Origin of the sequence: Sinanaerobacter chloroacetimidivorans (assembly GCF_018128545.1) — a bacterium.
GTDB classification, from domain to species: domain Bacteria; phylum Bacillota; class Clostridia; order Peptostreptococcales; family Anaerovoracaceae; genus Sinanaerobacter; species Sinanaerobacter chloroacetimidivorans.
Map to the genome: position 1 here is coordinate 57672 of NZ_JAGSND010000001.1, position 461373 is coordinate 519044.

Annotated in this window: 440 protein-coding genes, 2 tRNA genes, 1 other RNA gene and 5 pseudogenes (1 of these 448 cut by a window edge); 258 read left to right on the plus strand and 190 right to left on the minus strand. The window is 41.7% G+C overall.

Translation table 11 applies throughout. The features are described 5' to 3' along the window. The 6 genes from cytX to KCX82_RS00330 all read left to right on the plus strand — a co-directional run. Positions 1 to 614 carry the 3' portion of a putative hydroxymethylpyrimidine transporter CytX gene (cytX, locus tag KCX82_RS00305; protein WP_227016441.1) on the plus strand. The gene continues 574 nt to the left of window position 1, outside the view, so 614 of the gene's 1188 nt are visible here — the last part of the coding sequence; its start codon lies off the left edge, out of view; it ends in the stop codon at positions 612 to 614. Continuing rightward, a complete protein-coding gene (gene thiM, locus KCX82_RS00310; protein WP_227016442.1) occupies positions 595 to 1419 on the plus strand; it encodes a hydroxyethylthiazole kinase in 825 nt (274 codons plus the stop codon). The genes cytX and thiM overlap by 20 nt, the downstream gene beginning before the upstream one ends. Beyond that, positions 1397 to 2047 (plus strand): thiamine phosphate synthase, encoded by a 651-nt coding sequence (gene thiE / locus KCX82_RS00315; RefSeq protein WP_465250598.1) that lies wholly within the window; start codon positions 1397 to 1399, stop codon positions 2045 to 2047. The genes thiM and thiE overlap by 23 nt, the downstream gene beginning before the upstream one ends. A gap of 1 nt (position 2048) precedes the next feature. Continuing rightward, complete coding sequence (thiD, locus tag KCX82_RS00320; RefSeq protein WP_227016444.1) at positions 2049 to 2831, plus strand: bifunctional hydroxymethylpyrimidine kinase/phosphomethylpyrimidine kinase; 783 nt, start codon at positions 2049 to 2051, stop codon at positions 2829 to 2831. A 147-nt stretch (positions 2832 to 2978) separates the two neighbouring features. After that, positions 2979 to 5063, plus strand: coding sequence for a PAS domain S-box protein (locus KCX82_RS00325; RefSeq protein ID WP_227016445.1), 2085 nt, complete (start codon positions 2979 to 2981; stop codon positions 5061 to 5063). Between the two features lie 42 nt (positions 5064 to 5105). Beyond that, entirely contained in the window at positions 5106 to 6164 is a 1059-nt protein-coding gene (locus KCX82_RS00330) for an HD domain-containing phosphohydrolase (protein ID WP_227016446.1), read from the plus strand. Positions 6165 to 6203: 39 nt separating this feature from the next. Here KCX82_RS00330 and KCX82_RS00335 read toward each other — a convergent pair whose 3' ends face one another. Together KCX82_RS00335 and deoD are read right to left on the minus strand one after the other, a co-directional pair. After that, positions 6204 to 7013: an alpha/beta fold hydrolase gene (locus tag KCX82_RS00335; RefSeq protein WP_227016447.1), complete on the minus strand. Its 810-nt coding sequence runs from the start codon at positions 7011 to 7013 to the stop codon at positions 6204 to 6206. A 254-nt stretch (positions 7014 to 7267) separates the two neighbouring features. Then, complete coding sequence (gene deoD / locus KCX82_RS00340; RefSeq protein ID WP_227016448.1) at positions 7268 to 7972, minus strand: purine-nucleoside phosphorylase; 705 nt, start codon at positions 7970 to 7972, stop codon at positions 7268 to 7270. A gap of 173 nt (positions 7973 to 8145) precedes the next feature. Here deoD and KCX82_RS00345 point away from each other — a divergent pair, with 173 nt between their 5' ends. After that, complete coding sequence (locus tag KCX82_RS00345) at positions 8146 to 9906, plus strand: AMP-dependent synthetase/ligase (RefSeq protein WP_227016449.1); 1761 nt, start codon at positions 8146 to 8148, stop codon at positions 9904 to 9906. 147 nt (positions 9907 to 10053) lie between these two features. On the opposite strand, the gene KCX82_RS00350 is transcribed toward KCX82_RS00345, so the two are convergent. Then, positions 10054 to 10995, minus strand: a complete 942-nt coding sequence (locus KCX82_RS00350) for a S66 peptidase family protein (RefSeq protein ID WP_227016450.1) — start codon at positions 10993 to 10995, stop codon at positions 10054 to 10056. Between the two features lie 87 nt (positions 10996 to 11082). On the opposite strand from KCX82_RS00350, the gene KCX82_RS00355 reads away from it, so the two are divergent. Beyond that, positions 11083 to 12261, plus strand: a complete 1179-nt coding sequence (locus tag KCX82_RS00355; protein ID WP_227016451.1) for a M20 metallopeptidase family protein — start codon at positions 11083 to 11085, stop codon at positions 12259 to 12261. A 131-nt stretch (positions 12262 to 12392) separates the two neighbouring features. Here the strand turns inward: KCX82_RS00355 and rpsT are convergent, their stop codons facing one another. Then, on the minus strand, positions 12393 to 12662 hold the full coding sequence (gene rpsT / locus KCX82_RS00360; RefSeq protein ID WP_227016452.1) for a 30S ribosomal protein S20: 270 nt from the start codon (positions 12660 to 12662) through the stop codon (positions 12393 to 12395). A 100-nt stretch (positions 12663 to 12762) separates the two neighbouring features. Here rpsT and gpr point away from each other — a divergent pair, with 100 nt between their 5' ends. From gpr to hemW, 5 genes are all read left to right on the plus strand, one after another. Next, complete coding sequence (gpr, locus tag KCX82_RS00365) at positions 12763 to 13653, plus strand: GPR endopeptidase (protein ID WP_227016453.1); 891 nt, start codon at positions 12763 to 12765, stop codon at positions 13651 to 13653. 71 nt (positions 13654 to 13724) lie between these two features. Further along, positions 13725 to 14825: a stage II sporulation protein P gene (gene spoIIP / locus KCX82_RS00370; RefSeq protein WP_227016454.1), complete on the plus strand. Its 1101-nt coding sequence runs from the start codon at positions 13725 to 13727 to the stop codon at positions 14823 to 14825. A 31-nt stretch (positions 14826 to 14856) separates the two neighbouring features. Then, on the plus strand, positions 14857 to 15180 hold the full coding sequence (locus tag KCX82_RS00375; RefSeq protein ID WP_227016455.1) for a hypothetical protein: 324 nt from the start codon (positions 14857 to 14859) through the stop codon (positions 15178 to 15180). A gap of 94 nt (positions 15181 to 15274) precedes the next feature. Continuing rightward, positions 15275 to 17086 carry a translation elongation factor 4 gene (lepA, locus tag KCX82_RS00380; RefSeq protein ID WP_227016456.1) on the plus strand — a complete coding sequence of 604 codons (1812 nt, stop codon included), beginning with the start codon at positions 15275 to 15277 and terminating at the stop codon, positions 17084 to 17086. Next, on the plus strand, positions 17070 to 18278 hold the full coding sequence (gene hemW / locus KCX82_RS00385) for a radical SAM family heme chaperone HemW (RefSeq protein WP_227016457.1): 1209 nt from the start codon (positions 17070 to 17072) through the stop codon (positions 18276 to 18278). The genes lepA and hemW overlap by 17 nt, the downstream gene beginning before the upstream one ends. Here the strand turns inward: hemW and KCX82_RS00390 are convergent, their stop codons facing one another. Further along, entirely contained in the window at positions 18279 to 18791 is a 513-nt protein-coding gene (locus KCX82_RS00390; protein WP_227016458.1) for a helix-turn-helix domain-containing protein, read from the minus strand. A 243-nt stretch (positions 18792 to 19034) separates the two neighbouring features. Here KCX82_RS00390 and KCX82_RS00395 point away from each other — a divergent pair, with 243 nt between their 5' ends. Genes KCX82_RS00395 through KCX82_RS00410 form a run of 4 tightly spaced genes read left to right on the plus strand, consistent with a single transcriptional unit; the run spans position 19035 to position 23851 of the window. Then, positions 19035 to 19694 (plus strand): NfeD family protein, encoded by a 660-nt coding sequence (locus KCX82_RS00395; RefSeq protein WP_227016459.1) that lies wholly within the window; start codon positions 19035 to 19037, stop codon positions 19692 to 19694. Between the two features lie 19 nt (positions 19695 to 19713). Then, positions 19714 to 21249 carry a flotillin family protein gene (locus KCX82_RS00400; protein WP_227016460.1) on the plus strand — a complete coding sequence of 512 codons (1536 nt, stop codon included), beginning with the start codon at positions 19714 to 19716 and terminating at the stop codon, positions 21247 to 21249. Between the two features lie 19 nt (positions 21250 to 21268). After that, positions 21269 to 22759 carry a glycerol kinase GlpK gene (gene glpK / locus KCX82_RS00405; protein WP_227016461.1) on the plus strand — a complete coding sequence of 497 codons (1491 nt, stop codon included), beginning with the start codon at positions 21269 to 21271 and terminating at the stop codon, positions 22757 to 22759. 39 nt (positions 22760 to 22798) lie between these two features. Then, on the plus strand, positions 22799 to 23851 hold the full coding sequence (locus tag KCX82_RS00410; protein WP_227016462.1) for an acyltransferase family protein: 1053 nt from the start codon (positions 22799 to 22801) through the stop codon (positions 23849 to 23851). 53 nt (positions 23852 to 23904) lie between these two features. On the opposite strand, the gene KCX82_RS00415 is transcribed toward KCX82_RS00410, so the two are convergent. Then, on the minus strand, positions 23905 to 24528 hold the full coding sequence (locus KCX82_RS00415; RefSeq protein ID WP_227016463.1) for a cytidylate kinase-like family protein: 624 nt from the start codon (positions 24526 to 24528) through the stop codon (positions 23905 to 23907). 113 nt (positions 24529 to 24641) lie between these two features. Between KCX82_RS00415 and KCX82_RS00420 the strand changes: the two genes are divergently transcribed. The 7 genes from KCX82_RS00420 to KCX82_RS00450 all read left to right on the plus strand — a co-directional run bounded on the left by KCX82_RS00420 (position 24642) and on the right by KCX82_RS00450 (position 32056). Continuing rightward, positions 24642 to 25439, plus strand: coding sequence for a ZIP family metal transporter (locus KCX82_RS00420; protein WP_227016464.1), 798 nt, complete (start codon positions 24642 to 24644; stop codon positions 25437 to 25439). A gap of 155 nt (positions 25440 to 25594) precedes the next feature. Then, positions 25595 to 26644 (plus strand): heat-inducible transcriptional repressor HrcA, encoded by a 1050-nt coding sequence (hrcA, locus tag KCX82_RS00425; protein ID WP_465250610.1) that lies wholly within the window; start codon positions 25595 to 25597, stop codon positions 26642 to 26644. Then, positions 26637 to 27206 (plus strand): nucleotide exchange factor GrpE, encoded by a 570-nt coding sequence (gene grpE / locus KCX82_RS00430; RefSeq protein WP_227016466.1) that lies wholly within the window; start codon positions 26637 to 26639, stop codon positions 27204 to 27206. The genes hrcA and grpE overlap by 8 nt, the downstream gene beginning before the upstream one ends. 38 nt (positions 27207 to 27244) lie before the next feature. After that, entirely contained in the window at positions 27245 to 29110 is a 1866-nt protein-coding gene (gene dnaK / locus KCX82_RS00435) for a molecular chaperone DnaK (protein ID WP_227016467.1), read from the plus strand. Positions 29111 to 29180: 70 nt separating this feature from the next. Next, a complete protein-coding gene (dnaJ, locus tag KCX82_RS00440; protein ID WP_227016468.1) occupies positions 29181 to 30329 on the plus strand; it encodes a molecular chaperone DnaJ in 1149 nt (382 codons plus the stop codon). A gap of 3 nt (positions 30330 to 30332) precedes the next feature. Next, positions 30333 to 31319, plus strand: a complete 987-nt coding sequence (prmA, locus tag KCX82_RS00445; RefSeq protein ID WP_227016469.1) for a 50S ribosomal protein L11 methyltransferase — start codon at positions 30333 to 30335, stop codon at positions 31317 to 31319. Beyond that, complete coding sequence (locus tag KCX82_RS00450) at positions 31316 to 32056, plus strand: 16S rRNA (uracil(1498)-N(3))-methyltransferase (protein WP_227016470.1); 741 nt, start codon at positions 31316 to 31318, stop codon at positions 32054 to 32056. The genes prmA and KCX82_RS00450 overlap by 4 nt, the downstream gene beginning before the upstream one ends. On the opposite strand, the gene KCX82_RS00455 is transcribed toward KCX82_RS00450, so the two are convergent. Then, entirely contained in the window at positions 32048 to 34012 is a 1965-nt protein-coding gene (locus KCX82_RS00455) for a polysaccharide deacetylase family protein (RefSeq protein WP_227016954.1), read from the minus strand. The genes KCX82_RS00450 and KCX82_RS00455 overlap by 9 nt on opposite strands. Before the next feature lie 123 nt (positions 34013 to 34135). After that, positions 34136 to 36109 (minus strand): amidohydrolase family protein, encoded by a 1974-nt coding sequence (locus tag KCX82_RS00460; RefSeq protein ID WP_227016471.1) that lies wholly within the window; start codon positions 36107 to 36109, stop codon positions 34136 to 34138. A gap of 182 nt (positions 36110 to 36291) precedes the next feature. On the opposite strand from KCX82_RS00460, the gene mtaB reads away from it, so the two are divergent. The 23 genes from mtaB (at position 36292) to KCX82_RS00570 (ending at position 55958) form a co-directional block, all read left to right on the plus strand. Continuing rightward, on the plus strand, positions 36292 to 37713 hold the full coding sequence (gene mtaB / locus KCX82_RS00465; RefSeq protein ID WP_227016472.1) for a tRNA (N(6)-L-threonylcarbamoyladenosine(37)-C(2))-methylthiotransferase MtaB: 1422 nt from the start codon (positions 36292 to 36294) through the stop codon (positions 37711 to 37713). A gap of 12 nt (positions 37714 to 37725) precedes the next feature. After that, complete coding sequence (locus KCX82_RS00470; protein WP_227016473.1) at positions 37726 to 38295, plus strand: TlpA family protein disulfide reductase; 570 nt, start codon at positions 37726 to 37728, stop codon at positions 38293 to 38295. A gap of 1 nt (position 38296) precedes the next feature. Then, positions 38297 to 38431 (plus strand): CD1871A family CXXC motif-containing protein, encoded by a 135-nt coding sequence (locus KCX82_RS22880; RefSeq protein ID WP_264373154.1) that lies wholly within the window; start codon positions 38297 to 38299, stop codon positions 38429 to 38431. Further along, on the plus strand, positions 38424 to 39302 hold the full coding sequence (locus KCX82_RS00475) for a 4Fe-4S binding protein (RefSeq protein ID WP_227016474.1): 879 nt from the start codon (positions 38424 to 38426) through the stop codon (positions 39300 to 39302). Before KCX82_RS22880 ends, KCX82_RS00475 begins: the two co-directional genes overlap by 8 nt. 17 nt (positions 39303 to 39319) lie before the next feature. Beyond that, positions 39320 to 39484, plus strand: coding sequence for a hypothetical protein (locus KCX82_RS00480; RefSeq protein ID WP_227016475.1), 165 nt, complete (start codon positions 39320 to 39322; stop codon positions 39482 to 39484). A 31-nt stretch (positions 39485 to 39515) separates the two neighbouring features. Continuing rightward, complete coding sequence (locus KCX82_RS00485) at positions 39516 to 39836, plus strand: histidine triad nucleotide-binding protein (RefSeq protein WP_319633321.1); 321 nt, start codon at positions 39516 to 39518, stop codon at positions 39834 to 39836. A 114-nt stretch (positions 39837 to 39950) separates the two neighbouring features. Beyond that, positions 39951 to 40130, plus strand: coding sequence for a 30S ribosomal protein S21 (rpsU, locus tag KCX82_RS00490; protein WP_027399339.1), 180 nt, complete (start codon positions 39951 to 39953; stop codon positions 40128 to 40130). 18 nt (positions 40131 to 40148) lie between these two features. After that, on the plus strand, positions 40149 to 40592 hold the full coding sequence (locus KCX82_RS00495; RefSeq protein ID WP_227016477.1) for a GatB/YqeY domain-containing protein: 444 nt from the start codon (positions 40149 to 40151) through the stop codon (positions 40590 to 40592). Between the two features lie 200 nt (positions 40593 to 40792). Then, positions 40793 to 41056 carry a YabP/YqfC family sporulation protein gene (locus KCX82_RS00500; RefSeq protein WP_227016478.1) on the plus strand — a complete coding sequence of 88 codons (264 nt, stop codon included), beginning with the start codon at positions 40793 to 40795 and terminating at the stop codon, positions 41054 to 41056. Continuing rightward, positions 41053 to 42258 carry a sporulation protein YqfD gene (locus KCX82_RS00505; protein WP_227016479.1) on the plus strand — a complete coding sequence of 402 codons (1206 nt, stop codon included), beginning with the start codon at positions 41053 to 41055 and terminating at the stop codon, positions 42256 to 42258. The genes KCX82_RS00500 and KCX82_RS00505 overlap by 4 nt, the downstream gene beginning before the upstream one ends. After that, positions 42239 to 43222, plus strand: coding sequence for a PhoH family protein (locus KCX82_RS00510; protein ID WP_227016480.1), 984 nt, complete (start codon positions 42239 to 42241; stop codon positions 43220 to 43222). The genes KCX82_RS00505 and KCX82_RS00510 overlap by 20 nt, the downstream gene beginning before the upstream one ends. Continuing rightward, positions 43219 to 43671 carry an rRNA maturation RNase YbeY gene (gene ybeY, locus KCX82_RS00515; protein ID WP_227016481.1) on the plus strand — a complete coding sequence of 151 codons (453 nt, stop codon included), beginning with the start codon at positions 43219 to 43221 and terminating at the stop codon, positions 43669 to 43671. Before KCX82_RS00510 ends, ybeY begins: the two co-directional genes overlap by 4 nt. Before the next feature lie 46 nt (positions 43672 to 43717). Further along, positions 43718 to 44095 carry a cytidine deaminase gene (gene cdd / locus KCX82_RS00520; protein WP_227016482.1) on the plus strand — a complete coding sequence of 126 codons (378 nt, stop codon included), beginning with the start codon at positions 43718 to 43720 and terminating at the stop codon, positions 44093 to 44095. Between the two features lie 10 nt (positions 44096 to 44105). Continuing rightward, positions 44106 to 45002, plus strand: a complete 897-nt coding sequence (gene era / locus KCX82_RS00525) for a GTPase Era (RefSeq protein ID WP_227016483.1) — start codon at positions 44106 to 44108, stop codon at positions 45000 to 45002. A 747-nt stretch (positions 45003 to 45749) separates the two neighbouring features. Next, positions 45750 to 46502: a DNA repair protein RecO gene (gene recO / locus KCX82_RS00530; protein ID WP_227016484.1), complete on the plus strand. Its 753-nt coding sequence runs from the start codon at positions 45750 to 45752 to the stop codon at positions 46500 to 46502. A gap of 25 nt (positions 46503 to 46527) precedes the next feature. Continuing rightward, complete coding sequence (locus tag KCX82_RS00535) at positions 46528 to 47133, plus strand: DUF4342 domain-containing protein (RefSeq protein WP_227016485.1); 606 nt, start codon at positions 46528 to 46530, stop codon at positions 47131 to 47133. Between the two features lie 37 nt (positions 47134 to 47170). Beyond that, positions 47171 to 48574: a glycine--tRNA ligase gene (locus KCX82_RS00540; protein WP_227016486.1), complete on the plus strand. Its 1404-nt coding sequence runs from the start codon at positions 47171 to 47173 to the stop codon at positions 48572 to 48574. Positions 48575 to 48670: 96 nt separating this feature from the next. Next, positions 48671 to 51313 (plus strand): pyruvate, phosphate dikinase, encoded by a 2643-nt coding sequence (gene ppdK / locus KCX82_RS00545; RefSeq protein ID WP_227016487.1) that lies wholly within the window; start codon positions 48671 to 48673, stop codon positions 51311 to 51313. Positions 51314 to 51509: 196 nt separating this feature from the next. After that, on the plus strand, positions 51510 to 51995 hold the full coding sequence (locus KCX82_RS00550; protein WP_227016488.1) for an RNA polymerase sigma factor: 486 nt from the start codon (positions 51510 to 51512) through the stop codon (positions 51993 to 51995). Beyond that, the gene (locus KCX82_RS00555; protein WP_227016489.1) at positions 51995 to 52951 is read left to right on the plus strand and encodes a zf-HC2 domain-containing protein; all 957 of its coding nucleotides are present in this window, start codon (positions 51995 to 51997) and stop codon (positions 52949 to 52951) included. Before KCX82_RS00550 ends, KCX82_RS00555 begins: the two co-directional genes overlap by 1 nt. Before the next feature lie 650 nt (positions 52952 to 53601). Then, positions 53602 to 53940, plus strand: a complete 339-nt coding sequence (locus KCX82_RS00560) for a helix-turn-helix domain-containing protein (protein WP_227016490.1) — start codon at positions 53602 to 53604, stop codon at positions 53938 to 53940. A gap of 453 nt (positions 53941 to 54393) precedes the next feature. Then, positions 54394 to 55035: a helix-turn-helix domain-containing protein gene (locus tag KCX82_RS00565; RefSeq protein WP_227016491.1), complete on the plus strand. Its 642-nt coding sequence runs from the start codon at positions 54394 to 54396 to the stop codon at positions 55033 to 55035. Positions 55036 to 55094: 59 nt separating this feature from the next. After that, a complete protein-coding gene (locus tag KCX82_RS00570; protein ID WP_227016492.1) occupies positions 55095 to 55958 on the plus strand; it encodes an AraC family transcriptional regulator in 864 nt (287 codons plus the stop codon). Between the two features lie 106 nt (positions 55959 to 56064). Here the strand turns inward: KCX82_RS00570 and KCX82_RS00575 are convergent, their stop codons facing one another. Next, positions 56065 to 57201 carry a trans-sulfuration enzyme family protein gene (locus tag KCX82_RS00575; RefSeq protein ID WP_227016493.1) on the minus strand — a complete coding sequence of 379 codons (1137 nt, stop codon included), beginning with the start codon at positions 57199 to 57201 and terminating at the stop codon, positions 56065 to 56067. A 127-nt stretch (positions 57202 to 57328) separates the two neighbouring features. Next, positions 57329 to 57571 (minus strand): YlmC/YmxH family sporulation protein, encoded by a 243-nt coding sequence (locus KCX82_RS00580; RefSeq protein WP_227016494.1) that lies wholly within the window; start codon positions 57569 to 57571, stop codon positions 57329 to 57331. Positions 57572 to 57688: 117 nt separating this feature from the next. Between KCX82_RS00580 and KCX82_RS00585 the strand changes: the two genes are divergently transcribed. The 10 genes from KCX82_RS00585 to KCX82_RS00630 all read left to right on the plus strand — a co-directional run bounded on the left by KCX82_RS00585 (position 57689) and on the right by KCX82_RS00630 (position 66974). Further along, positions 57689 to 58435 carry a ClpP family protease gene (locus KCX82_RS00585; RefSeq protein WP_227016495.1) on the plus strand — a complete coding sequence of 249 codons (747 nt, stop codon included), beginning with the start codon at positions 57689 to 57691 and terminating at the stop codon, positions 58433 to 58435. Positions 58436 to 58550: 115 nt separating this feature from the next. After that, on the plus strand, positions 58551 to 59702 hold the full coding sequence (locus KCX82_RS00590) for a P-loop NTPase family protein (RefSeq protein ID WP_227016496.1): 1152 nt from the start codon (positions 58551 to 58553) through the stop codon (positions 59700 to 59702). A 217-nt stretch (positions 59703 to 59919) separates the two neighbouring features. Beyond that, positions 59920 to 61152 (plus strand): CpaF family protein, encoded by a 1233-nt coding sequence (locus KCX82_RS00595; RefSeq protein WP_227016497.1) that lies wholly within the window; start codon positions 59920 to 59922, stop codon positions 61150 to 61152. Beyond that, positions 61149 to 61931 carry a type II secretion system F family protein gene (locus KCX82_RS00600; RefSeq protein WP_227016498.1) on the plus strand — a complete coding sequence of 261 codons (783 nt, stop codon included), beginning with the start codon at positions 61149 to 61151 and terminating at the stop codon, positions 61929 to 61931. The genes KCX82_RS00595 and KCX82_RS00600 overlap by 4 nt, the downstream gene beginning before the upstream one ends. Before the next feature lie 18 nt (positions 61932 to 61949). Continuing rightward, the gene (locus KCX82_RS00605) at positions 61950 to 63344 is read left to right on the plus strand and encodes an immunoglobulin-like domain-containing protein (protein WP_227016499.1); all 1395 of its coding nucleotides are present in this window, start codon (positions 61950 to 61952) and stop codon (positions 63342 to 63344) included. A 28-nt stretch (positions 63345 to 63372) separates the two neighbouring features. After that, a complete protein-coding gene (locus tag KCX82_RS00610; RefSeq protein WP_227016500.1) occupies positions 63373 to 63534 on the plus strand; it encodes a Flp1 family type IVb pilin in 162 nt (53 codons plus the stop codon). Between the two features lie 5 nt (positions 63535 to 63539). Beyond that, a complete protein-coding gene (locus tag KCX82_RS00615) occupies positions 63540 to 63941 on the plus strand; it encodes a TadE family protein (RefSeq protein ID WP_227016501.1) in 402 nt (133 codons plus the stop codon). Next, positions 63925 to 65187: a DUF5702 domain-containing protein gene (locus tag KCX82_RS00620; protein WP_227016502.1), complete on the plus strand. Its 1263-nt coding sequence runs from the start codon at positions 63925 to 63927 to the stop codon at positions 65185 to 65187. Before KCX82_RS00615 ends, KCX82_RS00620 begins: the two co-directional genes overlap by 17 nt. A gap of 16 nt (positions 65188 to 65203) precedes the next feature. Further along, positions 65204 to 65932 carry a hypothetical protein gene (locus KCX82_RS00625; RefSeq protein WP_227016503.1) on the plus strand — a complete coding sequence of 243 codons (729 nt, stop codon included), beginning with the start codon at positions 65204 to 65206 and terminating at the stop codon, positions 65930 to 65932. A gap of 10 nt (positions 65933 to 65942) precedes the next feature. Then, positions 65943 to 66974, plus strand: coding sequence for a DUF6382 domain-containing protein (locus tag KCX82_RS00630; RefSeq protein ID WP_227016504.1), 1032 nt, complete (start codon positions 65943 to 65945; stop codon positions 66972 to 66974). Positions 66975 to 67030: 56 nt separating this feature from the next. Here the strand turns inward: KCX82_RS00630 and KCX82_RS00635 are convergent, their stop codons facing one another. After that, positions 67031 to 67198 (minus strand): zinc-ribbon domain-containing protein, encoded by a 168-nt coding sequence (locus KCX82_RS00635; RefSeq protein WP_227016505.1) that lies wholly within the window; start codon positions 67196 to 67198, stop codon positions 67031 to 67033. Between the two features lie 359 nt (positions 67199 to 67557). Here KCX82_RS00635 and KCX82_RS00640 point away from each other — a divergent pair, with 359 nt between their 5' ends. The 7 genes from KCX82_RS00640 (at position 67558) to KCX82_RS00670 (ending at position 73857) form a co-directional block, all read left to right on the plus strand. After that, entirely contained in the window at positions 67558 to 67818 is a 261-nt protein-coding gene (locus tag KCX82_RS00640) for a hypothetical protein (RefSeq protein WP_227016506.1), read from the plus strand. 73 nt (positions 67819 to 67891) lie between these two features. Further along, entirely contained in the window at positions 67892 to 68797 is a 906-nt protein-coding gene (locus tag KCX82_RS00645; protein WP_227016507.1) for a DUF5685 family protein, read from the plus strand. After that, positions 68781 to 69368, plus strand: a complete 588-nt coding sequence (locus KCX82_RS00650) for a J domain-containing protein (RefSeq protein ID WP_227016508.1) — start codon at positions 68781 to 68783, stop codon at positions 69366 to 69368. Before KCX82_RS00645 ends, KCX82_RS00650 begins: the two co-directional genes overlap by 17 nt. Before the next feature lie 41 nt (positions 69369 to 69409). Then, entirely contained in the window at positions 69410 to 69934 is a 525-nt protein-coding gene (locus KCX82_RS00655) for a hypothetical protein (protein WP_227016509.1), read from the plus strand. 81 nt (positions 69935 to 70015) lie between these two features. After that, positions 70016 to 70567 (plus strand): SPOR domain-containing protein, encoded by a 552-nt coding sequence (locus tag KCX82_RS00660; protein WP_227016510.1) that lies wholly within the window; start codon positions 70016 to 70018, stop codon positions 70565 to 70567. Positions 70568 to 70609: 42 nt separating this feature from the next. Then, on the plus strand, positions 70610 to 71860 hold the full coding sequence (locus KCX82_RS00665; protein WP_227016511.1) for a replication-associated recombination protein A: 1251 nt from the start codon (positions 70610 to 70612) through the stop codon (positions 71858 to 71860). After that, positions 71857 to 73857, plus strand: coding sequence for a bifunctional 4-hydroxy-3-methylbut-2-enyl diphosphate reductase/30S ribosomal protein S1 (locus tag KCX82_RS00670; RefSeq protein WP_227016512.1), 2001 nt, complete (start codon positions 71857 to 71859; stop codon positions 73855 to 73857). Before KCX82_RS00665 ends, KCX82_RS00670 begins: the two co-directional genes overlap by 4 nt. A 207-nt stretch (positions 73858 to 74064) precedes the next feature. On the opposite strand, the gene recN is transcribed toward KCX82_RS00670, so the two are convergent. Both recN and KCX82_RS00680 read right to left on the minus strand, forming a co-directional pair. Beyond that, entirely contained in the window at positions 74065 to 75702 is a 1638-nt protein-coding gene (gene recN / locus KCX82_RS00675) for a DNA repair protein RecN (RefSeq protein WP_227016513.1), read from the minus strand. A 12-nt stretch (positions 75703 to 75714) separates the two neighbouring features. Beyond that, on the minus strand, positions 75715 to 76164 hold the full coding sequence (locus KCX82_RS00680) for an arginine repressor (RefSeq protein WP_227016514.1): 450 nt from the start codon (positions 76162 to 76164) through the stop codon (positions 75715 to 75717). A 240-nt stretch (positions 76165 to 76404) separates the two neighbouring features. Between KCX82_RS00680 and ruvC the strand changes: the two genes are divergently transcribed. From ruvC to KCX82_RS00900, 44 genes are all read left to right on the plus strand, one after another. Beyond that, on the plus strand, positions 76405 to 76902 hold the full coding sequence (gene ruvC, locus KCX82_RS00685) for a crossover junction endodeoxyribonuclease RuvC (protein ID WP_227016955.1): 498 nt from the start codon (positions 76405 to 76407) through the stop codon (positions 76900 to 76902). A 16-nt stretch (positions 76903 to 76918) separates the two neighbouring features. After that, a complete protein-coding gene (gene ruvA, locus KCX82_RS00690) occupies positions 76919 to 77506 on the plus strand; it encodes a Holliday junction branch migration protein RuvA (RefSeq protein ID WP_227016515.1) in 588 nt (195 codons plus the stop codon). A gap of 10 nt (positions 77507 to 77516) precedes the next feature. Beyond that, the gene (ruvB, locus tag KCX82_RS00695) at positions 77517 to 78539 is read left to right on the plus strand and encodes a Holliday junction branch migration DNA helicase RuvB (RefSeq protein WP_227016516.1); all 1023 of its coding nucleotides are present in this window, start codon (positions 77517 to 77519) and stop codon (positions 78537 to 78539) included. A 43-nt stretch (positions 78540 to 78582) separates the two neighbouring features. Then, positions 78583 to 79941, plus strand: a complete 1359-nt coding sequence (locus tag KCX82_RS00700; protein WP_227016517.1) for a SpoIID/LytB domain-containing protein — start codon at positions 78583 to 78585, stop codon at positions 79939 to 79941. Between the two features lie 43 nt (positions 79942 to 79984). Further along, positions 79985 to 81016 carry a tRNA preQ1(34) S-adenosylmethionine ribosyltransferase-isomerase QueA gene (gene queA, locus KCX82_RS00705; protein WP_227016518.1) on the plus strand — a complete coding sequence of 344 codons (1032 nt, stop codon included), beginning with the start codon at positions 79985 to 79987 and terminating at the stop codon, positions 81014 to 81016. Positions 81017 to 81239: 223 nt separating this feature from the next. Beyond that, a complete protein-coding gene (tgt, locus tag KCX82_RS00710; RefSeq protein ID WP_227016519.1) occupies positions 81240 to 82355 on the plus strand; it encodes a tRNA guanosine(34) transglycosylase Tgt in 1116 nt (371 codons plus the stop codon). Positions 82356 to 82385: 30 nt separating this feature from the next. Then, positions 82386 to 83315, plus strand: coding sequence for a homoserine O-acetyltransferase MetA (metA, locus tag KCX82_RS00715; protein WP_227016520.1), 930 nt, complete (start codon positions 82386 to 82388; stop codon positions 83313 to 83315). Beyond that, positions 83312 to 84505: a 23S rRNA (uracil(1939)-C(5))-methyltransferase RlmD gene (gene rlmD / locus KCX82_RS00720; protein WP_319633326.1), complete on the plus strand. Its 1194-nt coding sequence runs from the start codon at positions 83312 to 83314 to the stop codon at positions 84503 to 84505. Before metA ends, rlmD begins: the two co-directional genes overlap by 4 nt. Before the next feature lie 320 nt (positions 84506 to 84825). Continuing rightward, complete coding sequence (locus KCX82_RS00725) at positions 84826 to 85512, plus strand: hypothetical protein (RefSeq protein ID WP_227016522.1); 687 nt, start codon at positions 84826 to 84828, stop codon at positions 85510 to 85512. Next, a complete protein-coding gene (locus KCX82_RS00730) occupies positions 85509 to 86024 on the plus strand; it encodes a hypothetical protein (protein ID WP_227016523.1) in 516 nt (171 codons plus the stop codon). Before KCX82_RS00725 ends, KCX82_RS00730 begins: the two co-directional genes overlap by 4 nt. Further along, positions 86025 to 86609: a DUF1281 family ferredoxin-like fold protein gene (locus KCX82_RS00735; protein WP_227016524.1), complete on the plus strand. Its 585-nt coding sequence runs from the start codon at positions 86025 to 86027 to the stop codon at positions 86607 to 86609. It abuts the gene before it with no gap. A gap of 42 nt (positions 86610 to 86651) precedes the next feature. After that, entirely contained in the window at positions 86652 to 87617 is a 966-nt protein-coding gene (locus KCX82_RS00740) for a DNA adenine methylase (protein ID WP_465250611.1), read from the plus strand. Beyond that, positions 87614 to 87868, plus strand: coding sequence for a hypothetical protein (locus KCX82_RS00745; RefSeq protein WP_227016525.1), 255 nt, complete (start codon positions 87614 to 87616; stop codon positions 87866 to 87868). Before KCX82_RS00740 ends, KCX82_RS00745 begins: the two co-directional genes overlap by 4 nt. Beyond that, a complete protein-coding gene (locus tag KCX82_RS00750; protein ID WP_227016526.1) occupies positions 87861 to 88139 on the plus strand; it encodes an AbrB/MazE/SpoVT family DNA-binding domain-containing protein in 279 nt (92 codons plus the stop codon). Before KCX82_RS00745 ends, KCX82_RS00750 begins: the two co-directional genes overlap by 8 nt. A 3-nt stretch (positions 88140 to 88142) precedes the next feature. Then, positions 88143 to 88706 (plus strand): hypothetical protein, encoded by a 564-nt coding sequence (locus tag KCX82_RS00755; RefSeq protein WP_227016527.1) that lies wholly within the window; start codon positions 88143 to 88145, stop codon positions 88704 to 88706. Between the two features lie 12 nt (positions 88707 to 88718). Further along, positions 88719 to 89273 carry a YodL domain-containing protein gene (locus tag KCX82_RS00760; RefSeq protein WP_227016528.1) on the plus strand — a complete coding sequence of 185 codons (555 nt, stop codon included), beginning with the start codon at positions 88719 to 88721 and terminating at the stop codon, positions 89271 to 89273. 91 nt (positions 89274 to 89364) lie between these two features. Further along, complete coding sequence (locus tag KCX82_RS00765) at positions 89365 to 89709, plus strand: SpoVG family protein (RefSeq protein ID WP_319633322.1); 345 nt, start codon at positions 89365 to 89367, stop codon at positions 89707 to 89709. A 19-nt stretch (positions 89710 to 89728) separates the two neighbouring features. Continuing rightward, positions 89729 to 89959, plus strand: coding sequence for a DUF6133 family protein (locus KCX82_RS00770; protein ID WP_227016529.1), 231 nt, complete (start codon positions 89729 to 89731; stop codon positions 89957 to 89959). 31 nt (positions 89960 to 89990) lie between these two features. Continuing rightward, the gene (locus KCX82_RS00775; protein ID WP_264373155.1) at positions 89991 to 90401 is read left to right on the plus strand and encodes a prepilin peptidase; all 411 of its coding nucleotides are present in this window, start codon (positions 89991 to 89993) and stop codon (positions 90399 to 90401) included. Between the two features lie 162 nt (positions 90402 to 90563). Further along, on the plus strand, positions 90564 to 91412 hold the full coding sequence (cpaB, locus tag KCX82_RS00780; RefSeq protein ID WP_227016531.1) for a Flp pilus assembly protein CpaB: 849 nt from the start codon (positions 90564 to 90566) through the stop codon (positions 91410 to 91412). A gap of 3 nt (positions 91413 to 91415) precedes the next feature. Next, positions 91416 to 92228 carry a ParA family protein gene (locus KCX82_RS00785; protein WP_227016532.1) on the plus strand — a complete coding sequence of 271 codons (813 nt, stop codon included), beginning with the start codon at positions 91416 to 91418 and terminating at the stop codon, positions 92226 to 92228. Next, entirely contained in the window at positions 92222 to 93838 is a 1617-nt protein-coding gene (locus tag KCX82_RS00790) for an ATPase, T2SS/T4P/T4SS family (RefSeq protein ID WP_227016533.1), read from the plus strand. The genes KCX82_RS00785 and KCX82_RS00790 overlap by 7 nt, the downstream gene beginning before the upstream one ends. Continuing rightward, complete coding sequence (locus KCX82_RS00795) at positions 93835 to 94764, plus strand: type II secretion system F family protein (protein ID WP_227016534.1); 930 nt, start codon at positions 93835 to 93837, stop codon at positions 94762 to 94764. Before KCX82_RS00790 ends, KCX82_RS00795 begins: the two co-directional genes overlap by 4 nt. 5 nt (positions 94765 to 94769) lie before the next feature. Then, positions 94770 to 95642, plus strand: a complete 873-nt coding sequence (locus KCX82_RS00800) for a secretion protein F (protein WP_227016535.1) — start codon at positions 94770 to 94772, stop codon at positions 95640 to 95642. 10 nt (positions 95643 to 95652) lie between these two features. Next, positions 95653 to 96060, plus strand: a complete 408-nt coding sequence (locus KCX82_RS00805; RefSeq protein ID WP_227016536.1) for a DUF4320 family protein — start codon at positions 95653 to 95655, stop codon at positions 96058 to 96060. 13 nt (positions 96061 to 96073) lie between these two features. Further along, entirely contained in the window at positions 96074 to 96634 is a 561-nt protein-coding gene (locus KCX82_RS00810; protein WP_465250600.1) for a hypothetical protein, read from the plus strand. A gap of 103 nt (positions 96635 to 96737) precedes the next feature. Then, the gene (locus tag KCX82_RS00815) at positions 96738 to 97292 is read left to right on the plus strand and encodes a DUF6550 family protein (RefSeq protein WP_227016538.1); all 555 of its coding nucleotides are present in this window, start codon (positions 96738 to 96740) and stop codon (positions 97290 to 97292) included. A gap of 66 nt (positions 97293 to 97358) precedes the next feature. Continuing rightward, positions 97359 to 99056 carry a DUF8193 domain-containing protein gene (locus KCX82_RS00820; protein ID WP_227016539.1) on the plus strand — a complete coding sequence of 566 codons (1698 nt, stop codon included), beginning with the start codon at positions 97359 to 97361 and terminating at the stop codon, positions 99054 to 99056. Positions 99057 to 99139: 83 nt separating this feature from the next. Then, positions 99140 to 99391: a DUF3852 family protein gene (locus KCX82_RS00825; RefSeq protein WP_465250601.1), complete on the plus strand. Its 252-nt coding sequence runs from the start codon at positions 99140 to 99142 to the stop codon at positions 99389 to 99391. A 215-nt stretch (positions 99392 to 99606) separates the two neighbouring features. Beyond that, entirely contained in the window at positions 99607 to 99897 is a 291-nt protein-coding gene (locus KCX82_RS00830; RefSeq protein WP_227016540.1) for a hypothetical protein, read from the plus strand. A gap of 70 nt (positions 99898 to 99967) precedes the next feature. Continuing rightward, a complete protein-coding gene (locus KCX82_RS00835; protein WP_227016541.1) occupies positions 99968 to 101785 on the plus strand; it encodes a reverse transcriptase/maturase family protein in 1818 nt (605 codons plus the stop codon). A 75-nt stretch (positions 101786 to 101860) separates the two neighbouring features. Beyond that, positions 101861 to 101995 carry a DUF3852 family protein gene (locus tag KCX82_RS00840; RefSeq protein WP_465250612.1) on the plus strand — a complete coding sequence of 45 codons (135 nt, stop codon included), beginning with the start codon at positions 101861 to 101863 and terminating at the stop codon, positions 101993 to 101995. A gap of 12 nt (positions 101996 to 102007) precedes the next feature. After that, positions 102008 to 102568 (plus strand): DUF4259 domain-containing protein, encoded by a 561-nt coding sequence (locus KCX82_RS00845; protein WP_227016542.1) that lies wholly within the window; start codon positions 102008 to 102010, stop codon positions 102566 to 102568. A gap of 14 nt (positions 102569 to 102582) precedes the next feature. Next, the gene (locus KCX82_RS00850; RefSeq protein ID WP_227016543.1) at positions 102583 to 103011 is read left to right on the plus strand and encodes a hypothetical protein; all 429 of its coding nucleotides are present in this window, start codon (positions 102583 to 102585) and stop codon (positions 103009 to 103011) included. A gap of 45 nt (positions 103012 to 103056) precedes the next feature. Beyond that, positions 103057 to 103959: a conjugal transfer protein TrbL family protein gene (locus tag KCX82_RS00855; RefSeq protein WP_227016544.1), complete on the plus strand. Its 903-nt coding sequence runs from the start codon at positions 103057 to 103059 to the stop codon at positions 103957 to 103959. Positions 103960 to 103975: 16 nt separating this feature from the next. Continuing rightward, entirely contained in the window at positions 103976 to 104353 is a 378-nt protein-coding gene (locus KCX82_RS00860) for a DUF7768 domain-containing protein (protein WP_227016545.1), read from the plus strand. 116 nt (positions 104354 to 104469) lie between these two features. Continuing rightward, the gene (locus tag KCX82_RS00865) at positions 104470 to 104787 is read left to right on the plus strand and encodes a 4-oxalocrotonate tautomerase (RefSeq protein WP_227016546.1); all 318 of its coding nucleotides are present in this window, start codon (positions 104470 to 104472) and stop codon (positions 104785 to 104787) included. Between the two features lie 64 nt (positions 104788 to 104851). Next, the gene (locus tag KCX82_RS00870) at positions 104852 to 105115 is read left to right on the plus strand and encodes a hypothetical protein (protein WP_227016547.1); all 264 of its coding nucleotides are present in this window, start codon (positions 104852 to 104854) and stop codon (positions 105113 to 105115) included. Next, positions 105112 to 105705 carry a hypothetical protein gene (locus KCX82_RS00875; RefSeq protein WP_227016548.1) on the plus strand — a complete coding sequence of 198 codons (594 nt, stop codon included), beginning with the start codon at positions 105112 to 105114 and terminating at the stop codon, positions 105703 to 105705. The genes KCX82_RS00870 and KCX82_RS00875 overlap by 4 nt, the downstream gene beginning before the upstream one ends. Before the next feature lie 14 nt (positions 105706 to 105719). Then, positions 105720 to 107219, plus strand: a complete 1500-nt coding sequence (locus tag KCX82_RS00880; protein ID WP_465250602.1) for a VirB4 family type IV secretion system protein — start codon at positions 105720 to 105722, stop codon at positions 107217 to 107219. Between the two features lie 755 nt (positions 107220 to 107974). Next, positions 107975 to 109852, plus strand: coding sequence for a group II intron reverse transcriptase/maturase (gene ltrA / locus KCX82_RS00885; protein WP_465250603.1), 1878 nt, complete (start codon positions 107975 to 107977; stop codon positions 109850 to 109852). 101 nt (positions 109853 to 109953) lie between these two features. Next, positions 109954 to 110343 carry a hypothetical protein gene (locus KCX82_RS00890; RefSeq protein WP_465250604.1) on the plus strand — a complete coding sequence of 130 codons (390 nt, stop codon included), beginning with the start codon at positions 109954 to 109956 and terminating at the stop codon, positions 110341 to 110343. Positions 110344 to 110626: 283 nt separating this feature from the next. Further along, complete coding sequence (locus KCX82_RS00895; RefSeq protein WP_227016550.1) at positions 110627 to 111679, plus strand: amidoligase family protein; 1053 nt, start codon at positions 110627 to 110629, stop codon at positions 111677 to 111679. 9 nt (positions 111680 to 111688) lie between these two features. Next, entirely contained in the window at positions 111689 to 112213 is a 525-nt protein-coding gene (locus KCX82_RS00900; protein WP_227016551.1) for a gamma-glutamylcyclotransferase family protein, read from the plus strand. Between the two features lie 26 nt (positions 112214 to 112239). Here the strand turns inward: KCX82_RS00900 and KCX82_RS00905 are convergent, their stop codons facing one another. Next, complete coding sequence (locus KCX82_RS00905) at positions 112240 to 112575, minus strand: helix-turn-helix domain-containing protein (protein ID WP_227016552.1); 336 nt, start codon at positions 112573 to 112575, stop codon at positions 112240 to 112242. Positions 112576 to 112786: 211 nt separating this feature from the next. On the opposite strand from KCX82_RS00905, the gene KCX82_RS00910 reads away from it, so the two are divergent. From KCX82_RS00910 to KCX82_RS00970, 13 genes are all read left to right on the plus strand, one after another. Next, positions 112787 to 113260, plus strand: a complete 474-nt coding sequence (locus KCX82_RS00910) for an SLOG family protein (RefSeq protein ID WP_465250613.1) — start codon at positions 112787 to 112789, stop codon at positions 113258 to 113260. Positions 113261 to 113311: 51 nt separating this feature from the next. Continuing rightward, positions 113312 to 114325: a C40 family peptidase gene (locus KCX82_RS23320; protein ID WP_227016553.1), complete on the plus strand. Its 1014-nt coding sequence runs from the start codon at positions 113312 to 113314 to the stop codon at positions 114323 to 114325. A gap of 13 nt (positions 114326 to 114338) precedes the next feature. Then, positions 114339 to 115250 carry a DUF6329 domain-containing protein gene (locus KCX82_RS00920; RefSeq protein WP_227016554.1) on the plus strand — a complete coding sequence of 304 codons (912 nt, stop codon included), beginning with the start codon at positions 114339 to 114341 and terminating at the stop codon, positions 115248 to 115250. Between the two features lie 16 nt (positions 115251 to 115266). Next, a complete protein-coding gene (locus KCX82_RS00925; RefSeq protein ID WP_227016555.1) occupies positions 115267 to 115527 on the plus strand; it encodes a DUF6103 family protein in 261 nt (86 codons plus the stop codon). 243 nt (positions 115528 to 115770) lie between these two features. Then, a complete protein-coding gene (locus KCX82_RS00930) occupies positions 115771 to 116316 on the plus strand; it encodes a ribbon-helix-helix protein, CopG family (RefSeq protein WP_405127654.1) in 546 nt (181 codons plus the stop codon). A 74-nt stretch (positions 116317 to 116390) separates the two neighbouring features. Continuing rightward, positions 116391 to 116678 (plus strand): hypothetical protein, encoded by a 288-nt coding sequence (locus KCX82_RS00935; protein WP_227016556.1) that lies wholly within the window; start codon positions 116391 to 116393, stop codon positions 116676 to 116678. 114 nt (positions 116679 to 116792) lie between these two features. Beyond that, positions 116793 to 117317 (plus strand): hypothetical protein, encoded by a 525-nt coding sequence (locus KCX82_RS00940; RefSeq protein ID WP_227016557.1) that lies wholly within the window; start codon positions 116793 to 116795, stop codon positions 117315 to 117317. Positions 117318 to 117325: 8 nt separating this feature from the next. Next, positions 117326 to 118144, plus strand: a complete 819-nt coding sequence (locus tag KCX82_RS00945; RefSeq protein ID WP_227016558.1) for a YecA family protein — start codon at positions 117326 to 117328, stop codon at positions 118142 to 118144. A gap of 102 nt (positions 118145 to 118246) precedes the next feature. Next, the gene (gene mobP3 / locus KCX82_RS00950; RefSeq protein WP_227016559.1) at positions 118247 to 121111 is read left to right on the plus strand and encodes a MobP3 family relaxase; all 2865 of its coding nucleotides are present in this window, start codon (positions 118247 to 118249) and stop codon (positions 121109 to 121111) included. Between the two features lie 17 nt (positions 121112 to 121128). After that, positions 121129 to 122070 (plus strand): DUF3991 and toprim domain-containing protein, encoded by a 942-nt coding sequence (locus tag KCX82_RS00955; protein WP_227016560.1) that lies wholly within the window; start codon positions 121129 to 121131, stop codon positions 122068 to 122070. 83 nt (positions 122071 to 122153) lie between these two features. Beyond that, a complete protein-coding gene (locus tag KCX82_RS00960) occupies positions 122154 to 122753 on the plus strand; it encodes a GNAT family N-acetyltransferase (protein WP_227016561.1) in 600 nt (199 codons plus the stop codon). Between the two features lie 99 nt (positions 122754 to 122852). Continuing rightward, positions 122853 to 124670 (plus strand): type IV secretory system conjugative DNA transfer family protein, encoded by a 1818-nt coding sequence (locus tag KCX82_RS00965; RefSeq protein WP_227016562.1) that lies wholly within the window; start codon positions 122853 to 122855, stop codon positions 124668 to 124670. Positions 124671 to 124716: 46 nt separating this feature from the next. Beyond that, on the plus strand, positions 124717 to 124944 hold the full coding sequence (locus tag KCX82_RS00970; protein ID WP_465250614.1) for a helix-turn-helix domain-containing protein: 228 nt from the start codon (positions 124717 to 124719) through the stop codon (positions 124942 to 124944). Positions 124945 to 125353: 409 nt separating this feature from the next. On the opposite strand, the gene KCX82_RS00975 is transcribed toward KCX82_RS00970, so the two are convergent. The 3 genes from KCX82_RS00975 to KCX82_RS00985 all read right to left on the minus strand — a co-directional run bounded on the left by KCX82_RS00975 (position 125354) and on the right by KCX82_RS00985 (position 128524). Beyond that, positions 125354 to 125725, minus strand: coding sequence for a RidA family protein (locus KCX82_RS00975; protein ID WP_227016564.1), 372 nt, complete (start codon positions 125723 to 125725; stop codon positions 125354 to 125356). 81 nt (positions 125726 to 125806) lie between these two features. After that, positions 125807 to 127288, minus strand: coding sequence for an alanine/glycine:cation symporter family protein (locus KCX82_RS00980; protein ID WP_227016565.1), 1482 nt, complete (start codon positions 127286 to 127288; stop codon positions 125807 to 125809). Between the two features lie 21 nt (positions 127289 to 127309). Continuing rightward, positions 127310 to 128524, minus strand: a complete 1215-nt coding sequence (locus KCX82_RS00985; RefSeq protein WP_227016566.1) for a MalY/PatB family protein — start codon at positions 128522 to 128524, stop codon at positions 127310 to 127312. Positions 128525 to 128779: 255 nt separating this feature from the next. Between KCX82_RS00985 and KCX82_RS00990 the strand changes: the two genes are divergently transcribed. After that, positions 128780 to 129487, plus strand: a complete 708-nt coding sequence (locus KCX82_RS00990) for a helix-turn-helix domain-containing protein (protein WP_227016567.1) — start codon at positions 128780 to 128782, stop codon at positions 129485 to 129487. A gap of 378 nt (positions 129488 to 129865) precedes the next feature. Here KCX82_RS00990 and KCX82_RS00995 read toward each other — a convergent pair whose 3' ends face one another. From KCX82_RS00995 to KCX82_RS01010, 4 genes are all read right to left on the minus strand, one after another. Beyond that, on the minus strand, positions 129866 to 130192 hold the full coding sequence (locus tag KCX82_RS00995) for a helix-turn-helix domain-containing protein (RefSeq protein WP_227016568.1): 327 nt from the start codon (positions 130190 to 130192) through the stop codon (positions 129866 to 129868). 160 nt (positions 130193 to 130352) lie between these two features. Beyond that, a complete protein-coding gene (locus KCX82_RS01000) occupies positions 130353 to 130565 on the minus strand; it encodes an ATP-binding protein (protein ID WP_227016569.1) in 213 nt (70 codons plus the stop codon). Between the two features lie 69 nt (positions 130566 to 130634). Continuing rightward, complete coding sequence (locus KCX82_RS01005; protein ID WP_227016570.1) at positions 130635 to 131030, minus strand: pyridoxamine 5'-phosphate oxidase family protein; 396 nt, start codon at positions 131028 to 131030, stop codon at positions 130635 to 130637. A 392-nt stretch (positions 131031 to 131422) separates the two neighbouring features. After that, a complete protein-coding gene (locus tag KCX82_RS01010) occupies positions 131423 to 131812 on the minus strand; it encodes a winged helix-turn-helix transcriptional regulator (RefSeq protein WP_227016571.1) in 390 nt (129 codons plus the stop codon). Positions 131813 to 132546: 734 nt separating this feature from the next. Between KCX82_RS01010 and KCX82_RS01015 the strand changes: the two genes are divergently transcribed. The 12 genes from KCX82_RS01015 (at position 132547) to KCX82_RS01070 (ending at position 144712) form a co-directional block, all read left to right on the plus strand. Further along, on the plus strand, positions 132547 to 132999 hold the full coding sequence (locus KCX82_RS01015; protein ID WP_227016572.1) for a sigma-70 family RNA polymerase sigma factor: 453 nt from the start codon (positions 132547 to 132549) through the stop codon (positions 132997 to 132999). A gap of 442 nt (positions 133000 to 133441) precedes the next feature. Continuing rightward, positions 133442 to 133594, plus strand: a complete 153-nt coding sequence (locus KCX82_RS01020; RefSeq protein ID WP_227016573.1) for a hypothetical protein — start codon at positions 133442 to 133444, stop codon at positions 133592 to 133594. Next, positions 133575 to 133955, plus strand: coding sequence for a type II toxin-antitoxin system PemK/MazF family toxin (locus tag KCX82_RS01025; protein ID WP_227016574.1), 381 nt, complete (start codon positions 133575 to 133577; stop codon positions 133953 to 133955). Before KCX82_RS01020 ends, KCX82_RS01025 begins: the two co-directional genes overlap by 20 nt. Positions 133956 to 133969: 14 nt before the next feature. Then, positions 133970 to 134365 (plus strand): recombinase family protein, encoded by a 396-nt coding sequence (locus tag KCX82_RS01030; RefSeq protein ID WP_227016575.1) that lies wholly within the window; start codon positions 133970 to 133972, stop codon positions 134363 to 134365. Between the two features lie 13 nt (positions 134366 to 134378). Next, the gene (locus KCX82_RS01035) at positions 134379 to 134540 is read left to right on the plus strand and encodes an SHOCT domain-containing protein (protein WP_227016576.1); all 162 of its coding nucleotides are present in this window, start codon (positions 134379 to 134381) and stop codon (positions 134538 to 134540) included. 78 nt (positions 134541 to 134618) lie between these two features. Continuing rightward, positions 134619 to 136226 carry a recombinase family protein gene (locus KCX82_RS01040; protein WP_227016577.1) on the plus strand — a complete coding sequence of 536 codons (1608 nt, stop codon included), beginning with the start codon at positions 134619 to 134621 and terminating at the stop codon, positions 136224 to 136226. 4 nt (positions 136227 to 136230) lie between these two features. Beyond that, complete coding sequence (locus tag KCX82_RS01045) at positions 136231 to 137154, plus strand: recombinase family protein (RefSeq protein ID WP_227016578.1); 924 nt, start codon at positions 136231 to 136233, stop codon at positions 137152 to 137154. Further along, positions 137154 to 138803 carry a recombinase family protein gene (locus KCX82_RS01050; RefSeq protein ID WP_227016579.1) on the plus strand — a complete coding sequence of 550 codons (1650 nt, stop codon included), beginning with the start codon at positions 137154 to 137156 and terminating at the stop codon, positions 138801 to 138803. Before KCX82_RS01045 ends, KCX82_RS01050 begins: the two co-directional genes overlap by 1 nt. A gap of 264 nt (positions 138804 to 139067) precedes the next feature. Then, entirely contained in the window at positions 139068 to 140141 is a 1074-nt protein-coding gene (locus KCX82_RS01055; RefSeq protein ID WP_227016580.1) for a nucleoid-associated protein, read from the plus strand. Positions 140142 to 140166: 25 nt separating this feature from the next. Further along, the gene (locus KCX82_RS01060; protein ID WP_227016581.1) at positions 140167 to 141633 is read left to right on the plus strand and encodes a hypothetical protein; all 1467 of its coding nucleotides are present in this window, start codon (positions 140167 to 140169) and stop codon (positions 141631 to 141633) included. Between the two features lie 204 nt (positions 141634 to 141837). After that, positions 141838 to 143613: an Eco57I restriction-modification methylase domain-containing protein gene (locus KCX82_RS01065; protein ID WP_227016582.1), complete on the plus strand. Its 1776-nt coding sequence runs from the start codon at positions 141838 to 141840 to the stop codon at positions 143611 to 143613. 4 nt (positions 143614 to 143617) lie between these two features. Next, positions 143618 to 144712 (plus strand): BsuBI/PstI family type II restriction endonuclease, encoded by a 1095-nt coding sequence (locus tag KCX82_RS01070; protein WP_227016583.1) that lies wholly within the window; start codon positions 143618 to 143620, stop codon positions 144710 to 144712. A 231-nt stretch (positions 144713 to 144943) separates the two neighbouring features. Here KCX82_RS01070 and KCX82_RS01075 read toward each other — a convergent pair whose 3' ends face one another. Then, positions 144944 to 145957 (minus strand): hypothetical protein, encoded by a 1014-nt coding sequence (locus tag KCX82_RS01075; protein ID WP_227016584.1) that lies wholly within the window; start codon positions 145955 to 145957, stop codon positions 144944 to 144946. On the opposite strand from KCX82_RS01075, the gene KCX82_RS01080 reads away from it, so the two are divergent. The 4 genes from KCX82_RS01080 to KCX82_RS01095 all read left to right on the plus strand — a co-directional run bounded on the left by KCX82_RS01080 (position 145922) and on the right by KCX82_RS01095 (position 150057). Then, positions 145922 to 146668: a restriction endonuclease gene (locus KCX82_RS01080; protein ID WP_227016585.1), complete on the plus strand. Its 747-nt coding sequence runs from the start codon at positions 145922 to 145924 to the stop codon at positions 146666 to 146668. The genes KCX82_RS01075 and KCX82_RS01080 overlap by 36 nt on opposite strands. Before the next feature lie 31 nt (positions 146669 to 146699). Further along, the gene (locus tag KCX82_RS01085) at positions 146700 to 147650 is read left to right on the plus strand and encodes a hypothetical protein (protein ID WP_227016586.1); all 951 of its coding nucleotides are present in this window, start codon (positions 146700 to 146702) and stop codon (positions 147648 to 147650) included. Positions 147651 to 148079: 429 nt separating this feature from the next. Further along, positions 148080 to 148346, plus strand: coding sequence for a hypothetical protein (locus KCX82_RS01090; protein WP_227016587.1), 267 nt, complete (start codon positions 148080 to 148082; stop codon positions 148344 to 148346). Positions 148347 to 148860: 514 nt separating this feature from the next. Then, positions 148861 to 150057 (plus strand): hypothetical protein, encoded by a 1197-nt coding sequence (locus tag KCX82_RS01095; RefSeq protein WP_227016588.1) that lies wholly within the window; start codon positions 148861 to 148863, stop codon positions 150055 to 150057. A gap of 49 nt (positions 150058 to 150106) precedes the next feature. Here KCX82_RS01095 and KCX82_RS01100 read toward each other — a convergent pair whose 3' ends face one another. After that, a complete protein-coding gene (locus KCX82_RS01100; RefSeq protein ID WP_227016959.1) occupies positions 150107 to 150664 on the minus strand; it encodes an N-acetylmuramoyl-L-alanine amidase family protein in 558 nt (185 codons plus the stop codon). A gap of 266 nt (positions 150665 to 150930) precedes the next feature. Between KCX82_RS01100 and KCX82_RS01105 the strand changes: the two genes are divergently transcribed. Then, entirely contained in the window at positions 150931 to 151560 is a 630-nt protein-coding gene (locus tag KCX82_RS01105; protein WP_227016589.1) for a hypothetical protein, read from the plus strand. Positions 151561 to 151672: 112 nt separating this feature from the next. Here the strand turns inward: KCX82_RS01105 and KCX82_RS01110 are convergent, their stop codons facing one another. Continuing rightward, positions 151673 to 152905 carry an IS256 family transposase gene (locus tag KCX82_RS01110; protein WP_227016590.1) on the minus strand — a complete coding sequence of 411 codons (1233 nt, stop codon included), beginning with the start codon at positions 152903 to 152905 and terminating at the stop codon, positions 151673 to 151675. A 441-nt stretch (positions 152906 to 153346) separates the two neighbouring features. Then, entirely contained in the window at positions 153347 to 153850 is a 504-nt protein-coding gene (locus tag KCX82_RS01115; RefSeq protein WP_227016591.1) for a GNAT family N-acetyltransferase, read from the minus strand. 106 nt (positions 153851 to 153956) lie between these two features. On the opposite strand from KCX82_RS01115, the gene istA reads away from it, so the two are divergent. Continuing rightward, positions 153957 to 155474: an IS21 family transposase gene (istA, locus tag KCX82_RS01120; RefSeq protein WP_227016592.1), complete on the plus strand. Its 1518-nt coding sequence runs from the start codon at positions 153957 to 153959 to the stop codon at positions 155472 to 155474. Then, positions 155467 to 156222 (plus strand): IS21-like element helper ATPase IstB, encoded by a 756-nt coding sequence (gene istB, locus KCX82_RS01125; RefSeq protein ID WP_227016593.1) that lies wholly within the window; start codon positions 155467 to 155469, stop codon positions 156220 to 156222. Before istA ends, istB begins: the two co-directional genes overlap by 8 nt. A 49-nt stretch (positions 156223 to 156271) precedes the next feature. Here the strand turns inward: istB and KCX82_RS22885 are convergent, their stop codons facing one another. The 5 genes and pseudogenes from KCX82_RS22885 to KCX82_RS01145 all read right to left on the minus strand — a co-directional run bounded on the left by KCX82_RS22885 (position 156272) and on the right by KCX82_RS01145 (position 160500). Further along, complete coding sequence (locus tag KCX82_RS22885; RefSeq protein ID WP_264373158.1) at positions 156272 to 156403, minus strand: hypothetical protein; 132 nt, start codon at positions 156401 to 156403, stop codon at positions 156272 to 156274. Between the two features lie 118 nt (positions 156404 to 156521). Continuing rightward, positions 156522 to 156704 (minus strand): annotated as a pseudogene (locus KCX82_RS01130) (hypothetical protein); the annotation flags it as partial. 82 nt (positions 156705 to 156786) lie between these two features. Next, a complete protein-coding gene (locus KCX82_RS01135; protein WP_227016595.1) occupies positions 156787 to 157182 on the minus strand; it encodes a DUF6262 family protein in 396 nt (131 codons plus the stop codon). Then, positions 157175 to 159295: a tyrosine-type recombinase/integrase gene (locus KCX82_RS01140; RefSeq protein WP_227016596.1), complete on the minus strand. Its 2121-nt coding sequence runs from the start codon at positions 159293 to 159295 to the stop codon at positions 157175 to 157177. Before KCX82_RS01140 ends, KCX82_RS01135 begins: the two co-directional genes overlap by 8 nt. 26 nt (positions 159296 to 159321) lie before the next feature. Further along, positions 159322 to 160500 (minus strand): tyrosine-type recombinase/integrase, encoded by a 1179-nt coding sequence (locus KCX82_RS01145; RefSeq protein WP_227016597.1) that lies wholly within the window; start codon positions 160498 to 160500, stop codon positions 159322 to 159324. A gap of 349 nt (positions 160501 to 160849) precedes the next feature. On the opposite strand from KCX82_RS01145, the gene KCX82_RS01150 reads away from it, so the two are divergent. The 11 genes and pseudogenes from KCX82_RS01150 to KCX82_RS01200 form a co-directional block, all read left to right on the plus strand. Next, complete coding sequence (locus KCX82_RS01150) at positions 160850 to 161377, plus strand: DNA/RNA non-specific endonuclease (RefSeq protein WP_405127655.1); 528 nt, start codon at positions 160850 to 160852, stop codon at positions 161375 to 161377. Between the two features lie 158 nt (positions 161378 to 161535). Further along, on the plus strand, positions 161536 to 161967 hold the full coding sequence (locus tag KCX82_RS01155; protein WP_227016598.1) for a hypothetical protein: 432 nt from the start codon (positions 161536 to 161538) through the stop codon (positions 161965 to 161967). 372 nt (positions 161968 to 162339) lie between these two features. Further along, complete coding sequence (locus tag KCX82_RS01160) at positions 162340 to 163869, plus strand: Y-family DNA polymerase (RefSeq protein ID WP_465250606.1); 1530 nt, start codon at positions 162340 to 162342, stop codon at positions 163867 to 163869. After that, a complete protein-coding gene (locus KCX82_RS01165; RefSeq protein WP_227016599.1) occupies positions 163866 to 164285 on the plus strand; it encodes a hypothetical protein in 420 nt (139 codons plus the stop codon). The genes KCX82_RS01160 and KCX82_RS01165 overlap by 4 nt, the downstream gene beginning before the upstream one ends. A 155-nt stretch (positions 164286 to 164440) precedes the next feature. Continuing rightward, positions 164441 to 164788, plus strand: coding sequence for a cupin domain-containing protein (locus KCX82_RS01170; protein ID WP_227016600.1), 348 nt, complete (start codon positions 164441 to 164443; stop codon positions 164786 to 164788). Positions 164789 to 166093: 1305 nt separating this feature from the next. Beyond that, a pseudogene (arr, locus tag KCX82_RS23200) lies at positions 166094 to 166465 on the plus strand (NAD(+)--rifampin ADP-ribosyltransferase); the annotation flags it as partial. A 401-nt stretch (positions 166466 to 166866) separates the two neighbouring features. Continuing rightward, the gene (locus tag KCX82_RS01180) at positions 166867 to 167439 is read left to right on the plus strand and encodes an RNA polymerase sigma factor (protein ID WP_227016602.1); all 573 of its coding nucleotides are present in this window, start codon (positions 166867 to 166869) and stop codon (positions 167437 to 167439) included. Then, on the plus strand, positions 167432 to 168439 hold the full coding sequence (locus KCX82_RS01185; RefSeq protein ID WP_227016603.1) for a DUF4179 domain-containing protein: 1008 nt from the start codon (positions 167432 to 167434) through the stop codon (positions 168437 to 168439). The genes KCX82_RS01180 and KCX82_RS01185 overlap by 8 nt, the downstream gene beginning before the upstream one ends. 162 nt (positions 168440 to 168601) lie before the next feature. Then, positions 168602 to 169186: a cyclodeaminase/cyclohydrolase family protein gene (locus KCX82_RS01190; protein WP_227016962.1), complete on the plus strand. Its 585-nt coding sequence runs from the start codon at positions 168602 to 168604 to the stop codon at positions 169184 to 169186. Between the two features lie 1032 nt (positions 169187 to 170218). Next, complete coding sequence (gene mef(A), locus KCX82_RS01195) at positions 170219 to 171433, plus strand: macrolide efflux MFS transporter Mef(A) (protein ID WP_405127656.1); 1215 nt, start codon at positions 170219 to 170221, stop codon at positions 171431 to 171433. 25 nt (positions 171434 to 171458) lie between these two features. After that, positions 171459 to 171547: pseudogene (locus tag KCX82_RS01200) on the plus strand (acetyltransferase); the annotation flags it as partial. 75 nt (positions 171548 to 171622) lie between these two features. On the opposite strand, the gene KCX82_RS01205 reads toward KCX82_RS01200, so the two are convergent. The 3 genes and pseudogenes from KCX82_RS01205 to KCX82_RS01215 form a co-directional block, all read right to left on the minus strand. Beyond that, positions 171623 to 172897 (minus strand): O-acetylhomoserine aminocarboxypropyltransferase/cysteine synthase family protein, encoded by a 1275-nt coding sequence (locus KCX82_RS01205; RefSeq protein WP_227016605.1) that lies wholly within the window; start codon positions 172895 to 172897, stop codon positions 171623 to 171625. A 36-nt stretch (positions 172898 to 172933) separates the two neighbouring features. After that, positions 172934 to 174157 (minus strand): annotated as a pseudogene (locus KCX82_RS01210) (DUF401 family protein). A 286-nt stretch (positions 174158 to 174443) separates the two neighbouring features. Next, complete coding sequence (locus KCX82_RS01215; protein WP_227016606.1) at positions 174444 to 175067, minus strand: HAD family hydrolase; 624 nt, start codon at positions 175065 to 175067, stop codon at positions 174444 to 174446. Between the two features lie 350 nt (positions 175068 to 175417). Here KCX82_RS01215 and KCX82_RS01220 point away from each other — a divergent pair, with 350 nt between their 5' ends. The 7 genes from KCX82_RS01220 to KCX82_RS01250 all read left to right on the plus strand — a co-directional run bounded on the left by KCX82_RS01220 (position 175418) and on the right by KCX82_RS01250 (position 183785). Then, positions 175418 to 176881, plus strand: coding sequence for a PTS mannitol transporter subunit IIBC (locus tag KCX82_RS01220; protein WP_227016607.1), 1464 nt, complete (start codon positions 175418 to 175420; stop codon positions 176879 to 176881). 37 nt (positions 176882 to 176918) lie between these two features. After that, positions 176919 to 178973 (plus strand): BglG family transcription antiterminator, encoded by a 2055-nt coding sequence (locus KCX82_RS01225; RefSeq protein WP_227016608.1) that lies wholly within the window; start codon positions 176919 to 176921, stop codon positions 178971 to 178973. After that, complete coding sequence (locus tag KCX82_RS01230) at positions 178970 to 179410, plus strand: PTS mannitol transporter subunit IIA (RefSeq protein ID WP_227016609.1); 441 nt, start codon at positions 178970 to 178972, stop codon at positions 179408 to 179410. The genes KCX82_RS01225 and KCX82_RS01230 overlap by 4 nt, the downstream gene beginning before the upstream one ends. Further along, positions 179411 to 180343, plus strand: coding sequence for a 1-phosphofructokinase (pfkB, locus tag KCX82_RS01235; protein ID WP_227016610.1), 933 nt, complete (start codon positions 179411 to 179413; stop codon positions 180341 to 180343). It begins immediately after the preceding gene. Positions 180344 to 180411: 68 nt separating this feature from the next. After that, entirely contained in the window at positions 180412 to 181683 is a 1272-nt protein-coding gene (locus KCX82_RS01240) for a zinc-binding dehydrogenase (RefSeq protein ID WP_227016611.1), read from the plus strand. Positions 181684 to 181729: 46 nt separating this feature from the next. Continuing rightward, the gene (gene ptsP / locus KCX82_RS01245) at positions 181730 to 183478 is read left to right on the plus strand and encodes a phosphoenolpyruvate--protein phosphotransferase (RefSeq protein WP_227016612.1); all 1749 of its coding nucleotides are present in this window, start codon (positions 181730 to 181732) and stop codon (positions 183476 to 183478) included. Positions 183479 to 183521: 43 nt separating this feature from the next. Next, complete coding sequence (locus tag KCX82_RS01250; RefSeq protein WP_227016613.1) at positions 183522 to 183785, plus strand: HPr family phosphocarrier protein; 264 nt, start codon at positions 183522 to 183524, stop codon at positions 183783 to 183785. A 90-nt stretch (positions 183786 to 183875) separates the two neighbouring features. Here the strand turns inward: KCX82_RS01250 and KCX82_RS01255 are convergent, their stop codons facing one another. Genes KCX82_RS01255 through KCX82_RS01270 form a run of 4 tightly spaced genes read right to left on the minus strand, consistent with a single transcriptional unit; the run spans position 183876 to position 187352 of the window. After that, the gene (locus tag KCX82_RS01255) at positions 183876 to 184472 is read right to left on the minus strand and encodes a helix-turn-helix domain-containing protein (protein WP_227016614.1); all 597 of its coding nucleotides are present in this window, start codon (positions 184470 to 184472) and stop codon (positions 183876 to 183878) included. A 36-nt stretch (positions 184473 to 184508) separates the two neighbouring features. Then, positions 184509 to 186545, minus strand: coding sequence for an AAA family ATPase (locus KCX82_RS01260; RefSeq protein ID WP_227016615.1), 2037 nt, complete (start codon positions 186543 to 186545; stop codon positions 184509 to 184511). 1 nt (position 186546) lies between these two features. Further along, a complete protein-coding gene (locus KCX82_RS01265; RefSeq protein WP_227016616.1) occupies positions 186547 to 187011 on the minus strand; it encodes a DUF6530 family protein in 465 nt (154 codons plus the stop codon). Then, positions 187008 to 187352: a GIY-YIG nuclease family protein gene (locus KCX82_RS01270; RefSeq protein ID WP_227016617.1), complete on the minus strand. Its 345-nt coding sequence runs from the start codon at positions 187350 to 187352 to the stop codon at positions 187008 to 187010. Before KCX82_RS01270 ends, KCX82_RS01265 begins: the two co-directional genes overlap by 4 nt. A 236-nt stretch (positions 187353 to 187588) precedes the next feature. Between KCX82_RS01270 and KCX82_RS01275 the strand changes: the two genes are divergently transcribed. The 3 genes from KCX82_RS01275 (at position 187589) to KCX82_RS01285 (ending at position 192709) form a co-directional block, all read left to right on the plus strand. Continuing rightward, positions 187589 to 189052 carry a 4Fe-4S binding protein gene (locus KCX82_RS01275; RefSeq protein ID WP_227016618.1) on the plus strand — a complete coding sequence of 488 codons (1464 nt, stop codon included), beginning with the start codon at positions 187589 to 187591 and terminating at the stop codon, positions 189050 to 189052. A gap of 209 nt (positions 189053 to 189261) precedes the next feature. After that, positions 189262 to 191409, plus strand: a complete 2148-nt coding sequence (locus KCX82_RS01280; RefSeq protein ID WP_227016619.1) for a DNA topoisomerase III — start codon at positions 189262 to 189264, stop codon at positions 191407 to 191409. Between the two features lie 166 nt (positions 191410 to 191575). Continuing rightward, a complete protein-coding gene (locus tag KCX82_RS01285; RefSeq protein ID WP_227016620.1) occupies positions 191576 to 192709 on the plus strand; it encodes a LysM peptidoglycan-binding domain-containing protein in 1134 nt (377 codons plus the stop codon). Positions 192710 to 192861: 152 nt separating this feature from the next. On the opposite strand, the gene KCX82_RS01290 is transcribed toward KCX82_RS01285, so the two are convergent. After that, entirely contained in the window at positions 192862 to 194166 is a 1305-nt protein-coding gene (locus tag KCX82_RS01290) for a S8 family peptidase (RefSeq protein ID WP_227016621.1), read from the minus strand. Between the two features lie 216 nt (positions 194167 to 194382). On the opposite strand from KCX82_RS01290, the gene KCX82_RS01295 reads away from it, so the two are divergent. From KCX82_RS01295 to KCX82_RS01340, 10 genes are all read left to right on the plus strand, one after another. Next, positions 194383 to 195561 (plus strand): ammonium transporter family protein, encoded by a 1179-nt coding sequence (locus KCX82_RS01295; protein WP_227016622.1) that lies wholly within the window; start codon positions 194383 to 194385, stop codon positions 195559 to 195561. A 114-nt stretch (positions 195562 to 195675) separates the two neighbouring features. After that, positions 195676 to 196752: an ABC transporter substrate-binding protein gene (locus KCX82_RS01300; protein WP_227016623.1), complete on the plus strand. Its 1077-nt coding sequence runs from the start codon at positions 195676 to 195678 to the stop codon at positions 196750 to 196752. Positions 196753 to 196889: 137 nt separating this feature from the next. Next, positions 196890 to 197714 (plus strand): ABC transporter permease, encoded by an 825-nt coding sequence (locus tag KCX82_RS01305; protein WP_227016624.1) that lies wholly within the window; start codon positions 196890 to 196892, stop codon positions 197712 to 197714. After that, positions 197711 to 198508 (plus strand): ABC transporter permease, encoded by a 798-nt coding sequence (locus KCX82_RS01310; protein WP_227016625.1) that lies wholly within the window; start codon positions 197711 to 197713, stop codon positions 198506 to 198508. The genes KCX82_RS01305 and KCX82_RS01310 overlap by 4 nt, the downstream gene beginning before the upstream one ends. A 2-nt stretch (positions 198509 to 198510) precedes the next feature. Next, positions 198511 to 199581: an ABC transporter ATP-binding protein gene (locus tag KCX82_RS01315; RefSeq protein ID WP_227016626.1), complete on the plus strand. Its 1071-nt coding sequence runs from the start codon at positions 198511 to 198513 to the stop codon at positions 199579 to 199581. 1 nt (position 199582) lies between these two features. Continuing rightward, positions 199583 to 200521 carry a carbohydrate kinase family protein gene (locus KCX82_RS01320; protein ID WP_227016627.1) on the plus strand — a complete coding sequence of 313 codons (939 nt, stop codon included), beginning with the start codon at positions 199583 to 199585 and terminating at the stop codon, positions 200519 to 200521. Then, positions 200511 to 201497 (plus strand): ADP-ribosylglycohydrolase family protein, encoded by a 987-nt coding sequence (locus tag KCX82_RS01325; RefSeq protein WP_227016628.1) that lies wholly within the window; start codon positions 200511 to 200513, stop codon positions 201495 to 201497. Before KCX82_RS01320 ends, KCX82_RS01325 begins: the two co-directional genes overlap by 11 nt. A gap of 72 nt (positions 201498 to 201569) precedes the next feature. Beyond that, on the plus strand, positions 201570 to 203486 hold the full coding sequence (cooS, locus tag KCX82_RS01330) for an anaerobic carbon-monoxide dehydrogenase catalytic subunit (protein ID WP_227016629.1): 1917 nt from the start codon (positions 201570 to 201572) through the stop codon (positions 203484 to 203486). A gap of 514 nt (positions 203487 to 204000) precedes the next feature. After that, positions 204001 to 205089 carry a putative NPN-dependent ornithine cyclodeaminase gene (locus tag KCX82_RS01335; RefSeq protein ID WP_227016630.1) on the plus strand — a complete coding sequence of 363 codons (1089 nt, stop codon included), beginning with the start codon at positions 204001 to 204003 and terminating at the stop codon, positions 205087 to 205089. 87 nt (positions 205090 to 205176) lie between these two features. Beyond that, positions 205177 to 205788, plus strand: coding sequence for an acetate uptake transporter (locus tag KCX82_RS01340; protein WP_227016631.1), 612 nt, complete (start codon positions 205177 to 205179; stop codon positions 205786 to 205788). Here the strand turns inward: KCX82_RS01340 and KCX82_RS01345 are convergent. Then, a complete protein-coding gene (locus tag KCX82_RS01345) occupies positions 205766 to 206488 on the minus strand; it encodes a zinc dependent phospholipase C family protein (RefSeq protein WP_227016632.1) in 723 nt (240 codons plus the stop codon). The genes KCX82_RS01340 and KCX82_RS01345 overlap by 23 nt on opposite strands. Before the next feature lie 136 nt (positions 206489 to 206624). Here KCX82_RS01345 and scfA point away from each other — a divergent pair, with 136 nt between their 5' ends. The 10 genes from scfA to KCX82_RS01395 all read left to right on the plus strand — a co-directional run bounded on the left by scfA (position 206625) and on the right by KCX82_RS01395 (position 217244). Beyond that, the gene (gene scfA, locus KCX82_RS01350) at positions 206625 to 206771 is read left to right on the plus strand and encodes a six-cysteine ranthipeptide SCIFF (RefSeq protein WP_227016633.1); all 147 of its coding nucleotides are present in this window, start codon (positions 206625 to 206627) and stop codon (positions 206769 to 206771) included. Positions 206772 to 206874: 103 nt separating this feature from the next. Further along, on the plus strand, positions 206875 to 208239 hold the full coding sequence (scfB, locus tag KCX82_RS01355) for a thioether cross-link-forming SCIFF peptide maturase (protein ID WP_465250615.1): 1365 nt from the start codon (positions 206875 to 206877) through the stop codon (positions 208237 to 208239). A 227-nt stretch (positions 208240 to 208466) separates the two neighbouring features. Then, entirely contained in the window at positions 208467 to 209471 is a 1005-nt protein-coding gene (locus KCX82_RS01360; protein WP_227016635.1) for a LacI family DNA-binding transcriptional regulator, read from the plus strand. A gap of 176 nt (positions 209472 to 209647) precedes the next feature. Continuing rightward, positions 209648 to 210931: an ABC transporter substrate-binding protein gene (locus tag KCX82_RS01365; RefSeq protein WP_227016636.1), complete on the plus strand. Its 1284-nt coding sequence runs from the start codon at positions 209648 to 209650 to the stop codon at positions 210929 to 210931. Positions 210932 to 211103: 172 nt separating this feature from the next. Beyond that, positions 211104 to 211973 (plus strand): carbohydrate ABC transporter permease, encoded by an 870-nt coding sequence (locus KCX82_RS01370; protein ID WP_227016637.1) that lies wholly within the window; start codon positions 211104 to 211106, stop codon positions 211971 to 211973. 12 nt (positions 211974 to 211985) lie between these two features. Further along, positions 211986 to 212795: a carbohydrate ABC transporter permease gene (locus KCX82_RS01375; RefSeq protein WP_227016638.1), complete on the plus strand. Its 810-nt coding sequence runs from the start codon at positions 211986 to 211988 to the stop codon at positions 212793 to 212795. A gap of 9 nt (positions 212796 to 212804) precedes the next feature. Next, positions 212805 to 214181, plus strand: coding sequence for a family 4 glycosyl hydrolase (locus KCX82_RS01380; RefSeq protein ID WP_227016639.1), 1377 nt, complete (start codon positions 212805 to 212807; stop codon positions 214179 to 214181). Continuing rightward, positions 214181 to 215101 (plus strand): carbohydrate kinase family protein, encoded by a 921-nt coding sequence (locus KCX82_RS01385; RefSeq protein ID WP_227016640.1) that lies wholly within the window; start codon positions 214181 to 214183, stop codon positions 215099 to 215101. The genes KCX82_RS01380 and KCX82_RS01385 overlap by 1 nt, the downstream gene beginning before the upstream one ends. A gap of 202 nt (positions 215102 to 215303) precedes the next feature. Then, a complete protein-coding gene (locus tag KCX82_RS01390; protein WP_227016641.1) occupies positions 215304 to 216230 on the plus strand; it encodes a ribonuclease Z in 927 nt (308 codons plus the stop codon). 138 nt (positions 216231 to 216368) lie between these two features. Beyond that, a complete protein-coding gene (locus KCX82_RS01395) occupies positions 216369 to 217244 on the plus strand; it encodes a DUF4846 domain-containing protein (RefSeq protein WP_227016642.1) in 876 nt (291 codons plus the stop codon). Positions 217245 to 217380: 136 nt separating this feature from the next. Here KCX82_RS01395 and KCX82_RS01400 read toward each other — a convergent pair whose 3' ends face one another. Next, the gene (locus KCX82_RS01400; RefSeq protein WP_227016643.1) at positions 217381 to 218913 is read right to left on the minus strand and encodes a zinc-binding metallopeptidase family protein; all 1533 of its coding nucleotides are present in this window, start codon (positions 218911 to 218913) and stop codon (positions 217381 to 217383) included. 110 nt (positions 218914 to 219023) lie between these two features. Between KCX82_RS01400 and glgB the strand changes: the two genes are divergently transcribed. The 9 genes from glgB to rpmB all read left to right on the plus strand — a co-directional run bounded on the left by glgB (position 219024) and on the right by rpmB (position 232272). Next, the gene (gene glgB / locus KCX82_RS01405; RefSeq protein ID WP_227016644.1) at positions 219024 to 220895 is read left to right on the plus strand and encodes a 1,4-alpha-glucan branching protein GlgB; all 1872 of its coding nucleotides are present in this window, start codon (positions 219024 to 219026) and stop codon (positions 220893 to 220895) included. A gap of 4 nt (positions 220896 to 220899) precedes the next feature. Continuing rightward, complete coding sequence (locus KCX82_RS01410) at positions 220900 to 222135, plus strand: glucose-1-phosphate adenylyltransferase (protein ID WP_227016645.1); 1236 nt, start codon at positions 220900 to 220902, stop codon at positions 222133 to 222135. Further along, the gene (gene glgD / locus KCX82_RS01415) at positions 222132 to 223259 is read left to right on the plus strand and encodes a glucose-1-phosphate adenylyltransferase subunit GlgD (RefSeq protein WP_227016646.1); all 1128 of its coding nucleotides are present in this window, start codon (positions 222132 to 222134) and stop codon (positions 223257 to 223259) included. The genes KCX82_RS01410 and glgD overlap by 4 nt, the downstream gene beginning before the upstream one ends. Positions 223260 to 223270: 11 nt before the next feature. Next, positions 223271 to 224695 carry a glycogen synthase GlgA gene (glgA, locus tag KCX82_RS01420; protein WP_227016647.1) on the plus strand — a complete coding sequence of 475 codons (1425 nt, stop codon included), beginning with the start codon at positions 223271 to 223273 and terminating at the stop codon, positions 224693 to 224695. A 31-nt stretch (positions 224696 to 224726) separates the two neighbouring features. Beyond that, positions 224727 to 227168 carry a glycogen/starch/alpha-glucan phosphorylase gene (locus KCX82_RS01425; protein ID WP_227016648.1) on the plus strand — a complete coding sequence of 814 codons (2442 nt, stop codon included), beginning with the start codon at positions 224727 to 224729 and terminating at the stop codon, positions 227166 to 227168. Beyond that, positions 227155 to 228945, plus strand: coding sequence for a glycoside hydrolase family 13 protein (locus tag KCX82_RS01430; RefSeq protein WP_227016649.1), 1791 nt, complete (start codon positions 227155 to 227157; stop codon positions 228943 to 228945). The genes KCX82_RS01425 and KCX82_RS01430 overlap by 14 nt, the downstream gene beginning before the upstream one ends. Positions 228946 to 229119: 174 nt before the next feature. Then, on the plus strand, positions 229120 to 231462 hold the full coding sequence (locus KCX82_RS01435) for an anaerobic ribonucleoside triphosphate reductase (RefSeq protein ID WP_227016650.1): 2343 nt from the start codon (positions 229120 to 229122) through the stop codon (positions 231460 to 231462). Next, positions 231459 to 231962 carry an anaerobic ribonucleoside-triphosphate reductase activating protein gene (gene nrdG, locus KCX82_RS01440; protein ID WP_227016651.1) on the plus strand — a complete coding sequence of 168 codons (504 nt, stop codon included), beginning with the start codon at positions 231459 to 231461 and terminating at the stop codon, positions 231960 to 231962. The genes KCX82_RS01435 and nrdG overlap by 4 nt, the downstream gene beginning before the upstream one ends. A 118-nt stretch (positions 231963 to 232080) precedes the next feature. Continuing rightward, entirely contained in the window at positions 232081 to 232272 is a 192-nt protein-coding gene (rpmB, locus tag KCX82_RS01445) for a 50S ribosomal protein L28 (protein ID WP_227016652.1), read from the plus strand. Between the two features lie 46 nt (positions 232273 to 232318). Here the strand turns inward: rpmB and KCX82_RS01450 are convergent, their stop codons facing one another. After that, a complete protein-coding gene (locus KCX82_RS01450; RefSeq protein ID WP_227016653.1) occupies positions 232319 to 232501 on the minus strand; it encodes a hypothetical protein in 183 nt (60 codons plus the stop codon). A gap of 365 nt (positions 232502 to 232866) precedes the next feature. Here KCX82_RS01450 and KCX82_RS01455 point away from each other — a divergent pair, with 365 nt between their 5' ends. From KCX82_RS01455 to rpmF, 10 genes are all read left to right on the plus strand, one after another. Continuing rightward, positions 232867 to 233256: an Asp23/Gls24 family envelope stress response protein gene (locus KCX82_RS01455; RefSeq protein ID WP_227016654.1), complete on the plus strand. Its 390-nt coding sequence runs from the start codon at positions 232867 to 232869 to the stop codon at positions 233254 to 233256. Positions 233257 to 233265: 9 nt separating this feature from the next. After that, on the plus strand, positions 233266 to 235308 hold the full coding sequence (gene recG / locus KCX82_RS01460; protein WP_227016655.1) for an ATP-dependent DNA helicase RecG: 2043 nt from the start codon (positions 233266 to 233268) through the stop codon (positions 235306 to 235308). 104 nt (positions 235309 to 235412) lie between these two features. Next, a complete protein-coding gene (locus KCX82_RS01465; RefSeq protein ID WP_227016656.1) occupies positions 235413 to 235631 on the plus strand; it encodes an alpha/beta-type small acid-soluble spore protein in 219 nt (72 codons plus the stop codon). 110 nt (positions 235632 to 235741) lie between these two features. Beyond that, entirely contained in the window at positions 235742 to 236293 is a 552-nt protein-coding gene (gene rsmD, locus KCX82_RS01470; protein ID WP_227016657.1) for a 16S rRNA (guanine(966)-N(2))-methyltransferase RsmD, read from the plus strand. 3 nt (positions 236294 to 236296) lie between these two features. After that, positions 236297 to 236782, plus strand: a complete 486-nt coding sequence (gene coaD / locus KCX82_RS01475; protein WP_227016658.1) for a pantetheine-phosphate adenylyltransferase — start codon at positions 236297 to 236299, stop codon at positions 236780 to 236782. Positions 236783 to 236801: 19 nt separating this feature from the next. Further along, positions 236802 to 237332, plus strand: a complete 531-nt coding sequence (locus KCX82_RS01480; protein ID WP_227016659.1) for an ATP synthase subunit B family protein — start codon at positions 236802 to 236804, stop codon at positions 237330 to 237332. Positions 237333 to 237367: 35 nt separating this feature from the next. Continuing rightward, the gene (locus tag KCX82_RS01485; RefSeq protein ID WP_227016660.1) at positions 237368 to 238582 is read left to right on the plus strand and encodes a hypothetical protein; all 1215 of its coding nucleotides are present in this window, start codon (positions 237368 to 237370) and stop codon (positions 238580 to 238582) included. After that, positions 238551 to 239792: a nucleotidyltransferase gene (locus KCX82_RS01490; protein WP_227016661.1), complete on the plus strand. Its 1242-nt coding sequence runs from the start codon at positions 238551 to 238553 to the stop codon at positions 239790 to 239792. Before KCX82_RS01485 ends, KCX82_RS01490 begins: the two co-directional genes overlap by 32 nt. Positions 239793 to 239858: 66 nt before the next feature. After that, positions 239859 to 241058 carry an acetate/propionate family kinase gene (locus KCX82_RS01495; protein ID WP_227016662.1) on the plus strand — a complete coding sequence of 400 codons (1200 nt, stop codon included), beginning with the start codon at positions 239859 to 239861 and terminating at the stop codon, positions 241056 to 241058. Between the two features lie 126 nt (positions 241059 to 241184). Then, positions 241185 to 241367: a 50S ribosomal protein L32 gene (rpmF, locus tag KCX82_RS01500; RefSeq protein WP_227016663.1), complete on the plus strand. Its 183-nt coding sequence runs from the start codon at positions 241185 to 241187 to the stop codon at positions 241365 to 241367. A gap of 66 nt (positions 241368 to 241433) precedes the next feature. Here the strand turns inward: rpmF and dapD are convergent, their stop codons facing one another. Genes dapD through KCX82_RS01520 form a run of 4 tightly spaced genes read right to left on the minus strand, consistent with a single transcriptional unit; the run spans position 241434 to position 244861 of the window. After that, positions 241434 to 242165, minus strand: a complete 732-nt coding sequence (gene dapD, locus KCX82_RS01505; RefSeq protein ID WP_227016664.1) for a 2,3,4,5-tetrahydropyridine-2,6-dicarboxylate N-acetyltransferase — start codon at positions 242163 to 242165, stop codon at positions 241434 to 241436. A 16-nt stretch (positions 242166 to 242181) separates the two neighbouring features. Then, the gene (gene dapB / locus KCX82_RS01510) at positions 242182 to 242931 is read right to left on the minus strand and encodes a 4-hydroxy-tetrahydrodipicolinate reductase (RefSeq protein WP_227016665.1); all 750 of its coding nucleotides are present in this window, start codon (positions 242929 to 242931) and stop codon (positions 242182 to 242184) included. A 26-nt stretch (positions 242932 to 242957) separates the two neighbouring features. Beyond that, entirely contained in the window at positions 242958 to 243842 is an 885-nt protein-coding gene (dapA, locus tag KCX82_RS01515) for a 4-hydroxy-tetrahydrodipicolinate synthase (protein WP_227016666.1), read from the minus strand. A 26-nt stretch (positions 243843 to 243868) separates the two neighbouring features. Further along, the gene (locus tag KCX82_RS01520) at positions 243869 to 244861 is read right to left on the minus strand and encodes an aspartate-semialdehyde dehydrogenase (protein ID WP_227016667.1); all 993 of its coding nucleotides are present in this window, start codon (positions 244859 to 244861) and stop codon (positions 243869 to 243871) included. A 300-nt stretch (positions 244862 to 245161) separates the two neighbouring features. On the opposite strand from KCX82_RS01520, the gene KCX82_RS01525 reads away from it, so the two are divergent. From KCX82_RS01525 to obgE, 23 genes and pseudogenes are all read left to right on the plus strand, one after another. Continuing rightward, positions 245162 to 247675, plus strand: a complete 2514-nt coding sequence (locus KCX82_RS01525) for an FtsK/SpoIIIE family DNA translocase (RefSeq protein WP_227016668.1) — start codon at positions 245162 to 245164, stop codon at positions 247673 to 247675. A gap of 8 nt (positions 247676 to 247683) precedes the next feature. Further along, positions 247684 to 249018: a 30S ribosomal protein S12 methylthiotransferase RimO gene (gene rimO, locus KCX82_RS01530; RefSeq protein ID WP_227016669.1), complete on the plus strand. Its 1335-nt coding sequence runs from the start codon at positions 247684 to 247686 to the stop codon at positions 249016 to 249018. Continuing rightward, the gene (gene pgsA / locus KCX82_RS01535; RefSeq protein ID WP_227016670.1) at positions 249002 to 249529 is read left to right on the plus strand and encodes a CDP-diacylglycerol--glycerol-3-phosphate 3-phosphatidyltransferase; all 528 of its coding nucleotides are present in this window, start codon (positions 249002 to 249004) and stop codon (positions 249527 to 249529) included. The genes rimO and pgsA overlap by 17 nt, the downstream gene beginning before the upstream one ends. Positions 249530 to 249626: 97 nt before the next feature. After that, positions 249627 to 250874, plus strand: coding sequence for a competence/damage-inducible protein A (locus tag KCX82_RS01540; protein WP_227016671.1), 1248 nt, complete (start codon positions 249627 to 249629; stop codon positions 250872 to 250874). A gap of 402 nt (positions 250875 to 251276) precedes the next feature. After that, on the plus strand, positions 251277 to 252320 hold the full coding sequence (recA, locus tag KCX82_RS01545) for a recombinase RecA (RefSeq protein WP_227016672.1): 1044 nt from the start codon (positions 251277 to 251279) through the stop codon (positions 252318 to 252320). Positions 252321 to 252531: 211 nt separating this feature from the next. After that, a complete protein-coding gene (locus KCX82_RS01550; RefSeq protein ID WP_227016673.1) occupies positions 252532 to 253179 on the plus strand; it encodes a GntR family transcriptional regulator in 648 nt (215 codons plus the stop codon). A gap of 168 nt (positions 253180 to 253347) precedes the next feature. Further along, complete coding sequence (locus tag KCX82_RS01555) at positions 253348 to 254244, plus strand: DUF6282 family protein (RefSeq protein ID WP_227016674.1); 897 nt, start codon at positions 253348 to 253350, stop codon at positions 254242 to 254244. 14 nt (positions 254245 to 254258) lie between these two features. Further along, positions 254259 to 254594, plus strand: coding sequence for a cupin domain-containing protein (locus KCX82_RS01560; RefSeq protein ID WP_227016675.1), 336 nt, complete (start codon positions 254259 to 254261; stop codon positions 254592 to 254594). An 11-nt stretch (positions 254595 to 254605) separates the two neighbouring features. Further along, positions 254606 to 255370, plus strand: coding sequence for an HpcH/HpaI aldolase family protein (locus KCX82_RS01565; protein WP_227016676.1), 765 nt, complete (start codon positions 254606 to 254608; stop codon positions 255368 to 255370). A 27-nt stretch (positions 255371 to 255397) separates the two neighbouring features. Continuing rightward, on the plus strand, positions 255398 to 256426 hold the full coding sequence (locus KCX82_RS01570; RefSeq protein ID WP_227016677.1) for a TRAP transporter substrate-binding protein: 1029 nt from the start codon (positions 255398 to 255400) through the stop codon (positions 256424 to 256426). A 70-nt stretch (positions 256427 to 256496) separates the two neighbouring features. Next, on the plus strand, positions 256497 to 257003 hold the full coding sequence (locus KCX82_RS01575) for a TRAP transporter small permease (protein ID WP_227016678.1): 507 nt from the start codon (positions 256497 to 256499) through the stop codon (positions 257001 to 257003). Then, positions 256997 to 258277, plus strand: a complete 1281-nt coding sequence (locus tag KCX82_RS01580) for a TRAP transporter large permease (protein ID WP_227016679.1) — start codon at positions 256997 to 256999, stop codon at positions 258275 to 258277. Before KCX82_RS01575 ends, KCX82_RS01580 begins: the two co-directional genes overlap by 7 nt. A 347-nt stretch (positions 258278 to 258624) precedes the next feature. Further along, entirely contained in the window at positions 258625 to 259638 is a 1014-nt protein-coding gene (locus tag KCX82_RS01585) for a LacI family DNA-binding transcriptional regulator (RefSeq protein WP_227016680.1), read from the plus strand. A gap of 13 nt (positions 259639 to 259651) precedes the next feature. Next, positions 259652 to 260569, plus strand: coding sequence for a ribokinase (gene rbsK / locus KCX82_RS01590; protein WP_227016681.1), 918 nt, complete (start codon positions 259652 to 259654; stop codon positions 260567 to 260569). A gap of 22 nt (positions 260570 to 260591) precedes the next feature. Then, positions 260592 to 261533: a nucleoside hydrolase gene (locus KCX82_RS01595; protein WP_227016682.1), complete on the plus strand. Its 942-nt coding sequence runs from the start codon at positions 260592 to 260594 to the stop codon at positions 261531 to 261533. 79 nt (positions 261534 to 261612) lie between these two features. Continuing rightward, entirely contained in the window at positions 261613 to 262716 is a 1104-nt protein-coding gene (locus KCX82_RS01600) for a BMP family ABC transporter substrate-binding protein (RefSeq protein ID WP_227016683.1), read from the plus strand. A 109-nt stretch (positions 262717 to 262825) separates the two neighbouring features. Further along, positions 262826 to 264403, plus strand: a complete 1578-nt coding sequence (locus KCX82_RS01605) for an ABC transporter ATP-binding protein (RefSeq protein WP_227016684.1) — start codon at positions 262826 to 262828, stop codon at positions 264401 to 264403. Beyond that, a complete protein-coding gene (locus KCX82_RS01610) occupies positions 264375 to 265445 on the plus strand; it encodes an ABC transporter permease (protein ID WP_227016685.1) in 1071 nt (356 codons plus the stop codon). Before KCX82_RS01605 ends, KCX82_RS01610 begins: the two co-directional genes overlap by 29 nt. Further along, positions 265438 to 266346: an ABC transporter permease gene (locus tag KCX82_RS01615; protein WP_227016686.1), complete on the plus strand. Its 909-nt coding sequence runs from the start codon at positions 265438 to 265440 to the stop codon at positions 266344 to 266346. Before KCX82_RS01610 ends, KCX82_RS01615 begins: the two co-directional genes overlap by 8 nt. 168 nt (positions 266347 to 266514) lie before the next feature. After that, positions 266515 to 267492 (plus strand): hypothetical protein, encoded by a 978-nt coding sequence (locus tag KCX82_RS01620; RefSeq protein WP_227016687.1) that lies wholly within the window; start codon positions 266515 to 266517, stop codon positions 267490 to 267492. A 152-nt stretch (positions 267493 to 267644) separates the two neighbouring features. Continuing rightward, positions 267645 to 267953 (plus strand): annotated as a pseudogene (rplU, locus tag KCX82_RS01625) (50S ribosomal protein L21); the annotation flags it as partial. Between the two features lie 346 nt (positions 267954 to 268299). Next, the gene (gene rpmA / locus KCX82_RS01630; protein WP_227016688.1) at positions 268300 to 268560 is read left to right on the plus strand and encodes a 50S ribosomal protein L27; all 261 of its coding nucleotides are present in this window, start codon (positions 268300 to 268302) and stop codon (positions 268558 to 268560) included. 92 nt (positions 268561 to 268652) lie between these two features. Continuing rightward, positions 268653 to 269942: a GTPase ObgE gene (obgE, locus tag KCX82_RS01635; RefSeq protein ID WP_227016689.1), complete on the plus strand. Its 1290-nt coding sequence runs from the start codon at positions 268653 to 268655 to the stop codon at positions 269940 to 269942. A gap of 76 nt (positions 269943 to 270018) precedes the next feature. Here the strand turns inward: obgE and KCX82_RS01640 are convergent, their stop codons facing one another. Further along, entirely contained in the window at positions 270019 to 270783 is a 765-nt protein-coding gene (locus tag KCX82_RS01640; RefSeq protein WP_227016690.1) for a S24 family peptidase, read from the minus strand. A gap of 229 nt (positions 270784 to 271012) precedes the next feature. On the opposite strand from KCX82_RS01640, the gene KCX82_RS01645 reads away from it, so the two are divergent. The 13 genes from KCX82_RS01645 to KCX82_RS01705 all read left to right on the plus strand — a co-directional run bounded on the left by KCX82_RS01645 (position 271013) and on the right by KCX82_RS01705 (position 281576). Continuing rightward, a complete protein-coding gene (locus KCX82_RS01645; RefSeq protein ID WP_227016691.1) occupies positions 271013 to 271534 on the plus strand; it encodes an HD domain-containing protein in 522 nt (173 codons plus the stop codon). Between the two features lie 101 nt (positions 271535 to 271635). Continuing rightward, a complete protein-coding gene (locus KCX82_RS01650; protein ID WP_227016692.1) occupies positions 271636 to 272292 on the plus strand; it encodes a M23 family metallopeptidase in 657 nt (218 codons plus the stop codon). Positions 272293 to 272366: 74 nt separating this feature from the next. Beyond that, the gene (locus KCX82_RS01655; protein ID WP_227016693.1) at positions 272367 to 273161 is read left to right on the plus strand and encodes a site-2 protease family protein; all 795 of its coding nucleotides are present in this window, start codon (positions 272367 to 272369) and stop codon (positions 273159 to 273161) included. 42 nt (positions 273162 to 273203) lie between these two features. Then, positions 273204 to 275054: a TIGR03960 family B12-binding radical SAM protein gene (locus KCX82_RS01660; protein WP_227016694.1), complete on the plus strand. Its 1851-nt coding sequence runs from the start codon at positions 273204 to 273206 to the stop codon at positions 275052 to 275054. Beyond that, positions 275051 to 275710 carry a TIGR03936 family radical SAM-associated protein gene (locus tag KCX82_RS01665; protein WP_227016695.1) on the plus strand — a complete coding sequence of 220 codons (660 nt, stop codon included), beginning with the start codon at positions 275051 to 275053 and terminating at the stop codon, positions 275708 to 275710. Before KCX82_RS01660 ends, KCX82_RS01665 begins: the two co-directional genes overlap by 4 nt. 68 nt (positions 275711 to 275778) lie before the next feature. Next, positions 275779 to 276447 carry a helix-hairpin-helix domain-containing protein gene (locus tag KCX82_RS01670; protein ID WP_227016696.1) on the plus strand — a complete coding sequence of 223 codons (669 nt, stop codon included), beginning with the start codon at positions 275779 to 275781 and terminating at the stop codon, positions 276445 to 276447. A 109-nt stretch (positions 276448 to 276556) separates the two neighbouring features. Further along, on the plus strand, positions 276557 to 276997 hold the full coding sequence (locus tag KCX82_RS01675) for a BofC C-terminal domain-containing protein (RefSeq protein ID WP_227016697.1): 441 nt from the start codon (positions 276557 to 276559) through the stop codon (positions 276995 to 276997). 13 nt (positions 276998 to 277010) lie between these two features. Next, entirely contained in the window at positions 277011 to 278129 is a 1119-nt protein-coding gene (gene spoIVB, locus KCX82_RS01680; protein WP_227016698.1) for a SpoIVB peptidase, read from the plus strand. Between the two features lie 147 nt (positions 278130 to 278276). Further along, positions 278277 to 279080 (plus strand): sporulation transcription factor Spo0A, encoded by an 804-nt coding sequence (spo0A, locus tag KCX82_RS01685; RefSeq protein WP_227016699.1) that lies wholly within the window; start codon positions 278277 to 278279, stop codon positions 279078 to 279080. Positions 279081 to 279095: 15 nt separating this feature from the next. Beyond that, positions 279096 to 279299: a DUF896 domain-containing protein gene (locus KCX82_RS01690; RefSeq protein WP_227016700.1), complete on the plus strand. Its 204-nt coding sequence runs from the start codon at positions 279096 to 279098 to the stop codon at positions 279297 to 279299. A gap of 84 nt (positions 279300 to 279383) precedes the next feature. Next, the gene (locus tag KCX82_RS01695; protein WP_227016701.1) at positions 279384 to 279830 is read left to right on the plus strand and encodes a hypothetical protein; all 447 of its coding nucleotides are present in this window, start codon (positions 279384 to 279386) and stop codon (positions 279828 to 279830) included. Positions 279831 to 279953: 123 nt separating this feature from the next. Continuing rightward, positions 279954 to 281123: a cysteine desulfurase NifS gene (gene nifS / locus KCX82_RS01700; protein ID WP_227016702.1), complete on the plus strand. Its 1170-nt coding sequence runs from the start codon at positions 279954 to 279956 to the stop codon at positions 281121 to 281123. A gap of 6 nt (positions 281124 to 281129) precedes the next feature. Then, positions 281130 to 281576 carry an iron-sulfur cluster assembly scaffold protein gene (locus KCX82_RS01705; RefSeq protein ID WP_227016703.1) on the plus strand — a complete coding sequence of 149 codons (447 nt, stop codon included), beginning with the start codon at positions 281130 to 281132 and terminating at the stop codon, positions 281574 to 281576. Between the two features lie 132 nt (positions 281577 to 281708). Here KCX82_RS01705 and KCX82_RS01710 read toward each other — a convergent pair whose 3' ends face one another. After that, positions 281709 to 282665: an aldo/keto reductase gene (locus KCX82_RS01710; RefSeq protein WP_227016704.1), complete on the minus strand. Its 957-nt coding sequence runs from the start codon at positions 282663 to 282665 to the stop codon at positions 281709 to 281711. Positions 282666 to 282865: 200 nt separating this feature from the next. Between KCX82_RS01710 and KCX82_RS01715 the strand changes: the two genes are divergently transcribed. From KCX82_RS01715 to ruvX, 5 genes are all read left to right on the plus strand, one after another. After that, on the plus strand, positions 282866 to 283054 hold the full coding sequence (locus tag KCX82_RS01715; RefSeq protein ID WP_227016705.1) for a hypothetical protein: 189 nt from the start codon (positions 282866 to 282868) through the stop codon (positions 283052 to 283054). Between the two features lie 208 nt (positions 283055 to 283262). After that, entirely contained in the window at positions 283263 to 284765 is a 1503-nt protein-coding gene (locus KCX82_RS01720) for a sensor domain-containing diguanylate cyclase (RefSeq protein ID WP_227016706.1), read from the plus strand. 30 nt (positions 284766 to 284795) lie between these two features. Beyond that, positions 284796 to 287420 (plus strand): alanine--tRNA ligase, encoded by a 2625-nt coding sequence (gene alaS / locus KCX82_RS01725; protein WP_227016707.1) that lies wholly within the window; start codon positions 284796 to 284798, stop codon positions 287418 to 287420. Positions 287421 to 287530: 110 nt separating this feature from the next. Next, entirely contained in the window at positions 287531 to 287779 is a 249-nt protein-coding gene (locus KCX82_RS01730) for an IreB family regulatory phosphoprotein (RefSeq protein ID WP_227016708.1), read from the plus strand. A gap of 33 nt (positions 287780 to 287812) precedes the next feature. Then, positions 287813 to 288304 carry a Holliday junction resolvase RuvX gene (gene ruvX / locus KCX82_RS01735; protein ID WP_227016709.1) on the plus strand — a complete coding sequence of 164 codons (492 nt, stop codon included), beginning with the start codon at positions 287813 to 287815 and terminating at the stop codon, positions 288302 to 288304. 547 nt (positions 288305 to 288851) lie between these two features. On the opposite strand, the gene KCX82_RS01740 is transcribed toward ruvX, so the two are convergent. After that, on the minus strand, positions 288852 to 289202 hold the full coding sequence (locus tag KCX82_RS01740; protein WP_227016710.1) for a cupredoxin domain-containing protein: 351 nt from the start codon (positions 289200 to 289202) through the stop codon (positions 288852 to 288854). Between the two features lie 507 nt (positions 289203 to 289709). On the opposite strand from KCX82_RS01740, the gene KCX82_RS01745 reads away from it, so the two are divergent. Beyond that, complete coding sequence (locus KCX82_RS01745; protein WP_227016711.1) at positions 289710 to 290264, plus strand: hypothetical protein; 555 nt, start codon at positions 289710 to 289712, stop codon at positions 290262 to 290264. A gap of 735 nt (positions 290265 to 290999) precedes the next feature. Here KCX82_RS01745 and KCX82_RS01750 read toward each other — a convergent pair. From KCX82_RS01750 to KCX82_RS01970, 45 genes are all read right to left on the minus strand, one after another. Beyond that, entirely contained in the window at positions 291000 to 291566 is a 567-nt protein-coding gene (locus tag KCX82_RS01750) for a glucosaminidase domain-containing protein (RefSeq protein ID WP_227016712.1), read from the minus strand. A 1-nt stretch (position 291567) separates the two neighbouring features. Then, positions 291568 to 291765 (minus strand): hypothetical protein, encoded by a 198-nt coding sequence (locus KCX82_RS01755; RefSeq protein WP_227016713.1) that lies wholly within the window; start codon positions 291763 to 291765, stop codon positions 291568 to 291570. Then, positions 291753 to 292190 (minus strand): D-Ala-D-Ala carboxypeptidase family metallohydrolase, encoded by a 438-nt coding sequence (locus KCX82_RS01760; protein WP_227016714.1) that lies wholly within the window; start codon positions 292188 to 292190, stop codon positions 291753 to 291755. Before KCX82_RS01760 ends, KCX82_RS01755 begins: the two co-directional genes overlap by 13 nt. Positions 292191 to 292195: 5 nt before the next feature. Next, the gene (locus tag KCX82_RS01765) at positions 292196 to 292369 is read right to left on the minus strand and encodes a hypothetical protein (RefSeq protein WP_227016715.1); all 174 of its coding nucleotides are present in this window, start codon (positions 292367 to 292369) and stop codon (positions 292196 to 292198) included. Beyond that, a complete protein-coding gene (locus tag KCX82_RS01770) occupies positions 292362 to 292655 on the minus strand; it encodes a hypothetical protein (RefSeq protein WP_227016716.1) in 294 nt (97 codons plus the stop codon). The genes KCX82_RS01765 and KCX82_RS01770 overlap by 8 nt, the downstream gene beginning before the upstream one ends. 51 nt (positions 292656 to 292706) lie before the next feature. Then, positions 292707 to 293006, minus strand: coding sequence for a hypothetical protein (locus KCX82_RS01775; protein WP_227016717.1), 300 nt, complete (start codon positions 293004 to 293006; stop codon positions 292707 to 292709). A 4-nt stretch (positions 293007 to 293010) separates the two neighbouring features. After that, positions 293011 to 293424: a hypothetical protein gene (locus KCX82_RS01780; protein ID WP_227016718.1), complete on the minus strand. Its 414-nt coding sequence runs from the start codon at positions 293422 to 293424 to the stop codon at positions 293011 to 293013. A gap of 52 nt (positions 293425 to 293476) precedes the next feature. Continuing rightward, positions 293477 to 293755, minus strand: a complete 279-nt coding sequence (locus KCX82_RS01785) for a hypothetical protein (RefSeq protein ID WP_227016719.1) — start codon at positions 293753 to 293755, stop codon at positions 293477 to 293479. A 29-nt stretch (positions 293756 to 293784) separates the two neighbouring features. Then, a complete protein-coding gene (locus tag KCX82_RS01790) occupies positions 293785 to 294318 on the minus strand; it encodes a hypothetical protein (RefSeq protein ID WP_227016720.1) in 534 nt (177 codons plus the stop codon). An 8-nt stretch (positions 294319 to 294326) separates the two neighbouring features. Further along, positions 294327 to 294737: a hypothetical protein gene (locus KCX82_RS01795; RefSeq protein WP_227016721.1), complete on the minus strand. Its 411-nt coding sequence runs from the start codon at positions 294735 to 294737 to the stop codon at positions 294327 to 294329. A 42-nt stretch (positions 294738 to 294779) separates the two neighbouring features. Next, positions 294780 to 295271, minus strand: coding sequence for a hypothetical protein (locus KCX82_RS01800; RefSeq protein ID WP_227016722.1), 492 nt, complete (start codon positions 295269 to 295271; stop codon positions 294780 to 294782). An 18-nt stretch (positions 295272 to 295289) separates the two neighbouring features. Then, the gene (locus tag KCX82_RS01805) at positions 295290 to 295517 is read right to left on the minus strand and encodes a hypothetical protein (RefSeq protein WP_227016723.1); all 228 of its coding nucleotides are present in this window, start codon (positions 295515 to 295517) and stop codon (positions 295290 to 295292) included. Positions 295518 to 295662: 145 nt separating this feature from the next. Then, complete coding sequence (locus KCX82_RS01810; protein ID WP_227016724.1) at positions 295663 to 296295, minus strand: type IV secretory system conjugative DNA transfer family protein; 633 nt, start codon at positions 296293 to 296295, stop codon at positions 295663 to 295665. Next, positions 296282 to 296623 carry a hypothetical protein gene (locus KCX82_RS01815; protein WP_227016725.1) on the minus strand — a complete coding sequence of 114 codons (342 nt, stop codon included), beginning with the start codon at positions 296621 to 296623 and terminating at the stop codon, positions 296282 to 296284. The genes KCX82_RS01810 and KCX82_RS01815 overlap by 14 nt, the downstream gene beginning before the upstream one ends. Beyond that, a complete protein-coding gene (locus KCX82_RS01820) occupies positions 296623 to 296913 on the minus strand; it encodes a hypothetical protein (protein ID WP_227016726.1) in 291 nt (96 codons plus the stop codon). Before KCX82_RS01820 ends, KCX82_RS01815 begins: the two co-directional genes overlap by 1 nt. Then, positions 296891 to 297127: a hypothetical protein gene (locus tag KCX82_RS01825; protein ID WP_227016727.1), complete on the minus strand. Its 237-nt coding sequence runs from the start codon at positions 297125 to 297127 to the stop codon at positions 296891 to 296893. Before KCX82_RS01825 ends, KCX82_RS01820 begins: the two co-directional genes overlap by 23 nt. A gap of 12 nt (positions 297128 to 297139) precedes the next feature. After that, a complete protein-coding gene (locus tag KCX82_RS01830; protein ID WP_227016728.1) occupies positions 297140 to 298171 on the minus strand; it encodes a rolling circle replication-associated protein in 1032 nt (343 codons plus the stop codon). A gap of 68 nt (positions 298172 to 298239) precedes the next feature. Continuing rightward, positions 298240 to 298440, minus strand: a complete 201-nt coding sequence (locus KCX82_RS01835; RefSeq protein ID WP_227016729.1) for a hypothetical protein — start codon at positions 298438 to 298440, stop codon at positions 298240 to 298242. Between the two features lie 84 nt (positions 298441 to 298524). After that, positions 298525 to 298719 carry a hypothetical protein gene (locus KCX82_RS01840; protein WP_227016730.1) on the minus strand — a complete coding sequence of 65 codons (195 nt, stop codon included), beginning with the start codon at positions 298717 to 298719 and terminating at the stop codon, positions 298525 to 298527. A 22-nt stretch (positions 298720 to 298741) separates the two neighbouring features. Then, positions 298742 to 299047, minus strand: coding sequence for a hypothetical protein (locus tag KCX82_RS01845; protein WP_227016731.1), 306 nt, complete (start codon positions 299045 to 299047; stop codon positions 298742 to 298744). Positions 299048 to 299241: 194 nt separating this feature from the next. After that, positions 299242 to 299598 (minus strand): hypothetical protein, encoded by a 357-nt coding sequence (locus tag KCX82_RS01850; protein WP_227016732.1) that lies wholly within the window; start codon positions 299596 to 299598, stop codon positions 299242 to 299244. A 640-nt stretch (positions 299599 to 300238) separates the two neighbouring features. Continuing rightward, a complete protein-coding gene (gene yneA / locus KCX82_RS01855; protein WP_227016733.1) occupies positions 300239 to 300553 on the minus strand; it encodes a cell division suppressor protein YneA in 315 nt (104 codons plus the stop codon). A gap of 259 nt (positions 300554 to 300812) precedes the next feature. Then, positions 300813 to 301544: a TVP38/TMEM64 family protein gene (locus KCX82_RS01860; protein ID WP_227016734.1), complete on the minus strand. Its 732-nt coding sequence runs from the start codon at positions 301542 to 301544 to the stop codon at positions 300813 to 300815. A gap of 29 nt (positions 301545 to 301573) precedes the next feature. After that, complete coding sequence (locus tag KCX82_RS01865) at positions 301574 to 302869, minus strand: methionine gamma-lyase family protein (protein WP_227016735.1); 1296 nt, start codon at positions 302867 to 302869, stop codon at positions 301574 to 301576. 106 nt (positions 302870 to 302975) lie between these two features. Further along, positions 302976 to 304133, minus strand: a complete 1158-nt coding sequence (locus KCX82_RS01870) for a tyrosine-type recombinase/integrase (RefSeq protein WP_227016736.1) — start codon at positions 304131 to 304133, stop codon at positions 302976 to 302978. 71 nt (positions 304134 to 304204) lie between these two features. Beyond that, positions 304205 to 305143: a tRNA (adenosine(37)-N6)-dimethylallyltransferase MiaA gene (gene miaA / locus KCX82_RS01875; protein ID WP_227016737.1), complete on the minus strand. Its 939-nt coding sequence runs from the start codon at positions 305141 to 305143 to the stop codon at positions 304205 to 304207. 1 nt (position 305144) lies between these two features. Continuing rightward, the gene (gene mutL, locus KCX82_RS01880; RefSeq protein ID WP_227016738.1) at positions 305145 to 307151 is read right to left on the minus strand and encodes a DNA mismatch repair endonuclease MutL; all 2007 of its coding nucleotides are present in this window, start codon (positions 307149 to 307151) and stop codon (positions 305145 to 305147) included. A 574-nt stretch (positions 307152 to 307725) separates the two neighbouring features. Then, positions 307726 to 310350, minus strand: a complete 2625-nt coding sequence (gene mutS, locus KCX82_RS01885; protein ID WP_227016739.1) for a DNA mismatch repair protein MutS — start codon at positions 310348 to 310350, stop codon at positions 307726 to 307728. A gap of 37 nt (positions 310351 to 310387) precedes the next feature. Next, complete coding sequence (locus KCX82_RS01890) at positions 310388 to 311179, minus strand: TlyA family RNA methyltransferase (RefSeq protein ID WP_264373161.1); 792 nt, start codon at positions 311177 to 311179, stop codon at positions 310388 to 310390. Beyond that, a complete protein-coding gene (gene dxs / locus KCX82_RS01895) occupies positions 311163 to 313037 on the minus strand; it encodes a 1-deoxy-D-xylulose-5-phosphate synthase (protein WP_227016740.1) in 1875 nt (624 codons plus the stop codon). Before dxs ends, KCX82_RS01890 begins: the two co-directional genes overlap by 17 nt. A gap of 33 nt (positions 313038 to 313070) precedes the next feature. Then, complete coding sequence (locus KCX82_RS01900; protein ID WP_227016741.1) at positions 313071 to 313967, minus strand: polyprenyl synthetase family protein; 897 nt, start codon at positions 313965 to 313967, stop codon at positions 313071 to 313073. 20 nt (positions 313968 to 313987) lie between these two features. After that, positions 313988 to 314185: an exodeoxyribonuclease VII small subunit gene (gene xseB / locus KCX82_RS01905; protein WP_227016742.1), complete on the minus strand. Its 198-nt coding sequence runs from the start codon at positions 314183 to 314185 to the stop codon at positions 313988 to 313990. Then, a complete protein-coding gene (gene xseA / locus KCX82_RS01910; RefSeq protein ID WP_227016743.1) occupies positions 314154 to 315395 on the minus strand; it encodes an exodeoxyribonuclease VII large subunit in 1242 nt (413 codons plus the stop codon). The genes xseB and xseA overlap by 32 nt, the downstream gene beginning before the upstream one ends. After that, the gene (locus KCX82_RS01915) at positions 315386 to 316378 is read right to left on the minus strand and encodes a tRNA (adenosine(37)-N6)-threonylcarbamoyltransferase complex transferase subunit TsaD (RefSeq protein WP_227016744.1); all 993 of its coding nucleotides are present in this window, start codon (positions 316376 to 316378) and stop codon (positions 315386 to 315388) included. The genes xseA and KCX82_RS01915 overlap by 10 nt, the downstream gene beginning before the upstream one ends. Then, positions 316371 to 316775 carry a transcription antitermination factor NusB gene (gene nusB, locus KCX82_RS01920; RefSeq protein ID WP_227016745.1) on the minus strand — a complete coding sequence of 135 codons (405 nt, stop codon included), beginning with the start codon at positions 316773 to 316775 and terminating at the stop codon, positions 316371 to 316373. Before nusB ends, KCX82_RS01915 begins: the two co-directional genes overlap by 8 nt. 5 nt (positions 316776 to 316780) lie before the next feature. Then, positions 316781 to 317146, minus strand: a complete 366-nt coding sequence (locus tag KCX82_RS01925; protein WP_227016746.1) for an Asp23/Gls24 family envelope stress response protein — start codon at positions 317144 to 317146, stop codon at positions 316781 to 316783. Between the two features lie 81 nt (positions 317147 to 317227). Beyond that, a complete protein-coding gene (locus KCX82_RS01930; RefSeq protein WP_227016747.1) occupies positions 317228 to 317896 on the minus strand; it encodes a SpoIIIAH-like family protein in 669 nt (222 codons plus the stop codon). Between the two features lie 31 nt (positions 317897 to 317927). Continuing rightward, entirely contained in the window at positions 317928 to 318386 is a 459-nt protein-coding gene (locus tag KCX82_RS01935; RefSeq protein WP_227016748.1) for a hypothetical protein, read from the minus strand. Between the two features lie 40 nt (positions 318387 to 318426). After that, positions 318427 to 318594, minus strand: a complete 168-nt coding sequence (locus tag KCX82_RS01940) for a stage III sporulation protein AF (protein WP_227016749.1) — start codon at positions 318592 to 318594, stop codon at positions 318427 to 318429. Beyond that, positions 318585 to 319676, minus strand: a complete 1092-nt coding sequence (gene spoIIIAE, locus KCX82_RS01945; protein ID WP_227016750.1) for a stage III sporulation protein AE — start codon at positions 319674 to 319676, stop codon at positions 318585 to 318587. Before spoIIIAE ends, KCX82_RS01940 begins: the two co-directional genes overlap by 10 nt. A 61-nt stretch (positions 319677 to 319737) precedes the next feature. After that, a complete protein-coding gene (gene spoIIIAD, locus KCX82_RS01950; protein ID WP_227016751.1) occupies positions 319738 to 320133 on the minus strand; it encodes a stage III sporulation protein AD in 396 nt (131 codons plus the stop codon). 40 nt (positions 320134 to 320173) lie between these two features. Next, positions 320174 to 320374, minus strand: a complete 201-nt coding sequence (gene spoIIIAC / locus KCX82_RS01955) for a stage III sporulation protein AC (RefSeq protein WP_264373162.1) — start codon at positions 320372 to 320374, stop codon at positions 320174 to 320176. 193 nt (positions 320375 to 320567) lie between these two features. Then, positions 320568 to 321584: a sugar ABC transporter substrate-binding protein gene (locus KCX82_RS01960; protein WP_227016752.1), complete on the minus strand. Its 1017-nt coding sequence runs from the start codon at positions 321582 to 321584 to the stop codon at positions 320568 to 320570. A gap of 134 nt (positions 321585 to 321718) precedes the next feature. Next, positions 321719 to 322753: an ABC transporter permease gene (locus KCX82_RS01965; protein WP_227016753.1), complete on the minus strand. Its 1035-nt coding sequence runs from the start codon at positions 322751 to 322753 to the stop codon at positions 321719 to 321721. Then, the gene (locus KCX82_RS01970; RefSeq protein ID WP_227016754.1) at positions 322743 to 324293 is read right to left on the minus strand and encodes a sugar ABC transporter ATP-binding protein; all 1551 of its coding nucleotides are present in this window, start codon (positions 324291 to 324293) and stop codon (positions 322743 to 322745) included. Before KCX82_RS01970 ends, KCX82_RS01965 begins: the two co-directional genes overlap by 11 nt. A 590-nt stretch (positions 324294 to 324883) precedes the next feature. Here KCX82_RS01970 and KCX82_RS01975 point away from each other — a divergent pair. Together KCX82_RS01975 and KCX82_RS01980 are read left to right on the plus strand one after the other, a co-directional pair. Beyond that, positions 324884 to 325465 carry an accessory gene regulator ArgB-like protein gene (locus KCX82_RS01975; RefSeq protein WP_227016755.1) on the plus strand — a complete coding sequence of 194 codons (582 nt, stop codon included), beginning with the start codon at positions 324884 to 324886 and terminating at the stop codon, positions 325463 to 325465. Further along, positions 325458 to 325592 (plus strand): cyclic lactone autoinducer peptide, encoded by a 135-nt coding sequence (locus KCX82_RS01980; RefSeq protein ID WP_227016756.1) that lies wholly within the window; start codon positions 325458 to 325460, stop codon positions 325590 to 325592. Before KCX82_RS01975 ends, KCX82_RS01980 begins: the two co-directional genes overlap by 8 nt. Here the strand turns inward: KCX82_RS01980 and KCX82_RS01985 are convergent. The 29 genes from KCX82_RS01985 to KCX82_RS02125 form a co-directional block, all read right to left on the minus strand. Then, a complete protein-coding gene (locus KCX82_RS01985) occupies positions 325584 to 326855 on the minus strand; it encodes a sensor histidine kinase (RefSeq protein WP_227016757.1) in 1272 nt (423 codons plus the stop codon). The two genes, KCX82_RS01980 and KCX82_RS01985, sit on opposite strands and share 9 nt — an antisense overlap. Beyond that, the gene (locus tag KCX82_RS01990; protein WP_227016758.1) at positions 326842 to 327894 is read right to left on the minus strand and encodes a LytTR family DNA-binding domain-containing protein; all 1053 of its coding nucleotides are present in this window, start codon (positions 327892 to 327894) and stop codon (positions 326842 to 326844) included. Before KCX82_RS01990 ends, KCX82_RS01985 begins: the two co-directional genes overlap by 14 nt. Before the next feature lie 72 nt (positions 327895 to 327966). Continuing rightward, positions 327967 to 328722: a LytR/AlgR family response regulator transcription factor gene (locus tag KCX82_RS01995; protein WP_227016759.1), complete on the minus strand. Its 756-nt coding sequence runs from the start codon at positions 328720 to 328722 to the stop codon at positions 327967 to 327969. Positions 328723 to 329116: 394 nt separating this feature from the next. Next, positions 329117 to 330601, minus strand: a complete 1485-nt coding sequence (locus tag KCX82_RS02000) for a glutamate synthase subunit beta (RefSeq protein ID WP_227016760.1) — start codon at positions 330599 to 330601, stop codon at positions 329117 to 329119. A gap of 12 nt (positions 330602 to 330613) precedes the next feature. Further along, positions 330614 to 335182: a glutamate synthase large subunit gene (gltB, locus tag KCX82_RS02005; RefSeq protein ID WP_227016761.1), complete on the minus strand. Its 4569-nt coding sequence runs from the start codon at positions 335180 to 335182 to the stop codon at positions 330614 to 330616. A 222-nt stretch (positions 335183 to 335404) separates the two neighbouring features. Then, positions 335405 to 335923: a stage III sporulation protein AB gene (locus KCX82_RS02010; protein ID WP_227016762.1), complete on the minus strand. Its 519-nt coding sequence runs from the start codon at positions 335921 to 335923 to the stop codon at positions 335405 to 335407. Positions 335924 to 335963: 40 nt separating this feature from the next. Continuing rightward, positions 335964 to 336872: a stage III sporulation protein AA gene (gene spoIIIAA / locus KCX82_RS02015; protein WP_227016763.1), complete on the minus strand. Its 909-nt coding sequence runs from the start codon at positions 336870 to 336872 to the stop codon at positions 335964 to 335966. Positions 336873 to 337023: 151 nt separating this feature from the next. Then, positions 337024 to 338373 carry a hemolysin family protein gene (locus KCX82_RS02020; protein WP_227016764.1) on the minus strand — a complete coding sequence of 450 codons (1350 nt, stop codon included), beginning with the start codon at positions 338371 to 338373 and terminating at the stop codon, positions 337024 to 337026. 57 nt (positions 338374 to 338430) lie between these two features. Further along, on the minus strand, positions 338431 to 339654 hold the full coding sequence (locus KCX82_RS02025) for a peptidase U32 family protein (protein WP_227016765.1): 1224 nt from the start codon (positions 339652 to 339654) through the stop codon (positions 338431 to 338433). 51 nt (positions 339655 to 339705) lie between these two features. Next, on the minus strand, positions 339706 to 340383 hold the full coding sequence (locus KCX82_RS02030) for an O-methyltransferase (RefSeq protein WP_227016766.1): 678 nt from the start codon (positions 340381 to 340383) through the stop codon (positions 339706 to 339708). 30 nt (positions 340384 to 340413) lie between these two features. Then, entirely contained in the window at positions 340414 to 341457 is a 1044-nt protein-coding gene (gene mltG / locus KCX82_RS02035) for an endolytic transglycosylase MltG (protein WP_227016767.1), read from the minus strand. 110 nt (positions 341458 to 341567) lie between these two features. Further along, positions 341568 to 342128 carry an elongation factor P gene (efp, locus tag KCX82_RS02040; RefSeq protein ID WP_227016768.1) on the minus strand — a complete coding sequence of 187 codons (561 nt, stop codon included), beginning with the start codon at positions 342126 to 342128 and terminating at the stop codon, positions 341568 to 341570. Positions 342129 to 342150: 22 nt separating this feature from the next. Continuing rightward, positions 342151 to 342849 (minus strand): M24 family metallopeptidase, encoded by a 699-nt coding sequence (locus KCX82_RS02045; protein WP_227016769.1) that lies wholly within the window; start codon positions 342847 to 342849, stop codon positions 342151 to 342153. Next, a complete protein-coding gene (locus KCX82_RS02050; RefSeq protein ID WP_227016770.1) occupies positions 342839 to 343171 on the minus strand; it encodes a YlbF/YmcA family competence regulator in 333 nt (110 codons plus the stop codon). Before KCX82_RS02050 ends, KCX82_RS02045 begins: the two co-directional genes overlap by 11 nt. Positions 343172 to 343280: 109 nt before the next feature. Beyond that, entirely contained in the window at positions 343281 to 344960 is a 1680-nt protein-coding gene (locus KCX82_RS02055) for a ribonuclease J (protein WP_465250608.1), read from the minus strand. A 161-nt stretch (positions 344961 to 345121) separates the two neighbouring features. After that, positions 345122 to 347590, minus strand: coding sequence for a leucine--tRNA ligase (gene leuS, locus KCX82_RS02060; RefSeq protein ID WP_465250616.1), 2469 nt, complete (start codon positions 347588 to 347590; stop codon positions 345122 to 345124). Positions 347591 to 347615: 25 nt separating this feature from the next. After that, positions 347616 to 347972, minus strand: a complete 357-nt coding sequence (gene rsfS / locus KCX82_RS02065) for a ribosome silencing factor (protein ID WP_227016773.1) — start codon at positions 347970 to 347972, stop codon at positions 347616 to 347618. Then, positions 347965 to 348522, minus strand: a complete 558-nt coding sequence (yqeK, locus tag KCX82_RS02070) for a bis(5'-nucleosyl)-tetraphosphatase (symmetrical) YqeK (RefSeq protein ID WP_227016774.1) — start codon at positions 348520 to 348522, stop codon at positions 347965 to 347967. The genes rsfS and yqeK overlap by 8 nt, the downstream gene beginning before the upstream one ends. 174 nt (positions 348523 to 348696) lie before the next feature. Next, complete coding sequence (gene nadD, locus KCX82_RS02075) at positions 348697 to 349302, minus strand: nicotinate-nucleotide adenylyltransferase (RefSeq protein ID WP_227016775.1); 606 nt, start codon at positions 349300 to 349302, stop codon at positions 348697 to 348699. 40 nt (positions 349303 to 349342) lie between these two features. Then, on the minus strand, positions 349343 to 351124 hold the full coding sequence (aspS, locus tag KCX82_RS02080) for an aspartate--tRNA ligase (RefSeq protein WP_227016776.1): 1782 nt from the start codon (positions 351122 to 351124) through the stop codon (positions 349343 to 349345). Positions 351125 to 351136: 12 nt separating this feature from the next. Next, on the minus strand, positions 351137 to 352390 hold the full coding sequence (gene hisS, locus KCX82_RS02085) for a histidine--tRNA ligase (RefSeq protein ID WP_227016777.1): 1254 nt from the start codon (positions 352388 to 352390) through the stop codon (positions 351137 to 351139). A 35-nt stretch (positions 352391 to 352425) separates the two neighbouring features. Then, the gene (gene hemZ / locus KCX82_RS02090; protein ID WP_227016778.1) at positions 352426 to 353853 is read right to left on the minus strand and encodes a coproporphyrinogen dehydrogenase HemZ; all 1428 of its coding nucleotides are present in this window, start codon (positions 353851 to 353853) and stop codon (positions 352426 to 352428) included. After that, positions 353846 to 354466 (minus strand): MBL fold metallo-hydrolase, encoded by a 621-nt coding sequence (locus KCX82_RS02095; protein WP_227016779.1) that lies wholly within the window; start codon positions 354464 to 354466, stop codon positions 353846 to 353848. Before KCX82_RS02095 ends, hemZ begins: the two co-directional genes overlap by 8 nt. 44 nt (positions 354467 to 354510) lie before the next feature. Beyond that, positions 354511 to 354960: a D-aminoacyl-tRNA deacylase gene (gene dtd / locus KCX82_RS02100; protein ID WP_227016780.1), complete on the minus strand. Its 450-nt coding sequence runs from the start codon at positions 354958 to 354960 to the stop codon at positions 354511 to 354513. Positions 354961 to 354973: 13 nt separating this feature from the next. After that, complete coding sequence (locus tag KCX82_RS02105) at positions 354974 to 357148, minus strand: RelA/SpoT family protein (protein WP_319633323.1); 2175 nt, start codon at positions 357146 to 357148, stop codon at positions 354974 to 354976. Between the two features lie 5 nt (positions 357149 to 357153). Next, positions 357154 to 358071: a protein translocase subunit SecF gene (secF, locus tag KCX82_RS02110; protein ID WP_227016781.1), complete on the minus strand. Its 918-nt coding sequence runs from the start codon at positions 358069 to 358071 to the stop codon at positions 357154 to 357156. Then, entirely contained in the window at positions 358064 to 359347 is a 1284-nt protein-coding gene (gene secD, locus KCX82_RS02115; RefSeq protein WP_227016782.1) for a protein translocase subunit SecD, read from the minus strand. The genes secF and secD overlap by 8 nt, the downstream gene beginning before the upstream one ends. Positions 359348 to 359497: 150 nt before the next feature. Further along, complete coding sequence (locus KCX82_RS02120; protein ID WP_227016783.1) at positions 359498 to 359863, minus strand: TIGR04086 family membrane protein; 366 nt, start codon at positions 359861 to 359863, stop codon at positions 359498 to 359500. 172 nt (positions 359864 to 360035) lie between these two features. Then, a tRNA-Leu gene (locus tag KCX82_RS02125) sits at positions 360036 to 360122 on the minus strand. Between the two features lie 108 nt (positions 360123 to 360230). Here KCX82_RS02125 and yajC point away from each other — a divergent pair. Continuing rightward, positions 360231 to 360683, plus strand: coding sequence for a preprotein translocase subunit YajC (gene yajC / locus KCX82_RS02130; RefSeq protein ID WP_227016784.1), 453 nt, complete (start codon positions 360231 to 360233; stop codon positions 360681 to 360683). Between the two features lie 109 nt (positions 360684 to 360792). On the opposite strand, the gene mnmA is transcribed toward yajC, so the two are convergent. From mnmA to KCX82_RS02145, 3 genes are read right to left on the minus strand one after another with little or no spacing between them, the layout of a single operon-like run. Next, complete coding sequence (mnmA, locus tag KCX82_RS02135) at positions 360793 to 361878, minus strand: tRNA 2-thiouridine(34) synthase MnmA (protein ID WP_227016785.1); 1086 nt, start codon at positions 361876 to 361878, stop codon at positions 360793 to 360795. A gap of 39 nt (positions 361879 to 361917) precedes the next feature. After that, positions 361918 to 362934, minus strand: coding sequence for a ThiF family adenylyltransferase (locus KCX82_RS02140; RefSeq protein WP_227016786.1), 1017 nt, complete (start codon positions 362932 to 362934; stop codon positions 361918 to 361920). Positions 362935 to 362938: 4 nt separating this feature from the next. After that, positions 362939 to 364084 carry an aminotransferase class V-fold PLP-dependent enzyme gene (locus KCX82_RS02145; RefSeq protein WP_227016787.1) on the minus strand — a complete coding sequence of 382 codons (1146 nt, stop codon included), beginning with the start codon at positions 364082 to 364084 and terminating at the stop codon, positions 362939 to 362941. A 170-nt stretch (positions 364085 to 364254) separates the two neighbouring features. On the opposite strand from KCX82_RS02145, the gene KCX82_RS02150 reads away from it, so the two are divergent. Then, the gene (locus KCX82_RS02150) at positions 364255 to 364659 is read left to right on the plus strand and encodes a bacteriohemerythrin (RefSeq protein ID WP_227016788.1); all 405 of its coding nucleotides are present in this window, start codon (positions 364255 to 364257) and stop codon (positions 364657 to 364659) included. Between the two features lie 67 nt (positions 364660 to 364726). Here the strand turns inward: KCX82_RS02150 and KCX82_RS02155 are convergent, their stop codons facing one another. After that, positions 364727 to 365419 (minus strand): DUF3298 and DUF4163 domain-containing protein, encoded by a 693-nt coding sequence (locus tag KCX82_RS02155; protein ID WP_227016789.1) that lies wholly within the window; start codon positions 365417 to 365419, stop codon positions 364727 to 364729. Between the two features lie 172 nt (positions 365420 to 365591). Here KCX82_RS02155 and KCX82_RS02160 point away from each other — a divergent pair, with 172 nt between their 5' ends. After that, positions 365592 to 365990, plus strand: coding sequence for a hypothetical protein (locus tag KCX82_RS02160; protein WP_227016790.1), 399 nt, complete (start codon positions 365592 to 365594; stop codon positions 365988 to 365990). A 106-nt stretch (positions 365991 to 366096) separates the two neighbouring features. Here the strand turns inward: KCX82_RS02160 and KCX82_RS02165 are convergent, their stop codons facing one another. Continuing rightward, positions 366097 to 374856, minus strand: coding sequence for a glycoside hydrolase family 94 protein (locus KCX82_RS02165; protein WP_227016791.1), 8760 nt, complete (start codon positions 374854 to 374856; stop codon positions 366097 to 366099). 342 nt (positions 374857 to 375198) lie between these two features. Here KCX82_RS02165 and KCX82_RS02170 point away from each other — a divergent pair, with 342 nt between their 5' ends. The 3 genes from KCX82_RS02170 to KCX82_RS02180 all read left to right on the plus strand — a co-directional run bounded on the left by KCX82_RS02170 (position 375199) and on the right by KCX82_RS02180 (position 378514). Continuing rightward, the gene (locus tag KCX82_RS02170; RefSeq protein WP_227016792.1) at positions 375199 to 375681 is read left to right on the plus strand and encodes a sigma-70 family RNA polymerase sigma factor; all 483 of its coding nucleotides are present in this window, start codon (positions 375199 to 375201) and stop codon (positions 375679 to 375681) included. Beyond that, on the plus strand, positions 375682 to 376788 hold the full coding sequence (locus tag KCX82_RS02175) for a hypothetical protein (RefSeq protein ID WP_227016793.1): 1107 nt from the start codon (positions 375682 to 375684) through the stop codon (positions 376786 to 376788). It begins immediately after the preceding gene. Between the two features lie 91 nt (positions 376789 to 376879). Next, positions 376880 to 378514, plus strand: coding sequence for a YegS/Rv2252/BmrU family lipid kinase (locus KCX82_RS02180; protein WP_227016794.1), 1635 nt, complete (start codon positions 376880 to 376882; stop codon positions 378512 to 378514). A gap of 115 nt (positions 378515 to 378629) precedes the next feature. Here KCX82_RS02180 and KCX82_RS02185 read toward each other — a convergent pair whose 3' ends face one another. Further along, entirely contained in the window at positions 378630 to 379241 is a 612-nt protein-coding gene (locus KCX82_RS02185) for a DUF4309 domain-containing protein (RefSeq protein ID WP_227016795.1), read from the minus strand. Positions 379242 to 379462: 221 nt separating this feature from the next. Here KCX82_RS02185 and pdxS point away from each other — a divergent pair, with 221 nt between their 5' ends. Beyond that, entirely contained in the window at positions 379463 to 380335 is an 873-nt protein-coding gene (gene pdxS, locus KCX82_RS02190; protein ID WP_227016796.1) for a pyridoxal 5'-phosphate synthase lyase subunit PdxS, read from the plus strand. Further along, positions 380335 to 380910, plus strand: a complete 576-nt coding sequence (gene pdxT / locus KCX82_RS02195) for a pyridoxal 5'-phosphate synthase glutaminase subunit PdxT (RefSeq protein WP_227016797.1) — start codon at positions 380335 to 380337, stop codon at positions 380908 to 380910. The genes pdxS and pdxT overlap by 1 nt, the downstream gene beginning before the upstream one ends. Positions 380911 to 381063: 153 nt before the next feature. Here pdxT and lon read toward each other — a convergent pair whose 3' ends face one another. From lon to KCX82_RS02275, 16 genes are all read right to left on the minus strand, one after another. Continuing rightward, on the minus strand, positions 381064 to 383442 hold the full coding sequence (lon, locus tag KCX82_RS02200; RefSeq protein ID WP_227016798.1) for an endopeptidase La: 2379 nt from the start codon (positions 383440 to 383442) through the stop codon (positions 381064 to 381066). Between the two features lie 118 nt (positions 383443 to 383560). Beyond that, positions 383561 to 384124, minus strand: a complete 564-nt coding sequence (locus KCX82_RS02205) for a TetR/AcrR family transcriptional regulator (protein ID WP_227016799.1) — start codon at positions 384122 to 384124, stop codon at positions 383561 to 383563. Between the two features lie 105 nt (positions 384125 to 384229). Continuing rightward, positions 384230 to 385717, minus strand: coding sequence for a phytoene desaturase family protein (locus tag KCX82_RS02210; protein WP_227016800.1), 1488 nt, complete (start codon positions 385715 to 385717; stop codon positions 384230 to 384232). Between the two features lie 225 nt (positions 385718 to 385942). After that, entirely contained in the window at positions 385943 to 387775 is a 1833-nt protein-coding gene (locus KCX82_RS02215) for a DUF4153 domain-containing protein (RefSeq protein ID WP_227016801.1), read from the minus strand. Positions 387776 to 387930: 155 nt separating this feature from the next. Beyond that, positions 387931 to 388263: a glutaredoxin family protein gene (locus tag KCX82_RS02220; protein WP_227016802.1), complete on the minus strand. Its 333-nt coding sequence runs from the start codon at positions 388261 to 388263 to the stop codon at positions 387931 to 387933. 36 nt (positions 388264 to 388299) lie between these two features. Further along, positions 388300 to 389229: a DnaJ C-terminal domain-containing protein gene (locus KCX82_RS02225; protein WP_227016803.1), complete on the minus strand. Its 930-nt coding sequence runs from the start codon at positions 389227 to 389229 to the stop codon at positions 388300 to 388302. Positions 389230 to 389484: 255 nt separating this feature from the next. Continuing rightward, on the minus strand, positions 389485 to 389775 hold the full coding sequence (gene hgcB, locus KCX82_RS02230; RefSeq protein WP_227016804.1) for a mercury methylation ferredoxin HgcB: 291 nt from the start codon (positions 389773 to 389775) through the stop codon (positions 389485 to 389487). 13 nt (positions 389776 to 389788) lie between these two features. Next, positions 389789 to 390826, minus strand: a complete 1038-nt coding sequence (hgcA, locus tag KCX82_RS02235; RefSeq protein WP_264175423.1) for a mercury methylation corrinoid protein HgcA — start codon at positions 390824 to 390826, stop codon at positions 389789 to 389791. Positions 390827 to 391205: 379 nt separating this feature from the next. Beyond that, positions 391206 to 391763 (minus strand): hypothetical protein, encoded by a 558-nt coding sequence (locus tag KCX82_RS02240; RefSeq protein WP_227016806.1) that lies wholly within the window; start codon positions 391761 to 391763, stop codon positions 391206 to 391208. 124 nt (positions 391764 to 391887) lie between these two features. Continuing rightward, complete coding sequence (locus KCX82_RS02245; RefSeq protein ID WP_227016807.1) at positions 391888 to 392775, minus strand: VOC family protein; 888 nt, start codon at positions 392773 to 392775, stop codon at positions 391888 to 391890. 185 nt (positions 392776 to 392960) lie between these two features. Further along, complete coding sequence (locus KCX82_RS02250) at positions 392961 to 393962, minus strand: tocopherol cyclase family protein (protein WP_227016808.1); 1002 nt, start codon at positions 393960 to 393962, stop codon at positions 392961 to 392963. 21 nt (positions 393963 to 393983) lie between these two features. Beyond that, the gene (locus KCX82_RS02255) at positions 393984 to 394820 is read right to left on the minus strand and encodes an ABC transporter permease (protein WP_227016809.1); all 837 of its coding nucleotides are present in this window, start codon (positions 394818 to 394820) and stop codon (positions 393984 to 393986) included. Between the two features lies 1 nt (position 394821). Beyond that, positions 394822 to 395742, minus strand: coding sequence for an ABC transporter ATP-binding protein (locus KCX82_RS02260; RefSeq protein ID WP_227016810.1), 921 nt, complete (start codon positions 395740 to 395742; stop codon positions 394822 to 394824). A gap of 422 nt (positions 395743 to 396164) precedes the next feature. Beyond that, positions 396165 to 397007 carry a sialate O-acetylesterase gene (locus tag KCX82_RS02265; RefSeq protein WP_227016811.1) on the minus strand — a complete coding sequence of 281 codons (843 nt, stop codon included), beginning with the start codon at positions 397005 to 397007 and terminating at the stop codon, positions 396165 to 396167. 207 nt (positions 397008 to 397214) lie between these two features. Next, positions 397215 to 397685, minus strand: coding sequence for a flavodoxin (locus KCX82_RS02270; RefSeq protein ID WP_227016812.1), 471 nt, complete (start codon positions 397683 to 397685; stop codon positions 397215 to 397217). Positions 397686 to 397718: 33 nt separating this feature from the next. After that, positions 397719 to 399119, minus strand: coding sequence for an N-acetylmuramoyl-L-alanine amidase family protein (locus KCX82_RS02275; protein ID WP_227016813.1), 1401 nt, complete (start codon positions 399117 to 399119; stop codon positions 397719 to 397721). 240 nt (positions 399120 to 399359) lie between these two features. On the opposite strand from KCX82_RS02275, the gene KCX82_RS02280 reads away from it, so the two are divergent. Beyond that, the gene (locus tag KCX82_RS02280) at positions 399360 to 399929 is read left to right on the plus strand and encodes a hypothetical protein (protein ID WP_227016814.1); all 570 of its coding nucleotides are present in this window, start codon (positions 399360 to 399362) and stop codon (positions 399927 to 399929) included. 250 nt (positions 399930 to 400179) lie between these two features. Here KCX82_RS02280 and KCX82_RS02285 read toward each other — a convergent pair whose 3' ends face one another. Beyond that, positions 400180 to 401619, minus strand: a complete 1440-nt coding sequence (locus KCX82_RS02285) for a 4-hydroxyphenylacetate 3-hydroxylase family protein (protein ID WP_227016815.1) — start codon at positions 401617 to 401619, stop codon at positions 400180 to 400182. Between the two features lie 295 nt (positions 401620 to 401914). Here KCX82_RS02285 and KCX82_RS02290 point away from each other — a divergent pair, with 295 nt between their 5' ends. Beyond that, positions 401915 to 402133 carry a helix-turn-helix domain-containing protein gene (locus KCX82_RS02290; protein WP_227016816.1) on the plus strand — a complete coding sequence of 73 codons (219 nt, stop codon included), beginning with the start codon at positions 401915 to 401917 and terminating at the stop codon, positions 402131 to 402133. 41 nt (positions 402134 to 402174) lie between these two features. Here KCX82_RS02290 and KCX82_RS02295 read toward each other — a convergent pair whose 3' ends face one another. The 9 genes from KCX82_RS02295 to KCX82_RS02335 all read right to left on the minus strand — a co-directional run bounded on the left by KCX82_RS02295 (position 402175) and on the right by KCX82_RS02335 (position 417709). Continuing rightward, positions 402175 to 402777, minus strand: coding sequence for a hypothetical protein (locus tag KCX82_RS02295; RefSeq protein WP_227016817.1), 603 nt, complete (start codon positions 402775 to 402777; stop codon positions 402175 to 402177). 562 nt (positions 402778 to 403339) lie between these two features. Beyond that, positions 403340 to 408349: a glycoside hydrolase family 38 N-terminal domain-containing protein gene (locus KCX82_RS02300; protein WP_227016818.1), complete on the minus strand. Its 5010-nt coding sequence runs from the start codon at positions 408347 to 408349 to the stop codon at positions 403340 to 403342. Between the two features lie 483 nt (positions 408350 to 408832). Then, a complete protein-coding gene (locus KCX82_RS02305; RefSeq protein WP_227016819.1) occupies positions 408833 to 410341 on the minus strand; it encodes a carboxypeptidase M32 in 1509 nt (502 codons plus the stop codon). A gap of 430 nt (positions 410342 to 410771) precedes the next feature. Next, positions 410772 to 410854, minus strand: a tRNA-Leu gene (locus KCX82_RS02310). A gap of 146 nt (positions 410855 to 411000) precedes the next feature. Beyond that, a complete protein-coding gene (locus KCX82_RS02315; protein ID WP_227016820.1) occupies positions 411001 to 412626 on the minus strand; it encodes an ABC transporter substrate-binding protein in 1626 nt (541 codons plus the stop codon). Positions 412627 to 412677: 51 nt separating this feature from the next. Continuing rightward, positions 412678 to 413301: a dephospho-CoA kinase gene (coaE, locus tag KCX82_RS02320; RefSeq protein ID WP_227016821.1), complete on the minus strand. Its 624-nt coding sequence runs from the start codon at positions 413299 to 413301 to the stop codon at positions 412678 to 412680. A gap of 19 nt (positions 413302 to 413320) precedes the next feature. Then, positions 413321 to 416053, minus strand: coding sequence for a DNA polymerase I (gene polA, locus KCX82_RS02325; RefSeq protein ID WP_227016822.1), 2733 nt, complete (start codon positions 416051 to 416053; stop codon positions 413321 to 413323). Between the two features lie 3 nt (positions 416054 to 416056). Then, positions 416057 to 417061: an anti-sigma factor family protein gene (locus tag KCX82_RS02330; protein WP_227016823.1), complete on the minus strand. Its 1005-nt coding sequence runs from the start codon at positions 417059 to 417061 to the stop codon at positions 416057 to 416059. 75 nt (positions 417062 to 417136) lie between these two features. Then, on the minus strand, positions 417137 to 417709 hold the full coding sequence (locus KCX82_RS02335) for an RNA polymerase sigma factor (protein WP_227016824.1): 573 nt from the start codon (positions 417707 to 417709) through the stop codon (positions 417137 to 417139). Positions 417710 to 417784: 75 nt separating this feature from the next. On the opposite strand from KCX82_RS02335, the gene KCX82_RS02340 reads away from it, so the two are divergent. Beyond that, a complete protein-coding gene (locus tag KCX82_RS02340) occupies positions 417785 to 418582 on the plus strand; it encodes a histidinol-phosphatase HisJ family protein (RefSeq protein ID WP_227016825.1) in 798 nt (265 codons plus the stop codon). Between the two features lie 12 nt (positions 418583 to 418594). Here the strand turns inward: KCX82_RS02340 and KCX82_RS02345 are convergent, their stop codons facing one another. From KCX82_RS02345 to KCX82_RS02445, 21 genes are all read right to left on the minus strand, one after another. Then, positions 418595 to 418966: a metallopeptidase family protein gene (locus tag KCX82_RS02345; RefSeq protein ID WP_227016826.1), complete on the minus strand. Its 372-nt coding sequence runs from the start codon at positions 418964 to 418966 to the stop codon at positions 418595 to 418597. A 254-nt stretch (positions 418967 to 419220) separates the two neighbouring features. Further along, positions 419221 to 420183 (minus strand): P1 family peptidase, encoded by a 963-nt coding sequence (locus KCX82_RS02350; RefSeq protein WP_227016827.1) that lies wholly within the window; start codon positions 420181 to 420183, stop codon positions 419221 to 419223. A gap of 14 nt (positions 420184 to 420197) precedes the next feature. Next, positions 420198 to 421847, minus strand: a complete 1650-nt coding sequence (locus KCX82_RS02355) for an OPT/YSL family transporter (protein WP_227016828.1) — start codon at positions 421845 to 421847, stop codon at positions 420198 to 420200. A 284-nt stretch (positions 421848 to 422131) separates the two neighbouring features. Next, positions 422132 to 423790: an amidohydrolase gene (locus KCX82_RS02360; RefSeq protein WP_227016829.1), complete on the minus strand. Its 1659-nt coding sequence runs from the start codon at positions 423788 to 423790 to the stop codon at positions 422132 to 422134. Positions 423791 to 423817: 27 nt separating this feature from the next. Then, the gene (gene panF, locus KCX82_RS02365; RefSeq protein ID WP_227016830.1) at positions 423818 to 425308 is read right to left on the minus strand and encodes a sodium/pantothenate symporter; all 1491 of its coding nucleotides are present in this window, start codon (positions 425306 to 425308) and stop codon (positions 423818 to 423820) included. 20 nt (positions 425309 to 425328) lie between these two features. Beyond that, a complete protein-coding gene (locus KCX82_RS02370) occupies positions 425329 to 425610 on the minus strand; it encodes a YhdT family protein (protein ID WP_227016831.1) in 282 nt (93 codons plus the stop codon). 43 nt (positions 425611 to 425653) lie between these two features. After that, positions 425654 to 426184 (minus strand): 2-oxoacid:acceptor oxidoreductase family protein, encoded by a 531-nt coding sequence (locus KCX82_RS02375; protein WP_227016832.1) that lies wholly within the window; start codon positions 426182 to 426184, stop codon positions 425654 to 425656. Further along, positions 426185 to 426931: a thiamine pyrophosphate-dependent enzyme gene (locus tag KCX82_RS02380; RefSeq protein ID WP_227016833.1), complete on the minus strand. Its 747-nt coding sequence runs from the start codon at positions 426929 to 426931 to the stop codon at positions 426185 to 426187. It abuts the gene before it with no gap. Then, on the minus strand, positions 426928 to 428007 hold the full coding sequence (gene vorB, locus KCX82_RS02385; RefSeq protein WP_405127658.1) for a 3-methyl-2-oxobutanoate dehydrogenase subunit VorB: 1080 nt from the start codon (positions 428005 to 428007) through the stop codon (positions 426928 to 426930). Before vorB ends, KCX82_RS02380 begins: the two co-directional genes overlap by 4 nt. Then, complete coding sequence (locus KCX82_RS02390; protein WP_227016834.1) at positions 428000 to 428236, minus strand: 4Fe-4S dicluster domain-containing protein; 237 nt, start codon at positions 428234 to 428236, stop codon at positions 428000 to 428002. Before KCX82_RS02390 ends, vorB begins: the two co-directional genes overlap by 8 nt. A 28-nt stretch (positions 428237 to 428264) precedes the next feature. After that, on the minus strand, positions 428265 to 428963 hold the full coding sequence (locus KCX82_RS02395) for a nucleotide-binding protein (protein ID WP_227016835.1): 699 nt from the start codon (positions 428961 to 428963) through the stop codon (positions 428265 to 428267). A gap of 23 nt (positions 428964 to 428986) precedes the next feature. After that, the gene (locus tag KCX82_RS02400) at positions 428987 to 430210 is read right to left on the minus strand and encodes a M20 family metallopeptidase (protein ID WP_227016836.1); all 1224 of its coding nucleotides are present in this window, start codon (positions 430208 to 430210) and stop codon (positions 428987 to 428989) included. Between the two features lie 90 nt (positions 430211 to 430300). After that, positions 430301 to 431218 (minus strand): ketopantoate reductase family protein, encoded by a 918-nt coding sequence (locus tag KCX82_RS02405; protein WP_227016837.1) that lies wholly within the window; start codon positions 431216 to 431218, stop codon positions 430301 to 430303. A gap of 28 nt (positions 431219 to 431246) precedes the next feature. After that, positions 431247 to 432077, minus strand: a complete 831-nt coding sequence (panB, locus tag KCX82_RS02410) for a 3-methyl-2-oxobutanoate hydroxymethyltransferase (protein ID WP_227016838.1) — start codon at positions 432075 to 432077, stop codon at positions 431247 to 431249. 77 nt (positions 432078 to 432154) lie between these two features. Next, positions 432155 to 432955: an IclR family transcriptional regulator gene (locus KCX82_RS02415; protein WP_227016839.1), complete on the minus strand. Its 801-nt coding sequence runs from the start codon at positions 432953 to 432955 to the stop codon at positions 432155 to 432157. A gap of 29 nt (positions 432956 to 432984) precedes the next feature. Next, positions 432985 to 433818, minus strand: a complete 834-nt coding sequence (locus KCX82_RS02420) for a formate/nitrite transporter family protein (protein WP_227016840.1) — start codon at positions 433816 to 433818, stop codon at positions 432985 to 432987. Positions 433819 to 433829: 11 nt separating this feature from the next. Continuing rightward, positions 433830 to 434675, minus strand: coding sequence for a bifunctional 5,10-methylenetetrahydrofolate dehydrogenase/5,10-methenyltetrahydrofolate cyclohydrolase (locus KCX82_RS02425; protein WP_227016841.1), 846 nt, complete (start codon positions 434673 to 434675; stop codon positions 433830 to 433832). Further along, complete coding sequence (locus KCX82_RS02430) at positions 434666 to 435292, minus strand: cyclodeaminase/cyclohydrolase family protein (RefSeq protein WP_227016842.1); 627 nt, start codon at positions 435290 to 435292, stop codon at positions 434666 to 434668. The genes KCX82_RS02425 and KCX82_RS02430 overlap by 10 nt, the downstream gene beginning before the upstream one ends. Before the next feature lie 9 nt (positions 435293 to 435301). Further along, on the minus strand, positions 435302 to 436981 hold the full coding sequence (locus KCX82_RS02435; protein WP_227016843.1) for a formate--tetrahydrofolate ligase: 1680 nt from the start codon (positions 436979 to 436981) through the stop codon (positions 435302 to 435304). A 709-nt stretch (positions 436982 to 437690) separates the two neighbouring features. After that, the gene (preA, locus tag KCX82_RS02440; protein ID WP_227016844.1) at positions 437691 to 438950 is read right to left on the minus strand and encodes an NAD-dependent dihydropyrimidine dehydrogenase subunit PreA; all 1260 of its coding nucleotides are present in this window, start codon (positions 438948 to 438950) and stop codon (positions 437691 to 437693) included. 1 nt (position 438951) lies between these two features. Next, a complete protein-coding gene (locus tag KCX82_RS02445) occupies positions 438952 to 440268 on the minus strand; it encodes an NAD(P)-dependent oxidoreductase (protein ID WP_227016845.1) in 1317 nt (438 codons plus the stop codon). Between the two features lie 300 nt (positions 440269 to 440568). Between KCX82_RS02445 and KCX82_RS02450 the strand changes: the two genes are divergently transcribed. Next, complete coding sequence (locus tag KCX82_RS02450; RefSeq protein WP_227016846.1) at positions 440569 to 441186, plus strand: hypothetical protein; 618 nt, start codon at positions 440569 to 440571, stop codon at positions 441184 to 441186. A gap of 137 nt (positions 441187 to 441323) precedes the next feature. On the opposite strand, the gene KCX82_RS02455 is transcribed toward KCX82_RS02450, so the two are convergent. Both KCX82_RS02455 and KCX82_RS02460 read right to left on the minus strand, forming a co-directional pair. After that, positions 441324 to 442049, minus strand: coding sequence for a YebC/PmpR family DNA-binding transcriptional regulator (locus tag KCX82_RS02455; protein WP_227016847.1), 726 nt, complete (start codon positions 442047 to 442049; stop codon positions 441324 to 441326). Between the two features lie 62 nt (positions 442050 to 442111). Continuing rightward, on the minus strand, positions 442112 to 446353 hold the full coding sequence (locus KCX82_RS02460) for a 2-hydroxyacyl-CoA dehydratase (protein ID WP_227016848.1): 4242 nt from the start codon (positions 446351 to 446353) through the stop codon (positions 442112 to 442114). A gap of 168 nt (positions 446354 to 446521) precedes the next feature. Here KCX82_RS02460 and KCX82_RS02465 point away from each other — a divergent pair, with 168 nt between their 5' ends. Then, positions 446522 to 447100 (plus strand): hypothetical protein, encoded by a 579-nt coding sequence (locus KCX82_RS02465; RefSeq protein ID WP_227016849.1) that lies wholly within the window; start codon positions 446522 to 446524, stop codon positions 447098 to 447100. A gap of 123 nt (positions 447101 to 447223) precedes the next feature. Here KCX82_RS02465 and KCX82_RS23105 read toward each other — a convergent pair whose 3' ends face one another. The 13 genes from KCX82_RS23105 to KCX82_RS02530 form a co-directional block, all read right to left on the minus strand. Beyond that, positions 447224 to 449275, minus strand: coding sequence for an S-layer homology domain-containing protein (locus KCX82_RS23105; protein ID WP_227016850.1), 2052 nt, complete (start codon positions 449273 to 449275; stop codon positions 447224 to 447226). 109 nt (positions 449276 to 449384) lie between these two features. Beyond that, positions 449385 to 450149: an exodeoxyribonuclease III gene (locus KCX82_RS02475; protein WP_227016851.1), complete on the minus strand. Its 765-nt coding sequence runs from the start codon at positions 450147 to 450149 to the stop codon at positions 449385 to 449387. Positions 450150 to 450188: 39 nt separating this feature from the next. Further along, positions 450189 to 451595 carry an MATE family efflux transporter gene (locus KCX82_RS02480; protein ID WP_227016852.1) on the minus strand — a complete coding sequence of 469 codons (1407 nt, stop codon included), beginning with the start codon at positions 451593 to 451595 and terminating at the stop codon, positions 450189 to 450191. A 327-nt stretch (positions 451596 to 451922) separates the two neighbouring features. After that, a complete protein-coding gene (gene trxB, locus KCX82_RS02485; protein ID WP_227016853.1) occupies positions 451923 to 452858 on the minus strand; it encodes a thioredoxin-disulfide reductase in 936 nt (311 codons plus the stop codon). Continuing rightward, positions 452845 to 453381 carry a class I SAM-dependent methyltransferase gene (locus KCX82_RS02490; RefSeq protein WP_227016854.1) on the minus strand — a complete coding sequence of 179 codons (537 nt, stop codon included), beginning with the start codon at positions 453379 to 453381 and terminating at the stop codon, positions 452845 to 452847. The genes trxB and KCX82_RS02490 overlap by 14 nt, the downstream gene beginning before the upstream one ends. Before the next feature lie 81 nt (positions 453382 to 453462). Further along, positions 453463 to 453615 carry a DUF6132 family protein gene (locus KCX82_RS02495; protein WP_227016855.1) on the minus strand — a complete coding sequence of 51 codons (153 nt, stop codon included), beginning with the start codon at positions 453613 to 453615 and terminating at the stop codon, positions 453463 to 453465. Between the two features lie 290 nt (positions 453616 to 453905). Further along, positions 453906 to 454255: RNase P RNA component class A (gene rnpB, locus KCX82_RS02500), an RNA gene on the minus strand. Between the two features lie 8 nt (positions 454256 to 454263). Next, positions 454264 to 455067, minus strand: coding sequence for a Nif3-like dinuclear metal center hexameric protein (locus KCX82_RS02505; protein ID WP_227016856.1), 804 nt, complete (start codon positions 455065 to 455067; stop codon positions 454264 to 454266). Then, a complete protein-coding gene (locus tag KCX82_RS02510; protein WP_227016857.1) occupies positions 455064 to 455819 on the minus strand; it encodes a tRNA (adenine(22)-N(1))-methyltransferase in 756 nt (251 codons plus the stop codon). Before KCX82_RS02510 ends, KCX82_RS02505 begins: the two co-directional genes overlap by 4 nt. Before the next feature lie 48 nt (positions 455820 to 455867). Then, on the minus strand, positions 455868 to 457007 hold the full coding sequence (rpoD, locus tag KCX82_RS02515; protein WP_227016858.1) for an RNA polymerase sigma factor RpoD: 1140 nt from the start codon (positions 457005 to 457007) through the stop codon (positions 455868 to 455870). 22 nt (positions 457008 to 457029) lie between these two features. Continuing rightward, positions 457030 to 458802 (minus strand): DNA primase, encoded by a 1773-nt coding sequence (gene dnaG, locus KCX82_RS02520; protein ID WP_227016859.1) that lies wholly within the window; start codon positions 458800 to 458802, stop codon positions 457030 to 457032. A gap of 142 nt (positions 458803 to 458944) precedes the next feature. Then, positions 458945 to 459955 (minus strand): deoxyguanosinetriphosphate triphosphohydrolase, encoded by a 1011-nt coding sequence (locus KCX82_RS02525; protein ID WP_227016860.1) that lies wholly within the window; start codon positions 459953 to 459955, stop codon positions 458945 to 458947. Positions 459956 to 460187: 232 nt separating this feature from the next. After that, a complete protein-coding gene (locus KCX82_RS02530; RefSeq protein ID WP_227016861.1) occupies positions 460188 to 460973 on the minus strand; it encodes a hypothetical protein in 786 nt (261 codons plus the stop codon). Positions 460974 to 461373 lie beyond the last annotated feature (400 nt).

A 461373-nucleotide genomic window follows, 5' to 3' on the forward strand; every position in this document is an offset into this window, starting at 1 on the left:
GGCTTCCGTTAATATCCGATTATGTAAAAGCGGCAGAAAAGCCTAAAACCGCCGCCTCTGTCAGCACCATAGTCTACTTTATAACAAGCTGCTGGATGTACACCATTGGATTGGGAGCAGCAATCTTTACAGGGCAGTCCGATATTGCACAAATCATGCTGCAAGCGGGTTTAGGATTGCTGGGAGTGATTATCATTATATTTTCCACTGTAACTACAACATTTTTGGATGTGTATTCAGCCGGAGTAAGTTTTGTCAGTATTACAGACAAGGTAAAGGATCGGTGGGTTGCCATGATCGTTTGTGTAACGGGAACTCTTTTAGCGATCTTTACCCCGATAGAGCAATATGAGAACTTTTTATATTTTATCGGTTCCGTATTTGCTCCAATGACGGCAATTTTAATAACGGATTATTTTATCCTGAAGAAGGATCATTCTTCAAAGGTCGTGGATATCAAAAATCTTGCATTATGGGCGGCAGGTTTCATCATCTACCGTCTGTTCATGTCAATTGACACCCCTTTGGGGAGCACGCTGCCGGTTATGGCGATTATCAGTATTTTATGTATCATTGTAAATGGAGGAAGGAAAAATGCTTACACAAATTCTTAAAAATGTAAAAGAGAACACACCTTTAGTACACTGTATTACAAATTATGTTACGGTAAATGACTGTGCCAATGCGCTGCTTGCCTGGGGAGGTTCCCCCATTATGGCTGATGACGTCAACGAAGTGGAAGAGATTACAACGATCTGCAGCAGCTTGTACATCAATATCGGAACACTGAATGAGAGAACCATTGCTTCCATGTTGAAAGCCGGGAAGAAGGCCTGTGAACTGGGGCATCCAATAGTCCTGGATCCCGTTGGTGCCGGAGCATCTTCAATGCGTACTAAAGCGGCTTTTGACCTTTTGGATCAGGTGGGATTTACAGTCATTCGAGGGAACATCTCTGAAATCAAGACCATCGCCTCAGGAGCAGGCTCAACAAAGGGAGTTGATGCGGACATCAGCGATCAGGTCACGGAGGAAAATCTGGATGCAACGGTGGCATTCGCAAAAAAACTGAGTGAAAAGACGAAATCTATCATCGTAATAACCGGGGCCATTGACATTGTGGCTGATCATCAAAAATCGTATATCATCAGAAACGGAAATGCACTCATGTCAAAAATTACAGGCACTGGCTGCATGCTGACAGCCCTTATCGCAGCATCTGCAGCCGCTAACCCTGAACGGCCTTTGGATGCAGCAGCAGCCACGGTATGCAGTATGGGTATTTGCGGAGAACTGGCATATGACAGAATTCAGAAAGAAGGAAAAGGGACTTCTTCCTATCGCACCTACCTTATCGACTGTTTAAGTCAAATAACCGAGGAACTTTTCAAGGAGGGTGCTAAAATTGAAATTAAATAAGTCTTCTTTACGGCTTTATGCTGTGACTGACAGAGCCTGGCTTGGGAAACAAAAGCTGTCGGAACAGGTGGATATGGCTCTCCGTGCCGGAGCAACCTTTCTTCAACTGAGAGAAAAGAATCTCGATAAAGAGGCATTTTTACAAGAAGCCGGGGAAATTAAAAAGGTTGCGGATCAATACAAAATTCCTTTTGTCATCAATGATCATCCAGAGATTGCTTTGGCCTGCGGAGCTGACGGTGTACATGTAGGACAGCAGGACATGGAAGCGGGAAATGTGCGGGCACTCATAGGAGAGAATAAAATCCTTGGCGTTTCCGTACAGACTGTTTCAGAAGCATTGAAAGCCGAGAAACAGGGTGCAGACTATCTGGGGGTTGGGGCTGTTTTCTCAACCTCTACCAAGCTGGATGCCGACAAGGTTTCCCTTGCCGTACTGAAGGAAATTTGTGCTGCCGTATCAATCCCTGTGGTGGCCATCGGCGGTATCGACAGCTCCAACCTGCCGGAATTAGCAGGGAAAGGATTAGCAGGAGTAGCGGTGGTTTCCGCTATTTTTGGGGCGGATGATATCCTTGAGGCAACAGCAAATTTGAGAAGGCTGGCAGATGAGATGATAGGAGAATAGAATGGAAAAAGTATTGACAATAGCAGGTTCGGACTGCAGCGGCGGGGCAGGTATTCAAGCAGATATCAAGACCATTACCGTCCATAAGCTTTATGCCATGAGTGTGATAACGGCGCTGACAGCACAAAATACCACGGGTGTTTACGGAGTTCAGGATGTCACCCCCGATTTTGTTGCTCAACAATTGGATTGTATTTTTCGGGATATCAAACCGAACGCCATAAAAATCGGAATGGTTTCCAATCCTGATATTATTGCTGTTATTTCGGAGAAATTGCAGGAGTATCAAGGGGTAAACATCGTATTGGATCCGGTAATGGTAGCCACCAGCGGAGGGAAGCTTCTGAAAGATCATGCAGTGGAAGTTTTAGCAGAGAAACTGATACCTCTTGCAGAGGTCATTACGCCGAATATTCCGGAGGCAGAAGCCCTCTGCGGCTTTCAAATTGATAGCCTTGATGATATGAGAAAGGCAGCTGAAAAACTTTCTTCCATTGCCGGAAAAGGTATTTTGATTAAAGGGGGGCATCTTTTTAGCAGTGCCGATGATTTACTGTTGTATGAGAGTAAAGAATACTGGTTCCGGGAAGAAAAAATAAACAACCCCAATACTCACGGAACAGGCTGCACCTTGTCTTCTGCCATCGCGTGCAATCTGGCAAAGGGCCACTCCGTTCCGGATAGTGTCCTGCTTGCGAAAAAATATATCACAGGAGCATTGCGGGATCATTTTGATGTCGGAAAGGGGCGGGGGCCTCTCAATCATTGCTATGCGATAAGATAGCAATGGGAGAAATCCGATCTATTAGGAATCACATTATACAGAAATTTCTTGAAATATGTCGATGGTAGTGGTATCCTTTACCTAATTAGAGATTAAGAAGGAATGATGAGTGTCAAAGCGTTCAGACTTTTGAAAGGGGTAAGAATTATGGATACTACTATCATCATTGGTTTAATCAACAATTCAGCTCTGCTGATGACCTTGGTCATTGTCTATGAAATCAGTTATATCATACCAGTTCAATGGAGACAGTTTACTCCCGTTATAAATGGCCTGCTTATTGGAATTATTGGACTTGGTATCATGCTTCTCCATTTTCAGTTGACTGACGGAATTTTTTTCGATACAAGGTCCATTCTTATCAGTGTAACGGCTTTAACCTATGGTACCATACCCGCATTGGTTGCTTCGGTGATTCTGATGATTTACCGGCTGATACTCGGGGGTGCCGGAGCGGTTATGGGCATATCCGTCATTTTAAGCTCTGCTTTAGCAGGTATTCTCTGGCGGAAGTTTATCCTGAAGAATCATTCCAAATATCGTTGGCTGAATATTTATCTCTTTGGAATCGTGGTACACATCATTATGCTGGCTTGTACCTTTACTCTGCCCTGGCCTGTGTCGTATGAAGTTTTTCAGGCCATCAGCCTGCCGGTATTATTGATATATCCCATCGGAACCGTTTTGCTTAGCTTGCTATTGCTCCGTCAGAAGGAACGGAATGAGTCGCTGATCCAGATTTCCGAAGCGGAAGAACGATATAAAAGTTTATTCAATAACAGCCTTGCAGTTATGCTCCTCATTGATCCCGAAGATGGAACGATACTGGATGCCAATCCCGCGGCCGCTAAATTTTATGACTGGTCTATAGATACGATCAAATCTATGCATATCTCTCAAATCAATACCTTAAGCCCTGAAGATGTAAAAGTTGAAATGAACAAGTCGGCAACGGAGAAGAGAAACCACTTCTTTTTCCGCCACAGAAAAGCATGCGGAGATATTGTCGATGTGGAAGTATACAGCGGACCTATTCGACTGGATGGCAAAGTGGTAATCTACTCCATAGTCCATGATATTTCACAGCGTATCGCTGCTAATAATGCACTTTTAGAAAGCGAGCAGCGATTCCGATTACTGGTTGAGAGTGCTCCGGAAGCGATTTTTATTCAGACGGAAGGCAGATTTTCCTTTGCCAACCAGTATGCATATCAGCTCTTTGGTACGGAGTCACCTGACCAGCTTATCGGCTCATCGGTGATGGATCGGTTTGATCCGGAATTCCATGCCACTGTAGAGTCCAGAATGTACACATTGAATATTGAGAAGAGACCGCTTCTGCCTACGGAAGAAGTGTTTTTAAAAATGGATGGCACTCCTGTGGATGTGGACGTTACGGCGGTTCCCATTCATTATGACGGGAAGGATGGAGCACTGGTTTTTGCAAGGGATATCACCGACCGAAAACGGCTGGAGCATTCGAAGAATGAAATCCAGGCCCAACTTCGTCAGCAGCAGAAACTTGAGGCTATCGGTACACTGGCAGGGGGCGTTGCACATGAAATCAATAACCCCATCAATGGAATCATGAACTACGCACAGCTGATACTGGATCAAAATGAAAGGAATTCTGAGGAAGAAAATCAATATGCAAAGGAAATTATAAACGAAACGGAACGGATTGCGGTAATCGTGAAAAATCTGCTCCAGTTTTCGAGGCAGGAAAAACAATCCCACAGTTATGCAAGCATTTATGATATTATCAATCAGACCATTTCCTTAATCAATACTGTGGTGAAAAAAGATCAGATCACCCTGGATGTTCAGCTGGATGAGAATCTGCCGGATATTAAATGCAGAAGCCAGCAGATTCAGCAAGTATTGATGAACTTGCTAACCAATGCCAGAGATGCACTGAATGAGAAATATAAAGATTATGATGAAGATAAGATCATCCGTGTTCGTTGCAGTCTATATCACAGCGAAGGGCGCAGATGGCTGAAAATTACGGTTGAGGATCATGGGAACGGCATACCGGAAGAACTGCTGGATAAAGTGTTTGAACCGTTTTTCTCTACAAAACCGAAAGAAATCGGAACGGGGCTTGGACTTTCCATCAGCTTTGGAATCGTAAAGGATCATCACGGTAAAATTACCATAGATACTAAAAAAGGTTGTTATACGAAGTTTATTCTTGATTTGCCTGTAGATAACGGATGGACATTGGAATAAAGGCGAAATCCGGCAGGAGATTACATACAGGGAGGGTTATAGATGAGTAAAGTTTTAGTAGTAGATGATGAAAAGAGTATGCGCATTACCTTGTCTGAGTTTTTGAGCAATGACGGTTATGAGACCGCTTCTGCCCCGGATGCCCAATCAGCGTTGAAAATGATAGAAGAAGAGGAATTTGATATCATTCTTACAGACATCATTATGCCTAAAATATCAGGCATAGAATTGTTATCACAAATTCGTGAAAAATCGCAAACCGTTCAGGTCATTATTATGACAGGAGAGCCTACGGTGGATACTGCGGTGAAGGCAGTACAAAGCGGGGCCAATGATTATCTGACGAAGCCTATCAAAAGAGACGTCCTCTTGAAAGCGATCCGCCATGCAGAACAAATTAAGCTCTTAAACGATGAAAAACTAATTCTGGAAAAAGAAAATCTCATCTATCAGAAAGGTTTAGAAGGGATTCTTCTGGAAAGGACTACTGCGCTGCAAAATGCAATGCAGGGTATTATTACGTTACTTTCCTCCGTTGTTGAGGCTCGAGACCCCTATACTGCGGGGCACCAGCGCAGAGTGGGGAATCTATCGGCCGCCATTGCGGACAGGATGAATCTGGGAACCAAGGTTGTGGAATTTATGCGGATCATCGGCTATATTCATGATGTGGGAAAAATTGTTATCCCCACGGAAATCCTGTCAAAACCCGGCACCTTGAACCCTTTGGAAATGCAAATGATCAGAACTCATGCACTAAGCGGCTACGATATGCTGCTGAAAGTAGATCTGCCCAGTTTCGTTGGAGAAACCATTTTCCAGCATCACGAACGCTGTGACGGCAGCGGATATCCAAGAGGGCTGAAGGATAAGGACATTACTGTGGAAGCAAAGATCATTATGGTGGCAGATGTGGTGGAAGCTATGATGTCGCATCGGCCTTACCGGCCGGCTCTTGGACTGGATGCCGCACTCCATGAAATTCAGCAAAATGCAGGAGTTTATTATCATCAGGATATTGTCTCTTCCTGCGTAGAGTTGTTTCGCAAAGATTACTATGAAATCGAAGACCTGGAACATAAAATTCATTTCCCGATTTAAAAAGACCAAACTTTCAAAGCAAAAGAAACTAAGATATGGTTACCCGATGAACTCAGCCAGCTTTGCATTGAATTCATCCTTCTGTTCATAAAATAATCCATGACCACTGTCTTCAAAGGGGATCAGGACGGAATTTCTGATTCCTTTTTTCATGGCTTCCGCCAATGGAAACAGGCATACTCTGTCGTGGATACCGTGAAGAATTAAAGTGGGAACATTGATTTTCCCCAGGTCGAAAAACAAGGTTTCATCACGGAAGGTAACCGCACAGTCCGCAGTGGCCCAGCCCGCTGCCCGGAGTCCAAGCTGGAAAAACCAGTTGAGGAAGGGTTCGGATAATTTCTGGTAAAAGAACATGTCTTTCAGCTGCCATAGCATATTTGGCCGGTCCTGATAGGTTTGCTCGATCATTTGGGTGACAGCTTCTTTCGGCACTCCGTAGGGAAAATCAGGCTGAATGGTGAGGCTGGGAGCAGCCGCCCCAAAAAGTGCGAGCTTGGATACACAAAAGCCGTCATGCCTTGCCATGTATCGGATGGCTGCCGCCCCTCCCATGGAATGTCCGGCAAGTACAAAATCCTTCAAATGCAAGTGCCGAACTACGCATAGGATATCGTCGGCAATCCTGTCATAACCGTATCCTCTCCAGGGCTTGCTGGACTTGCCGAATCCTCTGGTATCCATGCCGATACACCGGTATCCCATTGCCGGAAGGTAATCAAACTGATATTCATAAGCATTATGATTCAATGGCCAGCCATGAATAAATAAAATGGTCTTTTTCCCTTCCGGATTCACCTCATGTACGAAAATATCCACATCTGGTTCGACTTTGATAAAATGCTCCATATTCTATCCTCCTTCTGTCTTTTAGGCTTTTCTATATCATATTCCTTCAGTATCAATGTAAGAATTAGAAAAAGGCAGCTCCAAATAAATCAGAATAAAAAAGGCAGCCTTTTAATAATAAGAATAAAAAAAGGCAGCCCCAAATAAATCGGGGATTTTCCCGGTATATTTGTGACTGCCTTATTAATCATCTAGATAATTTCTTTCTTTCTCACTAAAGGTGATTTGTGCGGAATCATCCAAAAGGAGGGGTACTATACGATTGTCTCAAGCGCGACTTTCATCATATCCGTAAAGGTTTTTTCCCTTTCTTCCGAAGTTGACTGCTCCTGTGTAATGAAATGATCGCTTATGGTCAGCATACATAACGCCTTTACGCCATGGTAGGCGGCATTCATATATAGAGCTGCTGCTTCCATTTCTACAGCCATACAGTTCATCTTGGCCCATTTCTGCCACCAGCCCTCCTGCAGTTCATAGAATACATCACTGGATAAAATGTTTCCTGCATGAACGGGAATACCAAGCTTGTCTGCCGTTAGCTTAGCCTTCATCAGCAGATCGAAGTCGGCAGTGGGGGCATAAGTTCCATAGAGGTTGAAGGTATGAACATAGTTGGAATCTGTCGAAGCACTGACCCCTAGTACGATATCTCTTATTTTTATATTCTCCTGAAAAGAACCAGCGGAGCCGATTCGTATCAGGTTTTGTACACCGTACTCGGTAATGAGCTCCCAGCTGTAAATACCCATGGAAGGCATGCCCATTCCCGTACCCTGAACGGAAACCGGAACTCCTTTATAGGTACCCGTATATCCCAGCATACCTCTGATTTCATTATAGCATTTTGGACTTTCTAAAAAATTTTCAGCTATAAATTTAGCCCGGAGCGGATCTCCCGGCAAGAGTATGGATTCGGCGATTTCGCCTTTTTTTGCAGCATAAATATGTGCAGTCATAAAGAAACATCCTCCTGTTTTTCAGATTTCTACTGTAAGTATATCATAACCGGAATCCCAGTGGAAATACTAATTCAGCCGAATTGCTATTTACTTGGGTATTCATTTCATGTATTATGAAAATACCGTAGCGACTATGACGGGTATTATTTTTCTAAAAGAGGAGCATAGCAATGAATCATTCGTTAAAAGAGAAATATCATGAAGTCAGAGAGATCAAGTCCTTAAAGGATTTGCTGGATTCCAGCGTAAAACTGTATGCAAATCGTCCGGCCTTTCTGGTAAAGAAAGAAAAGGGCGGCGAATATTACCCGATTCAATACCTTCAGGTAAAAAACGACGTAGATGCCCTCGGTACAAAGCTGATTGATATGGGACTGAAGGATGCAAAAATTGCAGTTATCGGTGAAAATTGTTACGAATGGATCATTTCCTATTTTGCCGTTGTAAACGGAACGGGAGTGGTTGTACCTTTAGATAAAGAACTCAGTAAAGAGGAAATCTATAATCTGCTCCGAACGGCAGATTGTAGAGCGGTATTCTTTACGAAAGGTTATGAGGAATATTTTGCAGATTTTGACATCGATTATAAAATCAGGATGAAAACCTACGGAGACAGGACAGATTTATCCCAGCCTCTTGCAGAGAGCTCTTCGGGGGGTGAAGATGGAAAAGGAATACTTGATTGGGAAAGTATGGTGGCAGCAGGAGAAAAACTGCTTCATACAGGCAATCACAGCTTTGTCGATGCTGAAATTGATCCCTATGAAATGAAAGTGATACTTTTTACCTCAGGAACCACGGATGCGGCCAAAGGTGTTATGCTTTGCCACCACAATATTACGACAAACATTATGGATACCTGCAAAATTGCCTATATCACGCCGGAGGACAGATCCTTATCGATACTCCCGATTCATCATACCTTTGAATCTACCATGGGTATGCTGTTGATCTTGTATCGCGGAGCCTCGGCGGCCTTTTATGAAGGATTAAAATACGTGAATAAGAACCTGGCAGAAGCACAGGCAACGGTGTTGATAGGGGTGCCTTTGATCTTCGAGTCAATCTACGATAAAATCTGGAAACAGGCAGAAAAGACAGGTAAGGCCAATCAATTGAGAAAAGCTATTAAACTAAATAAGACCTTAAAAGCAATGGGCATAGATACAAGCAAAAAACTATTTAAAAGTGTCCATGAAAAATTTGGAGGAAAATTAAGACTGGTTATTTCAGGTGCTGCTGCCATTGATCCAAAAGTTCTGAGAGGTTTTGAGGATCTGGGTTTCAAGATGCTTCAAGGCTATGGACTGACGGAATGCTCACCTCTTGTTTCCGGATCACCAGACTTTTGCAATAATTATAAAAAAGCCGGGTCAGTAGGTCCTGCTGTTTCAAGCGGGGAAATTAAGATTGTAGATAAAGATGAGGACGGGATTGGAGAAATCATATTTAAGGGGCCTAACGTTATGTTGGGTTATTACAACATGCCTGATAAAACCGCGGAAGTATTAAAGGATGGTTGGTTTTATACGGGAGATCTTGGTTTTCTTGATGAAGAAGGCTGGCTCTATATTACCGGAAGAAAGAAAAATGTCATCGTAACGAAAACTGGAAAAAATATTTATCCCGAAGAGGTGGAATATTACATTAACAGGAATAAATACATTCAGGAAAGCCTGGTACATGGCACATTTGATGAGGATAACGATGATACTCAGGTGAGCGCCCAGGTAAGACCCAATTATGATGTAATTTATGAAGAATTCGGAGAAAGCTTCGGGGACGAAGAGGTGCAATCCCTGATTAAAAGGGTAATATCGGAAATCAATGAAAAGCTGCCTATCTATAAACGTGTTCGGAATATTGCCGTTCGCAAGGATGAGTTTATAAAGACCACGACTAAGAAAATACAGCGTCATAAAAATCTTTAGGGACAAAAGTCAGGGGTTTTAAACATAAGCGGCCTTGGCCTGTTCTGTTCTATCAAATAAAAATAGCTATTATGAGTAGAATGAAATGAAATTTTGAAAACAATTCTATGAATAATAGCTATTTCATTTGATTCATTTTGAGACCTTTTATATTGTTGCCGATTCCAGAAAGGTCACCGTTCCTTCTGATGCGTCCAATCTTGTTTTCACGCCCATGGGGATGGCTATATGCGGATAAATATGCCCCGCTCTGAAATTGTTGATGGTAGGCTTTTCAAAGGGTTTTACCACTTCCTCGAAGATTTCACCGAGTGTCAGATTATCCTCCGGCGGAGTATCCGGTTCATCACAGTCAGCCCAAGTACACAGGACGATTCCTGCGCAGTCCCGGAACTTGCCTGCCAAAGCTAGAGAAGTAAGTCCTCTGTCCAATTTATAATGCTTTTCATCAACATCTTCTATGAAGAGGATTTTTCCTTTTGTATCGATCTCATAGGGAGTCCCGAGGGTTGCCGTCATGAGGGACAAATTCCCTCCGATAGAGATCCCTTCGGCTATGCCCGGATTGATCCTTTCGATGGATTCACCTTCTACAGCAGGGGTGGGCCCCGGCGGCTCTGCGTTAAAAAGAAGATGGGACAGACACCCCAGAGATATGGGATCCATGGTATCCCAGCCTCTGCTGGGCATGGGGGAATGAAGGGTTACCAGGCTGCATTTCATATTGAAAACCATGTGCAGACCGGTTATATCACTATATCCAAGAAAAAGTTTCGGATTATTACGGACGATATCGTAGTCAATATAAGGAAGTATCCGGGTTACGCCATACCCGCCGCGAAGACAGAAGATACCGTCAATGGAGGGGTCCCGGAAAGCATGATTGATATCTTTGGCTCTTGCTTCATCGGAACCGGACAGGTATCCATGCTTCATGGTACAAGTAGGAAACAGGACAGGGGTCAGTCCTAAAAACTCTACGGAGCGAACCGACAATGCCAGCTTTTCCTCTGTAACCGGTGACGACGGTGCGATCAGAGCAATACGGTCTCCTTTCTTCAGGCATTTAGGTCTATTCATATCCGACATTTGTAAACTACCTCCTCATATTTCTCTTACTTCTATAATATTATATTATTGAAACGTCTTGATTAAAACTGTAGGAGGTAATTTACATTGGTAGGAAGGAAGGCAATCTATGATTTTGTTGATGAAGCGGCAGAATGGGCTATCGGTCTGCGCCGCGGATTTCATCGCTGGCCTGAACTTAGCAACCAGGAGTATAGAACATCAATACGTATCAAGCAGGAACTCGAGAATCTCGGGATCGAAACGGAAAAGGTTCTTGATACAGGTCTTGTAGCAATCATGAATAAAAACAGCAATCGGAAGGTAGTGGCACTCCGGGCCGATATGGATGCGCTGCCGATTCAGGAGGAGGTTATCCTTCCCTATGCCTCCGAAAGAAAGGGTGTGATGCATGCCTGCGGTCACGATGTACATATGGCAGTATTGCTTGGAACTGCAAAGGTTTTGAACGAAATCAAAGAAGATATTAATGGAACTGTTAAGTTTATATTTCAGCCTGCCGAGGAAACTACGGGAGGTGCTGAACGAATGATAAAGAAAGGATGTCTGGAAAATCCCAAGGTGGATTATATTTTGGGACTGCACGTGAAGCCGGATCTTCCTGCAGGCACATTAGGCCTGAAATATGGGAAGGTACATGCGTCTTCCGATATGTTCCGCATCGTTGTCAAAGGAAAAGGAAGCCATGGAGCCTATCCGGAACTGGGCATAGATGCCATCGTTGCGGCTTCTCAGATCGTGACCAATGCACAGAGCATTGTTTCCAGAAATGTCAGCCCTTTAAATCCGGCAGTCATAACTTTTGGCAGCTTTCATGGCGGAAATGCGATGAATATCGTTTCGGACAGAGTTATTCTTGAAGGTACCCTCCGGGCACTTGATAAAAATACAAGAGATTACCTGAAAACCCGGCTGCGGGAAGTGGCGAAAAATACCGCAAAGGCTGCCGGAGCCTCGGCAGATGTAGAATTCAGTAAAGGATACAGTGCGCTAACCAATGATAACTTCATTGTAGATATGATAAAAGAATTGGGAATGTGTGAAGCAGGAATCGATAAAATTGTAGAATTAAAGGAACCATCCATGGGTGTTGAGGATTTTTCCTTCTTCCTTGAAAAGATTCCGGGTGCTTTTTTCTTTCTTGGCAGCGGTTATAAAGGGAGAGAAAACGAAGGAATTCATTCCGGTAAATTTGAAGTGGATGAAAAGTGCATTAAGCCGGGAATTCTCATAGAGACGCTTTCCGTATTGAAACTGTTAGAATAAACAGTATGATGAAATCCTTCAAAAAAGCAAATCATGCCAAAAGCTGGGAGACACATCCAGCTGCTGGCATGATTAATTTTTTACTCATTTATTTTGTGCATTTAACTTATGCACGGTGGGGACGGGTGAGATTATTCCGCTTTTGCTTTGTTGAATCTAGCTGTTATTCTGGAAACTTTTCTGGAAGCTGCATTTTTATGAATTGTTCCTTTGGAAGCAGCCTGCATCAATTTCTTTTCCGCTAAAGCCAGCTTTTCCTTTGCAGTATCAAGATCTCTGGTTGCAATTGCACTTTCGAAATTCTTGAGAATCGCTTTCAGATGAGATTTTACTCTTCTGTTAGCAGCTGTCTTTTTCGCGATAACACTGATTCTTTTCTTTGCAGATTTAATATTTGCCATTATTTCACCCCACTTTCGCAAAATATCGCAACTTGAAGTATATATGAATAGAAAAAAAATTGCAAGGGAAAAATAAAAAAAGAAAGAGAGGGATTGAAAAATGGCATTTAGAACGGATTTAGCAATCGAAAATAAAGAAATATATGATTCTAAAAACAAGGACAAGGGCATTGAAATATCAGGGGTTGAAATAGAAAAGGAAAAATTCTGCGACGAGATTTCCATCACAAGAATCAAAATTACAAACGAGCATGGCAGCAGGGAATTGTCAAAGCCGTTGGGTAATTATATTACCTTGGAAGTGGAAGGGGTAGTGGACGGACCCGAAGAGTTAAAGGAAAAAGCTTCCTCCGCTGTTGCTTTAGAATTAAAAAGACTTGTTCATTTTCATAATAAATTGAAAGTTTTAGTCATCGGACTTGGAAATGATAAAGTGACACCGGATTCCCTGGGGCCTTATACGGTCTCTAAAGTGAAAGTGACAAGACATTTTTTTCTGATGTATGATGCGGACGGGGACGATGAGATGGCCTGTGTCAGCGGATTTATTCCGGGTGTAATGGGATCAACGGGAATGGAGACGGCAGAGTTGATTCAGAGCGCAGCCGCCATCGCAAAACCGGAAGTTATTCTCGCTGTGGATGCATTAGCTGCAAGAAATGTGGATCGTATCAGTACAACGATACAAATCAGCGATACCGGGATTTCCCCCGGAGCGGGTACCGGAAATAAAAGAAAGGAACTGACGAAAGAGACTATGGGGATTAAGGTGATTGCCATAGGGGTTCCAACGGTCATTGATTCCAGAACCCTAATTTTAGATTCTCTGTCAGGATTTTTAAAAGATCCTGCCGGCGCAGAAAGCTATTTAGAACAGAACGGTCAGGATATGATTGTCACCTCTACAGATATCGACCAGGTCATCAAGGATTTTTCAGATATAATTTCAAATGGAATTAATATAACACTCCATCCGGGCATATACTCTTAGTATTGTGGAAAATATGCTTGAGCAGATTGAACCGAGCTTCGGTCTTCAATCCGGCAAAGGAGTTAAATTATATGAGAAGAAGAGTGTACAGAGGTCTTCGTCGAAGAGGGGGGCCTAGCGGAGGAAGGTTAGCCGTGCTGACCTTAATGTTTTGGATTTTTTTGGGTGTCGTTATCTTTACCTTGGTAAACGGCGGGCCAGGCTCCATTGTGGAAGGAAAAGGGGAGGATATCGGTAAATTCTATATCGGAAATATTTTCCCCTCCATCAGCAGAAGCGCTGATTACGAATCAAGAACGGCAATGAATCAGAATCCGGAAGCATCCGTCGATGAAAATGCAGGGGACAGCAGTGACGGGAAAAAAGGTCTGCTTCATTCCATGATTGGTTCCATGTATCCTGCGGTTACCGTTTTGGATGATGATCTGGCGGAAGAAGATCCAGGCATCATCTTTGATCCGGAAACTACCGGCGATACGAAAACCGACAGCAGCGATGAAGAGCAGGCCACGGTAATCGATACTCAAAATCCGGAATCACCGAAACCGGCCACTGCCCATATAGATTATTCGAAACCGGTGGTCATCATTTATCACACCCATGCCACAGAATCCTATCAGCCGGTTACAGAGGGAAATTTCCATTCTCTCAATGAATACGGCACCGTGCGGGAAGTCGGCGATGTGATGACTGCAGAATTGGAGGCGAAGGGAATACAGGTAATTCACGACAAAACTGTGCATGATTCTCCATCCTATAATCAATCTTATAGCCGCTCGCTGGAAACCATTCAAAAACTAATGGGTGAAAATAAAACAACCCAAATCGTTGTAGATTTACATAGAGATGCTGCAAGCTACAGCGGAAACGTGGGAAAATCTGTAACCATCAAGAAAGAAACTGTTGCAAAGTACAGCCTGGTGGTTGGAACCGGAAACCCGAATGTGGAGGCATTAAAATTATTTGCAAATCATATCAACAAGAAAGCTGAGGATCTGTATCCCGGTTTTGGAGGAAAAATTATAGAAAAGCAATATAAATTCAATCAGTATGTCTCAGACTACCATATCCTTCTTGAAGTCGGAAATAATCAAAACACCATTGAAGAAGCAAAAGCTTGCGGAAAATATTTTGCGGATGTTTTGGCTGAATCCATTAAGGATATTGAATAACTGCCGGTAACGATACAAAGGAGAAAATTGAATGAGAATCAAAAAATTAATAGTTTTTATCTTAGTATTTGCTGCAGTGTACGGCTTTACTGCTGTTGATCAAGCCTATTCCGATATGATGGATAAAGAGGGTTCTGTCGGACTTTCGGTGAGACGGGTAAATCCTGAATATATAACCGTATCCATGTTTGGAAAAAGCACTGCAGTGAATACGAGAGAACTGTCGGAAGACTGGAATGATTTCAGCGAAGCGGTGGTGGACAGGCTGGAAACCGCCACAGCCAGTATCAGAGGGGCTTTGGGCATTGAGGATCCAGAAAGAGATTACAGCGTATTTCAATTGCAGATGTTGTAAAAAGTGTTGCTGGTATGGTATAATGTGAATCATCAATGGCTTACCCATTCATGATTCAATCAATGACTAATATTACTGTGCTTTAGGAGGTACAATGAGTTCATACCAACAATATATCAGAAACTTTTGCATTATTGCACATATCGATCACGGTAAATCGACCCTTGCTGACAGAATTATTGAAAATACCGGACTTGTTTCCCAGCGGGAAATGAAGGAACAGTTTCTGGACAACATGGATCTGGAACGGGAACGGGGCATTACAATAAAACTTCAGACAACCCGTCTTGTGTATAAGGCGAAAGACGGAAATGAATATATTTTTAATTTAATTGATACTCCCGGTCATGTTGACTTCACATATGAGGTATCACGAAGTCTTGCTGCCTGTGAAGGAGCAGTTCTTATCGTCGATGCAACCCAGGGGGTGGAAGCCCAGACGTTAGCCAATGTTTATCTTGCATTGGATGAAAATCTGGAGATTTTGCCTGTCATTAATAAAATCGATCTGGCCAGTGCAAGGCCGGATGAAGCAAAGCTGGAAATTGAAGATGTTATTGGAATCGATGCACACGATGCCCCTCTGATTTCAGCAAAGGAAGGCATTGGTATAGAGGATGTGCTGGAAGCAATTGTGGCAAAAGTTCCGGCTCCCACGGGAGATCAGGAGGGAAAACTGAAGGCTCTGATCTTTGATTCCTATTACGATAATTATAAAGGTGTTGTCATTTATACTCGTATTTTTGACGGTACCGTTAAAAAAGGTGATACAATACGCCTGATAAATACAAAGAAAAAATACGAAGTTACAGAAGTAGGCGTTTACTCTCCGGGGCCTGTTCCTGCCAGTCAACTGAAGGCCGGTGAGGTAGGATATATTTGCGCCAGCATCAAGCAGGTTGCCGATGCCAGAGTGGGAGATACCATCACACTGGACAATGATCCGACGGCAGAACCGCTGCCGGGCTATAAAAAGGTCCAGCCTATGGTATACTGCGGTATTTATCCGGCAGAGGGAGAAAAATATGAAAATGTAAAGGATGCGCTGGAAAAGCTGCAGGTAAATGATGCGGCCTTTCTCTTTGAGCCGGAGACCTCTACGGCTCTCGGGTTTGGGTTCCGGTGCGGCTTCCTTGGACTGCTTCATATGGAAATCATCGTAGAACGTTTGGAGCGGGAATTTGATCTTGGCATTATTACCACTTCACCCAGTGTTATTTATAAAGTTGTCAGAAATGACGGCACTGAGGAAATGATACAAAACCCGACAAACCTTCCTCCTGCTATAGAAATTGACCATATCGAAGAACCCATCGTTAAGGCGGATATCATGATACCAAAGGAATATGTAGGCAATATCATGGAAATCTGCCAAGAACGCAGAGGCAGAATGCTGCACATGGAATACCTGACGGAAACCAGAGTGGTATTGCATTATGAAATGCCTTTAAATGAGGTTATATACGATTTCTTTGATGCTTTAAAATCAAAAACGAGAGGTTACGGCTCCCTTGACTACGAATTTATCAGATATGAAAAATCCAACCTGGTAAAGCTGGATATTTTATTAAACAAGGAGCTTGTGGATGCTTTCTCCATGATCGTACATGAATCCAAGGCTTATTACAGAGGACGCTTTGTTTGTGAAAAGCTGAAGGAAATCATTCCGATGCACCAATTTGAAGTCCCGATCCAGGCATCCGTTGGCCAAAAAGTAATCGCCAGAGAAACGGTAAAAGCCTATCGTAAGGATGTAATTGCCAAATGCTATGGCGGCGATATTTCCAGAAAGAGAAAACTTCTTGAAAAACAAAAAGAAGGAAAGAAACGAATGAGGCAGTTTGGAACTGTGGAAGTGCCTCAAGAGGCATTTACCGCAGTGCTGAAATATGATGACAATAAATAAATCTATCATGCGGAAGCAGGATCAGAATCCAAAACCCTTGGGACTCTATCTTCATATCCCGTTTTGTACGGAGAAATGCAATTACTGTGATTTTCTATCCTTTGGGGGCGTTGGTAATGACCGTCAAGGCCAGTATGTAAATGCACTCGTCAAGGAAATTGAGTATTATGGCAAAGAATACCATAATAAGTATTATGTAGACACGATTTTTATCGGCGGAGGGACTCCCTCTATTCTGGAAGTTGCCTTGATTGCAGAGCTAATGGCTGCCGTTAGGGCAAATTTTCATGTTTTGCCGGATGCTGAAATTACCATGGAGTCCAATCCAAAAACCTTAAATCGGTATAAACTCAATCGCTATTTTGATTTAGGGATCAACCGGTTAAGCATAGGAGCTCAATCTTTGGACAACGACCTCCTTGCCTTTCTGGGCAGGATCCACAGAGCGGAAGATTTTTTAGAAAGTTATCAAGCTGCAAGAGAAGCCGGATTTCAAAATATCAATACAGATCTCATGTTCGGCATTCCGGGACAGAACATGGAATGCTGGCTGGATACGCTGAAAAAGGTTTTAAAACTCATGCCTGAGCATATCTCCTTTTATAGTTTACAAATAGAAGAGGGGACTCCATTCTTCAAAATGTATAGGGAAGGCCGCCTGGAACCTATAGACGATGACGCTGACCGTGACATGTACCACAGAGCCGTCGAGCTTTTTTATCGGGAAGGATATCATCACTATGAAATTTCCAACTGTGGCAGACCGGGCTATGAATGCAGGCACAATCTGAAATATTGGTCCATGGACGAGTATCTGGGACTTGGTCTTGGTGCCCATTCCTATCTCGAAGGGGCACGATTCAGTAATGCGGAAAGATTATCCGATTATGTGGAAGCAAGCAGGGTATCAGAAAATAAAAGTACCAGCCCTTTTATAGTCTGGTATCATAAAAATTCAAGACAGGAGGATATTTCGGAATATCTCTTCACCGGGTTGAGAAAACGGGAGGGAATCGATTTAGACGATTTTGAGGCTCAATTTCAGCAGCCTATAGAAGAAATTTATGCCGATAACTGGCACAGACTGAAGGCCTTTATAGAGTCAGGTTATCTGGTAAAAACGGAAAACAGGCTCTATTTTACAAAACAAGGTATCGATATTTCCAATACCATTTTGACGGAGTTTGTGTAGTTATATCATAGCGGCTGCCTGATTCAATATCATGATGCTTTCCGACTTTACCGTTGCATTGGCATAGATCCCTTTTTCTGAGTATATGGCAGCTTTTTGAGAATAAAGAGCTGCCTTCGGATAATCCCCGGAATGGAGGCATTCCTTCGATAGATTGAGGTACGCATAAGAAAAGATCGCGCAAAATTCATCATAGAATTGAGGAGGATATTCCTCTTCCAGCTCTAACAGTTTTCCGTAATTCTTTGCTGCCAGTAAGTTTTTGGCTTTATCAAGAACGGAAAGGGCATCGTCGCCTTGATCCGGCATAAATTGATCAGGCATCAGTTGAATTAAGGGCACGTCAAGAATCCTTGAGAGGTACGCAAGAGTTTTAATGGAGGGTGTGGCAGTACCGCTTTCAATCTGGCTAAGCATATTTCTGGTAATAAAATTCCCGACCACTTCACTTTGCGTCATCTTCTTTGCAATTCTGGCTTCTTTTATTCTTTTTCCTAATTCAACTGAATTCATACTGACACCTTGCACTGTAAATATAATTTACGTATGATTGTAACAAAATCAATAGGGAAAATCAACTGTTTTTCATTTCTATTATGCCGGAAGAACGGGGGCGCTATACTGAATTGCTAAAATATAGAATTTTAGTAATAAAATGAATTGACAGGACTGTTTCCTGCGGATATAATGGTGAAGGTAAATGATATTTACTATTTTTAATAACGTCTATGCTTGAACGAAGAAGGGGGAGATTGCATGGTAGATTGGTGGAACGGGCTGGATCTTGTCTTAAAAATTCTCTATTGTATTGCTATACCGGCAACCTTGATTTTAGTCATTCAGACTATTCTTTCGCTGCTTGGGGGCTTTGAGGGCGGCGCCGGGGTTGACTTTAGCGATACATCTGGTATTGATTTCAATGGGGGTTCAGATATAGGTGAGATGGCAGATGCAGCTGATATGAGCGGAACTGATTTTTTAAGCGACGGAGGAAATCCGGCGGACTTCTCTATCATGAGCATGCTTACGCTCCAGGGAATTGTAACCTTTCTTACCGTAATGGGTTGGACTTCTATTGTGGCAATCGCCTCCGGCACTCCTGGGTTTTTAAGTATTATAGTAGGTATTGTCCTTGGATTTTTCGCTATGTATGCTGCTGCCAGGATATTGCATGCATCCAGAAAGCTTACCGAAAACGGAACCTTAAATTTAAGTAATGCCATTGGCGAAACCGGGAGAGTGTATGTTCCGATTCCTTCCTCGGGCTCGGGGACAGGAAAGGTCACCCTGAATGCACAAGGAAGATACCTGGAATGTGACGCTTTAAATTATAGCGAAGAGGTACTTCCTACCGGTACGATGGTAAGAATTGTAGACGTTAGAAATGATATTCTCGTTGTAGAAGAAGATCAATAAATTATTTTGGAGGTATTATATGGGAATTCAAGTTTTAGTTGGGGTTTGTATCATTGCGGTTGTATTACTTGCTACGATTATTGTTATTTTATCCCGTTATCGTAAGTGCCCGTCTGACAAGGTGTTGGTAATATACGGTAAAGTTGGTTCGGACAAAAACGGGCAGACAAAAAGTGCAAAATGTATTCACGGCGGAGCAGCTTTTATTATACCGGTGCTGCAGGCTTATCAATATATGGATCTGACGCCGATTTCCATCAGTGTGGATTTGAAGCAGGCACTTTCCAAACAGAACATACGTATTGACGTTCCTTCAAGATTTACCGTTTGCATTTCAACAGAAATGGGCGTGATGCAAAACGCTGCTGAAAGACTGCTGGGATTGAAATTAAATGAAATCCAGGAGCTTGCAAAGGATATTATCTTCGGACAGCTTCGTCTGGTCATTGCAACCATGGATATTGAAGAAATCAATACTGACAGGGATAAGTTCCTTTTAGCAGTATCAAATAACGTTGAGATAGAGTTGAAGAAAATCGGGCTTAGATTAATCAACGTAAATGTAACAGATATCAATGATGAATCAGGATACATAGAGGCGCTGGGTAAAGAAGCTGCCGCAAAAGCTATCAATGACGCAAAAAAAAGTGTAGCTGAAAAGAATCGTGATGGTGAAATCGGTCAGGCCAATGCCCATAAGGATCAACGTATTAAGGTGGCAGCCGCAGATGCCATGGCTATCGATGGTGAAAACACTGCGAAGATTGAAATCGCTCAGTCAGAAGCGAAACGTAGAGAGAAGGAAGCAGAAGCTTTGAAACTTGCTATGGCAGCGGAAGCTGTGCAAGCGGCAAGAGCCAAGCAGGAAGCCTATCTCGCTCAACAGGAAGCAGAAGCAACTCGTGCACAGCTTGAAAAAGCAACTCAGACAGCAGATGTTATCGTGACTGCTCAGATCATGAAGGAAAAGGCTGAAATTGCAGCAGAAGCAGAAGCAGAAGTCATGAGACGTAAAGCTCGAGGAGAAGCGGATGCGATATATGCTAAAATGGAGGCAGAAGCTCGCGGTGCTAAGGAAATGCTGGCAAAGCAGGCAGAAGGTATGAAAATGCTTGTGGATGCAGCTGGACAAAATGCGGATGCAGCTGTTAAACTGATTATTGCAGACAAAATAGAAGATCTTACAAGAATTCAGGTTGAAGCAATCAAGAATATTAAAATCGACAAGGTTACTGTTTGGGATTCCAACGGTTCTAATGATCAGGGAAAAACAGCCACAGCCAATTTTCTCTCCGGTATGCTGAAATCTATTCCACCGATGAATGAGCTGTTCCAGCAGGCTGGAATGGAGCTGCCGTCCTATTTAGGAAAAGATATTATTGAGGATAAAAAGGCTGAAATCATTCCCGAAGAAATGCCGGAAAAGCAGCAATCAGAGGAACTGGAAATTGAAAACGCGAGTCAGCAAGCGGAACCAAAAGATGAATTGAAAGAAGAACCAAAAATTGAGATCGTCTCTCAAGCTCGAAATGTGGTACGAAAGCCAACAAAATAACTGAGGGGAATTCACACCTATGAAAAAGTATATCATGGCACTCGATCAGGGAACCACCAGTTCACGGTGCATCCTCTATAACAAAAAAGGAGAAATAGTCACCGTTGCTCAAAAGGAGTTCACTCAGATCTATCCGGAAGCAGGGTGGGTGGAACATGATGCCATGGAAATATGGTCTACCCAGATTGGTGTTGCCCATGAAGCGATGAATAAAATAAATGTAGGGTTTGACGAAATTCATGCCATCGGCATTACCAATCAAAGGGAAACCACTATCATCTGGGATAAAAATACAGGAGAGCCCATTTACCACGCCCTTGTCTGGCAATGCAGGCGTACCGCTGATTATTGCGATACCCTGAAAGAAAAAGGCTTGGAGAAATTCTTTCAAGATAAAACAGGCTTATTGATTGACGCTTATTTTTCAGCAACGAAAATTAAATGGCTGCTGGATCATGTCGACGGGGCCAGAGCGAAGGCGGAAGCGGGGGAACTGCTCTTTGGCACCATTGAGACCTGGCTGATCTGGAAACTAACGAAAGGTAAAGTCCACGTAACAGATTACTCCAATGCTGCAAGAACTATGCTGTTTAATATTCATACGCTGGAATGGGATGAAGAGATCCTTCAAGAGCTTCAGATTCCGAGCGGAATGCTGCCGGAGCCAAGACCTTCCAGTTGCGTTTACAGCACTACAGATGTTACTATTTTTGGAGGAGAAATTCCTATCGGCGGAGCGGCGGGGGATCAGCAGGCCGCTCTTTTCGGTCAGACCTGTTTTACGGAGGGGGAAGCAAAAAGCACCTATGGAACAGGCTGCTTCCTATTAATGAATACCGGTGAAAAGCCGATTTCATCCAGTCACGGTCTTCTCACCACCATTGCCTGGGGAATAGACGGCAAGATCAATTATGCGCTGGAAGGATCTGTTTTTATTGCAGGTGCAGCCATTCAGTGGCTGCGTGACGAATTAAGATTAATTGATGAATCCTCTGATTCGGAATGGATGGCCAGAAAAGTCAAAGATACCAATGGTGTGTATTTGGTTCCTGCTTTTGTAGGGCTAGGGGCTCCCTATTGGGATCCCTATGCGCGAGGCACTCTGGTCGGCTTGACCAGAGGGGCGAATAAATATCATCTCATCAGAGCTACCCTGGAGTCCCTGGCCTACCAGGCAAGGGATGTGCTGCAAGCCATGGAAGAGGATGCAGGGGTCAAATTATCCTCTTTGAAGGTTGACGGGGGTGCATGTGCCAACGATTTCCTGATGCAATTTCAGGCTGATATCATCAATGTTCCTGTAAAAAGGCCAAGTACAATAGAGACGACGTCACTGGGAGCAGCGTACCTGGCAGGTCTTGCGACAGGATTTTGGAAAAATAAAGAGGATGTATTGGAAAATTGGCAGATTTCAAATACATTTGAACCGAAAATGGAGGAAACAGTTCGTAATAAGCTTTTGACAGGATGGAACAGGGCAGTAAAATGCACACTTGAATGGGCTAGATAAGACAGCGGCTGCTGCAAACGAAGCGGGCTAGTATACAAAATGAATTCAGACATCAAACAGTACAGCAATACGATACAAAAAGACAGGAACTATTTATTTGATAATATAAAGGCAATTCTTGTATTTTCAGTGGTGCTCGCTCATTATTTGAGAGCGAGCGCCTCTTTTGAGGTATCTACTTTCGGGGGTGCCATTTATATTTTGTCGTTTTCCTATATCATGCAGGGATTTCTTTTTATTTCAGGTTATTTTTCAAAGAACCCTGAAAAGTGCAGAAAAACCGCTTTTCAAACCTTTCTTTTTCCTTATTTGGTTTTAATGCCTTTTATGTACTTTATCCGGTATATCGTCTTTGGTGATGCAAGTCTTGATATGACGGTACCTACCATGGCACTGTGGTATTTGCTGACCTTGTTCTTTTATCGATTTTGCCTGATTTACCTTACACGCATCCCTTATGTCCTATGCCTGAGCTTTCTATTATCCATAGCGGCGGGCTGTATTTCTTTATTCAGCGTTACCCTATCCATAGGAAGAACACTTGGCTTCCTGCCGTTTTTTCTATTGGGGTATTTCTGTAATAAAGAAACGATAGAAAAAATCAGAAAAGTGCCGAAATGGTTTTCCGTGCTGATTCTTATTAGTTTGGTCATATTCAGCATCATAATGGCTCAGAAAAACCTGATTCCGTTGGAGTCCTGGTATTTTAAATCCTCCTATGGTTCCACTGGACTGACAAATTTCCAAGGGGTTCTGATTAGGATCTTATTATCCGTCATTGCGGTGGGATGGATTTTTATCTTCATCAATTTGATACCGCATAAAAAGACGATATTGACCGGTATTGGGCAGAATACCATGACTGTCTATATTCTCCATATTATCATCCGATATGTTATCAAAGATTCCGGATTCTATTTCGGGCAGGACAGTTTCTCTTATTTGATTCTGATTCTTCTTTCTGTTGTGTCTGTCTGGGTGTTCTCAAGACCCATGGTTTCCGAAGCCTATCATACCATTATGGACGGATTCTATGAGTGGATAATAAAGACTTTTCTTCAGAATGCCTATGAGAAAATAAAAGAACACTGATCAAGTAAGTCTAATGAGTTCGTTTACAAACAAGGATCATCAAGTTGATGATCCTATATATGAAGCTTCATCTTTGCAAATTCCTGTATCATCTGTACCGCTCCATCGGTTGTAACGGCACTTGTTTTAACAGACAGATCGTAATTCTCAGCAAGTCCCCATTTTCCGCCGGTATAATAATTGTAGTAAGATGCTCGTTTTCTATCGGTTTTCTGCATGGTTTCCTTTGCATTTTTTTCCTGTACGCCGTAATATTGAACCATGCGATTTATCTTATCCTGAAAATCGGAGTGAATAAATACGTGTACGGTATTTTCCATATCTCTGAGGATATAATCAGCACACCTGCCTACGATGACACAGGAGTTCTCCTGAGCCAGCTTCCTGATAATATCTGATTGTATCAGGAACAATTTGTCGTTCATCGGCATATCAGTAAAGTTGGAAAGACGATTTCCAAAGAGGTTGATACCGGCCGAAGTGTTCCAGAAAACGCTGGAGGGGGCTTCGTCGGCATTTTCAAAAAGGTCCGGATCGATTCCGCTGTTTTCAGCAGCCAATTGAATCAGAGCCTTATCATAAAAAGGAATTTCAAAAAGCTCGGCAAGTTTTTTTCCTATATATCTGCCTCCACTTCCAAATTGTCTTGCAATGGTGATAATCACTTTCTGGGTCATCCTTTGCCTCCTTCCGTTATATAAACAGGAAAAAAATTTATATTTATGTTTAGAATTATATCATAGTTGGTACATATATCCTATCGATAAGAAAATATTTTGGAGGTTTCCGTATGATAGAGTTAAGCCCGATCATGCTGGCATTCATTGGTACGATGGGTACCTTCATCGCAACTGCTTTAGGTTCTGCCGTGGTGTTTTTATTCCGCGGAGATGTAAAATTAGACGTCAGACGTACTTTTCTCGGATTTGCCGCAGGAATCATGATTGCGGCATCCTTTTGGTCCTTATTGCTTCCCGCTATAGATATGGCGGAGGCACAGGGGAAAATATGCTGGATTCCTGCAGCCGGCGGATTTCTCATTGGAGGGGTCTTTCTATTTCTGCTTGATAAGCTGCTGCCTCATCTTCATGTGGACAGTAAGGAACCGGAGGGACTGCATTCCACTTTAAAAAGGACTACTTTGCTGGTGTTGGCTGTTACCCTTCATAATATTCCCGAAGGTCTGGCTGTCGGCCTTGCTTTTGGAATGTCCGGGGAAGGGAATCCAAGCATGACGCTTGCTTCCGCCGTAGTTTTAGCTGTAGGAATAGGGCTGCAGAACTTCCCTGAAGGGGCTGCCATCTCCCTGCCTTTAAAGCAGGAAGGTCTGTCAAGAACAAAGGCCTTTTTGTACGGAGCCGCTTCGGGCATTGTGGAACCCATTGCCGGCGTATCGGGTGTTCTTCTTGCAGGCTCCATCGTCGGAATTATGCCCTGGATGCTGGCGGCAGCAGCAGGAGCTATGATTTATGTTGTAGTGGAGGAGTTGATTCCCGAGGCACATTTGGGAGAACATTCCCATTCTGGAACAGCCGGAGTTATGTTAGGCTTTCTTGTTATGATGATCCTGGATATCGCATTATCTTAATGTAATACAAAATATTTACAATTATTTTTTAAAACACTGTTGACATTATTAAGCAACAGTGTTAAATTAAAACTATGATTTAGCACTCACCATGCAAGAGTGCTAACAACAGAAAATCGGATAATGTAAATAATATAGATAAAATGGTGATGAAAATGGATCTGAGTGAAAGAAAATTAAGAATATTGCAGGCGATCGTAGGTGACTTTATTCGTTCTGCCGAACCTATCGGTTCAAGGACACTTTCCAGAAAATATGATATGGGAATCAGTCCAGCCACCATTCGAAACGAGATGTCAGACTTGGAAGAGATGGGATTTCTGACCCATCCGCATACTTCTGCAGGACGTGTTCCTTCAGATAAAGCGTATCGATTGTATGTGGATAATTTAATGAAAAAATATGAGCTTCCGGAAGGCGAAAAAAAGATTATTGCTGACAAACTGACCCGAAATGTAATAGAACTGGATAAAACCATTCAACATGCGGCCAGCCTGCTGTCAGAGCTGACAAATTTAACATCCTTTGCCATTACTCCCAAGCAGGATGAAAATAAGTTGAAATATGTAAACCTTTTGCCTGTAGATGAGTCTACCGTTGTTTTGATGATTGTTGCAGAAAGCGGCAAGGTATCCAATACAGCTGTTAAGATTAAGGTTCCGTATACAGAGGAGCATCTGACTCTGCTTTCTAAAGTCATGACCTACAATTATCGCGGAAAAACCTTAAGCAATATCCTTACCGTGGATATTATCAAGAATTTTGAAACGGATATTGAGGCTATGAGCAGACTTGCGGAAAGTATCAGGCCGAACTTTGTCAACACTCTGGAAAATATGCTGAATGTGGATTTGTATCTGGATGGGCTCACCAATATCTTTTCCATCCCGGAATATAATGATATTGAGAAAGCAAAGCTGTTTCTGGAAATGATCAATCAGAAAAAACATTTTACCAATGTATTGGTAAACAGAGAAAATGGGGTAATCATAACAATAGGGAATGAAAATACGGACGATATCATGAGAGACTGCAGCCTTGTGACGGCAACCTATCACATAGATGGGAAACTGGTGGGCAAATTAGGAGTTATCGGGCCAACCAGAATGAAATATGATGAAGTGACCTCTATTATAGAATATATCACAGATAATTTGAGCCAGACTTTTAAATTAACGGGAGGAGAAGAAGAGAACGATGAGTAAAAACAAGACGGTTAACCAAGAACCCAATGCAGAGACTAACGGGTTCAAGACAAACGAGGCAGGTGAAGATTTGAAAGATTTTAATGAAAACGAAACTGGTGAGAACGTCAGCCAGGAAACGGATGGAAACGAAGAGAAGGAGACAAAGGAAGACGAGGAGCTGAACGTTCGATATTTACGTCTGGCTGCGGATTTTCAGAATTATAAACGAAGAGTTGAAAAAGAAAAAAACGACATTTATGCATATGCTAACGAGAAAATCGTAGTAGAATTGCTTAATGTGATAGATAACTTTGAACGCGCACTGGATCACAGCAACGAAGGCGAAAGTTTTGCCGAAGGTATGAGCATGATATTCAAACAGCTTAAAGGGGTACTTGAAAAAAGCGGTGTAGAGGAGATTCAGGCCACAGGGGAATCTTTTGATCCCAATTTCCACCATGCGGTATTAACAGAGAATTCTGAGGAGCATGAAGCTGGAACGGTAATACAGGTATTACAAAAGGGGTATCTGTTAAATAAAAAGGTGATCAGACCGGCTATGGTGAAAGTAGCCGAATAGACTGGAATGAAAATATAAAACAATAGGAGGAATAAACAATGGGAAAAGTTATAGGTATTGATTTAGGAACTACCAATTCTTGCGTTGCCGTATTAGAAGGCGGCGAGCCGGTGGTTATCGCAAATGCTGAAGGAAATAGAACAACACCGTCAGTGGTTGGCTTTGCAAAAAATGGGGAAAGACTGGTTGGTGAAACTGCGAAAAGACAGGCTATCACGAATCCTGACAGAACAATTGCTTCCATTAAGAGACATATGGGAACAGATCATAAAGTGGAGATCGATGGAAAAAGCTATACTCCTCAGGACATTTCAGCCATGATTTTATCAAAGCTGAAGGCGGATGCTGAAAGCTATCTTGGAGAAAAAATAACGGAAGCTGTTATTACAGTACCTGCATACTTTACAGACAGCCAAAAACAGGCAACTAAGGATGCCGGAAAGATTGCGGGTCTGGAAGTAAAGAGAATTATCAACGAACCGACAGCGGCTTCACTTGCTTACGGATTGGATAAGGATCAGGAGCATCATAAAATTTTGGTATATGACCTAGGCGGCGGTACTTTCGACGTATCTATTCTTGAATTGGGAGACGGCGTATTTGAAGTACTTGCTACCAACGGCAACAACAAGCTGGGCGGAGACGACTTCGACGAAGTATTGATCAATTTTATTGCCGACAGCTTTGCAAAGGAAAACGGCGTTGATTTAAGAAAAGATAAAATGGCTCATCAGAGATTGAAGGAAGCCGCAGAAAAGGCAAAGAAGGAGCTTTCCAGTTCCCAGACAACAAACATCAATCTGCCTTTTATTACAGTAAATGCAGATGGACCATTACATCTGAATATGGATATTACCAGAGCAAAATTTGACCAGCTTACATCCGGTCTTGTGGAAAAGACCATAGAACCAATGAGAAAAGCCATGGCAGATGCCGGCGTAACCAACAATGATATTGCGAAGGTTATTCTGGTAGGTGGTTCCACAAGAATTCCTGCAGTACAGGAAGCAGTAAAGAGAGTCACCGGGAAAGAACCGTTCAAAGGGATCAATCCGGACGAATGCGTAGCCATCGGTGCGGCTGTACAGGCGGGTGTTTTGACAGGGGAAGTAAAGGATGTATTGCTCCTTGACGTAACTCCACTGTCACTCTCCATCGAAACCTTAGGCGGAGTTGCAACAAAACTGATTGAAAGAAATACAACCATTCCGACAAAGAAGAGCCAGATCTTCTCAACGGCTGCAGACAATCAAACTGCTGTTGACATCCATGTTATGCAGGGTGAAAGAGAAATGGCAGCAGGTAATATCACCCTTGGAAGATTCCAGCTTTCCGGAATTCCACCTGCACCTCGTGGTATTCCTCAGATCGAGGTTACCTTCGATATCGACGCAAACGGCATTGTTAACGTAAGTGCAAAAGATATAGGAACCGGTAAAGAACAAAGAATTACCATTACTTCTTCCACAAAGCTTTCCGATGATGAAATCAAGCAGAAAATTAAGGAAGCTGAGATGTATGCAGAGGAAGACAAGAAGAAGAAGGAAGAAATAGATATTAGAAACAGAGCGGAAACACTTGTCTATGAAACAGAGAAATCCTTGAAGGAAATTGAAGCCAACCTGAGCGAGGATGAAAAATCCAAAATTACACAGGCAAAGGAAGCACTTGCTGCAGCACTGGAAGGAACAAACATTGAAGAGATCAAAGAAAAGACCGAAACCTTGACCAATGAGTTCCATACCATTTCTGCCAAGATGTATCAACAGGCGCAGCAGGCACAAGGCGGTGCTGCAGGATTTGATCCAAACAGCATGGGCGGCGGTGCCGGAGCCGATCAATCAGAACCGACACCTGACAATGTAGTAGATGCCGACTATGAGGTGGTTGACGAAAACAAATAAAAGAAGTATAATTTTGCGGTACGCCCTTTCGGGAGCGTACCGCAAAAACAGTTAAGGAGAGGGTGCAGTAATGGCAGAAAAAAGAGATTTTTACGAGGTCCTTGGATTACAAAAGGGAGCTTCAGATGATGAAATTAAAAAAGCGTTTCGTAAAAAGGCAATGGAATTTCATCCTGACCGCAACCCGGGTGACAAGACCGCAGAGGAAAAATTTAAAGAAGTAAACGAAGCATACAGTATTCTTTCTGACCCTCAGAAAAAGGATAAATACGATAGATTTGGCCACGCTGGTGTAGATCCCAATGCCGGATTCGGCGGAGGAGGCTTCGGCGGGGGCTTTGGCGGAGGCTTTGAAGATATTTTTGGTGACCTTTTTGGCGGTATGTTCGGCGGAGGTTTCAACCAGGCCGGAGCCAGACGAAGAAATGGCCCGAGAAAAGGTCAGGACTTACAGAAAAATATCAGCATAACCTTTGAAGAAGCAGCATTTGGAACGAAAAAACAAATTCAGATCAATAAATATGTTACCTGTGAAAGCTGTGATGGAAGCGGTGCTGAAAAGGGTTCTCAAAAGGTGACCTGTACAAAATGTAATGGAAGCGGAGAAATCCGAACGACTCAAAGGACACCTTTCGGACAGTTTACCAACGTTCAGCCTTGTGATAAATGCGGCGGAGCCGGAGAAGTGATTGAAAAGCCCTGCAGTACCTGCAGCGGAACCGGCAAGATCAGAAAAACCGTTACCATTTCGGTGGATATTCCTGCAGGCGTTGACAATGATTCTGTTATCTCCATTAAAGGTCAGGGAGAGCCGGGAACCAACGGTGGGCCAAATGGAGATCTGTACGTAGTGATATCCGTACAGCCTCATAAACTATTTACAAGAAGAGGAACCGATCTGTGGTTGGAAATGCCAATCACATTCAGCCAGGCTGCTCTAGGTGATGAAATCATTGTACCGACCCTGAAGGATAAGGTTTCCTATAAAATTCCTGCAGGAACTCAGCCGGAGACAGTGTTCAGGCTAAAGGGAAAAGGCGTTCAGGCACTTCGCTCATCAAAGGTAGGAGATCTATACATCAAAGTGATTCTGGAGGTTCCGACCAAGCTTACCGGTGAGCAGAAGAAGCTCATCAGCAAATTGGGCGAATCCTTGAATACTGAGGGTTATACAAAGAAAAGTAAGTTTATGGACGCCATGAAGGAGATATTTAAATAAATTATGAAATATATAGAGGTTACAATCTATACAACAAAAGAGGGAATCGACCCGCTTACCTGTATTCTTATGGATATGGGTATAGCGGGTTTTACTATTTCCGATGCCGCAGATTTTGCAGAGTTTTTGAATAAGAAGAATTCCTATGATTGGGATTATGTGGACGAAAGCCTGATGCATCTTTCAGAAGTGGAAACCAGTATTACCTTTTATCTGGAGGAGGGGAAAGAGGAAACCGGCACAGAAGATATGAGCGGGCCCGGTAATCTTCTGCTCTTAAGCCGTCTTCATCAGGAATTGGAAGAACTGAAACGACGTGAAGGGGATTTTGGCAGACTTCATATTGAGACAAGGCTTGTAGACGATGAGGACTGGAAGGATAAGTGGAAAGAGTATTTCAAACCTGCCAGGATTACGGATCGTATCACAGTGAAACCCACCTGGGAACCCTATGAAGGGTCAGAGAATGAACTGATTATTTCCCTTGATCCGGGGATGGCCTTCGGCACCGGCACCCATCCCACCACATCCCTATGCATAAAGCTACTGGAAAAATACTTGGAGACTGGGAAGGATGCCGTACTGGATGTAGGCTGCGGATCAGGGATTCTCGCCATTGCAGCGGCATTACTTGGAGCAAAAGAGGTAAAAGGAGTTGAAATCGATCCACAGGCCGTTCAGGTAGCCAGAGAAAACATTCGATTAAATGGACTTGAATCCAGCCTGGAAGTGCTTGAGGGAGATTTGACAAAAGGTCTGAATTATCAGGCAGAGCTTGTGGTTGCCAATCTGATGGCTGATCTTGTGATGATGCTGTCGGAGGATGTGGCAAAACACTTAAAAGGGAAAAGTATCTATATTTCTTCGGGAATTCTGATAGAGAAGAAGGACGTTGTGGCTGATGCCATTCAGAAGTGCGGGTTTTCGATTCTTGAGATCATGGAAGAGGGAGAATGGTGCGCAATTGCCGCACAAAAGGAAAGCGTATGAGCAGATTTTTTGTAGATTCTACGGATATCAAAGATAATGTCATATCCATTACGGATCAGGAGGATATCCGACATATTCTGAAAGTACTGCGGCTTGGACCTGGGGATACCGTTGATATTTCTGATTCCGCAGAATTTGAATATCAAACGGAAATTATCACTATAGATAAAAATCTTATTGAAACCAAAATACTGGATAAGCAGAAATTTGCCCGGGAGCCGGAACTAAAAATAACCCTGTTTCAGGGGATTCCAAAACAGGGGAAAATGGAAACTATTATTCAGAAAAACGTTGAACTCGGTGTCTATTCGATCATACCTGTTTTTACCCACCGTACGGTGGTAACAGATAAAGGGAGTTTCTGTAAGAAGATCGAACGCTGGCAAAAGATTTCCGATGAAGCGGTAAAACAATGCAAGAGGGGCATCATACCCGAAATCAAAAAAGAAATCCAGTTTCAGGATGCCGTAAAGGAACTGGGACAGTATGATCTCGTTCTTTTTCCCTATGAAAATGAAGAAAACTACAGCATAAAAGCTTGTTTACGAAGTTTACAGGCAAAACCGCAAAAGGTTGCCATCTTTATTGGGCCTGAGGGAGGGTTTTCTGATGCTGAAGCAGATGCTCTGATCGCTGCCGGAGCTGTGAGCGTATCCCTTGGGCGAACCGTTTTACGGACAGAGACGGCAGGAATGGCCGCTATTGCTATGGTAATGTATGAGCTGGAGCTATGGTAAAGTATGTGCTGGAGCTATGGTTCTGAAAAATTCTTCACTGGAGGAACCGGGGGGTCTTAAGATACGCTTCAATCTGTAAAGACTGTCCGGGTCCCTCGTAACATAATTGATTCTTTCGTAGCAGGTTAAAGTTGCCCGGAAGCCTATATCCTCCAACAAGATACTTTTGGAATTGTCCTTTACAAAACCGAAGGGATACGTGAAAGCGGTAGGTGTTTGGCCTGTCATTTCCGTTATTTTGGATTGCAGCATGCCCACATCTGCCTGAAGGGCCTGTGCATAATCTTCTTCGCTTTCACCTTGTTTCTTTAACGAACCCTGTCTGCCTCTTCCGTTGTTTTCATGCATATCATAGGTGTGATTTTGGATCTCTATGAGTCCGGAGTCTGCCATTTCACGAAGCTGATCCCAGGTAAGGTAAGAATATTGGGCATTATTATCGTTTATTTCACTGGACTTGTCTGTGACATTACCAATGATTGAAATCACGGCTTTCATATTATACTTCTTAAGAAGGGGATAAGCATAGAGATAATTGTTATAGTAGCCGTCATCAAAGGTGATGATGACCGGATGTTCCGGCAAAGGAGTGCCTTGATCTACATAATGAATAAGATCCTTTATATGAATCGGCGTATAATGGTTTTCCTGTAAATATTTTAGATCATTTTCAAAGGTTTTTTCACTGACAAAAAATTTGCTGTTGATGGAATTGTTCTTCATAATTCCATGGTACATGATAATGGGCAAGGGGATGCTTCCTTCAGGTGCCGCAGAAGCAAGAAGTGCAGCTGAGGCTTTTTCTTTACTTTCTTTATCGGGATTATTCTCCAGATAATAGCTGGGCTCTGAAAATTGGTATTTTCTATAATATTCCTTCGTTTCTTCGCTTTGGAAAACAGGAGACTTATTTTTCGATAATAACCTGGTGATGGCGTACATGTCTACCCAGATTTGGTTGGGGCTATCCTTCAGGCTTTCGTCAAAAATAAGCTGCATTCCGATGTGAAGATGCGGGGTATCAATGTTATTTACATTTTCTTTTACGCTATAGCCGGTTCTTCCGGAATAGCCGATAACGTCGCCCGCCTTTACCGCTTTTCCTACATATAAATCCGCAGCGTAGGGCCGGTCTTTTCTAAGATGTGCATAGTAATAATAACGCTTTTTATCGAAACTTCGAATCCCGATACGCCAACCGCCGTATTGATTCCATCCCGTCGCTTCTACGATACCGCTTTCTACTGCAATGATCGGTGTCCCGATTCCGATCATGAGGTCATGGCCGAAATGTTTCCTGTTATAGCCGTAACTTCTGCCAGCTCCAAAATCGTCAAAATCGTTGTACCAATATCCTTGAGCTATGGGAGAAAAAGCTTTTAGACCATATTTTGACTGCCACATTACATTTCCATCCGTTTCCGTTCCGGATTCATTGGTTTCGGCATTCTCTGAATTGATGGCATTACCCTGTTCCTTGCTATCTACCGGAACCTGAATCATGAATTCACCAAGAAACCCTCCTAATACGGCAGTATAAGCTTCTTTGTAGTAGTTATAGAGCTTCAGATCCTTTGCTATGATCTCTATGGGCTCTCCTTGATTCAGTCTTTCAACAAGGGCTTTCAGATCCTTTTCTTTATAATTTTTGAAATTTCCTCCATATTTTGCTCCTAGATATGCCAGAAGCTCGATCCAATTTAAATGATTCTCCGTTTCATAGGTTTCGATATCCATATACATGGTTTTTTCCAGAAGACTATAAGGCACGTCAAAATCTACCCACTTAATGGTTTCGCTATCACTTGTTTTTTGCTGTATTGCCGGCAAATTTACAGGCAGGGCATTGATAACTAACAAAATAAAAGCAACAGCCAATGTAAAAGCACCCAAAGCTATCATTTTTAAAAGCTTTGGATGCCGAAACCCGAAATATTTGATTTTTTTCCATTTCACTTTCAACAGTTCATACCCCCAAAACAGCATCATAACATTACAATATGTATGCTGAACGCTGACCTTTTATGATTGGAGGGAGGAAGAATTTACCTGAAAGCAAAGAAATATGCAGTCGGAGGCTTACTGATAATCGTAATTTCCGAAAACCACTTCTCCGTTAAAGATGGTGGTCAATACTTTGGTTTTATCGATATCTAAAGGATTGATTTTGTAAATATCCTGGTCCACAACGATCATATCTGCATATTTTCCTTTTACAATGGAACCAATGGTGTCTTCTCTAAAGAGCTGGTAAGCACCGTTAATGGTATAGGCTTTTACCATTTCTTGAACAGGGACTCTTTCAGCTGAATTCAGGAGCCATGTTGGATCATTGATATCCGAGATGTCCTCGACCCCGTAATATTCAGCATTATTCAGATTTCTTGTCACATCTGCTTCAATAGACCAGAAGGGATTGTTAATTGGGGATACCGGATGGTCGCCAGAGGCTGTTAAAACGGCTCCGGAATCCAACAGGGATTTTACAGGGTATTCCTTCCAGGCACGGTCATTTCCAAGTGCAATTTTATCTACATATTCCCACCATTCCGGTTCTTTGAAATGCCAGAACGGCTGGAGCGCTGCTATGATATCCAGTTCACCGAATCTCGGATAGTCAGACTCGTCAACAACCTGCAGATGAGTAATGACGTTCCTGTTGTCCGTCGTACTGTTGTCTTTTTGGGCATATTCCAGGGAATCCAGTACCAGTCTTGTGGCAGCATCACCAATGGAGTGAACATGAATCTGGAAGCCCTCTTCCATAACTCTATCAAAATAATGATCCAATTGATCCGGATTCCAATAAAACTCAGAGACATAATCCGGCTCTAAGCCTGCCGCTTTGTCATAGGGCTCTAATAGGTATCCTGTCATGCCCTCTACCACACCGTCCGCAAAGAATTTCGCTGTGGTAACATCGATTAAATCAGAATCGAGGGTATCCCGCATATGTATTAATTCCTGAAGCTGGGGTTCAAAGGGCTCATCATTATTAATTTCATTGGCTAGGTTCACCCGAAGCTTTAATTCACCCTTTTCTTCCAGTTCTTTATAGCGTTCCACATTTACAAAGCTGGGTGCTATGGCCATTATTCCTGTGTAACCCCAGGCGTGCATACTATCCTGAAAATACTGCAGGGCTTTGGATTCCTGTTCCGGTGTAAAAGATTGCTCCATTTTTATTAACTGGGAAGCATCGGTAATGGATCCCCATAGCTCTCCGGTAACGGGATCTTTTTGAATCAATCCTCCTGGAGGATTTGGGGTGGCCTTGGTAATGCCGTTCATTTCCAAAGCTTTGCTGTTCAGCCACATGTTATGTCCGTCATTGGATGTCAGAATAACCGGCTTATCAGGACATATTTCATCCAGCCATTCGGCTTTCGGCCCTTTTGCATCTCCGGCCATGCCGACAGTATAACCGGTGCCCCAATATTCATCTAAATGGGGGTTTGCTTTGATAAATTTCTGAATATCTGCAAGAGTCTGCTCTTTTGTAATGGATTCGTAAAGATAGATTTCAAATAGTTCTGTGAGAGCGGTGCCGGGAGCATGTACATGGGCATCAATCATACCCGGCATGACAATTTTTCCACCCAAATCCACAAGCTTTGTTGAATTCCCTAGATAAGCATTCATATTTGATTTGCTGCCGAGATCGAGAATTTTACCGCCTTTGACGGCTACTGCCTCTGCAACCGGATTTTTTTCGTCCATGGTGTAGATGGTACCGTTATAGAGGATGGTATCTGCTGCTTCAGATGGATCGACGGCAGATGATGGTTGGGGAAGAGAATCGGATTCATGAGATGTCGTGTTTGAGGCCCTGGAATCAGGAATTTGAATTACCTGATTCACATAGATAAGATTTGGATCTTTGATTTTGTTGTACTCTGCCAACTCCTGATAGGATTTCTGGTATTTTTCTGCGATTTTCCATAAAACGTCTCCGGATTTAACGGTGTAAGATTCATCTGCAAATGCAAATCCAAAACTGCTTAGAACTAGCAGGGCTGCGAGGACCAGACTTAAAAAAGCCCTTTTTTTCATAAAAAAACCTCCTTACCTTATTAAATTTAGCATCTAGATACCATATCTTAGCATATCCATCTTTGGTTTGACAATTCTAAATCCGGAAAATGTTTCCAATGCCTTCTAGATCTTTCGATTCTGTCCATTATGATTTACATAAAATAAAGAAACTGATAAAATGGAATTGTTATAAATAATTCATGTCAGAAGAAAATAGTAAGGATCATGACAGTAAAATCAGATTACAAAAGAAAACGGAGTATACTATGAAAATTGCATTTCACACCCTTGGCTGCAAGGTCAATCAATATGAAACACAAGCACTGAAGGAAAAATTTATAGAACGGGGTTATGAAATTACCAGTGATGATGACTTCGCGGATGTCTATGTCATAAATACCTGTACCGTAACCGGATTATCCGATCGAAAATCAAGACAGTTTATCAGGCGGGTAAAAAAGATCAATCCCGACAGTATAACTGCCGTTATCGGGTGCTATGTTCAGGTGAGCCCTGAGGAAGCATCGCAGATCGAAGGGGTAGATCTCATTGCCGGTACAAATGAAAAGAACCATTTACCTGAATATATTGAAGAATACCTGATGGGCAGAGGGTCTTCCGTTCACATCAAAGAATATGACCAGCTGACAGAATATGAGGAAACCGGAATCATCACCTCCATGGACACAAGAACCAGAGCCTTTATTAAGATACAGGAAGGGTGTGACAGATTTTGTTCGTACTGTATCATACCCTATGCCAGAGGGGCAGTCAGAAGCAGGGCGAGAACGGAAATTGTAAAGGAAGCAGAGCGACTCATTGAAAAGGGATATAAGGAATTGGTACTTACGGGCATTAATACGGCGTTATATGGGATGGAAAAGGGATTTGATTCCCGGGGAGGCAAGCAGGAAGCTGTCAAATCCTCCGAAGATGAAGTTTACGGTATAGAGATTATTGTAAAGGCGTTGGATGAATTACCTGGAGATTTCAGAATTCGTCTGGGATCCCTCGAGCCCAATGTAATCAGTGCGGAATACGCGAAAAGATTGCTGAAATATAAGCGGCTTTGCCCGCATATGCATCTGTCTCTTCAAAGCGGCAGTGACAGGATCCTGAAACAAATGAATCGAAACTATGCGTCAGCCGATTATTTAAAATTGGTGGACCTTTTGAAAGAGCATGATCCCGGATATGGGATTACAACCGATATCATCGTAGGGTTTCCCGGGGAGACTGAAGAGGATTTCAGCGAGAGTGTCAAGATCGTAAAAAAAGCAGGCTTATCCAAGGTGCATGTTTTTAAATATTCGAAACGGGAAGGAACAAAGGCTGCAGAGATGAAAGAACAGATTGCACCGCAGATCAAAGCAAAGCGCAGTGAAGAACTGATAAAAGCAGGCGAGGAGGCCGGGAAGCGGTTTCTGCTTCAAAACCTTGGAACAATCAGAACTGTGCTGATAGAGCAATGTGATCCGAATACCGGACTTTATGAAGGATTTTCAGAAAATTATATAAAAGTATATTGCAGGAGCGATCAGAATATCAGCAATCAGTTTGCAGCTGTAAAGCTGATTGAAGTTTATTCTGACGGGGTATTAGGTAACCTGATAAATTCATAGGAGGGAACGAAATTGCGTAAAATAATCATTCTGCTGCTGATGGGGATCTTACTCTCTGCCGGCCTATTCACCGGATGCGGAGGTCAGGATACGGATCAGGACACCGGGAAAAATAAAGCTGGTAATCCCGCGGACTTTACCAGCTTTCAAACCACCGATATTTATGGTAATGAAATCAATCAGGACATTTTTAAAGATTACGATCTGACCATGATCAATGTTTGGGGTACTTTTTGCGGACCCTGCGTCGAAGAGATGCCCTTTCTCGGAGAGCTCCAAAAAGAATATAAGGAAAAAGGCGTAAACATTGTCGGTATCGTCGTTGATGTTCAGGACAACAACCTGAAGGTTATTGAGAAACAAGTAAAACTTGCAAAAGAAATTACTGAAACTACTGGTGCTGATTATACGCATATGATTGTGTCACCTGAAATGATCGATGCAAAACTTGGTGAGATTGCATCCATTCCTGCTACTTTTTTTGTAGACAGCAAAGGAAACTTTGTAGGGGAAACCTACATCGGTTCCAGAGAAAAGAAAGACTGGACGGCGATCATTGAAGAAAAACTAGGAGAAGAATAGAATGAAAAACCTTGTGTCCGCAGCCATTTTTCTGTCCGGTGCCGCTTTCATGATTGCCGGTTATTTTCGGGGGGAGGCGGCAGTTGTCCTGCGCAAAGCCGTCAATATTTGTTTGGAGTGTATCGGAATTGGTTAATTGGGTTGCAAACAGCAGAGATAAAATAAGAAATTGGGTACAAATCTGTTTCTTTGCCATTACGAACAGTTATATAAAAGGTTTTACGGAAGGCACTATTTATACAGGATCCGGCAAGGTACTTTGTCTCCCGGGATTAAACTGTTATTCCTGTCCGGGGGCGTTGGGCTCCTGTCCTATTGGAGCCCTTCAATCGGTCCTTGCCAGCAGAGATTATCGGTTTTCTTTCTATATAATCGGATTTCTCATGATGACAGGTGCACTTCTTGGAAGATTTGTCTGCGGCTGGCTATGTCCCTTCGGACTGGTGCAGGATCTGCTGCATAAAATACCTTGGGGCATAAAATATAAACAGATCAAAGGTGAACGGCTTTTAAAAGGTGTAAAATACATAATTTTAATTGTCTTTGTAATTTTACTTCCTTTATTTGTCCTTGATTTTTTTGGTCAGGGTGAGCCTTGGTTCTGCAAATGGATCTGTCCCTCGGGAACTCTAATGGCAGGCTGGCCTTTGGTAATCGCCAATAAGGGAATTCGGGAGATCGTCGGGTTTTTATTTGCCTGGAAGAATTTAATCTTAATATCCCTGATTCTTTTGTCGGTTATCATTTATCGTCCATTTTGCAGATTCCTGTGCCCCTTGGGGGCTGTTTACGGCCTGTTTAATCCGGTATCCTTCTACCAGTATAAATTGAATCAGCATGCATGCACACACTGTAAGAAGTGTCAATATGTATGCAAAATGAATATACCGGTATATGAGCAGCCAAACAGTATGGAGTGTATTCGATGCGGCGACTGCGTAAAAAACTGTCCGACAAAAGCAATATCACATAAGAATCACTTGATGAAAAAAAAGAACATGTTATAATAGTGAAAGGAATTGAAATGGAAAAGTATTTAATGCCTGTTGCATTAGTAATTCTGATCCTTTCAACGGTGATGATTACGATCATTGGGGAAGCGAATGCGGATGACATGGCTCGGGATGGGGCCTGTATCGAAAGCCGCAGCTGTGCCATAAGATATATCGATCGATTGGAAGAGAAATAGGAGTGAAGCGATGAATGATTGTATTTTTTGCATGATTGCAAATAAGGACATCCCCTCGAAGATTGTCTATGAGGACGATCATATAATTGTATTTCATGATTTGGAACCACAAGCACCGGTTCATGTATTAGTAATCCCCAAAAAGCATATCGGATCAATGGATGATGTACAACCTGAAGATGCTGAATTGCTGGGATATTTAATGACGAAAATCAAGGATATTGCAAAAACTTTGGAGCTGGAAAACGGTTATCGTCTGATAAACAACTGCGGCGAAGACGGTCTGCAAACCGTCAAACATTTGCATTTTCATTTATTAGGAAAAAGAAGATTAACTTGGCCGCCAGGTTGATCAAAAAAAACTTGCTTAATATATGAAAAGAATGTATAATATTTTTGTTATAGGCAAATCCGTTTTTATAAGCATCTAAGTGATTTCAGAACATGGAGGGAGGGGAATGGATAAATGGCACAAGTAGTTGTAAGAGAAAACGAAAGTTTAGAAAGCGCGCTGAAAAGGTTTAAGCGTTCTTGCGCAAGAGATGGAGTAATGTCTGAGCTAAGAAAAAGAGAACATTATGAAAAGCCAAGCGTAAAGAGAAAAAAGAAGTCAGAAGCCGCAAGGAAAAAGGCTAAGAAATTCTAAAAAGAGGTGTTATGACTAATGTCTTTGAAAGACAGATTATCAAGTGATTTCAAGGATGCAATGAAAGCAAAAGATGAAATCAGAAAAAATACGGTGAATTTAGCTCGTGCGGCTATCAAGCAGCATGAAGTTGATAATAGAGTAGAATTGGATGATCAAGCTATCATTGATATCTTGACCAAACAAGTAAAAATGAGAAAAGATGCCCTCTCTGATTTTGAAAAAGCAGGAAGAACGGATCTTTTAGACGCCTATAACGCAGAAATAGCGATTTTAATGGAGTATTTACCGAAACAGCTTACTGATGAAGAAATTACGGAAATTGTAAAAGCTACTGCCGCAGAGCTTGGAATAGAAGGCGGCAAGCAGAATATGGGCAAACTGATCGGTGCGGTCATGCCGAAGGTAAAAGGTGTCGCCGATGGCGGTGTCGTTCGGAAGATCATCGAAGGAATGCTTTAATTGAAAAATTACGTAACACGGAAATCTGCAAATGATTTATGATTTCCTGGCACATAGGCTCATCATCAATTTGATTTCAAATTGGAGAGCTTCTATCATGAAATTTATAACCTGGTGTAACAACCAGGTTATTTTTTATGTACTGAAACATAAACTATTAATAATGCAGCGAAGCGGAAAACCTTAATATGGAGGTGGATATGAGCATTAAAGATGAATTACTCTTTGATTTCAGTATGAATATGCCCAGACTTCTGGTTAGCGGAAAGACAGGCATTCTGGATAATGTAAAAAAGATTCTTTTGATCAGTGATAAAAGTATTATAGTAGATCATGGAAATAAATACAGTGCTATTAACGGGGAAGATCTGGTCGTAAAGCAGCTGGAAGAAGAAAGAATGCTTGTGACGGGCAGCATACGATCTGTCGAATTCTATGGTGATAAAAAAGGTGATGATCAATGAAGGACCGAGGAAGCTTCCTGGAACATTACATAAAAATACTTGTCGAAGGGTTTGAACAGCAACGTCTGTTGTCGGAGTGCATCAAAGCAGGAATTGTGCTTAGGGACATCCATACCCATAGTGACATTGAGATGTCAATGTCTATTATGTATTATGATTATAACCGTTTTGTGAAGCTGGCCAAAAACCGATATCGAATTACTGTTTTACATGAAAATGGTTATATACCTGTACTTCGAAAGATCATCAGTAAAAAAAGCACCATTGTGGGGCTTATTCTTTTTATATTGCTCATGTATTATCAGAGCTCTTTTGTGTCAGAAATCAGAATTTCAGGATATGAAACCTTTACGGAGGCTGCTGTCAGAGACAGTTTAAAAGAGGCTGGCCTTTATGAAGGATGCAGCAAGAAAATCGATATCAGTAAAGTCAAGCTCCATATTTATCAGGATCTTGATAATATCGCATGGATTGGGGTAAAATATATAGGAAATATGGCAGAAGTCACCATCGTGGAAGGTACCATAACGCCAAAACCGGTAGACATATCGAAGCCCTGTAATGTAGTTGCAAAAAAAGAGGGTTATGTTGATCGAGTGATAGCCAAAGAAGGAAAAATTGCATTGGAAAAAGGAGCCTATATAAAGGTTGGGGATGTGGTTATTTCAGGCATCATACCGTTAAAAAGTACGGCTTATGGTACGTCTGCAAGTGCTATAACAGAGCGATATGTGCATGCAGCCGGTGAGGTTTATGCAAAAATACCGTATCGTTTTACCTTTTATCAGGAAAAATATAACCTGATAAAGACACCTACAGGAAGAAGTTTTTATGGCATCAGACTGGAAGTCGGCAATGTAAAACTCAATACGGCAAAGATGATAAATAACTATGATTCATCGGTTTATACGGAAACGAAATTATTTGGTTTTATACGACCCATTCCTATCTACGCAGCAGTTACAAAGACCGAAGAAGTGGAACTCAGCAGAGAGAAACGAAGCACGGAAGAACTGAGCAAAGACGCAAATCGGCTGGCTCGCAGCCTCATGAAAGAAAATATTCCAGAAAAAGCACAAATTTTAAATAAAAGTTTGAAGTTTTCTCCGGAAGAAAATATAATAGGGGTAGCCGTCATGTTGGAAACCCTGGAGGAAATCGGAGAAGAGAAGGAGATTGTGATTGGAAAACCTACTGATTGAAGAACTAAAGATCAAAATAGATCATGAACAGGATACAAATGAATTATTTGGAAACTTGGATGTAAATCTGAAAATAATACAGGATAATTATGATGTCAGTATTGTACAAAGACAGGATGAAATTATTTTAAAGGGGAAAGAGGCAGCGAAAGCCCAGGAAGTCATTGTTGAGCTTCTTGAAATTTTACAAACCGGCGAAAAGCTGGATGCGCAAAAGGTAAATTATGTTATCAGCCTCAATAATAAGGGTATATCTTATAAAGAAAGCAACATCAATAAAGATGTCATTTGCTTTACCCATAGAGGAAAACCCATAAAGCCGAAAACCATCGGACAAACTTCTTATGCACAAAGTATCAAAAAACACGACATTGTTTTTGGCGTCGGACCGGCAGGAACAGGAAAAACCTATATTGCCGTTGCTATGGCCATCAATGCTTTTAAGAATAAAGATGTTCAAAAAATCATTCTGGCAAGACCTGCGGTTGAAGCCGGAGAGCGCCTTGGTTTTCTGCCCGGTGATTTGCAGGAGAAAGTGGATCCTTATTTGAGACCGCTTTATGATGCTTTATATGATATCCTGGGCAGGGATAGTGCCTTACGGCTTAAGGAAAAAGAGATCATTGAGGTAGTTCCACTCGCCTATATGAGAGGAAGAACTCTGGACAATTCTTTTATTATTCTGGATGAGGCCCAGAATACCACAAAGGAGCAGATGAAGATGTTTCTGACCCGGCTAGGGTTTGGATCGAAAGCGGTAGTAACAGGGGATATCACACAGATTGACCTGCCCAGAGGGAAAAAATCAGGCCTTGTAGATGCTGTAAAAGTTCTGGATCATGTTGAAGGAATAGAATTTTGCTTTTTAAAAGATTCGGACGTGGTCAGACATGCTCTGGTAAGGCGTATTATAAACGCGTACGATCGATATGCCAAAGAAAATCCGGAGGAGGGTGAAGAATGAACATCATTTTCAGCGATGAAAGAATGCCGGGAGAAATCGTTATAGAACACATGAAAGAAGCTGCAGAGCTTTGTGTAAAGGAAGAAAATCTGGATCCTGACAGAGTGGAAATCAGCGTTACTTTTGTCAGTACGGAAGAAATCCAGGAGCTGAATCGTATCTACAGGGACAAAGATCAAGTTACCGACGTATTATCATTTCCCCAATATGATGATTTGAATGAAATCAGGGGAGAGGAAGTCATATGCCTTGGTGATGTTGTAATCTGCCCGGAACAGGCATTACTTCAAGCTGATGAATTTGGACATTCTGGTGAGAGAGAGCTGGTGTACCTCTTCGTTCATAGTGTGTTCCATCTACTGGGATATGATCATATGGAAGAAGACGATAAAACCGAAATGCGTGAACAGGAAGAAAAAATAATGGGTCAGGTAGGACTCATCAGATAAAAGTTTATTTCATAATTCAACAAAACAAGTAGGGGGAGGTTTCGTTATGAAGTATCGGGAATTATTCAGGACAGCACAGGAAATGGTGAATTCAGCTTACGCGCCCTATTCTAGATTTAAAGTGGGTGCTGCATTGCTGACTACAACGGGTGAGGTATTTACGGGAGTTAATGTGGAAAATTCATCCTTTGGCGCTACCATCTGTGCAGAAAGAACCGCTTATGTAAAAGCTATATCGGAGGGTCACAGAGAATTTGAAGCTATAGCAGTTGCATCCTCTGACGGAGCTGCGTTTCCTTGCGGAATCTGCAGACAGTTTATGTATGAATTCGGAGATGAGCTGAAAATTATCACCGGAGAGGACGAAGATCATCTTCGTGTTGTTGAAATGAAGGAACTATTGCCGGAGGGCTTTAGGCTATAAGGAGCAAAGAATGAAATCAGGTTTTATCGGAATTATAGGAAGACCAAACGTAGGAAAATCGACGCTTTTAAACGCTATTCTGGGTGAAAAGATTGCCATAACAACGGACAAGCCGCAAACTACACGAAATAGCATTCGAGGTATTTACACAAAGGTAAATGGTGAAGATGACGACTGTCAGATGATATTCATCGATACGCCGGGAATTCATAAACCACGGAATAAGCTGGGCGGATATATGACGGAAATGGCCGTCAACACTTTTAAAGAGGTGGAAGTTATCGTCTTTATCGTAGATGATGAACTTTCTGCCGGTCCCGGAGACAAATATATTATTGAACTCTTGAAAGAAGTCAGTACGCCTAAAATTCTGGTAATCAATAAAATTGACAAACTGGAGCCGGACAAGTTTAAAAAAATATATGAGGAATATCAAGAACTGGGGCTATTTGATGAAATCTTCGGCATTTCCGCAATAGAAGGAAAAAATGTAGAAATACTTCTCAAGAAAATCAATACCATGCTGAAGGAAGGCCCCATGTATTTCCCGGAAGACATGGTTACAGACCATCCTGAACGCTTTATCGTCAGTGAAATTATTCGTGAGAAAGTCCTGCTGTTTTTGGATGAAGAGATCCCTCATGGCGTGGCCGTCGAACTTGAGAGTTACCGAGAAGAACCCAACATAACCAAAATCGGTGCCGTCATTTATTGCGAAAAGAAATCCCATAAAGGAATCATCATCGGAAAAGAGGGAAAGAAATTAAAAGGCATCGGGAAAAGTGCCAGAATCGAAATTGAAGGCCTGCTGGGCACAAAGGTCTTTCTGGAATTATGGGTGAAGGTAAAGGAAAACTGGAGAGACAGTGATTTTGCACTGAGTAGTTTTGGGTATCATAACAACTAATATTTATTAGTTTCTGAAACTTACTTATTCTATTTGTCTGATAGCAGATGGTCTATCCCACTACGGTCATGATTTTGAAGATCTTTATCCTTCGTTTCGCAATTTTTAGAACATCAAACAAACGGTAATATAATCGGTGTTTGACGTTACCTAAAAATTTGCTCATCCCCGGATAAGACCAAAGCAAAATCATTCCAACGTATTGTGCTAGCCCATCTGCTATTCAGACAAATTGCATTACACAGTTTACAAACAAATGGCACCCAGCCCGAACCAGCGGTTAGCAAATTTTTTTTAGTTAGTGAAAATTTGCTTTCAAACCAGGCCACCCCGTTAGTCAAAATAAAATTATGTATATTACGCTATTGAACTGCCAGCTTTTAGCTTTAGCGAGTTTTTTACCAAGCCGCAATGGCTGAACTTTGGATTTAAGAAAATATCCGAACAGGTTTCGTCAATGACATAGGATGAAGATGATGTTATTTTTAATGATGGCATTCAAGTTTTGCTATAACCCAAAAACACCGATTAGGGATACCGTTTGTTTTTGGGGTTAAAAATAACGAATCGAGACCATATCATTAGAGACCTGTGAGTATTTTCGTGATACAAAGTCAGACCTTTGGCTTGTCAAAACTCAACTACTTCGATCTGGCAGTTGAATGATTCGGTTTAAATACTAATAAATGAAATTTGACTAACTAATAAATATTTATTGAGGAAAAGAAATAAAGAAAGAGAATTTTCATGTACACGGATACGGAAGGAATCATATTCAAACAGGTAAAAACCGTCAACGGAAGAAGGATGGTTCTTTTGTTTTCCGATAAATTCGGTAAAATCAGTGCGGGTACCAGCATTCATGAAAAAAGCAAAGGTAAATCTGCATTGGCAATGAGGCCCTTTACATACGGAAAATATGAATTGTTTAAAAACAGAGACAGCTATCATATCAATAGTGCTGAAGTAATCAAGAGCTATTACCGTATAGGAGAAGATGTTGAAAAGTATATGTTTTCCTCTTATGTGTTGGAATTTACCGAAAAACTGCTTCAGGAAGAAGAACCGTCACCGGAGCTGTTTCGTTTAATTTTAGATTTTTTTGAAATTATGGAAAGACGCAGCAAGAAGTATCTAACCTTGATCGTAGCATATCAGCTGAAAGCTTTGCAGCTTTCCGGCAGTATGCCTGTGATCAGAAATTGCGTGCTTTGCGGCGGTAGAGAGGAATTAATGAATTTCAACGTAAAGGAAGGGGGACTGGTATGCAATAAGTGTTATTTAAAAAATAACCTTAATTCGAATGATACATTGATTTATCCGGTAAGTTTTGGTATAGTAGATGTATTAAAATATATTATGGATAATCCATTGAAAAGCTTTGAAAATTTAGCACTGGATCAAGATTTGCTGAAGCAGTTAAAGCAAATGGTGAGAAGCTATGTTGCCTATCATCTGGATATCAGTGAACTAAAGAGCGAAAGCTTTTTAATTGAGTAAATATTTTAAAATGGAGGTTAAGATTATGGAGATTACATTAGAGAAAATTGAACTGGTAAAAGACAGAACCGGGGTAAGCTATAAGGAAGCAAAGGATGCGTTGGAAGCAGCAGATGGCAGTGTCGTAGATGCTATCATTGCAATTGAAGAGTCAATAGATGTAAAAAACAGAAGCAAGATAGGTGAACAAAGCGCACATATCGTTGACAAGGTAAAAGAGGCAATCAAGAAGGGGAATGTTGCCAAAATTATCGTTAAGAAAAATGATGAGATCATACTCAATCTTCCTGTAAACGTGGGTATCGTAGGAACGGTACTGGCTCCTTGGGCTGCTGTAGCCGGTGTTATTGCTGCATTTGGAACAAAATGTGTCATTGAACTGGTGAAAGAAGATGGGGAAATCATTGATATCAGCGAAATCGCTACGGAAACCTTCGATGAAGTGGTTGAAAAAGGTTCCATTATCGCTGATGAAGTAAAAGTAAAGAGCGCCGATGTTTTTGCAAATGTAAAAGCAAAGGCTGATGAAGCGATCAATAAAGCGAAAAAAACTGATGAAAACGGCTGCAACTGCGGAAGTGAGGAAGACTGTGATGACAGTTGCTGCTGTGGAACAAAAGAAGAAAAATAACAGAAAACAGACACAATCTTAGAAATGGTAGGTATTTATGAGCAAAGAATTTTCAATGGACAAAATTACAGCATTGGCCAAATCTAGAGGATTTGTCTTTCCTGGTTCAGAAATTTACGGCGGATTGGCAAATACCTGGGATTACGGCCCTGTAGGAGTAGAATTAAAGAACAACGTTAAAAAGGCCTGGTGGAAAAAATTTGTCCAAGAGTCTAAATATAATGTAGGCCTTGATGCTGCAATCCTCATGAATCCGAAAGCTTGGGTTGCTTCAGGCCATGTAGGAGGTTTTGCGGATCCCCTCATAGACTGTAAAAGCTGTAAGGCCAGGTTTAGGGCTGATAAGCTGATTGAGGACTACATTAAGGAAAACGATCAAATGGGTGTTTCTGTGGATGGCTGGTCTAATGAAAAATTAGAAGGGTATATCAAGGAAAAGGTGATCAAGTGCCCGGAATGCGGGAAGAGCGATTATACCTCTATCAGACAGTTTAATCTGATGTTTAAAACCTTTCAGGGTGTAACAGAAGATTCGAAAGCAGAAATATTCCTGAGACCGGAAACTGCTCAAGGTATCTTTGTAAATTTTAAGAATGTTCAAAGAACATCAAGAAAAAAGGTTCCATTTGGAATCGCTCAAATTGGTAAATCCTTCAGAAATGAAATAACTCCCGGTAATTTTACCTTTAGAACCAGAGAATTTGAACAGATGGAACTAGAGTTTTTCTGCAGACCGGGGACGGATCTGGAATGGTTCTCCTACTGGAAGGACTATTGCGTAAGCTGGTTGAAAAATCTTGGTATGAAGGAAGACAATATCAAGCTGAGAGATCATGAACAAGAGGAATTATCCCATTATAGTAATGCTACAACGGATATCGAGTATCGATTCCCGTTCGGATGGGGAGAACTATGGGGGATTGCTGACAGAACCGACTTTGATTTAAAGCAGCATATTGAACATTCTGGTCAGGATATGTCTTACCAGGATCCTGAAACAAATGAGAAATATGTTCCTTACTGCATCGAACCATCCCTGGGAGCTGATAGAGTAACGCTGGCATTCCTGGTTGATGCATATGATGAAGAAATCTTAACAGATGCAAATGGGAAAGAGGATGTCAGAACCGTTATGAGATTCCATCCTGCATTAGCACCATTTAAGGCGGCGGTATTACCACTTACCAAAAAGCAGTGTGCGGAAGCGGAAGCACTGCATGAAGAACTTTCTAAGTATTTTATGGTAGATTATGATGTTCCGGGTAGTATCGGAAAACGTTATAGAAGAGAAGATGAAATCGGCACCCCGTTCTGCATTACCGTAGACTTTGATACAGAGACTGATAAGAGTGTAACAATCCGTGATCGAGATACAATGGAACAAATAAGAATACCTATCTCACAAGTAAAGGATTATATAGAGGAAAAATTGGTATTTTAACCATTAAAAGAGACATGGGGCAAGCACCTTTCAGTAGAAAGAGTCTTGTCCTTTTGTTTTTATATTATTATATTCAATACAAAGGAGAGAGAAAAAATGGGGAAAAAATTTGTCTACCTTTTTAAAGAAGGTAAAGGTTCAATGCGCGAACTGCTAGGCGGCAAAGGTGCAAACTTAGCAGAAATGACCAATCTTGGCATGCCTGTACCACAGGGCTTCACAATTACAACAGAAGCTTGTACGCAATACTACGCTGACGGTGAAAAGATTAACAATGAAATCAAAGCCGAAATCATGACATATATTGGTGAATTAGAAAAAATCGCTGGAAAAAAATTTGGTGACCTAGAAAATCCTTTGTTGGTATCGGTACGTTCCGGATCAAGAGCTTCCATGCCGGGCATGATGGATACCATCCTGAACCTTGGTTTAAACGATGCGGTTGTTGAAAGCTTTGCTAAAAAAACAAACAATCCCCGTTTTGCCTATGACTCCTATCGCCGTTTTATTCAAATGTACTCCGATGTCGTAATGGAAGTCGGAAAAGCATACTTTGAAAAACTCATTGACGAAATGAAAGAACAAAAAGGCGTAACTCTCGACACAGAATTGGATGCTGATGACCTGAAGGAATTGGCAAGACAATTCAAAGAAGAATATAAGAGCAAAATCGGTGCTGATTTCCCCAGCGATCCTGTAGAACAGCTCATGGGTGCGATCAAAGCAGTATTCCGTTCATGGGATAACCCTCGTGCGGTATATTACAGAAGAATGAATGACATTCCTTCTTCATGGGGTACCGCTGTTAACGTTCAGTCCATGGTATTTGGAAACATGGGCGATACTTCAGGCACCGGAGTCGCTTTCTCTAGAAATCCATCCACCGGTGAACCAAAGCTTTACGGTGAATTCTTGATGAATGCACAGGGTGAAGACGTAGTTGCCGGTATCAGAACACCGCAAACCATCGATCAGCTGAAGGAACAAAACCCAGCTGTTTATGATGAATTTTATAAAATTGTTTACACTCTGGAAAAACATTATAAAGACATGCAGGATATGGAGTTTACCATCGAAGAAGGGAAACTGTACATGCTGCAAACAAGAAACGGAAAGAGAACAGCTGCTGCTGCATTAAAGATTGCATGTGATCTTGTAAATGAAGGCATGATTACGGAAAAAGAAGCAGTTTTAATGATCGATCCAAAACAGCTTGATGCTTTACTGCATCCGCAATTTGATACTGCTGCACTGAAAGCTGCAACTCCGATTGGCGCTGCCCTTCCTGCTTCCCCAGGTGCAGCCTGCGGACAGGTGGTATTTACTGCCGAGGCTGCAACGGAATGGACGGTTCAAAAAGGAGCTAAGGTTATCCTTGTTCGTCTGGAGACTTCACCAGAGGATATTGAAGGTATGCATTACGCACAGGGTATTCTTACCGTTCGCGGCGGTATGACTTCCCATGCTGCGGTAGTTGCCAGAGGAATGGGTACCTGCTGCGTATCCGGCTGCGGCGAAATCGTAATTGATGAAGATGCAAAAGTATTTTCACTTGGCGGAAAAGAGTTCCATGAAGGTGACTACATATCTCTTGACGGTTCTACCGGTAAGATTTATGGCGAAGCCATTCCAACAGTACCAGCTTCTATTTCCGGTGATTTCAATACGATTATGACTTGGGCCGACAAATACAGAACGTTAAAGGTTAGAACTAATGCAGATACACCAAAGGATTCCGCACAGGCTATTAAATTTGGAGCGGAAGGAATCGGTCTTTGCAGAACGGAGCATATGTTCTTCGATTCTGAAAGAATCGCAGCCATGAGAGAAATGATCGTATCCAAGACAGAAGAGCAGAGAAGGGTTGCTTTGGCGAAACTTCTTCCAATGCAGAGGGGAGATTTTGAAGGTATCTATGAGGCGATGCAGGGTTACCCGGTAACCATCCGTTTCTTAGATCCACCACTGCATGAATTCCTGCCTACTGATGAGGACGATATTGCAGCTTTGGCAAAAGAAATGAAGATGGACGTTGCTGATCTAAAAGCTGTTATTTCTTCACTGCACGAATTCAATCCAATGATGGGTCACCGTGGATGCCGTCTTGCCGTGTCCTATCCTGAAATTGCCGAGATGCAGACTACTGCTGTAATCGAGGCTGCAATCAACGTACAGAAAAAACATCCTGAATGGAAGATGGTTCCCGAAATCATGATTCCTTTGATTGGAGAAATCAAAGAACTTCAGTATGTTAAGAATATCGTTGTTGAAACTGCCGATGCCATCATTGCAAAATCTGGTATTGATCTAAAATATATGGTAGGTACCATGATTGAAATTCCTCGTGCCGCACTGACTGCCGATGAAATTGCAAAAGAAGCGGAATTCTTCTCTTTTGGTACCAATGATTTAACACAGATGACCTTTGGATTCAGCAGAGATGATGCAGGTTCTTTCTTGGGGGCTTATTACGATAAGAAAATCTATGAGAACGATCCATTTGCGAAACTTGATCAAAATGGCGTAGGAAAGCTTGTAAAAATGGCTGTAGAACTTGGTAAGGTCACTCGTCCGGATATCAAGCTTGGTATCTGCGGAGAGCACGGAGGAGATCCTTCTTCAGTGGAATTCTGCCATAACGTAGGTCTGAATTATGTTTCCTGTTCTCCATTCAGAGTACCGATTGCCAGATTGGCTGCTGCGCAGGCGGCGATTAACAGCAAAGACCAATCGAGGTAAGATAAAATATTTTCGGTGAAGCTTCAAGGGTATTATCTCTAAGTAATATTAGAGAATAATACCCTATTTTATTTCATGGTATTTACTTTATATAAAATGAATTATACTATTTAATCATAAAGAATAATTTTTAAAAACTTTTATTTTTTTGTAACGAATCATGTTTTATAAGCACTTATTAGTAGGAGGTGATTGAGTGCAGGATATAGAAAAATTCTATAATGATTATTTTCAAACGGTATTCAAATATTTATTCTGCATGACTCATGACGCAGATATATCTGAAGAGTTGACTCAAGAAACCTTCTATCAAGCCGTGAAAACATACGATAATTTTCGAGGAGACTGTAAAGTTTCCGTCTGGCTTTGTCAGATTGCAAAGCATCTATGGTACAAAGAATATAGGAGCAGGAATAAATATACATCCGATTCAATCGATGAGATTTCAGACAGTTTCCATGCGACAGAAAATGTTGAACATATAATTCTAGAAAGTGATTCGAAAATTGCATTGTATCAAAAACTACAAACTTTGGATGAAAAGACAAGAGAAGTCATATATTTAAGGCTTACAGGAGAACTCAGTTTTCGTGAAATTGGCGAAATATTAAACAGAAATGAGACGTGGGCACGGGTTACTTTCTATCGAGGCAAACAAAAACTTATGAAGGAGGGACAGTAATGAAAAGAGAATTGAAATGCAGTATCGTTCAGGATTTGCTTCCTAACTATATTGAAAAACTTACCAGCTATGATACAAATCAGGCTATACAAGAGCATTTAAATACTTGTGCAGACTGTAAAAATTTGTATGAGCAAATGGTTATTGATATTAGCACCCCTGTGAGTGCACCAAAGATTGAGCTGAAGTTTCTGAAAAAAGTCAAAAGGACAAGAATATTGGCTGCAGCACTATGCATTGTCCTAACACTGGTTTTATCCTATTTACTCTATCATTCAGAATATCATTACACAATTGATAAGAGTGATTTATCTGTAGCCATCACTGAGTTCACCACTCCTTTTGAGCCTGCTTTTGAAGCTTATGTGCTGGAGACCCAGGCGGTAGGTAACACGTTGATTGCTTCCTTCAAAGATCAGGCCCACCCTGATAATTATGGAGTTGCTGTGCTGGTAAAGGGATTCAACCAAAGATACAGGATAGTTCGAACTCAGATTAAGGCATCCGATTATTCTTCGGTTGTGGAGATTTTCCCACTCGAAATCAAAAACGAACGTTATTATGCAGTGAGCGGCTATAATCTTTCTAGCGATATCCACTTCTATGGGATGGACTATGATGCATATATGAATCCGGGCTATCTTTCTAAAGACCGTGTAACGCAATCAATTCAATTCGAGGTAAAGAACCCACAGTTCTTGGAGATTTATCCAGCAGATGAGCTCGATGAACGGGCTGTAAACGAATCTAGTGAGACTCTATACAACTATCGTCTAACGGAAGCATCCCTGTATGATGCCAACGGCAACGAAATCACTGAAAATTTTAGGAATGAAAATCCGGGTGTCCGAGCGCACTCAGGTGCTGGAAAAGCTGAATTATTTTTGCTGTATATCTATATCGCAATTGTTATAGGCCTTGGAATAATAATGACGAGATATTTTTTAACAGAATAGAATTTTGGGAAAATAATATGGTTTAGTTGTTTAGATGTTACCTAAGTTACATTTACTGCAATTTAGTTTGCAAGGATAAGAAGTGTTCCATAATGTGAAAAAACGGCGATTGGTCTATTATGATAGCAGCCTCCCAGGCTGCTTTGAAAACGAAGTAAGCTTTGAATCGAGTGTAGGATTCATGGCGTGAAAGTCTTGCACTGCAACGGATTGAGAGAATATTAATATCATATAAATAGGGTGCTGTCAAAGTGAATCTTTGATGTCAACACCCTATTTTTATATGAAAAATATGTTTTTTGATGGTTCGGAATTCAAAAAACATGCATTATGGCACACTTTTTCGGGATGAATTATGGGACACTTTTTGATACGAAAAAGTATGATTTGGTTTATTTTGCAAGCGTTTCAAGTTCTTTATTACGAAACTAATAATGAGATTGCTCTGCTGGCAGCCATTATCTTGCAATTAATTTGGTCTATCTGGTTAATGTACAATTGATATATAATATTTATTAAATAATTTTATAGCTCAAATCTGAATTTTTTCAAGTGCAACCGAAATGTAACCGATATTTGCGTAATAGTTGGTGGTTGCAACCAGCTTCATTTTGATAGGCTATAGCCAACGAGAAAGGAGGCAGTTGAATATGAAGATAACTGTCATAATGGTTGTAATCAACCTAATTTTTGTGAGTATATTTGTTAGTTTAATCATTCTCATTATCCGTGCTCTTTTGAAATATATAAAATCAAAAGATGTTCGACAAGAAAAGTCCGAAGTGCGAAAATCCCTTGGAGAAGCATTAAAACAGCACCGTACTCGCTGCAAAATGACACAAGAGTTCGTGGCGGAAACCATTGGAGTGAGCAGGCAGGCAGTATCCAAATGGGAAAGCGGAACCTCTGACCCAAGCACGTCAAATCTATTTGCACTTGCAAAATTGTACGGAATATCTGCAGAAGATTTACTGAAAGAAGTTGAATGAGTGATATCAGCTGCGCGAAGAGTATGAGCATAACTGGAACATTATAAATTCCAATTTGATAAAGTGTTCCACAATGTGAAAAAAAGAGATTGGTCCTATTTGATTGCCGCGGCTCAGGCTGCGTTGAAGGCAAAATAAGCTTTGCGTAGAGTGTAGGATACACGACGTGAAAGCCTTGCGACGTAATGAGTTAAGAGAATATTAATATCACATAAATAGGGTATTGACAGATAAAATTTTGACTGTCAGCACCCTATTTTTATATGAGAAATGTTTATTTTCAGTGGTTCAGAATTTAAATTATAATTTAATCCAGTTTGATATAATATAGGATATACCCCACTATTTTGTTGAAATGCACGTTGAAGTTGCGAAAGTGCAATGCTGGATTGGTAGAAAAAAGAACGCTGTGCATATATTCTATTCTTACAAAACTATTAAGGAGTTGATGAAATGACCTTTGGCGAAAAGCTGTATGAACTTCGGAAATCAAGCGGTCTTTCCCAAGAGCAATTGGCGGAAAAATGCAGTATCACACGGCAGTCGGTTTCTAAGTGGGAATTGGGGCAGGGCTATCCCGAAACAGAAAAATTGCTGGTGCTTTGCCGTGTATTAGATGTGGATTTAGATTATCTGTTGAGAGATGAAATTGCAAGCCAGTCAGTGCCAAGCCGACAAGCAATTTCTAATCCATATCAACCGTATTTAGGGAAATGGGTATCGCTTTTGTTGCATGATAGAGGTTTGGGGGCAATCCCTTTGGCCGCGATTACCGCTATGAATGATGATTATGTTGTTTTTGAATTGAATGGGAAAAAGAGGGTAAGAAAAAAGGGAGTAATAAAAATCTCTGATATCCAAGCAATATCGGAAGCGAGGATAAGCGAGAAAAAAGCGACAGCTTTTGGTACGGTAGAAACCTTCGATTTGAAAAATGGCGATAATCTCTACAAATTGTTCGCAGGAAAAAAATGTGCCATTAAGCTTAGGCGTAATGACTTCTCAAGAACTATCTTCTCTGGAGATGTCTATGTGGATTGGTTGTCATCGCCTACGATTTCTTTTTATATAGCAATTCGATATTTTTTGTGTTAAAAAAGTCGAGCATCGTAAAAGTAGCTTTGGTATTATGTAGATATGAAAGGAGGGAGATCATGTTAAACGAATTAAATCATGTGATTGACTATATTGAAGAGCATTTAACTGATGATATATCTCTTGAAACAATTTCTGAATATGCTGGAGTTTCTGACTATCATTTTAGAAAGATATTTTTTTATCTTTCAGGGTTAACCCTTAGTGAATATATTAAAAACAGAAAATTGTCGGAAGCAAATAAGGATTTATTATATGGAGAAAAAGTAACGGATGTTGCTTTTAAATATGGTTATCAGTCAATGGACGGCTTTACTCGAGCATTTAAAAAATGGAGTGGGTTTTTACCCTCGGATGTAATAAAAAAAGGCATAAGTAAATCGTTTCCCAAACTTTCATTCATAATAACCATAAAGGGAGGAATATCTATGGAATTTAGAATTGAAGACAAACCAGCGTTTAATTTAGTCGGTGTAAGTAAACGTGTCCCTATGCAATTTGAAGGTGTTAATAACGAGATTGTAAAGCTTGCAAAAAGCATAACGGACGAACAAAAAGAAGAAATGCATTCTCTTCAAAATATTGAACCTTATGAAATTGTCAATGCTTCTTATGAGGCTGACGCTAATTTCTTAAAAGAAGAAGGAGATTTAACTCACTTGATAGGTATTTTAACGACTGAAAATCAAGTAAGTGATCTGTTAGAAAAAGTTCCAGTCGAAGCCTATACTTGGGCAATATTTCCAAATGAAGGACCATTCCCTTCTACATTACAAGAAACAATGGCAAAAACATATTCAGAATGGCTTCCCTCTTCCAATTATGAAGTAATCAATGCCCCTTCTTTTTCTTTTACTAAAATGGATAAAGACAAAAAAGATTACGCTTATAGTGAAGTTTGGATTCCTGTTCGGAAGAAATAAAAACTAAAAATACACAAAACATTCTGCTTATAAAAAGCAAGGGTATTGTCTTTGGAGATTCCAAGAGGCAATACCCTATTATTATTGTAAACTTGCTGTGATGACTCTACTCAAAGGCCTGTTCCAGGTCTTCAATCAAATCGTCTGCATATTCAAGACCGACGGACAGTCGCAGCATGGTCTCATTGATTTCTTTGGCGTCTCTCTCTTCCTGGGAAAGATCGGCATGAGTCTGCAGCATCGGGTAGGTGATCAAGGTTTCTACTCCTCCGAGACTTTCCGCATACAGGATTAAATTCACTTTTTCCAAGATCCGTTTTGCCGTTTCTTCACTGTCAACGGAAAACGAAATCATGGAGCCGAATCCTTTTGATTGCCTTTTTGATATTTCAAAACCGGGATGGTCTGGAAGACCGACATAATATACTTTCTTTACTTTTTCATGACCCTGCAGCCATTGGGCGATAGCCATAGCATTTTCCTGCTGCTTTTCCATTCGGATAGACAGGGTTTTAATTCCTCTGATCAAAAGCCAGCTGTCAAAAGGGGATAGACCGGAGCCCAGGCTCATTAAAATATGGCGAAGTTTTGCAGCCAAGTCAGCATCAGATACAACAAGAAAACCAGCCAGAGTATCGTTATGCCCGCAAAGATATTTCGTACCGCTGTGCATTACAATATCCGCACCCAATAAAAGGGGCTGCTGAAAATACGGTGTTAAAAAAGTATTGTCAACAATAAGAAGGATATTTCTTGATCTCGCTATACGTGAAAGGGCACTGATATCAGTCACTCTCATCGTTGGATTGGTAGGGGTCTCGATGAATATGGCCTTTGTTTCCTTACAGATAAGAGCCTCGATTTGGTCAAGGCTCGTGGTATCTGCAAAATTAAAACGTAAGCCATTTTTAGTATTAACCTGTTGAAAAAGCCGGATCGAACCGCCGTATAAATCGGAAGATGCGATAATATGGTCTCCCGGCGTGAATATTTCCATTAATCCGCTGATGGCAGCCATACCGGAAGAAAACGCAATGGCATCAGTTCCGGATTCTAATGCGGCGACTGTTTTTTCAAGATGCTCTCTTGTAGGATTTTGTCTGCGTGAGTAGTCATAACCGGTTGTTTCGCCAACCGACGGATGTGCAAAAGTAGCGGATTGATAGATTGGAACGCTGACTGAACCTGTAAGATCCCTCTTATCTTCATTTCCATGTATGCAAAGTGTTCTGATATTCACCATAGTTTCCCTCCTTATTCATGGATATCCTATCGTAATTGTATGTTTTATATACTAACCGAATAAGGATCTAAAGTCAATGAAAATCATGATCCGCACGGAAATTCTGAAGAAAAATTAGGATATCAAATTATAGATCCTGTACTTCGAATATAATAATATCTTCTCCAATTTTTCGTATTGCACTCCAGGGCAATTGAATAAAATCTTTTCCTCCTAAAAAGCTCATTTTCCCGTGATAATCAGGAACCAGAATTGCTTTGATTTTGCCATTCCTTTCTTCGAATAAAAGCTCTGCATTGGCTAGCTGACCATGTCTGCTTCCATTGGAAAGATTCACAATTTCTTTGTCGCCTAAATCACTTAATCTCAAATAAATCACTCCTTTATCGATATCGCATTGTTACAGCGGCGATATTTCCTACATAATAAAAAAATATATTTTGGAAAAACTATTTTTATTACAAGGAAAGGAAAATGATATATGAATATGGAAAAGAAAAATGAACCGGAAAAGCCTGAAAAAGATCAGCCGAATAAAAACGAAAATGATAATGAAAACGATAAAGATATTGACTCTGAAGCGAAGCAGAATATCGACAATTTTGGAGCTATCAACAGCGCCTTTAATTTTCAAAGCAACATCCAATATTTAACCATCATTGGAAATATTGAAGGGCATATGGTTCTGCCTCCTCAGAATAAAACCACAAAATATGAAAATATTATTCCTCAATTGGTAGCAGTGGAAGAAAATGATAATATCAAAGGTTTATTAACAATTTTGAATACTGTTGGAGGTGATGTAGAGGCAGGTTTGGCTATTGCAGAGCTGATTACCACACTTTCAAAACCAACCGTTTCCTTAGTATTAGGCGGTGGCCACAGTATTGGTATTCCCCTGGCGACTGCAAGCAATTACTCCTTTATTGCTGAAAGTGCTACCATGACATTACATCCGATTCGTATGACGGGATTGGTAATCGGAGCAGAGCCAACCTATGATTATTTTAGAAAAATGCAGGATAGAGTCATAGACTTTATTATCAGAACTTCAAATTCCAGCAGAGAACAGATCGTTGATTTAATGAATTCAACACAAAATATGGCGGCTGATATCGGTACTATTCTATTTGGTCATGAAGCTGTAGATATTGGGTTGATTGATGAAATAGGCGGTTTAAATAAAGCATTGGCCAAATTGAAAAGCTTAATTAAAGAAAACGAAAAGTCATAATTTGTCGAATTACAATAATTGTAAATTATATACAAAAATGTTAATCTAATATTAAATACAACTATTATAGTAAAATATCAAAAATCCAACGATTATGTTAAAGGGAATTTGCAAGATGATTAGATTATTTATTTTGGACAAGGACTGGGAGTATGGCATTGCTTTGGGCAAAGCCATCTCCAACCTACATAGAGAGTTCCAGGTTATTGTTGAAAAACCGGAAAAGATCACGGAGATAAAAGAAAATGCCTTTGATTTTATTCTACTTGGCGGCTATGAGTTAGATTTCATAAATACCTTCCATGTTGAAAAATCCATCGTGATAAAGCTGGCGGATCAAATGTCCCCCAGCTTTGAGGAGCAGCTGAAAGCAGCAGATTGGAAAAATGGGTTAAAGATTTACAAATATGAGAGAGTAAGCGAATTTGCAAAGGAATTATTTTTTCTGTATGGCGCAGTTACAGGTAAAAAAGATTTGATCAAGTCGAATCATGTGACTGATGTTATCGGATTTTACAGTGTATCCGGCGGTGCCGGGAATACGGTTATTTCTATCAGCACCGGCAGAGAATTGGCAAGATACCATGATAAAAAAGTTCTGTATCTGACCTTTGACGAATTACCTGACACACAGCTTTACATAAAAGAAGAGTTTTCCAAACATAGCCTTAGTGATTATCTGTATTATCTGCTGGAGAAAAAAGATGAAATGCTCTGCAGTATTTTAGAAAGCTTTACTTTCACAGATGAATACGGTCTTGCTTTTTTTTATTCTTCGAGAGGACTGAATGAGCTTGGCCGGCTCAATATAGAAGATTTATCCTATCTTATTAAATTTGTTATCAATAGCAACCAATTTGATTTATTGATTTTGGACCTGGGAAGGCATATCTCCGAAAAATCCTTCTATCTGTTTGAGCTTTGCAGCAGTTTTGTTCTAATAGAAGATGCCACTTCGTCATCAGCTTGTAAAATGAAACATTTTTTAAATAGTATGTCAAATATGGATCAGGAGCTTCTCGGGAAGATGATTCGTGTAAAAAACAAAATCAATGTAACAGAAGGTGAAGCTTATAAAGATGAAGGCAATCTAAAGGAAGGCGATGAAAATGAAACGGCCACCGATCTGGTACGAATCGAAAATGACAGCCAGAGTTTTTTCTTCCATGATGGTTATATGGATGTCAGTATTCATCAAGTCTTTGGATTAGGGATTAAAAAGATTGCAGATATTGTTTTGGGCCAGCTGTTATTGCTGAAAAAATAATATTTGCCTTATTTAAATGAGAAACTCTATATGAATGAGCAGGGGCACATTGCCTAGGACCTTACTTGAATTGAAATATCAATTGAAGAAAGGTCTTTTTGTTTGTGTCGAAAGATGTCGATTGAAATTAATTGTAAATAAAAGGAAATATAGTTAAAATAAGATAAAAGGAAATAATTTACATTTCGACATTGAAAAAAGATTGCGGAGGGAAGAAATGAAAGGAGAATTCAGCACAATAAAAGAAATAACGGATGGAGTAAGAGCGGTAATCAATAATAAAAAAGAACAGTTGAGCGATTGCGAAGTTCTCGCGTTGATAGAAGATTTTGTGCTCCATGACAACAGGACAGATCTCTATTCCTATAAGGTAAAAGGAGAAGTGATTAACAGTATTTTTAATTCAACAAGAAAGGATTTAGACCTATTGCAGCCTTATGCCGAGGATAAAGAAATCAGCGAAATTATGGTCAATGGTACTGAAAGTATATTTGTTGAAAGACACGGACATATGGAAAAGCTGGATATTTGTTTTGAAACGGCAGAAGAGCTGGAGGAAATCATAAGAAGAATCGCTGCAAAAGTACATAGAGAGATCAACGAGTTAAATCCTATAGTAGACGCCAGACTTGACGATGGATCCAGAGTCAATGCAGTGTATAAAAACATAGCCCTAAATGGTCCTATTTTGACCATCCGACGATTCCCCGAACAAAGGATAACCATGAAAGAACTGCTGCAAAAAGAAACGTTGACACTGGAGGCTGCAGAGTTTTTGAAAAAGCTGGTGTCTTCGGGCTACAATATCTTTATTTCAGGAGGAACCAGCTCCGGAAAAACAACCTTTCTTAATGTACTATCCGAGTTTATTCCTAAGGATGAGCGAGTGATTGTCATTGAGGATTCAGCTGAACTTCAGATCTCCGGAATTGATAATATCGTCAGAATGGAATGCAAGAATGCAAATGTTCAAGGGAAGGGAGAGGTAAACGTAAGACAATTGATCAAAACGTCGCTTCGAATGAGGCCAAATAGAATTATCATTGGTGAAGTAAGGGGAGGGGAGGTTCTGGACATGATACAAGCCATGAATACAGGCCATGACGGTTCTTTGTCTACGGGTCACGGGAATTCGCCGGAAGGAATGCTTTCCAGGATGGAATCCATGTTTCTTCAGGCAGCGGATTTTCCTTTGGATGCAATAAGGAGCCAAATTGCAGAGGCGATCGATATCATTGTGCATCTGGGCCGGCTGCCGGACAAAAGCCGCAAGGTACTGGAAATAACAGAAATCGAAGGATATGTAGATGGCAAAATAATACTGAATCCCTTATATAAATATAAAATTAACAGCAAAAAGGAAGATGGAACATCCTTCGGGATTCTTATGCCTACAGGTAACCGATTGCAAAATACAATAAAACTAGAGTTAAAAGGAGCTGCGATGTGATTGATCAGAATGAAAGAGAAATCCCGGTAACCGTACCATATTCCTATAATGTTTACCAACTGTCAGCTAAGGAAAAAAGACGATTCCTATTATTATGCGGTACCGGATCAATGGCCTTGGCATTCTTATTTTACCAAAACATCTTTTTATCCCTGGCTTTCGCAGGATTATCCTATCCCGGACTCAAACTCTACAGCAGCTATCTTATGGAAAAACGGAAAATGGAGTTAAACATGCAGTTTCGAGATGTCTTATATTCACTTTCCGCTTCCATATCTTCCGGCCGGCAGATGCCGGAAGCTTTATCTGAAGCCGAACAGAATATGAAGCTAATCTATCGGGAGAATGCTGTCATCGTAACAGAACTGTCTCAGATGGTAAAGCGGATATTTCAAAGCAGGGAATCTGAGGAAGATATCCTTGAAGATTTTGCAAAAAGAAGCGGTCTGGATGACATCATCAATTTTGTGGATATTTATTTAACCTGCAGAAAAACCGGCGGTGATTTTGTAAAAGTTATCAGGAAAGCTTCCGAAATGATTATGGACAAAATCACTATTGATCAGGAAATCCGTACATTAACGGCTCAAAAACGTTTTGAAATTAAGATCTTGACTTGTATACCCATTGCAATCGTTATATTTTTGAAAATTGTTTCCCCGGATTATTTGGCAGTCCTGTATCAGGGGATACAGGGAAGATTTCTGATGACACTTGCATTAATCGGAATTGCAGCATCCTATTTATGGAGTATGAGGATTATAAAAATCCAGGTCTAAGTATGCAGGAGGCGAGTTATGAGACTGAATGAGCTATCAATACTTCTCAACAAAGCTGCCAAGAGGCTTCTTCCCATATTGCCCGATTCACTTACGGGATCCGCTGCAATCATAGAGCAAAAGCTGAAAATGCAGCATGGTGATAAAGACTGTAATGAGTTGGTATATCAGAAAAAATTAGATTTACTGCGAAAATATCTGCTTATACTTTTGATTTTTATGATCTGTCTGATTGCACTGATGATCAATGCCTTTTGCTCAAAAAGTGATTTATCTGTTCTGAAAAGACCGGCATATGGGGAAATGGGGTATTCTACACCTGCTAAAGCTTATGTCACCTATGGAGAATATAAAATTGATCAGGATATTGTATTAAAAACACTCCCTGCGCAATTGACAGAAGCAGAAAAAAGGCAAGCTCTGCTGGACTTCAAGGAAAAGCTTTCCGATATGATTCTAGGAGAAAACAAGGATCCTCATCATATTTCAAAGCCTTTAAAATTACTAACTGAGGATACGGCTTCAGGAATTAAAATACTTTGGGAATCAGAGAAACCGGAGATTATCAGCAGCAAAGGTGAAGTGAACCTAACGAAAGCGAAGAATGGCGAGACGGTATATCTTCATGCCGTGTTATCTCTCGGCGAACAGACGGAAGAGAAAATCATAGCCTTGGAGGTGGGTAAAGGAGCAACCAGAAAAGACTATGAAAAAAATTTGATTACCATACTGAATGAAAAGATTAAACAGTTAAATCAAAGCTCAGGGGCCGGTGACATGACACTTCCGGATACTCTTGGAGACGGGATTAAAGTCCGATGGGAGACTTCTGATTTTGGTGATATCACATTCTTAATAGCCGCATGCTTCATTGCTATGATCATCGTTTTTATGAAAAGGTATGATCCCTTAGATAAAGAACTGAAACAAATAAAAGACTCTATTCTTGCCGACCTGCCTGAGTTTATAAACAAGTTGGTCCTGCTTTTAAATGCCGGACTTGTGGTAAGCAGTGCTCTTGAAAAAATTGCTAAAGATTATGAGAAATATCAAATGAAAATGGAAGGCACAAAAAAGAATAAGAATACAAGGGTTTTATTCAGAGAACTTTGTGAAATGAATAAGCGTGTCAGTCAAACGAATACTTCTATTATGAAAGAACTAAAAGATTATTCACAAAGATCGGGAGTAAGAGAATTGGTTCGTATAACTGCGATGATAGCTGACAATTTGAATAAAGGGAGTGCTTTGTCAGAAAAACTGGAAAGTGAGGGAGAACTCCTTTGGCTGAGCCGAAAAAAAAGGGCTGAGGAAAAAGGCCGGATCGTAGAGACAAAACTGACATTTCCTTTAGTGATTCTCCTGTTGGTATTAATTATGATAACGATTGCACCGGCATTAAACGAAATGTAAGGGACTGAAAAAGAACGGAGGAATTAAAATGACAAAAAAGAAGTTTATACAGAACAACAAAAAAGGCATGGAAATGGTCCAAGTTGCTATCTTAGTAGCAATCGCCATAGGACTTGGATTGATATTCAAAGATAAAATAGGTGAATTTATCTCTGCAACCTTTGATAATCTTATGAACAGCGGGTTCTGAGACAAATGAAACTAAAAACGAAAAAAGGCGCTGCGTTGGTTGAAGCCAGTATGATTTTCCCCTTGGTGATCGCCGGAGTCATGGCAGTACTTTACATTGTAATCGGATTGTATTCCGCACTGTCCCTGCAATCAAATCTCCATATAGCCCTGAGGCAGGAAGCCGGAAAACGATCTGAAACAGTCTGCCGAGAAAACGAAGTAAATGTATATGATATGGAAGAAAGTAAAATTGGATTACGGACTATTATCTCCATGGAAGAGAAAAGAAATTACAGAACCAGCAGCCTGTTCAACAACAAAGTTTCCAGAACAGAGAAGGGGCAATCCTATGTAATTGATGAAGCGGATCTTGTCAGAAAAATTGCCATAGGAAAGGAGGTTTTGCAGTTTGAAATTTCTAAATAAGCGAGGATCAACTACGGTTCTGCTTTCCCTGTTTCTGGCATCCATGCTGGCTGTAATCGGCGTTTATCTGCATGCTGCATCAAAAGCAGCGGCCAGGAGTTATGTCGACGCTATTTTTGAATTGGCAGGAAAATCAATTTTATCGGAATATGATAGAAGACTGTTTGAGGAATATGGAGTTTTTGCGGTAAAAGCAGAAGAAAGCCAGGTTGAAAAGAAATTGGAATACTATGCTAAAAGCAGTTTTCATACCAATAAAGTTGAAGAATTTATAAAAAATAAAAAATATATCGATTTACTGAAACTAGATTTACAGGATGTAAAAGTTGATTTAAAAGACTATTCACTGATAAATGTTGATGTGTTTGAAGAGCAGATACTGGACTTTATGAAATACAGAATCATTCAAAAAGTACTGCCGGGCAAGGAAACAAACCTGTCAGAAAGCCAATCACAGAGTACTCCCCAAACCATTTTAAGAAATCAAAAAATTATCGGGAGCTTGCCCTCCAATGGATATCAAGGAGGTAATCTGGATATTAACAAGCTTCTGGATGAAGGAATTCCTACATTACAGGAAATAAAGGACTCGAGTCTTGAATGCTTCTATGTAAATGAATACATTTTAGATCAGTTTTTACACCAAAGAAAGAATTCACTAGAAGAAAGAAAAACTTTTTTCCGTCATGAGGTGGAGTACATACTGACAGGAAAATGGAATGATGAAGAAAACTATAAACATGTCAGAAATAATCTGGTGATAATGCGAACTGCTTTGAACTTGACACATATATATGCAGATCCAGCCAAAAGAGAAGAGGTTCTGGCACTAGCTTCCGTGATGACACCCGGGCCGGAAGCTGTCGCAACTCAACTATTGCTTGCAACGGCCTGGGCAGGTGCTGAAGCCGAGAATGATGCAAGACTCCTTGAACAAGGAAAGAAAGTTGCCCTGATAAAGACCAGTGTCAATTGGTCTTTGGATTTTCAAAGCATTCTCTCCGGCATCGGCAATGGTTCTGCGGTTGAGCCTGAGCAAATGAACGGAATGGATTATGAAGATTATATCAGAGTATTTTTATACTTTCTGAATCGAGAAATAAAACTCCTGCGATGCTTGGATTTGATACAGCTGAATATGAAAGGGAATTACGGAGAAGAGTTTGATCTGAGAAATTATTATGGAGGATTACAATTTGAAGCTTTTGTTCAGGGCAGAAAATATGCATTTCGTCAAAAATTCTAAAAGAGGTTTTATTGCTGTGGAAGCAGCCATTATACTTCCTATTTTTCTTATCGGTGTTTTAACCTTTGCATATCTCATCAAGCTGGTAACCGTTCAGGAAGCCGTTATGCACGCCTTTACTGACGAAGCAAAAAGGCTGAGTGCGGAAGCTTCTTTTTATCCCATTGACCCATTTTTTAAATCGAGACTGGCAAATAGAATCTATGGGGAAAATCCCATTGATGTGAAGAATATAGACATAGACAATTATCAATATCTGTACAATATCAGCGGAGCTGCCGGTATGATCTCGGTTGATCTTAACTATCAGGTTGATATCAGACTCCCCATAACATTTTACAACGATTTACCGATTTATGAGAAGCTTGTCTTCAGAGGTTTTATTGGGGCCGAAGAAGATTGGGAACCTATGCCCTTCGAAGATATGGAAAAGGAAACCGACTCCCAGCTTGTTTGGATTTTTCCAAGAGCCGGAGGACGATACCATGGCGAAGACTGCACCTATATTTCTGCAGATCCAAGAGAAATGCTTTTGTCTGGGAAGGTAAGGAGTCAATACAAACCTTGCAGCATTTGTAAGCCTTCGGAAATAAAGAATGGTAATTTTGTTTACTGCTTTATAAAATCAGGAGAAGTTTATCATAGAGGCAGCTGCCCGGTGGTCGACAGATACGTTATATCAATCGAAAAAGAAGAAGCAATTGAGAGAGGATATACCCCTTGTCTCAAATGCGGCGGGAATTAAAGGAGAAGGAATGGAAAGACACCTGGAAAGAGATTACGTTAATATTCGATCTCATCATTTCGATAGGGAGAATGATCCTGAAACTGAAGAGCCAAAGACGACTTCAAGCGGGAGCGGGGAATTTATCGCTATTGGGAATATCACGTGTAAAATTGAAGAAATTTTAGGGAAAAGAAGATTTTGTCTGGAAAAAGGACAAAGTGGATTATTGGAGTTTGAAAAGAAAATGTTGATGCTGCACAGCTGTCCTTATATTTTGCCTGTCAATATGCTGCAAGTGGATGGCTTTGATCAGGTCTATTACGATTTCACAGGATACCTGACTGTTGAGGAATATGTTTGCAGGTTTAAAAATAAAATTCCGGCAAGGGACAAGCATCTTTATGTAGAGGATTCCATTAAAATTATTGCCAATCTCTTGAGAAGCCTGAAAGGAGCAGAACTGTATTTGCTTAGTACAGATAGAATCCCGCTGCTTACAGAAACAATTTTTGTGAACCTAAAGACCAGGGAAGTGGCCTTTGCATTTATTCCATCGCTTACCGGCCAGAATCCATTCCAAAGCAGAATCGTAGGACTGATTGAAAATATGGAAGCATTGTATGGTGAGGAAACTCTGGGAAGCCATTTTTCAATTATGAAGGAAAGAATTTACGACAGTAACCCCGGGCTGGACGGAATGCTGCGGATAATAGGGATGATTCAAAGGGAATCCGGATACATAGAATGGACAAATGACGTATTTCGCAAGGATGAACCGGTAGAGTCAACCGAGGAATGGAAGGAATCAAATTCATCTTCCATACAGAAAAAGAATACGGAGGGCTCCAGGCTTGGAAAAAATAAGAGTAAATTAATCTTGATTCAAGTTGTAATTTTTATCATACTGTCAGGGATATATCTGTCGGGGTTGCTTGATACAGTGGATTTTTATGGATTTTCAGCAATTACAACAGGAGTTGATTTGTGGCTGGTAAGGAGTATCCAAACAGCAGATAAATCAGAAAAGAAGGATAGAAAAAAACTTGTATTTTCAAAATAAAAAGCCGAGCAATTTGCTCGGCTAGTTTACGATGTTAGTATGAGATATTTTGCAGATTATCTGTCGTTTCTGAACTGACGTCTTTCGTTCTTTTTCTTGTCTCTGCATTCCTTACATCTTTTTGGTTCGTTATCAAAACCTTTTTCCTTATAGAATTCCTGTTCTCCAACTGTGAATACGAAATCCTTTCCGCAGTCCTGACATACGAGTGTTCTGTCTTCCATTGATTTTCCTCCAGATTTTTAAAAAAAAATAATTTTTTAATATTTAAAATAGGTGATGGAGACGATTTCCCAAAAAGATGATCGAGCCATTGTATTTTAAATATCTCTGTAGATATTATATCGGTTATTGGAGTTTCTGTCCACTAATAATTTGAAAAAATATTACATTATGAGAAAAATATTTTTTTTTCTTCCACAAAAATATAAAGAATCGAAAATTATTTTTTATTTCTTAGAAAGATCATTTTATAAATTGACAGAAAAGATTCCTATTTATTTTTCTTTTATTTACTTCAGTTATCAAGTATAATTATTCTCATAGAAGTATAATAACTTACAATACGGGGGGACTTGTGCTTATGAGAAATTTTTTAGAGAACTGGAATTATAAAAAACATGCAGTAACGATTACAGGATTATATTTGGGTGCTTCTATTCTTGGAAATGCCTTCTTTGGGAAAAAAATTCCTGAGGATGAGAAATCATTGAACCCGGTTGCGGTATGTAAGAAGCTAACTAAAAAGCAATGGATATTTAATGGAATTTTGACCGGAATGTATTGTATTGATATGAGTGCAACTTATTGTGTTTTAAATTATTTCAAAAAGCAATTTAAATAGTCAATAAGAGGGTATTACATATAAGCAGAATCAACAAGACAGCACTTCTGTGCTGTCTTTTAGAAAGGTACCTATGCTGGGCTATATTACACCGGACAAGCCGGAACTGAAAATAAAAGAATTTGAGATCTATGGAGGATATTACTGTGGTATATGCAGATCGATAGGCAGAAGATACGGTCAGCTTCCCCGGCTAGTATTAAGTTACGACTCTGTTTTATTGGCACTGCTGCATGCAGGTATTCATCCGGAATCTGATAACATTCAGATATCCAGGTGTATGGTTCATCCTCTGAAAAAAAGGACCATCGTTACCGACAGTCCGGAAATTGATAATGCTGCGGACATTTTACTGTTGCTTGCCTATTATAAGTTTCAGGATGATGCCAAGGATAAAAAAAGCAAAACTGCGGCAATTGGTGCTGCCTATCTGAATTCAGTTTATAAGAAACTTTATGAAAAGAGACCTGAGCAGTGCAGGGAGGTGCAAAACCGGCTTCGAGAGCTGGCACTGTTAGAGGAGGAACATTGTTCCTCTATTGACCGTGCTGCAGAACCATTTGCAAAATTAATGGAAGAAGTTTTTGATCCGGGAACTCTTTTGATTCATTCCCGGTTCTGTGATGAAGAGATGAAAGCAATCTATAGAAGAATCGGTTATCATTTAGGAAAATGGATCTATATAGTGGATGCTTTTGACGATATTGAAGAGAATATTAATGATCAGTCTTATAATCCGATTTTATGCCAGTTTCAGTATGATGAAAAAAAAGAATCCCCGAATGATTTCAGGATACGGGTTCGCGATAGAATTGAAATGAATTTGATGCTTTATCTTGCTGAAACGGCCAAATGCTGCAAGCAGCTGGAAATACAGAAAAACAAAGGTTTAATAGATAATATTATTTATCTTGGCCTGTTACGAAAGACAGAGGAAATACTTAAGAAAGGAAACACAGAAGATGCAAAATCCATATGAGGTGTTAGGAGTTAAAGAAGGGGCAAGTCAGGAAGAAATCAAGGCTGCTTATAGGGAACAAGTAAAGAAATATCATCCCGATAAATATCATGATAATCCCTTATACGAGTTAGCAGAAGAAAAACTTCAGGAAATTAATGAAGCTTACGAATATTTGATGAAAAATAATGGCCATAGCGGCTATGAAAATTATTCGAAATCATCCAGCAACAGAGGCTATTCAAGCGGCAGCCCTGAATTTGAAGAAATCAGAAAAATGATAGACAGAGGAAACGTCCCGGGTGCTGAAGCTATGCTGCACCGAGTACGCACAAGAAATGCAGAGTGGTTTTTTTTGAATGGAATGATTTCATTAAGAAAAGGCTGGTATGATGACGCAATGACCAATGTGCAGACTGCAATTTCTATGGATCCTAATAATGGAGAATATAGAACTGCTTTAAATAGTATAATGTCAGCAGGAAATGGATATCGTACAGCAGCCTATGGCAGAGGGTATACAAACAATGATGATTTATGCAGACTGCTGCAGTGTTATTGCTGTGCTGATGCATTGTGTGACTGTATTTAAAAGATCAAAAAAATTCTGTAAAAGCAGAGAAGGAGTATTCTGTGGTAGAAAAACAGAGCAAATCAACGCGATCGGTAGCAGTAGGCGGCATTTTTCTTGCGCTTTCCATCGCTACTTTATATGCGGCCACGTTTATCCCCGGAATTGAACTGACCTTGTATACAATCAGTTCTTTTTATGTTGCCTTTATCCTGATAGAAACCGGACCCGGAGGGGGTCTGCTGTTTTACACAGCATCCTTGCTGTTATCAGCACTGCTGATACCCAATAAGATCGGGCTGATTCCCTACGCCATGTTTTTCGGCCTTTATGGAATTGTGAAATACTATATTGAATACAGCAAAAAGCTTCCAATGGCAGCGGAGATCCTATTGAAACTATTATTTTTCAATATTTCGATAGGAATTGGTCTTGTATTCTTTAAAGAACTGTTTTTAGGTGCTTTTCAGGTCCCTGATTTGGCATTCCCGATTCTGGCGGCTGGCGCCCAAATCTTCTTCCTTTTTTATGATTATTTATTTACCTTAGCGATCGGATTTTATCTGAAAACGAGACCAAGAGCTTAGTCATATTTTCCTCTCCTCCTGAATAAATATAGCAATATAGAATGAAACGCTATGAAATGGTACGGAGGAAAGAGGGATCTTATGGGAAGATACAATCGATATCCCCGATATAGAAGCAACGGAATGGGATTTTCAGTTTTTATTTTATTTATTATTCTTGCTGTGGCTGCAGGCTATGTGGGAACGAAATACGTGATATATCCTTATTTTTTGGACAGCAGTATTCCAATGGAAGATGCTAATGATAATCCACAGAAAGTTGATGAAACGACAACGGATTCAGGAGTGGACGTTGTAGCAAGCCTGCCGAGCATCGTCATTGATCAGCAGGATATTAAAGATACTACTACAGATACTGCGGTGGAGCCGGAAGGAACTCCTACAAGCAGCCAAACCATGGGAAAGGGACCCTACAGTGTGCAATTCGGAAGCTTCACCACAAAAGCAGCTGCGGAGGCTCTTTGTGCGGAGTTGTCGCAAAAGGGGATTTATGCCTATTCCTATGAGAGCAACGGAAGTCATAAAGTACTTGGATTACCCTATTCAGATAAAGAAAAGGCAAAAGAAGCTGCCGCAATCGTATCTGCCACGGTTACAGATGTTTTCGTAGTGGATTTGTCATCTTTAATCTAAAAAATTCAGAAAGGAATGCAGATGATACCCTTATCTACCAGAATGAGACCGGAAAATTTGGACCAATTTGTAGGACAAAGTCATTTCATGTATAAAGAGTCTTTACTTTATAATGCTATTAAAAATAAAACCTTTGATTCTGCTATCTTTTTTGGGCCTTCCGGAACGGGAAAAACAACCCTTGCAAGAATCATTGCAAGAGAAATGGATGCGGATTTTTATGAGTTGAATGCATCCACCACCGGAATAAAGGAATTAAAGGAAATTATAGAAAAAGGAAAATTGAAATTTTTTGGTTTGCAAAAAGAGACAACCTATGTCTACGTGGACGAATTTCATAGATGGAACAAATTGCAGCAGGACTCCCTGCTAAAAGCTTTGGAAGAGGGGGTTATCAGGTTTATCGGGAGCACAACGGAAAACCCCTATTTTGCAGTAAACAATGCGATCTTAAGCCGTGTTGGGTCCGTTTATGAATTTAAAAGACTGTCAAAAGATGAAATCTATCAGATATTGGTACATGCATTACAAGATTCAGAACGGGGTCTTGCAAAACGCAATTTGGAGTGGGATCCCGAAGCCGTTAAGATCCTTTCGGAGCTCAGCAGCGGAGATGCACGCATCGCACTGGATACCTTAGGGTTTATCGCCGACAATTTAAAAATCGGCGGACGGATTGATACAAAAATGGTTGGCGAAGCTATGCAGCGCCAGACTACTTTCTACGACAGAAGCGAGGACAAGTATAATTTACTTTCTGCACTTCAAAAATCGGTTCGAGGAAGTGATCCGGATGCGGCCATCCATTATCTTGCAAGGTTACTGGAAGGCGGTGCCGATATCCAGATGATTGGCCGAAGACTGATGGTAATGGCCAGTGAGGATGTTGGTATGGCATATCCGAATGCGATTACTATCGTAACAAGCTGCGTTCAGGCGGCTTTAATGATCGGTTTGCCGGAGGCCCGCATCAATCTGGCCCAGGCAACCATCTTGTTGGCATCCTGTCCGAAGTCCAATGCCTCCTGCATGGCTTTGGCAAAGGCCACCTCGGACTTGCAGCGTAAAAATATAGATGATGTTCCCGACCATCTAAAAGATTCCCATTATTCAGGGGCTTCCAAAAGAGGGCTGGGGATCGGTTACCTGTATCCGCATGCTTACGGAGGATATGTAAAACAGCAGTATCTCCCTGATAATCTGTATCGGGAAGGTGTGAAATACTATGAACCAACTGAGAACGGAAAGGAAGGGGCTTTTAAAAAGTTTTTAGAAAGTCTGAACCAAAAATGAAGGAAATAAAACTTGCAAAACATTCCGGATTTTGCTTTGGGGTCAGAGAAGCTTTAAAGAAAGCGGAAGAAACCATTGATCAAAATCAGGGAAAAAAAATATATACCTGCGGACCTATTATTCATAACAAAACAGTGACTGACGAATTGGAAGAAAAGGGTGTATCCATTATTTCCTGCCCCGATGATGCGGAGTCCGGAGCTATTGTCATTATCAGATCCCATGGGGAACCGGAAAAGTTTTACCAGGAAGCAAAAGCAAGAGAAATTAAAATTGTTGATGCGACCTGTCCTTTTGTGAAACGGATACAGCAATTGGTAAAAGATGCGAAGGAACAGGGGAGAAATATCGTAGTCGTCGGCGATAAAAATCATCCGGAGGTAATCGGGATTAATGGATGGTGCGATAATGAAGCCTATATTGTTTTAAATTTGGATGAGGCAAAAAAAATTAAGGCTGATCATTTATTTATCGTAGCCCAAACTACCCTTACCAACGATTTATTTCAGGAAATTGCCGAATATTTTAAAAAAGAAAAAAAAGATGTTATCGTTCATAATACCATTTGCAGTGCTACGGCAGAAAGACAAAAAAGCTGTATGGAAACAGCGATAGATTCTGATTTAATGGTCATAATAGGTGGTAGTGACAGTTCTAATTCAAAGAAGCTGTATGAAATTTCAAAAAAATATTGTGAAAACACGTATTTTGTAGAAAATAAAGAATATTTACCATTGAAAGAAGTCGAGAAATGTAATAAAATAGGAATAGCGGCAGGAGCCTCGACTCCTGAACGTATTATTAAGGAGGTTATTGCTACTATGAGTGAATTATTCACTGAATCAAAAGAAGAAAATCTGATGCACGGATTAATGGAGGAGATCGAAAAGTCTCTAAGATTGCCACGCAGCGGAGAGATTGTAAACGGAGAGGTAATACAGGTTTCAAATAGAGAAATCGTAGTAAATCTTGGTTGCAAAAAAGATGGTATTATTCCAAGAGATGAATTAACTTTGGAAGGAGACCAAGAATTAACCGACCTGTTTAAGGAAGGCGATGAAATTCAGGCTAAAGTATTAAAGACTGATGATGGAGATGGAAACATTTTATTGTCCAAGAAAAAGCTTGAAGTAAATGAGCATTGGGATGAAATCAATAATGCTCTTGAAAATAAATCATTTGTTAACGCAAAAATTGTGAAAGAAGTGAAAGGCGGCGTAATTGCGGTCTATAAAGAGGTTTCAGGATTTATTCCTCTTTCACAGCTTTCTGATAAATTTATTGAAAAAGCAGATGAGTTTGTTGGAAAAACCTTACCTGTAAAGGTAACCAGAGTGGATCAAAAAAGAAATAAGGCAGTCTTCTCCCATAAGGCTTACTTAACAGAAGAAAGACAGAAAAAGGTTCAGGAAATTTGGGACTCCTTAAACATTGGCGATGTAGTAGAAGGAACCGTAATGAGATTTACAGAATACGGCGCATTTGTTGACATCGGCGGAATTGACGGATTACTGCATATTTCCGAGATTTCCTGGGGCAAGCTGAAGCACCCGCAGGAAGCATTAAAAATTGGTGAAAAAGTTCAGGTGAAAATCCTCTCCATGAATACGGAGAAAGGAAAGATTTCCCTTGGATTAAAACAGAACAGACCGGAACCTTGGTCCGTAATTGATGAGAAATACCAGGTAGGTCAAATCATATCAGGCAAGGTTGTTCAGATTAAAGACTATGGTGCATTTGTTGAACTTGAGCCTGGTCTTGACGGTCTTGTTCATATCTCAGAGATTGCTTATAAGCGTGTAACAAATATAGCAGAAGAAATTTCCGTTGGACAGGAAGTGACTGCTAAGATTCTTGAAATCGATAAGGAAAGAAAGAGAATCAGCTTAAGCATCAAAGAAACATTAGAACCTCCTTTATTCTCAGAAGAAGAGAAAGAAGAAGCTCCCGCCGCAGCTGAAGAAGCTGCTGTTGAAGAAACTACAGACGCTGAATAATTCATAGTTCATAAGAAATAGTAATAAAAGATAACCGCCGATATAAAATCGGCGGTTTTTGTAATTTGTAATAGAAATCTTCTTAGATCTATTTCGGATTACGTATATCCAGGTCAAAATACGCGTAGGCAGGGTCAGTTACGTATATCCAGGTTACATTACGCATATGCAGGGCCAGTTACGTATACTAGGGCCAGTTGCATATATTTAGGAATTTGAAAGCCGGATCAGTTCTTCCGCACTTTTTATCGTGGTGTCCGTTATATTGATCCCGCCAAGAAGCCGTGCGATTTCCTGAATCTTCTCTTCCTGGGAAAGTGGAATAACATTTGTCACAGTAGCATCACCGACAACTTCTTTCTGTATTTTATAGTGATGATCTCCGAAAGCAGCAATCTGAGGCAGGTGAGAGATGCAGATAATTTGATGGCTCTTTGAAATCTCCAACAGTTTTTTGCCTACGATACTGGCTGTAATACCGCTGATCCCGCTGTCAATCTCATCAAAGATCATGGTTGGTATGTAGTCGTAATCCCCGATAATCTGTTTGAACGCAAGCATGATACGGGATATTTCTCCGCCGGACGCTATTTTGGCGAGGGGCTTTGAAGCTTCACCCAGATTTGTTGAGATCAAAAACTCTACTTTATCTATTCCTTCTGCCGTAAATACAGAAGCCTTGCCATCTTTTACGTTATCAAATTGAATGGTGATCGCAGCATTTTTAAAGTTCAGTTCCATTAATTCCTTGTTTATTTTTTCCTCTAAAAGGATCGCAGCATTTTTACGCAGTTTAGAGAGTTTTTCGCTTTCCTCCAGGAGCTGCTTTTCATATCGTAAAAGCTGCTCTGTCAAGCTTTCTTTCAGCTGATCCATGTTTTCAATTACATTCAATTCATCAGCAAGCTTTTTTTCGTATTCCAATACATTTTCGATGCTGCCACCGTACTTGCGTTTCAGAGTATCCAGGACCTGAAGACGATTTTGGGTCTCTTCCAGGATTTCAGGGGAGAAGGATATGTGATCCCTGTATTTTCTGACTTCCGTTGCAACGTCTGTCAATTTGTAATAAGAATCAGACATGACATCTTCAAACTCTTTGATCTCATTGGAATAACAGGAAATTTGCTGCAGCAGGGACAAGCCCTTGCCGATTCCATCCAAAGATGACGGGGAGCTTTCATAGAGGATTTCATAAAGGCCTGAAAGGGTTTGATATATTTTTTCGCTGTTTTGAAGAAGCGTAAACTTTTGTGTTAATTCTTCATCTTCACCGATAACCGGCCTGGAAGCAGATATTTCCTGAAGCTCAAAACGCATAAAATCACGCTTCCGTTCCATTTCGGCTTCGTTGGAAAGCAGGGAATTCAGTTCCTGCTTCGCTTGAGTGTATAGATGAAACAGCTCGGAAACCTTCAATTTAACCGGGGATATTACTTTATCATCATATGAATCGATCAATTTAATATGATTTTCCTGATTCAGCAAGGATTGGTGATCGTATTGGCCATGTATGTCGGCAATTTTCCTGCAGAGCTTATTTAACTGTGACAAGGGTACAATTTCGTCATTGATCCTGCAAAGGCTTTTCCCATTAGCGGAAATTTCTCTGGTGATGACATATTCTTCGCCCTCTAAATCAGCAACCATCTGAATAACGGCCTTTTCTTTTCCGGTCCGAATATAAGCGGTATCAGCCCTGCTGCCTAGAGCCAGGCTGATCGCTTCGATAATGATAGATTTCCCGGCACCGGTTTCGCCGGTAATCATATTCAGTCCCTCATAAAATGCCACATCAACTTTTTCTATGATAGCAAAATCTTTTATACTAAGATGAGAAATCATATGAATATCCTCTTATTTAATCATTTCATTAAACTTATTCATCAGGGCAGGTACATTTGAAGGGTCATTTGCAACAAGAAAGATTGTGTTATCTCCGGCAAGGGATCCGATCACATTGGGAAAATTGAGAGAGTCTATGGCCTCCGCAGCTGCGGAGGCGCAGCCGCTTAAGGTTTTTACCACAATAATATTGCCGGAGGATGATACTGATTGAATTGTTTCTTTAAATATTTTAATAAAACGGTCAGAAACAGGCTGATCAACACTGACCCCCACCGTATACTTATACTTTCCCGATGGAGAAAGGGTTTTTACAAGCTGAAGTTCTTTAATATCTCTGGATATGGTAGCTTGGGTAACTTTATACCCGCTCTTTCGCAATAACGATACCAATCTTTCCTGGGTCTCCACTTCGTGAGTGTTAATAATATCAAGTATTTTGTTTTGTCTTGAATATCGCATGACGCACTCCTTTTCTGAATAAATATAGACCTTTCATTATATTTATTATAACATATAGGCTTGTCTAATCAACTAAAATGTATACGGATTTCCTTATTCTTTCAGCTTTTATGGGATTCTATGGCAAAGTACTCGTGGACAAACATATGTTTTTCATGATAGAATATAGTATGTTGTAATTAGGCTCTGATTATGACAATTGGCATAAATTATGATATAATTCAAGATAGGATACAGGAAATGAGAATATTGGGAATCGACCCGGGATATGCAATTTTGGGATATGGGATCATCGATGTAAAGGGAAACCATTTCACCGTCTGTGGTTATGGTGCTGTCACTACGGATTCTTCTATGGAAATGCCGGACAGGCTGAAACACCTTTATCAGCAAATCATGGAAATTATTCAGGAATATGAACCGGACGTAGCATCTATAGAGGAGCTGTTCTTCAATACTAATACCAAGACGGCAATTTTAGTAGGACAAGCAAGAGGGGTTGCCATTCTGGCCTGTGCAAATTCCGGCTTGGAAATCAACGAATATACACCTCTTCAGATCAAACAGGGTCTGGTAGGCTACGGAAGGGCAGAAAAAAAACAGATCCAGTCTATGGTAAAAGCAATATTGAATTTGACTGAAGTCCCGAAGCCGGATGATACGGCGGATGCTTTAGCCGCAGCTATTTGCCATGGGCATTGCGCCGGCCATCAGAAAAGACTGGCGAAATATAAATAATAAGGAGATACGGCAGATGTTTCATTATATTAAAGGAAATGTAACCATGAAATATGAAGGCGGCGTTGTTATAGAAGCCAACGGCATCGGATATGAAATTAACGTACCCGATAATTCACCCGTTTACCTGAAAGACAGTCAGGATACGGTTTTGGTCTATACCGCTATGATTGTCCGGGAGGATGATGTCAGTATTTATGGTTTTATGGATAAAGAGTCACTGGGACTTTTCAGAAAACTGATGACGGTCAGCGGAGTAGGGGCCAAAGCAGCTATGGCTTTATTATCGGCAATGCCTGTATCAGAATTAAAAAAAGCAATCCTTTTTGAGGATGCCGTCAGCCTGACAAAGGCCAATGGAATCGGAAAGAAAACGGCCCAGCGCATTGTGCTGGAACTTAAGGATAAAGTAGGAACGATGGGAGGGCTTACGGAGATATCCGAACATACTCCGGTTGGAGGCAGCAAAATGGAGGCTGCTGACGGACTTATTGCTCTGGGTTACAGTAAGAGTGAAGCCATGGAATTCCTTGCACAAATCACAGAAGAGGATCTTACCGCCGAAGAGTACATAAAAAGAGCATTAAGGAAAATTGCAAGATAGGAGAGCCGTCATGGATTTTGAAGAGAGAATCACCGCATCAAATTTAAATCAGGAAGATGAGGTTATGGAGCTTAGCCTGCGTCCTAAAAAACTATCAGACTATATCGGACAGAGAAAGGTTACCGAAAATCTTCAGGTTTTTATTGAAGCAGCTCAAATAAGAAAAGAACCGCTTGATCATGTACTGTTTTATGGTCCGCCGGGTCTTGGAAAAACTACACTGGCAGGAATTATCGCCAATGAACTGGGTGTGGATTTACGCATTACCTCAGGACCTGCTATTGAACGGGCAGGAGACCTGGCGGCCATCCTTACCAATTTAAATGAAAACGATGTTTTGTTTATTGATGAGATACATAGATTGAATCGTTCCGTAGAAGAAGTTCTGTATTCTGCTATGGAGGATTATGCACTTGACATTATTATCGGAAAAGGGCCTTCTGCACGATCCATTCGTCTGGATCTGGCAAAGTTTACTTTGATCGGGGCCACCACAAGAGCAGGGAGTCTTTCTGCTCCATTAAGAGATCGTTTTGGTGTGATCTGCAAGTTTGAACTCTATCAGATTGATGAACTGAAAAAAATAATTAACCGCTCTGCGGAAATCCTGGGTATCGGAATAGATGACGAATCCACGACGGAGATGGCGAGACGTTCAAGAGGCACTCCCCGAGTGGCTAACCGGCTCTTAAAACGAGTACGGGATTTCAGCCAGGTAAAGGGAAATGGTACCATTGATTTAGATATTACAAATAGCACATTGCAATCATTAGGTATTGATAAAGAGGGACTTGAAGGTCTGGATCGGGAAATTTTAAGGGTGATTATAGATCGCTTTAAAGGGGGACCTGTCGGCATAGATACCATAGCTGCAGCTATTGGAGAAGAGCGGATAACCATAGAAGATGTCTATGAGCCCTATTTGATTCAGGCCGGCTTTCTGCACAGAACCCAAAAAGGAAGAATGGTTTCAGAAGAGGCTTACAAACACCTGGGTATTAATTTATCAACGGATGAGCAAATAAGTTTTTAATGGATTTCTTTTAAACAACGCAGGTAAGGGAACAGGTAATCGCATGAAAAAAGAATTTTTAACCGTAACACTTATTATGTTAACTCTAACTTTAACTGCCTTTTTTTCAGTTTTCGAAGTAAATGCAGCAGGGACTTCGGAATATATTAAGGTCGGATTGAAATACAGCAGTACCGCCGTCACCTCGGCAACCCTGCAAAGTGAGGAAGGTTTCCAGCTTATTCTGGTAGATTCCTCCGGATTTTCCGAAGGAATGCCTTTACCGGCTTATACGACGATTCAGGTAGCTTCAGAAAATGGAGCCGTTGTCCTCAGAGATGAAAGCGGTACGCTGCTTTCATCGGACCTGGGATCAGCCGGGTGCATCATGCCATTGGATTATCAGGATGACGGCGTGATTCGTCTGGATAATGTCCCATATCGCGGCGGTATCATGTTTCGAGTGAATTCCAATGGAACCATGAATGTCATCAATTATCTCAGCATGGAGCATTATATTTACGGTGTTTTAAATTCTGAATTGCACTATTCGAATCCGAAAGAAGCATTGAAAGCGCAGGCTGTTGCAGCAAGGAGTTTTGGTTCCTTAAGCATAGGCAAGCACAGCAGTGACGGATTTGACGTTTGCGCGACTACTCATTGCCAGGTTTATAAAGGATACTCCGGCGAATACCCTGCTACCAATCAGGCTGTAGACGAAACTTCAGGTGAAGTAATCTATTCCCAGGGCAATCCTGTCAACGCTTTCTATTTCAAAAATAGCGGCGGATACACACAGAATGCGGAAGATGTATGGTCTTCAGCCCAATCCTATCTGAAATCGGTGAAAGATCCCTATTGTCCCAGCTATCCATGGAGTATATCTTTAACCTTTGATAATATAAAACAAAAACTGGAAGCTGCAGGATATTCTCCCGGAACAATTGAGTCCGTTGCAATCAGCGGCAAAAATTCTGTCGGTTATGTCTGTGATTTGCAGATAAAAGGGAGCAGCAATACGATAACCTTGAAAAAGGAACAAATCAGAAACGTGCTTGGGGCGACTGTTGTAAAGTCTCTGTTATTTGATTTGGGAGAAGGCACTTCCGGGAGCGGCGGAGTCTTTATCAGCAACGGTAAAAGTACTGCAGCATTAAATACTGATTTTTATGTAATTTCCGGTGATAATAAAATTACGAAACAAAAAACAGATTCGCGATATTGCTCAAACGGTACAAAACTTACTTCCTTAACAGGAGCAACAATGACGCAAATCGTAACCGGAGGCACGGTAACGTTTATCGGCTACGGGTATGGCCACGGGGTGGGAATGCCTCAGGATAGTGCGGTAGAAATGGCAAAACAGGGATTTGCCTATGATGAAATATTAAAATACTACTATACCGGTATTGAAATCAAATAAAATATCGATTAATGAGATAAAATAATAGCAAGCGAGGAAAAGAATGCATATCAACGATTTTGATTATTACCTTCCGGAGGAGCTGATCGCACAGCATCCGGCAGACAAAAGGGATGAATCCCGGCTGCTGGTTATTAACCGGAGCTTGAATACTGTAGAGCATAAAAATTTTTTTAATATCCTGGACTATATAAACCCGGGAGATTGTCTTGTCATGAATAATTCCAAGGTAATCCCCGCCAGGCTATTCGGTTTCAAAGAGAAAACTGGAGCGAAAGTAGAATTTCTTTTAATAAAAAGATTAGAAAACGATCTATGGGAAACCATGGTTCGCCCAGGTAAAAAATTGCACCTGGGCGATATTGTTTCCTTTGGAGAAGGAAAACTGAAGGCTGAGATTCTGGATTACGGTGAGGATGGAACTCGAATTGTCCGTTTTCACTACAGTGGCGTTTTCCTGGAACTTTTGGATGAAATCGGCAGGATACCGCTTCCTCCTTACATTGAAAGAGAGAGCAATGAACAGGACAAAGAGCGTTATCAGACCGTTTACTGCAAAACGGAAGGATCCGTGGCCGCTCCTACGGCAGGCTTACATTTCACTGAGGAACTGCTGGAGGAAGCAAAGAAGAAGGGCATTCAAACGGCATATGTCACTCTTCATGTAGGTATTGGAACCTTCAGACCGGTAAAATGTGATACTGTGGAAGAACACAAAATGCATTTTGAAGAATATGAAATAGACGAGGAGAATGCTGCAATCATTAACCAGACTAAAAAAGCAGGCGGCAGGATCATCTCCGTAGGGACCACCTCTACCAGAACTCTGGAAAGTGCTGCTCAGGCGGATGGATCTGTCAAACCAGGTCGCGGCAATACGGATATCTTTATTTATCCGGGATACCAGTTCAAGGTTATTGATGCATTGATAACAAATTTCCATCTTCCAAAATCGACCTTGCTAATGTTGGTATCCGCATTGTATAATAGAGAAACTATGCTAAAAATATATGAGGATGCAGTAAAGGAAAACTATCGGTTCTTCAGTTATGGGGATGCGATGTTGATCCTTTAATAATATTTATTTGCTTGTGAAAATAAGTTTCGATATTGTCTGATCAGCAAAAGGTCAATCCCAATAACGGTCATGATTTTGAAGGTCTTTCCTCCTTCAATTCGCAATTTTTAGAACATCAAACAAACGGTAATATAATCGGTGATTGACGTTACCAAAGATTCAACTTAAGAATATAAATTGAATTTGACAAACTAATTAATACTGAGAAGAGAGGTTATCCATGACAGCTGTAACATATGAATTGATCAAAACAGATAAAAAATCCAAGGCAAGACGGGGCAGAGTCCATACTCCGCACGGGACCATTGAAACGCCTGTATTTATGCCTGTAGGCACTGCTGCAACTGTCAAGGCCATGAGACCTGATGAGATCAAAGAAATGGGTGCGGAAATTATTTTGTCCAATACCTATCACCTTTATTTAAGACCAGGGCACCAAATTGTAAAGGCCGCCGGTGGTCTTCATAAATTTATGAACTGGGATCGCGCGATTCTTACCGATAGCGGAGGTTTTCAGGTATTCAGTCTTGGCGATCTTCGAAAGATAACAGAAGAAGGAGTTGAATTCCGTTCTCATATTGATGGGTCTAAGCATATGCTTTCTCCTGAAAAATCCATGGAGGTTCAGAATGCATTAGGCTCCGATATTATGATGGCGTTCGATGAATGCGCGCCTTACCCTGCTGACCGGTCATATGTAAAAAAATCTTTGGAACGTACCACCAGATGGTTGGCTCGTTGTAAGGAAGCTCATAAAAACACGGAACAGCAATCTCTTTTCGGCATTATGCAGGGCGGTATGTATCAGGATTTACGCTATCAGAGCGCTATGGAAATCGTTGAGATGGATCTGCCGGGATATGCCATCGGAGGTCTCAGTGTAGGTGAGCCGAAAGAATTAATGTATGAGGTACTGGATTACTGCGTTGAATATCTGCCTGGGAACAAGCCGAGATACCTGATGGGTGTTGGCAGCCCTGACTACCTTTTTGAAGGGGTGGAACGAGGAGTTGATATGTTTGATTGCGTTTTGCCTACCAGGATTGCGAGAAATGGAACTGCAATGACCTCAATGGGTAAGGTGGTTATTAAAAATGCAGCCTATGAAAAAGATTTTACTGCCTTGGATCCGGAATGTGACTGCTATACTTGCAGAAATTACTCCAAAGCATACTTGAGACATTTGTTTAAGGCTAATGAAATTTTATCATCCATGCTCTTAACGAATCATAATCTGCACTTTTTGGTCAACCTGATGAAAGGAATAAGAAAGGCCATTGAGGAAGACCGATTTGCAGAATATAAAAGAGACTTTTACAATAAATATGGTATTTAATTATAAAAAATTAAGAACGGAGGGATTTGTATGCCGATTTTAGTACCAAAGGGGTTACCCGCATATAAAACGTTGAAAGAAGAGAACGTCTTTGTCATGAATGAGCAGCGTGCGTCGAAACAGGACATTAGACCATTGCACATTGCCATTGTAAATCTCATGCCGACAAAGGAAATAACCGAAACCCAGCTGATCAGAATGCTTGCAAACACTCCGCTTCAAGTTGATCTGCAGCTTTTGACCATGGATAGCCATGAATCAAAAAATACGGATAAAATACATCTGGATAATTTTTATAAAACCTATGAGGAAATTAAAAATCAAAGATTTGACGGAATGATAATCACCGGTGCTCCCGTTGAATTTCTTCCTTTTGAAGAAGTAGACTACTGGAAGGAGCTTACGGAAATTTTTGAATATACAAAGAATAATGTTTTCAGTACATTACATATCTGTTGGGGAGCTCAGGCAGGCCTTTACTATCACTACGGAATCGATAAGTTTGTAATGCCTTCCAAGTTATTCGGCGTATTTCCGCATCAATTAAAAGATAAAAAGTCCGAGTTAACAAGAGGATTTGATGAAGAGTTTTACGCGCCGCATTCCCGGCATACCCAGGTGAGAAGAGAAGAAATTCTGAAAGTGCCTGAGTTAAAGATTTTGGCAGAATCTGAGGCTACAGGACCGCATATAATTGCAACAAAGGATAAAAGAAAAATCTTTGTGCAGGGTCATATGGAATATGACCGTGAAACATTGAAATTAGAATACGAGCGCGATATCAAAAAGGGACTGGATATTGAAGTTCCTCAAAATTATTTCAAAGATGACAATCCGAACAAGGGAATTGTTGTCAAATGGAGCGGACACGGCAATCTGTTTTTTGCCAACTGGTTGAATTACGTATATCAGGAGACTCCATTTGACCTTAGTAAATTAGATGAATTGAAATCAAAATAAACAGCGAGAGGGGAGCAAGAGTGGAGATTTGCAAGCATAGTGGTGACTGCGGCGGTTGTATTTATCAAGGAATACCGTATCGGGACCAAATCGTACTAAAAGGAAAAGAAGTTTTAAGACTGCTGGAGGAGAAAAAAGTAACCTATGAAAAATATCTGGGAATTGAGGGCAGCCCAACTCCTGTAGCTTATCGAAATAAGATGGAATATACCTTTGGGGATGAAGTCAAAGATGGTCCCATGACTTTGGGAATGCATAAAAAGGGACGTTTCATGTCTATTATTACGGTAGATGAATGTCAGCTTGTAGATCCTGATTTTAATTTGCTTTTAGATGCAACGCTTCAATTCTGCAATGAAAAGGGTTATCCCTTCTACCATAAAAAATCCCATAACGGGCTGATGAGAAATCTGATTATCAGAAAAGGGGAGCATACCAGTGAACTTTTAGTCAATGTGGTCACTTCATCCCAGTCTGACTTTGATGGTTCCGGATTTGTAAAGATGGTACAGAATTTGCCATTAAAGAATAAATTGGTTGGGGTCCTTCAGACCATTAATGACAATGTTGCTGATTTTGTCTATTGCGATAAATTGAATATTCTCTGGGGTCAGGACTATTACACGGAAGAAATTATGGGCTTGAAATTCAGGGTCAGTGCCTTTTCATTTTTTCAAACCAATGTGTTAGCCATTGAAAAACTCTATACGGAAGCCATATCTCTGATTAAAGACTTAGACGGAAAAACGGTTTTTGACTTATACTGCGGAACGGGAACCATAACCCAGACTTTGGCTTTACGGGCGAACAAGGCTATAGGCATTGAAATTGTTGAGGAAGCAGTGGAAGCGGCAAAAAGTAATGCAGCACTTAATGGCCTTGATAACTGCGAATTTATTGCCGGTGATGTCTTTGAAGTATTGGATCAACTGGAGACTTTGCCGGATGTTATTGTAGTAGATCCCCCAAGAGTAGGGATTCATCCGAAGGCACTGGAAAAAATCGTAAACTATGGCGTAAAGCAAATTGTCTACATTTCATGCAATCCCAAAAGCCTGGCAGAGAATCTTAGCTATATGCAATATTACGGATATACGGTGAAAAGCGTTAAAGCTTTTGATAATTTCCCATTTACGAAACATGTGGAGTCGGTGATACTGATGACGTATTGTGGTGACAAGCGAAAATAGAGGGGATCGACCACAAGATGTTGTGGTTTTGGGACGGAAAATGAGCGAAAATCGGGGCAAAAAGCAAGCGTTTTTGGCCCCGATTTTTTGGCCTTTCCATAGATGACATCGGGTAATGGACAGATGAAACACCAAAATACAGAGGATGGACAGTGCAAAAGCTGCCCATCCTCTTTTCCATATAGACAGCTCTTCCAAAAGTGAATCAGAACAATTATGAGCGGTTATGTTCTTCGTTTTTACGAGAACATAGCCGCTCTTTTTTTGTTTCTGGAGGTAGGAAGATTGGCTGAAAAAACACAACGAAAGGATTGAGAACCATGATTGCACAATTTATGCGTAACACCAAATACGCAAACACCGAGTTTGAAATGCAATTGATTCCCGGCTTCACGCCCCGCCGCAGCGGGATGAGCGTGAGCCGGTTTGAGTATAGCGCCCGTGACTGCGATTGCAGCGCCTGCGCCTATAAAACCAGAAAGAACAAATGCACTAGCCCTGACAGCTGCGTTTGCCTACGCGAGCGGCTTGTGGCGGGCTGTGTCCCCTTGAGCGAACTGCTGGGCGTACTGACCGAGGAGGTGCAGGAGCGTCCCTTTGTGGCCCGCGTGTCGCGCCTGTCGTGCCAGCCGCTCTCTATTTTTGAAAGCAGCGATCACCAGATGCGTTTTGAAGCGGTGCACAAGAAAAATCTGATCGGCTCCGCAGGACAGACGGCGGCGGTGTTCCTGCTGACCGCCGATCCATTCCTCTGGAGCAAGGCGAGGCTGGCGGTGGTTCCGGGAAAGATTGACTTCCCGGCTATCCATATTCACGGTGTGGATTTGGACGGCTATGTGCTGTTCCATACGGCGAAAGACCTATATGCCGGAACCAAGCACATCAGCCTGTCGGAGCTGACTGACCCGGAGCTGGTGAGCGATGAAGCGTTTCGCTTGATTGTCACCGCTTTTTTGATTCGACGGTATGGCGCAGAGGTGCTCTGCGCGGAAAGGAGCTGCCCATGAAGGAGCTAACTACCCTGCGATTATTCAGCCCGCTGACTGCCAACCTGTACACACCCGATGAATACGGTGGCCTTTCTGATTGGCCGGATGAACTTACCCCTGCTGACCTGTGCGCCTATGAGGACAAAATCTTTGAATTGATCCAACATGAGCGTCTTGACAGCGAGGGTGACCGTGGCCTTGCGGTCTATCTGCACCACGACAACTTGCGGGAGAAGGTATACAGCATGAACCCCACTGTAGAGGTTTGGCAGGGTAAGTTGTGGGGTGTACTGGAATTAAAAAGCCATGGTGAGCTTTCCCCTGCGGAGCTGGAGTCGTTGACCGAGGAATGGTGTGGTCAGGAAAGTGACGGCTGGGGCGAGGGCTTCGAGCAGCGCCCCATAAAAACGAACGATGGCGAACTGTATGTCAGCTTTTGGAATGCTGGCAAGAATTTTTCCATCAAGCCAGAGCAAGAGCTCAAGCAGCCGCTGATACAGAGTTTTGATATGCAGATGGGAGGAATGTAAATGCCAAACCATGTAACCAATATTCTCAACGTTTCCGGTGGCCCAAAGCGTATGGCCGAGTTGTTTGAGGCTGTCAAAACTGAAAAGTATGGCCTTGGCAGCATTGATTTCGCCAAAATCATCCCGGTACCGGATTACATCTATCAGGGTGACCTTGGCCCCGCCGAAATGGCGAAGTACGGTAAAAATAACTGGCTGGACTGGAACACCTCTAACTGGGGCAGTAAGTGGAACAGCTATGGCTATGATGAGTTCACCTCCAAGAAATTTGACGGCGAAAATCTGCGTTTCCAGACCGCCTGGAGCAGTGTGCATCAAGTTATTGGGCGGCTGGCTGAGATGTACCCTGACTTGGAATTTTCCTACTGCTGGGCCGATGAGGATTTTGGCAATAACGTAGGCCGTAGAGAATATTCAGCGGGTGAAGAAACCGAATGCTATCTTCCAAACGGCGGGTCCAAGGAAGCGCTGGAGATGGCCGCCGAAGTTCATCAGGTGGATTTAGAGGACGAAGGATATCTCTGGAATGAGGAAGCCGGGGAATATGAATTCCATCATGATTCCATCGGTATGGAGCTGACCTGATGCGCCGCCGTGCAAAGGAGGTGATGCACCATCAATAGTTTTATTAGCTGGGTAGGCGGAAAAAAGGCGCTTCGTAAGCTGATTTACACCATGTTCCCTACCAAGTTTGACCGCTACGTTGAAGTGTTTGGCGGTGGCGGCTGGGTACTCTTTGGCCGTCCGCCCGACCAGAAAGGAATGGAGGTTTATAACGATTTCAATTCCAATCTGGCCAACCTGTTCTACTGCGTGAAAAATCGCACATGGGCGCTGCTGCGGGAGCTGGGCTTTTTACCGCTGAACAGCCGGGATGAATTTACTGTCATCCGTGATTTCATCGACAAAAAGGAGTTTGATGACAGCTACCTGAAAGCCGAGCTGGAGCTGGCCGAGCACAACCTGCCACCCCCAGAATTTGAGGAAATCAAAGCTATCATGTTGGAAAATGCAGAGGTGACGGACATCAAACGGGCGGCAGCCTTCTTTAAACTCATCCGTTACAGCTATGGCAGCGGCTGCACCTCCTACGGTTGCCAGCCCTTCGATGTACGAAAATGCTTCGCCGCCATCTGGCAGGCATCCCGCAGATTGGCCAACACCGTGGTGGAAAATAAAGATTTTGAGGCACTGATCCGGCAATATGACCGGGACGGTGCCTTTTTCTATTGCGACCCGCCGTATTACGAAACCGAGGGTCACTACGCCGTGGTGTTCCGCAAGGAGGATCACGCCAGACTGCGGGATGCACTGGTCGCCAGTCGAGGCCGGTGGATGGTCAGCTACAACGACTGCGAATTCATTCGGGAGTTGTATGACGGATACTTTATCACCGCCGTCACCCGCATCAACAATCTGGCACAGCGGTATGACGGTGGCTGTGAATTCCCGGAGGTCATCATCACCAACTATGATCCAAAGGAGTCGAAGAACGCCGAGCCTCGGCAGATGTACCTGTTTGATTTCGACGGCGAGGACGAGATCGAATATGAAATTGCAGAGCCAACCGGCTCAGAAAGTGAGGAAACATGACAACTACAGAAAAGAAAAATTACGCAACCGAGCAAGCGGTTCTTTCCATTCCCAATGCCATGCTGGAGGCGGCAGGCATTCCGCCAGACAGTGACCTAACCGTGGAAGCTATCCCTGGTGTGCTGTTGATCGGCCAGTCAGATCCGTTGCAGACCGCAACTCAACCGATGCTTGATCTGTTTGCTGCCATTGGAATTACACCGGAGGAAGTAATGTCCGCATTGGAGGAAGGAGGATATTTCGATGAATAAACCTGTTTACAAGATGGTGGACGGCAAAGGCCGTGTGCTGATCCCCAAGAATCTGCGGGATGCCGCCAAGATGGAATACGGCGATATTGTGCGCCTTGGTCTTGCCGATGGCCGGGTGACTGTGCGCAAGGTGGATATTGTGGAGGCGGGCGACCAATCCCCGGCTGCAGTGGAAGCCTATGTACGCGCCGCCTTCAAATCCATGCCCGACAGCACCCGATTGGAGCTGATTGCTGAACTGAGCAGCCTGCTCCAGAAAAAGGAGGGCTGACCTGTGAGTATGTTCAATCAGGAGGATTGCGACCAGACCGGCTACGACTTTTCGCTGAAGGGCAAGGTTGTGGTGCTCTCCAAATCTGTGCTGCCCCATGACCATCCGGGGCAGCTATTTTTTTGCACCGGGGGAAACGGCGCAAACCCCAACCCGATGGGGCGCTCGGTGTTTTTGGTGTCCCTCTCCACCGGCGAACCCTGCCGCTTTTACCGTAGCGATGTGCTTGGGACGCTGAAACCGGAGCTGCTGCCGGAGGATGAAAAGCTCCAGCTTTCGCAGATTCGCCCCATCGGAGCGCTCCCGCTGGAAAGTCACGAACCGCAGTATTCCGGCTATAGCTTTCTCCAAGATGGTCGCTATGCGGCAGGCGTTTGGCTGTGTTCACCGCAGGAGGTGCTGGACTATGTGGAGATGCAAAAGCCCTACCAGCACCGCATTCTCATTTGTGACCGGGATGATTTTGCCGTCATGGAGGTGGTGAACGGTCAGATGGTGTTCCCCACGCCGGAGCAGATGGAGGAATTCCATCAAGGGCAGAAAGGCGGTGGCATGGAAATGCAGTAAGGAGGCTGAGAAATGAAATCCATACGAATTGAAAACGGCATCATCGTCTACTACGGCAACCTTGTAGGCCGCATCAATAATGGCCGCGCCGTGGTTGACCCCATGTTTGAGGGACCGGAGCTGAATGCTTTTCTGGAAAAGCAGCGCAATATCCGTGAAATCAAATGGCTGGAAGGTATGTTTGACCGGCTGACCAGCGGCCCCAGAGAAAACCGTGAAATACAGATTTTGAAGAATTGCCGTGTCTGGCAGCTCAAGCCCGATGTGGACATCCGCATGAAATTCATTGGCTATGATGAGCTGCTCCGCGATTTCGGCCCGCCCGATCCGGCGCACTATCAACAGGTGTTTGATAGCGCGGTGGACACCAACGATCTGGAAGCGCTCTATGCCAAATTCAACATCGACCACCCACCCGGTTACACAGGGCATTCGCTCTCCATGAGCGATGTGGTGGAGCTGTACGACGAGCTGGCAAGCACCTTCCACTATGTGGATCGCTTCGGTTTCAAGCAGGTGGACTTTGAGCCGCCCGCCCCGGCGATGCACCAGACCATGCAGCTTTAACAGACGGTTTTCGCCGCCTGTTTATTATTGCTGAAAACATGCAGAAAGGATTGCAACCCGATGAAACAGCAGAAAAAGAGGAGGAAACACCATGCCTACACTGGATATCCGAATCACTTCCATGTACCCGCCCGGACAACAGGGCGGGACAAGAGCCTATGCCTCGGCAACCATCGACGGGTGCTTTGCCGTCCGGGGAATCAAAATTGTCGAGGGAGGTAGGGACGGCTTGTTCGTGTCCATGCCCAGCCGCAAAACACAGGACGGTTACAAGGATGTTTGCTTCCCTGTGACCGCCGAATTCCGTGAGCAGCTTCACGGTGCTGTGCTGGATGGTCATCACGATGGCACAGACCCCGCCCGCCCCGCAGGATCAGGAAGTGCCCCAGCCCGGACAGCAGATGTCCGGTATGTAACCCACCCACATCAATCCTAAATTTATGGAGGAAACCACAATGAAGAAATTTATGAATAATGCCCGCAACATCATCACCCTGAAAGCACTGGCTCTGCGCGAAAAGCTGTGCGAGCCGCGCGGCGAGGGCTACGTAGACACTGCCATCAAAATCCTGATCGCCGTTGTGCTGGGTGCTTTGCTGCTGGCCGGTCTGTATGCGCTGTTCAATGATACCGTACTTCCCACGCTGGTAAAGCGTGTGCAAGATATGTTTAACTATGCCGGTTGATTCGTTGGCGGCGTTGCAGGCAGGGCTGTTTTTGCTACTGTTGTTGGCCGCTTCTGTATGCGACTTGTGCTGTCGTGAAATCCCGGACAGCCTGCAGCTTCTTATCGCAGCCACGACGTTGCTGTATTTTTCGTCCCAGAACTTGCTGGGTATTCTGGGCGCACTTCCGTATCTGGTGATTGCACTACTTTTTAGCGGCATGGATGGCATGGGCGGCGGGGACATCAAGCTGGTGGCAGCTACCGGCATCGTGCTGGGACTACCTGCCAGTCTAACCATGTCCATCATCGGGCTGGTCAGCTTTACAATTTATGCAACTGTTCATACGGTGATCAGGCAGCGTCATGGAAAAGTCGAAACTATCGGCTTTCCTGTGGGGCCGTTTCTGGCCTTTGGGGCAGTCGTCGCCTATTTTATGAAGATGGGAGGAATGATTCTGTGAAAAAGAAAATCATCATCACCTTTTGCGCCGTAGTTCCTGTGGCTGCACTGGTAACTTTTTTCTACCGCCGCAGCCAGAGAACGTACTTGTCACAGTAACCAACCGGGCGGGCTTCATGGTGAGGCTCGCCCTTCACTTTGAAAATAAGGAGGAGAAATCCATATGAGTTTTCTTAAAAATAGAACGGTGATCGGCGTCATCTGCATCATCCTGTCTCTTGTGATCTGCTTTGCCGTGACGCCGCTGTTCAATCAGAGTATCAGCGAAAAGACAGAGATCGTTCGTGTGGTAAAACCGGTGAAGCTAGGAGAAGAAATCACCGTCGATAAGGTCAAAACCGTGGAGGTGGGCGGCTACAATCTGCCGGACGATGTGGTCAAAAACCTTGACACCACTATTGGCAAATACGCTTCCGCAGACCTTGCCGTGGGCGATTACATCATTGCCTCAAAAATCGCAGACGAACCCGCCGCCGAGAACGCCTATCTCTACAACCTGACCGGAGAAAAGCAGGCCATTTCCGTATCGGTGAAAGCCTTTGCTAACGGCTTGTCAGGCAAGTTGCAGAGCGGCGACATCGTGTCTATCATTGCTCCCGACTATAAAAAGCAGGGTGCAACTGTCATACCTGCCGAACTTCAGTATGTGGAAGTAATCGCGGTTACCGCCACCAACGGTTACGATGCCAACACCGGGGAGCCGTCCGAGGATGACGAAAAGGAACTGCCGGGTACCGTCACCCTGTTGGTAACGCCGGAGCAGAGCAAGGTTCTCGCTGAGCTGGAAGCGGATGGAAAGCTTCATATCTCCCTTGTGTATCGCGGTGATGCGGCCAACAGCGCCAAATTTACCGAAGCGCAGGATGCTGTGCTGACGGAGTTGTACCCGCCGATGGAGAAAACTTCAGAAGAAGCCGCTTCGGAGCCGAGTTCTGACGGTGCACAGTCAGAATCCACGGAAAGTGAAGTTTCCGACACCGCCGAAACGCCTGCTGAAAGCGAGGTGGAGTAAGCCTTGAATTTTCTGAAAAATAGCATTTTTAACCGCAAGACCAGTGAGGATGTGTCGGAGTTAGAGACGGAAAACGAGAACCAGATGCTGGCGGTCTGGGGCAGCCCCGGTTCAGGCAAAACGGTGACGGCAGTGAAGCTGGCGGCACGGCTGGCAATGCAGAAACGGGATGTGGCGCTGCTCCTCTGCGATATGAACACTCCCATGCTTCCCTGCATCTGCCCACCGGGTGAACTTGAGGAAGAACACTCTCTCGGCAGTATTCTCGCCGCCAGCCATGTGTCGGAGTCGCTGGTGCGGCACAACTGCATTACACATAAGAAGTTCCGTCACCTGACCATCCTTGGGATGCGTAAGGGTGAGAACGAGTACACCTACCCGGTGTATGAACGAAAGCAAGCCGAGGAACTGCTGGGTTGCCTACGTTCCATTGCGCCCTATATAATCATCGACTGCGGAAGCCACATCGCCAACGATGTGCTTTCGGCCATTGCTTTGATGGAATCGGACGCGGTGCTGCGGCTGGTGAACTGTGACTTAAAAAGCATTAGCTACCTGTCCAGCCAGCTCCCGCTGTTGAAAGAAAACCAGTGGGATGCAGACAAACAGTACAAGGTGGCCAGCAATGTACGCCCTAATGAGGCCAGTGACCACATTGAACAGGTGCTGGGTAGCGTGGCCTTTCAGATTCCCCATTCCGATGAAGTGGCAGCGCAGGTGTTAGAGGGCAATCTCTTCAAGGAACTGAGCCTGAAGGATAGCCGAGGCTATCGCAAAGCCATGGAATCCATCACAAAGGAGGTGTTCGGATGTTAGGAGAAAAGAGGAGTAAATCTGCATTTTATGGGGGTTCTGGCTATGCTGTTCGGGAAGAAGTCATACCCACGGAAAACGCAGCATCAGATGCGGAACATCCTGAGAAATTTGCCAATCTGCGATTTGGGCCGGACTATCCTGTGGGGGATGCCGCTTGGAAAGCGCCGGAACCTGTGATGGAAGAAGCCGCTGCTGAGCCGGATACCCCAGCCATCAGGCTGGCCGTGCCGGAAAAGGTTCGGACACTGCGCACCCATGACCTGTTCTTCGGCGCGGGAGATAAGGGTCGGGATTTTACCTCCGTGTTGCGAGAGGTACAGGCGTATCTTTCCAAGGAATACAGTGCATTGGTTACTGGCGACGGCAGCGAGGAAGTGAAAGCACAGATTCGCCGTTTTGCAGGCAAGTATATTCAGGACCAGCGCATTGCCGTGGAGGGCATGACCACAGACCAGCTTATTGATGAGATTTACTCGGAAATGGCTGAGTTCGGTTTCCTCACCAAATACATCTACGGAGATGGCATTGAGGAAATCGACGTCAACGCATGGGACGATGTGGAGGTGCAGTATTCTGGCGGCGTCACCAAAAAGCTCACCGAACACTTTGACAGTCCGGAACACGCCATCAACGTAGTGCGCCGTATGCTTCATGTGTCCGGCATGGTTTTGGATGATGCCAGTCCCAGTGTGCTGGGGCATCTCTCAAAGAACATCCGTATTGCTGTGCTAAAATCGCCCATCGTGGATGAGGATGTCGGTGTGGCGGCCTCCATACGAATCGTCAATCCCCAGAGCATGAAAAAGGAGGATTTCGTAAACGGCGGCACAGCCACCGGCGAGATGCTGGACTTTTTATCCGAGTGTATCCGCTACGGCATTTCAGTTTGCGTGGCGGGAGCCACCTCCTCCGGCAAAACCACATTGCTTGGTTGGCTGCTAACAACCATCCCCGATAGCAAGCGTATCTACAGCATCGAGAACGGATCTCGCGAGCTGGCGCTGGTGCGTAGGAATGAGACTGGTCAGGTCACCAATTCCGTTATTCATACCCTGACGAGGGATAGTGAAAACGAGCGCCAGCGGGTAGATCAGATCGCGTTGTTGGATATGGCGCTGCGTTTTAATCCCGATGTGATTGTGGTCGGCGAGATGCGCGGTCCAGAGGCAAACGCAGCGCAGGAAGCCGCTCGCACTGGCGTGGCGGTGGTCACCACCATACACTCCATGAGCTGCGACGCCACCTATCGCCGCATGGTATCCCTGTGCAAACGTGCCATTGATATGAGCGATGAAACGCTGATGGGCTTTGTCACAGAGGCATATCCCATTGTGGCGTTTTGCAAGCAGCTCGAAAACAAAGACCGCCGTTTGATGGAGATTATGGAATGTGAAATCATGCCTGACGGCTCAAGGCGGTTTCGCCCGCTGTTCCAATATCAGATCACGGAAAACCGTATTGAAAATGGCAGATTTATCATCACCGGTGAGCATCGTCAGGTCAGGCCCATCTCGGACAGCCTTGCCCGTCGCCTGATGGAAAACGGAATGCCGCAGGATCTGCTAAAGAAGCTCTGTGCCACGCAGGGAAAGGAGGATAAATCCGCATGACTGCAATTCAACTGTTAGCCTGCGTCGGACTAATTGTCGGCGCATTTTTGTTGCTGGGTCTCAAACCGGTGGAGTTTACGGACAATCTGTTCGCATTTCTCTTGCGCCCCAAAAGCAGCATTCGGGAGGACATCAAAATCTCTACCGGACGTAAAAAGATCGACCCGTTGCGCCGGGAAATCAAGGATGCACAGGACGTGCTGGAGATGACCGGGCGTGGCAACCGCTTTTCGCTGGTCTGCGCGGCGGCCCTTGCGCTGTTCTGCATAGGTGGCTCCATCGCCATTTTGTTGGGCAATTTCTTTATGGCTCCGGTCTTGGCGGTGGGCTTTATGCTTTTACCGTTCTGGTATGTGAAGCTGACCGCCAATCACTACAAGAGGGATGTGTCCTCCGAGCTGGAAACAGCGCTGTCTGTGGTCACCACGGCGTATCTTCGCACCGAGGACATCGTAACGGCAGTGGAGGAAAACATCGCCTATCTGAACCCACCTGTATCCAAGGTGTTTCAGGATTTTCTCATGCAGATCAAACTGGTTAATCCGGATGTGGAAGCCGCACTAAAAGCCATGCGCAGCCGGATTGACAATGAGGTGTTCCGGGAGTGGTGTGATGCGCTTTGCGACTGCCAGCATGACCGGAGCCTGAAAACCACCCTCACGCCCATTGTGGCAAAGCTCTCTGATATGCGCAACGTCAATGCGGAGCTGGAGTATATGATTGCCGAGCCGCGCAAGGAATTCCTTATCATGGTAATTTTTGTGATCGGTAATATCCCACTGATGTATCTGTTAAACAAGGATTGGTACTATGTACTGATGCACACGCCGCTGGGGCAGATCATTCTGGCCATTACAGCGGCGGTGATTTTTGTGTCGGCTGGCTTCGTGGTCAAGTTGACCCGTCCCATTGAGTATCGGAGGTGATCGTTATGTCGGGACTGTTATTTTTATTTGGACTGTTTTTGGCTCTTGGACTATTTTTCTTGACGGCCTCCCTCCTGAAGCTGCCCACCATAGGCGCGGCAAAGGCCATGCTGGGGACAGTAAAGCAGGACAAAAAAGTGGCCAAAACCATCGAAACCTATTTGATGACGGTGTCGGTGCGCATTGCAAAGCATATCCGCATGGACGAATACAAGCGCAGCCGCATAAGCAATATTCTGAAAGCCAGCGGCATGAACCTAACGCCGGAGGTCTATCAGGCGTATGCCTTTGTAAAGTCAGGAGCCATCCTGCTGGGCGTCATTCCCTGTGTGCTTTTGCTGCCGCTTCTGTCGCCGGTGGTTGTCATTCTGGCGGTACTTACCTATTTTAAGGAGAGTCAAAAGGCAGATGAACGCTTGAAGGCCAAGCGGGATGAAATCGAAGGCGAGCTGCCACGGTTGGTGGCCACCATTGAGCAGGAGCTAAAATCCAGCCGCAATGTTATCGGCATGCTGGAGCGGTTCAAGGAAAACGCGGGGTCAGCCCTGACCGGGGAGTTGGATGTACTGCTGGCAGATATGCGCTCATCCAACTATGAGGCGGCGCTGACACGATTCGAGGCACGGCTCAATTCGCCCATGCTCTCCGATGTGGTACGTGGGCTGATTGGCGTTCTCCGTGGGGATGATAGCGCGGTGTATTTTCAGATGCTGGCCCATGATTTCAAGCACCTGGAGCTGCAGCGGCTCAAGGCAAAGGCGCAGAAAATTCCGCCTAAAATCCGAGTCTTTTCTTTTGCCATGCTGATGAGCTTCCTGATTACCTATCTGGCGATCATCTGCTATGTGGCGGTGACCAGCCTTGGCGGGATGTTTTAAGGGGGTGGCTATGATAAAGAAAATATCCACCATTTTAAAAAGCAAACGAGCCGAGGGTTATGTGGATGTGATCGTGCTGGTGCTGTGCGCCGTTATGGTGCTGGCGCTGGCGCTGCGAGTGCTGCCGGTATTCGTGCAAAAGCAGCAGCTTGACACCTTCGCCACGGAGCTGGTGCGAGAGGCCGAGGTCAGCGGGCGTATCGGTTCGGAAACGACCCGCCGCGCAGCCATTCTCAGGGAGAAAACCGGCATCGCCCCCAGCATCTCATGGTCGGCCAGCGGCAAAATTCAGCTCAATGAAGAAGTTACCGTCACTCTGACGTTGCGTACCAACATTGGTCTGTTCGGGGATTTCGGTTCTTTCCCCATTACCCTGCGGGCGCAAGCCAGCGGAAAATCAGAAGTCTATTGGAAATGAGGTGAGGATGCGATTGTATGAAAAAATCAAAGTAATCCTGAAGAATCAGCGCGGTACATCCTTCCCACTGGTGATTGGCGTCACGCTGGCGCTGGTCATTATGCTGTGTGGCGTCAGCGAGTATTTTCGGCTGAATATCATTGTGGTAGGCGTCAAAGAAGCGGTGGAGGATGCTATCATTTCTACCGTCAACGACAACTACGCCGGGGTATATCACGGTGTGCGGGAAGGCTATTCGGGCGGCTATCTGCCGGATGGCGATACAGGCTGGGAGGTGGCCGTCAGCGAGGGCGACATTTATACCTACCTCGATGGCAGCCTTGGAACAGAGCAATCCGGTGGCAGGCACGTTAAATTTGCCGGGGACTCCGGCAATTCGATGGAGTTTGCCATTGATAGCCTGTCGGTCACCATCCGCAATGCGCCGCTTGCCCCCTCCGACCCAAGCAATGCACAGCGGTTTGAAGCAGATGCGGTCATTCGGCTGGAGGTGCCGGTGCGCTTTGGCGGCAGGTTGCTCCCGTCCATACACATCACACTGAAGGTGCAGGCGGGATATATCGAGGTATTCTAAATAAACTTCGGGAAGAATTCGGGAATTTGCTGGACTTCCCAAAATGGATAGGGTATGTTGTGTCATAACGAGGCATCAACCATCCCATGAAGGAGGCATCACTATGAAAATGACAGAGAAAACGAAAAAATATCTGGCCATCGGCGGCGGTGCGGTAATCTGCATCGCGCTCATCGCGGCCATCAGCCTGCAATTTGGCAAGGCTCCCGCAGGGGAAGATGTACTGCCAGGGGCAAACTCCTCCGCTACCGATATTGTCATCGACCCCAGCAGCTTATCCACTGAAACAGATGCGGAAGCAACCAAGCCGGTCATTCAGCCCAACACCAACGCGGCTGACAGCACTGGGCAGGCGACAGATTCCCGACCAGCCCAGACCGATCAAAGCGAACAGAGCATTCAGCCGGAGGTCACCAAGCCTGCCGAGCCGGAGGAATCTGTGAAAACCGATTCCACGCAAAAGCCGGATGGGACAAAGGTGGATACCCCGCCCACTGCGGTGGATCATGACACCTATACACCGCCTGCGGATACGGGAACGCAGAACAGCGGCGGTGGTCTACCTGGTTTTGACAATGTACCGGATGCTGGTGCAAATCAAGTAATTCAGGCCAATGATATGTACGAAAATGGAAACAAAATCGGCAGCATGGACTAATCAATTCAATCAGTAATGAAAGGGCATCGTGGACACACGGTGCTTTTTTCATGGAAAGGAGTCTGCATGAAGCAAAAAATTAGTGTACTGCTGTTGCTTGCCATGATTTGTTCTCTGCTGTTTGCCGTGCCGGCCTATGCGGTCGGAGAAGGAAATGTGGATGGCGGGGGTGGAGGCATGGGGCAAGGCTCCAGCCAGAATTTTTGGAACACTGGAAATGAGGGTGTCCGGGTAACAGTGGTACGGGTCAGCGACCACGCAGTGGTTACAACTCCTATTGATCTGACCAACAAAAGCATATCGGCTGGCATTTATCACTTTGGCAGAGTATGTAAACTGCAATACAGCGGCGGCGTTGGACTATCTCCCGTGAAGGGCGGCTATGTCCGTGTGAATCCCTCACAGGCTCTGCCAAAAATTATCAGCAGCAATGGGAGCAGCAATATTGCTGCCATTAAAAGCTATTTCACCGACGAACAGGTTGTCCGCAGTATCGCAAACATTACCGGAATGCAGTTTGATGCGCTGGTAAACGGTGAGTACCGCCTACTCATCGAACCCATCGCCTACTACACATTTCAGGGTGTATTCATTGCTACCACGGCGACAGAAGCTGCCATGTATGATGAAATACTCAGCGGTGGCCTGCGCAGGAAGATGGTGTCATTGACCCACAAAAACCTGCCGTTGGCTATGTTCTTGGAAACCGCAGACCTTGGATATTCAGCATGGGGCGGCAGCAGAACCACAGCTGCTAGCAACGCGGATATTAAATCCAGTCTTGGACTTGGCGTTGTGCGATTTAAGGATGCACCGGCTGAAGCGCCGGAGGTTATCACCTTTGACTATGAATACCGTACCAATACTGAGGTTATCACGGCAGTGAATGTCAGCGGAGGGCAGAGTGACCCGGATAATCCAGTGTCGGTAATATTTAATGTAGGCGGGCGCAGCTACACGGTGAGCAATGTGTATTACCCTAACGGTGATAGCCAGTTGGCGTGGATTCGCTGGACAACTCCCTCTGAGCCGCAGACCATGACCATCACAGTGCGTGTTCGGGGCGGGGGCTCGGTTTCCAATGGAACCATCAACGTAAACATCGTAAACTTGAATGAGAACTCGCCGCCCGATCCCACCGCCGATGACCGCAATGACAGCTTTACTCGCCCATCTGTTCCTAGAAAGGCACAGGCAACCTCGACCAACTGGGGCGTGTGGCGACCATGGTGGCACGCCTATTGGGTGTGGCATTCAATGGGTGATGGTGACGGATATTGGTGCGATCACGGTTGGTGGGAGTTTGATCTTGATCGTTACTCTGCCAGCCTTTCAGCATCCATGACCATTGCACCGGATGCCAAAGCTCCGACCGCCAGCGGCAAAAACATGAAGTCTGGCTACGGCTTTACCGAAAAGGTTTCCACCAGAGTGAGTACCAACCAAAACTCTGCAGTCACGGCGGCACAGAACGCGGTCACCTACTTTCCGGAATTTCAGTATCATGGTTTTTGGCGACTGCTGGATCGCATGGGAAGCGGCTATAACATGACCCATGAATTCAAGGTCAACCGCTACAGTACCTACGGAAACCGGACGCACTTCACACCGATCTGGTACCCGGACGGTAGCTATACGCCCTATACATGGCTCATCGACTGCTGGACACCTGCAGGAATGTTGAGTATGAATCTGACGGATTCCATCATCATCAGCGGCAACCTTTGGAGCGACTGGCATATCGCACCGCAGAATCCGAATTAACAACAGAAAACGAACAAGATCGCAGTGGCTCATGCTCTGCGATCTTTCTTTTTTGCAAATCTCACAACGAAGGGAGAACCTCTATGAAAATGAAACGAATCCTGACGCTTGTCTGCGTGACCATGCTGGCGGCCTGCGTGTTCTGCGTTCCGGCCTATGCGGCCACCGGCGATGTTGCCGGAGCCATTCAGGGAACGTGGACAACTGCTTCCCAGCAGATCAAGATGGTGGTGGACAATGTGGTGTTCCCGGCCATCGATTTGATTCTGGCTGTGTTTTTCTTTGCCAAATTAGGGACAGCGTACTTTGATTGTGCGCCCGTAAAGGCACTGTAATAATTCTGGATTTGGCAATCCAGCGGGTAAAAGCTCATTTGCCCGTCATCAACCGGTTTACCTGAGAGGGAAACCTCATAGGGGAAAATAGCATTCCGGTAAACTCATAAGTTGGGCAGTTGTCAGCCCACGACTGAATGGGAAGATGAAAAAGATGATATGAGGATAAAAGCTATACTGCCTGAAGCGCAGTCCGAGAGGTTTATGTAGGAACTTTGGCGAAAGACAGCTATCGCCATACCGCACAGCCACAATTTGTTAATCGAGAATATGTGGGCGAGCTTTTGTGCGGCTCAACTCCGTATGGAGATAAAGGACGAAAACGCTATCCGACAACCATCTACGCTATTATTACTTTGCTAAACGGGGATTGCCTAACCCGAAACGCCGAGCAATCGGCTATGTGTAATGCCTTTGCGGTGATAAATTTCAAGGCTCTGCCAAGAAAGATGACACTGAATATTCGGTATGGCAACGGAGCCGCCATAGTAGTCCGAGTGCGGTAACGCCGCATACATGGCGAAGGGCGGCAGCTTGTTATCTTAACAACAGAGAAAGGAAGGTGTTTGATACACCATGAGAAATCCAATCAATTTGTTAAGCAGTTTGCAAATCCACAGCAGTGACAGGTCGTATACCTTTGAACGGCTCTATCGCAATCTGTATAACCGTGAGCTGTTTGCGCTGGCTTACCAAAATATCTACGCCAGCCAAGGAAATATGACAAAAGGCACAGATGGAAAAACCATCGACGCAATGAGCCTAAATCGCATTGACGGCATTATTGCGAGCCTAAAGGACGAGAGCTATCAGCCACAACCATCAAAAAGAACCTACATCCCAAAGAAAAACGGCAAAATGCGCCCGCTGGGTATCCCATCATTTGACGATAAGCTGATACAGGAATGTGTGCGGCTACTGTTGGAGGCAGTCTACGAGGGCGGCTTTGCGAAAACCTCGCACGGTTTTCGCCCCAACCATAGCTGTCATACGGCACTTAGTCAGGCACAGGTCTGTTTTACTGGCGTAAAGTGGTTTGTTGAGGGAGATATTAAAGGCTTCTTTGACAATATCAATCACGAAGCTATGGCGGATATTTTAGCGGAGCGTATCAAGGACGAGCGTTTTCTACGTCTTATCCGCAAGTTTCTGAAAGCAGGATATTTGGAGAATTGGCAATATCACAACACTTACAGCGGTACACCGCAGGGTGGTATCGTCAGCCCAATTCTTGCTAACATCTATCTGGACAAGCTGGATAGATATATGGAGGAACTGAAAAAGCGGTTTGACAAGGGAACGGCACGTTCGGTCTACCCCGAAACCTACGAGCTGGAGAAAAAACGTGGGGTGCTTGCAAAGAAGCTACGCAACGCAAGTACAGAGCAGGAAAAAAGCGAGCTTACAGCAAAAATCCATGAAATTGACCGTAAAAAGCTCACCATGCCCTACTCTGACCCATTCGACACCAGCTTTAAGCGGCTTCAATACGTCCGATACGCTGATGATTTTCTTGTTGGTGTAATTGGGAGCAAGGAGGACGCTATCGCTATCAAGGAACAGATAAAGGTGTTTCTTACCGACACGCTTCGGTTGGAGCTGTCTGATGAAAAGACACTGATAACCCATTCCGAGAAAAAGGCGCGGTTTTTGGGGTATGACATTTCCGTGCGCCGCTCTGCCGCAACCAAGAGAGATAAAACAGGACGGCTTTGCCGTCACCTCAACGGTACGGTGAGTCTGGAAATGCCGCAGGAGCTAATGCGTAAAAAGCTGCTGGAATACGGTGCTATGACCATTGAAAAAACGGTTTATGGCAAAGATAACTGGAAAGCCAAAGCCCGTTACTACCTCAAGGATAATGATGACCTCGAAATTCTTGACCAGTATAACAGCGAAATTCGCGGCTTCCGCAATTACTACCGCATTGCCAATAACGCCGCTCACGCAAGCTCTTTTGGCTACATTATGCAGTACAGTATGTTCAAGACCTTTGCAACAAAATACCGCACCAGTATGAGCAAGATGATTTCCAGACTTCGTATTAACAAAGATTTTGGAGTACGTTTCACCGACAAAAAAGGAAAGACAAAAACACGGCTGTTTTACAATGCTGGCTTTGCAAGAAAGCCTATGCAAAAGACCGCCGCCGTTGATGTAATGCCCAATACAGCGAGGTATTCCAGCAGAACAAGTTTGATGGATAGGCTGTCCGCAGGGCAATGCGAGCTTTGCGGCAAAACTGATTGTGAGATTGAAATTCACCACGTCAGAAAGCTCAAAGACCTAAAAGGTATCAACTACTGGGAGCGCTTTATGATTGCGAGAAACCGTAAAACGCTGGCGCTCTGTGTAGACTGTCACAAAAAATTGCATAGTGGCAAACTGAATTAACAAGTGGCGAGCCGTATACATCGAGAGGTGTAAGTACGGTTCTGAGGCGAGTGTTTGGAAACCTACCGCAGAAATGTGGCAAGGCGCTGGGCACTTAGCCACCATCGGAAACATGGCCAGTTTGAATGGGCCGCGCCCGCCATCCTGTTCGCCTGTCTTGTGTTTACGCTGACGGCCCCGCTCTATGTGTGGCAGATTCTCGGAATGTAAGGAGGAAAAACGATGGGATGTTGGGGAATCACCGCTTTTGAATCGGACGCAGGTCTGGACGCGAAGGGCTTTATCCGAGAGAATCTGCCAGAGGATGGTAAGCTGGAGCTTGAAAAAATACTCGAAGGGTTGCAACATGACGCTTGGAATGCCCCTCCTGATGTGATGAATGCCGAGTCTCATACTAGCCCGATGGCGCTGGCAGAAATTATAGTAAAATTTCTTGACCGTGAGGTCGACAGTCTGGACAATGCCGGAGCATGGGCAGAAAAAGAAAAGAAATTTGGCGCAGTCACATCATTCACAGCAACCAGAGAAGTAGTTCGGTGGCTTCGGGATTATCTTTGCGATACCCTGAATTATGCAATGAAAGGTGCGGAAGAAAGGCGAAAATGGGGCGGCTGGTTTCAGAAAAAGGATTGGCATGCTTGGCAAAATCACATGGCTGTGTTGATTGGCCGCCTTGATGGCGTCCTTTCCGCAGAGGGGCAATCGCTGGTGTTGTTCTCCAAGGCAGAGCCGAATGAAAAGCAGGAGACTGATATGGGTATGACGATGCAGCAAAGCATCTGAAGAAGGAGAAAAAGATGACTACTTTTGAAAATGAGTTGCGCAAGCTCTTTGATCATGACGTGGTGTTTGTGAATGCCCGTTTTACCGGAAACACCTGCTACGGCAGGCTGAATGAAGAGGTGCGAGTCAAAGCACGTTTTGTTACCTGCGACTATGGTGACCATTACGAAGCGCTTAAGGTGACGCTGCTCAACCGACGAGAGGGAGAAATCAACAGCGTTCTACTGCGCTTTCGAGATCTGTGGGGCATGAAAAAGGTGAGCAATCCCAACTTTCAACAGGGGGTATCGCCTCATTTATGGGTGTGCGACGGTAAGGTTGAATGGTATGTGTATCAGCCGAATGAAGCTGACCGCCAGCAACTCAAGGCCGCCGTGCAGACCTATTTGGATGTGTTTCAGGAGCCGGTGCAGGGCCAGCAGATGGGGCAGAAAATGTGCTGATATAGCGCAGGCCAGCACTCTGGTCGGAAAGGAGTGAGAAATTAAGTGTTTATATGGGACTTCGTCGCCGAAACCGTGCTGGGGCAGATCATTGATTGGATCTACGGCCAGATCGTCGGGTTTCTCGGCGATTTTTTTATGCAGATGGGAAATATGGGGGCAGATCTGTTCGAGCTGAACTGGGTGCAGTCCATTGTTCTCTTTTTCAGTTATCTGGCGTGGGCGCTCTACGCTGTCGGTCTTGTGGTGGCGGTGTTTGAGTGCGGCATTGAGTACCAGAACGGGCGAGGTAGCGTGAAGGAAACCTCCCTCAATGCCGTCAAGGGCTTTATGGCTGTGGGGTTGTTTACCACGGTGCCAGTGGAGCTGTACAAGCTCTGTGTAACTCTGCAGGGCGGCTTTACGGCGGGAATCACCGGACTGGGTGAGGATTTCGGAACAGTGGCTTCCGGAATTATTACTTCATTACAGGATGCGGGAACATGGGAACAAGCAGCTAACGCCGGTGTGCTGGGCGGCCTGAATACTATCACCAGCCCAATCTTGATGATTTTTATACTGATAATGATGGGCTATGCCATCATTAAAGTGTTCTTTGCCAACTTGAAGCGGGGCGGTATCCTTCTGATCCAGATCGCGGTTGGCAGTCTGTATATGTTCAGCATTCCACGCGGGTATATCGACGGTTTTGTGAGCTGGAGCAAGCAGGTCATCGGTTTGTGCCTGACTGCGTTTTTACAGGCGACGATCCTGATCGCCGGACTTATGGTATTCAAAGACCACGCATTACTAGGGCTTGGTCTAATGCTGTCAGCAGGCGAAATCCCACGCATCGCCGGACAGTTTGGTCTGGACACCGGCACTCGTGCTAACGTGATGGGTGCGGTCTACGCAGCACAGGGAGCAGTGAATCTGACCCGCACCGTTGTGCAGACCGTCGCAAAATAAGGAGGCTGATCAGCAGATGAAGGAAAACAAACTAGTTTACATCACATCCCCTTATGCCGGGGACATTGAATCAAACGTAGCCTTTGCTAAAACCGCCTGCCGCTACGCCGTGGAGCAGGGATGCACCCCGGTGGCAGTTCACTTGCTCTATCCGCAGATACTGAACGATGCTGTTCCCGTAGAACGCGAAGCCGGTATCCAGATGGGGCTGCAGGTGCTGGAAGTCTGTGATGAATTGTGGCTGTGCGGTGATCGGATATCTCACGGGATGCAGGTAGAACTGGACGCTGCAGAATGGCAGGGAATCCCAGTATGCCGTGTTCTGGAAATCCCGCAGGAAGCGCCGGAACCGATAGAATCCCACATGGAACGATCACCCCAATTGGCTATGTAACATTGGCACATTTGCTTCACTTGAGCCAAAATCCTTGTTGGATATCGTCATAGCTATTCCCTCACATTGTCGATATACTTGGCTTGCAAAAGAATCAAAGGAAGGAGTCAAACCACATGGAAAATCGCAAAAATCTCTGTGCCATGATCACTGCCGACCTCCACGCCAGAGTGCGTGAGGAACAGGAAAAAATGGAGCTGAAACTAAATGAGTATGTCGAAATGATCATCAAAGAACACTTTGAGATGGGAGGAAAAACAATGGATGGCAAAACAAGGACGCTGGCATTTCAGGTATCGGAGGAACTGTTCGGGCGCATCAAGGCCCATCTAACTAAGACGGGTATGAGCCAAAAGGACTTCGTCATCGGCCTGATTGAGAAGGCTCTGGTAAGCAAACCACCGGAGTCAATCGAAGCTGGCAGCAACGAATAATCGCATCGCATGAACCGCTGGAGCCGCAGAGCTTCGGCGGTTTTTCTCTTGGAGGTGAGCAATTTTGTATATTTACCCTGACAACTTGAAGTCCAAAGCTACGTTGTGGCTTTGGCAGCTCCGTGATATTGGCATCATCGGAATCTGCGCCGTGGTGTCTATCTTGGCACTGACGCAGGCTGGTTTTTTTCCACCACTGGTGCTAACCGGCGTATTCGCCTTTCTATCGATCCGCTTTGAGGACACCAGCATTTTGGATTTTATCCGATATGCCTGCGCGTTTTTGTTTATCCACCAGCAGCTTTATGAATGGAGGTATACCGAGTGAGTAAAAAAGCAGAGAAGAAAGAGGCCCGACAGCGGGCATCCACACGCCAGCTTATTGGGGTGAAGGCCGTCACCGATTACAGCCTTGTATCCTATGTCCATGGCGAGCTGGTGTATTTTATCATCAAACCCTCCAACATTTCCGTTCTGTCGCAGGCCAGCGTTGGGGCAAAAATCTACGCCCTGATGACGGTGTTGAAGGGTGTGGCCGAGATTGAAATGCTTTGCCTTAACAGCCGCGAGAGCTTCGAGGACAACAAGCGTTTTCTTCGCGCCCGCATGGAGAAGGAGAACAATCCAGTGGTGCACAGATTGCTGGAAAAAGACCAGACCCATCTCGACCGAATACAGGTGCAGATGGCCACTGCTCGCGAATTTCTCATCATCATTCGCCTGAAGGATGAGAAAGAATCGGAGGTATTTCCATACCTTGCCCGCATCGAAAAGTCCCTCAAAGAGCAAGGCTTTTCCGTAAAGCGAGCTGACCATGAGGACATCAAGCGTATTCTTGCGGTTTATTACGAGCAGAACGTGACTACAGAGCGCTTTGAGGATTTCGACGGGGAGCGTTGGATTATTCCAGAGGACTGAAAGGAGGCAACCATTTGAAACAAACAAAAGCTGCCCCTGCGGCGGCAAAGGAAGATGTGCGCATTCAGGAGTTTCTGGATATGATTGCGCCATCCATTGTCAAATTTGAAACCGACTATTTTATCTGCGGTAACACCTATCGCTGTGTGTGGGCGCTGCGGGAGTACCCCACTGCCACAGACGAGCAGGCCATTCTGTCGCACCTCGGCGAAAAGGACGGCGTGACCCTGCGCATCTACACCCGCCATGTGACCCCGGTGGAAGAAAAGAAAATCATCAGCAACGCCGCCAACAAAAACCGCATGGACAGGAGCAACACCAACGATTTACAGCAAACGGTGTTGGCCGAAAGCAATTTACAGGACGTGACCACCATCGTGGCGCAAATGCACCGCAATCGTGAGCCGCTGCTCCATGCGGCGGTTTATCTGGAGCTGTGCGCCCACGACCTCGATCAGCTCAAGCTGTTGCAGACCGAGGTGCTGACCGAGCTAATCCGCTCCAAGCTGAATGTTGACCGGCTCATGCTCCGCCAGCAGCAGGGCTTTCAGTGCGTGATGCCCACTGGCTGGAATCTGTTTCGCGATCAGTTCGAGCGTGTGCTACCAGCCAGCAGCGTGGCCAATCTCTATCCCTTCAACTATTCCGGCAAGACCGATCCGCAGGGGTTCTATGTGGGGCGTGATAAATTCGGTAGCAATGTGCTGGTAGACTTTAACCGCCGTGCCGATGACAAAACCAACGCAAACATCCTGATCCTTGGCAACTCCGGTCAGGGCAAGAGCTATCTGCTCAAGCTGATTCTGACTAATCTGCGGGAATCTGGGATGCGGATTACCGCCCTCGATCCCGAAATGGAGTACGAGGATTTGACCAACAACCTCGGTGGCTGTTTTATCGACCTTATGTCTGGCGAGTATATCATCAACTTTTTGGAACCTAAAACATGGGATGACAGTGGCAGTCCGGAGGACTTAGACGCGCCGCAGACCTTCCGCATTAGATCTCGCCTGTCCCAGCACATTAGCTTTCTGAAAGATTTTTTTCGCACCTACAAGGACTTTACCGATCGGGAAATCGACGTCATCGAAATCATCCTACAAAAGCTTTATGCAAAGTGGAATCTGTCAGATAAGACCGATTTCACCCAGCTTGGGCCGACCGATTACCCGATTCCGTCCGATCTGTATGCACTGCTTGAGGCCGAATACAAAGGTTTTGATGAGAACAAGCGGCAGCTTTACACCGCCGAAATGCTCCAGAGCATCCTGCTGGGCCTCAATTCTATGTGTGTGGGTGCGGAGAGTAAATTCTTCAACGGCTACACCAATATTACTGATTCCAGTTTTGTCACCTTCGGGGTGAAGGGCTTGCTGCAGGCCAGCCGGAACCTGAAAAATGCGCTGCTGTTCAACGTGCTTTCCTTTATGAGCGACGAGTTGTTGACCGAGGGCAACACCGCTGCCAGCTTGGATGAATTCTATCTGTGTGAAGCGACACGTTGTCGCCAATAACCTTGCATAGCGGGGAGACCTGCCACAAGGGAAAAACGACGGGAAACCGCAAGGTTTTCTAACTAATATTTCGAGGAGTGGAATGACGGAGTAACGTCCCGAAACGCTCCCCCTGAGACTGCGTTGGAAGAAACCGTGGACAAACGCGGGGACTGACACAGCACGCCGAAGTCGGCTGAACACACTCGCTGTATCGACAGTGCCAGCAACACATCGTTACGGCAAAAACGAACCAGAGGTGGTCGTGAGTGATAGGCCGGGGGTCTACAAGATATCTATGGCAAGAATGTGCAGGATTGCACTGACGAACATCCGAATGTACGGGTCTAAAAGAGTGAACGGCTAACAGCCGTTGCCGTCGGATGGCGGCGTGTGTGAGGATTAGTAAAATTACAAGGTTATGAAACTCCTTAATCTGTTATAGGCAGGTTCAAGCACACAGGCTTAAAGGATGCGCCTAAGGGTATGTATGAACAGATAGAAATATTGGAACGTGGAAAAGCTGGAGCGTGGAGCATTTGTCTGCAAAGAAGCGCTGGCAAGGAAATCGGCATTCAACGCTGTATAACTTGCCTTTATCCAGCCAAAAGCGCAGCCATAGTACCAATGAAGCGGCGACAATAAGCCGCGGAGGGATGGGCTGTAGTCGGGAAATGCAAACATTAGCAAGGAAACACGCAGCATTCAAAGGTTCGAGTAGGACTAAGAAAGGCTGAATTCCATCTGCTCTTTACAGGGCAAGGAGGATGCCGACTTTGACGACTACAAAGAAACCCAAAAGGCAGAAACTGCGCAATGCGGAATACTACGGGCTTCAAGCGTTGCAGGACAGGCTGTACGCCGACAGCAAGGATGGAAAGCATTTCAAAAATCTGGTGTCCATCATTACTTCGGAGGAAAATATTCAGCTTGCATACCGCAATATTAAGAAGAATTCCGGTAGCAAAACCGCAGGCACAGACGGTAAAACCATTCAAGACTTAGAAAAATGGCAACCGCAGACCGTCATAAATTATGTGAGAAAACGCCTCCACTTCTACATCCCGCAAACGGTACGGCGAACAGAAATTCCAAAACCAAACGGCAAAATGCGGCCACTGGGCATTCCCACCCTCGGAGACCGGCTGATACAGCAATGTATTTTGCAGGTCTTAGAGCCGATATGCGAGGCAAAATTTCATGAAAAGAGTTTTGGCTTTCGTCCCAACAGGAGCACGGAGCACGCCATAGCGCAGGTCTATAAATATATGCAGGTCGATAATCTGTCCTACGTTGTAGATATTGACATCAAAGGATTTTTCGACAATGTCAATCATGGAAAACTGCTTAAGCAAATGTGGACGCTTGGTATTCGCGATAAAAAGCTGCTGTGCATCATCTCCGCTATGTTAAAGGCGGAGATCAAAGATGTTGGTATCCCTGAAAAGGGCACGCCGCAGGGCGGCATATTAAGTCCATTGCTCTCAAATATTGTGTTGAACGAGCTGGACTGGTGGATCGCCAGCCAATGGGAAGAAATGCCGCCCAAGCACAACAAGCCTTTCATCCGCAAAGACAACGGCAAAGTGGATAAGGGACCAGTATTTTTAGCCTACCGGGAGCGAAGCAATCTAAAGGAATGCCACCTCGTGCGCTATGCAGATGATTTCAAAATCTTTTGCAGAAAACGCAGCGACGCGGACAAGATTTTTGAAGCCACAAAACTGTGGCTATGGGATAGGCTTCACTTGGAAATCAGTGAGGAAAAATCCAGTGTCACCAACCTGAAACGCCACTATTCCGAATATCTTGGCTTTCAGATACGTCTGCACAAAAAGGGTAAGACCAAGGGTGGCAAGCCCAGATACACCGTAAAATCTCACATTACCGAAAAAGCGGATAAGCGCATAAAAGACAGTCTGCACAAGCAAATCAGGAGCGTGCAAAAACCCATTGGTAATCGCAGTGGACACGCTTCGGTCGAGTGCTACAACGCCTATGTCATTGGCGTTCACAATTACTATGAAATAGCGACCCACGTAGCACAGGACTTCTATAAAATCAGCCATTCTGCCCACAAGAGCCTAAGAGCACGATTAAAGAAACGCATGAAAAGAAGCGGCCAGTATATCTTGCCATATATCCAAGAAAAGTATGGACACAGTCAGCAAATACGCTATGTGTATGATACGGCGCTCGCCCCGATTGGTGCAATCAAGCACCGCCCTCCCAGTATGCTGCGGGTGGCGGTCAACAAATATACACCCCAGGGCAGAGCTGGTATACACAGTAGATTGGAGACGGTCAACATGGCCGTCCTGACATTTTTAATGCGCAACCCAGTTCGAGATAGAACCATTGAGTTTAACGACAACCGCCTGTCCCTTTACTGCGGACAGTGCGGAAAATGTGCAATCAGTGGAGAAAATCTTGAAATTGGGCATCTGCACTGCCATCATATTATCCCTTTGCAAAAAGGCGGTACAGACAAATATGCAAACCTCGTGTTTTTGGCGGATAGGGTGCACGTACTCCTACACGCCACGAGAGAAAAAACGCTGAACGCCCTGCTTGCCGAACTGAATTTGGATAAAAAGCAACTGGCTAAACTCGATAAATTCCGCCGGTTGGCGGAAATCCCCGAAATTATCTAAACGTTTCTTTTAGTTGTAAGCTGTGTAACTCCAACAAACATTTCCCGATGGAACGCCGTGTGATGGGAAACTATCATGCACGGTGTGGGACGGGGGAAAAGATGGAGATAACATCAAAATCTTACCTATCGTCATTCCTCTCCAATTTGACCGCCGTGGAATATGTCCGCAACTTTATGAAGCGTGTGCGCAAGAAGGATTCGGCGGTCATCATCGCAAGTCAGAACCTTGAAGATTTTAATCTGGACGGCGTGAAGGAGTACACCAAGCCGTTGTTTTCCATCCCTACGCATCAGTTCCTGTTTAATGCAGGCAGCATCGATGCCCGGTTTTATACCGACACTCTCCAGCTGGAGGAATCGGAGTACAATCTGATTCGTTATCCCCAGCGTGGGGTGTGCCTCTACAAATGTGGCAATGAACGTTATAACTTGATGGTCAATGCTCCGGAGTATAAGGCGAAGCTGTTCGGTAACGCTGGCGGGCGTTAAAAAGGCTGTGCAATCATAATAACTGCACAGCCTTTATTGCATATTCGTTTTGGAAGAACCCCCAGCAAAGTTAAGTCCGATAAATCCAATATTCAGTGTTATGCCTGTAAAATGTACCTTCTTCATCAAACGTTTCATGCTCATAACGCATCCCTCCTTTATCCCTTTAGCTGGGTTTGGCTGGTGGTTCTGCCAAGGACTCAGAGGTCGGTCTTTCCAAAACGAATATTGTATTTATATTATAACACCGTTGCTTGAGGGGTACAAGAAAGGATGTGATATATTGGATTTAAAAGACCAACGCTTCGGCATTGAAATCGAGATGACCGGCATTACCCGCCAGAGAGCCGCCGAGGTGTGTGCCGCATATTTTGGCGGCTCCTCCAGATACATTGGTTCCGGTTATGATACCTATGCGGCACTGGACAGTCATGGGCGGCAGTGGAAATTTATGAGTGACGCAAGCATTGACCCTCAGCAAAAAAACTGCGGCCACACAATATCGGCAGATAACGACTACAGAACCGAGATGGTCAGCCCCATCTGCCGCTACGAGGACATCATTCCTATTCAGGAAATCATCCGCAAGCTGAAGGAAAACGGAGCCATCACTAACAAGAGCTGCGGCATCCATGTGCATATTGACGCTTCCCCCTTCGATGCCCGGACACTTCGCAACATCACCAACATCATGGCGTCCAAGGAGGATCTGATCTACAAGGCGCTGGGTGTTTCCGTTGCCCGCCAGAATCGCTGGTGCCAACCGGTGGAGCAACGGTTTTTGGATGAGCTGAACCGTCAGAAGCCCCGGTCGCTGGAGGGTGTGGAGCATATTTGGTATGACGGAGACAGCCGCCGCTATACTCATTACGATAATAGCCGCTACCACTGCCTGAATTTGCACTCGGTATTCCAGAAAGGCACGGTGGAGTTCCGGTTGTTCAATGGGACGCTCCATGCTGGAAAAATCAAGGCGTATGTTCAGTTTTGTCTTGCTATTGGGGCACAGGCGCTGAACCAGTCCTGTGCTAGCCGGAGGAAAACCCAGACCACTAATGAAAAATACACCTTTCGCACATGGCTACTGCGGCTGGGGCTGAACGGCGATGAGTTTGCCACCGCCCGCCAGCATCTATTGGCCAGTCTGGATGGCTGCATCGCATGGCGTGACCCAGCACAGGCCGAAGCACAAAAGGAACGATTAAGGCAGAAAAAAGAAAAGGAGCGAGATCAGGCACGGCAGGTGCATGCCATGCCTGAAACTGTTCCCACAATCGAACAGACAGAGCAGGCCGAGGTTTCTGAAGAAGCCCCGGCCTTTGTCATGCATATGTAAGGAGGAAACGTGAGCAGAAAACCTACACTGTATATCGCTTACGGCAGCAATCTTAACCTGCCGCAGATGGCGTTTCGCTGCCCAACCGCCGAGGTGGCTGGGGTCAGTGAGCTGAAGGATTATGAGCTGCTGTTCCGTGGTGGCCGCCGTGGTGCGGTAGCCACGGTGGAGCCGAAGGAGGGCAGCACCGTCCCGGTGCTTCTTTGGAAAATTCGACAGAAGGATGAGGAAGCCCTCGACCGCTATGAGGGGTATCCCCGTTTGTATGAAAAGGAAATGATGGACGTAAAGCTAAACGGCAAAACTGTCTCGGCCATGGTGTATGTGATGACGCCGGGTCATGAATTCGGTATTCCCTCTGATTATTACGCCGATGTGATTTGGCAAGGCTATGAGTCCTCCGGTTTTGACACGCAGGTGTTAGAGGACGCCATCAACCATGCCTATGACCTGATGCTCCAGCAGGAGCAGCAGCGCGGCAGCTCCGGGCAGCAATCACTGTTTGGATTCGGCGGCTGGACGGGGCTAAAATGAAAAAAGCTGTACCAGATTGGCACAGCTCACTCGTTGGATAATCGGATTGATTTCACATACGCAGCCAACAGCTCCTCAACGTGAGGAAGATATTTTTTGTCCAGACCGGACAATAGCTCTGCTGCACTGGAAAAGTCAATGGATTGTTCATTTCCAAACAGGATATAATCCGCCGATAGCCCCAACACCTTGCAGAGTTTGATCAACGTAGAAGCCGAAAAACCTTTTACTCCCAATTCAACATCGGCGAGAAAGGATGGCGACATCTCTGCCTGTTCCGCCACAAGTTCCCTGCTATATCCGAGCATTTCCCGCTTATCGCGGATACGCTTTCCGATTGAAGCATCAAAATCCTTCTTCATGTTTTCACCACCTTTATCCTCAATAAAGATAGTTTATCCCACTCGATTGAAGTTAAACATCAGCAAACGAGTTGATATAAACACCTCTAAAGAGTATAATGGACATCGCCAACAGAGGATAAGGAGGAATGAAATCATGGAGAAAAGAAGTACCTGCTGTTTTACCGGGCATCGCCCGAGGAGTCTGCCGTGGGGAAACAACGAGCAAGACCTGCGTTGTGTTCACCTGAAGGTGCTACTCCGGCAGGAAATCCAGCGGCTGATTACGAAAAATAATGTCACCCATTTCATCAGTGGCATGGCCATCGGCACAGATCTGATCGCTGCCGAAGTTGTGCTGGAACTCAAAAAGCAATACCAGAAGATCACACTGGAAAGCGCCATCCCTCATGAGGAACAGGCTGCCCATTGGGCAGTAGCGCAACGGGAGAAATACTACGACATTGCCAGCCGGTGCGATACGGAAACCATGATCCAAGGTATGTATACCCCCGATTGCTTCCGAAAACGGAATCAGTACATGGTGGAACATAGTGCCTATGTGATCGCTGTGTGGAACGGAAAGCCCAGCGGCACGAGTCAGACCGTCATGCTGGCGCGGGAGAAGAATCGCTTCCTGACCATGATCAACCCCAAAACATTGGAAATTACCAGAGTCAATCAACTGCATATGGCGCAAGAATAAGGTCCCTCTTACTGGGGCCTGTTCACAGCGCTCCGAAAGGAGGAATTGCCTATGGCAGCACCCGCCGCTGTGCTGGCGGTCAAGGCCACTCTTGCTGCGGCCACGGATAAACGCGGTCGGATGGCCATCGCTTCGGTGGTCGCCGCCATCCTGACGCCCTTCATTTTAATCGTGGTCGTCATCATGAGCGCGCTGTCCGGCACAACTGCACACAACAATGCCGCCGTGGATTTAGCATTTCACGGCGGTTATTTATCTTCTAGACTACCATCTGATTATCGGATGTACATTGAAAAAATGAGGGGCAGCTTCACCGATTTAGACATGGCACTTTCCGATATCAACGCCATGGCCGAGGATGGTGAGGTGGATGCCTACAGAGTCAAAGCTATTTTTTATTCTCTGTTCTTCGGCGCGGATCAGCCCCGGATGAACGAGGGGGAGTTCCGAGAATTCGCCGATTGTTTCGTCACCTATGAGGAACGGGATGATGGCGAGGACGGTACTTATACCGTGGCTATCCCAATCCCAGACCTCGAAACGGTGTATGCAAACCTCGCAGTGGCGCTGGGTCAGAGCGTTACTGCCGAAGATAAATCCAATGCCCAGCGCATCTATGTGCTGGCAAAATACGGTCAGGTATCCCCTGAAAATAGCCTGCCACTCGCTGCGGCCATGGGTGACGGTAGCTACGCCGCCCTGATTGCAGAAGGGGAGCAGTTTCTCGGTTACCCCTATGTGTTTGGCGGCTCCACGCCCCAGACCTCTTTCGACTGCTCCGGTTTTGTGTGCTGGGTCTACACCCAGTCCGGCGTCTACAACCTGCCCCGCACCACGGCCACCGGCATCTACAACCAATGCGCTATCGTATCGCGGGACGAGGCCGAGCCTGGAGATTTGATTTTCTTTACCAAGACCTATGTCTGTGCGGGGCCGGTGAGCCACGTCGGTATCTATGTTGGCAACGGTAAAATGTTGCATTGTGGGTCGCCGATCCAGTACACCAACATTGACACAAATTACTGGCGGGAGCATTTTTATGGCTTTGGCCGCCTGCCAAGTTAGGAGGAAAACCAAAATGAAAACAACCTTTGAACACAAGCCGGATTTTCGCTTTCGGGATTTCGTCATCGAAAAAAACGTGACCATACCAGCAGAACAGTTTGAGCGAATGCTTTGCAGACCACTGACTGATCAAAAATTTCTCACGGAGAACGCAGGGCTGATGTGGCAGGATAGTATGGATGTCTACCACTGCCTGCTGGTCACCGGCGAGGGCAGATCGGACGGCCTTCTGGTGGAAAGCGAGGGCTACAACTATGCCCGGTATGCATCCTATGTGCCCGAAGCTACCGCTCTGCGTTATCCATCCCTCGCAAAAATGAATCGGGAATTAGCTGCCGCCGTTGACTTTATTATTGCTGATGGCACCAACCAGACTAGTGAGGGCAACTGTGTTTTTAGCTTCGCGGAGCTGGAGGAAAAGATCAGCCTCTGCGTAACAGAAAAAACATTTTTACAGGAGATGCTGGGCGATATGTTATGCAGCCGACCGGAGGTGGCCGACCTGACCATCGGAGATGACTGCTTTGATGTGGTCTATTACCTCGACTTTTGCCCCAACTGCCTGAAGGGGCAAGCGGCAGAAGCACCTGCCGGACAGACGCTCCGCGACCTGCTCAAAACGCCGATGGAAAATGTTCATCTGCTCCATAAGGACGTGGAAATCGAACCTGCCACCATCGTGGAGTTGTCCGCTGATACCCTGAACGATGCTGGAAAACAGGACTGGGCCGATGTGCTGGACGCACGGGTGTGTCAGGTTTACGAAGGGTTTTATGGTCACCAGATTGATCTAGAAGGAGTGAAACCGTCTCGCCTGCGTGCTTTTTCCATGATGCTTGCAGGCTACTGCTCGGAAGAAAACTATGAAAAATGGGTGGCGCAGCCGGAGGAAACTCCGTCTCAGTCACCAGAAATGAAGCTATGAAATGGAGGACACGCATATGAAAAATACCACGCTGACTATTACCTTCAACATGGAAAAGATGGACGCACTGACTTTCCACATGGGCAAAAGAGATATTGACCTGCAGGCCGAGCTGAACGATACTGTACAGAAGCTATATGACAAGTACGTTCCGCAGGCAACTCGCGAGTATATCGACGATAGGGTTGCCCGTGAGGCTGGAGCAAAGGAGCGTTCACGCCGCCCGGTTCGCCCTGCCGCCCGCACCACTGATCTTTCCGAGCAGGGCGAAAGATGACCGTCTCCATGTGTCGGCCCCTGTGACGCCGCGTGTGCGCTTTTCGAGGGCGAGGTAGCCCGTGTACCCCTGCGGAGGTTCTGCTCCGCGTTGGACCGGTTTGGCGGTAAGCTTCTAAAGGGGCTAAAAACCCTTGCTGCGGCTGGATTTTAGGGGTGAAATGAAGGGTCGAAAAGTGTGCAGGTTAAAGGGCGGGTGGCTTCAAGAAGCCCCATCGCCAAGAGAACACCGCCCGGCAAAGCCGTGCGGGGATTGCGCTCTGCCACCCAACAATCCGCTTTTACCCAAAATGGGTGGCTTCCATGCAGAAAACGTCCGTGTGTCAGGAGGATCATGGGTGGCTCAGAAGAAATCACCAATAAAAGGAGGAATGAAATGAGCGGAAACGCAGACAAAACTAAATTTTCCGTCCGGGTGGACACAGAGTTACTGGAGTTGGCCGACCAGTACATCGCAGACGCTACTGTCCAGAGCCGCACGGAGCTGATTGAGGATGCACTGCGATTTTACCTTGGGTTCCTCACATCGAAGAAAGCGGAAGATTATTTGTTACAATCTCTGTCCTCCGTCATCATGGGTACGGTGCAGGACAGCGAGAACCGGTTGGCACGAATGGATTTCAAACTGGCAGTGGAACTATCCAAGCTGTGTCATGTGATTTCGTACACGCATGATGTTGATGAGGATGATCTGCACAAGTTACACTTAAAATGTCTCGACGAGGTCAAGCGCATCAATGGTGCGATTGATTTCGAGAGCGCATATAAATATCAGAAACGTGAAACCTAAATTGTGAGAAAATATTTATTGGGATTGTTACACTGAGTTCGTTTATAGTGTGTTGAAAAAGGAGTTGGTCTACTATGGTTAAGAAAGAAATTTTAGAGATGGTCATTACAGAGATGACTGAAAACGCACTGCTTGTTCGTAGGGAAACCTGTGTCGAGGAAGAACAGCAGATTTACACACAGGTTGCTGAGTTGTCTCGCCAGCGGCAGGATATCTTGTCCGCACTCTCTCCGGAGGATCGTCAGGTGCTGGAGGATTATCTGGTGAAAACTAATTTGATTGCTGACCACGAGTGCAAGCATCTCTATGTGCAGGGAGCAAAAGACTGCGTGGTGTTGCTGAAGAAGCTGGGTGTACTGTAAGAGAATATATGTTGAACGGCCTCTGCGAAAGCAGGGGCTGTTTGGCATATTGGTGATGAATTTTGTCAGTAGAGGTGGTATAATTAATAAAAGACATGATTACGGAGGTGCATAATGAAGCATTGGATTAACGACGAAGATACTCTCGATGTGCAAGATAGTGAATTGACTTTTGATGCTGTATACAGTAAGGAGTATATCCCAACAGAATGTCTAGGTGAACTTAAAAAAGCTGATATTCTTCTTATACCTGAAGAAATGTTTCGGGAGCGTAGAGGTTGTTTTTTTCCAGAATGTACAGAAGAATTTTTCACCTATGTGAAAGATAATAAGAGTGATAACGTAGTTGTTGATATCTGTGTGAGCGATGAAGATTTTCAGCGTATCGAATTACATGCTGATTTAATTACTGTCGCTACACTTATCGTTCAATGGGTTATACTTCCGACAGCCACTTCGCTAATTGCTGCATACTTATATGATAAAATAAAAAACCGCAATAAATCTGCAGAAAACACAAATGCAGAAGTGAATATTATTGTGGAGAAAGATAAAAAATCAAAAAAGATTTCTTACAGTGGATCTATTGAGAACTTTGAAATGGCAATGAAAACAATAGATGAAACGATTTTTAAATAGGTGAAAATATGACATTAACAGAAGTAAAAGAGAGCTTATCTCTTCCGCAACTTTCATTGAGTAATGACATTCCGGATAGTCTTAGAATATTGAAAGAGACCGCAATTAATTCCGGAAATGAAGAATTGGCTAATGAAATATGGTGTGTGCATCAGATTTTTCATATTCAAAATCTATATATAAAATTTTTTGCTCAGATTAAGGATAAGAAATTCGAGGAATCATGGCTTACTTTAGAGCGTATCGACATAGAATTTTCTTTTTTAAGAACTAATTATGTTTATACCAAGGAACAGTATAATTTGGGATTCATCGAAGGGAAAATTAAGGATTGGGAAAAGCTGTATCCCTATGAGGTTTTTTTTAGCAGAGAAACAATTATTAAAGGGGAACGATGTTCTATATGTGGAAAAAAAGTTTCTATTCGTAGTGGATGCGGGCATAGGATTGGGAAACTTTATATGGGTGAATTGTGTTGTCATGAAATAACCGATATGGAATTTCTGGGAATGGCAATTGTCACCAATCCGTTTGATAAATATACTTTTGTTAGGCCACAAGATATGGAATACAATTATGAAGTGCTTGAATTGTTGTCAGAGCGTGTTAATACTCCTTATGACAGTTGGCATATAGAAACATCTTCACGCCTACGACCAGAATACACACACGCAGAACGCAATAAGCCCTGTCCATGTGGTTCAGGGGAAAAATATAAAAAATGTTGTTATGGAACTAAAAAGGAACTTATGGCTCATAATCGTATCGTTTTAGAAAATGGTTGTAAGGATTCTGTTCCCGTGCGATATGTTGGCACTTGGAAATAATAACTCTCGTAGTGACTTTGGTGGCGTATTCAAAAGTTGCAGATGGCGATCACAACTGTGGTCGCTTTTTTCTTTACCCAAAACACAGAAAGGAGTCCTGCCATGCCAAAAATCATATTCACCTCGCGGTATATGCGGGATGCTCCTCCCGCCCAGCTTGAAAACTATGTGCGCTACATCGGAACCCGCGAGGGTGTAGAAAAAATAGATGAGAGTAAGCGGCTACTTCCTGCAACAGAAAATCAATGCCAGCTCATTCGTCAACTGCTTCGTGATATTCCGGCATCCATAGAGATGCTGGAGTACACGGATTTTTTATTGAAGCCAACTATCGGCAACGCCTCCGAGTTTATCTCTTGCACACTGGAGCAGAATCTTGATATCGTCAGCAAGCGGGAAAACTATGTGGACTACATTGCCAATCGTCCTCGCGTGGAGCGTGTAGGTGAACATGGCCTGTTCACCGATGCGGGCAAGTCAGTGGTACTGGCACAGGTGCAGCAGGAAGCGATGAACCACAAAGGCGCAGTCTGGACTCATGTGATATCACTGCGCCGGGAGGATGCAGCAAGACTTGGCTACGACAGCGCTAAACAATGGATGTCGCTGCTGCGCTCAAAACGAGCCATGCTGTGCAGGCACATGAAGATCGACAGCGAGAACCTGCGCTGGTATGCTGCCTTTCATAACGAGGGACATCATCCCCATGTGCATCTGATGGTTTACTCTGTAAAGGACAATGATGGTTTTCTCACCGAGAAGTCTATTGAAGCCATGCGTTCGGAGTTGGCACATGATATTTTTCGTCAGGACTTTGCGCACATCTATGAGGAACAAAATCAAGTTCGCACAGAACTGAAAAACGGAGCTGCTGATGTGTTGCGAGAGCTGATGGACGAACTCCACTTCAGCACACTGGTCAACCCGGAGATTGAACAGCAGATGGAGCAGCTTTCCATCCGGCTGCAAAATACCAGCGGCAAAAAAGTGTATGGGTATCTCAAACGGGATGTGAAGAATCTGATTGACCAGATCGTGGACGGTCTGGCCAATGATACGCGTGTAGCTGCGTTATATCAGGCATGGGGTAAGTGGAACAACGAGGTGCTGCTGACCTATCAGAAAAATGCACCGCCCCTGCCGCCTTTATCTCTGCAGCCACAATTTAAGAGTATCAAAAACATGGTGATCGCCGAGGCAATGAAGCTTGGCGGTCACCATTTTACATTTGAAGATGAAGATGCGCTGGAATCGGAGGGAGCAGTCAATCCAGCGGAATTGATGGAAATATCTGTGTCGGAGGATAGGGAGATGCTGGAACCAGATGGGACACTGCCTGAAAGCTACCGCCGTTCTTCAGGCAACGACGAGCACAGCACGATGTGGAGTGACCGATACAAGGAAGCCCGGAAAATCCTGTTTGGTGATAAGGATACGGAACCGAACTTTGAGAAAGCGTTTGCGCTATTTTTGGAGGAAGCGGAATCCGACAACCCTATGGCCATGCATGACCTTGGACGAATGTTGGCAGACGGCCTTGGCAGGGAGATTGATAATGCCGCTGCACAGGACTGGTACGCCAAAGCACTGGTAGCGTTTCAGATTTTAGAGCAGACGGCCAAAGAAAAACAGCGTCCTTATCTCCAATACCGTATCGGTAAAATGTTCGCTGCTGGACTTGGCACAGAACAGGACTATGAATCGGCAGCCCGATGGTTTTCCGAGGCGGTCGCTGCCAACCACAGGTACGCGCAATACTCGTTGGCTGGATTATATTATCACGGTCAGGGTGTGGAGCAAAGCTATGAGCAGGCGTTTTACCTCTATGGCTGTTCCGCAGAGCAAGGAAACCCATACGCAAGCTATGAGTTGGCGAAAATGTGCCGGGATGGGATTGGCACAAAAAAGAATATAGAGCAATCCGGGATGCATTTCCAAGATGCATTTACCGGCTTTTTTTATTTAGAGCAGAACAGCCATGACGATAAGCTGCAATACCGCCTTGGCCAGATGCTCCACACCGGGATCGGTACAGATAAAGATGATGCTATGGCTGAAGACTATTGGGAACGCGCTGCCAAACTGGGCAATGTGAATGCGCTGTTTGCTCTCGGAAAGTTGTGGTTGGAAAGTGAAACCGATCTAGAGCAGGCGGTCGCTTGGATAACTAAGGCCGCTGATGCCGGAAACGCTAATGCACAGTATGCGCTGGCAAAACTCTACCGGGACGGTGAGTATGTGCAGCGCAATATGAATAAGGCTGTGAATCTGTTCACTCTATCAGCAGAACAGAAGAATGAGTTTGCAGCGTATCAGCTCGGCAGGATCTATCTGTCAGGAGAGGATATTCCCAGAAATGTGGAGACTGCCATCAAGTGGCTATCCCTTTCTGCGGATGCTGGAAACCAGTTCGCACAATATGCTCTTGCCAAACTGTATCTTACTGGTGAAGATGCGCCGCAGGACATTAGCAAAGCGGTGGAGCTGTTCGCAAAGGCCGCCGATCAGAAGAATCAGTATGCACAGTATCAGATCGGTAAGTTGTATCTGACAGGAGAGCATCTGCCCAAGGATGTGGATGTAGCTATTCATTGGCTGGAGGAAGCGGCAACGCAGGAGAACCAATATGCACAATATGCTCTCGGCAAGCTATACCTTTGTGGCCATGATGCCCCTCGTGATAAGGACAAAGCGATTCTGTTTTTAGAGGCATCCGCCGCACAGGGAAATATCTACGCACAGTTCCTGCTTGATCACATGGACTCCTTCCGCAATCCTTCGACTTTCCTTGCAGCAACAAAACTGCTGCACCGATTGGAAAATTTGTTCCGGGAGGACTATCGCAAAGCTACGGGCGGCTCGGCATTTCACATCGATCGGAAGCGTCGCCGTAAACTGGCAGAGAAAAAACAGGCACAGGGTCACAAACGAGATGACCATGAGACTATACAACAACAAACTTATTGACAGGAGGTGTTTCTTACATGGGATATGTTTATTTTACTGATGAACAGAAGCAACGGGCAAACGCTGTGGATTTAGAGGACTTTCTCATCCGGCAGGGAGAGAAATTAATCCGATCCGGCAGAGAAAAGCGTCTGGTCAGTGATCACAGCATTACGGTGCGCGGAAACGAGTGGTATGATCACGCCGCTGAGAAAGGCGGATGTGCCATTGATTTTGTGCAAATGTTCTACGGCAGGAGCTTTCCTGATGCGATGACCATGCTCTTGAATGGCGAGCAGGGGCAGGCATACCGCCCCAGTGAACAACGACAGCGGGAGCAACCGAAACCGTTTGTGCTGCCAGAGGCCAACAGCGATATGCGCCGGGTGTTCGCCTATCTAATCAAGACGCGCTGTCTTGACTCGAATGTGGTGTCTGTCTTCGCTCATGCCAAGCTAATCTATGAGGATGTCAAGTATCATAATGTTGTGTTCATTGGCTGTGATTCAAAAGGTGTTGCCCGTCATGCCCACAAGCGCGGAACCTATACGCAGGGCGATCCGTTTAAAGGCAACGTGGATGGCTGTGATCCTCGGTACAGCTTTCATTACACCGGAAAGGGCAATATCGTCTATGTGTTTGAGGCTCCTATTGATATGCTGTCCTTTATTTCGATGGACCAGAATGATTGGCAACAGAACAGCTATGTGTCGCTGTGTGGGTTGGCAGAGCATGCGCTGCTTCAACTGTTGGCGGAGAATTCGCAGGTGCAGAAGATTGGACTGTGTCTTGACAATGATAAAGCCGGTCTGAAAGCACGGGAGCGGCTCATCGGTATTCTTGCAGAAAAGGGATATGGCGAGGTATTCTCACTTTTGCCGCAGCAGAAGGATTGGAATGAAGATTTAAAAGCGATGAAGCAGGAAGCACAGATGCCTGAACAGGAGCATAGCAAGCAAGCGCTATATGTGATGATATAAAACCAAGTTTCACTCGACCTATGTGACAGATTGCTGTATACTAACAGCAGAACAAAAATCGGAATTTGAGGGGATGATGCATAATGACCGACAATATTAATATTAGATTTGCAAAACCTGAGGATGTGGCGGCTTTGGTTGATATATACAGACCGTATGTTTTGGATACGGCGATTACTTTTGAATACGAAGTTCCATCAACAGAAGAGTTTTGGAGACGCATGAATGCCATTCAAAGAAAATATCCGTACATCGTGGCGGAATGCTGCGGCGAAATTGTCGGGTATGCGTATGTCGGAAGTTTTGTTGGACGCGCAGCATACGATTGGTCGGTTGAAACGACGATCTATTTGAAGCAGGACAAACGCAAACAAGGTGTTGGGCGAAAGCTTTACGAAGCGATGGAGTGTATTCTGAAGGAAATGCACATCATCAATTTGAATGCCTGTATCGGCTACCCTGAGACGGATGATGAGTATCTGACAAAAAACAGTGTAGAGTTTCATAGACATATCGGCTATTCTCTGGTCGGAGAATTTCATAAATGCGGATATAAATTTGGTCGGTGGTATAATATGGTGTGGATGGAAAAAATGATTGGAAGCCATCCTGAAAAACCAGTCGCAATTATCAATGTCAATGATATTCGCGGTCTTTTGCAAGACAAGTATCATATAGAATAACACGGCAACTTCCAGTTTGTCGAATTGAATAGAAATCAGAAGTTAACTGAAGCAGTCGAGTAAATCGGCTGCTTTTTTCTATGCCTGAGGGGAGAAAAAATGCAGACACAACAAATCGTTTTACTCATCTGCGTTGGCCTTGGGATGTTTGCCGTGATTGGCGGGCTGTCCCTGCTGGCGCATTATTATACTCTGAGCGGCATCAAGGCTAAGACCGTGGGTGATGGTCAGCATGGTACAGCCAGGTTTGCTACCGAGAAAGAAATCAAGGACACCTACGCGCGGGTACTCTACGAGCCGGAGAGGTGGCGTCACGGTGATGCTCTGCCGAAAGAGCAAGGATTGGTGGTTGGCTATAAGAAGCACGGCTCGGTCATTACCGCATTGGTGGATAGTGGCGATATCCACTGTCTGATGATTGGTGCGGCAGGCGTCGGCAAAACTGCTAACTTTTTATATCCAAACCTCGAATATGCCTGTGCCTCCGGCATGAGCTGGCTCTGCACGGATACCAAGGGCGATCTGTTCCGCAATTACGCAGGAATTGCCAAAGACTGCTACGGTTACAACATTTCTGTGCTTGATTTGCGAAACCCCACCCGCTCGGATGGTGACAACATCCTGACGCTGGTGAATAAATACATGGACGAGTATCAGGCGCACCCAGAGAATTTGGCGGCAAAGGCCAAGGCCGAGAAATATGCCAAGATTACCGCTAAAACTATCATCTGCTCAGACGGGGCGGAGGCAAGCAGTTATGGACAAAATGCGTTTTTCTACGATGCGGCTGAAGGATTGCTGGCGTCTGTGATACTACTGATTGCGGAGTTCTGTCCACCTGAAAAGCGCCATATTATTTCGGTGTTCAAGCTGATCCAAGATCTGCTTGCTCCTTCGCCGGTGAAAAATCGCAGCCTCTTCCAACTCCTTATGGACAAGCTACCGCCTACCCACAAGGCTAAGTGGTTTGCAGGTGCAGCGCTCAACAGTGCCGATCAGGCGATGGCCTCCGTGCTGTCCACGGCGATGTCCCGGCTGAATGCGTTTCTGGACTCCGAGATGGAACAGATTCTGTGCTTTGACAGTACACTGGATACGGAAACCTTCTGCACTAGCAAGTCAGCCATTTTTATTGTGTTGCCGGAGGAAGATAACACGAAATATTTTATGGTGTCGCTGTTCCTACAGCAACTCTACCGAGAGATGCTTACCATTGCTGACGAGCAAGGCGGCAAGTTGCCGAATCGTGTCATGGTGTTTGCCGATGAAATTGGAACCATCCCGAAGATAGAGTCGATGGAAATGATGTTCAGCGCCGGACGCTCTCGCCGAATTTCCATGGTACCCATCATCCAGAGCTTTGCGCAGCTCCAAAAAAACTACGGCAAAGAAGGTTCCAGCATTATTATAGACAACTGCCAAGACATTTTGTTCGGCGGCTTTGCCCCTAACTCCGAGAGTGCCGATATCCTCTCTAAAGCACTAGGCAACCGCACGGTGCTGTCCGGCTCCATCAGCCGTGGCAAAAATGATCCCAGCCAAAGCCTGCAGATGATAAGCCGTCCGCTGATGTCCCCGGATGAGCTGAAAACACTGCGCAAGGGACACTTTATCCTTGCAAAGACCGGAACCTGCCCCATGCAAACGCAGCTCCCGCTGTTCCTCAAATGGGGCATTCGATTTGGTGATGCGTACGAGGTGGCCGAGCAGGCCACAAGGCCGGTGGTATACGCTGACCGCTTTGAGCTGGAGCAGGAAATTCTGCGTCGCAGAGATGACTGCGACGAGTATGAAGAACTTGAGGATCCACGGCTGCCGCTTGTCAGTTCCACCTCTGCCGGTCAGCTCCACACACCAGCACCGGAAAAGCAAGAGCATCGAAGCACATTACAGCGTCCGCCGCTGCGAACCGATTAGGGGGTGATTTGTATTGGGATATTTCTCTGAAATTTATGCCGCGGATTTGCCGCACCGAGCAAAGGTGGTGTATATGTACTTGAAAGACCGCAGCAATCAGCAGGGGCAATGTTATCCGGCCATCGGTACCATTGCTCGCGAGCTAAACCTCTCCCGCAGGACAGTAGAGCGGGCCATCGCCGATTTGACGCAGGCGGGACTGCTGATAAAGAAGCAGCGTTGGCGCGACAACGGCGGCAAGAGCAGCCTGCTCTACACACTGAAGGAAGTGTAGCTGCAAAACCACAAAACTCCGCCAAGGGGCAAGTCTGCCAGCTTGGTGGAGTATGGGATGCGTCATGGTGGCGTATGAAGGTTAAGAAAACACTTGAAGAAATACTTAACAACAGAGAAAAGTGAAAGAGCCTTCCTAAGAAGGTGGCTCTCGTTAATGAATCGAGTATGGCTTAAATAACAGTTTTTACGACTTTTTCATCTCTGATGTTAGCACCCTTAGCTTTTGATGCTTCATCCTCCAGATACAAAATACCATTGGGTATAAAGCTCAGATCTAGGCAACTCTGTTGATAAACACCTAACGTAATATCTTCTGCATAATTAAATAGGTGTATATTATTTTTTACTTCAATACGAAAGAGCAAGACTCGATGGGTGATCGAGTCTTGCTCTGCAAATTGAACAATTTACCTAGTGAGTGCAATTGCTTCAATCTCACAGAGAACACCCTTCGGGAGAGTATTAACTGCGACGCAACTTCTAGCAGGGTTGGATGTAAAATACTTTGCATAAACTTTATTGAAAGATGCGAAGTCTTCCATATCTGCAAGAAAGCATGTTGTCTTAAAAACCTTATTGAAATTGCTATCTGATGCTTCAAGGATAGCGCCTACGTTTTTACAACTTTGATCCGCCTGAGCTTCAATGCCTTCTGGTACACTTCCACTCTCTGGATTTACAGGGATCTGTCCTGATGTATAAACAACTCCATTTACGCTGAATCCCTGAGAATATGGCCCAATGGCTCCCGGTGCCTTTTCCGTATTGATTAATTTCATGATAGGTAATTTCCTTCGTAATAGTTTAATTATTTGTATCTTTTGGTACCTTTACATTTGCAAGGCACTGACGTATTTCATTTATTTCTTTCTCTTTGCTTCGTATTCATCCGCGATTTCTTCCCAAAGTTCGGCATTCTTGATTCCATACCTACTCGGACGGAAAACAGGATCTATGCCCTGTGCCTTTTGTTCATAGTAGTCCTTGAAGATGATAAGGGTAGTTGGGACAAAATATAAAAGAGTAAGTAAAGTTACCCATGCATTCAACCCCATACCTATGTCACTCAGTCCCCAAACAGCACTGATATTTAGAAGCCCACCAATAACACAAGGAACCATGTAAATCAGTTTCAGCAACAACTGTAAAGATTTCTTTTCCGCAAAGCCCTTATATATATTTGCAGCATTTGTCTCTGCAATATTGTATTGTCCAATAGCGGTGGTAAATGCAAATAAGAATAATGCTGTAGCCATAAAATATTTTCCGAATCCCGGAATGACAGTGTCTGCGGCTGCCTGCGCATACGTAATTCCAGCTTCAATTCCAGGAAGGCCTTCATAGATCATAGCTCCTGCTGTACCCTCTACATTGTAAGTACCTGGTAAAAGAATCATAAATGCTGACGCACTGCAGATCAAAATGGTGACAACATAAACAGAAAGTGCCTGAACAAGTCCCTGCTTTGCCGGATGAGAAACATCAGCCGTTGCACTGTGAGGAGTACTAGTGCCCTGGCCGGCCTCACTAGAATAAACACCTCTTTTAACACCCATGTTGATGGCCGTTCCGACAATACCTCCGAAAACGGCATTTGTGCCAAATGCGCTGGTAACGATTGTCGCAAGAACACCAGGTAGTTTCGTGATGTTCGCAATAACAATAACGATTGCTATCAAAAGATATAAAACCGACATTATAGGTACAATCTTCTCAGAAATAAATCCAATCTGACGAATTCCGCCGTACAAAACAGCAAAAACCAAAATGGCGACTATTACAGCAGAAATCGGCCTCGGAATATCAAATCCGCTATGAAGTGCATCTGTGCAGGCACCCGGTTGTAATGCACCAAGTACTCCGGTGCTGAGATAACCAAGAAACGCAAATGCAACACTTAGTGCCGCACCAAAGGCCCCGCCAATTCCATACCGGATAAAGAAAGCCGTACCTCCTCGATAAATTCCATCAATTCTTCTTTTATAAAGCTGTGCAATACTATGCTCTGCAAAAGAAGTTGCTGCACCAAGGATTCCCAGAATCCACATCCAAAAAACTGCTCCAGGTCCACCGGTTGCTATGGCGGAAATAACACCAAGGATATTGCCGGTACCAACTCTTGTTCCGACGCTTAAGCAGAAGCTCTGAAACGAAGAAAGTCCCTCTTTTGTTTCCTGTTTGTTTTCACCGCCCAGTAGACCAATCATTTCTTTAATCTTTGTAATCTGAAATCCCTTGAGAACAACGGTATAAACCAAACCAACTAAAAGACATAACACAATCAGTGGGGTGCTCCAAATTATTCCGGTAAGCCGTCCAGTTACGTTAACCAATGCATCCATGCTTTTTCCTCCAATCTTTTATCATTTTTTATTTGCATTCTTGATTGCGTTACAAATTCTCTTCATTCCTTCTTTGACGGTAGCTCGCGGCATTGCCATGTTTAGTCTGACATAACCTTCGCCATTCCCAATAAATTGAGCACTTCCACCCTCTAGAAGAACACCTGCTTCGTTCGCAAAGAACGTTGAAAAGTCCGTGTTTGCTGGCAGGCACTTGGAGAGGTCTACCCAAGCAAGATAGGTTGCTTCTGGAATTTTAAATACGGCCTCTGGAAGGTTCTCATTGAGATAGGTCTTTACCATTTCAAAATTGCCATCCAAATAGGTTTTCAACTGTCCCAGCCACTCATCACCTTCATTAAATGCGGCAATATGAGCCACAATAGAGAACGGGTTTAGGCATCCAACATTCTTGTCCCTTTCCATAAATGTTTTCTGCAGATTCTCATCACGAATGATAATGTCAGACAGCATAAGACCCGCAATGTTGAAGGTCTTGCTCGGAGCCATGCAGGTCACAAGTTTTTGATAATCTGACATAACCTTTGCCATCGGTGTATGGTGAAGCCCCTGCCTAACTAAGTCACAATGAATTTCATCCGAAACGATCCAGAGATTATATTTTCTTGTAATCTGTGCAATTTTTTCAAGCTCCTCTTTTGTCCAAATCCGACCTGAAGGGTTGTGCGGATTACAAAGAATAATAAGCTTTATCATTGGATCTGAGGCGCACTTTTCAAAATCATTAAAGTCAATTGTAAAATACCCGTTATTACTAATCAGAGCACTCTGAACGAGTTCAACATGGTTATAATCTGCCGCATGCTGGAACTGACCGTACCCTGGTGTCAAAGTCAGTACTTTTTCGCCTTGCTTCACAAGAATTTCAATAAGTTGGAAAACTGCAGGAACGACCCCTGTTGAGAAAGTTAGTTCCTTTACTGGAACATTCCAGTCGTAATGCCGCTTACACCAAGCAGAAAAGGCCTCATAATATCCGGCCTCATATACCTGCGTATATCCATAGATTCTTTTGTCAACCCAATCCTTCAATGCATTTCTAATTGGATCGGCAACAGTGAACTCCATGTCTGCCACCCACATACGTACGAACTCGTCGTCCGCGAACTTGAATCTTGTGTTCGGACCGGTATGAAAAATATAGCTGCGGAATCCATCTGTATTCATTGCATTGGTACTTTTTCTGTCGATAATTTCGTCAAAATCATAATTCATTTGATCTTCCTCCTCTTAAAACGTAACCTAACCGCTTTCAACAAATTTGCGCCTAATTACATAATAAATTTTGGAAGATTAATAGTCAAAAAGATCATCGTATCATCAAAGGAAACAAATTCAATAATTGTTTCATCTGAGTAGACATTGACAAGACAATTAGGTATAATAATTGATACGAATAAAAATTGGGCAATGGAATGAACGCAAAAGATATTTTGAGGAAACACTTTACACAATAAGGGGGGGTTGAATGTGAAAGATAAAATTACTATTGAAATTGGCAGTAAAATAAGATCCTTTCGAAAGCTCCGGGGATATACAGTTCAGCAGCTTTCGGACTTAATTAATAAGAGTAAGGCAACACTATCAAAGTACGAAAGTGGTCAGATTGACATTGATATCATCACAATGTATGATATTGCGGCCGCATTGAAAATTCAAGTAGAGCAGCTTCTGCCGTTACCGACATATAAGAAGTATGTTCCAAACGATAAGATACCAGCTTTTTTTAGGGATCTTTCTCAATTTTACATTTATATGTTTGATGGCCGAAGCAGAAGTTTAAATCGTTGTGTGGTCGATGTTCTATCACAAATGACGCCAGATACATTTAAAATCGTTATGTATTTAAACAGTAGAGATCATGAACATTATCAAAACTGTGAGTTCAGCTATTTCGGAACCATGAAACATTATGATTCCTTAACGCACCTGATTCTGCAGAATCAGGATTCTCCGATTGAACAGGTAATTGTCACTGTCATGGCTTCGTTTGTAAATGTAGATATAAAATGGGGGCTATTCTTTGGACTTTCCTTCCGTCCATTGATGCCGTGTGCGGAGAAGGCGCTTTTATCGCGATCACCACTGAAAGAAGATGAAAAACTTTTGAAACAGCTGATGGTTTCAAAAGAAGATATTCGTCTTTTGAAACTTTATAATATGATGACAGTCACTTAAAGAATCCAAAACAGATGTATAATGAGTGGTGTAGAAAACTTAGAATTAATATGAGTTGGTAAACATTGCACAAAGGAACCCATTACTTATTTATGATTGTTGAGGACAAGCCCTTTCAAACAACTCAGGATAAAGTATATAAGGATAATCTACGGTTACCGCCCCAAATTATCAGTTTACATATGTAAAAGTGGCATAAAAATTTAATTATAAATGAACAGATATTTCATAATTAAATACGCCGCCAAGGGGCAGCTATGCCCACTTGGTGGCGTATGGGATGCGTCATGGTGGCATATGAAGGCTAAGGGAACACTTAAAGAAATTTTGAACAACAGAGAAAAATAAAGAACCCCCTTAAATTGAAAGGTGGTTCAGTTACTGGTTTTCTAGCATTTCCATGACAGTGGCCAGTAAAACTTTTCTGTCTCTGCCATTTAGTAATTTGATAATGCGTAGCAACTGTACGGTTTCGTCAGTGTTGGATTTCAACTCAGGATAAACAATTTCATCCGCTGAGATATTAAGTGACCGAATTAATCGCATAAATGTATTTAGGCTGACGCACTTCCCTTCATTTTCAACCGCTTGGAGATAACGAGCGGTTTTTCCAATTCGTCCGCCAAGCTCTTCTTGCGTTAGGCGTGCATCAAGCCGTGCTTTCTTCAAAATAGGCCCCATATGTGAAAGATCAATTTTATCCACTGGTAGTTCACCTCCAATACCATTTTATAGTTCGGGTATCAGAACGTGAACGCCCCACAGTTTCGTGTTAGACACGAATAGAAATGCAGCCTATTGGATTCTCTGTATATCTGCTTTTCATACTGGTTTCTTAGTTGTCATCAAAATTGATAGTATAAATTCATTTATTGGTTTGATATAAGGAGGGAGCATTTCTATGGCAAAGTTCAACACACTTTCCACAACCCATACACTTTTCTTGATTCACGTAGCTGACCCATCTGGGCATCATATAGATTGCCTGAGCAGGGCAATGTAGGATACATGCTCCGCAACCAATACATTTAGTAGGGTCAATAAAAGCCTTCTCTATTCTGGTGTTTTCTACTGCCATATGTTTTACCTCCACAATAAAAACGGGTGCAGGGCTTATCGGCTCCGCACCCGTTTTTTGTCTCTGTTGTTACAGAACCTTCTTGTTGTCAGCACCTGGAGTAGTAACAATTACCTTGTCTGGGGTGATGACCAGAGCACCCTTTGCGGTTGCTGCGCCATTAAACATCTTTTCTACCATAGCCTTAAAGGTGTTTACAATAGCGCCTTCTTTGACATATGTGGCAGTGCCCTTAATCTGATAGCCCTCCAAATTCTTTGCATCGTATACAGAGATGGCGATTTTTCCGCCGTTGGACTGGATGTTCTTCAGTGTAGTTTCCAGAAACACATCACCTACGAGTAGCTTGCCGTCATCGGTAACATCTTTAAAAGCCACGGGAACGACATTTGGTTCATTGCCGGAGCAGGTTGCCAGATCCCACATATCTTCCTTTAGCAGCTTTACTACATTTTCATTTAGCATAAGAATAACCTCCCTAATTGTTTGTTGTTTGCTTGTTAAGCTACGCTTAGTATAAGAGAGCTATCCATTTGAAACAAGATATTAGCAAATTTGTGAGCTACTAATAATTTTCATAGCAACTATTGCTATGTTTGGGGAGTATTTTGAATTCACTTTTCAGGTTTGATTTAAAAGACGATCCCTCTTTCGTTACTTTTCGCAGAAAGAAGTTCGTCTTGCAAATGAATATAACAGAGATAGACGATTGAACAAATAACAGACATTCATCAGGCTGCGAAGCAACTATTGCGGATGCATTTGCCTGTTGCACGTATTCTAATCCATCTTCCAGAAGATAGCTAATCAGTGATTTAATTTTTCTGTTCTGGTCATATTGTAAATACTATCTGTTTCTATTCTATGGTGCCACCGTTATAATCACACTTTTGGCATTGCCGCATGGTATTCACAGAGTCCTCCTTGTGATAAGCCCCCGCCCAGTGGCAGATGCTCTGCAGAATAGGAATAACCGAAATTCCTTTTTCTGTCAGGGAATACTCTACTCTGGGGGGGATTTCGTCAAAAGATTTTCGGTTCACAATGCCGTTGCTGATAAGTGCTTTCAGGGTGGAGGCCAAAACTGCATCTGTGATATTGGCCATATCTTTACGTAATTCGCTGTAACGAAGAGTGTGCTTTTCTGCCAGAACACATACAATTCTGGAATTCCATTTACCGCCAAAAATGTCCAGACCATATTCTAGTGGACAGCGGATATCCTTTTCTATTTTTGGTTTATACATCATATTTCCTCCTGTACTTCACTTTGTGCTCTAATCATAACTCTACAACCAATTAAAATGCAAGTTACTATTAAAAACATAAGTTACAAACAAATTCGATTATATATTTCCGGCATTGGTTTTTGTGAATATAATGGAATCATCAACCGAAAATCTGTTCATGGAGGTAAAACATTTATGGCAGGTAAGGATATCATTATGAATACGACCTAAAGTTATGAGGTTGAAATAATGATATCAGCAATAATCACGATATGGTATCGCAGTAGAAAAATATACATATTTCAACAGAACTGATCGCACGCTTCCGCGGTCGTGGTTCCGAATGCATATATAACGGCAAAAAACCCGTCAAAAAAAACGACAATAATGACGGGTTGATGGAATGCGCCAAAACACCAACCCGTCAAGCTCGTTTTTGAGATTGGAGGGTTATTTTTATGCGATGGACTATAACCATGCCGCTGCTTGTGCGTAGCAGCGACATTCGATCAAACTGATTCCATCAGGACGAAATGGTGATTGCTTAAAAAAAGATGTGCGGTTATAGGTTCCCTTTGCGCTGCGCAGCACGAATACACAGATCGTGTAAAACATGAACATTTAGAAGGCATCTATGCGGGTTATTACACCTGCACCGATGTCTTTTTTTGCGTTTTTTCAAAAAAGAGGTGCCGAGGCCCTCCACTTGTCCTTCGTTTTCGACTCAAACGAAAATAAAGGAGGACAAGCCTATGGCAAAGCCATATCGAATCCCGGATTTCAGAAAGCTATATCCGGGGGTCAGCGAGGAAGTCATCGCTGTGCTGAAAACCACAGAAAGAAAAATGCAGTATCAGGAGTACGACCTCAAGGTGGAGCAGACCGTGGTGGATCAAGAAGAACAGACGGTCACCATCATTCCAAGCCGGGAGGACTCATATGAACGGCTGCTGGATCAGAATATTCAGTTTACAGAGATTGTTGACAGCGTAGAGGAAGTGGCAATTCGCAACATTCGGTCCCAGCAGCTACATAAAGCATTATCTCTTCTTTCGGAAGATGAGCGCATTCTCATTGAACAACTCTATTTTGAGGAACGCACGGAGCGAGAAATTGCTGATGAACGAGGTATTTATCACAATGCCGTCCATAAACAGAAAAACCGCATTCTGGAAAAGCTCAGAAAGAATTTAAAAAACTTTTGAATTTGGGGTGTGCAAAATGCTCTGTCAACGTGGAAGTAAGTGAGGGGATAAATAAATCTCCTCGTTGTTCCTTGAAAAACACTGCTTCCACGGCAGTCATATCCAGCAGCACAGATACGTTAGCTGTTCAGCCTGAGAGGGAAAAGCGTCATGGAAGAACGCGCCAAGACCACCTGCGGACAAGCCTTTGTCCGTCAGAACGATAGAATCAAAGGTGCAGAGCGAGAATCGTTCGTTTCAAAAGCGGTTCGTGGTGAACCGTCATGCAAAGCCCTGAACAGCCTATAATGATACTTCCGCCCAGTCACAGTCTCAAACAATGAGGGCGGCTCGGAGAGAACCTCGGAGGGGTGAAAATCCCATGACGGCTTTAACCAGAGCCGGTCTGTGCTTGCTGCCCATAGAGAGCAATCCGGCTCTCTGCTCCGGGAAGTAGTGTCGAATGGGAGCAAGCGAAAACGAAGAACAAGTTATGACTTTCATGTCAGAAACTACGGTGACAGGACGAGTGGAGTGCCATCCGGTCTGTCACCGTCCTTGTGATATGAAGGTATCAAAGGAAGGAGGAACGCACTGTGAATATAAGAAAAGGTGATATTTTCTATGCTGATTTGACGCCGATTGTCGGTTCCGAGCAGGGCGGCATTCGTCCAGTGCTGATTATCCAGAATAATATCGGCAATCGCTACAGCCCTACGGTGATTGCAGCGGCCATTACTAGTCAGACAAGCAAGCATCCGCTGCCCACTCATGTATCGCTGGACGGAATCTGCGGCTTGCGTCGGGACTCCACCATTTTGTTGGAGCAGATACGTACCATTGACCGCTCCCGACTCCGGGAGTACATAGGGCGGTTGGAGCTGGAAAAATTGCAGGCTGTGGATCAGGCGATGGCGGTCAGTCTTGGCTTAGAGAACCCAGTGATGCTTACACAGCAAATGTGCATGGATATGTGAAGGAGGACAATGATATGAATAAGAAAAATAGAGCGTGGGTCTACTGTCGCATCGATGCGCCGGAGGACACGCATGGAGCTTTAAAAGGCCAACGTCAGCAGCTAATAGATTATGCAGATCAGATGGGTTTTGCTGTGGTCGGTTCCTCAGAGGATCTGGCTAATGGACTGTCCTTTGACCGGCCCGGCCTGAAGCGTTTTGCGGAGGCTGCAGAGTCTGGAAATGTAGATGTGCTACTTGTCCACAATGTGTCCCGCATTGGCAGTGATACCTGCCAGACGATGGACTATCTGGAACGTATTGCACAGGTAGGGGTGACAGCTTATTCCCCGCTAGAGGGAAAACTGTCTTTTTCCTTTCAAAAAATGGTGCAGGATATGATTTCTTATTCTGCAATGGATCAGCAGTGATAGGAGGATGGCCATGGAACAGAAAAAAGAAACCAAGGAGCTACACTATAAAATGGCAGTCAAGCTGCTTGATCTGATGCTGAAAAACGGATTTTTACTGCCAGAGGAATATAAAAGAATTGATGCTCTGAACCGTGAAACATTTTCTCCAGAGCTGCAAGAAGTATATGCGTAAAAACACTAGCTATGTTCCAAAAGGTGTGGTATTGTGTGGTGCTAACAGGAGAAACGATTCAGGGAAAGGAGAAAACATATGGCAAAAAAACAAGTCAAAATTATTACTAAAATCGAACCTGTCAGCACTGCAAAAAAGCTGGAAGTACCACAAGCCAAACGAGTGTGTGCCTACTGCCGGGTCAGCACAGGGTCAACCGAGCAGAACAGCTCCTTTGAGTCACAAGTGGAGTATTATACTCGCCTGATTGATAACAAGGACGGCTGGATATGCGTGGGTATTTATGCGGATCAGGCAAGGAGCGGCACCAAGACCTCAGGGCGAGATGATTTCAAGCAGATGCTACATGACTGCAGGCTGGGTAAAATTGACCTGATTATTACGAAGTCTGTCACCCGCTTTGCTAGAAATACCGTGGACAGCATCAAGGCTATCCGAAAACTGAAAAGCTGGGGTGTAGAGGTTTACTTCGAAAAAGAGAGGGTCAGCTCCCTGTCAGAAAAAAGCGAACAGCTTCTGACCATTTTAAGCTCTATTGCGCAGGGCGAGTCGGAGAATATTTCCACCAACAGTCGATGGGCCAATACTTACCGCTTTCAGAATGGTACGTTTACCATTGGTTCCCCAGCTTACGGCTATGTGAACAATGAAAATGGCGAGCTGGTCATCCAAAAGGAAGAAGCCGCTATTGTGCGCAGAATCTTTGATGAGTATTTGGGGGGGAAAGGCTCCTATGCCATCGCCAAGAAGCTGCGAAAAGAGGGACTTCCAACCATTCGCGACTCTAAGGGATGGCAGGACAGTGTGATTAAGGGAATTTTACAGAACCCAGTCTACGAGGGTGACCTGCTCTATCAGAAAACCTATACCACAGAGGGCGTTCCCTTTATCAAAAAACACAATCACGGAGAACTGCCGCAGTACCTGATCACCGATAACCACGAGTCAATCATCAGCAGAGAGGAAGCAGAGGCGGTGCGCCAGCTTTATGAATACCGAAGGAAGAAGCAGTGCGTCGATGACCTCTCAGTATATCAAAGTCGGTATGCATTTAGCAGTCGGATTGTCTGCGGGGAATGCGGTTCTACATTCCGCAGGCAGAAAATCTATATTGGCAAGCCCTATGAGAAAATCCAATGGTGCTGCCATCAGCACATCGAGGATATTTCAAAATGCGGACAAAAGTCTATCCGGGAAGATATCATCAAGCAAGCGTTTGTCACGATGTGGAACCGTCTGTCCAGCAATTACCAAGAAATCCTGATTCCCCTGCTGACTGCGTTAAAGGCAGTGCCGGATGCCCCAGAGCAAGAGCGTGAATTTCAGGAGTTGGAAAACAAAATACAGGAACTTAAGAAGCAGAGCTATATGTTGCAAAAAGTCCTTTCGGACGGTGACATTGGCTCTGCTGTTTTTATAGGGGAGCGCAATCGGATCGATACTGCATTGGATGCGGCGTACCGCAGGCTGCAGCTCTTAAAGGAGCAGAAGTTGTACGAGCAGGAAATTGGACAAACTGAATACCTCATCGCAGTGCGCAAAAATCGTCCCTCTATCATAGAAGAATTTGACGAAGAGTGCTTCGGTATGATTATCGACAAGGTGGTGGCTTACCCGGATAGGCGGCTGGTGTTCCGACTGAAAAATGGGTTGGAGCTATCAGAATGCTATGGGAAGGAGATGTGAGGAAATGCAACGACATACACCACTCGGCTATCGGATTGTCGATGGAAAGGCCGAAATTGCACCGGAGCCCGCACAGATTGTAAGGGCAGTTTTTGAGGAATATCTGACCGGAACCTCTACATATCGAATCGCCAAAGGCCTAACAGAAAAAGGCGTCCTAAACGCCAGCCGCAAGCCTTCATGGAATCACGGCTCGGTAGGAAAAATACTGGAAAATACAAAGTATATAGGAGATGGCTTCTATCCCCTGTTGATTGACAAAGCAATATTTGAACAGGTTCAGCGTATACGCCAGAAAAAGGTGGAGAGCCTTGGGAGAACAGCCAAACTCAACAGTTTTGCAAACGCTTCGCTGTTTAGCAATAAACTTTACTGTGGTGCCTGTGGACAATCGTACCGCCGCTATGTAGAGCACTGTGGGCAGGCTGGCGAAACTGTGAAATGGAAATGCAAGCATTATATTTGGAGAAATCGGGTGTGCTGCCGAAACATTTTTCTCACCAATGAGCAGATTGAGAATGCCTTTCTCCGAATCATCAACAAAGGAATTGCTACTCCTATAATATTGGAACGGCAATCACGGGTAAAGTCTCTGGCATCCTGCCCGGCCAGTGAACGGCTGACTGGTCAGATACAGCAAGCCCTTGAAACCGGGCAGTATACGGCCAGCCAATTAAAAGAGATGGTATTTGAACGGGCCATAGAGCAATATCAGGTGGCGGTAATTGATGATTGGAGCTATCAAACTGATAAACTCAAAGCAGCATTGTCTGGCAAAGAAGCGCAGACCACGTTTGATGGGGAACTTTTTACAGCGACCATTAAGAAGGCAATCATCTATGAAGATGGCAGGATGCAGTTTTACCTGCATAACGATCTGATGTTAGAAACCCATATTACAGAAAAAGCAAAGGAGGCGGATACATAATGCAAGCAGCAACCGCAACGAAAAAGAATATCTCGGTCATTCCCGCCAAACAGGCGTATGATCGCACTATACGACCACAGATGAAAACCTTGCGGGTAGCGGCCTACTGCCGCGTCAGCACCCTGCAGGAACAGCAGGAAACCAGCTACGAAGCACAGGTGGCTTATTACACAGAGAAAATCAAGAGCAATCCCAACTGGAAGTTGGCGGGCATCTTTGCGGACGATGGTAAAAGTGCAACCTCAACTGCGAAGCGCTCCGACTTTCAGGCAATGATCGACGCCTGCATGGCCGGGAAAATCGACATGGTCATCACTAAATCCATCAGCCGGTTCGCCCGAAATACGGTAGATTCGCTGATTAATATTCGCAAGCTCAAGGAGAAGAACATCGCAGTGTTTTTTGAGAAGGAGGGCATCAATACGCTGGAGGGCAGCGGTGAGCTGCTGATCACAATTCTCAGCAGTCAGGCACAGGAGGAAAGCCGAAATATCAGCGAAAACTGCCACTGGGGTATCGTTCGGAAATTTGAAAGCGGTATGGTGATCGTCAATCACAGCAAGTTTTTAGGATACACAAAAGATAAAGACGGAAATTTGGTGATCGTCCCTGAAGAAGCAGAACTGGTGCGCAGAATCTTCTGCCTTTTTTTAGAGGGAAACAGCAGCTATAAAATTAAGCGGATACTGGAAGCTGATGGGGTCAAAACCGTTACTGGCCATACCGTATGGAGTGCCACGGTCATCGACAAAATGCTGGCCAATGAAAAATATATGGGTGACGCCCTGATGCAGAAAACCTACACCGTGGACTTTCTGACCAAGAAAAAGGTTATGAACCGGGGTATCGTTCCCCAGTATTATATCGAGGACAATCACGAGGCAATCATCCCCAAGGAGCTGTTCCACCGGGTTCAAGAAGAAAAAGCAAGACGCTCTGCCATCTACCGTCCTGCCGCCAAGAAAAAGGCTGAGCCGGTCAAAGGAAAATATAGCTCCAAGTACGTTCTGTCCGATATCATGGTCTGTGCAGAATGCGGTCAGCCTTATCGCAGGCAGGTGTGGTCAAAGTATGGGCAGAAGAAAGCCGTGTGGCGCTGTGACAGCCGCTTAAAACACGGTTCCAAGCGGTGCAAGCATTCCCCTACCTTGAAGGAGGATACCATACACCAAGCCATAATGGCGGCCATCAACAGCGTAGTGGAGGATCAGGGCGAATTTGTACAGGCATTTCGGGAGAATGTCATCCGGATCATTGGCAGCTACGCCCCCAAGGGGGAGCCGACCGAATACGATGAGCAGATTGAGCAGCTGCAGCAAAAAATGATGCAGCTCATCGAGGACAGTGCCAAGTCCGAGTGTACGGACGAGATGTTTGACAAGGAATACCGCGTGATCGCCCATGAGATTAAGGAATTAAAAAAGAAAAAAGCCAAGGCCATCAGGGAACGCCAGCTTGCAGAGTCCTATGACCAGCGGTTGCAGGATATGGAGGGCTATATGAAGAAAACCGGTTATCTAAAGCGGGAATTTGACGATGATCTTGTCCGCAGGCTGCTCCAGACGGTCAGAGTCATCAATGAAAGTAAAGTAGAAATCCAATTCAAGTCCGGCATTGTTATGAGCCAGCGGATTGACTTTGAGGACTAAATAGGCGGCGGGAGTTAGTGATGAGTGAAAGCTCCTGCCGCGTACATAAACACTGCTAAGAACAAAATTCTCAGATATAGGAGCTGAGAGTTTTGTTGTTGGCAGCTTCCTCTGAAAATAATTCTCTTTTATAGTTGTAGAGAAAGTGGTAGAATTGTAATATTAGATGATAATAAATGGTTTATCATCTCGTAATTTGAGAAAGTTACCGATATGAGGGTGCTAAAACTCAATGGATGTAACTATACAAGGGAGGGTAAAACATTGATTATTTATAAATCATTCCACAACATTGATGTTAGCAATGGAGCCTTAACGCGTAAAGAGATACCACCTGATTTTACTTCGTTCGTAAATGAGTATATTCGTTTTGCCACTCGTAACGATAGTATTAAAATGTATACGGTTCACGATGACAATACAACGGTGGTTAACTGTATCGGTGGAATTGTTTCGATAGCGGCTGATTTAACTTCTTTGTCTGATGAACAAAAGGGTGAGTTGGATTCATATTCGCATAGTATCGCAGATAAATTGTTAAGAGAAGAACAACAAGCACAAGAGCGTATTGCGGCTACCGGAAAACAAATAAAGAAAGGTAGTTTAATTCAGGCATTTGTCAAAACTGATACTGATGAATACATATATATTATAGCTAAAGTTGAACACTCTGAATGGTATGATGGAGAAAGCCTGCAAAAAAACTTTGGCTTTCCGAGTGAAAAAAAGAATGTATGGAAGTCTGCTGTATTCCCTCTTCTTATAGACGAAGAGACTTCATTTGACACGGTGCGCATTTACACAGACAATGACGCGAAATATTGGGCAACTCAATTTCTTGAACTGAACGAGGAGCGTAGTGATCAAACTAACACTAGCACAGCATTTAATGCAATGGAAATGGAATTGAAAAGAAAAGTTAAAAAACAATCAGAACGTGATTACTACAATTTGAGAAATACGCTGATTCATACAATGAAAACTCCGCAACAAATAAACTATTCAGAATTTGTAAATGCTTTGGTCGGTGGTTACCAACCAGACAAAGCGGATTTAGACTTAACAAAACTTCAAGCTGCACTACTGGAATTACCTGAAAAAAAGAATTTTGATCGTCAGTTTAATACAATTCCAGATGCAATTAAAAAGCGGAGACGTTTAAAGTTTCCTGTGACTACAGGCATTGAATTAAGTATCGCAGAAGATGTCGAAAACTATCGAGATGCCATAACTGCTAAAACACACACGAATGGTTCAAGATATATTGAAATTGCCTGTGAGGAGAATAGTACATACGAACTATTTTGCGAATGTAACGTGAATGTAATGAGTAATTAGATTATTTCAGAAAGGGGTGGTGGAAATGTTTGATTTTCTAGAATGTTCTAGGCAATTATTTGGAAATGCAAAATCTTACTATGAAGCCGCCGCTGAAGTGAACGCACAATTTTCATCGACAATTGCCATGTTAGCAGACCAGTCTGAGCTCTCTTCTTACCTCGGAAGTTTTAAAAACCGAGATACAGTTAAAATCACAATGAAGGCGTGTGTTGATTTCATCTATCCTATGACTGATGGTGGCGACTGGCGAGTAGCATATACAAATTTTCTTGCACAAAGCGAGCCAGACGATGATGTGGAAATCAACGTTCATATTACTAAAAACTATGATGATTGTAACACATTATCTATATATTGCTTTGAGAGATTCATGGACTACTATAGTGGATTGTCATTAGTCGATCTTTTAACGTTTTTCTCATCTGTATTTTCTCACCATTCGTATATACGTTTTGAAACTTTAGATGCAGTAGTTGGATTATATACACATAGCATCGGATTTTGTCAAGAGGGCGAGCATTGGCCAGATGCGGAAGTAGTGCGCGAGGAACAGCTTAAAAAGTGTGAAAATGCAAGTTTATTTTTAAATCGTATAGATTTTCCGCTTATGCCGTATGATTTCGAATTTCTTGGAAATACGTCTGAAAAAAATCCATTGCTTATTTCTCTTTTTAATAAAATCAGGACTTTGCTTGCGTACCTTTATTTAGCAAATAGTTCATATATAATTGGCGAAAAAATGGTTCTTCAATTTTCTCCCTCTCAACAAGGATTTGCCTATAACATAAATCTAATTGCGGAGAATACAAATGCTTGCCAACTCTTTAATTGGGCATTTGGCGGAGAAAATGCTGTTGAAAGAACAGGTATTACCAGAAACGTAATCTGCCTGAACTGCAAGACCGCTGATCAAATTCTTGGCATTAACGAGGAAATATGGAATTCTGTTAAATCAAATTATATTCTGTATCAGAAAAAAACAACAGAACAGTATATTGAAATGAAAAAACAGATTTCAGCGTTTATTGTTGACTCATCAAAACAGTTGCAAGAATTAATTTATAATCTAATTGAAGGTCTGAAGAACAATTTTATTGCTGTTATTATGTTCCTAATTACAATCATCCTTACAGATTCTATTGATTGGGAAGACTTTTTAGCAACTCATAGTCTCAATCAAGATTTAATATTTGTAACTCGAATTTTTATTGCAGCCTCATCAGCATATTTGCTGGTTACTTATATTGCCATGATTATTAAATGGCTTTTTTTCAAAAAAGGATATCACCAGTTAAAAGATAGCTATAAAGAGATCTTTGATGATAAAGATTTGGAAAATGCGTTTGAACATGATAAAGTTATCAACACAGCAAAAAAGAATATAATAATAGCCGCCATACTAATAGGTGTGGTTTGGGTTGGTTTTATAGTCTCCGTATACTTTTTTACCAATTGCCCTATGCAAATAGAAACAGTGATTCAACCCTAGTAATTTCCTAGATGATATATATGAACGTTTGGTTGATATACAGAACGGCTCTTAGGTTTATACCTAAGGGCTGTTCTTTTGACGGAGGAATATCGCTGAAAGCTCCTTTTACAGAAACAATAAATTTATATAGATTTTTTCACTGCAAAATGATAAAATATAGAAAGCTATACACAGGCGAAAGAAAGGAGATGGTATTTTCAAATGAGTTTGGCTTTAAATACCAATTCCGAACATCGCAATTGGGAATATTTTAAAAATCAAATCGAAAATATGCAGAAACAAAACATATTTGAATCCGAAGAAGAGACAATTGCATTCAGTCGTACGTTTTGCTATTCTGTAGTATCTTATCTATGGAAATCTGTGGATTATAAAAATCGTTGGAAATGCAGGACGGTTTCCTTTTTTAAAAAGGAACTCGATTTTCAAGCAATAAAATTGTCAAAGGAAGTAGCAGAATATTTCATTACATTAAATTTAATGGAATACGCTTATTTATTGGGGAACCTATATACTATGCTTCTTCCCAAAAGCTTCCGTTCAAATAATGGTGTTTATTATACGCCGCCTATGTTAGCAGAAAGGCTATTGGATTTGCTATCAGCTGAAGGAGCTGATTGGGCCCAAGCTACGATTCTCGACCCGGCTTGCGGCGGTGGAGCTTTTTTAATCACCGTGGCTAATAGGATGTTGGGAGATTATCGGGTAAAAGAGCTCTCAGCGGCGGACAAACTTATTCATTTAGAATCACATCTTGCTGGAATAGAGATTGACACCTTTGCGGGATGGTTAACACAAGTCCTTTTGGACATTATCGTTTATCCGGAATCAGTTTTAGTTGGTAGAAGGCTTAAGACTGTTGTTAAGGTTCAAGATACGTTACAATATGCACTTCGTGAAACAAAAAAATTTGATATAATTGTAGGTAACCCTCCATATGGAAGGATCAAACTCGACGAAGAAACGAGAAAAATCTATTCACGGTCTCTATATGGTCACGCAAATCTATATGGGCTGTTTATTGATGCGTCATTGCGATTAAAAAAGAGAAAAGGGTTGGTGGGCTTTGTAACACCGACTTCATTTTTAGGAGGTAGATATTTCGCCAATTTAAGAGATTTACTAGCATCGACAGTACCTCCACTGGCTATAGATTTTGTTGCTTTGCGAGCAGGTGTATTTGACCAAGTCCTACAAGAAACTTGTCTGGTGGTCTTTGGAAAAAACACTGCAAAAAGCGTAGTCGCCAATAAGATAAGTATAGAAAATAACCAATCCTGTGTAGAACGGATTGGGGTTTTTAAAATAGAACCCGGTGTTGCACCTTGGGTTATTGCTAGAGAACCATCAGAAGCCACTATTATAAACGAAATCAATAAAACGCACACAACATTAGCTGACTATGGATATAAAGTATCAACAGGACAACTAGTGTGGAATCGCTTGAAAGGACAGATATCTAGCAAAGTTAGGTCTGGTTTAAAGCCAATAATATGGGCTGAAGCAATATCGCAGGATGGCCAGTTTTGTTTTGACTATCATTACAGAAAGAAATTAAAATATATTAAAGTTACAGATAAACAGAATTATTTAATTTGCAACCAACCTGTGGTACTAGTTCAACGCACAACAGCGAAGGAGCAAAGCAGACGATTGCAAACATGCGTATTGCCTAGCGAATTTGTAAAACAATGGGATGGCGTTGTTGTCGAAAATCATGTTAATATTATTTATCCCATAATTGAAAAACCAGCCGTGTCTCTAGATGTATTGTCGCTGATTTTGAATTCATTAACAGTTGATAGGATTTTTAGATGCTTATCCGGAAGTGTTGCGGTATCAGCAACTGAATTGCATGCAATTCCATTACCACCCATAGGCAAATTAGACGAATTGATATCTTCGGTATATGCTGGGGAACAAACAGAAGAAAGAATTGAAGAGATTATAAAAAGAGCATATGGGCTGAGAGGATGATACTATGGAAAGTAGTTGGTTGGATAACAGTTTACCAAATATAGAAGAAATACAAAATCGCTTAAAAATAATATTTCCTCGTGAAGTTGACGTCAATGGATATATTATCCGCGAAATGGGCGCTAAGACCGTATACACAATGTTATACGGTTTTTGTGTTGCGGAAAATTATTGGATTAGACCCGCAACAATTACTTGCATGACCGATGGGCAGGCCTTAATTAAGAATTTAAAAGACAGAATCGATTGGCTTGCAATGAGCCAAAGCAAGAATGCGCCTCGGGATATCCCTAATAGATGGTACAAGCCTAATACGCGAGAGCCGATACGAGACGAAACTTTAAGAGAAATGGTTCGTCTTAATGCAGTAATTGAGAGATCTGGGTTGCCTACGACATCGCCATTACCAAGGTATTCTCTACAAAAAGAATTTGCAGAATTATTTAACCCTAACGTACAGGGAGATCTTCTGTCAGCTAAGATTTCAGAATGGCAGAGAAATTATCTATCTGCCACGGCATTAGCGCGTGTAGCCTTGTCAAAGCGTTTGGTATCTTCTTCATCGGATGGTGTATTAATTAATCTTCCGAACGGAGAGACTCGTAAAATGGCCTCTGGGCCAAGCAGTGAGCTTGCTAAAGCAGTTGTGGAAAAATTTTCTAAAAGATTTTTGAAAGATCCAGCGGTTATACTCATGAGTGAATCGGCAAAAAAGTTATTGCTCAAAGACGATGATCTTTGCCAAGCAATCGGCTTTACCGTTGACGTTTCAAACGTTTTGCCGGATTTGATATTGGCTGATCTTGGTGAAACTACTCCCATTATTGTTTTTGTGGAATGTGTGGCAAGTGATGGTCCTATAAATGATAGACGTAAAGCCGAATTAATTGATATGGCTAAAACTGCAAAATACCAAGAGGAAGATTGTGTCTATGTCACTGTATTTAAAGACAGATCCGATTCAGCTAGTCGGAAACTGGTTCCATCCATTGCGTGGGGAACGTTTATTTGGTATGCTAGCGAGCCGGATGAGATAGTATTCTTGCGGCAAGGCAAGGAAAACAAAGTTACATCTATTGGAGATATGATTAAACTATAGCCCTTAAGAGTAAAGCCTTTGAGGAATTTCTATTTTCTCAAGGGCTTTATTGTTGCAATGCAACTGCTGGAGAAATATTTCTCTTTCTGACAATGCGTAACCTTTCAAAAGATACTTTACACCAAGCCATTATGGCGGCCATTAATGACTGTTGACAAAACAATACACTTTGTAGAATGTTGAGAATGACTAGAAACTCCCATCGCCCATAATGAACGATGGGAGAAGTACTTACTCGCCTTTGAAATATGTAGCACGAATATGCGGTAAAGTAGCAATATCCAGCGAATATTCAAGTGAAGTTAAAATTTGATGTTTCTTAGAAGCAACTTTAGACACATAACTAACCAATACTTTTTCGCTATCATTCAAAATGTCATCGCTATTATTCTTCCAGTTTAATTTATCCACGCGGGCTATTTCTTTCGCTATATGCACTGGGCAATGTAGGCAATTTGAAACTTCATGAATAAGTTTTTGCTTCCATTCTGGAACAGCCATTAAAATAGATTGAAGATCAACGTTCTGCTCAAATGCAATTTTACATTTTTGAATTTGCTCGAAATCATGAGTAGTAGATTTTTCAAAAAATTCTATGGGAATACACAACATCTGAGAAAAGTGCTTTTTCCGTTTTGCGGGGGTACCCACACTTCGCGCACGGTACATTACTCCAAATGATACACCAAGTAAAACTGCTAGATCAACAAGACTTAAGCCGTATATTTCTCGGATAATATCAAAAATGTTGACTTCAATGGCTTGGCCAGCAACATCAGCCTCAAGCAGTTTTTCAAAGGTAGAATAGTCAATTCTGAAATCTTGATAAGGTTCCCGAATGTACCAAGGAGCATGAGCTGTTATCTCAGTAAAATAATCTAATCCTATGCTCCAATCATCACATGAGAGTGTTTCATCTGTAATTACTTCTCCGTATTTGTATGTATCACCATGACCTGCACATGTTCCAGAAAAATTAAACTCACATGTTTTACATTGCTTAAGAAATTCCAAAACAAACGCTCCCTTCACAATTAAATCTATACATACATTATATGACAAAAAATCAGATAAAACAATGTAAATAAACAATTGCAAAAACAAGAACTTAAAGCGGTTGCCAACGTAAACAGGGGCTTTTTTAAAGTCTGTTGTGACGTTTAGCAATGTGATGTACAATATAGAAAAAGGTAAAAGGGCGGTGAAAAGATGCAATTTGAACTTACAAATGATTTGGTTGTCCAATGTGATAGTTGCGGCAAAGTTCATATTATTGATAAAGACTCGCTGGAATTAAATGTGTCGTCCTATGAAAGATCGATGGGCGATGAGGTAGAATATGATTTTGATGGGGAATGCGATTGCGACGGTTGTGGGAATTGGCTTCGATATTCTGTCAGAGTATTTGAGTATCCTGTCGGAGCCTTGAACTATGATAGCTGCGAGTGTCACGGTGGGCATTTTGTTCAACGGCCCGAATTTGCAGTTAATTATTATGAATTTGGATATGACCCTTACGAAGAAGATTATATATTTTCAGATGTAAGTCAGGCTTGTATTAATATTGATAGAGTTTTATTCAACAGTGAAAATGTTTACAATCTAAGTTCACGAGAATTTGAAGAACTCGTTGCTGAAGTGTTTATGCGGCAAGGATATTCTGTGGAAGTTACGCCAGCTACACGAGATGGTGGATGCGATATTATTGCTACACGGAATATCGGTGGTTTGCCGTTTATGCTGCTAATTGAATGTAAGCGCTATGGAAAGAACAATCATGTTGGGGTTCAGTTGGTTCGAAGTCTGCTTGGTATCCAGACAGACAGAAAAGCTAACAAGGCAGTCTTGGTTACCTCATCATCTTTTTCAAGAGATGCTAAGAAGTTTGCTGAACGACAGCAACACCTGATTTCTTTGGTTGATTTTGATGAGCTACTTCGGATGATGCAAAAATAATTGAAGTAAAGAGCAGAAGGAGGCAAGAGTATTGGGTGTAAAATTCGATTTTTTCAATGATGGAAAAGATGAGTGGCTGAAAGCGTTTTGCCAATATTTCAAACTAGACAAAGATGCTGTTTTTCTATATTTTATGCGGAAAAATCCTGATAATTTGACACAGTGTAAGCTAATTTCAGATTTAAACATTGATTTGAATGCCTATCAAAGTAGTGAAGTGGAAATTGTTTGTAGACACATGACAACTGCATCTGACTCTTATGCTGATTCATATAAGAACATTGGCGTGCTGGATCTCCGAACAATGTTACAAACAAAAACCCAATTATCAGAATTCATAAAGAGATATGGAGTGACAGTAGATGTAGATCAGAAAATTTTTTCGTTAGATGGAAAAAAGTATCCGATTACATCAGTTGGAGAAGAATGTGATTATTGCTTTGAGGGAAGAGCTAAACCTTGTAACAACTACTTTAAATGTGAAGTAAGAAAGAGCATGGATATATTGGGATTAAAACTTTATAAGTATAGTGCTACGGTGGAGTTTTTCATGCATGCCACTCTTGAACAAATATCACGATATTCATCAATAAGAAGATGTCCTGAAATTTTACAAACTTTAGATAAAATTCTTTCTGCATTAAATGGTTATAGTACGTCGGCTTATAAAATGAGCTATGATTGGATGAAAGAAAGCACCAAATGTTTTCTGATAGAGTTTCCTATAGGACTACATGAGATGGAAACCTATTCCCCAATTGATTATGAAGGGGCGTGGAGTGAGATTGGAGATTGCTTGGAGAAAAGTGGTTTTAGCAGATATGAGTATTTAACGCATAAAATTCCTCAAAATGTTTTTGATAACATGGTTTTTCTGAAATGGTTTGTGAGTATTTATTTTTACGATTCCGAGGAAATGGGGTCATTACTTCCGGGTTGCTGCGTGCTACCGGATAAGCTGAAATGTATAGAAGTAAATTAAAATAACTGTAAAGAATAAAGCTCTTGAGATTAGACCTCAAGGGCTTTATTGTTGGCAGTGTGCTTCACTATCAACAATTTTTATCTGACGATGCGCTGCATCGCCAAAAGTGTAAAACTATGCTATAATCGTATCATGAAAAAAACACGGGACACTGAGTTGAAAAGCAGTCAGAACGTTTTTGTGATGAATCATAAGGCTTCCGCCAAGGCCAAAGTGCGCTTTTTGGGAATTCTAATCACACACTCAACACACATTGAGTGTGTGGTTCTGATGACGAGTAGTGGTCAAGAGAAAAAATAAGACAGGTCGACCACAAGATGTTGTGGTTTTGAAGCGAAAAATGAACAAAAAACAGGGCGAAAAAGTACAGTTTTGGACCCTGTTTTTTTGCCCTTTTTATAGATGACATTTGGAGGTAGACAGAAAATGAAACAGAATTGGCTAGTTATTTTATTAATCGGTATCATCCTGACGGGATGTTCTCCACAACAACCAGATGAACAAACACAGCAGTCTGTGCAATATCCAAAAACCACTGAGAACACAGCCGAAAAGGAATTGTCCTTTGATGGATACCAAAAAATTGAGGTAGATGGCGGAGAACTCAACGGGCATCGTGAAGCAAAGGCTGCTGTTGATATCGGTTTTGGGGATAGAGAATACTGGGCCTTTACAAATGTTATATTTAGGTAGATTAGCGAAACAGCTGAAATTAAAAGGAGCACACATATTATATATATTTAATATGTATGGTGTAAATAATTTTGTGTTTTTCTGGGACTTCCAAGTTAATGCAAAATACTTTTATAACTAAATTATTTTTCTTAATGAAATTTTACTCATGTTTTCTAAGCTGTCAATAGTAAATTGGCGGCTTTATTTTTTTAAGATTTTCGGCCCAATAAGCTGAGCTCATAATTTTAATTAAGTTGAGACCGGAAGATTGCTTTTATTAGCTTAAAGTTAATGAAATTAGAAAATGCACATCCCCTTCATAATTTCCAACGAATTTAGAAAGAGGGGTGTACATTTTTGTTAAGGGGTGTACAAACTCAGTAAGACAATCAATATAATTCTCAGGTCATGCTGTTTTTCAAAACAGGGACGATTTCATCGTGTAAACATAAATTAAATTCAATGGCGATAAGTAACAAATCAATGTTCAATAAATATAATATATTACCAATTGGGAGGAGGTTTTATCTAGATGATAATTAGAAAATTATTTAATGAACAATGCATTACATTTAGTCAAATGAATTTAATATACAATTCTAGATTTATCTGGAGAGCGTTATCTACGTGGACCAGAGCTTATTTGATCAGCAGGTATTTGGGTATTGGTACTGAAGAATCACTTTTCACACGTCTGTATAATGAATCGTCAAAATTTGGAGATATGTTTAGTTTAGTTTTTGGTGAGCGATTCTCTGAAAATTTTACATGGTTATTAAATGAGTACACAATAGCGCTTCGGGATCTTGTCTCTGCTCAAAAGGAAGGTAATACCGACGGAGTAAACAAGAGTCTGGAACGTTTATATAGTAATGCAGCCGAAAGGGCACGCTTATTGGCACAAGCAAATCCGTTCTGGGATGAAAGCACATGGCGGAACATATTTGAAACTTATCTTCGATTTACTATTGAAATGATTAATTCATTTATTACGGGTGATTACAGCAATGATGCGGAAGCTTATGACAGACTCACAGCTTTTACCAATAACATCGGCGATTATTTTGCCCAAGGTATCTATGAGTTTTTAACTTATACCCCGCTTAAAACTGAGAACCTTCAAGTCCATGAAGCATTGAACCCGATATCATTTAATAAGATTTCTGATTTACGGCAATGCATAACACGCAATCAAGTTGATGCAATTTATTCTTTAAGAATGTTTTGGTTCGAATTGGCCACTTGGACCAGATATTATTTAATCAGCAGATATAAAGGGATCGGTAATGAAGATATTATATTAGCCCGGCTAAATAAGGTTGTCGATGAGTATGGAACTATGCTAAGGAGAATATTTGGTGATCAAATCACCGAAGAATACTTAAATTTAATATATACACATATCAAATTAATCATTTCTCTTATAACTGCACAAATAGAACGTAATGCTGATATCGCAGCCGAAGCGACTAGATTATTATATCAAAATGCTGAGCAAAGCGCTTCCTTTTTAGCCTCCATTAATCCTTTCTGGGATAAAACTACATTGAGGGATAGACTATATAGTTATATACGAAGCACTATTAATGAATCCACAACATTTCTAACCGGTGAATATGATAGAAACATTGACATTTTTGCTCGCATTTTAACACATGCCGAAAATACAGGTAACGAATTTGCAATGGGCTTGTTTAATTATATAATATCCAAAAAATTAAATTTATAATATTGCAATAGACGGTAACAGATTCAAAAACATATGCCTATCCGGATCTTTATGCGAAACCAAAATATCTCAATATCCCTAGATAAATTCCATAAGCAAATTGATATTGATTATCTCTTAACTTTTCAGCATCGGATACATTTGTTAAGTAGGCCAATTCTACGAGGATAGCTGGCATTTTCGTATTTCGTAATACATATAAGGACGGCCTTTCGAAAATGCCATTATTTTTCGTTCCGACAATTTGGGTTATTCCATTCATTACGTGCTGTGCCAACCAGTGTGCCTGTGTATAGTACTTATAAATGTAAACTTCCGTACCGTTAATGGCAGGGTTAGGATTTGAATTGCAATGAATACTGATAAAATAGTCGGCAGGCCATTCATTTGCCATCCGCACTCTTTCGGCTAAACTTGTTGTACTGTTAGTACCTAAAACTGTAGTAGGGGTTGGTCTTGATACACGGGCATCAAATCTGGAATCATTATTTAATAAGTTGTCTAAATAAATACAAACCTGATAGGTTATATTTTCTTCGTGTAAACCATTGGCTTCAGCTCCAGCGTTTGGGTGTCCGGTTGGATTGTGACCTTGGTCTATAAATATTTATTGCCATAATGCATCTCCTTTCGAAATTTATATAATTATAAGGGACTGTGAAATAATCTCTGTAAATTAGCTTTCTACGATAATGCTAGGGCTTGCAAGCTTTTGGTATAAAGGCATGCAAGCCTTTGTTACAATATAATGCTTCGGTTTTTAATTGTCAATAGTGCCATCTGAGATGGTGCTGTTTTTTGTGTGGATATCTTTATTATCTTAGAACCGTACTACTACTTCATTCATAAAATATTGGGAAGGAGGTGCAGATTGTGATTTATAAAAATGAAGTGCAAAACCCTGTGCAAGCCCCTACGCAAGTACCTGCAGTAGTCCCTTATATAACTGCACAAATGAATTTTATATTTAGAGCAAGAATGCTTTATAGAGATTTGGCCACTTGGTTAAGATCATATAAAGTCAGCCTTTACGGGGATGTTGGAAATACGGATGAATTAAGCAAACGCCTATTCCGGTTACCTACCGAATACGGAAGTATTTTAAGAGTATTTTTTGGTGATCCAACCACGGAACAGCTTATGTCTTTATTGACTCAATATATAGCCATTCTCCAATCCTTATTTATTGCGCAAATGAATAATGATATTAATGCAATCAATAGCCTTACTCAGCAAGCATATCAAAATGTAAATAACACGGCAGCTCTTTTGGCAACTGCTAATCCATATTGGACACAAGCTGAGTGGGTAACTTTGCTGACGTTATTTACAGGTTTGCAAATTCAAGAATCAACGACATTCTTAACGAAAGATTATTCGGCTAATAATGATATATTTGACAGAATACTATCTTTTACGAATCTTATCGGGGACTATTTTTCAGAAGGATTGACTAATTATTTTTTGCTTAGGCAACAACAACAGCAGTTGCCAGCAATTTAGTGCTTGCTGAAAAAAGAAGGTCTTATACGCTAATCCTTCAAATAGGACTAGCATGCTGATATTTATGCAGCATGCTAGCCTTTGTAACAGAAAAGGGTTATAGGTTTTAAATTTATTGGCCCCAGCAGAAAGGGTTTTTATTTATTAGCATACTGAACTCGCCTCGTACTTTACCCCAATTTCGAATTGGCATTGTCCATTTCTTTGTGGCTTCAAAAGTAGCTAGATAGAGTGCTTTTAACAGGGCAGTATCGTTTGGAAATACGCTGCGCTGCCTGTTGAGTTTCCGGTAGGAGCTGTTCAGGCTTTCAATGGCGTTGGTAGTATAAATGAGCTTTCTGGTCTCCGCTGAGAACTTGAAAATCGGGCTGATGCAGTCCCAGTTGGCGGACCAACTTTTCATAGCGTTTGGATAGTGTGAGTTCCATTTCTCGGTGACAGCCAACATTCGTTCATGACCGGTCTCCTCGTCCGGTGCTTGGTAAATAGTCTTCAGATCCGTTGCAAACTGCTTCTTGTCCTTATCCGCCACATACTTCAAGGTATTACGGACCTGATGTACGATGCAGCGCTGATATTCCGTATTTGGGAAGGACGCAGAGATTGCCTCCTTGATACCGGAAAGCCCATCGGCGCAAAGTAGGAGAATGTCTCTTACTCCACGATTCTTAAGGCCGTTCAGAACACCAAGCCAAAACTTGGCACTTTCGTTTTCACCGATCTGAATTGTCAGGACTTCCTTGTAGCCGTCTGAGTTAACTCCGATTGCTACATATGCGGCCAGCTTCCGAATGATGTGATCGTCACGGACTGAAAAGTGAACAGCGTCAATGAAAACCACCGGATAGACATCACTAAGCGGACGATTCTGCCAATCTTCAATTTCAGGCAGGAGCCGATTGGTGATATCAGAAATCATTCCTTCGCTGACTTCAAAGCCGTAGATATCTTCGATTTGAGCGGAAATCTGCCGTGTGGTCAGTCCTCTGGCATACATTGCAATAATCTTGTCGTCAATATGGGAAATGTCCTTCTGCCGCTTTTTCACGATCTGCGGCTCAAAGGAGGAGTCACGATCTTGTGGAACATCGACCTCCATTTCTCCATATTTGCTTTGAACAGATTTCTGCTTGTGACCATTACGGGCATTGGAATTGTCGGAACGCTCATATGGCTTGTAGCCAAGATGATTATCCATTTCCGCTTCCATCATGGATTGAATAGTGCCGCCGAGAAGATCCTTGAGTGCTTCCTGGATGTCTTCCGCTGACTGAATATCATATTCTTGCAGCAGGGTGGCGATAATGTTTTTCTTTCCCTCTGTGAGGGGATGTTTTCGTGCCATAAAAATAGCCTCCTATGAATTTTATTTTATCATAGAAAGCTACTGATTCCTTAATTTACAGACTTTTCTTCACACGCCCAATTATAATATTTGGATATTTGTCAGTTTGTTACTAGAAATTCAACAATATATTCCTGATATGTGTGGAGGTAATACTTACGATTCATTTTGGTTAGTTGCGCAAAAGCCATTTGGTTTCAATCTGCTTAATCGAATGTTTATAACAAGGGATGGCTGATTGTTTTAACTACGGATGTGATTAATCCCAAATCCCAAATTAAATCCGCCAGACCAACTACTCCCTTGATTATAAATAAAAATAACAAATAGAGAAGACGAATTGCGTTTTCTCCTGCATTCTCATCACCTTCCACGGTTGACTGCATTTACCGTTTCAATTAACACAAGCAAAAAAGTGTTAATTGCAACGGTAAATGCAGTTCAATCTTTTTGCTGATGGATAAATCTTAAATGAATTAATTTTTCCCCCGATATTTCATAAGGAAGCTTATCCTCTGATTTTGAAAACCCATTCTTGCCATAGAATTTCTGAGCCTGCAGGTTTTCTTCCAAAACCCAAAGATAGATATTTTCAAATCCTTTATGATGAAGATCATTTATAGCGTTCACTAAAAGTGCCTTTCCAAAGCCTCTTCCAAAATACTTTGGCAAAGCATATATAGAAACTATTTCTCCCCAATCTGGAAGAGAAATATCTCTCGACTTTCCATACGCTATACAGCCAATAGCCTCATTATCAGCATAAACGAGTTTTGATATTATTATATTATCGGATATCCACTTTTCAAAAGCCGGAACCCAAAAATCATTTTTTAATTTGTCTAAATATTCTTGTGGAACAATGCCTTTATACGCTGTTTTCCAACTTGATGAATGGATGTAGTGCGTATTTCGGCGACATCCGGACGGCGATTCCGGAAACATCCGGACACGAAACCGGAGGCATCCGGACACCTTGCCTGGCTGACAAATTAACTGGTATCCTTAAAGTATCACACTTTAAGGAGGGCCAAGAATGAGGAGGCTGGACATGTCAAAAGTCAAAGAAATACTCAGGTTAAAATTTGATGCAGGGTTATCGTTAAGGGATATCGCCGCATCATGCAATTGTGGAAAATCAACAGTGGACGACGTACTGAGGAGAGCTCAGAACGCTAAAATCTCTTGGCCCTGCGATCTTAACGATAAAGAACTCCTGTCCCTGATTTATCCTCCGGCAGAAGCCAGAAAAACGGCTGCTGAGCCGGATCTGAATTACATCTTCAGCGAGATGAAACGGAAACATGTAACTCTGATGCTCCTTTGGGAAGAGTACAAGCGGGACAACCCCGATGGTCTCATGTACACCCAGTTCTGCGAACGATACCGAATCTTCAAGAAAACCAATCAGCTCTCCCTGCATATTGAGCATAAGGCCGGAGAGGCAATGCAGGTAGATTGGGCGGGCAGCACGATCCCATACGTCGAACCTTCCACAGGAGAAGAAAAAGAGGCATATATATTTGTGTCAGTCCTCCCTGCTTCGGCGTATCCGTTCGCTTACGCTTATGGGGATATGAAGCAGCCAAACTGGATTGATGCCAACGTCAGAGCATTCGAGCATTATGGCGGCGTACCAAGGGTTATCATTCCCGATAACACGAAGACTGCGGTTAAAACGCCGGATCTGGTCGATCCCCTGCTCAATGCCAGCTATACCGAGATGGCCCGGCATTACGGAACTGCTCTGGTACCGGCGCGGCCGAGGAAGCCCAAAGACAAAGCCGCTGATGAAAATATGGTCGGCAATGTGTCAAGACGCATCCTTGCTGCACTACGAAACCGCCGATTCTTTAGCGTCCTGGAGATCAACCAGGCCATTGAAATTGAACTTGACAAGCTGATCAACCGGCCATTTCAAAAGCTTGAAGGAAACAGGAAAACAGCTTTTGAAGCCATTGATAAGCCAGCCCTAAAGCCGCTGCCCACTGTCCGGTATGAGTATGCCGACTGGGCAGATGCCAAAGTTGCTTTTAATTATCATGTTGAATATCAGGGCTTTTTCTACAGCGTCCATTATTCCAACATCGGCAAAATCTCAAGGGTTCGAGCTACTGCTTCTGTCATAGAAATATTCGTCGATGGTGAGCGGATTGCAGCTCACAAGAGAAATTTTCACACGTTCAAACGGTATACTACTCTTCCGGAGCATATGCCGGAATGCCACAAGGCCGTTACCGGATGGAGCTCCGAACGATATTTATCATGGGCCGAAAAGATCGGTCCAAAGACCAGGCATTTGGTTGCCAATATTCTTGATAGCAGGGAATATCCGGTACAAACTTACCGTGCCTGTATGGGTATCATGCGCCTTGCGTCGGACTATTCCCCTGAAACTGTCGAATCTGCAAGCAGGGAGGCAATCGATAAAGGAACATGCACCTACAAATATTTCAGCATCATTCTCAGACAAACGGCGCTGAAAGAATCCTCCGAAGGTGAGAAGGTCGTATCAAACACCAACTTACGAGGAGCCAAATCGTATGCCGGAGGTGGGATGAATGCTTAACAATCAGACCGTCGAAAAACTCCGGGATATGAAGCTCAAGGCCATGGCTCAGATTCTGAGTGCGCCCGATCCCTCCGATCTGGAACTGTCCTTTGAAGAGCGGCTTGGCCTTATGGTCGAAAAAGAATGGATGGCCAAGAAGAACTCCAAGATCAAGCGCCTGCTCCGGAATGCTTCTCTCGGCTTGAACGCCAGCATTGAGGGCATCGAATACTCATCAAACAGAGCGATCGAGAAGCAATCTATCCTTGAACTTGCAAGCTGCAACTTCATTGAAAAATCACTGAATATCATCACTATAGGAAAAACCGGCAGCGGCAAAACCTATCTGATTTGTGCCTTTGGCAGCAATGCCTGTAGAAAAGGCTACACCGTTAGGTATTACAGGATTCCGGAACTGCTTCTGGAAATCCAGGATGCAAAAGCTCAAAATCAATACTCAAAATTTATGAAAGGGCTTCAAAGTACCCGCCTCCTGATCCTTGATGATATTGGGCTGAAATCATACAGTCTTGAGGAAAGCCGTGACATTCTGGAAATCGCAGAATCCCGCTACAACAGAGGCTCTATGATCCTGGCTGGACAAATATCTCATGGTCAATGGTATGAACTTTTCCCCGATCCTACCATCGCTGACGCTATCATGGACCGGATCATCCATAACTCCTACATCCTCGAGCTTGATTCAAAGATTTCTATGAGAGAAGTTATGGCAGCCAAGAAAATGCGAGGCATTGATGAACTCTAAATACTGACAATATTTGTTGCCGAAAAGCAGCAATTATTTTACAATCAAATTAGCCGGCAAAGTGTCCGGATGCCTCCGGTTTCGTGTCCGGATGTTTCCGGAATCGCCGTCCGGATGTTCCGGAATACGCAATGTAGCTAATATCTATCACATCATGTATACTTGCGATTTTTATTTCCAAAGTAACCCCTCCCCGGCTGGTAATATCATTAATCTACGTACGGTACCATATCTTGATGTCATAAATTAGTGAAGATTAAGGCTACCAATATTCTAGTAGCCTTAAGTATTTTTATGGGCTATTCTACGTCCAGCGAGTCTCCGTCCAGCAGTGATAATCTTCCGCCAAAAAAGATGATAAGCTGTTCTAGAATCCTAGTCCACTCTCTCGGTCTGCCGATCCATTTTTCGGTAATGCCATTCATCGTCAGATAAAGCATTTTTAGGCGAGCATAGTCCGGCGGGAATATCGTTTTGGATTTTTGTTACTCTTCGGAACTGAAATACATGGATAACTCAGCTAAAGATTGTTCACTAAACCTGGACCGTTAGTTGTACAAGGATTTATAACTTTTTGAAGTAGTCAGATAGTTTTTCTTTTTCTTTACCACGTAATTGTTTGTTTTCATTCTCCAGTTCTTTATTTCTTTTTTCCAACTTTTCAATTCTTCTTTTAAGAGATTCGATGATGGCATTCTGATTATTTTCATCACGTTTAGTCCTAGAGTCTACATATGCTTTTTCTTGTTGGTTTCGCAAGAAATTAATACGTTCTTTAATCTCTGAATGATTATAGAGCGTAGCTTTACTCACTCCAGATTCTTCTGCCACACTATTAAAGTTTATTGCTTTAGAATTCTTTGTAAGGCGTTTAATAGCCTCGTCAACCTTTTGCTTGGTTGCCTTCTTTCGGACCTCATGTAACTTTTTTAATTGCTCTTCACGATTAAAATTATTCATGTGCGACACCTATCTTTTTTGCCTGTTCTAATTTTCTCTTCATTCTATCAAAACGTCCGAAAATAACATTTCCAGTCTTGATTGTTTCGTATATATTTTGATATCTCTCCAAATTCCTTTCATTTGCTTCAACCATATCATCCCGACCGTATTCTTTTGACGCTTCAATCCACATTGTAGTAGTTTCTATGAGAAGCTCGTACTTTTTAACGTCAAAACTTGTCATGCCTATTGCTAAATCAAAACAAGGTTTTCCATCGTTCGCAGTGAGACAAGGGGGTTCTGCTGCCAATGGGCAATTCCCATTGACTCTTGCACGACAGGTCCCATAAGGGTTATCAAAGGCATTTAACTTCTCATCTCTCCACAATATATCAAGAATGTCTTTAGGGATATCTTCCTTTTCTGATACCTGATGAATTTCCCCATTTACATCAAAGGCAAATACACCTTGTTTTACAACTTTCTCGAATTCTTTACGTTTCGTATCTTCTAATAGACGAGCATATCGCATGGTCATTTCGGGTGATGCGTGGGCTAATAACTCCTGCACCGTTAAAATATCAGCTCCACCATTTAACAATTTTATTCCATAAGTATGTCGGAACATGTGATTATTGAATTTAAACAAATTGCCTGCTTCATCTGTTATATTCACTTTTCTGGCTAAATGGTTTAGTTCTGCTCGACAAAAGTTCGAACTCAATGGTCTTCCCTTACGGGAGCCTCGGTAGCGAACGAAAAGGTATCTTTCAGGATTGTTATCATCATTGCTGTATTGCTTAGAACGGTCAATTAAAACTGCAATTATATCTGCTAGATGATCATCAATGGGTATTTTATGACCTATTACATATGTTTTTTCAATATCTGTTGTAAGATTTGGTTTTCCATTTATTCTACCTAAAGAATCCTGCTTCAATCCCAATGTATCACTTATGCGAAGCCCGGTTTTGAAAGAAATCCAGACAATTGGCTGTACATCTGGATGAAGGTCATTTAGATTATCAAACAGTTGTTCCAATACATAGTCAGGTATGTAACTGATATCATCCTCTGATTTTTTAGGGACAGTAGGAAGATCTTCGAAATATATTAAACGATACACCACTTTTTCAGGTGCGAAATCTTTGAACTTCTCAAAAGTTTGAATGTCTTTGATAAAGGAACGAATAACCTTTAATATATGATTAACATAGCCTTTAGGATTGACATTTTTCTTTGAATGTTCATTTAACTCTTCTAGGTACTTTTCTATATGTTTTCTTTCAAGTTTTTTTAAATCATTCCATTTCGGATTTTGTTTTGAAATTGAGTTTAAGAAAGTACCAATGTACAATCCATAATAAGTTGCCGTACCCCAGACGAAATTTTTGCCACTTATTAGACGACCTTTTATATATTCTTTCAATGCTTTGCGAAAATTGTTATTCTCTATTTCTGAAAAATCAATGTAATAAGAAGTTGATGAAACATTGAATCCAAAATCGTATTTTTTATTCAGCTCCCTTATATCCCATCGGTCCTTATCCCATTCATTACGAGTATCCGTTAATCGTAAGAGTGGATTATATATCATTCGGATAGATTTGGCTGGTAACGTCTTGGCATTGATTTCTTCCCCTCTTATAGTCGTAGTATAGCTTGTCTTTATTCCTTTGCTATTCAACCAAAAGATCCAAAGCTTTTCCTCTTTTTCGATGTCTAAATCAAGAAGGGAAGTGAGATTTGGATGCTTTTCTTTTAAATATTCAGCCAGTAATTTTACGCTTTGATTGAGACCTTTAAATATAGACCGAAATGCCCAACGGTCTGAAAAAAGTTGACTGAAGAAAACAAATTTTAGTTCCATGTTGACGGTGGGGCTTTCGCATTCAAAGTAAAGGTTATGTGCCATTCTCTTTGTATTTGCATCTTTAAAATTAGGGATTTTAGCAATATCAGATATATTCCAAACATCATTGACTAAAAAGTAATCATCATTCACAACTCTTCTTGTTATTTTTCCATCGTCGGAAATCTCTTTAACCTCGTAAGAGGATAGGGTAGAAGTGATTAAGTCCCAATATTCACTTTTGTTGGGGATTGAATTACTCGGTATGATTTTATCCAATGTTTGTCCTCCTGAAAAGAATAACTCTAAAATGGGAATACTTCGTCAGGAGCACCTGATTGAGAAGATTCCTCTATGTTCTCTATGCTTCGCCCAATTTCAAATGCATGAGAGGCTTTCTCCCAATCCTTACGAATATCATCTTCGGAAGGATGAACATATAAGTCAATGGTTGTTTGTATTTGCGCATGACCTAGACGTTCTTGTACAGCTTTTATGTTCTTTGTTTGAAGATAAAATATGGTTCCATGTGTATGTCGGAATAAATGCGGAGTAATATAAATACCTGTTTTTCTTTCTATCTCTTTAAAAGTGGCATAAACATCAGAATAGGTTAGAGGTTCTCCAGCGTTCTTACCCCGAATCTTTACAAATACAAAGTTATGGTCAGGATTATATTCATCAAGCACTTCGTACAAATAATCATCATACAAGTCCATTAGTCCCTGAGAGATGTCAATCTTTCGTTCTCCAGTCTTCAACTTCCCCCCGTTTGGCAACTCCCCTCTATCTGTTAGTTGGATTTTGTGCTTCCTTTGTATAGCATCAAATTGAAAATCTTCAAGAAATAAGGAGAGAACTTCTCCTATACGGAAGCCACTTTCAAAAAGTAATCTAACTAAAAATCTATCCCTAAGATTAGTGGTAGATTTATAGATTTCATTAACTTGCTCTTTTGTAAATACCTTTACCCTTGCTCTAGGTTCGTTTAATTTAAGCACATTTTTAAAACGTGGCTTGTCTTTATTTACATGATATAAAAAATCCTTATAACCACTTCCACCTGCACCTTGAAACATCTTTTTCATCAACTTATCAACAATGTCTGATTCAATTAATTCATTTCTGTATAGATAATCATAAAATGATGTCACTACTGAAAGGTAAGTGTTTACAGTTCTTTCACTACGTTTAGCCTTCTCTTTTTTTTGAGGTACTACTTTAATGCTTTCATATGGATTTCTGAGCCAAGCGACGAAGTCAGATAATATTTGAAAGCTAACTTGATGATAATCAATTCCTATTTGTTTTAAATATGTAAAGTAATATTTTAAAGCTGTACAGTAAGTTTGTAAAGTATTGCTACTACTCTCCTGGTTATAGTGATATTTCATGTACTTTGCTACGGATTCAACGGGTAATCCATTTGAATCAAGAAGCAAATATGTTTTTCTATTCCCAATTAATATTTGTTCTACCTTCATGAAAACATCTCCAACCAATTGTAATTTGCGATAGTGCTTCTACTTATAATTATTACCGTTATAATGTCTCTTTAAGGCTCGAAACTATTGTCCGGCGGGGTGCTGCCCTCTCGCCGAAGCTACGTCCTAAAAAACATATAAATGTTCCTGGCATAATACATTCTATACTAATTAAACTAAATTATAAACCATTGTTTATCAAATTAATTATGTGAATAAAAAGGGCAAGTTTCACTCATAATGGACTAACTATCCTACGAATTATTATCTTAATTTAACGAATGAGTATGGTCAACTGGTTCGAGTTGTTGCTGATAAAATCATTCTCCAGGATGATAAGGAAGAGCCTGTGAAGTCGAGTGGACGTTACTATGACGGCCAGGCTAAGGTTCCTGGCACGGAAAGGTCTGATATGGATAAAGGACACATCATTGCGGACTCTTTGGGTGGAGTATCCAACGCTTACAATATTACTCCACAAAATAGTACATTAAACCGCCATGGTGATCAAGCTTATATGGAAAAAGTGATTCGTGATGCTGGTGGTTGTACAGATTTCGAAGCAATTATAACCTATCCGGATACAACAACGCAAATCCCTAGCCATTATCATTACACATATACGTTAAATGGTAATTTGATCACGGAGGATTTCGACAATGTAAATCCAGATAAGGTTAATATCCCAACATCAGGCGATAGCCAAAGCTCTCCAATAAAAGAAAGTCATGATATCTCTTCCATTGATAAAAATGGAGATGGTCAGGTAACAATAGCAGAAGCAAAAGCTGCAGGATTTAAACTGCCGATTACAAAAGACCATTGGCTGTATCATTACATGGATGATCGTGACGGCGATGGAATGGTAGGCGAATAAAGAGTACTGAAGTTAAAATTGCTTAGATTATATTTATAAACATAGCAAAATTAAGACGCTATTCGTACAACTCATTAGCCATAAAATCTGGAACTGGGATCTGCGATCTTAATCTTTATTATATGGCGAAAATGATATTAGCAAGGAGTATTTTTCGTATGGAATATATTAAGCTCAATATCGGTTGGGATGCCGAGCCAAATGCCCCAATGCCGAAAATTGAAATTGATAAGAATATCTTCAAAATAACTCTTTCGTTTTATTTGAATGCTTTTATTCATAAAGATGTTGAGGAAGAGGACATGGGCGTTCTTGAATTTGATGACTGTTATAAATATAGACTTGGGCCTGTAAATGATGAGGGTTTTTATTACGGTCAATGTAGGTTTTCAAAAACAGGTATTGAATGGGGAGATTTTTATAAGCTTATTGATACTAATTGGATGCATGACTTCCCAGACGATGAGATAATCCTTAATGACAATGTGAAGGAGGACAATCTAAATCATTATTTATTTTATTTCAGAGACGATACCTTTGAATGCATTGGCAAATCATACACATTTAAAATTATGAGGCAAAAGCCTTAATCGTTATATTTTAGAAGATCCCAAGTTAATTAAAAATAGTTAGTCAGATGTATTCTAGATGCAAAATCATTTGGATTCTGTTTATTAAACAAGTAAAAATTCATCTTCAAATTCTATATATCCCTATGAATAGTGTAAGATCATGATTTCGGAAGTCCTGCCTAGTGGCAGGATTTTTCTATTTTCTAATTATTCTATTTTTGTAACATCTTTATTGTTGCGAAAGAACGCACGTTCTGATATATTGTTCTTACAAAATAGAAGGTGATATTATAAATACTTTCTTGATAAAGCAGAAGAGGAACAAAATTAAGATAGTTGTATTCCAATTTGTCGATCAGATAATTTCGTGTTAAAGGAGGTGACCGGAGAATGAATATGAAGAACAGAACCTATATCGCAATTGATTTAAAATCCTTCTACGCTTCAGTCGAGTGTATCGAACGAGGGCTTGATCCGATGACCACTAACCTTGTTGTCGCTGATGCAAGCCGCACCGAAAAGACCATCTGTCTCGCCGTATCTCCCTCCCTCAAAGCATACGGCATCCCCGGCAGGGCGAGGCTGTTTGAGGTCGTGCAGAAAGTTAAGGAAGTAAATGCGGCACGGCTGCGCAAATCACCAGGGGGAGCCTTTTCCGGCGTTTCCTTCAGCGATACTGAATTGAAATCCTCACCGAGTATCTCACTGGACTATATTATTGCTCCACCGAGAATGGCGTATTATATAAAGTACAGCACACGGATTTACAATATCTACTTGAAATACATCGCACCCGAAGATATTCATGTCTACTCCATCGATGAAGTATTCATTGACGCTACCGACTACTTGCACACCTACAATCTCACCGCCCGTGAGCTTACCGCAAAAATGATTTTGGATGTGCTTGAAACGATCGGCGTTACAGCATCAGCTGGAATCGGCCCAAACCTGTATCTTGCCAAAATCGCAATGGATATTCGGGCAAAGCACATTCCAGCAGACAAAAACGGCGTCCGAATTGCCGAGTTGGATGAAATGAGCTACCGCCGCCTGCTGTGGTCACACCGGCCTCTGACAGACTTTTGGCGCATTGGAAAAGGATATTCCAAGAAGCTGGAGGGGCATGGGCTCTTTACGATGGGAGATATCGCAAGATGCTCTCTCGGTAAATCTACCGATTATTACAACGAGGATTTACTGTACAAGCTGTTCGGCATCAATGCTGAGCTACTGATCGACCATGCATGGGGATGGGAGCCATGCACGATTGCCGATATAAAAGCGTATAAGCCAAGCACAAACAGTATTGGATCGGGGCAGGTACTGCAATGCGCCTTTACCTTTGACAAAGCGAAGCTGATCGTGCGGGAAATGACCGATTTGCTGGTACTTGATCTGGTGGATAAAAGACTTGTGACCGACCAGCTCATCTTGACGGTCGGATATGATATTGAAAATTTGACAGACCCGAAGATAAGGAAATCATATCACGGGGCGATCACCACTGACCACTACGGACGCTCTGTTCCGAAATCTGCACATGGTTCGGCAAATATTGGCAGACAGACCTCCTCTACAAAGCTGATTCTGGATGCGGTTACAGAGCTGTTTGAGCGTATCGTTGACAAAAACCTCCTGATCAGAAGAGTCAACATTGCAGCGAATCATGTTGTGGATGAGGCAGCCATTCAAAAGACGGACGAGTTTGAACAGCTTGATCTCTTTACGGATTATATGGCTGTGCAGGCAAGAAAAGAGGCAGAAGAAGCCGATCTTGTACGAGAAAAAGGGATGCAGAAGGCAATGCTGGAGATAAAAAAGAAATATGGCAAGAACGCCATTCTAAAGGGTATGAATCTGGAGGAAGGCGCTACAACAGTAGATCGGAATAGGCAGATTGGAGGGCACAAGGCATGACGAAGGCATATGACGACATCATCAATCTACCGCACCAGGTCTCTACGACACGCCCTCATATGGCAGCTATTGACCGGGCAGCGCAGTTTTCCCCCTTCGCGGCACTGACCGGCTATGATGCCGCGATCAAAGAAACCGCAAGACTGACTGACGAGAGAGTAGAATTGGACGAACATATGAAGTGCGCTTTGAGCGATAGGCTACAAATCATAACAGATCGGATTCAGGAGTATCCCGAAATTGCAATTACCTACTTTCAGCCAGATGCGAAGAAGAATGGCGGCACCTACGTTACTGCTATCAGCGCTGCTCAAAAGATAGACGAATATGATCGGGTTGTCCTTATGACTGATGGCACAGCAATCCCCATTGATGAAATAATCAGCATAGATGGGCAGATATTCGAAAATATGTAGCTCCTTCGTGCGTACCTTGAACCACAGCTTTTATTATAATTTGTCTTGGTTATTTCCTTATAAGATATTTGAAATTTTGTAGAAAAGGAATTAGTTATTATATGCTCAAATTGGGGTACATTAAAGTTAAGCTTAAAATAAAGGAGGAGTTATCTATGAACAAGTTTATTATCAATGATTATTTTGATGAGCCACAGGGAAAAATCGCCAAGCGGATGCTTTTCAAAAGCGATAATGTAATTGCTTTTGTTCTAAACATTGCAAAAGGGGAAATACTACCGGGACATACACATCTAGAATCAACTCTTTTGCTGCAGGTCATGGAGGGTAAGGCCAAGGTTGTCACGGATGGCAATGAAACCTCGTTGCAGGTGGGTGAGTTAATGCAGATTGATGGGCAGGAAAGCATGCAAGTTATAAACATCGGTGAAGATGTATTGCGCCTTTACGTCACAATTTCACCAATGGGCTCAGAGGCATTTGCAACAGATGCAAATGTTTAAGTGATATCGGTTTCTGCTGAAAAATTGCTAAGACTAAAATCCTCAGTACGCTGAGGATTTTATTGTTATTGGCAGCAACTTTTATCTTTACTAAATTAGACATCGAAAAAAGAGAGTTGTCATTTTATAACTAGCACAACTATTTTATAAAAACAAGTAACCGAAACTATTGAGACCCTTGAGTAGATAAAAAAGATGACATTGGTTTGAGTCATGCCTGGATTAGGTGTTGAAGTAGATATTAAATCCATTACTGCTTGTTAAGTATGCAAGCATCCTTTTTTCGAGGGTACTTGCTTTTTTATTTCAAATAAAAACATATATGAAAGATATAAGAAATCCTTTCCTGATGGGAACTCCGCCCAATAAGGTACAATAAATTGCGCAAATTGAATAAAGGGTAAAAAAAATAGACATGCCCAAACGGGCTCTAAAAAAGGCTACTTAAAAGACTAAAGTTACGATGATTCAAATTACACATACAAATAAGTTCAATATTCCATATCGTATTATACAAGAGAAGCAATCAGTCTATTTGGACAAAAGATTGATAAATCTGAACTGGGTATTAGAATTCAAGAAGAAATGGTTCTAGATGTTTTTCAGATTTTCCGAGAGAAATGATGATAACTTCGATATTGCTCTCTGCACTTTAATTATAACACAAGGAAAATGGAAAATATAGTCTTATTATACTTGGCATATGCAAGTATAATAATATAGTAATTCAACTCTGGTTATAATTTACTTATTATGACTTATTAGTAAAAAGGGGAGATGCAGAAGAAGTTTTTAATGCTAGACCATCAAAAATCAAAATGATTTACAAGTGTTTTGGCGACTCTGCCCTACCGCCAGTATTCCTGATTATGGGCGGTGGAGCATCTGTATCTACATGTGATTTAATTAATTTGGAGGTAAGATTAGATGAATATAAAATTTGATCCCAATAACATTGTTATTAAACTCTGTATAATGGGGATGAGTTTAGAAGATAGTGGGAATGTAGAAGAAGCAAGCACGATGTTTCATAAAGCATGGAATGAAGCAACAGATGACTATGAAAAATTTATTGCGGCATATCATTTAGCTCGTCAACAAAAGAATATTACAGACAAATTGAAATGGATGGAAACATCTTTACAGTGTGCGCTAAATATAAATGATGATAATGTAAAGAGTGCATACTCAACATTATATGTAAACATTTCCAAATGCTACGAGGAGTTGCGTGACTCAGATAATGCAAAAAGAAATTATGAATTATCTGAATTATATAAAGGTGCGCCTTCTGATAAAGGACCGTTTTATCATGGGACTAAGGCAGATTTAAAGGTTGGTGATTTACTGACAGTGGGTGGAATTTCAAATTACAAGCCTGAGCTTCAAATGAATCACATCTATTTCACAGCTAATACCAATGGCGCAGGACTTGCAGCGGCATTAGCAAAAGGGGAAGGAAGAGAACGAGTTTATATAATAGAACCAACAGGTGAATTTGAAAACGACCCTAATGTTACTGACAAAAAATTTCCAGGTAACTTAACACGTTCTTATCGCTCAAAAGAACCTTTAAGAATTATTGGTGAGGAAACAGAGTGGACGAAACTGACAATTACGGAACTAAGCAAATGGCGTGAAAATTTAGCAAAAAGCAAGGGCGAAATTATCAACTGAACACGTTCCATTTAGGTAAAATCGTTACTTTTCAAGTTTATCTGTTGGCTTACACATAAAAAAATCAAGGCACCCTTCAGAAAATTGATGAACATGATCACTGTAAATATAATATATCTGATTGGAAGTAAAAATCTCCAAATGAGATATAGGATCAGATTTGCAATGGTTTGCAGCAGCTAATGAAATGAGTTAGAATTTAGACGTGAGAGTGATGACTTTCACGTCTTTTCTTTTACCGTGTATCTTTATTATCAAAAGTATTATTACAAATTTTAATAAATTTATTACAAAACCCTTTGTATTTAAAGTTGTTTAAATTGATAAAAAATTTGTCGGGTTTCTCTAAATAAATTTGAATGTAATAGATGAGACGTCTTAGAAAACGAGGAGGTGGTCCTGTGATAGGGGATTCAGACGAAAAGCTTGCAGCGCTTTTCTTTATAGACCCGCAGCAAGGATATGTTGAATTAGCAAATAAATATCTAGGTTTTGTTTATAAAATTGCGTACAGTAAACTTTTTGGAACATGCAGTAAAGAAGATATCGAGGAATTCGTATGTGATATTTTTTATGAATTTTACTGTAACCGGGACAAGATCAATCTCGAAAAAGGTTCAATAAAAGCTTTGTTAGCAGTATTTACGAAACGGAGAGCAATAAACCTATTTTATAAAAAAACCAAAGGACAAGAGAGTATTTCTTTATACGATAATAACTTGCAAAACATATTGATCGACAATGAAAATGTGGAACAACGGATCTTAGAGGCAGAGACCAAAACGAAATTAATTGCTGCAGTCAAGGCTCTAGGATCACCGGACTGCGAAATCCTCATCAGAAAGCATTATTTGGGGCAGACCCTGAGAGAAATCAGTATTGACCTGAATATGAAAGTGAAAACTGTAGAAAAGCGGTACGAGAGAGCGTTAAAGAAATTGAGGTATATCATTGGAGGTGTTGAAAATGAGTAAAAACAGAAATAATATCTCTGATAATAGCGTGAAGATTTTAAATGGCTTGGATGATTTAAACATGGAGGAAACAGAGACGCTTTTATCGGGAATAAACAAGGTAACTCTTTCTCCAGATGAGGAGATGCTTTTAAAAGCAAAAGTTCTGGAGAGAGTTGGAGCGGGAGAATTGGGAATGGCACAGGAAGTAGAAAGAAAAACTGAAATCGGGAAAAGGGCTGTGCATTCTAAAAACAGAATCTATATGAGAAGGGCAGTAGCTTGTATTGCTGCAGTTATGGTCTGCTCTATTGTTGCAATAGCAGCCGCAAATATGGATGGATTGCAGCGCTTTTGGGGGAGCGATACGGAAATTTATCGTGACAGAGCCTTAGAAACGGTTCAGAGTGTTCAAAATGACAACGTTAAGATCAACATTGAGGGAATCGTTTCCGACAATTACCAATGCGTTTTCGTATTCAGTATGGAGGCCCTTACAGAGGAAGGTCGGAAGATGATAAAGAAGTATAACAACAAGCATATGGTCCTGGATCTGGGAATAAAACCCACAATGATAGCCGGAGCTGAAGATCAAGGCATGACAGGGATCTTTCAGTATACCGATGATAACAAAGACAAAAATTATAAAGCCTATCAGTGCGATTTTCAACTTGAAAACGTAGATCTGACGAAGCCTGTAACCGTAGAATTTGCCGGACTGACTATGCGTTTTAATATTCCGCAATACATGCAGGTAATAACTCTTTACCCCGATTCGGAGGCAGGATTTGAAAGCGTTGACCTGTCGCCGATCGGATACTACTACAAAGATGCAGAATATGCGGAGGAGGTAAGACTGATCAAGAAAGACGGAACTTTGGATGATGAACTGGGGTATTTCGGTTCAATGGCTCAGGAAAACAGCGAGGAGGTAACGGTAATAGGATCTTTTACAAGACTGATCGATTTAAATGAGTATCTAGGGATACAGATTGACGGGATAAACTACACTGCAAAGTAGTTCGGTGATATTGCGCATAACGCATCGTTTTCATTTTAAAGGTATCGAATCAGAAAGAGTTGTAAAAGATACCATTGATGTTATTGATTTATAAAGCAGTTGTCTGAAATAAAATAAGCCTTTAATTAGAGATGAGGTGATAGTATTCTTCTTGACGAAACCATAAATGCTTTTCTTGAAAAAGTTGCGTTGCTGCCCTCTACACCTGCGGGGGGAAGTGTTGCTGCTTTAAATGCCGCATCCGCTGCTGCGTTGGCGGAGATGGTATCCAGATTGACGGCCAATAATGCTCAAGATAAAACAATAGCAAAAGAAATGAAAGAAATGGAAGAATTGTTCCATGATTACAGAGTGAAATTTACCGATACCATTGATGCAGATGCGAAAGCATTCGCAGAAGTTTTGAATGCTTATAAACTTTCAGCTGATTGTGACGAGAACATCAAAATAAGGGATGAAAAAATACAGGAAAGCTATAAGAATGCTGTAATTGTGCCTATCAGACTAGCAAAAGACATCTTGGCAATGATGCAGCTGATCAAAACGCAGTTCCGATCGATTGGAGACAGCTATATTACAGATTCTGCTCAGGCTTATATGTTGGCAGAGGCTGCCTTGAAGTCTTTAATCTATCATATGAAATCAAATCTGATTTATATTCGTGATAAGGAGTTCACGGAAAAAATCGAAGGTGTTTTGGAGCAGCTTACATTAAGTTTAAAATGTTCGGAAAATCTATCACATTAACCTAAACATCACAAAATACTCCATTGAGCATGTTTGTAAACTATGCTTACTCGAAAGAGAGGACGATCAATGCAGTTTCTGCCGCCAAGGCCCCATCAGCTTCAGACAGCATCTTTTTTAGATCCTCAGGGCATATAAAAAAGCGTGTGCCTGCTAGAGAAAACGGCTATAGCGTAATAATTGAACATAGAAAGTTAGAATTAGACGTGAGAGCAGTGGCTTTTACGTCTTTTATTTTACTATTTTATCAGATAAAGACTTATACTGAGATGGTTATCCTGAATAGATTATTGTTGGTGTGATCTTTGATAAATTTGGTCTTATATATGTAACAACTATCTAAAAAATAATCTAATATTGTAATAAAATAGGAAAAGTTATACAATTATATCGAATATGGGAGATAATATTGTTATGGAGATAGCACGGACGAAGGGTAGGCTTTACAAAAGTTAATACGACGACAGGTATAGCGTCTTTGTGATATAAAGTACTGCTGACGAGAGGGCAAAAGGGATGTTATGTTTACTGCTGCAATGGAGAATTAGCAGAATATCTGAAAAGAAGAATCAGCGATTCCTATTATAACTATAATGAAGAGAGCGTGGAGTATTTAATAGTAGCAGAAGATACCGATAAGGAATACGCAGAGCAGGGTTAGGTATTAAATCAGTCACCGACTATGTTGATGGATAGGAAGGGAAAATTGACAATAATATATTATTTATGATAAAATAATTTAAACTTAGTTAATTAAAGGAGGACGTTCTATCTATGTATTCTGTTCGTTTAAGATAAGCTGGCAATAAAAAAGCGGTATGATCATCCACAAGGGTGGGCTTTTTTTTGTGCTTATTTTACGAATGAGACATAGATACTAGTGAAGTGTAACCATCTGAGGTTATACGATTTTATCAATGTCTTTTAATGTTAATATGCAGACTAAAGCTTGCACTGTGGATTTTAGCCTGCATTTTTTATTGCCAAAATCAGAATGAAAACAATGATAAAAAGTGCAAGGAGAGAAAAGATATGATAAATAAAACTTCAAAATGGAAACAAGATTTTTTTACGATATGGACAGGACAGGCAATTTCACTTATTACTAGTGCCATCCTGCAAATGGTGATAATTTTTTACCTTACAGAAAAAACAGGATCAGCGATGGTACTATCAATTGCTTCATTAGTTGGGTTTCTTCCATACGCAGTCTTTGGGCCTGCGATAGGTGTATTAGTCGACCGCTATGATAGAAAAAAGATAATGATTGGTGCTGATTTAATGATTGCGGCAGCTGGTGCACTACTGGCTATGATTGATTTGTTTATGGATCTGCCGGTCTGGATGGTTATGGTGGTATTGTTTATCCGGAGCATTGGAGCGGCTTTTCATTCCCCGGCACTAAGTGCGGTTACGCCTTTATTAGTACCAGAGGAACAGTTGACCAAATGTGCGGGTTACAGCCAGTCCTTGCAGTCCATAAGTTATATTTTTAGTCCTGCAGTTGCTGCGTTTTTATATACTGTTTGGGAATTAAATGCGATTATACTAATCGACGTGCTGGGTGCTGTGATTGCATGTATCACGGTAGCGCTTGTACGTATTCCCAAGGTTAATGCAGAGAAACAAAGCTCGGATCAAAATTTTATGAAAGAGATGAAAGAAGGACTTGGTGTTTTAAAAGAAAACAGAGGATTATTTATATTGCTGCTTATAGGCACACTATATATGTTTGTTTATATGCCAATCAATGCACTTTATCCCTTAATCAGCATGGAATATTTTGCTGGAACACCGACACATGTCTCTATTACCGAAATTGCTTTTGCCTCCGGTATGCTGGCAGGCGGTTTGCTATTAGGACTATTTGGTAGATATAAAAAACGAATCATATTAATAACGTTATCTATTTTTTTGATGGGCGCCAGTTTGACCATTTCGGGGTTACTTCCCCCAAGTGGATTTGTGATATTTGTAGTCTGCTGCGCAAGCATGGGTCTTTCGGTTCCATTTTACAGCGGTGTTCAGACTGCTCTTTTTCAAGAAAAAATTAAGCCTGAATATTTAGGGCGTGTGTTTTCTCTGACAGGGAGCATCATGTCTCTGGCTATGCCCATCGGTTTAATACTTTCCGGGTTCTTTGCTGATAGAATCGGTGTAAATCATTGGTTTTTAATATCAGGTATTTTAGTTATGGGCATCGCTATAATTTGTCCACTGGTGACCGATGTTAGGAAATTAGATTAAAAAGAAAATGAAAATTCCATAGGAGCACCATTATGAATTCTTGGGAGATAAGCTGATAATAGGTAAATTCTGTGCTATGGTGGAGGCATTAGGTTTATCATGAATGGTGCGAACCCAACTTAATCTACCATTTGGGGAAATGTCAGAGGCTATGTTCTTTGTTATTGAGAGCATAGCCTCTTTTTCATATCAAGCCATCCTGTTAACAGCATTAAATCCGATATTCAAATCTTCGATAATATCATCCACATTTTCCAATCCAACAGAAAGCCGTATCATGCCCGGATGAATACCGGCTGCCTGCAATTGCCCATCTGTCAATTGCCTGTGGGTTTCGCTTGCAGGATGCAAAACACAAGTACGAATGTCTGCAACATGAACTTCATTCGAGGCAAGCTGCAGCGCATTCATAAAGCGGATGGCGTTTTCTTTACCGCCTTTCAATACAAAGGAAATCACGCCACTTGCACCCTTTAAGTATTTCTGTGCCAAACCATAAAACGGACTGCTTTCCAGACCCGGATAGATGATGCTCTCCACACAATCAGAGCTTTCCAAATAGCGAGCAACCTGGATTGCATTTTCGCAATACTGTTTCATACGGACTGCAAGCGTTTCCAATCCAATGTTTAGTAGAAAAGCCGAGTGGGCAGCAGGATATACGCCAAAATCTCTCATGAGCTGCATTCTTGCTTTTATAATGTAGGCACTTTTCCCATAGGTTTCCGTGTAGGAGATGCCGTGATAAGATTCATCAGGGCTGGTTATATCCAGGAAGTTACCGGAATTCCAATCAAAATTTCCGCTGTCTACGATAACACCGCCGACTTGCAGGGCATGACCGTCCATATACTTACTTGTAGAATGCACGACAATATCCGCACCAAACTCGAAGGGCTTACACAAAATCGGCGTGGCAAAAGTATTATCCACAATAAGCGGCACATGATGTTCATGCGCGATCCTTGCAAATCTTTCAATATCTAATACAGTCAATGCAGGATTCGCCAGTGTTTCGCCAAATACCGCCTTGGTGTTCGGGCGGAAAGCGGCATGGAATTCCTCATCATTTGCATCCTGACTCACATAAATGCACTCAATGCCCAATTTTTTGAGCGTAAAGGAAAGCAGATTGATGCTCCCGCCATAGATTTCAGGTGTGCTAATAATGCTGTCACCGGCGGAGCATATGTTGAGAATAGACATCATGGTGGCTGCCTGTCCTGATGTTGTACATAAAGCTCCAACACCACCCTCTAAATCGGCAATTTTGCGTTCTACCGCCATCACGGTCGGGTTTCCAAACCGTGAGTAAATCAAACTCTTCATCGGGTCGTCAAAAACCGCAGCGACCTCTTCCGTAGAGTCGTATACATAAGTTATACTTTGAACAATCGGCATAACGCGCGGTTCTGCGTTTTGTGGTCTGTATCCTGCATGTAAGCATTTTGTTTCATCTCTCATAATTCCATTCTCCTTCGATTGAATTAGTACTGCTTGCTAAATGAATAGCCTTAGAATTAAATAGTAGGCAACTGCCATTATAAAAAAGATGGCCAGCACCGGAAGTGTTTTTTTCACTTGCTCTCCCATTGTTATACCAAAATGTGCTACAACAATTTCAAGACAAACATGTGTAGGAGTAACCTGCATCGCTATATAAGAACAGCAACATAATAATACTAAAAGCGGCATTCCGCCATTTGGCATTGCAACGTATGCAAGTGGTATTCCTATTACATGAATCATGTTAGCTCCGCCAATTAATGAACCTACAAAGAATATTATTGCAAATATCAAAAACTGTGGTATTGGTAACCCCATGAATAGTGACGGCAAACTCTCAATGGCTCCCGTGTATTCAAGCAGGTTCTTAAAAATGTATATCAGAACCACGCCTATGATTACCCGAGGTTCAAAGGCTGTTTTAATCATTGGAATCAATACTGCTGGCGAGAATCAGCTGATAATGATGTATAATGCAATCACTATAACAATTGCCCATAATGTCTTAACCGGGAAAGGCGTTGAAGCTGTGCCAAGAATCAATAAAATGATAATGAAAATAGGCCACAAGCCCTGTAAAATATTCATAATATCTTTTTTGCGATCTGTGCTGCCGGGAACACCGGTATCTTTTGGAATTTTTCGAATATAAACGATATACCCCGCAAGTATCTGCGCAGATACCATTGGCAGCATGCCAATTATGAAACTGGAAGTAGAAATCCCGCTAAGCGATAAAGCAATTATTATTGACGAATATGTAGGCAAGAAACTTTCGCTTACATGACGAAAATAGCTTGCAGTAACTGACTTTTCAACAGTTGTTAAATATTTACCTGCAGATTGATCAACAATATCACCGCAGATTTTTACGACTGCAGCAGAAGGCAATAAGCCAATTACCATTGGTGAAAGCATTGTATTCAGCCTGCGATTATTGGTTAATGCATTGATTGATTTTTGGGCTGAACGCAAGGCCCCTTTATTGTCCATAAGCCTTTGCAAATATGTGACTGCATATAGAATAAAGACAACTTCAAGCGTTTCCCACTTAATAAGTGTAAGCCCTGCAGTTTTTATTGACACAAGTGGAGGGATTTTAAATAATAGAACTGTTGCAATAATTCCACTTATCATTGCCCAATATAACTTTTTGGTCAAATTGAGCCCGATGATAATTATAACGAAAACCAATAAGAGTATTAAGCCGCTGTCCACTGGATTTGCTTATTCCTTTCTATACCGATGTACTACAATTAAGTATGATTAGAGCATCCATCGTTTTTACGTAAATTTTGAATTTGCCTGAGCGCATGCGCAAGCTGATCTCCACAAGAAGTTCCATTTCTGCAAAGTATTAAACCATGTGTCGACTATAACAGAGGTGCTTGGAAGAGTAAATATATTAAGCAATTTATTAGTAACTAATAAATTTCATAGTTTAAGATGAAAGCAAGCAATGACGTTTAAAAAAATTTAGATGAGAAATATGCTTGAACATACCTTATTTCAATCTTAAAATCTCTTCAAAACCATCGATGACATAATCGTATTTTTCAACTTTTCCAAATCCATATCTTGCATATACAAATGGAATTTCAGCAACTTTTGCAGATTCTGCGTCCCCATTGGTGTCACCTACATAGACTGGACTTTTCAAACTATTCCTTTGTATAATCAGTTTGTTGTTTTCTCCTTTCGGCAATCCTGTCGCCCCTGAGCACTCAAAATCAACAAAATATTGATCAAGTTTATGCGCTTTTAAAAAACACTGAATATATCCATCCTGACAATTGCTGACTATGAATAGTTTATATTTTCGAATCAGCTGATTGAGTGTTTCTTCCAATTTTGGATATAGCACCCCTCCGTGTTCCCCGAGGTAGGATAGCTCGGCTTCACACAATTCGTCCATTAATTTATGTTGAGTATCTTCATGCAGATTCGGAAACAGTTTTCTGCCTATTTCGTTTGTCTGAAGTCCCATACAACCTTCGACCTCTTCAATCGTTACTGATTTTTTGATGTGAGGATAATTTTTCAGTATCGTGTTCCATAAACTGCAAACCGCTTTCGCAGTATTCCAAAGAGTGCCATCTAAATCAAAAATAATACTATCTATCTTCATATTCTGAGATCACCTTTCTTAGAAAATTAAAATTGTAATTATAGGATTATACCATAAGTGCAATCAATATGGATAACAACCGTATTTAAAATTCATAATAAAGTGTATTAAATTTTTGATATAATTGAATATAGATACAATCGTTATAACTAGGCGGAAAGGTCCCTCGCCTCGTTGAAACGCACAGATAAAAGAAAATTTTTTACAGTCGAAAATTTTCGGATACGTTATAAAATCAATATTATCAAAATTGTCAGTGGGACGTTATGACAAGATTGGTTTTCTTTAAATTGCATATCCTTTTCCCTGCGTTTACTATTAGGGTAAATAATAATAAGGGAGGTAAAGCTATGAGTAATGTTAAAGTCGATACCGTTGCGAACAACAGATCTAGTTTCAAGGCTGGTGCGCAAAAATTCGGGGGCTTCATGGCAGGTATGATTATACCGAATATCGGAGCAATCCTGGCTTGGGGTCTTATCACAATGTTTGTTATACCTACAGGATGGGCCCCCAATGAAACCCTTGTCCAAATGGTCGATCCTATGATCAAATGGCTGATACCGATTTTGGTTGGCTTCACAGGCGGAAGACTGGTGCATGGTATAAGAGGCGGTGTCGTCGGTGCTATTGCAACATATGGTATTATTGTAGGTTCTTCTATTCCGATGATCCTTGGCGGCATGATGATGGGGCCTTTGGGCGGCTGGGTGATCAAATCATTCGATAAGCTCGTAGAAGGCAAAATCCGTACCGGGTTTGAAATGCTTGTAGATACTTTCTCAGCAGGTATCCTGGGAGCACTGGTTTCTATATTTTCATTCCTGATCGCTGAGCCTATTGTAACTGCTATTTCCACAACCCTGGGCAATATAGCAAAAGTGGTAACAGAGGCAGGACTACTTCCGCTCATAGCCATTGTTATTGAGCCTGGTAAAATTTTATTCCTGAACAACGCAATTAACTTTGGAGTTTTAGGGCCTCTGGGAATCCAGCAAGTAACAGAAATGGGCAAATCGGTCTTCTTCCTGCTGGAAAGCAATCCTGGTCCTGGTTTCGGTATTCTTCTTGCTTATTGTATTTTCGGAAAGGGAGCTGCAAGGCAGTCAGCACCTGGTGCGGTGATTATTCAATTCCTTGGCGGTATTCATGAGGTATATTTCCCATACATACTGATGAAGCCGCTGCTCATCCTCGCTGCAATCGGCGGTGGAATAAGTGCTAACTTCACTTTCGTAATGCTGAATGCAGGACTGGTTGCGACTCCGTCTCCCGGAAGTATCTTCGCAGAGATGGCTATGTCTCCGAAAGGCGGCCACCTGCCGGTACTTGCAGGAATAGCAGTGGGAGCAATTGTATCCTTCCTTATCGCTTCTGTGATCTTAAAGAGGGATAAGTCGATGACTGACATGGATGAAGATTCTCTGAATATGGCAAAGAATTTAACGGCCATGATGAAGGCTGAAAGCAAGGGGCAGAAGACGTTAAGCTCCGCCGCGCCTGCGTTAAGTTCCGCCGCACCTACGCTAAGTTCTGCCGTGCCCAAGGTTATCGTATTCGCCTGTGAAGCGGGAATGGGTTCTTCAGCAATGGGAGAATCCATACTGAAGAAAAAGATTAAGGAAGCCGGACTTGAAATTGAGGTCAAACATTCTGCAGTGAATGCACTGCCTGCTGACACAGAGGTCATTTTTACGCAGGAAAGCCTTGCCGGCAGAGCAGCGCAGGTGGCACCCAAAGCAGAAATCGTAACCGTAAAGAATTTCCTTGATCAAAATGTATATGATAAGTATCTGAGCAGATTTAAAAAATAATGAATACTGGGATGAACGAAATGAGGTTAGGAACGGTATGGATGGTTTTACTGTCAGACAAAAGTTCATATTAAGCAATCTGATTGAGAAGGGTCCTTTATCAATAAAGGACCTATCTCATCAAATTGATGTCAGCGAGCGTACCATCATGCGTGAGATGTCTTCAATTAATGATTGGTTGAAACAATACAAGCTCCATATATCCAAAATCGGAGGTGAGCTGGTTATAAGCGGCAACCAGAAAGACATCGATAGGATACGCAAGCTATTTGACAGGACGCCGCCTTTATGGCTGCTTACCCAGGAGCAAAGGCAGGTGCTGATTACAGCACAGCTGCTGCTTGCGAAGGAACCGATAAAATCGGCATATTTCGGCTGTCAATTCAACGTAGTAGAAGGCACAATCATTTTTTATCTCGATAAAATTGAAGGCTGGCTTCGGACTAAAAATTTGAAGCTCATAAGAAGAAGGGGATATGGTCTTGAAATCATAGGCTCCGACTGGAGCAAAAGAAATGCTTTTGCTGAGCTTCTTTATAATTTCAAATCCATTAGTGAGCTTCTGGCGTTTTTATATGAGGATAATAGTGATTACTCACTGCATGCCTTTTTCGAAGTCACTTTCGGAAAAGAGCTTGTTACCAATGTAAAAGGCATGATAAAAAAACTGTATTCAGAGAACAGGATACTGAAGACCAATGATGTTGACAATTTCAGTACATTCATTCATTTGCTTCTGGCGATTGAGAGAACTCGCAGCAATATGGCCATTGAACTACCGGAGGATATCATAAAGGATACTTTGATGAACGAGTTTTCTGTCATAAAGGATCTTATGAATGTACTTGATGAAGATGGAATAGAACTTCCTGAAAGTGAACTTGCTTATCTTGCAATTCACCTTATGGAGGATAGAAATAGATACACTGATGAAAAGGTGCAGAAGGAACTGGGCTTTGAGCTTGAGGACGCGGTATGGGAAATCGTATCGATTACAGGGAAAAGGCTGAATATGTCAATCTTATGTGATAATCAGCTTATGAGCGGACTCAGGCAGCACATCAATCCTGCATTATACAGGCTGACTATGGGGCTCGAGGTAAGAAACCCGATCATCAATGATATAAGAGACTATTACAAGGACTTATATGAAGCTGTTGACTATGCATGCAGGCTGGTTTTTTCAAAATACAATCTTATTATACCGCCCAATGAGGTGGGCTATGTGACGATGCATATCGGTGCAGCAATTGAAAGGCAGCATGGACTTGAAAGCATACTGCGGGTTTTAGTCATCTGTCCGAATGGTATCAGCACTGTGAAAATACTATGTGGAAAGCTGAAAAGCAAGTTCCCGGAAATCGATGAGGTTGAAGCCTGCTCCTTAAGGGAAATGGAAGAAAAAATAAAGAAAAACTATGATATCATCTTATCAACAGTGGATGTAAGTAAGAAGTCGGGTAATGACATCCTTTTTATATCACCGTTTCTGCCAAGCAAGGATATTGAAAAGGTAGGCGAATTGATTAAGATCAAAATGGAAGAAGGCAGCAGCATGAAAAAGCCTTTGCCTGCGGATTTTTATGAAGAGGCGGTCGAGACTGAAGCAGATTTTGTTGCGGCTGATAACATGTTTAAGAACTTCAGGTTGAAAAGTGTTGCGTGTGATAATATCCGGAACACGATAAAGGAAATCGTCCAAGAGCTTTACGACTCCGATGTAATCGCTGAAATCAACAAGGTTGAGAATCAGATCTTAAAGAGAGAAGAAAAGGGAAGCGTCGTGATTCCAGGCAGCCATGTAGCTCTACTCCATATACGGACAGAAGAAATCGATTCACCCTTTGTAGGCGTTTTCCGGCTGGAACATTTTATAGAAATGAAAAGTGCGGGGTTCTCCGTAGACGATGTGGATACCATTTTGGTCATGATTGCAAGAAAAAACGAGAGGGATTATATTCTTGAGATACTTGGTAAAATCAGCGCTTCACTGGTAGAAAGCGAACACTTTATCAATGTATTGAGATTTGGAGATATAGCAGATATAAGAAATGAACTGATAAAAAGAATCAACAGGGAGGAATGCATATGAACAAGTTGATATTGAATGAAGGTAATATTTTATTAAACATTGCGGCAGAAGGGAAGTATGAGGCAATCGAAAGGACCGGAAGACTCCTGGCGGACAATGGTTATGTAGATCCAGAGTATATAGAGGGCATGAAAAAAAGAGAGATCGAAGTTACGACATATATAGGGAATGGAATATCCATCCCCCACGGAACCTCTCAATATATCGGGTATATCAAAAAGTCGGGAATCGTAGTTTTGCAGTATCCCGAGGGGGTGGATTTCGGTGATGGAAATACCGCGTACATCCTGATCGGTATTGCCGGCAAGAATGATGAACATCTGGAAATTCTATCCGCTATCGCTCTGGCATGTCAGGATGAACAGAATGTAAGCAAGCTCAGGCATGCGGCTGCCAAGGAGGAAATTATATCAATACTGACGGAGGGAGATGTGTAGATGATCAAAACCGTGACATTAAATCCAGCTGTGGATAAAACTGTCGAGATAAATAACTTTCGAGTCGGTGAAGTCAACAGGATTTCTTCAATCAGGCTGGATGCAGGAGGAAAAGGAATCAACGTAGCAAAGACAATAAAAGCACTGGGTGGAAGCAGTATCGCCACAGGGTTTCTTGCGGGACGAAACGGCGATTATATAAAGGACAGCCTGAACAGGATGCAAGTATCCAACGATTTTCTTTTTGTAAAAGGAGAGACAAGAACAAACCTGAAGATAGTTGACAGAGGGAACCAAACCAATACAGACATCAATGAACCGGGCCTTATTGAGGTAACGGAGGAGGACTTGTGCCAGCTTGAGGATAAGATCTTTTCCGATATGAGCAAAGATAACATTCTGGTTCTGTCGGGAAGCGTACCTGCCAATGTACCTACGGGTATTTACAGGGAATGGACCGAACGGGCCAACAGATCAGGGATAAGGGTATTGCTGGATGCAGACCGGGAGCTCCTTGAAGAGGGTATCAAAGCCAGGCCGCATTTGGTCAAGCCGAATCTTGCAGAGTTGGAAATTCTGTTAAACAGAAAGTTGAATCATAAAAATGAGATTGTGAGTGCAGGGCGCAGCCTGCTTGACATGGGCATAGAGACGGCAGTCATTTCTCTTGGGTCAGACGGGGCAGTTTTCTTTCATGGGGAGCATGTTATATATGTAGAAGGCCTTAAGGTAACGGTAAAGAGCACGGTGGGGGCAGGAGATGCAATGGTGGCAGCTTTGGCCTATGCGATTTCCAGAGACAATCCATTCGAAAAGGCCGTTTCTTTGTCTGTTGCGGCAGGTACTGCTAATGTGGCCAGCGAAGGCACGCAGCCGCCCAATATGAAAGATGTGCTGCATTATGAAGCTCAAATACATTTAAAATACTTGTAATTAACATGAATGAACAATAGCGTCAGCTCCCTGACGCCTATGATTTGAATTTTGTGGAGGTCAAATAGATGAAAACAAGAGCAGTTAGACTATACGGAGAGAACGATTTGCGGCTGGAGGCCTTTGAACTGCCGGAGATAAAAGAAGATGAGATTCTAGTAGAGGTGGTTTCCGACAGCGTCTGTATGTCGACATACAAGGCAGCGATATTGGGAAAAAAGCACAAGAGAATACCGCAGGATGTTGATGAAAATCCAATCATCGTAGGGCATGAGTTTGCAGGCAATATCGTCAAGGTGGGTGCAAAGTGGAAAGACCAATTCAAGGAGGGAAACAAATTTGCGCAGCAGCCTGCGTTGAACTACAAAGGGTCCATGTGGTCTCCGGGATACTCCTATATGTATTTTGGAGGAGATGCTACATACAACATCATTCCGACCGAGGTAATGGAACTGGGATGCCTCCTGAACTACGACGGAGAGACCTATTATGAGGCGTCGCTGGCAGAGCCCATGTCCTGCATAATCGGAGCTTTTCACGCAAATTATCATACGGAGATGGGAAATTACGTGCACAAAATGGGTATCGTGGAAGGCGGCAAGATGGCGCTTCTGGCAGCCGCCGGTCCAATGGGGCTGGGGGCGATAGACTATGCCCTGCACTGCGACAGGCGGCCGGAATTACTTGTTGTTACAGACATTGATGATGAAAGGATCGAGCGGGCAAAAAAAATATTCCCGGAAGAAGAAGCACAAAAATGCGGAGTTAGGCTGATTTTTGTCAATACTGCCAAAATTGACGATGCAGCAGGGCATCTTAAGGCCCTTGCCGGGGGGGAAGGTTTTGATGATGTATTTGTATTTGCGCCTGTGCAGCGGGTCTTCGAACAGGGAGACAGCATACTGGCGAGGGACGGCTGCCTGAATTTCTTTGCGGGTCCGACGGATACCAGTTTTTCAGCGTCACTGAATCTATACAACATACATTATGCTTCCACCCATGTTATGGGTACGACAGGCGGAAATACCGACGATCTGATAGAATCTCTGAAGCTTACTGAGAAGAAACTGATCAACCCTGCGGTTATGGTAACACATATCGGCGGCTTGGATTCAGTTGCGGAAACCGTTCTCGATCTGCCGAATATCCCGGGAGGAAAAAAGCTGATCTATACCCATATCGACATGGAACTTACTGCCATAAGCGATTTTGAAGAAAGAGGAAAAACAAACACGCATTTTGCAAGGCTGGCGGAGATCACCGGCAGAAACAATGGTTTATGGTGTGCGGAAGCAGAGAAATACCTTCTGGAAAACTGGGAGAAAAACTGTGTCGTTTAGGCAGTAGAAATCTACAAATCACAGATATGAAAATAAGGATGGAGGGATGACTGTGGTATATAGCGGTATTGCCGGTTCGGAAGGAATTGCAGCCGGTAAGGCATACGTGTTTATCAATAACCAGACGGAAATTGATATGGAAGCAGTGGCATCTGATGCCATTCAAACAGAGCTCGAAAAGCTCAATGAGGGAATAGAACTAAGTAGAACACAGCTTATCAGGCTGAAAGAAAAGGTTTTGCAGGAGTTTGATGAGAGCAAGGCACAAATCTTCGAAGCCCATAGGATGATGCTTGAGGATCCGGAGTTTGCCGGTGCCATCCGGGAAGCAATCACATCCGGCTCCGTCAACGCAGCTTACGCTGTAAAAAAGGTGGCAGATTCCTACATCGCCATATTTGAGCAGATTGAGGATGATTACATGAGGGAAAGGGCGGCGGATATCAAGGATGTCAGCAGCAGGCTTACAAGGAACATTCTCGGGATTTCCTCCTGGGACCTTCTCGCAATTAACAGTCCTGTCATAATCGTGGCTCATGATTTGACGCCTTCTGATACAGCCATGATGAACAAGGAGTATGTTCTGGGATTTACTACTGATGTAGGGGGCAGCACCTCCCACACTGCAATCATGGCAAGAAGTCTCGGCATTCCTGCGGTTCTTGGATTGGGAGACATAAGCAGCAGGATAAAGGATGGTGATTATTTAATCATAGACGGATTTGAAGGCAAGATTATCGTAAATCCTGATCAAGAGCAGCAAGCAGAATATGAAATGAAAATCAGTCAGCACAGAGAGCGCAGGAAAAAGCTTCAGGAGGTGGCTTCCTTGCCGGCAATCACTGCAGACGGAAGAAGAATCGAAATTTCCTGTAATATCGGAACCCCGGAGGATATACACGGTGCTGCAGCAAATGGCGGAGACGGTATAGGGCTTTTTCGAACGGAATTTTTATACATGAATAGCAATTCTCTTCCCAGTGAAGAAGAGCAATATGAGCAATATCGTAAGGCCGCGGTTTTGCTTCAAGGGAAGCCGCTGATCATCAGAACCTTGGATATCGGGGGGGACAAGAAACTTCCTTATCTCCGTATACCCGAGGAGATGAACCCGTTCCTTGGCTGGAGGGCAATCAGAATCTGCCTGGAAAGGAAGGACATATTCAAGACGCAGCTTAGGGCAATTCTCAGGGCCAGCACTGAAGGGAACATCCTTATCATGTTTCCTATGATTTCAGGTGTTGGGGAAGTCAGAGAGGCAAAGAAGGTTCTTGAGGAGACCAAAGAAGAGCTGAGAAGGGAAAACATAAAATTTGATGAGAATATCAGAGTGGGTATCATGGTGGAAATACCGTCAGCAGCAATGACAGCTGATATCATAGCGAAAGAAGTGGACTTTTTCAGTATTGGAACCAATGATTTATGTCAGTATGCTTTGGCGGTAGACAGGATGAATCCGAAGGTATCAAGCTTGTATCAACCGCTTCACCCTGGAATACTCAGGCTGATAAAGAATGTTATTGATGCATCGCATAGATATGGAAAGTTTACCGGCATGTGCGGGGAGATGGCAGGAACAGAAGAGGCTTGCGTCATACTCCTGGGTTTGGGGCTTGATGAATTCAGCATGAGTGCGGCAGCAATCCCTGCAATAAAGAATCTTGTGAGAAGCGTGACAATCAAGCAGGCAGAGGAAATTGCCGATCATGCGCTGACTATGGATACTCCGGAAGAGGTACTGGAATATTCAAGGAATATATTGAATCAAATTAACAAGGGTCTACTCTGCTCCTAAATGTAATTAGGGTTACAGAGTACTGGCTTAGGGAGGATAGAACATGATATCGGAAGTGATCACAATAATGAATGACACAGGGCTTCATGCCCGGCCTGCTGCAGTGTTTGTAAGCACAGCTGCAAAATTCAAATCTGAGATTATGCTGCAGAAGGGTGAAAAGCAGGTAAATGCAAAATCCATACTGGCGGTGTTGTCTTTAGGGATATCCAAAGGTACGGATATTATAATTTCGGCACAGGGCCCCGATGAGGAAGAGGCCGTAGGCGCCCTTGTGGAGCTTACCAGATCAAACTTTAATGAGTAGATGAACAACAAGCGCTGTGTTAGATGTTAATGCAGCGCTTGTTTTTTATATAACCCCAAGAAAATTTTATTAATACCCAGTATACTGATATTAGTTAAAAAGATCAGAATATTTTTGCAATCCGTGCTTTGTACAATACAAATATAAGTCGCCGCCGGTTTTTATCATGGGAATACGGACTTCTGCACTTTGTTCTGGATACAAACGGGTTAGAAGCACTCTGTCGTAAAGCACATACACCACAAACGAAATATAGTGGTCTTTCATCATATCATGACGGATGGAAATATAGTAGTCTATGTCCATTTCTTGTACTGTAATTTCATGTTCTGCAGTGTGAGGCACCGGCTTCAAAGGCCTCAACTTTCGTCCGCAGCAGGAAATGGAGGCGCTTCCTGTACTCGTCAAAATGTTACCGCAGGCAGGGCACACATAGAATTGAATTTTATCAATTTTTCCCACGTCAGGCAGATTGGGATCAAGTTTACCCTCCAGCATTTTTTGAATGTCTGCCCCCAGCACTGCCGCAAGCTCAGACCATAGCGTAACATCGGGGCAACCCAAACCGCACTCCCATTTAGATATGGTCTTGTTGCTGATATTCAGCAAATCCGCAACTTGCTGCTGTGTCAGACCCTTTTCTTTTCGCAACTGAAAAATTAAACGCCCAACCTTGGCACAATCCACATGAATCACCTCCAGGATGTTAAGAATTTATCATTGCTATAGGTATTTAGCAATGACTTGAATTAACCGAGCCGGAAGCTGCCGTAAATCGGTGATGTCCAAAAAGCGTTCCTCCCCGTAAATATCACAAATGGTATCTTTATCCTGCCCAATGGCAGCAGCAAGAAACAATACACCTTTGCGACTATATTCCCGTATCACGCCTTTCATATCAGTTATGGCGGGCTCGCCGGTATAGTCCGGCATAGCTTTTGGCTGACCGTCACTGATGCTGATGAGCAGCTTTATCTTTTGCGGTGCTTTCATCAGTTTTTCCGCCAGGATGCGCAGCGCCATGCCATCTCGGTTGTTACTGTGTCCTTGTATCGCCATAAGGCAATACTTGTCATTCAGAGCTGGGTTCTCGTAGTCAATATAGGAGTAAAGCGACATTCTCTCCAAAGATGAGCGGTCTGCTGTATCCCCGTAAATCAACATTGGTATTTTACAGCTTTCACAAAATTCATAGACTGCGACAGCCGCCTGCTTTGCGGCATCCAACCGCCCGAAGGCGCTCATAGAGGCCGATTCGTCAATTCGTAGTGCAACTGCAAGAGAAGGTTCTTCATCCGGCGGACACTTTTGGGAATAGTAATGAAAATCAGGTGAAGCCAGCTTTTCTGCATGGAATTTCGTCCCATAAACACGAGATTTCGCAAACTCTGTGGATACTTCGTGTTCCAAAAGCGGAACAGTTTTTCGCACCAACTCCCGGATTACCGGCATCAACGCGGATGCAATCTGATGATATTCACGATGATGGGCAAGCGTTGCTTCCGGTCTGTGAACAATCAGATTTACTTTCTCATGGGAAGAACCCTTTACCATTTCCCGTGCTTGCTGGTTCAGATGCTTGCGAAACTCCCGCCTTTGCTGCTCTAATTCCTCATTGGCTGTTTGTTGCAACTCGTGATAGATGGGGTCGCCGTCCTCGCCGTTATCGGAGCTTTGCGTATCAACGGCGTTTCCCGCATCATGATTAGACTGACTTTCGCTATCAGCTGATTTTCGCAGAGCAACCGCCGGGATGTCATTCGGCACAGTGTTAGAGAACTCTGTCTCTATAGTTCCCTCTGCATGGATTTCCATAACCTCGCCGTTGGTTTTGATTCGCCGATCCGATATTTCTTCCAGTTCTGACAACACCCCATGCTTTGATAAGGCTTGTTCCAGAATAACGATTTCATCGGGGTCGGTAGTAATTTTATAAATAACCTTGTGATATAGCGCGTCTACCGTCTCTGAACCCTGAAGGACAGCATCTACCCAAAAAAAATAGGAGCGCATACCAGCCACACCCTTTATGGCGTTTGCCTTTGCGGTTTGATCCAATAAAACAATGACACGAGCAAAAGTCAACAGTAATCCTTCATCAGTACATCCGGTTTTGGCTGCCGCTCGTTTTGCCATAACTTCGACAGAGGGCAAGTCCATCTTTTCGCTGTGCTGCACACGGTCACGCAGGGCCTCGTTCAGCGGGCGGCAGCCATTGTAGCCCCGATTTGTGGTAATAACCGCAATAAAATCAGGATGACGATGGACAATCCGGGTAGGCAGATTGATGCTGCCGTCCAGCTCCAACGCCGAGTTAAGCGCCATCAGCACCGCTGCGTCACGAATTACTGTAGGCTCCTGAATTTCCAGCAACCAGCCGTTTTCATAAGCTTGCACAATTTCTGAGGGATAAAATTTGTAGGTTACGCCTTCAGTATTGTTTTCTCCCTCCGGCAACACCGGTAGGATAGAACCTAACACGTCGGATTTGTCCATATCCGCAAAACAGGTCACTTTCGTATAGGGCAGTCCAAAGTCGGCGGAGAGGGCTTTTGCAAGCTGTGTCTTGCCGGAACCGGCATCTCCCTCTAGCAGGATATTTGTAATTTTCATTTCGCCGCGTGTCCAATTCCGATAAACCTCTGCACAAATGCGGCGCTCAGCGTCACTTTCGATGTGAGTGACAGGCTTTTGCCAGACAAGGGATTTTTCTTCTTCCGTCAACTGTCTGGCAGGTGACAGAAGCCATTGATTTTTCATTTTAACAATACTCCATTTCTTCAAATATTCGGGATAGCACACGCAGCCGTTCCCCGGTCAGTTCGCCCAAATCATTTAAAGCCTGAGAAAACTTCTGAATGTCTTCGTTGATATTCGGATTTTCGGTGCAGACAGCGATTGGCATAACGCCGCCCTGAACACCAATCCGTTCCACTGCCGGTTTCTCCGGGTTATATAACAGCGGCAGCCGATAGGCTTCACGAAAATACAGCAGAGTGCGGCTTAGAAAAATCATCAGATCAAGCACCTGATGAATGGGTAGTTCAGTGCTGATTTCTAATTCGCCGTTCGCTGTTTCTTTCCAGATTTGCGCTACAATTTTCATATTCTTATTGATTTCCAAAGTCGGTGTGCCCAGCGTTAACCGTTTGATGTCAGACTGATAGGCGTCTTTTCCATCTATACGGTCATACTGATCGGCAATCATGACGATATTCTTGTTCATCTCCACATCCTCCTTGCTTGTTTATCCTGCACCAGGCATTGCTCACGCAACGCTTCCAGTTCGACGGTGTGGTCGTCGGCGGGGTTTTCATATTTAAGGGTCTTCACTACGGAAAGCTCAAAGCCTTCCATGCCATAATGGTTCCATAGTTCTTGGAGCCTTTTGTTCGGATGATAATTAGCAGCAAGTTTGGCGCTGGTACTATTAAAATCGGCCTTCGTATCTTTTGAAATACCCAGGAAAGACTCATTGGCTGCTATGCAACGGTAAGAAATAACTCCCATTTCGGGTCGTCTGTTTCTATACTCCTCAAGAAGTTGTTTTTTTCTTTTCATATCCATATTGTTCACCTCGGATTTATTGTATATGCTGTAAATAATGAATACAATCCACGCTCCGTAGAGTCTACGTTCAAAAAAGCAAAGATTTCTCTAAAAAGATGGATGGTTTTTTATTGAGGTGACTTTGTCACCGCTTTTATTTCGATTTCATGCTAAAACTGTTACATAGAAAAACAAAGTCACCCTATATGATTTTGTTTCCAGATTTAATTTCATCCGGGAGGTATAGCATTAAAATGAGTTCGTTTTACATGAAAACCAACAAAGTTTTTACACCAATCAGAAAATACGCGTGGATATTCACTCTTACAGTGGCCATAGGAGGCTTATGGTATCCTAAATTGGGTTTGCTGGTAATACCAGTCATTCTGTCGCTTACATTGTTATCCTTTTTTAAGGGCAGATATTGGTGCGGGAATTTTTGCCCTCATGGCAGTCTTTTTGATTCACTTTTGAACCCGTTGAGCAGAAATCAAAGAATACCTAAATTCTTTCGATCCAGAATATTTGCCGGTTTCTTTTTTCTTTTTTTCACAGCCAATCTCATTCGCAAAATCATCAAGGTGGCTGGGATCTTCGGAACAATGCAATTCTGGGATAAACTTGGATTTATTTTTGTTGCCAGCTACTTAATGGTCACAGTTGTGGGCGGTTTGCTGAGCATTATCATCAGCCAGCGTACCTGGTGCCAATTCTGCCCCATGGGTATGATGCAAATGCTGTCCTATAAACTAGGAAAGCAAATCGGTTTCAATAAAAAGACAGATCAAAAAGTGACAGCGTCAAGAAAAGAAATGTGCCATAGCTGCGGAAAATGTTCACGTGTCTGTCCAATGCAGCTTACTCCTTATCTTGGGTTCTCTGATCAGAATCAATTTGACAGTGAAAAATGTATACGATGTTCCACCTGTGTAGCCAATTGTCCCGCGGGTATTTTATCACTGAATACTGAGAAAAAAGCACAGGAAATCAAAATACAGACAAATTTGGACGGCTATGAGAACAGGCAGAAAATAAAAGCAAGGATCATTAAGATTATAGAAACAAAGGACGATGTCAGGGAAATCAGTTTTCAGTTTCTAAATCCGGAAAAGGTAAACTACAAGGCAGGGCAGTTTATTCTAGTAAAGATACAAGAAGATCCTGTCATGTTCCGGGCTTATTCCATTTCTTCTTATAATGAAGACGGCACCGGGCTTCAGGTTTCCGTTAAAAAAGCGCCAAAGGGATATGGTACAGAGATTATCTTTAATCAATTCCATGAAGGAGATCTCGTTGACCTGGAAGGACCAATGGGGGCCGAACTGATTATTGACAAGAAAGCGGAGAAGATCGTCATGATAGCCGGAGGAATTGGAATTACTCCCTTTGTTCCAATGGTTCAGGAAATTCTAAAGGATAATGAAATTGTTAAGGATGTAAAACTCATATATGGAGTAAATCAGGAAAAAGAATTTTTATATGATGATTTCTTTACGGATATGAATCTTGACAGCAGCAAATTTGAGTACAGAAAGATCGTTGCATCCGACGAAAACTGGAAAGGCCAAAAGGGTTTTGTCACCGATGTTTTGAAAGAAATGCACCTGGAAGGTTATAAAGTGTATATGTGCGGGCCGAAACCCATGATAAAGCCGACAGTGAAGCAACTAAAAGATCAAGGGGTAGCCGAAGACAGTATTTTTTATGAAAGCGCATAGCAAAAGGATTTTTGAAAAGACTTATGGTAAGTCGGAAAAGATTAAAAAAACGGGAATGCTCGAAAGGGCTGTAAGAATAAAGTAAATTAGAAGAGGATGCTTCCTATTTTTAAGCATCCTTTTCCTTTTATCGATGGACGATACACTGAATTTTATGATATACTTGCCATGCGGAAATTTCAGGAAGTATGATAGAAACAGGTGATGATATGAGTAAAATTTTAGTTTTGGCTGAGAAGCCTTCAGTAGGCCGTGAGATTGCGAGGGTACTGGGCTGTACTCAAACAAAAGAGGGTCATATTATTGGACAGAAATATATTGTTACATGGTCTTTGGGGCACTTGGTTACCCTGGCAGACCCGGAACATTACGGAGATCAGTATAAAAAGTGGTCTTTAGATACCCTTCCCATGATCCCATCCAAAATGGATCTTGTAGTGATAAAAGAGACGGGGAAACAGTTTCGTGTGGTAAAGGATTTAATGAAAAATCCAGAGGTCTCGGAATTGGTTGTCGCTACCGATGCAGGAAGGGAGGGTGAACTGGTAGCCCGATGGATTATTCAAAAAGTTGGTTTTCATAAACCGATGAAACGTTTATGGATTTCCTCCCAGACAGATAAGAGCATACGGGAAGGTTTTGCCCATTTGAAAAAAGGCTCGGAGTATAATAATCTGTTCCATTCAGCTCAAAGCAGGGCAGAAGCGGACTGGCTGGTGGGGCTGAATGTTACGAGAGCCCTGACCTGTAAATATAATGCACAGCTTTCTGCAGGCCGTGTCCAGACCCCTACACTGGCGATGATTGTAAATCGGGAAGAAGAAATTAAAAAATTTACGCCCAAGGATTACTATTCCATACACGCTGAGTTTGGTGGGTTCAGAGCTTTATGGGCGGATTCCGCCAGCGGGCAGACCCGGATTTACAATAAGGAAAGAGCTCAGGAAATCTTAGACAAGGTCGCAGGCAAGGATGGGATCGTAACGGAGCTTACTAAAAATTTAAAGAAGGAAGCGCCGCCTTTGTTATATGATTTGACGGAACTACAAAGAGATGCCAATGTCAGATTCGGGTTCTCTGCTAAGAAAACCCTGAATATCATGCAAAGCCTTTATGAAGAACATAAAGTACTGACGTATCCCAGAACGGACAGCCGCTATTTAAGCAGCGACCTTGTTCCATCCTTTAAAGACCGTCTGCAGGCAGTGGCCTGGGGTGAATTTGCCGGGGCGGTGAATGAAATTATAAAAAAAGGAATGAAGGTTTCTAAGAGAATCGTCGACGACAGCAAAGTAACAGACCATCATGCGATTATTCCTACGGAAGAATATGTAAGAGCTTCGGATCTCTCCTCTGATGAAAGAAAAATCTATGATTTGGTGGTGAAAAGATTCCTGGCTGCTTTTCTGGATGATTACCAATCCGAGATGACGACTGCAAAGCTTCAGATTGAAGGAGAACGTTTCATTACAAAAGGAGAAATCATCAGGCAAAAAGGCTGGAAACAAATTTATAGTTCCGATGGGTTCTCTTTTCAGGAGGAAGAGGATGAAACTGAGATGAAGAGCCAAAACCTGCCGGAGCTGAGCCAGGGTCAGACAGTAAAGCTGATCGGCTGCAGGCTGGGAAGTGAAAAGACAAAACCTCCCGGTAGGTACACAGAAGCAACGTTACTTTCTGCAATGGAACGCCATAATCTCGGAACACCGGCTACCAGAGCGGAAATTATTGAAAAAATCATTACGGCCAATTCTGTTGAAAGAAGAGGAAAAGAACTCTTCCCTATGAGTAAAGGACATCAATTAATCCAGCTGGCGCCAAAGGAGCTGAAGTCTCCTGAGCTAACGGAAAAATGGGAAAAGCGTCTCTCCGCAATCAGCAAGGGTGAAGAAAAAAGTGACGACTTTATCCTTGAAATGAGAGAATTTACGAAAACATTGGTCAGCAGGGTTATTGCCAGCGATGAGACATACCGGCATGATAATATGACGAGAACCCGGTGCCCCCTCTGTGATAAATTTCTTTTGGAAATCAACGGAAAGAAGGGAAAGCTGCTGGTATGCCAGGATCATGAATGCGGATACAAGCAAAGCTTGTCTTATGTAAGCAATGCACGGTGCCCCCAATGTCATAAAAAACTGCACGTGATCGGGGAAGGAGAGAAAAGAATCTATTCCTGTTCCTGTGGTTTTCGGGAAAAGTTTAGCAGGTTTAACGACCAGTTAAAAGAAAAGCGAAATCAGATGGGAAAGAGAGAGCTAAAGGAATATATGAACAAAATGGAAAAGGAGAATGAAGGAGAATCACCTTTTGCCATAGCTTGGGCAAAACTGCAGGAAGAGCAAAAGAAAAAATAATGGAATTCTTATATTTTAGGAAATTGTTAATAAATGACAAATAAATAATTATTTTTTAGCAAACTAATAATTGGCAATTAAGAAATGAAGGAGTAAAATAGTTTTCATATATTCATAATATTGTGAATATTCCATGTTATGTGTGTACTACATAAAGGAGGTTACAATGAAAAGAAAACTAGCGATTCTATTGGCGGTGTTGTTGGTTCTGACTTTTTCCACGGCAAATGTTTTTGCAACCGATTATACGGTTCAATCAGGAGATTCCCTATGGAAAATTGCTAAAAAATTTAATATGTCAATCGATACTCTGGTTGATTTAAATAAGCTTCAGAATCCTGATCTGATATTTCCAGGACAGATATTAAAAACCTCAGGTACTGGAGAAACCGGTTCGCAAAATGCCGCCGCAGCTGCTGCAGGCACTCAACCTGCTTCAAAAGCAAAACCCGGAGTGATCGAAGTGAAAAAGGATATCGATCCGGATGGCGGAGCTGATCTGTATGATAATACAGGGGATCACTCAGGTTCAAAGTATTATGTAAATCCTGATTTCTATCGAATGAAATCCGACGACGATTTAACGATTCTGAGTCAATTCAAAACTTATCAGCAGACGGCAGAATGGTCCTGCGGAAGTGCAACCATATTAATGGTTTTGGAACATTTTGGCGTAGATGATTACAGTGAATGGGATATTGCAGTAAAATCCGGCGCTCATACAGATCAGGATGTACCTGGATCCCTGCCGGGAACTGCAAATAATTTCCCCGAATATGGCACATCAGTGGACGATATCGTGAAATTCTTTCATACCATCGGTGGTTTTAAAGTCGTTCAAACCAGTTATAAAGCTGACTATAAAGCAAGTGATTTGATTCAGGTGGGTGACAAGAGCGTACCCGAAAATGATTGGGGAAATCTTCCGGGAACCTTTGAATCCGTTTCTCTTTATGCATCGGATAATGATCCTGACACAGAAAATTGGGTCGCTGATGCCAAAGACTCTTATTTTGTGAAATGGGTTACCGGTAATTTAAAGGCAAATCGGCCAATTATGGTTGAGTGGGGTGACTGGGACGGTCACTGGCAGGCAATTATCGGATATGATACCAATGGCACTGCCGGTATCGGTGATGACGTGATCATCTTTGCAGATCCTTACGATACCTCAGACAGCTGGCAGGACGGGTATTATTATTATCCTGCCGAAAGATGGTTCTACATGTGGTCAGACAGAGCAGTAGCTCCAAAGCCGTATCAGATTCAGCCATTTGTTATTGTTGAACCAGTGAAGTAATTTCCATTTCTTTCGAATTTACTGCACTGTCATAAAATTTAAGTTACTCTTATAATAAAGCGCCTTATGAATCGATTTATCGAATCATAAGGCGCTTTATTTTATAACGTATTTCGCTCTTTTTTAACTTTGATATAATTTCTAAAATAAGATTATGATGAAGCTTTCAATCGATTTGCAATTTCCTCCGCATCCAATAATCCCTTCCCTTGAAGCGTTTCACCCACTGCGGGTAAAGGTTGTGCGGTTTCCATCATAATGGACTTGACTTCATTGGGAGTCAGTGAGTTTTTTGCTTCCAACATTAAAGCCGCAATTCCTGAACAGATTGGGGTAGCCATCGAAGTGCCGGAGAGAGAAAGATAATTTTCTCCGACCCTCGCATATCTGTTCCCTTTATCAATGGTTGAATTCGGCGATCGCAGAGAAATAATATTGGAACCGGGGCACAGGATATCAGGCTTTACCAAATTATCGATGGTTGGGCCTCTGCTGGAGTATTCCGCTATTTCATAATCACTCGGATTCGGTGAATTTTTATCATTGATAGCACCAACTGTAATCGCTGCCGGATCAATGGCAGGTGTCAGGATCGACTGTACCTCAGGCCCTTCGTTTCCTGCTGCAATACAGACGACGATACCGTTATTCCAGGCTTTTTCTACGGCCTGACAGATAGGATCTTCACGATAGCTTTGCGTTGCCGAACTTCCAAGTGATATATTGATGACCCTGATGCCAAGGCTTTCTTTTTTATCGATACACCATTGGATTCCCCGTATAACGTTGGACATGGAACCGGCACCCTTCTTGTTTAATACTTTTACACCGATTACATTCGCCTGGGGAGCGATTCCCTGATAACGCTGATTGGATTTCATTCCGTCGGAAGCGATGGCTCCCGCCACATGGGTACCATGGCCATTGTCATCATAGGCTGTGGATTTTTGATTGATAAAATCTTTAAATCCGGTAATTCTGCCGGAAAGATCCGGGTGAGGATAGATTCCCGTATCAATGACTGCAACGCCGACTCCTTTTCCCGTATGCTGAAGCTCCCACAGCTTTGGAGCCTTGACAACTGTTGACGCATGATCCAAAATCGCCTTTACTTCATCGTCATACCATATTTTCATGACATGTTGATCCTTCATTAACTTCTCTAAAGCCTTTACATTGACTTTCGTTGTAAAGGAATCGATGATAGGCAGTTCCATTTTGATTTTACAGCCTGTTGACTGCGCAATAGAGCTAAAACATGAATTGATTTCAAGTGAAGGCTCCATTTGTACGATCACAGAAACCTTGCGAAAATGCTGTCTTAGCCCTTTAAAATATTTCTGCAGAAAGCGGGGCACAAAGCGAAAGGGTTTATCCCAGGCCAGTGTCTGCTTTTTTAAACTGGGATATAATTGATCTATATTCGAAAGAATCCAGCTAAATTCTTCAAAAAACATGAAAATACACCTCCGTATTTCTATAACATTTTATTCAAAGACAGGATGTTTGTGACTGGAAGGTGGATTTTATGTAAACTTAAGTAAAAAAAAGAGAAGATTGAATAAGCTGAAAATTCCAATAAAATACCTCTTATTTCCATATTGACAAGGAAAAAACAGTAAAGTAGAATTGTCGCAGTTGTAGAAACAATAGTGTAATTTACGACTATTTTAATGCACGATAAATTGCAGAGCAAATTGTCGGCAAACTTTAAGAATGGTAGAGAGGGTACGGTAAACAAAATGTCAGAATTAGTTTCAACATCCGATGGACAAAACTTAATGGAAGGCATCCGCCAAATTCAGCAGTATAATTTTGCCATTGGCATATTAGCCATGCTGCTGGTAGGTTTTGGATTCCTTATGGTCTTTGTCAAAAACTATGGTTTTAGTGCAACAACAGGAACTTATCTGTTAGTAGCCACGGTACTTCCTGTTTATTTATGGCTGAAATCAACAGGGATCTTATCAGAAGAAGCTGTAGAGCCGGCTCGTATCGAGTCCTTGCTTTTTGCCGAATTTGCTGCGGCATCCGCATTGATTGCCATGGGGGCAGTTCTTGGACGCCTTCGAGTCTATCAATACGCTTTGCTGGGCCTATTGCTGGTCCCCTTTTATATGATCAATGAGTGGCTTGTTCTGGATGGCGGATTAGGAATCACAGAAGGTTTTGTAGATGCAGGTGGTTCTATTGTGATCCACGCTTTTGGCGCATATTTTGGAATGGGACTGACCTTCGCATTAACGAGTGCAAAACAAAGAAATGAACCGATAGAAAGCGATATCACATCCGACCGGTTTAGTATGCTGGGTTCCATGATTTTATGGATCTTTTGGCCAAGCTTCTGCAGCGCCATTGTTCCGGAGGCACAGTTTGAACAGACGGTTATCAACGTCATATTGGCTCTTTGCGGAGCAACCCTTTGCACCTATATAATGAGTTTATTATTGCGTAAAAAGATTGCCATTGCAGATATTGCCAATGCATCTCTTGCAGGCGGAGTAGCAATCGGTGCAACCTGCAATCTGGTGGGAGCAACGGGTGCTTTTGGTATTGGTTTACTTGCCGGCGCTCTTTGTGTAATCGGATACACGATAATTCAGCCTCGATTACAGGAAAAATTAAAGATTGTAGATACTTGCGGCGTACATAATTTGCACGGAATGCCGGGACTGCTGGGAGGATTGGTTGCCATTCTTGTTGTGCCGGGATCTGTGAAAGCTCAATTGGTTGGGATACTGGTTACTTTAATCATAGGAATCGGTGCCGGATTGATCTGCGGCTTCATTATCCGTTTAAGCGGATCCAAACAAGCTGCTTACGAGGATTATGACGAATTTATCCATGAATAAAAATTCCCTAAGGCTTTACAGTTGATAATAAAATTACCAAGGTGTATAATTATGCTAATTCAGAAACATAGTAATGAAATAGTATAAGTTGATATTGAAAGGAGATTTTTAAGGATGAGAAATAAATCATTCCTGTCTTTCATTTTGGTAATGATATTGGTCTTTTCGCTGACAAACTGCGGAGGCGGTAATGAAAAGGCGTCCGATACCGAGCAAGCTACGCTGAACGTAGTGAACTGGAAGGATTATGGTTCTGACAATTCGGAGTTTGTCGCTGCATTTGAAGAAGCTTATAATTGTAAAATCGTTAATCAATATATGTCCAGTGAAGAAGATTTACTGACCAAATTACGAACATCAAAACCAGGCGAAATTGATGTATGTCTTCCCAACTGTACAATTCTTACAGCTGCAATCGAAGAAGGCCTGCTAAAGGAAATCGATCCGGGCAAGCTTAAAAATTTTGATGTTATGTTTGAACGTTTTAAAACTCAGAAAGAAGTCATGAAGGATGGAAAATATTTTGCTGTCCCATTCGTATGGGGCTCCACGGCTATTGCTTATAATACCGATGAAATAAAAGAGCCGCCTACCTCCATGAAGGCACTTTTTGATGAGAAATATGCAGGAAAAATCGCTTTCCGCGATGACTATAATGATGCTGTGATGGCTGCTGCCATTGTCACCGGGCAGGATCCCAATAATCCGACAGACCTGGATGCCATTAAAGAAACGTTGCTGGCCCAAAAGAAGCTCAATAGAACCTATTGGAAAACCGGTGATGAATTTTCAAAATTATTTGCAGGCGGACAGATTACCATCGGTATGATGTGGTCAGGCCAGGCTGCATCTATGAAGCAGGAAGGCCAGCCCATATCCTTTGTTGTTCCTGAAGATGGTGCAATCGGCTGGGTAGACAACTGGGGCATTGTAGAAGGTACGGAAAACGAAGATTTGGCCTATGCTTTTATTGACTGGATGATCAGCAAGGATTTCCAATACAGCTGGGCGGCGGGCGGCGGACCGGCTCCTGTCAATCAGGAAGCTGCCGAAGCGATCAACCCGGATTATGCAGCCTCCGCAGGTATGGATGAGAATTCATTAAATCGACTATTCTTCATGGAATATCGCAGCAATGAAGTAAAACAACAATGGAATGAACTGTGGACAGAAGTGAAAGCGACCAACTAATTCATCTTTTTTCCAGCATGAAACGCCGGACAGTATTCCCGGCTACAACGAATAGACTTGATTCAGTGGTGGATAACTATCCACCACTGTTGTTGCTTTAAAAGGTTTACAGATTAAGAAAGGAGGAGTTCCTTTACATGAACGTGCAAAAAAAATGGCTAACCTTGCCCGGACTTTCTGTCCTGTTTGTATTTGCGGTGGCACCGCTTTTCATCATGCTTTTCTACAGCTTTCAAAGCGATAATCCGGTTATGGAATTCACTTTGGAAAATTATAAACATTTTTTTGAAAAGTCCTTCTATCTGACTCTAACTTGGAATACCATAAAGAACAGTTTTTATGTGACCCTGATCAGCTTGGCCATATCCTATCCTTTGGCCTACATTATGGCTAAAAAATTAAAAGGGGCCAGAAACATCATTCTCGTACTTATCATTATTCCTTTTTTTACAAATCAACTGGTAAGAGTTTACTCCTGGTTGATTTTTCTGCAGGATGGCGGTATTTTTGAAAATCTTTTAAGCTCTCTGGGAATTGTTCATGGCGTACTGGGAATTCTGTACACCAGAACGGCAGTGATTATTGGTTTGGTACATGCCTTTTTCCCGTATATGGTGATTACGATTTATCTGGCGTTGGAAAAACTCGATAATGCTTTGCTGGAGGCCAGTGCCAGTCTCGGAGCATCCGGTTTTGAAACCTTTCGAAAAATAACATTGCCTATGTCCTGGCCTGGGATTGTTTCCGGATTTCTTCTTGTTTTTGTCCCTTGTCTGGGTACCTTTGTGGAGCCGCGCATCCTTGGCGGAGTAAACGGTACTGTGATCGGAACTGTGATTGAAGATCAGTTCTTTGAAATATACGGCTGGAATTTCGGAGCAGCCATCGCCTTTATTTTACTGGCAATGGTTTTAGTCAGCATTCAAATCTTTACGCGGTTAGGAAAGGAGAGAGCTGTATGAATAAAAACGGAGTGGTATCCAAGGCATTTCTCCTTTTTGCCCTGATGTTTCTATATACACCCATTGTTGTTTTAATTGTCATGAGCTTTAATTCCTCCCGGTATAATCAGCTGCCATTTGAATTTAGCCTGCAATGGTATCAGGGTTTATTTGAAAATCAAATTCTTTTGGAAGCTACCAGAAATTCCATCTGGATTGCAGCTGTAACGGGTATCGTTTGTGTCTTTTTAGCCACTATGCTCATGCTGGGTTCCCAGGTACTGTCTCACAGATTTCAGCATTGGATGCAATCTCTGATGCTTATGCCGCTCACCATTCCCTGGCTCATCATGGGATTATCTTTATTGTTAATGATACGAGCTATGAATTTCGATAAGAGCTTGTTTTTCGTGCTTGCCGGACACGTTGTCATTTCACTGCCCTACTCAGTACTGGTACTGCAAGCCAGAATGCAGTCGATGGATTCTGCATTGGAAGAGGCATCCGCCTCCCTGGGGGCCGGAGCAATGACCACTTTTCGAAGAATTACTTTGCCTGTGCTTGCTCCTGCAATGGTTGCCGGAGGGTTTCTGTCCTTTATGATCAGTTTCGATAACTTTGTAATCAGCTATTTTTTACTTCCTTCAGGCTTTTCCACCTTGCCCATTGAAATTCAATCTTCTATTAAGTTCGGGTTTACCCCTGAAATCAACGCTGTATCATCCATCATTATCGGAATTTCTTTGATCTGCCTGGCGGTAGTAGGGATGATTATGGGATCCAGCATAAAAAGTATATTTGGTAAGGAGGCGTAGTTATGGCAACAGTAGCAGTTAAAAATTTGACGAAGAAATACGGAAATCATACCGTATTGGATCATATCAATCTGGAAATTCCTGAAGGTTCGCTGGTTTCCTTACTGGGACCCTCGGGCTGCGGCAAAACCACAACTCTTAGGCTGATTGCCGGGTTTGAAAAGCCTGAAACTGGGGATATCTTCATTGACGGTGTCAGAGTTAATGATATTCATGTCAATAAACGCAATATCGGTATGGTGTTTCAAAGCTATGCGCTGTTCCCGCATATGACGGTTAAAGAAAATATCTCCTACGGATTGGAACAAAGGAAGCTGTCAAAAAGTGAAATTGAAAGCAAGGTGGCAGAGGTTCTAAAATTGGTGAAGCTGGAAGGTTATGAATCCAGAAAACCAAAACAGCTCTCAGGCGGTCAGCAGCAGCGTGTTGCCCTTGCAAGAGCTCTTGTCATCCAGCCTAAAATTCTGCTGTTGGATGAATGCCTGAGTGCACTTGATAAAAAACTTAGAGTAGAGATGCAGGTGGAACTTCGCAGAATTCTTGAAGCGAGCCAAATTACCGCGTTGTTTGTTACCCACGATCAAGAGGAAGCATTAACCCTGTCAGACTATATTGTTGTCATGCAGGAAGGAACCATCGCACAGATGGGAAAACCCTTTGAAATCTATGAGAAACCCAAAAACCGTTTTGTAGCGGGCTTTTTAGGAAAGGCGAATTTCTTTGCGGGGGAAGTGACAGAAACCCATGAGAAGTCTGTCAGTCTGAAAACTGATGGAGAACAGGTGATTCTTTCCACCAATATGACAAAGCAGAAAGGGGAAAAAGCGGTATATGGGATTCGCCCTGAAAAAATAAGACTTCATGGGGAAGTTCCAAGCTCACCGCATCTTTCGGGAATCATTCGTTTTATTACCTATGCCGGCAATATTACAACGTATACCTTGGACTGCTGCAATAAGCAGATTTTGGTGGAAGAACAGAACTCTTATGCAGTCTCCAAATTTGAATTGGGATCAAGAGTTTACCTCAATTGGGATGCCGAACATTGCTTGCTGATGGAGGATGAAGTATAAAATGAATGGAATTTTAATTTGCGGCGGTTTGCTTATCGATCGGTATCTTCTGGTGGATCAATACCCCGGACGCGGCGGGGATGGATATATTTTAGACAGCTTTGATGTTGTGGGCGGATGCACTGTTAATGTTGCACGAACCGTTAAAAATTTAGGGGCAACCCCTTATATGGTATCCTCTGTGGGAAATGATCCATGGGGTAATGAAATCATGGATTTTATGAAGAAAGAGCAATTTCCTGCCAATTGTGTGATACAGGGTGAGGGAAGCACAGGCTATTGTCTCGTTTTTCTTGAACCGGACGGAGAGAGAACCTTTTTAACCTTCAAAGGCTGTGAAGGAATCTTTTCGGATGCTTTGATATCTGAAAAGGCAGAGAACTGCTGCAGAACCGCTGTCGTTACCGGTTATTATCTGCTGGATCCCGCTGCCATGAAGCTGATAGAAAAATTGAAAAAATTTAAAGAGTGGGGATTTCAGATTATCTTTGATCCCAGCCCTTTGGTGGATAAGATTCAGGCAGACCTACTGGAAGAAATGATGAAAATCAGCGACGTTATCATTCCAAATCGTTCCGAGGCTAAAGTTTTAGCAGGAAATAAAGAACTGGAACAATGGGCCATTGCCTGCAGCGAAAGAGGTACCGCAATGATTATCAAGAATGGCAGTCAGGGAGGTATCCTGTATAAAAAGGGGAAAAAAATACCTTACGATGCGGTGCAAGTAGATGCCATTGACACCACAGGGGCAGGAGACAGCTTCACCGGAAGTATCGCCTACTCGCTTCTTTCCGGCATTCCTCTGGAAAAAGGCGTGCTGTTGGCTGCGTCCAGCGCTTCAGTGGTTGCAACGATAAAAGGACCGCATGGAAATTTCTCTGTTTCTCAGCTTACGGAAGAAGCGCAACGAATATGGAGGGAGTATCAAAATGTTAGATAGAGCCTATGGCTGCCTGGCCGGGGCAGCAATCGGGGATGCCATGGGGATGCCGGCATCCTTTTTTACCAGGAAAAAGATTAAAGAAACCTATGACTATATTCAGGACTTTCTTGAGCCGGAAAAGTCTGAACAAATTTACCATGGAAATCTTGAAGCCGGCGATATTACCGACGATACCCAGGAAAGCATGATCATTGCAAATATCTTAATTGAACATGGCAAATTTCAGGAAGAAGCATTTCAGCTGGCCATGAAAAACTGGGCTATTGAGCAGAAAATGCTGGAAAGCACTGTTATCGGGCCTTCCACCAGACGATTCCTGACTGCTTTGATCGAGGGAGCCGATCCAAAAGAAGGCGCCAAAACTGGGGATACCAATGGCAGCGCCATGCGTGTGGCACCCATCGGTATCAAATATTGGTATGATTTGGATTTGTGCATAAAAGCAGCGGCAAAATCCTCTCTGCCAAGTCATGGAAGCGCTCCTGCTGTTGCCGGGGCCTGTGCGGTTGCAGCTGCTTGTGCCGCTGGTATCAAGGGAGGATATTCAACGGGACAAATTATGGAAAAAGCTATCCATGCTGCTCAATATGGTGAAGAAATCGGTTTCGAGATAACCGCGCCGAGAGTTTCCAAAAGAATCGCACTGGCAAAACGTATCGTTGATGAAAACAGAGAAAAAGGGATGCAAAGGATTTTGGACGAACTGGTGGACCTTTTAGGTGCCGGAATGAAAGCCTATGAGTCAATCCCTCTTTCCTTCGGAGCCTTTTATGCCGCAGAGGGCAATGCCAGGGAGGGCATCCTCGCAGCAGTCAATGCAGGTGATGATGCTGATACCAACGGATCCATCTGCGGGGCGATCTGTGGGGCCTATTCGGGAAGGAAGTCTCTGCCTGAAGAGTGGATACAAAGAGTAGAGAGGAAAAGCAATTTAAATTTTCATGAAATGGCCTCAATGTTATTAGAGAAATAACAATTTCTTGATATTTCTGCGAAAAAACAGACATACTAACAACGAAAATATTTAGGAAAACGGGGGTTAGTTATGTCAGAAACTACTACAAAAAATATGCAGGGAAGAGTCAGTTATCACGATTCTGTAGAAGAGATGCTCAAACGTATCAGAGATGATGGACTCTCCAGTGTCTTTTCCAGATGGGATCCGCAGGAAAAAATACGTTGTTCCTTTTGCCTTCAGGGATTAAGCTGTCAGCTTTGTACTCAGGGGCCATGCCGAATCAATGAAAAGACAGGTGCTGATAAAGGCGTTTGCGGTATCGGCCCGGATGCAATGGCCATGAGGAGCTTATTAATGAGAAATATCATGGGGGCAGCAACTTATGGTCATCATGCCTATGAAGCATTTCGAACGTTGAAAGCAACAGGAGAAGGAAAAACACCTTTCAAGATTACCGATACGGATAAGTTGAAATGGTTCTGTGAAACAGTCGGAATCAACGTAAATCAGGAAACAAACCAATTAGCAATTCAATTGGCCGATTTTCTGGACCAGGAAATGAAAGTGACACCGGACCAGCAAAGTAAAATGGTTGAAGTTTTTGCACCTAAGAAGAGAATTCCAATTTGGAAAAACCTGAATCTATATCCGTCCGGGGTGCAGCATGAGGTGGAAAACTCTATCGCAAGCTGCTTGACCAATGTAGATGGTGATTACGTATCCTTAGCGAAAAAAGCACTTCGACTAGGTCTTTCTACCATTTACACCGCACAAATTGGTTTGGAAATGACCCAGGATATTTTGTTTGGAACACCGAAACCTCATGAAGTTACTGTGGATTTAGGCATTATGGATCCGGATTATGTAAATATTGTATTTAACGGCCATCAGCCTTGGATCGGTGTTGCTACGCTGTTAAAGGCAAAACAGCCGGAGTATCAGGAAATGGCAAAAAAAGCAGGAGCAAAGGGTCTTCGAATTGTTGGATCCATCGAAACAGGTCAGGAACTTCTTCAAAGATTTGAAGTGGATGATGTCTTTGTAGGGCTTATGGGGAACTGGCTTGCCATTGAACCATTCCTGGCCACAGGTACGGTAGATGCTTTTGTCATGGAAGAAAACTGCTCGCCGCCTGCAATTGATCAATACGCTGAAAAATATCAGGTATCACTCGTCAGTGTCAGCACAATCATCGGCGTACCGGGTACGGAGCATGAAATGCCGTATTACCCTGCAAAGGCTGATGAAATGGCAGAAAAATGCATCCAAATCGGCATTGAGAACTTTAAAAAGAGACATGGCATCATTAAGCCGATGGTTCCAAAGCATACCACAACAGCTATCGCCGGATTCTCTACAGAAGCGGTTCTATCTGCCATAGGAAATGATCTGAATGTACTCGTAGATGTCATTGCCAAGGGTCAGATCAAAGGCGTTGTCGCTTTAGCCAATTGCGCAACTTTAAGAAACGGTCCTCATGACTGGAACACCGTTAATATCACCAAAGAATTGATCAAAGGAGATATTTTAGTTGTAGCAGGCGGATGCGGAAATCATGGCTTGGAAGTAGCGGGGCTGTGCAATCTGGATGCTATTGAATTAGCAGGGGAAGGTCTGCAAGGAGTCTGTAAGGCCTTGAATATCCCTCCTGTTTTAAGCTTCGGAACCTGTACGGATACGGGAAGAATCTCCATGCTTGTTACCGCTTTAGCCAACCATTTGAATGTGGATATCCCTGATCTCCCCATTGCGGTAACGGCACCGGAATGGATGGAACAAAAAGCAACCATCGACGGATTGTTTGCTGTGGCTTATGGAGCTTATACCCATTTGTCGCCGACACCATTTGTTACCGGAGCACCGAAACTTGTTAAGCTTTTAACAGAAGATGTAGAAGGACTGACAGGCGGTAAGGTGGCATTGGGAGATGACCCTGTGCAGGCTGCAAAGGATATCAAAGCGCATATCTTAATGAAGCGTAAACAGATGGGCTTAAAAGAATAGATGAACTTTAAAGAAATAAAGTAAAATAAAGAGGACAAAACTATTATATAAAGCAAAGCTCTCTATTCTATTGGACAAAACGAATAGACTAAACTAAAAGTAAGAAAGAGAAGGCAATGGGATCCCCGATGATAGGTGTATCCTGCTTTCTCTTTTTATTATTCCGTCAATATCGCTTTTAGCGATATTGACGGAATATCAAAGAAAGTACCTTGACCGTTGCCTTTTTGCCCCAAGCTGTCCGTTTTGCCTCGGCTTTAGCCGCAATGGCAAAACGGACAGCAGCGAGCAAAGCGAGTCGGAGGCCACAGGCCGTTGCTTGGCTTGGCAAAACGGACAGCAGCGCGCGAAGCAAGCTGGAGGCGCAGCCGTTGTTGCCCTTTGGGCAACATGAGTGAATAGAAATCTTCGATTTCGTTATTCGTTCTTTCTTTATAGAAAAATGGAAACAATTGCATCCGAATGAGAATTTTGATAAAATAAGTTCTAAAATAAAATAGATTGGAGAATGTTTATGTTTCAGCTGCCTAAATATACAGAACCGGACTTTAGTCAGGAGATATTTGTGAATTCACCGGATGCTGCAACCAGCATCGTTCAGATAAAAGGAGTCGCTCCCGATCAATATCATGCCACTTCCATGTACCCCGAGTATTATAAGATTCAGGGCAAATGGGTGCTGCTGCCGGAAACCAGAATGGATTGCGTTCCCGTGATCCACCCCGATGGAAGACTGGAAGCGAAGGAATTTCGAAGACTAGAAGCAGGAGAAGTGGTCATCACCGGGAGAACAGATAACGGGACTGAGGGGATCTACCTTTACAGCGACGGGTTTAAAAGAGAAGCGAAAGGAATTGATACCTTCGCCTTCCGGAGCGGAAGATCCAGAGAAACCTCCTTTGACCAGGATTACGATACCTTAGTGGAACTTCTGGAACACGATAAGGATAATGGCCATATTATCTGGGTACTGGGGCCAGCGGCCATATTTAACGAGGGTTCCAGAGAAGCCATGGAGTACATTTTGGATCAAGGCTATGCCCATGCTGTTTTCGGGGGAAATGCAGTTGCAACTCATGATCTGGAAGGTGCTCTGTTTGGCACTGCATTGGGTCAGGATATCTGTACAAGAGAAAATATACACAACGGCCACTATCACCATCTGGATGCCATCAATATGATCAATAAAGCAGGGTCCATTGAAGAAGGCGTCAAGGAGTATGGCATTGATAACGGAGTGATTCATGCCTGTGTAAAGAATCAGATCCCCTTTGTACTTGCCGGATCCATCCGTGATGACGGCCCTCTGATCGGCGTCATCGACGACATGTCCCAGGTTCAGGATGCTATGAGAGAACACACCAAAAAAGCGACAACCATCGTTTGTCTTGCCACGCAGCTGCATACCATCGCCACAGGGAATTTGACACCCTCTTACAATATCAGGGAGGGGGCAGTCCGGCCGGTCTATATTTATGCTGTAGATGTCTCGGAATTTGTGCTGAATAAACTGAGAGACCGCGGAACACTGGAGGTTACTACCATTGTATCCAACATTCAGGATTTCTTGTATAAACTTACGCATAAACTTCAAAATAAATAGTTGACCAATGGTTTGAATCCAAATATAATTAATCACATGTGTGTATGTTGTATACACAAGAATAATGATGATTAATGGAGAATAACGATGGAAAAACACAACGAAAACGAATCACACGTTATAACGGCAAAGTTACACGACGGTACTGCCAATCCTGCTCCTTTGGGCCTTTTGGGTTTTGGAATGACAACAGTGCTGCTCAACTTACATAATGCCGGGTTTTTCGGTTTAAGCGCTATGATTCTTGCCATGGGGATTTTTTACGGTGGTTTGGCACAGGTCTTTGCCGGATTTATGGAGTGGAAAAAGAACAACACTTTCGGAACAACGGCATTTCTTTCTTATGGATTATTCTGGCTTTCTCTTGTGGCATTGCTGGTAATGCCGGTACTTGGATGGGCTGAAGCGGCGAATAGCTTGGGAATGGCTGCGTACCTTTTTATGTGGGCCTTATTTACTTTCTTTATGTTCATTGGTACGTTAAAAATCAGCAGAGCTCTGCAGTTTGTTTTTGGATCCTTAACCGTACTTTTTCTGCTTCTGTCACTGGGTGATTTTACAGGTAACGAATCTATCACTGTGATTGCAGGATATGAGGGAATCCTTTGCGGCTTGAGTGCCATTTATACCGGACTCGCTCAGGTACTGAACGAAGTCTATGGTAAAACAGTTATGCCTATTGGACCGATGAATGCATAATATCTTTATAGAACAGAACCATAGCTCCTGCTGTGGTTCTTTTTGCAAGAGGAATAGCACATTTTGAAATATAGTAGAAACGAGTCTCATCGTCCTTAATTACTCCATATCGTTTATGAATTTTAATTGCAACTCTTGCGTTGAATCGAATATAGGATTCAACGGAACGCAAAAGATAAGCGCCTTGCTCAACATGAAATTCATCTAAATGCTGATAGGTCCGCTTGATATAAGTTTCATACTGACGGTGATCATCCAATAAACGAATGTTGGCGTGCTGCGGAATGGTCATATCCTGAATCAGGTGCAAAACCGCACCAAAGTAGAACAATGCTTGGTGGAATTCCCCAAGCCGCCACAGCTGGAGAGCCTCCCGGTAATAATCAACAGCAAATTCCAGGGCATTTTTTCTGCCATACAGACCAACTCTTTTCCGATAGGGGTTATAGAAATGATTCGAGCTTTTAAAATCCTGATCCGCCCAAACAGTGCCCTTATTCAAATCGGAAAGATAACTTCTGAAAAAGTTGAATTCCGAACGGAACTTATCATTTTCAAGTATCACTAAAGCATGAGAATTTAATGCCTTATGAATTTTGCAGTCCGTGTGTATGATTCTTTTTTTTATAGGATTTGCGACAGCAAAAACAGTTTTTAAGAGATAATGATAAGTGGTTTCAATGATCTGAATAGGAACCACTCCTTTCAGTAGTAAGATAAACTTATTATTGACAAAATCATGAAATTCTAGTATCCTAAAGATTAGGTTAATGATGAAAAGATTGGATAGGCTAAAACAGGCAAATGCCTCAAAACAGGACAGGAGGACTACATAAATGAAAAATATTAAGACAATCGCAAAACCAACACTGAAGAATGTTGCCAGCAAAGGCTGCGGAGAATGTCAGACATCTTGCCAGTCTGCATGCAAAACATCTTGCACCGTTGCCAATCAGGAATGTGAAAATACAAAACGCAGATAACGATAAGAAAGAGTGGCGTCAGCCACTTTTTTTATTATCAGGAATTGATATCCGGAAATATCGTTTTTGTAACGATAAAGACGTAGATGCAATGGAACGGGGAATAACGATGATACATAAATATCAATTTAAAGATCTTTATATTGTGATGGATATTAACAGCGGAGCCATTCATGTGGTAAGCAAAATTGTTTATGATATCCTGGATTATTTTAACGAGCATTCAAAAGATGAGATTTTGGATCTTTTTAAGAGACAGTACAATGCCGATGATATTCTGGAAGCTTTGGAGGAAATCCGGTATCTGATCGATGAGGGAATGCTCTTTACAGACGATTCTCAAATCACCACGGAAATGTTGGAGGGGAGAGGCTCTGTCATCAAAGCAATGTGCCTTCATGTTGCCCATGACTGCAATATGACCTGCAAGTATTGTTTTGGAGACAAAGGCGCTTTTGAAGGGGTTCGCTCCCTGCTGTCTTTGGAGACCGGCAAAAAAGCGATTGATTTTCTGCTATCTCATTCCGGAAGCAGAAGGAATCTGGAGATTGACTTTTTCGGAGGTGAACCTCTGATGAATTTCCAGGTGGTGAAGGATCTCGTTTCCTATGGAAGGGAAGCTGAGAAGGCCTACGGGAAAAATATCAGGTTTACCATTACGACAAATGGGCTGCTACTGGATGAAGAAAAAGAAGATTATATCAATACCAATATGGACAATGTAATCCTGAGCATAGACGGAAGACCTGAAGTCAATGACAACATGAGGAGAACGGTGAATGATAAAGGAACCTATGATATCATCGTGAAAAATTACCTTCGTTTTGCAGAAAAACGGAAGGGTACTTATTATGTCAGAGGCACCTTTACCAGGGACAATCTGGATTTTTCAGAAGATGTAAAGCATTTGGCCGAAATAGGGTTCAAAAATATTTCTGTAGAGCCTGTGGTAACGGATTTATCCCAGCGCTATGCCCTGCAGGAAGAAGATAAAGATAGAATATTAGACGAATATGATAAGCTGACGGATCTATATCTGGATCACGCAAAAGAGGGGAAACAGTTTGCATTTTTCCATTTCAATGTAGATTTAAACCAGGGACCCTGCGTATATAAAAGAGTTGCCGGCTGTGGTGCCGGTACGGAATATGTTGCCGTATCTCCTGAAGGGGATATTTATCCCTGCCACCAGTTTGTAGGAAATCCGGACTTTCAATTGGGGAACCTGAATGATGAAAGATTTGAAAATAAGCTCTATAACGAATTTAATAAAGCCCATATCTATAATAAAGAACAATGCCGTGATTGCTGGGCAAAATTCTATTGCAGCGGAGGATGCCATGCCAATGCCTTCCATATGAACCATGATATCAAAATCCCTTATCAGCTTGGCTGTGAGCTGGAAAAAAAGAGGATAGAATGTGCTGTCGGTATTAAAGCCGCTCTTTCCACGGAAAATGATGAATGAAACAAAATAGACTAAAGTGATATTCTGGTTTGTCATCACCTGACTCTTTAAATAGTGAACGGATGCTTCAAATATACTCCTTTTCTTTACCAATGGAAAAGGAGTTTTCTGTTTGACGGCAAATCAGCTTCATAAAATTGGAAATCATTTTGGGGAAAACATTTTCCTAATAATTCTTGACAGGAAAATGTTTTCCTATATAATCAAAGCTGAAAGGGAGGATGAAGATGGCCAATATCAAATTGATTGCCAGGAAAGCCGGCGTATCCATTTCAACAGTTTCCAGAGTGATGAACGGCTCGAAGCCCGTTAGTCCCGAACTGAAGAAACGAGTTTGTGATGCTGTGGAACAAATGAATTATAAACCCAACAGCATTGCCCGGAGCCTTATCTTAAATAAAACCAATTTAATTGGCGTCGTGGTTCCCGATGTGTCTGATTCCTTTCATTCAAAGCTTCTGTCCGGCATTGAGGAATGTGCTGCTTCGGCAGATTACGGTGTCATCATTTGCAATGTATACCGCAGTCTGGAAAAACAGCAGAAATATTTAAATCTTATGCTGGAACGCCATGTAGATGCCATTATCCTATTGCATGAAACGTCAGAGGAAGATCTTTCAAAATTTCAGAAGAACAGCAAAACTCCGCTGATTTTTGCCAGCGTTCCGGTAGAAGGAGTATCGATCCCCTTTGTGGGAATTGATGAGGTTGCGGCAGCACAGGATGCGACAAACTACCTGATCGAAAACGGGCATGACCGAATCGGTTTGATTCACGGGGAAGGGATCGCTCTTGGAATTTTGAGAAAAGAGGGTTATTGCAGAGCCCTGGGGGCAAAGAATATTTCTGTCAATCAGGATTACATCATCCAGAGTACCTGCAGTATTGCCGACGGATATCATGCGATGGAACAAATGATGCAGCTTACCGTGCCGCCTACGGCAGTATTCTGTGTCAGTGATGAAATTGCGGTCGGAGCCTTGGACTATATCCTGGATCACGGTATGCGTGTTCCGGAAGATGTTTCGCTCATCGGTTTTGATGATATCGACTTAAGTCAGGTGGTCCGGCCAAAGCTGACTACGGTTCATCAACCCATTCAAGAGATCGGTATAGAAGCTGCTAAATTAGCCATTACCCTGATCGAAGGCAAGGATGAGGAGATTACCCCTATGATTTTAAAACACTCCATCGTAGAACGGGAGTCTGTTCTGAAAAGAGGAGAGGAATAGCAGATCATTCATCGTTAGATAATAGCGTGGAGAGGTAGTTTGATTTGTGAAGTCCCGGGGATTTTTTGGGGATTTCTTTTGGAGTTTAGGAAAACCTTTTCCCGAACTGACCTATTGATATCTATAGCTTTACATAGATATAAGTTATATTTTGAGGAGATAAAGGAGAAAATGATATGAAAAAATTGCTCGCTGTATTACTCTGTATCGCTCTTGTTCTTTCTTTATTCACAGCTTGCCAAGGCAAGAAGGAAGAAGGAAGTGACGGAGCTGTAACCATCAGACTAGCCACCTTCCAGGTTGGTGTGAATGCATCTGCTCCTTGGTTTGCTTCTGTAATCGAAGCCTTCAATGAAGAATATGCAGGAAAAATCACTCTGGATATCGAAGAAATTCCTGGAGATCAAGCCTATGTTGACAAAATGAAAACTTATATCTCTATGAAAGATCTGCCGGATTTGGTATTTACAGGCGGATATAATCTGATGGACGATGCATTGGCCGCCAATGCTTTGGTGGATTTAACCCCTTACTTTGATGCGGATCAGGACTTTGCTTCCAGATTCTTTGAGGATGACATCGAGTACAATTCCAGAGACGGCAAAATCTATGGAGTACCGGTGGAAAGACAGCCAATTACATATTTTTATAATAAACAACTCTTTGAGAAAGCCGGAATTACTGCTCCTGCAGCAACCTGGGATGAGTTTATGAAGCAGCTGGAACAGTTAAAGGCGGCAGGTGTAACTCCTGTTTCCATGGATACTTTAGACTCTGCATGGCTTTCCTCATTATGGCTGAACAGCATGGTAGGAACCTTCTCCGATGAAAGCAATCAATGGACGAACCAATCCATGCCGAAGGATTATAATTCTGCCGATTTCATTAAGGCAACGGATTATGTACAAAAGATGCTTCTGAATTATACGACCAAGGATGCCCTTGGCGGTAAATATGAAAATGGTGCCAATAATTTCCTTAATGGAAATACCGCTATGATTGCAAATGGTCCTTGGATGATCGGTGATTTCTATGCCAAAGGCGGAGAAGAGTTTGTCAGCAACATCGGTACAGCCCTTTATCCGGAAGGCGGTATCTTCTCCGGATCCATGCCTGGATATCTGATTGGATCCAAAGACAAAGAACATGCGGATGCTGCCGTAGAATTCCTGAAGTTCATAACCAGAGAAGATATGCAGTTGAAGGCCGTTGAAATGTACAGTGCTATCCCTGCCAATAAAAATGTTGAAATTTCTCAAACTGTAATTGATGCGAATCCATTGCTTGGCGAGATTGTGGAACTCCAGAATCAGGCTGCCAAGGTTTATGGAAACTATCAGAGTTTATGGTATTCCAACGTTATATCTGAACTTGACAGACAATATCCGTTGCTTGCTGCAGGCAGCATTACACCGGAACAGTTTGCTCAGGCATTAACGGATGCGGCAAATAAGAATTAATCAGCTTTTTCATTTTCCGTCCATAATCCCAGACGTGAGCGGCTCTGGCCTGTCCCTTATCGAAAGGGCCGGCGGGGGACAGAGCCGCCCGGTTTCTGGGTGACAGTTACTTTATTCTAATCGGAGGACCTGCCGCAGATCATGCGGGCAGGTCATAAATTGAGGTGTCACATTGAAGAAGAATAAAATCTGGCTCTACCTGTTTTCTGCACCATTGATTCTTTGCTTTGCGGTGTTTCTGCTGGTACCGGTAATGATTGTAATCGGAACTTCTTTCTTTGAATGGAAAGGGTTCTCCGGCAACATCACCTTTATTGGATTTGACAATTATATTGCGGCATTGAGCGATCCTGAGTTCATTGTCTCATTTCAACATACAATCATTTGGATATTGCTGCAGTCCACAATCCATGTGGTCATAGGAGTAAGCTTCGCCATTATCATTTCAAGAAAATTTAAAGGCTGGAAAGTACTTCGAACGGCTTTCGTCATTCCTAATATGATATCGGCCTCCGCTTTAGGATTTATATTTCTGATGGTATTCAACGGCCAAATCGGACTTCTGAACTCACTGCTGAAATTCCTTCATCTGGAGGAATGGGCACGAAACTGGTTCTTTGATCCCAACACAGCCTTTGTGTCTGTCACTTTAACCTGGCTGATATTTGCAGGATTGATTATGCTATTGGTTTTAACGGAAATCGGAACCATCCCGCATTCTCTTTATGAAGCGGCGGATTTGGATGGTGCCAGCCAGTGGCAAAAAGACCTGTACGTTACCATTCCGCAGCTTAGAAATGTCATCGGTACCTGTATGATTATTGCGGCGACATCAAAATTAAAAGAATTTGAACTGATTTATCTGACAACTAAAGGAGGCCCGGGAACGGAAACCATGAGTTTGCCGCTGTACCTGTATAATACCTCCATTGTGCAGAACAACTTCGGATATGCCAACATGATCGGTACCATACTGATCGGTTTAGGCCTGATATTAATCTATATCATAAGCAAAGTATTCAAAATCGCAGGCAATGAGTAGGGAGGAGACAGTATGAAAGTAAAAGGCTACACGTACGTAACCAGTATTGCATTAATTTCAGTGATTCCATTTTTATGGGTAATCATGCTGTCTTTAAAAGCAAACGGTGAGATCTTGAATAATCCTCTTTCCCTTCCTTCTGAAATCGTTTTGGAGGGTTACGGTAATGCATTGAAAATAGCTCCTCTGGGTCAATATTTGGTAAACAGTGTCATAATCGCTACTGTCAGTACTTTCCTGAATATTATCATTTCCAGTATGGCGGCTTACGCAACCACACGCTTTGAGTTCAAACTGAAAACACCCATCGTTTTTATGATGAGCATTGCACTTCTTTTGCCGATAACCGCTTTGATTATGCCTGTATATTCCATCATCAGCTTTCTAGGATTATATGATACAAAGCTGGGGCTCATCCTGGTATATACGGCGCTGGATTTACCCATGTCCTTTTTTATCCTCAGAGCGTTTTTCCTGACGATACCGAAAGAACTGGAGGAAGCCGCATTTATTGACGGTTCTACGTTCCTGCAGTGCTATCAGAGAGTGATTTTACCGCTGACCAGTCCTGGGATGATTACGGCAGGCATATTGCATTTCATTTTCTGTTGGAATGAATTTCTCTATGCCTTGACGCTTACGGCATCCCACAGCGCAAGAACCGTACCTTTGGCACTGAATTACTTTACATCACAGTTTGCCTTTGATTATAACGCGATGTTCTCTGCGGTGGTGATCATCATCTTCCCAAGCATATTGATCTTTGTCATCTTCCAGGAAAAAATTATTGAAGGACTCACAGCAGGAGCGGTAAAAGGATAGGAGTAGGATATGAAACTTTGTATATTAGGGGGAGGCGGCTCCCGTGCCATGATATTGGCTAAAAGCCTGCTGCAGCAAGCAAAAAGCTTAAGTATTTCAGAAATTGTATTTATGGACTGTCATCAGGAAGGATTGCGGATTTTTGGAGGAATGGCTCAAAAAGCAGCATCCTTGATAGATCCTGACGTTCGGGTTTCCTGTACAACGGATCCAATAGAAGCTATTTCCAATGCTGACTATGTGATTACCACCGTCAGAGTGGGAGGAGATTCTTCCAGAGTTCAGAATGAAAAAATAGCATTGAAGCACGGTGTACTGGGACAGGAGACAACCGGAGCCGGAGGGTTTGCCATGGCCGTATCCACCATTCCGGTACTTAGAGAATACTGCAGTCTGATACGCCAATATGCAAAAAAAGAGGTTATGGTCTTTAACTTTTCCAATCCGTCAGGGTTGGTTACCCAGGCCATGAGAGATCTGGGGTACGATTTTGTTTACGGAGTATGCGACGCTCCTTCCGGGTTTCTAAGACAGATTGCAAATGTAAGAAAAGGTCAGTCGGAAGATTATAAAATGGACGTCTTTGGATTAAATCACCTCAGCTATTTTACGTCCGTCAGGGAAAAAGGGGAGGATATTACAGCAGAACTGTTACGAGATCCTCTGCTCTATACGGAAACCGATATGCGGTATTTCGAACCTGATCTTCCTCAAAAATGGGGCATGCTTTTCAATGAATACCTCTACTATTTTTATTACCGGGAACAAGCTGTTGCCAATATTCTCCGAAAGGGGAGCACCCGGGGTGAATCCATCATGGGTATCAATGAAAGAATGTTTGAAGAACTAAAGCAATGCAATGCAGAAAAAGATTTTGACCGAATGCTTGAAATCTACTCTAAATATAATCATGAACGGGAAATCAGTTATATGGCCACAGAATCTTCCGTCAAACGAAATGAATCGGCGGCGCCGCTGTTCGACCTGTACAGCAGGGAGGATGGGGGTTATGCCGGTATTGCACTGGCTTTTATCAAGGCAAAGATTGCAGGCAAAGAGTCGGAAATGGTTTTATCGGTGCCGAATCAAGGCACTGTGGAATGGCTCAGAGATTCTGACGTTGTGGAAGTGACCTGCAGTATAGGCCCTTCCGGTGCAACCCCAAAAAAGGGAATGAAAGAACTTCCCGAAAGCGCTGTAGAACTGATCCGGACCATGAAGCTATATGAGAGAATGGCTGCCCGGAGCATACTGGAAAAAGACAGAAATCTGGCAATAGAGGCTCTCATGGTTCATCCGCTGATCAACTCATACTCTTTGGCGAAGGCGCTCATTACGGATTATTTGAACTTGAATGTCAACGGCTTTGACGATTGGAGGGCATAATGGAAAATACAATTGTATCTATGGGGAAGATCTGTATCGATTTGATTTACAGTGAAGTAGAGCGGTTGCCAAAGCTTGGAGAAGAGATTTTTTCAAAGGGTTTTTCTATGGAACTTGGGGGAGGGCCTACTGCTACGATAACCACCCTTCATCGTCTGGGAGTACCGTCTAAGCTCGGTGTCTTTCTGGGAAAGGGCAGATTCAGTCAGTTTGCACAGGAAAAGTTAAATGAATACGGTGTAAATTATGTGGATCTTTATCAAGGGGAAGAGCTGGAGCCTTTGATTATAACCAGTGTCATATCAACTCCGGAAGACCGGAGCTTTGTTAGCTATCAGCCTCAAAACAACGATTTAAAGCATTTCTTTGCCTCTGAAAGTCAGGTCTATGAACTCTATAAGGGCTGCCGGATTGCTTATATCACTTTGGGTTATGATGATGTCTGGAAACGGTTGAAAAAGGAGGGTTCCATACTTGTAATGGATTCTTTCTGGCATGATGATTTAAACTTTGACTGGTACAAGGATATTTTCCCTTACGTAGATTATTTCACCCCCAACGAACAGGAGGCTCCTAAAATAACAGGGGCCAAAACGCCGGAAGAGGCACTGGATATCCTTGCTGAGTATCTGCCTTCTCCTATTGTGAAGCTTAGCAGTAACGGCTGTATCATGAAGGAAAATGGTAAAACTCTTCATATCAAAGCAGCAGATCAATTTGAAAAAATTGACTCAACAGGCGCCGGGGATGCATTTCTCGCAGGCTTCCTGTACGGTATTTATAAAGGGTATGATACAAAAGCATCCGTTGCACTTGGAAATATTACCGGAGGAAATTGCGTGAGCCAAATAGGATGTCTGACGGCACAGATCAATGAAGAGCAGCTGTTAGACTATTATAAAAAATATAATCAGGAATAAAATCCAACATCGTTTATTCTGCAATCAGAGTACCTTAGACCTTACCGGAGATCATAAAGCTCCTGGTAAGGTCTTTTCTGTGATATAAACTATAGAATCGCTTTGTAATCTGGGAAACGGGGAAATCGTAGAATTTATTTCATATTCGCCTCCGGCAGAGGTATAATATGTTTAAAAAGATAAAGAAATCCGGAGGTTTTAGATGATAGATGTTTGTCTCCTTGGCTGCGGAGGAATGGTTCCTCTTCCTGACAGGAGTTTAACGGCACTGCTTTATAAATATAACGGGAAAATGATCCTGATTGATTGCGGTGAGGGCACACAAGTTTCCATACGCCGTATGGGATGGGGTTTTAAAGCCATTGAAGCCATCTGCATCACACACTACCATGGAGATCATATCGCCGGTTTGCCGGGATTATTGATGACCATGGGAAACAGCGGAAGAACGGAACCCGTTACGATTTTAGGGCCGCCTCCTCTAGCTGACGTCGTGAGAGCATTGACCATTATCGCTCCGGAATTACCGTTTCAGGTTATTTTAAAGGAGCTGCCGGTTGAGGCTGCTGCCTGCTGGAAAATAGGAGAGATCATGATCAACAGCACCCCGGGAGAGCATCTGATTCCTTCTCTTGCTTACAATTTGCAAATAAACAGGGCAGGTAAATTTCTTGTTGAAAATGCTATCGCCTATGAAATTCCTGTGAAATACTGGTCAAAGCTTCAAAGAGGTGAAACCATTGTCCATCAGGATAAAAAATATATACCGGAAATGGTTTTAGGAGAACCCAGGGAAGGGATTAAAATCACCTACATTACCGATACCAGACAGACTGATTCACTGATTCCTTTTGCCAAGGATTCGGACTTGCTGATCTGTGAGGGAATGTATGGTGATGATTCACTTATCGGGAAAGCAAGAGAACGAGGACACATGGTCTTTTCCGATGCAGCCAAATTAGCCAGGGAAAGCAACTCAAAAGAGCTGTGGCTGACTCATTATAGTCCCTCTTTAGGTCATCCGGAGGACTTTCTGGAAACAGCGGCAAAAATTTTTTCGAATACGAAATGCGGTGAAGATAGGATGTGGAGACACATTTCATATCATTCGGAAAAAGAACTTTCATAATAGATAAAAAGACATTCATAATAAATAAAGGAATATAGAATCCTAAAAGATGTAATCCTGTAATTATCTAATTATGAAATTATGTAAGTTTGTAAGTATTTATCCACGGATATTTGAATCGTGAGAGGAGAAGTTGCTTTGAAGAAGATTATCGTGAGTTTACTGTCCCTTTTTCTTATCTGCAGTCTGTTATTAAGCTGCAGTGACAATACCATCCCCCCTGAGAGAGAACCTATAGTCGATGTTACCGCAAATTATGAAATCAATAAAGAAGGCGATACTGTGGAAAGCCGGTTTCTTCCTCCTAAAGGGTATGAAAGGCTGCCGGCGCCTGCCGACACAGTAACTGCTTTTCTTAGAGAATTGAAACTCAAGCCTGACGGAAGCAGGGTTCTGTTATATGACGGCAGCGAGAAAGGGAATCAATCAGCCCAGGCTGCAGTGCTTGACATGGATATCGGCAGCAGAGACCTGCAGCAATGTGCAGATGCTATCATTCGTTTGCGCGCCGAATATTTCTATGCAAAAGGTGATTATGAATCCATTGGTTTTCATCTGACCAATGGATTTTATCTGCCCTACGGAAAATGGAAAGATGGATATCGTCTGGTTGTTCAGGGAAATGAGACCTATCTGAAGGAAAGTGCCGGGGCAGATGAGAGTTACGAAAACCTTCGGAGATATCTTGATATGGTTTTTGCCTATGCCGGTACGCTTTCGGTAGAAAAGGAAACTTTTCCAGTTGATAATATCAATGATATTAAGCCGGGTGACCTGTTTATTGAAGGCGGGAGTCCGGGACATGGCGTAATGGTGATTGATATCGTCGGCAACCAGGAAGGAGATATCGCATTTTTATTAGCTCAAAGTTATATGCCTGCACAAGAAATTCATGTTCTGAAAAATCCGTTGCATGAAGAGGATCCTTGGTATTACGTTTCTGAACTAACCTATCCATTTAAAACGCCGCAATGGACTTTTGAAGAGGGCAGCTTAAGAACCTACCCTAATTGAATACTGACATTCAGATGAATACGATAAGAGAAAATAAAGGAGCATCTGGAAATTAGATCAACAGCTGTTTCATCTAATTTTCAAATGCCCATGTCAGTTATCAGGATAACTTAATATGTTAGGATGGATTTAGTATTTAATTAGTGGATTCTTTCATCTGCTCCAAAAATGCAAGTATGACGGTAGCCGGTCTTGTTACGGTACTCAGCTCCAAAGTTTCCTCTGTCGTGCCTGCATGCAGGATCATTGGACCTATAGATGCAATTTTTAAATCAGGATTTTTACGTGCAAACCATCCGCATTCCGTTTCACGGGTCAGTGCTTTGCCGCCGATTTCTTCTCCATATAAAGCTTTATTTATTTCTGAAAGCTTTGCTACCAGGTCACTGTCGGGATTCTCAGGCCATCTGGGAGTCAGTTCCCAAATGTTGTATTTCAAGTCACACATACTGCTTACGGCTTCATGTGCGCTGGTAATTTCCTGTGCTCCTTTTTCCGAAGAACTTCCGGCAAAAACTTGCGCAATAAAACTACCGGTATAGGTGGATACCGATCCCAGGTTTGTATAACTCTCTGCATCTCCGGTGGCAGTGGTTGTCTGTACACCATTGAGCACGCCATAGACAAAGCTTAAGATACTGCTGCTGTCGTCCCAGGAAACAACCTTATCGGGCATTACGGATTGGGAATAGGAAAATACGGCATTCTGCTCTACATCGCCATAATCATGCTGAAACGCATCTATTTCCGATTTCATCGTATTTTCAAATTTCTTTTTATCAGATTCGTTGATAATGACTAAAGCGACTGCATCAATGGGAATCGTATCACCCGAGGTGCCGGAATTAAAGGCACCAAGCTCCAGAAGAACACCTTCACCCTGAGCTTTGGCCAACGCTTCCCCGATGAGTTTGATTGCATTGGCGCCGCCCTTATTGATCTCACTTTCAGCTTCGCCGCCTTTTAACCCTTTTATAGAAACTTCGTAAGGGATGACATTTTTAGGTGCTGTCCAATTGATGGCTCTGGACATGGTATACGCATTGGTGCCTTCGCTTCCGTTGCCGATAGAATTCACCGTATCCCATCCAAGATTGATCAGATAGTCCCCATCCAAATACTTGGCATTCAGTTTTTGCGCACCTGCCATCGTAGTTTCCCCGTCGGCGGTAAAAATTACGCGGAGAGGGCCATGCATCTTTGCATTCTTCAATACATATAAGGCTGTGGAAATGCCAATGCCGCTGTCAGCTCCCAAGCTGGTGTTTTCAGCAGTCATGGTGTCTCCGTTATCTGTTATTTTGATGGGATCATTTAACGGGTCAAAATAAATGCCTTCTGTGGTTGCACACAACATATCCATATTGCATTGCAGTATGGTAGTGGGGGCGTCTTCATAGCCCGGAGTTGCCGGTTTATCGATGATAACATTATTTGATTTGTCCCTAATAACGGTAAAATTATTCTGCTTTGCCCAGGATCTCAGATAAGAGCTGATGGGGCGGATATGACCGGATTCTCTTGGTATTTCACTTAGACTCATAAATTCTTCCAGAATTGCCGTACGGATCGTTTCATCATCTATTTTATTTTCTTCTTTCACATTGCAGCCTGTGAACATCGTAACAATCATACTTACAACTAAAGCGATAACTAATAAACGTTTCATATATCTTCCTCCCAATATTGCTTTCGTTATGATAATAACATATAATTATAGCATATTTCAAATGAATCCGGGTAACAAAGTAAAAGATAACAATTTTGGGGGTTACTGCCATGGAAAAAGAACTGGAATTACCTGTATATTTATTTCATCAGGGCACGGCTGCAAAGGCATATGAACTGATGGGTGCTCATCCCAGCAAAAGAGGCGGAGAAGAAGGATATATTTTTCGAGTCTGGGCTCCCAAAGCGAAAAGGGTATTCCTGTCCGGTGAATTTAATAACTGGAATTTCGGCAAAGCACCATTGGAAAGAATCACTGGCCAAGGGATATGGGAAATCTTTATTCCGGATGTCAAGGCATACACTCTGTATAAGTATATTGTTGAAGACGAGCAGGGAAATCAGTTTGCCAAAACGGATCCTTATGCTTTTCATATGGAAACGAGACCAGGTACCGCCTCCAAGACCTATCCTCTGGATCGGTATGAATGGAAGGATACAGCCTGGGTTGAAAAACGAAAAAAAATATTGCCCTATCGTTCTCCTATGAATATCTATGAAGTCCATTTGGGCTCCTGGAGAAGGTATGCAGACGGAAACTATTTTGATTACTATAAACTGGCTGAAGAATTGATTCCTTATGTAAAGGAGATGGGTTATACCCACCTGGAATTGATGCCTGTCTCCGAATATCCCTTTGACGGTTCCTGGGGGTATCAGGTTATGGGCTATTATGCACCGACTTCCAGATATGGAACCCCGGAAGGATTTATGTATTTTGTAGACACCTGCCATCAGGCTGACTTAGGGGTCATACTGGACTGGGTACCGGGCCATTTTCCCAAAGATGCCGACGGCCTTTATCGCTTTGACGGAAGTCCTTGTTATGAATATGAGGATCCTTTAAAAAGTGAGCATAAAGAATGGGGTACTATGATTTTTGACTGGGGAAGAAATGAAGTCAGAAGCTTTTTAATTTCCAATGCCATGTTCTGGTTTGACCGATACCATATCGACGGACTCCGAGTGGATGCCGTGGCTTCCATGCTTTATCTCGACTACGGCAGGAAGGACGGGCAATGGCGTCCCAATGTAAAAGGCGGCAGAGAAAATTTAGAAGCCGTATCCTTTCTTCAGGATCTAAACAAAACCGTATTCGAGAGCTATCCCTATGCTCTCATGGTGGCTGAAGAATCCACAGCCTGGCCTATGGTAACAAAGCCGGTGCATGCAGGAGGCTTGGGCTTTAATTTTAAATGGAATATGGGCTGGATGAATGATACCCTGAGGTATATGAAACAAGATCCCTATTTCCGGAAAGAACTTCATCGTAATCTTACATTTTCACTGACCTATGTTTTTTCTGAAAACTTTATCTTGCCCTTGTCACATGATGAAGTTGTCCATATGAAGGGATCTTTAATCAACAAAATGCCCGGGGATCATAATCAAAAATTTGCAAATTTGCGGGCTTATTATGCTTATATGTTCGCACATCCCGGAAAAAAGCTTCTGTTTATGGGAGGAGAGTTTGCTCAATTTTCCGAGTGGCATTTTGAGGGAGAGCTGGACTGGTATCTTTTTGATTCAGAGGATCACCAAAAATTTTATTATTTTATAAAAGAATTAAATCACATCTATAAAAACAATTCCCCGTTTTGGGAGTTGGATGACAGCTGGGATGGATTCCGATGGATTCAGCCTGATGAAGCAGAAAATAATATTCTTGCATTCAGGAGAATCGATAAAAAAGGGAGAGATATCACCGTCATCTGCAATTTTGCTCCTGTGAAAAGAGAAAAATACAGAGTCGGAGTAAGCCGAAAAGGGCGCTATCAACTGCTGTTCGACTCCGGGGATATTCAATATGGAGGAGATCATAAGCTGAAAAAAACAATCATGTCTGAGGAAATCGAGAATAATGGGTATAAATATTCTATTGAGGTAGACCTTCCGGGCCTATCGACAGTTTATTGGAGGTGATCGAATGTCCTACACAAAGAAAAAGGAAATGATAGCCATGCTTTTGGCAGGTGGGCAGGGAAGCCGATTAGGGGTTCTCACAAATCATGTTGCCAAACCGGCGGTACCCTTTGGAGGGAAATATCGAATTATCGATTTCCCTTTATCGAATTGTGTTAATTCCGGTATCGATACCATTGGGGTGCTTACCCAGTACCGTCCATTAGAGCTGAATGCCTATATCGGCAACGGCCAGCCTTGGGACCTGGATCGCAATTTTGGAGGGGTTACCATATTGCCTCCCTATGTAAAAGGGAAAGAAGGAGAGTGGTATAAAGGTACAGCGAATGCGATCTATCAAAATATGGAATTTATCGAGATGCACCATCCGGAATATGTACTCATTCTGTCGGGAGACCATGTTTATAAGATGAATTACGCCATGATGCTGGACTATCATATGGAAAGACAAGCGGATTGTACCATCGCGGTTTTAAACGTTCCTCTGGAGGAAGCAGGTAGATTTGGGGTAATGAATACCGACGAAAACCTTAAAGTCTATGAATTTGAAGAAAAACCGAAGGAACCTAAAAGTACGCTTGCCTCCATGGGTGTCTATATATTTAGCTGGGATAAGCTGAAAACCTATCTGATTGCGGATGAACAAAACAAAGGCTCGGAAAATGATTTTGGGAAGAATATCATTCCCGATATGCTGGAAGCAGGAGAAAGCCTGTATGCTTATGAGTTCAAAGGCTATTGGAAAGACGTAGGAACGGTAGAATCCCTTTGGGAGGCCAATATGGATCTGCTGAATCCCGACGTTCCTATCGAGTTAAATGATCCTCCCTGGAAAATTTATTCCCGTAATGTTATTTTACCGCCGCAATATATCGGAAATCGGGCAAAACTATATAATGCCAGCATTTCCGAAGGCTGCAGCATTCATGGAAAAATAGAAAACAGCATTATTTTCCCGGGAGTGACCGTACAGCAGGGAGCTGTCATCAGCAATTCCATCATTATGCCGGGAGTAGAAATCGGTTGTGATACGGTAGTGGAATATACCATCGTTGCCAATGACTGCAAAATTGGCCGCAATGTCAGACTAGGCGACTCCAAAACGAATCAGCCGGAATCTGATGTAAATCATCGAGAAATCACTGTGATCGGTCAGAATGTTGTGATTTCAGACCACGCCGTCATACCGGCAGGGGCTATGATTGAGAAGGATGTAAAGAGAATGGAGGGGAAAATATGAGCGGAGTATTAGGTATTATCTTTTCTTATTCTGACAGAGAGAATCTAAGAGAACTGACAAAGCTGCGAACCCTGTCCTCTCTGCCTTTCGGCGGAAAATACAGAATTATTGATTTCATTTTATCCAATTTTGTAAATTCCGATATTTATGATGTATCCATTATAACAAGAAACAATTACCATTCTCTTATCGACCACCTGGGATCCGGGAAAGAATGGGATCTTACAAGAAAAAGAGGGGGACTAAGAATTCTTTCTCCTTTATCCAATCCCGGCTCCACGGATACGGGAATTTACCGCGGGACCCTGGAAGCCCTTTCAAAAAATATGCATTCCATTAAACGCTCCATGGCAGAATACGTCATTTTATCAGGCAGCAATATTCTTTGCACTATGGATTATCAGGATATCCTGAAAAGTCATATGGAACGGAATGCGGACATTACCGCTGTCTATACGAACTCCATCAATGGCAGTCAAATTGTTCCCGCAGGGGTTACCATCATGCGTATGGACGATCAGGAACGAGTATTCGAGGTAAGCTTCAATACGGAAGACACCTATCCTCAGAATGTATCCTGGAGCCTTGGCATTTATGTGATCCGGAAATCATTACTGGAATCTCTGGTAGCAGACGCCATGTCCTACGGCAGATATGATTTTGACCGCGATATCATTCAGCGGCTTGCCGGCAGTCTGAATATCAAAGGGTATGAATATAAAAAGTATTTATTTGAAATCAGCAGTGTTACAGGCTATATGAAGGCCAATATGAGCCTGTTATCGGAAGAAATGAGAAAAAATGTTTTTGAACTGCCGGTATACACAAAGGTAAAGGATAGTGTTCCGGCTCAGTACTGCGCCGGATGTCAGGTGGAGAATTCCATCATATCGGATGGATGCCGGATTGAAGGAACCGTGATCAATTCCATCCTTTCCAGAGGAGTGAGAATCGGCAAGGGTGCCATTGTGAAAAATAGCATTATCATGCAGAATACTGAAATTATGAGGTATGTAGCTTTGGATCATGTTATCCTGGATAAGGATGTTATCGTTCGTGAAAGCCGACAGCTGGCAGGTCATGAAACCTATCCTGTCGTGATAGAAAAATTAAGTATCGTATAGGTGATCATACAATGAACATTTTATTTATCAGTACAGAGGCCGCTCCCTTTGCAAAAAGCGGCGGACTCGGCGATGTTATAGGCTCCTTACCTAAGGAACTGCTTGCACAGGGAATTGATGTCAGGGTGATGCTCCCCTTATACCGGAGCATCAAACAAAATCCTCAATATAAAATGAACTTTCTCCGGGATTTTACCCTGATGCTGTCCTGGAGAACGCAGTATTGCGGTATTTTTGAAATGAAGTACGAAGGGGTAACCTTTTATTTCCTGGATAATGAGCAATACTTTGGCAGAGATGCATATTATGGCTATGATGACGACGGAGAACGCTTTGCCTATTATTCCAAGGCAGCTTTAGATGTACTGCCTTATCTGGACTTTACCCCGGATATTCTCCATTGCAGTGAATGGCAGACCGCATTGGTACCTGTGTATTTGAAAACCTTATACAAAGGAAAGCCGGAATATGACAGGCTGAAAACCGTATTCACCATTCATAACATCGAATATCAGGGAAAATTTGACGGAGGGATCTTGCAGGATCTCCTTGGCATTTCCGAGGAGTATCGCGGAATTTTAGACTATAACGGCGGTATGAACTATATGAAAGGGGCCATCGTTACTTGTGATAAACTCACCACGGTGAGTCCCACCTACAGTGAAGAAATTCTGTATCCCTTCTACGGAAAAGGATTGGAGACGATCATTCAGGAGAATCAATATAAACTGTCGGGAATTTTAAACGGAATTGATACGAAAGCATTCAATCCGGCTCAGGATAACTGTCTTTGGGCAAAGTATTCAAAAAATACTTATATAAAGAAACACGCCAATAAAAGTGCTCTGCAGGAGAAACTGGGGCTATGGCAGAATGAGGATACACCCATACTGGCCATGATCGGAAGACTGACGGAACATAAGGGAATTGATCTTGTGATCCGTGTTTTTGATGAATTGATGGCAGAAAACGTTCAATTTGTACTTCTGGGAACCGGAGAAGAAAAATACGAAGCGTTTTTTAAAGAAAAAGCGCGGCAATACGGAGACCGCATATCAGTGACCATCGGCTTTTCCGGAGAACTTGCCAATCAGATCTATGCAGGGGCAGATTTGTTTCTAATGCCTTCTATCAGTGAGCCCTGCGGTCTTGCACAGATGATTTCCTTGCGTTACGGAACCATTCCCATTGTCAGGGAAACCGGTGGTTTAAAAGACAGCATCAAAGCCTACGATGCTGCAGCCGGCAAGGGAAACGGCGTAACCTTCGCCACTGTAAATGCTCAGGATATGCTGGGGGCGGTCAAAAGAGCCCTCTCTTTTTATCAGAATAAAGATCAGTGGGAGCGGCTGGTGAAAAACGGGATGGCAACCGATTTTTCATGGAAAAAATCAGCAAAAGAGTATATTAAAATTTATCATTCTTGTTTGGATTAAAATAGATTAGTACTAGGAAGGACCATCATTTATGATCGAAAAATTTTTGGCAAAGGAATTGATAGAACGGATAGAAGGAAAACTTCAGAGAAATTTTGGAAGAGAACCGGAGGATGCTACCAAACAACAGATTTTCAGGGCGGTCTGCCTTGTGATACGAGACATGATGTCTGAACTGTGGCTGGAGAATCAGGAAATACTAAACGACCCGGTTAAAAAACAAGTAATATATTTATCGATGGAATTTCTACCTGGAGCTTCCCTGAGAAACAATTTGTTCAATTTAGGCCTCAGCGAAGCCTTTCAAGAAGCATTGGCTGCTTACGGTCAGAATATTGAAGAACTATACGAATTGGAACCGGACGCAGGTCTCGGCAACGGCGGCCTCGGAAGACTGGCCTCCTGCTATCTTGATGCTGTCTCCTCACTGGAAATGGCAGGCCATGGCATGTCTATCTGTTATGAATATGGAATCTTTAAGCAAAAAATTCAAGATGGCAATCAGGTTGAAACGGCCGATGACTGGCTGAGCCTGGGTGATATCTGGCTGATAGAAAAAGAAGACGAAAAAGAGGAAGTCCATTTTGGAGGGAAACTTGAAGAAGTCTGGGATGATACCGGCAAAATGAAGTTGATACACAGAGATTATACCACTGTTATAGCCATTCCCAAAGATATGCTGATCACAGGCTTCGACAGCAGGGTGGTAAATACATTGAGATTGTGGCAGTCTACCTCCCCGATCAGCATTGACATGGGTTTATTTGCCAAAGGCGAATACCTGAAGTCTATGGAGGAAAAGCACAAAGCTGAGGTAATCTCTAAAATCCTATATCCGGAAGATGCCCATGAAGAAGGAAAAATGCTTCGAATCAATCAGCAATATTTCTTTATTTCAGCGTCTATGCATACTCTTGTGAAAAACCATTTAAAAGTAAGTGAAAACCTGGATGATTTTCATCATCATTATGCTGTACACATTAATGATACGCATCCCACCATGGCTATACCGGAGCTGATGCGGATTTTTATGGATGAATATGACTATGAATGGGAGAGCGCCTGGGATATCGTAACGAAAACCATATCCTACACCAATCATACCGTAATGCCGGAAGCATTGGAGCAGTGGCCGGAAAATCTCTTTGCAAAGCTGCTTCCAAGGCTGCATTCCATTGTGAAAGAAATCGACAGAAGACAAAACGCAAATCTTTTAAAAGCCTTTCCGGATGAGGAAGCCTTAAGAAATGAGATGGCGATTATTCATAATGGAAAACTCAGAATGGCAAACTTGTGTGTGACGGCCTCCCACACGGTAAACGGTGTGTCCGCCTTGCACAGCACCATCCTGAGAGAAAAGCTGTTCCACGGTTTTTACCGCATGACTCCCGATAAGTTTACAAATGTGACCAATGGAATTGCCTATAGAAGATGGCTGTGTCAGGCAAACCCCAAGTTGTCTGAACTGATTGAGGAGCTCTGCGGACCAGGCTTTAAAAAGGATGCTTCGGAGCTAGCCGGCCTGCTTGCTTATCAGGACGATGCCAGTGTATTGGAACGGCTGCGGTCTATTAAGAAAGAAAACAAATTGATTCTGGCCGAATACATCAAGAATCATAATAACATTATTGTAAACCCGGATTCTATTTTCGATGTACAGGTGAAAAGACTCCATGAATATAAACGTCAGCTCTTAAATCTGTTTCATATTATGGATTTATACAACCAGCTGCGTGAAAACCCGCAAATGGAAATGCAGCCCCGTACCTTTATTTTCGGAGCAAAGGCAGCAGCAGGCTATTATATGGCTAAACAGATCATCCGTCTTGCTTGTCAGCTGTCTGCCCAATTGGAAAAGGACCCTGCGGTAAGAGACCGAATTAAGCTTGTATTTTTAGAAAACTACTCCGTTTCACTATCGGAAATGATTATGCCCGCAGCCGAGGTCTCCGAACAAATTTCTTTGGCGGGAAAAGAAGCTTCGGGTACGGGCAATATGAAACTCATGCTCAACGGCGCTATAACCCTGGGAACCATGGATGGTGCCAACGTCGAGATCTACGAAGCTGTAGGCAGAGAAAACATGTTCCTGTTCGGCATGCAGGTTGAAGAAGTGGATCAGATGAATCAGGAAGGTCTGTACAGTCCCTGGTGCTATAGCCAGGGAAATGCAAATATTGCAAATATCCTGGAGCTGATGTCCAAAGGAATCAATGATGTATCCTTTATGGATATTGTAAATTCACTTACCACCGGATTTAACGGAGCCTCTGACCCGTATTATGTGATTGCCGATTTTGAAAGTTATAAGCAGGCGCAGAAAAATGTGACGGCTGCGTATCAGGATATCAACCGATGGCAGAAAATGTCTTTGGCGAATATTGCCGGGGCCGGTATTTTTTCTGCAGACCGCAGTGTAAAAGAGTATGCTGAGCGAATTTGGGGGATAGATTCCATCTATGATATACTTTGATTCAAAAAACAGAAATGATAAAAAGCCCTTCGGGGCTGTTTCACAAAATACCGAGCTTTTTTTGCATATCAAAGTGACAGAAGGCCGGCTTATGCAGTCGGCCTTTCTTGTTGTAGCTAAGGATAAGGAAGAAGAACTATTTATACAGGGAACGGGTGAAACAGGTGATTCCGGAGATGAGCATTTCTATTTTACCTGGAGGCCTGATGAAATCGGGCTTTATTTTTACTATTTTCTGGTCCGGGATGGTGACGGCAATACGGAGCAAACCGACCGATTTCAAATCACCATTTATAAAAGGAATTTTGAAACCCCTGCATGGCTGAAAGGTGGAATCATGTATCAGATTTTTCCTGATCGTTTTGCAAGGAGCCTAAGTTATCTTCCGCCCATTATCAATAAAGAATATGTTCTGCGTGAGGATTGGGGAGGCATGCCTTACTATCTCCCAGATGAACAGGGTATTGTTAGGAATCATGATTTTTTTGGCGGAAATCTCTGCGGAATTACGGAAAAACTTGATTATTTTCTTCAGCTGGGAGTTACCGTACTCTATTTGAACCCTATCTTTGAAGCCTATTCCAATCACCGGTATGATACGGCGGATTATAAAAAGATCGATCCCATGCTCGGCACAGAAGAGGATTTTGTAAATCTCTGCAGAGAAGCCGAATCCAGAGGGATTCGAATGATTCTGGATGGTGTTTTTAATCATACCGGGAGTGATAGCATCTACTTTAATAAATCTGGCAGATATCCCGAAGTTGGTGCCTACCAAAGTAAAGATTCCAAATATTCTTCATGGTACACCTTTCTGGAATATCCGGAGGTCTATGAAGCCTGGTGGGGCATTGATACGTTACCCAGTGTCAGAGAAACGGATCCTTCGTTTCTCGATTATATCATCCGGGATGAAAATTCTGTGATAAATCACTGGCTTCATTGCGGTGCTTCCGGTTACCGTTTGGATGTGGCCGATGAACTCCCGGATCTATTTCTGGAGGAACTGAGAACCACAGTGAAAATAAATGACCGGGAAGGCGCTGTCATTGGGGAAGTCTGGGAGGATGCCTCCAACAAAATATCCTATGGACAACGCCGCAAATATTTGCTGGGAGATCAACTGGATTCGGTGATGAACTATCCGCTCAAAGACGCTTTGATAGATTATCTGATCTATGAGAAAAATGGGCTGAAACTGGAAAGTCTGATCGACAATCTCTGGGAAAACTATCCAAAACCTGTTTTTACAGCATTGATGAACATTTTGGGGACACATGATACACCAAGGATCAGGACACTGTTAACTGAAAGTTGTGCGGATGAATTTGAAGCAAGACAGAGATTGTTTTTAGCGCTTCTTATTCAATTTTTTCTGCCCGGCATACCTTGTATTTACTACGGTGATGAATGGGGGATGCAAGGCGGCAGAGATCCCTTTAACAGACAATGCTTTAACGAAAAAACGGGAGATCAGGAAACTTTCAGATTTTATAAACGCCTGATCGCATTTCGAAAAAGAATTTCCGGACTTCGTGAATTAGAATACCAACCCCGTTATTCTGAAGGAAGCTTCTATTCTTTTTACAGGATGGGGGAAAGGGAGCGTATGGTTATCGCAGTAAATTCCGGAAGTGAAGATCATATTTTAGATTTTACTTTGACAAATCAGGAAAGGCTCAAAGATTTTTTTATCAGTGGTTCGGTTTCTTTTGAAACAGATCATTCTTTTCGAATAAAAGCCAATTCGGGAATAGCAGTTTACATTGGCAGTTGAAAGTCCGTCGATTGTATCGAATTTAATACATGACAAATATACCCATAAAGTATTGACATTTCAATCGTTCGCATTTATGATAGGTATGCAAACTTTCACACCATATATAGTATGATTACGTTTTGCAATTCATAAATGTTGTTCCTGTTTGGGTAAAAATGGAGGTTCGTAATAGTGGATAAAATCAAAAATATAGTAAAGAGAGATGGTCGTTGCACAGATTTTGACATCGAAAAAATTGCGAATGCCATCTATAAAGCAGCAGCAGTCCTTGGTGGCAAGGATCATATTATGGCTCATGATCTGGCCAGCAAGGTGGAACAATATTTACAAGATAGAGGTTTATGTCAGCCGACAGTCGAACAGGTACAGGATGCAGTTGAAAAAGTTCTGATTGAAAACGGTCATGCGAGAACTGCCAAAGAGTATATCCTTTACAGGGCGGAACGAACCAGAATCAGAGAAATGAATACGCGCCTGATGAAAGTTTATGAAGATCTCACCTTCAAAGAGGCTCAGGACAATGATATCAAGCGTGAAAATGCCAATATAGACGGAGATACGGCCATGGGCACCATGCTCAAATACGGATCCGAGGGGGCAAAACAGTTCTATGAAATGTTTGTTCTTCATCCTGAGCATTCCAAAGCACATATTGAAGGAGATATTCATATTCATGATCTTGATTTCCTGACATTGACCACTACCTGCTGTCAGATTGATCTGGAAAAACTGTTTCGGGGCGGCTTTTCAACGGGGCATGGTTTTTTAAGGGAACCCAATGATATCCAAAGCTATGCGGCACTTGCCTGTATTGCCATTCAGTCGAATCAGAATGACCAGCATGGAGGTCAAAGCGTTCCGAATTTTGATTACGGTATGGCAAACGGTGTTAAAAAAACATATAAAAAATTGTATTGGAATAATCTCGGAAAAGCCATGGATACCTTATGCAATACCGAGAATGGCGAATCCAAGGCAAAGGAGATCGGACAGGCGGTTGAAAGTACTTATGGCATGGTACCTGTTTTAGCCGATGATAATGAATATGCTGAAAAAGAAGCGGAGTTCTTAAAAGAATTCTTAACGGAAGATCAGGCCGGCAAAGTTCAGACTGTTGCTAAAAATTATGCACAGAAAGAAATCAGAAGGGCAACCTATCAGGCGATGGAAGCCTTTGTACATAATCTCAATACCATGCATTCCAGAGCCGGTGCTCAAATTCCGTTCAGCTCCATCAATTACGGAATGGATACCAGCCCGGAAGGAAGGCTTGTGACGGAGTGCGTTTTAAAAGCAACAGATGCAGGACTGGGAAACGGTGAAACCGCTATCTTCCCGATTCATATCTTTAAAGTCAAGGAAGGAATCAGCTATAATCCGGGAGACCCGAACTATGATCTTTTCCAGTTGGCCTGCAAGGTTTCTGCAAAACGGCTGTTCCCCAATTTTTCCTTTATTGATGCACCTTTTAATCTGCAGTATTATGTTCCTGGAAATCATGATACGGAAGTGGCTTATATGGGCTGCAGAACCCGTGTTATCGGCAATGTACATGATAAAACCCGGCAGACAGTGGGCGGAAGAGGCAATTTGAGCTTTACCTCCATTAATCTGCCTAGAATTGCCATCAAAGCAAACGGAAATTTGGATATTTTCTTTGAGGACCTGGACCGAAAGATTTCTTTGGTAATCAGTCAGCTTATGGAAAGATACAAAATTCAGGCATCCAAGAAGGTTAAGAATTATCCCTTCCTGATGGGACAGGGTATTTGGATGGATTCCGATAAGCTTGGCTCCAATGACAGCGTAGGCGAAATTTTAAAACACGGTACGTTGACTATGGGCTTTATCGGGCTTGCAGAATGCTTGAAGGCATTGATCGGGAGTCATCACGGAGAAACTCAGGAAGCCAGAAATTTAGGTCTGAATATCGTTGGCTATATGAGAAAGAGGATGGACGAAGAATCTGCCAAAACAGGCTTTAATTATACGCTCATCGCAACGCCTGCCGAAGGTTTATCCGGAAGATTTGTTCGGATTGACAGAGAACGATATGGGGAGATAGAAGGAGTGACAGACAGAGAGTATTATACAAACTCTTTCCACATTCCTGTTTACCATAATATATCAGCCTATGACAAAATTAAGATTGAGGCTCCATACCACAGCCTTACCAACGCCGGCCACATAACCTACGTTGAACTGGATGGGGATCCGATAAAAAATCTGGATGCCTTTGAACGCATTGTAAGATGCATGAAAGAAAGCGGAATCGGCTACGGGTCCATCAATCATCCTGTGGATAGAGATCCGGTTTGCGGATATACTGGTATTATAGATAACGAATGTCCGAAGTGTCACCGAAGTGAAGAAGAGGGGCCTTACGGTTTTGAGAGGATCCGCAGAATTACCGGATACCTTGTGGGAACAGTAGACAGATTCAACAACGCCAAGCGGGCAGAAGAAAGTCAGAGAGTCAAACACAGTCTGCAGGAAGGTTTTGAAATTATATGAGCCTTGCTGCGGAATCGTTGAGAATCGCCGGGATTGTAAGAGAATCCATTGTAGACGGACCCGGCCTGCGATTTGTTATCTTTGCGCAGGGCTGCCCACATCGATGCAAAGGCTGCCACAACGAATCCACCCATGATTTTGAAGGCGGTTACCTTTGCACATTGGAGAAAATTATCTCTGAGATTGACAAAAATCCTCTGCTTACAGGTGTTACTTTTTCCGGCGGCGAACCTTTCTGCCAGCCCAGGGAGTTTTCACTTCTGGGTTCGGAAATAAAAGCCCGGGGCCTGGATCTGATTGCTTATTCCGGATATACCCTGGAACAGCTGCTGGAGATGAAAAAAGAAAACAGCTTTATCGATCAATTGCTGCATAAGATCGATTCTCTGGTTGACGGACCTTTCCTTTTGGAGGAACGAGATTTGACTTTAGCTTTTCGGGGAAGCAAGAATCAACGAATGATCGATATGTCGGAAATATGGCAGCAAAGATTTGAATAAATTTAGAATTTAAGAAAAAAATGTTGTACAAAAGATGGCGTGTATGGTATAATAGCCCTTGTTTGATGTAAAAATATGATTGCTTAGGAGCATTGCAATATAAAAGGAGGTGCGGCAGATGTCAAGAAAGTGTGAAATATGCGGAAAAGGTCAAGTTTCCGGAAATAACGTTTCCCATTCCAACAGACATACAAGAAGAAAGTGGAATGCAAACATTCAGACTGTAAAAGTTGATGATAACGGAACTGTTTCAAGAAAAAACGTATGCACAAGATGCATTAGAAGTAATAAAATCAACCGCGCTATCTAATTGGTACAAATTAAAAGCCTGCAAATGTTGCAGGCTTTTTTTTATGTTAGCAGCAGAATAGCTTATATCCGCAAAAGATCATCAATCCGCCCATGATGATGAGCCAGAGTTTTGACGGCAGAAGAAAAGCGCATAGCGTTACGACTCCGATAATAATCAATATAAGACCGAAAAGCTCCACTTCGCCGGGTCTTCGGCAGCATACCTTTCTACGTTTCAGATTCCACATACTTCAACACTTCCCATCCAGTTAAATGATTTTGATCAGGTAAAGAATATAATAGCAGCAATAGACAACACTAAAACGACCAGCAGACAATACCACACAAAAACCGGGACGGTATGTACTATGATCACCGCACCTATGATTGCCATTATGACACCAAGAAGTTTCAATAATACTTTATTTCTTCTCAATACAAACCACCCAGTAACATAATATGATTGGGAACGTCTTATCGTGCAAAAATAATTTTTAACCTATATAACGAGTATAAAGGTACAGAGGTAAGAAAATTTTTCTACAGTCGAAAAATTTTCTCTGATGTGTTATAAAAAATATGGTAAAATGAACGAAAGTAAGGGGGCGAGGTTTTGTTTTACAAGGCAGAGACACAGCTTGGAAATATAGGAATCGAAAAGGCCGTAATAGGCAGAATTATTACGGAGGCAGTGGAGGAATTCCATGGAAAAGTGGTCATTTCAAATTATAAAGGAAAAGTTTCCGGATTAGTGGCTAAAATCGGAGGAATCGACGATGTTAATTATATGGAAATCACTTTGGGCGAAAAAGGCTTGGATATCAAAGTGTTTATCATGATAAAATTCGGAACCAGTATCAGCAAGGTGACAGATCAACTGATTCGGAATATTAAGAACAATGTGGAAGAGTTTACCGGAATGGAAGCAAACAGTATTGCGGTGGTGGTTACCGGTATGTTTTCAAAGCAAATAGTAAAAAGAAATATTGAAGTAAGAGGATAGGAATCTGATATGAATTTGCATGATAAAACCTCCGCAATAAAAGGAATCGGGGCGAAAAAAGCAAGTGCCTTAAAAAAATTGAATATTGAAAACATTGAAGATTTTTTTAGTTTTTATCCCAGAGATTATGAAGACAGGCGGGAAAGAAAAGAGATCCGGTCCTTGACCGATGGAGAAACCGCACTGATTAAAGGGAAAGTGATTTTGCTTGTAAAAGGAAAAAGCAGATTTCAAAGGAAACAGACACTGAAACTGCTGGTTCAGGATGATACAGGCTCCATAGAAATCATTTTTTTTCATTCGGGCTATTTGGATAAGGTGCTGATAAAAGATGAAGAATATGATTTTTATGGCAAAGTTTCCGTCAGCTTAGGGAAAGTACAAATGCTCCATCCGGATTTTACAAAGTATGAGCCGGAGAATGAGCAAACCATATTACCAGTTTATCCATTAACCAGCGGCATATCACAAGGAGAAATGAGAAAATGGCAAAAGGAAACGGCCGTCTTTCTGCCTGAGGTTTCAGAGTATTTGCCTGCAGATATGATCGACAGGAATCGGCTCTGCGGCATTCAATATGCCTTGGAACATATCCACTTCCCGAAAGACAAGCAAAAGCTGAAGGAGGCCAAATACCGGCTGATTTTTGAAGAACTTCTGCTGCTGCAAACCGGACTGCTGGCCATGAAAAACCGTGTCACCGCAAATCAACAAGGAATTCAGTTTTCCAATGCGGTGAGAATGGAAGAATATGCCTCAGGCCTTCCCTATAAGCTTACGGGTGCCCAAAGAAGAGTGATTTCTGAAATCAATGATGATATGGAATCCATGAAGGTTATGAACCGGTTGGTGCAGGGAGACGTAGGTTCCGGTAAAACTGCAGTGGCTGCCTGTGCCATCTTTAAGGCCGTAAAAAGTGGATATCAGGCAGTTTTAATGGCCCCTACCGAACTTTTGGCAAGACAGCATTATGATGGCCTGCAGAAGGAATTTTTAAAGTATGGTATCAAAACAGGTTTTTTATCCGGCAGCATACAGGCAAAGGAGAAAAAGATCCTATTGGAAGAACTGCTTTCCGGGGAGATTGATGTAGTCATCGGCACTCATGCGGTGATTCAGCCGGGAGTAAAATTTTTCAATTTAGGACTCGTTATTACAGATGAGCAGCACCGATTTGGGGTGAACCAAAGAGCGATCTTATCTCAGAAAGGTGAGAATCCCGATATTCTGGTCATGACCGCCACGCCGATTCCAAGAACACTGGCTGTTATATTATATGGAGATCTTGATATCTCCATTATTGACGAAATGCCTCCGGGCAGACAACCTATTATTACACGAATCGTAAATTCCGAGACAAGAGAAGCTTCTTATGAATTTGTGAAAAGGGAAGTCCGGAAAGGCAGGCAGGCCTATGTAGTAGCCCCGTTAATTGCAGAATCCGATACCATGGATATTAAGTCTGCCTTGGGCTTATACGATGAATTGAAGGAGAAGTTTAAAAGCTTTATAATCGCCTTTTTACATGGCGGGATGAAGCAGCAGGATAAGGATAGGATCATGAAGGAATTCTCCGAAGGCTTCATTGATATCTTGATTTCAACAGTGGTTATTGAGGTTGGAATCAACGTTCCCAATGCAACCATCATGCTGATAGAAAATGCGGAACGATTTGGTCTTGCACAGCTTCATCAGCTCAGAGGACGTGTGGGCAGAGGCGAGGAACAATCCTATTGTGTTTTGATCACAAGTGGTAAAAGTAAAATAGCGCAGGAAAGAGCTGAAATTATGAAGTCTACAACAGATGGCTTTATCATTGCGGAAAAGGATTTACAATTAAGAGGTCCTGGAGAGTTTTTCGGCATGAGGCAGCATGGGGTGCCGGATTTAAAACTTGCGGATCTGGTAAAGCATATTAAAATCTTGAATACCGTCAGAGATGAAGCCGCTCTGATTCTTACGGATGATGCATTTTTGGCAAAACAGTCGAATCAGGACTTCAGAAAAAAAATTGACAAATTATTTCAGCAAACAGTTCATTTTAGCATATAAAGAAAACATCTGCTTTCGAAGGCTTTGTATCTATAAATGAATTTATTGTATGACATATTTTTTTGCCTGCAGGAGAAATTATTACTTATCAGGAGGTGAAAAAAATGGTTTTACAAAAGAAAATAGAAGATGCAAAGCCTGCATTAAATAACATGAAAACGGAGATTGCAAATGAATTAGGAATTACAAGTTACCAGGATTACCAGGAAATGGATAAAGGAAAGCTTACCTCTAGACAGAATGGAAATGTTGGCGGTTATCTTGGAGGTTCCATGACGAAAAAACTTGTTGAGATGGCAGAGCAGCAATTGTCAGGAAAATAATCATGAAAAATGATTCATAAATAAGTATCCACTGGGATAGCTGGTGGATATTTATTTGCTTTTTTTAGACTTTATGGTAAAATGAAGGGTAGTGAAGGAGGCTTTTACATTTGCGTATTATAGCTGGAGAGTTAAAAGGGAGGAAATTATTTACTCCTAATGTGAATACTATCAGACCTACTTCTGATAAAGTGAAGGAATCCATTTTTAGCATGATTGCAGAATATCTGGAAGATGCTATTGTCATAGATCTTTTTTCAGGAACGGGTAACCTGGGATTGGAAGCCATCAGCAGAGGCGCCAGCCGCTGTTATTTTGGGGACAAGTCCAAGGAGAGTCTTGATTTAACCTTAAAGAACATTGCTCACTGTAAAGTGCAGGATCGATCCATCCTGTTTCACGGAGACTTTGAGAAAGTATTGGCAAGAATTCAGGAGAAGGCAGACATTATTTTTCTTGATCCGCCATACCGAGACGGGCTGCTGGATAAATGTTCAAATCAGATTCATGAAATGTCAATTCTGAAGGAAGATGGAATCATTGTAGCAGAACATGGTGCAGATGAACAATTACCGGAGATCGTATATGGTTTTAGAAAAATAAAAGAGCGAAGATACGGAACCATTGCAATTTCAATTTATGCGGTTAATTTGGAGGAATAGGAAATGATAAAAAAGGTTCTTTATGCAGGCTCTTTTGATCCCATTACCAATGGGCATCTGGATTTAATTAACAGAGCGGCAAAACTTGGAGATATTTTAGTCGTAGGCGTTATCGAAAATCGTTCAAAAAAACCATTTTTTACGGTTGAGGAAAGAATGGATATGATCGAAAAAGCTACCGACCATATTCCCAATATTGAAGTGGATCATTTTGATGGCCTCTTGGCTCATTATGTGAAACAGAATAATATAGATGTAGTGATAAGAGGCCTCAGAGCTACCATGGATTTTGAATATGAAATACAAATGGCACAAATGAATGCAAGGCTCTACAATAATGATGTAGAAACCGTTTTTCTTATGACAAGTCCGGATTATTCTTTTGTCAGTTCCAGCATTGTAAAGGAAGTTTTTACTTTAAACGGTGATATCAAAGGGTTGGTGCCCGATAAAGTATTGGAGTACATGGAAAGAAAATGTAAGAAATAAAAGGGAGGGAATTCATTAGATGAAGGTTTTGGAACTATTGGATGAGATTGAAGAAATTGTAGATACAAGTTCAGGCTTTCCGCTAACGGGAAAAATTTTAGTGGATGCTGAAGAAATACTGGAAATCGTTAAGGAGATCCGCGTAGAACTGCCGGATGAAATTCAGCAGGCACAATGGATCAAAGATGAGCGGCAGCGGATTCTGGAAGAGGCAAAAAGAGAATATGAATCCATTTTAAAGGATGCAAAGATGCAGGCGGAAGCCTTGATAGAAAACGACGATATCACGGTGAAAGCGAAACTTCGAGCTGATGAAATCATAAAGATAGCCGAATCCAATGTAAAAGCACTGAAAATGAGTACCTTTGATTACATAGACAGCATCCTGTACAATTTTCAGGACAAGATGGATCAATTGAATTCCATTTATTTCCACGACATGTTTACAAACCTTCAGAATACCTTTGACAAGGTCAATAATACCATTCTGGATAACAGAAATGAAATCAAAGAAATGGTCTACCGAGCGCAGATGGAAAATGAAGATTAAAGCATAATGCTCATACTTTTCTAATATTATTAGGTATGAGAAATTTAAATGAGAAGAGAACAACTTATATATTTGCCGGCACCATTGCAGGTGCCGGATGTCTGGTTATGATAGCCTTTCCGGCCATAGCCTTGGACTCCGCACAAAAAGGGGTTTCATTGTGGGCAAGCTCTGTGCTTCCGGCATTGCTCCCTTTTTTTATTTGCGCAAATTTTATGATCGCCCTGGGGCTTCCAAACATCATAGGAAAATTCTTTGAAAAATCATTTCGTGCCATTTTTGATGCACCGGGAGTTTCCGCTTTCGTATTTACCATCAGTATCACATCAGGTTATCCTATGGGGGCTAAATTGATCGGTGATATGGCAAGACGAAAAGAAATCTCTAAAATGGATGCAATGAAAATGCTGTCCTTCTGCAGTACATCAGGCCCTTTATTTATGCTGGGTGCAGTGGGTGCAGGAATGCTGGGATCCCCTGCAGCCGGAGCTGTCATAGCTGGTTCTCATTATTTAGGCGCATTGATCAATGGTTTGCTGTATCGATTGTTCTATGGATGGAAAGCACTACTTGTCGGGGAGCAGTACCATAAAAGCCGAAAAATAACCGCTTCAAAATGGAAAGACTGTTTTGAAAGGGCGAAAGAACCATCTGTACTAACAGGAAGTCTTCTCGATGTCTTTACCGATTCCATATTGTCCGCATTCCGTGCACTGGGTATCATCTGCGGCTATATTGTTTTATTTACCCTAATAACCGATTTCATTCAATTCTCCGGAATGTTAAATTATATCGGCACCGGCTATGGCAAAAGCCTGGTGAAAGGGTTTTTTGAAATGACGGTAGGATGTAACAGTGTATCATCAAACATTGATCTCTCTTTGGCACTGAAATGTGTCGTTTGCTCCTTTCTGATCTCCTGGGGCGGCTTATCTGTTTTTGCCCAGTCTATGAGCATGCTCGCCGGCTTGGAAATCAGTATCGGAAATTATCTGATGATGAAGATCTCCCATGGCATTCTGGCGGCTGTCCTTGCATGGTTCATGGGGCCTTACATTCTGGATCTGGATATAGCCAGTACAGGTGCTTTTGGCCAGGAGGAACTGGTCAGAAACCTTGGCTTTGTTTATCAATTGTTATTTTCCACCAAAATGGTTATAATGGTTATAATCATCTTTGTACTGACCGTTGCTTTAGAAAAAATAATGAGGAAAATACATGAACGTTTTAGCGATCATAGCGGAGTATAACCCCTTTCATAACGGGCATTATTATCATTTAAAAGAATCCGTAAAAGCGGTAAATGCGGACTATACCATTTGTATTATGAGTGGAAATTTTATGCAAAGGGGAGAACCTGCACTGCTTAACAAATGGATAAGATCAAGAATGGCTGTTGAAAACGGCATAGATTTAGTTTTTGAACTGCCCTTTGTCTTTGCATGCAATAATGCAGAATATTTTGCCAAGGGTGCTGTTGATATACTGAACAGGCTGGGATGCGTCAGCCATTTGTCCTTTGGGAGCGAAATCGGAAGCATTACCCGGCTCGCTGAAGCAGCAAACCATCTGGCCGCAGAGACGCCGGAACTGAGTGAATTGATCAGGAGTTTTGCCGATCTGGGGATTTCCTATCCGAAAGCACGATATGAGGCTCTGAAGGAATATACGGATCCTCAGACAGCGGAAGTATTGAAAGAGGCAAACAACATTCTTGGTGTTGAATATTTGAAACAGCTTCAACAGACGAAAAGCAGGATTCAACCGATTACGATAAAGCGCTATGGGACAGGCTATCATGATAAAGGGTTCTATGAGAATATAGCAAGTGCTACCGCAATCCGTCATAAATTAAGCGAGTCTGAAGAACTGGAATCGTTGAAGCAGTACCTCCCAACCCCAAGTTTTGAAGTGTTGAATGAATTTAATGAGGATATTAACTTATTCTTTGATGGTTTTTATAAGCTGCTGATTTATCGAATCCTGACGGAAGAAAAAGAGAACCTGAATGCAGTGCTGTCAGCCACGGAAGGCCTTGAGAACAAAGTCTGGAAGGCTGCCAAAACGGCGGTGAATTTCGAATCCATGATAAAAGCAGTAAAGTCCAAACGTTATACAGCAACCAGAATTCAACGCCTATTTACTCATATATTGGTAAATCTGAATAAAAAAAGTTTTCAAAGTATTCTAAAGGAAGAACTTAATTATGGCAGAATTTTAGCCTTTAATCAAAAAGGTGCCGCACTTTTAAAAAAGATAAAAAAAGAAGAATTAAGCACCATCCCAATTTTGACCAATATAAACAGGGAACTTCCGAAGGATGCCGGAGAGTGGAAACTTCTTCAATACGATATTGCCGCTTCAGATGTCTACAACCTGGTAACCGTCGGTGAAGTCTACAAGTATTCCGATTATATCATGAAGCCTTATAATCATTTTATATCCAATGAATTTGTCTAAAATACTTGAAAAAAAGTTGGTTTGGTCTATAATAAAATGAGTTGAAAAAAATATTGGAGGATAGTTATGAAAGTTTTAGTTATTAATTGCGGCAGCTCATCTCTTAAATATCAGGTTCTTGACATGACGAACGAAACGCTTCTCGCAAAGGGTCTTGTAGAGAGAATCGGGATAGAGGGCTCAATTATTTCCCATGAAAAAATTGGAATGGACAAATTTAAGCTGACCACACCTATGGAAACCCATAAGGACGCTATTAAGCATGTTTTAGATGCTCTTATGGATCCAGAGCACGGAGTTGTTACATCCATGGATGAAATCGGTGCGGTGGGTCACAGAGTTGTACATGCTGGAGAAAAATATGCAAGCTCCGTACTGATTAATGAGGATGTTATCAATGCATTGGAAGAATGCGTAGAATTGGCTCCTCTTCACAATCCACCAAACTTATTGGGTATTGCCGCCTGCCAGGAATTAATGCCAACAACTCCAATGGTTGGAGTATTTGATACGGCTTTCCACCAGACCATGCCTCCTGAATCATATATTTATGCAATACCATATGAGTATTATGAAAAATATGGCATTAGAAGATATGGATTCCACGGAACAAGTCATAAGTATGTTGCAGAAAGAACTGCTGACATCTTAGGTGTGAATATTAAAGATCTGAAAATTATTACTTGCCACTTAGGAAACGGTGCCAGCGTATCCGCTATTAAGAGAGGCGTATGTATTGATACCAGTATGGGCTTTACCCCATTGGAAGGTCTCGTCATGGGAACAAGATCCGGGGATATCGACCCTGCGATTGTATCCTTCATCAGACAAAAAGAAAATCTCCCTGCAGGTGAGTCTACCAACATCTTAAATAAAAAATCAGGTGTACTTGGAATTTCAGGTGTAAGCAGTGATTTCAGAGATCTGGAAGTTGCAGTTGCAGAAGGTAATGAAAGAGCAGCACTGGCTTTGAAAGTATTTGCTCATAAAGTAAGATTTTATATCGGCGCTTATATTGCTGAAATGAATGGAGTAGATGCTATTGTATTTACTGCAGGAGTAGGCGAAAACGACATTAACATGAGAGATGTGATCTGCAGTGAACTTGGAAATCTTGGCATCAAGCTTGACCTTGTAAAGAATAAGGTAAGAGGTAAAGAAACCATTATCAGCAGAGAAGACTCCAAAGTTAAGATACTTTTGATCCCAACCAACGAAGAATTGATGATCGCAAGAGATACATTCAATATTGTTAAGGGATTATAATAATCCAATCTCTGTTAAAATAAAGGTTGACAAGGATTCACAGTGCATATATAATTTAATAGTTGTTTTAGTGAAATGACATTACTTTAACAGAGGAATCTAACGAGCAGAAGGAGGTGTAGAATAATGGCAGTTCCAAAGAGAAAAACATCAAAAGCTAGAAGAGATAAGAGAAGATCTCCGAATATGAAAATGGCAGCACCCGGACTTTCCGTTTGTCCAAAGTGTCACGAGCCTAAGCTTCCTCATAGAGTATGCCCGAATTGCAATTACTACGACGGTAAGGAAGTTATTGCTGCAGAAGCATAAGAAACATAAAAACATGATAAAAGAAACGCCAGCTTATGCTGGCGTTATTTTTTCTGTGCCTTGATATTATTCGCTTTTAATTTCTCTTAAATCTTCAAGCAGTTTTGTTTTTTCAATGGTTTTTTCATCTTTTACCTTAATGATACGGGCAGGGGATCCGGCAGCAACGCAGCCTCCGGGAATATTTCTGGTTACCACTGAACCTGCAGCAATGACAGATCCCGCACCTACGGTAATGCCTTCTAAAATCACAGAATTTGCTCCAATTAGGACATGATCTTCGATCACAACCGGAGTTGCGCTTGGTGGCTCCAGAACACCTGCAAGAACAGCACCAGCTCCTACATGAACGTTTTTACCTATGATTACCCTTGCTCCCAGAACCGCATTCATATCAATCATTGAACCATCACCGATTTCCGAACCTATATTGACCACCGCTCCCATCATGATAACGGCTTTTTTCCCGATTTTAACCCCTTCTCTGATGAGGGCACCAGGTTCGATTCTGGCATCAAGATCCTTGATATCCAGCATTGGAATCGCGGAGTTGCGTCGGTCAGATTCAATGTAACAATCCTTAATAAGATCCTGATTTTGTTCTATATAGCGTTTTGTGTCCTGATATTCCCCTATTAGAATCCAAAAATCATCCGTACCGAATTTTTTCCCATCAGGAAAGGGTGCGTCTGAAAGCTTCCCGGAAAGATAAACCTTAACCGGGGTGACCTTCTTCGCATCTTTTATATATTTCGCCAGTTCATAAGGATCGGTAATACGATAGAATTCATTGGTCATAGATGGTACCTTTCTTTTAAACCATATCTTCCATGGAATATAATCCGGAATTTTTTGTTACCAGAAATTTAGCCGCTTTTAAAGCTCCCAAAGCAAAAACGCTTTTTGAATACACTCTATGGGTCAGTTCAATGACTTCATCAGGTCCTGCAAATATAACGGTATGCTCACCTGGAATGGTCCCCCCTCGAACTGCATGAATCCCTAAATCTGTAATCTTGCATTGGTCGTTTTTGCTATGCCTTCCATATAAGTAATCCTTTTTCTTTGTGCAGGCCTCGTTAATGGAGTTCGCCAACAGCAGGGCAGTTCCGCTGGGAGAGTCTACTTTCTTATGATGATGCTTCTCTATGATTTCAACATTAAAATCCTCTTCAAATACAGGGACTGCATGTTTCAGCATCCTGGACAAGGCATTAATCCCGATAGACATATTGGCAGTTCGGAAGATTGGAATCACCTCGGATGCCTGCTGGATCAATTCCAGATCCTCATCACCAAGGGCAGTGGTAGCGATCACCACAGGAACTTTCATTCTGACACAGTACTCCAATAAATCCTTGATTGCACTATGGTGAGAGAAATCAATCACAACATCAGCCTTTACCTCACAATCAAGAGGGGACATATACAGCTTGAAGGGAAGCGGATCACTGATGTTTTGATCAATTCCGGCCAGAATATTCAGGTCGGGCTCTTTGGAGATGATCTCCTGAAGAGTTTTCCCCATTTTGCCATTACAGCCATGCAAGATAATGTTCAGCATACAAACCTCCTTACTTTCGCTCATAATTAACTTGTAATTAACCCGTAATTTAAGAGCTCTTTTCTTATGATTTCCATTGATTTTTCTTCCGGCGGACAAAGCGGGAGGCGATACTCCGACTCAATTTTACCCATGAGATTCAGAGCAGCCTTCACCGGTATCGGATTTACTTCGATAAACATGGCATCGATTAATGATTTCATTTTTATTTGAAGCTTTCCTGCTTTTGTCACATCGCCTTCTAAATAACTCATTACCATGTCATGAGTATCCTTCGGAGCAACATTCGCAACCGTTGAAATGACACCCAGGCCGCCAACCGAAAGCAAAGGCACGATCATATCGTCATTGCCGGAATAAAGCGCAAAATCATCGGAAACGCATTTTGCAATTTCCACTACCTGAGAGATATTTCCGCTGGCTTCTTTGATCCCGACGATTCTTGGATGCTTCGCCAGTTCAAAAACAGTTGAAGGGCTTATGTTAACGCCAGTCCTTCCTGCAACCGAGTATAATATTATTGGAATATTTACTGCATCTGCAATGGTAGTATAGTGTTTCACAAGCCCTTTTTGTGTACATTTGTTATAGTAAGGGGTAACCAGGAGTAATCCGTCTACGCCGACATCTTCCAGTTCTTTAGACATATAAACGGCATGGGCCGTATCATTGCTGCCGGCGCCTCCTATGACAGGAACTCTACGATTTACCTTATCTACGGTATATTTTACTGTTTCAATATGTTCTTTATCATTAAGTGTAGAAGCTTCTCCGGTGGTTCCGCAAACAACGATTGCGTCAATTCCCTGAGAAATCTGCCAGTCGATCAGCTGGCCCAGGCTGGGAAAGTCAACCTTTCCATCTTTAAAGGGAGTTACGATGGCAACCCCTGCGCCTGTAAACAATGCCACTTTGACATCACTTCCTTCTTACTTAATTATTTGATTAGTTCCTCGGCAATCTGAACAGCGTTAGTCGCTGCGCCTTTTCTGATATTATCCGCTACAACCCACAGGTTGATTCCGTTTTCTACACTAAAGTCTCTTCTGATTCTGCCTACGAATACTTCATCACGACCTGCGGCGTCTCTGGCAAGAGGATAGATGCTGTTGTCAGGATCATCCAGCAGAATAACGCCGGGAGCTTCGGCAAGAAGTGCTTTGATATCTTCAATTTCAAAAGGTTTTTCAAGCTCGACATTGATGGATTCACTGTGAGAATCAAATACCGGTACTCGAACCGTAGTTGCTGTAATTTTAATGCTATCGTCACCGAGAATTTTCTGAGTTTCCTTGATCATTTTCATCTCTTCTTTTGTATATCCATTCTCAAGGAATACATCGATCTGAGGAAGACAGTTGCCTGCAATCGGATGAGGATATGCCTTTTTAATATCATTTCCTGCAAGGCCTTCCTTAAGATCGTTAATGCCCTTCAGGCCAGATCCTGAGACTGCTTGATAAGTGGAGTATACAATACGTTTGATGCCGTATTTGTCATAGAGGGGCTTTAATGCTACAACCGCTTGAATGGTGGAGCAGTTGGGATTGGCAATGATGCCCTTGTTCCAGCTGATATCCTGAGAATTGACTTCCGGTACTACAAGCGGTACTTCCTTATCCATTCTCCATGCGCTGCTGTTGTCAACTACAACAACACCTTTTGAAGCTGCAATCGGTGCAAATTTCTCACTGGCAGATCCGCCTGCCGAGAATAATGCAATGTCAATAGGCTTGTCAAAGGACTGCTCTGTAAGTTCTTCTACCACATAATCCTTTCCCTTGAAAGTTATGGTGCTGCCGGCAGACTTTGCTGACGCCATCATATATAAATTTTCAAAAGGAAAGTCTCTTTCCTCAAGTACTTTTAGGAATGTGCTGCCAACAAGGCCTGTAGCTCCTACGATTGCTAAATTCGGTTTTTTGTTCATAATCTTTTCCTCCTATATGTAAATATTTTATTGACTTAAAATATATATTGTAATATTATATAACATTTCCCCAATAATGTTTAATCTTTTTTTAAATTTTTCTATTCTTTTTTTTAGTTAAATTGTGGTATAATAGTTCCTGCCATCGACTTCCAGTACTGCTGCTGGAAAGCTTTAGAAATCATAAATTGCCTGTCAATTAATTTATGATAAAAATAGAATGATATTTGTTCCGTGGCGGGAGATCATGCCTGCCACGGTACTTTCGTTGAATTTTTCAATAAAAGGGGATTGTAGATCGTGGAGCAAAAGAGAAAGCCGGGGAGACCTCCCGGATCAAAGAATAAAACAAAGAAGAATCAAACACAAACCGTTAAAAATACCGGAGGAAGACTGGAGGATGAAATCTGGGCGATAGTCATTATTGCGCTGGGTATTTTTCTGGTAGTCTCCTTACAAACGGAAGCAGCCGGAAAATTCGGAGTGGCCATTTCCATATTATTAAAAGGAAGTTTTGGGATGGTTGCTTACATATTGCCTTATTATCTGATCCTATATGGAATCTTATTGTTTACAAAACGAACGGCACACATCAGCGGCCGCTCTATTGCATTTTTGTTCCTGATTTTTTTAATGATGACCTTGCTGAATTCTGCCAGATACTTTGATGCGGATTCCAATTACTCTTTTTCTTTTCAGTTTATCGCCGATATGTTTCAACAGGGTTCGGAACTGAAAACCGGCGGAGCTTTCGGCATGGTGTTCGGTTTTCTTTTGATTAAAACCATTGGAATGACCGGATTGTACATACTTTCCACCGTTGTGATCATAATATCCTTGATGCTGGTAATCAATACGCCGGTATCCCAGTTCTTTGATGCCTTGAAAGCCAAAAGAGAGCTGAAAAAGAGGGAAAGGATGATGATCGCCGAGGAATCGGATTTCGTCGAAGAAGAGCCGGAAACGAACATAAAAGAAGAAACTGCTGCTCAGGGCAAGAAAAAGAAAAAAGCAGATGAAAAGGAGGATCATCATAAAATTGTAAGCTCCGTGGACGCTTCCATGTTTCCGGTGCCTCCGCAGCCTGAGCCTGCACCGGTCAAAACGGAACTTCCAATTACGAATTTAATGTCTGAAAATCAGATGAAGATATTGGATTATATGAATGATGACGAACTTTTTGAAAAGAGCAATGCGGCAAAAATCGGCATGGGACTGGAAGAGGCTGCACCGGCGGAACCAGGCCTGGGACTTGATGGCGAGCTGAAAAAAGTGCCGGATACAACTGAAAAAATACCGGAAAAAGTGAAGATCCCTGAATTAATCGTAAGCCCTGAGGAAGTAAGTAAAGGAGCCGGTGTTGTATCAAAGCCGTATCATATACCTCCCATTGATTTGCTGAGCAAAAGTTCCTCACAGAACTCTGCCGGAGAAAGCGAAAGCCTGAAAGCCAAGGCGGCAAAGCTGGAACAGACGCTGCATGATTTTAATGTCAATGCAAAAGTCATTCAGGTTACCAGAGGTCCTGCTGTTACGAGATATGAAATACAGCCTAATACCGGGGTAAAAGTAAGCAGCATTGTACGCCTTGCAGATGATATTGCTTTAAATTTGGAAGCAAAGAGTATCCGAATGGAAGCTCCCATTCCCGGAAAAGCAGCAGTTGGTATTGAAGTAGAAAACGAACGTGTCAACCTCGTTTCTATACGCGAGATCATCGAATCCGCTGAATTTAAATCAGCCAAATCCAAATTAAGCTTTGCGGTAGGCAAGGATATTGCAGGAAAATCTATCGTTGCAGATTTAAAGAGCATGCCGCATATGCTGATAGCGGGTTCTACGGGATCCGGAAAAAGTGTTTGTATCAACAGTATCATTATCAGTCTTTTATATAAAGCAAAACCTGACGAAGTAAAATTTGTACTCATCGACCCAAAAGTCGTAGAATTGGGAAATTACAACGGAATTCCGCATCTTCTGATCCCGGTGGTAACGGAACCGGGCAAGGCAGCTGCCGCATTAAACTGGGCTGTAGCTGAAATGACGGACCGTTATAAGAAATTTGCCGAAGAAGGAGTCAGAGATCTGGAATCCTTTAATAACAGCATCAAAAGGAAAGGGGAAGAGGAGAGATTCCTCCCGCAGATTGTAATCATTATAGACGAATTGGCAGATTTGATGATGGCGGCCCCTTCTCAGGTGGAAGAATCCATATGCAGACTGGCTCAGATGGCAAGGGCTGCAGGGATGCACCTGATCGTTGCCACACAGAGGCCTTCGGTAGATATCATTACCGGTGTCATCAAAGCCAATATCCCTTCAAGAATCGCCTTTGCCGTGTCCTCCCAGTTCGATTCACGAACGATACTGGATATGGCCGGTGCAGAAAAGCTTGTAGGAAAAGGAGATATGCTGTTCAATCCTATCGGCATGGCGAAACCGGTTCGGGTACAGGGTACTTTCATTTCTGATACGGAGGTACATAAAGTTATAGAATTTGTAAAAGGACAAGCGCCTGAGACCGAATATGCCAGTGAAGTTATTCATACCATCGAAAAAGTTCAGGCAGGTCCAGGTGAAGAAAATACCGATGAACTGCTGTCCGATGCTATCGAAACGGTAGTCAGGGCCAAACAGGCTTCCGTCTCCATGCTGCAGCGCAGGTTCAGAATCGGGTATAACAGAGCAGCCAGACTCATTGATATGATGGAAGCCAGAGAGATTATCGGTCCTGCAGACGGAAGCAGGCCAAGAAGCGTTCTGATGACGGAAGATGAATTCCTGGGTTTGGCCGGGGTAAATGAAGAAGAATAGGGGAACTTATGAAGATCTATATTGAAACATTAGGCTGTGCTAAAAATGCTGCAGATTCTGAAATGGCGGCAGGAATCCTGGAAGATGCCGGACACACCATTGTAAAGAATCCGACGGATGCCGAGGGGATTTTAGTCAACACCTGCGGCTTTATAAACGATGCGAAAAAAGAATCCATCAACAGAATCTTTGATATGACAGAATATAAAAATCATGGCGGTCTTCTTATGGTATCAGGCTGTTTATCTCAGCGATACGGAGAAGAACTCTATAAGGAAATGCCTGAGGTAGATATTTTTCTCGGTGTAAACGACTATTCGAAGCTGCCGGAAATCATAAGCAGCCATATTGCAGGACAGCGACAAAAGCATTTCAGTTCCTATGAAAAGGGATTTCTGGAAACTGGACTGAGAAAAACAGAAGTTTCGGCATACAGCTCCACCATAAAAATAGCGGAAGGATGCAATAATGTCTGCACCTATTGTGTCATTCCTTCCATTCGGGGATCATACCGCAGCAAAAGAATGGAGGATGTTCTGAAAGAGGCTGAAATGCTGGCTGAGAACGGATGCAGGGAACTGATACTCATTGCTCAGGACGTTACCGCGTACGGAAAAGATATCTACGGAGAATTTCGGCTGGCGGCTTTGCTGAAAGAGCTGTGCAGGATAGAGAACCTTCGCTGGATTCGTCTTATGTACTGTTATGAAGATCGCATCACCGATGAGTTGATTCAAGTCATGGCAGAAGAAGAAAAAATTTGCCATTATATTGATATCCCCATTCAGCATGCCAGTGATAAAATTCTGAAAGCCATGAACAGACGTTCTACCAAAGCCTCTATTAAAAATACGATTTCCCGCCTGAGAAATGCCATGCCGGATATCCATATCAGAACGACCTTGATAACAGGATTTCCCGGAGAAACAAAAGAGGATTTTCTAGAACTGGCTGAATTTGTTGAAGAAATGAAATTTGAACGTTTGGGGGTATTTTCCTACTCAAAAGAAGAAGGAACACCGGCTGCAAAGATGAAAGGTCAGGTTCGGGAAGATACAAAACAGAAACGAAAAGAAGCACTGATGACCCTGCAGCTTGACCTGTCACTGCAGACCAATCAGAGCAAAATCGGAACGGTACTTGAGGTCCTTGTGGAAGAGCAGGAAGAAGACGGAAGCTATATCGGAAGAACCAGATATGACGCTCCGGAAATTGATAATTCCGTTTTATTTACGGCTCAAAAGGGTTGCAACCCCGGAGATCTGGTCTATGTGAAAATCATTGATGCCTTCGATTATGACTTAGTGGGAGAAATGGAGGAAACCTATGAATCTGCCAAATAAGCTTACACTCCTTAGAATAATATTGATTCCTGTGTTTATAATAGTTCTTATGACCGGATACTATTATATTTCTGCCGTAATTTTTATAGTTGCTTCTGCAACCGATGCGTTGGATGGTCATATTGCAAGAAAGTATAATCTCATTACAAACTTTGGGAAAATTATGGATCCTCTGGCGGATAAACTGCTGGTAGTTTCCGCTTTAATTTGTCTTGTAGAGCTGGGAGATGTGGCCGGATGGATGGTCATTGTCATTCTGGCAAGAGAATTTACGGTGACAGGACTCCGTGCCGTTGCAGCCGCACAAGGCATTGTTATCGCTGCCGGATGGTCAGGTAAGATTAAAACCGTTCTTCAGATGATTGCAGTTCCCGCTCTGCTGTTAAAAAACTGGCCTTTTGTATATGTCGGTATTCCCTTTGCAGACATAATGCTTTGGGCTTCCGTTATCATGACCATTGTATCAGGAACAGAATATGTAATAAAAAATAAACAAGTATTCAAAGCTTAAAGGGATCTTTATAAGCCGTTTGCCATTCCCCTTGTATTCGGGTTTGGTTTTGGCGGGGGATTCACAACGAAAAAATACAAGAAAGAAGTGTTATTTTATGAAATCAGCAATTTTAAGTGTTGGAACCGAATTATTATTTGGGCAAATTACAAATACAAATTCCGTATATCTCTCCCAGCAGCTCAATTTGCTTGGAATTGATGTGATGTATCATTATACGGTAGGGGATAATCCTGAAAGACTGGCGGAGATGATCCATCAGGCTTTTACAGATTGTGACCTGATCATTACCACTGGGGGGCTGGGACCGACTCAGGATGATTTAACCAAAGAAATTGCAGCAGAGGTCCTGCATGACGAGCTGGTTCTCCATGAACCTACTTTAAGGGAAATTGAAAGTTTCTTTAAAAAAGTAAACCGTGAAATGACTGAAAATAATAAAAAGCAGGCCTATATTCCGTCCAGAGCCGTCATGTTTCATAATGATGCAGGCACGGCGCCCGGCTTTGCTCTGGAGGAAAACGGCAAGACCATCATTTGCCTGCCCGGGCCTCCAAGAGAAATGACAAGACTGTTTGATCTTCAAGTGAAACCTTTCCTGGAAAAAAAGTCTCAAAGCGTGATTTACTATAAACAGCTTCGAACCTTTGGAATCGGAGAATCCGCACTGGAGACGGAACTTCAGGAATACATTGACGGTCAGACGGATCCGACCCTGGCAACCTATGCAAAAGAAGGCGAGGCTTGCTTGCGTATTGCTTCCAAGAGACGCACCCTGGAAGAAGCCAAGGCTGCCGTTGAAGAAATGATTGAAAAAGTAAATAAAAAAGTAGGTCAGTTTGTCTACAGCTATGATGATGAGAACCTTTATGAAGTAGTCGGAAAAAAACTAATGGAACATAAGATCTCTATTTCCAGTGCCGAATCCTGTACCGGCGGTTTATTTGCGCAGACTTTGACCGAAGTTCCGGGCATATCCGCAGTATTTGACAGAGGCTTCATTACTTACAGCAATCAGGCCAAGATTGAAGAACTTGGTGTAAAACCTGAGACCTTAGAAAAATTCGGGGCGGTCAGCGAAGAGACTGCAGTAGAAATGGCAGAGGGACTGAAAAAGGTTACCAAAAGCAGACTTTGCATCTCAGTGACCGGAATTGCAGGTCCGGATGGAGGAACCGAGGAAAAACCGGTTGGGTTGGTTTATATCTGTGCCATTTTGGATGAAGTGAAAGTATCCAGGGAATTCAGAATCAGAAATACCAGCAGAAAATGGAACCGGAATTATACCTTGCTCTGCATGCTGAATATTGTCAACAAATTGCTGGATGAAAATCTATCTTCATAATTGACCTTAAACTTGATTTCTAAAAGGAGCTTTGCCGTATGCAAGCTTCTTTTTTATCGAATAGGAAATATCGTTTCCTGTTCGATAAAAAGAGGGAGTGCAGAGGGGCCCGCCCTCTGCCGTTAAGGAGGGTGCTCAGGCCGCTTTGCGGCCGCCGAAGGGAACCATAGCCTTTTGCCCCAAGCTTGCTTCGGCAGTTCGACAGAAAGTGATTTACAAATACCTTGTTATATGGTAATATATTACATATAGTAAGGGGATCAGGGAGGTTAAAATGAAAGAAGTTTTTATAAATAATACTTGACCCTGAAAGGGATTTATATTATCATGAAATTAGAACAAATGTTCTGATTTCCTATGACATATTTTTTATTTAATAAAAAAACAGGGAGGATTCCATAAATGGCAATAAATAAAGAAGATAAAGAAAAAGCTTTGGAAGCAGCGATGCTGCAAATACAGAAACAGTTTGGCAAGGGCGCCATTATGAAGCTCGGCAGCGAAGAAGCCAAGTTAAATATAGAGGCGATTCCAACCGGAGCAGTCAGTATTGATATCGCCACAGGAATCGGAGGGATTCCAAGAGGAAGAATCATCGAAATATTCGGACCTGAATCCTCCGGTAAAACCACACTTACTTTACATATCATAGCGGAAGCACAGAAAATGGGAGGCAAGGCGGCTTTTATTGATGCAGAACATGCATTGGATCCGGAATACGCCAGAAATCTGGGGGTTGATGTAGATGAGCTTCTGGTATCACAGCCGGATACAGGCGAACAGGCTCTTGAAATCTGTGAAATGCTGATAAGAAGCAATGCCATCGATGTGGTAGTCATAGACTCTGTTGCTGCTTTGGTTCCAAGGGCGGAAATTCAGGGGGAAATGGGAGACAGCCATGTTGGATTGCAGGCCCGGTTAATGTCACAGGCGCTTAGAAAGCTTGCAGGTGCTGTAAATAAGTCCAATACTGCCGCTATTTTTATCAACCAGCTTCGTGAAAAGGTTGGCATTATGTTTGGGAATCCTGAAGTAACTACCGGGGGAAGAGCATTAAAATTTTATGCTTCCATGCGTCTTGACGTAAGAAAAATTGAGAGCATCAAATCCGGAGACGCGGTATTGGGAAGCAGAACCAGGGTTAAAGTCGTAAAAAACAAGGTTGCACCGCCATTTAAACAGGCAGAATTTGATATCATGTATGGCCAGGGCATATCCAAAGAGGGAGACTTGCTGGATTGTGCAGTAGAAGCGAAAATCGTCGATAAAGCCGGATCCTGGTACAGCTTTAACGGAGATCGTATCGGACAGGGACGTGAAAATGTGAAAAACTTCCTACTGGAAAATAAAAACATTATGGATCAGATCGAAGAACGCCTCATGAGCAGTATCCGAAATACCAAATCGATGAAGGTAGACGAGGACGGCGTCATCATAGAAGACTGATTTTCTCGCTTATAAACTTTAAATAATAGTGATAAATATATAAATTTTAAATGTATAGAAGCAATAAAAGCAATCCTATGGCAGGATTGTTTTTATTGCTTCATGGAAAATTATTAGCTTGACAGCCAAACTCTTTCATAGTAATCTAATAATGAAATCAATTTGATATTTTATCAAATATCAGGAAGCAAAAGGAAAAGGGATATTATTTATGGTATATTTGACAAAAGCGGAATATATTTATCAAATGCTGAAGGATGACATCATTGACGGCAGCCTGAAAGCAGGAGAACGAATTGTAATCTCGGATGTTACAGCGAAATATAAAGTAAGCCCTATGCCGGTAAGAGAAGCAATTACAAAGCTTGAGAAGTACGGATATGTGGAAATGGAACCCCATATCGGTGCAAGAGTTTCCGCAATGGATTTTAATAAGATTAAAGAAATTATATTATTAAGAACAGAAATCGAGCCCCTTGTGGCAAAATTGGCAGTTCCGTATATTGATGATAAATTAATTTCCGTATTGGAGAAACTTCTTGAAGATATGGAACAGGAGATGAATCTCGGAAATAAAAGCGCATACGAAAAATTGAATAAAGAATTTCATAACAAAATTTATGAAAAAAATCCTTATCCCTATATTAATGAATTGGCAACCGAGTTATGGAGCCGGTCTGAGGTTTCGAAGATGATTTTCAGCAAAGTGTCTGACCGAATGCAGAATTCTCTGGCAGAGCATAAGCTATGGCTGCAAGCCATCAAAAACCGTGATGCTGAAGAAGTCAGCCGTATTGTAAAAAAGCATAAAGTAAATGCATTTAAGGAACTTATTGAACTGATAGACGAAAGAGAATAAAGCCTTTCGTCTTGCCAAATATTTGATATTATATCAAATATTTGGTATCGGATTCAATTAAATTATTAAGTTATATAATATATTATATATTTTTTTAAACTTGATTTGATATTTTATCAAATATCAAATCAAAACCAGATGAATCAACTTAATTTACAGGAGGGAAAAATGTCTATCATTGATCAGTTAATGGTTGGTGCTGTTGATATGCATCAACATCTTGGACCATCCGTAATACCAAGGGCATTAGATGTTGTGGAAGGTGCTTTAGAAGCGGAAGCTGCCGGAATGAAAGCAATTCTTATCAAAGATCATCAGTTTCCGAGCATGGCTTCCGTGGAGATTGCCAAAAAAAGCCTAACAAAGGATACTTCTCTGCTCATTGCTTCCAGTTTGGTACTGAATCATGAGGTTGGCGGTCTGAATGTTGCCGCTGTAGAGACGGCCATTAATATGGGTGTGAAAATGATTTGGATGCCAACCATTTCTACAGAAAACCATCATGTGGAACATGAAAAAGGAGGATTGAAATTCCCGGCATCAAAGAAAAAAATAGAGACCCTTCCAAGAAGCTATATTCCTATTTTAAATGAAGAAGGAGAGTTGACGTCAGATTGTGTGTCCGTTTTAGAAATTATGGCAAAGGATCAAAGTGTTGTTTTAGGAACAGGTCACGGCAATGTTCAAGAAATCGATGCCATCATACAAAAAGCACTTTCTCTTGGGGTTCATAGAATTGTTGTCAATCATCCGACTTATATGATCAATGCGGATATAGAAAAAATGCAGGAATGGGGATCCAAAGGCGTCTATATGGAATTCGGGGCTTGCACCTGCGACCCGATTTCAAGCATTTGTAATGCTAAGGTCAGTGATACCGTAAAGACTATCCGGGCAATCGGGACAGAACATGTCACGCTGGCATCTGATTATGGTCAGGTTGGAAATCCCCATCCTGTAGAAGGCTTGAAACATTTTGGAGAATTATTGTTGGATCAAGGTTTTTCCGTGGAAGAACTGGAGCAGATGATGAAAATGAACCCATCTAAGGTTATGGGTATCTAGAAGGAGGAAAAAGAATGATTAATAGCGGAAATTGGAGAGATTTAAAGGAAGTAGCACTAAGGGAAGGAGTATCCAGGAAGGCTTTTACCGGGGAAGGCGCTACTCTTGCAACGAATTATTTTACGCCTGGTCATACACCAATGCCGCATAGTCATATGCACGAACAAATTGCTTTGATCCTGGAAGGAGAAGCTGAATTCCACGTTGGAGATGAAGTGGTGAAACTGTCGGAGGGTGGCTTTGTGGTGATTCCGCCTCATGTTGAGCATTATCTTCAGGTTGTGGGAGAGAAAAATGTTGTCAATATGGATGTCTTCACTCCGAAAAGACCGGAATATGTGGAAGATTAGAGGCTGTACAAATGGTAGGAATGAAAGCACTGATTCGGGAAAGGCCTTTATTTGGCACCTTTGTGAAAACCACAAGTCCTGAAATCGTAGAGATGATTGCTTTGGCGGGATTCGATTTTATTCTGATCGATACGGAACATTCCCCCTTTACCTACGGACAAGTCAAGATGCTGACTTCCATAGCTCAGGGGATGGGGATGAAAGTCGTTGTAAGGCCCCCGGATTTTTCAAGAAGCAATCTGCAATACTCTTTGGATCTGGGAGCGGACGGTGTTCAAGCCCCGCAGCTGTATGACGAAGAGGATGCAAAAACCATTGTATCTCTATGTAAATATCAACCCATTGGAACGAGGGGAATCACATTTTCTCATCGAGCCAGCCAATATGGCTTTTGTGACAGTAAAGCCTATGTGGACGCTGCCAATCATAATGTAATGATCAACGTACATATTGAAACCCGTGAGGCATTGGAACGGGTAAATCAGATAGCGGCGATAGAGGGAGTGGACTTGCTGTTTCTAGGACCTGCGGATCTGTCTTACTCTTTAGGCTGTGACAGTGATATCATTGCCGGTGGTCTGAAAGATGCTTTTTTATCGATTAAAAATGCAGCACAGAAGCATGGGAAAATGGTAGGAACCCTTATTAACAGTGAAGAAAAATTAAAATTCTGTTTGGATCATGACGTAAGGTTTATCGTTTGGGAAACGGATTTGAGTATGTTAAAAAAACAGTTGGAGTCAGTAGTCAATATTATTCAATCTCATTATAAATAATAAAATGACACTTAGGAGGAGAAAAAAATGTTAAAAAAATCTTTAAGCCTATTGCTGGTATTAGCTCTGGTGCTGGCTGCCGTTACAGGCTGCGGGAGCAAAGCCGGAAACGGAGACGAAAAAGAAGCCGGTACGGAAGGGCAGACTTATACCTTAAGATTGGGTCATGTTACCCAGGTAACCCATCCGTTCCATATCGGAGCACAGAAATTTGCCGACAAAGTAGCAGAAAAAAGCGATGGCAGAATTACCGTAGAATTGTTTCCTGCCAGAGCATTGGGTGATGACAGGGAGCTTCTGGAACAGGTTATGAATAATACTCTGGACATGGGAGTCATTTCCGGCCCTGTGTTCAGTGCCTATACTCCTGTTATTGATACCCTTCAGCTCCCTTTCATGTTAAATACATACGAAAAGGAACTGGCTGCAGTGCAGAGTGAGGAAATGAGTGCAATTTTAGATTCTTTAAACCAGTTCAATCTGAAAGGCCTTGGTGTATTTGAAGGCGGTATGCGTCACCTGGCTAACGCAAAAAAACCGATTCAGACTCCGGAGGATCTGAAAGGATTAAAACTGAGAGCGACACAGAGTGATCTGGTATTAAAAATTCTGACCGCTTTAGGTGCAAACCCGACTCCAATGGCTTACGGTGAAGTCTATACCGGTCTGCAGACGAAGGTAATTGACGGTGAAGAAATCAATTTAACATCCATCAGCTCCGAGAAACATTATGAGGTATTGACCAATGTAACAGAAATGGGCTTGTTCCCGTTCCCGGGTATCTGTGTAATGAGTCAGGCAAAATTTGACTCCTTATCGGAAGAAGACCAACAGATTATTACAGAAGCAGCCAATGAAGCAATGATCGAGTTGTTAGGTGAGCTGCCATCCATAGATCAAACTGCAGTTGAAAATATTACAGCAAACAGCAGCGTTGAAATCCTCACTACAGTAGACACAGCACCATTTAAAGAAAAAGTCATGGGCATCTATGATGAATATACTGCAAAAAATCCTTTGATTAAAGATTTTGTAGAAATGGCTAAGGGCCTGTAAGGTAACATATAGTTGAAATGATAGGCTGCCATGGTTGTTGCCGGGCAGCCTAAAATTAGGTGGTGAATCAATGTCTATCATGAAACATATCTCTTCGATCATTGCCAGGATTGGTGTCTGGTTTGTTATTGCAAGCTACGGGATCATGATTGTTGTTACTTTGATTGAAGTTTTCAGGCGATACTTTTTCGGACAGTCCTTTGAGTGGGCTGAGGAATTGGTTCGTTTTCTTCTGGTGAGCAGTACTTTTATTGGAGGAAGCGTTGCCTACAAAAAGGCAAATCTGGTATTTTTCGACCTGCTGCAGAACAAATTGCCGAAGAAAAAAAATGACATTCTAAATGTCATCAATAGCTTTATTATCCTTCTATTTTTACTCGGAGTACTAAAATTGGGGATAGATTACACTGCAAGTCCTTCTATTATGCTGCAAAAAAGCCCGGGACTTGGAATGCCGATGCTTATCCCTTATGGAGCGATTCCCCTGGGCATTTTATTTATGGTTATCTTTACAGTAGAGAATCTATTGGAGAGACTTCAATCAGTATTGGGAAAAGGAGGCAATGAGATATGTTAATCGTTGTTGTTGCAGTCTTTGCGATCCTTTTGATCATTGGTCTTCCTATTGCATTTGTTTTAGGTGCCACCGGCTTGACCCATCTGTTGGTTTTAGGGGACACTTCCTTTTACCCGGTAGCAATTCAGAGAATGTTTTCCGGAATCAATTCATTCAGCTTAATGGCAATCCCGTTTTTTGTATTAGCCGGTGAGCTTATGAACAGAGGGAGAGTCACCGATAAACTTGTTGATCTTGCAAGAGAATGTATCGGGCACAAGAGAGGGGGGCTGGCTTATACCGCAGTTCTCGTAGCAGTATTTCTGTCGGCGATCCTCGGTTCCGCCAATGCTGTATGTGCGATCTTATGCTCTGTTTTGGTGCCCGAAATGGTAAAGGATAAATATTCCCCGGCATTTTCAACCAGTTTGATCGCAAGCTCTGCAATTATCGGTCCGATTATTCCTCCAAGCGTTACCTTCATTCTGTATGCCGTACTTGCAGGAACCTCTGTAAACGCCTTATTTATGGGAGGAATTGTCCCGGGTATTCTTTTAGGCATTGGATATATGGCCGTCATCTATTTTATTGCAAAAAAAGAAAACTTCCCGAAATATAAAGAAAAAATGGAACTGTCCAAGGTCATAAAAGCTTTGATTTATGCAGCTCCTGCATTAATTATTCCGTTGGTTATCGTAGGGGGAATTTTGACCGGCGTGTTTACGCCTACAGAATCCGGTGCAATTGCCTGTTTTGTTGCATTTATCGCCGGAATGTTTATTTATAAGTCACTTAAATGGTCAGATCTTCCCAAGGTTTTACTGGATACCGGAATACTAACCTCATCTATTATGCTGATTATCGCTATGGGGAACGTATTGGGATGGACACTGGCTATAGATCAGATACCCAAATTACTGTCTGATGCAATCCTAAGTATTACCGATAATCCGGCTGTGGTTATGATCTTAATCCTGTTTGCCTTATTATTCATAGGGATGTTTATGGAAGCCTTTGCCTCCATGGTAATTTTTGTACCGGTTTTTGCACCCATTGCATTGGCCGTAGGCATTAATGACGTTCATTTTGGCCTAGTATTCAGTCTCATGATTTCCGTAGCATTGATTACACCTCCGGTAGGCATGTGTCTTTTTGTTAGCTCAAATATTACAGGAGTGCCTTTGGGAAGTCTCAGCAAAAGCATCATACCATTCGTAGTTGTCAGCTTCATCGTCGTACTGCTGATTGCATTTGTACCTCAGATTGTATTATTCTTACCTAATTTACTCCTCTGATTTTTTTATTATTCTTTCATTTCTACTTTTTTTATATCGATGAAAAGCGTATCCCTCCTTTCGGGATACGCTTTTTCAGCAGCTGCTAAAAACAGCTGTCCGACATTTACAGTACCGGTTTTGCATGGTATGTCAATTCGGCAGATACGGTATCTTTTTATTTTACCTTAAAAACAAGTTTTCAAAAAATAAATATTTACTATTGAATTCATAAATTATCTAGTATATAATACTTTCCAGTTAAACGTTTAACTAAAACGTTTAACTCTATTATTTTGTCAAACAATTTATCCATGTTTATATGCTTTTATATCAATGTGTTCATCCATGCAAAGGAGAGAATCAAGATGAGTATCACAATCAAAGAAATTGCAAAGCTGGCACAAGTTTCTACTGCAACGGTTTCGATGATCTTAAACAAAAAGGATCAATGCATCGGTGATGCCACCAGAGAAAAGGTTCTTGCCATTGCCGCGGAACATCACTATATCCCTAATAATGCCGCAAGAAGTCTGGTAACCAGAAAAACAAATACCATAGGATTGATCATGCCGGACATCACAAACCCTTTCTTTCCAGAAATCGCCAGAGGGGCGGAGGATAAAGCAAGCGAATCCCGTTACAGCATCATTTTCTGTAATACGGATGACAGTGAGAGGCAAGAAGAGAAATATATCGATATTTTAACAGAGAAAATGGTTGATGGGATTATCTTTGCCCACGCCGCCGAAAGCGAAGAAGGCTGCAGCGGACTTAACAAATGTAAATTGCCTGTTATTTTAATTGATAGAGATTATAACAATGAGAATGTGAAGGGCAGGGTGGTTGTGGATAATGAAAAAGGGTCTTATTCCGGAGTCAGTCACCTCATTAAGCAAGGATATCGAAAAATTCTATATATAGCAGGAGCTATTAAGACTCAAACTGCAAAGGACAGGCTGGCGGGATACCGACGAGCCCTGTCCGAAAACCTGATTGACTATAAAGATTATTATGTAAAATCAGGCAGCTATCGCCGTGAATGGGGCTATGAAGCGATGGGTCAATTTTTGAATGAAAACATTCCCTTTGATTCTGTTTTCTGCGGAAATGACTTGATAGCCTTCGGAGCGATCAAAAAACTAAAGGAAGCCGGTTATAGAATTCCCGAAGACATCGGAGTTGTTGGCTTTGATGATATTTACGTATCCTCGATGATGGAACCGGCACTGACTACGGTAAAACAGCCCAATTATGAAATGGGCTATCGGGCAGTGGAACTTCTTATCGATGTTCTGGAAAAGAAGAATTTAGAAAGCAATCATAAGATCGTGTTAGATACGGAACTTGTTGTAAGAAATTCTACACGGCTTTTAAAGTAATAGGAGGATGCAAATGATTTCAGTAGTAGGAAGCTTAAATATGGATCTTGTCATTAATACCGATGCCATTCCACGGCCGGGAGAAACGGTTATCGGCACCGGTTTTAAAAGAGTTCCGGGAGGTAAAGGAGGAAATCAAGCTGCATCTATTGCTCGTTTAGGGACAAAAGTGCATATGGTAGGCGCAGTAGGAAAAGACGAAATGGGAACTGCACTGGTTCAATCCCTGGAAAAGGATGGAGTTCTCGTAGATTATATTGCTGAAAAAGAAGATGTGCCGACGGGCATTGCCGCCATTATCGTAGAAAAATCGGGCAATAATGCCATTGCGGTTGTATCCGGCGCAAATTACGAATTAACAACAGAGGATATTGAGAATTCAAAATCAATCCTCGAAGATTCCCGCATTTTATTGGTACAGCTGGAGACCCCGCTGCCGGTGGTACGAAAGGCCTTGAAAGCAGCAAGAAGTTATAAAAATCTGACTATTTTAAATCCCGCCCCGGCACAAACCCTGGATCAAGATATTCTTGCCGACATTGATATTTTAACTCCCAATGAGATCGAATTAGAAATTCTGAGCGGCTGTCCTGCCGATACAAGGGAAAATATCCATGAGGCAGGGAAAGCATTGCTTGGAAAAGGGGTCAGGGAATTAGTGGTCACATTGGGTGCCCAGGGCTGTGCACGAATCAATGAGGATGGTATATTCCATTACGACGGATATCAAGTTGATGCTGTTGACACAACGGCCGCAGGGGATTGTTTTAACGGTGCTTTGGCCGTTGCCTTGTCTGAAGGAAAGGATATGGAGGAAGCGATTCAGTTTGCGCTGGCTGCCAGTGCTATCTCCGTTACACGGGCGGGAGCGCAGACTTCTTTGCCGAATCGGAAAGAAGTCGATGCATTTATTAACAATAAGCTGAAATAGATAACAATGATTGGAGGACAAAATGAAAAAAGTAATTATTGATTGTGATCCCGGGCATGATGATGCCATCGCCCTGTTGCTTGCAGCGAAAGCCGAGGACATAGAACTGATAGGCGTTACAACGGTAGCCGGTAACAGCGAGCTGCATAATACTACGAGAAATGCCCGAAAAATATTAGATTACGCAGGTTATACCAATATTGATGTTCACGCAGGTTGCGATAGACCTATGATGCGGGATTTATTCCGTTTGACCGGAGCTATTATTCATGGGGAAGACGGACTTGGAGGTCCGAGCATTCCGGCGCCCACGACTCCCATAAAGGAGGAGCATGCCGTTGATTATTTAATCCGGACACTGAGATCTTCTCAAGAAAGCATCATTCTCATTGTAACCGGCCCCATGACAAACATAGCGGTCGCACTGCAGAAAGCTCCCGATATCAAGGATAAAATAGACAAAATCATCATGATGGGGGGAGCCGTCATCGAGCCGGGCAATATTACGTCTGCTGCGGAATTTAATATCTTTGTGGATCCTGAAGCAGCCAAAATAGTCATAAACAGCGGCTGTGAATTATATCTGGTTTCACTGGACGTCAGCATGAAGGCTGTATTCTTTGAGGAAGATATTGAAAAGCTGAGGGCACAGGGAGATAAAATATCTACAATCGTTGCCTCCTTGCTGGATTTCTTTGCAGATACCCATGTGAAACACTTTGGCTTTAAAGCCTGCCCGATCCATGATGCATTATGTGTCGGATATCTTATTGATGAAAGCCTTTTGGAATTTAAAAAGACCTTTGTAGATATATCCCTTCACGATCCCCTTACCCTTGGTGAAACGGTAGCAGACCTCTGGGAGATTACCGGCAATCAACCGAATTGTCATATTGCGCTAAAAGTGGATCGGGAAAAGTTTGTCAGTATGATCTGCGATCACATGAAAATTGACTGCAGATAAAATTCGTTATATCTGCGCCTTAGAAAGCAATCTGGCAGATAAGGCGTTTGTATATAAAATATAATTGAGGAGTGAGAAAATGAAAAAAAGAATATCTCTGATACTATGCCTTCTATTATTATCCATGGCAATGTTTACTGCTTGCGGTTCCTCTAACGAACCCGCAGGACAGCCAGAAGGAGACGGGGAAGCATTGAAGGTGGTATGCCTGTTGAACGGAAATTTAGGAGACAAGTCCTTCTTTGACTCTGCAAATCAAGGCATGAAGATGATTAAAGAACAGCTTGGCGTTGATACCAAGGTTGTGGAAATGGGCTTTGACAATACTGTTTGGGAATCCACTCTTTATGAATTTGCAGATTCTGATTATGACGTCATCATCGTAGGAACCTATCAGATGCAGGAGCTGCTTGCAAAGGTTGCGCCGGAATACCCGGACAAAAAATTTATCATTTTCGACTCAGAGGTAGAAGGTGATAATGTATATTCCATTACCTTCAAACAGAATGAAGCATCCTATCTTGCAGGAGCTCTTGCTGCCATGATGGCCGACGATGCATCCCTGACCAATGGAAAAAATCTGATTGGTGCGGTTTCCGCCATGGATATTCCGGTATTAAACGACTTCCTGGTTGGTTATATTCAGGGAGCAACCGATACGGTTCCGGATACGAAGGTTGCCATTTCTTACATAGGCGACTTTGCCGATACAGCTAGAGCAAAAGAGTTAGCCACCGCCCAATATAATATGGGGGCAAGCATCTGTATGCACGTTGCTGCTCAAGCCGGCTTAGGTGTTATTGATGCGGCGAAAAGCCTGGGAACTTATGCAATCGGTGTAGACGCGGATCAGGCAATGGCTTTATCTGCAGATGATCCAAAGGCCAGTGCACAGATTGTAACTTCTGTTTTAAAAAATATTGACCAGGTATTATATAGAGCCATTGAGAAGCATCTGGACGGAACACTTCCATATGGAACCACAGAAGCATTAGGTATGGAAGAAATGGCGGTTGGCATTGCCGACAATGATATCTATCGTGGAATCGCAACAGAAGAAATGATTGCCAAAGCAGCTGATCTGCAAGCTAAAATCGAAAGCGGAGATATTAAAGTAAAATCCGCCTTTGAAATGAGCACAGAAGAAATCGCTGCTTATAAAGCTTCCGTAGAACCGAAATAAAGAACTCTTTATATAATTGATTGATTAATTTTTTAAAGCGCCCTGAATCCGCCGCACTTGGGTAGCTCAATATCATTTTGCCGTAGTGCGGCGGCGAGGGTGTTTTATTATGTCTGACTTATTGGAAATGAGAGAAATCTCAAAAATATATGGAAATGGAATCTACGCCAACAGGCTTGTCAACTTCTCCATCAGAGACGGAGAGATCCATGCCCTGGTTGGTGAAAATGGAGCCGGAAAGAGTACTTTAATGAAAATCCTTTTCGGTCTTGAAAAACCATCTAATGGTGAAATTCTGCTTCAGGGAAAGCCACAGTATTTTCATTCACCACAGGATGCAATGGCAGTCGGTATCGGAATGGTTCATCAGCACTTTATGCTGGTAGAATCACTCACTGTAACAGAAAATATTATTCTTGGGTGTGAGCCAATAAAAGGCGGATTTATTGACTATAAGACAGCCAGGGATAAGGTGAGGGAATTTGCAGAACGGTACGATATGAAAATTGATCCTGCCAAACCGGTAAGGGAATTATCGGTGGGTGTAAAACAAAAAGTGGAGATTGTCAAAGCATTATATCGCGGAGCAAAAATATTGATATTGGATGAACCGACGGCGGTCTTAACTCCACAGGAAACAACGGAGCTTTTTTCACAGTTAAAAAATTTAAAAGAAAAAGGCTATACCGTAATCTTCATCTCTCATAAGCTCCGGGAGGTTAAAGAAATTTCTGATCGCATCAGCATTATGAGGCGAGGGGAATTAGTGAAGACGGTCAATACATCGGAAGTATCCGAAAAAGAAATTTCAGAACTTATGGTTGGATCAGGATACTCCAGTGACTTGCATAAATCGAAATCAAATCCTAAGGAAACTTACTTAAGTGTAAAGGATCTTCAATACATAGACGGTAACAATCAGCCTCTTGTCAACGGTATTTCCTTTTCTGTGCGTGGGGGTGAAATCGTTGGAATCGCCGGCGTAGAAGGGAACGGACAGGATGAGCTGATTCAAATGATAACCGGATTATTGACACCGTCCGGCGGCGGTATCAGAATGTTTGGCCGTAATACTTCGGGCAAAGGGATAAAGTTTTTAAGAAATCTTGGTATGTCCTATATACCCAGTGACCGGATGACAATGGGTGTTTCCTCCAGCATGAGCATTGAGGAAAACCTGATAACCACGAAACTGCAAAAACCAATTCTATACAATCGATTGAAGCTGATGAAAAAAGCGAATATCAACAAACTTTCAGCTGAACTGGTAAAGGAATACCTGATTAAGTGTTCCTCCCCACAGACGGAGGTTGGGATGCTGTCCGGCGGAAATATTCAGAAGGTTGTAGTTGCCAGGGAATTTACCCAGGAAAATACAAAGCTGATTATTGCAGAGCAGCCCACAAGAGGAATCGATGTAGGAGCAGCAAAGTTTATTCATGAAAAGTTGATTGCATTACGAGACAGCGGTTATGCGGTGTTATTGGTGTCCGCTGATCTGGAAGAGCTTTATAAGCTGTCTGATAGTATTTTAGTCATTTATAACGGTCAATTGTCTGCCTATATACAAGATCCCGGAACTGTTTCCGAAACCGAACTGGGACATTATATGTTGGGGGTAAACAGACAGTCAGCCGAAGAAATAGGAGGGGCTTATCATGAAGAACTTATTGATCATGAAAAATAAAAATCTGCTGTTCAGTGCGGCAACTACTGCTATTGCCATCATTATATCTCTCGCCATCGCATTTATCATTATCCTGTTCGTCAGCGATGCCCCCGGAGATGCGGTAAAAGCTTTGTTGTTGGGACCGGTAAGCTCCTTCCGTAATTTCGGAACGGTGATTACCTTGGCTTCTACCGTGACTTTTACAGGGCTTGCTGTGTGCATTATGTTTCAGGCGTCCATGTTCAATATGTGTGCGGAAGGTTCTTTCTTTCTCGGGGCCCTGATTGCTGCTGCAGCGGCAACTTCTTTCCAATTACCGGCGGGCATAGGGTTGATTGTACCTCTTCTCTGCGGGGCTTTGACAGGAGCCATTCTCTGTTTTATTCCTGCAATATTAAAAGCCAGAGTCAATGCCAATGAAATGGTATCTTCTCTGATGCTGAACTATATAGCATTATTTATCGGACTCTATTTGATGAATACATACTTCAGAGACGATACCTTCGGAGCCCTTGCTTCTCATAAGCTGCCGGCGGCTTCCGTGCTGATTAAGTGTGTTCCAGGCACTTCCATACATATTGGTGTTTTTCTTGCAATTATTTTGATTATTGTATCTTATTTATTTATCTATAAAACAAAAGCCGGATACCGTATCCGGGTTATGGGCCAAAATGCGGATTATGCGAAATATGCAGGTCTGAGCGTCGGAGGTGCTATTATTCTTTCACAGGCCCTGGGAGGAGCTATTGCAGGCCTGGGCGGCGCCGTAGAAGTAATGGGTATGTATGCACGCTTCCAATGGACCAGCCTTCCCGGCTACGGATGGGATGGTGTCATCATCGCGATACTGGCCAGAAATAAACCTCAGTATGTCCCTCTGGCCGCTTTATTCCTGGCATATCTGAGAGTCGGCGCTAATGTGATGGCCAGAGGCACCGACGTTCCCAGCGAGATCATTACCGTCATACAGGCCATTATGATTATGCTTGTTACTGCCACTGCTCTGCTCAGCCGATTAAAACAAAAGACCGTAGTAAAGGAGGCGCTGGCAAATGGATAGAGTTTTTGAATTGATTATATCTGCCGAGTTTCTTAGCTCCGTATTGCGGGTGACGACACCGATCCTGTTTGCAACCATGGCAGTGCTTCTTTCGGACCGTGCAGGGGTATTGAATATCAGTATAGAAGGAACCATGCTGTTTGCGGCTCTGATGGGAGTTGTAGGGAGCGCCTATACCCAAAGTGCCTGGCTTGGGTTGCTGATTGCAATCTTATCAGGGGTTTTCTATGCCGGAATCTTATCATTTTTTCATTTAAAATTAAAAACGGACATCGTTCTTACCGGAATTGCCTTAAATCTCATGGCGAGCGGCCTTACTGTTTCGATACTTTACATATTGACAGGTGACAAAGGGGTATCCACCAAGCTGCCAAGTAAGGTGCTTCCCAGTGTAGATATCCCTTTCATAGAGAATATTCCTTACATCGGTACCGTATTTTCCGGCCAGAATGTACTGACTTATTTCTCTATCATAATACTGATTGTTTTGAGTATTTTTCTGAAATATACGAGAACGGGAACTCACATCAGAGCGGTAGGTGAATTCCCTACTGCAGTGGAAACTGCCGGTATATCCGTTGTGAAAACACGGCTGATTGCCTTGCTGATTTCCGGAGGAATTGCAGGTATGGGTGGAGCTTTTATGTCCATGGCCTATTTATCCATGTTCACGAAGGATATGATTTCAGGCCGTGGATTTATTGCCCTGGCTGCGGAGGCCATGGGAAGAGGAATGCCGTTCCTTTCATTACTGTCTTCATTGCTCTTTGGATTTGCAGATGCATTGTCCAGCAGCCTCCAGCTGTTTAACATTCCAAGTGAATTAACTCGGGTTGTCCCTTACTTGCTAACGATAATCGCTTTGGGCATCTATGCTGCAAGAGCTCAAAAAAAGCGATAGGGTCACAGATCCTCATGGAATTTATACGGCCGATCCTGGAATGGATATGGCATCCCGTGGGATTTATTGTGAAATCCTTTCCCTTCTGGTCATATGAGGTATGATGTGATACAATGGTATATGCTGGGATTGTTGGAACAGTAAGTTTATGGGGTGGAGGGAATAGCATTGAATGAAGAAAACAGATGGAACAAGACAAAACTTCAGAAAATCCTGTTTTTTGTAATTGTGATTGTTTGTTTGGTTACAATATTCAGTATGAATCGTTCCATAAAAAGTATGCAGCAGGAACTAAGCATGCTGAGACAGGAAGTGGGGAACCTTCACAGTTCAGTAAGCAGTGATATCAATCATATTTCTGCAAATATCGAATCTTCTTTGAAAAAAGAAAGCAGTATCGTTTCAGATTACAGTTATCAGGTTTTGGCAGATAAAATCAACAAAGCGGAAGGAACCGTCCCCTTGAGGGTAATGGCAAGGCCGAAGGAACATAAAAATAATTTAAAGGCTTCTTTTTTCGTAGAATCAGAAGAAGGAAAAATCTTCAGTGCGCAAGGAGAAGAAGGGGAAGGGTATTCCTTTTGGGCAACCATTGAGGTACCGTTGAACAACAACCTTAAAAAATTAAGTGTTTCCTTTGACGACGGAACGGTTCAAAAAACAGAAATACTCGAAGAAATCTATGAGCTGTCCAATCGCTATATGATGAAGGTCGACTCTACGATACAAAATATGAACATTATGAATAATAATCATAAGCTGGAATACAGCGGAGCTGTTGAAACGTATTTCTCCATGAACATGGAAGGCAACAATTATCCTGTCAGCGGAGAAATTAGATTTCAGAAGGATGGAACACTGATTAAAAAAATTCCGGTTAACGTAGAGAAACTAGATGATTCTACAGGTCGGAATAATGAAAGTCATGACCTATATATCGAAAAATATGTAGCTGGCGAGTCAGGCGTATATACAACCAGTTTCAATGAGACCATAGCCTATAAAAAAGACAGTCTGATTGAAATTGTTGTGATTATAAATGATAATTTAGGATTCCAATATAAACAGACCATATACGGAGAAAGAATTGACGAAAACGGTGAGCTCTATCTCAGTGATTATTCAAATGAGGTAATCATTGAGTAATCAACATTTTCTGCAAATTTTAGACAATTAATATTTGACATTATAAAAATTATATGATATTATATGAGACTGTAAGCCGCTCAGAATGGGTTTTTTGAAATGCCTTGCGCTACCCCTGATGGCGAGACTGGATAGAGGAGGTAAAAAGCAACATGTATGCAGTAATTGAAACCGGTGGAAAACAGTACCGAGTGCAGGAAGGTGACGTAATCACCATTGAAAAACTGAATGTTTCAGCAGGCGATGACATTACTTTTGAAAAAGTTTTAATGTTAAGTGACGGTGAAACCGTTCAGATTGGTGCTCCGACTGTTGAAGCAGCCAAAGTATTTGGAACTGTAGTAGAGAATGGCAAAGGAAAGAAGGTAATTATCTTTAAGTACAAGTCCAAGAAAGACTACAGAAAGAAGCAGGGACACAGACAGCCATACACAATGGTAAAAATTGATTCTTTATCAGCTGACGGCACACCTGCACCAAAAAAAGCAGTGGCAGCCAAGCCAGCAGAAGAAAAGGCTGAAAAAGTTGATGCGCCAGCAGCTGAAAAAAAACCAGCAGCTAAGAAGGCAGCAACTGAAAAGAAACCTGCTGAAAAAAAAGCGGCAGCTGAAAAAAAGCCTGCAGCAAAAAAGGCAGCTAAGCCAGCAGAAGCTAAGGATGCAGAATAATCTTTAGCAATTCACATATCAGCTCGCTAAATTTGCAAAGCAAATTTATGGCGAACTATGCAACGAAATCACAAATCGTTTATTTGCAGATTTCGTCTGCTAAAGCAAAGACAGCACAAGCAAAAAGGAGGTGTAGTCTATGGCAAGTAAAAAAGGAGTAGGTAGCTCCAAAAATGGTCGAGATAGTGAATCGAAACGACTAGGCGTGAAGAGAGGCGATGGCCAGGTAGTAAGCGCCGGCAGCATTTTGGTTAGACAAAGAGGGACTAAATTTCATCCCGGAAATAATGTAGGCATTGGCGGAGACGATACTTTATTTGCTAAGATCGATGGAGCAGTAAAGTTCGAAAGATACGACAAAACTCGTAAAAAAGTAAGCGTATATCCGAAAGAAGCGTAAAAAGATTTAAGCCCCTATATTTTTATAGGGGCTTATTTTAGCTAATAGAGTAGATCACTATTAGCCATAATAATAGATGGGAGGTGGCTTTTATGTTTGTAGATAGAGCCAAAATATCCATTAAGTCGGGAAAAGGCGGGAATGGCTGCGTTTCGTTCCGAAGAGAGCCCTTTGTCCCGGAAGGCGGACCCGATGGCGGTGACGGAGGCAAAGGCGGCGACGTGATCTTCACGGCCGATAATAACCTGCGTACTTTAATGGATTTTAGATATAAACGAAAATATGAAGCAGAAAACGGCCAGGACGGTATGAAGAAGAAAAGATTTGGGAAGCAAGGCGAAAATCTGATCATTAAAGTGCCGCCCGGCACCGTTGTCATTGATGAAGAATCGGGTATGGTCATGAAGGATCTGGTTCACGACGGAGACAGTTTTGTAGCAGCCCGGGGAGGAAAGGGCGGAAAAGGGAATGTCAACTTCAAAAACTCTGTAAGACAAGCCCCGAATTTCGCAGAAGCCGGGGGATTTGCACAATCCAGGAATATAGTTTTAGAGCTGAAGCTTATAGCCGATGTCGGTTTGATTGGGTTTCCGAATGTAGGAAAATCAACTTTACTTTCTGTCGCTACCAGTGCAAACCCTAAAATTGCAAATTATCATTTCACTACCATTACACCGAACCTTGGAGTTGTGGAAATTTATGATACCAGCTTTGTCATGGCGGATATTCCAGGTCTCATTGAAGGAGCCCATACCGGGGCCGGCTTGGGGCTAGATTTCCTGAAGCATATTGAAAGAACCAAGCTGCTGATCCATGTGGTGGACGTTTCCGGATCGGAAGGAAGGGACCCAATCGAAGATTTTGAAAAAATAAATGAAGAACTTTCTTCCTATGGCGGTAAATTGCTGAAAAAGCCTCAGTTGGTTGCTGCAAATAAGATGGATATGATAGAGGAAGACGATAAGAGATATGAAGACTTTAAAGCCTATGTGGAGGGCAAAGGATATCATGTATTCCCCATATCTGCTCCGATCAATCAAGGAGTCAGGGAGCTTCTGGGGGCAGCAGCAGCCGAATTACAGAAACTGGCTTTAGAGCCTCAGGAGGAAGAGGTCTACGAATTCTTCGACTTCGAAAAGGACCAGGAGGATGAGGATTACAGAAATATTTATGTGGAAAAGCAAGGAAATATTTTTGTATTATCCGGGAAGCAGCTGACCAAAATTTTCAACTCTACAAATTTCAACGATATAGGGTCGCTGCGATATCTATATAAATATATTGAAAAAAATGGTGCAATCGACAAGATGAAAGAAATGGGCCTGGAAGAAGGCGATACCATTAAAGTTCAGGATTATGAATTCGAGTATGTGGAAGAATAACCATTTTCTTTCCGTTAATTCTAGCTAAAAAATACAAGGATCCTTTTATTAATATTCAAGGATCCTTTTGTTGCTTTTACAAATCAACCTTGTAGGACACGACCTTTCCTATGTAATCAATTTCCTCGAAGCTGTCTATCATATAAATCTGATTCGTCTTGTCTTCAGGAATCAGCAGGATTTTGTCATTGGCATAAAAGATCCGTCTCAATGTTGCTTGTTTTCTATTGTTGGGATAAAAAGCAATGATATCCCTTTCCTTTAATAAATCAAGTCTTGTGGGCAGGATATATAAGTAGGAATGAATGGGTATGGTAGGGCTCATGGATGCATCACCCAAAAAAAGATTGATCATATCCCCCTGGGCATTGATTTTGGCAACACCGCCGCTGGATAAGGTAATTTCACGTATGAGTTCGGATGTCGTTAACTGATTCTCAGAATCCAAGTATTTGGATGACATTTCTAAAGTAGATAAAACATCCAGATTCTTTAAGAAATCCAAAGAATCCTGAGAAAGAGGATCTCTTCCCTCCGCTCTGCACAGCGATTCCAGCATGATCCTGTTGAGCTGGGAGGATGCCAGCATATATTCTTTGATTACATCCGGCGCTTTTTCCATATAGCCTTGAAAAACCAGCTGAGACTGTTTTTTGCTGTTGCATACCTTTGCCAAAGCAAGAGAAACTTCCGGCGTAGGAGGTGGCAGTTTACCGTTTTTAAGCTGTGAAATATAGGATGGTGTTACGGCAATATCAAATTGCAAACAAAGCTTTGATATTTGCCTGAGGGATAATTCGCTTTCGGTAATCATTTCCTCCAGCATCTCTGCATAATTCATCGTAAATACACTTCCTTTAGTGATGATAATCACGTCATATTTTCTTGTTGAATTTTAACTTAACTATACCAATAAGTGAATATATTGTCAAATAGTATGGTAGTTTGTTCTGTTATTTCATGGTATAATATTACTAGGAGAAACAATAGAAATTTATAAATCGGTTTGTTGACGGAACTCCTGTGCAAATCAAGCTGCTTTGCTTTCCGTTACAATTAGGAGAATCATCATGGCAAATAAACACCCGAGCAGAGAAGAGTGTTTCCGGCTTTTAGAAGCATATCACACACCAGGCCACGTAATCAGGCACTGTGTTGAAGTTACAGATACCGCCTTAAAAATTGCCGGAGCATTAAACAATCATGGGTATCATCTAAATTTAGATTTGCTGCAGGCAGCAGGCTTAATTCATGACATTGCAAGAGTGGAAGAAAAGCATTGGGAGGTTGGAGCGAGGATCGCCTCAGAACTGGGGTATGATCAGGAAGCGGAAATGATCCGAGTGCATATGTTTTATAATACAGACATTCATCATGATAACTGGAAAGAAATCGACATTCTGTGTTTATCAGATCGCATGGTAAAAGAAGATCAGTATGTAGGTCTGGAAACACGTATGAGCTACGTACTGGAGAAATTTAAGGATAATCCCGAGGTGTTTCAGCGTCTTCAGGAACGTATCAAGGAAAACCGGGAATTTATCCGGCAGATCGAAGAGAAAATCGGTGCATCCATTGATTCATTGATGTAACTGCAAAATCAAATTGACCGGGATCATAAAAGGAACCCTGTAATAATTTAACCTTCTTTGTAATATGCTTAATTGAAGCAGCAAACAAGGAGGGTAATTTTATGTATAGAGGAAGAAAATATGGAGTAAGGAAGAAAAATTGGGGTGCTACCCTCATTAAGCAGATTATGGTATGCATCGTCATTGTTCTTCTGATTATTGTGATTAAAAAAATGGATATTGCTATTGTCAATGAAGGTCTGGAAACCTTTCAGGCAACTTTGAGCAGAGACTATACTGCCGGAGAAATTGCAGAAGGCGCAAAGGAAACAATGGCAAAAATAACCGAAATCCCGGGATCTATTTCCGCGGCCTTTCGTGAAAGTGAAAAGAAACTGGCTTTTTCCCCACCAACGGATGAAGCAGCAGTTGTTTCAACCTTTGGGGAAAAATCAACTTATTTTGGTAAAGAAGAGACCGGCTTTGAGCGTGGTATGAAATTCAGCTCCGATGAAGAAATGCAGGTTTACTCCATCGGGGGAGGCACTGTTGCTGAAATCAATGAAAGCAGCCAATATGGCAGTTACGTAAAAATTATCCATGGAAATGATATTGAATCCATCTATGGCGGATGTTCAGAAATTTATGTGAAACCGTTGGAAAAAGTAAAGAAAGGTCAGCTGATCGCATCCATAAGTCCCGAAAATGACGGATATTTAAGCTTTGAGCTTTGGGTGGACGGTGAAATTGCAGATCCAGCCAGCTATATTGAATTTTAAGTAAGGCCATGTTTCGGTTTGCTATATTGGGCACAAAAATTGAGTTGCATTACTCATTTTTTCTGCTGCTATGCATGATTATCTTATCGGGTAACAGTGAATTTGGGGTTGCTTCTGCCGTCTTTTCCTTCTTGCATGAAATCGCTCATAAAACAACGGCCAAATTTCTCGGGTATACTCCTGAAAAGATCTCCATGGGGTTGTTTGGCGGCATTCTACACATACGTGAGGGTTTTGTAAAACCTTTGGATGAACTGCTGATCCATTTGGCCGGTCCATTTTTTAATATTGTTACTGCAGCATTGCTTTACGGAGTTTATGCTTTTTTTCCTATGTCCTGGATAGAACCTGTGATATTGGCAAATTTGGTATTGGGAATCTTTAATCTGATGCCTTTTTATCCGTTGGACGGAGGCAAAATTATTGATCTCTACCTTGCGATTTTTCTCGGTTATGGCAGATCACAGAAAATATCCCGGTTTTTTTCCATCATTTTTTCACTTTTTCTTTTCCTTTTAGGGATTTACTTGGTACAATATAATGTATTGAATTTATTGATCTCTGCACTGGCGGTGAATCTTTATGTTGCCAGCAGCCAGGATAACAGCTTTATATTTTATAAAGTAAGCAGAAATATAGAAGAAGGAAGCAAGAATGCAAAAAGTAAGATTGTGGTATGCAGAGAAAGCGTCAAGGCAATAAAAGTACTGGAAAAATATAAGCCTATGGAGAATAGATTGTTTACCATTGTAAATGATAAAGGCAGTTATAAAGGACAACTTACAGAAGAGGAGCTGCTTAATGGTATTTATCATTGCGGATACTACGCTGATTTTCAAAAATTACTGAAATATAAAAAGATAAAATAAAAGAAATGAGCCTGGCTCATATAGAAATGGAGAACTGTATTCATGACAAACATCAAAGATTTGGACAAACTGCTGATTCGAGTCGAAAAACCTGCACGATATATCGGAGGGGAGCTCAATGCAATCAAAAAGGATCTGTCCGGAATCCATACGAGATTTGGATTTGCTTTTCCGGACACCTACGAGATCGGCATGTCATATCTCGGGCTTCAGATTATCTATCATATCTTAAATCAGCAGGAATCCGTATATTGCGAACGAGTTTTTGCTCCGGCTTCCGACATGGAGGAGATGATGAGGCAGGAGGGAGTTCCTTTATTTACTTTAGAAACAAGGACTCCTGTAAAAGATATGGATATCCTCGGTTTTACGCTACAGTATGAATTATCCTACAGTAACGTCGTAAATATGTTGGATCTTGCAGGTATTCCAGTTAAAAGTAAAGATCGAAATGATTCCTATCCCCTTATTGCTGCGGGAGGACCCTGCGCCTATAATCCGGAACCGTTAGCAGACATCATTGATTTTTTTATGATCGGTGATGGAGAAGAAGTGCTTCCGGAAATCTGTAATGCCCATAAAAAATGGAAATCCACCGGGGAGGGAAAAGATGCATTTCTAAAGATGATTTCTCAAATTGACGGTGTTTATGTTCCTGCTTTCTATCAGCCAATCTATAGAGAAGACGGATCTCTGCTGGAGATCAGAAAAACCTTTGATAAGGCTTCTGAAACAATAAGAAAACGCATGGTCGAAGATTTGGACCTGGTAGATTTTCCAGAGAAAACGATCGTGCCTTTTATCGACGTTGTTCATGACAGAGCAGTGGTGGAAATTTTCAGAGGATGTACGAGAGGCTGCAGGTTCTGTCAGGCCGGGATGGTTTATCGGCCGGTACGTGAACGATCTAAAGAGAAAATTAAGGAGATTGCAGCTCGTCAGCTGAAAGCAACCGGACATGAAGAGTTGTCCATATTGTCGCTTTCAACCAGTGATTATTCTGAGATTGAGCCTTTGGTGGAAGAATTGATGAATGACTGTAAGGGAAATAATGTGTCTTTATCTCTGCCATCCTTGAGGCTGGATTCTTTTTCCTTTAAAGTGTTGCAAGAAATTCAGGGTTACAAGAAGTCAGGGCTGACCTTTGCCCCTGAGGCAGGTACGCAAAGACTTCGGGATGTTATCAATAAATCAATAACAGATGATGATATCTATGGGGCCGTAGAAAAAGCAATCGAACTTGGCTGGACGAATATAAAGCTGTATTTCATGGTAGGTTTGCCTACTGAAACCATGGAGGATCTCGATGGTATCGTTGAAATTGCCGGTAAAATAATGGACATCAATTATAAAGTGACTGGGAAACGGGGAGGCCGTTTCCATATCACTGTCAGCGTGTCCAATTTTGTCCCCAAAGCGCATACGCCGTTCCAATGGTTTGCTCAAAATACAATGGAAGAATTTCAAGAAAAGCATAGTTATTTGAAGGACAGGCTGAAGAAGATAAAAGGTGTCTCTTTCCATTATCACGATACAAAGACAAGCTATCTGGAAGCGGTCTTTGCAAAAGGAGATCGAAGAGTTTCTGATGCTTTGATAAAAGCAGTGGAACTGGGATGCAAATTTGATGGCTGGCGGGAGCACTTCCAATACGATTTATGGATGCGAGCTTTTACCGAAGCTGGTATTGATCCGGATTACTACGCGTATCAGTCTAATGAATATGAGGATGTTCTGCCTTGGGATATCATTGATGCGGGTATTTCCAAAGAATTCCTGATTTCAGAAAACGAAAATGCTTTAAAGTCATCACAAACTCAGGATTGCAGAAGGGGTTGTGTGGGCTGCGGAATCAATAAACATATCACATGCGCCAGGGAGGGTACACTATGAGCAGATACGCGATTCAGTTTTATAAGGAAGGCCCTATCAGGTTTACCTCACATCTGGATTTACTGAGACTTTTTAAACGATCATTGAAACGAATTGGAATAAAACTACAGCATTCACAAGGATTTAATCCCCATCCCAAAATGAGCTTTGCTCAGCCTTTATCCCTCGGGTATACCAGTTCAAGTGAATACCTCGAATTTGATACGGTAGAGCCTTATTCGACAGATGTCATCTTGCAGAAATTAAATGAGGTGATGCCGGAAGGGATCGGGATCCTGCAGTGTTCAGAACTGCCAGTGTCGGGGAAATCGCTGGCAGCGTTAACGATATCCGCTTCTTACGAAATCCAAATACCTTGTATGCAAGAAATCGATATCAAAAGTGCTGTAGAGAGCTATAAAAACCAGGAGTTCATTGTTGTAAAAAAGTTTCAGAAAAAGAGCAGAACGGAGCTGGAGATTAACATAAAACCAATAATTGAAGAAATAAATGGCGAAGTTTTCGATAACTTTATTATGTTAACGTTAAGGATACCTGCGGGCAGTCAAACAAATCTCAGTCCTGAATTAGTGTTATCCTCCTTTTGCTCCTATTTGAATCTTCCCTATGACAGAGGGGACGTGCAAATAAAAAGAACCGGTATTTTTTTTGATTGACAGATTATTCCCTGTGATGTAATATATTGGTAATTAATGTAAATATGTTACAAATGGGGTGATGATCATTGAATCAATTGAAATGGATGAAGGAACTTAACGTAGATAAAAAATTGCTTTTAAAGGTAATTGCAGGTGTCATCATACTTGTGATTGCCTTTTCTATGTATTTGGCCAGAAACTCCGACAGTGAGGACACCGTACAAGTATTGATTCCGAAGGAGGAAAACCATATTCAAGAAGGGAATGAAGCAGAAGAAGATGTTTCTACGGCTGCTATCGTATCCGAAAAGGAGATCCTTATCGATGTTTCAGGCGCTGTAAATCAGCCGGCAGTCGTTGAATTGAAAGAAGGAAGCCGGGTTTTTGAAGCCATCGAACTGGCCGGCGGACTTTCGAAGGATGCCGACACTCGCAGCACCAACCTGGCACAAGTTTTAACAGACGGTGAAAAATTGTATATACCCACTAAAAAAGAATTGGAAGAAACGGGCAGCAGTTATCTTCAAACAAAAAATACCTCGGTGGAGGCATCAGGATCGGCAGGATTAATCAATATTAATACTGCAAACTCGGAAACGCTGCAGCAATTAACCGGAGTCGGTCCTTCAACTGCAGAAAAAATCATCCGTTATCGAACAGAAAACGGAAATTTTAAAACCATTGAAGACATTAAAAATGTCAGCGGAATTGGGGAAAAGACCTTTGAAAAATTTAAAAATAAAATCACGGTTTAAACAGAATCAGGAATAAAATAGATAGGACTTGTCAACACTAAAATTTGAGGTGATGGCAATGTTTAGTCAGAAAAAAAGCTTTTTTAAAGGAAAGCTATTTTATATTATCATGATAGGGTTATTTGCATTCGGATACTGGATTAATCAGCCTCCAACGGCAAACAACTCTCCTGATGACGTAAACACAGACAGTAAATATCCTGTTAGCACAGAAAGCGCAGTTGATAATTCGAATGACCCAAATCAATACGATATTATGGATAATATTATCGGCGGAAGGCAATACAGTACTCCCGGAGGCCTTGGCAATCCCGAGAACGAGGACAGTGCCCCTGAAGATAATACAACCAAAGGATATTATCTAATCAAGGAAGTTGATGGAATCATTCAAATATTTTATTACGATGAGCAGGGAAAGGAATCACTGATTAGGACTACAGACATTGCATTCTCATTATTAAGTGTAGCGGATCAGGCACTCTTTCAGCAAGGAGTCATGGTGCACTCCATGGAAGAGTTAGACGAGCTTTTGCAGGATTTTGAAAGCTAACAGGAGGATGAGAATGAATAAAGGAATCATAAAGAAAGGATCTTATCTGGTCCTAACTTTTGTCGTGGCCGCATTTTTGGCAGGAGGGGGACTTTTATCCACTATACCAAGTGATATTAACATATTCACAAACGAGACAAAAGTTATCAATCTTCCCTTTAAAGATGTAACGATCAACGTAATACCAGAGAAAATGCTGATCCCCGGCGGTCACTCCGTCGGAGTTAGAATGGACGTAAAGGGCGTATTGATTGTAGGGCTGGAAGAAATAGAAACGGAATCCGGTGAAATTGTCAATCCCGGTCTGGAAGCAGGTCTTCAGATCGGAGACAGCATACTTGAAATAGATGGTACCAAGGTAGACAATGCCAGAGAAGTTGCTGCTGAAATAAATAAAATCAAAAAAGAAGTCAGATTGAAAGTTAAAAGAAAAGATGATATTATGGATATCAGACTTACACCGGTGTTATCCGTTGATGATAATCAATATAAAATCGGAGTGTGGGTCAAAGACAGAACAGCCGGTATCGGTACTTTAACTTTCTATAATCCTACGGATCATACATTTGGAGCATTGGGACATGCAATTACCGATCCGGAAACAGGAACAGTGCTCTCCGTGGCTCAGGGAGAACTGCTTAATTCCAAGGTAGAATCCGTAAAGCAGGGAAAGGCTGGTGTACCGGGTGAAATTAAAGGTATTTTTTATGAAGCAGATGAACCTCTGGGGAAACTATTCTTAAATACTGATTATGGTATTTTTGGCACTACCTATCAAACCATTGTGAATCCTCTTTATCAAAAACCAATGTCAATCGGATATCAGAATGATGTAAAGAAGGGAAAAGCTTACATCCTGACTACGTTAGAGGGCAATAAGATAGAAAAATACGAAATATCCATCGAAAAAATCAATAAACAGACGAAACCAAGCACGAAGAGTATGGTGATTAAGGTAACGGATGAACGTCTCCTGGAAAAAAGCGGAGGTATTATACAGGGGATGAGTGGAAGTCCGATTATACAGAATGATAAAATCATTGGTGCTGTTACTCATGTTTTTGTCAATGACCCGCAAAGAGGATATGGTATCTTCATTGAGTGGATGTTACAGAACGCAAATGTCGAATAAGGTCGTATACCATTAGTAATTATCGGAACTTTTTAAAGTATGGCTATTGAAAATAAAATAGAAATTCTTTACTATATTAATAGGGAATTATGTACGCCTGTAAAGAAATAAGAAAAAACTTGCGTGAAACTAAAGGGGGATATGTCTATGACAAGCAAAATAAGAGTAGGAATCGCTGACGATAATAAGGATTTTTGTGAAATCTTAACAGATTTTTTCGAAACACAACAAAATATCGATATCGTCTTTACCGTTCATGACGGTATGCAAACAGTCGAAGCCGTATTTAGAGAAAAACCCGATGTATTAATCCTGGATATGATTATGCCTTATCTTGATGGGCTTGGAGTGCTGGAAAAGATTAATAGCATGGAGATTGAAAAAACACCGAAAATTATTATGTTATCGGCTGTAGGTCAAGAATCTATCACGCAGAAAGCTATCAATCTCGGTGCCGAGTACTATGTTGTCAAGCCTTTCGATTTAAATATTCTTGCAAAAAGAATCTATCAGCTTTCGGGTCATGATCTGGGAATCAATCAATCAAGTAAAATGAATACTGCAAAATCTATCATTCATACCGAAGAATTCAAAAAGAATGACCTTGAAGTTGATATCACAAATATTATCCACGAGGTCGGCGTACCGGCTCACATAAAAGGATACCAATATCTAAGACATGCTATTACCATGGTTGTTGAAGATATGGATCTTTTAAGTGCAGTTACAAAAGAACTCTATCCTGCTATTGCAAAGAAAAACAACACCACCCCCAGTCGAGTAGAAAGAGCCATCCGACATGCAATAGAGGTTGCCTGGAATAGAGGAAAAATTGAGACATTAAACAGCTTATTTGGTTACACAGTACATAATGACAAGGGTAAGCCTACTAATAGCGAATTTATTGCTATTATAGCAGACAAACTCAGACTGGAACGAAAAGTAAGCTAGAACAGGAAGAAAAGTATGTTATGTAAAGAAAAAATCGACAGAATCAATGCATTAGCAAAAAAATCAAAGCTGGAGGGTCTGACTCCTGAGGAAAAAGAAGAACAAAAAGAGTTAAGAGCGGAATATCTTGTAAAATTTAGAGAGCACTTCCGGGGACATTTGGAATCCATCCGATTTGTAGATGATGAGTGTGTCGAAAAACAACAAGAAAAGAATTAAAATTTATATCTTTAAACAGCGGGATTAAACAATTTTCCCGCTGTTTTTATTTTATAGTATTGGAGAGAGAGGGGTGGACAAGCTTTGAAGAAATATTATAAACTATTTTTCTTTCCTGCAATTATCATCATAATTGCAGGTATTTTTTCCGGTTTCAGCAAGCAATCCTGTGATCAGGTGGTGGAATCTTTATTGGAGGAACGGACCAGTATTCTGCAAAAGGCCTATTATGGCAAAATAGATGAGGAAACAGCAGAAAAGTCCCTTGCTAAAATAGAAACTTATCCTTTATTGTCTGAAGACATCCAGGGATTAAGAAATTCCGATCCTACACAGCTGGATATTGTGAAATCTATGGAACTGAGAAATGTAACACAAAGTATGAAAATGTTCGATTACATTTCCTATCAACTCGAAATTAGATGGTATATGAGCGGGCTATCTGCAGACTATGTCTGTGACAACGAATACTCTGTGGTTGTCAAATCTACAAACTCCGGTTACAAGCTTTCTGAATTCAATCCCATATAGCTTTCCCACCGCTTTACTAGGAAATTTTGCTGATATTCTAAAAATAACTGTTTATCTTTGTAAAAAAATTGGTATAATAGATAGGTAATATGTAGAAACATAGGCTGAAAGGAGTGCATTAACATGCGTCAGGTATATTTAGACTATTCAGCAACCACACCAGTAAAAAAAGAAGTTTTAGAAGCGATGCTGCCATATTTTACTGAAAAATTTGGTAATCCTTCTAGCTTATATGGTATAGGGCTTAGTGCTAAATCAGATTTAAGCGAGGCAAGAGCAAAGGTGGCCAAACTGATTGGTACCGATGAGCGAGAAATATATTTTACATCCGGTGGAACAGAAGCTGATAATTGGGCTGTTATCGGAACAGCCAGGGCAAAGAAAGCAAAAGGGAACCATATCATAACATCCAAAATAGAACACCATGCATTGCTTCATACTTGTGAATACTTAGAAAAAGAAGGTTATGAAGTTACTTATTTAGATGTTGACAGCAAGGGCTTTATTAATCTAACCGATCTTGAAAATGCTATAACGGACAAGACTATCCTCATCAGTATCATGTTTGCAAACAACGAGGTAGGTACCATACAGCCAATCAAGGAAATTGGTGAAATTGCCAAAAAGCATGGAATCTTATTCCATACCGATGCTGTTCAAGCGTTAGGCAACGTCCCAATTCATGCACATGAACTGGGAATTGACATGATGTCCATGTCAGCACATAAAATTTATGGGCCCAAAGGGATTGGCGCTTTATATATCAGAAAAGGGGTTGTTATACCGAACCTTTTAAACGGCGGCGCCCAGGAAAATAAAAGAAGAGCCGGCACTGAAAATATGGCCGGTATCATGGGCTTTGCAAAGGCAGCAGAACTAGCAGAAGCAAATTTGGATGAGCATATCGAAAGCATTACAAGTCTCAGAAATTATTTCGCAAAAGAGATCACATCCAAAATTGAAGATATCGATATTAACGGAGATATGGAAAAAAGACTTCCCGGAAATATCAATCTCACCTTTAACTATGTAGAGGGAGAGGCACTGCTTTTATACATGGATGCAAAAGGAATTGCCGCATCCACCGGTTCGGCGTGCTCATCAGCCAGCTTTACACCGTCGCATGTACTGAGAGCTTTAGGGCTTCCGTTAGAGAAGATATACAGTTCAATCAGATTTACCGTCGGTGATTTTACGACAAAAGATGATATTGATTACGCTGTAGAAGAAATCGTAAAAATTGTTGAAAAATTACGAAGTTTTTCAGCATTCAACAAAGAAAGGACATGGTGAGCGAGTATGGCAATGTATAATGAAAAGGTGATGGAGCATTTTATGAATCCACACAATGCCGGTGAAATGGAAAATCCGGATGCGGTAGGCAACTACGGCAGCCCTGTTTGCGGTGATATGATGGAAATTTCTCTGAAAATAGAGAACAATGTTATTGTTGATGCTAAATTTAAAACCTTTGGATGCGGTTCTGCCATTGCGTCCTCCAGTGTTGCCACTGATATGATTATGGGAAAAACTCTGGAAGAAGCCTTGGAATTAACCAACAAAAACTTTATTGATGAGCTAGGAGGGCTTCCGGGGCCTAAAATCCATTGTTCTGTTTTAGCAGAGCAGGCAGTTCGTCATGCAATCTATGATTATGCACAAAAGCACGGACTGGAATTGGAAGGCTTAAAGGATTTTGATCCGAATAAGGACTTTGATCATGATGATGAAGGTTGCGAAGTATAACCGCAACAAATAATAACAAAAATTTCATAAATACGAAACAAGATATTTAAAGAGAAGGCTGTCAAATACGACAGCTTTTTCTGATGAATTCCATTATTTTTTAACAGACAACAGTTACGGATATCTGTTATATCAAAACATAATGATTGCCCTAACGGGGCAAACCGGTGCGCAGTAGCCGCAGGTCAAACAAATATCATGGTTTACCTGGGCAAGACCTGCATCATTTCTTTTAATAGCATGATTAGGGCATCGCTTGATACAGGCTCCGCAGCCTTCGCAATCACCCTGGTCGATTCTTATTTTTTTCAGAGATGTATCCGGAATATAATGGGGGTCTATCGTTCCTTCTATCACTTCTATAATTCGGTCTATTTCATCGGTATGGCCGAATCCAATCATCATAGAGGAAATTCCCTCAAGATTTTGGATATAATGAAGTGCCTTGAGATAATGGCCTGTTAAATTGCCGCCTCCAAATACCTTCATTACAAAAATACCTTTTCCGGAATCAGCCGCAAGTTTTATAGCGGCTGCCATATCCTCTTTTAATCCGGGGCCGGTTCCGTATCTGATACCGAGACTGCGGAAATTAATTAAAGGGAATATTACATCCATATCCTTATTGAAAGCTGCTTGTTCCGTAACCTCTACATGGTGGGTGGACAGACCAATGGCTTTTACAATTCCTTTTGATTTTGCTTCCTGAAGATATTCCCAAGCGCCCAACCGATTGGTCCAGTCCGGTTCATTCCGTACTTCATGCAAAAGAAAAATATCGATGAAATCTCTGTCCATTTCTCTTCGAGCTTCCTCAATGGCGGCCTTCATTCCGTTGTATGTTGGCTCGAGGCTCTTCGATGCAATGACAGGTTGATAACGACCATCTTTCAAAGCCTCTTTAATATAGGGGTAAGTTTCGTAGTATTGGGCAGTATCTAAAAAATCGATTCCTCGCTCTAACGCATATCGCAATAATGACGAACCATCTTTTAACGATAAATTCAACTGAGTTTTTCCTATTGTCAAAACACCAAATCCGACAGGTGTTACTTGTATACCGGTATTTCCCAATTTATTTTTGATCATAAACAAATAAGCAAGAGCTATTCATTATTAATATCTCCGGCCTAAGTCACCTCATTTCTTGTTTTACAATCTTTATCTATATTCTTTCAATTCTTTATTTTACTTATTTTTTTCGTACCGAATTACTTTCATTCTAACATAAAACTTTATGATTAGGGCAAAATAAACACATAAATCCAAAAAGAAAAGGAGAAGTAAATATGAATCAACATCATAATGTATTTATGAGTACTTTAGGATTAGGTGTTGCAGCAGGGCTCGTTGGAGTACAATTATATATGCTCTCATCACCACGTATGCAAAGAACGATGCAGAAAAATTTGAAGAAAGCAGTTGATGAGCTTTCAGATCTTGTTGAAGATATTGGAGATGGAATCAAAAATCTTTAATTAGGGTTTACAAACTTCTCGCCAGTAATCATTGCTGTACTTAATCAAAAGTGGTATTGTTTTTAAAATAAAGGTTGCTATTAGCGCCTTTATTTTATTTTCAGTATTTTTGACGTGGAAAGAGGTTTTTCGCTGGAAACTCTATACTTATTATGGTATAATACTTCGGTCAGTGTTTTATTTTGTATTTTTGAGAGCGGATGAAATAATGAGCAGATTTATAAAACTGAAAAAAGTATTTGAGCCCTTACTGATCATCTTTATTACCACTGCATTAATCAGCTTTTTATATGATTTTTATTACTTACTAAATGAAACTGCAAAATACGAAACCAAAAGATATTTGAATGAGATAACAGTAAAAAGTGCAAAATTGTTCAAAGAAAAAATAAATAGTGATCTTTTGACTGTCTTTGTACTTTCCAAATATCTTGGATCTTTTGACACCCTAGACGGTCAGGAGGCAAAGGCAGCCATGAAAAAAATAAGCAGCGAAGTTCCTTTTCGCAGCCTTCTGATTTCAAATGCCTTAAACGGAACTACTTATACCGGGAATGGAATCTCGATAAAAACAGACCATAGTGAACCTTTTGAAGGAGCACAAAACAGGGATCAGAGAGTTTCCCAAGTGCTAAGAGACGCTTTCAATGGAAAAGATATGGTAGCATTAACTTCTCCTGTTTATAAAAATGAGAAGCTGACTGGAAGTATCTCTGGACTTTATTATACGGAAGACTTCATTCAAATTATTGAAAAAATCAGCTTTCAAAGATTGACATACTATCAAATCATAGAAAAAGACGGTGATTTGCTTTTTCAAAACACTTCTATGGAAACAACAGGAGGATTCGATAATTTTTACCCATTTCTAGGAGAAGTGATTCTCGATAAAGGGTTTATTTCATCTATCATCATTAATGATATCATGAAAAATAAAGCGGGCTTTATGGGATATAAATTTAAGGATAAAGGCTATTATTTAAGCTATGCACCGATTGGTATTAATGATTGGTACTTACTGGCCTTTGCGCCTAAAGATTCCTTTAATATGCACCCTGGTGATATAAAAAAGAGTGCATTATTCATGATCATAAAAATCATTTCGTTATTTCTGATTCTGATTTTATATATTATATGGCGGCAGGTAAAATATAAAACTGTAATGGAACAGGGCAGAATAGAATTGGAAGCTCTAAACAGCAAATTGAAAATCAGAGCAGAAAACGACTTACTGACAGGACTTTATAATAAAATCACTAGTGAACTTTTGATATCCGATTATCTGGAAACGGAAGGGAAGAACGGAAGACATGCATTATTCGTCATTGATATAGATAATTTTAAAAATGTCAATGATGAAATGGGACATCTTATCGGAGACCGGGCTTTAATAGATACTGCCGCAGGTATCAATGACAGCTTTCGTATCAGCGATATTAAAGGGAGAATCGGCGGAGACGAGTTTATCGTTTTACTAAAAAACATAGCATCTGATGAAGATATTCGGAAAAAAGCAGAAGACCTTTGCAGATTATTTAAAAGCATCAAAGTTTATAACGGACAAATTTCGGGGAGTGTTGGGGCGGCCGTATATCCGGATCATGGGACCACCTATACAGAACTATTCGAAATAGCAGATAAGGCCATGTACCATTCTAAAGAATTAGGAAAAGACGGATATTATATCTACAAGATTAATGAAAATATATAATAATGGACGACATTAGGAGGAAATTTATTCATGGAAAAGTTAGGGTTAAATCAATTAAGAAGCATGTTTCAAGAATTTTATAAAGGAAAAGATCATTATGCAAGACAAAGCTTTTCTCTCGTTCCTGAAAAAGATAAAAGTCTGCTCATAATCAATTCGGGAATGGCACCTTTGAAACCATATTTCGCAGGATTGGAAACTCCGCCAAGCAAACGAATGACTACCTGCCAAAAATGTATTCGAACCGGAGACATCGAAAATGTCGGTTATACGGCAAGACATGGTACTTTCTTTGAAATGCTTGGAAGCTTTTCCTTTGGTGATTATTTTAAGGAAGAATCCATCACCTGGGGCTGGGAATTTATCACTCAGGTATTAAAAATGCCGGAAGATCGATTGTGGGCCAGCGTTTATGAAGAAGACCAGCAGGCCTACGATATCTGGAAGAATAAGATTGGCATGCCTGAAGAGAGAATCGTTCCATTAGGGAAGGATGATAATTTCTGGGAAATCGGAACAGGCCCATGCGGTCCTTGCTCTGAGATTTACTTTGACAGAGGTGAAAAATACGGGTGTGACAATCCGGACTGCAAACCAGGATGTGATTGTGACAGATATGTTGAATTTTGGAATCACGTATTTACGCAATTTAATCGTGATGAAGCAGGCAATTATACACCTCTGGCTCATCCGAATATTGATACCGGAATGGGTCTTGAACGTTTGGCCTGTATCATGCAGGATGTAGACTCGATCTTCGACGTTGACACGATTCAATATATTTTAAACGCTATCGTTACTATTTCCGGAGTGAAGTATGAAAGAGGTGCTGTAAAATCAGACGTCTCTATCAGAATTATCACGGACCATATCCGCTCCGTCACTTTTATGATCGCAGACGGCATTTTGCCAAGCAATGAGGGCAGAGGATATGTATTAAGAAGGCTTTTAAGAAGAGCGGCTAGACATGGTAAGCTTCTTGGAATTCAGGGTCCTTTCCTTGCAGATTTATCTAAAAAAGTAATCGAGGTATCCGGTGTGGCTTACCCTGAATTAGAGGAGAGAAGTACCTACATTCATAAGATTTTATCTGTTGAGGAAGAAAAATTCAGTGCAACCATTGATCAGGGTTCAGCTATCATAAATGATTATATTAAAGATCTGAACGATTCCGGGAACACTGTTTTATCCGGTGAAAAAGTATTTAAATTATATGATACGTACGGTTTTCCTCTTGAACTGACACAGGAAATATTGGAAGAACATGGCTGCAGTGCAGATGTAGAAGGCTTTAACAGTAATATGCTTCATCAGAAAGAGCAAGCCAGGGCTGCAAGAAAGAGTGAAACCGATGCTGGCTGGTCAGATGATGCTGCACTCTTTATGGATCAGAAAGCCACCTTATTTACCGGTTACGATCAACTGGTTGATACCGGCATCGTGCAAGGCCTGTTTTGGGAAAAGCAAGCGCAGTCTTCCGCTAAAGAAGGGGATACTGTCATTCTTGTGCTGGATAAAACTCCGTTCTATGCGGAAAGCGGCGGTCAGGCCAGTGATATTGGTATGATGACAAATGAAACGTGTACTCTAGATGTACTTTCAGTTTCAAAAGTAAGGGATGTCTTTACACATAAAGTTAAAATTTTATCAGGTGAAGTGAAAAGCGGTGATTCGATTCAAGCTATGGTTTCAGTATCGAATCGAAATCAGACAGCGCGAAACCATACGGCTACCCATATCCTTCATAAGGCATTAAAAGAAGTTCTGGGAAGCCATGTGGAACAAGCCGGATCCAACGTCACTGCAGACGGTTTGCGCTTCGATTTCACTCATTTTGAAGGAATTTCTAAGGATCAATTGAAAAAAATTGAAGAAATCGTAAATGACCGTATTAATCACTTCCTTGATGTCAATACTGAAATTATGTCGGCTGAAGAAGCGATAAAAAGCGGAGCCACCGCATTATTCGGTGAAAAATATGGCGAGAAGGTCAGGGTCGTCTCCGTCGGAGAATTCAGCACAGAACTCTGCGGCGGTACTCACATTAAAAATTCAGGGCAAATTGGTGCCTTTAAAATCATCAGTGAGAATGGTGTTGCAGCCGGTGTCAGAAGAATTGAAGCCATTACCGGAATGGGCCTTTACAAGAAGATTGAGGAAGAAGAATCATTAATTCATGCCGTCGCTGAAACCTTAAAAACCAATGTTTTGGGTCTGCAGAACAGAGCTGCTTCAGTTACGGAAGAATTAAAAGCCTATAAGAAAGAACTGGAAGAATTTAAGAAAAAATCTATGGGTTCCGGCCTTGAGGCAATGATTGCAGAAGCAAGGGAAGCAAATGGCGTAAAACTGATCACAAAAGCTTTCCAGGATTATGATATTAATGACTTAAGAAGCTTATCCGATGAAATCAAGTCAAAATATAAGAGTATTATCATCGTATTTGCTACAGAAACGAGTGGGAAAGTAACCTTTATGGTATCTGTTTCCGATGATTTGCTGGATAAAGGCTATCATGCAGGAAATATGATAAAGACCATAGCAGCAGCTGCCGGCGGAGGCGGAGGCGGGAAAGCCGATATGGCACAGGCAGGAGCTAAGGATCCTTCAAAGATACTAGCAGCCTTTGATGTTGCAGCTTCATTGATAGGTTAAACCGGTTGGTCAATTACCGACAATTGTTACAACAATATTAAAATTTATAAATTTTATTGTTTAACTTGCTTTCCCTTTGGTATAATAACGCTAGAAAGAAGGTGAGCAAGATGGACAGAAATACGATACTCTTTAACAGCCCGGATAAGGGTGAGCAGCAAACAACTGAAGAAATACTGAGAACTGTTTACAGTGCTTTGGAAGAAAAGGGCTATAACGCAATAGACCAGATGGTAGGGTATATTCTGTCTGGGGACCCTTCTTATATCACAGGGCATAATAATGCGCGAAATATTATTCGTCATATAGAAAGAGACGATCTTGTTGAAGAGTTGCTAAGAGCATTTTTAAAAAAATAAAGTGAGGCGGGCTTTCAAGTCCGCTTTCTTTTTATGAAGAAATTTATTAACAAAAGAGAAAAGGGAAGCGAAAACATGAAAATGATTGCATTGGATGTTGGGGATAAAACGATTGGAGTAGCACTTAGCGATGAGCTTCTCATCACTGCACAAGGGCTTATGACCATTGAACGCGTTGGGATTCGCAAGGACATCGACAAAGTAATAAATTTAATAAAAGAGCACAACTGCAATACCGTAGTGATAGGCCTCCCTAAAAATCTTAACGGTACGGACAGTATTCAGACTGAAAAAGTTTATGAATTCAGAAAGATGCTGGAAAATAAAATGAGAAGCACTGGTGTGAAAGGCATTGATATCGTTTATCAGGACGAAAGATTTACAACAGTAATCGCAGAAAAAATATTAATTGAAGCCGATTTGAGCAGAAAGAAAAGAAAAGAAGTAATCGATAAGCAAGCTGCAGTTGTAATTTTGCAGGGCTACCTGGATCGATTATCCAATCTGAATAAAAGATCTGAATAAAAGAATGAGGATAAGTAAAGTGCTTATAGCGGGCACTTTATTTTTATTTATACCAAAAAAAGTATAAAAAGCGCCCTGGTAAAATGGGCGCCATTTTTTTCTAGTTAAAATCTACCTCTGCATCTGTGTCTGTGAAAACGAAAGGGATTTCTTTTACATCTCCGGTAGAACATTCTAAATACCTCCCTTCAAAGTTCGGTATTTTTTATACTATGACTTTGGTAATAAATCCGTGAAAATACGAATCCGTGAAAAAAACCTTGACTTGGAGTTCGCTCCAAATGCTACGCTATTATTGATAAATCTGAAGAATACTTTAAGTTTAAGCCATACCGAAAGGAGCAATTTTTATGAGTAGTAAAATTCTGATTGCCTACTTTTCCCGGGAAGGGAAAAACTATATTTAAAATGGCCCTATTGATATAATAACATTGTAATGGGAGGTGATCTAATAACAATATATAAATATAAAAATACCACGGATTATGTATTATATCCCGTGGTATTTTTGTGGTTGCCCCTGCAGGGGCGAAAACTATTTTCGTTATTACTCAACGATTATTTTTCCCTTCATATACGGGTGTGGTGTACAAATATAATCGTAAGTTCCGGCATTATCAAATTTCTGTTGGTAGGATGAACCTTTTGACAGAAGCCCGCTGTCAAAAGAGTCACCTGTAGCCGTATGTTTAACCGAGTCCTTGTTAATCCAGGTAATTGTTTCTCCACTTTTAATAGTTATTTCATCTGGTTGGAACTTGTAATTTTCAATGATTACGGTATTCTTATCTGTTTCAGAAACAGAAGGGTCTTCAGTTTTGGCTGTGCCGCATCCGCTAACGCTGATTAGTAGTAATAAAATAAGAAAACTGATGATCAATTGCTTGCTTATGTTCATACAGGATACCTCCATTTCTAAACCCTATAATATAAATAGGCTATTGTTTAAACCAAATGCTATGAAGCCATGAATTACAGCCAACAACAATATGACATATCCGCCAATACGATGCCATTTAAATGGCAATTTCAAGATTTTTTTAGCTACACTGATCTGAAAAAGAATTAAAAGGAACAAAAATATCCCTAACCATAGGTGGAGGGGTTGACCTAATATTATTGGAATTCTCATACCTTTACCTCACATTTCGATAATTAATCCATATACAGATATTCTTTTGAATTTTACCGATTAATACCCGTGAATTACACTTGGTAAACATTTTTAAATACTGCTTCTAAATAATGCATATTCAATATTGTCATTAGCAACATGCTGTAATATATCTAACCGCTCTTGATAAAAATATCAAGAGCGGTTTATTTTTGTATACGAAAACCTCTGGCTGTGCCGGTGGATATCATTATTTTATAGATACCAATTAGAAGAAGAAAAGGTGGTTTTATGTACGATAACTTATATCCGAAGAATCCTAAGACAGGTAATCGAATGATCGAAATTTCATTAGTTAATTATAATGATTTCTTTCATGAATGGGATAATTCAATATTTAAGAAAAGGGATGTGCATCCTGAGTTGACTGAATTTTTGGATCAGTGTTCTGAAGAAATACCACTAAAAGAAAAAATGGAAATCATTTTATCTCTTCAAAATGAGACAAAAAATCTTGACAAGGAAAACACATTAAAAGAAAGTTATAAGAACTATTATTCTTTATACTACAAGATAGAAAATAGAAAAATGAAAGGACTTTATAAATCAACAATAATCTTAATAGTGATAGGGTTTTGCTTTATGTTATCGAGCATTATGTTGACTGACCAACTTCCAGAATCAGTTTTGTCCGAGGTTCTGGTAGAAGGTCTTACGATAGGAGCCTGGGTGTTTATTTGGGAAGCTCTTCATTTCATGGTTTTCGAAAGACGTGAGCTTTTTCTGAGAAGGAAAGAATTAAAAAGGTTTCTTAAGACTCCTCTTTTTTTTAAGTATAAGAAATAATTCAGTTTTAGTTCCATAATAGTCCATATCGGCTGGGCTTCGATAATTAATTTCTACTATTTGAGATTAGGCTATGTTACGTAAATCAATAAAAAAACGTTCACCCTTATTAGAGTGAACGATAATTATATTAAGCATTGACAAGATTATCTCCATGTTTTAGGGCATCTAATACAGACACATACGAAGTCTCCGCGTCTAAACGTACAAACGTCTTTGTCTCTGTCTCTAATGCCTCCTACGAAATCATCATCCCAATCCCAATCTCGATGTTTACGACACATAATTTAACCTCCCTTCAGGCTAACAAATGCTTAGATTGTTAGTTTTTATAGCAGATTTCTACTATGTGTTTAGTTGTTGGTCCCTAAAAAGACTAAAGTAATAGATGAGGCCACAAGATATAATATGTAAATTTCAATAAATTAGTGATTATTATTTACCGGCAATTTGTAAATTGTATTGCGTTTTCTGGAAACTTCACGGGTGAGAAGGGGCGAACTAATTATTGGACAGGCTTGCCAGACATCATGATCAAGGAAATCACTAAAAAACCCAGAATAGGGCATTTTCTAAAAAGATATCTATTCCTAAAATGTATATTTTGGGAATAGTTTATTCTTTAAAAAAAAATGCTTTCCAGTTCAGCAGTCTTACAGATGGTTTGCACGCTATCTTTGATATTGACAATACCACTGTCAGACAAGCCTGTCAACAATTATTTTCCATAACTTTCTATTTCAGTATGGCGATAATCACCAAACCGGCTGCAATCATCCACCATTTATCCTTTAAAATACTCAAAAGACTGTCCGCGTTCACATTATCCAAGAGATCGCCTCCGATACTCCCAAGATCAATACCAGAATATGATTTTGACCCCATAACCTTTGCAGCTTCATTGTAATACTTCATAAATCCAGAGGTATTATAATCCGCTTCTGCCCATGGTGATGCATTCATTGCTTTCAATAGCGTTTTAGGATCTGAACTAGAACGTGCTGTTTTCAAGAAATCCCGGTAATACGACAAATTCATAACCTTAACGTAGTCCTGCGTAAAAGCCGACAAGTTTGTATACCCGGCATGAATACTATCAGATGGATCAAAGATGCCTTTCGATGCGTTGGGGCTGCTTTTAATCCCTGCGAGATTATTATACTTCTTACTGCCTAAATTCGTCCCGTTCCCGGTCTCATAGAGCCATTGAGCAAGGACAAAGGCAGGATCGATCCCAAGCTGCGTACCGGCACTATAAGCGTAAGGCGCCCATTTTTGACTAGGGGTTAAGGTACTGTCCATGCTACTTAGCCCCCTGACTGGTCAGCACATTCAAAGCAACGGTAAATTCCTTGATCACTTCGGTATTTTTCTCGATTATATCATCACTTTTCTTACCACGGAACCAGTCCTTTACCATGAAATACGCCAACAAAATACCCATAGGGCCATATGTAAGCAGCTGATTCAAACCAGTTGCAACCTGTGTTACATCGTCCATGATTTACTCCTCCTTTTATCCTCAAAATACGATCTTTCCCAAGACAATCCAAGATGCACATATGTATCATACCAACAGATCTGCGAGAAACCACCGGCAGTACAGCATTCATCTTCCCATTTGGTCACAACGTTATGACAGAATACTTTCTGACGGGCTGGATCGGCTTCCATATACTCTTTTGGTAGATTAAAGTCGACTGCCATGGCTCTAAGGTGTAATGAAGACGAAACACCTCCCACAGCCTTATTTTTCGCTACTGTACGGTATCCAGAGTTTACATTAATCGGCCTATTATACCAACCCCGGAACCGTTCCAACACTCTTGCAAAGGATACGAATTCCGGGGTTATAATCATTTGACCGTCACACGCAAATTCCGAAAGCCGAAAATGAGCCGAAATCTGGTCTTTTATTAACTCCATGGCACTTACCCCTTTGCAGATACAATTCGCCCTAATTTAAGAGATTTTCCAGCCGTCAGAAGCAAAACAACACTGAACCCTAAGAAGTAAGGATTGCTTACCAATAGAGCCACCGCTGATTTAAAATAATATGCTGCTGCATTAAAAACGCCGGCAGCATTCGTAAGAATATCATTCATTCAAAACTTCCCCCTCTTCCTCTGCACCTGTATACTCTCCAAACTGATTTTCAAGCAAGTCTGTAACATACTCCAGAAGCTCTTGACTTTGTTTCAATTCCTGTCTAGTAGCATTAACAAGGATTCTTAATGTTTTTACCCTAGAAGCACTGACCAAACTATTTATAAATAACAGGATGAGAGCTATAGATGCCAAAATATAAAACCATTTACTTAAATTTAAATAAAAATAAAGCTGATCCAAAAAAACATTAATATTCTGCTCAACGTTTGATATAAAACTCATTTCCAAAAATCTCCTTTTTTCTTTTAATTCTATAACAAACATGAATTAATATCAATGCCTTAATATTACAATCAGAGCCACAAGTCCCACTATAGATATCTGCCAATTCTCTTTAATCCAGACTATGAAATCAAAAGACGAGCTCACAACTGTTGAACCAGCATCTACCGCCTTGCCTGTAGTAGTAACCACATTTTTAAATCCATCCGTTACCTTCTCCTTCACCCCAAAGTAGTTCATAACATATTCGTCAGATGGCTCTTTAAAACTGAATGTCTTAAAATCAAAACCTCCAAAGAAAAAAGGATTCTGGGCTTTGAATTGTTTTCGCAACTCATCCATACTAGCCATAAAATCACCCTTTCCCATTCATGAAGCGATCCAGCAATGCAATGCCGACAAGACCAAGGATCACATATCCTAAGATATTACTGATTCCAGAACTGCTGCTTGTGGTCTTATAAGCCGTACTGTAGTCCGTAGGATCATACCCGGCCACCGTTACGATTCCGTTATCATCAACAGAATTAATTTTAACCGTTTCATTTGACGTTGTTTTCTCATTACCCGATGATCCCGAACCGCTCACCAGTGAAGCGAACTTTGATACTACATCGTTATAATCCTTTGACGATCCGGTAGGAGTATCAAGCCCCATGGCCCGGATGCTACCTGTAGCTGTCTTCTGATATACACCGCCACCGGTAACGACATAATCTCCAACCTTGGCATTACTTGTTCCGTCTTTGTTGACTAATACAATAGCCATTACTTAACACCCCTTCTAAACAAAACTTTGAAAGGGGTGGAGCATAAAGCCCCTACCCCTTGTAAACGGTCTGATACTGCATCAGATCGTTATAATCCTTCACTAATTCCGGTACGCTGATAACTCCACCTCCGGGAATAACAGATGCCTTTGCACCCTTGGTGAAACACCTAGCATTAAAGAATAACATATCCCATCCAACGGACAGTTCTACGTTGTGATAGTGACAAAAATTTGAGATATTTGCCTTGTATTTCTTTTGCATTTCAGCTTTCTTTGCTTTGAAAGCCTGTTCCTTTTCATGATCATTCATTTGAATTATTTTTCCCATTTTCTTTACCTCCGTAAAAATAATTTAATCTAAGAAACAATTATCCCGCCATCGTTAATAATGTCGATCAAATCATATCCAACATAAGCACCTGTCAAAAGCTTTAATGCTGTAAAATAAGTATTATTTGGTGCTTTCATTCCGATCCAGACATCTTGGCCAGCATTAACAGGAATATCGTAATCGACTATCGCTGTAACCGTCTGTCCAGAAGTACCGGTAACAGACTTCATATCAACCCACGTAACGCCTTTATCTAGAGAATAGCCAATATAAGCATTATTCGTACCCCCACCGGATAACGTAGCACTGATTGTTCCGTATAGCCTTATAGAACCCTGCACCATACATTTGATATTTTTTACCTTACTGTACGATGAAGCTACCGGGAAACTGATATCTGATGCAAAATCATAAATATGGTTAGAACTCCCCTTCACGTTCAAAACCGAAACTCCTTGAGAAACCACCTCGTTAATATTACTAATAGCAACAACGGTTTCCTGAAGGACGTCTATCATATCACTCATAATTTTTCCGATATAAATTTCATTGCCTGCCATACGATCACCTACCCTATAATATTTCTAGGTTCTGTGATCTGGAAGTATGTCACCTCGATATCAACATTTACCTGACTATCGGCACTGCCGGGTTCCCCATGATTTTCATAGAAGACACGTAACACAGCATTATTTTCAATTTCATACCTCACTGAACTTGATACTGTTTCGTCATCCCCGGATATGTACTTATCCCCACCCTCTGCATAGGTAAACAAATCAATCATTATCTCTTGCGGAATGATTACCACTGGTCTGATCCTTAGTGTGCCGTTTTCCCCTGCTGCAAATCTTATTTTCACATTCTCTACAGTGCCATGAGCAACTAAAGAATGTTCAATAAAACCGGATTCACCAGCAGGCACAGACTTTCTAAAAACATAAGTCTTACTTGCGTTTATCAACCTTTCAAAATCCATTCAGCATACCCCCCCCCCTTTCTGCAAGGCAAGGGCAAAGCATTAAAGCAATGCCCTAGTAACATCAAGCAATACCGTACTGTTTGCTTTTGAAAGCGTTGTAGCTGTAGGAACCTTGATCAAGAATTGGAATTTACGATCCTGTGACAGCAATGTATCATCGAACGGCAGTACAAAACGGTCTGCCGGGATACTTGCCCCAGTTGTTAACGCTGCCAAATCGACATCAAGGTAAACAGGCTTACTCCCTATAGGCATATCCTGTGAAGACAGAAGCATGATTCTAAATTTTCCCTGAGTGATAGCCACAGGAGTTCCTGCATTATCATAAAAAGCAGCATAAAATCGACCTATTGCTTCATTCTGTGCAACCAATGCACCCCTGCCAAGCCCTACAATTTCATCTGCCTTTACGGTGTACTCACCGATCGGCGTGAACTGACCGGCTACGAGTGATACAGTTGCCCCTTTTGTAATAACCTCTTCCCTGGTAAAGGTTGCAGGATAAAGGGCATTTCTACTTACATTTCCCATAGTTTTTCCCCTCCAATCCTATAAAACATTGAGACCGTTTCCAACAGCCGGTTGGATATACGGTTTCATTCCGGGAGTTTGGTTCCCCGGTACACGAGAATCAATTACATTAAGAGCCTTTGTCCCCATAGCCATGATCATGCCGAACATAACCACCCACAGGATACCGCCAAGCCATACGGACGGATCAAAGACCGATCCAGAACCTTTGGTAAGCGGATTTTGAAAATCTGTTAATTTTGCCATTTGTTCAAATTCCCCCTTTTGGTAAATATTTGGTTAACATAAAAAAGTTATAGCATACCGTTCTGACAACACTGTCAAGCACTTTTTTCTCAAAAAAGCAAAGAAAAAAGACCACTTTGTCAGTGGTCTCTGTCAGAAAATATTATTAAATTGTCAAAGGGTTTCTTCCCTCAATTTGATATCCGTTATAGTAACAATAACTATGTTTACCCCTGCTTTCCCATTCAGCCTTACAAAAATCATAGTCAATGCCTTTACTTTTCATATAAGCAGAATCACCAGCTGCTATAAAAAATATGTAGTGCTCAAAAGCTTGGGTATACAGAGTTTTATCAGCGAGAGCAGGACGTTGCGTAATACAAATAAGCCTTTGCCCCTTCTTAAGCCCTGCTGTAGCCACATACTTAGCAATTTCCAAGCTATAGCCTTTCAGTAGGTGACATTCATCTATACACACATAAACGGGGTGTTGATCGTCAAACCCTGCATCCATGATAGCATTCATGACATGACCAGCAACATAATCATATCCAGTCCTTGGGTTTGAAAATATCAGATTAATTTTCATTCCATCCTTAAGCATTTCGATTAGCTGCTCTGTGTCAACGTCAGTGCTATACACGTTCATAAAACCCCTGGGAACCCTTTCTCCCTGAATGTTGAAATACAAGACAGGCCCCCTTATCTGCAATAATGCCCGGTGTGTGAATGTCGATTTCCCGGACTGGGTATTACCGCTGACGAACACATGAAAATTTCCCTCATTAATCAGCCCCATTATTCCCTCTCCTTTCCATGAACACCTCAATACCGCCAAGCACAATATCGATGATCGCTAAATCCAGATCACCGGCTATACCAGTAAATCCCCTAAGCTGCCGGGCAAAACCCTTTGACCTCTTTGCATTCATCGGGTGATCCAAATAATACTCTACGGTATTAGGGCCGGTTTTCTTAAGCAAAAAACCAAAATCAAGTCGTAAGATCCCGGCCGGTTCCGGTGCTGGAATCTCACCGGCTGCACCTTCGGTAAATTCTTCAATAATCTGTTTTTCCGCTGTTTTTTCATCAAAAAAAGTCTTCTTTGCTTCATAATCCAGACTCACTATAACCACCCCGCTTTTTTACATTCCGCAGCCGTCCAAACATCGTCCCCATCCGTATATCTCATTCCAGCATCATAAGCAGCACGTTCTAAAGGGTGAGACTTATTTAATGGTCGAAATCCTTCCGGTGCTTCTTTCCTCCCGGCTCCGGGTTCCTCTTTAACGACCCCGAACGCTTCTAGCTTACAATCCTTTGCCCGGTATTCCTCCAAGTGAGATTTCAACATGTGAGCGTGAAGGGCATTCCTATTTTTTAGACCTTCCTTTTTACAGATTGGGCATATCATCATTTCTATGCACCTCCTTACCAAACACGGTCTTCATATCAATACGATGCCTCATCATTGCCCGGATCACACCGGTGAAAACTGCATCAACTGATTGGCTAATCTGCACTTTCATCAGCTTTGCAGTGATCACTTTTTCAATCAAGTTGATACCTGCTGATATGATGCAGAAGAAAACGAACAGTAATAAAATTCCCCAAAAACCCATTGTACCCATGGTATGTACCTCCTAACAAAAACCATAACTGAATCGCTCAAACATATTTTCGAGCTTCCAAATGTGTTTTTTCGGTGATCTAAAATTGATCCCGAAAATCCTTCCGTAATACTTTTCAATAGCTTCATTTTCTACCAAAAACGTCTCATAGAATTTACCTAACTCCCCTTTCCTTTTAAATTTCTTGCAGTGCTTTCTAAAATAATCCGCAATGGCTTGTCTTTGCTGCTTATTCAGGAATGCAATCATAATTTTAGGTCCCATCAAACCAGTACTTTTTAGGTATCTACGTCTTTTTAAATTTCCCTCTTCCCTTGCATATTCAAACAGTCCATCAAGCCCCTTTCCTATGTACTTACAGACGTAACCGGCTATATCGTATGTATCAGAGAAATTGATTGCATCTACTTCAACACCACCCATTCCCCAGATATAAAACAGCGTATCTCTTTTATCGTAGTCCTTTGGTAACCTTCCGTCTTCAATAAGCCTGTCCACCACTTGTCCAGAAACAGGCAGATACGGCATATTAAAAAACAGAATGTGAAAGTGCCAGACATACCGGCTATTTTCCATCTGCAATTCAGGAATCGCAAGATATTTTAAGAAGTTTGCACCCTTCTCACCTGTAAAATGATAATTCAGCCGTCCAATAAAATCATTGAACAGTGAATTCGCTTTTTTGTACTTTTTCACGTTCTCACGGAATGTAGCCGTGAACATTTTAAACCTCTGCTTTTTCCCATTATGATCTAAGTGCTTATGTAAATTTGCTGATACCGTGTCATAAACGTCACGTCTTGCCCTCAGGCCGGTTTGATACCATCGTTTTTCTGGATCATATTCAACCTTTGGCTTTTCATCGTCAGAATCATCTTTCCGCTTATTTTTCGAAAATCCAGAAAGAACCCCTTTTTCATAAAAACACACTTTTACGCTATCCCCGGCAACCTTCAACTTAGCATTATACCGGGTGTAGACATATCCATGATGCTCGAAAAGTTGGCATCCATCTCCTAAATTTAATCGAAATATATCACTCACAGTAAAACCTCCTAACGAATTTTCAACGTTTTAAAGCCTTTTTCAGTAGTTATGGAACGGTAACCAAGTTAAGTATCCCCATCCTGCCGACTCTGCGACTCTTTATAGCAACGAATGATATACCGCAGCTTTTCAGCCCTTGTTGCCTTTTTCCCACCAGTGAAATACCATCGCCTTGCCCTTTCATCTGGAACACTGTCAATCACAGAGAGTTCAAACCTTCCCAGCCTAAAAGGGTACGCTTTCAAAACTTCTTTCTCACCATACATAAAGAAACCTCCTTCCTATCCCAGGAGCAAACGTAATACATTTTACTGCAGCAAAACGTAATACGAAATCAGAAATTAATAAAATCACCAGTGCTTGTACTTCTGTTCTTCAAGAGATCGCAACAACTCCACGACATCAGACAAGGCTACCATTGTGTCCGGTTCACGCTCAGAAAATGAACTCAAATATCCAATTGTGTAATAAACCGGATGAATGCGGACATCTCTCGACTCATCACTTTTTACATTTTCCATTACTTCCTTAATAACATCTCTCATTCCACTGTCTCCTTAATAATCACTAAAGAACCAAGGGCTTGTAGCCCTTTACAATCCGCTCCAAGACTTCTCTTTCGTCTTCCAGTTCAGCCAATCGCGCTTTCGACCTTAGATACTGCTCTTTCAAATACAACTCCCCATCAGCTTTTTCAAGCCGTTCATAATGAGCCTGCTTTGCCAGCAAAACCTCAAGCCCCACCGCATCAACAATTTTGCAGAAATCATCTTTATGAAGATCAAGAACTATATACAGCGAGTTCAATCCCCACAACTGCTCTTCATTGATTTTCACGCTCTTTAAACGAGCGTTCGCCTCTTCTAACATCATTTCAATCTACCTCCTTAATAGAAACTAAGCCACTTCATAATAGAGGATGAACGCAGTAAAAAGACAATAGGTCTGTCCATCTTCTGTACAAGTAGCGGTGCTATAAGTTACTTTTGATTCACTGTGATCTAGCAAGAATTCGTTGACTGCCGATTCAAAAATGAACGGCCTGCTATCAGATATAAGACGTGACTTTAAGACTTTGCCCTGCACGATACACCTCCAAAATTATTCTGGTAATATTCAGAGCAGCAGTAACCACCGTATTTAATAGCCCGCTTGTGATATGTACAATAAGCATCACTGCCGGCATGCTCCCGGGTGAACGCAGGACAATTACGACAATAATCCCTCTTTCCGTCAACCCTCTCCATTGGAATTTGTAATTTTGGATTAGAGTAAGAAATATAGACACAATGCCTGTCAGCACTGCGGAAAGAAAGGTCATATTTCAGCCCTTGTGCATCGAGCTCAGCTAAATAACAATTAACTTCATGCTCGAAAGTCTCATAAGAGTCTGACGTTATGACCTTAAGACGAGTATTTTCCATAGAAATTCCCTCCAATAAAAAATAAGCAGTTGGGCGTTTCCCCATCTGCTCATCTTATCGGAACTATTCCTAAAATTCATCGTTTTAACGAATAGTTTTCATATTTACCTAAAAAGCTTATCTTCCAACGATATCCCCTATTCCGACAAAAACCTATTTCCTAGATGTATATTTTGGGAATAGATAAATGATATTCCAGAGATTCCTTATAAATTTCCATAAACTCTTATGGATCCAGACATTTTCATTAATAAATATACTTTAATAAATTTATTATTATTTTTAATACCCATCTGATCAAAGATCCACTTCTCATGTTTTGAATTCTATTTTTATTTTTAGGGCAAATTTTTATTTTATCTATTTATAGTAATTACTTTTTCTGATTGTAGACATTTATATAGTAAATTTGCTTTTAAATTTCGTTTTCTTATTATATTCATATAACTTTCTTCAATTATTAACCTTAAAATTCTATGTTTCGGCTAAACATAAGTATTTGCAATGCTTTTGTTCCTTGAGGCTCTAAAATGCGTTTTAAGCGATTTTTTTTGATTCTTAAAGGTTTTATACCTTTCACTAAAGTGTTGAAATAATCTTTCATTGTAATTATCACGTATAGGATTCGATTTTGGAAATTTCATATGTAATCCGGCACTAATATTTTTTGCCCAGGAATAAGACTATCGGCAGATATATGATTGATTTCACATATTTCGTAAATAACTGATCTGGTATCAAATCCGGTTGGGCCAAATTCCTTGGCAATGTTCCATAAAGTATCACCAGGCTGAATCTGAATTTCCGTATAGGTCATTTTTGTTAAGCTGTCGGAAGTATTTAATCCAATAATAGTATTCATTGAAGTAATCATAAAAAATAAGACTATGGCCATAAAAATTGTAAACCTTACTTTTGATTTGATTCTATATTTTCTTTTAATATTCGTATTCATTTGGTTACCTCCTGATAATTTACATTTTCAAGAACCTATGTTCTTTGAAAATATCATATCAGAATGTTTGTTCTTTGTAAAGAAGAATTTGAAACACTTGTTCTTTTTTGTTTATTAAAGAACAAAATCCGGAGAAAGTTTTCTATTCGCACGTGTTGCCCAAAAGGCAAACACCAAAGTGCTTTCTTTGATATTTCAAATTATAAAAAAGAGCGAATTACGAAATTAAAGATTTCTATTCGCTCTTTTGCCTTCGGGACTATTTCACCATCTTTTGATACGTTTTATCAGCCCACCTCAAAAATCTGTTTCTTTGCAGTAGCCCAATGATACAAGCAACTACAGCAACAATGCCTAATATAATCAAGCCGGTATAGCTGTCGTTTTTGAACATGCTTCCCATCATGACACTTCCCATCAAAGCCGGCGTTCGTCCTACCAATGAAAGAAATAAAAAAGGTTTCATTTTTATTTCAGAAACACCGGCAGCATATACAAATAAATCTTTCGGAATCCCTGGAATCAAATAAATCACAAATAAAACAATATAGGCCCTTTTACTGTTTAGAACATGAACAAACCTGGTAAATCGTTCCTCTCCGAAAAAAAGATGCATCGCATCCTTTCCCAGCCATCTGGCAAGATAAAAGGTGATAAACGTACCGAATGTGACTCCGATAATGGAATATAAGTAGCCAAACCAAAAGGAATAGGCGTATCCTGCCGCGAACTGCAAAGCCTGCCCTGGCAATACTGAGATTATGATCTGGAGGATCTGCAAACCGATATAAACGAATATACTGGCAGTTTTATACTGTAATAAAAAAGAATTTATTTCCTCCAGACTGTTAAAATGGCTAATGAATTCCGGATAGTTAAAATAAACGTAAGCAGGGATACCAATGATAAAACCAAGTAGAACAAGCAGTTTTATAATGGAAACAAACGTTCTTATTTGTTTTTTTCTTTTATAATGATTACCTTGATTCATGATCACACCTGCAACATCTTATTATCCAACTATGAAAAGCGAAGCAAATCCTTCTCCAATAAGGTTTGTAATGCTTTAATGACACCGAATTTGGAATGCTCGTAAGTTAATCCGCCTTGAAAATATACAATATATGGAGGCCGTATAGGAGCATCGGCACTTAATTCAATGGAAGAGCCCTGAACGAAAGCACCTGCGGCCATAATTACCTGATCTTCGTAACCTGGCATATCCCATGGAACAGGCTTTACATGAGAATCGATAGGAGCTGCCGCCTGAATTCCTTCACAGAAAGCAATGACAGCTTCAGGGCTGCCAAGTTTTACAGCCTCAATAATATCACTTCTTTTATCTGCCGGCTTTGGACACACTTCGAATCCTAGATTTTCAAATACTTTTGCACATAAAATAGCTCCCTTCACAGCTCCGTTTACAGTTTTGGGTGCTATAAAAAGTCCCTGAAACATGGTACGTGACTGTCCAAAGGTAAGACCGCATTCCCCGCCGATTCCCGGAGATGTCATCCGATAGGAAATCTTCTCAATTAAATCGGCCCTACCCGCGATATATCCTCCGGTAAGTGCCAGACCTCCTCCCGGATTTTTTATCAGGGAACCTGCGACCACATCCGCCCCAACCTCAGTGGGCTCTTTGGTATCTAAAAACTCTCCGTAACAATTATCTACCATGCAGATAATATCCGAATTGATCGATTTCACAAAGGATGCCCATTTTTGGATTTCTTCTATTGTTATTGCCTTCCTCCAGCCGTAACCTGTAGCCCTCTGAACTGTTACGATTTTAGTTTTTGGTGTAATGGCATTTTTTAATCCATCAAAATCTATCGTACCGTCCGGAAGTAACTCCACCTGTCGATAATGGATTCCAAAATCTTTCAGAGAGCCTCTCCCTTCTCCCCTGATGCCAATAACCTCTTCCAAGGTATCATAGGGTTTTCCCGTGCAATAGATTAGTTCCTCTCCTGGTCTTAGAATACCTGTTAGGGTTAACGTCAGCGCGTGGGTTCCATTTACAATGATTGGCCGGACCAATGCTGCCTCGGTTTTAAATATCATAGCATAGGCTTTTTCCAGAGCCTCTCGGCCGGCGTCGTTATAACCATACCCGGTGTTCCAGCCGAAATGCATATCTGAAATCCTGCATTTCTGAAAGACATCGAGAACTTTATATTGATTGAATGTCATAATATCATCCAGTTCCTGAAAGATACCTGAAAGCTCTTCTTCGGCTTTTGAAACAGCTTGTAACACGTCGCTGCTGATATTCAATTCCTTATTTAATAATTGATAAGTATTTTGCTGCATGTGATGCTCCTTGCTAATTATTTACATAATATTTATATGGTCAACAGTTGGTTGATGGCATTGAGTCAACTGGACTGGCGCTTGAAATATGTATCGTTTAATCCTTTTATTTATTGGATGAATCGTTATCTTTCTTATTTTTATCAAATTCTTCTTCCCATTCAAAATTTTTAACCAGATCTCTTTTGACATTTAATTTATGTGCCGCATAAAGCTGTGTGGTAGTTATATTTTCGTGATCTAAAAGGGCCTGAACATCAAATATGGAATTACCTCTTCCAATCAGCGAGGTTGCAGTCGTTGCTCTTAATTTATGCGGACTATATCCTGCCGCCCTCGAAGTTGAAAGACCGATTGAAGTGTATTTTTTGACCAGCTCACGAATTTGCCTTTCTGTCATACGTTTGCCCTGCAGAGAAAGAAACAATGCATCTTTGTTTTCTTCTGCAAGCTTTTCTTCCGCTGGACGTTCTTCATTGATATATTCAGATAATACTTTTATAACGGACTGATTTAGTGGCATAATGGACTCTTTTCCGCGTTTTCTGTAAATTTTAAACTCACCCCGTTTAAAATGAAAAGAGGAGAGATTTAGCTGCTGAAGCTCAGACAAACGTAATCCATAAGTTAAAAATAAAATTAAAATGGCTTTATCTCTTTTTTTTGTTTTCATCCAGAATTCATGTTCTTTTTTTGTCAAGTGATCTCCGGAAGAAACGGCATCCAGCATACGCATAACTTCATCTTCCTGCAATGCCTTGATTTCTCTTTCACCAGGCTTGGGAAGCTTAATCGGGTCAAAACCATCTGTAATATTGCGGCTCACCAGTTCATCCCGGTATAGATGTTTGAATAGAACAGATATTGACGATTTTTTTCTCGAAAGTGACTTTTTATCATTTTCGTAAATATATACAGCTTTTTCCTTTTCCACTTTATATCTTCTGCAATAATCAATGAATATATTGACATCTACAGCCTTTATTTGATCGAAATCTTCCAGTTTAATGTCACGTATTTTTGGGGCAATGGTCAGATCCGTTTCCTGAATCAGATAGTTACAGAAGAATCGAATATCTTGCAGATAAGCCAATCTGGTCATAGGTAGTACATTACCTTTCAAGTAGGTAAAAAAGCCTTTTAAAAACCGGGGCAGCTCCTCTTCTATAGCTTGGCATTTTTCCGTAATTTCGATTTCCTTCATAATGATATTATCTGGCTTATCACTTTTATTGTGTATTTTCATTTCTTTTTTGACAGCCATAACAACAACCTCCGGAATCACTCTTGCTATCATTTTTCCTAAATACCTATATTTTTTTATAAGTAATTGATTTATAAATTAAGTTCTGTTTTACAATACTTCAGAATGAAGCCTAAAGCATCATTCTCCGTTTCATAATCGGACAGATTGAACCATTTCATATCAGAATACCTTCTAAGCCAGGTTAGCTGCCTCTTTGCATAGTGCCTGGTGTTACGTTTGACCAGTCGTATTGCTTCATCACGGTCATATTCCCCGTTAAGATATCCTATGATTTCTTTATAACCGATACCCTTCATGGAAATATGATCTGCCTTCAGGCCTTTGTCCAGAAGCTGTTCAACTTCCTTTATCAGGCCTTTTTCTACAAGCAGATCTACCCGCTGGTCAATCCTTCCGTAGAGCTCTTCTCTGTCTCTTAAAAGCCCTATGAGGATATATCCGTAATCTTTCGTCTTGACAAAAGATTCTTTAAATTCTCTGATTCCCTCTCCTGAGGTTTCTAGAACTTCCAAGGCCCGGATAACTTTCTTTAGGTTATTTGGGTGGATTCTTTCCGCAGCATCCGGATCGAGTACTTTCAGCCTATCATGGACATATTCGTTACCGTGCTCACGTGCTTCCTCTTCTAATCTTTCCCGAATATCTGTCTGCTTTGGCATAACGGAAAAGTTCATATCATAAATCAAGGAATTCAGATAGAGACCCGTTCCCCCTGAAATAATAGGTAATTTATGATTCCTGAAAATGTTACAGATACAATCCTTTGCCATGGTTTGGTATTCTGCCACCGAAAACTCATTCCGGGGATCAATCTGATCTACGAGATAATGGTGTACTTCTGCAAGTTCCTCCGGCGTGGGCTTTGCACTGCCGATATCCATATATTTATAAATTTGCATGGAATCTGCCGAGACGATTTCGCCATGAAAGTGTTTCGCAATCTCAATGGCATATTTTGTTTTCCCCACGGCAGTCGGTCCGGCGATGATCACGATCTTTTGATTCATTTTATACCCTCTTAAACATCTTTTCAATTTCATACTTACTCATTTTTACCACGGTTGGTCTGCCATGAGGGCATGAATATGGATTTTTTGTCTTAGCTAAATCTGCCATCAGTTGGCGTATTTCGCTTAGGTCTAGCAGGTCATGAGCTTTTACTGCTTTCTTGCATGCATTGGTGATAATCTTATCAATCTTTTTCTGGTTGATTAAGTCAGCATCTTCCGAAATATTATCTAATAGATACTCGATAAAATCTTTAGCCTCATCTAAATCCATAAACATGGGAACCGCCTTTACAATAAAGGCCGACGGACCGAATTCCTCGATCTCAAAACCCATATTCCCCAGGAAATCAAGCATTGATAGAGAATCATTCTTAACAGCATAGGAAACATTGATAATAAAGGGAGTAAGAATCGTCTGCTGCAGTTTCTCCTCTTTTTCATAAGAATCCAGCAGTTGTTCATAAAATACCCTCTCATGAGCTGCATGCTGATCGATTAGATAAAAATTCTCATGGTCAGTGCCTGTTATGTAAGTACCGAAAACCGAACCGGTAATGAAGATATCTTCAATCTCAAAGTCCCTTTTTTCTCTGGATACCTGCCCAATCGTACTTAAAGGAGTAAAGGCATAGGAAGAAGAAAGAGAAGATACTTCTGCTGTTTTGGATTTCATTTCTTTTTCTGTTGTGTCTGCAGGAACGGCGGGAGTTGGTTCTACATTGGTTTGAAAGGCTGTATTTTCATCCATTTCTGAAACTCTTTCAGACCGGTAGGTATTGTCGTCTTCTTGAATTTGCAGGCTTTCTTTTTTCTCTAATTCAGATTTTTGCCGCTGTTCGAACAATAACTTTTTTATGTCAACCTGCGTTTCTATTTCATTAACATTCTTTTCTTTTTCCTCACAGAAAGAAGCTATGCTATTGTCTTTAGAATTAGTTTGGTTCATTTTAAATGGCGAATCTTTTCGGATAATCTGATCCTTTTTGATTTCAGCAATGGCGTCTTTTGAGTTTAAATTGGTCCGGATAGCAGAACCAATAAAATCCCTTACTGCCCTCTCATCGTCAAAACGAACTTCCTTTTTGTTAGGATGAATGTTGACATCCAGTTTATCAGGAGAAACCTGCAGAAACAGGAAGGCAATTGGGTATCTCCCTTCGAACAGTTTTTCCGAATAAGCATCTGTAACAGCATTTTCCATCACCTTACTGGCTATAGATCTTCCATTTACGAAGAAGATTTGGCTTTTTCTGTTCGTTTTGCTTTGACTCGGCGCCGATACAAAGGCTTCCAGGGTCAATTCCTGTGACTTTTCCTTGAAATGAATCAGTTTGTCTCCCAAGTCTTTACTATAAATGGTCAATATGTTGGAATAGATATCCCCTTTGCCTGTGGTGGAAAATAAAATATTACCATTATTAATCAATCTAAACTTAATTTGAGCATAGGCAAGGGCCATCTTCGATATAAAATCAATGATGAGAGTGCTTTCCGTAGCATCCGGCTTCATAAATTTCAGCCTGGCAGGCGTATTAAAAAATAAATCCTCAATAATAACAGTGGTTCCCTCCGGGCAGCCCGTATCAACCTTTTCCGCAATATCGCCGCCTTCCAGCCGGATTCTGATACCGCTCTTTTCATCTGCGGTTTTGGTGATCAGTTCAGTTCTTGAAACGGCAGCAATGCTGGCAAGAGCTTCTCCACGAAATCCCAAACTTTGAATACTGTCCAAATCGGATGCATTTCTGATTTTACTAGTGGCATGGCGCTTAAAAGCTAATTCTACATCTCCCTTTTCAATCCCGCTGCCATTATCGGTAACACGAATATATGATTTTCCACCGTTTTTGATTTCCACAACAATGGAAGTTGAGCCGGCGTCAATGGCATTTTCAACAAGCTCCTTCACAATGGATAAGGGCCTGTCCACAACCTCGCCTGCAGCAATTTTATCAGCCACATGTTTGGGGAGTTCGGTTATCCTTTTCTTTTCTATTATATCCATTTTATACCTCAATTTATTATTTATTAGTTAGTGAAACTTACTTATCTATTTGTCTGATAGCAGATGGTCTATCCCAGTACGGTCATGATTTTGAAGGTCTTTATCCTTCGTTTCACAATTTTTAGAACATCAAACAAACGGTAATATAATCGGTGTTTGACGTTACCTAAAAATTCTGCTCATCTTCGGATAAGACCAAAGCAAAATCATTCCAACGTATTGCATGATCGAACTGCCAACCTTTAGCTTTATCGAGTTTTTTTACCAAGCCGCAATAGCTGAACTTTGGATTTAAGAAAATATCCGAACAGGTTTCGTCTATGATATAGGATGAAGATGATGTTATTTTTAATGATAGCATTTAAGTTTTGCCATAACCCAAAAACACCGATTATGGATACCGTTTGTTTTTGGGGTTAAAAATAACAAATCGAGACCATATCATTAGAAATCTGTGAGTATTTTCGTGATACAAAGTCAGACCTTTGGCTTGTTGAAACTCAATTATTTCGATCTGGCAGTTGAATGATTCGGTTTAAATACTAATAAATGAAATTTGACTAACTAATAAATATTAGTTTTCTGCTGCCTTCTTCAAGTCCTCCAATATACCGAAGGCCTGTGACGGCGTGATATTCATTAAATCCAGCGCCTTCAGTCTTTCCACAACAGGATTCGGTGCAAAACTGAAAAATGATATCTGTTCCGTTTCCTCTTTTACTGGAGATTGCTCGGCTAATAATTCTTTTTCATAGTGATCCAGATCTATGGACACGGCGGTTGCTTCCAGCTGGTGCAGCTTCTCCTGAGCGGTTTCCAGCACGGAAGCCGGTACTCCGGCGAGCTTGGCCACATGAATTCCGTAGCTCCGGCTGGCACTGCCCTCCACAATTTTATGCAGGAAAATAATATTTCCATCCTTCTCCTGTACATCTACATTCAGATTTTTTAACCCTTTCATGATACCCTCCAGAGAGGTTAATTCATGATAGTGAGTTGCAAATAAGGTCCTTACATGATACTTGCTGTTGCATAAATACTCAACCACCGCCCAGGCAATGGAAAGACCGTCATAGGTACTTGTCCCTCTTCCGATTTCATCTAAAATGATCAGGCTTTTTTCCGTAGCAGTGTTTAAAATGTAAGCCAGTTCACTCATTTCAACAAAAAATGTACTTTGCCCCTGTGCCAGATTATCGGAGGCGCCGATTCTCGTATAAATTCTGTCAACAATACCGATTTGTGCAGCTTCTGCAGGTACAAAGCAACCTGCCTGGGACATCAGAACAATTAATGCTGTCTGTCTCATGTAGGTGGATTTCCCTGCCATATTGGGGCCAGTGATGAGCAGCATGCTGCTGTCTTTTCGGTCAACATAAGTATCGTTGGAAACAAAGATACCGTCTTTAATGGTTGTTTCAATAACCGGATGCCGTCCCTTTTCGATCCGGATGACATCCCCCTTATTCACCTGTGGTTTTACATAACCAAGCTTGCTGCTGACCTCACTGAAGGAAACCAGAACGTCCAGGGTCGAAACTGCTCCGGACGTAATCTGAATAACGCTGATATAATCTTGGATTTTCTTCCTGATTTCAAGAAAGATTTCATATTCCAACTGATTTATTTTTGTCTCCGCATTGAGCACAACGGATTCAACTTCTTTCAATTCCGGGGTAATATAGCGTTCACAGTTAGCCAGAGTCTGCTTTCTGATATAGTTTTCAGGTACCAGATCAAAATAGGATTTTGTAACTTCAATATAATAGCCAAAGACCTTATTGAAACCGACTTTTAAAGACTTAATCCCTGTACGTTCCTTTTCCGTACCTTCCAGTCCGGCAATCCAACTCTGCCCGTCTTTGATAGAGTGCTTTATTTGGTCTAAATCTAAAGAATATCCTTCTTTGATGATTCCGCCTTCTTTGATGGTAAACGGGGGTTCTTCCTGGATTGATTGATCTATCAGATCATAGATTTCGGATAATGAATCCATTTTCTCTTCCAGCTTCTCCAGAAAGGAATCACCGCAGGCTGCCAATTCGCTTTTCATATCCGGAAGCACAAATATGGAATTTCTTAATGCTATCAAATCTTTTCCGTTGGCATTTCCACAGGCGATTCTGCCTGCCAGGCGTTCCAAATCATAAATTTTTTTCAGGCTTTCTTTCAAGTTATTCCGTAAAAGAATCTGATCTGACAGTAATTCAACTGCATCCAGTCTCTCCTGGATTTCTTTTAAATTGTTAAGGGGCTCGCGCAGCCACTGTTTCATCTTTCTCGAACCCATAGCCGTATGGGTTTTATCGAGAACGCCAAGAAGTGAACCCTGAATTTTCTTTTCAAAAAGGGTTTCCGTCAGTTCCAGATTCTTGATGGTAGCCTTGTCAAGGGACATATGACCTGCCGTGTCATAAACATTCAAATAGGAAAGATGGGATAAGCCTTGTTTTTGGGTCTCAAACAGGTAAGCCAGGAGTGCTCCTAAGGCCATGATTGAAAGATCAGACTCCTCGATCCCCAGACCTTTCAGGGATTTAACTTGAAACTGTCTTAAAATGAATTCTTCTGCTGCGTTTCTTATGTAATATTGATCCGGCAAAATGCTGATATAAGCACCAGATGTTATTTTCATTTCATCTATGAACCCGTCCAAATTGGCATAATCATTGGCAATCACTTCTTTGGCCTTTATTTTTACCAATTCATTTAACAATCGCTCTGTGTATCCTGCAGATGTTAATTGTGTTGTATTAATTTCTCCTGTAGAAATGTCACAATATGCAATCCCAGCCCCTGTTTCATGCAGAAAAACAGAAGCGAGATAATTGTTTTCTCTTTCATTGAGCATATTCTGGCTGACAACGGTACCGGGAGTAATGATCTGAACCACTTCTCTTTTAACGATACCCTTCGCCGTTGCAGGATCCTCAACCTGCTCACAAATGGCAACCTTATAGCCTTTCTCTATGAGTTTTGCTATGTAAGAATCAGCTGCATGATAAGGAACACCGCACATGGGGGCTTTCTCTTCCTGACCATAGTTTTTTCCGGTAAGGGTAATCTCCATTTCTCGGGATGCGGTGATTGCATCCTCAAAAAACATTTCATAAAAATCTCCAAGTCGGAAAAAAAGGATACAATCTTGATATTTCTCCTTGATTTCCATATATTGTTGCATCATTGGTGTTAATTGCATGGGTAATCCTCTTCTTCGAATATCTGTAACGATTTAATCAATTAAGTTCTTTGTGGGATTCTGTGACTACTTCTTCAATTAGAATCTCCTTTTCTCCGGAAACTTTTTTTAAATAAAGCAAATATTCAATATTTCCCTTTGCACCGGTCATGGGAGAGAAAGTTAATCCCCATGCATAAAGTCCGTTGCTTTCCGCATATCGTACAACATTCTTTATGACTTCCCTATGAACCGATTCCTCTCTGACGATGCCCTTCTTCCCTACTTGTTCTCTTCCCGCTTCAAACTGAGGTTTCACCAGGCAGACCAGGCTTCCCGTTTCAGAGAGTAAACCTGCAGCTACGGGAAAGATCAGCTTCAGTGAGATAAAAGATACATCGATACTGATAAAATCAACCTTTTCCTGGATTTTATCCGATTCAAGATACCGAACGTTCACTCTTTCCATGTTTATAACCCGGGTGTCATTTCTAAGCTTCCAATCCAGCTGACCATAACCGACATCGATAGCGTAAACCTTCGAAGCACCCTTTTGAAGCATGCAGTCAGTAAAACCGCCTGTGGAAGCTCCGATATCAACAGCTACCGCATCCTTCAGCTCAAGACCGAAGGCATTTATGGCCTTTTCCAGCTTCATTCCTCCCCGGCTGACATAAGGGCACAGGTCCTCTTTTACATAGATCTCTGAATCTTCATTCACACCGGTTCCCGGCTTGTCTACTCTTTGACCGTCAACATATACAATACCGGCCATAACGGCGCTTTTGGCTCTTTCTCTTGATTGAAAAAGACCTTTGTTCACTAATACGATATCAAGCCTTTCCTTCAAGGAAATCACACACCCTTTCCGCTATACTTTCAGAGTCAAGACCATACAATTCAAAAAGCTCCTCCGTACTTCCCTGCTCTATAAATTTATCAGGCCAGCCAAGACTCAGTAATTTGACATCCGTGAAACCTTCCTCCTGCAAAATGGCACTTACCGTTCTTCCAAATCCGCCGTCCAGAACATTATCTTCCAAAGTAATCAGGCAACCGGTTCTTTTAGCTGAAGCAATGATTCCATTTCTATCAACAGGTTTTATAAAGCGTACATTCGTCAGTCCCGAATCAATTCCACGCGATTTTAATTTTTTAGATGCTTCCAGACCAATGGAAACCATTTTCCCTACGGCAAAAATTTCAACATCTTCTCCTGTAAACAGGCTCTCGCAGGTACCGTCTATCGGATGGCCCGTTTCCGACGGATAATCAAAAGCTTCTCCCTTTGGATACCGGATGGCACAGGGACTCTTTAGCGAAAGTGCATATTCCAGCATTGCAGCAAGCTCTTTTCCATCCTTCGGTGCTAAAATCGTCAAGTTGGGTATATGGTTTAAATAGGATAAATCAAATATCCCATGGTGTGTTTCTCCGTCCGATCCCACATTTCCTGCCCGATCAATGGTAAAAACCACAGGTAAATTCTGCATGCATACGTCGATCACGATCTGATCGTAGGCTCTCTGCAGGAAGGTCGAATAAATGGCCACTACAGGCTGATAACCGTTAGCAGCAAGGCCGGCAGCGAAAGTGACGGCATGAGCTTCAGCAATTCCTGCATCAAAGATTCTTTTCGGAAACTTCTGCGCGAATTTACCAAGTCCGGTTGCTTCTATCATAGCGGCACTGACTGCAACAACCTTCGGATTGTCGTGAGCGAGCTGGATCATTTTATTTCCGAATATTGTAGAATAGCTCAAATTATCAGAAGATGATAAAACATTCCCCGTAGTCGGGTCAAAAGCGCTGATGCCATGAAATTTTCCAGGGTTGGTTTCTGCGTTTCGATATCCTTTCCCCTTCTTCGTAATAACATGAATCAGAACCGGTTCCTCCATCAATGAGGTATAGGACAGCACCTCCAGCAGATCATGGATGTTATGGCCATCCACCGGCCCGAAATATTTAAACCCCAGTTCTTCAAAAATAGCCCCTTGGACGATAGCATATTTCACGGAATCTCTGATATGCTCAAACCCGTTATAGAGGCCTTCCCCTACTCCAGGAATCCCTTTCAAGGCTCTTTTTAACTGCTTCTTAAAATCAAGGTAAGTCTGGGATGCTCTCAACTTTGCAAGATGATGAGACATACCGCCGATATTTTTTGAGATGGACATCTCATTGTCGTTTAGAATTACGATCATTTTTGACTTTGAAGCTCCTGCATTGTTCAAGGCTTCATAAGCCATACCGCCTGTCAGGGCACCGTCTCCGATCACTGAAATAACAGAATAATCGTCTCCGCTGAGATCTCTTGCCGTCGCATAACCCATTGCGGCAGAAATCGAAGTGCTGCTGTGACCGGTATCAAACATGTCATGGACACTTTCGTCTCGTTTGGGAAAACCGCTGATCCCGTTGAGACAACGAAGACCGTCAAAGCAGGCCGCTCTGCCGGTTAATATTTTATGTACATAGGATTGATGGCCTACGTCCCATATAATTTTATCCTTTGGACTATTGAAAACCTTATGCAAGGCAATGGACAGTTCTACAACTCCAAGATTGGATGCTAGATGCCCCCCAGTTTTTGAGACCTTTTCGATTAAAAAATCTCTGATTTCATAAGTTAATAGTTCCAATTCCCTTTCGGACATGCTTTTTAAGTCCTCAGGGAAATGGTAGTCATTTAATAACTTTTTCATATATGATAAGCTCCTTGTTTTTCATTTCTGCTTCTATTTCACCCTATTTGCCAGTTCTTCAGCCAGTTCTACGAAAAATTCCGCATTATCATAATATGGCTCCATTACCCTTTTTGCATTATCGGTAAGCTCTCTGACTCTAAGTTTGGATTCTTCTAATCCGTATAAGCATGGATAGGTAGATTTCTTTTTAATCAGATCTACGCCGGTATTTTTACCCAATTTTTCCACATCTCCGTCAATGTCCAGGATGTCATCTGCAATTTGAAATGCCAACCCCAAATTTTCGGCATATTCATCCAGTTCTCCAAGCGTCTTTTTGTCCGCTCCGGCTAAATGAGCTCCGGCCCGAACAGCCGCCTTAATCAAAGCTGCCGTTTTATTGACATGAATATAATCGAGAAGTTCTTTGGAGCACTGTTTGTTTTCCGTTTCCATATCCGCCACCTGACCGGCAATCATGCCCCTGCAGCCTGCACCTTTGGAAATTTCATAAACAGCTCTGACCCTTCTCTTTAATTTCTCCGTGTTATCAAAATAGAGAAGCATGTCCTTATTCATTGCTTCAAAAGCAGAAGTCAGCAGACCATCACCTGCCAAAATGGCAATGGCTTCGCCGAAAACCTTATGATTGGTAGGAATACCTCTTCTTAAATCATCATCATCCATAGCAGGTAAATCGTCATGGATCAAGGAGTAGGTATGAATATATTCAATAGCACAGGCATAGGGAAGCGCGAGCTTTTCTTCTCCCCCGCAAAAATCACAGGCAGCAAGCAGCAGAACCGGTCTTAACAGTTTTCCGCCGGCTTGCAGACTATAAGTCATGGATTCGTATAACGTAATACTTTTATGGTCAACCTCGGGCAAAAAATAGAGGAGATGCTCTTCTACTAATTCCTTAAATCTCAGATATTCCTTACTTTGCATCCTTACAGCTCCTTCCGGAATTACTTTTTATCGTATATTTCAATTTTCTGTTTGGCCTCATTTAATATTTCAAAACAATAGTTGTAATACTCAATGCCCTTTTCATAGCTGTTAATTGCCGCTTCCAAGGTAGTATCATCTCTCTTCAGTATATCTGCTGCTTTTTCAAGTCCAGCCAAAGCTTCCTCAAAGCTCATTTTTTGATTCTGTTTTGCCATACTGTTCCCTCCTTATCTCAAAAACCTCACATTCCAGAACTCCGTCCTGTAACACGGCTGTGAGTTTATCTCCAGTGGCGAAATGTTCTGCACTGCCTGTTAGCTTGCCATCCTGATCCAGGATGGCCGCATAACCTCGTTTCATAATGTTTACAGGATGAAACGCCTCTAAGTCACTCTTACATTTTTCCGTATTTCGTTCTAATTCCGTCATTTTATTTCTCAAACAAATATCGATATCCTTACGAACTCCTTCTATCTTTGATAGCTGGATATGTAATCTGTTTTTTAAAGACATTTGTAAATGTTCTATATTATAATTTGTTACGCGCAATTCCATATACTTGATAAATCGTTCCATGGTATGCTGCAATTGATTTCCTTTTTGCCTGCAGTATTCTTTTAATGCGTTGATGTCCGGAACTGCCATCTGTGCCGCAGCCGTTGGGGTTTCTGCCCTTTTATCTGCTACAAAGTCAGAGATGGTAAAATCCGTTTCATGGCCTACAGCCGATATAACAGGAATTTTAGAATCAAAAATGCTCCTTGCCACAATTTCTTCATTAAAAGCCCATAGCTCTTCCAGAGATCCCCCGCCTCTTCCAAGAATAATGGTATCCACTTCAGGGAATAAACGGTTCACCTCCCGGATTGCTCTTGAAATATCTCCGGCTGCACCGGGGCCTTGAACCAGGCAAGGATAAATCACCACATCTACGATATTATTTCTGCTTTTAATAATTTTTATAATATCTTTTACCGCAGCACCTGTTTCCGACGTGATAACAGCAACTTTTGCCGGAAAGAAAGGAATCGGCTTTTTATATTTTTCATCAAACAGCCCTTCCTTTGACAGCTTTTCCTTTAACCTTTCAAAGGCTGCACTTAAATTTCCGATACCCTCAACGGTAATCTCGCGCACGTTTAAGGAATAGGTTCCACCGCGCTCATATAAATAAATATAGCCATTTACGACAATTTCCATACCATCGGCCAGCTCGTACCGGATATCCTTTACATATTCGGCTCCCAGAAAACAGTTCACCTTACTGGATTCATCCTTTAAAGTAAAATAAACATGACCTGTACTGTGCAGCTTCAGATTTGAAATCTCCCCCACGACAGAAACATTTCCCAGCAAAGGATCCGATTGCAGGATTCTTTTAATATAACCATTCAGTTGTGAAACCTTTACCGGTTTCATTGCCATAATTTTTTCCCTCCAAGAAATGAAATCCCCACCGCATTGTCCGAAGACAATACCGGATTTCCAAAGACCAGGTCGACTTTTTTCTCTGTAAAATATTTCATGATTTCCTCTCGAATAAATATGCTGGAGGAAACGCCGCCGGAGAAAAGTATTTTACTGCAGTTTGTTTCTAAAACAGCCTTTTCGGTCAACTGGCAGAGACAGATACTGATAATTTGAAACAACTCATATATAAAGTTCCCTTTATTTTCAGAATTTAAATGCTCTAACTTTCTTTGACATTCTGTTTCCAATCCGGAAAGATTAATAGATAACCCGTCCAGCGGTATTCTTTTTAACTTAAATTCGGAAGACCTTATTCCGCAATTTAATGAATTTTGACTTTGACTTTTTTTCGCCAGTAAAGCCAGCTTGTCCATCTCCATTCCGGCAGGGAAATCCATTTGAAGTGCAACCCCGATTCGATCGATAACTTGTCCGAATGAGATGTCTTTGGAACTCCCGATGATCTCAACAGATGCTCCTTTTACCAGCAGCAGTTCACAGGTACCTCCGGAAAGATGATAGGCCAGATATTCTTTCTCGTGCTCTAGACTGCTGCCGTGTTTTACCGCCTCCAGATGTCCCTCCTGATGAGAGAACTCAAAAATCGGCACGTTTAAGCAGGAAGCCAGTACTCTGCCAAACTGGATTCCTGCTTTAAATACCGGCATATAAGACCCTTCAACAGGTCTTGGTCGATCCGAAACCGCTATGGCTCCGATTCTCTCTTTTTTCACTTGCTGCAGTAATGTTTCAATCATTTCCGGTAAGTTTTCCATATGCTGAAAAAGGGCGTGGGATTGCCGAAGCCCTCTTTCGCCCTGCTTAACAACCAAAGATTTACGGGAATCAATCACAATCTCTCCCGAATAACTGGTCAACGCCAAGGAGGTTTTATAATTGCTGGTATCGATACCCAGAATCAAATCCTGATTACACATCTTTATTTTTTACTACCTTACCTAAAATTCCATTTATGAATTTTCCGGAATCCTCTCCGCCGAACTTCTTTGCCAAATCTACGGCCTCATTAATAGAGACCGAATCCGGCACCTCAGTCATATAAAGGATTTCAGCGACGGATAACCTCAGTACTGCCAGATCTACCTTGGCCATACGGCTTATTTTCCAATTTTCACTGCAGGATTCCAGTTTCTTGTCTATTTCTGCCAAGTGCTCGGAAGTAACGGCATATAATTGGTTAAAATATTCCAATTGATTTGAATCCTGCATATATTCGGAAACAAATCGACCCTTTAATTCCGAGCTGTAATCATTCTGAATATCCATTTGAAATAACAGCTGCATAAAAAGCTCTCTGGCTTCTGTTCTCCGCATTGACTCTAGTCCTCCTCATCTGTGAAATGAACCCCCTGAACATGAATGTTGACCGCTTTTACGAAAGCATCTGTCATTTGTTCAACCTCTTTTTTCACGTTCTCCTGAATATCCCATGCTACGGCAGGAATTTTTACGCCATATTCAACGACAACGTAAATATCGACGCTGATTCCATCTTCGTTCTGGGATATTTTTATTCCCTTATACAAAGGTTCTTTGCCAAATATATTTTTAGAAAAATTATCGGAAAACCCTCCGCTCAGAGATGCTACACCCTTCGTTTTCAGAGCTGCATTCATGGCGCAAACGGCTATGACATCATCCGATATTTTCAGAGTTCCAAGTTTTTCCTCTGATCCCGTGTTCATTCCCATTCACCTCTAAATTATTATAGCAGAAGTGTGGAAAAGATACAAATTCTATTTGATTGCCATGTATCGTTCATTCGATCAATATTTGCTTTGGATGACGATCTGGCTGGCACTTCTGCCTGTTTCTCTCATAACGATATCACAAATTTTAGCCACGTCTGACTGCGTAATCTCTTGTTTGTTCACTGTAACATTGACGGAGCTGTCTGTCATTAATACCAAAGCATCTGCAAAGCCTTTATTCTGGATCAGATTTTCGATAACCTTCTCTTTGTTCATATAGTCAATGATTTTCAGTTTTTGCTGAGTTGCGTTATTTTTCTCAGGACCATCCTTCGTTTCGGCTATAACATCCGTCAGCATAGAGATTACCTGGTTTCTATCCATATTGATCGTAGCTCTTACTTCTTCAAAGTAAGTGTCTGCATTTGCAAGTTCTTCATAATTATCTGATGTTACAATCACACTGCTGTCTAACGCTGATTCAGAAGTGGTGCCCGTTCCTGTGGCGGCCGTTTCCTCTGTAACTGCACTATCCGTACTGGTTCCAGGAACCGTAGACAGATTTAAGCTGTCAACCAGAACGTCACCATCATGCGCTTTCATTTGCTCTAATTCATATTCTTCGTATCCGGCAGATGCAGACAGTCCTTGATCGTTATTGAGCTTGTTGTTCAGCACGCCGACACAGGCTATGAGCATTAGCATACCCACTAATATTATCTTTTTACGTCTTGTAAACTCCATTTTATCTATCCCCCCTAATTAGCTAATTTATTTACTGTTTGATGCTACTTTTTTCAAATACCATCACATTGGCCGCAGGTATGTCAAACACCGCAGCTACAGCATTAATAATGTTATTTTTGACAATAATATCACCTGCCCCCTCACAAGTTACAATCACTCCCTCCACCTTATGATTCTTATTGCCGTATTCACTACCAAACACTGTTTCAGTACTTTTATTGTCCTGGTAGGTAATCATTACGCTTGTGTCACCAACACCTTTAATTTGGCTTAAAATTTGTTCGAGTCTTTTCTCTTCATCGGTAGCTATGTCTTCCGCCTGTGTATATTCTGTCCCGCCGTCCATATCAACTATTTGTCTGCGTCCATCCTTGTTTTGGGTCAGCACATCAAAAAGTAAAAGGGCTATAGCAGCTACAAACAAAACCGTCACTAATTTGACAAGCAAGTCCTTTACATACTTGTCATTCTTCAGTTTATCCCACATTCTTTATCCTCCTTATTAATATATATATATGGATATGTCCTTATTCCATTAAAATTGCTAACGGAGACAATATTATTGCCATGATGACAAGAGAAAATATAAATTTCAAATACTTCTTCATTGCACCTGCAGGAAGAAGGATCTCTACGAACGATATTGCTACAATAATGATAAAAATATTTTTCACCCATTCCCTTGCTATCTCCATAGGCTTCCACCTCCAATTCCAATAATAATCGCTAAAAAGATCAGGAACATCATGGCGCCCAGAAATAAAATAATAGCGAGGGTTATCACCGTATTTCCCACTTCGTTAAGACAATCGGAAATAGTTTTGTTTCCTATGGGTTCAATAATAATGGCGGTAATTTTATAAACCATTGCAACTGCTAAAATTTTGATTAACGGTATGAGTAAAAGTGTCAGAATAATAATGACGCCGAATATTCCGATCCCGTTCTTAATAATGGTTGTACAGCTTAGAATCAAATCAATGGAATCTGCTGCAAATCCACCGACAATAGGCACAAAATTATCCACTGAAAATCTTGCCGTCTTAGCAATCATGCCATCAGCAGATTTTGTGACAACTCCCTGGATCACGGTAATTCCAGAAAACAGGGTTACGGAGAGACCCATGGCCGACACTGAGAAACCTCTGATAAACAAGGCCAGCTTCTTCACATAATCCTTCTCCGATAAACTGTTCACCAGAATAAAAATACAGGATAGATAAACTGCCGGCATGATAAATCTTTGAAGCACCGTATTGAAGATGGTAATTGCCGTCATAATGAGCGGGTTTAAGATACCTCCCGAAGCAAATCCGCCCATGGTAATGAGCAACGGCACAATTACAGGTAAAAGAGCCTGCATCGTAACCGACATGGTATCGATAGCAGAACTGCAGATAGCATAAATATCCATGAAGCTCTTCAGGCATAAGGCCATAACACTGCAGCTGCATACCACAACCCCCAAGTTGGAAACCGTGTCATCGGAAAAAGAAGTAGAAAGATTTTTCAGCAGTCCGATAATGATACAAATGATGACCAGTTGAACTCCTAAAATAATACTTCCGTAAATCTCCTTCAGGAATAAATCGCAGATGCTGGCTATGATATCATTAAAATCAAAGATTGGCTGCCCATGTATGATACTTTGAATGATTTCTCCAGGGCTGGTATCTGCAAATATGCTGCCGTTACTCCCTGCTATATTAAATAGTTCTTCAATCCCTTTCATGTCCATTGAGGTCAGCTGCTCTTTTATTATGCTATCTACATCCATTTTTCTTCACCTCCACTGACCATTTAGCATAGGTAATTCTATTTATGACCTTCGTCATTCGTTAACTCGGGAGCATCTTATTTATGAGCTCCATGACAGACATCATGACCGGGACCGCTAGATAAAAAATCATCACCTTTCCTGCCAATTCAACCTTTCCGGCAATAGCAGATTCGCCGGAGTCTCTGCAAATCTGTGCGGTAAAATCTGCAATATAAGCAACAGCTAGTACTTTTAAAATAATAGGGAAGAAAGTTTTACCGTAACTGATCTGATTATAGATAGCGCTGAGAAAAGCAAATACCGCAGTAAGCTTGTATATAATCATGATAAAGATAACCATAACGGTAGCCATCACAATGTAAGTTGCAAACTCAGGCTTGTATCCCTTTACCATGGATGAAATAACCACTCCGCAAAGACCGATAGCCGCTATCTGAAAGATATCCATGTCCATAAAAATCACCTCATTTCTTTTGTAATTCGATCTCTCCTTATTACAATTGAAACAAGGTTTTTACCGTTATAAAAAAATCATTGATCATCTGAACAATTAAAAGAAGGACTACGATGATTCCTGCCAGAGTGGTCATCATAGCCTGATCCTCCCTGCCTGCGCGTATCAGTACCTGATTTAATACGGCGACAAGGATGCCGATAGCAGCAATCTTAAAAATAATGTCAACATTAATGTTCATCTTGAATCTCCTCTCTAGTTTCTTGTAGAGTCATTAGTCTGGAAGTTGCTTTATACATCTTATTCTCTGGACAAGATTTTATGCCAATAAAAAACTCCCTTCATACAAACAGTTTTTGAATACTGTCTGTTGTAAAGGGAGTAATTATTATGATGCAAAACTTTATCCTGACACCATAAAGCACCTATGTATTTTAATATTTCTTAGACTCTGCTACTTTAGCATCGATCTCTTCCCGGAAAGACTTCACATTATCTTTGTCGACGATGACAACGCCGTTGTTCACTTTCTTTTCAACTGATTTTCCTTCTATAACTTCAATCGCTGCCTTTACGCCCAGGTATCCCTCTTCGATGGGCTTCTGTGCCAATGAAGCAGACAATTTACCCTCCGCAATGGAGTCCAATGCACCGAACGAACCGTCAAAACCCATGACGATAACCTGCTTCTGCAGTTGAGAACCTTCAACCGCCTGATAGGCTCCCAGTGCCATTTCGTCATTGGTGGCATAGAAGCACTTGATGTCGGGTGTTGTTTGGATAATGTTTTCTGCAACGTTAACAGCCTTTCCGCGGTCGGAGTCAGCAGGCTGAATAGCAACAATTTGCATTCCCGCAGCTTCCAACGCATCCTTTGCTCCGTTCGCACGTTCATCATGGGTAGGCTGCCCAACGAGTCCGCGTATAAGGGCAACCTTGTCACCTTTCTGGAGCTTGGAGGCAAGATATTCCCCTGCAGTTTTCCCTGCTTCATAGTTTCCGGTGCCGATAAAGCTCTCATAAAGGCTTTCATCATCTGTCTGGAGAGCCGCATCGATGATGATCACAGGGACACCTGCATCCTTAGCCTTCTGTACAGAAGAAACAAGAACCTTCGGTTCGTTAGGTGCAAGAACAATTGCGCCCACATGATTGGTTACCGCATCTTCCACCATATTGCTTTGTGCAACTGAATCTGATTCGGAGTTTGGTCCAACAACATTGACTTCGTAGCCAAATTCATTACCTGCCAGTTTTGCTCCTGCTTCTACCATATGCCAGTAGTCGCTGTTGAGAGCCATAACAATGACAGAAATGCTCTTCTTTTCTCCTGAAGATGAGTCAGCATCACTGTCTGTGTCTGCCGACTGACTCGGCCCGCATCCTGTCATTGCACTGAGCAGCATGGCCATTATCATTGTCAGTGCTAACCATTTTCTTTTCTTTGACATCCTAATATCCTCCCTATTTCGCAATACATTTCGACTCCTATCCATTTGATTACGAAACAGGATAGCGGAAGGAGCCCTATGTTCAGACTTTCCTGTTTCGGGCGGGTCAGGCCGCCGAGTTGATTGGTTACTGTTTAAGCTAATGATTTGTCTGAGACCGCTTTTATATGACGTTTGACTTTTGCAAAGCCTCCGTTGCGGATCACATCAATGAAAACAGCTATAATAATAACGGCTCCGATCGCAATGGTCTGCATATCCGCATTAACATTAAGCAGGTTAAGACCATTTCTAAGAACTGAGATCAGCAATACGCCGGAGAAAGTACCAAGTACATTGCCTTTCCCTCCAAAGAAACTGGTGCCTCCGATAACAACAGCCGCGATTGCGTCATTTTCAAGAAGCAAGCCAGATAACGGATAGGCAGAATCGGTTCTGCCTGTCAGGATAATTCCTCCGCAGGCCGCCATGAAACCGCTGATAACATAAGCACTGGTTCGAACAAAGTCGACGTTGATGCCAGATAAGCCAGCCGTAGTCATATTACCGCCGACTGCATAAACATGACGGCCAAGGGTGGAATAATTGAGGAAGATACTAAATAAAACATATGTAATCAGCATTAAAATAAAGCTTACAGGAATTTTTCCGAAAAAGGTTGTCGGATCACTGGAAAGAAAAGATGCTCCTGCCCATTTCACCACGTAAGGCATACCTGCTATGGGTGTGGCACCGGTGATGACGAGGGCAATTCCCTTGTAAATATTTTGTGTCCCCATTGTGGAAATGAATGGATGAGGCAGCTTGCACTTTGTCAGAAGTAGGCCGTTGACCAACCCCAGCATCGAGCCCGAAAGTAATCCGATCAGCAAAGAAAAGAAAGGATTCCAGCCCAAATTAACAGCACAGATTGCCATAATTACTGAAGATAATGTCATCGTAAATCCGATTGACAAATCAATACCGGCGGTAAGAATACATACCATCATACCCAGTGACAGAAAACCATTAACTGCCGCCTGTCTTGTTACGTTCATTAGATTGGATACGGTTAGAAAGTTTTCATTACTAAAAGCCAGAAAAATACAAAGTAAAATCAGTGCAAGGATCGGTCCTCCCTTGCTGAAATTACTTTTGATATTTTTTAATAGGATCATGCTATCTTTCATTCACTTTTCCTCCTGTAGCAAGCGTAAGTATCTGTTCCTGGTCAACGGTTTCATCATTATTGACGATACCGGTTTCCAAACCTTCGTACATGACCATGATACGGTCACTCATTCCCAAGATCTCTTGAATTTCCGACGATACCATAATGATTGATGCGCCCTGCTCCAGCAGGTTGTTCATGATGTTGTAAATTTCAACCTTAGCGGCGACATCAACACCCTTGGTTGGTTCATCAAAGATAAAAACTTTTGCTCCGGAAAGGAGCCACTTCATAATAACGACCTTCTGCTGGTTGCCGCCTGAGAAATCCATTGCTCTCTTTTCAGGCTGTAATGGTCGAAGATTAAGATCCTTACCATATTTTTTAACAATCGCGGTCCTCTTTTTGTTATCAATAAGTCCAAATTTGTTTTTAAATTGATTCATAGTAACAATCGTTCCGTTTTCAACGATGTTATGGATGAGGACCAATCCTTCCTCCTTACGGTTTTCGGTAAGAAGTACGATTCCTTTATCTATGGCATCCCGGGCACTTTTGACTTTTCCTTTCCTACCCTCTATGAATATGTCGCCTTCCACCAGCGGGTAAGTCCCAAAGATGGCACGCATGGTCTCTGTGCGCCCGGCACCGACCAGGCCAAACACCCCAAGCAGTTCACCTTTTCTTACGTGGAAGGATATATTATCAAATTTATCGGAACAGAGATTCTCACATCGAAACATCTCTTCCCCAATCTGTACGGAACGTCTTGGGTATTTTTCATCAAGCTCGCGTCCAACCATTAATTTAATAATCTGATCTTCAGAGACGTCTTCAACGTTGAGAGTCGGGCCGGAATTTTTCCCATCCTTCAGAACGGTGACAACATGGCCGACTTTTTTGGCTTCATCCAGCTTATGTGTTATAAATAGAATGGAAATGCCCTGTCGGTTTAACTCCAGCATCAAGTCAAGCAGGTTGTCGATTTCCGAACGGCTGAGTGAAGACGTCGGCTCGTCCATGATGATCAGTTTTGCATTGCGATCAACTGCGCGAGCAATTTCCACAAGCTGCCTTTGTCCCATACCGAGATTTTCCATCGGTACATCAAGAAGATTACCCAAACCTACACGTTCAAGAGCAATTTTCGCACATCTCTTCTGTTCCTTCCAGTCAATGAACGGACCCTTTTTCTTTTCATTGCCTAAGTACATATTTTCTACTACGCCCAAACACGGAATGTTGCTCAGCTCCTGATAAATGACGGCGATACCAAGTTGATAGGCATCATGAATGGTGTTGAGTTTTACAGGCTTGCCCATCCACAGCATTTCACCTCCTTCCGGTTTGTTGATACCCATGATCGTCTTAATCATTGTTGATTTTCCTGCACCGTTTTCGCCCAGAAGCAGATGTATTTCACCTTGCCGGACAACAAGATTAACATGGCTTAACGCCACGACACCGGGAAACATTTTTGTGATGTCCCTCATTTCAAGCAGTGGGGCGTTGGAACCAGGCTCCACACTTTCCGTTGTTTCTTGCGTTTTTTGTAGCATTTCTCATAACCCTCCATTTCTTAATGAGAATGAATCATGTGGATTAATGAATTACTAAATATGTAATTACTGTAATAAAATTCTTAATTATTTTATAAAAACTCTAAGGTAAGTTTTTAAAGCTATTTTTCAATGCTTTACATACATTACACATGATGAATTTTTAAATAATAATAGAAAATGCCAGATTACCGGAGGCGGGTAAGGAAGAATACTTTTATAAAAAGTATAATGCAAATCGAAGAAAATTCTATGGATTTCTTGCTTTTCTTTAAAAGGGTTTGCGGTTGGTTTTTATATATAATCTTCTTTCGTAATATAGTAAAATTACAGTTTCTTGCTTTGCCGATAAAAAAGAAAAAAGCATAGCCAACTTTTTTAGACAACTATGCTTTATTTATTTACAACTCTAGGAAAAATTTCAGCTCATAGATTCCCACTTAATCCCATTTTGCGTCAGGAAAATACATATTGTGATAAGATTTTCAGGGTTCTGTCACATTTCGTCCTTCCCAGACCACATTTCGTCCTTTTACTATTGCTTATTTTAGATAGATTGCTAAAATAAAGAAAAAAAGGCGGAGCAAGTCATGAACAACATTGTAGATCAATATGTAGCAAAATTGGTAGAAGAGAATGTAGTTGATGATATTGGCGTATTAAAAATCCGTTACGCTATATCGGCTTTAGCAAGTGAAATAGTAAAAACGATGGTAATGGTTGTAGTATTTTATATGTTGGACTTGCTTGCTCCGTTTCTTTTTACAATGGCAATCATAATTCCCGTTAGAATTGCCTCAGGAGGACTTCATTTTAGCAGTAACATTGGATGTTTTCTTGCCAGTCTAACATTTTTCATCCTTTCAGTATTGCTGCTTCCTCAAATTCAACTAACTACCATCACGTATCATTTTATTCTTCTTCTCAGTGCTGCTGTGATTTGGGTCGCCCCACTTGTTCCTTCGAAACAGAGGCCTATCATCAGCAGAGAAAAATACTTATTTAATAAGTATCTTTCAATTATCTTTTCTAGTGTTTATGTTATTTTGCTTCTTTTTATTTTGGACAATCAATATTTCGTAATTTGTGGGATATGGGCTTTATTCTTACAAGCATCACAATTATTTTTCTTAAACATAGTAAAAATTTTTAGGAGGTTTCTAAATGTTTAAAAAGCTATCAAATCTACTTTTCGTCTCAGCTGCTTGCTTTTTATTGGTGGTTGCAGATGCTGCAATGTCAACTACATCCCTTGTTTATCATGGAGAACCTGATTGCCCTAAAGAATTATTAAAATAATACTTGGACAACCAGTTGGTTTTCTTCACAAAAAATATTAAGTTTGCCGTTATATTTAGATGCTGTACTTTTTACATTATAGAGCCCATATCCTCTCCTGTCTCCATCTTTAGTTGAATATCCTTTTTTGCTCATTAAGCCATAATTTTCGCTGGTTTGGGGGAAATAAGTGTTTCTGACTTCAATAATTTTTTGATCGTTTTCAATATCTAGTGTAATAAATACTTTTCTGTCATTTAATTCTAAGTTTTTTACATAATCAAATGCGTTGTCAATTAGGTTCCCTATTATTTCAATTAGCTCGTACTTCTGGCAAGGAAAATCAGGGAAAGTTTTAGCGGGTAAATAATAAAAACTAATGTGATTTTGTGCGGCGTCATTAGCCTTCACGTAAAGAAGACCGTTTACAACACTATCGCCGGTTTGATAGGATATGTTTTTATATCCTTGTTCTCTTTTATTTATTGTAAGTTCATTTATATAATCTTCTATGCTTTTTATTGCATCTTCGGACTTGTTCGTATGTATCAGGCCTTCAATGGTCTGTATATGTTTTCTGAATTCATGTTTTTCTGCATATAAACCATTTATAAGATTCTCTGTCATTTCCATATACTGTTCATGTATTATGATCATTTCTTTTTGTTTTCTTTCATCTGTCAGTTTTTTCATCAAATAAACGTTCATAATAACCCATAATAATGCAAACATTATTAAAATTCCTATATCACCATAAAAAGCTTTACTGTTTGTATCCCAAATATATAATGTAAAAATTGAAAGTACAAATAAATTACCTGCTATTAAATATATTTCTTCATTATAAGTAGAATAAAATGGTCGGATTCTTAATTGTAAAACTCGGCTTCTTCCTAAAAATAGGCATATAATTAAAATAAGTATTAAATGAATAAATCTTTCCGCTATACTTAAAGTATCAATATCTTTTATAAAATTACTTATAAAAATAAATAGTAATTGTGTTGTAGCATAAATAGCTAAAGTAAAAATATATTCAAAAAAAACACTGATAATCCTAATTCGTGTCATAAATGAAAGTAAAACAACAAAAGTCATATAATTTATAAGATATCCAACTGGAACATAAAAAGCATCGGTAAGAGTTGTTATCGATGCAACAGTTAATGCAATAATTAATACTTTAGATTTATTTTCAAGATATTTCGAGTTAAATAAATTCAATACAAAACAAATTGATAACGCTTCAATAAAAGATCCTGCAAAAGTTTCATAAAGATTCATATTCTTCACCTTCCTTATTTACTAAATGTTTGTATTTGCATATTAGTTCTTGATAATATTTACTATCAAGATAAACAGACTCTTTTTTGTCTTTCAACAGAATCGCGTATTGTTTATTATTCAAATTTCTAATTCCATCTATTTTTTTCATATTTATCGCTAAAAATTTGTGGCATTTTATAAAAAACTCAACATTTATCGTATCCATCACTTCTTTAAGACTGATTCCAATAAGTCTTAGAACTTTGCTGCTTGTATGCAGAAGACAATAATTGTGTTTCTTTTCTGCATAATAAATTTCTTCAATATTAACGAGAATTTCTCCCTCATCTGTAGTAAAAAATACCATTTTGCCCTTTTCATTATCCTTATTTTTTACCATCTCGTTTGGCAAATCTATATTCATTTCTTCAAAAGATGTATTGATTAAATCTTTAGACATAAGTATATTTTGTTCATGTAACGCAATTATCTTTTTTTGTTTATAATCGTCCGTCAGTTTTTTTAATAAGTAAGCATTTAAAACAAACCATAGCAGAGTTATAGCAGTAATTACAATAATATTTTCATTATATACACTGAGATCGGTATCCCAAATATAAAGACAAATAATAGATAGTACAAAGAGGTTCACTGCAATCAATTCTGTTTGTATCTTATATTTCCTATAGAAGGGTCGAACTTTAAGCTGTAATTTTCTATTTCTTCCTACAACAATACTGACAATTAATATTAACAGTAAATGAATTGCGATCTCCGTTCTTGTCATCATGGGCTGTGCTCCAATGTTACTTGAAATATAAATTAAAATCGTCTGAAACAGAAGAATGATAGCTGAAGAAAAGAGGAATTCAAAAAAAACTTCCATAATATTAATTTTTAAAAGCAAAGAAAATAAGATAATGATTGCAGCATAATTTATAAGATAACCAACGGGTACCATTAACGTATCTGTAGCAACAATAATTACCGCTGTAATAAGAGGCAATAAAATTACTATATATTTATTTTCCAGATATTTTGAATTAAAAATGTTCATAAAGAACAGCAATGTCAGTATTTCAAAAAAAGACCCTATCAACGTCTCATACCACGTCATAATACATACACCTTACCCTTCCTTTTTGGCTAACTGCTTGTACTTTTGAAAAACATCCTGATAGTATTTGCTGCTAAGATCAATAGATTCTTTCTTGTCTCTGAAGGTAATTTGCCATAGACGGTAATTCAATTCGATGATGCCAAATATTTTCTTCACATTAACGGCAAAGGACTTATGACAACGCAAAAAATATTCGTCGTTCACGGTATCAATTACCTCTTTTAAGCTGATTCCAATAATTCGAAAAATTTGGTTTTCCGTATAAAGATAACAATTGTTTCGCTTGATTTCTGCATAATAGATTTCATCAGGATTGATTAAAAACTCTCCCTGTTCGGTGGTGAAAAGTACCATTCTGCTTTTCTCGGCCGTTTTCTCTTGTTGACCTTCTTTTTTTATCACAAGGTCAATTAAAGTCATTAGCTTAGAACTGAATTCATCCAAAGGAAACGGTTTTACAATATAGTCATAGCAATGAAGTTCTTTAAAAACTTCCAGCTGATTTTGAGAATAGCCGGTAATGAAAACGATATAAGACAAAGCGTAATCAGGCATTGCCCGGATTTTTCTTGCCAGGGAAAAGCCGTCTATTCCAGGCAAATCGACGTCCAGGAAAAAGATATCTATTTTCGTCTCATCTAATATCTTTAATGCCTCTTCTCCGGTTGATACGCATATGATATTGACATTTTGAGAAGTTGATATCGAATTTTTATATATCTGCACATCAGCAATAGAGTCTTCTACTATTAATATATGTACCATTTTTTACCTCTTAGTTTAATCTAACTTTTAATCTATATAATAACATATTTTTCGACATAAATATTTGGTATTTCTGCATTCTTTTTTATTTTTTCAAAATTAAAGAAGAACAAGCAGAAAGTAAAAAAACTTTTTCCAAAGTTGTTTTATATTCGATTACTATTATAAGTTTTTATAGAATTCAAGTAAATATCTATTTTTATCGAAATAAGGTATCACGCCGGATATATTTAGTACCAAGCGAATGCCACTTATTGAATAAATCGGGTAATGAAAAGGCAAAAGCAACCGATATTATTCTGATCCAGATATTATCGATTGCTTTTCCTTTTGGTTGTATTATGATCAAGCAGGATAGTGGCAAAATCTATCCTGTCGACTACAGATACGGAGATTACTTAATTACACTTTTCCCCATAAGATATTGATCCACTTCTCTTGCTGCCAGCTTTCCCTCTTGAATAGCCCAGACAACAAGGCTCTGACCTCTCCTTCCGTCCCCTGCTGCAAATACTTTTTCCGCATTGGTTTCAAATATTTCATAGTCTGCTTTTATATTGCTTCTTGCATCCCGTTCAAGCTTTAACTCGGCAGGTATCGTATCCTCCGGTCCGAGGAAACCCATGGCCAGCAAGACCAAATCTGCCTTCCAGACTTTCTCGGTTCCGGGAATCTCCAGTGGAATCTTCCTGCCTGCGCCGTCTGCTGCCCAGGTTACATTGACAGTATGTACTTCTGCAACCTCACCTTTCTCATTTCCAACAAGTTTTACGGTGGAAACCAGATAGTTACGAGGATCCTGGCCAAATAAAGCGATCGCTTCCTCCTGCCCGTAATCGACTTTTAGCTTGACGGGCCACTCAGGCCATGGATTACTGTCCTCTATTCGATCTGTTGGAGGTTCTGGCATGATTTCCAGTTGATTGACACTTTTGCAGCCATGTCTGATGGCAGTACCCACACAATCTGTTCCCGTATCGCCGCCGCCAATGACTATGACATTTTTATTTTTCGCACTGATATAGCTTTTATCCTTCAACCCGGAATCCAGGAGGCTTTTGGTATTTGCTTTCAGAAAGTCCACTGCAAAGTGAATCCCTTTCAGATCCTTTCCTTCCACTTCAATTCCTCTTGGTTTGGTTGCACCGATACACAAAACAACTGCATCATACTGATCGACCAATTCTTGAGCAGAAATATCTTTTCCCACTTCCATGTTCAAGATAAAGTTAATTCCGGAGGCTTTCATAAGTGCGATACGCCTCTCAACAACCTTCTTGGAAAGCTTCATATTAGGGATACCGTACATCAGCAAGCCGCCAGGCCTGTCACTTCTCTCATAAACAGTGACTTGATGTCCCACTGCATTGAGATAGTATGCTGCAGATAAACCTGAAGGGCCTGAACCCACCACAGCTATTTTCTTTCCGGTATCTTTACCTTTCTTTGGTTGTACCCAGCCTTTTTCAAATGCATTCTCGATAATGGCATGTTCAATACTGTTTACTGCCACAGCCTCCATAATATAGCCCTCTGTACAGGCTCCTTCACAAGGGGCCGGACAAACACTCCCGGTAAATTCCGGGAACGGATTCTTTCGGATCAAACGCTTGTATGCCTCTTCCCATTGTCCCTTATAAACCAAGTCATTCCACTCCGGAATTAGATTATGTACCGGACATCCAGAAGCCATTCCATTTAACATGACCCCCCCATGGCAGAAGGGAACACCACAATTCATGCATCTGGCACCCTGTATTTTGATTTCATCCGGCTTCTGTGCCAGCTTAATTTCATCCCAGTCCTCGATTCTATCTAGAGGAGGACGCTTTTGGGGAGTCTTTCTATCGTATTCTAAAAATCCTGTTGCTTTACCCATCGTGATCTCCTCCTATTCATCTCTGAAATTCTCTGCAAATGCAGCCATAAGCGCTTCCTCTCCGTTCAGGCCGGCTTCATAGGCTTTGTTTATGTTGGTTTGAATACGCTTATAGTCTTTCGGTATCACCTTGGTAAATCTGTTTATAAAGTTAGCCCAGTCTGCCAGAATTGCCTTACCCTGAAGACTGTCTGTATAGGTAACATGATTTTGAATCATAAGCTTTACTTCATTGATTTCTTTCTCAGTTTCCAATTTTTCAAGAAGTACCATGGACTGATTGCAGTAAACCGGATCAAAGTCAAGAATGTAAGCAATTCCGCCGGACATTCCTGCTGCAAAGTTTCTCCCGGTTTTACCAAGGATAACGACTCGACCGCCTGTCATATATTCACATCCATGTTCTCCGACTCCTTCTACAACGGCTTTTATACCGCTGTTTCTGACACAGAATCGTTCTCCGGCCAAACCGTTTATGTATGCTTCGCCTGAAGTGGCACCGTAAAATGCAACGTTCCCGATGAGAATATTTTTATCAGGCTCGAAGTCTGATGTTTTCGGCGGGTACACGATAATTTTGCCGCCGGAAAGTCCCTTCCCGATATAGTCGTTAGCGTCTCCTTCCAGTTCCAGGAACATGCCCTTTGGAATAAAGGCACCAAAGCTCTGACCTGCAGATCCAACAAAGGACAGTTTAATCGTATCTTCAGGAAGTCCTTTTTCTCCGTATCGCTTAGAGATTTCACTTCCAACAATGGTTCCCACCACCCGGTCCACGTTATTGATCTTCAATTTTGCTCGAATCGCTTTCTTTTCTTCCAGAGCATGCTTGCACATTCTAAGAAGCTTTTTCATATCCAGCGTTTCTTCCAGCATATGGTTCTGCGAATGTTTATGATATCTGCCCACATCAGCACCCACATAAGGTTGATAAAGAATTCGGGAGAGATCTACCAGAGAAGCCTTCCAGTGCTTGATATATTCCTTACCTTTCAGCTTATCCGTACGTCCTACCATTTCATTTATTGTTCGGAAGCCTAGCTTCGCCATGATTTCACGCATTTCCTGAGCCACAAACCTCATAAAGTTTTCAACATATTCAGGTTTTCCTTTAAAATTCTTTCTCAGCTTTTCATCCTGGGTTGCGATACCGGCCGGACAGGTATTCAGATTGCAGACTCTCATCATAACACAGCCTAGAGCAATGAGCGGTGTGGTTGCGAAGCCAAATTCTTCAGCACCCAACATGGCTGCGATAACCACATCTCTGCCGGTGAGAAGCTTTCCGTCTGTTTCTAAAATAACGCGATCCCTTAATTTATTCAGCAGTAAGGTCTGATGGGTTTCTGACAGACCCAGCTCCCATGGAAGTCCTGCATTTCGGATACTGGTCATAGGGGATGCTCCCGTTCCGCCATCGTATCCGCTGACCAGTATGACGTCTGCCTTTCCCTTGGCTACTCCTGCCGCGATAGTTCCAACACCTACTTCTGAAACAAGCTTTACGTTGATTCTTGCATCTCGGTTGGCATTTTTCAAATCATGAATCAGCTCGGCAAGATCTTCTATGGAATAGATATCATGGTGCGGCGGCGGTGAAATGAGCCCTACACCAGGGGTAGAATGCCTGACTTTTGCAATGGAGGGGTAAACCTTTGGTCCTGGAAGCTGTCCTCCTTCTCCCGGTTTTGCTCCCTGAGCCATTTTAATTTGAATTTCTTTCGCATTAACCAGAAAATTACTGGTTACGCCAAATCGTCCGGATGCAACCTGTTTGATGGCACTGTTTCCTGAATCTTTATTATCAGTTACTTTAAACCTTTCTTTATCTTCTCCGCCTTCCCCGGTGTTGTTCTTTCCGCCGAGACGGTTCATGGCCACGGCCAGACACTCATGCGCTTCCTTGCTGATGGATCCATAGGACATGGCGCCTGTCTTAAATCTCTTCACGATGGATTCTACCGGTTCCACTTCTTCAATGGGTATGGTGTCTCCTGGAAGGATATTAAAGTCAAGAAGGTTTCGCAGTGTATAAATTTCCTTGTCGTTTATTTTCCTGGAATAGCTCTTGAATAAGCCGTAATTTCCTTCTCTGCAAGCTCTTTGAAGCAAATAGATGGTTTCCGGATTGTAAAGGTGGATTTCCCCGTCTTCTTTACACTGGAACTGACCGCCAATCTCCAGCGTATCCGCGTAAGGAGAATTTTCATCATACGCGCTTTCATGTCTCATTTGATTTTCCATAGCGATTTCTTCCAAGCCGATTCCTTCTATTCTGGAAGGGGTCATGGTAAAGTGCTTTTCTATTAAATCACTATTTAAACCGATGGCTTCAAAAATTTGCGCTCCATGATAGCTTCGCATGGTCGAAATACCCATTTTGGTCAGCACCTTCAAAACACCCTTAACAGCAGCCTTGATAAAGATTTTCTCTGCCTTCTCATAGGATTTTCCTTCTAAAAGATTCTTTTCTGCGAGATCCTTTAACGTTTCATAGGCGAGATAAGGATTAATTGCCGTTACACCGTAACCGATCAATGTGCAGAAATGATGCACTTCTCTTGGTTCGCCGGATTCAAGAACCAGACCTACATTGGTTCTGTTCTCTCTTCTGATCAGATGATGATGGAGCCCTGAAGAGGCCAGCAGTGCAGGAATAGCCGCCTGATTCTCATTAACTCCTCTATCTGAAAGAATAATGATATTCGCACCTTCACTGATAGCTTTATCCGCCTGTCTGAAGATCCTGTCTAATGCTCTTTCCATGGCTTTTGAGCCGTCTTTCACCTTATAAAGCATGGATATGGTAACTGCCTTAAACTTATCATTATTCAGATTTTTTAATGTCAGCAACTGTTTATTGGTAAGAATGGGATGTTCCAGTAAAATACTGGCTGCTTTCTCTCCGTCCGGATCCAGCAAATTCCCTGTATCTCCCAATAGAATACTGCTTGATGTTACAATTTCCTCTCTGATTCCATCAATAGGAGGATTGGTTACCTGCGCGAAAAGCTGTTTAAAGTATAAGTACAGCATCTGAGGTTTTTCTGAAAGAACTGCCAATGGCGAGTCCATTCCCATAGATCCGATGGGGTCCTCCTCCTGCAAAATCATAGGCAATAGAATTTTATTCACATCTTCATAGGTATAGCCAAAGGCCTTCTGAAGCTTGATCAGTCCTTCCGTGAGTGGCTCTTCTTCCTGATCTGAAACAGGAATATCCTTAAATTTCACGATATGTCTTTTGTTCCATTCACTATAGGGATGAGCGGTAGCTATTTCTTTCTTTATTTCTTCATCTGCGATGATTCTTTTCTCCGTGGTGTCAATGAGCAACATCTTGCCCGGTTCCAGTCTGCCTTTATATTGAATATTTTCAGGCTTTATATCAATAACTCCGACTTCTGAAGCCAGAATCACCTTTTCGTCTTTCGTAACATAATATCTGGAAGGTCTGAGTCCATTGCGATCCAATACACTGCCGATGATCTCACCATCTGTAAATGCCATAGCTGCCGGACCATCCCAGGGCTCCATAATAAAATCATGAAATTCATAAAAATCCTTTTTCTCTTGAGTCATCAGTTCATTTTTTTCCCAAGGTTCCGGAATCATCATCATCACTGCATGAGGAAGTGTTCTTCCGGTAAGAGAAAGAAATTCCACGCAGTTGTCAAACATGGCCGAATCACTGCCCGTTTCATCAATAATTGGAAAGAGTTTTGTAAAGTCATCGAAAAGTGGAGAATCTATACATTTTTGCCTGGCCTTCATCCAGTTTACATTACCGCGTATGGTGTTAATTTCGCCGTTATGAACAATATATCGATTTGGATGCGCTCTTTCCCAGCTCGGAAAGGTGTTTGTGCTGAATCTGGAATGAACCATACCCAGTGCCGATACAAAATCCAGGTCGGAAAGATCCAGATAAAAGCTTCTGAGCTGCTGAGCCGTAAGCATTCCCTTGTACACGATGGTTTTTGAAGACAGGCTCACTATGTAAAAGGTTCCTCCTTTGTCTTCGCACATGGGTACAATGATCTTCTCTGCTCGTTTTCTTATCGTATACAGTTTTCTTTCGAATTCTTTTTCATCACTGATATCATTGCCTTTTTCTATGAAGACCTGAATAAATCTTGGCATGATGGCTTTTGCACCTTCCCCGATGGTTCTTTTATCGATGGGGACTTCTCTCCAGCCCAGTATTTTCTGTCCTTCTTCCAGGACGATGGATTCAAAGGTATCCATTTGGGTTTTGCGAAATTCATCATATCTATGAGCAAAGATCATTCCTACCCCATAGCTTCCTTTTTCCGGTAAAGGAAAGCCCAGTACTTCACATTCCCTTTGGAAGAAATCGTGAGGTATCTGGACCAGGATTCCGGCTCCGTCACCAGTATTTTCGTCTGCTCCACTGGCACCCCTATGGCTGAGATTTTCTAATACCGTTAATGCTTCATCTACAATTTCATGTGTCTTCTCTCCTTTAATATTTACGACAAATCCCATTCCGCAAGCGTCATGTTCATATGCCGGATCATATAGACCCTGTTTTCTGTTTTGTTGATCATAATTTTCCATTCTTTTTATCACACCCTTTGTAAAGATTTTCATTATGTTTTCGACATAAATTTCAATTTAAATTTGATTATATCCTTTCTAAATGGTTTTGTAAATCAAAATTTTTTGAAAATTCAATTAATCTGAATATTCCATAAAAAAAAGAAAGGCCCTATGAAACGAATTCATATTCGTATCATAGGGCTGAACAATGTTGATAATAATGGGATTCAAGCGATTAAATCAAACCAGTAATATGACCACCAGAACTCCTACTGCAGTTCCCAAACTTTTATACATTTTTCCTTTGGTTCTCTTTTCTTCTGCGGCTTCGGCAACCTGGGCATCCAATAGTGTATAAGCTCTGGAAAAGAGGCTGTATTGACTTCCCATATCTGTTTTGCCCAATTCTATGCCCAGATCAGAAAGTACTTGCTTATCTGCTCTTGTTAACGAACTGTCTTTATAAACAAGCTCAACTGCCTGATTCCAGCAATTTGCAAAGTCATGTGCGAAATCTTCCCTCAGTAAACGGCTGGTGGTTTCAAAAAGCCTGCCTGCCAAGCTTATTTTCATTCCGCTTATCTTTATAAAAATTTCAGGTAAGGGATCCAGCCTGTATTTCATTTCCGATTCTAAAATCTTGATTGTCGTAATAAGGTCCTGCAAATGCAGCACTCTGTTTTCATAAGTTCTTGCTTTCAAATGGCCTGCCGCAATTCCTGCTATTATAATCAGAATACACAGGATAATTTTTACCATTCTTCTTCCTCCTTTCTTAGCCCGCCCAATCTGTTTTCCATTAGATCATGCTGATATTTCTCCAGTCCCGAATACCTGCAATGGAACCTGTTGCCGGTATATTGGATAGAAATATCAATCTTTCAAAGACACCGGAAAGCACCATTTCACCGATGCCGGAGCTGATCAGATCCTCATAGGTGCTTCCGTGAATGGTGGTAAGCAGCTTGATTCCGGCACAGACAGCTGCCTCTATGGCATAACAATCTTCTTTTTTTCCGATTTCATCTGTGGCGATGATATCCGGTGCCATAGATCGAATCAGCATGATCATGCCTTTTTCTTTCGGGCATCCATCCAGTACGTCGGTACGAATTCCAAGGTCATAGGAAGCCTGGCCATGATAAGTACCGGATATTTCCGAGCGTTCATCACAAACCCCTACCTTATGGCCCATACCGCTCAGGTTGCGGATCATATCCCTTAATAAAGTCGTCTTTCCGCACTTCGGCGGTGACACAATAATGGTATTATAAATCTGATCATTTCCTTTCATAATATATCTCATACAGGGATCCGAAACTCCTATAATTTCTCTGCTTCTCCTGATATTGACGGAGGAAATGTCTTTGATTGTCTTTACCCGGCCGTTTTCCATAACCGTACGCCCGCAAATGCCCACCCGATGGCCTCCTTCTATTGTAATATAGCCATTGGAAAGCTCTTCCTGATAGGCGTAAGCGGAATGATTAAGAATTGTATTGAACACCATGTTCAGTGTTTCCTTGTCCATTTTTTTGCCGATCCGGCTCTGAAGCTCATATTCTCTGCCTCCGGCTAATATCATGACTTGATTACCTGTTCTGATTCGGATTTCTTCCAGATTGTTAAGGACATGATCCGGCAGTCGTTTTAATTGTTCTCCGATATCTGCAGGCAGTTTTGTGAGTATGTTCTCAAGTCCATTCATAATTTACGCGCCCCCTTCTTATATGCTGTCATTACATCATATGAAAAGGACAAGATATTATTACAAAATAAAAGAGACAATTAACGCAAAAAAGCACAGTGGGTTTCTGCCAACTGTGCTTTCTCAATTATATAATATTTTTTCGGATTTCTTATTCTTCTTCCGCGTTTTCTTCTGATTTATTTTCAGGCGTAACGTAAAGCTTCACCTTATCAATTCTTCGATCCTTTACGGACTCAATTTTAAAAGTGCATCGGTCGATCTCAACGATTCGTTCCTGGGTTTCATCTGCATCCGGAATTTCACCAAGAAGTTCGATAATCAATCCGCCTATGGTTTCATGCTCCTCAGATTCCAAATTCAAAAGAAGTTCCTCATTCAGATCATCGATGTAAAATTGACCATCAATCATATAGGTATTGTCATCGATTTTTTCCATTTTTGCTTCATAGTCGTCATATTCATCGTCAATGTTTCCCATAACTTCCTCAATAAGGTCTTCTATGGTAACAATTCCGGAAAATCCGCCGTATTCATCAATTAAAATTGCAATATGAACTTTAGATTGCTGCAGCTCTCGGAAAAGGTTATCTATATTCTTGCTTTCCGGAACCAAATAAGGTTTTCTGAGAAGATTTTTTATATTTACATTTTCAAATCCGTGTTTTCTGGCTTCTATGGTAAAATCTTTAATATAGAGAATCCCAATGATGTTGTCGGTATCTTTTTCGTAAACGGGAATTCTTGAATGTCTTGTCTCAAGAAGTTCATCCACGTAATCCGATAAATTGTCATTGATATTGATCATATAAACATCGGTCCTGGGCGTCATGATTTCATAGGCAAGTATATCATCAAATTCAAATATGCTGTTAATCATATCCTTGCCGATTTCCTTGATTAAACCGGTTTCCTGACCGACTTCAAGCAAGGACTTGATTTCTTCTTCTGAATACTGCTCCTCAATATTGCCGTCCTTGATTCCGGTTAACCGCAGTAAAAAGGTTAACGACGCGGAAAGCAGCCATACAAAAGGTCTGGAAATCTTAGAAATAAAGAGAACCGGTTTTACAGCAAACAATGCTATTTTTTCAGAATGATGAAGGGCCAATCTTTTCGGATACAACTCTCCCAGAACCAGAGTTATATAACTCAGAACAAAGGTTACTAAAACAACCGCAACTTGTGTACCGTAGGGAATCCCTAATCTTGTAAAATAAGAACCGATATCACCCGACATCCCTGTAGCGGCCGTTGCACTGGCTAAAAATCCAGCCAACGTAATTGCTACTTGAATGGTAGATAAAAACTTATTCGGTTCCTCATATAAATCTAATAGGAGCTTTGCCTTTTTGTTGCCATCTTGCGCTAGTATTTTAATTTTATTTTTGTTTACTGAGACAACTGCCATTTCTGCCGAAGCGAAAAATGCATTTATTAAAATAAGCACTGCTAGGAATAGTAGTTGAACCGCTACTGACATACTCGGGTCAGGATCCATATTATAATTTCCTCCTTTAAATTGCTGTGGATTGCATATTATATACTATTATACCACTTATTTCTGCTTGCGTAACATAAATTTTTCAGAAACAGGGTGTACCATTTTTATTTTTACAATCTGTTGAGGATGCGGCGCGGAATCGATCGGCTGATCCTCCTCATCTAAGAGTATCTCTATATTTTGGGTAAAATAATCAGTATTTGGCCCAAAAACTTCGATTTCATCCCCGACATTCATTTTATTCCGCTGTTCTATGACAGCCAGGCCGGTTGCTTCATCATAGCTTTGCACCAGGCCGACAAAGGTATAATCCCTGGTGTAAGCACTGGTTTGATAATTCTGATCCTTATTGGTAGGTTTATCAAAGTAAAAGCCGGTTGTAAATTCTCTATGACTTACCTTTTTCAGCTCGGATAGCCATTCGGGCCGGAAAATATAGCCTTTCGGATCATCATAATAAGCATCGATCGCTTTCCGGTATGCGCTGACAATGGTGGCTACGTAAAAAATGCTTTTCATTCTTCCTTCGATTTTAGCGGAAGAAATTCCAGACTCCACAATTTCAGGAATATGCTCAATCATGCATAAATCTCTGGAATTTAGAATATAGGTACCTCTTTCATCCTCTGTGACCGGATAATACTCCCCAGGACGCTGTTCCTCTACCAAACTGTATTTCCACCGGCAGGGATGTGCACATTCACCTCGATTGGCATCCCTTTCAGTCATAAAGTTGCTCAGCAAGCATCTTCCGGAATAGGAGATACACATGGCACCTTGAATGAAAGCTTCCAGTTCCAGGCTTTCAGGAAGTTTTCTACGAAGTTCTCTGATTTCCTGGAAGGTGAGTTCTCTCGCCAATACGATTCTTTTCACCCCTTGCCTATGCCAAAACTCGGCAGTTTTAAAATTGGTGGTGTTTGCCTGAGTGCTGAGATGGATTTCGGCATTCGGAATAGCTTCCTTCACCATCATCAAGATACCGGGATCTGAAATAATAAATGCATCAATGGGTATTTCCTTGATCGATTGCAGATATCGTTCCAATTCCTCAATATCATCATTATGTGCAAACACATTTAAGGTCATATGTGCTTTCTTTCCCCTGGCATGGGCATAATCTACACCCTCTTTGATAGCTTCCAGGCTGAAATTTTTTGCTCCTGCCCGCAGCCCGAACATCTCACCTCCGAAATAGACGGCATCTGCACCATAATCAATGGCTATTTTTAATTTTTCAAGATCTCCGGCCGGAGCCAGCAATTCAATTTTTTTCATTTCTTATCCCCTTACCAGCTAATGATTGACGGCAAATTTCCAATGACATCATTATAGATTTCTGCGGTTTATGATGCTTACTGCCACGCCGTCACCCACTGCCAATACAGAAGTATCTGCAACAGCAGGATTGGTAATGTGCGGCAGATATTCTCTCATTCTTCGTACGCTGGTTTTTTGTCTTCTATCAGTAATATATTCATCAGAAACGGTTCTTGCTTTTAACAGTACATTATCTGAAATAATAACGGATTCGGGTTTACAAAGTTTACTGCTTTCCGAAAAAAATTCCAGATATCTGCTCTTTGCGGCATCGATAAATACCATATCATAACCTTCCGTTTCGACGTTCTTTATCGCTGCCGTAAGCGTTTTCAAATTTTTTCTTGCATCTCCCAGTATAAGCCGGATCCGATGAGTCAGGCCTGCCTTTTCAATATTTTCACTGGCAATCCGGTACATTGCTTGATTGATTTCCAAGCTGGTTATTTCAACATTCGGTAATGCAGACGCGAAACAAATGGAAGAATATCCTACAGCGGTACCGATTTCAAGAATGCGGGCAGGTTTTTTCAGCCTGATTAAATTTAGGATCAGCGTCTCCGTATCTCTCAAAATAATGGGGATTTGGTCTGCCTCTGCTGATTGCCGCAGATCTTTTAAAAATTCATTGACAGGCTGATACAGACTGTCAATATAGGCTGTAACCTTATCGTTTACAATGTTCATTTTTTCCTCTCTGCCCAAATCGTAAAGCAATTAATTGATATATTTATCCTTATCTCTCAAAAACTGGTCATAAGTCTCTGAAAAAGCATGTGATCCGTCTCCTTTCGCCAGGAAATACAGATATTTCGTGTCTGCCGGATATAAAGCAGCCTTGATTGAATCGGCTCCGGGAGAACAGATAGGTCCCGGAGGAAGGCCCTGTTTGAGGTATGTGTTGTAGGGCGATTCTATCTGAGTATCCTTGATGCTTAAAACGGGTTTCTGCTCTCCGAGAATGTATTGTACGGTAGCGCAGGATTGAAGAGGCATGCCAATCTTAAGCCTGTTGTGAAATACGCTTGAAATAATGGGCCTGTCCTCTGATACTCTTGCTTCTCTCTCAATGACGGAAGCCAATGTAATCACTTCGTTGATGCTCATTCCCAGTTCTTTCGCTCTGTCATAGTATTCTTGCGTAAAGATCTTATCAAATTGGGAAAGCATACGGTTGATAATGTCATGTTCCTTTTCCGTAGTAAAGATATCATAGGTTTCCGGAAATAAATAACCTTCCAGTCTGTTGGTGCCTGCCGGAGCATCCTTCAAAAACTTGTAGTCAAAAATGCCGGTTTCAATTTCCTGTGAAAAAGCGGCAGGATCGATCAAACCTTCCTGAGCCAGCTTTTCTGTTGTCCGTCTGATATCGTATCCCTCGGGAATAGTGAACCGCAAAGTATTGGTATTCCCCGATACCAGTATTTTCATCATTTCTTCCATGGACATGCTTGGAGATAAAGAATATTCCCCTGCTTTAAATTTTCCTTCATACCCACTTGTTTTTGATTTCAGTTTAAATACTCCCACATTATCGATGAGATTCTGTTCTTCCAAAATATTGGCAATACCGGCCGTTCCGGTGCCTGAGGGTACTACAACCAAAACAGATTCGGTATTTTCAGGCTGAAGGGGTTTTGATTCATGGTTCAAATAGAAACTGAAAATCAAAGCACCGGCAAGAATAACAATCCCTGTTACAATAATGCTGCTGATGATAAAACGTCTTTTATTCTTAATCTTATTTCGTCTCTTTCCCATACTCTTCCTCTATGGTTCATCAAATTTGCATTGCAAAATATTAATTACATTATCATAAAAATTTCGCAGAACAAACCATCCTGCGAAATCTTATATAACTTCTAACCACGTTATTTTGCTCTTGATAAATATTCACCAGTTCTGGTATCAATCTGAATTATTTCGCCTTCTTCTATAAAAATAGGGACCTGAATGACGGCTCCTGTTTCAACAGTAGCTGCTTTTGTTACATTGGTAGCAGTGTCACCTTTCACTCCGGGTTCCGTTTCGATAACCTTCAGATTTACAAAGTTAGGCGGTTCTACGAGGAACGCACTTCCTTTGTAGAATTTTATTGTTGCAAGGTCATTTTCTCTCAGATATTGTATCGCATCTTCAACCTGCTCCTGCATTAGCGGTACCTGGTCAAAGGTTTCCTGATCCATGAAATAATACAATTCTCCGTCACTGTATAAGTACTGCATGGCCTTTGTTTCAATATGCGCTTTCGGGAATTTGTCATTTGGATTAAATGCTTCTTCTCTTGTTGCACCGGTCAGGATATTTCTGTACTTTGTTCTTACAAAGGCAGCTCCCTTGCCCGGCTTTACATGCTGGAAATCAAGAACAACGTGAGGCTCTCCATTAATTTCGAATGTAATGCCTTTTCTAAAATCACTTGCATAAATCATATTGTTATACCTCCAAAATATTTCAAACAATAATAAGTTCTTTTTCAGACCGAACTTTATTTATTATACCAAAACTTGTTACAATTGCCAAGTCTTCAATACGAACACCAAAACGATCCGGTATGTAAATACCCGGCTCTATGGTTATCACCATATTTTCTTCCAGAACTTCCTCACTTTTGGCATTTAATGTAGGTGCCTCATGAACCAATTTTCCTACTCCGTGTCCGAGGCCGTGAGGATATTCTTTTCCGTAACCGGCTTTTGTAATAATATCCCGAGCTATTTTATCAGCGTCAAAACAACTGACACCGGCTTTGATAAAATCAATAGCGGCAAGCTGTGCCTCCAGAACGATTTCGTAAACTCTTTTCATTTCCTGTGAAACAGATCCGATGGCAATGGTTCTCGTCATATCACCGCAGTATCCATTGATCACCGCACCAAAATCAAGGGTGACGAACTCCCCTTTTTCAATGATTTTATCGGTAGGCTCTCCATGAGGGAGGCAGGATCTTTCACCTGATACGCAAATGGTGTCAAAGGCAAGACCTTCCGCCCCATGTTCATAAAGAAATCGTTCAATTTCATTCGCTACGGTTTTTTCACTCATTCCCGGTTCGATGAATCCAAGAATATGTGAAAAGCATTGATCGCCAATGGCAGCCGCCTGAGAAATATAGTTGATTTCTTCCTCGTTTTTAATTATATTACTGCCCAAATTTGATCACTTCCCCCAAAATGTTATATACGTCATTGATCAGCATGGAAAATCTCATCTCAGCTTGCACATACTGGGCAGCCAAGGGATCTTTCATTAAAATCTGATAAAGAGATTGGATTTGTTCCATCATTTCCGGTCCAAGCTCCTCACCCATCATTTGCTTTGCCTGAAGCTGAAACTGCTGAGCCTGAAAATCATTCAGCATAGCCGTCAGTTCCTCATTTTGTGATACCGTCGCTTTCAATTCTGCATACTGTTTATATTCTGCCGATTCTTTGATTGCCCTTGCTAAATTATGAGCTTCATCATGTACGTTCACGGTTCTCCTCCTTTCTTAGCCCGCCCAAGTTGCGTAACAAATTGATGCGAACTTATGCAACGTTGATTTATCGATTTCTGCTGTTTGCTGCAATAACACCCTCTTCGGTTTAGACCTCTAAAAAGATCGGAAGGATCACAGGGCTTCTTTTTGTCTTTTCATAGATAAAGTTCTTCAATTCATCCTTTACGGCGTTCTTTAAGCCGGCCCAATCTCTGAGACCTTCTCCGTAGCACTTATCCAGTCTTGCACTGACTGCCATTTTAGCGGAGTTCATTAGATCTTCATTCTCTCTTACATAGACAAACCCTCTGGAGATGATATCTGGTCCGGAGCAGATCATTCCGCTAGCCTTGTCGATAGCCGCAACCACGATAATCAGGCCGGATTCCGATAAGAGTTTTCTGTCTCTCAACACGATATTTCCAACATCGCCAACTCCAAGTCCGTCCACAAGCACAGCAGATGCAGGAACTTCTTCCTTCGACATAACAACAGAGTCTTTTGTCAAATGGAGAACCTGGCCGTTCTTGAGAATAAAGATATTTTCTTTGGGCTTCCCAAGGGTTTCCGCAATAAAGGCATGCTGTTTTAAATGTCTGTATTCTCCGTGTACCGGCATAAAGAATTTCGGCTTAATCAAGGACTGCATCAGCTTCAACTCCTCTGAGCAGGCGTGGCCGGATACATGGATATCAGCGATATCTGAATAGATTACATCTGCTCCCTTTTCGAAGAGTTTATTCACAACATTGGAAACGGTTTTTTCATTTCCTGGTACCGGACTCGAGGACAGGATTACCATATCACCCTTTTTAATCTGTACGGCCTTATGGTCTCCTGAAGCCATACGCGCCAAAGCAGACATGGGTTCTCCCTGGCTTCCGGTGGTAACAATGACAAGTTCTCTGTCCGGAATATTTTTTGTCTTGTTGATGTCAACCAGTACATTTTCAGGGATTTTTAAATAGCCCAGTTCAATAGCCAGGTTTACCACATTCACCATGCTTCTTCCGGAAATAGCTACTTTTCTTCCGAACATCACGGCCGTATCCACAATTCTCTGAACCCTGTGAACGTTGGATGAGAAGGTAGCTGTCAGAATTCTGGACTCAGAACCTCTGAAGATATTTTCAAGAGCAACGCCCACTGTTTTTTCAGAAGGGGTATAGCCTTTTCTTTCCGCATTGGTGCTGTCAGCAAGCATCAAAAGAACGCCTTTCTTTCCCAGCTCCGCCAGTCTCTGGAAGTCAATCGGTTCTCCATCTACCGGCGTATAGTCGATTTTAAAATCTCCGGTATGGAAAATGACTCCTGCCGGCGTCTCGATTGCCAGACAAATGGCATCAGCAATGGAATGCGTGGTTCTGATAGGTTCAATTTTAAACTCCCCAAGCTTTACATGCTGACCGGCGGTAATGGTATTCAGCTTTCCTTTAATACCATGCTCTTTCAGTTTATTTTCAACCAATCCCAGGGTTAACTTCGTACCGTAAATTGGGATATTGAGTTCTTTTAAAAGATATGGGGTAGCCCCGATATGATCCTCATGACCATGGGTCAGTATCATGCCCCTAACCTTATCTTTATTTTTAATCAAGTAACTGAAATCTGGTATTACAATATCAATTCCGAACATTTCATCTTCAGGGAATGATAGCCCGCAGTCGATAATCATAATGTCATTTTTATATTCCAATACGGTCATATTCTTTCCGATTTCGTTCAAACCGCCGATTGGAATTAATTTTACCGGGCTAACTCCTTTATTATTTTCAAGTATTTTCAAATTAAATTTCCTTTCTGTATTTTTTCTTTCATCATCCATTTGCTTTGCAAATTGGGTGAGCGATTATCCGTTCTTATAACGCTACTGCAGAAAATTTTTCGACTGTAGAAAAATTTTCTTACATCTGTGCGTTTCGACGCGGGCGACATCTTGTCACCCTATTATTTTACGACAATGTTAACTAATTTATTAGGTACTGCAATGATCTTTATTATTTCCTTATTTACCAATAATTGTTTAATCTTTTCAAGATCCATGACAGCAAGTTCAAAGGCTTCTTTGCCAAGGCCGTTGGCTACCTGAACTTTTTCCTTCACTTTGCCGTTAATCTGTACGACGACTTCAACAGTATCCCTGATCAAAGCCGTATCATCATAAACAGGCCATTTCTGAAGATAAACGGTGCCTTCATGACCTGTATACTGCCACATTTCTTCGCAAATATGCGGAGTAAACGGCGATAAGATCAGAATCAGATTATCGATGGCTGTTTTCAGCAAGCCAAGATTCAGATTTTCTGATTCCTTATATCTGTAAATTTCATTGACAAGCTCCATGATGGAACTGATTGCCGTATTGAAATTAAATCTTCCGCCCACATCCTCAGAAACCTTTTTGATGGTGGCATTCATGGCATAGGAAAGCTTCTTATCCTCTTCGCTTTCTGCCTTCCAGCTTTCCGGAGCATCGGAAAGCTTATCGGAAAGTTCATAAACCAGCCGATAGACTCTGTTCAGGAAACGATAGCTGCCTTCCACTCCGGCATCAGACCATTCCAGTTCTTTTTCCGGAGGTGATGCAAAAAGAATAAACAAACGGGCCGTATCCGCTCCGTATTTATTGATGATTTCTTCCGGACTTACTACATTTCCTTTCGATTTAGACATTTTGGTACCGTCTTTTAATACCATGCCCTGAGTCAAAAGATTTGTAAACGGTTCATCTACCGGGCAATATCCGATGTCATAAAGGAATTTCGTGAAAAATCTGGCGTAGAGCAAATGTAAAATTGCATGCTCAACACCGCCGATGTATTGATCTACAGGCATCCAGTATTCGGCCTTTTTCTTATCCCAAATTTCGTCTGCATTTTTAGCATCGGTATATCGCAGGAAATACCAGGAGGAATCCAGGAAGGTATCCATGGTATCCGTTTCTCTGGTGGCCCTTTTACCGCATTTCGGGCAGGTAGTATCCATAAAGGTTTTGCTTGTTGTAAGCGGAGATTCACCCTTACCGGTAAATACGACATCCGTCGGTAGTAAAACAGGCAGATTTTCCAATTTTTCCGGTACCCATCCGCATTCTTCACAATAGATCATCGGAATTGGGGTTCCCCAATATCGCTGCCTGGAGATCAGCCAGTCTCTCAGACGGAAGTTGATGGATTCATTTCCGATCTTCTTTTCTTCGAGATACGCTATAATTTCCTTTTGAGCCGTAAGGTTATCCATGCCGTTAAATTGATCAGAATTAATTAAATTTCCTTCTGCGACAAAGGCGGATTTCAGGTTGTGAATGTCGATTTCCGGATTTTGCGGATCTACAACAGGAATAATGTCCAGTCCGTATTTGATAGCAAAATCGAAATCTCTCTGATCATGGGCCGGTACCGCCATAATTGCTCCTGTCCCATAATCCATCAAAACATAGTTTGCAATATAAATCGGAACCTGTTTCCCATTCAGCGGATTTACCGCATATCTGCCGATAAAGACACCATCCTTTTCCAGGTTTGTGGCAGTTCTTTCAATTTCGGTTAAATACTGCAGCTTATTTAAAAATTCATTTACAGGTGCTTCATATTCACTTCCTGCAATGAGGTCTTTCACATAAGGATGTTCCGGCGCCAATACCATGTAGGTTACACCAAAGAGTGTATCCGGCCTTGTGGTAAAGATTTTCAGTTCCTTATCAAAGCCCTCTATCTCAAAATCAACTTCCGCACCTATACTTTTGCCGATCCAGTTTTTCTGCATGACCTTTACCTTGTTCGGCCAGCCCTCCAGCTTGTCAATATCCGTTAGCAGTCTGTCGGCATAATCGGTGATTTTTAAATACCACTGGTCCAGATCCTTTTTTCCTACTTCGGTGGAACAGCGCTCACAAGCACCGTCTACAACCTGTTCGTTGGCGAGAACCGTCTGGCAGGAAGGACACCAGTTAACCGGGTTTTTCTTTTTATAAGCAAGACCTTTTTCAAAAAATTGTATAAAAATCCACTGCATCCACTTATAGTAATCAGGATGGCAAGTGGCGACTTCTCTGTCCCAGTCATAAGAAAGCCCCAGCTCGGAAAGCTGGTTCCTCATCTCCGCTATATTTTCCCAAGTCCAAACGTTTGGGTGAATGCCATGCTTTATTGCCGCATTTTCTGCCGGAAGTCCAAAGGAATCCCAACCCATTGGATGCAGAACATTGTATCCGTTCATTCGTAAATATCTGGTTGCAACATCTCCGATGGAATAATTTCTCACATGTCCCATGTGAAGCTTTCCGGAGGGATAAGGGAACATTTCCAAAAGGTAATATTTTTTCTTATCTTTCTCCTCCGTTGTTTTGAAAAGTTGACTTTCTTTCCAGTATTTTTGCCATTTGGCTTCGATTTCACCGAAATCATAGCGCTCAATCATTTGATTCAACCTCCGTATTTTATTACTGCAATGAATGATCTTCTAGTGTTATAAAACTGCAATCGCTCCATACCTTTTCAATATTGTAACGCTCACGCTGCTCCACCGAAAATATATTAACAATGACATCACCGAAGTCCATCAGAATCCAGCCTGAATTCTTTTTCCCCTCAATGTTTTTAACAATAATACCTTCTTTCGCAAATTGGTCTTCAATCTCCTGGGACAGAGTACCAACCTGTCTCTCTGAACCCCCGGATGCAATGACCAGATAATCTGCGAAAGAGGATTTTTCGGAAATGTCAATGACTACAATATCCAATGCTTTTTTGCTGTCTAAAACAGCTGCTGCCTTTAAGGCAACCTCTCTGTTATTCATTCTCATACTCCTTTCTTTTTATTTCTTCTATCAGATAATCTTTTGCTAATACCGTATCTTCATCCAAATAGCATCCTCTGCTCCTGACGTAGTCAATGGAACGCTCCAGGGACAACATACAAGCCCGGTCCAAATCCTGATATGCCAATTTTCTAAGCTCCTCAACTCCCGGATACTTCCTGTTTGGCTCAATAGCATCCGCAAGAAAGATAATTTTCTCCAGATTAGACATATGAGGTCTGCCGGTGGTATGATAACTGACAGCATTTATCACATCTTCGTCTGTAATGTGATATTTTTCTTTCATCATATAAGCGGCTATTTTTCCATGAGCCAGGTTGTTGTTATTCAGCAATTCCGTTTTGAAACCCAGCTGAAGAACATAATCATTCAGTTCTTGTTCCGAAATTCCCCTGAAAAAGTCATGAAAAAGAGCGGCTGTTTCAGCCTTTTCAGGATCCGCTCCATAACGGTTGGCCAATGCTTTTGCTTCTTCCGCTACAGCGTAGGTATGAATCCGCCTCTTTTCCGATAACTGTTCATCAATCATTTTTTTTATAGTTGTATTATCCGTTCCTTGCATAGCTTACTTATATTATCATTTATACCCATATTTATCAAGTTTTAATACGGAAAGATCATTTCCGTACCATTTGTGCATCTTGATGCGAAAACTGCCTTTATTGGAGCCCTTTCCAAAACAATGCCGAAACAAGGAAGCTCATTAAAGGTACAGCTTTTCCTGATAAATATAGTCTTCTACTGCTTCCGGCAATAGATACTTGATGCTTTTCCCCTTTCGGATTCGATCTTTAATGTCAGAGGAAGAGATTTCAACCTCTGAATTCTTGATTTGAAGGATTTGAGTATCATAGATTTCTCTGAACCGTTCTACCTTTTCCTTCAGTTCCTTCTCCTTGTAGCCCGGTCTCGTTCCTACTATAAAGGAATACTCCTTGAGAAGATCTTCTGCAGAGAACCATTTATCAATGCTTAAGAAGGCATCGGTTCCGATGATAAAATATAATGTTGTATTTTCATCCAAACGGGATTTATATTCCTGCAGCGTTTTTATGGTATAGGAAACTTTGGCAGAAGTCAGTTCCAGGTCCGAAACCGCAAAACCTGCGTTTCCAGCGGTAGCTTTCATCAGCATGGCATAGCGGTGATGGCCCTCCGCTATTTTAGTATTCAATTTAAAGGGCTGTACCATTGCAGGCATAAAGACCACCTGATCCAGACCTGCTTCTCCTCTGGCCTGTTCTGCCAGAATCAAATGGCCATAATGAACAGGATCAAAGGTTCCCCCTAAAATTCCTATCTTTTTCATTTTTACTCCTGGTTAATCACAAACTCCAAGGGAATCATGATTATTGATCTGTAATGGATTTTTTGATCTGTATTCCAAGTTCTTCCAATTGTTCTTCCGAGGCAACAGAAGGTGCTTCACTCACCATACAGACAGCAGACTGGTTCTTCGGGAAAGCAATAACCTCTCTGATACTGTGTTCCCATGATAAAAGCATCACAAGACGGTCAAGCCCATAAGCCAGACCACCATGGGGCGGTGTACCGTATTTAAAGGCTTCCAGTAGGAAACCGAATTTGCTGTTTACCACTTCATCAGACATCTTTAATACTTCAAACATTTTTCTTTGAAGGTTTCTGTCGTGGATTCTAATGCTGCCACCCCCCAGTTCAACACCATTCAGAACGATGTCATATGCCTTCGCTCTCACCTTTCCGGGATCTGAATCCAGCATGTGTACATCCTCAAGTCTTGGGGATGTAAAAGGATGATGCATCGGAGAATAAGTTCCGGCCTCGTCATCGTATTCGAATAATGGGAAATCGACAACCCACAGAAGATTATATTGGCTGTCATCCAGCATACCAAGCTTTCCGGCAATATCTCTTCTTAAGAAGCCTAAGCTATCGAAAACGATTTTGGCTTTGTCTGCAACAATGAATATCAAATCTCCCGGTTTTCCATTGAAAACATCGGTGATTTCCTTCATCTTCTCTGGGGTGAAGAATTTGCTGACAGAAGAAGTCGTCTCAGCCTCACCTATTTTGATCCAGACAAGCCCTTTTGCTCCGAAATGCTTGATAGCCTCCTGAAGCTTATCGATATCTTTTCTGCTGAATTTTTCGGCACCGCCGTCTATATTGATTCCACGAACATCGCCGCCTGCTGCCAAAGCGTTGTCAAATACCTGAAAATCACTGTTTTTTACCACATCATTCAAGGATTTCAGTTCAAAGCCAAAACGGGTATCCGGTTTGTCGCTGCCAAAGCGTTCCATGGCTTCCGCATAGGGATATCTTGGCAGAGGTGTTGTGATTTCCACATTCATGACTTCTCTGAATAATTTTTTTAAATATTTCTCCTGGATTTCTATTACGTCATCAACATCCACAAAGGACATTTCCAAATCGATCTGAGTAAATTCAGGCTGTCTGTCGGCTCTCAGGTCCTCGTCCCGGAAGCATTTTGCCAATTGATAGTAACGGTCGGTGCCGCTTACCATCAGAAGCTGTTTAAACATTTGCGGGGATTGGGGCAGAGCATAAAACTGACCTGGGTTTACTCTGCTCGGTACAAGATAGTCTCTGGCTCCTTCCGGTGTCGGCTTGATCAGCATAGGAGTTTCTACTTCCGTAAAACCTTCGCTGTCAAAAAACTCTCTGGTTACTTTTGAAATTTTATGGCGGAAAGAGAGATTGCGCTGCATCTTTCCTTTTCTTAAATCTAAATAACGGTACTTCAATCTAAGATTATCCGATACCTCGTCGTCATCCTTGATATAAATAGGAGGAGTTTCCGCTTCTGAATATATAACGAGATCTTCCGCAAAAACTTCGATGTCACCTGTGGCAAGATCCTTGTTTTTCGATTCTCTTTCTGCTACAACACCTGCGATTCCAACAACATATTCACTTCTCAGGCTGTCTGCCTTATCGAAAACTTCCTTTGGAATATTATCGTTAAAAACGATTTGAATAATACCTGTTTTATCACGGAGATCGCAGAAAATCAAGCCTCCAAGATTTCTTCTCTTTTGTATCCATCCGTTCAGCACGACCTTTTCTCCAATGTTGTTCGCATTCAGTGTCCCACACATGTGAGTTCTCTTTAAAATGTTATCCATACAGTTCTTCTCCTACTTCCCTAATTCTTTTATGATATCTGTCAGCGGTACCTGCTTTTGTTCGGATGTCTCCATATTCTTAATGGAAACTTTATTTTCCGCCAATTCATTCTCTCCGATTACAATGGTGTATTTTGACTTCAGTCTGTCCGCATATTTAAACTGGCCTTTAATATTTCTCGCCATTAGATCCATTTCAGCCTTAAAACCGCTCTTCCTCAGGTCACGCATCAGTTTGAGGCCGAAGGCCTTCGCTGAATCCCCCATCACTGCGAGAAATACATCAACCTGTTCAGGCATTGGAATTTCGATGCCTGACTTTTCCATCACCAGCAACAGCCGTTCTACTCCCAGACCGAACCCTACACCCGGTATGGAAGGGCCTCCGATTTGTTCAATTAAATGATCGTATCTGCCGCCTCCGCATACTGTTCCCTGGGCTCCGATTTTATTGGATACAAATTCAAAAGCAGTCTTGGTATAATAATCCAATCCTCTTACGATACCAGGGTCTACAGTATAAGCCACACCCATAGCATCCAGATTGTCTTTTAAGTCATCAAAGGCTGTCCGGCAATCCTCGCAAAGGTAATCCAGCATAACAGGTGCTCCCTTTACGAGCTCCTGACAGACAGGAGATTTACAGTCTAAAATTCGCATTGGATTTCGGTCATAGCGTCCCTTGCAGGTATCACAGAGTTCATCATAGCGGGGTTTTAAAAATTCCCGTAAAGCAGCTCTGTATTTCTCTCTGCATTCAGGACACCCGATGCTGTTGATTCTCAGCTCCAGATCCTCTATTCCAAGGGACTCCAGAAAATCTACAGCAAAGCCGATCACTTCCGCATCAGCCATCATATTGTCCGTTCCGAATACTTCGATTCCAAATTGATGAAATTCCCTCAGCCGTCCGGATTGTGGCTTTTCATATCGAAAGCATGGAATGCTGTAATAGAATTTGGAAGGCTGTACGTCGGCATAAAGTTTATGTTCCACAAAAGCACGGACTACAGGAGAAGTCCCTTCCGGTTTTAAGGTAATACTTCGTTTACCATAATCCTCAAAGGTATACATTTGCTTTTCTACAATATCAGTCGTATCACCGACACCTCTTGCAAACAGCTCCGTATGTTCAAAGACAGGTGTCCTGATTTCTTTAAATACATACCTGCTGCAGGCTTGCCGGAATACATTTTCTACATAATGCCATTTATAGATCTCTGAAGGCAGGATATCCTTCGTTCCTTTTGGTGCGTTTGTTAACATCTTTTTTAGCCTCCTATTTCAATTTTTGCTCCATGTCATGTGTGAAACACGTGATCAGCTTTCCTTTGAAGCATTTCAGAAAGCCGGTCCATGTAAATTTCATAATTTGATACATTCGCCACTCGTTCCAAACGATTCTCCTCAGGATAATACACCTTCGTAATTCCGCCGGCGCCAAGGGCGATTATGGTCTGCTCCTCTTCCATAATTCTAATATTATAAATTCCTTCGGTTCCTGCTTTTGCATAACCGATATTTTCAAAATTGCCCGCCATATGTTTTTGACGATATAAGTAATAAGGGTGATAACCTGCATGATAGAGCATATTTTTTGCGGATACAAGCATATCCCTCACGATCTCTCCCTGGCGGTAGTGATAACCGCTGTCCATTTCCTTCAAGCGTGATGCCCGCTTCAATGCCAGGGTGTGTACCGTAATGTTTTGCGGTTCCAGTTCCAGCAAGGTTTTCAAAGTATATTCAAAATCATCAGGTTTTTCCTCCGGAAGCCCGGCTATGATATCCGCATTAACCACAGGTATCCCTGCGGCCTTTGCCAGCCTGAAAGCTTTTTTAATATCTTCCGGTTCATGATTGCGTCCGATGAGCTTCAAGGTTTTGCTGTTCATCGATTGGGGATTGATGCTGATGCGGTCTGCACCGGAATCCCTGATAACCGAAAGTTTTTCTCCTGTAATCGTATCCGGACGTCCTGCTTCCACCGTAAACTCCCTCAATCTGCTCAGATCAAAGGAATTGTTCACATGACAAAGAAGCTGTTTTAAATCCGGGGCATCCAGCGTTGTAGGGGTTCCGCCGCCAATATAAATGGTTTCGGGATACCAGCCTATGTTCTTCATTTCAGCTGCAGCATAGGTGATTTCCTTTTCCAGACTTACCAGATATTTTTTTATCTCCGCTTCCTGAACCTGATTGGATGGAAAGGAGCAATAGACACATCTGGTAGGGCAAAAAGGAATCCCAATATAGATTCCAACCGATTTTACAGGAGCCGTTCCTACAATATTTGTTTGATTATCCCAAAGATTTAAAAGTAAATCTGCTTTCTCCTGATTTAAATAATAACTGTTAAGAAGGATCTCCCGTACTTTTTCTCTTGATCCTTCCCGCTTCATCAGCTCGCCTGTCAGCTTCACCGGCCTGACGCCTGTTAGAATTCCCCAATCCGGCGAAAGCCCTGTGGCAGCACGAAGGGAATCATATAGATAGCGCTTTCTTTTATTTTTGATATCCAGTTCTTTTTTATATTCCTGTCCTTTTTGTCCTGAACAGAACTCATCCTGGTGGAAATCAGGAACTGAAATCACGACATCGGTTTCTGGGAAAGGCAGATTTGCTTCTTCCTGACAGCCGATTTCATATTCGTCCTGCTTTAAAAATACCTTTACCAGTTCTTCATATTCATTTTGATTTCCGCTGTTATTGAATAAAATCCTAAACAAATGGATTATTCTCCTTTTCAAAGCCGATGGTGGTAGTCCCCATGTGGCCAGGATAGACAGTCGTCTGATCCGGCAGAGTATATAATTTGTTCTCTATGGAAGACTTGATCGCAGCAAAGGAGGAACCCGGGAAATCGGTTCTTCCAATAGACTGGGCAAAAAGGGTGTCTCCGCTGAAAAGTGCGTCCTCTGCCAGTATAGAGATCCCGCCCACAGTATGGCCTGGGGTAAATAAAAACTTCAGTTCTAAATTTCCGACCATAAGAGTGTCCCCGTCTGCCACCAGAATATCCGGATTCAGTGAAACAGGTATGCCGCTGAGTTCCTGGGAGAAGTTCATTTTCGCATTTCTCAGCATTTCTTGTTCCAATTTCCCCGCAACAAGCTTTGCACCAGGGAATTCCTTCTGATATGCCGGAACTCCGCCTATATGATCTCCATGCCCATGGGTTAAGATAATATATTCGATGTGATAGCCGTTCTCCTTTATGTTGCTCACCATATTGACATTATGTCCGCCCGGATCTACAATAAAGGCTTTTTTTGTTTTTTCATCCACTACCAGATAGCTGTTCACCGACAGTGGACCGCTTAAATAATTTTTGATTATCATGATTGCTTTGATTTTTCCTTTCTACTCTATAACTTGTTCTGTAATCAAAAGACTTTCTTGCTGTCTATCAGAATGGTTACCGGTCCGTCATTATATATTTTAACCAGCATGTCCGCCTGAAAAATACCTTCTTCCACCGGAATGCCTTGTTCTTTGCAAAGTAAAATAAATTTTTGATAAAGTTCATTTGCTTTATCCGGTCTCGCAGCCTTGATAAAGCTGGGTCTCTTTCCTTTTCTGCAGTCACCGAACAGGGTAAACTGGGATACTGCCAGTATTTTCCCCTGTATATCTCTCACAGAGAGATTCATTTTTTCGTTTTCGTCTTCAAAAATTCTGAGGCCGGTTATCTTATCGGCCATATAAACCGCATCCTCTATTGTGTCTTCTTCTTCTACTCCAAGCAGGACCATAAGTCCCTTCTCGATGGCACCTGTTACGTTACCATCTACGGTAACATCCGCCTGGCTGACTCTTTGCACTACTGCTCGCATGGTTGACTCCTTACTATGTGATGGCGCGATAAACATCGGAAACACCGGGTACACTGCGCAATGACCGCAGCACCTTTTCCATCTGACTGGTATTCGAGATCGACAAGGTCATGGTGATATTGACGATCCTGTCTTTTGCGCTTTTTGCATTGACTCCTGCAATATGCACATCCATATCTTCACAAACTCTGGACAGATCGGAAAAGAGCCCCTTTCGGTCCTCGGCCAGAATATTGATATCCGTATCATAAGACATATCTTCTTTTTGTTTGTCCCATTCAACGGAAATAAATCTTTGACGTTCTTCTTCCGGCAGAGAAATAACGTTTACACAATCTTTCCTGTGTACGGAAATTCCTCTCCCCTTGGTAATAAACCCGATAATTTCATCGCCGGGCACAGGATTGCAGCATTTGGAGAAACGAATCAGCAGGTTATCCACCCCTTTGACGGTAACGCCGGTTTGTTCTCTCTTCTTAACCTTCTTCTTGCTTTCAACAAGATTCTCAGCTTTTTCCTTTCTCCTGAGTTCCGCCTGCTTTTCTTCCTGATAGAACTCCAGAAGCATATTGACGGTTTTGCTGAGCAGTACACCGCCTGATCCCAATGCCGTATAAAGATCATCGGCAGATGCCAGGTTGAAATTCTTGGCACATTTATTGATATATTGACTCTTCAGGAGCTGCTGGGTATCGTAGCCTTTTCGTCGTACATATTTTTCCAGCATTTCCTTGCCTTTATCTGTATTTTCGGATTTATTTTCTTTTTTTAACCATTGCCTGATTTTATTTTTTGCATTACTGCTCTTAGCAATTTTCAGCCAGTCTATACTTGGACCTTTACTGTTCGATGATGTAACGATCTCGACAATATTCCCGTTGGTCAATGTATGGTCTATAGGGACCATCTTGCCGTTGACTTTTGCACCGATACATTTCACTCCGATTGCGGAGTGGATCTTAAAGGCAAAATCAAGAGGTGTGGAACCGGCCGGCAGCTCGATAACATCCCCTTTCGGGGTGAAAACGAATACCTGATTGGAGAAGAGATCCACTTTCAGAGTTTCCATAAACTCCTTCGGATCATTCATATCCTTCTGCCATTCCAGCGTTTGGCGAAGCCATGCAAGCTTGCCCTCTTCTTTGTCTTCGGAGACACCTTCTTTATATTTCCAATGAGCAGCAATACCGTACTCGGCAATGCGATGCATTTCATAGGTCCTGATTTGGATTTCAAAGGGCTCACCATTATCTCCAATTACGGTTGTATGCAAAGACTGGTAACGGTTTGTCTTCGGCATCGCTATGTAATCCTTAAAGCGGCCCGGAATTGGCTTCCACATGGTATGGACTGCCCCAAGCACAGCATAACAATCCTTCACACTATCTACGATGATACGAATCGCAGTGAGATCGAAAATTTCATCCAACTGCTTGTTCTGGTATTTCATTTTTCGATAGATACTGTAAAAATGCTTGGAACGTCCCGTTATATCGTAGGGAATTTTCAACTCATTCAGGCTCTCTTTAATTTCGTTGATTACCTTATTGATATATTCTTCCCGTTTCTGTTTTTTCATTTTTACCTGGCTTACCAGGTCATAGTAGGCATCGGGATCCAATTGTTTCAGCGCTATGTCTTCCAGCTCAAATTTCATGGTATAAATTCCTAAACGGCTGGCCAGCGGTGCATATATTTCCAAGGTTTCCTTGCATTTTTCACGAATCTGGTCTTCACTCATATAGTTGATGGTACGAAGATTGTGAAGTCTGTCGGCTAATTTGATAATCAGTACCCGGATATCCTTTGACATTGCCAAAAACATTTTCCGTAAATTTTCAGCCTGGCGTTCTTCCTTGCTTTCAAAAACAAGAGAACCTAACTTCGTAACACCATCAACCAATAATGCAACTTCTTCCCCAAAATCAGCTTTTAAATCTTCTTGAGAATAAGAAGTGTCTTCCACAGTATCGTGCAGAAGACCTGCGACAATGGTATTTTCATCCATGCCCAGGTCAGCAAGAATTTTTGCAACTTCAATCGGATGAACCAAATATGGCTCACCCGATTTTCGCAACTGTCCTTTATGAAATTCTTCCGCTTTTTTATAAGCCTTCTCTATTAATTGAATATCAATATTCGGATTTATATTCAGAAGGTCGTCTAAGAATTTCTCCATGTTAATCATAAGCACTAAACCTTACTTTTGCTTTTTTTGGCTTTATATTTGGGTCCGCCGGTTGCTTGCACAAGCTGGTAGTAAATCGGACTGGCAATTAAAATCGATGATGCAGTTCCGGCTGTTATACCAACGATCAAAGGTAAGGTAAACTGTCTTATGGTTTCCCCACCCAAAACAAACAGAGGGATAATGGCCACAATTGTTGTGAGTGAAGTCATAATAGAACGAACCAGAGTTTGGTTAATACTCCTATCGATAAGCTCTTCTGTCTGGTTTTTCTTCATCAGGCCCAAATTTTCTCTGATTCGGTCAAAAACAACAATAGTATCGTTGATGGAATAACCGACCACTGTAAGCACTGCAGCGATAAAGGGGTTGTTTATCGGAATGTGGAACAGTCCGTAAAATGCAATTAGCATGAGTACATCATGGACAACACTGCAAATAGCCGCTACACCGAATTTCCATTCAAACCGAACAATGATATAGATCAGCATGCCAATGCTGGCTATGGCAACAGCCTTCACTGCGTTTTCTTTCAACATGTCTCCTACAGAGGGACCGAATTGCTCAACAGAAAGAACTGCCTTCTCAGTAATATCAAATTCAGCATAGATATTATTCAGTAATTTTTCACGTGCAGCGGTATCCATTGCCTGAACCGTTTTTATAATGACCTCCTGATTTTGTTCCCCTGCATGGACTACATCAGCAGTGATATTGTTTGCTTTTAAAACCTTGTTGATATCAGCCACCGGAACCTCTTGTCCCATATCGATCTGGAACATGGTACCGCCGGTAAAATCGATACCAAAATTAAATCCTCTGATAAACCCCACAGAAAGACCTATTATAATAAGAGTAATACTGATAATATAGAATATTTTCCTGTTTTTAATAAAGGAAAGTTCACGATTGATACTAAACATTAGTCGCACCCTCCTTTATTCCAAAATATTGTTTCTTTGATAAGGCCTTATTTTCCGCCATCAAGGACAGATAAAGCTGTGTCACAACAACGGCAGTGAATACACTGGCAATAATACCAATCATCAATGTCATTGCAAATCCCTTTACCGGCCCTGAACCAAGCTGGTAAAGCACAACCCCTGCAATGATCGTTGTAATCTGTGAGTCGATAATGGTGGACATAGCTCTCTTAAAGCCTGAAGCCACCGATACCCGAATGGATTTGCCATTCAGGATTTCTTCACGAACTCTGGCAAAAATAATTACATTTGCATCTACAGCCATACCGACGGATAAGATAATACCGGCAATGCCAGGCAGGGTTAAAACGCCGCCCATTGCTACAATCACCCAGAAAACGATCAAAACGTAAAGCAGCAATGCGATATTTGCCGCAAATCCCATCATTCGATACATTATAATCATAATGGCAAAAATTAAAAGGATGCCGATTACGCCGGCAATAATACTCATTTCTAAAGCATTCAGTCCAAGTTTTGGACCAACCACGGAGGTTTGTACCTCTTTCAGTTCCACGGGCAGAGCACCGCCGCGAATCAGCGCCGCCAGATTGGTTGCTTCATCATCGGTAAAGCCTCCGCCGCCGCCAGTAATCTGTGCGGTCCCGTTGGGAATCACTTCATTTACTACGGGAGACGAAATCACTTCTCCATCCAATACGATCATGATGGCACGATCGGGAACTCCTTGATTTTTTGAAACAACTTGTCCCTTTATAATAGCTTCGGTGGCTTGTTTAAATGCGTCAGCGCCTTCACTGTCGAATTTCAGCGCTACGGCATAACCACCATGCTGCTGGTCCATTTCTGTGCTGGCATCCTTCACCTGGCTTCCGTCTAAAACGATGGTATTGTCAGCCATAATAAATTGGAGCTGTGCGGTCTTTCCTATAGAATTGATTGCATCCTCCGCATCCTGAGCACCGGGCAATTCAACCCTGATTCTGTTATTTCCTTCTATAGTAACAATAGGCTCAGATAATCCCATCTGATTGACCCTGTTTTCTATAATTGCCTGGGTTTGAGCCATCAAACTCTTCAATTCTTCACCAGTCGCGCTAGTTTGCGCCTCCATGACAACATAAACTCCTCCAGATAAATCAAGTCCCAGTTTGATCTGATCCTTGATAGGAGCAAAGGAGCCTACGCCCATGAGGGTTGCATACCAGCCGAATAGAATAATGATTGACAATACAATCGCCAATACCTTCTTCATGCTGTTGTTCACCTTCTTCTTCTTGCTGTTATTTGTGAATTTTATCACTTATGATATATGTTACAGAATATTTTACTACTTTTTCACAGTTCCTACAAGCAAAATCATATTATAAACCCTAAAATAGCTGAAAAAAAGCCTGAAAAGAGACTATAATCTCATGTTTACCCCAATCATTCCCCCGATACTTCCAAATAACAGGCAAAGAATGTACTTCAGCAGACCCAGGCCGATTTTAATTTCCGATGAGAATGCCATCATGTAGATAGCTGAAATAATTAAAATGAAAATAACGGAATAGAGTGCACCGTATAAAAATCCTTTTTTCTTTATAAAAGATCCGCTATAGATTCCAAGAAACATGCAGGATAAACATAAAGCGAACATTACATAATAGATGGACCAGGTTTCCGGAATTGGTGTAAATTTCACAAGAACACTTGCTACTAGAGTTAAAAGGAAAAACGAGATTAATGCAAAAACAAATCCCTTTATATTTTTTATCGTTCTCTCCATCATATCCTCCTCTATCAAGGTTTCCCAATATATGACAGATTGGACAAACCTTGTCTAATATTCTTTTTTATATTATATTTTACCGATTTGGAATTATACTAGTAACATGAGGATTCCCGTTCTTTGAATAAAAAAAAGTCCCGGATCGTAATCCAGAACTTATCTGTTTATTTGGTGCCGGCGATCGGGGTCGAACCGATACGGTGTTGCCACCACGGGATTTTGAGTCCCGCACGTCTGCCAATTCCATCACGCCGGCGTAACAAAACTTATATTAACATAAATATAAATCGAAATCAAGAAAAAAGCATTTACAATTTTAAAAAATTACTATATAATTTTTTCATAACCTGAGAGGAGGATGAATATGAGTCAAAACATAGCGACATTAATGCCTTTAATTCTATTAATATTTATCATGTATTTCTTACTAATTAGGCCTCAAAAGAAACGTGAAAAAGCAGTGAATGCCATGAGAAACGCTATCAAGGTTGGTGATGAAGTAATCACAATCGGCGGTATCTGCGGCAAAATTGTGAAAACAAAAGATGAAACACTTACAATTCAGGTTGGTGCTGACAAGACAAAGTTTGAAGTCATGAGATGGGCCATCTCGAAGGTTGTAAATGAAGAACCTGCTGCTCCTTCTAAAAAAGGCAAGAAAGAAGAAGCTGATGATACTGAAGAAGCGCCAAAGAAATCTCTTCCTAAGAAAATGTTGAAAAAAACTGTTTCTGCTCCTGATGAAGAAACACCTGTTGAAGAGAACCTCGTGGTTGAAAATGAAGCAGAAGAGGCTGAAGGTCAGGAAGAAAAATAAATGATTACTAATTACCCCTGCAGAAAACTGCAGGGGATTTTCTTTTTTCCAGTATGAAAACTGTCATTCTAACCTGTTATTTTGACTGAATTTATCTTTGTTGAACTGCTTATTCCTTCTCTTTTAAAATTTTTCCGCCGCCGACAACAATATCATCCTGATAGAACACTGCTGCCTGTCCCGGTGTAATAGCCCGTTGTTTTTCTTTAAATTTCACGAATACCGTTCCTTCTTCCCTCGGATAAATGGTAGCCGGCACTTCTGCCTGTTTATATCTCGTTTTCACTGTCACTTCCATTGGCTCTTTCAATTCCGGTATTGAAATAAAATTAACATTTCCCGCAACCAGCGTGTCTTGAAACAGTTCTTCGTTACTTCCCAGAAAAACCTGTTTTTTTTCGGCATTGATCCCGGTTACATACATGGGTTTGCCAAAGGTTTTTCCAAGACCTTTTCTCTGACCGACGGTATAGTGAATAATCCCTTTATGTTTTCCCAGAACAGTTCCTTCTTTATCTATAAAATCGCCTTCTTCCGCTTTTAAACCGATTGTCTTTTCCAGAAATCCGGCATAATCCCCATCTTTTACAAAGCAGATATCCTGACTGTCCGGTTTTTTGGCGTTCACGAAACCTTTTTTTTCTGCAATTTCCCTGATTTCCGTCTTATACAGATTTCCCAAGGGAAATAAAGTCCGGGAAAGCTCTTCCTGGCTCATGGTGTAAAGGGCGTAGCTCTGATCTTTGGAACCATCCTTTCCCTTCTTTAATAAATATCTTCCGGTTGCACTGTCTTGTTCAATTCTGGCATAATGACCTGTTGCAATATAATCATATTCGAGTAATAGAGCTCTTTCTAAAAACTTTTCAAATTTTATACTTCGATTGCATTCAATGCACGGATTTGGTGTTTCTCCGCAGGCGTAGGCCTCCGCAAAAGGTAAAATGACATCCTTCTGAAATTGAAGTCCAAAATTGAATACATCGTGGCGAAAACCCAGCTTATGGGCTACGCTTTTAGCATCCAAAACATCTTCCAGAGAACAGCAAGTTCTTGTCCTTTCCGTTATTCCGATATCTTCATTTTCAAAAAGCTTAAAGGTTGCTCCTCCTACTTCATAACCCTGCTCCATTAATAGAACTGCCGCTACGGAGCTGTCAACGCCTCCGCTCATGGCGATTAAAACTCGTGCCATAACTACCCCTTCCATTATCATTAAGATCCTGCAGATCCTTTATAGTCCTATATATTCCGAATAAATTGACTTGGCATGATTGGAATCTTTCGCATTTTCAATCATTGCCCTGCCGTCTTTAAAAAGTTTAAAACCTATCGTTTCATCATGAAACGTAAGCATAAAATTATTATAGCTTACCTTTCCCAGTTTATCTAGAGATTTTGCCAGGCTGTCAAAGTTTATGTCTGATTTTTTCATGGGAATCACCTGAATTTCATTTCTCCCGCATAAGCTTGTCGTATAAGTCCCGCCCGCCTGATTGAAATAGGCATAGTGATGTTCACCGCATACAGAGCAGCTTTCATTCCTCTCAACCTTTAAAAATTCAACGGAATTTTCCCATATATCAAAATAAAGTAGGGTATCTCTGATTCGATCGGATCCGGTTAAAATCTTTACGGCTTCTGCTGATTGGACGGATGCCATAATATTCGTAATCATGTTCAGTACACCTACGGCGCTGCAGGTTTCATGGTTTTCGAAAGATGTTGATTCCCCCGTCATACATTGAAAACAAGGTGTTTGATCAGGAATGATATTCATTGTCATTCCTATGCTTCCCACCGCAGCACAATAAATCCACGGTATTTTATACTCCTGACAGGCTTCATTGATTAACAATCGGATTTCAAAATTATCCGTGGCATCCAATACGAGATCACAGTCTTTTATCATCCCTTCTATGTTGGATGAATTCACATCCGTGATGACAGGTTCCAGCTGAATCGTTGAGTTTACTTTCTTTAAATGCTCATAAGCGGCAGCGGCTTTCGGCATCTCTCGATCCACATCGTCCTCATTATAAAGTGTCTGCCTTTGCAGATTGCTCAAAGATACGTAATCTCTGTCAATCAGCTTTATTCTGCCTACTCCTGCTCTGGCAAGGTTATTAGCACTGACTGTTCCTAATGCTCCAAGTCCGATAATGGCAACTGTGGAATTTAATAATTTTTGCTGCCCTTCTGCCCCGATATTCGCATATACGATCTGTCTTGAATATCTGGAATCATCCATTTCCTTACCTCCCATGAACGATGCGTTGAATTGCATCTATACAGATATCAATTTCCTGTTCCGTGTTAAAATATCCCGGACTGATTCTAATGACTCCGCCTTTTTCAATTGTACCCAAGGTTTTATGCGTATCTCCGGCACATTGGAGCCCTGCTCTTACCGCAACATCAAAGGATTGATCTATAATCAGAGAAACTGCTTCCAAGTCCGTATTTTCTATGGTAAATGCTACTGCACTGCCTCTGGCCTGGCCTGCTTTCGGTCCGTAAACGGTAATGCCGTCTATTTTCTGAAGTCCTGTAATCAAACGGTTTACAAGTGCCGTCTCTTTCTTCTCAATGGCCGTGATTCCTTCTGACAATACATATTTGATGCCCTCAGCCAGTCCTGCGATACCGGAATGATTTAAAGTACCGCTTTCGTAACGCTGGGGCCCTTTCCCGGGCTGAAACAGCGCTTCCGAATCACTGCCTGTTCCGCCTTCCTTTAACGTATCAAGGATAAGACCTTCCCGAATATATAAACCACCGGTACCTTGAGGCCCAAAAAGACCTTTATGACCGGGAAAAGCTAGCAGATCGATTTTCATTTCACCGACATTAATTTCTTTCATTCCTGCAGATTGGGCTGCGTCCAGTAAAAACAGGACTCCCCTTTTCCTGCATAATTCACCGATTTCTTTTACCGGGTGCAGCGTTCCGGTAACATTGGAAATATGACTGCAGACTACTAATTTAGTATTTTTCTCAAAGGCAGCTTCCAGGGCATTTAAATCCAAACCCCTTTCGCCTGAAGTCAATACTTTCGATGTTCGGATTCCGTTATTTTCCAATTTATGCAATGGCCTTGACACGGAATTATGCTCCATGCTGCTGGTAATCACATGATCACCGGGTTTCAATGTCCCTTTGATTGCAAGATTTAAAGCTTCCGTCGCATTGTAAGTAAAGCTGATGGTTTCCGGACTCTCAGCATGAAATAATCTGGAAGCCAGCATACGTGCTTCATAAATCAGTTCCCCTGCCGCCAAGGACATTTTGTGACTCCCTCTCCCTGAATTTCCGCCTTGTTCTCTCAATACTTGATCGACCTTCCTGTAAACCATTTCCGGTTTGGGCCATGACGTAGCAGCATTATCTAAATAAATCACAGAACCACCTCCTTATTTGCCATTATATCATATTAATCATATTTATTTAATAGGATAGACGTAAATAATATTTGCAGAATTGTAATTGATATTGGTTGAACTTCCAATCTTATGGGAATATAATAAGAAGTAGCAATATAAGAGATTTAGTCGAAAGGTGGTACATCGCAATGGCAATAGGCTGGACAGAAGACTTATCGGTAGGAGTAGATTTAGTAGATCAGCAGCATAAAATCTGGTTTGAAAAAGCGGATCAATTATTTGAGGCTGGTAAAAGCGGAAAAGCAAAAGAGTTTATTGCTCAAATGCTCGATTTCTTGGATGATTATACGAAAAAACATTTCAGTGATGAAGAAAAGTATATGCAAAGCATTCATTATCCCGAATATGACAAGCAAAAATCATTACATACAGCCTTTATTACGGAATTGGAAAAGTTAAAAAAGGAATTTCAATTATCCGGGGGAAATATCCTTGTCATATTAAATGCAAATCAAATGGTTGTAGATTGGCTGACAAAACACATCTCTTCTGAAGATAAGAAGATCGGCGTTTTTGTTAGAAACATGAAATAATAGAAATAAGACATGGGCTGCCATGTCTTATTTTTTTACCTTGCTGATATTACATGATTCGATAGCGCTACCAGCATCTGCAACAAAACGGCCGGCTAACACAATTTTCATCAAAAGGAATGGTAAAAACCGGAATTCCGCTGGCATAGGGAGCAATCTCGTATTGCTGAAAAAAAATCATAACCCCTTCCGGACTTAGATAAAAGTTGTTGCAGTTAAAATATTGTCTTACCAAAGATTCATATTCTTCAAAATACCAATTTTCACCTTGACTCATCTGGTAAGCGATCTGCTTCGTGATCATTGTGATCAACCATTCCTTGTAGTCTAATGAAGGAATGAAGAGCTGTGAAAGCGGAATCCTGTATCCATTTTCAATATTCCAGGTATCCGCAAACCGTATGGTGTTTCCATGGGCTCCGCCGGTAAACCGATAAATATCAAAAAATAGACTGATGACACAATCCTTATTATAAGTAACTTGAAAATTCAAAAGTGCTTCATACATGTGAAAGGGAAAATCATTTGCTATGGAGTATTCATACTGGTTAACCGCTTCGCAGTACATGACGGTTTCAAATTGCAACTGATACTCTAACGCCATCTTTTTATAATATGTATTAATTCTATTAAGTGCTTTTTGATGGTAGCGATTCATAAATTGCGGATATTGTATGGTATAATGCAATACCGGTACTGAGTTATGATACATTTCACTTTCAATTGTTATTATGCTTATAGATGCAGGGTAGTTTCTCATTAACATCACCTCATAATCAGAATATGACAGAGGACTTTAAAATGTGATTAAGCTCTGTTTCAGAAAAAGAAAAACGGATTTATTCCTGGAAAAGCAGGTATACTAATAATACTTCTATGAAAGATTCGGTATTTCGGATGAAATTTTAAAGAATGAATGTGGGGGGTTTCGTATGAAACAGACAAACAGGAATATGTTGATTTATTTCGTTGCTGTAACGTTACTTGATTTTGCTCTTATTTTTATCGGAGTACGTTTTGTTTTAAACAATCCCATAAGCTACCAAAACATCCTGTCCTTTTCTATCTTGTCACTCATCCTTGGATCGGTATCAACGGCTTTGTTTTATTTAAAATGGAAAGCAGCCTGTATCATTTTCAACTTGGGTCTGGCCGCAGGTTTTTTTGAGATGTATCGCATGTTTATAAAAGACCTGGATGGCTGGGGAGATTTGACCGGCCTGATATCTTTATTTTCAGCAACTGTTTTGGGACTGGGTATTGGGTTGCTGGTTCAATTTGTTATCTATTTTTATAACAAATACCGTTCAGAGAACGGGAACGATGACTGAAATAAATCACGAAAAATCCAGCGTTTTTCTTATAGGAAAGTCCGGATGACCTGAATGATCATCCGGACTTTTTTATCCGACAAAAGTGGCCCAGCCACTTTTGTCATTATATTCCCATGAAGATCTCAACCTGATGGGTCTTCCCGTCGTTAACAAAGGTAAACTGATTTCCCAATGAGATTTCGCCGTCGACTGAAACTTCCTTGACCCCTTGATTCACTCCGTCCATATTATTTATTTTGATTTCATACAGGGTGTCAAGATATTTATATTTCATGGTATACTCCTTCCATTTTTTCGGAATGCAAGGGTCTAGGACGATAGTGTCTCGGTTTTTTTGGAAACCCAGAATATATTCAATCCCTGCTCTGTACATCCAGCCTGCGGAACCGGTATACCAGGACCAGCCTCCTCTTCCAGCATGGGGATAAGAAGTATAAACGTCTGCTGCCATGACATAAGGTTCTACTTTATATCGGGAATATTCTCTGTAATTGTCGGTGTGATGAATGGGATTGATCAGTTCAAAGAGTTCTCTCGCTTTGTCCCCTTCACCCAACTTTGCAAAAGCAATGATGGCCCAGGCTGCCGCATGGGTATATTGTCCCCCGTTTTCTCTGACTCCCGGAATATACCCTTTAATATATCCGGGCTCCAGATCTCCTTTATCAAACGGCGGAGTCAGAAGCTTTATCAGCCCCTCTTCTCTGCGTACCAGATAATCCTCGAGCGAGTTCATAGCCTGAACCGATCTCTGCTTATCTCCTGCTCCGGAAATAACAGCCCAGCTCTGCGCAATGGAATCAATCTTACAGTCACTGTTATGAACAGATCCCAGCGGCTGGCCATTGTCAAAATAGGCTCTCCGATACCAGTTTCCATCCCACCCGCTTGTTTCAACGGCATCTAAAAGATCACTTCTGATTTCAGAATATTTCTTCGCTCGGTCTTCCTCCCCCATTTCCATGCAGACAGGAGCAAACTTTTCGAGAACAGTAATTAAAAACCATCCCATCCATACACTTTCTCCTAAGCCTCTGTTCCCCACAGTATTCATTCCGTCATTCCAATCCCCGGTTCCCATCAAGGGCAGGCCGTGTTCACCGAATCGCAGGGAGATCTCTATTGTTCGGACACAATGGTCATACAGGGAAGAAATTGTATCAGAAACACCGGGTCGCCCGTATCTCTCCTCCTCACCTTCCGCAAGAACGGCATCCTCCAAAAATGGAATTTCCTCATCCAATATCCTGTGATCCCCAGTAATTCTGATATACTCCGACGTTACAAAAGGCAGCCACAACAGATCATCACTGATTCGGGTGCGTGTTCCTTTTCCCAACGGTTCATGCCACCAATGCTGGACATCTCCCTGGATAAACTGGTGTCTTGCATGGAGGAGGATTTGCTTGCGGGCCAGTTCCGGATACAGATTCACAATGGACAGACAGTCCTGAAGCTGGTCTCTGAAACCAAAAGCACCTCCTGACTGGTAGAAAGCCGACCTGGCCCATATCCTGCAGGAGAGGATCTGGTAAGGAAGCCACCCATTGAGCATCAGGTTCATAGAGACATCAGGCGTATCTACCTGTAAAATACTCATCTTTTCCTTCCAAAACTTTTGTGATTCCGCTAGAGAATCTTTCGCATTTTCTATATTTCCATATTTTTTGGTGATCCGATCTACTTCCTGAAGCGTATCGGTCATTCCTAAAAGAAATACCATTTCCCTGGTTTCTTTTGGTTCAAGAGTGATCTTTATCTGAATGGCAGCACAGGGGTCAAGCCCGGTTCCCACAGCCCCCGAAAGTCCTTCACGCAGCAAGCATTCCGGAGAACTCATGTCACCGAAACCGAAAAACTCTTTCCGGTCACCGGTAAAGGAGCTGGGGCTTTCGGATGCCTCGATAAAACAAATTCTTCCGGGAAATTCCTCATTATAGGGGTTCTCAACCATAAAAGTGCCCGATTCACTGATGCTTGTTTTTATATGCATTGCTGTTACCTGATCACTGACACCCAGCACGGGTCTAATATAATAGGTCAGTGTCAAGTTTCTCGTTAAATCCGAACTGTTTTCCAGACTGAGTATGCATATTTTCACGGACTCATCCATAGGAACATGGTAGGAAAGTCTCTGTATCAACCCATGGCTTGCATGTTCAAATATGGAATACCCAAATCCGTGCCTGATGAGATAAGATTCCTCTTCTCTTACAGGCAAAGGAGTTACCGTCCAGTGTTTCCCCGTATCTTCATCTCCAATATAGATGACTTCACCGGGGCTATCTGTTACCGCGTCATTGGACCAAGGCGTAAGCTTATTTTCCCGGCTGTTTTCATACCATGTATGGCCGGAGCCCGACTCTGAAACCAAAAATCCAAATTTAGAATTTGCGATAACGTTGATCCAGGGGGCAGGCGTGTTTTGACCTTTTTCCAGCTGAATAATATATTCTCTGCCGTCGGCGGAAAAGCCCCCAAGTCCATTAAAGAAGATCCTTTCCGGCTCCTGAATATCATAAGGAGGAAATTCCATAGCCTTCTCCACGAACTGCTTTGGTTCAGGCAGTTGTGGTTTCTGCCGTACGGAAACCTGCTCCTTCATGGTTCCCCCGTCACCTGTCAGTATAATTCTGGCCACCGCATAAAGAAGATAGAGATCTTGTTCCTGTAAACGATTCCTGTCCAAGATAAAGATATCTCTGGGTCTGCCGAACACATCATGAGTTTGGTTCGATAATACAATGTCCGAAATGAGCTGATATAAAGGATGGCCGTAATCATGCTCCTCTTCGCTCAACAAGATCAGATCCACTTTCAAATCCATCAGCCGCCAATACTCATGTGCCTTTAATACTTCGTTCAGGATTTCTACCTGGTGAGCTTTCTTCAAAACCACCAGTACGATAGGCAAATCTCCTGAAATACCGTATTGCCAAAGGGAAGACTGCCCTTTCCTGTTGTTCAGAATAAAATCCTGATACCTTCTTCTGACAGGACTGATAAACAGGATATCTGAGAGCATGTCCTGATAAAGCTCCATTTCCCGGTTATCCAGATTCAGATACTTTGTCTCCACCTGACTTCTTGCAAAGGCCAGCTGAAATGCTCCTTCCACTGCATCCGGACTCCCGTAATTGTCTATCATCGAAAGCATGGACTCATTACTTTCACCTACTGCGGTAACAAAGGAAATTCCTGCATCCATTCCCGGCTCTATTTTCACTTTTACCCGAATACTCATCACCGGATCCAATACCGGTCCGGACGTATTGGAAAGAGGCTTGCCCTTTTCCATGGCAATGGGATTTTTTACACCATGCCCTCTGCCGATCAGCTGCACCCTGTCCGTTTCATACTGAATATCCCCTAAAGTATCTTCTTTAAGGACTACGGCATTGGCTAACCATGCACTTTTATCCGTCTCCGATCTGGGCCTTCTGCTGGCAAGGATGCACTTTCTTTCCGGATGATATTCGGTTTCTACAAAAAGATTGCTGAAGGCCGGATGTGCTTCATCTGCTGCCTGTGCGTTCAATACAATTTCAAAATAACTCGTCAGTTCAATGGTACAGGGTTCCTCGCCAAAGTTCTTGAGAGTTAGTCTTCGAATTTCAACACTATCTCCGGAAGCTACAGCCACTTCCATTTTTGTTTCGATATCACCGTCCATCCGTCTGAAAACAGCTTTATCTGCAGTAAAAACCACCTCATACTGGTCCGGAATCGTATTGAAAGGAGCATAGGTTGTGGACCAAACAGTATTTTTTTCAAGATTTCGCAGGTAAAAAAACATACCGTAGGAATCCAGAGTGCTGTCCGATCTCCATCGGGTCACTGCCATCATTTTGCTCTTGCTGTATCCGGTACCTCGATCCGTTATCATGACGGAGTAATTACCGTTTGATAAAATGTGTACTTTTGGCAATACCGGATCCGGTTCGCTGAACCTTCTCACCAGACTTTGTTCCTTAACCGGATTCTCCTTCAAAGGAATCACCTTTTCTTTATTATCCTTTGTCACCACTAGGTTTGCCGGAACCTTCTCATGAAGAAGAAGGCGGGCAGCATGGATTGCCGGGTCTGAATGAAAACGTTTCTGCATGATATTATCATTTATATAGTTGTTCAATGCGAGGAAGCTCATTCCCTGATGATGTGCCATAAAGCTTTTTACGATTGACCGCTTGACTTCAAAAGGCAGTCTTTCCGGGGTATAATCCGCTGCTTCATAAAATCCGTAAGAGCCCTCCAGCCCCTCTTCTTTCAAACGCATAATGTTCCGTACAGCGCTTTCAGGATCTACAAGAAGCGCAAGGAAGGTTGCATATGGAGCCGCCACGGCATCTTCGATCAGCCCTCTCTTGAAGCCCAGCCAGGGAACGCCAATGGCTTTATACTGATATTCATGGTTGATATCCATGGTATTAAATCCGGACTCCGAGGTTCCCCAGGGCATCCTCCTTTGATTACCGTATTTTATCTGACTTTTTATCACAAAAGAATAGGTTTCATCCAATAAAGTATTTCTATAGCTTTTCATAATCAGAAGAGGCATCAGGTATTCAAACATGGTACCTGTCCATGAGATCAAGCCTTTGTAACCATCTACCACCGTCAAAGAGCGGCCCATACGAAACCAGTGGTTGGGCGTGATTTCTCCTCTTGCAATACAAAGATAACTGGTTTGACGTGCTTCAGAAGCAAGTAGATCATAATAGGAATTTGAGAGCTTATTTTCCTCCGGGTTAAATCCGATAGAAAACAATTGCTTCTTTTTATCATATAAAGGTTCAAACTTCATAGCCTCTGACAAGGCATCGATTCTCTCAATTAACGTACGGTATCTCTCTATCAGCTGCTCGGAAGTCTGAATCGATTTTTCCAGTGCGGTCTTCAATTCATACAGCCAGGTTGATTCCTCTATTCCAGGCTCCGTACCGGTACTTTGAAGGGAGTCTATAATCCTTTCGATATAGTCTATCGCTTCTCTATGAGCTTTCGGCAGATCCTGCAGGTTTTGGTTCTTTTTCAGCAGAGCAATGAGCTCCTCGATTGCTGCTCCAATATCATCCTTGGAATCGATTTTTTGCAACCCTTCGGGAATCTTGTTCAGAAAGCCTGCTCCCGGCATGAGTTCTGACATTTCTTTATGGAACATCTGAATCATGCGCTCCATTTTGTTTTTCCAAACGGTTTTCTTGATATTGTCAAACCAAGAACCAGTCATCAGATCCTCAAGGGCCCTGATCCATAAACCTAAATCCAAGGGATCTTTCTCTGTTTTTGAATAAAGAGAGCAGATCAGCTCATAAGATTTTACGCCATCTTTTCCAGCACAAAATAAGGTATCCCGAATTCCTTCCAAAAACCGTGCATCTGCAAGTGGATTGCGCAGATAGTCTAAAAGCCCCTGCCTCAACGTGATCAGATAACTCGCCAGATTCCCGCTGTCTACCGTCGAAATATAAGCAGGCCGCATAGGTTTTAGCGTATAGGTATGGTACCAATTGTATAAATGTCCATTCCATTTTTCCAATTTTTCCATGGTAGATACCGTCTTATCAATCAGATTTATCATTTCTGAAGTTCCGATATATCCGAAATCCCGTGCCGTTAGAATTGCAAGCAGCCCAAATCCAATATTGGTCGGAGATGTTCGATAGGCGATTCCTTTCGGCGGATCAGCCTGGTAGTTATCAGGAGCAAGGTAGTGCCCTTTTGCATTGGTGAACTCCTCGAAGTATCGCCAAGTTTTTCGGGCAATCCGTCTTAGTTCACACAGTTCCTTTTCTGAAGCTTTCCAGACCGATTCATTCAGATTTTTACTGATCCCATAGGCAATCAAAGGCCCGCTGCCCCATAAAAGAAGGAAAAACATGCCGATTGCCACCCCTGAGACACCTTTGAAAATAATTGCAAGAATCAGTAAAATCGGCGCTTCCAATAAGGAGGCTTTCATTTTTGACAGATAACTTCTTAAAGAATTCTTCTGGAATTTTTCTACATCTGCCGAAGTGACCCATTCCAGTAAATTTTTTTTCGTTATATAAAGACGACACAGCGTGATCACGATGGCATGTATCATCAGCCATGCCTGATACGGTAAAAAAGTTACAGCAAGAAGCCCCTGAAGAAACATGGCTTTTGCTCCCATCATAACCGGCACATACGGTTTTACCCTGCAGCTGTTTTGCCGTCTTGAGAAAACAGATTTACAGGTAGCGGTCATAAAAGGAAATGCCTGTACTACAAGAAAGTAGCCGAGCCAGAAATAGATACTCCCAGGCAGGATACTGAAGCTTAAGATCCCCATAATCATAAGAGAGGGGGCCACAAGGCTCCGCCTCAGGTTGTCCAACATTTTCCATCTCGACAATAAGGAAATAGGATTGGATATTTTTTTACCGCAGCCGTTTCTGATTTTTCTTCCCATCATAGGCAGTAGCTGCCAGTCCCCCCTGACCCAGCGGTGAAGTCTGGACGTATAGGAATTATACCTGGAGGGATAGGAATCCACCAGGATCAGATCCGTAACCAAGCCGGTTCTGACATAAGATCCTTCCAGAAGATCATGGCTCAAAATTAAATTTTCGGGTATTGCACCCTTCAATACGCTTTCAAAAACTTTTAAATCATAGATACCCTTACCGGTAAAGATCCCTTCACCGAACAAATCCTGATAAACATCGGAGATGGCGTTGGCATACGGGTCAATTCCTTTCTGACCCGTAAAAATTCTGGAAAAAACAGAACGGTTGGAGCTCTCGATCTCGATGTCTATTCTTGGCTGCATTAAGCCGTATCCTTCTACCACGATCCCTCTTTCTTCATCCACTACCGGTCTGTTTAACGGGTGAGCCATGGCGCCGATCATCTTTTTTGCCATGCCCATGGGCAGGATGGTATCACTATCCAGAGTGATGATGTACTTCACGCTGGAAAAGGGCGGATTGCTGCATGAAGAATAGACGATACTGGTATCGGTACGTCCCAGGAGCATGTCGTTGAATTCCATCAGCGCTCCCCTTTTTCTTTCCCATCCAAACCATTTATTATTTTTTTCATTAAATTGACTTGTTCTATGGAAAAAATAAAATTTATCACAACCTTCTCCGGAATATTTTTTATTCAGTTCTTGAATTCCTTTTAAGGCAGCGTCAATTATTTTTTCGTCATTTTTCCCGTTGGGTTTGTCTGAATCTCCAAATGCGCCAAGCAGTGCAAAATACAAATTGTCCTCCCTGTTGGATAAATAGTGGCCTTCCAGGTTATTCAACAATTCTTTTACACGTTCTTCATCGGGCAATAAGGTCGGTACCACAACGATGGTGCTCATGTCTTCCGGAATGCCGTCCCTTAGTTCCATCCTCGGAAAAACGGCAGGCTTTAAAGCTTTGCATACAATCCAGTTTACCGTATGGACAGCAATTTCCGATGCCGGTATCAATACACAAAGACCGGCCAGAACGGATAGCAGAACGACATCGGATTCTGCTGTAAAAATAGAATATTGTACGGCAAGAGCTGTAAGAAGCAGCGTTATCAAACCGATAGATCCCAAATACAGGATATACGAAGAAATTTCCCCGGGCCTTGCTGCCTTGGGCCTCCGATTACTCTTTTTCTGCCTTTTTCCCAGTAATTTTACTCCGTTTCCGATCAGATAATATCCTACATGCCAAGTACGCCGGAGCTTCACATCATCGGGGCTTGCTCCGTTAAGGCAGGCTTGTTTTGCAAGATCAACAGCTTCCTTGGCAATATAAAGCTGTGAAACACCGTAGATGGAAGCCATTTCTTCCACCTTGCTTTTATAATAATTACGGGTTGCAATATCCATTTCCATATAGGTTCCATCGGGATCCTGTCTCAGAATCTGATCTACCATGCTTGCAGATTCAAAAAAATCATCCCAGTTCAGTGTCGAAACATAACGGAGGCTTGTTATGGAATTGCCCAGTGATACTGTATTGATTGACTGAAAGTTATGTTCCTTTTGTGTTATCTCTTCGGTAGTTACCCCTCGTTTGATCAGTTCTTCATCCATAACCCGAAGAATTTCCACATAACTGCGTCCTGACCTTCTCAGGCGGTAGAGAAGATGCTCAATAAAAGACCAGTTTGCCTCATTCAATAATTCCATACTACTTTTAAATAACTTTATAATCCGGCCGGTATCTTCATTTTTATAAGACTGCCATTCATAAAAAATTTCATCTGCTTTATGCCACTGCATTTGCGTGTATTTGAGATTTCCGCACAAGTGTCTGATATTTTCGATAAGGGCAAGCTTTATGACTAAGGGAATTGCCCAAATCTCTCTGTCAAAGAGAACATTATGGGATTGATATGCTTTCAGATAATCCAACAGTACCTTTTCATCAATTAACCCGTCGGTATGGGCCACAAGTTCTACAGCAACGGCAAAAATCCGGGCGTATCCTTTTAAACGCCCGAATCTCAATACGGGGAGCTTCAAATAATTGCTTTTAATCAAATCACGTCTTAATTCTTTTACCTGCTCTTCTATCAGATAGAAATTGTCCAGGAGCCACTCCGCAGCGGGTGGTACATTGTATTTTTTTTGAATATCCTCATTTAATTCCTTATATACAGATAAGATAAACTCATAGTTTTCATTCATCCTGGGGACAGGCCAATGCAGAAAGTTTTGTCGCCTGGAAACAGAATGCTCAATGGCAGTGTTTTTCGCATGCTTTTCAAGTTCCTCGCTGGTCAGCAGTGCATCCCTCATATTTAATTTCTTATTCGTGAATTTTCTTAAGACAAGCCATAAAAACAAAACGATACAAGCAATCAGTATCGTTCCTCCTGCTAGAAGTTTTAAATATAGATCCATGCTAAATAATCCTCTCATTAGTATTATGAAATAAGATTCTTTAACATTTTCCCCTGGGTTTGATAAAATATTCAGATTTACACATTCAGAAAAGAAGAATTAACAAAAAAAGTAAAAAAAGAAGATTGCATCAAAGTCTATTGACCCTCAAAAAACGAAGGCTATAATAAAAATAGTATAGAATGGGATTTCTTTGAAAAAACCAATTTTAGAATATACAAAAAAATAAAATAAAAAAAAAAAATGAAAAAAATATGGTTCCCGGGAAGTTTTTGCATCCTGGAATCATCTTATTAGTGTCCGGATAAAAACGTTAACGTGAAAGTGAGATTGGAATAACTGATGACAGAACAACACGAAAAGTTTTGCAGCCTGATAAAGGAATACCGGCCAGGGTTATTTCGCGTTGCAAAAGGAATTTTAAAAAATGATATGGACGCTGAAGATGCTGTGAGTGAAACAACCTGTAAAGCTTTTGCTAATCTTCATAAACTGAGGGCTTTTGACAGCTTTAAACCATGGGTTATGAAAATCCTTATAAACGAAGCCTATGGCATCGCAAGGAAGCGTAAAAAGACCGAGCCTCTGGTTGACATGTCAGACGAAAGCGATCATTCGGATATGCTCGAATCACTTGAACTTTGGGATGCCGTTAAGCTTCTAGGCGTTGAATTTAGAACAGTTACGATTTTATTCTACTATGAGGATATGAGTATCAAGGAAATCAGTAAAATTTTGAATTTACCTCAAGGTACCGTTAATTCAAGGCTTAAACGCTCAAGAGAAAAACTGAAAACCATACTTACAAGTAAGGAGGTTACATAAATGGATCAATTTGATGATAGAATCAAAGCAAAAGCAAAACTGGAACCCATTTTCCTGCCCGAAGGATTTGAGGAGCGCAATGATCAGCTTATTAAAGGACTTGATGCTCCTATCATTTCTAAAAGAACATTCAAAATTCCTGTTTTCCGTTTCTTCAGATCACCTGTAATTGCAGCTTTCATGATTGTAGTGCTTTCATGCTCTGCCGCCGCTGCATATACCCTATCAGGAGGAGACTTTTTTAAACAATTTTTCGAAGATAAAGCAAATAATGATGCAGGAAATGATTATAACTACATGAATACGGAACAGCTTAATGATATGGCTTCAAGTACAGTGGGTACGGTTGTCGGCACGGAGTATCTCACTATAGACGTTATGGGTGTTATCGTAAGTGGAAATACTGCAAAAATCATGTTGAGAGTTACGGCAAATCAGCTTGACAGTGTCCTATACGACAACGGAATGGAGCCGCTGGAAAACTATAGATTCCATGACGCCGTATCGGGCAGCCTTTTTAACGATTTTGAAATGGGGTCCATCGGCTATTATTACAGCGATAAAAATGAAAACCTTGCTCCGAATCAGTTTGAAATCCTGTATACCTTGATCGGAAAAGGAGATTTTGAAAAAGCTCAATACACCATAGAATTGAAGGATTTCGGTTATTTTGACTTCAGCAGAGAGGATCAATTTGCGCCTTTATACAGTGGCAGCTGGCAGTTCAATGTTGCCTTTGATCCCGATTCAGATACCAGTAAAAGTCTCTTTATTGACAAAAACATCATGATTGGGGGCTATAGCTTTAGCCTTAACAGCGTAAATATTACTCCATTGGCCTGTACAATCAATTTAAAATGCAATGAAGGAGATGAGGTCTATCTTGATAAACATATAACGGAAATATTCAAGACTTTTAACGAAGAAAGCAAAGATTGCTCGTTAATGCTTGCGAATGGTACAACATTAAGCAGCGGTCAATTTGACGTCTCCCCTTCCGGCGGAGCGGAAGGATTTACGTTAATACTTGTTTTCAATGGGCCGATTACTGTTGATAGTATTGTATCACTTTCCTTGTTTGGAATCGAATACTCCTTGAATCAATAATATTTCCCTGCCCTCTATACAGATCGTAAATAATTTTCTATAATTTAACATAGTTACGATAATGTTTCAGAAAGAAGTAAGAGGAAATTGCATGAAAGTATTACTGATTTACAATCCCAATGCAGGAAACCATACCTTTAAAAATAATCTGGATTCAATTATGGAGAAATTCCAGGCACAAGGTTATTTAGTAAGTCCATTTCGCCTCGGACAAGGCATCGATTTGAATGAACTCTTTCAAAAAATCGATCCTGCAGAATACAAGAAGCTGCTGATTGCCGGAGGTGACGGTACGATAAACCAAGTCCTCAATGCAATGTTACATAATGGGATCACATTACCGATTGGTATTTACCCCGCGGGGACAGCCAATGATTTTGCTCAAAATTTCAATTTACCGCCAATGGTTGATGAAATCACAGATATCTATACAAGAGAGAACTATTCCTATGCAGATATCGGAATGATCAATAACCGGTATTTTATCAATGTGGCTAGTCTGGGATGCCTTGTTGACGTCAGCCAAAAGACGGATACTAAATTAAAGAACAGCTTTGGGATTTTTTCCTATTATCTGAAAGGGATAGAGGAATTCCAAAGGCTGAAACCCGTCAGGATCAGAATTGAAAGCGATCAATTGATATTTGATGAGGAAGCCTACTTTATGCTGATCATGAACGGCAAGTCTGCGGGAGGATTTAAGAAGATTGCTCCGCTGTCCGTATATAACGATGGGTTACTGGACATTTACATCTTCAAGAAGTGTCCTTTGATTGATTTGATGGCTTTGGTCGGGAAAGCACTTAAAGGTGAACATGACACGAGCCCCCATGTTATCTATTTTCAAACATCAAAGCTTACCGTCATGTGTGATGAAAACATTGGTACAGATCTGGATGGAGAAAAAGGCATCGGTTTCCCCTTGAATGTTCAGGTTCTTCCTTCTCATCTTAAAATCAACACGAAATTCAATAATGAAGATGGATTCAGCAGCACAAGAGAGTTCAGTTTTGCTGATGTAAAATTCGCGGCAGAACAGATTTCTAACGGTGTCCTGAGTGAAATGGCAAGACCGTTCAGAGAATTCAGGATCGACCGGAATGTTATCGCCGACATGGTGAAGATCGTATCAGACCTGCCCAGGCATAATGCGTTGAATTATATTAATAAAGGTTCACTTAACAATGAGTACTTCAAAATTGCAGAGGAATCGCTCAATGATGGATATCTTTATGTGGTTCTTTCCAGTACAGGTAGTGCTGCAGGTGAACTAATCCGCAAGGTGACGAAGAAGGAATACTCGCATGCCTCCCTCTCCTTTGACCAGGAACTCCGAACAATTATCAGCTATAACGGAGGCGAAAATATATATGAGCCTGGGTTAAATCAGGAAATGCTGGAGTTCTTCAACCAGAAGGAAGATGCCAACATTATCATATATAAAATAAAGGCAACGAGAGAGGAAAAATTCCAGGCTTTGGAGGAAGTCAAAAAAATCAATTCCTTGGGAAGCTCCTATAACCTGCTTGGTCTCCTTGTCCCCTATTCTCACAGGGAGAATATCATGTTCTGTTCCCAGTTTGTCTATTCGATCCTAAAGGCTGTCGGACTTCATTATTTTGATAAAAAGCCGGAGGATGTCAAGCCTACGGATTTTGTGGAATTGGATTACAAAAGGAATCTTCAGTTTCACTCCCAAATATTCTTTAAGGATTATTTCGAATAAAGAATGCTTTAGATATTGCATGAGAATAACGGGAGCATCTGGGACTTTTCAATATGAAGTGCCCAGTTTACTCCCGTTATTTTAAATCGGAAGGATACGTATATTGACCGATGCCCTACTCTTCTTCCTGCCATATTGAAATAGATTGAACCATTTCACTTTGCTCGTCTATTTCGAAATCAGCTACATATTTATCAGCTCTATAACTGACAATTAAATGATTATCAGCATAGAGTTCACTGTATTGAGAAATATATGTATTATTTGGGGCTCCTAATATTTCTTCCAACTGCTTCAGAGGCATACCTATTTGAATTCCGTATATTGCTTCTTCACCGGTATAATAGATCCCTATCACTTTTCCGTAAGTGATTCCTTCATTTGAAATAAGACCATCCGTTAAAAAATAAATGTCATCATAGGATAATAAAAGGCCTCCCATAAAATTAACTTTCTCATCGGGTTCTCCCCATCGTTCGATAATCTCAATGCTATCTGCCCCGATACCAAATTCAATTCCGTTCATATGTCCCTTGTACAATAATTCTAAGGCTGAGTTATAGGCTTCCTTCTCATCCTCTATATCAGAAGATTTTTGATTTGTATGATTTAAGTTCTGCTCTGTTTGATTTTTATTCCCGTTATTTTCAATGGTTATTTTATTTCCACTGTAAAACATAAAAATCAATACGAAAACAAGAAAAGCTGAGACAATCCATTTCTTCATTTTTTTCACCAACCTTTCATTCCTGCCCCTTTTTCTCCTTCTATTATACACCAAAATCTAAGAGCAAAGAGATATAACTTTCGATTGTTCTGCTCTATCCGAACTGTTGATTACTGTTAACTGTTATTATGAAATTTTTATTTTCTGTAACTTTACCTAATATCAGTTTTGGTATATGATGAAACAAATTTATTTTAATGACAAATTACAAGGGGGCTAAAATGAACAATCGTTATGAATTAAATAAGAATTTAGCACAAATGCTTAAGGGCGGTGTAATCATGGACGTTACCACTCCAGAGCAAGCGCAAATTGCAGAAGAAGCCGGTGCATGTGCTGTAATGGCTCTTGAAAGAATCCCAGCAGACATTCGGGCTGCTGGCGGAGTTTCAAGAATGAGTGATTCTAAAATGATCAAAGGGATACAGCAAGCAGTATCCATACCGGTAATGGCAAAGGTACGAATTGGACATTTTGCCGAGGCTCAGATTCTTCAAGCCATCGACATAGACTACATAGATGAAAGCGAAGTTCTTTCACCGGCTGATGACACTTTCCATATTGACAAAACCAAGTTCGATGTTCCTTTCGTATGCGGGGCAAAAGATCTTGGCGAGGCACTTAGAAGGATTGCCGAAGGCGCTTCTATGATCCGCACAAAAGGTGAACCTGGCACGGGAGACGTCATCCAGGCGGTACGCCACATGAGACTTATAAACCAACAGATCCGACACCTGCAGAATCTTAGAGAAGATGAACTGTTCCAGGCTGCAAAGGATCTTCAGGCCCCGTTTGATCTGGTTCAATTCGTAAATCAAAATGGCAAGCTGCCTGTTGTAAACTTTGCTGCCGGAGGAATTGCAACTCCTGCAGATGCCGCTTTAATGATGCAGCTTGGTGCAGAGGGTGTGTTTGTCGGATCAGGAATATTTAAATCAGGAAACCCGGCAAAAAGAGCCCAGGCAATTGTTAAGGCAGTTACGAACTACAATGATCCTAAATTACTGGCAGAATATTCAGAAGGTCTGGGTGAAGCCATGGTAGGCATCAATGAACAGGAAATTGAATTGCTGATGGCTCAAAGAGGTGTATGATGAATAAAAAGATAGGAGTACTGGCAATCCAAGGGGCTTTTCAGGAACATAAAGACATATTAAGAGAACTTAATGTTGACTGTTTTGAAATAAGACAAAAGTCCGACCTTACGAATAAAGTTTTAGATGGAATCATCCTTCCAGGAGGAGAAAGTACGGTTATAGGTAAGCTACTTAACGAACTGGACATGCGAACACAACTGCAGCAAATGATCATTGATGGACTCCCGGTTTTTGGCACATGTGCCGGTTTGATATTATTGGCAAAAGGCATAGTAAATGATGATAACGTATATCTGTCCACTATGGATATTAAGGCTCGAAGAAACGCTTACGGGCGCCAGCTTGGAAGTTTCAGCACTTTAGGAGATTTCAACGGAATCGGGTTGATTCCCATGACTTTCATTAGAGCGCCGTATATTGAGAGCACATCCAGCAGTGTTGAAATTTTAGCAACGTTATCAGATCATATAGTGGCTGCAAGACAAAAAAATATGCTGGTAACTTCGTTTCATCCAGAACTTACGTCTAACCTAAGTGTCCACAGCTTTTTCGTCAACCAACTTTGCATATAGGATTCATTTGATTACTAAAATCCTGCAAACGCATAAATAAAGGAAAGTTGACAAGCTCTCTTATTGAAAACTTGTCAACCTATCTTGTGTTTTCAGTACCGAAAAGATGTCCTATATCTTATCTCCGATTAAGTATAATCAAATATTCTGCCTTTATGCCTTGAAAGGCAGTTCCACAGGTTCCTTCTGATGAAACACATGTTCTATTCTCGGCAGGGAAATCCCCAGCGTTTCTTTCAATACATCCTCCACAGTTTCTACGGGGATTACCGTAAGCTGTGTTTTCACTTCTTCCGGTACATCCTTCAGGTCAATTACATTGTCCTTTGGAATCAATACTTTGCTGATACCGGCTCTCTGGGCTCCCAACATTTTTTCCTTTAAGCCTCCGATGGGCAACACGGCGCCTCTCAGCGTGATTTCTCCCGTCATTGCGATTTTAGGGTCTACTTTCATGCCTGTAACCAGTGAGGCAAGGGCCGTAAACAGCGCTATACCTGCGGATGGGCCGTCCTTGGGGACTGCGCCTGACGGAACGTGAATATGCAGGTCCCTCTCCTTAAAATTGACCGAATTCAACGGAAGTCTTGACTTAAGCAGGCTCAGGGAAATTCTGGCCGATTCTTTCATCACATCGCCCAATTTACCTGTCAGTGTAACCTCTCCGCTTCCCGGCATATCGGTCGCTTCAATAAATAGAATCTCTCCTCCGACAGGAGTCCATGCGAGTCCTGTAACAACTCCCGGCGGATTATCCTGCTGAGCCTTATCATGCCGCGAAACCTGTCTGCCAAGGATTTCTTCTAATTGCTCAATTTTAACCTTGTAAGGCACTTCCACCTTATTCGATACAATTTTCTCAGAGGTAACTCGTGCAAGTCCGGCCAGTTGCTTTTTCAGCCCCCTGACTCCGGCTTCAAGAGTATAGTCGCTGATGATTTTCTGCAATACATCGTCTTCTACGACCAGCTGCTCAGCCGTCAGTCCATGCTCTTCCAGAACTGCAGGCATCAGATGATCTTTTCCGATATGGAATTTTTCATCCATCGTATAACTGGAAATCTGAATGACTTCCATTCTGTCCAGCAGCGGCCCTGGGATACTTTCCGTCGAGTTTGCCGTTGCAATGAAGAAAACGTCCGACAGGTCATAGGGCAGATCCAAATAATGATCAGTAAAGCTATTGTTCTGTTCCGGATCGAGTACCTCCAGCAGCGCGCTGGCGGGATCTCCGCTGTAGCCGCCGGTCATCAGCTTATCCACTTCATCCAGGACCATGAGAGGATTGCTCTCTCCTGCCTTTTTGATACTTTGGATGATTCTTCCCGGCATCGCTCCGACATAAGTCCTGCGGTGCCCTCGAATCTCGGCTTCATCTCTGATTCCGCCTAAGCTCAGACGGATATATTTCCTGTCAAGAGCCTCTGCGATGCTCCTGCCCAAGCTTGTTTTTCCTGTACCGGGAGGGCCTACCAGTAACAGAATGGAGCCTTTTTTGTCTTTTTTCAGCTGCATTACCGCCAGGTGCTGTATGATTCTGTCTTTAACTTTTTCCAGGCCATAGTGCTGTTCATCCAGGATTCTTCTGGCCTCTCCGAGATTGATCGGCTTTGCTTCCGCTTTTTTCCACGGCAGCTGCACCAGCAGGTCCAGGTAATTGCGGATGACGTTATAATCGGAGCTGTTAGGCCCCTGTGCCTGTAGTTTATCCAATTCCTCAAGGGCGGTGCTCCTAATGTCGGGCGGCATCTGAGCTTCTTCTATTTTGCTTAAATAATCTTTATCCTTTTTTCCGCCTTCCCTGCCTTCATTCAATTCTTCTTGGATCACTTTCAATTGTTCTCTGAGGACCGACTCTCTGTAATGCTTATTCGCCTTTTCAGAAAACTTTTCCGCCATCTGGATCTGCAGTTCAATGGCTTCCTTCTGCTTCAGCAGGTAGTCCATGAAACGCAAACTTCTCTCCTTCATGGACTGTGTTTCCAGCAGTCCATACTTTTCTTCGTTTGAAAGCGGCATGAATTGGGACAGATACACAATGAGGGAATTCAAGTTTTTAAACTCGTCGATGATCCTGCTGTATTGCTCTCCGCCTGAAAATTTTTCGCTTATTTCATGAGTGACTTTTTTGATATGCCCCAGCAGCTCTTCCACACTCTTTTCGTTCATATCGGGAGTGTCAGGGCAAATATCATAGTCGGCATAGACGAAATCATTTTCAATGTGAAGGGCGTTGACTTCAATTCTGTCTAATATTTTGATCGTAAGCTGGAAGCCCTTTTCTGTTTTTTCCACTTCGTCGATCCGAAAGGACACGCCAATGCTGTAAAAGTCTTCTTCTTTTAAAATTTTCTGGCTGAAATTCTGCTTCAGGGGCAGTGCAATATTTGTCATCGTTTCATCTTCCAGAAAGCTGAGCTGCTCTGCGCTGAGTTTATTTACTCTGAGCATGGAAACGACGCCTGGCAATAAAACAGTATTTGATACGGGAATCACGATTCCCTTTCTATATCCATTTTCAAAATTAATCATAGTGTCATCCTTTCCACGAAAGCATTCATAAGTGAATGATCGTTTATTTAATGATTGAAAGATTGCGGGATCCTTTGTACTATAGTTTTTACAAAATTATCCCGCTTTAAAATTTAATTCATATCAGCAGAGCGTCCTGTATGATTTTAATCATTTCCCGGAGCAGATCTGCTCTCTCTGTTTCGCTTTTGCGATTATCGACTGCGATCGCTTTTACCGGATAAAAGATGATTGCCAGTAAATTGTCGTTGTTGTAATCCTTGATGATCCGGCTATTTTTCATCTCAGCGATCAAATTATTGATATTGCAGATGCCCTTGATTTCCGAGCAGCTGCCGGATAATGAGGGGCAATTTGAAAACTGTTCGACAAAGCTGAAAATCTCTTTATTTTCCCTGATGTAATTATAATAGCTTCTGACCAGTATTTCTATCAGCTGCTGACCTTCCATCCCCCGGTTGACACGATTCAAAAGATAGTCGAAAATCTCTTCTGAATACTCGCTATAGATATCCTGCAGCATGATTTCCTTGTTTTCAAAGTAAATATATACCGTCGCCGGAGAAACCCCTGCCAATTTAGCGATTTTTGAGATAGAAGTTCCATGAAAGCCTTCCTGAAGGATCAGCTTAATAACCGCTTCCTTTATACTCTTTTCTTTCTCATCATCTTTTTTTCTCATGTAACTGTAACCACCTCGATATATATATCTATAATAAATGATTATTCATTTATAGTCAATCATTTATCCCTTAAAAATTAAAAAAGCTGATGAAAGAACTTAAAATTATTCAATTTTTACGTTAAATTTCAGCCCTTCCTTCCTACAAATCCTTTTGATCGCTTTCTTGCCGGACATCGCGTTTAAGAACAGCGCTCCTACGGAAGTAGCCCATATCCCAACAAAGTAAAAATTATCAAGACCCGACAGCGTCATATCTTTGCTGCTCAGCAAGCTGCCTATGAAATTCAGTTCTTTGCTGGGAGCATTGGAAAAACCGTGGGTGCCTCCCATAAATCGCTCCCATGTGAGCAGGGTTGAAACATCGACGACTTCGATCTGATTTGTAATGCCTTGAAAATGGTTTTCCAGAAGACTGATCACCTGTTTCGCCACGCTCTGCTTTTCCGCTTCGTATTCCTGTCTGTCGGCGGAAAGCTGCTTCCAATAGGAATAGGCGGATCTGAACTCAACTTTGATTACGCCTTTTCCCTCAGGTGCCATGGTTTTGTCAAAGCTATAGGTCTGCATTTCCAGCGATGTAAACTCTTGTCCCGAAAGGGTGGCTGGTTTATCCAACAACAGGATCAAACTGGAGGGCTCTTCGGAAAGATCACGGTTGACGCCTAGAAAAACAGTTACAGCAAATTCGGTCATATCTGCGGGCTCGGTGCAGTAGGCCCTGAGCCGTTCATCCATATATTTTGCGTCCAGCATTTCCAGCAGCGTTTTTCGTCCATCGGCGTTTGATATGACGATATCTGCCAATTCTTCCGTGCCATCTTCCAATCTCACGCCAACTGCCCTGCCGTTATCGGTAATGATCTTTATGACTTTTTTACGGCAGTAAAGCCGCCCGCCTAATGCCTTATATCGGTTGACGATGCCGTCGACGAAGGACGTGCTTGCGCCGACCGGCCACGCGATATCCCGACGATAGCCGGAGGCATGGCGCATCAGATGCAGAAACACAGGAATGGAAGGGTTCGAATATACCAGAAGAGGAAACGCCTTCTGCAAAAATGGATCACGAAAGCGTTTGGCGAATTCCTCCATGGTAATTTTAAACCATTTCATGTTTCTGATAACCGTCGGCAGATGTCCAAGTAAACCCGGGATATTCCCCATGGTCAAGTCGCCCATCATATCATATTTTGAGAGATCACGGATCCCGTCTACATATTCCCGGATAACCTCCTTGTCTTGCGGCGACAATGCGTACAGATGCTTTTCAAGCCCATCCGGATCATAGTAATCATAAAAGATCCTGCCGTCAGAAGAGGCCACACTGACACATTCCTTCGTATATGCCAGTTCTGTGGGCATGGCGCCGATCTCCTGCCAGAACTGATTTAACTTTGAATCTGGGGAACAGCCCATCAGATGGTGGATACACGCGTCAAAGGTATATTCTCCGCGTTTCCATGATGTGCATTGCCCGCCCGGACGGTAATTCATCTCGTAGATGCGGGTATCAAACCCGTTCATCTGACCATAAATGCCTGCAGACAAGCCACCCATGCCAGACCCTATGATAATAATAGATTTTGACATATCGACACCTCCATATTTCCTCGCATCATTATAACATAAAAAATCAATTACCAATGTGCTTTCTTGGAAACATTTTACTGTGAATTCAAAATAAATCTCTTATTCAAACAGTCCTCTTTCCCCTTACCGGTTAAATTTGTGTCAAAAAAAGTGACAACCATTGTTCCCAAATCCTCTCTTGAAAATCAAGGGTTGCCACCCTGTCTTAATTCACTTGATATTTCATTATTTCTCTTTTAAATAAATCATGTTCAAGTCCAACCAGTAATTAATATCATCCCTCTGGGGATCAATGTTGATATTAATATTGTGGAAGATGAGAAGTGCAGTAACCTCTTCGTTTTCCAATACGAGGCTCATATCTTTGATAGATGCTTCCGTTGATCCGGTATGACTGCCTGGAGGAAATTTGGCAATTATTTGGTCAATGTAGCTGTTCATATCCTGCTCAAGGATAATACGATCATCCAATTTGATCTTCAAAGACGGGACTCTGTCTGATGGATTTATATTCCATTCGATTGTATAAACACCTTTTTCTCCTGAGATTTTCGCGCTGTCTCCCTGTAAAATAATCCCCCACTTGTAATCGCTAACATCGACAGCATCTGATTTTAAATACAATGATGTTCCAAGGTAGTCCACTGCCCCGTCATCGGGCTTCGGCCACACAGGCTCAAATCCAAGCTTTGTTTCAAATGTATCACGCCCATTTAAATTCTTGTCAAACCAGGCAGGAAGTTTGGCATCCTCTGCGTTTGCAAGGTAGTAGACTGCATCGGTGATGGATTCACGTACAGACAATTCCGGTTCTGAAGCTGCCGGAATCAATTTATTGTTTTCCAGCATGCCTTGACTGTCAAGCAGTCTTTCTAGCCGGTCAACCTGCGCTGTAACTGGCATAGCATGATAACCCACCGACGGAAAAACCGAAAAAACAGCAACCGCGCAGATCAATACAACGATAAATTGATGTGCTTTCGCTTTCAATATCAGCAGCAGAATTGCCGCAATAACAGCAATGATCCAAACCAGTAAAAACCAATATTCTGTGACTTTAAGGCCATATTTTCCTAATTGTGTGAACAAGGCTCCAGCCTCAAATGCAAGAATAATCAGTGCTGCAAAAGGATAAACCCGTCGATAGAATTTTGCGAGTCCGGATTCATGATGGGTAACCATAATATGGAGCCATAGCCCGACAAAAGAATATGCCGTTGCGATTCCAGCGAGCCGAGTGAATATCGGCCAGGTGCCCGTAAAAATTACCCGTCCTGACCAAAGCAGAAGCACCACCGTCAAAGCCAGAGTGATCGGAATGATAATATAGCCTAACAGGATCTCAATAAATCGAGGTTGTTTCTGTGCGATCTCACGATGATCGTCGATGATACCTTTACGAAAATCTGGAAAATATCCTAAAAAAATTGTAAAAGCAAGGAAACCGGTTAAGGTTCCGATATACATGTATACTTTTCCGCTCATCCCATGATAAAGAAGTGCCTGAACGGCACCCGCAACACCAGATGCACCTGCCATAATTACAATTCCGTAAATCAAAGCAATGAACAGAGCTTTATGAGTCATAAAGAAAGAACGGGGAAAATCTGACTGTTCTTTCGGATAACCTGCAATGATGATAAAAAGCAGAAAACTGATTAAAATAACCGCACTAACACGAACTGCAGCCAGTGTTGAAATCATTGTATAACGTGCTGAAATATCTGTATGTGCTTCCCCAAAAAAGTAGAGCACCAGAAAGGTTATGACTGTAACTGCAGCACCAAGCAGGTTTGCAATCAGGAATGCATTTTTCTTGTTAAAGCGGCTATGTGCTATCGTTATCGCAGTCATGCTGAACACAGCACCCAGGGCAAAGGCCCAATGCAGGCAATTGAACAGAAAATTGTAAAGCTCTTGCTGAGGCCACTCAAGTTGTATTCTGATCATGGTTACAATAGCAAAGGCTATAGCGCTTAAGATAGCGGCTGGAAAGGTTTCAAAGGCCCTGACTGCTCCTCCGAAACTATTCGCTATTGATCGTGTAATAGAATTCATATTTTCACCACTTTTCCAATAGAATTTTTTACTTTATTTGTAACCGTTATTTTAAGTTATACTCACGCTTTCCGAATTTTTTACAAATATCTTATCTTATCGCTGCATAATAGGGCAGCATTATGTTTCGTATGATGCTCATTCGTTTTAGCAGCTTACACATTGAGATTCGATTTACACTTCGGGCACCTTGCACTAATTCTACCCTCATTGGTAGGTACACGTATTGTTGTATTGCAATTAGGGCATTTAACAAGACGATGGTCAACCAGTTCCAGTATTTTCATTTTGTCCAGTCCAACCACAACATCATTTCCAATTAGAAACGTAGGTACGCCGGTGATATTTCTGCTTGTCATTTCATGACGTGCTTGCGGATCCACATTTACGTCTTTCTCGATAAAATGAATCTTGTTTTGGATCAGGAAATCCTTGGCCATTTTGCAGTAAGGGCAAGTGTTTGTTGTTAAAATTGTTACATCCTTCATTTGTTGTATCCCTCCAATTCTAAACTATTTTAAATTTTATTTCAGTGTCTTGTCTAATTTTTCAAGCAAATCGATTTGTTCATTTGTGAGATTTGTGGGAATTTTTACAAGAACCTTAACATAAAGATCGCCCATTTTCTTGCTCTTCAAACCCTTTATTCCTTTGCCCTTCAGCCTAAACACGGTATTCGGCTGCGTGCCTGCCGGAACTTTATAGGAGACCTTATCCTTGAGGGTTGGAACGACAATGCTTGTTCCGAGCGCAGCCTGTGTCAAAGTAATTGGCATATCTATATATAGATCAGAGCCCTTTCTTGTAAACTTACTGTGCGGTCTTATTTTAATTTCAACAATCAAATCACCGTTAGCCCCTCCGTTCGTACTTGGCTGCCCCTGTCCCTTCAATGAAATCTTTGAATTATTGTCTATACCTTCTGGTATTGTAATAGAAATTGTTTTACCATTCAGTCTAACCTGCTTCTTCGCTCCAAAAGCAGCCTCTTCAAATGTGATTGTGATGCTTGTCTGAAGATCAGCTCCTTTTCTTGGTCCCGCCTTTCGTTGCGTACTGCCGAATCCTCCTCCAAACATAGTGCCAAACAAATTATCAAACTCACTACCGGAAAAATCTTTAAAGATGTCAAAATCGGCCCCATTAAAATCGCTGTATTCCTGGTACTGATATCCCCCTTGATTCCCAGGGCCTTGTCCTTGGCCGCCGTTAAACGCCGCATTTGGATCTACACCTGCAAATCCAAATCTGTCATATTTATCTTTTTTATCCGCATCTGCTAAGATACTGTATGCCTCATTTACTTCTTTAAACTTGTCTTCTGATATTTTATCGCCTGGATTCTTATCCGGATGATACTGCATAGCCTTTTTCCGAAATGCTTTCTTTATTTCATTCGCAGAAGCTTCTTTTTTCAAGCCTAGCACTTCATAATAATCCCGTTTCTCTGCCATGACAAATCCCTCCCTTCCTTTTTAAATGTCGCGGTATTTCCTTGACCACTTTAAGTGTCGCGGTATTTCCTCGACCATGTAATTAGCACTCTTCACCCGGGAGTGCTAGTTCATGATTAAAATATAACACCGCCAAATTTTTAATTTCAGCAGTGTTTTAAAGAACTTATATTTCATATTTACCACGAAAGGCTCGTGATAAACATATTTATACAAAACCTTCTTCCAATATCTATTTTAGGAAGCTTGCATTAATCAGCAGCAGCTATTGCTGTTTTCCGAACAGTCACAGCTTGGCTCAGTCCCTCGCAGCAACCCATTGATGACTGCTGCAGCACATCCCACACCGGTCTTTACTGTTATGGCTGCTGCAGGACAATTTTTTTCACATGCACCGCACTCCATACAGTAATCACGATTATTGACTTTCGCTTTTCCCTTTTCTATGGAAAAAATGCCATGAGGACATACGTCCGTGCACATCCCGCAGCCAATACATCGTTCTGATTCCAGCTTTAATGTTACCACATTCTTTAAATACCGCATCTTACATCTCCTTTCAAAAAACCATTGATAAAAGACTGCCCGTAATCAGAAGAATAACCCCCAAACCAATAGAAATCGTGATTAGCGGAATGGATATTTTCATTTCCCTTATCACGCCAGAGAAGGAGGTGAAGGTTGAACAGCCTGTAAAATTCATAGCATAAAACGCAGATACAGAAGGGAGCACCAGCAAGTAAGAAATTGCTGTCAGCATGCCGTACTCCATACTTGTAAAACCATGGTTTAAGGTGATAATTCCAGCCGACCAAATCAACCCCAAAAACCATCCTTTCAGTGAAAAAGCCCTTCCCGGAATCCACGGCAGCAATATGGGCGTCAGCACACAGCCGACAATAACCGCACCAAAGTAAGCGTATAGATCCGTTCCGGTAAATCGCGAAATTCCTATTTGATTCAGAAGAAACATCATTCCGAATAGGATCAGGGAAGGTTTAACAGCTCCAACGATTTCAACCGGAGTCAAAACTGCTCTGTCCGCAAGGTTGAAATTCACAGTCCGCATTTCTTGATCTGCCTTCATTCCGTTTTTCAGGAACTTCGGGATATCTTCTGCTCTCACCGGTCCATAAACCACTTTAAATCCAGACCGTTTCATTACTTCATGGGCAGAAACACCGACAGCACCCAACTGAGGCAATATCAGCGTTCTATGGCTTACAACCTTTGAAATTCCGGTAATTTCCAGTCTTTTTACAAGCTCCTCCGTACCGAAGGTTCCCTTTCCGGCAGCGCACCATACATTGACGCCCTTCGTATCGAGGACAAGGATCCAGGCCGAAATGCCTGACAGCTCTTTTCTAAGCGCATCAAAACTCAGCTTATAGTTTGCCGTTACCAGTACCGGTGAATCTGAATTGGGCCGGCCGACATAATAAAGGCCGGAGTCAATCTTGTAATTCATCCTGTTGATGCCCCATCTGACTTTCCATGCACCGAATACGTCTTGCATCGTTAATGAGGTAGATACCTCTACAGCTGTTGATTCACTACAACAGCAGGGTCTATTTATTTCAGAACAACAGCTTCCCATAATATCCTTCTTTCATTATTTTAATTCCGTATTCTTATTCACATCCTATTACTGCGGCAGTCCCTGTTCGGTGACCTCGGAGGAAATGCCGAAAATGAATGCCGCTACCGATATGGTTATTATATGCATCATATCGATAATTGTCAATATGTTTTCTCCTCTAAAAAAAATTACCCCCTGGTTGATGTATTTGTATTACATCAACCAAGAGGCCTACACAAACTTTGAAATAGTCTCCTGGGAACTGCTTTATGAACAATTTACGTCATTAGCATTTATCTTCTTCCGTTGAGGGAAAAGATGAAATCTCCTCCCTCTATAAGTAAAAAGTCCGTACGAAAAAATCTTATCTACTTTAAAGGTACATCATAATTTGATATTAGTCATCTGTTCGAATACAGCCGCGAATTTCATCATATCTTTTATCATAGATTGTTTCAGGGCATGTGTCAGGACATACTTCAAAACATACTTCATAACATTTATGCTTTCGTCTTTTTTCTCTTTCGGCAAGAATTTCATTTACTCCTTGAATAAGATTACATAACCCTTCTTCAAGAGCTTTCAGCCCTTCGCGAACAAGATCGATACCTTCGCAAAGGCAGCAATTCTGGAGATTACACAGACCTTCCTGAACACCCTTGATACCGTCTTTGATATCACAGATGCCTTCTTTGATACCCATATTACTTTTGTAATCACATTCAAAATCGAAGTCTTTTAATCCTTCAATCACATCACTTAGGCCTTTTTCAACTTTACAAAGCCCTTTTTCAATACATATTATACCTTCGCGAATTCTACAACAGCAGATGTCATCAAGGCCTTCTTTAATATCTTTAATACCCTCTTTGATTTCGCTGATGCCTTTTTGAATCGCATCGATATCATCTCGCTTACAATCGCATTTACAGCTGTACTGTCTATTTTTATACATATCTCATCACCTTTTTATATAATATTTCACCTAATTTAGGTATAGTTAATTATATGAAGAAGTAATAAAAAGTGTTAAAAAGGGAACCTAATAGTAACACTCAAGATAATAGAAAAATAGCTTTTTATTTAACCCCTGACCTAGCCTGATCCAAAACTTTTAAATCAAATTTTTTCATCTTTAAAAAAGCTTCCGTTACACGCTGGACTTCCTCCTTTGAGCCATGGTACATGATGTCATCCAGATTGACTGGGACAATCTGCCATGAAACACCGAATTTATCCTTTAGCCAGCCACATTGTTCGGCTTCGGGAACAGCCGATAGCTTGTCCCAATAGTAGTCGATCTCGCTCTGGTTTTCGCATTTAACCATTAGTGAAAAGGATTCATTAAATGTGAAATCTGCATCAAACCCATTATCCATGGCTGAGAAATTCATTCCACTAAGCTTAAATCCGGCATAGTTTACTTTAGCCGTGGATAATTGAGCTTCTCCTTCCCCATAATAGCTGATCAGGTTTATCTCCGAGTCCGTGAAGATGCTGGTATAATACGTTATAGCTTCTTCTGCTTTTCCACATACGCTACCGGTAAACAAAAAGTTCGGAGTAATTTTTTGTCCGTTTGTTTCCTCCTCAACAAGCATTAATTGCCAGGATAACCCGTAACGATCCTGGATCCATGCGTAACGCTTGCTGAATGGATATTCACCAAGAGGCATCAGCTCTGAACCGCCATTAGAAAGAGCCTCCCATTTAGAATTCACTTCTTCAACCGTACTACATGCTACCATGAGAGAAATTGATGGATTCAATTTGAAATATGGTCCTGCACTGATTGCACTGAATAACTGTCCTGAAAGTTGGAAGCTTACCATTTCCGCATCACCTGAAGGGGTGCCCTCAATTACAGTTGTATCCAGAAGCTTTGAATTGTCAAATATGCTGATGTAGAAAAGGGCCGCCTCTTTGCCCTCTTTGTCATACCATAAGTGTGGGATGATCTTTTGCATTATAAAACTCCTTTCAATTTGTTACCACAGTCTCTACAAAAGTGATCCGTGTCATCATATTCCACAGAGAAACAAGCAAAGAAGAATATTTCACCATATGCCAATACGTCTCCACAGGTATCTTGTATTCCCTGAATGCTTTCCGCCATCAAAAGCAAACTACTGCAAACAATCATCCTTCCCCATTAAACATCAAACCCAAATATTTCAATACTTGCAATATAGCTGATATCTTCATACAGGATTCCATCTTTATTGTTAAGCAAAGATATTTTTAGTTCACCTGAAGGTCCTTCTTTAATGGTTTCTTGCATCTTACCCTTCTTTGGTGAAATTAACTCCCCAATATTGTCCATTTTCGCTTCCAGCCTAAGTGTTACTTTACTGTTCTTTAATGATAATGCAACCATTTGTTTGGTTACACATTCTAATTGTAATTTACTCCGATTATAAGATGCAAATCGGTATTCCTTTTTATCGATGACCAAATTACAAATAAATCCGAAAAAGTTTCTTTTCATAAATGGAATATCCGCAGCGGAGCAAACGATACTTGTATTGGTATTCTTAAAATGATTAGATTGTACCCAGATATACTTTTTGGGGAAAGAAGTTCCCCAGTCCTTCTCAATGTATCCTTTGCTGTTATTAAAATCTATATCTAGATTATCAATCTTTAAATTTCCATGAACCTTATGATTCATGCTGATGACACCATGATAACATTCCATATTCGGAATATATGCGAAAAACCCCATTATATTTGGCATGAAAATCGATTTGTGTATGGAAGTGAAGGGATCTAATTTGAAAGTACCCTCAATGTTTATATTGTGATCTGTTAGTTGAACCGATATCTCTGTTTCAGTGAAAATATTGTTTGCAACTCGAATCATGAATGGATGATCATTATAGCTAAAATATTCCACGGGGTATTTACAATAACCTGTTTTTACGAATTTAACGTCATTTTCATCTGAGCCTACATAAATATATTGTACGAAACTATGGGAATCATTCACAACCAAACTGATACCCGGAATAAAGCAGACCACCGTTTTCTCATCTTGCGAAACCTGTTTGTAGTACCATCCCTCAAAATATTCATCTACCGTATTGCTTCCTTGAAACAGAATAGGATTTGTAATTTTATTTAACAACAAAATTCTTTCCTTTCCCCTTATCATAGAGGCTATGTCCAACTGAGCTTATCCCCATATGGCATTCGCGTCATTTGCACTTCGATTTACACGAGAAAAATCGGTTTTCACAAAGGAATTTGTGGATAAGAACAGAAATACTAAGCCTATCGCTATAATGATCACAAAAGACAAGATAGGCGTAACAATAAAACCATTGATATCAATCGCCAACCCTTCCCTTACAAGTTCAGCCGCCGATAAATCTGTTTTTTCCAAAACAATCATACGGAAAAAGGCTGTCGCGTAGGTCATCGGATTAAAATACGCAACATACCGAAGGGATTCGGGCAACAGCCCAAGAGGTATATATGCGCCTGATATAAACGTTAAGGGCATCGTGATTGCTGTTTTAACGATCTGAAAGGTTTGTCCGTTGCGCACCTTCGTTGCCAGGAAAAGCCCAACACCGGAAAAGACAAGCCCAACACAGATCATCGCGCAAAGGACAAGCAGAGGTGTTGTCCATGTCGTAAATTTAATGCCTACAAACAACCCAATCGCTAATACCAAAATCCCCTGTACCGTAGAAACGGTAGCTGCTGATAATAATTGTCCTACCGCAACAGCAACCCTTTTGGCCGGAGAAACTAAAACTTCTTTCATAAATCCGCTTACCATATCGTCAACGGTAGACGAAGCCAGATTCAGTGAACTTTCAAACACTGTCGTTATGATGACACCGGAAAGCATATATGCGATAGGATTGTCTATAAAATCAGTCTTAAAAATCGCACCAAACACATAAACAAAGAAAAAAGGAAAGATCAGCGAAAAAATTAATCCTGTTCTATTTCTGATAAAGGCTTTTAACCCTCTTTTCCACAATGCAAATACGGTATTCATATTACGCCTCCTCCCTGATCTTTTTCCCTGTTATCTCTAGAAAAACATCATTAAATGTACCTTTTTTGATTTCTATATTGCTGATATGGTCTTTATGAAGGCTTAAGACCTGTAATAAACAATCAAGCTTTTCAGCCTCTACCTTATAGTAACCTTCTTTTTTTTCATATTTCAGCTCATATTGTACCAGCAATTGCTCCAGTTCAGCTTCATTTTTTGTAGAAATATATGCTCTATCCTTTGTGAACTCTTTTTTTAGCGCGTATGGTGTATCATGGGCAACGATTACCCCATTGTCGATGATTGCAATTTTGTTGCATATTTCAGCTTCTTCCATGTAATGTGTGGTTAGAAAAATTGTGATATTTCTTTCTTTTTGCAGCTTGAGAATATACTCCCAAATATGTGCACGTGTCTGGGGATCAAGACCTGTTGTCGGTTCATCGAGAAATAAAACCTTCGGATAATGAATCAATCCACGCGCTATTTCTACACGGCGTTTCATTCCGCCTGACAAAGCGGCTACGGATTTCTTTCTTTCATCCAATAAATCAACGAGGGTTAAAACAAACCGTATCCGTTCTTCCACTTCTTTCTTAGGTATGTTATAGAAAACGCAGTGCATTTTAAGATTTTCTTCAATTGTCATTTTGGAGTCTAATGTGGAATCTTGAAACACGACACCGATTGTCGATCGAACTTCGCTTTTCTGTGTAGTAACATCTTTCCCATTTATTAAAAGTGTACCCGAAGTTTTTTCAAATATCGTACATAACGTATTGATTGTTGTACTTTTCCCAGCACCATTAGGTCCTAAAAAAGCGAAAATAGTCCCTTCTTCCACATGAAAGGAGATATTATTTACGGCAGTAAAATCACCATATTTTTTAGTAAAATTTTTAACTTCGATTATAGGATTCATCTTATTTCTTTCTCCTTAGCAGGTTTTATTATTTATTCGTCATACTGATGATATAAAGTTTTTGTTCAGAAATTCCAGTAGCTGAATCTTCCGCAATTATAATTAGAAGATATTAAAACTTAACTACTATAATATACCAGAACATTTGTTCTAAGGCAACTATTTCTTACCGAGGCGAAAATGTCTGTTAATTGCAAAAGTAAATGGCAAAGTAAAAAAAGATGATCCAAGAACTTTAAAGCTGCATTTTACTTTTGCGGAAAAAGTTTTGCTGCTTTTTTTGGCATGCAGGATTTAGAGAAAAGTTCGATCAAAGCATATTCTCCTATGAATTATAAGAGATAGTTTTAACTTGTTAAGGGAAAAGCTGACTAAAGATTATGCTTATAATCTCACCGATAAATCGGAATTTATCTATCAGTTCAATTACTCATTGTTCCTAATTTTTCCATAAACTTCTCATAAGTTATCTTACCTAATGCAAATTTCATCATTTCCAGATACATTTTTTCGCCTTTTGTATACGGTCTATTAATGCAAATATCCAGCAATTCCATCTCATTTTCCATAGGACTTAACACATTATTTCTCTTTGAAAACGCCTCATAATAACGTATACCAAATTTTCTTTGTGAAATCGCATTCATATGAATTCCATCTGGATTAGATGTTAATTCTTCTGCTGTTACGAAATAACTATTTTTCTGTTCTGAAGCAAATTTTTGTAATTCATGATTTACCAATTCGTATTCTATACAGTTCAATCCAAAGCCTGATTTTCCCAAGAAATCACCCAAACCACCAATAATGAATGGAACTTCTGGTGCATTCAGTTTTTTTCTCAATGCCTCCACAATTACATGTAATTTTTCATAATAGGTCTGATAGCTTCCTCCATAACTATCATTTTCCCCTTGATGCCATAAAATTCCGATAAGTTCGCTATCCTGCATTGCAAATTTTGTCTGACTGACTGCATGTTTAAAAAATGTTTTATCTACAGCCCAATCATCCAACGAACTTCCACCTTCTGCACAAGGAATTAAACCAATCTTATCTTCTTCATTTTCCATACACCACATTGCAGCAAAAGAACCTGCAAGTCCAACACCTGAGACAGGTCTATCATAGTTAATTGGCTCTGTCATCATTTGCCATCTACCATTACGAAGCATTTGAATTCTCTCATTACAAATCATTGGTACTTCATCTATAAAGCCACGGCCAGCCATATTTGACTGTCCAATCATTAAAACTGATTTCATTGTATTTCTCCTAACTTATATTGCTTAAACTTCCTCTGCAAATTCCTGTTTATCTGCATTCTCATCATCTTCCATGACGACTGCATTTGCCGTTTCAATTAACACTCATCGAATATGAACTTGTTAACGCAAGGAATGGGAGAACTACAAAACGAAAAATAAGCATCTTACAGTATCGGATTTTCAATTACAAAAAATAAAATAGTGTTATAATACACCAATTGTCTTGAGCCAATTTGTAATTTCCTCCGGCTTGATAGCACCATTTACGGCAATGCCAGGTAGAATTATGGATTTTGAGCACTCTTTAGATATATCATCTTCAATTTGGCCAAATCCGCCTCCTCCATGGGTACAAAAGGGAATTACTGTTTTCCCTGTAAAATCATGTTGTCTCAGAAAGCTCATTACCGGCGGGGCTAATGTTTTAAACCAGTTTGGCGTACCAATACATATTGTTTGATGATTATCGATTGATTCATTTCCAGATATCAGTTTCGGACAAAATCCTCGTGAGATCTCATTTCTTACTTCTTTAACAGCTGTATTATAATCAAAGGAATAATTGTTTTCCGGAATCAATTCTCTTATAGTACCACCTGTCTGTTTTGCAATTTCTAACGCTAAATTCCTGGTATTTTGGAAAAGCGAATAATAAACGATTAGCGTATTGTTCATAATGCTATTCCCTTTCAATTATGTATTTCTTTATTATTCAATATAAGAATTCAAAAAGTTCATGATACCTTCCGCATTATACTGTGCTGCTTTATCTCTCCACTCATCGCTTTTCAAAAGTTCAACTTCTTCAATATTTGTAAAGAACCCATGTTCTATCAGCACCGCCGGTATATATGTATTTTTAATTACATATAAATTCCCTGTTTTAATGCCCCGGTTAAGGATCCCTATTTCCGGGAAATTGGAGCTTGAAATAGCTGCCGCAAGACGGTTGCCCAGAACACTTCCCTGGTAATGATAGATTTCCCACCCCTTTGGGGTTGTCCATTCTTTTCCGTTGCCAAAAGCATTTGCATGTATACTGACAAAAATATCGGCATCGGAATTATTTGCACTTTCACATCTATTCGCTAGACTGGGGTCGGAATCATCATTTACTGTAAGAAGCACTTCTATTCCCTGGGCTTCTAAAATATTCTTCATTTTATTTGCAACGGTCCGATTAAATTCATATTCTTTCAACGTACCGTCAGGGCTTCGTTTTCCCGCCGTAGATTCACCATGACCCGGGTCCAGCATCACCACCAGCTTTCCGTCATCCATGGGATTAAAGTATGTACTCAAAGTTCTGAAGGAAATTGTCAAGGTTTTCCCATCTGCAGACAAACTTACAGTAGGGGTTGTCGCTTCCTTTAGATCACATACAATTCTGACGGCATTTTCATTATAGGCAGAAACTCTTACAGCCGTTAAGGGAGAATCCTTTTGATCATATGTCAAGCCAGATACTTTCGAATCTACCAGAAAATTCTTTACGTCCAGAACAAATCTGTCGGGAGAGGTCAGGTTCATCGTCGAATAGTCCTCCGGCGCTTTGAGTGGTTCCGACATTTGAACGGTTACTATTGTATTCTCTTTATTTGAAGTTCCCTCTTCCACGGAAACTTCTGTGACGTATCCTGTAATTACAGGCCTTACATCAGTCTTTTCAGAGGATGTGATTGTGACGGTCCTTGTAGAATTAATCCATCCAACAAGAAATCCCAGCTCTTCTGCCACAAATCTGACAGGAATCATGGTCCTGCCGTTTTTTATTGTGGCAGGAACGTCCAGCGTTTTGTTCCTACCGTTTACCGTTGCAACTGTATCATTGATTTTAAGAATGACGATAACACCATCGTATTCTATGGTAACGATATAATTGCTCTGATCCCAATTTACTGTTCCCCCAAGGGCCTCAAAAACTGCTCTTGCCGGAACAAGGGTCCGGTCGTTCTGGATAAAGGGCATAACATCTGCCGTTACTTGCTCATTATTTATTACAAGCTTAACGTCAGCGGGGGTTGCTGCTGCAGCAACTGTTTTTCCCATGATCGTGCAGAAAACCATTATGAATAGAAATGCGATGGTGAAATTGATTTTTTTTGTCATAACAAACCCCTCTTTTACAAAACAAAACATCATTTAATATTGCAGATTATAACAGAGGAAATGACAAAAATCTATTTCTATAACCAAATGTTAATATGACTGAAATACAAATGTTATATAATTCTTCTCTATGCATTTTTGCTGGCATCAGCTTCTTAATTTTAATTAAGTGGTGTGTTAGATAGCAACACGATATATGCAGTAATATACTGTATTAATTTAAAAAGGAGGATACCAAATATGATTCATATAAAGGAACTTAAAGATATGGATACAATCTCAGGACAGATGAATTTGATATTGAGAGCAGGAATGACTTGGAGAGATTTGGCTACATGGCTGAGAGCTTATATAATTAGCACATTCGCAGGATTAAGTGACCAAGAAGTTGTACGACAAAGATTAAATAAAATACCATTGGAGTTTAGTAATATATTTACATTATTTTTTGGTGATCAGATTTCTAATACTTATACTAACCTTTTATCCAGTTACATTACTTCTATAGAATCTTTAATTGATGCACTAAAGAATGGTGATGATACTGCAGTAAATGGATATATGGAACAGATACATCATATTATACATCAAATAACTGCTATGCTTTCGGAAATAAATCCGTTTTGGCAGGAAAGTGAATGGAGAGCTTTATTATTTAGACATCTTATGTTAACAATTGATGAATCAAATGCATTTTTATCGGGAGACTATGTCAAAAGTACTGAGATATTTGATACCCTTTTATCCCATGATGCGGAAACGGTTGACTATTTTTCAAATGGCTTATTTAAATATATTATTTCCAGCTAAATTGAACCACAAATTCATTTGGACCAAAGACACCGAAATCCCTTGATATTCAAGGAATTTCGGTGTTCTAACAAGAATCTTTTGTAAGTGATTAATCAAGCCTTGTTTCCTCTTTTGCAGTCCTACTTTTTCAAATGTTTTTTGATATCCTTAAGGGGCATCGAATTGTTTAAGATACTGAATGGTATCCAAAAATAAAAAATCATTATATGAATAATATCTGTATTATGAACAACAAAAATCCAAGATATTATATTCTTGCAATTTTTTTCGCCATTTCCTTTTTATGTTCAAAATTACCCAACCTTGATATCATGATTCTTTGTGCCTGTGGAGAGCCTGCGCCATGCATGGATTCCGTCCGATAACCGACTGCGCCGGTACCCAAGGTCAAATTCTCGATCAATCGCATAATTCGCATTCTATGTTCTGTCGGAACAGAATTGACTCCTTTCAGGTATTTTTCGATGTAATGCCCTACCGCTTCACTTCTGAAGTCTTTTTCCGACGGCTGGGTTACCATGAGGCCGCCGGCGATGTCTTCCGCCAAACGGCACATCTCATATGGGAATCTTGTTACATTCTGCTTGCATACATTAGCCAGGAGCAAATCAATCAGGTACGCTCCGGATGGAGTAGGAGCACCTTCATAGGAACAAGCCAAGGCGGAAGAATAGATCGTCTCGTTTAAATGGGTCATTTCAATGAGCTTATCTTTGATGTGGGAAGCGTTTGCTACCCCGTTATATTCTGCAGCTAGAGCGGCTGCACCGATGAGTACATCACCCACACCAGATTTGCAGGCATAGCTTGGTCTGTGATGCCCTGCAAACCGTTCTACAAGCATTCCGACGAATTCAGTTTCCCCATTTAGGAAAATCCTTTCATTCGGGACAAAAACATGGTCGAAAATGATGAGCGCTTCATGACCTCCAAATTGGCTGTTTCCAACATCAATTTCCGAGCCCTCCAGTTTTCTTGTATCACAGGACTGTCGGCCATAGATGATGGTGATTCCCGGTGAGTCCGTAGGAACAGCAAAGGAAATCGCATAATCCTTATCTTCAGGCTTCATGGCGATGGTCGGCATACACAAAACCTCATGGGAGTTGACAATCCCTGTCTGATGCGCTTTACAGCCGTTGACAATGATTCCGTCCGTTCTTCGTTCAACGACTCTCAAATACAAGTCGGGATCCACCTGATTGATTGGCGAAAGCCCGCGGTCACCTTTCACATCCGTCATAGCACCGTCGGTGACAAGGTCTTCTTCTTGTACGTATCCAAGAAACCGGTTAAATCGTTCCTGGTAATCCGTACCGTACTTTTTATCGATTTCATAGGCTGTACTATAAACGGCATTAAAAGAATCCTGTCCAACACAGCGCTGAAAACAGCAGGCGGTTTTCTGGCCCAGCATACGCTGACGTTTTACCTTTTTTACAAGGTCATCCTTGCTTTGGAATACGTGATTGAATAAATTGATCTTTTTACCCGTAAGGTGCGATTTAACAGTCATTAAATCCTCATATAATGGATCCAGTGCCAGATCATAAGTCACTGCAACCGCATTCATGGAAGGAATGATAATCGGGTGGTCCACGGGTGATTCTACCTTTTCTCCAAACAGATAAACATTTAAATTTAATTTTCGAAGGCTTTCAATATATTCTTTTCCGGTTTTCAACATGAGGTTTTTCTCCTTTCCGACATAACAATTCAGAGTTTACCGGACACCTTACCGGCAGACACTGTTATTAACTGTTAAATACCCGACAATTTTTCATTTACTCACCCATAAGTAGATATTTATCAGATACTGATAAAAGGCTCAATACAAAAGAAAAAAGCGGCAGCGCCACTTTTATCCATGTTTGAAAGACAAATTAGTTGCGATATATTGGCATAATCACCAGAGGAATATCCAGAGGCATTTCGCTCATCGGATATGAGCTTGTCAATACAGGGAATGGGAGGGCTAGAAGATGAAAAATAAACATCTTACAGCATCGGACAGGCAGACCATCCGAGAGCTCCTGCATGGTAGGAAAAACTATGTGCAAATTGCAGATATTCTGAAGAAATCCCCTACCACAATTTTACGGGAAATTGAAAAACATAAAGTGAAAGTTACCCGGCCAGGAGCTGAAAATGACTGTATAAACAGAAAGTTCTGCAACAAGGAACCATTGTTTCGCCTCTGATCAAGAAGGGACAGTCCATCGCCCATATCTATATAGGATATTTATGAATTTTGCTGGGGTGATGAAGGTGCACTTCTTGATATTATGCCTCTAGCCATATAATCCCCCATAAGAGTAGCCAAATCTGCAAGTCGATTAAATATTTGATATTCTTTTTCAAAATCTTTTGAAGCTAAGGCTGTAGCCTCGTCAATCGTTCCTCTGATAGATTGATATAAAAAATCCTTCCATTGTTGTTCATTCCAATAAATATTAATACTAGCAAGATATGACGACGCTTGATCTGCATTTTCGTATAATTTAACTACGCTTGAGTTCATTTCTTCAGTATTATTAGTGGAAATTGCTTCAAATAGTCTCCACATATTCGTTATAAAATTTGACAGATAATTAACTAATTGCTGAGCAACATCGGGTCCGTAGAATAATCTTAAATAATTGTAAAAATTTATTTCTACAATATTGTATAGCCGATTAGCTGCCGATTGTGTTCTTTCTGGATCTCTTATAACTGCGATCATTAAGCTCCTTATCGTAAAAGCTAATTCTAACCAAAGCCTTTGTGAGTTAATGATAATATTCATTTGCTCTTGTGTAAGGTATTGCTCACTTTTAGGCAATACCTCTTGCATTTTATTTATCATCAAATATTGCTCTCCCTTATTACTCAATAATTTAATATATGAGTAATATTATCATTATGTGATTTTCCTAACTAATGAAGACTTCTTTCTTCCATCATTTCCCGATATTGCGTTTTCTCCTGCATCCCCATCATCTATTACAATCGACTGCATTTGCCTTTTCAATGAACAATAATTGTTGTGGGTGAACTAGATTACCCTTCACCTAATTAATAAAGAACCTCTTTCCCTCTTGCCTGACATATCTTCTAAGTAAGCAATGATCTTCCTGTCTTGAAAAATCAATCATTCATTAAGCGATTTTAAGAGCAAATTGAGAGGTATATCAACTTTTATAATAACGACCGTCCACATGCAACTTTGGATTATAAATCTCCACACACACGTAAAATGCTCAAACCCCAGTAAATTCAAGGATTTAATCATAATAGAAAACAGTATGAATCTGAAAATTTCGAAGAAAAATGCTCAGATTCTCATTTCGTCGTTCCCTTCTCCTTCAGAAATAAAAAATATGACGTAGCCAGGCCACGTCATATTTTTTATTGAGTTCTTAATTATATTACTGAGCCTTCCACATATCTATCAACGCATTTGCATCGGAATCAAGAGCAGATCTGGCAGCCTTACTGGCATAAGGCTTCATTGCTTCATTATTAAGATGTTTCAGAAAATCTTCCATATGTTTCATTGCATTATCCGGCATTCCTATTTCCATTTGATGCACAGCTTGATCAAGTGAGTTTGTAAGCTGCGGCACCAACGGATAAGTTAAGTCACCGGAGTTCTCATAATACTTTAACAGATTGCTTATGGAGTCAGCACTGGTTGTTACCTTAACATGAACTCTATTGGATTCCACCGTAATGCCATTGAGTGTTGCAACTACATAAACCTCCGCATCTCCTGCGTTATTGGCTCTTATTATTCCATCTTCTATGGATATTACGGCAGGATTCGTGCTCATGTATTCTATTTGTGCATTATCCCCTGTCAAATCTGCAGGCTCACCTGTTGATAAAAGTGCCTCTGATATAACAATATTGGATGTTTGGTTTCTCTCAAGTTTAGTATTGTCTACCGATATGGTAACCTTTTCCAGCTGCCTTTGGCAATACACTTCAAATGAGTAAATTCTTATATGCGTACCAAAATCTGATGTGACAGGATCCGTTATATAAAGTCTCGCATACCTTGCTTTAACAGGCTGCATATCTTTAGCAGTCACATCCCCAGTATTGTCTCTTACTGTATCTGCTGTAGTCCAGTCGGTCCCATTTAGGCTGACATCAAGCCTGAAATTCCTTGTATTCCAATAAAGGTCCGTATTTTCTCCACCGGCGCCTGCATGCCGTACTACCCATTTGTTTATGATGCATTCGTCCCCCAAGTCGACAGTCAGCCAGTTATACCCTGGAGTAGTCGTGCACCATTTTGTTGATAAGCTTCCATCTACGGCAAAGGTAGGTTTCTCGTTTTCATTGATATAACTACTTGCCTCTGCCTGTTTGTTTAAAGCAAGGTCTTTACCCAAATAGGTCAATACCGCTGTAACAGATGTGTCTCCTTCAGGAATCCTGATCGTTGTTTTAGGTGACTTAGGATCTGCCACTTGAGCTCCCGTCCATTCCTTGAAGAGGTATCCATAGGGAACGATTGCCGAGATTGGTACAACGCGGTCAACTTCATAGCTGCCGCTTCCGGTTCCGTTTTCCACAGTAAGCTTCCCAAAATCCACCTTCGGGCTGTCATATACTTCAAATTCATAAATTCTTGCAGCTGTATCCGAACTATTTGTCGCTTTTGTGATATAAAGCCGCGCATAATTTGCTTTCACAGGCGATAACACTCTGTTTGTTATATCCGAGGTGTTGCCTTTTACTGTATCTACAGTAGTCCAGTTACTCCCGTCAGAGCTTACATCCAACCTGAAGTCCGCAGTGTTCCAGGATGCATTCTCACCACCGGTAGCTGCATGCCTTACCACCCATCTGTTAATCTCATATTCTCCCTGTAAATCAACGCTCAGCCATTTATTGGATGATCCGGTTTGACACCATTTCGTGCCCGTTGATCCATCTACTCCAAATTTCGGCGCCTCATTACTATTTACATATCCGCTGGCCGTTACCGGTTTATTCAAAGCCAAATTCGGTCCTAACTGGATTAATGCTGCCGTAACACTTGCACCTTCTTTCGGCACCTTAATCGTTGTACTCGGTGATGTCGGATCTGCTACCTGTGCCCCTACCCATTCTTTGAACAGGTATCCCGAAGGTACTTGGGCAGAAATGGGTACTGTTGAGCCTACAGGGTAGAGCCCGCTCCCGCTTCCGTTTGCCACTGTCAATGAGGCTAATTCACCTGCATTCTTTTCATCATAAAGCGCACCTGCAGGGATTGTATCGCCATTGACATTATTGGCAGCTGTCATTGCAAATACCAAAATGTTGTTATTGTCAGGAAGCGTAATTGTATTTGCACCTTCCGGTAAATCGATCCTGTATTTAAAAAGATAAATAAAGTCATACGCGCTGTTGGAAGTTGGCGTATGGGTGTGCGTTGCTGTCCAGGCAACCGGTTCGCGCTTGATATTGGCATAATACGAAGCTGCGGGAATATCCCACTGTCCAACATTCTGTTTATAATCCTGGATATTGAGGAGGACCGGGCTGCCGTTAACCATGAATGTTTCGGCCATGTCTCCTGCAGTTGAAGCTGCCAGCAAGTATACCTGCTTATATCCTTCCGGTATTGAAATCTCCTGGCCTTCGGCTGCTACTGCATTTTGATCTCCATTTCCTGCCGGTCCCAGGTTAAAATGTACTCCGCCGCTGGCAATTTTATCCGGGAACAATTCTCCTGGGATCGTCCTTCCGGCAATATCAAGAGCTCCATCATTTCTGTTACTGTCAAAGGATACTACATCTTTATTGAACGGTAAATCGAGAGGAGTTGAATCCGGAGCACTAAGTTTTACGGACGGATCAACTAATTTGACAGCAAATGTTTTAGGCTCGTACCTCTTCATATCAAAAAGTAGTTTTCCACCTTCTAACGTTGCAGGCCCTACCGGGTCTTCGTATCCATTGACTTCTCTTGCACTTAAAATACCGCTGCCCATTTCTAAAGTAACACCTGAAACAGGGCTTCCGCTGGTTTCCTGTACCCTTACGATATATTCATCGCCTGCCTCTGCTAATTTAACTGCTTTGACAGTTACATCGTGATTGCTTACAGTGAGGAAAGATGCAAGTTTGCCTAAATCCCCATCATGGGCTACAGTCTGGAATACTTTAAGCGGCTGGTTTACCCTTTCTCCCTGGGTTACTGTTTGTCCATCAACGTAGTCTCCATTGTGACCGTATATTGAATAAAGGAACCTATTTTCTCCAAAGTCCTGGGTATCCTGTTTGTTATTTCCATAAGTGGCTTTCGGCGTGTGGATCAATGTAAGCCTGAGGGTATTATCATTCGGCTTATCCCAGCCATACTTACAGTCATTTAGTATGCTTACACCATATTCCCCGCTTGTATCGGTAATGTCTGCCCACTGTTGTGCAGGTACTTCATACAGCTTGCTGGTATTATTCCCTCTTTGAATCGTGCCAAGCCCTAAATCATAAGTAGCCATTGGGTTTGAAACGCTTAAGGGGAATGACACCTTTAAATTGGTAGCTTTCATGTTCCAGTCAACGTTATTATCCACATCTATACGCTGCGCATCATCCCCTGATGCCAGTCTGATAATCTGGGTAAATGTTGATCCGGCATATTCACGTGTCACCTTCAGCGCCACTCTTGCAGGTCCGTTTTCAACGATTTCCATATCAGCCGGTCCGCTTACATAACCTTTCGGGGAAGCCATTACGTCATTATATAATATCTCCCATGAAGGCCAGCTGGTAGAATTGTCATTTAACAGCTCGAGCCTGGAAGGGGCTGAAAGGAGTTCTTTTGCATTTACCTTATCATAAACGCTTGCTATATCGCCGGCAGCATTGACAGTCACTTTGAAGTAATCATTCTCTAATGTTGAATCAGTAACTTTCAATCCTGTTGAAAGTGAGGATGCTGAATCAGACGGCCTTACATCATATACCTTATACCCAACTGAGGGCATATCTGCAAGGAATAATACTGTTACAGCATTACCGTCGATACTTCCAATCTGTGAAGGCACTTCATTGCCATCGGGGCCATAAACCTTCACCGCTTCCGGAACTTCCGATGAAAAGCTTACCTTTGCCCCTACGATATCTTTGCGTTCCTTTGAAATGGGATTGTATACTATGACTGGAATGCCGTCAGCTTTTGTATCCATGGCATTAGCAATTGCTCCCATTCCGTTTTCAAGTTCCTGTGAGAATTCATTAAGAGAAAGGATATAATCGTTCCAGGCTAGCATATATGCCGAAGGAAGGCTTGTCCCTGTAAGGTCGTCATGAAATTGGTGCCATATAAAACGTTTCCATGCTTCATCTAATTTCTCTTTAGGATAGGGCGCACCTCCCAGCCAATCCGCCATTACGCTTGTTCTTTCCGTGGCATCTGCAAGCATTTCATTTTGTCTGTTCCATCGTTTTGATATTGTCCTCGATGAATAGCTCCCTACTCCATGAGTACTCATGACCAGTTCTCCGTCATAGGAAGGAAGTTTATCCTGCAGGCCCTGGGCAGTAATATCCCTATACAGCTGATCTGCCGGAGCGCTCAGAACCTGAACTCCTGTTACAGGATCCTTGCCCTTATTAATATCGTCTTGTACTACTTTTGCCGAACCATCGCTTGGGGACCCTCCCGTATCTCCGGTTCCATGGTAACTATAAGCTGCATTTACGCCATAATTGCTCCCATTGGAATTGACTCTGTCAACCCAGGACCCGGAGGCGCTTAAAGATTTACTATAAGATGTGGTATAGCTCCCTGGATTTAGTGCGGAAATCAGGTATGAACCATCTACCCCATACCATTTCCCTATATCAAATGGAGTCCCATAGGCTGAGCCCCAGCTAAGTTTCTGGGTTGAAAATCCTGTCAGGCCCATATGCGCCGCAACCGATGGAAGCTGATATCCAAACCCAAAACAGTCAGGCAGGAATATGTCGGTGCTTGTCTTTCCAAATTCATTTTCGAAATATTTATTGCCATAAAGTATATTCCGCATCAATGCCTCTGTTGAGGGTATGTTAACATCTCCTGAATCCCAGGAGCTTCCTGCCACATTCCAGCGGCCTTGCTCAACATAATCTTTAATCTTTTCGTATGCTTCAGGGTAATATTCCTTTGCAAGAGCATACCGGAATGCGCCTTCAAAATTAAACTGATAATCAGGATATTTTTCAAACAGTGCAAAGTTGTTGTTAAATGTCTTGGGTATGTATGAGTTTATTGAAGTCTTTACATCCCAGTTCCATTGAGTATCAAGATGTGCGTTTGATACCGTATAGATTGTCTTGTCCTGAGTCAAATCCATGGCAAAAGCATCTGTTGAAAAACATGGAGACATGAGAAATGGAAGTACCAGTGCTGATGAGAGCACTCTTTTCATAAGTCTCTTGATTTTAGTCATTGTAAATTCCCCCTTTGTAAAAATATTTTTGAAGTCTTAACCTCACACACAATACACGAAGGACCTTTTTCACCTCCCGTCTTAATATAAATTTAGGAATCTTTTAAATAAAGCATGATAATGATGACGAATTGTGCGATTAGAAGGGTAAATAATACAGATCAATTACTTATGTAATGCTTTAGAGTAAAAAATAAGCAAAAATCAATCAAAAGTTTCAAATTCGATTAATTGTCAATTTTTTTATAATCTATTATCTGAATTATATAATGTGTATAAATTAGTTGCATCCATTTTTAACCATAGTACAAAATTATATATCTATGGATTATCAGGCTGATCAAAAAAAGATTAAAAACCGTTGAAAAATCACGGTTTCTAATCTTCTCTCCAATCCTTCTTTATTGTATAAATAATTGAAATTATGATGCAGGTACTCAAAATACTAAAAAAGATAATATCAAAGTTGTCAATAATAAGTGCTTATACACCATATAATTTGCCGAATTTATCGTTGAGATACTCTATAAAGTATTTTGCACTCAGTTCCTCGCCTGTAACTTTCTTGATTAATTCAGCCGGCTTTAATGTTGCACCATACTGATGAACATTTTCCTTTAACCATTTTGTAATAAACGAAAAGTCTCCACTGTAGATTTTTTGATTCCAATCTGGAATTTCCTCTTTTAGCTTATTGAAAATTTGCGCCCCATACAAGTTTCCAAGTGCATAGGTTGGAAAATATCCAAAATCACCGCCGGACCAATGAACGTCTTGCAATACTCCGTCCGCATCGTTTTCTGGTTCCACACCCAAATACTCCTTATATTTTTCATTCCAAAGCATTGGAACGTCATCAATGTCAATATCGCTGTTTATCAGGAGCTTTTCCATTTCATAGCGAATGATGATATGAAGACTATAAGTCAATTCATCTGCATCAATCCTGATTAAAGATGGCTCCACACAGTTGATTGCCCTATAAAACAATATAAGGTCCACCCCTTCAAGCTCTTTATAGGTTTCATGAAATTCCGGGTAAAAATAGCTCCAAAACTCCATGCTTTTCCCAAGGATATTTTCATAAAACCGTGATTGCGATTCGTGCATACCCATTGATGCACCTGAACCTAAAGATGTTCCCTCAAGTTCATCCGGAATATTTTGTTCGTAGATTCCATGGCCGCCTTCGTGAATCATAGAGAAGATTGCAGGTCTGAAATCCGAAGTATCGTATTTTGTGGTTATCCTGACATCCTTATTCCCAAAGTTCGTCGTAAACGGATGCTCAGATACGTCGATTCTTCCTCTTTTTTCGTAGTCATAACCGATCTGTCCTAAAATGGTTTCCCCTAGCTTTCTCTGGCTTTCAACAGAGTAATTTCCTTTTAAAAAAGTATCATCAGTTTTAATATTTGAATTTTTAATTCTTTTAAGTAAATCAACGAGTGATTCTCTCAATTCTCCAAATACTGCATCAAGCCTTTCTGTTATCATTCCAGGTTCATAAATATCTAAAAGACCATCATACTTGTTGCCAGCAAAACCCCAGTATTCAGAGAACTTTTTATTATAAGCGATCATTTTAGCAAGGTGTGGCTTAAAAATTGAGAAGTCCTTTTTCTTTTTCGCTTCCTCCCATGCACTTTGCGAGAGTGCCTTATCAATTTCATATTGAACGTATTCAGCTTCAGGTATTTTCGTTGCGTAGTTATAATCTTTCGTTATATTTTCTATCATGGCTTTGGTTAAATGATCTAAATCCTCAATTCCACTAAAATAATCGATAAACTCTTTCATTTTTTCTGACGTAGTAAGCTTGTAGCTCTCACCTGTTAAGTATCCAATCATTTCGCTTCTGTATTCAATTGCCTCTTTTGGCATATTAACAACGCTATCCCAATGCAATAACGAAATAGAACTACCCAGATACTCTACTTTTTTAAGATATTCTTTCAATTCTTCAATTTTCGTAATTGTTTTTTTATCCATTTTAATCTCCTTTATTCTTCTATTGCTTTCCAAATATCGCTTCATAACTAGTGAAGATTAATTCGACAGATCTTCGCCTATATCCGAGCTTCTACGATAAACAATATATGCAATTTTCATCAACTTCTCTGTCATACCATCTATTTACATATTACGTCCAATAATCCAATAATTCAATATGTTTCTAAAAAGTCTGTCTTAGACTGGATTATATTGGCAAGGGGATAAAAAAGGCAACTGCGGAGCTTGGGCTTAGCTTCCTTGCCTACAATTTGAGGAGAGCCATTAATTTGAAGGGCGCAATTAACTTAATGGAGGGAATCAAGGCATAAAAAGCCTTATTTTTTTATCTAAAATACTTTGTCAAACTGAAAAAACGCTGAATTTTCAATAATTCAGCGTTCTCATTCTGCCCTTTTCGGACACTTTGTGGTGCGGTCGAAGGGACTTGAACCCATACTCTCTCGAACACGGCCCTCAACCGTGCGCGTCTGCCTATTCCGCCACGACCGCATATTCAGTTCGGACCGGAAACAGTTCAGTTTTTTGATTCCTGCGTTTTGGGTCCTTAACTATAATAACTAAATTATAATCCTTTGTCAACGATAAAATCCGATGTTTTCGAAATTGCCAAAAGATTCTTTCCCTGCCGATGAGACTTACTCGTTTTTATCAGCAGGAATTTCATAGACATTGAACCACTTTTCACAGCCATGATAAAGATTGTTAAAATAAGGCTTTATTTCGCCCTGCAGGCTGGGAGAAGCGATGGCGCCATAGGTCTTATACAGTAAACAGAAATATGGCAAATCATCGGTTAAAATATCCTTTATTTTTGTGTAGGTCGAAGCTCTGTCTTTTACAGAGATCCCGGATTCCATCTTATCCAGCAGAAGGTCAAGAGCAGGATTGGAATAGCCGATCACATTACCGAACCCGGTGTGAAGAAACGGCCTCATATCATAGGTCTCTTTGATCTGATAACCGCCAAGATAAATGTCAAAGTTTCCGCTGGCCAAATCGGACTGGTATCCGTTCCAGTCTTTTGTAATGATATTGGATCGAATAGGCAGTTTATCCAATCCTTTTTTGATAATTTCTGCTGCAGCGATTCTGGATTGATCTTCAGCATTGACCAAAATGTTGATCGAGACTTCCTCATTCAGAGCATTCTCAACCAGGCCGTCTCCATTTCTGTCGATATATCCGGCTTCTGTCAGAAGCGCTTTTGCACGTGTTATGTCAAATTTATAGTTGTTTTCACTGCTGGCTACACCCAAAAAATTAGGATAGTAGATGTTGTCATTGAACATGCCGTTCTTAAAATAACCGGCTTCCAGAATTTCCTGGGTATCGATGGCACAAGCGATAGCCTGTCTAACTTTTTTGTTAACCAGGGCATTATTCCTAAAGTTAAAGCCAATCAACTCCACTTCATTGGAGGGGAACGGTACTACATTCACATCCTTATTGGTATAAATGGTATCCCGATCAATTTCCTTTGAGTAAGTCAGTGAAATATTATTAACCTCCATCAGGTTGATGGCATTCACTTTATCAGGCATAATTTGAAAATGCAACGTATTTTTCGGGGTATAACCACCGTGATAATTTTCGTTTCCCTTCAAAATAATATGGGAAAGCTCATTGATGTCTACGACTCTATAGGCACCGGTTCCAACAGGGATAAAGCCCTCGGAAGCAGTTCTGGTTGCGTCCAGACTTTTAAATTTATGTTTTGGAATAATGGGGAATGTAAAATTCTCCAAGGAAATTTGGTTATTCTGCTTGAAATACACTTCCAGCTGGTAGGGATCGTTTTTTACAAGCTTGACAGAACTGATATTCTGCACATAGCTGGTATATAAGGTTACGTTGGTATAACTTGCATTGATATAGGCCTCTATGCTGAACTTTACATCATCTGCAGTAACTTCCTGACCGTCATGCCACAAAATCCCCCTTTTCAAATTGAGGGTAACGGAAGAACCATCCTGGCTGTAAGAGTAACTGTCTGCAAGCTGAGAAACAAGACCCAGGTTTTCGTTAAAGCCAAACAGTCCGTCATAAATTAATTTGTTAATATAATAAGCATCCTCATCTTTTGCAATGACAGGATTTAATGTTCTGATTTTCTCTATGGGAATATAGATTTCCGAAGAGGTTACCGTTTCCACCTTCTCCTCCGGATTTCCTCCCAAAAAGCTTGTGGTCTCCCCGCATCCGGTCAGCCCGGAGGCGGCAATCAACACGGCAGTACCAATCGCTATAAATTTCTTTAACATTTGATAATAACTCCAAAAGTATATATTTGATATAAATTCCAATAGGGTGATTTATATTTTCTCCAATAACAGATCTATCTGATGATACAATGCTTCTCTTTCACCTGAATTATCCAGTATTTCATTGGCTCGTTCTATTTTTTGGTTACGGTCCATTTGAACGGCAATCCGGCTTACAATTTCTTCTCTGCTTAAGCCATCCCGTTCCATGACTCTTGTAATTCTCGTTTCATCATCGGCATCTACCACCCAAACCTCACTTACGTGCTCATCCAGGCGGGTTTCGAACAAAAGAGGAGCATCAATGAAAATGACCTTTGCCTGTTTTATATCAGGGTTTTTCTGGTTCATAATCTCCGCCGATTCCCGAAACATCAGGATTTTGCTATAAATAATCTCCAGGATCCTGCTATGCATGATTTTATCCAAAACTGCCTTTTTTTCAACATCTCCGAATACAATTTCACCTAATTTCTTTCGGTTCAGGCTTCCATCTTCAAGAAGGATATCTTTTCCAAACTTTGCAGTCAGTTCAATCAAGGTATCGGAACCGGGCAATACGATTTCCCTGGCAATTTTATCGGCATCCAGGACCTCAAACCCTTTTTCAAGGAGATAATTCGTAACCGTAGATTTGCCGGAGCCAATTCCTCCGGTAAGACCAATGATCTTCATTTTACTACCTCTTGGGCTTCTATTTCAACTCGTACCAGTTTCTTCCCGTATTCACATCTACGGACAATTTTACACTTAATTCTACCGCATGCTCCATGCAGTCTTCAAGCATGTTTTTGATCTGCTCTATTTCATCCTTGTGAGTCTGTATGATCAATTCGTCATGAACCTGCAATATTAATTGAGATTTCGTCCTGCTCCTGCGAAGCTCCTGATAGACTTTTATCATTGCAATTTTAATGATGTCGGCGGCACTTCCCTGGATAGGACTGTTCATGGCAAGCCGTTCTCCTGCTTGTCTCACCATATAGTTACCGGCATTGATTTCGTTTACAATTCTTTTTCGATTCATGATAGTCGTGACATAGCCCTTTTCTCTGCAGCTTTTCACGAGACCATCAAGAAATTCCTTTACCTTTGTATATTTTTTGAAGTATTCTTCAATATATTTTTCAGCTTCTTTTCTGGTGATGTTCAGCTCCGTGGACAGGCCAAAGCTGCTCATCCCATAAATAACACCAAAATTAACGGCCTTGGCATTGCTTCTTTGGAGGTGGGTAACCTGATCCTGAGGTACCCCAAAGACTTTGGAAGCCGTAATTCTATGAATGTCATCTCCTTCGTTGAAAGCAGTGATTAAGGACGGATCCTGGGACATATGCGCCAATATTCTCAGTTCAATCTGTGAATAGTCCGCACCAATGAGAACATAATCGTCATTTTCAGGAATAAAAGCCTTCCGAAGCTTTCTCCCCAGCTCCTGCTTGATAGGAATGTTCTGCAGATTCGGTTCTGTACAGCTGATTCTTCCGGTGGCGGCAACGGTCTGCTGAAAATGAGCGTGGATTTTATGGTCCCTATGAATCATAGGCAGCAGCCCCTCAATATAGGTGCTTTTCAGCTTGGAATACATTCGGAAATCTAAAATCAAAGCTGCGATCTCATATTCATCTTTTAATTTTTCCAGGATTTCAACACCGGTGGCATAGCCTCTTTTGGTTTTCTTACCGTAGGGAAGTCCTAGTTTTTCAAATAAGATAGGCCCCATTTGGATCGGTGAATTGATATTGAATTTTTCTCCTGCCAATTCATAAATTTTTTCAGAAAGTTCTTCTATTTTCTCTCCGATGATAATGCCGGCACTTGTCAGTTCTTCTCTGTCCACAGCAAATCCCTGCTGCTCCATGGAGGCCAGTACTTCAATCAATGGCAGTTCAATCTCATCAAACACCATATCCAAAGATTCTTGTGTTAATTTATCACTTAACACCTTCATTAATTTTTTGACAGCAACACACCATTTTCGCCCATATTCTGCATATTTTGACTCAGTTTCCGTCAAAAATCCCAGTTGTCCATGTTCTGAAAGAAAAGCGGTTTCATCTTCCAGATCTTCATGGAAATATTCCAGTAAAATCGTTTTCAAATCATAGTTACTTCTTGACGGTTCAATCAGATACTGAGCCAATGCTGTATCAAATTCGGTAGGAAAGATCAGCGCTGCAGTCTCCGGACAGTATTCGGCATAGCCATTGGCCAGCAACGCATAATAATCCGTTTTTAAGTTGTGTCCAACGTATTTGGTTCCAAATTCAGAGAAAATATCGGCCAGAGCTTTCAAGAGATTGTTTTTCTGCAAATTGATGTAACAGCACACATCAGTTGACATAACCGTTATACCGTAAACCACCGGAATGTCTTTATGATTATGGTCATGAAAGACCTTCAGCACAACAGATGAGCCCTTTTCGAGATCCTTTTTCAGAATTTCCAGATCACTTTCCGCTTCTATGATTTTTAATTCCACATCGATGTCCGTTCCAATATGATTATGTTCCGTTAACGCAGAAGAATTTTGTACAGCAGAAGGTGCAGCCTGCGATGTCATTTCCGAAACTTGGAGCTTCTTTAATAAGCTGTTGAATTCCAGCTTTTTATAGACTTCTATCAAAGTGCTGAAATCCGGCGTCTCCACTTTCAGTTCAGAAAAATCAATCTCAATAGGTACATCCCTGTTGATGGTAGCCAGTCTTTTGCTCATAAGAGCCAGCTGCGCATTCTCCTCAATCTTTTCCTTCAGGCTTTTGCTGCTGATTTTATCTGTTGATGCGATGAGTTCGTGAATACTGCCAAACTCCTGAATTAATTTCAGAGCAGTCTTCTCACCTACCCCGGGGATGCCAGGAATATTATCCGAAGTGTCCCCCATGAGTCCTTTAAAATCGATAAATTGTTCCGGTGTAAATCCATATTTGTCGATCATGGCAGCTTCGTCATAAAGATCAAATTCGGAAATACCCTTCCTTGTAATTAAAATTTTTGTCCTATCAGAAGCAAGCTGAAGCTCATCCTTATCACCGGTGATAACCAGTGACTCCATGTCGGCTTCCTCTGCTTTTTTTGTAACGGTTCCAATGATATCATCAGCTTCGAACCCATCGATTTCCAGCATATTGATTTTCATTGCCTCAAGCACTTCTTTTAATAACGGAAGCTGCATCGCTAATTCCGGAGGCATTTTCTTCCTCCCGGCTTTATATTCTGCATATTCCAGATGACGGAAGGTAGGCGCTTTTCTGTCAAAAGCAACACTGATATATTCAGGTTGATAGTCCGTCATGATTTTATTCAACATATTAAGAAAACCGTACACTCCATGAGTGTACAGTCCCGTTTTTGTGATCATTGGCCTTTGCAAGGCGTAATAAGCGCGATTGATTAAGCTGTTGCCATCAATTATTATTAACTTCATATTTTATAACCCCATTCGTTCATCTGCATATAGTACCTCGATTTTTCCATCTTTTCCTATGATGACAATCTCCTTATTGTAAGTATTTCCGACTTCATCGCGAAATATAAATATCTTGAAGTGCCATTCACCTGTTGCCGTATCATAAACAGAATCCGTCAGCTGATAATCTAAGCCGGAAAGCTTATCTTCAATCAATGAGTTATAATAATGCACGGCAGCAGAATTTTTTTCGATTCCCTGGTTGATTAAAGAACGATTGCAATCTTCAACGGACTTTAATTCAGGAATTTTATAATGTCTGGATATGGTCAAATCATCGCTGCTTTCATTCTCTGCAATTCCGGCAGCAGATTCTGAAGAAACATTACCTGATTCCTGGACACGATCCTCAGCACTGCTGTCCTCAGCCAGATATAACTGTACCTGCGGCGTCTGCGGCATTTCTTCCCTGGCTTCTTTGGAGGCTGCCTCCTGTTTCTTTAATGAATCGGCTGTAAAGCTTTCCTGTTGATCCTGCACAGCAGCGTCCTGCTCAGGCAATTTCATCATGGACAATGCTTCCGGAGTCAATTCATCGGCTTCCGTTCCCATAGCGGAATACTGTTTAGATTCAAGACCTGATTGGTTACTGCCGATCATTTTTTCCGGAAGTATTCCGGCAATATCTTGATAAAATCCGAAGGATAATACTCCCACGGCAAAAACAGCAGCAATGGAACCCGCTAAACGCCACTTGTTTTTCAATATTTTTTTATGATAAATACTGATCACATTTGACTTTGATTTTTCTTCGGCTAAAGCTGCCTTCCACTTCATTTCAAAGGAAGCAGGAAGAGCAGCCTCAGGAATCTCTCTGAGATGATTCACCATGTCTGCAATATCAGTATACTCCTTTTTACAGGAAACACAAGTAGCCAGATGTTCTTCTACTTCTTTCACCAGGCTCTCTTCCAGCATATCATCGATATAAAGCGAGAGCACATCTCTTATTTCATTACAATTCATCACGCTCTCCCTCCTTTGATTGAAATCGTGTCATACTATTTATTTTAACCCCTTTATTCATTAGACGATAAAATTTTAATTTTGTTCCAAAAGAATTTCGCGTAATCGTAATCGAGCTCGATTCAGCCTTGATTTTACCGTTCCGATGGAACAATCAAGAATGTCGCTGATTTCCTCGTAGGAAAATCCCTGCACATCTCTAAGTATGACGATTTCCTTCTGATCGATGCTTAGTTTGTCCAAACCGGATAATATCTCATTCGATTTTTCCTTTTTTTCATAGACTTCTTCAGGGGCGCTGGTATTATCAGGTATTTCCATGATGGTTTCTTTATCGTCTTCTACCTTATATATGCTGTCAGTTGTTTTTCTGTTATTGTTTTTCCTGAGCATATCATTACAGGTATTTACAACGATTCGATAGACCCAGGTGTCAAACCGGCTATCCTCTTTAAATTTATGCAGATGCCTGAAAATTTTAATAAAGCTCTCCTGGAGCGCATCCATAGCATCCTCTTCATTCTTTAAATATCGATAGGCAATATTATAGGCTCGATTCTGACACCCTAAAATAAGGGATTCGAAACTACTCTCATCCCCTGACTTTGCCTTTTTAATTAATTGTTTTTCCCTCTGGTCCTCTAACATCCTCATATCCCTTTTCAAAAGACGTAAATCTTGATATAATGATTATAACATTAAAATCAAGGAGACAAAAGAAAAATGTACGATTATCATACCCATACTTCATATTCTGATGATTGCAGCACACCCATGAAGGATATGATAGAACAGGCCTGTGCCATAGGGCTTACTGAACTTGCCATAACAGATCATTACGACCCTGATTATCCTGATAAAGATTATCCCTTTGATCTGGCTTATGAAAGCTATCAAAAGGCTTTAATAGAAGCTCAAGAAAAATACAAAAATAGAATTAAAATTGTGAAGGGCGTTGAAATTGGAATACAGCACGGTAATACCTTAAAAAAATGTGAATTTATAGCAGGAAATTTTCCATATGATTTTGTTCTTGGATCCTTCCACTGTGCGGAAGGTTTTGAATTATACGGGAACAGTTATTTTCTGAACCGATCTACGGAAGACTCCTATCTCGCTTTCTATCAATATATGTATGATTGCTTAAAGCTCTATAAAAATTATGATGTGCTGGGTCATTTCAATATCATTGACAGATATTCGAACAAAATGCCTTCCCCTTCCCTTTATATGGACATTGTGGAAACTATCTTAAAGCTGATCATCGATGACGGAAAAGGAATCGAAATCAATACCTCAAGCTTCCGGTACGGTATGGGGGAACGAACGACTCCCGCCAAAGAAATTTTGCAATTATATAAGGATCTTGGAGGAGAGATCATTACAACAGGCTCGGATGCCCATAAACCGGAGGATCTCGGTTATCAGCTGGAATATGCCGAACATATGATTAAATCTGCAGGAATTCGTTATATTACGACTTTTGAGAACAGGGTACCGAAGTTTATCAAATTGGACTAGGATAATCCAGGGTCATCTTTTCGCCTGTTTATATCTGGCCAATGCTTCCTCATCCTTTATCTCCAGCCCCTTTTCTCCTGCCAGGTTTTCCAGATGATGAGTAAATTCATGGCGAAGAACCTCGCGCAGCTTACTTTTCAGTCTCTCATGGGACAGATTGCCATATAAAGTTTCAAAGGATCCGAAATAGATGACAATATATCTGCCCATGCCGGGACTATACCGGTATTGGCCCATGATATATAAATCATTATTTTTCGCTTCCGGGTTGATCACTGTATCCGGCAGCAAAAGGATTCCGCCGTTTAATTCCTTATAAAATTCCTGCGGCAGTTCTTCTGCCAATTCATCCAGCAGTTCCTGCACTTCTTCTATGGTTATCATACGCTCACTTCCATTTCTTAAATTTGGATACTTTACTTGGGCCGTTTATTTGATTTTCATTAAGGGCTATATAACATAAGAAAACTGTGATAATTTAAAACTATATTCATATGATAACATAAAAATCTGCTGTCATTCAAATAATTGAAAGAACAGCAGATTCTATTTTTTATTAAATTTAAAAAATATTTAATATAAATATATTTCATCGAGTACTTATTTCAGAACGCGCTTCATGATAGAAACCGGGTTCCTTAATAAAAATCTTTTGCAGCCTTTAACCCATAAGCAGGCTCCGCCATTCTGGCAGCCCTGTTGATGGCTCTGGCCATCACATCTGTTGCTAAAGCACCTACAGCATCCGGCATGACCTCTACCTCCCCGGTAGCCATTACGAAAATGGTATCCCCATCCGCCATGGTGTGCACCGGTCTGATTGCTCTTGCAAATCCATTATGGGCGATGGATGCAAGTTTATTGGCCTGGGATTTCGTCAGTTTAGCATTGGTAACGATGCAGCCTATGGTTGTATTTCCGCTGAATACATTTTTATCATCGGCATACTGAGCATACATGGCTTCTTCCGTATTCCACAGCGCAGTGTTGTCTTCATTTAACAGACCCGCAATTCTCTTTCCTGTGTCTGCATCCACCACATCTCCCAGAGCATTGACGGCAACAATAGCCGCTGCCTGAAGCTCCCCGATCTGCAATGCATAAGTGCCCAGCCCGCTTTTCATCATATGGTCGACACCCTGAAACTTTCCTACGGAAGCACCGGTGCCTGCTCCCACATTACCTTCTGCAACCGGACCGCTGCCGGCATTGACACAAGCCTGATATCCCATCGCCTTATCCGGTCTGGATTTTGGGTCTCCTACTACCAGGTCAAAGAGAGAAGCACCGCAAACGATAGGAACTACCCCGACACCGACATCAAAGCCTACACCCTTTTCCTCTAAAAAAGCCATGGCGCCGGAACCGGCATCAAGCCCGTAGGCACTTCCGCCGCTAAGCATCACTGCATGGATCTGCTCCACCATATTGATTGGCTTTAAAAGCTCTGTTTCTCTTGATGCAGGACCTCCGCCTCTTACGTCGACTCCGGCCCAGGCACCCTGTTCGCAAATAATGACGGTGCAGCCGGTGGCTCCCACCGGATCCTGTGCGTGACCAACCTTAATTCCTTTGATGTCCGTGATTTTAATTTCTTTCATGTAATTCACCCTTACTATAATGCGCTCATTCCTTGAATTGCCTGAATCAGTGCAATGATAACACCTATAACAGCTTCACCGCCCAGTAAACCGGAAGCGATGATCAGACCGGTTCCTTTCTTATCCCAATCAGGAGCAGCCTTTTCCACAACAAACTTCAATGCGCCGCCGATAAAGGCTGTAGCGGAAAGGTAGAACGGAAGGTAAACACCAAGCCCCAGTGTCATCACAGGGAAGTTTACACAATATAGTACACATCCTGCTACCAGACCGATGAGGAAAGAAGTCATATGCGGAATGCCGCCTACCATGGCAGCAACAGCACCTGCCTGCGGTGCGATAAACATTTCTGGATTACCAAAGGCTTCCGGACCATAAGCAGTAAGAATAACATAGAAAACGCCTACGGATACAAAAGCACCGATAATACCACCTATGCATTCACCAATCCACTGAGCTTTCGGATCTGATTTTAAAAGATGGCCGGCTTTGAAGTCATTCATAACATCTCCGGATAAACCGCAGGCAATAGCAACCACAGCAGCAACCAGGAACGCTTCCGTATGACCAAGGCCGGATACGGCTTTGGCAGCCAGAAGTACGATGATACCAAATACCTCCATGGGGTTAATTCCCGTCTGCCCTACGATCTGAGCAGACATGGAAGTGGCAAGCCAAACACCAAGCAAGGTGATAATGCTGGCGATGATGCCCATGTCACAGACGATTGTAAATACAAAAGCAAGAATGACCATGACGATGGGTGCCCATCGAAGATTGATAAAGCTGCCCGACATGGCACCTTTGCTGAACATTGGTCCAAAGATTTCCTTAGCCTTAGGAAGGATCCCTTTTACGATAATTCCCACACCGGTTCCTACCATCAGACCGATACCCAAAGAAGATTTAATGGCGGAAGCAGTGCCGGCGTCCCACCATCCCCAGGCCGTTCCGCCAATGACGATGCCGAAATCTCCTATAATGGCTCCAAGGAACCAAACACCGATGAAAAGAGGTCCGATTATGTAACCCACTGCAATCAGCATTGGGGAAAGCCAGATTCCGCCGTATACACCTTTGCCGACTAAACTGGAATTCATGATGGTAGCGGGTATGGCGGCAAACCAATCTCTCAATACGGTGAAGATCGCTGCAATTCCCAATGATATAAACAGTGTCAATGATTTTTGGCCGCCCTCATCTCCGACGATCAGGGTCTCTGCTGCCGCCTGACCCATTGGATAGGGCAGCTCTTTGGTAACTACAAAATATTTACGGATAAGTGCAGTAAAAATTAAGCCCAGGATCACACCGCCGAATACGGTTGCGAATAATGCAGCCATACTCAGATCAGCTTCCTTATCCAGTATAAAGATACCTGGAATTGTGAAGGCAAGACCTCCGGCAGTCATGGCACCTGCGGACATTGCAGTGTGGGTAACGTTTATTTCATTGATGTTTGTGTTTCCCAGCACTTTGAGGCAGAACATGGATACCAATGCTACGAAAATAATCGGCCAGGGCAAAGCACCAAGCTTCAGTGCAACATACATGGAACTCATGGTGAGTATGACTGCACCGATTGCACCGATAATCATTCCACGAACGGTAAATTGTTCCTTGAAAGATATTGCGTACTTTACGCTTTTTTGGATATCTGACATATAATTTCCTCCTTTTTGAATTTTATAAATATTATACTACCTTATCTAAAATATTTCCATTCATATCCTGTTAATTCCAAAGAAATTAAGTAAATAAATAGCTTTGTTCCATTCTGCAAAATATTCTTTTCTCTATCCAAAATAATCTGTTATTTTTTCCCAGTTTGGCATGATACGGCATCGATCACAGGCTATAATTCTGGACATGACGAAAGGCAGATATGTCTATCTGCCTTCCATAGTTGTTTAATTATTTTATTTTTCAGTGAACCGGCTCGCTTCACCTATTCAGAATATCGTTCATATTCAACAATTCCGTCAATCATGGTTAAATCAACCCTTACATCAAGAAGCTTATCCTCAGGCAACGACAGAATATCCTCCGACAGAACGATCAGATCCGCTAACTTTCCAACTTCAATGCTTCCCTTAAGTTCCTCTTCATAGCTGGAATATGCTCCGTTGTAAGTGTATAGTCTGATTGCTTCCAATAGGCTGATTGCCTGCCTTTGATCCACCGGTTCGTTGACAACCCTGTCGGTTCTGTTGACACAGGCGTCTATCAAAGCCATGGAACTTACAGGTCCCGATGGAGCATCACTTGCTATGGAAACCATAACACCGGCATCTATCATACTCCGCAGTGCTGTAAAATAGGCCATACGTTTTTCTCCATAGAACTTAGTGTAGTTTCTGCCGTTCCACGCAATGAAACCGGGATTGCAGCTGGGGCAGATATTCATCTTCGCCATTCTTTCGATTAAATCCTGATCCACAATGGTACAATGTTCGATTCTATGGCGGGCAGATAGCCTGGGGTTTGTTTCAAAAGCCTTTTCAAAGCCTTCTACCATAAACTCTATGGCCAGATCGCCAACCGCATGGGCACTTGCCTGACAGCCTGCATCATTAATCATTTTGATATAGTCTGCAGTCTCTTCTCTGCTCCAGCCTAATATACCAGGTATATTGGGATCATGACTGTAAGGTTCCCTTGTAGCACAAGAGGGGCCGCTGGTACCTCCGTCTATCATAAACTTACAGGTACCGATTCTGAAATGCTCATCACCGATGCCGCTTTCCAGGCCCAGAGCCAGAAAATGGCTGTTGTCTTCCATGGATACGGGTTTTCCAAAGATACTGTGGAGCATCATATAGACTCTTGGCTTAAATTTACCCTCACGGCAGAGACGCTGCATGATCTTATAGGATGGAGCATCACATTCACCCGCGTCGTGCACAGAAGTGATCCCGTTTTCCATTAGAAGCTGATTTGATTTCATAGCAGCTTCAATCTGTTGTTCATCTGTATAGACCACTTTACTCCAAAGGTAAAAATGGGTGTGATCCTTGACCATTCCGGTAAGTTTTCCATTCTCCACCACAATTTCGTCCTTTGCATATTTAGCTGCATCGGCAGGTGTGAAAACGCCGATTGTCTCCAGAGCCTTGGAGTTATAAATGCACACATGGCCGCAGGTTCTCATGCATTGAACCGGGTGATCAGGTGCAGCTTCATCCAGTTCCTTAATCGTAATATGTCTTTTTTCTTCAATTCTGTTCTGATCGTAGCCCATCAGGGAAATCCACTGGCCTACCGGCCTTTTCTCTGCCGCTTTTCGAATCAAAGCCAGAATATCTTGAATCGACTTACAATTAGAATAACCGGTGTTAATGATAGCCGCATCCTCGTCATTTCCGAAAAAACCGTTTAAAATGGGATGGTAATGGGTGTCAATAAAACCCGGACAAAGGGTCTTTCCATTCAGGTCTATGACTTTTGTCTTTTCATCCGTTATTTTATCTATATCCTCATTGGATCCGACAAATACAATCTTATTGCCTTTTATCCCTACGGCTTCTTCAATGGTGTCTTTTTTATCAACAGTTATTATCTTTCCGTTTTTAAATACCGTATCTACATACGAAAAATCAAAGTTCATAATTATTGTCCCATAGACTGTCAGACGCTAATTGCTTTTTTCACTGAAGAACAGTTCGATGGTTTCATCACTGGGCTTTTTCCCAACGAGGCTGCCGATAATAAAAGCAATGATAGCAATTAAAATAGTGAAAACGATGTTGTGCATGCCAAAGAAGCTCAGTTTGAAATATCCGCAGTACAGGAAGAATCCAACACCGCAGACAAAAGATAAAATAGCTCCCGTAGCATTTGCCCTTTTCCAGTAGAGTCCGAATATAATCGGGCAAAGGAAAGCTGCTTCCAGACCGCCGAAAGCAAAGAGGTTGATCCAAACAATCAGATCCGGAGGAACCACAGCCATAGCAAATACGATGACACCGATCACAGCTGTTCCAATGGTACTCATCTTTCCGATTTTGGCATTAAATTTTTGTTCAGTTTCTTCAGTCTTATCCTTCACGATATAATTCAGGTAAATATCTTTTATAATTGCAGCGGAAGCCAGAATCAACAGCGAAGATACCGTTGACATAACAGCAGCTAAAGGGGCGGCCAGGAACAGACCGGCTACCACCGGATGCATTACCTGAAGTACCACTGTCGGAATGACCAGATCTGTAGAAGCAAGGTCAGCCGGTACCAGCACTTTTGCAAATACGCCGGCAATATGCATTCCAAGCATTAAGAATCCGATTACAATGGTTCCGTAGATCATGGCATTATGTAATGACTTTGTGTCTTTAAAGCCCATGCCTCTTACCGCTGTTTGCGGAAGTCCGAGTACTCCAAGACCCACCAGGATCCAGAAAGATAAAACATAGACTTTTGCTGAGCCGTTTCCTGTAGGAATGCTCCATTCCGGATTGATGACATCCAGTTTTGTTGTGATAGCATCAATACCTCCGCCTGCTTGAATGATTGCAAACAAAATGAGTATCGTACCGAATACCATAACCAAACCCTGGATCGTATCGGTGATAACGACAGCCTTAAAGCCTCCTATTGTAGTATAAATCACTACAATCAGTGCAAACAGAGTCAGTCCGACGATGTAGGAATATCCCGTAACGGTTTGGAACAGTACCGCTCCTCCTATAAATTGGCCAATCATCATAGCAATGAAAAACAGCACTAAGGCGATGGATGAAAGAATAACAACCGCAGGCGATTGATACCTGGCACGGAGATAGTCCGTAACGGTAACAGCATTGATTTTTCTTGAAATTACAGCAAATTTCTTTCCTAAGACACCCAAAATCAAAAAGGCGGTAGGAACCTGGATCATTGAAAGAAATACCCAGGAAAGTCCTCTTGCGGAAGCGACTCCGGGACCTCCAATAAAGCTGCTGGCACTTGTAAATGTAGCAATAAGGGTCATAGCGAGAACCAGTCCGCCCATGGACCTTCCCCCTATAAAGTACTGATTGATAAATCCGCTTTTATTTGCAGATGCCTGTTCTCTGCTGGCCCAAATCCCGACACCCAGATTAACCGCCAGATACAGTGCAATTGGAACTACAATTAATAACTTATCCATAAAAATTCCCTCCTTCCTTCTTAATTAACATCTGATTTGTCATCACTGTCCAGGTCAAAATCTTTGAAGATAACCTTCACAAGGATAATAACTCCTACGGAAGTCAGTACCCAACCCATTACGCAGCTTAAGAAAAACCATAGCGGGAGCCCCATTACATACGTGTAGTCTGCCGGGGAGGTCGCTTCACCGATACCATAGCCGGTGAAGTACCACCAGAGAAAGAACACGACGTACAGGCCTATCGACCATAATGCTTCCTTGTTCATCTGACGATTCCTGTCTTTTTCGGACAATTTCATACGTTTACCTCCTTTTTTAATTGTACTTGAGGAATAAAAATTTTTATGCCTGCCATGCTGTCAATGCTTTTTTATTTAACGGCAGCAATTTGGCCTTGCTGCCAGTAAATAACTTTTCCATAACCTTTTCAATACTTTCCAGCTTTACAATTCCTGTTTTATTTACGATTGCACCTAAGACTACCATGTTGGAAACCTTGTCATTTTCAAGGCTCACAGCAATTTCGTTAGCATCGACACAAAATACCTCTATATCGTTTCTTTTCGCAGGTTCCTTGATCAGTGATGTGTTGATAAAAAGCTGTCCTCCGGGTATAACGAAAGGCTCAAACTTCACGAGCGAAGGATAGTTCATTGCAACCACGGCAGTCGCTTCGGTTACAATGGGAGAATTGATTTTCTTATCCGAAACGATGACGGTGCAATTTGCCGTGCCTCCCCGCATTTCAGGTCCATAAGAAGGCATCCAGGTGACTTCTTTCCCTTCCAGCATTCCTGCATAGGCGATCATTTGCCCGATCAGCATAACGCCCTGACCACCAAAACCGGATAGAATCAATTTATGTGCGGTCATTTATTTCACCTCCTCAGGACACTTCAGGTTACCAAGCGGGAAATAGGGTATCATATTGTCTCTCAGCCATTGAAGAGAAGCCGTAGGACTCAATCCCCAATTCGTGGGGCAGGAAGAAAGGATTTCAACAAATCCGAACCCAAGGCGTTTCTCCTGAATTTCAATAGCTTTTTTAATTGCTTTCTTCGCTTTGCGGATATTTGCCGGAGAGTCCAAAGAGACTCTTTCAACAAACACAGCGCCGTCTATGGTTGCAATCAGCTCTGCCATCCGAATAGGCCGGCCTGAAGATTCTTCTTTTCTGCCGTCCACACTGGTGGTGGTCCTTTGTCCAAGGAGGCTGGTAGGTGCCATCTGACCGCCTGTCATACCATAAATTGCATTATTGATAAAGAATGTGGTGAATTTTTCTCCTCTGTGAGCTGCATGAACGATTTCGCCGGTTCCGATGGAGGCAAGATCTCCGTCGCCCTGATAAGTAAACACAATCTTGTCAGGATGAACGCGCCTGATTCCGGTTGCTACGGCAGGTGCTCTGCCGTGAGCCGATTCGCACATGTCAATATTCATGTACTGGTGAGCCAAAATACTGCAGCCGATGGGCGCCACACCGATGGTCTCGCCGAGAAGTCCTTTTTCTTCTAAAACTTCCATCACAAGCCGGTGAGAAATGCCGTGTGTACATCCCGGACAATAGGTCGTTTCTTCCGGGAGCATTCCTTTTGTAAACTCAAAAACCGTTTTCATTTAATCACCTCCAACGCCTTCTTTGCATCTTGTGCAACTTCCGACGGGGTAATCAGTATGCCACCTGTTCTGCCGGATAAGGTTACCGGATATCTCCCCTTGCTGCCTATTTTTACATCATCAATCATTTGCCCCTGACTCAATTCCACCGATATCAAGAGCTTCGTTTCAGGATCAATTTCATCGAAGGCTGCATAGGGGAACGGCCATAGAGTAACGGGTCTGATAAGGCCTGCTTTGATTCCGTCTTTTTCAAGTATTTCAATGGCTTCTTCAACGATTCGGGCGGTAGAGCCGTAAGCGACAAAGACGACATCGGCATCCTCCAAATTAGATTTGCTATATTCTACCAGGGCTTCTTTTGCCTTGTCATATTTTTCTTTTAATTTCCTGAGATTGTTTTCCAGCAATTCCGGCTTTAAATAGAGCGATTTAATAACGTTATGGGGCCTGGCTTCTTTCGTGCCGGTAAGCGCCCAGGGTTTCGCTTTGGATATATCATCAATGTCAACTGCTTTCAATGGTTCAGGCAGAATGACAGGCTCCATCATCTGTCCAAGCATACCATCGGCAAGAATCATAACCGGGTTACGGTATTCATCCGCAACGCTAAATGCTTTTTCCATCATATCCACTGCTTCCTGTATGGAACTTGGAGCATAGACGATAAGATGGTAATCGCCGTTTCCTCCGCCTCTGGTTGCCTGATAATAATCCGCCTGACCTGGCTGAATGGAACCAACACCGGGACCTCCTCTGGATACATTTAATATGACCAGCGGCAGTTCTGTCGATGCCAGGAATGAAAAGCCCTCCTGCATCAAAGCGATACCCGGGGATGAGGAGGAAATCAGCACTCTTCCGCCGGCAACTGCCCCTCCGTACGCCATATTGACAGCCGCCAGTTCACTTTCTGCCTGTACAAAGGCACCGCCTGCCTTGTGCAGTTCCCTTGACATATATTCTGTTAATTCGTTCTGAGGGGTGATGGGATATCCAAAATAATACCTGCATCCGCATCTGATAGCCGCTTCTGCAAAAGCTTCATTTCCTTTCATTAAAACCTTTTCAGTCACGGGAATCCCCCCCTTCTTCCAGATAGACGCTGATTGCACCGTCAGGACAGATGACGGCACAATTTGCACATCCGATACATTTATCCTTTTCTTCAACACATGCAGAACGATATCCTTTTGAATTGATATTCATCTCATGGAGCTTAATAATCTTTACAGGACAAACAGAAACACAGAGTTCACAGCCCTTGCATTTCTCTTCGTCAAATTTTACCAGTCCTTTAGCCATACCATATTACTTCCCTTCTATAATTTGGTTAGCGATCCAGCCAGGTATCACGCATATATAAATGAATCGGGAAAATGGAAAAGTCCGTAAACGTGCTTGTTTCTCTGCGTAATTCTTCCTGCAGCTCTTCCATACAGCAATGATACTTGATTGGAATTTGATGTAATTTTGAAAGTGCCCTGCATAACTCATAGCCTTTTACGATATCCTTCGTACCGGTTGCTCTGATGAGATGGGTATTATTGATCAGGCCGGTAACCCTCAAGCCTGTTTCTTTTTCGATTCTCACCAGATGATGCTCGGCACCCTTAACCGTATTGGTCTCCGGTCTGTTGCCATTGATCACACAAAAGATATCACTGTCTTCCGGAGTTAGATATTTTTGAAACTGCATGAGAATTCTGGCACCGGAATCATCTCCGCCGGCATCGATCACCGTGATGCATCCGCTGTCCTCTAAAGGAGCTTTGATTCTTGCCGTGACCGCCGGCAGATCGGCTGTGATATCGTAATCAAAGGTATTGCTGTATACATCAATTCCCTTTTCCACCAGAATCTGCTTTTTTTCCCTGCTTCTAAAATAGGGGTTTGCGATATCAAGATCAACAAGGGCTGTCTTTTTCCCCTGTTCAGCCAGCTTGATAGCGTAGTTTACGGAGAACTCCGTTTTTCCGCTCCCATAATGTCCGACAATGACTCGAATTCTCTTACCTTCCAGATCCAGCATATTTCACCCAGCCTTCCGATGGATTAACAATCCTCATTCAAAAAATACATGGAAGTCAATGCATAGATTTTGGTGGTTTCAATCAATTCGGGAAGATCTACATACTCATCTGCATGATGAGGGATATAGGTATCCCCTGCTCCGATTACGATAACAGGAATCCCTTTTTCCTTATGCAGGAAGGTTCCGTCCGTAGCACCGGGTACACCTTGCCAAACCGGTTCCTTTCCCGTGATCTCTTCCACCGCTCGATAAACCACCTTTGTGATCGGTGCATCCTTCGGTGTTTCAGTCCAGGGTCTTTCTTCAATTATTTCCAAAGTTGCTTTAAAATCAGGATCTTCTTTGGCTAACTTTTCATAGATATCAAGAATCTGCTGCTTCAGAACCTGATGGTCCTGACCAGGAATCGTTCGAATATCCAGGGTCATATATGCTTCCCCTGGTACAACGTTGATTTGAGCTTCCCCTTTTGCAGGAGAAGTAATAATGGTTGGTGTGATGCTGGGCCATTTTAAATATTCATGGCAGCCAACTCTGTCTTTTTCAGACTGCTCCAGCTTTTCCAGTTCACAAATGATTTTTGCAAGACGCCAATTGGGATTTATGCCTGTCAGCGGCATAGCTCCATGACTTTGTTTTCCGAAAACTCTTATTTCCGCTCTCATTGCACCCTTTTGGAAAATGCAGATGTGATTTTCTTCCGGTTCACAGATGACTGCGGCATCCACATGATCAGCCCAGCCGCGTTTAATGAAATCTTTGATACCGATCATCATGCCTTCTTCATCACAAGGGATGCAAAGCAGAATGTTTCCTTTGAATTCTTCTTTTGAATCCTTTACTGCCTTGGCAGCAAAGATAGCCGCGGCTACATTGCCTTTTGTATCGCAGGTTCCTCTGCCATACATTCTGTCTCCGACGATTTCCGCCCCAAAAGGATCATACTTCCACTGTTTCAGATCTCCTGCCGTAACAACGTCCGTATGCCCTTCGAATAAAATGGTTTTCCCCGGCTGAGTGCCCCTGAGAAATGCAATCACATTGGGTCTTCCGGGAACCACTTCTTCAATATGTACCTCAAACCCTTCCTTTTTTAAAAATTCGGCAATGAAAGACGCCACGGCCGTTTCATTTGCACCTTCTTTATCCGGGTCATAAACACTGTTGATTCTGACGATATCCTGAGTAAATTGAATCAGTTCTTCAGAATTCACATAGTCCGCAACATGCCTATAATTTTTCATTTTCATTATCTCCCTTCATTCCTTGGATACCTACGTTCATTTGATACCTGCGTTCCTTGGATCCCTGATGGTTAATAAATCCCAACGATTCTATTGTTTCTGGATAAATGTAATCAGGTTGGTCAATACCATATTCACAGGAGTTGAAATTCCCAGGGCCATACCTTCCCGTACGATTGCTCCGTTAATCATATTAATTTCCGTTTGCTTATGATTCAGTACATCCTGAAGCATGGAGGACTTGTTTACAGCTGTGGCTGTACAAACCTGCTTGGTATGCGCTACAGGATCCTGATCATCTAAAATAATGCCTTTTGCTTTTGCCACTGCTGCCGCTTCTTCCACTGCCGCTTCCAGTAAAGCTTCTATTTCCGGATGCTTTAAAAGCTCTCCGTTATGCAGTCCGGTAATTCCGGTAAGCGCGTTGATTCCTACATTTACCAGTAATTTGTCCCAGACAAGTCCCAGTACATTACCGGAAATTTCCGTTTCCAGCTCCGCATCTCTTAAAACCTGTGCAATCATTTGAATTCTTTGGGACAAGCTGCCGTCAAGCTCACCGATAATGGTCTTTCCACTTCCCGCATGTCTCATCTTTCCCGGCCCCAGCATAGTAGCTCCATGAGCAGTGGTACCGGCAACCACATTTTGGTCACCGATTTCCGTGCGGATAAGATCGATGTTGCCCAATCCGTTCTGAAGGGTCAACGCGATGGTGTCAGGACCAAAAACGGCTCGATTGCTTTTTACCGCAATGCTGGTAAGCGTAGATTTGACAAAAACAATGGCAAGATCACAAGGACCGATTTCTTCCGCATCGGATGTTGCTTTTACCTTGTCGTAGACGATTTCTGTCCCCTGCTCTTCCATGAGTAATCCGGATTGATTGACAGCATCTACATGATCCTTCCAAACATCCAGCAGATATACTTCATTGGACGGCACGGCGGACAGCTTCGCCCCATACAAGGAGCCCATTGCACCTGCACCTACGATAGCAATTTTCATGATCTTTCACCTCTTATCTATCTGGGAGTTAATACAATCTCTTCAGTTCTTCTTCAGTTACTCCGCCGAAGGTATGCTTTTCTTCAGGGAATGCACCTGACTTTACTTCCGCCTTGAATTCTTCCAGCGCTTTTACGATTTCCGGGGTTAAATTGAGATATTGTTTCACAAACTTCGGCAGGAATTTGTCGAAGAGTCCCATCATGTCATGGAAAACAAGTACCTGTCCGTCCGTATATCTTCCGCCCCCGATGCCAATGGTCGGAATGGTCAATTTTTCAGTAATCAATTTTCCAAGTTCATCAGGAATGCATTCCAGTACAATACCCCAGGCTCCTGCTGCTTCCAATGCCAAAGCATCTTCCAGTACGTCTTTTGCCGCATCGCCTTTTCCCTGTATTTTGAATCCGCCCAGCTTGGATACGGTCTGCGGAGTTAATCCGATATGGCCCATAACAGGGATCCCTGCATCTACGATTGCTTTTACGGTATCCGCAACTTCTTTTCCGCCTTCCAGTTTAATAACGTCGCATCTTCCTTCTTTCATGAGGCGTGTTGCGTTCATGATGGCCTGTTCTTTCGAAACATTATAGGATCCAAAAGGCATATCTCCAACGATCAAAGGTGTAGGAGCCCCCAGGACTACCGGCTTGATATGATGAATCATTTGATCCATAGTGCAGGCTACGGTTGAATCGTCTCCCAAGACTGTCATCATGAGGGAGTCGCCAACCAGAATAATTTCAATCCCTGCTTTCTCAACCAGGCAGGCAGTTGGGTAATCATAAGCGGTAGTCATGCTTATTTTTTCGCCCTTAACCTTCATTTCCTGTAATTTATGCGTCGTGATTTTTGCCATTTTCTTTTCCTCTCTTTCCAATCGGGAGAAGTTGTGCTCCCGGTTATTATATATAATGAATTAAATGATATCATGAATTAAATTGTGGCCTTTGGTTTACTGTACCCTAATTGTTTTGATATTTTATTTGCAGTTTCCACAACAAATCTGGAATAGGCGGTCAAATGGGTACTTTCTTCGAATCTGTACTTGGGACAGGATACGCTGATAGCCCCGATAGGATTTCCATGATAATCAAATATGGGAGCCCCAAAGGAAATCAAGCCATCTACATATTCCTCATCATCCATGGAATAACCGTCTTCCCGAACTTTCTGCAGCTTCTCCTGAAGCTCCTCATAGTTTTCAGCCGTATGCCTTGTAAACTTTTCATAAGACACAGGTTTCATCAATTCCTTGAGTTCATCTTCAGGCAAGAAGGCAAGCACCGCTTTGCCCATTCCGGTACAATATCCCGGCACACTGGTACCTACGGTGATTCCCACCTTAATGGTGGAATTGCTTTCAATCTTATCGATATAAATCACATTACTGCCTACCCGCACACTTAGGTTAATGGTTTCTCCGGATTTTTCCGCCAAATCCTCTATGTACGGCCTTGCGATATGTTTTAATCCGGTTTTCTCCATCACACGATTTCCCATCGCTAAAAGTTTCAGGCTGTTGGAATACTTTTTATTTTCCTTGTTCTGGTTGATATAACCGGCATTTTTCATGGTAGTAACCAAACGATGCACGGTTGCCTTATCCATAGACAGTCTTTCACTCAGATCTCCCAGGCTCAGCTCACCAGCCATATCCAATTCTTCCATAATCAGGAATGCCTTTCTGATGGATTTTACGTCATTTGATTTATCTTTCACCAGATCACCGTACATAATGGTTCCTCCATTTACAAAATAGTACCTTACGCCTTGTTATACACATACCAGTATCCCATAGCCACCAGCAAACCTCCGCCGATGATATTTCCGATGGTAACCGGAATTAAATTATGCAGAAAGAAGCTGCTCCAGGAAAGGGAAGCCAGTGCATCTCCGGATAAATGAGCCAGTTCTGCAAAGACAGAATTGCCTTTCACAAAGATACCAGCCGGGATATAATACATATTCGCAACGCTATGCTCGAATCCTGAAGTGATAAACAGCCAGATCGGGAAGAAAACAGCAAATATTTTTCCCGTCATGGTCTCAGCGCCATAGGATATCCATACAGCCAGACAAACCAGCCAATTACACATAATGCCTAAAAAAAGCGCCGAAATAAAATCTAAATTCACTTTATAAACTGCGGTTTTTAAGGTGACTGCACCAAGCATGCCAGCGCCGCTTTCAAACAAACCGGAATTGGCCATCATATAGGCGATGAACAGGGAACCTATCAAATTTCCGACATAGACGATCACCCAGTTTCTGAGCATGCTGCCCAGTTTTACTTTTTTCTCGCAAATTGCGGCGAGGATCAGGGTATTCCCGGTGAAAAGCTCTCCTCCTGCCAATACCACCAGCATAAGTCCTGTACCGAAGACTGCCCCTGCAAGCACTTTTCCGAGACCATAGGTTTCAGGATTGGAAAACAAGTTGAAAGCCGCCATATTGGATCCTTCTGCGGCAAATGCGATAAATGCTCCTGCCATTACGCTTAAAATCAGCAGTTTACTAAAGCTTCCGTTTACTTTGTCCTGTGCCATGGATATCGTGTAATCTAGTATTTCGGCGGGCTTCAGCGGTTTTTTATCCATTCCTTCACCCTCTATTGTTCCTGCAGTTTCATGGCTTTGATGACATGATACAAGAGAATCATGGAAGTTACGGTTCCCACTCCCCCCGGCACCGGTGTAACAGCTGCTGCTTTTTCCGCTACCGGTTCAAAATCTATGTCGCCGCACATGACATTATCCACAAAATTGATTCCAACATCTACTACAACAGACTTTTCGGAAAAATAATCAGCTCCGAAATATTTTCCTTTTCCTGCACCGGTCACTACGATATCTGCATTGGAAGTGATCTGAGAGAGATTTTCCGTTTTCGAATGGCAGATGGTTACTGTGGCATTTTCTCCAAGGAACAGCATGGCCAAAGGTCTGCCAAGGACCATGCTGCGGTTGATCACAGCTACATTTTTTCCGCGCAGATCATATTGATAATATTTCAGTATTTCTATAACAGCCTCCGGAGTGCAAGGTGCAATTCCGCTGTTGTCGCCGTTAAAGACCTTTTCCGTATTAACGGGACTCATGCAGTCAATATCCTTTTCCGGCTTTATGGTTTTTGCAATGATCTCCATATCGAGCTGCTTGGGCAGCGGCCTGAATATTAAAATACCATGTATTTCAGGGTTTTCATTGAGATTCTGCAGAACTCCAAGGAAGTTTTCCATATCTATATTATTGTCAACCTGCACTACTTCCGCTATCATGCCGAGCTCTTTGCAGTTTTTCAGAATTCTGGCTTCATAAGCGATATCGTCAGGCCTTTCACCTACTCTGAGGATTGCCAGCCTGGGCAGATTTTTGCCATTCTCTTTGCAAAATTCTACTTCTTTTAGAATTTCATCCTTGATTTTGTCTGCTACCGGTTTTCCCTTTAACAACATAATTGGCCCTCCACATATTGATAAACCTTGTCTGCAAGCACAATTCCTTCCTCAAGAATGGAATCCAGTTTCTTTTGCAGTTTCTCTTTCAGTTCTTCATCCTTCATCAGCTTCAAATTGATGAGAACATTGAGTTTCGCCCCCTGCAGTGCCGCTTTGCAGAAAATGACACCTACTCCCGCATCACTTACCACAAGTCTGCTGCCTTTCTGTGCATAGAGGTCCAGGATTTTGATTCCTTCCAGACAGCATTCCGCAATGGCCAGCGGCACTTCTGCTGCCTGGATCAATGCCTGCTGCAGCACCTTATCCTTTTCCAGCTTTTCTTCTTCCGTTGAGGAAGGCAAACCGTAAGCTTTTGCAAGTGGTTCGAAAGCTGCGGCATCTTTTGCTACCAATGCATTCAATCGATCCGTCAAAGCTTCCGATTTGATGAGCAGGTTTTGAATCTCCTCTTCCACATCCTGATACTTTTTCTTTCCGGTGGTAAGATTCCCCACCATACTTCCCAGGGCAACCCCAATGGAGCCTACCAATGCAGAAGCTCCGCCGCCGCCGGGAACCGGTTCTTTGGATGCCAGAGAATTGATAAATTCAATACAACTGTTGTTTAACATCCGGTCCTCCTAAAATAATCCGGAAATTTTCCCGGTACGATCCACATCGATCATTTCAGCTGCAGGTACCTTGGGCAGCCCTGGCATCGTCATAATATCACCTGTGATGGCAACAACAAATCCGGCGCCAATGGAAGGCTTGATGTTTCTGACGGTAATTCTGAAGCCTGACGGTCTTGCGAGCTTTTTCGGGTCATCCGAAAGTGAATATTGTGTTTTTGCCATACAAATCGGCAGATTGCCATAGCCTAAAGCTTCGATCTCTTCGATTTGCTTTAGGGAGCTGCCAATATAATCAACGCCGTCCGCCCCATAGATCTTTGTTGCGATGGCTTCAATCTTTTCACGAATGGTTAAGGTCTCATCATAAGCAAATCTAAAATGATTTTCACCTTTCTCAATTACTTTTACGACTTCCTGTGCCAGTGCAACGCCGCCTTCTCCGCCTTTGGCCCAGACTTCCGACAAAATAACATTGACGTTTAATTCCTTACACCTGTTTTCAATATAGGAAAGCTCTGCTTCCGTATCTGTAGGGAATCGGTTGATGGCAACCACAGCAGGAAGCCCGAAAACACCGGTGATATTTTCCACATGCTTGAGCAGATTTTCAATACCCTTTTCCAAGGCCGCTACATTTTCGTTGTTCAAGTCTGCCTTTAGGACTCCGCCGTGGAGTTTCAAGGCTCTTGCTGTTGCAACGATAACGACGGCATCAGGCTTTAATCCGCTTAATCTGCATTTTATATCTAAAAATTTCTCAGCTCCAAGATCAGCACCGAAACCTGCTTCCGTAACTACATAATCCCCCAGCTTTAATGCTATTTTGGTTGCCATAACACTGTTGCAGCCATGAGCGATATTCGCAAAAGGACCTCCATGAATAAATGCAGGTGTATGTTCCAGAGTTTGAACCAAATTAGGCTTCAGGGCGTCCTTCAAAAGTGCTGCAACAGCTCCCTGGGCCTTTAAATTTCCGACGGTTACCGGTTTTCCTTCATAGGTGTAGGCCACAATAATTCTCGCAACTTTGGATTTCAAATCCTCCAAATCATTGGACAGGCAGAGTACAGCCATGATTTCCGAAGCAACGGAGATGTCAAAGCCGTCCTCTCTGGGGGTTCCGTTGGCTTTTCCGCCAAGACCGTTCACCATGAACCGAAGCTGCCGGTCATTCATATCAAGACATCTTTTCCAGATGATTCTTCGAACATCAATATTCAGGTCATTTCCCTGCTGAATATGATTATCCATCAGTGCTGCAATCAGATTATTCGCTGTAGTTACCGCATGAATATCCCCGGTAAAATGCAAATTGATGTCTTCCATAGGTACTACCTGGGCATAGCCGCCTCCGGCCGCTCCGCCCTTGACACCAAAAACTGGTCCTAGAGAAGGTTCTCTCAGAGCAATAACTGTTTTTTTGCCGATCTTACTTAAAGCATCTCCTAAGCCTACCGTGGTAGTGGTTTTGCCTTCTCCTGCCGGAGTGGGGTTAATAGCCGTTACAAGAATCAGCTTGCCGTTTTCTTTTTCCGCATAGCGATCCAAAAGATTATAGTCAATCTTCGCTTTATGTTTTCCGTAGCATTCCACATATTCATCTTCAATTGACAGATAATCAGCTATTTCACCTATCACTTTAGGTTTTGCTTCCTGTGCGATTTCTATATCACTTTTAAAGCTCATTTTTCTCCTCCTGTTTTAACAAATACTGCAATAATTGCATTTCGAAACGACGTCGATCTACATATTTCGTATTGTGAAATATCGTTTTAAATTCCATTATTTATAACAATTCTACTGCTATCTGCCGAAAAAATCAAGGTTATTTTTCATGCATACATGATTAAACAAAAATATTTTTGGCATATTAAAAAAAATTATTATATAAAAAAAATCTTCTTTATTAAAAAGGATATCGATTAAATACACACTTTTTACAAAGAAGTTTTTTTATAATGAAGGTCTCTATTCGCCGAATTTTTTGATGCGATATTTTCCTCAATAAAAAAATCCCGACATGTCGTCAGGTTCATAATTCACACCCTATCTTAGATAGGGGGGTACTCTGTTTCTGCTTCTGTCTTCCACTCAGAGGAGGCTTGACATAGGCTACGAAAACTCGAATTCCCAAGGTCAAAATGTAGGTTGAATTATAAGTCCTAAACGATCATTTCAGGATTAATTTAACGTGTTAAGTTAAGATGATCTCTCTTAATCTGTAACTTTATTATATACGATTTTCTCGTATTTTACAAATGTAATTATTGCCATAATCATAACTTTTTTTGTTTTTTTGTGTCTCTAATTGAGTATCAAAATTGGCGAGGGGTACCCCTTCTGCACATCCCTGTTTATCTAACAAACAGCCGCCGATATCGGCGGCTTATCTCTTTTATTCGTATCTGGTTGCAAAGTTAATATCTGTCGGTGTTCTCTTGGATTCATCCTTGTACCGAATTGTCCCCGGAGTAATGCAATCTTCAACTGGACATACGTTAAGGCATAGATGACAGCCGACACATTCGTCGTTAACGGTAGGTCTTCTCTTTTCAAAATCCCAGTTGATCGCCTGATGGGCTGCATCAAAGCAGGAAACATAACATCTTCCGCAGCCAATACACTTTTCATGGTCGATATCAACGATAACCTTCACATTTCGATCCAGCTCTTCAGCAGGGATAATATTAGGAAGAGCCAGTCCAACCATATCCTCAACCTTTTTGAATCCTTTTTCCTCCATATAGTAGGACAATCCGCTGATCATATCCGATACGATACGATAACCGTACTGCATAACAGAAGTGGTTACCTGTACATTGTGGCTTCCCACTAAAATAAATTCCAAAGCATCTCTCCAGGTCTCGATTCCTCCGATTCCGCTCATCTGTATATTTTTCAGCAGCGGATGCTGTTTCATCTGCGCAATGAATCGTAGTCCAATAGGCTTTACAGCAGCTCCTGAGTAACCGGAAATGGATGATTTTCCTCCTACTACAGGCATGGCTGTCATATGCTCCAGATTAATGTTTGTGATAGATTTAATGGTGTTGATGGCCGATATTCCTTTAGCTCCGCCTTCAATAGCCGCAATAGCCGGTATTTCCATATTTCCGATATTCGGTGTCATCTTGGCAATAACAGGAATATGCGTGGATCTGGATACTGCGTTTGAATACTGTCTTACTAAATCCGGGTTTTGTCCTACGTCCGAGCCCATGGCATGACTGGTCATTTGCGGGCATGAGAAATTGCACTCAATGAGGTCGGCTCCCGCATCGGTTACCAGCTTTGCCAGGTCCTCCCATTCTTCATCAGTACTTCCCATAATCGTAGCCACCATGATCTTATCCGGATAATCTCTTTTTAAACGGTAAATAGCCTGGAGGTTATCTTCAAGAGGTTTATCCGATATCTGTTCCATGTTTTTAAAGCCGATCCATGGTGTTGATTCTTTTGTTACATTATCAAATCGAGGAGAACATTCATCAGCGATAAATCTGCCGACTGTTTTGAAAAATACGCCTCCCCATCCCGATTCATAGGCTTTGGCAACCATATCGTAGCATCCTCCAACTGGAGAAGAGGATAAGAAAAATGGATTTTCGCATTTCACGCCTAAATATTCTATTGATAAATCTACTTTATTTGCCATATTATTGGACACCTTCTTTCTTGGACAGATAATTCATAATACTTTCAGCGACTGATTTTCCCACTGCCACTGCCTCAACAACCGTCTTGCCTCCATTGACAATATCACCTGCGGCAAAAATACCTTCAATGTTTGTAAATCCTTTGTTTGAATCACAAGCGATTGTACCGTTATCATTCAGTTCGACCTCAGCAATCTTTTTCATATCCTCTGCTTCCTGACCGATTGCAAAGATGATATGATCTGCCTTTAATGTTAATTGAGAGAAACCATCTGTGCCCTCTGCCAGCAAGCCTGTAACTTTTTCATTCTCGCCAAGGATTTCTACAGGCTTAAATTTTGTAAAAATGCTTACGCCTAAGGCTTGAACGTATTCTAACTCAGCGATATCCGCAGGTGCTTCTTCAATACTCCTTCTATATACAATCGTAACTCGATCTGCCCCCAACAGTTTTGCCGTTGAGGCACAGTCCATGGCAACGTCTCCTCCGCCGATTACGATCACTTCGCCATCTACCTTCATCTCACCATTTGAAGATCTGGCTTTTTTCAGGAAATCCACCGCATAAGTGACACCTTTCATATATTTTCCTTTGACATCGATTTCTTTTGATTTCCAAAGACCTGTTCCAATAAAGAAAGCTTTAAAACCTTGTTTCTTCAAATCTTCAATGGTGATATCTCTGCCTACCTTTGTGTTCATAACAAATTCTACGCCAAGATCCTTCACCTTCTGGATGTCAAAATCGACAACGTCCTGGGGCAGTCTGGGAGGAATGATTCCATAGGTCAATACTCCGCCAGGCTTTTCAAATTCTTCAAAAATAGTAACCTTATATCCCTCTCTGGCCAGTCTTTGGGCACAGGAAAGTGAAGCCGGTCCCGAACCGATACATGCAACCTTTTCCTTGTCAGCTTTGGGTGCCTCAAAAACTTGTAAATTCATTTCTTTTTCCATGGCAACAGCAAAAGCCTGAAGCCTTCCGATCTGAATCGGTCTGTCAATTCCGGTTCTGCTGCATGCTTCCTCGCACAATCTGTCATACGGGCATACCTTTGCGGTACATCCACCCAAGGCGTTAGCCTCTCTGATTGTTGCCGCAGCGCCCTTTATGTTTCTAAATCGGATAGAACGAATAAAATCTGCCGGTTTTGTATCAGCCGGGCATCCTTTACTGCAGGGGGCATCATAGCATAATACACATCTGGCAGCTTCTTCCATCGCTGTTCTGATATTATAACCATGAACCGCTTCGTCTAAATAATCTCTCTTTATTTCTTTTCCATTTAATTGATTTTTGTCAGTTACTTTACTCAAGATTTTTCCTCCTCTATTCATTTTTCTCAGATTCTTGCACTATGAAGAATGATTTCATATATAAGGTTGCAATTTGTCTATAGTATTTGTTTTCCGTTTCGATAAAATACAAATAAAGTAAAAAAAAAGAAAAGGAAGAATACAGAGAAACAAGAAAGAAAGGAATCAAGAATACGGAGAAAAAAGTCAAAAAAGTCTAACAAATCAATAAGAAAAGATTACTATGGGTAATCATCCGTTCACACATATATACAAGTCAGACATATACTATTGTATCATGAATAACTGGAGTGGAACCGAATGCTTAATTATATTACGATCAATCAATCAAATTATATTACATATGAGCAGATGAATCTTATCAATGAATTCAGAAAACATTATGTAAACCTATCCGTTTGGAGCAGAGCTCTGGCAATTTCTTTAAAATTTAATTTGGAGAATACTGGTCCGGTTTATGAGCGACTCCAACTGGAGGCCTTAAATACTTACCTTACGTTAGCTAATTTCTATGGTAATGAGGCCACCCAAGAGTATTTAAATCTTTTAACACAGCAAATCATATTGTATAGGAGCGTCGTAGAGGCTATGCTGAACAACGATACCGAAACAGCCGACAGGGATTTAAAGAGACTCTATGATAATTCAGAGCTGATCGGTGATTATTTTGCGAGACTCAGTCCATACTGGGATAAGGAACAATGGGTCAATCTGCAGAGGCAATACATCGACGCATTATATAGCGGAGCTTTTTCAATTGTGCAAGGTGACTATCAAAGAGAAATAGAAATATTTGACAGGATGGTTTATTACACAAACCTAATGGCCGACTATACGTCAAGAGGGATTATGAGAAGTCTAACCTCTGGTCCTCCCATCGTTAATATGCCAGAAAATCAGTGTTATCAGAATTTCTAAAATCAAAACTTAAAAAACCTGTTACCACCGTAAAAAGTACGATAATAGCAGGTTTTTGCTTATGTTATGGACATGGCTTGGAACATTTTTATGCCTGCATATTCTGATGAAATTAGGCATTAAACTTTCAACGTTTATTACTCATCCAAATCCAGACTGCAGTTGTGGTAAACCTTCTGTACGTCATCGTTATCTTCAAGCATATCAATCATCTTCTTCAGATTTTTGATATCGTGCTCATCTGTTGGTGCAGATTCCATGGAAGGAACATATTCGATGTCAGCTTCCACAAACTCGTAACCTGCTGCTTTCAGCGCTTCCGACACGTCATTGAAAGTATCCGGTGTGGTTTGAACTTCAAAAGAATCTTCGTGTGTAATCATATCTTCGGCGCCATTTTCGAGAGCCGCTTCCATTAAGGCATCCTCTTCGATGCCATTGGTTTTTTCGATGATAATGATTCCTTTTCTTTCAAACATATAGGAAACACAGCCTGGAACTCCCAGATTACCGCCAAATTTGTCAAATGCGTGTTTCATAGCTGCAGTCGTTCTATTTCGATTATCTGTCAAAACATCAACGATCACTGCAACGCCGCCTGCTCCGTAACCTTCAAAGCTGCCAGACTCATAAGTTTCTCCGGCCAGCTCTCCGGTACCTTTTTTAATGGCTCTGGTAATATTATCATTCGGCATGTTGATGCCTTTAGCCTTATCTATCGCATGCTTAAGAGACATATTATAATCAGGATCTCCTCCGGACTTGGCAGCTACCGTGATGGCCCTGGCATACTTTGTGAAAACTTGTGCTCTTTTCGAGTCTTGAGATGCCTTTCTGTTTGCAATTGTTCCATGTCTACCCATTAAACAATTCCCCCTATCTATCTTTATCTATTTCGTTTTCTCTGGACTATTATAGCATAAAATTAACTAATTTCAAATTTTTCCTTCATTTTATCCATATTTCTGTAAGCAGTTGCCATCATCAGTTTGATTCTGTTCAACTGGTTTACATCACTGGCGCCCGGATCATAGTCTATAGCAGCAATATTAGCCAGCGGATTATACTTTCTCAACGCTTTCATCATTCCCTTGCCGGTTACATGATTCGGCAGGCAGGCAAAGGGCTGCAGGCAAACGATATTTTCAACTCCATTATCAATGAGTTCAACCATTTCCCCGGTTAACAGCCAGCCTTCTCCGCATTGATTGCCTAAAGAAAGGATTTTACTTGCTTTTTCAGCCATCTCTTTAATATAAAGAGGCTGCTCAAATCGTTCGCTGTGTTCAAGCGCTTCCCTTGCCGGAGCACGGAACCACTCTACCACTGCAATTGCAATACTATTGCCAAGCATGGTGCTGTATTTCCCCGACAGTTTTCTGAAGTTGAATTCCTTGCTGTACATTCCGTAGAGGAAGAAATCCAGCAAGTCCAAAACAACTGCCTCGCCTCCCTCTTCTTCAATAATGTTAACAATATCATTATTGGCAGTAGGATGATATTTTACGAGAATTTCGCCTACCACACCCACCTTCGGTTTTTTGATGTCAAGCAGCTCCAGCTTGTCAAAATCCTGGACGATTCCATGAATATTTTTTTTAAACTTCCGGAGGCTGCCCTTTTCAATGTTTATTTTTGCCCGTTTTGACCAATCTTCAAAGAGTTTGTCTGCTGTTCCAGGAATTGCCTCGTAAGGTCTTGTAGCATATAACACTCTCATGAGAACATCGCCGTAAACCAAAGCCATGAGGGCACGTTTAATCATAGGCAGGGTAAATTTAAAGCCGGGATTCTTTTCCAGACCTGCCATATTTGCAGAAACCACAGGAATCTGTTCCATCTTCAGATCTACCAGGGCTTTTCTAAGCAATGCCACATAGTTGCTGGCCCTGCATCCTCCTCCGGTTTGGGACATAACAACAGCTGTTTTATCCAAATCAAAATTACCGGATTTCAAAGAAGAAATAATCTGTCCCAGAGATACAATGGTAGGATAGCAGGCATCGTTATTGATATATTTCAGGCCTTCCTCCACTGCATGTTTGTCAACAGAAGGAAGAAGCTCCACTTTATAGCCGCTGTGATTCAATGCGGGTTCCAAAAACTGGAAATGAATCGGAGACATTTGCGGGATCAGAAGCGTGTATTCTTTTTTCATACGTTGGGTAAATAGTTTTCTTGTATACGCTTCTTCACGCATGTTGTGTTTTATATGATTCTTTTCTCTCTCCTCCATGGCAGCTTTCAAGGAACGGATTCTAATCTTCGCTGCTCCCAGGTTGGAGCCTTCATCTATCTTTAAAACAGTATAAAGCTTATTCTTATTCTTTAAAAGCTCTTCAACCTGATCGGTGGTTACCGCATCCAGACCGCAGCCAAAGGAATTCAGCTGGACCAATTCAATATCGTCATTTCGGCCGGCTACTTCCGCTGCTTTATATAGTCTGGAGTGATACATCCATTGGTCGAGCACTCTGATAGGTCTCAGCAGTTTTGTAAAGTGGGCCACCGAATCCTCCGTGAGCACCGCCATACCGAAGGAGTTAATCAGCTGGTCAATTCCATGATTGATCTCCGGATCCAAGTGATATGGCCGCCCTGCAAGAATAACAGCTTTTTTATTATGGTCTTTAATATACTTAATGGCATAGGCGCCATTCTTCTTAATATCGTCCTTAAATCTCTTGTCTTCTTTCCTGGCTGCTTTGATTGCCTTGCTGATTTCATTATATCCGATGTGAAGGTTTCGCATCATATCGTACAACTGTCGGATCAGCCTTACGTCATCATCATAGGGCAGAAAAGGATGACTGAATAAAACGTCGTTCTCTTTAAAAACATCATCCATATTATTGGCAATGACTTCGGGATAGGTAGCCACAATCGGACAATTATAATGATTTGGCGCGGTTTCATCCTCCTGGATTTCATAATTGATACACGGATAAAAGATCCATTTAATGCCATTGTTTACCAGCCACTTAATATGCCCATGCACCAGTTTCGCTGGGTAGCAGGCTGTATCTGAAGAAATGGTTTCCATTCCCATTTCGTAGATTTCTTTGGAGGAAACCGGTGACAATACGACACGGAATCCCAGTTTTGTAAAGAAGGTAAACCAGAATGGATAATTCTCATGCATGTTTAAAACACGAGGAATCCCTACGGTACCGCGTGAAGCGTAAATTTCAGCCAGCGGCTCATAGGAAAACAGACGTTTGTATTTATACTCAAAAAGATTCGGGAGCAGCTCACTCTTCTTCTCCTGTCCCGCACCTCTTTCACAGCGATTTCCTGTAATAAATTTGCCTCCGTCATGAAATTTGTTAATCGTAAGAAGGCATTGGTTTTCACATCCTTTGCACCGGGTATGGGTGTTGGTTACGGTGAAGCAATCCATTTCATTAGGCTTAATAATTGCGGATTCTGTCCCTTCCACATAGTTTTCCCTTGCGATCAGTGCAGATCCATAAGCTCCCATGATACCGGCGATATCAGGTCTGACAACTTCTCTTCCAATGATTCTTTCAATGCTGCGAAGTACTGCATTGTTCAGGAAGGTTCCTCCCTGAACAACGATTTTTTCTCCTGCTTCTTCCGCATCCCTCAGCTTAATAACTTTATATAACGCATTTTTAATAACGGAATAGGATAAGCCCGCAGAAATATCTCCAATGGTCGCACCTTCCTTTTGTGCCTGTTTCACTTTGGAATTCATGAAAACGGTGCATCGGGTGCCCAAGTCTACCGGAGCCTTGGAAAAGAGTCCTTCTTTCGCAAAGGATTCAACATCCATATTGACGGATTTGGAATAGGTTTCAATAAAGGATCCGCAGCCGGAGGAACATGCCTCATTCAGCATAATATTATAAATAGCTCCATCCTTGATTTTCATGCATTTCATGTCCTGGCCGCCGATATCAAGGATAAAATCCACGCCCGGTTGAAATTCTTCCGCCGCTTTATAGTGTGCCATGGTTTCGATTTCTCCCATGTCAACATTAAAGGCTGTTTTAATCAAGCCTTCCCCATAACCTGTAACCGTAGCATTGGCTATATATGCGCTTTCCGGCAGCAGGGAATAAAGCTCTCTCAGCATGGTAAGAGTTGCTTCCATGGGTTTGCCTTCATTATTTCTATAAAATGAGTAAAGAAGATATTTTTCATCGTCAATCAGAGCTGCCTTTGTAGTGGTAGAGCCGGCATCGATTCCTAAATAAACTTTACCTTTCGCCCTTTTTATATCTTTTCTTTTTATTTTATTTTTATCATGTCTGCCTTTAAATGCTTGAAATTCACTAAAATCCCTGAAGAGAGGTTCAATGTGTTTTGTTTCTGACATCAATCCCTGATCAGCAGTAAAGACACGATCTAAAATTAGCTTCAGGTTTACCGGTTCATGCTTTTTCGAAAGCATGGCAGCACCGATCGCCACATAATATTGCGATTCCTCAGGAAAAATAATCTGCTCTTCCGTTAATTCCAAAGTTTCTATAAAACGTTTACGCAACTCGGATAAAAAAGAAAGGGGACCTCCTAAAAAGGCAACATTTCCCCGAATAGTTCGTCCACAAGCAAGACCACTGATGGTCTGATTCACTACAGCCTGAAAAATGGACGCGGATAAATCCTCAACCTTTGCACCTTCATTGATTAGCGGCTGAATATCGGTTTTTGCAAAGACACCGCATCTGGCAGCAATGGGGTACAGAAGAGAATAATTTTTTGCACTTTCGTTAAGGCCGTAGGCGTCCGTATTTAAAAGCACCGCCATTTGATCTATAAATGCGCCGGTACCCCCTGCGCAGGTTCCATTCATTCTCTGCTCAACAGTGGGACCATAAAAAGTGATCTTTGCGTCTTCCCCGCCAAGCTCAATAGCAACATCCGTATTTGGAATCAGAGATTCCACTGCCGTACTGCATGCAATTACTTCCTGTTCAAATGGGATCTCCAGTAAAGATGACAACGACAAGCCACCGGAACCTGTTACGGATACGGTTGCTTGCAGATCTCCAAATTCATCGTAGAGTTGATTTAAAAGTTCTGATACTTTATCAAATATGTTGGACATATGCCTTTCATATCTACTGAATATGATTTTGTCATTATGATCAAGTAAAACAAGTTTTACCGTTGTAGAACCGATATCTATTCCTAATTTCATAAATATTGATGATTCCTCCTGCCTGAAAATATGCGATTGAATGAACAGGCCAATTCATTCAGTTGGCATTCATTATACCATGATAATAATTTAAAATCAAAAAGAAGTTAACAAACTTTCTACATATATATATATTAAAAGCTTGATTTAGTATATAATACCCTTATTATGAAGAGTACAATCAAAAAGAAAACCTATAAAGCAATATATCGTCTGCTTGATAAAGTAAGCCCTCTATCCGTGGATTGCGGTGGGCTTTGTTCTGCTGCCTGCTGTAACTGCGGAGGTGACGGGTTACAGGAGGACAGTCTTGATTTTGATATGGGCATTTATCTTCTTCCGGGAGAGGAAAAGCTTTTCACCAGAAAGGAACCGTGGTTAAAGTGGAGTGTTGAAGATGCGGAAGATTATGAGTTCCCGGATTCCTGGCACGGTAAGATCTATTTTACCAGGTGTAAAACTCCGCCTCACTGCCCCAGAGAAATGCGCCCCTTGCAATGTCGGTTCTTCCCTCTTGCACCCTATTTAACGGAGACCGGAGATTTCACCTTGATATGGTCACCGGTAGAGCTCCCCTATCAATGTCCTTTGATACAAGAAAAAATGGAGTTGGAGCCCAGTTTTATCAAAGCGACTCATACCGTTTGGAAACGATTGATAAAAGATCCGTTAATTTTTGACCTGGTGGAAATGGATTCAAAATCCTACCGCAAGGATTCTAGAAGTCAAATTCAGGAAGTTTTATAGAATGAAATGCACCTTCCGGCAGGTTTTGAAGGGGACCCGGTAATCGTTCGGATCCCGCTTCCTGGAAACACTGCCAAAAGGTGCTCTTTTTTGTGATTCTTTAATGATTCTTTTATAATTTATTTATTTTACCTGAAGTGCATTATAGATAATGGATGCAGCTTCAGCATTGGTAACCGCTTTGGTACCGTTAAACCGTCCTTTCGTATCCCCCTTCATTACGCCCAATCCGTAGCAAATGGCCGCATATCCTTTATAAGATGGTGAAACGCTGTCTTTAAACGGATTTACAAAGATCTCAGGATGTTCTGCTGATTTTCCCTGACCCAGGAACCGAACTGTGAATTTTGCAGCATCCTGACGGGTCAACTCTGCTTTGGGAGCCTTTTCCGTATCCTTCACAATTTTATCATTGATCAGCATCTTATAGAAATCGTCATCCGTATAATACATTTGAATTGGTGAATACAGATATCTTAAAAAGTTCATCTGTGTTATTTTTTGATTTGGATTAAACTTTTCCCCCTCAAGATAATATCCGTTTTCCAGAAGCTTCATCACGGTAGTTTCCGACCAATGACCGCTCAGATCGGTATATTGCGGTATGGATGCTTCTTTATATGGATTTCCGTCCCATCCAATCTTTGCGCCTGTATTCGGATCAATCAAGAATCCGCCTGCTGAATTTGCATAGTCGTAAACTAATGCGATATCCCCTTTGTCAACCTTTTTATAAAGTAAGCTTAATTTTCCCGTAGCATTGATTTTCTCGAATGCAGCCTCTTTTGTCATGACTTTGTCAATGCTTGGGAAGGTTGCGCTTTCATACCAGCTGCAATCATAGTGAGTGATCATTCCGCTTGCTTTGTTTACGATTACGGTAAAACCATTTCCGACAAAGTCGATTCCATTTACCTGACGATAGTAATTAAAGCTGTAATCGGAAGTTTGGTATTTATCATCGTAAGCGATTGCATTTGCATAATTTTCATAGTATTTTGACTGACTGAATTTATCTGCAGCAACTTTTTTCATAAAGTCTTCTGCCTTTTCTCTGGCTTTCGCCTCAGAAATCGCTGCACTGCCTTTGGTACTGCTCTCCTTGTAAATATAGAAAGAGACGAGTTCTCCGGTTTTTGCATTGATGATTCCATAAGCGCCGTCAAAACCTATTTCCCAAACATATTTGCTTGAATCTATATAGTTTTTAGAAAGCGAGGTGCTGGTTACCTTCATATCGGAAGAGATCCCCGGAACCAAACTTCTAAGCAGGCTTTCAGCCTTTTCTTTGGAGATGACATTTGATATCTTATCGACGGCATCCAGTTCTTCTCTGGTCAAGGCCTGAGCAGCAGCAGTGGATTCCATTTTATAGGTAGGGACTGCTCCGCCGAAATCCCGGAAAATACCGTAATCCTGATAAAGCCTTACAACTTCCCCTGTTTTGGCATTGATCGCTTTTCCGCCATTGTCTGCCGCATATGCCGGAAAGATCTTGAGCTCTTTCTTGTTGTAATCATAGTAAGAATAATAGCTGAGTTTTACGCCGATTTTATCCAGATAGGCTTTAGTTGCAGCATCCAGTCCGATGATGCCGTCCGTTGAAGGAAGTGTGGGAACTTTTAAACCTGCATCCATGATAAAGCCGATGACTTCTCCTGTATGCTTATCCACCTCAACGCTTGCCGTAATGAAATTGACCGGTACATCATTCATAAAAAGACGATAAGCATAATAATGACGATCTGTGCTATTATAGTCATTATTTTCCACTAATTTCATCTTCCCTGCCAGATCCGGCCTTACCTTTGCCAGAAAATCTGCAGCTGTTTTTTTCCCTGCTTCTCTGGTAACATTTCCGAGTCCTTCCTTTTGCTGATTGGTATATCTGTTATAATTAATAATATAGCCGTTATTTTCAACAGAAGCGGAAATGCCTGCACTGTAGTCTTCTTTATTCCAGTTCAGGTACCAGATGGATATCATTTCACCATCCTTTTCATATTGGCTGGAAGAATACTGAAAGTCCTTGTAGTCACTTGGAATGGTTACCACATTTTTTACCGCTAAAATTGCCTTCTCCAGTCCTTTACTGTCTGATTCTTCTGCGAATGCCGGTATAGCAGCAGTCAAAATCAGGCTCAGCATCAAGAGAATGCTCAATAATCGTTTCACTCATTCATACCTCCTTTATTAATTGATACTAATTGATAAGACGAGATTGTTTGGAAAAAGTTCCCCAAGTTACAAAAAAAAATCAGGAAGAGCCTGATTTTTTTAGATCCTATTCATAATGAAAATCCACATCTAACAGTACAGGACAATGATCACTGCCCATAATATGGTCATAGATGGTAACATCCCTTATTTTATCTTTGATTCTCTCCGAAGCCAGAAAATAGTCAATGCGCCATCCGGCGTTATTTGCTCTGGCATTGAACCGGTAGGACCACCAGGTATACGCGCCTGTTTTCTCAGGGTATAAATAGCGATAGGTATCAATAAATCCAGCCTCCAGTAATTCCGTAAACTTTTGCCGTTCTTCATCGGAGAATCCTGCATTACCCTTATTGGACTTCGGATTTTTTAAATCGATCTCCTGATGGGCAACGTTCAGATCACCGCAGATGATCACCGGTTTTTTTTCATCCAGCTTCTTTACATATGTACGAAATTCATTTTCCCAAGCCATTCTGTAATCCAATCTGGCGAGCTTTTCCTGGGCATTGGGAGTATATACGGTTACGATATAGAAGGTTTCAAATTCCAGGGTAATAGCCCTTCCTTCCTTATCATGACCCTCCGAATCAATATTATAATTTACAGATATCGGTTTTTGTCTTGTAAAAATTGCGGTACCGGAATAGCCTTTTTTTTCTGCACTGTTCCAAAACTGTTCATATCCTTCCAAACTGACTTCTGTTTGCCCAACCTGCATCTTTGTTTCCTGGATACAGATGATTTCAGGTTCCTCTTTTTTGCAGAATTCAAGAAAACCCTTTCCTAAACAAGCCCTTAATCCGTTTACATTCCATGTAAGAATCCTCATCTTAACTACCTCCCCTGTCCTGTATCTTGACGGTTCCCATTATTCCGACCCAAGGTCTTTGATTTCTTTTCTATATATATATCGTAAAAACAGTACGGTTGCCGCTAAAGAGAAAATCTCTGCCATCGGGAAAGAAAACCAAACTGCATCGAGGCCGATGAAACGTGCCAGCAGCCATGCTAAAGGCAATATGAGAACAATCTGCCTCAGTACAGACATATATAAGCTTAATGTTCCATGCCCTGTAGCCTGGAACATGGTCGAAGAAATGATTCCAATTCCTGCAAAGACAAAACAAATGCTGATGCTCCTCAGTGCCCTGACACCAATGTGCAGCATTTCAGGAGAAGCGTTAAACATCTTTAGCAGCGGGATAGGGAATATCTGGAAGATCAGCATACCCACCAACATAATGGAAATTGCAATGATCATAGATAATTTAAAGGCATGCAGTAATCGATCCTTTTTCTTCGCCCCAAAATTATACCCAAAGATAGGCATGGAGCCCTGGGTCAGGCCAAACACGGGCATAAAGATGAAGGACTGAAGTCTGAAATAGACTCCCAGAACAGCCACCGCCGCGTCGGAAAAGGAAATCAGAATACTGTTAAACCCTACCAGCATCACTGATCCGATAGACTGCATTACAATAGCCGGAAGTCCTACGTTATAAATACTTTTTATAATATACCAATTAAATCTGAAATTTTTTATTTTAATCTTTACCTCATGTTTTTTCGTAAACAGGAATAATAAGCCCAGACTCATGGATAAAAATTGACCTACAACTGTCGCTGCGGCAGCACCTGCCACACCCAGCTCCGGTGCACCCAGCAAACCAAAAATCAGAATGGGATCCAGTATGATATTCGTCACTGCACCGGTTAGTCCGCAAATCATCGGCAGAATCATATTTCCCGTTGCCTGCAGAATCTTTTCAACATTGATCTGGATGAAGATAAAGAGAGAAAAAATCGTTACGATAGCACAATAAGCCGTTGCATCTGGAACGATCGATGCGCTTTCCGAAAATGCCCTGACGAACATCTCTGAAAAGAAGAATCCAAAAATGGCAAAAAGAGCCCAGTTTATTATAGAGAGCATCATCCCATGACTGGCTGCCAGATTAGCTTCAATAAAGTTTCTTTCTCCTAATCGTCTGGAGATAAGCGAGTTCAGTCCTACACCGGTTCCTACACCTACCGAAATAAGCAGCATTTGAATGGGAAAGATCAGCGTTACCGCTGTCAAAGCGGACTGGCCTATCATTCCTACGAAAATACTGTCTACAATGTTATATAGGGCATGGATTATCATGGAAAACATGGCCGGAAGGGACATGGATATCATTAATCTCCCTACAGGCATGGTTCCCATTTTATTTAATTCTAATTGCGTTCCGCTTTCCGGCGGTCTGTTGCTGCTGTTATGTTTTTCTTGATTCATTTTTTGCTCCAATTTCTGTCTTTATGTTATTTGCAATAAAAAAATATCTCGTTGAATCTACATCCAAGAGATGTTGCAAGGTTTCTATTGCATTCGAACAAGTCCCTGGACTGTTACTGTAATAGTATAACCACATAAAATTTTAATTGCAAGTAAGAAAGCGGAATTTTAGTAAGATTGAATCAAAAAAAGGCAGGTTGTTACCTGCCCGCTGATACAAATATCTTTCACTTTTTAATATGCGTTTACTTCCTTTAAGAATGTATCCACTGCCGATGCATATTCAGGATTCGGCACATCTGCACCATTTTCCTGGCAGCTATCTTTTCAAGCCATTTCCTCAAGATATTTTTCAGTCTGAACCGCTGCAATCGCACCATCCGCAACTGCTGTTACGACTTGCCTCAAGCTCTTCTTCCGAATATCACCAACAGCAAAAACGCCAGGAATATTCGTGCGCATATCTTCGTCTGTAATGATATATCCATTCTCTGTGCTGAGTTTCCCCGTATATAGATCTGATTTGGGTTTATACCCAACAAATCCAAACACTCCGAAAGTTCCATCGTCTGGATCTGCCTTTATCTCTGTAATATTTCCATTCTTTATATTTTCAAGAATCATTCCTTCAATAACATCACCTCCGGTAATCTTTTTTAAAACGGTATCCAAAATAAAATCGATTTTTTCATTTTTAAAAGCCTTCTCTTGAAGTGATTTGGCAGCCCTAAGCTCTTGACGTCTATGAATGATCGTGACTTTTTTAGCAAATCGTGTGAGATATATGGCTTCCTGAACTGCGGAATCACCGCCTCCAACTACATAAACATTCAAATTCCTGAAAAAAGGTCCATCGCAGGTAGCACAATAAGAGAGGCCTCTGCCTCTGAACTTATCCTCCCCTTCAACTCCAATCGGAACAGCGGCTGCTCCTCCGGCTATGATGATTGTCTTTGCATGATAGGTTTCTTTCTCGCACTTTATAACTTTTATTTCTCCATCAAGAGAAACGTCAACTACAGTATCTGTAACTTTATTGACACCAAACTTTTTAACTTGCTCAACCATTCTGTCAATTAGTGTCGGGCCGCTTTCAATATCAAGTGAACCCGGATAGTTTTCAATCTCAGATGTCTGCAGAATCTGACCACCCTCTAAGTCTTTCTCTATAATTAATGTGTCCAGCATCGCTCTTCCAGCGTAAATGCCAGCTGACAGGCCAGCTGGCCCTGCTCCGATTATAATTAAGTCAAATATTTTCATTTTTGTTTGCTCCATTCTCAAAAACCATACAATAGAAATTATCTCCTAAGGCAAATTCTTTCGAGTTCAAGAATCCCTTTTCAGCCATTACTTTTATAACTTCTTCCCTTGAAATTCTATGCGATACAGGCGGTCCAAACGGAGTTTCATGTTTATAGAATTCAATCAGCATGATTCTTCCGTCTGTTTTTAAAATTCGTTTCATTTCATTTAAAAAAACGGATTTATTCTCTATCTCATGCAATACGGTTACTAATAACACCAGATTGACCGTCTTATCATTTATTTGAATATTATCGCCTTCCACTGGAATAAGATCAATATTTGTCAGTCTCTCAATTTTAGCCTTCTCTTTAATGACTTCCAGCATCTCGTGATCCGTTTCAAGTGCATATACCCGATTGCTGGTTAATTGGGCAGCCGGTATAGTAAAAATACCGCTCCCTGCACCAACATCACAGATAGCATCATTTGAATCTGTATTGATTCTTTTTAAAGTTCCGAGTGGATCCAGTTCTTTCACTCTTATCTGGTTTTCCAGTTTCATCTGTTTCGAATGTCTCATTCTATACCTTCCTATTTCAGATCGAATTTCATGATACAGTCAACTAATCAATAAGCCCATTACTGCTCCATACATAATTGAGTTTAAAGGTTTCGATGTGATAGGACAAGTGCCTGATGCGCATCCAACAAATTTATAATATAGAAAACCTAACAAGCCTCCAACAGTTGCTCCAATTATCATTCTTATCATTGCCTTTCTCCTAACTTAATACAAATATTTAATTTATATAATACACCGAATCTTATTCTTCGACTGTGATTTCATCACCAAAGTCAGGAGTCTGAGCTGCTTTAAGTATGGCCGGAACCAAGCTGTGATGTCCAGCCATGCATCTTCATAGTAAGTAAATTCTTGATTTTTTGCATTAAAAAAACCTCCTTTAACAAAACAAGTCTATGCATTTTGCAAAAAGACGTGTTCTGCTTTAGAAGGCTCCATGCTTGAAAACGTTTATTTTTTAACGTTTCCGAGACTTATGTAGTGTGAGCAAGTCTATAAGCCGAGTTCTGTATTTGACAATCATCTATCTAGGCGTACTGTCGCCAGTACGCTCAAGCGACCTACCTACCGGGCAGCGACGGGCAGCCGCCTTTTACGCCCTACTTGGTCTTGCTCCGGGTGGGGTTTACACGGCCAGCATGTTACCATGCTGCCGGTGAGCTCTTACCTCACCATTTCAACCTTACCTCAGCAAATGCTGATCGGCGGTATGTTTCTGTTGCACTTTCCTTAAAGTCACCTTCACCAGACGTTATCTGGCACCCTTGCCCTATGGAGCTCGGACTTTCCTCGTGTATCATTCGATGCACGCGACTGTCTGGCTTACTCACTTTTTTATTATAACATAGTTTTAAATGGATTTGAATTAATTTCTGACTGGTAAATTTCGATTTTAGAACCAACATTTTTCTTTAATTTAAAAGCAAAATTTTCGGCAAAAATTCGTTCTGTTCCATAATGGCCTGCATCAATAAGACAAAGTCCCGATTCTCTGGCAATCTGTGCCTCATGATGACGAATATCACCGGTAATGAACAGATCACAGCCGTTCCAGATTGCAGCTTCCATGGCTGCCCCTCCTGCACCGGTACAAAGGCCGACTGTTTTTATTATTTTATTGGGATCACCGACCATTTTCATTTCCCCGGCAATTCCCAGTGCTTCTTCAATCATTTTTCCTGCCTCTAAAAGAGTACAAGGTTCTCTGAAATTTCCCATTCTTCCAATCAGAGGTTCCTTTGAAGAAGGTCTCTTTTCTTTCAGCCTGCGAACTCTGGATAAGCCGATCAAATCCGCCATATATTCATTATTTCCTCCGAAAGCCTCATCAAATGTCGTATGAGCAGAATATACCGAAATGCCTAATTTAATCAAATCAATAATATAGTTTCCTGTAATACTATTATTGTCAATCACATCAATTTTTTGAAAAATTAACGGATGATGAGTGATAATAAAATCGATTCCTTTTACTTTTGCTTCTTCTATGACACTTTTGGTAATTTCCAGGGCAACCAATACCTTGTTAACTTCTTTATTTCCCATATTGATCTGCATCCCGCTGTTGTCCCATTCTTCTTCCAGTTCTCTTGGTGCGATTTCTTCGATTTCGGCCACCAGATCCTTTAAATTCATACTCATTTTTCTCTTTTGCTCCTTTTCAATAATTCCTGCAGCAATTGTATCCTGCTTTCCGAGGCTTCCAAAGCTTCTTTACGCTTTAATTCGTTTTTTCCTGCCCCGTTTTTAATATCCGTTATGATCTTATTTTCTATTCTAATCTTATTTTCAAGAAATTCAACCAGTAACGGATCTTTTTTATCAAAAAGTATGGGACTTATCTCCAAATCCAGAGGATTCATCTTTTTATTCAAGGAGGAACTCTCTTCATTTACGCCGTCAGCTCCGGATGCTCCGGCTGGTCTTGCCGCTATGATTTCGCAAATGTATTTTCCTTCTTGTACCAACACTTCGTCATAAATTATAAAATTGTTAAAAAGCAGCCAGTTTCTCAATTTTTCCTGAGCATTTCTAGGCTGCATGATGATCTTCTGACAGCTCTTTGTTTTTTCCAAATCTTCAGCCAAAATATCTGCAATCAACATCCCTCCCATACCGGCTATCACGATTGCATCCACTTCGCCGATTCCAATTGTGTTTAAACCGCTGCCCAGCCTGATATCGAAGGGATTATCCGGGAAATATTTTTGTATATTGTCTCTTGCTTTTTCCAGCGGGCCTTCTTTCACGTCGCTCAATATTACCTTGGGAGAGATTCCTCTTTCCCATAATGAAATAGGTAAAAATCCATGATCGGTACCGATATCGGCAACAGTCTCACCCTTTGATATATAGTTTGCAATAGTTTCCAGTCGATGGGAAAGTCTAATCATCGTTCATCTCCAAAGAAAACCACCCGTTTACTGCGGGTGGCCAGTTTTTTATTCAAGATAATCCTTTAATTTTTTGCTTCTGCTTGGATGTCTTAGCTTTCTTAATGCCTTTGCTTCTATCTGCCTGATTCTTTCTCTGGTTACATCAAAGCGTCTTCCCACTTCCTCCAGCGTTCTTGCTCTGCCGTCATCCAATCCGAATCTCAGTTTTAGAACTTTCTGTTCTCTGTCGGTAAGGGTATCAAGCACTTCAACAAGCTGTTCCTTTAACATAGAAAAAGCTGCTGCTTCCGCGGGAGCGGGAACATCATCATCAGGAATAAAGTCACCTAAGTGGCTGTCCTCTTCTTCTCCTATAGGAGTCTCCAAAGAAACGGGCTCCTGGGCAATCTTTAATATTTCCCTTACCTTTTCCTCGGAAATATCCATTTCGGCAGCAATTTCTTCCGGAGTCGGTTCTCTTCCATACTCCTGTAATAATTGTCTGGAAATTCGGATGAGTTTATTGATCGTTTCCACCATATGCACCGGGATTCGAATGGTTCTTGCCTGATCAGCAATGGATCTGGTAATGGCCTGTCTTATCCACCAGGTAGCATATGTACTGAATTTGTACCCTTTTCTCCAGTCAAATTTGTCTACCGCTTTTATTAAACCCAAATTACCTTCTTGTATTAAATCCAGAAAGAGCATTCCTCTTCCTACGTATCTTTTTGCTATGCTGACTACCAATCGTAAATTGGCTTCGCAGAGACGTTTCTTTGCCTCTTCGTCTCCAACTTCCATCAGCTTCGCCAGTTCGATTTCCTCTTCTGCTGACAGCAGCGGAACCTTACCGATTTCCTTCAGATACATTCTGACGGGATCATCCACTGCAATTCCCTTTGGAAGAGTTGCTTCCAAGTCGATTTCTCCGCCATCCAACGAAATATCGTCCACGGCAAGATCAGGATCCTCCTGCTCCAGTGCAATGATTTCAAAATCATCGGGATCTACTTCTGATACGATTTCAATACCCATGGAGATCAGGGAGTCATAGAGATCATCCATCTGGTCCTTGTCCATGTCTATATTTTCCAAATAATCCGATATTTCCCTGTATGAAATGGAGCCTTTACTTTTTGCCTTTTCCAATAATTCGTTTACATATTCAAACTTTTTATCGTCATGCCCTTCTTCATAGCTCATGCAAACCACCTACCTTCTATCTTTATCCTCTCTTTTTTGCTTTCTGTATTTCCATTAGTTCTTTTGTTAGCTCTTCAATTTTATCTTTATCGATTTCGTCATCTAAAATAGATAATATTTTGATAATTTCCCGTTCTCTTTTGGCCATTCTTGCTTCTTCAATCCTGATAACACAGTCCTGATATACCTGCTCTTCCTTATCCGCCAAATGAACGTTATCCAATATATCCGTCAAAGCTCTTAATTCATCCTGTTCTAAACTGTCTTCGAGTTTTTTAATGTCTATTTCTTCATCGTCGTTATAAATAGATAAGATCATCTCATATATGGTAAATGCCTGCGGATTGACAAATACCCAGTCATATGGCTTGATTCTTGGGACAAAGCTGCTTTTCAGCAGCATCAGACGAATTAAATGCTTTTCAAGCATACTCACCGTTTTGACTGGACCATTTTTTTCCGCAGAATGTCTCCTTCCACTCTCTAAATTATGTACAATTTGCGGAGTTCTTATAGGTTCGCTATTATTATTGCCATAAATTTCTAGTCTTATAGCCCCTTCAGAAATTTTTGTTTCTTTTGCAATTTTTTTAATATAGATGTCTGCTTCCACAGGGCTCACATCTTTTAAAATATGTGCCGCCTCCTGTAAAAATGTCACACTTCCCTCTGTGGTTCCTATATCCAGCCTTTGCTTCAACAGATGAATTTTATATTCCGCAAAAGGCATTGCCTCATTTACAAGTTTCAGGAATTTCTCTTTTCCATTTTTTTTAATAAATTCATCCGGATCCTTACCATCGGTTACATGCAGCACTTTAACCTTGCAGCCTGTCTTATGGAGAATGTCAAGGCCCCTGGCCGCAGCAGCCTGTCCGGCAGAATCAGCATCATAGGATAAGACAATATGATCCGTATACCGTTTCAACATTGCTGCTTGATTTTCCGTCAAAGCAGTACCTAACGATGCGGATACATTCCTGATACCATGCTGATATAAGGAAATGACATCCATATATCCCTCTACTAAAATTGCATAGTTCTCCTTATTAATATCCTGTCTCGTTAAATTTAAACCATATAAGTTATTTTTCTTCGAAAACACCGGAGATTCGGGAGAATTCAAATATTTTGGTGTCCCGTCATGCAGTGTTCTCCCTCCGAAACCGATGACTTTTCCTCTGGTATTAATAATCGGAAACATAACACGGTCTCTGAATTTATCGTAAAACTTGCCCTTAGACTCTGAAACTAGTCCCAATTCTAGTAATAACTCCGGCTTCACACCCTTGTCCAAGAAATAGTTTAACAGGCTGTCCCATTCTTCATCAGCATAGCCAATACCAAATTTTTTCAAAGTGGCAGGTTCCAAGCCTCTCTTTATCATATAATCATAGGCAGGATTGGCTTTCTTTGTAAAGTTTCGGTAGAAGAACGCAGCAGCTTCTCTGTTGATTTCATAAAAGCTTGCCTTTTTCCCTTCCGCTTCAAAGCTTGCTGACTTTATTTCAATTCCATATTCTCCTGCCAATTTCTCAATTGACTCGTGAAAATCTAAATTGTTATATTTCTGTACAAACTCTATTACGTCGCCTGTGGCTCCGCATCCAAAACAGGTAAAAATTTGTTTCGCATCGGAAACAACAAAAGAAGGTGTCTTCTCATTGTGGAAAGGGCATACACCTTTGTAATTATTCCCGGCTTTTTTCAGGGAAACATGGCGGCCTATCACATCTACAATGTTGCACCTGCTCTTAATTTCTTCAACTATGTTATCACTGTATCCGGCACCCACCTTTTAATCCCCGCTTTAATTCCCTATTCCCCACATTTGTATCTTACTGAGTACATATTCGACATAACTTCTTTTATTCCTTTTTTTCTGATAAAAAATTTTGAAATTTTTTTAAATCTCTCTAACTTTGGTATTTTACAATCTATTTCCAGCCTTTCGGTACAAATAACTGGGTGAAAAGATTCAGCGCATACCGATCTGTCATTCCTGCTATATAATCCTTTACCACTTCATCAATGCCAAATTCCTCGATCATTCCCTTATTTTCCTCAGGAAGCTCATTTGGATGTTCCATAAAATACTGGTAAAGAGAGAAGATCATATTCCGAATTTTATCCAGCTCCTCATCCTTTTTGACCACTTTGCTGTGATAGACCCTTTCAAACATAAAGGTACGCAGCTTATTCATATGAAAGCTGACCTCATCGCTCATGATAATGTGATCCTTACCGTCACTTTGGCCGGCAAGATCCAGTATCATCGTATTAATTCTCTGCCTATGGCTGCTCCCCAGAATCTCCAGGCAATCCTTCGGCAGATCCGACTCTTTGATAATGCCTCCGCGAATGGCATCATCGATATCATGATTGATATAGGCAATTCTATCACTGATTTTTACCACCTGACCTTCCAGGGTAAAGGGAACTCCTGGTCCGGTATGGTTCAGGATACCATCTCTCACTTCCAGCGTAAGGTTCATGCCTCGTTTCTCACCCCGTGGCTCCAAAACCTCAACAACCCTCAGGCTTTGTACATTGTGCTTAAATCCTGAAGGATGTCTTTCATCCAGAAAGCTTTCGCCATTGTGACCGAAGGGCGTATGTCCCAAATCATGCCCCATGGCGATAGCCTCCGTCAAATCTTCATTCAGTCCAAGAGCCCTGGATATCGTCCTTGCAATTTGGGAAACCTCCAAGGTATGTGTCAGCCTTGTACGAAAGTGATCTCCTTCCGGGGCCAAAAAGACCTGCGTTTTATGCATTAATCTGCGCAGAGCCTTGGAATGAACAATGCGATCTCGATCCCGCTGGAAATCTGTCCGCACATCACATTTTTCCTCTTCAACCTGCCTGCCCCGACTTTCTGCAGCTTTGGCGGCGAAGGACGACAACTGCTCGTATTCACGTTTTTCTAAATCTTCTCTTAATATCATATGAATCACCTATACCCCTGAATTTGAAATATACTTGAATTAACTACTTTTCATAATAACTTATTATAATTAATGATACCACTATTATCCAAAAAATAACAAACTGAAAAGTTACTCTTATTTTACTTTTCAGTTATTTTTTTAGCATTCTTACCTCACTATTAATTTTTATATATGAATATTTATTATACTAAACAATAGTCTTTTGTAGAATTGATCTATTAAAATTTTTTTATTTACCATAAATTTCCACTTGGTTATTAAAGGGTTCAAAAACCAAATCCTTAAATAATAAACGACTACCTCTGTGGGCTCCATCTGGTGGAATATAATAATCATATCTAAACACTAAATATGCTCCATCTTCAGGGAATATGTTCGCATCTGGATAACCTACGTCATAACCTTGAGGTAGTTCTACGTTTATATCAATTATTGCTTCATTAGGTAAATTATTTACTTGACGTGCACTTTCATTTACATTAGATAATACCACTTTACCGCTTTGCCAGTCATACACCAAAACAGTATCCATATATTCCGCTTTCTCTGAACCCTTTATAACAGTTATAATTTCACTATCATTATCTCCGTCCAGATCAGCTAAATAAACCTGGTTTTTACAAATTGCTAAGCATAAAGGCTCTCCTTCTTTATCTAAAGAAAAATAGGCCATTTCATATTCGTATTGTTCAAAAGGCTGCATATAAAATTTTACACGAAAACAATTATGTTCCAAAGCAGTATAACCGGTTTGAATTTGAATATTTTCCCTTGGTACAATATCAATATCTGTTTTGTACATTGTGAAGAAAGGCTTATATCCATTTTGTGTTTTCAGTGCTAAACGTATGGTTTTATCAGGAAATTTACAGACAGCAACTGTATGTCCTGTTATTTTCTTCTTTGTCAGAACTTCGACAGAAGAAACTTTCGAACAGGCAGTCATTATCCCAAAGCACAAGCTAAGAATGAACAATGACATTAATATAACCAATGATCTTTTATTACTGTTCATTACAAAATCCCTCATTCCTAAAGGCTCCCTTATTCTAATTAAGACAATTAGAATATATAGTCATTACGCTAGAGTATTATATTAAAACTAAGGTCTAAATGGGATACAATATTTTCAAAGTGATACTATAATGCAATACTCTGCTAAATTTAATTTTCCTCTATTATTAAGACCTTTTAAAGAGAGGTTTTGTGACCGTTTCTATAAAATTTTCTTCCCAATGTGTTTTAGCAGCAACATCGGTAAGTACCAAATCATCATAATAATAAAAAACCTCCTGACTGACATTCTTATCATATCAATCAAGAGGGTTAACAGGCTTTAGGATATTACCTCACATAAAAATTCTACAACAATTATCCATCCCAGTTAAAGGATTCTATATCCATCTCTGATGTAA

What these genes read in the sequence shown, in the direction of transcription:
- thiM (WP_227016442.1), top strand. Translation starts at nt 595, where the DNA reads ATGCTTACACAAATTCTTAAAAATGTAAAAGAGAACACACCTTTAGTA.
- thiD (WP_227016444.1), top strand. Translation starts at nt 2,049, where the DNA reads ATGGAAAAAGTATTGACAATAGCAGGTTCGGACTGCAGCGGCGGGGCA.
- KCX82_RS00325 (WP_227016445.1), top strand. Translation starts at nt 2,979, where the DNA reads ATGGATACTACTATCATCATTGGTTTAATCAACAATTCAGCTCTGCTG.
- KCX82_RS00330 (WP_227016446.1), top strand. Translation starts at nt 5,106, where the DNA reads ATGAGTAAAGTTTTAGTAGTAGATGATGAAAAGAGTATGCGCATTACC.
- KCX82_RS00335 (WP_227016447.1), bottom strand. Translation starts at nt 7,013, where the DNA reads ATGGAGCATTTTATCAAAGTCGAACCAGATGTGGATATTTTCGTACAT.
- deoD (WP_227016448.1), bottom strand. Translation starts at nt 7,972, where the DNA reads ATGACTGCACATATTTATGCTGCAAAAAAAGGCGAAATCGCCGAATCC.
- KCX82_RS00345 (WP_227016449.1), top strand. Translation starts at nt 8,146, where the DNA reads ATGAATCATTCGTTAAAAGAGAAATATCATGAAGTCAGAGAGATCAAG.
- KCX82_RS00350 (WP_227016450.1), bottom strand. Translation starts at nt 10,995, where the DNA reads ATGTCGGATATGAATAGACCTAAATGCCTGAAGAAAGGAGACCGTATT.
- rpsT (WP_227016452.1), bottom strand. Translation starts at nt 12,662, where the DNA reads ATGGCAAATATTAAATCTGCAAAGAAAAGAATCAGTGTTATCGCGAAA.
- gpr (WP_227016453.1), top strand. Translation starts at nt 12,763, where the DNA reads ATGGCATTTAGAACGGATTTAGCAATCGAAAATAAAGAAATATATGAT.
- spoIIP (WP_227016454.1), top strand. Translation starts at nt 13,725, where the DNA reads ATGAGAAGAAGAGTGTACAGAGGTCTTCGTCGAAGAGGGGGGCCTAGC.
- KCX82_RS00375 (WP_227016455.1), top strand. Translation starts at nt 14,857, where the DNA reads ATGAGAATCAAAAAATTAATAGTTTTTATCTTAGTATTTGCTGCAGTG.
- lepA (WP_227016456.1), top strand. Translation starts at nt 15,275, where the DNA reads ATGAGTTCATACCAACAATATATCAGAAACTTTTGCATTATTGCACAT.
- hemW (WP_227016457.1), top strand. Translation starts at nt 17,070, where the DNA reads ATGATGACAATAAATAAATCTATCATGCGGAAGCAGGATCAGAATCCA.
- KCX82_RS00390 (WP_227016458.1), bottom strand. Translation starts at nt 18,791, where the DNA reads ATGAATTCAGTTGAATTAGGAAAAAGAATAAAAGAAGCCAGAATTGCA.
- KCX82_RS00395 (WP_227016459.1), top strand. Translation starts at nt 19,035, where the DNA reads ATGGTAGATTGGTGGAACGGGCTGGATCTTGTCTTAAAAATTCTCTAT.
- KCX82_RS00400 (WP_227016460.1), top strand. Translation starts at nt 19,714, where the DNA reads ATGGGAATTCAAGTTTTAGTTGGGGTTTGTATCATTGCGGTTGTATTA.
- glpK (WP_227016461.1), top strand. Translation starts at nt 21,269, where the DNA reads ATGAAAAAGTATATCATGGCACTCGATCAGGGAACCACCAGTTCACGG.
- KCX82_RS00410 (WP_227016462.1), top strand. Translation starts at nt 22,799, where the DNA reads ATGAATTCAGACATCAAACAGTACAGCAATACGATACAAAAAGACAGG.
- KCX82_RS00415 (WP_227016463.1), bottom strand. Translation starts at nt 24,528, where the DNA reads ATGACCCAGAAAGTGATTATCACCATTGCAAGACAATTTGGAAGTGGA.
- KCX82_RS00420 (WP_227016464.1), top strand. Translation starts at nt 24,642, where the DNA reads ATGATAGAGTTAAGCCCGATCATGCTGGCATTCATTGGTACGATGGGT.
- hrcA (WP_465250610.1), top strand. Translation starts at nt 25,595, where the DNA reads ATGGATCTGAGTGAAAGAAAATTAAGAATATTGCAGGCGATCGTAGGT.
- grpE (WP_227016466.1), top strand. Translation starts at nt 26,637, where the DNA reads ATGAGTAAAAACAAGACGGTTAACCAAGAACCCAATGCAGAGACTAAC.
- dnaK (WP_227016467.1), top strand. Translation starts at nt 27,245, where the DNA reads ATGGGAAAAGTTATAGGTATTGATTTAGGAACTACCAATTCTTGCGTT.
- dnaJ (WP_227016468.1), top strand. Translation starts at nt 29,181, where the DNA reads ATGGCAGAAAAAAGAGATTTTTACGAGGTCCTTGGATTACAAAAGGGA.
- prmA (WP_227016469.1), top strand. Translation starts at nt 30,333, where the DNA reads ATGAAATATATAGAGGTTACAATCTATACAACAAAAGAGGGAATCGAC.
- KCX82_RS00450 (WP_227016470.1), top strand. Translation starts at nt 31,316, where the DNA reads ATGAGCAGATTTTTTGTAGATTCTACGGATATCAAAGATAATGTCATA.
- KCX82_RS00460 (WP_227016471.1), bottom strand. Translation starts at nt 36,109, where the DNA reads ATGAAAAAAAGGGCTTTTTTAAGTCTGGTCCTCGCAGCCCTGCTAGTT.
- mtaB (WP_227016472.1), top strand. Translation starts at nt 36,292, where the DNA reads ATGTCAGAAGAAAATAGTAAGGATCATGACAGTAAAATCAGATTACAA.
- KCX82_RS22880 (WP_264373154.1), top strand. Translation starts at nt 38,297, where the DNA reads ATGAAAAACCTTGTGTCCGCAGCCATTTTTCTGTCCGGTGCCGCTTTC.
- KCX82_RS00480 (WP_227016475.1), top strand. Translation starts at nt 39,320, where the DNA reads ATGGAAAAGTATTTAATGCCTGTTGCATTAGTAATTCTGATCCTTTCA.
- KCX82_RS00485 (WP_319633321.1), top strand. Translation starts at nt 39,516, where the DNA reads ATGATTGCAAATAAGGACATCCCCTCGAAGATTGTCTATGAGGACGAT.
- rpsU (WP_027399339.1), top strand. Translation starts at nt 39,951, where the DNA reads ATGGCACAAGTAGTTGTAAGAGAAAACGAAAGTTTAGAAAGCGCGCTG.
- KCX82_RS00495 (WP_227016477.1), top strand. Translation starts at nt 40,149, where the DNA reads ATGTCTTTGAAAGACAGATTATCAAGTGATTTCAAGGATGCAATGAAA.
- KCX82_RS00500 (WP_227016478.1), top strand. Translation starts at nt 40,793, where the DNA reads ATGAGCATTAAAGATGAATTACTCTTTGATTTCAGTATGAATATGCCC.
- KCX82_RS00505 (WP_227016479.1), top strand. Translation starts at nt 41,053, where the DNA reads ATGAAGGACCGAGGAAGCTTCCTGGAACATTACATAAAAATACTTGTC.
- ybeY (WP_227016481.1), top strand. Translation starts at nt 43,219, where the DNA reads ATGAACATCATTTTCAGCGATGAAAGAATGCCGGGAGAAATCGTTATA.
- cdd (WP_227016482.1), top strand. Translation starts at nt 43,718, where the DNA reads ATGAAGTATCGGGAATTATTCAGGACAGCACAGGAAATGGTGAATTCA.
- era (WP_227016483.1), top strand. Translation starts at nt 44,106, where the DNA reads ATGAAATCAGGTTTTATCGGAATTATAGGAAGACCAAACGTAGGAAAA.
- recO (WP_227016484.1), top strand. Translation starts at nt 45,750, where the DNA reads ATGTACACGGATACGGAAGGAATCATATTCAAACAGGTAAAAACCGTC.
- KCX82_RS00535 (WP_227016485.1), top strand. Translation starts at nt 46,528, where the DNA reads ATGGAGATTACATTAGAGAAAATTGAACTGGTAAAAGACAGAACCGGG.
- KCX82_RS00540 (WP_227016486.1), top strand. Translation starts at nt 47,171, where the DNA reads ATGAGCAAAGAATTTTCAATGGACAAAATTACAGCATTGGCCAAATCT.
- ppdK (WP_227016487.1), top strand. Translation starts at nt 48,671, where the DNA reads ATGGGGAAAAAATTTGTCTACCTTTTTAAAGAAGGTAAAGGTTCAATG.
- KCX82_RS00555 (WP_227016489.1), top strand. Translation starts at nt 51,995, where the DNA reads ATGAAAAGAGAATTGAAATGCAGTATCGTTCAGGATTTGCTTCCTAAC.
- KCX82_RS00560 (WP_227016490.1), top strand. Translation starts at nt 53,602, where the DNA reads ATGAAGATAACTGTCATAATGGTTGTAATCAACCTAATTTTTGTGAGT.
- KCX82_RS00565 (WP_227016491.1), top strand. Translation starts at nt 54,394, where the DNA reads ATGACCTTTGGCGAAAAGCTGTATGAACTTCGGAAATCAAGCGGTCTT.
- KCX82_RS00570 (WP_227016492.1), top strand. Translation starts at nt 55,095, where the DNA reads ATGTTAAACGAATTAAATCATGTGATTGACTATATTGAAGAGCATTTA.
- KCX82_RS00575 (WP_227016493.1), bottom strand. Translation starts at nt 57,201, where the DNA reads ATGGTGAATATCAGAACACTTTGCATACATGGAAATGAAGATAAGAGG.
- KCX82_RS00585 (WP_227016495.1), top strand. Translation starts at nt 57,689, where the DNA reads ATGGAAAAGAAAAATGAACCGGAAAAGCCTGAAAAAGATCAGCCGAAT.
- KCX82_RS00590 (WP_227016496.1), top strand. Translation starts at nt 58,551, where the DNA reads ATGATTAGATTATTTATTTTGGACAAGGACTGGGAGTATGGCATTGCT.
- KCX82_RS00595 (WP_227016497.1), top strand. Translation starts at nt 59,920, where the DNA reads ATGAAAGGAGAATTCAGCACAATAAAAGAAATAACGGATGGAGTAAGA.
- KCX82_RS00605 (WP_227016499.1), top strand. Translation starts at nt 61,950, where the DNA reads ATGAGACTGAATGAGCTATCAATACTTCTCAACAAAGCTGCCAAGAGG.
- KCX82_RS00610 (WP_227016500.1), top strand. Translation starts at nt 63,373, where the DNA reads ATGACAAAAAAGAAGTTTATACAGAACAACAAAAAAGGCATGGAAATG.
- KCX82_RS00615 (WP_227016501.1), top strand. Translation starts at nt 63,540, where the DNA reads ATGAAACTAAAAACGAAAAAAGGCGCTGCGTTGGTTGAAGCCAGTATG.
- KCX82_RS00630 (WP_227016504.1), top strand. Translation starts at nt 65,943, where the DNA reads ATGGAAAGACACCTGGAAAGAGATTACGTTAATATTCGATCTCATCAT.
- KCX82_RS00635 (WP_227016505.1), bottom strand. Translation starts at nt 67,198, where the DNA reads ATGGAAGACAGAACACTCGTATGTCAGGACTGCGGAAAGGATTTCGTA.
- KCX82_RS00640 (WP_227016506.1), top strand. Translation starts at nt 67,558, where the DNA reads ATGAGAAATTTTTTAGAGAACTGGAATTATAAAAAACATGCAGTAACG.
- KCX82_RS00645 (WP_227016507.1), top strand. Translation starts at nt 67,892, where the DNA reads ATGCTGGGCTATATTACACCGGACAAGCCGGAACTGAAAATAAAAGAA.
- KCX82_RS00650 (WP_227016508.1), top strand. Translation starts at nt 68,781, where the DNA reads ATGCAAAATCCATATGAGGTGTTAGGAGTTAAAGAAGGGGCAAGTCAG.
- KCX82_RS00660 (WP_227016510.1), top strand. Translation starts at nt 70,016, where the DNA reads ATGGGAAGATACAATCGATATCCCCGATATAGAAGCAACGGAATGGGA.
- KCX82_RS00665 (WP_227016511.1), top strand. Translation starts at nt 70,610, where the DNA reads ATGAGACCGGAAAATTTGGACCAATTTGTAGGACAAAGTCATTTCATG.
- KCX82_RS00670 (WP_227016512.1), top strand. Translation starts at nt 71,857, where the DNA reads ATGAAGGAAATAAAACTTGCAAAACATTCCGGATTTTGCTTTGGGGTC.
- recN (WP_227016513.1), bottom strand. Translation starts at nt 75,702, where the DNA reads ATGATTTCTCATCTTAGTATAAAAGATTTTGCTATCATAGAAAAAGTT.
- KCX82_RS00680 (WP_227016514.1), bottom strand. Translation starts at nt 76,164, where the DNA reads ATGCGATATTCAAGACAAAACAAAATACTTGATATTATTAACACTCAC.
- ruvC (WP_227016955.1), top strand. Translation starts at nt 76,405, where the DNA reads ATGAGAATATTGGGAATCGACCCGGGATATGCAATTTTGGGATATGGG.
- ruvA (WP_227016515.1), top strand. Translation starts at nt 76,919, where the DNA reads ATGTTTCATTATATTAAAGGAAATGTAACCATGAAATATGAAGGCGGC.
- ruvB (WP_227016516.1), top strand. Translation starts at nt 77,517, where the DNA reads ATGGATTTTGAAGAGAGAATCACCGCATCAAATTTAAATCAGGAAGAT.
- KCX82_RS00700 (WP_227016517.1), top strand. Translation starts at nt 78,583, where the DNA reads ATGAAAAAAGAATTTTTAACCGTAACACTTATTATGTTAACTCTAACT.
- queA (WP_227016518.1), top strand. Translation starts at nt 79,985, where the DNA reads ATGCATATCAACGATTTTGATTATTACCTTCCGGAGGAGCTGATCGCA.
- tgt (WP_227016519.1), top strand. Translation starts at nt 81,240, where the DNA reads ATGACAGCTGTAACATATGAATTGATCAAAACAGATAAAAAATCCAAG.
- metA (WP_227016520.1), top strand. Translation starts at nt 82,386, where the DNA reads ATGCCGATTTTAGTACCAAAGGGGTTACCCGCATATAAAACGTTGAAA.
- KCX82_RS00725 (WP_227016522.1), top strand. Translation starts at nt 84,826, where the DNA reads ATGATTGCACAATTTATGCGTAACACCAAATACGCAAACACCGAGTTT.
- KCX82_RS00730 (WP_227016523.1), top strand. Translation starts at nt 85,509, where the DNA reads ATGAAGGAGCTAACTACCCTGCGATTATTCAGCCCGCTGACTGCCAAC.
- KCX82_RS00735 (WP_227016524.1), top strand. Translation starts at nt 86,025, where the DNA reads ATGCCAAACCATGTAACCAATATTCTCAACGTTTCCGGTGGCCCAAAG.
- KCX82_RS00745 (WP_227016525.1), top strand. Translation starts at nt 87,614, where the DNA reads ATGACAACTACAGAAAAGAAAAATTACGCAACCGAGCAAGCGGTTCTT.
- KCX82_RS00750 (WP_227016526.1), top strand. Translation starts at nt 87,861, where the DNA reads ATGAATAAACCTGTTTACAAGATGGTGGACGGCAAAGGCCGTGTGCTG.
- KCX82_RS00760 (WP_227016528.1), top strand. Translation starts at nt 88,719, where the DNA reads ATGAAATCCATACGAATTGAAAACGGCATCATCGTCTACTACGGCAAC.
- KCX82_RS00765 (WP_319633322.1), top strand. Translation starts at nt 89,365, where the DNA reads ATGCCTACACTGGATATCCGAATCACTTCCATGTACCCGCCCGGACAA.
- KCX82_RS00770 (WP_227016529.1), top strand. Translation starts at nt 89,729, where the DNA reads ATGAAGAAATTTATGAATAATGCCCGCAACATCATCACCCTGAAAGCA.
- cpaB (WP_227016531.1), top strand. Translation starts at nt 90,564, where the DNA reads ATGAGTTTTCTTAAAAATAGAACGGTGATCGGCGTCATCTGCATCATC.
- KCX82_RS00790 (WP_227016533.1), top strand. Translation starts at nt 92,222, where the DNA reads ATGTTAGGAGAAAAGAGGAGTAAATCTGCATTTTATGGGGGTTCTGGC.
- KCX82_RS00795 (WP_227016534.1), top strand. Translation starts at nt 93,835, where the DNA reads ATGACTGCAATTCAACTGTTAGCCTGCGTCGGACTAATTGTCGGCGCA.
- KCX82_RS00800 (WP_227016535.1), top strand. Translation starts at nt 94,770, where the DNA reads ATGTCGGGACTGTTATTTTTATTTGGACTGTTTTTGGCTCTTGGACTA.
- KCX82_RS00805 (WP_227016536.1), top strand. Translation starts at nt 95,653, where the DNA reads ATGATAAAGAAAATATCCACCATTTTAAAAAGCAAACGAGCCGAGGGT.
- KCX82_RS00815 (WP_227016538.1), top strand. Translation starts at nt 96,738, where the DNA reads ATGAAAATGACAGAGAAAACGAAAAAATATCTGGCCATCGGCGGCGGT.
- KCX82_RS00820 (WP_227016539.1), top strand. Translation starts at nt 97,359, where the DNA reads ATGAAGCAAAAAATTAGTGTACTGCTGTTGCTTGCCATGATTTGTTCT.
- KCX82_RS00825 (WP_465250601.1), top strand. Translation starts at nt 99,140, where the DNA reads ATGAAAATGAAACGAATCCTGACGCTTGTCTGCGTGACCATGCTGGCG.
- KCX82_RS00835 (WP_227016541.1), top strand. Translation starts at nt 99,968, where the DNA reads ATGAGAAATCCAATCAATTTGTTAAGCAGTTTGCAAATCCACAGCAGT.
- KCX82_RS00845 (WP_227016542.1), top strand. Translation starts at nt 102,008, where the DNA reads ATGGGATGTTGGGGAATCACCGCTTTTGAATCGGACGCAGGTCTGGAC.
- KCX82_RS00850 (WP_227016543.1), top strand. Translation starts at nt 102,583, where the DNA reads ATGACTACTTTTGAAAATGAGTTGCGCAAGCTCTTTGATCATGACGTG.
- KCX82_RS00860 (WP_227016545.1), top strand. Translation starts at nt 103,976, where the DNA reads ATGAAGGAAAACAAACTAGTTTACATCACATCCCCTTATGCCGGGGAC.
- KCX82_RS00865 (WP_227016546.1), top strand. Translation starts at nt 104,470, where the DNA reads ATGGAAAATCGCAAAAATCTCTGTGCCATGATCACTGCCGACCTCCAC.
- KCX82_RS00890 (WP_465250604.1), top strand. Translation starts at nt 109,954, where the DNA reads ATGGAGATAACATCAAAATCTTACCTATCGTCATTCCTCTCCAATTTG.
- KCX82_RS00905 (WP_227016552.1), bottom strand. Translation starts at nt 112,575, where the DNA reads ATGAAGAAGGATTTTGATGCTTCAATCGGAAAGCGTATCCGCGATAAG.
- KCX82_RS23320 (WP_227016553.1), top strand. Translation starts at nt 113,312, where the DNA reads ATGGCAGCACCCGCCGCTGTGCTGGCGGTCAAGGCCACTCTTGCTGCG.
- KCX82_RS00920 (WP_227016554.1), top strand. Translation starts at nt 114,339, where the DNA reads ATGAAAACAACCTTTGAACACAAGCCGGATTTTCGCTTTCGGGATTTC.
- KCX82_RS00925 (WP_227016555.1), top strand. Translation starts at nt 115,267, where the DNA reads ATGAAAAATACCACGCTGACTATTACCTTCAACATGGAAAAGATGGAC.
- KCX82_RS00935 (WP_227016556.1), top strand. Translation starts at nt 116,391, where the DNA reads ATGGTTAAGAAAGAAATTTTAGAGATGGTCATTACAGAGATGACTGAA.
- KCX82_RS00940 (WP_227016557.1), top strand. Translation starts at nt 116,793, where the DNA reads ATGAAGCATTGGATTAACGACGAAGATACTCTCGATGTGCAAGATAGT.
- KCX82_RS00945 (WP_227016558.1), top strand. Translation starts at nt 117,326, where the DNA reads ATGACATTAACAGAAGTAAAAGAGAGCTTATCTCTTCCGCAACTTTCA.
- mobP3 (WP_227016559.1), top strand. Translation starts at nt 118,247, where the DNA reads ATGCCAAAAATCATATTCACCTCGCGGTATATGCGGGATGCTCCTCCC.
- KCX82_RS00955 (WP_227016560.1), top strand. Translation starts at nt 121,129, where the DNA reads ATGGGATATGTTTATTTTACTGATGAACAGAAGCAACGGGCAAACGCT.
- KCX82_RS00960 (WP_227016561.1), top strand. Translation starts at nt 122,154, where the DNA reads ATGACCGACAATATTAATATTAGATTTGCAAAACCTGAGGATGTGGCG.
- KCX82_RS00965 (WP_227016562.1), top strand. Translation starts at nt 122,853, where the DNA reads ATGCAGACACAACAAATCGTTTTACTCATCTGCGTTGGCCTTGGGATG.
- KCX82_RS00975 (WP_227016564.1), bottom strand. Translation starts at nt 125,725, where the DNA reads ATGAAATTAATCAATACGGAAAAGGCACCGGGAGCCATTGGGCCATAT.
- KCX82_RS00980 (WP_227016565.1), bottom strand. Translation starts at nt 127,288, where the DNA reads ATGGATGCATTGGTTAACGTAACTGGACGGCTTACCGGAATAATTTGG.
- KCX82_RS00985 (WP_227016566.1), bottom strand. Translation starts at nt 128,524, where the DNA reads ATGAATTATGATTTTGACGAAATTATCGACAGAAAAAGTACCAATGCA.
- KCX82_RS01000 (WP_227016569.1), bottom strand. Translation starts at nt 130,565, where the DNA reads ATGGCAGTAGAAAACACCAGAATAGAGAAGGCTTTTATTGACCCTACT.
- KCX82_RS01005 (WP_227016570.1), bottom strand. Translation starts at nt 131,030, where the DNA reads ATGCTAAATGAAAATGTAGTAAAGCTGCTAAAGGAAGATATGTGGGAT.
- KCX82_RS01010 (WP_227016571.1), bottom strand. Translation starts at nt 131,812, where the DNA reads ATGTATAAACCAAAAATAGAAAAGGATATCCGCTGTCCACTAGAATAT.
- KCX82_RS01015 (WP_227016572.1), top strand. Translation starts at nt 132,547, where the DNA reads ATGGCAAAGCCATATCGAATCCCGGATTTCAGAAAGCTATATCCGGGG.
- KCX82_RS01020 (WP_227016573.1), top strand. Translation starts at nt 133,442, where the DNA reads ATGGGAGCAAGCGAAAACGAAGAACAAGTTATGACTTTCATGTCAGAA.
- KCX82_RS01030 (WP_227016575.1), top strand. Translation starts at nt 133,970, where the DNA reads ATGAATAAGAAAAATAGAGCGTGGGTCTACTGTCGCATCGATGCGCCG.
- KCX82_RS01035 (WP_227016576.1), top strand. Translation starts at nt 134,379, where the DNA reads ATGGAACAGAAAAAAGAAACCAAGGAGCTACACTATAAAATGGCAGTC.
- KCX82_RS01040 (WP_227016577.1), top strand. Translation starts at nt 134,619, where the DNA reads ATGGCAAAAAAACAAGTCAAAATTATTACTAAAATCGAACCTGTCAGC.
- KCX82_RS01045 (WP_227016578.1), top strand. Translation starts at nt 136,231, where the DNA reads ATGCAACGACATACACCACTCGGCTATCGGATTGTCGATGGAAAGGCC.
- KCX82_RS01050 (WP_227016579.1), top strand. Translation starts at nt 137,154, where the DNA reads ATGCAAGCAGCAACCGCAACGAAAAAGAATATCTCGGTCATTCCCGCC.
- KCX82_RS01060 (WP_227016581.1), top strand. Translation starts at nt 140,167, where the DNA reads ATGTTTGATTTTCTAGAATGTTCTAGGCAATTATTTGGAAATGCAAAA.
- KCX82_RS01065 (WP_227016582.1), top strand. Translation starts at nt 141,838, where the DNA reads ATGAGTTTGGCTTTAAATACCAATTCCGAACATCGCAATTGGGAATAT.
- KCX82_RS01070 (WP_227016583.1), top strand. Translation starts at nt 143,618, where the DNA reads ATGGAAAGTAGTTGGTTGGATAACAGTTTACCAAATATAGAAGAAATA.
- KCX82_RS01080 (WP_227016585.1), top strand. Translation starts at nt 145,922, where the DNA reads ATGCAATTTGAACTTACAAATGATTTGGTTGTCCAATGTGATAGTTGC.
- KCX82_RS01090 (WP_227016587.1), top strand. Translation starts at nt 148,080, where the DNA reads ATGAAACAGAATTGGCTAGTTATTTTATTAATCGGTATCATCCTGACG.
- KCX82_RS01095 (WP_227016588.1), top strand. Translation starts at nt 148,861, where the DNA reads ATGATAATTAGAAAATTATTTAATGAACAATGCATTACATTTAGTCAA.
- KCX82_RS01110 (WP_227016590.1), bottom strand. Translation starts at nt 152,905, where the DNA reads ATGGCACGAAAACATCCCCTCACAGAGGGAAAGAAAAACATTATCGCC.
- KCX82_RS01115 (WP_227016591.1), bottom strand. Translation starts at nt 153,850, where the DNA reads ATGTTTCCGGAATCGCCGTCCGGATGTCGCCGAAATACGCACTACATC.
- istA (WP_227016592.1), top strand. Translation starts at nt 153,957, where the DNA reads ATGTCAAAAGTCAAAGAAATACTCAGGTTAAAATTTGATGCAGGGTTA.
- istB (WP_227016593.1), top strand. Translation starts at nt 155,467, where the DNA reads ATGCTTAACAATCAGACCGTCGAAAAACTCCGGGATATGAAGCTCAAG.
- KCX82_RS01135 (WP_227016595.1), bottom strand. Translation starts at nt 157,182, where the DNA reads ATGAATAATTTTAATCGTGAAGAGCAATTAAAAAAGTTACATGAGGTC.
- KCX82_RS01145 (WP_227016597.1), bottom strand. Translation starts at nt 160,500, where the DNA reads ATGAAGGTAGAACAAATATTAATTGGGAATAGAAAAACATATTTGCTT.
- KCX82_RS01155 (WP_227016598.1), top strand. Translation starts at nt 161,536, where the DNA reads ATGGAATATATTAAGCTCAATATCGGTTGGGATGCCGAGCCAAATGCC.
- KCX82_RS01160 (WP_465250606.1), top strand. Translation starts at nt 162,340, where the DNA reads ATGAATATGAAGAACAGAACCTATATCGCAATTGATTTAAAATCCTTC.
- KCX82_RS01165 (WP_227016599.1), top strand. Translation starts at nt 163,866, where the DNA reads ATGACGAAGGCATATGACGACATCATCAATCTACCGCACCAGGTCTCT.
- KCX82_RS01170 (WP_227016600.1), top strand. Translation starts at nt 164,441, where the DNA reads ATGAACAAGTTTATTATCAATGATTATTTTGATGAGCCACAGGGAAAA.
- KCX82_RS01185 (WP_227016603.1), top strand. Translation starts at nt 167,432, where the DNA reads ATGAGTAAAAACAGAAATAATATCTCTGATAATAGCGTGAAGATTTTA.
- KCX82_RS01205 (WP_227016605.1), bottom strand. Translation starts at nt 172,897, where the DNA reads ATGAGAGATGAAACAAAATGCTTACATGCAGGATACAGACCACAAAAC.
- KCX82_RS01215 (WP_227016606.1), bottom strand. Translation starts at nt 175,067, where the DNA reads ATGAAGATAGATAGTATTATTTTTGATTTAGATGGCACTCTTTGGAAT.
- KCX82_RS01220 (WP_227016607.1), top strand. Translation starts at nt 175,418, where the DNA reads ATGAGTAATGTTAAAGTCGATACCGTTGCGAACAACAGATCTAGTTTC.
- KCX82_RS01225 (WP_227016608.1), top strand. Translation starts at nt 176,919, where the DNA reads ATGGATGGTTTTACTGTCAGACAAAAGTTCATATTAAGCAATCTGATT.
- KCX82_RS01230 (WP_227016609.1), top strand. Translation starts at nt 178,970, where the DNA reads ATGAACAAGTTGATATTGAATGAAGGTAATATTTTATTAAACATTGCG.
- pfkB (WP_227016610.1), top strand. Translation starts at nt 179,411, where the DNA reads ATGATCAAAACCGTGACATTAAATCCAGCTGTGGATAAAACTGTCGAG.
- KCX82_RS01240 (WP_227016611.1), top strand. Translation starts at nt 180,412, where the DNA reads ATGAAAACAAGAGCAGTTAGACTATACGGAGAGAACGATTTGCGGCTG.
- ptsP (WP_227016612.1), top strand. Translation starts at nt 181,730, where the DNA reads ATGACTGTGGTATATAGCGGTATTGCCGGTTCGGAAGGAATTGCAGCC.
- KCX82_RS01250 (WP_227016613.1), top strand. Translation starts at nt 183,522, where the DNA reads ATGATATCGGAAGTGATCACAATAATGAATGACACAGGGCTTCATGCC.
- KCX82_RS01260 (WP_227016615.1), bottom strand. Translation starts at nt 186,545, where the DNA reads ATGAAAAATCAATGGCTTCTGTCACCTGCCAGACAGTTGACGGAAGAA.
- KCX82_RS01265 (WP_227016616.1), bottom strand. Translation starts at nt 187,011, where the DNA reads ATGAACAAGAATATCGTCATGATTGCCGATCAGTATGACCGTATAGAT.
- KCX82_RS01270 (WP_227016617.1), bottom strand. Translation starts at nt 187,352, where the DNA reads ATGGATATGAAAAGAAAAAAACAACTTCTTGAGGAGTATAGAAACAGA.
- KCX82_RS01275 (WP_227016618.1), top strand. Translation starts at nt 187,589, where the DNA reads ATGAGTTCGTTTTACATGAAAACCAACAAAGTTTTTACACCAATCAGA.
- KCX82_RS01280 (WP_227016619.1), top strand. Translation starts at nt 189,262, where the DNA reads ATGAGTAAAATTTTAGTTTTGGCTGAGAAGCCTTCAGTAGGCCGTGAG.
- KCX82_RS01285 (WP_227016620.1), top strand. Translation starts at nt 191,576, where the DNA reads ATGAAAAGAAAACTAGCGATTCTATTGGCGGTGTTGTTGGTTCTGACT.
- KCX82_RS01290 (WP_227016621.1), bottom strand. Translation starts at nt 194,166, where the DNA reads ATGTTTTTTGAAGAATTTAGCTGGATTCTTTCGAATATAGATCAATTA.
- KCX82_RS01295 (WP_227016622.1), top strand. Translation starts at nt 194,383, where the DNA reads ATGCACGATAAATTGCAGAGCAAATTGTCGGCAAACTTTAAGAATGGT.
- KCX82_RS01300 (WP_227016623.1), top strand. Translation starts at nt 195,676, where the DNA reads ATGAGAAATAAATCATTCCTGTCTTTCATTTTGGTAATGATATTGGTC.
- KCX82_RS01305 (WP_227016624.1), top strand. Translation starts at nt 196,890, where the DNA reads ATGAACGTGCAAAAAAAATGGCTAACCTTGCCCGGACTTTCTGTCCTG.
- KCX82_RS01310 (WP_227016625.1), top strand. Translation starts at nt 197,711, where the DNA reads ATGAATAAAAACGGAGTGGTATCCAAGGCATTTCTCCTTTTTGCCCTG.
- KCX82_RS01315 (WP_227016626.1), top strand. Translation starts at nt 198,511, where the DNA reads ATGGCAACAGTAGCAGTTAAAAATTTGACGAAGAAATACGGAAATCAT.
- KCX82_RS01320 (WP_227016627.1), top strand. Translation starts at nt 199,583, where the DNA reads ATGAATGGAATTTTAATTTGCGGCGGTTTGCTTATCGATCGGTATCTT.
- KCX82_RS01325 (WP_227016628.1), top strand. Translation starts at nt 200,511, where the DNA reads ATGTTAGATAGAGCCTATGGCTGCCTGGCCGGGGCAGCAATCGGGGAT.
- cooS (WP_227016629.1), top strand. Translation starts at nt 201,570, where the DNA reads ATGTCAGAAACTACTACAAAAAATATGCAGGGAAGAGTCAGTTATCAC.
- KCX82_RS01335 (WP_227016630.1), top strand. Translation starts at nt 204,001, where the DNA reads ATGTTTCAGCTGCCTAAATATACAGAACCGGACTTTAGTCAGGAGATA.
- KCX82_RS01340 (WP_227016631.1), top strand. Translation starts at nt 205,177, where the DNA reads ATGGAAAAACACAACGAAAACGAATCACACGTTATAACGGCAAAGTTA.
- scfA (WP_227016633.1), top strand. Translation starts at nt 206,625, where the DNA reads ATGAAAAATATTAAGACAATCGCAAAACCAACACTGAAGAATGTTGCC.
- KCX82_RS01360 (WP_227016635.1), top strand. Translation starts at nt 208,467, where the DNA reads ATGGCCAATATCAAATTGATTGCCAGGAAAGCCGGCGTATCCATTTCA.
- KCX82_RS01365 (WP_227016636.1), top strand. Translation starts at nt 209,648, where the DNA reads ATGAAAAAATTGCTCGCTGTATTACTCTGTATCGCTCTTGTTCTTTCT.
- KCX82_RS01375 (WP_227016638.1), top strand. Translation starts at nt 211,986, where the DNA reads ATGAAAGTAAAAGGCTACACGTACGTAACCAGTATTGCATTAATTTCA.
- KCX82_RS01380 (WP_227016639.1), top strand. Translation starts at nt 212,805, where the DNA reads ATGAAACTTTGTATATTAGGGGGAGGCGGCTCCCGTGCCATGATATTG.
- KCX82_RS01385 (WP_227016640.1), top strand. Translation starts at nt 214,181, where the DNA reads ATGGAAAATACAATTGTATCTATGGGGAAGATCTGTATCGATTTGATT.
- KCX82_RS01390 (WP_227016641.1), top strand. Translation starts at nt 215,304, where the DNA reads ATGATAGATGTTTGTCTCCTTGGCTGCGGAGGAATGGTTCCTCTTCCT.
- KCX82_RS01400 (WP_227016643.1), bottom strand. Translation starts at nt 218,913, where the DNA reads ATGAAACGTTTATTAGTTATCGCTTTAGTTGTAAGTATGATTGTTACG.
- glgB (WP_227016644.1), top strand. Translation starts at nt 219,024, where the DNA reads ATGGAAAAAGAACTGGAATTACCTGTATATTTATTTCATCAGGGCACG.
- KCX82_RS01410 (WP_227016645.1), top strand. Translation starts at nt 220,900, where the DNA reads ATGTCCTACACAAAGAAAAAGGAAATGATAGCCATGCTTTTGGCAGGT.
- glgD (WP_227016646.1), top strand. Translation starts at nt 222,132, where the DNA reads ATGAGCGGAGTATTAGGTATTATCTTTTCTTATTCTGACAGAGAGAAT.
- glgA (WP_227016647.1), top strand. Translation starts at nt 223,271, where the DNA reads ATGAACATTTTATTTATCAGTACAGAGGCCGCTCCCTTTGCAAAAAGC.
- KCX82_RS01425 (WP_227016648.1), top strand. Translation starts at nt 224,727, where the DNA reads ATGATCGAAAAATTTTTGGCAAAGGAATTGATAGAACGGATAGAAGGA.
- KCX82_RS01430 (WP_227016649.1), top strand. Translation starts at nt 227,155, where the DNA reads ATGATATACTTTGATTCAAAAAACAGAAATGATAAAAAGCCCTTCGGG.
- nrdG (WP_227016651.1), top strand. Translation starts at nt 231,459, where the DNA reads ATGAGCCTTGCTGCGGAATCGTTGAGAATCGCCGGGATTGTAAGAGAA.
- rpmB (WP_227016652.1), top strand. Translation starts at nt 232,081, where the DNA reads ATGTCAAGAAAGTGTGAAATATGCGGAAAAGGTCAAGTTTCCGGAAAT.
- KCX82_RS01450 (WP_227016653.1), bottom strand. Translation starts at nt 232,501, where the DNA reads ATGTGGAATCTGAAACGTAGAAAGGTATGCTGCCGAAGACCCGGCGAA.
- recG (WP_227016655.1), top strand. Translation starts at nt 233,266, where the DNA reads ATGAATTTGCATGATAAAACCTCCGCAATAAAAGGAATCGGGGCGAAA.
- KCX82_RS01465 (WP_227016656.1), top strand. Translation starts at nt 235,413, where the DNA reads ATGGTTTTACAAAAGAAAATAGAAGATGCAAAGCCTGCATTAAATAAC.
- coaD (WP_227016658.1), top strand. Translation starts at nt 236,297, where the DNA reads ATGATAAAAAAGGTTCTTTATGCAGGCTCTTTTGATCCCATTACCAAT.
- KCX82_RS01480 (WP_227016659.1), top strand. Translation starts at nt 236,802, where the DNA reads ATGAAGGTTTTGGAACTATTGGATGAGATTGAAGAAATTGTAGATACA.
- KCX82_RS01485 (WP_227016660.1), top strand. Translation starts at nt 237,368, where the DNA reads ATGAGAAATTTAAATGAGAAGAGAACAACTTATATATTTGCCGGCACC.
- KCX82_RS01490 (WP_227016661.1), top strand. Translation starts at nt 238,551, where the DNA reads ATGAACGTTTTAGCGATCATAGCGGAGTATAACCCCTTTCATAACGGG.
- KCX82_RS01495 (WP_227016662.1), top strand. Translation starts at nt 239,859, where the DNA reads ATGAAAGTTTTAGTTATTAATTGCGGCAGCTCATCTCTTAAATATCAG.
- rpmF (WP_227016663.1), top strand. Translation starts at nt 241,185, where the DNA reads ATGGCAGTTCCAAAGAGAAAAACATCAAAAGCTAGAAGAGATAAGAGA.
- dapD (WP_227016664.1), bottom strand. Translation starts at nt 242,165, where the DNA reads ATGACCAATGAATTCTATCGTATTACCGATCCTTATGAACTGGCGAAA.
- dapB (WP_227016665.1), bottom strand. Translation starts at nt 242,931, where the DNA reads ATGCTGAACATTATCTTGCATGGCTGTAATGGCAAAATGGGGAAAACT.
- KCX82_RS01520 (WP_227016667.1), bottom strand. Translation starts at nt 244,861, where the DNA reads ATGAACAAAAAACCGAATTTAGCAATCGTAGGAGCTACAGGCCTTGTT.
- rimO (WP_227016669.1), top strand. Translation starts at nt 247,684, where the DNA reads ATGAAGATCTATATTGAAACATTAGGCTGTGCTAAAAATGCTGCAGAT.
- pgsA (WP_227016670.1), top strand. Translation starts at nt 249,002, where the DNA reads ATGAATCTGCCAAATAAGCTTACACTCCTTAGAATAATATTGATTCCT.
- KCX82_RS01540 (WP_227016671.1), top strand. Translation starts at nt 249,627, where the DNA reads ATGAAATCAGCAATTTTAAGTGTTGGAACCGAATTATTATTTGGGCAA.
- recA (WP_227016672.1), top strand. Translation starts at nt 251,277, where the DNA reads ATGGCAATAAATAAAGAAGATAAAGAAAAAGCTTTGGAAGCAGCGATG.
- KCX82_RS01550 (WP_227016673.1), top strand. Translation starts at nt 252,532, where the DNA reads ATGGTATATTTGACAAAAGCGGAATATATTTATCAAATGCTGAAGGAT.
- KCX82_RS01555 (WP_227016674.1), top strand. Translation starts at nt 253,348, where the DNA reads ATGTCTATCATTGATCAGTTAATGGTTGGTGCTGTTGATATGCATCAA.
- KCX82_RS01560 (WP_227016675.1), top strand. Translation starts at nt 254,259, where the DNA reads ATGATTAATAGCGGAAATTGGAGAGATTTAAAGGAAGTAGCACTAAGG.
- KCX82_RS01565 (WP_227016676.1), top strand. Translation starts at nt 254,606, where the DNA reads ATGGTAGGAATGAAAGCACTGATTCGGGAAAGGCCTTTATTTGGCACC.
- KCX82_RS01570 (WP_227016677.1), top strand. Translation starts at nt 255,398, where the DNA reads ATGTTAAAAAAATCTTTAAGCCTATTGCTGGTATTAGCTCTGGTGCTG.
- KCX82_RS01575 (WP_227016678.1), top strand. Translation starts at nt 256,497, where the DNA reads ATGTCTATCATGAAACATATCTCTTCGATCATTGCCAGGATTGGTGTC.
- KCX82_RS01580 (WP_227016679.1), top strand. Translation starts at nt 256,997, where the DNA reads ATGTTAATCGTTGTTGTTGCAGTCTTTGCGATCCTTTTGATCATTGGT.
- KCX82_RS01585 (WP_227016680.1), top strand. Translation starts at nt 258,625, where the DNA reads ATGAGTATCACAATCAAAGAAATTGCAAAGCTGGCACAAGTTTCTACT.
- rbsK (WP_227016681.1), top strand. Translation starts at nt 259,652, where the DNA reads ATGATTTCAGTAGTAGGAAGCTTAAATATGGATCTTGTCATTAATACC.
- KCX82_RS01595 (WP_227016682.1), top strand. Translation starts at nt 260,592, where the DNA reads ATGAAAAAAGTAATTATTGATTGTGATCCCGGGCATGATGATGCCATC.
- KCX82_RS01600 (WP_227016683.1), top strand. Translation starts at nt 261,613, where the DNA reads ATGAAAAAAAGAATATCTCTGATACTATGCCTTCTATTATTATCCATG.
- KCX82_RS01605 (WP_227016684.1), top strand. Translation starts at nt 262,826, where the DNA reads ATGTCTGACTTATTGGAAATGAGAGAAATCTCAAAAATATATGGAAAT.
- KCX82_RS01610 (WP_227016685.1), top strand. Translation starts at nt 264,375, where the DNA reads ATGAAGAACTTATTGATCATGAAAAATAAAAATCTGCTGTTCAGTGCG.
- KCX82_RS01615 (WP_227016686.1), top strand. Translation starts at nt 265,438, where the DNA reads ATGGATAGAGTTTTTGAATTGATTATATCTGCCGAGTTTCTTAGCTCC.
- rpmA (WP_227016688.1), top strand. Translation starts at nt 268,300, where the DNA reads ATGGCAAGTAAAAAAGGAGTAGGTAGCTCCAAAAATGGTCGAGATAGT.
- obgE (WP_227016689.1), top strand. Translation starts at nt 268,653, where the DNA reads ATGTTTGTAGATAGAGCCAAAATATCCATTAAGTCGGGAAAAGGCGGG.
- KCX82_RS01640 (WP_227016690.1), bottom strand. Translation starts at nt 270,783, where the DNA reads ATGAATTATGCAGAGATGCTGGAGGAAATGATTACCGAAAGCGAATTA.
- KCX82_RS01645 (WP_227016691.1), top strand. Translation starts at nt 271,013, where the DNA reads ATGGCAAATAAACACCCGAGCAGAGAAGAGTGTTTCCGGCTTTTAGAA.
- KCX82_RS01650 (WP_227016692.1), top strand. Translation starts at nt 271,636, where the DNA reads ATGTATAGAGGAAGAAAATATGGAGTAAGGAAGAAAAATTGGGGTGCT.
- KCX82_RS01655 (WP_227016693.1), top strand. Translation starts at nt 272,367, where the DNA reads ATGATTATCTTATCGGGTAACAGTGAATTTGGGGTTGCTTCTGCCGTC.
- KCX82_RS01660 (WP_227016694.1), top strand. Translation starts at nt 273,204, where the DNA reads ATGACAAACATCAAAGATTTGGACAAACTGCTGATTCGAGTCGAAAAA.
- KCX82_RS01665 (WP_227016695.1), top strand. Translation starts at nt 275,051, where the DNA reads ATGAGCAGATACGCGATTCAGTTTTATAAGGAAGGCCCTATCAGGTTT.
- KCX82_RS01675 (WP_227016697.1), top strand. Translation starts at nt 276,557, where the DNA reads ATGATAGGGTTATTTGCATTCGGATACTGGATTAATCAGCCTCCAACG.
- spoIVB (WP_227016698.1), top strand. Translation starts at nt 277,011, where the DNA reads ATGAATAAAGGAATCATAAAGAAAGGATCTTATCTGGTCCTAACTTTT.
- spo0A (WP_227016699.1), top strand. Translation starts at nt 278,277, where the DNA reads ATGACAAGCAAAATAAGAGTAGGAATCGCTGACGATAATAAGGATTTT.
- KCX82_RS01690 (WP_227016700.1), top strand. Translation starts at nt 279,096, where the DNA reads ATGTTATGTAAAGAAAAAATCGACAGAATCAATGCATTAGCAAAAAAA.
- nifS (WP_227016702.1), top strand. Translation starts at nt 279,954, where the DNA reads ATGCGTCAGGTATATTTAGACTATTCAGCAACCACACCAGTAAAAAAA.
- KCX82_RS01705 (WP_227016703.1), top strand. Translation starts at nt 281,130, where the DNA reads ATGGCAATGTATAATGAAAAGGTGATGGAGCATTTTATGAATCCACAC.
- KCX82_RS01710 (WP_227016704.1), bottom strand. Translation starts at nt 282,665, where the DNA reads ATGATCAAAAATAAATTGGGAAATACCGGTATACAAGTAACACCTGTC.
- KCX82_RS01715 (WP_227016705.1), top strand. Translation starts at nt 282,866, where the DNA reads ATGAATCAACATCATAATGTATTTATGAGTACTTTAGGATTAGGTGTT.
- KCX82_RS01720 (WP_227016706.1), top strand. Translation starts at nt 283,263, where the DNA reads ATGAGCAGATTTATAAAACTGAAAAAAGTATTTGAGCCCTTACTGATC.
- alaS (WP_227016707.1), top strand. Translation starts at nt 284,796, where the DNA reads ATGGAAAAGTTAGGGTTAAATCAATTAAGAAGCATGTTTCAAGAATTT.
- KCX82_RS01730 (WP_227016708.1), top strand. Translation starts at nt 287,531, where the DNA reads ATGGACAGAAATACGATACTCTTTAACAGCCCGGATAAGGGTGAGCAG.
- ruvX (WP_227016709.1), top strand. Translation starts at nt 287,813, where the DNA reads ATGAAGAAATTTATTAACAAAAGAGAAAAGGGAAGCGAAAACATGAAA.
- KCX82_RS01740 (WP_227016710.1), bottom strand. Translation starts at nt 289,202, where the DNA reads ATGAACATAAGCAAGCAATTGATCATCAGTTTTCTTATTTTATTACTA.
- KCX82_RS01745 (WP_227016711.1), top strand. Translation starts at nt 289,710, where the DNA reads ATGTACGATAACTTATATCCGAAGAATCCTAAGACAGGTAATCGAATG.
- KCX82_RS01750 (WP_227016712.1), bottom strand. Translation starts at nt 291,566, where the DNA reads ATGGACAGTACCTTAACCCCTAGTCAAAAATGGGCGCCTTACGCTTAT.
- KCX82_RS01755 (WP_227016713.1), bottom strand. Translation starts at nt 291,765, where the DNA reads ATGGACGATGTAACACAGGTTGCAACTGGTTTGAATCAGCTGCTTACA.
- KCX82_RS01760 (WP_227016714.1), bottom strand. Translation starts at nt 292,190, where the DNA reads ATGGAGTTAATAAAAGACCAGATTTCGGCTCATTTTCGGCTTTCGGAA.
- KCX82_RS01765 (WP_227016715.1), bottom strand. Translation starts at nt 292,369, where the DNA reads ATGAATGATATTCTTACGAATGCTGCCGGCGTTTTTAATGCAGCAGCA.
- KCX82_RS01770 (WP_227016716.1), bottom strand. Translation starts at nt 292,655, where the DNA reads ATGAGTTTTATATCAAACGTTGAGCAGAATATTAATGTTTTTTTGGAT.
- KCX82_RS01775 (WP_227016717.1), bottom strand. Translation starts at nt 293,006, where the DNA reads ATGGCTAGTATGGATGAGTTGCGAAAACAATTCAAAGCCCAGAATCCT.
- KCX82_RS01780 (WP_227016718.1), bottom strand. Translation starts at nt 293,424, where the DNA reads ATGGCTATTGTATTAGTCAACAAAGACGGAACAAGTAATGCCAAGGTT.
- KCX82_RS01785 (WP_227016719.1), bottom strand. Translation starts at nt 293,755, where the DNA reads ATGGGAAAAATAATTCAAATGAATGATCATGAAAAGGAACAGGCTTTC.
- KCX82_RS01790 (WP_227016720.1), bottom strand. Translation starts at nt 294,318, where the DNA reads ATGGCAGGCAATGAAATTTATATCGGAAAAATTATGAGTGATATGATA.
- KCX82_RS01795 (WP_227016721.1), bottom strand. Translation starts at nt 294,737, where the DNA reads ATGGATTTTGAAAGGTTGATAAACGCAAGTAAGACTTATGTTTTTAGA.
- KCX82_RS01800 (WP_227016722.1), bottom strand. Translation starts at nt 295,271, where the DNA reads ATGGGAAATGTAAGTAGAAATGCCCTTTATCCTGCAACCTTTACCAGG.
- KCX82_RS01805 (WP_227016723.1), bottom strand. Translation starts at nt 295,517, where the DNA reads ATGGCAAAATTAACAGATTTTCAAAATCCGCTTACCAAAGGTTCTGGA.
- KCX82_RS01810 (WP_227016724.1), bottom strand. Translation starts at nt 296,295, where the DNA reads ATGGGGCTGATTAATGAGGGAAATTTTCATGTGTTCGTCAGCGGTAAT.
- KCX82_RS01820 (WP_227016726.1), bottom strand. Translation starts at nt 296,913, where the DNA reads ATGATGATATGCCCAATCTGTAAAAAGGAAGGTCTAAAAAATAGGAAT.
- KCX82_RS01825 (WP_227016727.1), bottom strand. Translation starts at nt 297,127, where the DNA reads ATGGGTACAATGGGTTTTTGGGGAATTTTATTACTGTTCGTTTTCTTC.
- KCX82_RS01835 (WP_227016729.1), bottom strand. Translation starts at nt 298,440, where the DNA reads ATGTATGGTGAGAAAGAAGTTTTGAAAGCGTACCCTTTTAGGCTGGGA.
- KCX82_RS01840 (WP_227016730.1), bottom strand. Translation starts at nt 298,719, where the DNA reads ATGAGAGATGTTATTAAGGAAGTAATGGAAAATGTAAAAAGTGATGAG.
- KCX82_RS01845 (WP_227016731.1), bottom strand. Translation starts at nt 299,047, where the DNA reads ATGATGTTAGAAGAGGCGAACGCTCGTTTAAAGAGCGTGAAAATCAAT.
- KCX82_RS01850 (WP_227016732.1), bottom strand. Translation starts at nt 299,598, where the DNA reads ATGGAAAATACTCGTCTTAAGGTCATAACGTCAGACTCTTATGAGACT.
- yneA (WP_227016733.1), bottom strand. Translation starts at nt 300,553, where the DNA reads ATGAATACGAATATTAAAAGAAAATATAGAATCAAATCAAAAGTAAGG.
- KCX82_RS01860 (WP_227016734.1), bottom strand. Translation starts at nt 301,544, where the DNA reads ATGAATCAAGGTAATCATTATAAAAGAAAAAAACAAATAAGAACGTTT.
- KCX82_RS01865 (WP_227016735.1), bottom strand. Translation starts at nt 302,869, where the DNA reads ATGCAGCAAAATACTTATCAATTATTAAATAAGGAATTGAATATCAGC.
- KCX82_RS01870 (WP_227016736.1), bottom strand. Translation starts at nt 304,133, where the DNA reads ATGGCTGTCAAAAAAGAAATGAAAATACACAATAAAAGTGATAAGCCA.
- miaA (WP_227016737.1), bottom strand. Translation starts at nt 305,143, where the DNA reads ATGAATCAAAAGATCGTGATCATCGCCGGACCGACTGCCGTGGGGAAA.
- mutL (WP_227016738.1), bottom strand. Translation starts at nt 307,151, where the DNA reads ATGGATATAATAGAAAAGAAAAGGATAACCGAACTCCCCAAACATGTG.
- mutS (WP_227016739.1), bottom strand. Translation starts at nt 310,350, where the DNA reads ATGCAATTAACACCAATGATGCAACAATATATGGAAATCAAGGAGAAA.
- dxs (WP_227016740.1), bottom strand. Translation starts at nt 313,037, where the DNA reads ATGAAAAAGTTATTAAATGACTACCATTTCCCTGAGGACTTAAAAAGC.
- KCX82_RS01900 (WP_227016741.1), bottom strand. Translation starts at nt 313,967, where the DNA reads ATGCAAAGTAAGGAATATCTGAGATTTAAGGAATTAGTAGAAGAGCAT.
- xseB (WP_227016742.1), bottom strand. Translation starts at nt 314,185, where the DNA reads ATGGCAAAACAGAATCAAAAAATGAGCTTTGAGGAAGCTTTGGCTGGA.
- xseA (WP_227016743.1), bottom strand. Translation starts at nt 315,395, where the DNA reads ATGGCAATGAAACCGGTAAAGGTTTCACAACTGAATGGTTATATTAAA.
- KCX82_RS01915 (WP_227016744.1), bottom strand. Translation starts at nt 316,378, where the DNA reads ATGTGTAATCAGGATTTGATTCTGGGTATCGATACCAGCAATTATAAA.
- nusB (WP_227016745.1), bottom strand. Translation starts at nt 316,775, where the DNA reads ATGCGGAGAACAGAAGCCAGAGAGCTTTTTATGCAGCTGTTATTTCAA.
- KCX82_RS01925 (WP_227016746.1), bottom strand. Translation starts at nt 317,146, where the DNA reads ATGAACACGGGATCAGAGGAAAAACTTGGAACTCTGAAAATATCGGAT.
- KCX82_RS01930 (WP_227016747.1), bottom strand. Translation starts at nt 317,896, where the DNA reads ATGGAGTTTACAAGACGTAAAAAGATAATATTAGTGGGTATGCTAATG.
- KCX82_RS01935 (WP_227016748.1), bottom strand. Translation starts at nt 318,386, where the DNA reads ATGTGGGATAAACTGAAGAATGACAAGTATGTAAAGGACTTGCTTGTC.
- KCX82_RS01940 (WP_227016749.1), bottom strand. Translation starts at nt 318,594, where the DNA reads ATGGAGATAGCAAGGGAATGGGTGAAAAATATTTTTATCATTATTGTA.
- spoIIIAE (WP_227016750.1), bottom strand. Translation starts at nt 319,676, where the DNA reads ATGGATGTAGATAGCATAATAAAAGAGCAGCTGACCTCAATGGACATG.
- spoIIIAD (WP_227016751.1), bottom strand. Translation starts at nt 320,133, where the DNA reads ATGGACATGGATATCTTTCAGATAGCGGCTATCGGTCTTTGCGGAGTG.
- spoIIIAC (WP_264373162.1), bottom strand. Translation starts at nt 320,374, where the DNA reads ATGAACATTAATGTTGACATTATTTTTAAGATTGCTGCTATCGGCATC.
- KCX82_RS01960 (WP_227016752.1), bottom strand. Translation starts at nt 321,584, where the DNA reads ATGTCAAAGAAAAGAAAATGGTTAGCACTGACAATGATAATGGCCATG.
- KCX82_RS01965 (WP_227016753.1), bottom strand. Translation starts at nt 322,753, where the DNA reads ATGAAAGATAGCATGATCCTATTAAAAAATATCAAAAGTAATTTCAGC.
- KCX82_RS01970 (WP_227016754.1), bottom strand. Translation starts at nt 324,293, where the DNA reads ATGCTACAAAAAACGCAAGAAACAACGGAAAGTGTGGAGCCTGGTTCC.
- KCX82_RS01975 (WP_227016755.1), top strand. Translation starts at nt 324,884, where the DNA reads ATGAACAACATTGTAGATCAATATGTAGCAAAATTGGTAGAAGAGAAT.
- KCX82_RS01980 (WP_227016756.1), top strand. Translation starts at nt 325,458, where the DNA reads ATGTTTAAAAAGCTATCAAATCTACTTTTCGTCTCAGCTGCTTGCTTT.
- KCX82_RS01985 (WP_227016757.1), bottom strand. Translation starts at nt 326,855, where the DNA reads ATGAATCTTTATGAAACTTTTGCAGGATCTTTTATTGAAGCGTTATCA.
- KCX82_RS01990 (WP_227016758.1), bottom strand. Translation starts at nt 327,894, where the DNA reads ATGAACATTTTTAATTCAAAATATCTGGAAAATAAATATATAGTAATT.
- KCX82_RS01995 (WP_227016759.1), bottom strand. Translation starts at nt 328,722, where the DNA reads ATGGTACATATATTAATAGTAGAAGACTCTATTGCTGATGTGCAGATA.
- KCX82_RS02000 (WP_227016760.1), bottom strand. Translation starts at nt 330,601, where the DNA reads ATGGGTAAAGCAACAGGATTTTTAGAATACGATAGAAAGACTCCCCAA.
- gltB (WP_227016761.1), bottom strand. Translation starts at nt 335,182, where the DNA reads ATGGAAAATTATGATCAACAAAACAGAAAACAGGGTCTATATGATCCG.
- KCX82_RS02010 (WP_227016762.1), bottom strand. Translation starts at nt 335,923, where the DNA reads ATGGTAAAAATTATCCTGTGTATTCTGATTATAATAGCAGGAATTGCG.
- spoIIIAA (WP_227016763.1), bottom strand. Translation starts at nt 336,872, where the DNA reads ATGAATGGACTTGAGAACATACTCACAAAACTGCCTGCAGATATCGGA.
- KCX82_RS02020 (WP_227016764.1), bottom strand. Translation starts at nt 338,373, where the DNA reads ATGGATCCTGACCCGAGTATGTCAGTAGCGGTTCAACTACTATTCCTA.
- KCX82_RS02025 (WP_227016765.1), bottom strand. Translation starts at nt 339,654, where the DNA reads ATGAAAAAAATTGAATTGCTGGCTCCGGCCGGAGATCTTGAAAAATTA.
- KCX82_RS02030 (WP_227016766.1), bottom strand. Translation starts at nt 340,383, where the DNA reads ATGAACATTGTAAACGATAAGGTTACAGCCTATATTGACAGTCTGTAT.
- mltG (WP_227016767.1), bottom strand. Translation starts at nt 341,457, where the DNA reads ATGGGAAAGAGACGAAATAAGATTAAGAATAAAAGACGTTTTATCATC.
- efp (WP_227016768.1), bottom strand. Translation starts at nt 342,128, where the DNA reads ATGATTTATGCAAGTGATTTTAGAAAAGGCATTACATTCGAAATTAAT.
- rsfS (WP_227016773.1), bottom strand. Translation starts at nt 347,972, where the DNA reads ATGAATAACAGAGAGGTTGCCTTAAAGGCAGCAGCTGTTTTAGACAGC.
- yqeK (WP_227016774.1), bottom strand. Translation starts at nt 348,522, where the DNA reads ATGATTGATGAACAGTTATCGGAAAAGAGGCGGATTCATACCTACGCT.
- nadD (WP_227016775.1), bottom strand. Translation starts at nt 349,302, where the DNA reads ATGAAAAAGATAGGAATTTTAGGGGGAACCTTTGATCCTGTTCATTAT.
- aspS (WP_227016776.1), bottom strand. Translation starts at nt 351,124, where the DNA reads ATGGATAACATTTTAAAGAGAACTCACATGTGTGGGACACTGAATGCG.
- hisS (WP_227016777.1), bottom strand. Translation starts at nt 352,390, where the DNA reads ATGTTAACAAACGCACCAAAAGGAACGAAGGATATCCTGCCTTCAGAG.
- KCX82_RS02095 (WP_227016779.1), bottom strand. Translation starts at nt 354,466, where the DNA reads ATGATAATCAAAAATTATTTAAGCGGTCCACTGTCGGTGAACAGCTAT.
- dtd (WP_227016780.1), bottom strand. Translation starts at nt 354,960, where the DNA reads ATGCGAGCAGTAGTGCAAAGAGTCAGCCAGGCGGATGTTACCGTAGAT.
- KCX82_RS02105 (WP_319633323.1), bottom strand. Translation starts at nt 357,148, where the DNA reads ATGATTAACATGGAGAAATTCTTAGACGACCTTCTGAATATAAATCCG.
- secF (WP_227016781.1), bottom strand. Translation starts at nt 358,071, where the DNA reads ATGTTTAGTATCAATCGTGAACTTTCCTTTATTAAAAACAGGAAAATA.
- secD (WP_227016782.1), bottom strand. Translation starts at nt 359,347, where the DNA reads ATGAAGAAGGTATTGGCGATTGTATTGTCAATCATTATTCTATTCGGC.
- KCX82_RS02120 (WP_227016783.1), bottom strand. Translation starts at nt 359,863, where the DNA reads ATGGAGAGAACGATAAAAAATATAAAGGGATTTGTTTTTGCATTAATC.
- yajC (WP_227016784.1), top strand. Translation starts at nt 360,231, where the DNA reads ATGAGTCAAAACATAGCGACATTAATGCCTTTAATTCTATTAATATTT.
- mnmA (WP_227016785.1), bottom strand. Translation starts at nt 361,878, where the DNA reads ATGGCACGAGTTTTAATCGCCATGAGCGGAGGCGTTGACAGCTCCGTA.
- KCX82_RS02140 (WP_227016786.1), bottom strand. Translation starts at nt 362,934, where the DNA reads ATGGATGATTCCAGATATTCAAGACAGATCGTATATGCGAATATCGGG.
- KCX82_RS02150 (WP_227016788.1), top strand. Translation starts at nt 364,255, where the DNA reads ATGGCAATAGGCTGGACAGAAGACTTATCGGTAGGAGTAGATTTAGTA.
- KCX82_RS02155 (WP_227016789.1), bottom strand. Translation starts at nt 365,419, where the DNA reads ATGAGAAACTACCCTGCATCTATAAGCATAATAACAATTGAAAGTGAA.
- KCX82_RS02160 (WP_227016790.1), top strand. Translation starts at nt 365,592, where the DNA reads ATGAAACAGACAAACAGGAATATGTTGATTTATTTCGTTGCTGTAACG.
- KCX82_RS02165 (WP_227016791.1), bottom strand. Translation starts at nt 374,856, where the DNA reads ATGGATCTATATTTAAAACTTCTAGCAGGAGGAACGATACTGATTGCT.
- KCX82_RS02170 (WP_227016792.1), top strand. Translation starts at nt 375,199, where the DNA reads ATGACAGAACAACACGAAAAGTTTTGCAGCCTGATAAAGGAATACCGG.
- KCX82_RS02175 (WP_227016793.1), top strand. Translation starts at nt 375,682, where the DNA reads ATGGATCAATTTGATGATAGAATCAAAGCAAAAGCAAAACTGGAACCC.
- KCX82_RS02180 (WP_227016794.1), top strand. Translation starts at nt 376,880, where the DNA reads ATGAAAGTATTACTGATTTACAATCCCAATGCAGGAAACCATACCTTT.
- KCX82_RS02185 (WP_227016795.1), bottom strand. Translation starts at nt 379,241, where the DNA reads ATGAAGAAATGGATTGTCTCAGCTTTTCTTGTTTTCGTATTGATTTTT.
- pdxS (WP_227016796.1), top strand. Translation starts at nt 379,463, where the DNA reads ATGAACAATCGTTATGAATTAAATAAGAATTTAGCACAAATGCTTAAG.
- pdxT (WP_227016797.1), top strand. Translation starts at nt 380,335, where the DNA reads ATGAATAAAAAGATAGGAGTACTGGCAATCCAAGGGGCTTTTCAGGAA.
- lon (WP_227016798.1), bottom strand. Translation starts at nt 383,442, where the DNA reads ATGATTAATTTTGAAAATGGATATAGAAAGGGAATCGTGATTCCCGTA.
- KCX82_RS02205 (WP_227016799.1), bottom strand. Translation starts at nt 384,124, where the DNA reads ATGAGAAAAAAAGATGATGAGAAAGAAAAGAGTATAAAGGAAGCGGTT.
- KCX82_RS02210 (WP_227016800.1), bottom strand. Translation starts at nt 385,717, where the DNA reads ATGTCAAAATCTATTATTATCATAGGGTCTGGCATGGGTGGCTTGTCT.
- KCX82_RS02215 (WP_227016801.1), bottom strand. Translation starts at nt 387,775, where the DNA reads ATGAATTCTATTACACGATCAATAGCGAATAGTTTCGGAGGAGCAGTC.
- KCX82_RS02220 (WP_227016802.1), bottom strand. Translation starts at nt 388,263, where the DNA reads ATGAAGGATGTAACAATTTTAACAACAAACACTTGCCCTTACTGCAAA.
- KCX82_RS02225 (WP_227016803.1), bottom strand. Translation starts at nt 389,229, where the DNA reads ATGGCAGAGAAACGGGATTATTATGAAGTGCTAGGCTTGAAAAAAGAA.
- hgcB (WP_227016804.1), bottom strand. Translation starts at nt 389,775, where the DNA reads ATGCGGTATTTAAAGAATGTGGTAACATTAAAGCTGGAATCAGAACGA.
- hgcA (WP_264175423.1), bottom strand. Translation starts at nt 390,826, where the DNA reads ATGGGAAGCTGTTGTTCTGAAATAAATAGACCCTGCTGTTGTAGTGAA.
- KCX82_RS02240 (WP_227016806.1), bottom strand. Translation starts at nt 391,763, where the DNA reads ATGTATAAAAATAGACAGTACAGCTGTAAATGCGATTGTAAGCGAGAT.
- KCX82_RS02245 (WP_227016807.1), bottom strand. Translation starts at nt 392,775, where the DNA reads ATGCAAAAGATCATCCCACACTTATGGTATGACAAAGAGGGCAAAGAG.
- KCX82_RS02250 (WP_227016808.1), bottom strand. Translation starts at nt 393,962, where the DNA reads ATGATAAGGGGAAAGGAAAGAATTTTGTTGTTAAATAAAATTACAAAT.
- KCX82_RS02255 (WP_227016809.1), bottom strand. Translation starts at nt 394,820, where the DNA reads ATGAATACCGTATTTGCATTGTGGAAAAGAGGGTTAAAAGCCTTTATC.
- KCX82_RS02260 (WP_227016810.1), bottom strand. Translation starts at nt 395,742, where the DNA reads ATGAATCCTATAATCGAAGTTAAAAATTTTACTAAAAAATATGGTGAT.
- KCX82_RS02265 (WP_227016811.1), bottom strand. Translation starts at nt 397,007, where the DNA reads ATGAAATCAGTTTTAATGATTGGACAGTCAAATATGGCTGGCCGTGGC.
- KCX82_RS02270 (WP_227016812.1), bottom strand. Translation starts at nt 397,685, where the DNA reads ATGAACAATACGCTAATCGTTTATTATTCGCTTTTCCAAAATACCAGG.
- KCX82_RS02275 (WP_227016813.1), bottom strand. Translation starts at nt 399,119, where the DNA reads ATGACAAAAAAAATCAATTTCACCATCGCATTTCTATTCATAATGGTT.
- KCX82_RS02280 (WP_227016814.1), top strand. Translation starts at nt 399,360, where the DNA reads ATGATTCATATAAAGGAACTTAAAGATATGGATACAATCTCAGGACAG.
- KCX82_RS02285 (WP_227016815.1), bottom strand. Translation starts at nt 401,619, where the DNA reads ATGTTGAAAACCGGAAAAGAATATATTGAAAGCCTTCGAAAATTAAAT.
- KCX82_RS02290 (WP_227016816.1), top strand. Translation starts at nt 401,915, where the DNA reads ATGAAAAATAAACATCTTACAGCATCGGACAGGCAGACCATCCGAGAG.
- KCX82_RS02295 (WP_227016817.1), bottom strand. Translation starts at nt 402,777, where the DNA reads ATGATAAATAAAATGCAAGAGGTATTGCCTAAAAGTGAGCAATACCTT.
- KCX82_RS02300 (WP_227016818.1), bottom strand. Translation starts at nt 408,349, where the DNA reads ATGACTAAAATCAAGAGACTTATGAAAAGAGTGCTCTCATCAGCACTG.
- KCX82_RS02305 (WP_227016819.1), bottom strand. Translation starts at nt 410,341, where the DNA reads ATGGATAAAAAAACAATTACGAAAATTGAAGAATTGAAAGAATATCTT.
- KCX82_RS02315 (WP_227016820.1), bottom strand. Translation starts at nt 412,626, where the DNA reads ATGTTAAAGAAATTTATAGCGATTGGTACTGCCGTGTTGATTGCCGCC.
- coaE (WP_227016821.1), bottom strand. Translation starts at nt 413,301, where the DNA reads ATGAAGATCATTGGTCTTACCGGAGGAATTGGCTCCGGCAAATCTACG.
- polA (WP_227016822.1), bottom strand. Translation starts at nt 416,053, where the DNA reads ATGAAGTTAATAATAATTGATGGCAACAGCTTAATCAATCGCGCTTAT.
- KCX82_RS02330 (WP_227016823.1), bottom strand. Translation starts at nt 417,061, where the DNA reads ATGAATTGTAATGAAATAAGAGATGTGCTCTCGCTTTATATCGATGAT.
- KCX82_RS02335 (WP_227016824.1), bottom strand. Translation starts at nt 417,709, where the DNA reads ATGTTAGAGGACCAGAGGGAAAAACAATTAATTAAAAAGGCAAAGTCA.
- KCX82_RS02340 (WP_227016825.1), top strand. Translation starts at nt 417,785, where the DNA reads ATGTACGATTATCATACCCATACTTCATATTCTGATGATTGCAGCACA.
- KCX82_RS02345 (WP_227016826.1), bottom strand. Translation starts at nt 418,966, where the DNA reads ATGATAACCATAGAAGAAGTGCAGGAACTGCTGGATGAATTGGCAGAA.
- KCX82_RS02350 (WP_227016827.1), bottom strand. Translation starts at nt 420,183, where the DNA reads ATGAAAGAAATTAAAATCACGGACATCAAAGGAATTAAGGTTGGTCAC.
- KCX82_RS02355 (WP_227016828.1), bottom strand. Translation starts at nt 421,847, where the DNA reads ATGTCAGATATCCAAAAAAGCGTAAAGTACGCAATATCTTTCAAGGAA.
- KCX82_RS02360 (WP_227016829.1), bottom strand. Translation starts at nt 423,790, where the DNA reads ATGAACTTTGATTTTTCGTATGTAGATACGGTATTTAAAAACGGAAAG.
- panF (WP_227016830.1), bottom strand. Translation starts at nt 425,308, where the DNA reads ATGGATAAGTTATTAATTGTAGTTCCAATTGCACTGTATCTGGCGGTT.
- KCX82_RS02370 (WP_227016831.1), bottom strand. Translation starts at nt 425,610, where the DNA reads ATGAAATTGTCCGAAAAAGACAGGAATCGTCAGATGAACAAGGAAGCA.
- KCX82_RS02375 (WP_227016832.1), bottom strand. Translation starts at nt 426,184, where the DNA reads ATGACCGCACATAAATTGATTCTATCCGGTTTTGGTGGTCAGGGCGTT.
- KCX82_RS02380 (WP_227016833.1), bottom strand. Translation starts at nt 426,931, where the DNA reads ATGAAAACGGTTTTTGAGTTTACAAAAGGAATGCTCCCGGAAGAAACG.
- KCX82_RS02390 (WP_227016834.1), bottom strand. Translation starts at nt 428,236, where the DNA reads ATGGCTAAAGGACTGGTAAAATTTGACGAAGAGAAATGCAAGGGCTGT.
- KCX82_RS02395 (WP_227016835.1), bottom strand. Translation starts at nt 428,963, where the DNA reads ATGCTGGATCTGGAAGGTAAGAGAATTCGAGTCATTGTCGGACATTAT.
- KCX82_RS02400 (WP_227016836.1), bottom strand. Translation starts at nt 430,210, where the DNA reads ATGAAAAATTATAGGCATGTTGCGGACTATGTGAATTCTGAAGAACTG.
- KCX82_RS02405 (WP_227016837.1), bottom strand. Translation starts at nt 431,218, where the DNA reads ATGAAAATTGCTATCGTAGGTGCAGGTGCAATGGGCTCCTTGTATGGG.
- panB (WP_227016838.1), bottom strand. Translation starts at nt 432,077, where the DNA reads ATGGCAAAAATCACGACGCATAAATTACAGGAAATGAAGGTTAAGGGC.
- KCX82_RS02415 (WP_227016839.1), bottom strand. Translation starts at nt 432,955, where the DNA reads ATGTACGGTGATCTGGTGAAAGATAAATCAAATGACGTAAAATCCATC.
- KCX82_RS02420 (WP_227016840.1), bottom strand. Translation starts at nt 433,818, where the DNA reads ATGGATAAAAAACCGCTGAAGCCCGCCGAAATACTAGATTACACGATA.
- KCX82_RS02425 (WP_227016841.1), bottom strand. Translation starts at nt 434,675, where the DNA reads ATGTTGTTAAAGGGAAAACCGGTAGCAGACAAAATCAAGGATGAAATT.
- KCX82_RS02430 (WP_227016842.1), bottom strand. Translation starts at nt 435,292, where the DNA reads ATGTTAAACAACAGTTGTATTGAATTTATCAATTCTCTGGCATCCAAA.
- KCX82_RS02435 (WP_227016843.1), bottom strand. Translation starts at nt 436,981, where the DNA reads ATGAGCTTTAAAAGTGATATAGAAATCGCACAGGAAGCAAAACCTAAA.
- preA (WP_227016844.1), bottom strand. Translation starts at nt 438,950, where the DNA reads ATGGCAAATAAAGTAGATTTATCAATAGAATATTTAGGCGTGAAATGC.
- KCX82_RS02450 (WP_227016846.1), top strand. Translation starts at nt 440,569, where the DNA reads ATGCTTAATTATATTACGATCAATCAATCAAATTATATTACATATGAG.
- KCX82_RS02455 (WP_227016847.1), bottom strand. Translation starts at nt 442,049, where the DNA reads ATGGGTAGACATGGAACAATTGCAAACAGAAAGGCATCTCAAGACTCG.
- KCX82_RS02460 (WP_227016848.1), bottom strand. Translation starts at nt 446,353, where the DNA reads ATGAAATTAGGAATAGATATCGGTTCTACAACGGTAAAACTTGTTTTA.
- KCX82_RS02465 (WP_227016849.1), top strand. Translation starts at nt 446,522, where the DNA reads ATGAAGAGTACAATCAAAAAGAAAACCTATAAAGCAATATATCGTCTG.
- KCX82_RS02475 (WP_227016851.1), bottom strand. Translation starts at nt 450,149, where the DNA reads ATGAGGATTCTTACATGGAATGTAAACGGATTAAGGGCTTGTTTAGGA.
- KCX82_RS02480 (WP_227016852.1), bottom strand. Translation starts at nt 451,595, where the DNA reads ATGAATCAAGAAAAACATAACAGCAGCAACAGACCGCCGGAAAGCGGA.
- trxB (WP_227016853.1), bottom strand. Translation starts at nt 452,858, where the DNA reads ATGAAAATATTTGACTTAATTATAATCGGAGCAGGGCCAGCTGGCCTG.
- KCX82_RS02495 (WP_227016855.1), bottom strand. Translation starts at nt 453,615, where the DNA reads ATGATAAGAATGATAATTGGAGCAACTGTTGGAGGCTTGTTAGGTTTT.
- KCX82_RS02505 (WP_227016856.1), bottom strand. Translation starts at nt 455,067, where the DNA reads ATGAGTATGAATTTAAAGGATCTGGTGGCCGAAATCGAAGAAATCGCA.
- KCX82_RS02510 (WP_227016857.1), bottom strand. Translation starts at nt 455,819, where the DNA reads ATGATTAGACTTTCCCATCGACTGGAAACTATTGCAAACTATATATCA.
- rpoD (WP_227016858.1), bottom strand. Translation starts at nt 457,007, where the DNA reads ATGAGCTATGAAGAAGGGCATGACGATAAAAAGTTTGAATATGTAAAC.
- KCX82_RS02525 (WP_227016860.1), bottom strand. Translation starts at nt 459,955, where the DNA reads ATGATATTAAGAGAAGATTTAGAAAAACGTGAATACGAGCAGTTGTCG.
- KCX82_RS02530 (WP_227016861.1), bottom strand. Translation starts at nt 460,973, where the DNA reads ATGAACAGTAATAAAAGATCATTGGTTATATTAATGTCATTGTTCATT.